Annotated in this window: 411 protein-coding genes, 2 tRNA genes, 9 pseudogenes and 1 riboswitch (2 of these 423 cut by a window edge); of the genes and pseudogenes, 243 read left to right on the top strand and 179 right to left on the bottom strand. The window is 64.4% G+C overall.

Translation table 11 applies throughout. From position 1 onward, the window contains the following. The 3 genes from OKW35_RS07755 to OKW35_RS07745 all read right to left on the bottom strand — a co-directional run. Positions 1 to 680 carry the 5' portion of an acetyl-CoA C-acetyltransferase gene (locus OKW35_RS07755; RefSeq protein WP_184051305.1) on the bottom strand. 529 nt of this gene lie to the left of the window's left edge, so 680 of the gene's 1,209 nt are visible here — the first part of the coding sequence; its start codon is at positions 678 to 680; its stop codon lies beyond the left edge, outside the window. Between the two features lie 72 nt (positions 681 to 752). After that, entirely contained in the window at positions 753 to 2,570 is a 1,818-nt protein-coding gene (aceK, locus tag OKW35_RS07750; protein WP_429551611.1) for a bifunctional isocitrate dehydrogenase kinase/phosphatase, read from the bottom strand. A gap of 39 nt (positions 2,571 to 2,609) precedes the next feature. Further along, positions 2,610 to 3,014 carry a MerR family transcriptional regulator gene (locus OKW35_RS07745; protein ID WP_090802783.1) on the bottom strand — a complete coding sequence of 135 codons (405 nt, stop codon included), beginning with the start codon at positions 3,012 to 3,014 and terminating at the stop codon, positions 2,610 to 2,612. Between the two features lie 158 nt (positions 3,015 to 3,172). On the opposite strand from OKW35_RS07745, the gene OKW35_RS07740 reads away from it, so the two are divergent. After that, positions 3,173 to 4,246 (top strand): MBL fold metallo-hydrolase, encoded by a 1,074-nt coding sequence (locus OKW35_RS07740; RefSeq protein ID WP_429551610.1) that lies wholly within the window; start codon positions 3,173 to 3,175, stop codon positions 4,244 to 4,246. 68 nt (positions 4,247 to 4,314) lie between these two features. On the opposite strand, the gene OKW35_RS07735 is transcribed toward OKW35_RS07740, so the two are convergent. From OKW35_RS07735 to argS, 8 genes are all read right to left on the bottom strand, one after another. Next, on the bottom strand, positions 4,315 to 4,758 hold the full coding sequence (locus OKW35_RS07735) for a lysozyme inhibitor LprI family protein (RefSeq protein ID WP_429551609.1): 444 nt from the start codon (positions 4,756 to 4,758) through the stop codon (positions 4,315 to 4,317). Next, positions 4,746 to 5,486, bottom strand: a complete 741-nt coding sequence (locus tag OKW35_RS07730; protein WP_429551837.1) for a LysM peptidoglycan-binding domain-containing protein — start codon at positions 5,484 to 5,486, stop codon at positions 4,746 to 4,748. The genes OKW35_RS07735 and OKW35_RS07730 overlap by 13 nt, the downstream gene beginning before the upstream one ends. Positions 5,487 to 5,716: 230 nt before the next feature. Then, complete coding sequence (locus tag OKW35_RS07725; RefSeq protein ID WP_429551608.1) at positions 5,717 to 7,303, bottom strand: ABC transporter substrate-binding protein; 1,587 nt, start codon at positions 7,301 to 7,303, stop codon at positions 5,717 to 5,719. 281 nt (positions 7,304 to 7,584) lie between these two features. Then, complete coding sequence (locus OKW35_RS07720; RefSeq protein ID WP_429407638.1) at positions 7,585 to 8,403, bottom strand: helical backbone metal receptor; 819 nt, start codon at positions 8,401 to 8,403, stop codon at positions 7,585 to 7,587. Between the two features lie 3 nt (positions 8,404 to 8,406). Continuing rightward, positions 8,407 to 9,180, bottom strand: coding sequence for an SDR family oxidoreductase (locus OKW35_RS07715; RefSeq protein WP_429551607.1), 774 nt, complete (start codon positions 9,178 to 9,180; stop codon positions 8,407 to 8,409). A gap of 15 nt (positions 9,181 to 9,195) precedes the next feature. After that, positions 9,196 to 9,834 carry a thiol:disulfide interchange protein DsbA/DsbL gene (locus tag OKW35_RS07710; RefSeq protein ID WP_184062632.1) on the bottom strand — a complete coding sequence of 213 codons (639 nt, stop codon included), beginning with the start codon at positions 9,832 to 9,834 and terminating at the stop codon, positions 9,196 to 9,198. Between the two features lie 176 nt (positions 9,835 to 10,010). Continuing rightward, complete coding sequence (locus OKW35_RS07705; protein ID WP_260321301.1) at positions 10,011 to 10,808, bottom strand: SPOR domain-containing protein; 798 nt, start codon at positions 10,806 to 10,808, stop codon at positions 10,011 to 10,013. Positions 10,809 to 10,887: 79 nt separating this feature from the next. Further along, positions 10,888 to 12,678 (bottom strand): arginine--tRNA ligase, encoded by a 1,791-nt coding sequence (gene argS / locus OKW35_RS07700; protein WP_429551606.1) that lies wholly within the window; start codon positions 12,676 to 12,678, stop codon positions 10,888 to 10,890. A gap of 458 nt (positions 12,679 to 13,136) precedes the next feature. On the opposite strand from argS, the gene OKW35_RS07695 reads away from it, so the two are divergent. Continuing rightward, entirely contained in the window at positions 13,137 to 13,463 is a 327-nt protein-coding gene (locus tag OKW35_RS07695) for a DUF1840 domain-containing protein (RefSeq protein WP_018419249.1), read from the top strand. A gap of 517 nt (positions 13,464 to 13,980) precedes the next feature. Beyond that, a complete protein-coding gene (ltrA, locus tag OKW35_RS07690; RefSeq protein ID WP_429551605.1) occupies positions 13,981 to 15,348 on the top strand; it encodes a group II intron reverse transcriptase/maturase in 1,368 nt (455 codons plus the stop codon). Between the two features lie 113 nt (positions 15,349 to 15,461). Here ltrA and OKW35_RS07685 read toward each other — a convergent pair whose 3' ends face one another. From OKW35_RS07685 to OKW35_RS07655, 7 genes and pseudogenes are all read right to left on the bottom strand, one after another. Then, positions 15,462 to 15,659 (bottom strand): hypothetical protein, encoded by a 198-nt coding sequence (locus OKW35_RS07685; RefSeq protein ID WP_018419250.1) that lies wholly within the window; start codon positions 15,657 to 15,659, stop codon positions 15,462 to 15,464. Between the two features lie 189 nt (positions 15,660 to 15,848). Beyond that, positions 15,849 to 18,578: pseudogene (gene metH / locus OKW35_RS07680) on the bottom strand (methionine synthase); the annotation flags it as partial. 68 nt (positions 18,579 to 18,646) lie between these two features. Beyond that, positions 18,647 to 19,717, bottom strand: a complete 1,071-nt coding sequence (locus OKW35_RS07675) for a homocysteine S-methyltransferase family protein (protein ID WP_184062618.1) — start codon at positions 19,715 to 19,717, stop codon at positions 18,647 to 18,649. Between the two features lie 293 nt (positions 19,718 to 20,010). Then, on the bottom strand, positions 20,011 to 20,268 hold the full coding sequence (locus OKW35_RS07670; protein ID WP_062125693.1) for a BTH_I0359 family protein: 258 nt from the start codon (positions 20,266 to 20,268) through the stop codon (positions 20,011 to 20,013). A 118-nt stretch (positions 20,269 to 20,386) separates the two neighbouring features. Next, on the bottom strand, positions 20,387 to 21,175 hold the full coding sequence (locus OKW35_RS07665; protein ID WP_429490764.1) for an alpha/beta fold hydrolase: 789 nt from the start codon (positions 21,173 to 21,175) through the stop codon (positions 20,387 to 20,389). Between the two features lie 150 nt (positions 21,176 to 21,325). After that, a complete protein-coding gene (locus tag OKW35_RS07660; RefSeq protein WP_429551604.1) occupies positions 21,326 to 22,645 on the bottom strand; it encodes a DUF3108 domain-containing protein in 1,320 nt (439 codons plus the stop codon). 42 nt (positions 22,646 to 22,687) lie between these two features. Continuing rightward, entirely contained in the window at positions 22,688 to 23,623 is a 936-nt protein-coding gene (locus tag OKW35_RS07655) for an IclR family transcriptional regulator (protein ID WP_184062612.1), read from the bottom strand. Positions 23,624 to 23,770: 147 nt separating this feature from the next. On the opposite strand from OKW35_RS07655, the gene OKW35_RS07650 reads away from it, so the two are divergent. The 6 genes and pseudogenes from OKW35_RS07650 to rfaE2 all read left to right on the top strand — a co-directional run bounded on the left by OKW35_RS07650 (position 23,771) and on the right by rfaE2 (position 29,419). Further along, entirely contained in the window at positions 23,771 to 24,754 is a 984-nt protein-coding gene (locus OKW35_RS07650; protein WP_184051339.1) for a fumarylacetoacetate hydrolase family protein, read from the top strand. 219 nt (positions 24,755 to 24,973) lie between these two features. Further along, positions 24,974 to 25,558: pseudogene (locus tag OKW35_RS07645) on the top strand (ABC transporter substrate-binding protein); the annotation flags it as partial. A gap of 54 nt (positions 25,559 to 25,612) precedes the next feature. Then, the gene (locus OKW35_RS07640; protein ID WP_090802811.1) at positions 25,613 to 26,470 is read left to right on the top strand and encodes an enoyl-CoA hydratase/isomerase family protein; all 858 of its coding nucleotides are present in this window, start codon (positions 25,613 to 25,615) and stop codon (positions 26,468 to 26,470) included. 82 nt (positions 26,471 to 26,552) lie between these two features. Then, positions 26,553 to 27,359, top strand: coding sequence for a PhaM family polyhydroxyalkanoate granule multifunctional regulatory protein (locus OKW35_RS07635; protein ID WP_429551603.1), 807 nt, complete (start codon positions 26,553 to 26,555; stop codon positions 27,357 to 27,359). 538 nt (positions 27,360 to 27,897) lie between these two features. Continuing rightward, the gene (locus OKW35_RS07630; protein WP_184026492.1) at positions 27,898 to 28,776 is read left to right on the top strand and encodes a ferritin-like domain-containing protein; all 879 of its coding nucleotides are present in this window, start codon (positions 27,898 to 27,900) and stop codon (positions 28,774 to 28,776) included. 160 nt (positions 28,777 to 28,936) lie between these two features. Further along, complete coding sequence (rfaE2, locus tag OKW35_RS07625; protein ID WP_176109690.1) at positions 28,937 to 29,419, top strand: D-glycero-beta-D-manno-heptose 1-phosphate adenylyltransferase; 483 nt, start codon at positions 28,937 to 28,939, stop codon at positions 29,417 to 29,419. Between the two features lie 67 nt (positions 29,420 to 29,486). Here rfaE2 and OKW35_RS07620 read toward each other — a convergent pair whose 3' ends face one another. The 3 genes from OKW35_RS07620 to OKW35_RS07610 form a co-directional block, all read right to left on the bottom strand. After that, positions 29,487 to 29,726 carry a hypothetical protein gene (locus tag OKW35_RS07620; protein WP_429551602.1) on the bottom strand — a complete coding sequence of 80 codons (240 nt, stop codon included), beginning with the start codon at positions 29,724 to 29,726 and terminating at the stop codon, positions 29,487 to 29,489. Positions 29,727 to 29,885: 159 nt separating this feature from the next. After that, positions 29,886 to 30,725, bottom strand: coding sequence for a type III pantothenate kinase (locus tag OKW35_RS07615; RefSeq protein ID WP_429551601.1), 840 nt, complete (start codon positions 30,723 to 30,725; stop codon positions 29,886 to 29,888). Then, positions 30,722 to 31,660 carry a biotin--[acetyl-CoA-carboxylase] ligase gene (locus OKW35_RS07610; protein ID WP_429490779.1) on the bottom strand — a complete coding sequence of 313 codons (939 nt, stop codon included), beginning with the start codon at positions 31,658 to 31,660 and terminating at the stop codon, positions 30,722 to 30,724. Before OKW35_RS07610 ends, OKW35_RS07615 begins: the two co-directional genes overlap by 4 nt. 146 nt (positions 31,661 to 31,806) lie before the next feature. Between OKW35_RS07610 and OKW35_RS07605 the strand changes: the two genes are divergently transcribed. The 10 genes from OKW35_RS07605 (at position 31,807) to OKW35_RS07560 (ending at position 40,549) form a co-directional block, all read left to right on the top strand. Beyond that, complete coding sequence (locus tag OKW35_RS07605) at positions 31,807 to 32,940, top strand: MlaE family ABC transporter permease (protein WP_184062594.1); 1,134 nt, start codon at positions 31,807 to 31,809, stop codon at positions 32,938 to 32,940. Beyond that, positions 32,937 to 33,815: an ABC transporter ATP-binding protein gene (locus OKW35_RS07600; protein ID WP_018419267.1), complete on the top strand. Its 879-nt coding sequence runs from the start codon at positions 32,937 to 32,939 to the stop codon at positions 33,813 to 33,815. Before OKW35_RS07605 ends, OKW35_RS07600 begins: the two co-directional genes overlap by 4 nt. A 46-nt stretch (positions 33,816 to 33,861) precedes the next feature. Next, the gene (locus OKW35_RS07595; RefSeq protein ID WP_429551600.1) at positions 33,862 to 34,830 is read left to right on the top strand and encodes an MlaD family protein; all 969 of its coding nucleotides are present in this window, start codon (positions 33,862 to 33,864) and stop codon (positions 34,828 to 34,830) included. Positions 34,831 to 34,860: 30 nt separating this feature from the next. Beyond that, positions 34,861 to 35,496, top strand: coding sequence for an ABC-type transport auxiliary lipoprotein family protein (locus OKW35_RS07590; RefSeq protein WP_429551599.1), 636 nt, complete (start codon positions 34,861 to 34,863; stop codon positions 35,494 to 35,496). Positions 35,497 to 35,527: 31 nt separating this feature from the next. Continuing rightward, entirely contained in the window at positions 35,528 to 36,685 is a 1,158-nt protein-coding gene (locus tag OKW35_RS07585) for a VanZ family protein (protein ID WP_429551598.1), read from the top strand. A 104-nt stretch (positions 36,686 to 36,789) separates the two neighbouring features. Continuing rightward, positions 36,790 to 37,113 (top strand): (2Fe-2S) ferredoxin domain-containing protein, encoded by a 324-nt coding sequence (locus OKW35_RS07580; protein ID WP_090802831.1) that lies wholly within the window; start codon positions 36,790 to 36,792, stop codon positions 37,111 to 37,113. A 26-nt stretch (positions 37,114 to 37,139) separates the two neighbouring features. Further along, positions 37,140 to 37,784 carry an alpha/beta hydrolase gene (locus OKW35_RS07575; RefSeq protein WP_429407612.1) on the top strand — a complete coding sequence of 215 codons (645 nt, stop codon included), beginning with the start codon at positions 37,140 to 37,142 and terminating at the stop codon, positions 37,782 to 37,784. Between the two features lie 321 nt (positions 37,785 to 38,105). After that, complete coding sequence (locus OKW35_RS07570; RefSeq protein ID WP_429356531.1) at positions 38,106 to 39,335, top strand: D-alanyl-D-alanine carboxypeptidase family protein; 1,230 nt, start codon at positions 38,106 to 38,108, stop codon at positions 39,333 to 39,335. A 13-nt stretch (positions 39,336 to 39,348) separates the two neighbouring features. Beyond that, positions 39,349 to 40,308 (top strand): D-amino acid aminotransferase, encoded by a 960-nt coding sequence (locus tag OKW35_RS07565; RefSeq protein WP_429551597.1) that lies wholly within the window; start codon positions 39,349 to 39,351, stop codon positions 40,306 to 40,308. Continuing rightward, on the top strand, positions 40,280 to 40,549 hold the full coding sequence (locus OKW35_RS07560; RefSeq protein WP_429551596.1) for a DUF493 family protein: 270 nt from the start codon (positions 40,280 to 40,282) through the stop codon (positions 40,547 to 40,549). Before OKW35_RS07565 ends, OKW35_RS07560 begins: the two co-directional genes overlap by 29 nt. A gap of 19 nt (positions 40,550 to 40,568) precedes the next feature. Here the strand turns inward: OKW35_RS07560 and OKW35_RS07555 are convergent, their stop codons facing one another. Continuing rightward, positions 40,569 to 41,552, bottom strand: coding sequence for a transcriptional regulator GcvA (locus OKW35_RS07555; protein ID WP_184062584.1), 984 nt, complete (start codon positions 41,550 to 41,552; stop codon positions 40,569 to 40,571). Between the two features lie 98 nt (positions 41,553 to 41,650). Here OKW35_RS07555 and OKW35_RS07550 point away from each other — a divergent pair, with 98 nt between their 5' ends. From OKW35_RS07550 to OKW35_RS07520, 7 genes are all read left to right on the top strand, one after another. Continuing rightward, positions 41,651 to 41,977, top strand: coding sequence for a DUF2917 domain-containing protein (locus tag OKW35_RS07550; protein ID WP_090802839.1), 327 nt, complete (start codon positions 41,651 to 41,653; stop codon positions 41,975 to 41,977). A 119-nt stretch (positions 41,978 to 42,096) separates the two neighbouring features. Further along, complete coding sequence (gene lipB / locus OKW35_RS07545) at positions 42,097 to 42,822, top strand: lipoyl(octanoyl) transferase LipB (protein ID WP_429551595.1); 726 nt, start codon at positions 42,097 to 42,099, stop codon at positions 42,820 to 42,822. A gap of 13 nt (positions 42,823 to 42,835) precedes the next feature. Beyond that, positions 42,836 to 43,843 carry a lipoyl synthase gene (lipA, locus tag OKW35_RS07540; protein ID WP_429551594.1) on the top strand — a complete coding sequence of 336 codons (1,008 nt, stop codon included), beginning with the start codon at positions 42,836 to 42,838 and terminating at the stop codon, positions 43,841 to 43,843. A gap of 111 nt (positions 43,844 to 43,954) precedes the next feature. Then, positions 43,955 to 44,707, top strand: coding sequence for a glycerophosphodiester phosphodiesterase (ugpQ, locus tag OKW35_RS07535; protein ID WP_429551593.1), 753 nt, complete (start codon positions 43,955 to 43,957; stop codon positions 44,705 to 44,707). 376 nt (positions 44,708 to 45,083) lie between these two features. Next, positions 45,084 to 46,364, top strand: a complete 1,281-nt coding sequence (locus tag OKW35_RS07530; RefSeq protein ID WP_429551592.1) for a dicarboxylate/amino acid:cation symporter — start codon at positions 45,084 to 45,086, stop codon at positions 46,362 to 46,364. Between the two features lie 45 nt (positions 46,365 to 46,409). Then, positions 46,410 to 48,476 carry a sensor histidine kinase gene (locus tag OKW35_RS07525; protein WP_429551591.1) on the top strand — a complete coding sequence of 689 codons (2,067 nt, stop codon included), beginning with the start codon at positions 46,410 to 46,412 and terminating at the stop codon, positions 48,474 to 48,476. A 31-nt stretch (positions 48,477 to 48,507) separates the two neighbouring features. Next, a complete protein-coding gene (locus OKW35_RS07520; protein ID WP_184062573.1) occupies positions 48,508 to 49,857 on the top strand; it encodes a sigma-54-dependent transcriptional regulator in 1,350 nt (449 codons plus the stop codon). A 59-nt stretch (positions 49,858 to 49,916) separates the two neighbouring features. On the opposite strand, the gene OKW35_RS07515 is transcribed toward OKW35_RS07520, so the two are convergent. Further along, complete coding sequence (locus tag OKW35_RS07515) at positions 49,917 to 50,453, bottom strand: TlpA disulfide reductase family protein (protein WP_429407599.1); 537 nt, start codon at positions 50,451 to 50,453, stop codon at positions 49,917 to 49,919. Between the two features lie 166 nt (positions 50,454 to 50,619). Here OKW35_RS07515 and OKW35_RS07510 point away from each other — a divergent pair, with 166 nt between their 5' ends. Next, positions 50,620 to 51,342 carry a hypothetical protein gene (locus OKW35_RS07510; protein ID WP_429551590.1) on the top strand — a complete coding sequence of 241 codons (723 nt, stop codon included), beginning with the start codon at positions 50,620 to 50,622 and terminating at the stop codon, positions 51,340 to 51,342. Positions 51,343 to 51,674: 332 nt separating this feature from the next. On the opposite strand, the gene OKW35_RS07505 is transcribed toward OKW35_RS07510, so the two are convergent. Together OKW35_RS07505 and OKW35_RS07500 are read right to left on the bottom strand one after the other, a co-directional pair. Beyond that, a complete protein-coding gene (locus tag OKW35_RS07505) occupies positions 51,675 to 53,285 on the bottom strand; it encodes a YifB family Mg chelatase-like AAA ATPase (protein ID WP_184062569.1) in 1,611 nt (536 codons plus the stop codon). 120 nt (positions 53,286 to 53,405) lie between these two features. After that, the gene (locus tag OKW35_RS07500; RefSeq protein WP_429551589.1) at positions 53,406 to 53,660 is read right to left on the bottom strand and encodes an accessory factor UbiK family protein; all 255 of its coding nucleotides are present in this window, start codon (positions 53,658 to 53,660) and stop codon (positions 53,406 to 53,408) included. 389 nt (positions 53,661 to 54,049) lie between these two features. Between OKW35_RS07500 and OKW35_RS07495 the strand changes: the two genes are divergently transcribed. The 7 genes from OKW35_RS07495 to ptsP (OKW35_RS07465) all read left to right on the top strand — a co-directional run bounded on the left by OKW35_RS07495 (position 54,050) and on the right by ptsP (OKW35_RS07465) (position 61,823). Beyond that, the gene (locus OKW35_RS07495) at positions 54,050 to 54,388 is read left to right on the top strand and encodes a P-II family nitrogen regulator (RefSeq protein WP_013088261.1); all 339 of its coding nucleotides are present in this window, start codon (positions 54,050 to 54,052) and stop codon (positions 54,386 to 54,388) included. 46 nt (positions 54,389 to 54,434) lie between these two features. Next, a complete protein-coding gene (locus OKW35_RS07490) occupies positions 54,435 to 55,943 on the top strand; it encodes an ammonium transporter (protein ID WP_429551588.1) in 1,509 nt (502 codons plus the stop codon). 252 nt (positions 55,944 to 56,195) lie between these two features. After that, positions 56,196 to 57,485, top strand: coding sequence for a glutamate--cysteine ligase (gshA, locus tag OKW35_RS07485; RefSeq protein ID WP_018434736.1), 1,290 nt, complete (start codon positions 56,196 to 56,198; stop codon positions 57,483 to 57,485). Positions 57,486 to 57,588: 103 nt separating this feature from the next. Then, entirely contained in the window at positions 57,589 to 58,545 is a 957-nt protein-coding gene (gene gshB / locus OKW35_RS07480; RefSeq protein ID WP_429551587.1) for a glutathione synthase, read from the top strand. A 243-nt stretch (positions 58,546 to 58,788) separates the two neighbouring features. Then, complete coding sequence (locus tag OKW35_RS07475) at positions 58,789 to 59,316, top strand: PTS sugar transporter subunit IIA (RefSeq protein ID WP_429356540.1); 528 nt, start codon at positions 58,789 to 58,791, stop codon at positions 59,314 to 59,316. Between the two features lie 124 nt (positions 59,317 to 59,440). Further along, entirely contained in the window at positions 59,441 to 59,710 is a 270-nt protein-coding gene (locus OKW35_RS07470; RefSeq protein ID WP_018419292.1) for an HPr family phosphocarrier protein, read from the top strand. Between the two features lie 370 nt (positions 59,711 to 60,080). Beyond that, on the top strand, positions 60,081 to 61,823 hold the full coding sequence (gene ptsP, locus OKW35_RS07465) for a phosphoenolpyruvate--protein phosphotransferase (RefSeq protein ID WP_429551586.1): 1,743 nt from the start codon (positions 60,081 to 60,083) through the stop codon (positions 61,821 to 61,823). 100 nt (positions 61,824 to 61,923) lie between these two features. Here ptsP (OKW35_RS07465) and OKW35_RS07460 read toward each other — a convergent pair whose 3' ends face one another. The 3 genes from OKW35_RS07460 to gpmA all read right to left on the bottom strand — a co-directional run bounded on the left by OKW35_RS07460 (position 61,924) and on the right by gpmA (position 65,597). Further along, positions 61,924 to 62,682: a HesA/MoeB/ThiF family protein gene (locus tag OKW35_RS07460; protein WP_429551585.1), complete on the bottom strand. Its 759-nt coding sequence runs from the start codon at positions 62,680 to 62,682 to the stop codon at positions 61,924 to 61,926. A gap of 235 nt (positions 62,683 to 62,917) precedes the next feature. Then, on the bottom strand, positions 62,918 to 64,495 hold the full coding sequence (locus OKW35_RS07455) for a S41 family peptidase (protein ID WP_184062556.1): 1,578 nt from the start codon (positions 64,493 to 64,495) through the stop codon (positions 62,918 to 62,920). Between the two features lie 355 nt (positions 64,496 to 64,850). Continuing rightward, complete coding sequence (gene gpmA / locus OKW35_RS07450; protein ID WP_429356543.1) at positions 64,851 to 65,597, bottom strand: 2,3-diphosphoglycerate-dependent phosphoglycerate mutase; 747 nt, start codon at positions 65,595 to 65,597, stop codon at positions 64,851 to 64,853. 137 nt (positions 65,598 to 65,734) lie between these two features. Here gpmA and OKW35_RS07445 point away from each other — a divergent pair, with 137 nt between their 5' ends. The 5 genes from OKW35_RS07445 to OKW35_RS07425 all read left to right on the top strand — a co-directional run bounded on the left by OKW35_RS07445 (position 65,735) and on the right by OKW35_RS07425 (position 68,734). Next, on the top strand, positions 65,735 to 66,160 hold the full coding sequence (locus OKW35_RS07445) for a rhodanese-like domain-containing protein (protein ID WP_090802869.1): 426 nt from the start codon (positions 65,735 to 65,737) through the stop codon (positions 66,158 to 66,160). Next, a complete protein-coding gene (grxC, locus tag OKW35_RS07440) occupies positions 66,157 to 66,417 on the top strand; it encodes a glutaredoxin 3 (protein WP_090802871.1) in 261 nt (86 codons plus the stop codon). Before OKW35_RS07445 ends, grxC begins: the two co-directional genes overlap by 4 nt. Positions 66,418 to 66,564: 147 nt before the next feature. Next, positions 66,565 to 67,041 carry a protein-export chaperone SecB gene (gene secB, locus OKW35_RS07435; protein ID WP_018419299.1) on the top strand — a complete coding sequence of 159 codons (477 nt, stop codon included), beginning with the start codon at positions 66,565 to 66,567 and terminating at the stop codon, positions 67,039 to 67,041. A 22-nt stretch (positions 67,042 to 67,063) separates the two neighbouring features. Next, positions 67,064 to 68,062 (top strand): NAD(P)H-dependent glycerol-3-phosphate dehydrogenase, encoded by a 999-nt coding sequence (locus OKW35_RS07430; protein ID WP_184062550.1) that lies wholly within the window; start codon positions 67,064 to 67,066, stop codon positions 68,060 to 68,062. Positions 68,063 to 68,173: 111 nt separating this feature from the next. Further along, entirely contained in the window at positions 68,174 to 68,734 is a 561-nt protein-coding gene (locus OKW35_RS07425; RefSeq protein WP_429356545.1) for an O-acetyl-ADP-ribose deacetylase, read from the top strand. Here OKW35_RS07425 and trmL read toward each other — a convergent pair. Both trmL and OKW35_RS07415 read right to left on the bottom strand, forming a co-directional pair. Beyond that, positions 68,707 to 69,177 (bottom strand): tRNA (uridine(34)/cytosine(34)/5-carboxymethylaminomethyluridine(34)-2'-O)-methyltransferase TrmL, encoded by a 471-nt coding sequence (trmL, locus tag OKW35_RS07420; protein WP_090802877.1) that lies wholly within the window; start codon positions 69,175 to 69,177, stop codon positions 68,707 to 68,709. The genes OKW35_RS07425 and trmL overlap by 28 nt on opposite strands. Before the next feature lie 18 nt (positions 69,178 to 69,195). Continuing rightward, positions 69,196 to 69,942: a phosphoribosyltransferase family protein gene (locus OKW35_RS07415; RefSeq protein WP_409340024.1), complete on the bottom strand. Its 747-nt coding sequence runs from the start codon at positions 69,940 to 69,942 to the stop codon at positions 69,196 to 69,198. A 121-nt stretch (positions 69,943 to 70,063) separates the two neighbouring features. Here OKW35_RS07415 and OKW35_RS07410 point away from each other — a divergent pair, with 121 nt between their 5' ends. From OKW35_RS07410 to OKW35_RS07375, 8 genes are all read left to right on the top strand, one after another. Then, positions 70,064 to 71,029: a methyltransferase domain-containing protein gene (locus OKW35_RS07410; RefSeq protein WP_184062544.1), complete on the top strand. Its 966-nt coding sequence runs from the start codon at positions 70,064 to 70,066 to the stop codon at positions 71,027 to 71,029. A 395-nt stretch (positions 71,030 to 71,424) separates the two neighbouring features. Then, entirely contained in the window at positions 71,425 to 71,901 is a 477-nt protein-coding gene (locus OKW35_RS07405) for a DUF2244 domain-containing protein (RefSeq protein WP_184026596.1), read from the top strand. A 64-nt stretch (positions 71,902 to 71,965) separates the two neighbouring features. After that, on the top strand, positions 71,966 to 73,615 hold the full coding sequence (coxB, locus tag OKW35_RS07400) for a cytochrome c oxidase subunit II (protein WP_429551584.1): 1,650 nt from the start codon (positions 71,966 to 71,968) through the stop codon (positions 73,613 to 73,615). A 44-nt stretch (positions 73,616 to 73,659) separates the two neighbouring features. Continuing rightward, a complete protein-coding gene (ctaD, locus tag OKW35_RS07395) occupies positions 73,660 to 75,273 on the top strand; it encodes a cytochrome c oxidase subunit I (RefSeq protein WP_184062540.1) in 1,614 nt (537 codons plus the stop codon). Positions 75,274 to 75,382: 109 nt separating this feature from the next. Continuing rightward, positions 75,383 to 75,517, top strand: a complete 135-nt coding sequence (locus tag OKW35_RS07390; protein WP_018419308.1) for a cytochrome oxidase small assembly protein — start codon at positions 75,383 to 75,385, stop codon at positions 75,515 to 75,517. A gap of 42 nt (positions 75,518 to 75,559) precedes the next feature. Continuing rightward, positions 75,560 to 76,198 carry a cytochrome c oxidase assembly protein gene (locus OKW35_RS07385; protein WP_429356547.1) on the top strand — a complete coding sequence of 213 codons (639 nt, stop codon included), beginning with the start codon at positions 75,560 to 75,562 and terminating at the stop codon, positions 76,196 to 76,198. Positions 76,199 to 76,248: 50 nt separating this feature from the next. Beyond that, positions 76,249 to 76,458, top strand: a complete 210-nt coding sequence (locus OKW35_RS07380) for a DUF2970 domain-containing protein (protein WP_184062536.1) — start codon at positions 76,249 to 76,251, stop codon at positions 76,456 to 76,458. Positions 76,459 to 76,585: 127 nt separating this feature from the next. Beyond that, complete coding sequence (locus OKW35_RS07375) at positions 76,586 to 77,443, top strand: cytochrome c oxidase subunit 3 (protein WP_184054018.1); 858 nt, start codon at positions 76,586 to 76,588, stop codon at positions 77,441 to 77,443. A 159-nt stretch (positions 77,444 to 77,602) separates the two neighbouring features. Here the strand turns inward: OKW35_RS07375 and OKW35_RS07370 are convergent, their stop codons facing one another. Beyond that, on the bottom strand, positions 77,603 to 77,812 hold the full coding sequence (locus OKW35_RS07370; RefSeq protein WP_008921867.1) for a twin transmembrane helix small protein: 210 nt from the start codon (positions 77,810 to 77,812) through the stop codon (positions 77,603 to 77,605). A gap of 111 nt (positions 77,813 to 77,923) precedes the next feature. On the opposite strand from OKW35_RS07370, the gene OKW35_RS07365 reads away from it, so the two are divergent. From OKW35_RS07365 to OKW35_RS07345, 5 genes are read left to right on the top strand one after another with little or no spacing between them, the layout of a single operon-like run. Continuing rightward, a complete protein-coding gene (locus OKW35_RS07365) occupies positions 77,924 to 78,640 on the top strand; it encodes an SURF1 family protein (protein WP_429356548.1) in 717 nt (238 codons plus the stop codon). A 51-nt stretch (positions 78,641 to 78,691) separates the two neighbouring features. Continuing rightward, complete coding sequence (locus OKW35_RS07360) at positions 78,692 to 79,366, top strand: SCO family protein (RefSeq protein ID WP_184066991.1); 675 nt, start codon at positions 78,692 to 78,694, stop codon at positions 79,364 to 79,366. A gap of 22 nt (positions 79,367 to 79,388) precedes the next feature. After that, complete coding sequence (locus OKW35_RS07355) at positions 79,389 to 80,498, top strand: COX15/CtaA family protein (protein WP_184062530.1); 1,110 nt, start codon at positions 79,389 to 79,391, stop codon at positions 80,496 to 80,498. Positions 80,499 to 80,503: 5 nt separating this feature from the next. After that, complete coding sequence (gene cyoE, locus OKW35_RS07350; protein ID WP_090802898.1) at positions 80,504 to 81,409, top strand: heme o synthase; 906 nt, start codon at positions 80,504 to 80,506, stop codon at positions 81,407 to 81,409. A gap of 4 nt (positions 81,410 to 81,413) precedes the next feature. Beyond that, positions 81,414 to 82,043, top strand: a complete 630-nt coding sequence (locus OKW35_RS07345; RefSeq protein WP_429551583.1) for an SCO family protein — start codon at positions 81,414 to 81,416, stop codon at positions 82,041 to 82,043. An 80-nt stretch (positions 82,044 to 82,123) separates the two neighbouring features. Here the strand turns inward: OKW35_RS07345 and OKW35_RS07340 are convergent, their stop codons facing one another. After that, complete coding sequence (locus OKW35_RS07340) at positions 82,124 to 82,414, bottom strand: YciI family protein (protein WP_429551582.1); 291 nt, start codon at positions 82,412 to 82,414, stop codon at positions 82,124 to 82,126. A gap of 270 nt (positions 82,415 to 82,684) precedes the next feature. Here OKW35_RS07340 and OKW35_RS07335 point away from each other — a divergent pair, with 270 nt between their 5' ends. Further along, positions 82,685 to 83,497 carry a MetQ/NlpA family ABC transporter substrate-binding protein gene (locus tag OKW35_RS07335; protein ID WP_429356550.1) on the top strand — a complete coding sequence of 271 codons (813 nt, stop codon included), beginning with the start codon at positions 82,685 to 82,687 and terminating at the stop codon, positions 83,495 to 83,497. A gap of 84 nt (positions 83,498 to 83,581) precedes the next feature. On the opposite strand, the gene OKW35_RS07330 is transcribed toward OKW35_RS07335, so the two are convergent. Further along, on the bottom strand, positions 83,582 to 84,508 hold the full coding sequence (locus OKW35_RS07330; protein WP_429551581.1) for a bifunctional helix-turn-helix transcriptional regulator/GNAT family N-acetyltransferase: 927 nt from the start codon (positions 84,506 to 84,508) through the stop codon (positions 83,582 to 83,584). A gap of 366 nt (positions 84,509 to 84,874) precedes the next feature. Here OKW35_RS07330 and OKW35_RS07325 point away from each other — a divergent pair, with 366 nt between their 5' ends. The 5 genes from OKW35_RS07325 (at position 84,875) to nagE (ending at position 92,352) form a co-directional block, all read left to right on the top strand. Further along, a complete protein-coding gene (locus tag OKW35_RS07325) occupies positions 84,875 to 85,609 on the top strand; it encodes a GntR family transcriptional regulator (protein WP_090802906.1) in 735 nt (244 codons plus the stop codon). Between the two features lie 74 nt (positions 85,610 to 85,683). After that, positions 85,684 to 86,787 (top strand): N-acetylglucosamine-6-phosphate deacetylase, encoded by a 1,104-nt coding sequence (gene nagA / locus OKW35_RS07320; RefSeq protein WP_090802908.1) that lies wholly within the window; start codon positions 85,684 to 85,686, stop codon positions 86,785 to 86,787. Next, complete coding sequence (locus tag OKW35_RS07315) at positions 86,771 to 87,787, top strand: SIS domain-containing protein (RefSeq protein WP_187612619.1); 1,017 nt, start codon at positions 86,771 to 86,773, stop codon at positions 87,785 to 87,787. The genes nagA and OKW35_RS07315 overlap by 17 nt, the downstream gene beginning before the upstream one ends. Before the next feature lie 11 nt (positions 87,788 to 87,798). Further along, a complete protein-coding gene (gene ptsP, locus OKW35_RS07310; RefSeq protein ID WP_429551580.1) occupies positions 87,799 to 90,405 on the top strand; it encodes a phosphoenolpyruvate--protein phosphotransferase in 2,607 nt (868 codons plus the stop codon). Between the two features lie 132 nt (positions 90,406 to 90,537). Further along, the gene (gene nagE / locus OKW35_RS07305) at positions 90,538 to 92,352 is read left to right on the top strand and encodes an N-acetylglucosamine-specific PTS transporter subunit IIBC (RefSeq protein WP_429551579.1); all 1,815 of its coding nucleotides are present in this window, start codon (positions 90,538 to 90,540) and stop codon (positions 92,350 to 92,352) included. Between the two features lie 114 nt (positions 92,353 to 92,466). Here nagE and cydX read toward each other — a convergent pair whose 3' ends face one another. From cydX to rpoH, 5 genes are all read right to left on the bottom strand, one after another. Further along, the gene (gene cydX, locus OKW35_RS07300) at positions 92,467 to 92,583 is read right to left on the bottom strand and encodes a cytochrome bd-I oxidase subunit CydX (RefSeq protein WP_429356553.1); all 117 of its coding nucleotides are present in this window, start codon (positions 92,581 to 92,583) and stop codon (positions 92,467 to 92,469) included. Between the two features lie 36 nt (positions 92,584 to 92,619). Beyond that, positions 92,620 to 93,756 (bottom strand): cytochrome d ubiquinol oxidase subunit II, encoded by a 1,137-nt coding sequence (gene cydB / locus OKW35_RS07295; RefSeq protein ID WP_429356554.1) that lies wholly within the window; start codon positions 93,754 to 93,756, stop codon positions 92,620 to 92,622. Between the two features lie 34 nt (positions 93,757 to 93,790). Continuing rightward, positions 93,791 to 95,383, bottom strand: coding sequence for a cytochrome ubiquinol oxidase subunit I (locus tag OKW35_RS07290; RefSeq protein ID WP_429356555.1), 1,593 nt, complete (start codon positions 95,381 to 95,383; stop codon positions 93,791 to 93,793). Further along, on the bottom strand, positions 95,373 to 95,633 hold the full coding sequence (cydP, locus tag OKW35_RS07285) for a cytochrome oxidase putative small subunit CydP (protein ID WP_018419327.1): 261 nt from the start codon (positions 95,631 to 95,633) through the stop codon (positions 95,373 to 95,375). Before cydP ends, OKW35_RS07290 begins: the two co-directional genes overlap by 11 nt. A 409-nt stretch (positions 95,634 to 96,042) precedes the next feature. Next, positions 96,043 to 96,978 (bottom strand): RNA polymerase sigma factor RpoH, encoded by a 936-nt coding sequence (rpoH, locus tag OKW35_RS07280; protein WP_184026837.1) that lies wholly within the window; start codon positions 96,976 to 96,978, stop codon positions 96,043 to 96,045. 354 nt (positions 96,979 to 97,332) lie between these two features. Here rpoH and OKW35_RS07275 point away from each other — a divergent pair, with 354 nt between their 5' ends. Next, entirely contained in the window at positions 97,333 to 97,893 is a 561-nt protein-coding gene (locus OKW35_RS07275) for an acyloxyacyl hydrolase (RefSeq protein WP_429551578.1), read from the top strand. Positions 97,894 to 97,934: 41 nt separating this feature from the next. Further along, positions 97,935 to 98,318, top strand: a complete 384-nt coding sequence (locus OKW35_RS07270; RefSeq protein ID WP_008921685.1) for a nuclear transport factor 2 family protein — start codon at positions 97,935 to 97,937, stop codon at positions 98,316 to 98,318. A 197-nt stretch (positions 98,319 to 98,515) separates the two neighbouring features. Here the strand turns inward: OKW35_RS07270 and OKW35_RS07265 are convergent. Both OKW35_RS07265 and ybiB read right to left on the bottom strand, forming a co-directional pair. After that, positions 98,516 to 99,502, bottom strand: a pseudogene (locus tag OKW35_RS07265) (2-isopropylmalate synthase); the annotation flags it as partial. Between the two features lie 381 nt (positions 99,503 to 99,883). Beyond that, complete coding sequence (gene ybiB, locus OKW35_RS07260; RefSeq protein ID WP_429490902.1) at positions 99,884 to 100,855, bottom strand: DNA-binding protein YbiB; 972 nt, start codon at positions 100,853 to 100,855, stop codon at positions 99,884 to 99,886. Between the two features lie 222 nt (positions 100,856 to 101,077). On the opposite strand from ybiB, the gene OKW35_RS07255 reads away from it, so the two are divergent. After that, positions 101,078 to 101,776 carry a fumarylacetoacetate hydrolase family protein gene (locus OKW35_RS07255; protein ID WP_429356558.1) on the top strand — a complete coding sequence of 233 codons (699 nt, stop codon included), beginning with the start codon at positions 101,078 to 101,080 and terminating at the stop codon, positions 101,774 to 101,776. A gap of 34 nt (positions 101,777 to 101,810) precedes the next feature. Continuing rightward, positions 101,811 to 102,455 (top strand): maleylacetoacetate isomerase, encoded by a 645-nt coding sequence (gene maiA / locus OKW35_RS07250; RefSeq protein WP_184062501.1) that lies wholly within the window; start codon positions 101,811 to 101,813, stop codon positions 102,453 to 102,455. A gap of 105 nt (positions 102,456 to 102,560) precedes the next feature. On the opposite strand, the gene ftsY is transcribed toward maiA, so the two are convergent. Beyond that, entirely contained in the window at positions 102,561 to 103,715 is a 1,155-nt protein-coding gene (gene ftsY / locus OKW35_RS07245; RefSeq protein WP_429490904.1) for a signal recognition particle-docking protein FtsY, read from the bottom strand. Between the two features lie 250 nt (positions 103,716 to 103,965). Here ftsY and rsmD point away from each other — a divergent pair, with 250 nt between their 5' ends. Beyond that, positions 103,966 to 104,580 (top strand): 16S rRNA (guanine(966)-N(2))-methyltransferase RsmD, encoded by a 615-nt coding sequence (gene rsmD, locus OKW35_RS07240; protein WP_429551577.1) that lies wholly within the window; start codon positions 103,966 to 103,968, stop codon positions 104,578 to 104,580. Between the two features lie 100 nt (positions 104,581 to 104,680). After that, entirely contained in the window at positions 104,681 to 105,190 is a 510-nt protein-coding gene (gene coaD / locus OKW35_RS07235; RefSeq protein WP_062125937.1) for a pantetheine-phosphate adenylyltransferase, read from the top strand. Positions 105,191 to 105,682: 492 nt separating this feature from the next. Here the strand turns inward: coaD and OKW35_RS07230 are convergent, their stop codons facing one another. Both OKW35_RS07230 and OKW35_RS07225 read right to left on the bottom strand, forming a co-directional pair. Beyond that, entirely contained in the window at positions 105,683 to 106,030 is a 348-nt protein-coding gene (locus OKW35_RS07230) for a winged helix-turn-helix domain-containing protein (protein ID WP_184062495.1), read from the bottom strand. Between the two features lie 324 nt (positions 106,031 to 106,354). Further along, the gene (locus OKW35_RS07225; RefSeq protein WP_184062493.1) at positions 106,355 to 107,017 is read right to left on the bottom strand and encodes a hypothetical protein; all 663 of its coding nucleotides are present in this window, start codon (positions 107,015 to 107,017) and stop codon (positions 106,355 to 106,357) included. Positions 107,018 to 107,177: 160 nt separating this feature from the next. On the opposite strand from OKW35_RS07225, the gene OKW35_RS07220 reads away from it, so the two are divergent. Both OKW35_RS07220 and OKW35_RS07215 read left to right on the top strand, forming a co-directional pair. After that, positions 107,178 to 107,807, top strand: a complete 630-nt coding sequence (locus tag OKW35_RS07220) for a hypothetical protein (RefSeq protein ID WP_429551836.1) — start codon at positions 107,178 to 107,180, stop codon at positions 107,805 to 107,807. A 102-nt stretch (positions 107,808 to 107,909) separates the two neighbouring features. Beyond that, positions 107,910 to 108,167 (top strand): YfhL family 4Fe-4S dicluster ferredoxin, encoded by a 258-nt coding sequence (locus OKW35_RS07215; RefSeq protein WP_184062491.1) that lies wholly within the window; start codon positions 107,910 to 107,912, stop codon positions 108,165 to 108,167. Between the two features lie 78 nt (positions 108,168 to 108,245). Here OKW35_RS07215 and hisC read toward each other — a convergent pair whose 3' ends face one another. The 8 genes from hisC to OKW35_RS07175 form a co-directional block, all read right to left on the bottom strand. Next, positions 108,246 to 109,325, bottom strand: a complete 1,080-nt coding sequence (gene hisC, locus OKW35_RS07210) for a histidinol-phosphate transaminase (protein WP_429551576.1) — start codon at positions 109,323 to 109,325, stop codon at positions 108,246 to 108,248. A gap of 50 nt (positions 109,326 to 109,375) precedes the next feature. Further along, a complete protein-coding gene (gene pth / locus OKW35_RS07205) occupies positions 109,376 to 109,981 on the bottom strand; it encodes an aminoacyl-tRNA hydrolase (RefSeq protein WP_429551575.1) in 606 nt (201 codons plus the stop codon). A gap of 148 nt (positions 109,982 to 110,129) precedes the next feature. After that, the gene (locus OKW35_RS07200) at positions 110,130 to 110,747 is read right to left on the bottom strand and encodes a 50S ribosomal protein L25/general stress protein Ctc (protein ID WP_184062487.1); all 618 of its coding nucleotides are present in this window, start codon (positions 110,745 to 110,747) and stop codon (positions 110,130 to 110,132) included. A gap of 163 nt (positions 110,748 to 110,910) precedes the next feature. Then, positions 110,911 to 111,867: a ribose-phosphate pyrophosphokinase gene (locus OKW35_RS07195; RefSeq protein ID WP_008921698.1), complete on the bottom strand. Its 957-nt coding sequence runs from the start codon at positions 111,865 to 111,867 to the stop codon at positions 110,911 to 110,913. A gap of 62 nt (positions 111,868 to 111,929) precedes the next feature. Continuing rightward, a tRNA-Gln gene (locus tag OKW35_RS07190) sits at positions 111,930 to 112,006 on the bottom strand. A 52-nt stretch (positions 112,007 to 112,058) separates the two neighbouring features. Next, on the bottom strand, positions 112,059 to 112,940 hold the full coding sequence (gene ispE / locus OKW35_RS07185; protein ID WP_429551574.1) for a 4-(cytidine 5'-diphospho)-2-C-methyl-D-erythritol kinase: 882 nt from the start codon (positions 112,938 to 112,940) through the stop codon (positions 112,059 to 112,061). Between the two features lie 89 nt (positions 112,941 to 113,029). Further along, positions 113,030 to 113,662 carry a lipoprotein insertase outer membrane protein LolB gene (gene lolB / locus OKW35_RS07180; protein WP_184062483.1) on the bottom strand — a complete coding sequence of 211 codons (633 nt, stop codon included), beginning with the start codon at positions 113,660 to 113,662 and terminating at the stop codon, positions 113,030 to 113,032. Continuing rightward, the gene (locus OKW35_RS07175; protein WP_429551573.1) at positions 113,662 to 115,503 is read right to left on the bottom strand and encodes a tetratricopeptide repeat protein; all 1,842 of its coding nucleotides are present in this window, start codon (positions 115,501 to 115,503) and stop codon (positions 113,662 to 113,664) included. Before OKW35_RS07175 ends, lolB begins: the two co-directional genes overlap by 1 nt. Before the next feature lie 87 nt (positions 115,504 to 115,590). On the opposite strand from OKW35_RS07175, the gene mutM reads away from it, so the two are divergent. Beyond that, positions 115,591 to 116,421 (top strand): bifunctional DNA-formamidopyrimidine glycosylase/DNA-(apurinic or apyrimidinic site) lyase, encoded by an 831-nt coding sequence (gene mutM / locus OKW35_RS07170; RefSeq protein WP_184026933.1) that lies wholly within the window; start codon positions 115,591 to 115,593, stop codon positions 116,419 to 116,421. 7 nt (positions 116,422 to 116,428) lie between these two features. Continuing rightward, entirely contained in the window at positions 116,429 to 117,562 is a 1,134-nt protein-coding gene (gene mutY, locus OKW35_RS07165) for an A/G-specific adenine glycosylase (RefSeq protein ID WP_429551572.1), read from the top strand. A 68-nt stretch (positions 117,563 to 117,630) separates the two neighbouring features. On the opposite strand, the gene OKW35_RS07160 is transcribed toward mutY, so the two are convergent. The 11 genes from OKW35_RS07160 to kdsD form a co-directional block, all read right to left on the bottom strand. Further along, positions 117,631 to 118,266, bottom strand: coding sequence for an LON peptidase substrate-binding domain-containing protein (locus OKW35_RS07160; RefSeq protein ID WP_090802941.1), 636 nt, complete (start codon positions 118,264 to 118,266; stop codon positions 117,631 to 117,633). 39 nt (positions 118,267 to 118,305) lie between these two features. Further along, positions 118,306 to 119,199, bottom strand: coding sequence for an RNase adapter RapZ (rapZ, locus tag OKW35_RS07155; protein ID WP_041734268.1), 894 nt, complete (start codon positions 119,197 to 119,199; stop codon positions 118,306 to 118,308). A 98-nt stretch (positions 119,200 to 119,297) separates the two neighbouring features. Then, complete coding sequence (gene hprK, locus OKW35_RS07150; protein ID WP_008921706.1) at positions 119,298 to 120,266, bottom strand: HPr(Ser) kinase/phosphatase; 969 nt, start codon at positions 120,264 to 120,266, stop codon at positions 119,298 to 119,300. Positions 120,267 to 120,346: 80 nt separating this feature from the next. Then, positions 120,347 to 120,862 carry a PTS sugar transporter subunit IIA gene (locus tag OKW35_RS07145; RefSeq protein ID WP_184026940.1) on the bottom strand — a complete coding sequence of 172 codons (516 nt, stop codon included), beginning with the start codon at positions 120,860 to 120,862 and terminating at the stop codon, positions 120,347 to 120,349. 342 nt (positions 120,863 to 121,204) lie between these two features. Further along, positions 121,205 to 121,561: a ribosome hibernation-promoting factor, HPF/YfiA family gene (hpf, locus tag OKW35_RS07140; protein WP_027199628.1), complete on the bottom strand. Its 357-nt coding sequence runs from the start codon at positions 121,559 to 121,561 to the stop codon at positions 121,205 to 121,207. A 170-nt stretch (positions 121,562 to 121,731) separates the two neighbouring features. Then, complete coding sequence (locus OKW35_RS07135) at positions 121,732 to 123,249, bottom strand: RNA polymerase factor sigma-54 (protein WP_184062763.1); 1,518 nt, start codon at positions 123,247 to 123,249, stop codon at positions 121,732 to 121,734. A 193-nt stretch (positions 123,250 to 123,442) separates the two neighbouring features. Then, a complete protein-coding gene (lptB, locus tag OKW35_RS07130) occupies positions 123,443 to 124,219 on the bottom strand; it encodes an LPS export ABC transporter ATP-binding protein (protein ID WP_090805577.1) in 777 nt (258 codons plus the stop codon). A 17-nt stretch (positions 124,220 to 124,236) separates the two neighbouring features. Continuing rightward, positions 124,237 to 124,908, bottom strand: a complete 672-nt coding sequence (gene lptA / locus OKW35_RS07125) for a lipopolysaccharide transport periplasmic protein LptA (protein WP_184062477.1) — start codon at positions 124,906 to 124,908, stop codon at positions 124,237 to 124,239. Positions 124,909 to 124,947: 39 nt separating this feature from the next. Further along, positions 124,948 to 125,535: an LPS export ABC transporter periplasmic protein LptC gene (lptC, locus tag OKW35_RS07120; protein WP_018419357.1), complete on the bottom strand. Its 588-nt coding sequence runs from the start codon at positions 125,533 to 125,535 to the stop codon at positions 124,948 to 124,950. Continuing rightward, positions 125,532 to 126,092 (bottom strand): KdsC family phosphatase, encoded by a 561-nt coding sequence (locus tag OKW35_RS07115; protein ID WP_184026959.1) that lies wholly within the window; start codon positions 126,090 to 126,092, stop codon positions 125,532 to 125,534. The genes lptC and OKW35_RS07115 overlap by 4 nt, the downstream gene beginning before the upstream one ends. Beyond that, positions 126,092 to 127,075, bottom strand: a complete 984-nt coding sequence (gene kdsD / locus OKW35_RS07110; protein ID WP_184062475.1) for an arabinose 5-phosphate isomerase KdsD — start codon at positions 127,073 to 127,075, stop codon at positions 126,092 to 126,094. The genes OKW35_RS07115 and kdsD overlap by 1 nt, the downstream gene beginning before the upstream one ends. 206 nt (positions 127,076 to 127,281) lie before the next feature. Here kdsD and OKW35_RS07105 point away from each other — a divergent pair, with 206 nt between their 5' ends. The 5 genes from OKW35_RS07105 to purU all read left to right on the top strand — a co-directional run bounded on the left by OKW35_RS07105 (position 127,282) and on the right by purU (position 132,635). Continuing rightward, positions 127,282 to 129,279, top strand: a complete 1,998-nt coding sequence (locus OKW35_RS07105; RefSeq protein WP_090802948.1) for a cation:proton antiporter — start codon at positions 127,282 to 127,284, stop codon at positions 129,277 to 129,279. Positions 129,280 to 129,360: 81 nt separating this feature from the next. Further along, a complete protein-coding gene (locus OKW35_RS07100; RefSeq protein ID WP_184062472.1) occupies positions 129,361 to 129,927 on the top strand; it encodes an adenine phosphoribosyltransferase in 567 nt (188 codons plus the stop codon). A 172-nt stretch (positions 129,928 to 130,099) separates the two neighbouring features. Beyond that, complete coding sequence (locus OKW35_RS07095) at positions 130,100 to 130,714, top strand: LysE family translocator (protein ID WP_429491997.1); 615 nt, start codon at positions 130,100 to 130,102, stop codon at positions 130,712 to 130,714. A gap of 73 nt (positions 130,715 to 130,787) precedes the next feature. Further along, positions 130,788 to 131,681: an NUDIX hydrolase gene (locus tag OKW35_RS07090; protein ID WP_429407485.1), complete on the top strand. Its 894-nt coding sequence runs from the start codon at positions 130,788 to 130,790 to the stop codon at positions 131,679 to 131,681. An 84-nt stretch (positions 131,682 to 131,765) separates the two neighbouring features. Beyond that, the gene (gene purU / locus OKW35_RS07085; RefSeq protein ID WP_090802954.1) at positions 131,766 to 132,635 is read left to right on the top strand and encodes a formyltetrahydrofolate deformylase; all 870 of its coding nucleotides are present in this window, start codon (positions 131,766 to 131,768) and stop codon (positions 132,633 to 132,635) included. A 58-nt stretch (positions 132,636 to 132,693) separates the two neighbouring features. On the opposite strand, the gene OKW35_RS07080 is transcribed toward purU, so the two are convergent. The 3 genes from OKW35_RS07080 to uvrA form a co-directional block, all read right to left on the bottom strand. Beyond that, on the bottom strand, positions 132,694 to 133,920 hold the full coding sequence (locus tag OKW35_RS07080) for a PepSY-associated TM helix domain-containing protein (RefSeq protein WP_184062469.1): 1,227 nt from the start codon (positions 133,918 to 133,920) through the stop codon (positions 132,694 to 132,696). Positions 133,921 to 134,204: 284 nt separating this feature from the next. Then, positions 134,205 to 135,290 (bottom strand): AI-2E family transporter, encoded by a 1,086-nt coding sequence (locus OKW35_RS07075; protein WP_184062467.1) that lies wholly within the window; start codon positions 135,288 to 135,290, stop codon positions 134,205 to 134,207. A gap of 34 nt (positions 135,291 to 135,324) precedes the next feature. Further along, positions 135,325 to 138,198, bottom strand: coding sequence for an excinuclease ABC subunit UvrA (uvrA, locus tag OKW35_RS07070; protein WP_429490919.1), 2,874 nt, complete (start codon positions 138,196 to 138,198; stop codon positions 135,325 to 135,327). A 302-nt stretch (positions 138,199 to 138,500) separates the two neighbouring features. Between uvrA and OKW35_RS07065 the strand changes: the two genes are divergently transcribed. Both OKW35_RS07065 and OKW35_RS07060 read left to right on the top strand, forming a co-directional pair. Continuing rightward, the gene (locus tag OKW35_RS07065; RefSeq protein ID WP_184027022.1) at positions 138,501 to 139,688 is read left to right on the top strand and encodes an MFS transporter; all 1,188 of its coding nucleotides are present in this window, start codon (positions 138,501 to 138,503) and stop codon (positions 139,686 to 139,688) included. A gap of 146 nt (positions 139,689 to 139,834) precedes the next feature. Continuing rightward, entirely contained in the window at positions 139,835 to 140,365 is a 531-nt protein-coding gene (locus OKW35_RS07060) for a single-stranded DNA-binding protein (protein WP_090802962.1), read from the top strand. A 149-nt stretch (positions 140,366 to 140,514) separates the two neighbouring features. Here the strand turns inward: OKW35_RS07060 and OKW35_RS07055 are convergent, their stop codons facing one another. Next, complete coding sequence (locus OKW35_RS07055; protein WP_184062463.1) at positions 140,515 to 141,315, bottom strand: hypothetical protein; 801 nt, start codon at positions 141,313 to 141,315, stop codon at positions 140,515 to 140,517. A gap of 261 nt (positions 141,316 to 141,576) precedes the next feature. On the opposite strand from OKW35_RS07055, the gene OKW35_RS07050 reads away from it, so the two are divergent. Then, positions 141,577 to 143,223 carry a methyl-accepting chemotaxis protein gene (locus OKW35_RS07050; protein WP_429551571.1) on the top strand — a complete coding sequence of 549 codons (1,647 nt, stop codon included), beginning with the start codon at positions 141,577 to 141,579 and terminating at the stop codon, positions 143,221 to 143,223. Positions 143,224 to 143,268: 45 nt separating this feature from the next. Here the strand turns inward: OKW35_RS07050 and OKW35_RS07045 are convergent. Both OKW35_RS07045 and OKW35_RS07040 read right to left on the bottom strand, forming a co-directional pair. Beyond that, a pseudogene (locus tag OKW35_RS07045) lies at positions 143,269 to 143,793 on the bottom strand (c-type cytochrome); the annotation flags it as partial. A gap of 3 nt (positions 143,794 to 143,796) precedes the next feature. After that, positions 143,797 to 144,702 carry a LysR family transcriptional regulator gene (locus tag OKW35_RS07040; protein WP_429551570.1) on the bottom strand — a complete coding sequence of 302 codons (906 nt, stop codon included), beginning with the start codon at positions 144,700 to 144,702 and terminating at the stop codon, positions 143,797 to 143,799. 95 nt (positions 144,703 to 144,797) lie between these two features. On the opposite strand from OKW35_RS07040, the gene OKW35_RS07035 reads away from it, so the two are divergent. From OKW35_RS07035 to OKW35_RS07000, 8 genes are all read left to right on the top strand, one after another. After that, positions 144,798 to 146,162: an MFS transporter gene (locus OKW35_RS07035; RefSeq protein WP_429551569.1), complete on the top strand. Its 1,365-nt coding sequence runs from the start codon at positions 144,798 to 144,800 to the stop codon at positions 146,160 to 146,162. Positions 146,163 to 146,428: 266 nt separating this feature from the next. Next, complete coding sequence (locus OKW35_RS07030; protein ID WP_184053870.1) at positions 146,429 to 147,097, top strand: response regulator transcription factor; 669 nt, start codon at positions 146,429 to 146,431, stop codon at positions 147,095 to 147,097. Between the two features lie 134 nt (positions 147,098 to 147,231). Then, positions 147,232 to 147,921 carry a response regulator transcription factor gene (locus tag OKW35_RS07025; RefSeq protein WP_090802973.1) on the top strand — a complete coding sequence of 230 codons (690 nt, stop codon included), beginning with the start codon at positions 147,232 to 147,234 and terminating at the stop codon, positions 147,919 to 147,921. 108 nt (positions 147,922 to 148,029) lie between these two features. After that, positions 148,030 to 148,674: a response regulator transcription factor gene (locus OKW35_RS07020; RefSeq protein ID WP_184053864.1), complete on the top strand. Its 645-nt coding sequence runs from the start codon at positions 148,030 to 148,032 to the stop codon at positions 148,672 to 148,674. A 243-nt stretch (positions 148,675 to 148,917) separates the two neighbouring features. Further along, a complete protein-coding gene (aqpZ, locus tag OKW35_RS07015) occupies positions 148,918 to 149,664 on the top strand; it encodes an aquaporin Z (RefSeq protein WP_429490927.1) in 747 nt (248 codons plus the stop codon). 98 nt (positions 149,665 to 149,762) lie between these two features. Continuing rightward, positions 149,763 to 154,226: an ATP-binding protein gene (locus OKW35_RS07010; RefSeq protein WP_429551568.1), complete on the top strand. Its 4,464-nt coding sequence runs from the start codon at positions 149,763 to 149,765 to the stop codon at positions 154,224 to 154,226. Positions 154,227 to 154,676: 450 nt separating this feature from the next. Beyond that, positions 154,677 to 155,111: a CHRD domain-containing protein gene (locus OKW35_RS07005; protein ID WP_184062452.1), complete on the top strand. Its 435-nt coding sequence runs from the start codon at positions 154,677 to 154,679 to the stop codon at positions 155,109 to 155,111. Positions 155,112 to 155,243: 132 nt separating this feature from the next. Beyond that, complete coding sequence (locus tag OKW35_RS07000) at positions 155,244 to 156,212, top strand: alpha/beta hydrolase (protein WP_184062451.1); 969 nt, start codon at positions 155,244 to 155,246, stop codon at positions 156,210 to 156,212. Here the strand turns inward: OKW35_RS07000 and OKW35_RS06995 are convergent. Beyond that, complete coding sequence (locus OKW35_RS06995; protein ID WP_184062449.1) at positions 156,179 to 157,018, bottom strand: EcsC family protein; 840 nt, start codon at positions 157,016 to 157,018, stop codon at positions 156,179 to 156,181. The two genes, OKW35_RS07000 and OKW35_RS06995, sit on opposite strands and share 34 nt — an antisense overlap. A 139-nt stretch (positions 157,019 to 157,157) precedes the next feature. Between OKW35_RS06995 and OKW35_RS06990 the strand changes: the two genes are divergently transcribed. Both OKW35_RS06990 and OKW35_RS06985 read left to right on the top strand, forming a co-directional pair. Beyond that, a complete protein-coding gene (locus OKW35_RS06990) occupies positions 157,158 to 158,753 on the top strand; it encodes an MDR family MFS transporter (protein WP_184062447.1) in 1,596 nt (531 codons plus the stop codon). 30 nt (positions 158,754 to 158,783) lie between these two features. Then, positions 158,784 to 159,284: a MarR family winged helix-turn-helix transcriptional regulator gene (locus OKW35_RS06985; RefSeq protein ID WP_429551567.1), complete on the top strand. Its 501-nt coding sequence runs from the start codon at positions 158,784 to 158,786 to the stop codon at positions 159,282 to 159,284. Positions 159,285 to 159,388: 104 nt separating this feature from the next. Here the strand turns inward: OKW35_RS06985 and OKW35_RS06980 are convergent, their stop codons facing one another. After that, complete coding sequence (locus OKW35_RS06980) at positions 159,389 to 160,666, bottom strand: amino acid deaminase (RefSeq protein WP_429551566.1); 1,278 nt, start codon at positions 160,664 to 160,666, stop codon at positions 159,389 to 159,391. 155 nt (positions 160,667 to 160,821) lie between these two features. Here OKW35_RS06980 and OKW35_RS06975 point away from each other — a divergent pair, with 155 nt between their 5' ends. The 3 genes from OKW35_RS06975 to OKW35_RS06965 all read left to right on the top strand — a co-directional run bounded on the left by OKW35_RS06975 (position 160,822) and on the right by OKW35_RS06965 (position 163,655). Then, a complete protein-coding gene (locus OKW35_RS06975; RefSeq protein WP_090802984.1) occupies positions 160,822 to 161,712 on the top strand; it encodes a MurR/RpiR family transcriptional regulator in 891 nt (296 codons plus the stop codon). A 3-nt stretch (positions 161,713 to 161,715) separates the two neighbouring features. Next, positions 161,716 to 163,197, top strand: coding sequence for an N-acyl-D-amino-acid deacylase family protein (locus tag OKW35_RS06970; protein WP_184053838.1), 1,482 nt, complete (start codon positions 161,716 to 161,718; stop codon positions 163,195 to 163,197). A gap of 71 nt (positions 163,198 to 163,268) precedes the next feature. Next, complete coding sequence (locus OKW35_RS06965) at positions 163,269 to 163,655, top strand: RidA family protein (protein ID WP_008923846.1); 387 nt, start codon at positions 163,269 to 163,271, stop codon at positions 163,653 to 163,655. Positions 163,656 to 163,748: 93 nt separating this feature from the next. On the opposite strand, the gene queF is transcribed toward OKW35_RS06965, so the two are convergent. Genes queF through ilvA form a run of 3 tightly spaced genes read right to left on the bottom strand, consistent with a single transcriptional unit; the run spans position 163,749 to position 167,019 of the window. Further along, complete coding sequence (queF, locus tag OKW35_RS06960) at positions 163,749 to 164,573, bottom strand: NADPH-dependent 7-cyano-7-deazaguanine reductase QueF (RefSeq protein ID WP_184053835.1); 825 nt, start codon at positions 164,571 to 164,573, stop codon at positions 163,749 to 163,751. After that, positions 164,570 to 165,472: a 5'-nucleotidase gene (locus OKW35_RS06955; RefSeq protein WP_184062437.1), complete on the bottom strand. Its 903-nt coding sequence runs from the start codon at positions 165,470 to 165,472 to the stop codon at positions 164,570 to 164,572. Before OKW35_RS06955 ends, queF begins: the two co-directional genes overlap by 4 nt. 23 nt (positions 165,473 to 165,495) lie before the next feature. After that, complete coding sequence (ilvA, locus tag OKW35_RS06950; RefSeq protein ID WP_429551565.1) at positions 165,496 to 167,019, bottom strand: threonine ammonia-lyase, biosynthetic; 1,524 nt, start codon at positions 167,017 to 167,019, stop codon at positions 165,496 to 165,498. A 544-nt stretch (positions 167,020 to 167,563) separates the two neighbouring features. On the opposite strand from ilvA, the gene OKW35_RS06945 reads away from it, so the two are divergent. The 18 genes and pseudogenes from OKW35_RS06945 (at position 167,564) to OKW35_RS06860 (ending at position 190,058) form a co-directional block, all read left to right on the top strand. Further along, positions 167,564 to 171,670 carry a DUF3683 domain-containing protein gene (locus tag OKW35_RS06945; protein ID WP_429551564.1) on the top strand — a complete coding sequence of 1,369 codons (4,107 nt, stop codon included), beginning with the start codon at positions 167,564 to 167,566 and terminating at the stop codon, positions 171,668 to 171,670. Positions 171,671 to 171,703: 33 nt separating this feature from the next. Beyond that, positions 171,704 to 172,132: an HIT family protein gene (locus OKW35_RS06940; protein ID WP_184062416.1), complete on the top strand. Its 429-nt coding sequence runs from the start codon at positions 171,704 to 171,706 to the stop codon at positions 172,130 to 172,132. 97 nt (positions 172,133 to 172,229) lie between these two features. Next, positions 172,230 to 172,643 carry a gamma-butyrobetaine hydroxylase-like domain-containing protein gene (locus OKW35_RS06935; RefSeq protein WP_018419393.1) on the top strand — a complete coding sequence of 138 codons (414 nt, stop codon included), beginning with the start codon at positions 172,230 to 172,232 and terminating at the stop codon, positions 172,641 to 172,643. Between the two features lie 66 nt (positions 172,644 to 172,709). Continuing rightward, positions 172,710 to 173,441: a bifunctional demethylmenaquinone methyltransferase/2-methoxy-6-polyprenyl-1,4-benzoquinol methylase UbiE gene (gene ubiE / locus OKW35_RS06930; RefSeq protein ID WP_090802995.1), complete on the top strand. Its 732-nt coding sequence runs from the start codon at positions 172,710 to 172,712 to the stop codon at positions 173,439 to 173,441. A 37-nt stretch (positions 173,442 to 173,478) separates the two neighbouring features. Next, a complete protein-coding gene (locus OKW35_RS06925; RefSeq protein WP_429551563.1) occupies positions 173,479 to 174,477 on the top strand; it encodes a TIM44-like domain-containing protein in 999 nt (332 codons plus the stop codon). 174 nt (positions 174,478 to 174,651) lie between these two features. Next, a complete protein-coding gene (locus OKW35_RS06920; RefSeq protein WP_429551562.1) occupies positions 174,652 to 175,296 on the top strand; it encodes a ubiquinone biosynthesis accessory factor UbiJ in 645 nt (214 codons plus the stop codon). 15 nt (positions 175,297 to 175,311) lie between these two features. After that, on the top strand, positions 175,312 to 176,889 hold the full coding sequence (gene ubiB, locus OKW35_RS06915) for a ubiquinone biosynthesis regulatory protein kinase UbiB (protein ID WP_429551561.1): 1,578 nt from the start codon (positions 175,312 to 175,314) through the stop codon (positions 176,887 to 176,889). 6 nt (positions 176,890 to 176,895) lie between these two features. Then, on the top strand, positions 176,896 to 177,516 hold the full coding sequence (locus OKW35_RS06910) for a thiopurine S-methyltransferase (protein ID WP_429551560.1): 621 nt from the start codon (positions 176,896 to 176,898) through the stop codon (positions 177,514 to 177,516). Between the two features lie 173 nt (positions 177,517 to 177,689). Then, positions 177,690 to 177,995 carry an FmdB family zinc ribbon protein gene (locus tag OKW35_RS06905; RefSeq protein WP_184062406.1) on the top strand — a complete coding sequence of 102 codons (306 nt, stop codon included), beginning with the start codon at positions 177,690 to 177,692 and terminating at the stop codon, positions 177,993 to 177,995. 75 nt (positions 177,996 to 178,070) lie between these two features. Next, positions 178,071 to 178,727 (top strand): DUF502 domain-containing protein, encoded by a 657-nt coding sequence (locus tag OKW35_RS06900; RefSeq protein WP_026225597.1) that lies wholly within the window; start codon positions 178,071 to 178,073, stop codon positions 178,725 to 178,727. Between the two features lie 75 nt (positions 178,728 to 178,802). Then, positions 178,803 to 180,602, top strand: a complete 1,800-nt coding sequence (gene aspS, locus OKW35_RS06895) for an aspartate--tRNA ligase (RefSeq protein ID WP_429551559.1) — start codon at positions 178,803 to 178,805, stop codon at positions 180,600 to 180,602. Positions 180,603 to 180,822: 220 nt separating this feature from the next. Then, positions 180,823 to 181,338 carry a dihydroneopterin triphosphate diphosphatase gene (gene nudB / locus OKW35_RS06890; protein ID WP_090803007.1) on the top strand — a complete coding sequence of 172 codons (516 nt, stop codon included), beginning with the start codon at positions 180,823 to 180,825 and terminating at the stop codon, positions 181,336 to 181,338. Further along, positions 181,335 to 182,594, top strand: a complete 1,260-nt coding sequence (gene clsB / locus OKW35_RS06885; protein ID WP_429551558.1) for a cardiolipin synthase ClsB — start codon at positions 181,335 to 181,337, stop codon at positions 182,592 to 182,594. Before nudB ends, clsB begins: the two co-directional genes overlap by 4 nt. A gap of 294 nt (positions 182,595 to 182,888) precedes the next feature. After that, complete coding sequence (locus tag OKW35_RS06880) at positions 182,889 to 183,488, top strand: TetR/AcrR family transcriptional regulator (protein ID WP_090803011.1); 600 nt, start codon at positions 182,889 to 182,891, stop codon at positions 183,486 to 183,488. A 98-nt stretch (positions 183,489 to 183,586) separates the two neighbouring features. Next, positions 183,587 to 185,374: an acyl-CoA dehydrogenase C-terminal domain-containing protein gene (locus OKW35_RS06875; protein WP_184062398.1), complete on the top strand. Its 1,788-nt coding sequence runs from the start codon at positions 183,587 to 183,589 to the stop codon at positions 185,372 to 185,374. 85 nt (positions 185,375 to 185,459) lie between these two features. Beyond that, positions 185,460 to 187,895 carry a 3-hydroxyacyl-CoA dehydrogenase/enoyl-CoA hydratase family protein gene (locus OKW35_RS06870; protein WP_429551557.1) on the top strand — a complete coding sequence of 812 codons (2,436 nt, stop codon included), beginning with the start codon at positions 185,460 to 185,462 and terminating at the stop codon, positions 187,893 to 187,895. A gap of 74 nt (positions 187,896 to 187,969) precedes the next feature. After that, positions 187,970 to 189,169, top strand: coding sequence for an acetyl-CoA C-acyltransferase (locus OKW35_RS06865; protein WP_429356586.1), 1,200 nt, complete (start codon positions 187,970 to 187,972; stop codon positions 189,167 to 189,169). A 117-nt stretch (positions 189,170 to 189,286) separates the two neighbouring features. Further along, a pseudogene (locus tag OKW35_RS06860) lies at positions 189,287 to 190,058 on the top strand (enoyl-CoA hydratase). Positions 190,059 to 190,125: 67 nt separating this feature from the next. Here OKW35_RS06860 and fdhD read toward each other — a convergent pair. Beyond that, positions 190,126 to 191,010, bottom strand: coding sequence for a formate dehydrogenase accessory sulfurtransferase FdhD (gene fdhD, locus OKW35_RS06855; protein ID WP_429356587.1), 885 nt, complete (start codon positions 191,008 to 191,010; stop codon positions 190,126 to 190,128). 158 nt (positions 191,011 to 191,168) lie between these two features. Here fdhD and OKW35_RS06850 point away from each other — a divergent pair, with 158 nt between their 5' ends. Beyond that, positions 191,169 to 191,645, top strand: coding sequence for a nitrate reductase associated protein (locus OKW35_RS06850; RefSeq protein ID WP_018419410.1), 477 nt, complete (start codon positions 191,169 to 191,171; stop codon positions 191,643 to 191,645). 226 nt (positions 191,646 to 191,871) lie between these two features. Further along, entirely contained in the window at positions 191,872 to 195,060 is a 3,189-nt protein-coding gene (locus tag OKW35_RS06845) for a sensor domain-containing protein (protein ID WP_429551556.1), read from the top strand. A 61-nt stretch (positions 195,061 to 195,121) separates the two neighbouring features. Here the strand turns inward: OKW35_RS06845 and OKW35_RS06840 are convergent, their stop codons facing one another. Continuing rightward, complete coding sequence (locus OKW35_RS06840; RefSeq protein WP_429551555.1) at positions 195,122 to 195,733, bottom strand: glutathione S-transferase family protein; 612 nt, start codon at positions 195,731 to 195,733, stop codon at positions 195,122 to 195,124. Between the two features lie 123 nt (positions 195,734 to 195,856). Beyond that, entirely contained in the window at positions 195,857 to 196,252 is a 396-nt protein-coding gene (locus OKW35_RS06835; protein ID WP_090803024.1) for an acyl-CoA thioesterase, read from the bottom strand. 206 nt (positions 196,253 to 196,458) lie between these two features. Here OKW35_RS06835 and OKW35_RS06830 point away from each other — a divergent pair, with 206 nt between their 5' ends. Continuing rightward, complete coding sequence (locus tag OKW35_RS06830) at positions 196,459 to 198,357, top strand: ABCB family ABC transporter ATP-binding protein/permease (protein ID WP_429551554.1); 1,899 nt, start codon at positions 196,459 to 196,461, stop codon at positions 198,355 to 198,357. Positions 198,358 to 198,359: 2 nt separating this feature from the next. Here the strand turns inward: OKW35_RS06830 and murU are convergent, their stop codons facing one another. Together murU and OKW35_RS06820 are read right to left on the bottom strand one after the other, a co-directional pair. Continuing rightward, positions 198,360 to 199,073 carry an N-acetylmuramate alpha-1-phosphate uridylyltransferase MurU gene (gene murU / locus OKW35_RS06825; protein WP_429551553.1) on the bottom strand — a complete coding sequence of 238 codons (714 nt, stop codon included), beginning with the start codon at positions 199,071 to 199,073 and terminating at the stop codon, positions 198,360 to 198,362. 3 nt (positions 199,074 to 199,076) lie between these two features. Next, entirely contained in the window at positions 199,077 to 200,144 is a 1,068-nt protein-coding gene (locus OKW35_RS06820) for an aminoglycoside phosphotransferase family protein (protein ID WP_184062378.1), read from the bottom strand. A 224-nt stretch (positions 200,145 to 200,368) separates the two neighbouring features. On the opposite strand from OKW35_RS06820, the gene OKW35_RS06815 reads away from it, so the two are divergent. The 4 genes from OKW35_RS06815 to rsmA all read left to right on the top strand — a co-directional run bounded on the left by OKW35_RS06815 (position 200,369) and on the right by rsmA (position 206,146). Further along, positions 200,369 to 202,741, top strand: coding sequence for an LPS-assembly protein LptD (locus tag OKW35_RS06815; protein WP_429551552.1), 2,373 nt, complete (start codon positions 200,369 to 200,371; stop codon positions 202,739 to 202,741). Between the two features lie 65 nt (positions 202,742 to 202,806). Further along, positions 202,807 to 204,171, top strand: a complete 1,365-nt coding sequence (locus OKW35_RS06810) for a peptidylprolyl isomerase (RefSeq protein WP_429551551.1) — start codon at positions 202,807 to 202,809, stop codon at positions 204,169 to 204,171. Positions 204,172 to 204,184: 13 nt separating this feature from the next. Next, a complete protein-coding gene (pdxA, locus tag OKW35_RS06805) occupies positions 204,185 to 205,195 on the top strand; it encodes a 4-hydroxythreonine-4-phosphate dehydrogenase PdxA (RefSeq protein ID WP_429551550.1) in 1,011 nt (336 codons plus the stop codon). 108 nt (positions 205,196 to 205,303) lie between these two features. Continuing rightward, positions 205,304 to 206,146, top strand: coding sequence for a 16S rRNA (adenine(1518)-N(6)/adenine(1519)-N(6))-dimethyltransferase RsmA (rsmA, locus tag OKW35_RS06800; RefSeq protein ID WP_184034614.1), 843 nt, complete (start codon positions 205,304 to 205,306; stop codon positions 206,144 to 206,146). A gap of 42 nt (positions 206,147 to 206,188) precedes the next feature. Here rsmA and OKW35_RS06795 read toward each other — a convergent pair whose 3' ends face one another. Next, on the bottom strand, positions 206,189 to 207,136 hold the full coding sequence (locus OKW35_RS06795) for a DMT family transporter (RefSeq protein ID WP_429551549.1): 948 nt from the start codon (positions 207,134 to 207,136) through the stop codon (positions 206,189 to 206,191). A 219-nt stretch (positions 207,137 to 207,355) separates the two neighbouring features. Further along, entirely contained in the window at positions 207,356 to 207,751 is a 396-nt protein-coding gene (gene gloA / locus OKW35_RS06790; RefSeq protein WP_429551548.1) for a lactoylglutathione lyase, read from the bottom strand. A 351-nt stretch (positions 207,752 to 208,102) separates the two neighbouring features. Here gloA and OKW35_RS06785 point away from each other — a divergent pair, with 351 nt between their 5' ends. From OKW35_RS06785 to OKW35_RS06765, 5 genes are all read left to right on the top strand, one after another. After that, entirely contained in the window at positions 208,103 to 208,939 is an 837-nt protein-coding gene (locus OKW35_RS06785) for a transporter substrate-binding domain-containing protein (protein WP_184034601.1), read from the top strand. Between the two features lie 51 nt (positions 208,940 to 208,990). Next, a complete protein-coding gene (locus OKW35_RS06780) occupies positions 208,991 to 209,707 on the top strand; it encodes an amino acid ABC transporter permease (protein ID WP_090803038.1) in 717 nt (238 codons plus the stop codon). 21 nt (positions 209,708 to 209,728) lie between these two features. Continuing rightward, positions 209,729 to 210,373 (top strand): amino acid ABC transporter permease, encoded by a 645-nt coding sequence (locus OKW35_RS06775; RefSeq protein ID WP_429356594.1) that lies wholly within the window; start codon positions 209,729 to 209,731, stop codon positions 210,371 to 210,373. Then, complete coding sequence (locus tag OKW35_RS06770; RefSeq protein ID WP_311541738.1) at positions 210,370 to 211,122, top strand: amino acid ABC transporter ATP-binding protein; 753 nt, start codon at positions 210,370 to 210,372, stop codon at positions 211,120 to 211,122. The genes OKW35_RS06775 and OKW35_RS06770 overlap by 4 nt, the downstream gene beginning before the upstream one ends. Before the next feature lie 100 nt (positions 211,123 to 211,222). Further along, positions 211,223 to 211,972 carry an IclR family transcriptional regulator gene (locus OKW35_RS06765; protein ID WP_184062361.1) on the top strand — a complete coding sequence of 250 codons (750 nt, stop codon included), beginning with the start codon at positions 211,223 to 211,225 and terminating at the stop codon, positions 211,970 to 211,972. 9 nt (positions 211,973 to 211,981) lie between these two features. On the opposite strand, the gene OKW35_RS06760 is transcribed toward OKW35_RS06765, so the two are convergent. From OKW35_RS06760 to OKW35_RS06725, 8 genes are all read right to left on the bottom strand, one after another. Next, positions 211,982 to 212,875 (bottom strand): M48 family metallopeptidase, encoded by an 894-nt coding sequence (locus tag OKW35_RS06760; protein ID WP_090805591.1) that lies wholly within the window; start codon positions 212,873 to 212,875, stop codon positions 211,982 to 211,984. Between the two features lie 48 nt (positions 212,876 to 212,923). Then, complete coding sequence (locus tag OKW35_RS06755) at positions 212,924 to 213,682, bottom strand: lysophospholipid acyltransferase family protein (protein WP_090803045.1); 759 nt, start codon at positions 213,680 to 213,682, stop codon at positions 212,924 to 212,926. 39 nt (positions 213,683 to 213,721) lie between these two features. Beyond that, positions 213,722 to 214,276, bottom strand: a complete 555-nt coding sequence (gene gmhB / locus OKW35_RS06750; protein WP_429551547.1) for a D-glycero-beta-D-manno-heptose 1,7-bisphosphate 7-phosphatase — start codon at positions 214,274 to 214,276, stop codon at positions 213,722 to 213,724. A gap of 10 nt (positions 214,277 to 214,286) precedes the next feature. Beyond that, positions 214,287 to 216,386, bottom strand: coding sequence for a glycine--tRNA ligase subunit beta (glyS, locus tag OKW35_RS06745; RefSeq protein ID WP_429551546.1), 2,100 nt, complete (start codon positions 216,384 to 216,386; stop codon positions 214,287 to 214,289). A 15-nt stretch (positions 216,387 to 216,401) separates the two neighbouring features. Beyond that, positions 216,402 to 217,409, bottom strand: coding sequence for a glycine--tRNA ligase subunit alpha (gene glyQ, locus OKW35_RS06740; protein ID WP_008921090.1), 1,008 nt, complete (start codon positions 217,407 to 217,409; stop codon positions 216,402 to 216,404). Between the two features lie 180 nt (positions 217,410 to 217,589). Beyond that, positions 217,590 to 219,200 (bottom strand): FMN-binding glutamate synthase family protein, encoded by a 1,611-nt coding sequence (locus tag OKW35_RS06735; protein ID WP_429407425.1) that lies wholly within the window; start codon positions 219,198 to 219,200, stop codon positions 217,590 to 217,592. A 262-nt stretch (positions 219,201 to 219,462) separates the two neighbouring features. Then, a complete protein-coding gene (mnmA, locus tag OKW35_RS06730; RefSeq protein ID WP_429551545.1) occupies positions 219,463 to 220,716 on the bottom strand; it encodes a tRNA 2-thiouridine(34) synthase MnmA in 1,254 nt (417 codons plus the stop codon). 58 nt (positions 220,717 to 220,774) lie between these two features. Beyond that, entirely contained in the window at positions 220,775 to 221,254 is a 480-nt protein-coding gene (locus OKW35_RS06725; RefSeq protein WP_429551544.1) for an NUDIX hydrolase, read from the bottom strand. 251 nt (positions 221,255 to 221,505) lie between these two features. Between OKW35_RS06725 and OKW35_RS06720 the strand changes: the two genes are divergently transcribed. The 5 genes from OKW35_RS06720 (at position 221,506) to OKW35_RS06700 (ending at position 225,365) form a co-directional block, all read left to right on the top strand. Continuing rightward, positions 221,506 to 222,648 (top strand): Re/Si-specific NAD(P)(+) transhydrogenase subunit alpha, encoded by a 1,143-nt coding sequence (locus OKW35_RS06720; RefSeq protein WP_429551543.1) that lies wholly within the window; start codon positions 221,506 to 221,508, stop codon positions 222,646 to 222,648. Between the two features lie 13 nt (positions 222,649 to 222,661). Next, entirely contained in the window at positions 222,662 to 222,988 is a 327-nt protein-coding gene (locus OKW35_RS06715) for an NAD(P) transhydrogenase subunit alpha (RefSeq protein ID WP_018419437.1), read from the top strand. Continuing rightward, a complete protein-coding gene (locus tag OKW35_RS06710) occupies positions 222,989 to 224,440 on the top strand; it encodes an NAD(P)(+) transhydrogenase (Re/Si-specific) subunit beta (RefSeq protein WP_429356601.1) in 1,452 nt (483 codons plus the stop codon). It begins immediately after the preceding gene. Positions 224,441 to 224,697: 257 nt separating this feature from the next. Next, complete coding sequence (locus OKW35_RS06705) at positions 224,698 to 224,949, top strand: type II toxin-antitoxin system prevent-host-death family antitoxin (protein WP_184002374.1); 252 nt, start codon at positions 224,698 to 224,700, stop codon at positions 224,947 to 224,949. Then, on the top strand, positions 224,946 to 225,365 hold the full coding sequence (locus OKW35_RS06700) for a type II toxin-antitoxin system VapC family toxin (RefSeq protein WP_429551835.1): 420 nt from the start codon (positions 224,946 to 224,948) through the stop codon (positions 225,363 to 225,365). The genes OKW35_RS06705 and OKW35_RS06700 overlap by 4 nt, the downstream gene beginning before the upstream one ends. Before the next feature lie 293 nt (positions 225,366 to 225,658). Here the strand turns inward: OKW35_RS06700 and OKW35_RS06695 are convergent, their stop codons facing one another. The 8 genes from OKW35_RS06695 to OKW35_RS06660 form a co-directional block, all read right to left on the bottom strand. Next, a complete protein-coding gene (locus tag OKW35_RS06695) occupies positions 225,659 to 226,402 on the bottom strand; it encodes a helix-turn-helix transcriptional regulator (protein WP_429551542.1) in 744 nt (247 codons plus the stop codon). Between the two features lie 38 nt (positions 226,403 to 226,440). Further along, positions 226,441 to 226,824 carry a VOC family protein gene (locus OKW35_RS06690; RefSeq protein WP_429356603.1) on the bottom strand — a complete coding sequence of 128 codons (384 nt, stop codon included), beginning with the start codon at positions 226,822 to 226,824 and terminating at the stop codon, positions 226,441 to 226,443. 228 nt (positions 226,825 to 227,052) lie between these two features. After that, on the bottom strand, positions 227,053 to 228,339 hold the full coding sequence (locus OKW35_RS06685; protein WP_429551541.1) for a THUMP domain-containing class I SAM-dependent RNA methyltransferase: 1,287 nt from the start codon (positions 228,337 to 228,339) through the stop codon (positions 227,053 to 227,055). A gap of 97 nt (positions 228,340 to 228,436) precedes the next feature. Further along, on the bottom strand, positions 228,437 to 230,611 hold the full coding sequence (locus tag OKW35_RS06680) for a site-specific recombinase (RefSeq protein WP_429551540.1): 2,175 nt from the start codon (positions 230,609 to 230,611) through the stop codon (positions 228,437 to 228,439). 139 nt (positions 230,612 to 230,750) lie between these two features. Next, complete coding sequence (locus OKW35_RS06675; RefSeq protein ID WP_429407410.1) at positions 230,751 to 231,524, bottom strand: PqiC family protein; 774 nt, start codon at positions 231,522 to 231,524, stop codon at positions 230,751 to 230,753. Continuing rightward, entirely contained in the window at positions 231,521 to 233,182 is a 1,662-nt protein-coding gene (locus OKW35_RS06670) for an intermembrane transport protein PqiB (RefSeq protein WP_184062333.1), read from the bottom strand. Before OKW35_RS06670 ends, OKW35_RS06675 begins: the two co-directional genes overlap by 4 nt. Continuing rightward, positions 233,175 to 233,825, bottom strand: a complete 651-nt coding sequence (locus OKW35_RS06665) for a paraquat-inducible protein A (RefSeq protein WP_184062331.1) — start codon at positions 233,823 to 233,825, stop codon at positions 233,175 to 233,177. The genes OKW35_RS06670 and OKW35_RS06665 overlap by 8 nt, the downstream gene beginning before the upstream one ends. A gap of 7 nt (positions 233,826 to 233,832) precedes the next feature. Then, positions 233,833 to 234,624, bottom strand: a complete 792-nt coding sequence (locus OKW35_RS06660) for a paraquat-inducible protein A (protein ID WP_429490982.1) — start codon at positions 234,622 to 234,624, stop codon at positions 233,833 to 233,835. 425 nt (positions 234,625 to 235,049) lie between these two features. Here OKW35_RS06660 and OKW35_RS06655 point away from each other — a divergent pair, with 425 nt between their 5' ends. The 4 genes from OKW35_RS06655 to OKW35_RS06640 all read left to right on the top strand — a co-directional run bounded on the left by OKW35_RS06655 (position 235,050) and on the right by OKW35_RS06640 (position 238,438). Then, positions 235,050 to 235,610 (top strand): cytochrome b, encoded by a 561-nt coding sequence (locus OKW35_RS06655; protein ID WP_090803069.1) that lies wholly within the window; start codon positions 235,050 to 235,052, stop codon positions 235,608 to 235,610. An 8-nt stretch (positions 235,611 to 235,618) separates the two neighbouring features. After that, entirely contained in the window at positions 235,619 to 236,182 is a 564-nt protein-coding gene (locus tag OKW35_RS06650) for a YceI family protein (RefSeq protein WP_429551539.1), read from the top strand. A gap of 111 nt (positions 236,183 to 236,293) precedes the next feature. Then, the gene (locus OKW35_RS06645; protein ID WP_429551834.1) at positions 236,294 to 236,863 is read left to right on the top strand and encodes a YceI family protein; all 570 of its coding nucleotides are present in this window, start codon (positions 236,294 to 236,296) and stop codon (positions 236,861 to 236,863) included. A 297-nt stretch (positions 236,864 to 237,160) separates the two neighbouring features. Continuing rightward, positions 237,161 to 238,438 carry an MFS transporter gene (locus OKW35_RS06640; RefSeq protein ID WP_184062324.1) on the top strand — a complete coding sequence of 426 codons (1,278 nt, stop codon included), beginning with the start codon at positions 237,161 to 237,163 and terminating at the stop codon, positions 238,436 to 238,438. 96 nt (positions 238,439 to 238,534) lie between these two features. On the opposite strand, the gene secF is transcribed toward OKW35_RS06640, so the two are convergent. From secF to queA, 5 genes are all read right to left on the bottom strand, one after another. Next, the gene (secF, locus tag OKW35_RS06635) at positions 238,535 to 239,485 is read right to left on the bottom strand and encodes a protein translocase subunit SecF (RefSeq protein WP_090803074.1); all 951 of its coding nucleotides are present in this window, start codon (positions 239,483 to 239,485) and stop codon (positions 238,535 to 238,537) included. 18 nt (positions 239,486 to 239,503) lie between these two features. After that, positions 239,504 to 241,597: a protein translocase subunit SecD gene (gene secD / locus OKW35_RS06630; protein WP_429551538.1), complete on the bottom strand. Its 2,094-nt coding sequence runs from the start codon at positions 241,595 to 241,597 to the stop codon at positions 239,504 to 239,506. Between the two features lie 116 nt (positions 241,598 to 241,713). Continuing rightward, positions 241,714 to 242,043: a preprotein translocase subunit YajC gene (gene yajC, locus OKW35_RS06625; RefSeq protein WP_184034524.1), complete on the bottom strand. Its 330-nt coding sequence runs from the start codon at positions 242,041 to 242,043 to the stop codon at positions 241,714 to 241,716. A 195-nt stretch (positions 242,044 to 242,238) separates the two neighbouring features. Continuing rightward, complete coding sequence (tgt, locus tag OKW35_RS06620) at positions 242,239 to 243,429, bottom strand: tRNA guanosine(34) transglycosylase Tgt (RefSeq protein ID WP_429551537.1); 1,191 nt, start codon at positions 243,427 to 243,429, stop codon at positions 242,239 to 242,241. A 114-nt stretch (positions 243,430 to 243,543) separates the two neighbouring features. After that, a complete protein-coding gene (gene queA, locus OKW35_RS06615) occupies positions 243,544 to 244,602 on the bottom strand; it encodes a tRNA preQ1(34) S-adenosylmethionine ribosyltransferase-isomerase QueA (protein WP_429551536.1) in 1,059 nt (352 codons plus the stop codon). Between the two features lie 189 nt (positions 244,603 to 244,791). On the opposite strand from queA, the gene recG reads away from it, so the two are divergent. The 6 genes from recG to ubiA all read left to right on the top strand — a co-directional run bounded on the left by recG (position 244,792) and on the right by ubiA (position 252,076). After that, positions 244,792 to 247,128, top strand: coding sequence for an ATP-dependent DNA helicase RecG (recG, locus tag OKW35_RS06610; RefSeq protein ID WP_429551535.1), 2,337 nt, complete (start codon positions 244,792 to 244,794; stop codon positions 247,126 to 247,128). Between the two features lie 102 nt (positions 247,129 to 247,230). Next, on the top strand, positions 247,231 to 248,190 hold the full coding sequence (locus OKW35_RS06605) for a LysR substrate-binding domain-containing protein (RefSeq protein WP_184055574.1): 960 nt from the start codon (positions 247,231 to 247,233) through the stop codon (positions 248,188 to 248,190). A gap of 411 nt (positions 248,191 to 248,601) precedes the next feature. Next, positions 248,602 to 250,056, top strand: a complete 1,455-nt coding sequence (locus tag OKW35_RS06600) for a catalase (protein WP_429551534.1) — start codon at positions 248,602 to 248,604, stop codon at positions 250,054 to 250,056. A gap of 107 nt (positions 250,057 to 250,163) precedes the next feature. Continuing rightward, positions 250,164 to 250,328: a hypothetical protein gene (locus tag OKW35_RS06595; protein WP_184034506.1), complete on the top strand. Its 165-nt coding sequence runs from the start codon at positions 250,164 to 250,166 to the stop codon at positions 250,326 to 250,328. Positions 250,329 to 250,481: 153 nt separating this feature from the next. Continuing rightward, positions 250,482 to 250,979 (top strand): Dps family protein, encoded by a 498-nt coding sequence (locus OKW35_RS06590; protein ID WP_184034504.1) that lies wholly within the window; start codon positions 250,482 to 250,484, stop codon positions 250,977 to 250,979. Between the two features lie 233 nt (positions 250,980 to 251,212). Then, positions 251,213 to 252,076, top strand: a complete 864-nt coding sequence (gene ubiA / locus OKW35_RS06585; protein WP_429551533.1) for a 4-hydroxybenzoate octaprenyltransferase — start codon at positions 251,213 to 251,215, stop codon at positions 252,074 to 252,076. 131 nt (positions 252,077 to 252,207) lie between these two features. On the opposite strand, the gene proC is transcribed toward ubiA, so the two are convergent. The 6 genes from proC to OKW35_RS06555 all read right to left on the bottom strand — a co-directional run bounded on the left by proC (position 252,208) and on the right by OKW35_RS06555 (position 259,420). After that, positions 252,208 to 253,023 carry a pyrroline-5-carboxylate reductase gene (gene proC, locus OKW35_RS06580; protein WP_184055565.1) on the bottom strand — a complete coding sequence of 272 codons (816 nt, stop codon included), beginning with the start codon at positions 253,021 to 253,023 and terminating at the stop codon, positions 252,208 to 252,210. A gap of 76 nt (positions 253,024 to 253,099) precedes the next feature. Then, on the bottom strand, positions 253,100 to 253,798 hold the full coding sequence (locus tag OKW35_RS06575; protein ID WP_429551532.1) for a YggS family pyridoxal phosphate-dependent enzyme: 699 nt from the start codon (positions 253,796 to 253,798) through the stop codon (positions 253,100 to 253,102). 36 nt (positions 253,799 to 253,834) lie between these two features. Further along, the gene (glcF, locus tag OKW35_RS06570; protein ID WP_184062304.1) at positions 253,835 to 255,061 is read right to left on the bottom strand and encodes a glycolate oxidase subunit GlcF; all 1,227 of its coding nucleotides are present in this window, start codon (positions 255,059 to 255,061) and stop codon (positions 253,835 to 253,837) included. An 8-nt stretch (positions 255,062 to 255,069) separates the two neighbouring features. Then, on the bottom strand, positions 255,070 to 256,158 hold the full coding sequence (gene glcE, locus OKW35_RS06565; protein ID WP_090803095.1) for a glycolate oxidase subunit GlcE: 1,089 nt from the start codon (positions 256,156 to 256,158) through the stop codon (positions 255,070 to 255,072). A 182-nt stretch (positions 256,159 to 256,340) separates the two neighbouring features. Continuing rightward, on the bottom strand, positions 256,341 to 257,834 hold the full coding sequence (locus OKW35_RS06560) for an FAD-linked oxidase C-terminal domain-containing protein (RefSeq protein ID WP_090803097.1): 1,494 nt from the start codon (positions 257,832 to 257,834) through the stop codon (positions 256,341 to 256,343). Between the two features lie 167 nt (positions 257,835 to 258,001). Then, positions 258,002 to 259,420 carry an FAD-linked oxidase C-terminal domain-containing protein gene (locus OKW35_RS06555; RefSeq protein WP_429551531.1) on the bottom strand — a complete coding sequence of 473 codons (1,419 nt, stop codon included), beginning with the start codon at positions 259,418 to 259,420 and terminating at the stop codon, positions 258,002 to 258,004. Between the two features lie 223 nt (positions 259,421 to 259,643). On the opposite strand from OKW35_RS06555, the gene OKW35_RS06550 reads away from it, so the two are divergent. Further along, positions 259,644 to 260,198: a cob(I)yrinic acid a,c-diamide adenosyltransferase gene (locus OKW35_RS06550; protein WP_184062300.1), complete on the top strand. Its 555-nt coding sequence runs from the start codon at positions 259,644 to 259,646 to the stop codon at positions 260,196 to 260,198. 54 nt (positions 260,199 to 260,252) lie between these two features. On the opposite strand, the gene OKW35_RS06545 is transcribed toward OKW35_RS06550, so the two are convergent. From OKW35_RS06545 to aroG, 3 genes are all read right to left on the bottom strand, one after another. Then, a complete protein-coding gene (locus OKW35_RS06545) occupies positions 260,253 to 260,585 on the bottom strand; it encodes a helix-turn-helix domain-containing protein (protein WP_090803102.1) in 333 nt (110 codons plus the stop codon). Beyond that, positions 260,582 to 260,926 (bottom strand): type II toxin-antitoxin system RelE/ParE family toxin, encoded by a 345-nt coding sequence (locus tag OKW35_RS06540; RefSeq protein ID WP_184055553.1) that lies wholly within the window; start codon positions 260,924 to 260,926, stop codon positions 260,582 to 260,584. Before OKW35_RS06540 ends, OKW35_RS06545 begins: the two co-directional genes overlap by 4 nt. A 203-nt stretch (positions 260,927 to 261,129) precedes the next feature. Further along, entirely contained in the window at positions 261,130 to 262,203 is a 1,074-nt protein-coding gene (gene aroG, locus OKW35_RS06535; protein WP_090805593.1) for a 3-deoxy-7-phosphoheptulonate synthase AroG, read from the bottom strand. A 58-nt stretch (positions 262,204 to 262,261) separates the two neighbouring features. On the opposite strand from aroG, the gene OKW35_RS06530 reads away from it, so the two are divergent. Beyond that, positions 262,262 to 262,513: a hypothetical protein gene (locus OKW35_RS06530; protein ID WP_221311849.1), complete on the top strand. Its 252-nt coding sequence runs from the start codon at positions 262,262 to 262,264 to the stop codon at positions 262,511 to 262,513. Between the two features lie 106 nt (positions 262,514 to 262,619). Here OKW35_RS06530 and tldD read toward each other — a convergent pair whose 3' ends face one another. From tldD to OKW35_RS06515, 3 genes are all read right to left on the bottom strand, one after another. After that, the gene (gene tldD, locus OKW35_RS06525) at positions 262,620 to 264,086 is read right to left on the bottom strand and encodes a metalloprotease TldD (protein WP_090803105.1); all 1,467 of its coding nucleotides are present in this window, start codon (positions 264,084 to 264,086) and stop codon (positions 262,620 to 262,622) included. A gap of 87 nt (positions 264,087 to 264,173) precedes the next feature. Continuing rightward, the gene (locus tag OKW35_RS06520) at positions 264,174 to 265,037 is read right to left on the bottom strand and encodes a carbon-nitrogen hydrolase family protein (protein WP_187611118.1); all 864 of its coding nucleotides are present in this window, start codon (positions 265,035 to 265,037) and stop codon (positions 264,174 to 264,176) included. A 153-nt stretch (positions 265,038 to 265,190) separates the two neighbouring features. After that, a complete protein-coding gene (locus tag OKW35_RS06515; RefSeq protein WP_429551530.1) occupies positions 265,191 to 269,453 on the bottom strand; it encodes a YhdP family protein in 4,263 nt (1,420 codons plus the stop codon). A gap of 252 nt (positions 269,454 to 269,705) precedes the next feature. On the opposite strand from OKW35_RS06515, the gene glnE reads away from it, so the two are divergent. Next, positions 269,706 to 272,501 (top strand): bifunctional [glutamate--ammonia ligase]-adenylyl-L-tyrosine phosphorylase/[glutamate--ammonia-ligase] adenylyltransferase, encoded by a 2,796-nt coding sequence (gene glnE, locus OKW35_RS06510; RefSeq protein ID WP_429551529.1) that lies wholly within the window; start codon positions 269,706 to 269,708, stop codon positions 272,499 to 272,501. Between the two features lie 105 nt (positions 272,502 to 272,606). Here the strand turns inward: glnE and recN are convergent, their stop codons facing one another. Both recN and OKW35_RS06500 read right to left on the bottom strand, forming a co-directional pair. Then, positions 272,607 to 274,274, bottom strand: coding sequence for a DNA repair protein RecN (gene recN, locus OKW35_RS06505; RefSeq protein ID WP_429551528.1), 1,668 nt, complete (start codon positions 274,272 to 274,274; stop codon positions 272,607 to 272,609). A gap of 66 nt (positions 274,275 to 274,340) precedes the next feature. After that, entirely contained in the window at positions 274,341 to 275,243 is a 903-nt protein-coding gene (locus OKW35_RS06500; RefSeq protein WP_184055543.1) for an NAD kinase, read from the bottom strand. 210 nt (positions 275,244 to 275,453) lie between these two features. Between OKW35_RS06500 and hrcA the strand changes: the two genes are divergently transcribed. From hrcA to OKW35_RS06485, 3 genes are all read left to right on the top strand, one after another. Further along, positions 275,454 to 276,473, top strand: coding sequence for a heat-inducible transcriptional repressor HrcA (hrcA, locus tag OKW35_RS06495; RefSeq protein ID WP_184062291.1), 1,020 nt, complete (start codon positions 275,454 to 275,456; stop codon positions 276,471 to 276,473). A gap of 181 nt (positions 276,474 to 276,654) precedes the next feature. Then, the gene (gene hemH, locus OKW35_RS06490) at positions 276,655 to 277,725 is read left to right on the top strand and encodes a ferrochelatase (RefSeq protein WP_429335773.1); all 1,071 of its coding nucleotides are present in this window, start codon (positions 276,655 to 276,657) and stop codon (positions 277,723 to 277,725) included. A gap of 8 nt (positions 277,726 to 277,733) precedes the next feature. Then, positions 277,734 to 278,141, top strand: coding sequence for an RNA-binding S4 domain-containing protein (locus OKW35_RS06485; protein ID WP_018419480.1), 408 nt, complete (start codon positions 277,734 to 277,736; stop codon positions 278,139 to 278,141). Here OKW35_RS06485 and OKW35_RS06480 read toward each other — a convergent pair. Further along, the gene (locus OKW35_RS06480) at positions 278,113 to 278,274 is read right to left on the bottom strand and encodes a hypothetical protein (RefSeq protein ID WP_167368620.1); all 162 of its coding nucleotides are present in this window, start codon (positions 278,272 to 278,274) and stop codon (positions 278,113 to 278,115) included. The two genes, OKW35_RS06485 and OKW35_RS06480, sit on opposite strands and share 29 nt — an antisense overlap. A 365-nt stretch (positions 278,275 to 278,639) precedes the next feature. On the opposite strand from OKW35_RS06480, the pseudogene grpE reads away from it, so the two are divergent. The 4 genes and pseudogenes from grpE to pabB all read left to right on the top strand — a co-directional run bounded on the left by grpE (position 278,640) and on the right by pabB (position 284,824). Then, positions 278,640 to 279,228: pseudogene (grpE, locus tag OKW35_RS06475) on the top strand (nucleotide exchange factor GrpE). A gap of 332 nt (positions 279,229 to 279,560) precedes the next feature. Next, on the top strand, positions 279,561 to 281,510 hold the full coding sequence (gene dnaK, locus OKW35_RS06470; protein ID WP_018419483.1) for a molecular chaperone DnaK: 1,950 nt from the start codon (positions 279,561 to 279,563) through the stop codon (positions 281,508 to 281,510). A gap of 269 nt (positions 281,511 to 281,779) precedes the next feature. Next, positions 281,780 to 282,919 (top strand): molecular chaperone DnaJ, encoded by a 1,140-nt coding sequence (gene dnaJ, locus OKW35_RS06465; RefSeq protein WP_018419484.1) that lies wholly within the window; start codon positions 281,780 to 281,782, stop codon positions 282,917 to 282,919. An 18-nt stretch (positions 282,920 to 282,937) separates the two neighbouring features. Then, the gene (gene pabB, locus OKW35_RS06460; protein ID WP_429551527.1) at positions 282,938 to 284,824 is read left to right on the top strand and encodes an aminodeoxychorismate synthase component I; all 1,887 of its coding nucleotides are present in this window, start codon (positions 282,938 to 282,940) and stop codon (positions 284,822 to 284,824) included. A gap of 48 nt (positions 284,825 to 284,872) precedes the next feature. Here pabB and panB read toward each other — a convergent pair whose 3' ends face one another. From panB to OKW35_RS06425, 7 genes are all read right to left on the bottom strand, one after another. Then, the gene (gene panB, locus OKW35_RS06455) at positions 284,873 to 285,688 is read right to left on the bottom strand and encodes a 3-methyl-2-oxobutanoate hydroxymethyltransferase (RefSeq protein ID WP_429407373.1); all 816 of its coding nucleotides are present in this window, start codon (positions 285,686 to 285,688) and stop codon (positions 284,873 to 284,875) included. A 37-nt stretch (positions 285,689 to 285,725) separates the two neighbouring features. Further along, positions 285,726 to 286,406 (bottom strand): deoxynucleoside kinase, encoded by a 681-nt coding sequence (locus OKW35_RS06450; RefSeq protein WP_090803123.1) that lies wholly within the window; start codon positions 286,404 to 286,406, stop codon positions 285,726 to 285,728. Further along, positions 286,403 to 286,945 (bottom strand): 2-amino-4-hydroxy-6-hydroxymethyldihydropteridine diphosphokinase, encoded by a 543-nt coding sequence (gene folK, locus OKW35_RS06445; RefSeq protein WP_184062288.1) that lies wholly within the window; start codon positions 286,943 to 286,945, stop codon positions 286,403 to 286,405. Before folK ends, OKW35_RS06450 begins: the two co-directional genes overlap by 4 nt. A 51-nt stretch (positions 286,946 to 286,996) precedes the next feature. Beyond that, positions 286,997 to 288,628 (bottom strand): polynucleotide adenylyltransferase PcnB, encoded by a 1,632-nt coding sequence (gene pcnB, locus OKW35_RS06440; RefSeq protein WP_429551526.1) that lies wholly within the window; start codon positions 288,626 to 288,628, stop codon positions 286,997 to 286,999. Next, the gene (locus OKW35_RS06435; RefSeq protein WP_429335779.1) at positions 288,625 to 289,311 is read right to left on the bottom strand and encodes an HAD family hydrolase; all 687 of its coding nucleotides are present in this window, start codon (positions 289,309 to 289,311) and stop codon (positions 288,625 to 288,627) included. The genes pcnB and OKW35_RS06435 overlap by 4 nt, the downstream gene beginning before the upstream one ends. Further along, positions 289,304 to 290,056 (bottom strand): DnaA regulatory inactivator Hda, encoded by a 753-nt coding sequence (gene hda / locus OKW35_RS06430; RefSeq protein WP_090803130.1) that lies wholly within the window; start codon positions 290,054 to 290,056, stop codon positions 289,304 to 289,306. The genes OKW35_RS06435 and hda overlap by 8 nt, the downstream gene beginning before the upstream one ends. Positions 290,057 to 290,130: 74 nt before the next feature. Beyond that, a complete protein-coding gene (locus OKW35_RS06425; protein WP_184062286.1) occupies positions 290,131 to 290,334 on the bottom strand; it encodes a hypothetical protein in 204 nt (67 codons plus the stop codon). Here OKW35_RS06425 and purM point away from each other — a divergent pair. Then, the gene (gene purM / locus OKW35_RS06420; protein ID WP_429551525.1) at positions 290,333 to 291,400 is read left to right on the top strand and encodes a phosphoribosylformylglycinamidine cyclo-ligase; all 1,068 of its coding nucleotides are present in this window, start codon (positions 290,333 to 290,335) and stop codon (positions 291,398 to 291,400) included. The two genes, OKW35_RS06425 and purM, sit on opposite strands and share 2 nt — an antisense overlap. Before the next feature lie 121 nt (positions 291,401 to 291,521). On the opposite strand, the gene miaA is transcribed toward purM, so the two are convergent. Both miaA and mutL read right to left on the bottom strand, forming a co-directional pair. Then, complete coding sequence (miaA, locus tag OKW35_RS06415) at positions 291,522 to 292,463, bottom strand: tRNA (adenosine(37)-N6)-dimethylallyltransferase MiaA (RefSeq protein ID WP_429551524.1); 942 nt, start codon at positions 292,461 to 292,463, stop codon at positions 291,522 to 291,524. Between the two features lie 47 nt (positions 292,464 to 292,510). Then, entirely contained in the window at positions 292,511 to 294,625 is a 2,115-nt protein-coding gene (mutL, locus tag OKW35_RS06410) for a DNA mismatch repair endonuclease MutL (protein WP_429551523.1), read from the bottom strand. 194 nt (positions 294,626 to 294,819) lie between these two features. Between mutL and OKW35_RS06405 the strand changes: the two genes are divergently transcribed. After that, positions 294,820 to 295,491: a VTT domain-containing protein gene (locus tag OKW35_RS06405; protein WP_176078921.1), complete on the top strand. Its 672-nt coding sequence runs from the start codon at positions 294,820 to 294,822 to the stop codon at positions 295,489 to 295,491. Positions 295,492 to 295,614: 123 nt separating this feature from the next. Here OKW35_RS06405 and OKW35_RS06400 read toward each other — a convergent pair whose 3' ends face one another. The 3 genes from OKW35_RS06400 to OKW35_RS06390 all read right to left on the bottom strand — a co-directional run bounded on the left by OKW35_RS06400 (position 295,615) and on the right by OKW35_RS06390 (position 297,895). Then, entirely contained in the window at positions 295,615 to 296,433 is an 819-nt protein-coding gene (locus tag OKW35_RS06400) for a mechanosensitive ion channel family protein (protein WP_429491020.1), read from the bottom strand. Positions 296,434 to 296,626: 193 nt separating this feature from the next. Next, complete coding sequence (locus OKW35_RS06395) at positions 296,627 to 297,001, bottom strand: hypothetical protein (protein ID WP_429551522.1); 375 nt, start codon at positions 296,999 to 297,001, stop codon at positions 296,627 to 296,629. 234 nt (positions 297,002 to 297,235) lie between these two features. After that, a complete protein-coding gene (locus OKW35_RS06390) occupies positions 297,236 to 297,895 on the bottom strand; it encodes a hypothetical protein (protein ID WP_429551521.1) in 660 nt (219 codons plus the stop codon). A 731-nt stretch (positions 297,896 to 298,626) separates the two neighbouring features. Here OKW35_RS06390 and OKW35_RS06385 point away from each other — a divergent pair. Beyond that, positions 298,627 to 298,950, top strand: coding sequence for a hypothetical protein (locus OKW35_RS06385; RefSeq protein WP_184002279.1), 324 nt, complete (start codon positions 298,627 to 298,629; stop codon positions 298,948 to 298,950). A 60-nt stretch (positions 298,951 to 299,010) separates the two neighbouring features. On the opposite strand, the gene OKW35_RS06380 is transcribed toward OKW35_RS06385, so the two are convergent. The 5 genes from OKW35_RS06380 to OKW35_RS06360 all read right to left on the bottom strand — a co-directional run bounded on the left by OKW35_RS06380 (position 299,011) and on the right by OKW35_RS06360 (position 304,182). Next, entirely contained in the window at positions 299,011 to 300,090 is a 1,080-nt protein-coding gene (locus OKW35_RS06380; protein ID WP_429551520.1) for a hypothetical protein, read from the bottom strand. A gap of 85 nt (positions 300,091 to 300,175) precedes the next feature. Continuing rightward, positions 300,176 to 300,904 (bottom strand): TonB family protein, encoded by a 729-nt coding sequence (locus tag OKW35_RS06375; RefSeq protein WP_429551519.1) that lies wholly within the window; start codon positions 300,902 to 300,904, stop codon positions 300,176 to 300,178. A 1-nt stretch (position 300,905) separates the two neighbouring features. Continuing rightward, positions 300,906 to 301,304, bottom strand: a complete 399-nt coding sequence (locus OKW35_RS06370) for an ExbD/TolR family protein (protein WP_429551518.1) — start codon at positions 301,302 to 301,304, stop codon at positions 300,906 to 300,908. 2 nt (positions 301,305 to 301,306) lie between these two features. Further along, entirely contained in the window at positions 301,307 to 301,996 is a 690-nt protein-coding gene (locus tag OKW35_RS06365) for a MotA/TolQ/ExbB proton channel family protein (protein WP_429551517.1), read from the bottom strand. Between the two features lie 14 nt (positions 301,997 to 302,010). Next, positions 302,011 to 304,182: a TonB-dependent receptor gene (locus tag OKW35_RS06360; RefSeq protein ID WP_429551516.1), complete on the bottom strand. Its 2,172-nt coding sequence runs from the start codon at positions 304,180 to 304,182 to the stop codon at positions 302,011 to 302,013. Between the two features lie 201 nt (positions 304,183 to 304,383). On the opposite strand from OKW35_RS06360, the gene OKW35_RS06355 reads away from it, so the two are divergent. The 3 genes from OKW35_RS06355 to OKW35_RS06345 all read left to right on the top strand — a co-directional run bounded on the left by OKW35_RS06355 (position 304,384) and on the right by OKW35_RS06345 (position 306,911). Further along, positions 304,384 to 304,680, top strand: coding sequence for a phosphatase PAP2 family protein (locus OKW35_RS06355; protein ID WP_429551515.1), 297 nt, complete (start codon positions 304,384 to 304,386; stop codon positions 304,678 to 304,680). 148 nt (positions 304,681 to 304,828) lie between these two features. After that, positions 304,829 to 305,551 (top strand): response regulator transcription factor, encoded by a 723-nt coding sequence (locus tag OKW35_RS06350; RefSeq protein WP_429551514.1) that lies wholly within the window; start codon positions 304,829 to 304,831, stop codon positions 305,549 to 305,551. Continuing rightward, on the top strand, positions 305,529 to 306,911 hold the full coding sequence (locus tag OKW35_RS06345; RefSeq protein ID WP_429551513.1) for a sensor histidine kinase: 1,383 nt from the start codon (positions 305,529 to 305,531) through the stop codon (positions 306,909 to 306,911). The genes OKW35_RS06350 and OKW35_RS06345 overlap by 23 nt, the downstream gene beginning before the upstream one ends. 100 nt (positions 306,912 to 307,011) lie before the next feature. On the opposite strand, the gene OKW35_RS06340 is transcribed toward OKW35_RS06345, so the two are convergent. The 10 genes and pseudogenes from OKW35_RS06340 to ydfG form a co-directional block, all read right to left on the bottom strand. Then, positions 307,012 to 308,754, bottom strand: coding sequence for a hypothetical protein (locus OKW35_RS06340; RefSeq protein WP_429551512.1), 1,743 nt, complete (start codon positions 308,752 to 308,754; stop codon positions 307,012 to 307,014). Positions 308,755 to 309,081: 327 nt separating this feature from the next. Then, positions 309,082 to 309,157: transfer RNA gene (locus OKW35_RS06335), tRNA-Lys, on the bottom strand. A 183-nt stretch (positions 309,158 to 309,340) separates the two neighbouring features. Further along, positions 309,341 to 310,090, bottom strand: a complete 750-nt coding sequence (ybgF, locus tag OKW35_RS06330) for a tol-pal system protein YbgF (protein ID WP_429356639.1) — start codon at positions 310,088 to 310,090, stop codon at positions 309,341 to 309,343. Positions 310,091 to 310,110: 20 nt separating this feature from the next. Continuing rightward, a complete protein-coding gene (gene pal, locus OKW35_RS06325) occupies positions 310,111 to 310,617 on the bottom strand; it encodes a peptidoglycan-associated lipoprotein Pal (protein WP_018419502.1) in 507 nt (168 codons plus the stop codon). Positions 310,618 to 310,649: 32 nt separating this feature from the next. Continuing rightward, positions 310,650 to 311,943: pseudogene (gene tolB / locus OKW35_RS06320) on the bottom strand (Tol-Pal system beta propeller repeat protein TolB). Positions 311,944 to 312,081: 138 nt separating this feature from the next. Then, on the bottom strand, positions 312,082 to 313,122 hold the full coding sequence (gene tolA / locus OKW35_RS06315) for a cell envelope integrity protein TolA (RefSeq protein ID WP_429551511.1): 1,041 nt from the start codon (positions 313,120 to 313,122) through the stop codon (positions 312,082 to 312,084). Continuing rightward, positions 313,119 to 313,565: a protein TolR gene (gene tolR / locus OKW35_RS06310; protein WP_090803169.1), complete on the bottom strand. Its 447-nt coding sequence runs from the start codon at positions 313,563 to 313,565 to the stop codon at positions 313,119 to 313,121. Before tolR ends, tolA begins: the two co-directional genes overlap by 4 nt. A 10-nt stretch (positions 313,566 to 313,575) precedes the next feature. Further along, complete coding sequence (gene tolQ, locus OKW35_RS06305) at positions 313,576 to 314,253, bottom strand: protein TolQ (protein WP_090803171.1); 678 nt, start codon at positions 314,251 to 314,253, stop codon at positions 313,576 to 313,578. Positions 314,254 to 314,440: 187 nt separating this feature from the next. Continuing rightward, positions 314,441 to 314,905 (bottom strand): tol-pal system-associated acyl-CoA thioesterase, encoded by a 465-nt coding sequence (ybgC, locus tag OKW35_RS06300; protein WP_184062254.1) that lies wholly within the window; start codon positions 314,903 to 314,905, stop codon positions 314,441 to 314,443. Between the two features lie 103 nt (positions 314,906 to 315,008). Then, entirely contained in the window at positions 315,009 to 315,755 is a 747-nt protein-coding gene (gene ydfG / locus OKW35_RS06295) for a bifunctional NADP-dependent 3-hydroxy acid dehydrogenase/3-hydroxypropionate dehydrogenase YdfG (RefSeq protein WP_090803174.1), read from the bottom strand. A gap of 247 nt (positions 315,756 to 316,002) precedes the next feature. Beyond that, positions 316,003 to 316,129, top strand: a riboswitch (ZMP/ZTP riboswitch). A gap of 178 nt (positions 316,130 to 316,307) precedes the next feature. Here ydfG and glyA point away from each other — a divergent pair. The 7 genes from glyA to OKW35_RS06260 all read left to right on the top strand — a co-directional run bounded on the left by glyA (position 316,308) and on the right by OKW35_RS06260 (position 321,123). Beyond that, positions 316,308 to 317,555 carry a serine hydroxymethyltransferase gene (glyA, locus tag OKW35_RS06290; protein WP_429551510.1) on the top strand — a complete coding sequence of 416 codons (1,248 nt, stop codon included), beginning with the start codon at positions 316,308 to 316,310 and terminating at the stop codon, positions 317,553 to 317,555. 3 nt (positions 317,556 to 317,558) lie between these two features. Then, complete coding sequence (gene nrdR, locus OKW35_RS06285; RefSeq protein WP_008919734.1) at positions 317,559 to 318,041, top strand: transcriptional regulator NrdR; 483 nt, start codon at positions 317,559 to 317,561, stop codon at positions 318,039 to 318,041. A gap of 213 nt (positions 318,042 to 318,254) precedes the next feature. Next, positions 318,255 to 318,821 carry a GspH/FimT family pseudopilin gene (locus OKW35_RS06280; protein ID WP_184062252.1) on the top strand — a complete coding sequence of 189 codons (567 nt, stop codon included), beginning with the start codon at positions 318,255 to 318,257 and terminating at the stop codon, positions 318,819 to 318,821. Beyond that, positions 318,818 to 319,267 (top strand): type IV pilus modification PilV family protein, encoded by a 450-nt coding sequence (locus tag OKW35_RS06275; RefSeq protein WP_429551509.1) that lies wholly within the window; start codon positions 318,818 to 318,820, stop codon positions 319,265 to 319,267. Before OKW35_RS06280 ends, OKW35_RS06275 begins: the two co-directional genes overlap by 4 nt. After that, a complete protein-coding gene (locus tag OKW35_RS06270; RefSeq protein ID WP_429551508.1) occupies positions 319,264 to 320,070 on the top strand; it encodes a PilW family protein in 807 nt (268 codons plus the stop codon). The genes OKW35_RS06275 and OKW35_RS06270 overlap by 4 nt, the downstream gene beginning before the upstream one ends. Before the next feature lie 128 nt (positions 320,071 to 320,198). Beyond that, positions 320,199 to 320,669 carry a pilus assembly protein gene (locus OKW35_RS06265; RefSeq protein WP_090803182.1) on the top strand — a complete coding sequence of 157 codons (471 nt, stop codon included), beginning with the start codon at positions 320,199 to 320,201 and terminating at the stop codon, positions 320,667 to 320,669. Between the two features lie 22 nt (positions 320,670 to 320,691). Then, positions 320,692 to 321,123, top strand: coding sequence for a type IV pilin protein (locus tag OKW35_RS06260; protein ID WP_184062244.1), 432 nt, complete (start codon positions 320,692 to 320,694; stop codon positions 321,121 to 321,123). A gap of 79 nt (positions 321,124 to 321,202) precedes the next feature. Here OKW35_RS06260 and OKW35_RS06255 read toward each other — a convergent pair whose 3' ends face one another. From OKW35_RS06255 to OKW35_RS06245, 3 genes are all read right to left on the bottom strand, one after another. Then, positions 321,203 to 321,718 (bottom strand): DUF3318 domain-containing protein, encoded by a 516-nt coding sequence (locus tag OKW35_RS06255; RefSeq protein WP_184062241.1) that lies wholly within the window; start codon positions 321,716 to 321,718, stop codon positions 321,203 to 321,205. Positions 321,719 to 321,775: 57 nt separating this feature from the next. After that, the gene (locus OKW35_RS06250; protein ID WP_429491057.1) at positions 321,776 to 322,165 is read right to left on the bottom strand and encodes a phage holin family protein; all 390 of its coding nucleotides are present in this window, start codon (positions 322,163 to 322,165) and stop codon (positions 321,776 to 321,778) included. A gap of 131 nt (positions 322,166 to 322,296) precedes the next feature. Then, positions 322,297 to 322,599 carry a DUF883 family protein gene (locus tag OKW35_RS06245; protein ID WP_026225611.1) on the bottom strand — a complete coding sequence of 101 codons (303 nt, stop codon included), beginning with the start codon at positions 322,597 to 322,599 and terminating at the stop codon, positions 322,297 to 322,299. Between the two features lie 348 nt (positions 322,600 to 322,947). Here OKW35_RS06245 and OKW35_RS06240 point away from each other — a divergent pair, with 348 nt between their 5' ends. Continuing rightward, positions 322,948 to 323,586: a peroxiredoxin gene (locus OKW35_RS06240; RefSeq protein ID WP_429551507.1), complete on the top strand. Its 639-nt coding sequence runs from the start codon at positions 322,948 to 322,950 to the stop codon at positions 323,584 to 323,586. A 74-nt stretch (positions 323,587 to 323,660) separates the two neighbouring features. Here OKW35_RS06240 and OKW35_RS06235 read toward each other — a convergent pair whose 3' ends face one another. Further along, a complete protein-coding gene (locus tag OKW35_RS06235; RefSeq protein ID WP_187611085.1) occupies positions 323,661 to 324,851 on the bottom strand; it encodes an acyl-CoA dehydrogenase in 1,191 nt (396 codons plus the stop codon). A gap of 94 nt (positions 324,852 to 324,945) precedes the next feature. Here OKW35_RS06235 and OKW35_RS06230 point away from each other — a divergent pair, with 94 nt between their 5' ends. Further along, a complete protein-coding gene (locus OKW35_RS06230; RefSeq protein ID WP_184062238.1) occupies positions 324,946 to 325,731 on the top strand; it encodes an IclR family transcriptional regulator in 786 nt (261 codons plus the stop codon). Between the two features lie 41 nt (positions 325,732 to 325,772). Here the strand turns inward: OKW35_RS06230 and OKW35_RS06225 are convergent, their stop codons facing one another. Next, positions 325,773 to 326,606 (bottom strand): EAL domain-containing protein, encoded by an 834-nt coding sequence (locus OKW35_RS06225; RefSeq protein WP_184062236.1) that lies wholly within the window; start codon positions 326,604 to 326,606, stop codon positions 325,773 to 325,775. Between the two features lie 267 nt (positions 326,607 to 326,873). Between OKW35_RS06225 and OKW35_RS06220 the strand changes: the two genes are divergently transcribed. The 3 genes from OKW35_RS06220 (at position 326,874) to fahA (ending at position 329,718) form a co-directional block, all read left to right on the top strand. Further along, complete coding sequence (locus OKW35_RS06220; protein ID WP_429551848.1) at positions 326,874 to 327,014, top strand: hypothetical protein; 141 nt, start codon at positions 326,874 to 326,876, stop codon at positions 327,012 to 327,014. A gap of 62 nt (positions 327,015 to 327,076) precedes the next feature. After that, positions 327,077 to 328,423, top strand: a complete 1,347-nt coding sequence (gene hmgA, locus OKW35_RS06215; RefSeq protein ID WP_429551506.1) for a homogentisate 1,2-dioxygenase — start codon at positions 327,077 to 327,079, stop codon at positions 328,421 to 328,423. Beyond that, a complete protein-coding gene (gene fahA / locus OKW35_RS06210; RefSeq protein WP_429551505.1) occupies positions 328,420 to 329,718 on the top strand; it encodes a fumarylacetoacetase in 1,299 nt (432 codons plus the stop codon). Before hmgA ends, fahA begins: the two co-directional genes overlap by 4 nt. Positions 329,719 to 329,825: 107 nt before the next feature. Here fahA and OKW35_RS06205 read toward each other — a convergent pair whose 3' ends face one another. The 5 genes from OKW35_RS06205 to OKW35_RS06185 all read right to left on the bottom strand — a co-directional run bounded on the left by OKW35_RS06205 (position 329,826) and on the right by OKW35_RS06185 (position 335,057). Continuing rightward, positions 329,826 to 331,622, bottom strand: a complete 1,797-nt coding sequence (locus OKW35_RS06205) for a PQQ-binding-like beta-propeller repeat protein (protein ID WP_429551504.1) — start codon at positions 331,620 to 331,622, stop codon at positions 329,826 to 329,828. A 112-nt stretch (positions 331,623 to 331,734) separates the two neighbouring features. After that, positions 331,735 to 332,319 carry a hypothetical protein gene (locus OKW35_RS06200; RefSeq protein ID WP_429491061.1) on the bottom strand — a complete coding sequence of 195 codons (585 nt, stop codon included), beginning with the start codon at positions 332,317 to 332,319 and terminating at the stop codon, positions 331,735 to 331,737. A gap of 71 nt (positions 332,320 to 332,390) precedes the next feature. Continuing rightward, positions 332,391 to 333,548 carry an MFS transporter gene (locus tag OKW35_RS06195; RefSeq protein ID WP_429551503.1) on the bottom strand — a complete coding sequence of 386 codons (1,158 nt, stop codon included), beginning with the start codon at positions 333,546 to 333,548 and terminating at the stop codon, positions 332,391 to 332,393. Between the two features lie 198 nt (positions 333,549 to 333,746). Then, positions 333,747 to 334,139 (bottom strand): SRPBCC family protein, encoded by a 393-nt coding sequence (locus OKW35_RS06190; RefSeq protein WP_429407318.1) that lies wholly within the window; start codon positions 334,137 to 334,139, stop codon positions 333,747 to 333,749. A gap of 99 nt (positions 334,140 to 334,238) precedes the next feature. Next, the gene (locus OKW35_RS06185) at positions 334,239 to 335,057 is read right to left on the bottom strand and encodes a crotonase/enoyl-CoA hydratase family protein (RefSeq protein WP_429551502.1); all 819 of its coding nucleotides are present in this window, start codon (positions 335,055 to 335,057) and stop codon (positions 334,239 to 334,241) included. A gap of 142 nt (positions 335,058 to 335,199) precedes the next feature. Here OKW35_RS06185 and OKW35_RS06180 point away from each other — a divergent pair, with 142 nt between their 5' ends. Next, positions 335,200 to 335,781, top strand: a complete 582-nt coding sequence (locus OKW35_RS06180) for a plasmid fertility inhibition factor family protein (RefSeq protein ID WP_429551501.1) — start codon at positions 335,200 to 335,202, stop codon at positions 335,779 to 335,781. Positions 335,782 to 335,825: 44 nt separating this feature from the next. Here OKW35_RS06180 and OKW35_RS06175 read toward each other — a convergent pair whose 3' ends face one another. Next, positions 335,826 to 336,821, bottom strand: a complete 996-nt coding sequence (locus OKW35_RS06175; protein WP_018419530.1) for a 2-hydroxyacid dehydrogenase — start codon at positions 336,819 to 336,821, stop codon at positions 335,826 to 335,828. Positions 336,822 to 337,044: 223 nt separating this feature from the next. Here OKW35_RS06175 and OKW35_RS06170 point away from each other — a divergent pair, with 223 nt between their 5' ends. The 5 genes from OKW35_RS06170 (at position 337,045) to OKW35_RS06150 (ending at position 343,548) form a co-directional block, all read left to right on the top strand. Next, positions 337,045 to 338,268 carry a pyridoxal-phosphate-dependent aminotransferase family protein gene (locus OKW35_RS06170; protein ID WP_184062225.1) on the top strand — a complete coding sequence of 408 codons (1,224 nt, stop codon included), beginning with the start codon at positions 337,045 to 337,047 and terminating at the stop codon, positions 338,266 to 338,268. A 719-nt stretch (positions 338,269 to 338,987) separates the two neighbouring features. Beyond that, positions 338,988 to 339,977 carry a carboxylate--amine ligase gene (locus OKW35_RS06165; RefSeq protein ID WP_429407311.1) on the top strand — a complete coding sequence of 330 codons (990 nt, stop codon included), beginning with the start codon at positions 338,988 to 338,990 and terminating at the stop codon, positions 339,975 to 339,977. A 34-nt stretch (positions 339,978 to 340,011) separates the two neighbouring features. Then, the gene (locus OKW35_RS06160; RefSeq protein ID WP_184062223.1) at positions 340,012 to 341,265 is read left to right on the top strand and encodes an NAD(P)-binding domain-containing protein; all 1,254 of its coding nucleotides are present in this window, start codon (positions 340,012 to 340,014) and stop codon (positions 341,263 to 341,265) included. Positions 341,266 to 341,326: 61 nt separating this feature from the next. Beyond that, the gene (locus OKW35_RS06155) at positions 341,327 to 342,211 is read left to right on the top strand and encodes a polysaccharide deacetylase family protein (protein ID WP_184062424.1); all 885 of its coding nucleotides are present in this window, start codon (positions 341,327 to 341,329) and stop codon (positions 342,209 to 342,211) included. Between the two features lie 92 nt (positions 342,212 to 342,303). Then, positions 342,304 to 343,548, top strand: a complete 1,245-nt coding sequence (locus OKW35_RS06150; RefSeq protein ID WP_429551500.1) for a glycosyltransferase — start codon at positions 342,304 to 342,306, stop codon at positions 343,546 to 343,548. Positions 343,549 to 344,011: 463 nt separating this feature from the next. Here the strand turns inward: OKW35_RS06150 and OKW35_RS06145 are convergent, their stop codons facing one another. Beyond that, positions 344,012 to 344,395: a hypothetical protein gene (locus tag OKW35_RS06145; RefSeq protein WP_090803213.1), complete on the bottom strand. Its 384-nt coding sequence runs from the start codon at positions 344,393 to 344,395 to the stop codon at positions 344,012 to 344,014. A 220-nt stretch (positions 344,396 to 344,615) separates the two neighbouring features. On the opposite strand from OKW35_RS06145, the gene OKW35_RS06140 reads away from it, so the two are divergent. The 6 genes from OKW35_RS06140 to OKW35_RS06115 all read left to right on the top strand — a co-directional run bounded on the left by OKW35_RS06140 (position 344,616) and on the right by OKW35_RS06115 (position 353,476). Continuing rightward, positions 344,616 to 346,835 carry a GNVR domain-containing protein gene (locus OKW35_RS06140; RefSeq protein ID WP_429407307.1) on the top strand — a complete coding sequence of 740 codons (2,220 nt, stop codon included), beginning with the start codon at positions 344,616 to 344,618 and terminating at the stop codon, positions 346,833 to 346,835. A 142-nt stretch (positions 346,836 to 346,977) separates the two neighbouring features. Continuing rightward, on the top strand, positions 346,978 to 348,078 hold the full coding sequence (locus OKW35_RS06135) for a glycosyltransferase (RefSeq protein ID WP_429491072.1): 1,101 nt from the start codon (positions 346,978 to 346,980) through the stop codon (positions 348,076 to 348,078). A 4-nt stretch (positions 348,079 to 348,082) separates the two neighbouring features. Then, positions 348,083 to 349,288 (top strand): hypothetical protein, encoded by a 1,206-nt coding sequence (locus OKW35_RS06130; protein ID WP_184062219.1) that lies wholly within the window; start codon positions 348,083 to 348,085, stop codon positions 349,286 to 349,288. Positions 349,289 to 349,445: 157 nt separating this feature from the next. Beyond that, the gene (locus tag OKW35_RS06125) at positions 349,446 to 350,360 is read left to right on the top strand and encodes a glycosyltransferase family 2 protein (RefSeq protein ID WP_429551499.1); all 915 of its coding nucleotides are present in this window, start codon (positions 349,446 to 349,448) and stop codon (positions 350,358 to 350,360) included. 58 nt (positions 350,361 to 350,418) lie between these two features. Further along, positions 350,419 to 352,155, top strand: a complete 1,737-nt coding sequence (locus tag OKW35_RS06120) for a hypothetical protein (RefSeq protein ID WP_429551498.1) — start codon at positions 350,419 to 350,421, stop codon at positions 352,153 to 352,155. Positions 352,156 to 352,186: 31 nt separating this feature from the next. Beyond that, the gene (locus tag OKW35_RS06115) at positions 352,187 to 353,476 is read left to right on the top strand and encodes an oligosaccharide flippase family protein (RefSeq protein WP_090803222.1); all 1,290 of its coding nucleotides are present in this window, start codon (positions 352,187 to 352,189) and stop codon (positions 353,474 to 353,476) included. 128 nt (positions 353,477 to 353,604) lie between these two features. Here the strand turns inward: OKW35_RS06115 and OKW35_RS06110 are convergent, their stop codons facing one another. Then, complete coding sequence (locus OKW35_RS06110) at positions 353,605 to 354,816, bottom strand: MFS transporter (RefSeq protein ID WP_429551497.1); 1,212 nt, start codon at positions 354,814 to 354,816, stop codon at positions 353,605 to 353,607. A gap of 44 nt (positions 354,817 to 354,860) precedes the next feature. Here OKW35_RS06110 and OKW35_RS06105 point away from each other — a divergent pair, with 44 nt between their 5' ends. The 4 genes from OKW35_RS06105 (at position 354,861) to xdhC (ending at position 359,748) form a co-directional block, all read left to right on the top strand. After that, entirely contained in the window at positions 354,861 to 355,052 is a 192-nt protein-coding gene (locus OKW35_RS06105) for a hypothetical protein (RefSeq protein WP_429551496.1), read from the top strand. 152 nt (positions 355,053 to 355,204) lie between these two features. Continuing rightward, positions 355,205 to 356,722, top strand: a complete 1,518-nt coding sequence (gene xdhA / locus OKW35_RS06100; protein ID WP_429491076.1) for a xanthine dehydrogenase small subunit — start codon at positions 355,205 to 355,207, stop codon at positions 356,720 to 356,722. A 34-nt stretch (positions 356,723 to 356,756) separates the two neighbouring features. Then, a complete protein-coding gene (gene xdhB, locus OKW35_RS06095; RefSeq protein ID WP_429551495.1) occupies positions 356,757 to 359,126 on the top strand; it encodes a xanthine dehydrogenase molybdopterin binding subunit in 2,370 nt (789 codons plus the stop codon). A 31-nt stretch (positions 359,127 to 359,157) separates the two neighbouring features. Next, positions 359,158 to 359,748: a xanthine dehydrogenase accessory protein XdhC gene (xdhC, locus tag OKW35_RS06090; protein ID WP_429551494.1), complete on the top strand. Its 591-nt coding sequence runs from the start codon at positions 359,158 to 359,160 to the stop codon at positions 359,746 to 359,748. Here the strand turns inward: xdhC and OKW35_RS06085 are convergent. The 3 genes from OKW35_RS06085 to OKW35_RS06075 all read right to left on the bottom strand — a co-directional run bounded on the left by OKW35_RS06085 (position 359,745) and on the right by OKW35_RS06075 (position 363,116). Then, complete coding sequence (locus OKW35_RS06085; protein ID WP_090803229.1) at positions 359,745 to 360,695, bottom strand: LysR substrate-binding domain-containing protein; 951 nt, start codon at positions 360,693 to 360,695, stop codon at positions 359,745 to 359,747. The two genes, xdhC and OKW35_RS06085, sit on opposite strands and share 4 nt — an antisense overlap. A gap of 200 nt (positions 360,696 to 360,895) precedes the next feature. Further along, on the bottom strand, positions 360,896 to 361,552 hold the full coding sequence (locus tag OKW35_RS06080; RefSeq protein WP_187617873.1) for a 2-hydroxychromene-2-carboxylate isomerase: 657 nt from the start codon (positions 361,550 to 361,552) through the stop codon (positions 360,896 to 360,898). Positions 361,553 to 361,712: 160 nt separating this feature from the next. Further along, positions 361,713 to 363,116, bottom strand: a complete 1,404-nt coding sequence (locus OKW35_RS06075; protein WP_429551493.1) for a TAXI family TRAP transporter solute-binding subunit — start codon at positions 363,114 to 363,116, stop codon at positions 361,713 to 361,715. Positions 363,117 to 363,680: 564 nt separating this feature from the next. Between OKW35_RS06075 and OKW35_RS06070 the strand changes: the two genes are divergently transcribed. Next, positions 363,681 to 364,025 carry a BON domain-containing protein gene (locus OKW35_RS06070; protein ID WP_184055489.1) on the top strand — a complete coding sequence of 115 codons (345 nt, stop codon included), beginning with the start codon at positions 363,681 to 363,683 and terminating at the stop codon, positions 364,023 to 364,025. Between the two features lie 349 nt (positions 364,026 to 364,374). After that, complete coding sequence (locus OKW35_RS06065) at positions 364,375 to 364,623, top strand: hypothetical protein (RefSeq protein ID WP_429551492.1); 249 nt, start codon at positions 364,375 to 364,377, stop codon at positions 364,621 to 364,623. A gap of 41 nt (positions 364,624 to 364,664) precedes the next feature. Here OKW35_RS06065 and OKW35_RS06060 read toward each other — a convergent pair whose 3' ends face one another. Both OKW35_RS06060 and OKW35_RS06055 read right to left on the bottom strand, forming a co-directional pair. Beyond that, positions 364,665 to 365,453, bottom strand: a complete 789-nt coding sequence (locus OKW35_RS06060; RefSeq protein ID WP_090803240.1) for a sulfite exporter TauE/SafE family protein — start codon at positions 365,451 to 365,453, stop codon at positions 364,665 to 364,667. 255 nt (positions 365,454 to 365,708) lie between these two features. Next, the gene (locus tag OKW35_RS06055; protein WP_429551491.1) at positions 365,709 to 366,356 is read right to left on the bottom strand and encodes a LysE family translocator; all 648 of its coding nucleotides are present in this window, start codon (positions 366,354 to 366,356) and stop codon (positions 365,709 to 365,711) included. Positions 366,357 to 366,477: 121 nt separating this feature from the next. Here OKW35_RS06055 and OKW35_RS06050 point away from each other — a divergent pair, with 121 nt between their 5' ends. The 9 genes from OKW35_RS06050 to OKW35_RS06010 all read left to right on the top strand — a co-directional run bounded on the left by OKW35_RS06050 (position 366,478) and on the right by OKW35_RS06010 (position 374,610). Continuing rightward, the gene (locus OKW35_RS06050; protein WP_429551490.1) at positions 366,478 to 366,630 is read left to right on the top strand and encodes a hypothetical protein; all 153 of its coding nucleotides are present in this window, start codon (positions 366,478 to 366,480) and stop codon (positions 366,628 to 366,630) included. Between the two features lie 149 nt (positions 366,631 to 366,779). Beyond that, positions 366,780 to 367,211: a hypothetical protein gene (locus OKW35_RS06045; RefSeq protein ID WP_429407289.1), complete on the top strand. Its 432-nt coding sequence runs from the start codon at positions 366,780 to 366,782 to the stop codon at positions 367,209 to 367,211. Between the two features lie 2 nt (positions 367,212 to 367,213). Further along, complete coding sequence (locus OKW35_RS06040) at positions 367,214 to 368,143, top strand: 3D domain-containing protein (RefSeq protein ID WP_429551489.1); 930 nt, start codon at positions 367,214 to 367,216, stop codon at positions 368,141 to 368,143. Between the two features lie 565 nt (positions 368,144 to 368,708). After that, on the top strand, positions 368,709 to 368,876 hold the full coding sequence (locus tag OKW35_RS06035) for a glycoside hydrolase family protein (protein ID WP_409259510.1): 168 nt from the start codon (positions 368,709 to 368,711) through the stop codon (positions 368,874 to 368,876). 73 nt (positions 368,877 to 368,949) lie between these two features. Continuing rightward, positions 368,950 to 369,453, top strand: a complete 504-nt coding sequence (locus tag OKW35_RS06030) for a lysozyme inhibitor LprI family protein (protein WP_429356670.1) — start codon at positions 368,950 to 368,952, stop codon at positions 369,451 to 369,453. A gap of 194 nt (positions 369,454 to 369,647) precedes the next feature. Continuing rightward, on the top strand, positions 369,648 to 370,541 hold the full coding sequence (locus OKW35_RS06025) for a LysR family transcriptional regulator (RefSeq protein WP_429356671.1): 894 nt from the start codon (positions 369,648 to 369,650) through the stop codon (positions 370,539 to 370,541). Between the two features lie 244 nt (positions 370,542 to 370,785). Next, complete coding sequence (locus tag OKW35_RS06020) at positions 370,786 to 371,802, top strand: hydroxymethylglutaryl-CoA lyase (RefSeq protein WP_429551488.1); 1,017 nt, start codon at positions 370,786 to 370,788, stop codon at positions 371,800 to 371,802. Then, the gene (locus OKW35_RS06015; protein ID WP_184038399.1) at positions 371,799 to 373,046 is read left to right on the top strand and encodes a CaiB/BaiF CoA transferase family protein; all 1,248 of its coding nucleotides are present in this window, start codon (positions 371,799 to 371,801) and stop codon (positions 373,044 to 373,046) included. The genes OKW35_RS06020 and OKW35_RS06015 overlap by 4 nt, the downstream gene beginning before the upstream one ends. A 61-nt stretch (positions 373,047 to 373,107) precedes the next feature. Then, positions 373,108 to 374,610 carry an MFS transporter gene (locus OKW35_RS06010; RefSeq protein ID WP_184062194.1) on the top strand — a complete coding sequence of 501 codons (1,503 nt, stop codon included), beginning with the start codon at positions 373,108 to 373,110 and terminating at the stop codon, positions 374,608 to 374,610. On the opposite strand, the gene OKW35_RS06005 is transcribed toward OKW35_RS06010, so the two are convergent. Beyond that, positions 374,611 to 374,760, bottom strand: a complete 150-nt coding sequence (locus OKW35_RS06005; RefSeq protein ID WP_176109418.1) for a hypothetical protein — start codon at positions 374,758 to 374,760, stop codon at positions 374,611 to 374,613. An 876-nt stretch (positions 374,761 to 375,636) separates the two neighbouring features. Between OKW35_RS06005 and OKW35_RS06000 the strand changes: the two genes are divergently transcribed. The 5 genes from OKW35_RS06000 to OKW35_RS05980 all read left to right on the top strand — a co-directional run bounded on the left by OKW35_RS06000 (position 375,637) and on the right by OKW35_RS05980 (position 383,238). Then, on the top strand, positions 375,637 to 376,632 hold the full coding sequence (locus OKW35_RS06000; RefSeq protein ID WP_184062422.1) for a helix-turn-helix domain-containing protein: 996 nt from the start codon (positions 375,637 to 375,639) through the stop codon (positions 376,630 to 376,632). Between the two features lie 90 nt (positions 376,633 to 376,722). After that, positions 376,723 to 378,324, top strand: coding sequence for a sugar phosphate nucleotidyltransferase (locus OKW35_RS05995; RefSeq protein WP_429407281.1), 1,602 nt, complete (start codon positions 376,723 to 376,725; stop codon positions 378,322 to 378,324). A gap of 55 nt (positions 378,325 to 378,379) precedes the next feature. Next, complete coding sequence (locus tag OKW35_RS05990; RefSeq protein WP_184062192.1) at positions 378,380 to 379,765, top strand: undecaprenyl-phosphate glucose phosphotransferase; 1,386 nt, start codon at positions 378,380 to 378,382, stop codon at positions 379,763 to 379,765. Between the two features lie 40 nt (positions 379,766 to 379,805). Continuing rightward, the gene (locus OKW35_RS05985) at positions 379,806 to 380,945 is read left to right on the top strand and encodes a polysaccharide biosynthesis/export family protein (protein WP_429551487.1); all 1,140 of its coding nucleotides are present in this window, start codon (positions 379,806 to 379,808) and stop codon (positions 380,943 to 380,945) included. Positions 380,946 to 380,994: 49 nt separating this feature from the next. After that, positions 380,995 to 383,238 carry a polysaccharide biosynthesis tyrosine autokinase gene (locus OKW35_RS05980; RefSeq protein ID WP_429551486.1) on the top strand — a complete coding sequence of 748 codons (2,244 nt, stop codon included), beginning with the start codon at positions 380,995 to 380,997 and terminating at the stop codon, positions 383,236 to 383,238. A 96-nt stretch (positions 383,239 to 383,334) separates the two neighbouring features. On the opposite strand, the gene OKW35_RS05975 is transcribed toward OKW35_RS05980, so the two are convergent. Next, complete coding sequence (locus OKW35_RS05975; RefSeq protein WP_429551485.1) at positions 383,335 to 384,804, bottom strand: hypothetical protein; 1,470 nt, start codon at positions 384,802 to 384,804, stop codon at positions 383,335 to 383,337. A gap of 83 nt (positions 384,805 to 384,887) precedes the next feature. Next, positions 384,888 to 385,511: a hypothetical protein gene (locus OKW35_RS05970; RefSeq protein WP_429356677.1), complete on the bottom strand. Its 624-nt coding sequence runs from the start codon at positions 385,509 to 385,511 to the stop codon at positions 384,888 to 384,890. A 350-nt stretch (positions 385,512 to 385,861) separates the two neighbouring features. Between OKW35_RS05970 and OKW35_RS05965 the strand changes: the two genes are divergently transcribed. The 4 genes from OKW35_RS05965 (at position 385,862) to groL (ending at position 389,891) form a co-directional block, all read left to right on the top strand. Further along, positions 385,862 to 386,251: a hypothetical protein gene (locus OKW35_RS05965; protein ID WP_090803262.1), complete on the top strand. Its 390-nt coding sequence runs from the start codon at positions 385,862 to 385,864 to the stop codon at positions 386,249 to 386,251. 412 nt (positions 386,252 to 386,663) lie between these two features. After that, on the top strand, positions 386,664 to 387,374 hold the full coding sequence (locus tag OKW35_RS05960) for an FkbM family methyltransferase (RefSeq protein WP_429551484.1): 711 nt from the start codon (positions 386,664 to 386,666) through the stop codon (positions 387,372 to 387,374). Positions 387,375 to 387,906: 532 nt separating this feature from the next. Continuing rightward, positions 387,907 to 388,197, top strand: a complete 291-nt coding sequence (groES, locus tag OKW35_RS05955) for a co-chaperone GroES (RefSeq protein ID WP_008923887.1) — start codon at positions 387,907 to 387,909, stop codon at positions 388,195 to 388,197. A 53-nt stretch (positions 388,198 to 388,250) separates the two neighbouring features. Further along, positions 388,251 to 389,891 carry a chaperonin GroEL gene (gene groL / locus OKW35_RS05950; RefSeq protein WP_184062186.1) on the top strand — a complete coding sequence of 547 codons (1,641 nt, stop codon included), beginning with the start codon at positions 388,251 to 388,253 and terminating at the stop codon, positions 389,889 to 389,891. 204 nt (positions 389,892 to 390,095) lie between these two features. Here the strand turns inward: groL and cysC are convergent, their stop codons facing one another. Further along, positions 390,096 to 390,734 (bottom strand): adenylyl-sulfate kinase, encoded by a 639-nt coding sequence (gene cysC / locus OKW35_RS05945; RefSeq protein ID WP_090803263.1) that lies wholly within the window; start codon positions 390,732 to 390,734, stop codon positions 390,096 to 390,098. Positions 390,735 to 390,760: 26 nt separating this feature from the next. Beyond that, positions 390,761 to 391,780 carry a chondroitin 4-O-sulfotransferase gene (locus OKW35_RS05940; RefSeq protein WP_429407263.1) on the bottom strand — a complete coding sequence of 340 codons (1,020 nt, stop codon included), beginning with the start codon at positions 391,778 to 391,780 and terminating at the stop codon, positions 390,761 to 390,763. 21 nt (positions 391,781 to 391,801) lie between these two features. Here OKW35_RS05940 and OKW35_RS05935 point away from each other — a divergent pair, with 21 nt between their 5' ends. Further along, positions 391,802 to 391,969: a hypothetical protein gene (locus tag OKW35_RS05935; protein WP_429407261.1), complete on the top strand. Its 168-nt coding sequence runs from the start codon at positions 391,802 to 391,804 to the stop codon at positions 391,967 to 391,969. A 308-nt stretch (positions 391,970 to 392,277) separates the two neighbouring features. On the opposite strand, the gene OKW35_RS05930 is transcribed toward OKW35_RS05935, so the two are convergent. Continuing rightward, on the bottom strand, positions 392,278 to 393,141 hold the full coding sequence (locus OKW35_RS05930; RefSeq protein ID WP_090803266.1) for a hydroxymethylpyrimidine/phosphomethylpyrimidine kinase: 864 nt from the start codon (positions 393,139 to 393,141) through the stop codon (positions 392,278 to 392,280). Between the two features lie 382 nt (positions 393,142 to 393,523). Between OKW35_RS05930 and OKW35_RS05925 the strand changes: the two genes are divergently transcribed. The 9 genes and pseudogenes from OKW35_RS05925 to OKW35_RS05885 all read left to right on the top strand — a co-directional run bounded on the left by OKW35_RS05925 (position 393,524) and on the right by OKW35_RS05885 (position 402,541). Further along, positions 393,524 to 393,694 (top strand): rubredoxin, encoded by a 171-nt coding sequence (locus OKW35_RS05925; RefSeq protein ID WP_006047743.1) that lies wholly within the window; start codon positions 393,524 to 393,526, stop codon positions 393,692 to 393,694. A gap of 378 nt (positions 393,695 to 394,072) precedes the next feature. Further along, the gene (locus OKW35_RS05920; protein ID WP_429551483.1) at positions 394,073 to 395,479 is read left to right on the top strand and encodes a hypothetical protein; all 1,407 of its coding nucleotides are present in this window, start codon (positions 394,073 to 394,075) and stop codon (positions 395,477 to 395,479) included. A 308-nt stretch (positions 395,480 to 395,787) separates the two neighbouring features. Next, positions 395,788 to 396,366, top strand: coding sequence for a YqgE/AlgH family protein (locus tag OKW35_RS05915; protein WP_090803272.1), 579 nt, complete (start codon positions 395,788 to 395,790; stop codon positions 396,364 to 396,366). 10 nt (positions 396,367 to 396,376) lie between these two features. After that, positions 396,377 to 396,817 (top strand): Holliday junction resolvase RuvX, encoded by a 441-nt coding sequence (ruvX, locus tag OKW35_RS05910; RefSeq protein ID WP_429407259.1) that lies wholly within the window; start codon positions 396,377 to 396,379, stop codon positions 396,815 to 396,817. Further along, positions 396,804 to 397,343 (top strand): bifunctional pyr operon transcriptional regulator/uracil phosphoribosyltransferase PyrR, encoded by a 540-nt coding sequence (gene pyrR / locus OKW35_RS05905; protein ID WP_429551482.1) that lies wholly within the window; start codon positions 396,804 to 396,806, stop codon positions 397,341 to 397,343. The genes ruvX and pyrR overlap by 14 nt, the downstream gene beginning before the upstream one ends. 460 nt (positions 397,344 to 397,803) lie before the next feature. Further along, a complete protein-coding gene (iscB, locus tag OKW35_RS05900) occupies positions 397,804 to 399,210 on the top strand; it encodes an RNA-guided endonuclease IscB (RefSeq protein WP_429551481.1) in 1,407 nt (468 codons plus the stop codon). Next, positions 399,207 to 400,304 (top strand): annotated as a pseudogene (gene pyrB, locus OKW35_RS05895) (aspartate carbamoyltransferase). Before iscB ends, pyrB begins: the two are co-directional and overlap by 4 nt. A 60-nt stretch (positions 400,305 to 400,364) precedes the next feature. Next, positions 400,365 to 401,645, top strand: a complete 1,281-nt coding sequence (locus OKW35_RS05890) for a dihydroorotase (protein ID WP_429551480.1) — start codon at positions 400,365 to 400,367, stop codon at positions 401,643 to 401,645. A 38-nt stretch (positions 401,646 to 401,683) separates the two neighbouring features. Next, positions 401,684 to 402,541, top strand: a complete 858-nt coding sequence (locus OKW35_RS05885; protein ID WP_429551479.1) for a lysophospholipid acyltransferase family protein — start codon at positions 401,684 to 401,686, stop codon at positions 402,539 to 402,541. Positions 402,542 to 402,577: 36 nt separating this feature from the next. Here OKW35_RS05885 and OKW35_RS05880 read toward each other — a convergent pair whose 3' ends face one another. Continuing rightward, positions 402,578 to 403,450, bottom strand: a complete 873-nt coding sequence (locus OKW35_RS05880; protein ID WP_429551478.1) for a symmetrical bis(5'-nucleosyl)-tetraphosphatase — start codon at positions 403,448 to 403,450, stop codon at positions 402,578 to 402,580. Between the two features lie 234 nt (positions 403,451 to 403,684). Here OKW35_RS05880 and OKW35_RS05875 point away from each other — a divergent pair, with 234 nt between their 5' ends. The 26 genes from OKW35_RS05875 to OKW35_RS05750 all read left to right on the top strand — a co-directional run bounded on the left by OKW35_RS05875 (position 403,685) and on the right by OKW35_RS05750 (position 434,134). Continuing rightward, positions 403,685 to 404,596: a GDP-mannose 4,6-dehydratase gene (locus OKW35_RS05875; RefSeq protein WP_429551477.1), complete on the top strand. Its 912-nt coding sequence runs from the start codon at positions 403,685 to 403,687 to the stop codon at positions 404,594 to 404,596. A 394-nt stretch (positions 404,597 to 404,990) separates the two neighbouring features. Further along, on the top strand, positions 404,991 to 406,052 hold the full coding sequence (gene rfbB, locus OKW35_RS05870; protein WP_184065108.1) for a dTDP-glucose 4,6-dehydratase: 1,062 nt from the start codon (positions 404,991 to 404,993) through the stop codon (positions 406,050 to 406,052). A 10-nt stretch (positions 406,053 to 406,062) separates the two neighbouring features. Beyond that, complete coding sequence (gene rfbA / locus OKW35_RS05865) at positions 406,063 to 406,956, top strand: glucose-1-phosphate thymidylyltransferase RfbA (RefSeq protein WP_429356687.1); 894 nt, start codon at positions 406,063 to 406,065, stop codon at positions 406,954 to 406,956. Then, positions 406,941 to 407,492, top strand: coding sequence for a dTDP-4-dehydrorhamnose 3,5-epimerase (gene rfbC / locus OKW35_RS05860; protein WP_429335841.1), 552 nt, complete (start codon positions 406,941 to 406,943; stop codon positions 407,490 to 407,492). Before rfbA ends, rfbC begins: the two co-directional genes overlap by 16 nt. Positions 407,493 to 407,501: 9 nt before the next feature. Further along, positions 407,502 to 408,428, top strand: coding sequence for a dTDP-4-dehydrorhamnose reductase (gene rfbD, locus OKW35_RS05855; protein WP_429551476.1), 927 nt, complete (start codon positions 407,502 to 407,504; stop codon positions 408,426 to 408,428). Between the two features lie 286 nt (positions 408,429 to 408,714). Beyond that, positions 408,715 to 410,130, top strand: coding sequence for a mannose-1-phosphate guanylyltransferase/mannose-6-phosphate isomerase (locus tag OKW35_RS05850; RefSeq protein WP_429551475.1), 1,416 nt, complete (start codon positions 408,715 to 408,717; stop codon positions 410,128 to 410,130). Position 410,131: 1 nt separating this feature from the next. After that, the gene (locus tag OKW35_RS05845; protein ID WP_429356691.1) at positions 410,132 to 410,950 is read left to right on the top strand and encodes an ABC transporter permease; all 819 of its coding nucleotides are present in this window, start codon (positions 410,132 to 410,134) and stop codon (positions 410,948 to 410,950) included. A gap of 4 nt (positions 410,951 to 410,954) precedes the next feature. After that, positions 410,955 to 411,731 carry an ABC transporter ATP-binding protein gene (locus tag OKW35_RS05840; protein WP_429551474.1) on the top strand — a complete coding sequence of 259 codons (777 nt, stop codon included), beginning with the start codon at positions 410,955 to 410,957 and terminating at the stop codon, positions 411,729 to 411,731. Positions 411,732 to 411,921: 190 nt separating this feature from the next. Beyond that, the gene (locus OKW35_RS05835) at positions 411,922 to 413,304 is read left to right on the top strand and encodes a phenylacetate--CoA ligase family protein (RefSeq protein WP_429356693.1); all 1,383 of its coding nucleotides are present in this window, start codon (positions 411,922 to 411,924) and stop codon (positions 413,302 to 413,304) included. Beyond that, positions 413,301 to 414,878 (top strand): polysaccharide deacetylase, encoded by a 1,578-nt coding sequence (locus OKW35_RS05830; protein WP_429551473.1) that lies wholly within the window; start codon positions 413,301 to 413,303, stop codon positions 414,876 to 414,878. The genes OKW35_RS05835 and OKW35_RS05830 overlap by 4 nt, the downstream gene beginning before the upstream one ends. After that, entirely contained in the window at positions 414,875 to 415,996 is a 1,122-nt protein-coding gene (gene wecB, locus OKW35_RS05825) for a non-hydrolyzing UDP-N-acetylglucosamine 2-epimerase (RefSeq protein ID WP_429551472.1), read from the top strand. The genes OKW35_RS05830 and wecB overlap by 4 nt, the downstream gene beginning before the upstream one ends. Continuing rightward, the gene (locus tag OKW35_RS05820; RefSeq protein WP_429551471.1) at positions 415,989 to 417,242 is read left to right on the top strand and encodes a glycosyltransferase; all 1,254 of its coding nucleotides are present in this window, start codon (positions 415,989 to 415,991) and stop codon (positions 417,240 to 417,242) included. Before wecB ends, OKW35_RS05820 begins: the two co-directional genes overlap by 8 nt. Continuing rightward, positions 417,239 to 418,372, top strand: coding sequence for a glycosyltransferase (locus OKW35_RS05815; RefSeq protein ID WP_429551470.1), 1,134 nt, complete (start codon positions 417,239 to 417,241; stop codon positions 418,370 to 418,372). The genes OKW35_RS05820 and OKW35_RS05815 overlap by 4 nt, the downstream gene beginning before the upstream one ends. A gap of 354 nt (positions 418,373 to 418,726) precedes the next feature. Further along, on the top strand, positions 418,727 to 420,151 hold the full coding sequence (locus tag OKW35_RS05810; protein ID WP_429551469.1) for a UbiA family prenyltransferase: 1,425 nt from the start codon (positions 418,727 to 418,729) through the stop codon (positions 420,149 to 420,151). Positions 420,152 to 420,154: 3 nt separating this feature from the next. Beyond that, positions 420,155 to 421,471, top strand: coding sequence for an FAD-binding oxidoreductase (locus tag OKW35_RS05805; RefSeq protein WP_429551468.1), 1,317 nt, complete (start codon positions 420,155 to 420,157; stop codon positions 421,469 to 421,471). Beyond that, a complete protein-coding gene (locus tag OKW35_RS05800; RefSeq protein ID WP_429551467.1) occupies positions 421,468 to 422,208 on the top strand; it encodes an SDR family oxidoreductase in 741 nt (246 codons plus the stop codon). Before OKW35_RS05805 ends, OKW35_RS05800 begins: the two co-directional genes overlap by 4 nt. An 81-nt stretch (positions 422,209 to 422,289) precedes the next feature. Continuing rightward, complete coding sequence (locus OKW35_RS05795) at positions 422,290 to 422,688, top strand: GtrA family protein (RefSeq protein ID WP_027196869.1); 399 nt, start codon at positions 422,290 to 422,292, stop codon at positions 422,686 to 422,688. A gap of 80 nt (positions 422,689 to 422,768) precedes the next feature. Then, on the top strand, positions 422,769 to 424,238 hold the full coding sequence (locus OKW35_RS05790; RefSeq protein ID WP_429551466.1) for a hypothetical protein: 1,470 nt from the start codon (positions 422,769 to 422,771) through the stop codon (positions 424,236 to 424,238). A 200-nt stretch (positions 424,239 to 424,438) separates the two neighbouring features. Beyond that, positions 424,439 to 425,557 carry a hypothetical protein gene (locus OKW35_RS05785; RefSeq protein ID WP_429551465.1) on the top strand — a complete coding sequence of 373 codons (1,119 nt, stop codon included), beginning with the start codon at positions 424,439 to 424,441 and terminating at the stop codon, positions 425,555 to 425,557. Between the two features lie 338 nt (positions 425,558 to 425,895). Next, on the top strand, positions 425,896 to 426,909 hold the full coding sequence (locus tag OKW35_RS05780; protein WP_429551833.1) for a glycosyltransferase: 1,014 nt from the start codon (positions 425,896 to 425,898) through the stop codon (positions 426,907 to 426,909). Between the two features lie 19 nt (positions 426,910 to 426,928). After that, positions 426,929 to 428,068, top strand: coding sequence for an FAD-dependent oxidoreductase (locus tag OKW35_RS05775; RefSeq protein ID WP_429551464.1), 1,140 nt, complete (start codon positions 426,929 to 426,931; stop codon positions 428,066 to 428,068). After that, entirely contained in the window at positions 428,065 to 428,859 is a 795-nt protein-coding gene (locus OKW35_RS05770; RefSeq protein ID WP_429551463.1) for a pyridine nucleotide transhydrogenase, read from the top strand. Before OKW35_RS05775 ends, OKW35_RS05770 begins: the two co-directional genes overlap by 4 nt. Continuing rightward, positions 428,856 to 429,689: a sugar phosphate isomerase/epimerase family protein gene (locus OKW35_RS05765; RefSeq protein ID WP_429551462.1), complete on the top strand. Its 834-nt coding sequence runs from the start codon at positions 428,856 to 428,858 to the stop codon at positions 429,687 to 429,689. The genes OKW35_RS05770 and OKW35_RS05765 overlap by 4 nt, the downstream gene beginning before the upstream one ends. Next, positions 429,686 to 430,042 (top strand): multidrug transporter, encoded by a 357-nt coding sequence (locus OKW35_RS05760; RefSeq protein ID WP_027196874.1) that lies wholly within the window; start codon positions 429,686 to 429,688, stop codon positions 430,040 to 430,042. Before OKW35_RS05765 ends, OKW35_RS05760 begins: the two co-directional genes overlap by 4 nt. A 22-nt stretch (positions 430,043 to 430,064) precedes the next feature. Continuing rightward, positions 430,065 to 430,874, top strand: a complete 810-nt coding sequence (locus OKW35_RS05755; RefSeq protein WP_429551461.1) for a glycosyltransferase family 2 protein — start codon at positions 430,065 to 430,067, stop codon at positions 430,872 to 430,874. Positions 430,875 to 430,954: 80 nt separating this feature from the next. Next, positions 430,955 to 434,134, top strand: a complete 3,180-nt coding sequence (locus tag OKW35_RS05750) for a hypothetical protein (RefSeq protein ID WP_429551460.1) — start codon at positions 430,955 to 430,957, stop codon at positions 434,132 to 434,134. 86 nt (positions 434,135 to 434,220) lie between these two features. Here OKW35_RS05750 and OKW35_RS05745 read toward each other — a convergent pair whose 3' ends face one another. From OKW35_RS05745 to OKW35_RS05700, 10 genes are all read right to left on the bottom strand, one after another. After that, entirely contained in the window at positions 434,221 to 435,378 is a 1,158-nt protein-coding gene (locus OKW35_RS05745; RefSeq protein WP_429551459.1) for a methyltransferase domain-containing protein, read from the bottom strand. Positions 435,379 to 435,468: 90 nt separating this feature from the next. Beyond that, positions 435,469 to 436,197 (bottom strand): methyltransferase domain-containing protein, encoded by a 729-nt coding sequence (locus tag OKW35_RS05740; RefSeq protein WP_429551458.1) that lies wholly within the window; start codon positions 436,195 to 436,197, stop codon positions 435,469 to 435,471. Between the two features lie 175 nt (positions 436,198 to 436,372). Continuing rightward, the gene (locus OKW35_RS05735) at positions 436,373 to 437,251 is read right to left on the bottom strand and encodes a hypothetical protein (protein WP_429551457.1); all 879 of its coding nucleotides are present in this window, start codon (positions 437,249 to 437,251) and stop codon (positions 436,373 to 436,375) included. Next, positions 437,248 to 437,841 carry a histidine phosphatase family protein gene (locus OKW35_RS05730; protein WP_429551456.1) on the bottom strand — a complete coding sequence of 198 codons (594 nt, stop codon included), beginning with the start codon at positions 437,839 to 437,841 and terminating at the stop codon, positions 437,248 to 437,250. Before OKW35_RS05730 ends, OKW35_RS05735 begins: the two co-directional genes overlap by 4 nt. Positions 437,842 to 437,844: 3 nt before the next feature. Further along, a complete protein-coding gene (locus OKW35_RS05725) occupies positions 437,845 to 438,921 on the bottom strand; it encodes a glycosyltransferase family 1 protein (protein ID WP_429551455.1) in 1,077 nt (358 codons plus the stop codon). Position 438,922: 1 nt separating this feature from the next. Then, a complete protein-coding gene (locus tag OKW35_RS05720; protein WP_429551454.1) occupies positions 438,923 to 439,906 on the bottom strand; it encodes a glycosyltransferase family 4 protein in 984 nt (327 codons plus the stop codon). After that, positions 439,903 to 440,973: a glycosyltransferase family 4 protein gene (locus tag OKW35_RS05715; RefSeq protein WP_429551453.1), complete on the bottom strand. Its 1,071-nt coding sequence runs from the start codon at positions 440,971 to 440,973 to the stop codon at positions 439,903 to 439,905. The genes OKW35_RS05720 and OKW35_RS05715 overlap by 4 nt, the downstream gene beginning before the upstream one ends. After that, on the bottom strand, positions 440,970 to 443,633 hold the full coding sequence (locus tag OKW35_RS05710; protein WP_429551452.1) for a glycosyltransferase family 4 protein: 2,664 nt from the start codon (positions 443,631 to 443,633) through the stop codon (positions 440,970 to 440,972). The genes OKW35_RS05715 and OKW35_RS05710 overlap by 4 nt, the downstream gene beginning before the upstream one ends. 97 nt (positions 443,634 to 443,730) lie before the next feature. Then, the gene (locus OKW35_RS05705) at positions 443,731 to 445,917 is read right to left on the bottom strand and encodes a glycosyltransferase family 2 protein (RefSeq protein ID WP_429551451.1); all 2,187 of its coding nucleotides are present in this window, start codon (positions 445,915 to 445,917) and stop codon (positions 443,731 to 443,733) included. Then, complete coding sequence (locus tag OKW35_RS05700; protein ID WP_429551450.1) at positions 445,914 to 446,885, bottom strand: glycosyltransferase; 972 nt, start codon at positions 446,883 to 446,885, stop codon at positions 445,914 to 445,916. Before OKW35_RS05700 ends, OKW35_RS05705 begins: the two co-directional genes overlap by 4 nt. A gap of 636 nt (positions 446,886 to 447,521) precedes the next feature. Here OKW35_RS05700 and OKW35_RS05695 point away from each other — a divergent pair. The 9 genes and pseudogenes from OKW35_RS05695 to OKW35_RS05655 all read left to right on the top strand — a co-directional run bounded on the left by OKW35_RS05695 (position 447,522) and on the right by OKW35_RS05655 (position 455,043). Then, positions 447,522 to 448,481 (top strand): NAD-dependent epimerase/dehydratase family protein, encoded by a 960-nt coding sequence (locus OKW35_RS05695; RefSeq protein ID WP_090803328.1) that lies wholly within the window; start codon positions 447,522 to 447,524, stop codon positions 448,479 to 448,481. Between the two features lie 49 nt (positions 448,482 to 448,530). Then, the gene (locus OKW35_RS05690; protein ID WP_429407213.1) at positions 448,531 to 449,553 is read left to right on the top strand and encodes an MraY family glycosyltransferase; all 1,023 of its coding nucleotides are present in this window, start codon (positions 448,531 to 448,533) and stop codon (positions 449,551 to 449,553) included. Positions 449,554 to 449,564: 11 nt separating this feature from the next. Continuing rightward, positions 449,565 to 451,445 carry a polysaccharide biosynthesis protein gene (locus OKW35_RS05685; protein ID WP_090803332.1) on the top strand — a complete coding sequence of 627 codons (1,881 nt, stop codon included), beginning with the start codon at positions 449,565 to 449,567 and terminating at the stop codon, positions 451,443 to 451,445. 479 nt (positions 451,446 to 451,924) lie between these two features. After that, positions 451,925 to 452,443 (top strand): DUF2778 domain-containing protein, encoded by a 519-nt coding sequence (locus OKW35_RS05680; RefSeq protein ID WP_429551449.1) that lies wholly within the window; start codon positions 451,925 to 451,927, stop codon positions 452,441 to 452,443. Next, positions 452,424 to 452,681, top strand: coding sequence for a hypothetical protein (locus OKW35_RS05675; protein WP_184045459.1), 258 nt, complete (start codon positions 452,424 to 452,426; stop codon positions 452,679 to 452,681). Before OKW35_RS05680 ends, OKW35_RS05675 begins: the two co-directional genes overlap by 20 nt. A gap of 493 nt (positions 452,682 to 453,174) precedes the next feature. After that, positions 453,175 to 453,702, top strand: a complete 528-nt coding sequence (locus tag OKW35_RS05670; RefSeq protein WP_429551448.1) for a DUF2778 domain-containing protein — start codon at positions 453,175 to 453,177, stop codon at positions 453,700 to 453,702. A gap of 79 nt (positions 453,703 to 453,781) precedes the next feature. Then, the gene (locus OKW35_RS05665) at positions 453,782 to 453,931 is read left to right on the top strand and encodes a hypothetical protein (RefSeq protein ID WP_429335865.1); all 150 of its coding nucleotides are present in this window, start codon (positions 453,782 to 453,784) and stop codon (positions 453,929 to 453,931) included. 363 nt (positions 453,932 to 454,294) lie between these two features. Then, positions 454,295 to 454,805, top strand: a pseudogene (locus OKW35_RS05660) (DUF2778 domain-containing protein). Further along, positions 454,786 to 455,043, top strand: a complete 258-nt coding sequence (locus OKW35_RS05655) for a hypothetical protein (protein ID WP_184059739.1) — start codon at positions 454,786 to 454,788, stop codon at positions 455,041 to 455,043. The pseudogene OKW35_RS05660 and the gene OKW35_RS05655 overlap by 20 nt, the downstream one beginning before the upstream one ends. 128 nt (positions 455,044 to 455,171) lie before the next feature. On the opposite strand, the gene OKW35_RS05650 is transcribed toward OKW35_RS05655, so the two are convergent. Continuing rightward, a protein-coding gene (locus OKW35_RS05650) for an MraY family glycosyltransferase (RefSeq protein ID WP_184059737.1) crosses the window boundary here: on the bottom strand, positions 455,172 to 455,756 show its 3' portion. It continues 516 nt past the right edge of the window; only the last 585 of its 1,101 coding nucleotides appear in the window; the start codon falls outside the window, past its right edge; it ends in the stop codon at positions 455,172 to 455,174.

The raw sequence follows: 455,756 nt of genomic DNA, 5'->3' as shown, positions 1-455,756 counted from the left end.
TCGCGCGCGATCGTGACGTCACCCTTTCGGCCCGCTACGGTGACTGGCGCGATTTCCCAGTCGAACGAGCCGTCCTCGTTCGCGCGCTTCGCGCGGTTCAGCGACTCGACCGCGAACGCGTCCTGCGCCTCGCGCGTGAAGTCGAACGACGCCGCGCATTCCTCGGCGAACGCGCCCATCAGACGGCCTTTGTCGTAGGCGTCTTCGAGGCCGTCGTAGAACATGTGGTCGAGCACCTGGCCGTGGCCCATGCGCATGCCGCCGCGCGCCTTCGGCAGCAGATACGGCGCGTTCGTCATGCTCTCCATGCCGCCCGCGACGATCACGTCGAGCGAGCCGGCGGCCAGCATGTCGTGCGCGAACATCGCCGCGCGCATGCCGGAGCCGCACATCTTGTTGACCGTCGTGCAGCCGGTGGCCAGCGGCAGACCCGCGCCGAGCGCGGCCTGGCGCGCGGGCGCCTGGCCGAGGCCGGCGGGCAGCACGCAACCGATCACCGCTTCGTCGATCTGCTCGGGCTTCAGACCCGCTCGTTCTACGGCCGCCTTGATCGCGACCGCGCCGAGTTGCGGCGCGCTCAGCGACGCGAAGTCGCCCTGAAAGCCGGCCATCGGCGTGCGCGCCGCGCTGACGATTACGATTGGATCGGCGTTGATACCACTGTGGTTTGCGTCACTCATGTTCGAGCTCCTTGGTCATAGCTTGGATGGCTACCGCCGCGCGTTGCCTGATGCGAACCCTCGTGGGATTCATCAAGCCACGCGCACATTTGGCTCGTTCGCCTGCGCATCGGCTGCTTCGGCGAACCGCTCCGGATAACGCACGCAAAAGCGCACGCTCGGGTCGTACGGGAAAAAATCGGGCAGATCGCCCTTCAACAGAAAATCCTTGTATCGCTGCCACAGCTCGGGCTCGAAGAGATCCGCGTGATGCCGCATGAACGAGCGCCGCACGCGTGGATCGCCGAGCAGGAACGTGCCGTACGTCTCCGGGAAAATATCGTGCGGGCCTACCGCGTACCACGGCTCGTCCGACATTTCGTCTTCCTCGTTGCGCGGCGCCGGCACCGCACGCACGTTGCAGTCGGTCAGGTATTCGATCTCGTCGTAGTCGTAGAACACGACGCGGCCGTGTCGCGTGACGCCGAAGTTCTTGTACAGCAAGTCGCCCGGGAAGATGTTCGCCTGGATCAGCTCCTTCACCGCGTCGCCGTATTCCTTGATGCCGCGCTCGACGTCGTCGTCGTTACCGTTCTGCAGGAACAGATTGAGCGGCACCATGCGTCGCTCGAGGTACAGATGGCGAATCACGAGGTTGTCGCCGTCGTACTCGAGCAGCGACGGCACTTCCTTTTCGAGTTCGCGCAACAGCGTTTCGTCGAGCCGCGCGAGCGGCAGCGCGACGCTCGAATATTCGAGCGTGTCGGCCATCCGGCCGAGCCGGTCATGACGTTTGACGAGCAGATACTTCTGCTGGATCTGCGCGCGCGTGGTTTCCTTCGGCGGCGGAAAGTTGTCCTTGATCAGCTTGAACACGTAGGGGAACGACGGCAACGTGAACACCAGCATCACGAGCCCCTTGATGCCGGGCGCGACGATGAAGCGGTCGCTCGAATGCTTCAGGTGATGCAGCAGATCGCGATAGAACAGATTCTTGCCCTGCTTCTGCAGACCCACCGATGTATAGATTTCCGCCTTCGGCTTGCCCGGCATGATCGTGCGCAGAAACTCGACATACGCGGACGGCACTTCCATATCGACCAGAAAATACGAGTGCGAGAAGCTGAAGATGATCAGCAACTGCTCGCGCTTGAGCAGCACGGTGTCGAGCGCGAGCACGCCCGGTTTCACGTGACGCAGCGGCACCGCGAACGGCAGCAGCGCCTCGCCGTTGATGATGCGCCCGACGATATACGCGCCCTTGTTGCGATAAAACAGCGACGACAACACGTGAATCTGGAAGTTCGGCGCCTCGTCGAACACGCCGAACGCTTCGCGAATCGACTGCATCACGCAGGCGACGTCGCGCGTCAGATCCTCGAACGGCGGATCGAGCTGGAAGTTCGTGACGACCCGTTCGAGCGTTGCGGCAAGTCCATCAGTACCGGGGTAATACGCGCGATACGTCGGCTTCGCGGCCGGTTCGTCGTTCTCGATGTATTCGGTCGAGATCGCCGGGCGCACGAAAATGAAATCGTTGTTGAAGTACGAGCGATGCAGAATCTTGCAGGAAACCGAATTAAAGAAGGTTTCCGCGCATTCCGGCTGACGGTGCGTGGTCAGGAGGCCGATGTAGTGCAGCTTGATCTGCTGCCACACTTCGCTGTCGATGTTCTCCGCGTCGTACTCGTCTTCGAGCAACTGCACGCATTCCTGCACGCGATCGTCGTACGACGTGATGCGGTCGCGCGCGAGCTTTTGCAGGCCGTGCCAGTCGCCGGCTTCGAACAGCGTCTTCGCGTGGATCGCCGCGTCGCGAAAGATCCGGTAGTGACGGTCGAACCCATCGAGCATCGTCTGCGCGACGTCGAAACCGATTTGCGACGATAACAGCTTGGGGAAGTGATTCATCACGCGCGCTCCGCAAACGCCGGTCAGAGTCAGGCCGCTTCAGGCAGGCTTCGCGTCGTGCCTCGCGCCATCGAGCAGCGCGCGCGCCTGCGCTTCATACTGCGCGAGATCTTCGAGCGTCGCGTCGAGATCTTCTCGCTGACGTTCGAGCACTTCGCGATGACGCGCGACCGTCGCGAGGAACGCGTGCAACTGCGGTACGGTATCGGTCGGCGATTCGTAGACGTCGAGCAGGTCACGGATCTCCGACAGCGTGAAGCCAAGCCGTTTGCCGCGCAAGGTGAGCTTCAGACGGGTGCGGTCGCGGCCCGAATAGACGCGCCGCAAGCCGCTCGAACCCTCGCGGCTCGGTGAGAGTAAACCCTGGTCTTCGTAGAAACGGATCGCGCGTGGCGTGACGTCGAATTCGCGCGCGAGCTCGGTGATCGTGTATTGCGTATTCATCGGGACATCTCGTGGCCGCTTGGTCGGCACAAAACCGGATTGGACGATAGAATCGACGTTTACGTTATCGTCAACCTGAGCGGAAAGCAACCACAACCCGGCCGACCGGCATCGCACACCTCGCCATGCCGGAGGGTCGTTGGAGGAAGACAGTCCCCATGAATTCACTCGAACACCAGCTCGAATACCCCTTCAACGACACGATGCCCGACGCGGGCCGCACGATGGAAGTCGCGCCCGGCGTGCTTTGGCTGCGCATGCCGCTGCCATTCGCGCTCGACCATATCAACCTGTGGCTGCTGCGCGATGAGATCGATGGCCAGCAAGGCTGGACCGTGGTCGATTGCGGCATCACGTCGGACACGATCAAGGCGAATTGGGAGAGCGTGTTCGAATCGGTGCTCGACGGCCTGCCGGTGCTGCGCGTGATCGTCACGCATTGCCATCCGGATCACATCGGCCTCGCGCATTGGGTGTGCGGCGGTGGCGATAAAAAGCGTTGGGACGCGCGACTGTGGATGACGCTTGGCGAATACATGCAGGCGCGCGTGATGGCGACCGGCGACGGCTCGAACGCGGGTGGCGAGGCCGCGGCGCGGCACTTCGCGCGGCACGGTCTGACCGACGCCGAATCGCTCGAGAAACTGCGCAATCGCAATAGCTACTACGCGAGCCTCGTGCCGGCGATTCCGAGGCAATACCGCCGTTTGCGCGAAGCCGAGGACGTGAGGATTGGCGGTAGGACGTGGCGCGTGGTGACGGGCTTCGGCCATTCGCCGGAACACTGTGCGCTGCACTGCGCGCAAACCGGCACGCTGATTTCCGGCGACATGGTGCTGCCGCGCATTTCGACCAACGTGTCGGTGTTCGATATCGAGCCTGAGGGTTCGCCGCTCGAACTGTATCTGGAGTCGCTCGGCCGCTACGAGACGATGCCTGAAGACACGCTCGTGCTGCCGTCGCATGGCAAGCCGTTTCGCGGCGTGCGCACGCGCATTCAGCAACTGCGCGAGCATCACGACGCGCGGCTCGCCGAAGTGCGCGAAGCATGTGCGGAAAAGCCGCGCAGCGCCGCCGATATCGTGCCGTTGATGTTCAAGCGCCAGCTCGATATCCATCAGATGACATTCGCGATGGGTGAGGCGCTCGCGCATTTGCATCTGCTGTGGCGAGCAGGGGATTTGAAGCGGACGCAGGATGCGGATGGGGTGATTCGGTTTGCGGCGGCGTGATCTTTTCGATTCGATGCGCTATATGAGCGCACTCAGCGGCGCAACGGTGCTGGGTGTGTTCATTCGAACTATTTCAACGGCAAGTCAGATGCAGCGTCGCGAAGTTGCTGGGCACGCCGGTTGTTGAGTTCCGCAACGCAAGCCAAACTGCGCACTTCGCGTGCACTGCCGGCTCCACCACCGCTTAGCGAAGCTGCGAACTGGCATTGAGTCTCGCGGTACTTAGCGAATTTGCTGTTTGATGCGACGAGTCTTGCCTTGGCCTGGTTCACGTACTTGTTGTCTTCATCCCATTTGGAGAGGGTGCGAGCCATCTTCTCCTCGGCTCGTCTGAGGGCCTTCTGACTGGCCTCTGCTTTTTCTGCCAGACAGTCCCGCATTCCCGCTTGCGAGAATGCACTGCATTCTTCGCGTAAAGCCCGCTCGCTTGCAACGAGAGCAGTTGAGGCCGCAAGGACCAACGTTGGCAGGCAGACGGCCATGCCTAAACAGATCAGCTTTATCGCGCGCATAGGGCCACCTTTCCTTTACGCACCATTGACAAAGTGTAATCAAGCTTTCTGGCGTAGTTGAGGTCACCGCCTCCGTTATAACGCTCCGCTATCAATGCCGCGGAGAAGGGGCGCCAGCTCGTAATAGCCTTTTGAGCTGAAGCCTTCCGGTACTTCAACACTTGTCCGGGTCGCAGAACGGTGGCGGTGGGATTCAGCTCTTTTAACGTGTCGATCGTCGTGCCCTGAGCCTTCGCCATCTTGTCGAGGCTGTCTCCTAGCCTGACGGCGATTTCGTAAACCTTAGGGTCAGCACGAAGTACGCTTCGGTACTTAAAATGTGCCATGCGCATCAGCAAATAACCAATACCAGCGCGGATGTTATACGCCGGTATCGTTCTGACTGAGGCCATTGTCAGCCGTCCTATCCAGGCTGGCGGCACAATCAAATCGCCGCCTTCATTACCTGAAAGCAGCGATGCTAATCCAGGATCGCCTGCAACCCCAATTCGCATCGGCTTGGCGTTCCACTGAGGATCGTGGGCACCTGTTTCGACCCACAACATCGCCTTGATAAGCTGCCAGTCCAAGGGCACGTACCCGGAAGTGCCGTGAAGATGGCGGTTGTACTCAAGGACTGCCATCTGGATCTCGCAGTCCCAGGAATTCCATTTGGCATCGCTTACAGCCTTGCTAACGCCATCCTGCCACCGTTCAAAACCTGTCCTCGTTGGAGCTTGCATTGCCATAACCATTCCTTCTGTCAAAGTGTGGGCGGCTACTTTGCAAGCAATTATCAGCTTCTTGCCTGAGGAAAATTGCATTAGGAATCGGTCTGGCGAGCGAAGGCCCGAGATCACGTCGAAAAAAGGTTACGCAGTGTCAGATGCAACCAGCCAATTCGCGCGTTGAATAAAAAAAGCCCGGTTCAAAAACCAGGCTTTCTTGCAGGGCCGCCTGCGCTAACCGCAGCGCAAAATCACTGCACCACCACCGCCCCGAAATTCTGCCGTCCAAACGGACTCACGTGATACCCGCTCACGTTCGTGCGCGTGATCGCGGCAGCGGTCGGATAGCCGAGCGGAATCCACAGCGCTTCGTCGTGGATGATCTGCTGCGCGGCTTCATACGCTTTCGTGCGCTTGGCGATATCGGACGTCGCTCTGCCCTCGGCGATCAGCTTGTCGAGGTCCTGATCGCAGAAGCGCGCGAAGTTGATGCCCGACTTCACCGCGTTGCAACTGAAGAGCGGCGACAGATAATTGTCCGGATCGCCGTTGTCGCCGGCCCAGCCCATGAACAGCGTGTCATGCTGACCCTGCTTCGCCTCCTTGATCAGCTCGCCCCATTCGATCACCTTTACGTCCGCCTTCACGCCGATCTTCGCGAAGTCGGCCTGCAGCAGTTCGGCACCGGCCTTCGGATTGGGATTGAGCACGCTGCCATTCGGACGCACCCAGATCGTCGTTTCAAAACCGTTCGGATAGCCCGCGTCGGCGAGCAGCTTCTTCGCCTTCGCCGGGTCGTACGGCCAGCCCTTGATCGAGTGGTTGTAGCTCCACGTATTCGGCGGAAACGGGTTCACGGCCGGCGTCGCGGTGTTGTCGAACACGGTCTTCAGATATGTCGTGCGGTCGAACGCCATGTTCAGCGCGGCGCGCACCTTCTGGTTTTCAAGTGGCTTCTGCTGCGTGTTCAGCGCGACGAAGGCCGTCATGAACGCGGGCGTCTGCACGATCGCGAGCGACTTGTCGTTCTTTGCGTCGGCGAGATCCTGCGGCTTCGGCGACAGCGCGATCTGGCATTCGCCAGCCTTCACCTTCTGCGCGCGCACGGTCGCGTCCGGCGTGATCGCGTAGATCAGGCGCTCGATCTTCGGCTTCGGTCCCCAGTAGGTCGGGTTCGCGTCATAACGGATCACCGCGTCTTTCGTATAGCTTTTCAGCACGAACGGGCCGGTGCCGATCGGCTTTGCATTCAGATCGACCTGCTTGCCGGCCTTCAGCAACTGGTCCGCGTACTCGGCCGAATAGATCGACGCGAAGCCCATCGTCAGGATCGACAGGAACGTCGCGTTCGGCTCGTTCAGCTCGAACTTGACCGTGTTGTCGTCGACCTTGGTAATCGACTTGATCAGCTTCGGCAGCCCCATCGATTGCGCATGCGGGAAGCCGCTCGCGCCCGCCACCTTGTGCCACGGATTGCTGTCGTTGAGCATACGGTCGAACGTGAAGATCACGTCGTCGGCATTGAGCGCGCGGGTGGGCTTGAAGTAGTCGGTGGTTTGGAACTGCACGTTGGGGCGCAGGTGGAACGTGTACGTCAGGCCGTCGGGGCTCACTTCCCACTTGTCGGCGAGCGCGGGCACGACCTTCTTCGCGGCTTCGTCGAACGACACCAGCGAGTTGAAGATCACGTCGGCCGATGCATTCGTCGTGACGAGCGAATTGAACTGCACGACGTCGAAGCCGTCAGGGCTCGATTCGGTACAGACGGTCAACGGTTTGGCGAGCACGAGCGCGGGCGCAGTGAGCAGGATGGCGGCTGCGAGCAGTTTGAAGCGCATAGGATCTCCGGTAACGAGCGCAGTCAGGCAGTGCGTCTGGTTGTGTTTATGGCGGCGATGCGTGAGCGGGCAGGTCAGCGGTCCCGGCGCGCGCGTCGCCACGATTGTGATACGTTCCCGGCGCCGTCGTACAGGTCGGGCGATCCCGGCCCGAGGCCTGGGGGCCGGCCTTCGAGGCCTAGCCGGCGGCGCGCCTTCGCGAAAGCTTATCGAAGCGCCATTTTGGCGACAACAATTTAATCGACATATCCATATGGGGGCGGCGCGACCATGCCGCCGCCTCAGGCTGCGGCGGCCTGACGCAGCAGGTAGCCGATGCCACTTATTGCGCGCACGCCGTACCACGACGTCATTTCCCCATCGATCAGATCGATGCGCTTGCCGGTGAGACGCGGATCGCGCGCGAGCGCATCGCGATGCGCGGCCGTGAAGCGGTACGGCTCGCTCGACAGCAGCACGCGCTCGACCTGCGCGAGCCACGGCGCGTCGTCGAAGTCGAGCGTGGGGTAACGCGCGGCGCCCGCGCTGCCGCCGCGCACGTCGGGCAGCGTATGCCAGTTCACGAGGCGCAGCATCGCGGCGATGTAGGTGTCGCGTGCGACGCTCATCCACGGTTCGCGCCAGATCAGGTACAGCACGCTCTGCGCGGCGAAGGCGTGAGCGCCGGCTTCGCGCAGACGCGCTTCGAGCGAGTCGCTCAAGCGCCGCGCTTCTTCTTCACGCCCGAAGATCGCGCCGAGCAGCGCGAACAGCGCGAGGTTGTCGTGCGGCGTCTGCGGATGGGTGACGACGATGTGCGGCACGAACGCGCGCAGTTGCTCGACGGTGTCGCGTTCGTTCTCGTCGACATTGACGATCAGATGGGTGGGGCGCAGCGCGCGGATCGCGTCCAGTTTGACGGCCTTCGTGCCGCCGACCTTCGGCACCGCCCGGACCTTGTCGCGCGGATGAACGCAAAAGCCGGTGCGCCCGACGATCTGCCGTTCGAGGCCGAGCGCGAAAAGCGTTTCGGTGAGGCTCGGCACCAGCGACACGATGCGCGCGTCGGTGCCCGCGGATTCGTGCGCGACGCCGGCTGCATCGACCGCACGTGACTGCATGGCTTACTCGGTGGCGGCGCGCGGCTTGCGCGGCGCGCGTTCGAACACGCGGTCGTAGAGCCAGCGCGGCAGCACATGCAGCAGCATCGCGGCCACGCGCATCTGCCACGGAAACACCCCGAACGACGTCTGCCGTTCGACCGCCCGCGCGACCTTCGCCGCGAAACGGTCCGGGTCCATCAGGAACGGCATGTTGTACGGATTGTGCTCGGTCATCGGCGTGCGGATATAGCCGGGCGCGATCGTGACGACCCCGACGCCGAACGGCCGCATCTCGACGCGCAACGCCTCGAGATACTTCAGGGCCGCCGACTTCGACGCGCTGTACGCGCCCGAACCGGGCAAGCCGCGCACGCCCGCGACGCTCGCAATGCCGACCAGCGTGCCGCGCTTCGATGCGGCCATCGCGGCGGCAAATGGCTCGAACGTCGCCACCATGCCGAAGTAATTGATGTCCATCACCTCGCGGAACGTGCGCAGATCGCCGTGACCCGTCAGCGCGCCGCGGCTGATGCCGGCGTTGGCGATCACGACGTCCGGCAGGCCGTGCGCGGCGATGAAGCGCGCGGCCGCATCGGCGAGCGCTTCCGCGTCGCGCACGTCGATTGCATAGATCGAGACGGTGTTCTGGGGATGGGACCGCTGGAACGCGGCGAGCGCGTCGCCGCGGCGGGCGACGAGGCCGAGAATCGCGCCGCGCCGTGCGTATTCGCCGGCGAGCGCAAGGCCGATGCCGCTCGAAGCGCCGGTAATGAAAACCTTCAGCGGAGAACTCATACCGGCGCCTCGTGATTACATCTTCTTGGCGCGGACTTGCGAGACGAGGTAGTCGAGCACCTGGATCGTGCCCGGCAGGGTGCCGGTCGCGGCCGGGCCGGTTTCATACTTGCCCTGCACCGCGAGCGTCGGCACGCCGTCGATCTTGTAGTCGTCGAGCAGCTTCTTGTCCTTCTGCAACGCGCTTTGCGTCGAGAACGAGTTGTACGCTTCCATGTACTTCTTCGGATCGACGCCGAGCGTCGCGAGGTATTTGCTCTGGTCTTCCGGCGTCAGCAGATAGTTCTTGTTGACATGGATTTCGTTGAACACCTTCGGCGTCAGTTCGTTCGCGACGCCGAGCGCGTCGAGCGCGTGGTACATCTTCGAGTGCGGGATGAAGTCGTCGCGGAAGGCGACCGGCACGCGGCGGAACACGACGTCCGGGCCCTGCTTCTTGACCCAGGCTTCGAGGAACGGGTCGAATTCATTGCAATGCGGGCAGCCGTACCAGAAGAATTCGATGACTTCGATCTTGCCGGCCGGCACGTCGGTCGGTTGCGGCGAGGCCAGCACGGTGTAGTCCTTGCCGGCAACCGGCGCGGTCGGCGACGCATGCGCGCTGGCCCCGATCAGGCCCAGCGAGAGAAACAGGATGCTCAGCAGCTTTTTCATGTTGTGTAGACCCAGATAAGGCGGTAGCGCGGCGACGCCATGCGAAAGGCCCGTCGCCGCTGGTCGGATTCGGTGTGGCCGCCCGCCACAATACAGGTCGAAGCGGCCATCGTGCTTGTGACCCGCGCGCCGCGCGGATAGTTCGACGCACGGTGCGAGCCGGCATTACCGTTTATTTATTGTTTGGTGAAGCGGATCACCGCGGTATCGACACCCGCGTCCGACAGACGCTGACGGCTCGAATTCATGTCCTCGAACTTCGAGAACGGCCCGATGCGCACGCGGTAGTACGTGACGCCGCCGGCATCGCGCTGCGTGACCTTCGATTCGAAGCCCTGGAACGCGAGGCGCGCGCGTTGCTGTTCGGCATCGGCGGCGGTCTTGTACGCGCCGACCTGCAGGAAATAGCCGGTGTTCGCCTCGCCCGGTGCCGGAGCGGCAGCCGAGCCCGGCTTGGCGTTGGCGACCGTGGTCGCGCTCTTAGGCGCGGAGCCTGCCGCCGTGGCGGCCGGCGCGCTCGAGGTCTGCGGCTTCTTCGCCGGCGCCGGCGCGACGATGCCGCCGGTGCCGTTCTCCTGCGCGGGATTCGGCGCGACCGCCGTGCCGTTGTTATTCGCGTTGCCGCCCGACGGCGGCACTTCGACGATCTGCGGTTCTTCGAGCATGCCCGACTGGGTCTGGGCGTTGGTCTGGCCCGGCGCGGTGTTCGGCGGAGCCGGTTGCGCGGCCTGCGGCACCGGCTGGCCCGGCGTCTTGCCTTGCAGCGGACGGTTCGGATCGTATTGCGGCTGGCTCGCACCGTTGTCGGTCGCCGCTGGCGGCGCGACCTTCGACACGAACGGCGTAGGTGCACGGGTGATATACAGCGCCACCACTACCGCGATCGCCAGGCCGACGATCAGGCCCAGCACGATGCCGAGAAAAGTGCCCCCGGTTTGCTTCGATTGCTTTGTTGTGCGGCGTGGTTTTGCCATCGTACGAATCACCTGCAAAAAGAATCCAGGAACGGCCGCCGATTATAACGACGGCCGCGCGCATATTACGCTGGAGGAGTTACATCTTGACGGGAGCGGAGACGCCGATCGTCGCGAGACCGTTGGCCAGCACCTGGCGCGTGGCCGCGAGCAGCGCGACGCGAGCGTTGCGTTCGGCCGCATCGTCGACCAGCACGCGCTCGGCACGGTCATTGTAGAACGAGTGAAATTCGCCGGCGAGTTCGCGCAGGTAGAAGGCGACCGCGTGCGGCGCGAGTTCGTCGGCGGCGTGCTGCAGCATGTCCGGGAATTCGGCGAGCTTGTTGAGCAGCGCCATCGAGCGCTCGCTCGTGAGCGGCGCGAGATCCACGCTCGCGAGCGCGTTCTCGTCGAGGCCGTAGCGCGCGTTGCACTCGGCGATCACCGAGCAGATGCGCGCGTGCGCATACTGCACATAGTGCACCGGATTCTCGTCGTTCTGCTTCAGCGCGAGGTCGATGTCGAACACGAACTCGGTGTCCGCCTTGCGCGAGATCAGGAAAAAGCGCACCGCGTCGCGGCCGCGGCGAATGGTTTCCTCGTCGATCAGATCGACGGCCGCTTCCGAGCCCGGCGTCGCGCCGCCCGACCATTCGATCAGGTCGCGCACCGTCACGTAGCTGCCCGCGCGCTTCGAGATCTTCACCTCTTCGCCGTTGCGCATGACCGTGACCATCTTGTGCAGGATGTAGTCGGGGTAGCCCTTCGGAATGCCGATGCCGAGACCCTGCAGACCTGCGCGCACGCGCGCAATCGTGCCGTGGTGATCCGAGCCCTGCACGTTGATGACCTTGGTGAAGCCGCGCTCCCACTTCGCGACGTGATAGGCAACGTCCGGCACGAAGTACGTGTAGGTGCCGTCGGTCTTGCGCATCACGCGGTCTTTGTCGTCGCCGTCGTCGGTGGTGCGCAGCCACAGCGCACCTTCCTGCTCGTAGGTCTTGCCCGCGGCGATCAGCGCGTCGACCGTTTTCTCGACGCGGCCTTCCGTGTACAGCGACGACTCCAGGTAGTACTGGTCGAACTTCACGCCAAACGCCTGCAGGTCCATGTCCTGCTCGCGACGCAGATACGTGACCGCGAAGCGGCGGATCGCCTCGAGGTCCTCGACGTCGCGCGCGCCGGTGACGGGCTCGCCGTCGCTCGCCTCGACCGTGATGCCGTTCAGATAGTCTTTCGCGATATCGGCGATGTACTCGCCGTTATAGGCCGACGCGGGCCAGCCTTCGTCGCCGGGGGCGAAGCCGCGTGCGCGTGCCTGGGTCGACAGGGCGAGCGTGTGGATCTGCACGCCGGCGTCGTTGTAGTAGAACTCGCGGTGCACGTCCCAGCCCTGCGACGCGAGCACGTTCGCGAGCGCGTCGCCGAGCGCGGCCTGGCGGCCGTGGCCGACGTGCAGGGGGCCGGTGGGGTTGGCCGACACGAACTCGATCAGCACGTGCTTGCCGGCGTCGCGCCGTGAGCGGCCGTACGCGTCCTTCTCGGCGAACACGGCGGCGATCACGCCTTGCTTGGCTGCGGCCGTGAGCCGCAGGTTGATGAAGCCGGGGCCCGCCACTTCGGCGGTGTCGATCAGGCCTTTGGCCTGCGGATTGACGAGCAGCGCATCGACGATCTGTTGCGCGAGCTGGCGCGGATTGGCGCGCAGCGGCTTGGCGAGCTGCATCGCGACGTTGCACGCGACGTCGCCGTGCGCGGCGACTTTCGGGCGCTCCAGCGCGATGGCGGGCGAGACGAAGGCGGCTTCCGTCGCGCCTTGGGTCGCAGTCGCGACCTGCTTCACCGTCTCGGCGAGCAGTGTTTCGAGTGTGTGTTTGTGTGCGGGCAGCATGCTTGTTGCGAGTCCAGTGAGGCAATCCGGTAAGGCGGAAGAGGCGCCGGCCGAGGCCGGTGTCGCAAGCGTTGAACGCGGCAGCGCTTTGCGGCGCCGATAGCTGCGCCGCCGGCAGAGTGTCCCCCAGGCGATGCGACGAGACGCAAGCAGCGCAACCCGGTGGACTCCGCTCGGCGGCCCGCCGGCACGCAGGCTCGCGCGGCATGCGGATCGCGGCCGATGGTTCGACGCCCCCGCTTGGTACCCGTGCGCGATGCTCGTCGAGCCTTGCCATACGTGGCGCTGGGCGGCGCGCTTTTCCGTTCAGACGGATTTTAGCAGGTGCTAATATGTTCAATGAGTTGCCCACGAGGGGCTGGGGCCGCGGCGCCTTGCCGGCGCCACGTCAGGCGCGCGCTGTTGCCGCCCTTGGGACGCTCATGCATTAACCCGACATAACGAAAAAGGGAACAGTCATGCTGATTACTTTCAAGTGCCACGCCTGCCCGGACGTGATGATGCTGGAGAATCTGGCGCAGTATCTGGTTGGCATTGTCGGCAAACGCCTTGGGCAGCGGGGCGTCATTACTCACGACGAACTGGGCCCGGCCATCGAGAAGCTCGAAGCGGCGATCACCTCCGACAAGCAGGAGCGCGCCGAGCACGAGGGCCATTTCCACGAGGGCGAAGACGGCCGCGATCGTCACGAGATTCCGCCCGGACTCGCGCAGCGCGCGTATCCGTTCCTCGACATGCTGCGCGCGGCGCAGAAGGAAAACGCGGATATCGTCTGGGGGCTTTGATTTCTGCTGGGTCCCGAGCGCCGCGGCCTGGTCTCGGAAGGCCTTCATAAGCGCTTTTGGGGTGCACTCAAAGAAAGGAGCCCGCTTGACGCGGGCTCTTTGTCATTGTGCGCCGAGCATGCGCAACAGCTTGGGGGTGTGAGTCCCCTGTCCAACCTGATGGTGGTGAAGGACTAGCGAAACGCAAGGGCGTCGTCGTGAGGCGGGGTCTGAAGGAAGCGTGTAGCAAAGCCATGACCTGACGAACAGAAACCAGATGCGAGGCCTACCTAGCCGGACGAGCAAGCAATTGATTGCGAAGTCCATAGCCATCAAGGGCTGGGGTGGTAGATCTGGCAGGTGTGTGGTGAAGGCGGTTGCGCTTACCTCGGGAGGCCTGCATGGCGTCCTGGAATCAGGACTGAGCGGCTCGCAAGGGCCGTTGACCACCGTGCAGGAGTCAGCAGAGGGCATATTAGGGCGGCGACGCCTGAAGGCCCGAACGGAAAGGAGCGGCGAGTAAGCCGGAGAACTCGACATGGGAGAGCAGCAGAAAACGCATCGCGTCCTCGACAGCGGAAGCAGGGGTGAAGCCCCGATGGCTGCTGGTGGAGGGGCTGAACCTACGGCGGCGAACCCCGAGTCTGAAAGCCCGTCGGCATATGACCGACTGATGGAAGAAGTCTGCGAAAGGGGGAACCTGAAGCAGGCGTTGAAGCGTGTGAAAGCGAACAAGGGCGCACCGGGCGTGGACGGGATGACCGTTCAGGCATTACCGGCGTACCTGCGGGAGCATTGGCCGTCGATACGGGCCACGCTGCTGAACGGCACATACAAGCCTCAACCTGTGAGACGGGTCGAGATACCCAAGCCGGATGGTGGTGGCGTGCGCAAGCTCGGCATCCCCTCTGCGCTTGATCGATTCGTCCAGCAGGCGGTCTTGCAGGTGTTGCAAAGGCAGTGGGACCCGACGTTCTCGGAGTCCAGCTACGGCTTCCGTCCGGGCCGCTCGGCACATCAGGCCGTGGCGCAGGCGCAAAGCTACATCCAGTCGGGGTACCGATGGGTTGTAGATCTGGATCTGGAGAAATTCTTCGATCGCGTGAGCCACGACATCCTGATGAGTCGGGTGGCAAAGCGAGTCAGCGACAAGCGAATGCTGAAGCTGGTCCGCTCCTTCCTGACGGCGGGTGTGATGGAGCACGGGCTGGTTGGTGCGACGGACGAGGGCACACCCCAGGGTGGTCCCCTGTCCCCGCTATTATCCAATCTGATGCTCGACGATCTTGACCGGGAGCTTGAGCGACGCGGGCTGCGTTTCGCGAGGTACGCTGACGACTGTAACGTCTACGTACGCAGCGAACGCGCGGGCCAGCGTGTGATGGCGGGGCTGAAGGCCTTCCTCGCCGGCAGGCTGAAGCTGACGGTCAACGAGACCAAGAGCGCGGTCGCACGGCCACACACGCGGAAGTTTCTGGGGTTCACCTTCTCGGATCGGGACAAGGTCAAACGGCGTATTGCGCCCAAGGCGCTGTCCCGCCTCAAGGAGCGCATCCGGGAATTGACTCAACGCACGCGCGGGGTCAGCGTCGACCAGATGATCGGCGCGCTGAAACGTTATCTGGCAGGGTGGCGGGGCTACTTCGGTTTCTGCGAAACGCCCAGCGTTCTGCAACGCCTGGATGAATGGATACGCCGCCGCATCCGCTGCTTCTTCTGGAAGCAGTGGAAACGGGGCCGCACAAGATTCCGGGAGCTGACAGTACGCGGCGTCAGCCGAAACCTTGCTGCCCAGACGGTCGGTTCGCCACACGATGCGTGGCGGCTGAGTTGCAGTCCCGCGCTGGGCATCGCCCTGTCAAACCGTTACCTTCGCTCGCTGGGGCTTCCATCACTAAGGCCATAGTCGATTAACCGATCCGAACCGCCGTGTACGGACCCGTACGCACGGTGGTGTGGGAGGGGCCGGGCCGCGAGGCCTGCCCCTATCCCGATCAGAGGGCTTGTCGGCCTCGCCGCTCACTGGCTCGCGGGGGCCGCCGAGGCTGCCGCGCCTTTCTTCATCTTTTGCTTCTTCGCCTTTTTGACATGCGCCTCGGTGGGGGGCGAGTAGGAACTGACCGCGCTCGATCCGCCCGGCGCGGCGGGTTGTGCGAGCGCCACGGAAGCGCCCGCGGCCAGCGAAACAGCGGTCAATAACAGTGTCAGCTTCTTCATACGATTTTTCTCCGTTGACGGTTGCAATCTCGGTGAGCCGGCGCGTTGTGCTCGCGCCTGACGCGATGAAAGCCGACTCAGTCTACAAAGCCGAAATTGCCGTGGCGCCAAATATTCTGTCTTTCGGACTCAATATAGTCGCGCACGCGCGGCTCGGGCCGCACGGCCCGGCCACGTATCGCTTCACGCTCAAAGCAACGGCGCCAACGCGCGCTCGGCGTCCGCTTTCGTGAGCGACATCCGCTGCGCGTAGTCGTCGAGCTGATCCGCGCCGATCTTGCCGACCGAGAAATAGGTGCTGTCCGGATGCGCGAGGTAGAAGCCCGACACGCTCGCCGCCGGCAGCATCGCCAGCGATTCGGTCACGCTCATGTTGATTTCGTTCGCCCGCAGCACGTCGAACATGTCGCGCTTGACGAGGTGGTCGGGGCAGGCCGGATAGCCTGGCGCCGGGCGGATGCCTCGGTATTTTTCGGCGATCAGCTCGTCGCTGGAGAGGTTTTCGCTGTTCGCGTAGCCCCACAGGTCGCGCCGCACGCGCGCGTGCAACGCTTCGGCGAATGCTTCGGCGAGCCGGTCCGCGAGCGCCTTCAGCATGATCGCGCTGTAGTCGTCGAGATCCTTCTCGAACTGCCTCTCCTTCACGTCGACGCCAAGACCCGCCGTCACCGCGAACATGCCGATGTAGTCGGCGACGCCCGAGTCCTTCGGCGCGATGAAGTCGGCCAGCGAGCGGTTCGGTCGCATCACCCCGTCGACCACCGGCCGCACGCTCTGTTGACGCAGATTGCGCCACGTCAGCGCGACTTCGGTGCGCGATTCGTCCGTGTAGATTTCGATGTCGTCGTCGTTCACCGTGTTGGCCGGCAACAGCGTGATCACGCCGTTGGCCTGCAGCCAGCGGCCCTGAATCAGGCGCGCGAGCATCGACTTGCCGTCGGAGAACACGCGCCGCGCCGATTCGCCGACGATCTCGTCATTGAGAATCGCCGGATATGGGCCGGCGAGATCCCACGTCTGGAAGAACGGACCCCAGTCGATATAGTTCGCGAGCTCGTTCAGATCGAAGTTCTTGAACACGCGCCGGCCGATGAACTTCGGCTTGACCGGACGATAGCCTGCCCAGTCGATCTTCGTCTTATTGGCGCGCGCTTGCGCGAGCGTGACCATCGGCTGTGCTTTTTTGTTCGCATGCTGATCGCGGATGCGGTTGTAGTCGGCGTTCAGTTCGTCGATGTACTTCGCGGCGCCCTCGTCGGACAGCAGGCTCGAGGCGACCGATACCGAGCGCGACGCGTCCGGGACGTAGACCACCGGCCCGTCGTAGTGCGGAGAGATCTTCACCGCCGTGTGCACACGCGAGGTCGTCGCGCCGCCGATCAGGAGCGGAATCTTCTTGACGCGGAAGTAGTCGTCGCGCTGCATTTCCGATGCGACGTAGGCCATTTCTTCGAGACTCGGCGTAATCAGGCCCGACAGCCCGATGATGTCCGCGCCCTCGACCTTCGCCTTCGCGAGGATCTCGCTGCACGGGACCATCACGCCCATGTTGACCACTTCGAAGTTGTTGCACTGGAGCACGACCGACACGATGTTCTTGCCGATGTCGTGCACGTCGCCCTTCACGGTCGCGATGACGATCTTGCCCTTGGCGCGCACGTCGCCGCCGGCCGCCGCGAGCTGGCGCTTTTCTTCCTCGATGAACGGGATCAGATGCGCGACCGCCTGCTTCATTACGCGCGCCGACTTCACGACCTGCGGCAGGAACATCTTGCCCTGGCCGAACAGGTCGCCGACGATGTTCATGCCGTCCATCAGCGGGCCTTCGATCACGTTGATCGGACGGCCGCCTGCAGCGGCGATCTTCGCGCGCACTTCCTCGGTGTCTTCGACGATGAACGTGGTGATGCCGCTCACGAGCGCATGCGCGAGACGCTTCTCGACCGGCTGCTTGCGCCACTCGAGGTTCTCTTCCTTCTTCGCGCCGCCGCTTTTGAACTTGTCGGCGATTTCGAGCAGGCGGTCGGTGCCGTCTTGACGGCGATTCAGCACGACGTCTTCGACGAGCTCGCGCAGTTCGGGATCGAGTTCGGCATACACGCCGAGCTGGCCCGCGTTGACGATGCCCATGTCCATCCCCGCCTGGATCGCGTGATAGAGGAACACGGTGTGAATCGCCTCGCGCACCGGATCGTTGCCGCGGAACGAGAACGACACGTTCGACACACCGCCGCTCACCTTCGCGTACGGCAGGTTCTGCTTGATCCAGCGGGTCGCCTCGATGAAGTCGACCGCATAGTTGTTGTGTTCCTCGATGCCGGTCGCGATCGCAAAGATGTTCGGATCGAAGATGATGTCCTCGGGCGGAAAGCCGACTTCGTTAACGAGCACGTCGTACGAGCGCTTGCAAATCCCGGTCTTGCGCTGGAACGTATCGGCCTGGCCCTGTTCGTCGAACGCCATCACGACCGCAGCCGCGCCATAGCGGCGAATCAGCTTCGCATGATGAACGAACGCTTCCTTGCCTTCCTTCAGCGAGATCGAGTTGACGATCGCCTTGCCCTGCACGCACTTGAGACCCGCCTCGATCACGTCCCACTTCGACGAGTCGATCATGATCGGCACGCGCGCGATGTCCGGCTCCGACGCGATCAGATTCATGAAGCGGACCATTGCCGCTTTCGAATCGAGCATCGCCTCGTCCATGTTGATGTCGATTACCTGCGCGCCGTTCTCGACCTGGTGGCGCGCGACGGCCAATGCTTCGTCGAACTGATTGTTCAGGATCATTCGCGCGAACGCTTTCGAGCCGGTCACATTGGTGCGTTCGCCAACGTTGATGAAGAGCGTCCCGGACGTGACGTTGAACGGCTCGAGGCCGGCAAGGCGCATGGTGTGATCGGTCATGGCGTGTGTGCGAGTCGGGTGCGTGCGTTAAAGGACGTGCAGGACGTGCAGGGCGTCGGGGCGAAGTGTTTCAGGCGGGCTCAGGCCGCGTCGCGATACTGGCTCGGCCACTTGCGCGGCTTCAGCTCGGCGAGCGCCTTCGCGATCGCCGCGATGTGCTCGGGCGTCGTGCCGCAGCAGCCGCCCGCGATGTTCACGAGCCCCGCTTCGGCGAATTCCTTCAGCAGGCCAGAGGTATCCGCGGGCAATTCGTCGAAGCCGGTGTCGCTCATCGGGTTCGGCAGGCCGGCGTTCGGATAGCACGACACGTAGGTGTCGCACAGCTTCGCGAGCTCGGCGATGTACGGACGCATCAGCGCCGCGCCGAGCGCGCAGTTCAGGCCGAACGTGAGCGGCTTCGCGTGACGCAACGAGTTCCAGAAGGCCTCGACGGTCTGGCCCGACAGAATGCGGCCCGACGCATCGGTGACGGTGCCCGAGATCATGATCGGCAGACGCTCGCCGGTGTTTTCGAACAGCTCGTCGAGCGCGAACAGTGCGGCCTTCGCATTCAGCGTGTCGAAGATCGTTTCGACGAGGAACAGGTCCGCGCCGCCGTCGAGCAGCGCTTTCGCCTGCTCGTAGTACGCGGCGCGCAGTTCGTCGAAGGTCACGTTGCGCGCGCCCGGATCGTTGACGTCCGGCGAAATGCTGGCGGTTTTCGGCGTCGGGCCGATCGCGCCGGCGACGAAGCGCGGCTTGTCCGGCGTTGTGTATTTGTCGCACGCGGCGCGCGCGAGCTTCGCCGATTCGATGTTCATCTCGACGGCGAGCGATTCCATGCCGTAGTCGGCCTGCGCGACCGTGGTCGCGCCGAACGTGTTGGTCTCGATGATATCCGAGCCCGCCGCGAGATACTGCTCGTGAATCTCGGCGATGATCTGCGGCTGGGTGATCGACAGCAGTTCGTTGTTGCCCTTGATGTCGCGCGCGTAGTCCTTGAAGCGCTCGCCGCGATAGCTGGCTTCGTCGAGCTTGTAGCGCTGGATCATCGTGCCCATCGCGCCGTCCAGAATCAGGATGCGCGAGTTCAGCAGCGCGGGCAGCGCTGCGCCGCGGGTGTAGGCGGGCTCCGAACGGACTGGCGTGATGGATTGAGCAGGCTGGGTCATGGCGGACGAGGGCTTGCGCCGGCGTTGGCGGAAAACCTGTCATTGTAGCCGCAGCCGGGCGGATACGCCCGCCGCGGAGGAGACTGCGAGGCGCGGCCGGCAAAATCGACCGATACGAACGCGCCGCGCCGGGAATTCAGAAACGCGCTAACAAACGATGCAATAAAAAACGGCCCGGCAAGCCAAAGCCTGCCGGGCCGTTTCGCTGCCGCCGACCGCTTGATGGAACCCGCCGGCAAAGCCGCGCGGTGCGGTCGATCGATGTCGCCAGAGCGCCAGCTGAACACCTCCGGTCAATGCAGGACCACCGGTTGATGCATCAGACTGTCGAATTGACCGAGGAATTCATCAACCTCGTCGAGCGTCGGCTCGCCTTCGATCAGCTTTTGCACATGCTCGCGAAAACGCGCCGCCATTGCCCCGTCGATGTAGATTTCGCGCTGCATGTTCTTGTCGACAATCTCATAGCCGCCCGACTTCATGGCAAGCAGACCTTCCTGCGGAGGAAACTCGACGACACAGTAGTTAGGGCTGTTATAGATCATTTGCATGGCGACACTCCTTATTTCCGTTGGGCTCCTGCCCTTTTCTGCACCGTAGGTGGAGCATGTGGGATGGAATTCAAGGGGTGGGTCCGGACGACGCAAGTAAAAACTCCGGACCTGACGGTTAGACTCGCCGCTCCAGAAACGATTCAAGCAAGGCGGCAAAACGCTGTGATTGCTCGATTGGCGCGAGATGCGCGGCGTCCAGCAACTCGAAGCGGGCGCCCTCGATCGCCTCCGCTATTGCCTGCGTAGCAGCAGGGGGCGTGCCAGTGTCGTGACGTCCGGCCACCGTCAGCGTCGGCGAGCGGATTGCGCCGTGCTGGCCGCGAAGGTCGAAATCGCGCAGTGCCTCGCAGGCCATCGCAAAACCTTCCGGCGAGGTGCGCGCAAATGTCTCACGGATCGGCTCGACCGCTTCGGGATGGGCGGCCTGAAAGTCGGGCGTGAGCCAACGCGCGATCGTCGACGGTAACAGCGCCTCCATGCCGTCGCTGCGCGCGGTGTGGGCGCGCTGATTCCACAACTCACGGTTCTCGGGCGGAGTGCCGCCGGTGCTGTCGGCAATCGTCAGCGTGTCGATTCGCGATGGATGGTCGAGCGCGAACTGCTGCGCAATCATGCCGCCGAGCGACAGGCCGACCAGGTGCGTCGTCCGCGCGCCGAGGGCATCGAGCAGTTTGGCGAGATCGTCGGCCAGATCGCGCATGGCGAACGGCTCGCGCGCAACCGCGCTGTGGCCGTGGCCGCGCACGTCGTAGCGCAGCACCGTGTAATCGTCGCGGAAATAGCCTGCCATCTGATCCCAGATGGAAAGATCGCCGCCCAACTGATGGATGAACGTGAGCCACGGGCCGCCGCCTTCGTTGCTCAGCACGTAGCGTGTGTCGATACCGTTGATGTTCACTTGCATGCGGACTCCTTTGAAGGAAACGCAGTGAAAAAGCGCGGTGGGTCGCCTCGTTCGCGCGAACGGGGCTCCATTGACGTGCGAGTCAGCGTTGCAAAGGAAGTTTCGCCGATCTCGTGCGGATTTGCTCGTGACACTCTGTCACGAAACCTGTCACGGTTTGATGATGGTCGGAGCGGTCGAATCGACCGGTGCAGCTGGGGCGGCCTCGGGTGTTACTGCCGATGCGTCGGCCGGAGCTGGCGCCGGCGTTGCAGGGCCCGTGGCAGCGGGGGCTGCGGGTGCAGCAGGCGTGGCCGGCGCGCCACCATTGCCGCGGTCATCCGGCGACGTGCCATCGACATTCAGCTTGCCGCGCCACACCAGTTCGAACTGGGTACCGTTCGGCTCCGTCTGCAGGATGCGCGCCGGCAGCCAGCCAAGGGACGGGGCGAGCCACACGTCGACGCGGCGCTGGTCGCCATCGTGCCGCGGCAGACGTTTGAAGTGACGCGTCTCCAGATAGCCTTGCGCGGCGCGGATCGTTTCGTCGCCGATCGTCTCGATCGGCCAATTCTCGCCGCTATCGGTATCGACGACGAAAAACTGTCGCGTCACGCCAGGCTTATAGGCGTCAGGATCGCCGCGCACGAGGCTCGCGAGCTGCATCACGACACTGAAGCGATCCTGTGCGCCGTCGGGCAACGGCAACGAGGCGGGCGTGCGCGTAAAGCCAACCTTCTTGTCGTTGCGATTGAAGATCGCGATGTCTTCGGCGCGACGGCCACGCTTTTCGCTGTACTGCGCCGGCGCGAGGCCAAAGGCATCGATGCCGCCGTGGCTCGAAAACACGAACGGACCGACGAACGGCAGCGGCACTGATACGACCATTTCGTAGCCCTGCCCGTCGCTCGCCCAATGGATCGTGCCGGGCGCGTTGCGCACGCCGTTGTAGAACGTGTCGTAGTCGAGTTCGGCCGACGGCGGTACCGAAAACTTCACGCCCTGCGACGCTTGCGGCGCGCTGGCCGCGGCAGGGGCGCTCGCGACGGCGCCACGGGCATTCGCATGGGCCGATGGATTCGCGTTCGCGGTGGCGGGTGGCGCGCTAGCCGCCACCTCCGATGCCGGCGTGGCCGCGGGCTCGTTCGGTTTGGCCGGTTGCAACGCGGTCATCACATGCTGCTCGCGCGGCGGCCTCGCCGCGGGCTTGCGTGCTGGCGAGGGCGGATGCGGTGCCGGCACGGCGGGCGGTGGCGCGGGTTGACGCTCGACCCTTTCGGGCGTCAGCAGCACGACCTGCACCGGCACATGCTCGCGATTCGCCGGATTCAGATCCACGCGATTGCGCTCGAACCATTGCGCCGCGATCCAGTGCACAACCGCGACGGCCGCGAGGACGGCGATCCAGCGCCACGCGCGCGCGCCGCGTCCCGGCCCGCTACCAAAAGCGGGCAGGCGATCATGACGGCGGTTGGCGGAAGCAAAATCCATCGGCGTTTGAATCGGTGAGAGCGTGAAAGGATACGGTGCGTATCAACCGTTGTCACCACGCGGGGTCGCGCTATAGCCGAGTTCGTACGACAGCTTGCGCGCGCATTCGCGCAGCGCGGTATCGATCTCGCCGCCCCAGCGGATATCGAACGCGCCTTCATGGCCGAGCGCGACGAGACCGAGCGCGAGTTCGCCGGTCGAATCGAACACCGGCAACGAAAACGCGTGGATCGTCGGCAGCAGCATGCCTTCGACGCGCGCAGCCTCGTGCTCGCGCACCTCGGCGAGCACCTTGTCGACCTCTTCGCGGGTGCGTGGCGCGCCGCTATACGACGAGCGCCGCGAGTCGGCCAGCTCGCGCTCGAGCATCGCGGCGGTCTTGCCGGACGGCAGGTAGGCGGCGAACAGCAGACCGGTCGCCGAACTGAGCAAGGGCATCACGTCGCCGAGCTTCAGCGACGCCTTGGCCGGGTAGCTCGACTCCATCCAGTGAACCATCGTCGGTCCCTGATTGCCCCACACCGCGATGCCGACGGTCAGATCGAGCCGGTCGCGCAGCTCGGCGAGCGCGATGCGCGCGAGCTTCACACCGTCGACGCGAGCAAGCCGCGCGAGCCCCAGCTGCAAAGCGAAGCCGCCGAGTTCGTAGCGGCCCGACAGCGGGTCCTGCGCGACCACGCCGAGACGCAGAAAGCTGACCAGATAGCGATGCGCCTTCGCCGGACTCATGCCCGCGCGCTGCGCGAGATCGCGCAGCATCATCGCGCGCGGCTCGTGGGTCAGCACGTCGAGCAGCCTGAAACCGACCTCGATCGACTGGATGCCCGAGCGCAGTTTTTCTTCGCCGGGTTCGCCGGGTTCGCCGGGTTCGTCATCGGCGCCGGTGGCGTCGGTTGCATGGGCGGGATCGAGCAGATCGTCGGCGGACGCGGGGTCGGTGCGGGTGCGGATCGTGCCGGAGCGGGCGTTGGCGGACATGTGCAAAAGGCGCGGGCAGCGCGTTCGGTGATCGTAATGGAGACGGCTACGGTGACACGACGACGAACACGCAGATATTGGGCCGCGCCGATTCACCATCGTAGAATACATTCCTTCCATCGTCACTAATACACGGTTCACAGCTCTATGAAACTTGCCTCGCTGAAGGACGGCACGCGCGACGGTCAACTGATCGTCGTGTCCCGCGACCTGCACACGGCGGCCATCGCCGACGCGATCGCGCCCACGCTGCAGCGCGTGCTCGACGACTGGGCCTTCTACGCGCCGCAACTGCATGACCTTTACGATGCGCTGAACCAGGGCCGTGCGCGCAACAGCTTTTCATTCGACGCCAAAGAGTGCATGGCGCCGCTGCCGCGCGCGTTCCAGTGGGCCGACGGCTCGTCGTACGTGAACCACGTCGAGCTCGTGCGGCGCGCGCGCGGCGCGCAAATGCCGCCAGAATTCTGGACCGACCCGCTGATGTACCAGGGCGGTAGCGACGATTTCATCGGCCCGCGCGACGACGTGGCGTGCGCATCGGAAGAGTACGGCATCGACTTCGAGGCCGAAGTCGCGGTCGTCACCGGCGATGTGCGGATGGGCGCGACGCCCGAGCAGGCCCTGCGCGGCGTGCGGCTGGTCATGCTCGTCAACGACGTGTCGCTACGCAACCTGATCCCCGCCGAACTCGCGAAGGGCTTCGGCTTTTTTCAGAGCAAGCCGGCCACCTCATTCGCGCCGGTCGCCGTGACGCCCGACGAGCTCGGCGAACACTGGCGCGAAGGCCGCGTGCATCGGCCGATGATCGTCCACTGGAACGGCAGGAAGGTCGGCCAGCCCGACGCGGGCACCGATATGGTGTTTCACTTCGGTCAGCTGATCGCGCATGCCGCGAAAACGCGCAATCTGCGTGCTGGTGCCATCGTCGGTTCGGGCACGGTGTCGAACAAGGACGCGAAACGCGGCTACTGCTGTATCGCCGAGAAGCGCTGCCTCGAAACGATCGAGCACGGCGCGCCGCAAACGGAGTTCATGAAATACGGCGACACCGTGAGGATCGAAATGTTCGACGATGCGGGCAAGTCGATTTTCGGCGCGATCGAGCAGAGCATCGCGCCGCTCGAATGAAGCGCGGCGCTCACGCGGCAATGCTGTGACGCGGGCGGCACGCGCGAAAGGGTTTCGCCCGATGCCGCCACTTGCGCGCGCGGCTACACTGCGGCAAACATCACAACGAAAACCCCGACGTGAGGAGACAGCATGCCGCGATTGGACTTCTCCACAGCTGAACGTCGGCGCGCTTGCGCGTCGCCCGTTGAAGCGCGCACGAGCGCGCGTGGCTTGCGTCAACGTTTCAATCGCACCGATCCGAGCGTGACCGGCCAGGTGCTGAAGATTCTCGCGACCCACCCCGACGCGGTAGTGGTCGGCGCGGCCGGCACGCCTGCCGCGCTGCCGCCGAAAACGCTGCGCGAGCGCGGCTACAAAGGCGTCATCTATCACAACCACGGCGTCGGCAATAACGACTTCCTGCGCGTGTGCGGCGCCGATTGCAACGGCACCTTCCTGCCCGCGAGCCCGGTGCTGGTCGCCGCGCAATTGCCAGCCGATCATCCGGCCAGGCGTCTCGCCCTCGATTACATCGCGCGCTTCGAGGCGCAGCACGGGGCGGGCAGCGTGTCGGCATTCGGTTCGTACACGTCGGACGCGGGCGCGTTGCTCGAGCATGCGATTCCGCTCGCGCTGAAAGCCGGCGCGCCCGGCACGCCGCCGTTTCGCCGCGCGCTGCGCGACGCGCTCGAAGGAACACGCGGTCTCGCGGACACCAATGGCGTCGTCAACATGAGCGCGGCCGATCATCTCGGGCTCGATCAGCGCGCCCGCGTGATGGTCGAAATCACCAATGGCAAGTGGCTTTATCAGCCGCATTGAACGGGGCGCGCCGTTGCGTCCGCGACTGAACGAATCTCCTCCGGACTGCTCACCATGCCTCAGCCATCGCAACCGAACGACGCGTACTACGCGCACTACCAGTCGCTGCGTTTGCAGCGTCATCCGCATGGCGTGCTCGAAGTCGTGATGAGCGGCGAGGGCGCGAATAAAAGCGGCCTCGCGACCGCGAACGCACGCATGCATTACGAGCTCGCGGAAATCTGGCGCGATATCGATCGCGATCCCGATACGCGCGTCGCGATCATTCGCGGCGAGGGTAAAGGCTTTTCGGCCGGCGGCGATCTGCAGCTCGTCGAGGACATGGCGAACGATTTCGAGGTGCGCACGCGTGTGTGGCGCGAAGCGCGCGATCTCGTCTACAACGTGATCAACTGCGGCAAGCCGATCGTGTCGGCGATGCACGGGCCGGCGGTCGGCGCGGGGCTCGTCGCGGGGCTGCTCGCCGATATCTCGATCGCGGCGAAGACGGCCCGCATCATCGACGGACACACGCGCCTCGGCGTCGCCGCGGGCGATCATGCGGCGATCGTCTGGCCGCTCCTGTGCGGCATGGCGAAGGCGAAGTACTACCTGCTGCTGTGCGAGCCGGTGAGCGGCGAGGAGGCGGAGCGCATCGGGCTCGTGTCACTGGCCGTCGACGAAAGCGATCTGCTGCCGAAGGCGTTCGAAGTCGCGCGCAAGCTGGCCGACGGTTCGCAGACCGCCATCCGTTGGACCAAGTACGCGTTGAACAACTGGCTGCGCACGGCGGGCCCGGCGTTCGATACGTCGCTCGCGCTGGAATTCATGGGCTTCGCGGGGCCCGACGTGCGCGAGGGCCTGAGCTCGTTGCGCGAGCGGCGCGCGCCCGATTTTGGCGCGGGCGGTCCACGTAACGACCAACGATCGTGATGTCATACCCCACACGGTATGATCGAATCGACGCGCGCGGCATCGCGCGCTCCACCTATCATCCAGCACCGAGGCGACAACCATGACCGACACCACTGGCTCCGCGCCGCCCTTTCCCGGCTTCCCCGGTTTTCCGCCCGCTGAAATGCTCGATCGCATGTGGAGCATGATTCGGCTGTCGCCGTTCGGCGCCGCCATGACGGGCGCGCAGCCGGGTGGGGGCACGAGTCCGTCGCTGTCGATGATGTCCGACATGATGGCGCCGCTCACGAGCGTCGAGGAACTCGACAAGCGCATCACCGACATGCGCGCGGTCGAGCAATGGCTGAAGCTGAACCTGAGCATGCTGCAGTCGGCGATCCAGGCGCTCGAAGTGCAACGTGCGACGCTCGCGACGCTGCGCGCGTTCGGCGCGTTCGCGCAATCGTCGATGTCGCAGGCGGCGGCTGCTGCGTCGGGTGCCGCCGCGAGTGACGCGCCGAACACCGCCCCGAGCCCCGCCCGGGCGCCGAGTTGGACGAAGCCGGCCGAGCCCACGCCCGAAAGCGCCACGCAGGCCGACAGCGACGAAGAGGAAGCGCCCGCGGCGCCCGGCTTCGATGCGTCCGCGTGGTGGAATCTGCTGCAATCGCAGTTCAACCAGATCGCGCAGTTCGCGATGACGCAGCCGTCCGTCGCGGTCGCCGCGGCGGGCGGGGGCACGCAGGGCAAGCCGGAACCGTCGAAGGCCGCGGATGCGTCGGGCGCCGATGCGTCGGGCGCCGATGCGTCGGGCGCCGCCGCGCAAAACGCGAAGCCCGCCGTCAAACGGCCGGCGGCGAAGCGCGCCGCGCCGTCGGCCAAACGCGCGGCCGGAACGAGCGCGGCAACGCCGAAAAAGTCGACGTGAGCCGGACGGCGCGCCGGGAATCAGTGGCCGTTGATGAAGGCCACTGATCGGCTGCGTTTTTCCCTATTCCAGCGCCGGCGGTTTCCGCCCGCGCGAATCGCCGACTTTATTGAGAGAAGTCAATACCACCGTGCGCTCGCGCCGCTTCTGTCACGGGTTTCGTGGGAGGCGCGTGCTATCATTGTGTAAGCTTGATCTGGCTTTGGGGCGTGCGCCGAAAACAACCAATCCCGCCGCCCTCGCGTCAGTCGCCGCCGGCGCTACCGGTACGGGGCGGGACGGTGCGGTTGCCAGACCCAGACTGGCTCGACCTCAGGCAAAGGGTATCCCTCCCACGGTTGGCCACGGCGCCTGATTCACGCTTCAGGCGCCAATACAAAAGCCCGGACTTCTTTGCTGCCCGATGCTTCTGGGCGGCTGATTAACGCGTAAAATTGAATGCTTGGCCGATAAACGGCGCGTCCGTTCGTCGTAGGTAAAAACGGCTACACGTAGCAGCAACAGACACACACAGTATGTGCAGAACAGGGGTGGGACTATGAACACCATGCTTTATCCGGAACTTTATAAATCGCTCGAATCCGTTCGATGGGACATGGAGAAGGACATTCCCTGGGACAAATTCGATGCATCGCTGTTGACCGACGAGCAAGCCGCGACGATCAAGATGAACGCGATCACGGAATGGTCGGCGTTGCCCGCCACGGAAATGTTTCTGCGTGACAATCATCACGACAGCGATTTCTCCGCATTCATGAGCGTGTGGTTCTTCGAGGAGCAGAAGCACTCGCTGGTGCTGATGGAATACCTGCGCCGCTTCAAGCCGGAACTGGTCCCGACCGAAGAGGAACTGCACGCAGTGCGCTTCGAGTTCGATCCCGCACCGCCGCTCGAAACGCTGATGTTGCACTTCTGCGGCGAAATCCGCCTGAATCACTGGTATCGCCGCGCCGCCGAATGGCATACCGAGCCAGTCATCAAGCACATCTACGAAACTATCTCGCGCGACGAAGCGCGCCACGGCGGCGCGTATCTGCGCTACATGAAGAAGGCGATGGCGCAAACCGGCGACATCGCGCGTGCCGCGTTCGCGAAGATCGGCGTGCTGATGGCGTCGGCGCGTCGCACCGAAAAGCCGCTGCACCCCACCAACCTGCACGTGAACCAGGCGCTGTTCCCGCGCGACACGATCCAGTCGCGTCTGCCGGATCCGGAATGGCTCGAGCGCTGGCTCGACGAGCAGATCCGTTTCGACGACGGCTGGGAAAAGAAGGTCATCGAGCGCATTCTGCACAACCTGTCGCTGCTGTTCGAACGCACGTTCAACACAGCGCAGGAACTGAACCGTTATCGCAAGGAAGTGGTCGCGCGTCTGCAAGCCGCTGAACAAAACCCGGCGCAGCAGCAGCCGGCGTAACGACTCAGGCGTTTCAGCACCGTATCAAACGGCGGTCCGGCAAGCGCGAGCTTGCCGGACCGTTTTGCTTCGGGCCGTCCACCGTGTATCGTGACGGCACCTGGCATTCCTGTTCCCGTCACGCCCCAACTCCCTAATTCCCCAACTCTGTGACCGTGCGATGACCGCCATCTTTGAACGCAAGATTCTGACGCGCGATGCCCTGGTGAAGCTTCGTCCTTCGCTGCGCGCGCCCGTCGTGTTTACGAACGGCGTGTTCGATATCCTGCATCGTGGTCACGTTACCTATCTGGCCGACGCAAAGGCGCTGGGCGCGTGCCTGATCGTTGGTGTCAATAGCGACGCGTCGGTGCGGATGCTCGGCAAAGGCGACGACCGGCCGATCAACAACGAGGCCGACCGCATGGCCTTGCTAGCGGCGCTGGAAAGCGTCGATTACGTGGTGGGCTTCGGCGAGAAGACGCCGGTCGAGCTAATTTCCGCGCTGCGCCCGGACGTGCTCGTGAAGGGCGGCGACTACGACATGGACGCGCTGCCCGAATCGGCGCTCGTGCGCGGTTGGGGCGGCAAGGCGCTCGCGATTGCGTTCGAGCACGATCGCTCGACGACCGCGCTGTTGAAGAAGGTGCGGACGCAGGATTGATGCCGCCCGTTACCGCAAAACGCGCGGCGCACTGCTGAACTTCTAACCGATCGCGTCGCTCACCTGATTACTGCGGCAACTCCGATGTCGAAATCGGCGCCTGCGGCGCGGGTCCGCCGACCACCGCCTGGTCGACCGCATCGGCGGCGCTGACCGGCCGCACCTTCAGCCAGTCCGGATGAATCTGGCGATTCAGATGATTCGGCTCGCGTCCGCTGGCGGTGGGTGTGGGGCCGAAGGCGCCAAGCAGCGCGACGAAAGCCAGCACGTTGACAACAATCAGAATGGCGATCGGCCAGCGAAGCATTGTGGGTGTTTCCAATTCAGAAAGAAGTTGAGCCTGGGGCGTGCGGGAAAGACTCGGGTTCGGAAAATGGGCGGCGAATTGCGCGCAACTCAGGCGCACGTTCTACACGTACATCACGCGCCACCCGGTCGTGAATCGAACGCTAGCCACGGCAGGCAATCAGCCGCTTTGCCGCGCCGTATCCTCGGCTGCGATCAGCGCAAGCCCTGACAGCACCAGCGAATCGTGGCGAGTATGCGGCACTTTCAGGGTACTCGCCACTTCGTCGGCGGCGCCGCCGCTGACCACGAGACGCACCGGCACCTGCCACTCATCCTGCAGGTCCCGCCACATCCGCTCGATCAATCCGGCCTGCGCCAGCGTGCAGCCCGCCGACAGCGAGCGCGGCGTATCCGTTGCGAAGAACGGCCCGCGACGGACCGCGCCGGTGGTATCGGCGGAGTCGAGCAGACCGCGCGCGCGCGCGGCGTCGAGCGTCGGCAGTTGCGCGGTGTGCTCACCGAGCGAGCGCATCATCAGCGTCCAGCCCGGCGCAATCAATCCGCCGATAAACGCGCCATCGGCGCGCAAGGCCTCGAGCGTCGTCGCGGTCCCGAAGGTCGCGAGCAGCAGATGCTCGCCGGGAAAGGTCGCGTGCGCGCCGATCATGCCGGCCCAGCGGTCGCTGCCGAGCGAGTCCGGTGTCGTGTAGCAATTGGTCACGCCGCATCGACGAGCACTTGCGCGGATCGTCGCGAGCGGCAGTCGCGGCCAGTGCGCGTCGACGAGCGCCGCGATGTGCGTCGCGACCTCCGCGCCCGCGACGTTGGAGAGCCACGCGCCGCATGGCGCCGGCCAGTCAGTCCAAGCGGGTTGCGCACCTGACCGCGCGCGTGGCCCGGCAAGGTCGTCATGCGCGAGCGCGCCGCTCGCCAACTGCGTCCCATCGGGCTGCACCAGCGCCCACTTGATCCGGCTATTGCCCGCGTCGATCAGCAGATATGGCGCGCGCTGCCTCATGCGACACCGTGGGCGAGGCGCAGCGACACGTCGCCGGTCGCGATGCTCTGGCGGCCCTCAGCCGTATCGAGCAGCAACTGGCCACGCTCGTCAACGCCCGCCGCCACGCCGCGCGCGAGCTCCTGGCCTTGTTCGAGCAGCACGACGTCGCGGCCCGCGTAAGCATGCACCGCGTTCCAGCGCGGCTGGAACGGCGCGAAGCCTTCGGCGCCGAAGCGCTGCAGCATCGGTTCGAGCGCGTTCAATTCGGCTGCCAGCGTATCGGTCAGATTCGCGTTCGGCAGCGCGCGTTGCAACGCGGTCGGCACGGTGCCGAGCGCCTGCGGCGGTACCTCGGCGTTCAGCGCGCCCACCTTCGCCGCGAGTTCGTCGGCGCCTTTCACGTTGGTGCCGATGCCGATCACGACCGCGCTCGCGTCGTCGGTGCTCCACGCGGTTTCGATCAGGATGCCGGCGAGCTTGTCGCCTTCGAGCAGCACGTCGTTCGGCCACTTCAGCGCGATCTGTCCGGGACCCGCGACCGGTAGCGAGCGCAGCCCGTCGACGAGCGCGACGCCCACCGCGAGACTCAAGCCCCCGAGCCCTTCGAGCGGTCGCGGCAAGACGCACGCGACCGAAAACAGCAGCGCGTTGCCGGGCTCCGCGTACCACGGCCGCCCACGGCGGCCGCGCCCGGCGGTCTGCAGATACGCGACGCGCACGATCGGCCGCGGCAGCGCGTTCGCGCGGCGCGGCAGGGCTTTCACGTGGGTCATCAAGTCGGCGTTGGTCGAGCCGGTTTCTTCGACGATTTCGATCGGCCAGTCATGCGCATGCGCGCCGAACAGCTTGACCGCGCGTTCGCGATCGATGCGCCAGTCGGTCGAAGCCGACGACGAGGCTGGTGCCGCGCTTGTCGCTGCGGACGGGGAGGCGGGATTCTTGGAGGTATTCATGTCCCATATTGTAGCCACAGCGAACCCGCCCGGGACTCGAATGCGCAGCGGTGAACGGCGACGCCGATCGATGTGCATCAGTGCGGACCGGCGGCCGAGCCTTCGTTACAATGGCCGCTAATCCGATAACCAGATTCACGCGATCCTTGAACAATGACACTCCGCCCGGCCTTGAAGTCGCGGCCGGCAGCCAAGGCAAGATCGTCCGTCTCTCGGGCCAGTGGACGGCGCTCGCGCTCGCGCGCGATCGCGACACCGGGCACGTGATTCCGCAACTGCGTTCGCTGACCGGCGCGCAGGGCATCGGCGAGTGGGACCTGTCGCGCGTCGACAGGATGGACCACGTCGGCGGCCAGGCGCTGTGGCGCGTGTGGGGCCGCAAGATGCCGCCGGGCACCGCGCTCACGGACACGCAGCGCGACATCTTCGAGCGCATCGCGCTGCTCGACACGGTGCGCGAGAGCGCCGAGCCGGTCACGCGCCTCGATCCCTTTACGCGTCTCGGCCTCGGGCTCTTCTCGTTCGTCGAGCACCTGCAGGGCGGCGTCGCGATGCTCGGGCGCTTCGTGCTCGATCTGCTCGCGATCGCGCGCAAGCCGAAACTCACGCCGTGGACCGAAATCTCCGCGAATATCTACAACGCCGGCGCTCGCGCGCTGCCGATCACCGCGCTGGTCGCGTTCCTGATCGGCATCGTGTTGAGCTATCTGTCGGCACAGCAATTGCGTATGTTTGGCGCGAACCAGTTCATCGTCAATATTCTCGGCCTCGCGGTGATTCGCGAACTCGGCCCGGTGCTGTCGGCGATTCTGGTGGCGGGCCGCTCGGGCTCGGCGATCACCGCGCAGATCGGCGTGATGCGCGTGACCGAGGAGCTCGACGCGATGCGCGTAATGGGCATCCCGCATGGCCTGCGGCTGATCCTGCCGCGCGTGATCGCACTGGCCGTCGCGATGCCGCTGCTCGTGATGTGGACCAACGTGATCTCGTTGACGGGCGGCGCGCTCGCCGCGAAGCTCGTGCTCGGCATCGACATGAGCTTCTTCGCGCGCCAGCTGCCGAACGTCGTGCCGATCGCGAACCTGTGGATCGGGCTTGGCAAGGGCGCGGTATTCGGCATGCTGATCGCGATCGCCGGCTGTCATTTCGGCTTCCGTATCAAAGCCAATTCGCAGAGTCTCGGCGAAGGCACGACGACCTCGGTGGTCACGTCGATCACCATCGTGATTCTCGCGGACGCGGTGTTCGCGATCCTCTTTCAGAACGTGGGGCTAGGATGATCGCGCCACTCACCGAAGCCGTACGCGGCCAACCCGTACCGTCGATCGCCGAGCCGGTGATCGAGGTGATCGACATCACCAAGCGCTACGGCCGCAACATCGTGCATCAGCATCTGAGCCTCGACGTGCGGCGCGGCGAGATAGTGTCGATCGTCGGCGGCTCGGGCTCGGGCAAAACCACGCTGGTGCGGCAGATTCTCGGCCTCGAGCGCCCGTCGAGGGGCACGATCAAGCTGTTCGGCGAAGACCTCGCAACGATCTCGCCCGACACCGCGCTGCTGATGCGCAGCCGCTCCGGCATGCTGTTCCAGCGCGGCGCGCTGTTCTCGTCGCTGTCGGTGTTCGACAACGTCGCGCAACCGGTGCGCGAGCTCGGCAAGGTGCCCGAAGACCTGCTGCGCGACATCGTGATGCTGAAGCTCGAAATGGTCGGGCTGCCGTGCAAGCACGCGTCGAAGATGCCATCGGCGCTGTCGGGCGGCATGATCAAGCGGGTCGGCATCGCGCGCGCGATCGCGCTCGAACCCGAACTGCTGTTCCTCGACGAACCGACCGCCGGCCTCGACCCGGAGGCGTCCGACGAATTCGTCGAGCTGATCTCGGGGCTGCATCGCGCGCTCGGTCTGACGGTCGTGATGATCACGCACGATCTCGATACGATGGTCGCACTGTCGACACGCGTGGCCGTGCTGGCCGATCGCAAAGTGCTCGTCAACGCCCCGGTCGAGGAGGCCGCGGGCGTCGACCATCCGTTCATCCACGAATATTTCCTCGGCCTGCGCGGGCGCCGCGCGCTGCAGGCGCTGCCGCCCGAGCGCCGCGCGAAGCTGCCGCAGGCGGCGCTCGAGCCGGCGTCGTCCGAGTTGCCGCTGTGAGGCCGGCCGCCATGAACCAGGCCGCTATGAACCAGGGAAACTGACAATGGAAAACAAAGCGCATGCGTTCTGGGCCGGGCTCTTCACGGTCGTGCTGACGGCGGCGATCGCGCTGGCGGCGTATCTGTTCAACGTCGACCGCACCGTGCGGGTGCCGTACGACCTGATCGCGCGCACCAGCGTGAACGGCCTCTTTGCGGACGCGGCGGTGCGCTTTCGCGGGCTCGACGTCGGCCGTGTGCAGTCGATCAAGTTCGATCCGACACATCCGGGGCAGATCCTGATCCGCATCATGGTCGACGAGCACGCGCCGATCACGCATTCGACGTTCGGCAGCCTCGGCTTGCAGGGCGTGACCGGCATCGCGTTCATCCAGCTCGACGATACCGGGCGCGATCTGACGCCGCTGCCGTCGTCGGCCCAAAAGGTCGCGCAATTGCCGATGCGCCCGGGTCTGTTCGACCAGTTGCAGCGACGCGGCGAGGTGCTGCTGCGCAAGCTCGAAAAAGTCACCGACAACGTGAACGACATGCTGTCGCCGGAAATGGTCGCGCAACTGCACGACACGGCGGCGAGCATCGCGCAGGCGGCCTCGGGCGTCGCGACGCTGACTCGTGAGATGGCGCCGGTCGCCAGCAAGCTGCCCGGCACGATCGACCAGCTGAACCGCACGCTCGCGTCGACCAACCAGATGATCACGGGCCTGAACCGTCCGGACGGGCCCCTCGAGCGCAATCTGAACAAGGTCGGCACGGCCGCGCAGCAGGCGGGCGATGCGCTCGCGCAGATGAACATGTCGCTGCAGGACCTGTCCGCGCGGGTCGGCTACGAGACGCTGCCGCGCGTCAATTCGCTGACCGAGGACGTGCGCGCGGCGGCGCAATCGATCGACCGCGCCGCCGACACCTTCAACACCAATCCGCGCAGCGTGCTGTTTGGCGCGCCGCGCCCGGCGCCGGGTCCGGGCGAGGCCGGCTTCGCGTGGCCCGCCGCTACCGCGCCCGCAGCTCACTAAATCCGCAGGCTAGAACAGAGGAAAATGCCCATGTCACGCTCGATTCACCGACTGTTGTCCGCGCGCGCCGCGCGCGCCGCGCTCGCGGCGCTGCTTGCGTTCGGCGTGCTGGCGGCGGGCTGCGCGGGCACGTCCGCGGTGGTGTCGGATGTCCGCTACGACTTCGGACCACCGCCGCAGGCCGCCGCGGCGAGCCGGCTGCCGGCCGTCAAGGTGCTGGAGGTCAGCGCGCCGTCCGTGCTCGAATCCGACCGGATGACTTATCGGCTGAGCTACGCCGACGCGCAGCAGACGGCCGCCTACGCCAACAGCCACTGGACGATGATGCCGTCGCAACTGCTGACGCAGCGCCTGCGCAACGCGCTGAGCGAGCGCGGCACCGTGCTGACGGGCGCGGACGGCGTGACCGCGCCGGTGCTGCGGGTCGATCTGACCGAGTTCGAGCAGGTGTTCGACAGCCAGACGGACAGCCACGGCGCGATCACCGCGCGCGCGACGCTGATGCAGGGCGGCAAGGTGATCGGCCAGCAGACCTTCGTCGCGCACGCGCCCGCGCATTCGGCGGATGCGGCCGGCGGCGCGCGGGCGCTCGCCGCGGCCAGCGACGACCTCGTCGCGCAGATCACCACGTGGCTCGGCTCGCAGGCGCTGGTCGCCGCGCAATGACGGGCGGGCAGCGCACGCAACGGAGCGCTGCATGAGCGAACGCCCCTGGCTGCGCCGCCCGTCGACGCTGGCCCGTCAGGCGCTGCTGCTTTACACGGCGCTGATCGTCTACGGGTCGTGGTATCCGTTCTCGGGCTGGCGCTCGCTCGGCATCGCGCCGTTCGCCTATCTGTTCGATCCGATGCCGCAGTACCTAACGGCGTTCGACGTCGTCACCAACGTGCTCGGCTATATGCCGTTCGGCGCGCTGGTGGTGCTCGCGGTGTACCCGCGTTGGCGCGGCACGCTGGCCGTCGCGCTCGCGTTCGTGTTGGGCGGTCTGCTGTCAGGCACGATGGAAGCCGTGCAGACCTATCTGCCGACACGCGTCGCCTCCAATCTCGATCTCGCCGCCAACACGCTGGGCGCGCTCGTCGGCGCGGCGGTGATGTCGCCGTTGACCGGCGCGCTGCTCGACCGCGGCCTGCTCAGGCGTTTGCGGTTGCTGTGGTTCGAGCGCGGCCATGCGACGCTCGCGTGCCTCGTCGCCGCGTGGCCGTTTGCGACGATGTATCCGTCGCCGCGTCTGTTCGGTCTCGGCAACTGGCCGCGCGCGCTGTGGCTGAGCGTCGATCCGGCCACCCAGGACGCGCTGCTCGCGTGGACGCCGTCCGCGTGGCATGTCGGCGCATGGCCGGCGGCGGCCGCCGCGTGGCTGGACGACGACACATGGGAAGCGCTGATCACGGCGCTAAACCTGTTCGCGGCGCTCGCGCTTGCATCGCTGCCGGCGCGCCGTGATGCGCCACGCGTGCGCCTGCTGTTCGTGTTCATCCTCGCGACCTTGTGCGTGAAGGCCGGCGCGACGTTCCTGCAATCGCAATCGGGCCTCGCGTTCGACTGGGCGACGCCCGGCGCGCTAATCGGACTCGTGTGCGGCACCGTCGCGGCGCTCGTCGCGCTGCCGCTGCGGCGGCGGTTGCGTGCGACGCTCGCCGGGGTCGCGCTGGTCGTCGCACTCGTGTTCGTCAATCTGCTGCCGGTGAACCCGTATTTCGACGCCGTGCTCGCCGACTGGCGGCAGGGACGCTATCTGCATTTCAACGGGCTCGCGCGCTGGCTCGCATGGATATGGCCCTATGCGGCGCTGGTGTGGCTCGCGTTCGCGGTCGAGCGGGCGTGGCTCAAGCGGCGCGCGAGGCGGGCGTGACGTGCTTGCGCGCCGGCCGCCAGGTCCCGACGCCCGCACAGCCCGGTCGCTATAATCGTCCGCACCGCCATTGCACTTCCTTTCAGGCTCGCCTCCCGAACATCATGGATTCCTTCTACAAGCACCACGTTTTCTTCTGTCTGAATCAACGCGACCCCGGCGCCGAGCGTCCGAGCTGCGCGAACTGCAACGCACAGGCGATGCAGGAATACGCGAAACAACGCGTGAAGCAACTCGGCCTGGCCGGGCCCGGCCAGGTGCGCATCAACAAGGCCGGCTGCCTCGATCGCTGCGAACTGGGCCCGACGCTCGTCGTGTATCCCGAGGCGGTCTGGTACACCTACGTCGACGAGAGCGACATCGACGAGATCGTCGAATCGCATCTTGCGAACGGCAAGATCGTCGAGCGTCTGAAGATCGATCAATAACGCGAACCACAAAACGATCCATCCCGATGAACGTCAACACGAAGAAGTATCTGATCGACGGCCCGGTCGGCAAGATCGAGGTCGCGCTGGACCTGCCCGACGGCGTGCGCGAAAAAGGCGCCGCGCCACGCGGCATCGCGCTCGTCGCGCATCCGCATCCGCTGTTTGGCGGCACGATGGACAACAAGGTCGCGCAGACCCTCGCGCGCACGCTCGTGCAGCTGAACTACGTCACTTACCGGTCGAATTTCCGCGGCGTCGGCCAGACCCAGGGCGAGCACGACGCGGGCGTCGGCGAGCGCGACGATCTGCGCGCGGTGCTCGAGCACATGCGCTCCGATCCGGACTACGGCGATCTGCCGCTCGTATTGGCGGGCTTTTCGTTCGGCACCGTGGTGCTGTCGCACGTCGCGGCGAAGCTGCGCGATGAAGGCCGGGAAATCGAGCGCATCGTGTTCGTCGGTACCGCGGCGAGCCGCTGGGACGTCGCACCCGTGCCCGAAAGCACACTCGTGATCCACGGCGAAGTCGACGAGACCGTTCCCGTCCAGTCCGTGTTCGACTGGGCGCGGCCGCAGGAACTGCCGGTCGTCGTGATTCCGGGCGCCGAGCACTTTCTGCATCGCAAGCTTCACATCCTGAAGCGGATCATCGTCGACGCCTGGCGCTGAAAACGCGCGACGCGCATTTTGCGGGGGACAGGTGCGCGCAAACGTGTGCAAATCGACGACACGCGCGCGAAGCTGACCAGGTAGCGCGCGTATAATGGGCGCTCTTTTTTTGGGCACAGCGCCGCCCAGCCGGCAGAATCGCGCGCCGCGGAATCATTTCGCGGGAGGGCGCGGCCGGGTGCGCAGCGCTGCGCTCGCGAACCGATTGCGTCGCCATCAGTCCAACGGGCGCCCGCCGTTTTACGGCCAGATGCCCCGCCGACCGGCTCCCCCAACTCCGCGCGCTGTCGCGCAACGAATTTTTCTGCACGAATCGACCCTATGCGTTTCTCCTCCTCTGGCCGCACGGCATTCCCGTCACTCGCTTCTTTCGTTCCCGCTTCGCTCAATCGCGCCATCGCCGTCGGCCTCGTGCTGCCGGCCACGCTCGTCGCCAGCACCGCGTTCGCGCAGGTGCCGCCGCCGGGCGTCAACGCGCGCTCGTGGGTGCTCGTCGACGCGACCAGCAACCAGGTGCTCGCGTCCGCCAATGCCGACGAGCGCGTCGAGCCGGCGTCGTTGACCAAGCTGATGACCGCGTATCTCGTGTTCGAGGCGCTCGACACGAAGAAGATCACGATGGATCAGAGCATCGAGCCGAGCGAAGCCGTGCGGCGCGTGCGCAACGACGAATCGCGCATGTTCATCGAGGCGCTCAAGCCGGTGACCGTGCACGACCTCGTGTACGGCATGATCGTGCAGTCGGGCAACGATGCGGCAATTGCGCTCGCCGAACTGGTGGGCGGCAGCGAGGCGCAGTTCGTCGACATGATGAACAAGGAGGCGCAAAAGCTCGGCATGACGCACACGCATTTCGCCGACGTGAACGGCATGCCCGACCCGCAGCACTACACCACGGCGGGCGATCTCGCGATCCTGTCGGCCCGCCTGATTCGCGACTATCCCGAGTACTACAACATCTTCTCGGTCAAGGAATTCACGTACAACAAGATCAAGCAGCCGAACCGCAACCGTCTGCTGTGGATCGACCCGACCGTCGACGGTCTGAAGACCGGTCACACGCAAGCGGCCGGCTACTGCCTGATCGCGAGCGCGAAGCGTCCGCTGCCCGGCACGACCGACGCGTCGCGCCGTCTCGTCTCGGTGATGATGGGCGAGACCAAGGAGCACGACCGCGTGCAGGACAGCCTGAAGATGCTGAACTACGGCTACACCGCCTACGACACGACGCGTCTGTACAAGGCGAACCAGGTCGTGGCCACGCCGCGCGTCTACAAGGGTTCGCAGGACAGCGTGCAGGTCGGCGTGAAAAGCGACCAGTACATCACGCTGCCGAAGGGCGCCGCCGACAAGGCGAAGCCGCAGATCGAACTCAACGATCCGCTCGTCGCGCCGATCGCCAACGGCCAGCAGATCGGCACCGCCAAGCTCGTCGCCGACGGCAAGGTGCTCGCGCAATTCCCGGTGGTCGCGCTGCAGCCTGTGCAGCAAGCCGGTGTGGTGGGCCGCGTGTGGGATTCGCTGATGCTGATGTTCAACAAGAAAAAGTAAGGGCTACGTCGCAATGACCGTTGTCTCCGAGGTTTCGCCGGACCCGATCGTTCATCTGAACGGCGAACTGGTGCCGTTGTCCGAAGCGCGCGTGCCGGTGCTCGACCGCGGCTTCATTTTCGGCGACGGCATTTACGAAGTGGCGCCGTTGTACGCGCACGCGAGCGGACGGCGCACCGCGTTTCGTCTGAAGCAGCATCTGGCGCGTCTCGCGCGCTCGGTCGGCAAGATCGGCATCGCCAATCCGCTCGACGACGCTGGCTGGCGCGAGCTGATCGGACGCGTGGCCGAGGCCAACGAAACGGACGGCGGCTTGCGTGCCGATCAGGACGCGATCGCATACATCCAGGTCACGCGTGGCGTGGCGAAGCGCGCTCACGCATTTCCGGCCTGCGTGAAGCCGACCGTGTTCGTGATGGTCACCGCGCTGAACCTGCCCGCCGCCGCGCAGCGCGCAAGCGGTGTCCCGTGCGTGAGCGCCGAGGATCGTCGCTGGCTCAATTGCGACATCAAGTCGGTGTCGCTGCTCGGCAACGTGCTGATGGCGCAATACGCGGCCGAAAACGACGCCTTCGAGACGCTGCAGTTCCGCGATGGTTTGCTGACCGAAGGGTCGTCGTCGAACGTGTGGATCGTGAAGGATGGCGTGCTGGCCGCGCCGCCGCGCAGCAACAGGATTCTCGAAGGGATCCGCTATGGGCTCATCGAGGAGCTGACGGCCGAATGCGGTATCCGCTTCGAAGCGCGCGACATCACCGAAGCTGAAGTGCGCGCGGCCGATGAAATCATCGTCAGCTCGGCGACCAAGGAAGTGCTGCCGGTCACGCGGCTCGATGGCGCGCCGGTCGGCGCGGGCCGCCCGGGCGCGGTGTTTGCGCAGCTGTATGCGGCGTATCAGCGAGCCAAGGCGGCTGAAGCCGCCGCGGCGGAAGAAGGAGTAGAGAATGAATTCCGAGAACGACTCACTGTTTGAATTCCCCTGCGATTTCCCGATCAAGATCATGGGCAAATCGCACCCCGAGTTTGCCGCGACGATCGTCGAAGTGGTGCGCGTGTTCGATAGCGAGGTCGATGCGTCGCGCGTCGAGACGCGGCCGTCGAGCAGCGGCACCTACACGGGGCTGACCGTCCACGTGCGGGCGACGAGCCGCGCGCATCTCGACGACATCTATCGCGCGCTGACCGGCCATCCGATGGTCAAGGTCGTGCTGTAACACCGCGCGGTTTTTCACCTTACGGCGCGACGCGCAACGCGTCCGCCGTCACTCCCTGCGCCGCCAGGCGCGCGCTCGCCGCGGGACCCGCCTCGCAGGCGAGATCGAACAGCAGCCTGAAGCGCGCCACCTCGTCGAACAACCAGTCGCGAAACGCCTTGACCCGCGCGGTCCCCAGCGTCTGCGGCAGGCAGACCAAATAGTATTGCCACGGGCTCGGCCCATCCACATCAAAGAGCCGCACGAGCCGGCCCGCCGCGATTTCGTGCATCGCGAGCGAGCGGCGCGTCAGCGCGACCCCCTGGCCGTCGACGGCCGCCTGCAACAGATTCGACGAATCCTGATACAGCACGCCGCGCTTCGGCTCCGGCCAGTCGGTGAGGCCGGCGGCGTCGAACCATGGGCGCCATAGCTCGTCGTCGGAGCGCAGCAGCGGGACTTTGGCGAGATCGGCCGGGGTTTGCGGCAGCTTGCCGCCGTTGAAGTTGGGCGAGCAGGCGGGGAAGAAAATCTCGTCGAGCAGCAGCTCGGCGTGCAGCCCCGGATATTTGCCGAAGCCGAAACGGATCGCGACGTCGACGTCGTCGCGCGCGAAGTCCGTCAGCGCATTGGTGGTCAGCAATTCGAGATCCCACTGCGGATTTGCCTCGATAAAGCTGCCGATGCGCGGCGTCACCCAGCGGGCCGCGAACGACGACAGCATCGATATCACGAGGCGCCGCTCGCGGTCGCCGGCACGGATCGCGCGAGTCGCGTCGGCGAGCTCCATCAACGCGGCGCGCACCTGGGTGGCGTAGCGACGGCCGGTTTCGGTGAGGCGCACGCGCTTGCCGTCGCGCGCGAACAGCGACACGCCGAGCTCGGCCTCGAGCGCGCGGATCTGGTGGCTGACCGCGCCGTGCGTGACGAACAATTCGTCGGCGGCGCGCGAAAAGCTTTCGTGGCGGGCGGCGGCTTCGAACGCCTTGATCGCGTTCAGGGCGGGGAGTTGACGCAGGTCCATCGCAATATTTCTCACATAGACGTGAAAATTGATCGTTTTGCCCAAGTCCTTGCTGCACATAGGATTCTAGTCATGAAACGATTTTTGGCGAGGGCCTCATGCGAGAAATTTCCTCTAGTATTGCATATGAAATCCGCACTGGCGACACGCTGCCGCTGAAGGTCGCGCGCAGCACGAAGTTGCGCGTGCATGGCGGCGCAGTGTGGGTCACGCGCAGCGACGACACGAAGGACTACTGGCTGCAGCCTGGGCAGACGCTGCATCTGCGGCGCGGCGAGCGGCTCTGGCTCAGCGCCGAGGGCGCCACGTTCGCGAAGGTTACGTTCTCGGTGCCGACGCGCTGCGACGAGCGCGCGCTGAACTGGCTCGCTCGCATCGGCGAGCGCTGGATGATGCGCGTGCGCGGCGGCTGGCACACCGTTTGACGGTGGCGCGGCGCAAAAGCCGCACGTGACGACGGAGCCGGCAGCGTACCGGCCCCGGCTGTGCAGGTTCCCGGTGGCCGCGGGCGCGGTTTCCGAGATTTCGGTAAACTCCCGGAATCATGTGCGCCACCCCGGTCTCTCCGTCTCCGCTACCTGCCATCGAGCCGCTCATGCTGCGCTGGCTCGGCCGCGAACCCTACGAAGCCAGTTTCGACGCGATGCGCGCCTTCACCGACGCCCGCACCGCCGACACCGCCGACGAAATCTGGCTCGTCGAACATCCACCCGTCTTCACGCTCGGCCAGGCCGGCAATCCGGCGCACCTGCTCGCGGCAGACAGCAACATTCCGCTCGTCAAGGTCGACCGCGGCGGGCAGATCACGTATCACGGGCCCGGCCAGGTGGTCGCCTATCTGCTGCTCGACCTGCGCCGGCGCAAGCTGATGGTGCGCGAGCTGGTCACCCGGATCGAGCAGGCCGTGATCGACACCCTCGCGGCGTATAATCTCGCCGGAGAACGCAAGGCGGGCGCCCCCGGCATCTACGTGGCGCCTGGGCCCGACGCCGGGCTCCATGCCGGCGCCAAGATCGCGGCGCTTGGCCTGAAAATCCGCAACGGCTGCAGCTATCACGGCGTGAGTCTGAACGTGAACATGGACCTGCGGCCGTTTCTCGCGATCAATCCATGCGGCTACGCGGGGCTCGAAACAGTCGACATGGCGACGCTCGGCATCGCCGCCGGCTGGGACGACGTGGCCCGTACCCTCGCAGCAAGTCTCACCGCAAACCTCGACGGCAATCCCGCGGCCGTCGCCCAACCGCAGGCCGGTGCGCTCACCGCCTGACTGGATCGAACGAATGACTGACGTAACCGCGAATTCCGCAGCAGCCACCCCCGCGCCCGAAGGCGTGCCGGCCCCCGCCGCCTACGACGCCACCGCGAAGCAGAAAGCGCAAGCCAAGACCGCGCGCATCCCGATCAAGGTCGTTCCGATCGAAAAGCTGAAGAAGCCGGACTGGATCCGCGTGAAGGCGGCCACCGGCAATTCGCGCTTCTACGAGATCAAGCAGATCCTGCGCGAGCACAATCTTCACACGGTGTGTGAAGAGGCGAGCTGCCCGAACATCGGCGAATGTTTCGGCAAGGGCACCGCGACCTTCATGATCATGGGCGACAAGTGCACGCGTCGCTGCCCGTTCTGCGACGTCGGCCACGGCCGTCCCGATCCGCTCGACGCCGACGAACCGGCCAACCTCGCGCGCACCATCGCTGCGCTGAAGTTGAAGTATGTCGTGATCACCAGCGTCGACCGTGATGATCTGCGCGACGGTGGCGCGGCGCACTTCGTCGAATGTATCCGTCAGACGCGCGAGCTGTCGCCGCAAACGCGTATCGAAATCCTGACGCCGGACTTCCGTGGCCGCCTCGACCGCGCGCTCGGCATCCTGAATGCGGCGCCGCCCGACGTGATGAACCACAACCTCGAAACGGTGCCGCGTCTGTACAAGGAGGCGCGCCCGGGGTCGGATTACGCGCATTCGCTGAAGCTGCTGAAGGACTTCAAGGCGCTGCATCCGCACGTCGCGACCAAGTCCGGCCTGATGGTCGGCCTCGGCGAAACCGAAGGGGAAATCCTGCAAGTGATGCGCGATCTGCGCGAGCACGACGTCGACATGCTGACGATCGGCCAGTACCTGCAGCCGTCGGAGCACCATCTGCCGGTCCGCGCTTACGTGCATCCGGACACCTTCAAGATGTACGAGGAAGAGGCGTACAAGATGGGCTTCACGCACGCCGCGGTGGGCGCGATGGTTCGTTCGAGCTATCACGCCGACGTGCAGGCGCATGGAGCCGGCGTGATCTGACGCGCTCGCGCCTCGCCGCTGTTGCCTCGCTTCACGCCCGCAGAAACGAAAAGCCCGCCGATGTGCGGGCTTTTTTCATAGACCGCTCTTCTATCAGCAAGGAAACGACACGTGGCAACCCCGATGGATCGCGGGACCTCCGCACAATGGCCTTATCCGCGGCTGATCGCGCACCGCTGCGGCGGTACGCTTGCGCCGGAAAACACCTTGGCCGGTTTCGACGCCTGCGTGCGCTACGGCTATCGCATGGTCGAATTCGACGCGAAGCTGTCCGCCGACAACGCGCTGTTCCTGTTGCACGACGACACGCTCGATCGCACGACCAACGGCCACGGGCCGGCGGCCACGCACACATGGCAGCAACTCGCCGCTCTGGATGCCGGCGCGTGGCGCGGCGCGCAGTTCACCGGCACGCGGCTGCCGACGCTGGCCGACGCGGCCGAGCGTTGCGCGCGCGACGGCATCGCGGCGAACATCGAGATCAAGCCGTGTCCGGGCCGCGAAGTCATCACCGGCGCACTGGTCGCCCAGGGCGCGCTCGAGCTTTGGCAAGGGCAGACGCCGCCGCTGGTGTCGTCGTTTTCGTTCGACGCGCTCGCCGCCGCGCGCGATGCCGCGCCGTCGCTGCCGCGCGGCATGCTGTTCGAGCGGGTGCCGGCGGACTGGCTGCGCATCGTGCGCGAACTCGACTGCGTCTCGCTGCACGCGAGTCACCGCTATCTGAGCAAACCGCTGGTCGCGCAGATCCGCGCGGCCGGGCTGCGCGTGCTCGCCTACACGGTGAACGATCCGGCGCGCGCGCAGTTGCTCGAAGAATGGGGCGTCGACATGATCTGCACGGACCGGATCGATCTGTTGACGTGACGTTGCGCTCGCAAGCTCCGCACAAACCCCTGCGGGTTTCCCCGCAAACGCGCGCGCACCGAATTCCGGATTCCCCGACAGCGCTCGTCCGGATTTCCGGAAACCCGGACGGCGCGCGCCGAGCTGTGCCGGAAAACCCATAAAAATCAAGGCTTCCAGTCTGAAATCAAACTGGCATCGACCTTGCGAAAGAAAGCGCGTGGCCGCCACGGCCCGACAAAAAAGCAAGGAGACAAAATGTCCGATTTCCCTTCCCGGTATTTCTGAATTCGTCGTCTTTGCAGCGGTCCGCTAACGTGCGCCCGCGCGACGACGTTTCGTTCGCGTGTCGCGCCTCGCGGCGGGTCATCAGCTCATATCCCTCGCAGGAACCATCGTGAAGAAACCTATCCATAAAGTGCTGTACGTCCAGGTGATCGTGGCGATCATCGTCGGCATCGTACTCGGGCATTTCTACCCGAACCTCGCCGTTGACATGAAGCCGCTCGGCGATGGCTTCATCAAGCTGATCAAGATGGTGATCGGGCCGATCATCTTCTGCACGGTCGTGACGGGCATCGCCGGCATGGAGGACATGAAGAAGGTTGGACGCGTCGGCGGCAAGGCGCTGTTGTACTTCGAAATCGTCTCGACCTTCGCGCTGCTGCTCGGCCTCGCCGCCACGCACCTGCTGCGACCCGGCGCCGGCTTCAACGTCGATCCGGCCTCGCTCGACGGCCGCGCGGTTGCGTCGTATGCCGCGAAGGCGCACGGCCAGTCGACGGTCGACTTCTTCATGCACATCATTCCGGACACGCTGTTGTCGGCGTTCGCGCAGGGTGAGATCCTGCAGATCCTGCTGATCGCGCTGCTGTTCGGCGCCGTGCTCGCGACGGCCGGTGAGAAGGGCAAGCCGGTGACCAACTTCATCGAAGGGCTCTCGCACATCCTGTTCGGCACGGTGCGCATCATCACGAAGCTCGCGCCGATCGGCGCGTTCGGCGCGATGGCCTTCACGATCGGCAAGTACGGCATCGGCTCGCTGCTGCCGATGCTCAAGCTGGTCGGCACGTTCTATCTGACCTCGATCGTGTTCGTGGTGGTCGTGCTCGGCGCGATCGCGCGGGCGGTGGGCTTCAACATCCTGCGTTTCGTCGCATACATCAAGGAAGAGATGCTGATCGTGCTCGGCACGAGCTCGTCCGAAGCCGCGCTGCCGCAGCTGATGCTGAAACTCGAAAAGCTCGGCTGCTCGCGCTCGGTGGTGGGCCTCGTGGTGCCGACCGGCTACTCGTTCAACCTCGACGGCACCAACATCTACATGACGATGGCGGTGCTGTTCATCGCTCAGGCGACCAACACCGACCTCACGTGGGGCCAGCAGCTGACGCTGCTCGCGGTGACGATGCTGACCTCGAAGGGTGCGAGCGGCGTGACCGGCGCGGGCTTCATCACGCTCGCGGCGACGCTGGCCGTGGTGCCGACGATTCCGCTGTCGGGCATGGTGCTGATCCTTGGCATCGACCGGTTCATGAGCGAGTGCCGCGCGCTGACGAACATCGTCGGCAACGGTGTCGCGACGGTCGTCGTGTCGGCCTGGGAAAAGGAGCTCGATCGCAACAAGCTGAACAAGGTGCTGCGCGGCGAGGTGGCGGTCAAAGAGCCGGCCGGCGTTTGAGTCGCGCCTCGCCAACCCTGTCGTGACCAGCGCGGACGCTTAAGCATGAAACCGGCGTCCGCGCGTCCTTTCGAGGCGTCTGCCGGCGAGACCGCCGGCAAAAGTCGCGGCCCAGCCCGCGACGCGTCTGGCGGCGACGCCTTGCCGCCCTATGCCACAATGTCCGATGCACATCGATCGGACTTTGCCAACGTGACCCGCCGCCTGCTGATTCTCTTTGCGCTCGCGGCCGGGCTCGCGGCGGCATGCTGGCTCACCTACAGCCTTGCGTGGAAAAGCGGTGTCGACACGCTGCGGCGCAACGCCGCCGTGCGCGCCGAGCGCACCGCGAGCGCGCTCAAGAGCACGCTCGAACGCTACGAATCGCTGCCGTATCTGCTCGCCGAGCATCCGATCGTGCAGGACGTACTGATCGATCCGAATCCCGCCAACGTCAAGCGCGCGAATCTCTATCTCGAAGACCTGAACCGCCACGCGCGCGCGACGGTCACCTACATCATTTCGCTCGACGGGTACTGCATCGCCGCCAGCAACTGGCGCGGGCCGGGCAGCTTCGTCGGCGCGGGCTATCTGTTCCGGCCGTATTTCGTCGATGCAATGAAAGGCGGCGTCGGCCGCTTCTTCGGCATCGGCACGATTTCGCAGGCGCCCGGCTACTACATCTCGCAGCCGGTGCGGCGCGACGGCAAGATCGTCGGTGTGGCGGTCGTCAAGCTCGATCTCGAATGGTTTCAGGGCGTGGACGCGTCCGAGCCGCTCGTCGTCACCGACGATCATGGCGTGATCTTCCTGTCGTCGGTGCCGGCATGGAAGTACCACACGATTCGGCCGCTGCCCGGCCTGATCGCCGATTCGATCTACCAGGCTCGCCAGTACGCGCAGCAGCCGATCGAGCCGCTACCGGTGACGGTCGAGCGCATGCTCGAAGGCAATGCGCAGATCCTGCGCATCGGCGGCGGCCGCTCCGCGCCGCGCTTCCTCGCGTCGCGTCACGCCATGGGCGAGCCGGACTGGCATCTGATCACGATGTCGCCGGTCGATCCGGTCGATGCCGACGCGCGCAAGGCGACCATCGTCACCGGCTTCGGCTATGTGTCGCTGGTGCTGCTCGCGTTCTACTGGCGCATGCGGCGCGCGCGTGTGCGCGAAATGATGCGCAGCCGCGCGCTGCTGCAGAAGGCCTATGCCGAGCTGAACCAGCGCGTCGCCGAGCGCACCGCCGATCTGTCCGAGGCGAACGAGCAGTTGCACAAGGAAGTCGCCGAGCGTACACGCGCCGAGCAGGAACTGCGCGCCGCGCAAGACGAACTGATCCAGGCAAGCAAGCTGGCCGCGCTCGGTCAGATGGCGGCCGGCATCACGCACGAGCTGAACCAGCCGCTCGCCGCGCTGCGCAGTTTTTCCGATAACACGCGCGTGCTGCTCGAACGCGGCGATCAGGCATCGGCGCGCGAGAATCTCGAAGCGATCGCGGCGCTCACCGAGCGCATGGGCAAGATCACGAACCAGCTGAAGCTGTTCGTCGGCCGCGCGCGGCCGCGCAGCGCGCGCGCGTCGATCGTGCGGGCCCTGCGCAACGTCGTCGCGTTGCTGCAAAAGCGCCTGCAGGGCGTCGAACTCGAGTTCGTGCTGATCGATACCGCGGCCGACACCGACAGCGACGCCGCCGCTGCGGCAGGCGGCGCGCGCACGCCGCTGAATCTCGCCGACGATCATCCGGAGCTGGTCGCGAATTGCGACGATCTGCGGCTCGAACAGGTGCTGATCAACCTGCTCGGCAACGCGCTCGACGCAACCGCCGGCATGAACCCGCCGCATATCACGGTCGAGGTGGAGGCCGGCGTCGCGACCCTGTCGATCGCGGTCGGCGACAACGGCCCCGGCATTCCCGACGACGTGTTGCCGCACCTGTTCGAACCGTTTTTCACGACGAAGGAAATGGGCCAAGGGCTCGGCCTTGGCCTCGCGATTTCATCGTCGATCGCGCGCGATTGCGGCGGCTCGCTCGTCGCGCGCAACGCGCCGCACGGTGGCGCATCATTCGTGTTGACGCTGCGTCGCGCGCGTGTGCAGACCAGCCCCTCGCACGATTCGCTGACCGCGGGCTCCTGATTTCACCCCGAAGCATCACCCGGAACACGCAATGAACGACGGCCTGCAAGTGCTGTATATCGAAGACGACGAACTGGTGCGCCGCGCGAGCGTGCAGAGCCTGCAACTGGCGGGCTTCGACGTGGTCGGCCATGCGTCGGTCGAGGCCGCGGCGAAGCTGATCAGCGCGGACTTCTCCGGCGTGATCGTCAGCGATATCCGGCTGCCCGGCGCGAGCGGTCTCGACCTGCTCGCGCAGTGCCACGAGCGCGCGCCCGACGTGCCGGTGATTCTGGTCACCGGCCACGGCGAGATCTCGATGGCCGTGCAGGCGATGCGCGACGGCGCCTACGACTTCATCGAAAAGCCGTTCGCATCCGAGCGGCTGATCGAAACCGTGCGGCGCGCGCTGGAGCGCCGCAAGCTCGTGCTCGAAAACCTCGCGCTGCGCCGTGAGCTGGCCGGGCAGAACGCGGTCGCGCCGCGCATCATCGGCCGCAGTCCGGCGATCGAGCAGGTGCGGCGGCTGATCGCCAACGTCGCGCCGACCGATGCGTCCGTCCTGATCAACGGTGATACCGGCGCGGGCAAGGAACTGATCGCGCGCAGCCTGCACGAGCTGTCGCCGCGGCGTGACAAGCCGTTCATCGCGGTGAACTGCGGCGCGCTGCCCGAGCCGATGTTCGAATCGGAGATGTTCGGCTACGAGCCGGGCGCGTTCACCGGCGCGGCCAAACGGCGGATCGGCAAGCTCGAACATGCGTCGGGCGGCACGCTGTTTCTCGACGAGATCGAGAGCATGCCGCTCGCGCTGCAGGTCAAGCTGCTGCGCGTGCTGCAGGACGGCGTGCTGGAACGGCTCGGCTCGAATCAGCCGATTCGCGTCAATTGTCGCGTGGTCGCGGCTGCAAAAGGCGACATGGCCGAGCACGTCGCGGATGGCTCGTTCCGGCGCGATCTGCTGTACCGGCTCAACGTGGTGACGATCGCGCTGCCGCCTTTGAGCGAGCGTCGCGAGGACATCGTGCCGCTGTTCGAGCATTTCCTGCTCGATGCTGCCGTCCGTTATCAGCGGCCGGCGCCGATGCTCACCGATCGCCAACGTGCGAGTCTGATGCAGCGAGACTGGCCGGGCAACGTGCGCGAGCTGCGTAATGCCGCCGACCGCTTCGTGCTCGGCATCGCCGACGAACCGGTGCTGTCGTTCGGCGAAGACGGCGGTGCCACCCATCCGCTGAAGGAGCGTGTCGAGCAGTTCGAGCGCGCGATGATCGCCGAGGCGTTGGAGCAGGCGGGCGGCGTGGTCGCGGTCGCGGCGGACCGGCTGCAGCTCGGCAAGGCGACGCTCTACGAGAAGATCAAGCGATATGGCCTTGCGGCCAAAGGGGAAGGGGAGCGGTGAGGAGGCGGACGCCGGCGGCGGGAGGTTGCGCCGGCGCGTGGGGATCTGCTTGCGCCGGCTTAAGCCGCGCCAGCCTTCAGCGCTTTCGCGAGCAACTGGTCGAGTTCCGCGAACTGCGGCTCGCCGACATAGCGCTTCAGGATCTTGCCGTCTTTATCGACGACGAAGGTGGTCGGCGTGAGCTGCACGTTGCCGAACTGCTTGGCGGCCGAGCCGTCGTCCATCGCGACCTTGAACGGCAGCTGACGCGTTTGCGTGTAATTGGTCACGTACATCGGCGCGTCGTAGTTCATTGCCACCGCGACGAATTCGAGGCCCTGGCCCTTGAAGCGGTTATAGGTCTCGACCATCTGCGGCATTTCCTTCACGCAGGTGTCGCAACTCGTTGCCCAGAAGTTGACCAGATAAACCTTGCCTTTGAGGTCCGCTGTCGTCAGCTTCTGTCCCGATAGCAGCGTGAAGGTCGCATCGGGTACGCGCTGCTGGCCGGCAAACGCGAAGTAACCGGCGACGGCGAGCGCAATGGCCATGGCCACCGCAATCAGATAGCGAAGCGGGTTCGTGCGCCGGACGGCGGTCGGTGAATTGGAACTCATGGACGGAACCTCGTGAGTCGCGCGCGGCGCGGAACAATGGGGCGGTGTGGTGGCCCGCGGGCCGGTACTGAACAACTCTTCTATTCTAGCTCCAATGGGTTCGGCTGCGCCGAAATGGCGGGACGACTGCGCTCCGCGCGTCGGCCCGGCAGTCGATCAGCGGATAATGGCGCTTTACGCTCCGAGAAGCCCGATCTTCCGTCCCATGCTCCGAACCGTTCTTCGCGTCTGCTCTTTAGTTGCCCGCGTTTCTTGCCGTTTTCCGTTGCTCAGCCGATTGTCCGCCCGCCGTGCGGGCGTCTTCCAACCGGCGGGCCTATTTCTCCGCGCATTCACGCGATCCGGTCACGCTCGAACCGTGATCGGCGTGGCGACGGCCGCGTTGGCGCTCGGCGTCGCGCTCAGCGCCTGCTCACCGACCTTCGACTGGCGCACCGTGATGAACAACGACAAGGGCTACACGGTCGACTTCCCAGCCAAGCCGGACAACGATCAGCGCGCGGTGCAGATCGGCGGCACACCGATGCAGATGGCAATGCAGACCGCCGAAGCGGGCGATGCAGTCTTTGCGGTCGGCACCGTGATGCTGCCCGACGACAGCGACGCGACCCAGCGTGCCGCACTCGATTTCCTGCGCGCGGGACTGGCGCGCAATGTCGGCGCGACGCCCGATGCTCACCCAGCGCAAATCCCGCTGGCGGCGGGCGGCAAGATACCGGGGCTGGAAATGATGGTGAGCGGCGCGGCGGGCGCCAAACACGAGACGCGCACGGTGTATGCGCGGCTCGTCGCGCGCGGCCGGCACGTGTACCAGGCGGCGATCATCGCCGATCAACCGCTGCCGCAAGACCAGGTCGACCAGTTTTTTTCGTCGTTCCAGCTGTACTGAATGCGGTATTTTTGGCCGGTCGGGCGCACCTCTGAGTGCCGAACGCAGTGAAAGTTCCTTCGCAGGTTTGTACGCTAATTGCCGGTTTACGTTGAGATTTTTGAGTTACGCGCACAGCCTGTGGATAACTCTGTTGAGAAGTCGGCCTCAATGGCCGCAAAAGCCCATCAGGCGGGCCTTCCGGCAAAATCCACAGGCGTAGGGAATTTAAAAAAATACAATAAAATCAATGGCTTGGCGAGATGCTCGTCTGCGCGCTTTTGAGTTGTATCCAAATCTAACAGGATCGCGCATGTGTGAATAAGTCAAGTCTTGACAGTCGTTTTTTCTCCTCATAACGAGCCAAAAGCGCGGCGGTATTGGATTGCCTCGGCGACCTGCGCGGCGCTCGGCATCGCCGCGCCAGCCAGGTCCGCGACGGTGCGCGCGACCTTCAACACCCGGTAGTACGCCCGCGCCGACCAGCCAAAGCGCTCGCCGGCTTCGCGCAGCAGCGCCTCGCCCGCTGCGTCCGGGCGGCATACATCGTCGACTTCGCGTCCGTCCAGCTCGCGGTTGGTCTTGCCTTGCCGGGCCAGTTGCCGCTCGCGCGCAGCGCTCACGCGCTGTGCGATCGCCACGCTTGCTTCGCCGGTGGTGGCGGCGCGTGCCGCGAGTTCGGTGGCGGTCAGTGCAGGAATTTCGAGCTGGATGTCGATGCGGTCGAGCAGCGGTCCCGACAATTTACGCAAATAGCGCGCCGCAACTTCAGGCGTACAGCGGCAGCGCCCGCCCGGATCGCCGCGCCAGCCGCACGGGCACGGGTTCATTGCGGCGATCAGTTGGCAGGCGGCGGGGAAATCCGCTTGCCAGGCGGCGCGCGAGATCGTGATGCGGCCAGCTTCGAGCGGCTCGCGCAGCGTTTCGAGCACCACGCGATCGAATTCGGGAAGCTCGTCCAGAAAGAGCACGCCCAGATGCGCGAGCGTGATCTCGCCAGGTTGCGGCGGATTGCGTCCGCCGACCAGCGCCGCCGCGCTCGACGAATGGTGCGGCGCGCGAAACGGCCGCTGGCGCCACTGCGACGGCTTGAAGCCGATGCGGCTCGCGGACAGTAGCGCGGCGGAGGCGAGCGCTTCGTCGTCGGTCATGGGCGGCAGCAAGCTGGGCAGGCGTGCCGCGAGCATCGACTTGCCGGCGCCGGGCGGTCCGATCAGCAGCACGTGATGGCCGCCGGCCGCCGCGACTTCGAGGGCGCGCCGAGCGGCGCGCTGGCCAATCACGTCGGCCATGTCCGGCGCCGGGGCAGCCGCGTGCTCGTTGAGCTCGGGCGCGGCGACAGGACTAAGACGCGCGTCCGGCGAGCCTGCGAGATGCGCGCATAGCGACGGCAGATCGGCGGCGCCGAACACGTCGACGCCGGGCACGAGCGCCGCTTCCGCCGCGCTTGCGGCCGGCAGGTAAAGCTGTGGGGTATGGAAGGCCGGTGCGGCTAGTTGATCGAGGAGGGCGGGCAACGCAGAACGCGCTTCAGATGAAGCGTCGGCGTCGCCGGCGTTCGCCAGAGCGCCGCGCGCGGTGCCGCAGGCCATCGCGAACGCGCCGCGCATCGGCCGCAGCGCGCCGGTCAGCGACAGCTCGCCGGCAAACTCGCGATGGAGCAGCGATTCGGCGGGAATCTGCCCGCTGGCGGCGAGGATGCCGAGCGCGATCGGCAGATCGAAACGACCGGACTCTTTCGGTAGATCGGCGGGCGCGAGGTTGACGGTGATGCGGCGGACTGGAAAATCGAAACCGCAGTTCTGCAGCGCCGCGCGCACGCGTTCACGGCTCTCGCGCACTTCCAGGTCGGGCAGGCCGACGATCGAAAAGGACGGCAGTCCATTGGCGAGGTGAACCTCGACGGTCACTTCGGGCGCACGGCCAGCAGCCGGCGCGCGGCTGCGCACCACGGCAAGCGACATATTCTCTCCCGTCGGACGGCGCGCTCACATCGCGCGCAAATCCCCTAAAACGCTGATGACGTCACGGCCCGCTTGCCTGTGATGGGCGGCACTGCGCAGCGCGAAGGCTGCGAGCAGCGCTTACGGCGTCTGCGTGAGCGGCAATTTCTGCTCGAGCTCGGCGACGCGGCGCTCGAGTTCTTCGAGGCGCGCGCGCGTACGCACGAGCACCTGGGTCTGCGTATCGAATTCCTCGTGCGTGACCAGATCGAGCTTCGAGAAGCCCTGCGACAGCATTGCCTTGACGTTGCGTTCGACATCCTTGGCCGGCGAATTCTTGAACAGATCGCTGACGCGAGCCTGGAAGTCGTTAAAAACGTCGTTCGGTTGTTTCATCGTGTTCCCCTTGGTGCACAAAAAAAGTGCATGTTTCATTGCGCCCGTGCCCCGTTACGGCGAACGGGCGATCCTGGTGCGCGCGACGTATTGGTTGCCGCGGCCGCGTGAGCGTGTTTGGTGCGCGCCCTCGCGTTCAGAACGTTCGAACACTCTAGCAACGATCCCCCCGCCGCGCCACCGCCCGCCGTGCCGCTGGCCGTTCGGACAAGGCCGCTCGGGCGCGCTGCGCCACGCGCGCGAGGCGCGCTCCGACACAACATGGCATAGGAGTTGCTGTTACTGCCCCGCGCGCGCACTGCCAGGGCGCTTTTCCCGGTAGCGCAGGAGACCGCCGTCACGGATACGCCACGGGGCATAACGGATCAGCAACAACTAGCGAGGATTTCATGAAACTCATTACCGCAATCATCAAGCCGTTCAAGCTGGATGAAGCGCGCGAAGCCCTGTCGGCGATCGGCGTGTCGGGCATCACGGTGACCGAAGTCAAAGGCTTCGGACGGCAGAAGGGCCACACCGAGCTGTATCGGGGCGCCGAATACGTCGTCGACTTTCTGCCGAAGGTGAAGATCGAAGCGGCGGTATCCGACGACATCGTCGATCAGGCGATCGAGGCGCTCGAGCGCGCCGCGCGTACCGGCAAGATCGGCGACGGCAAGATCTTCGTCACGCCGATCGAGCAGGTGGTTCGAATCCGCACCGGCGAGACCGGCGCGGACGCACTGTAAAAGACCAGAACATAGCGACACGGATAGCGACAAGAGGAAAACCAAGATGCGCAAACTAATGATGTCCCTGCTGATGGCCGGCTCGCTGCTCGCGGGCGGTGTCGGCACCGCCCTCGCGGACGATGCGTCCGCTCCCGCAGCCGCCTCCGCTCCCGATACGACGGCGAGCGCGCCCGCACCGGACGCCTCCGCCGCAGCCGCTGCCCCGGCGGCCTCGGCTCCCGCCGCCGATGCGTCCGCCGCGCCGGCCGCAAGCGCACCGGCCGCCGCCGATGCATCGGCCGCCGCCGCGGCCGCACCGGCCACCCCGACCGCACCGTTCTCGGTCGATTCATCGAAGATCAACTCCGGCGACACCGCGTGGATGCTGACCTCCACCGCGCTGGTGCTGTTCATGACGATCCCGGGTCTCGCGCTGTTCTACGGCGGCATGGTCCGCAAGAAGAACGTGCTCGCGACGCTGATGCAAAGCTTCGCGATCACCTGTGTCGTGACGATCGTCTGGACCGTGGTCGGCTACAGCCTCGCGTTCACGCCGGGCAGCTCGTTCATCGGCGGCTTCTCGCGCGTGTTCATGACGGGCATGAACTACATCAAGGGCGACAAGGCCACGACGCTGACCGTCAGCCATCTCGCGCCGACGATCCCCGAGACGGTCTACTTCGTCTACCAGATGACCTTCGCGATCATCACGCCGGCGCTGATCACCGGTGCGTTCGCGGATCGCATGAAGTTCTCGGCGATGCTGGTGTTCATGACGCTGTGGTCGATCATCGTCTACTCGCCGATCGCGCACATGGTGTGGGAGCCGAGCGGCTGGCTGGCTAGCGCGGGCATCCTCGACTTCGCGGGCGGCACGGTGGTGCACATCAACGCCGGTATCGCGGGCCTGGTCTGCTGTCTGGTGCTCGGCAAGCGCGTCGGCTATGGCAAGGAAGCGATGGCGCCGCACAACCTGACGCTCACGCTGATCGGTGGCGCGATGCTGTGGGTCGGCTGGTTCGGCTTCAACGCGGGTTCGGCCGTGGCAGCGGATGGCCGTGCCGGCTTCGCGATGTTCGCGACGCAGGTGGCGACCGCCGCGGCGGCGCTCGCGTGGATGTTCGCCGAATGGGCAGCCAAGGGTAAGCCGTCGGTGCTCGGTATCGTGTCGGGCGCGGTCGCGGGTCTGGTGGCGATTACGCCGGCGTCGGGCTTCGTCGGCACGGTCGGCGCGCTCGTGATCGGTATCGTCGCGGGTGTGGTCTGCTTCTGGGCGGCCACGTGGCTCAAGCACAAGTTCGGGTACGACGATTCGCTCGACGCGTTCGGCGTGCACTGCATCGGCGGGATCATCGGTGCGCTGCTGACCGGCGTGTTCGCGGTCAAGGACATCGGCGGCTCGGACGGCAGCGTGATCCTGCAGGCGAAGGGCGTGCTGACGACGCTGATCTACAGCGGCGTGGTGAGCTTCGTGCTGCTGAAGATCATCGACCTGGTAATGGGCATCCGCGTGACCGAAGAGCAGGAGCGCGAAGGCCTCGACGTGAGCCTGCACGGCGAGAAAGTCGAATAACGGAGAATCTTTCCCGGTTGGGCCCGCGCTCCCGGGCCCGTCAGTAAGAAAAAATGGTTAAGCAAGCGCAGCAATTTCGCCCGCCTTCATGGCGGGCTTTTTTCTTGCTGATCGGGTTGCGAACGGTGATTTTCCGCGCCTATCATCGAGACAGGGAGAATGCATTCGAGTCTGCTTGCGAATGGAGAAACCGTCCCCAAATGGACAAAGCATTTGCTCTACAATCTTTTTTCTCCAGTCTGCGAGTGATCAATGGTTCCGCACCTAGTTACGGCGTTAAACGGCCCGCTGCTCGACCTCGAGCGGAAGATCCTCGACGCCACGCCCGCTATCGAACGCTGGTTCCGGCTCGAATGGCAGGAGCACACGCCACCGTTCTACTGTTCCGTCGATCTGCGTAACGCGGGCTTCAAGCTCGCGCCGGTCGACACCAATCTGTTTCCCGGCGCGTTCAACAATCTGCCGCAGGAAGTGCTGCCGCTCGCGGTGCAGGCCGCGATGGCCTCGATCGAAAAGATCTGCCCGGACGCGAAGAATCTGCTCGTCATTCCCGAGCGTCACACCCGCAATGCGTTCTACCTCGAGAACGTCGCCCGGCTTGCGTCGATCATGCGCCAGGCGGGTCTGAACGTACGCTTCGGCACGCTCGACGAAACCATCAACGGCCCGGTCACGATCGCGCTGTCGGACGGCCAGAAGCTGGTGCTCGAACCGCTCGAGCGCTCGCAGCGGCGCCTTGGTCTGAAGAACTTCGACCCGTGCTCGATCCTGCTGAACAACGATCTGTCCGGCGGTATTCCGCCCGTGCTCGAAAACCTGCACGAGCAGTACCTGCTGCCGCCGCTGCATGCGGGCTGGGCGGTGCGTCGCAAGTCGACGCATTTCTCGTGCTATGACGACGTCGCGAAGAAGTTCGCGAAGATGGTCGAGATCGATCCGTGGATGATCAATCCGTATTTCGCGCACGTCGAGGGCGTCGACTTCCAGCAGCGCACCGGCGAGGAAGCCCTTGCCGATGCGATCGACGGCGTGCTGAAGAAGATCGCGCGCAAGTATCGCGAGTACGGCATCTCCGAAAAACCGTATGTCGTGATCAAGTCCGATGCGGGCACCTACGGCATGGGCGTGATGACCGTGCACGACGCGTCGGAAGTCGCCGCGCTGACGAAGCGCGAACGCACGCGCATGGCCGCGACCAAAGACGGCCTCGAAGTGCACGACGTGATCGTGCAGGAAGGCGTCTACACGTTCGAGCGCATCGGCGAGGAAGTCGCCGAGCCGGTCGTCTACATGATCGACCGCTATGTGGTGGGCGGCTTCTATCGCGTGCACGGCAGCCGCGAGCGCGACCAGAACCTGAACGCGCCGGGCATGCACTTCGTGCCGCTCGGCTTCGAACACACGGCGCTGCCCGATGCGCACGCAAAGCCCGGCGCGGCGCCGCCGAACCGCTTCTATATGTATGGCGTCGTGGCGCGGCTCGGGTTGCTGGCCGCATCGGTCGAACTCGAAAAGACCGATCCTGAAGCGATCCAGGTCTAAGCCGCCTCGCGCGGCAGGATGGCGGCATGCGTGCCGCCATCGCCGTCTTCAAAGACTATATTGACGAACAATGTCACGCCCCTCAGGGCGCACCGGGACTTTCATGGACATTCTTTTCATCGCCGATCCGCTCAGCCATTTCAAGATCTACAAAGACACGACCTACGCGATGATGGCCGAAGCGGCGCGGCGCGGTCACACGGTGTACACCTGCGAGCCGAAGCATCTGGCGTGGACGGGCGGCGATGTCGAGGCGAACGTGCAGCGCATTGTGATCGTCGGCGACACCACGGATCTGCATCGTGATGTCTGGTTTGCCGCCGATGCCGCCACGCCGCGCGCGCTCGCGAGCTTCGGCGCGGTCGTGATGCGCAAGGACCCGCCGTTCGACATGGAATACGTGACGTCGACCTGGCTGCTCGAACTGGCCGAGCGTGGCGGCGCACGCATCTTCAACAAACCGCAGGCGATCCGCGATCATTCGGAGAAGCTCGCAATCGGCGAGTTCGCGCAGTTCGTCGCGCCGACGCTGGTCACTCGCGACCCGGCGCGTCTGCGCGCGTTCCACGAACAGCACGGCGACGTGATCGTGAAGCCGCTCGACGGCATGGGCGGCATGGGCGTATTCCGCGTGAAGGCGGACGGCATGAACCTCGGCTCGATCGTCGAAATGCTGAGCCACGACGGCGCGCGCTCGGTGATGGCGCAGAAATTCATCCCCGAGATCAAGGAAGGTGACAAGCGCATCCTGCTGATCGGCGGCGAAGCGGTGCCGTACTCGCTCGCGCGCATTCCTCAGGGAAATGAGGTGCGCGGCAATCTGGCGGCCGGCGGACTGGGCGTCGCGCGGCCGCTCAGCGAGCAGGATCGCAAGATCGCCGATACGCTCGCGCCGGTGCTGGCGGCGCGCGGCCTGCTGCTGGTCGGACTCGATGCGATCGGCGACTGGCTCACCGAAGTCAACGTCACGAGCCCGACGTGTTTCCGCGAGATCATGGACCAGACCGGCTTCGACGTCGCCGCGATGTTCGTCGACGCGCTGGAGCGCGCGGTCGGCTGACGCGTGGCGCTCGCGTGGCGCGCCGACGCAGCGGCCTTGATTGCCCGGCTGCACCCCCAATCTGTGTAGTAAATCCCCATCAGGCGTGGCGTCGGGATTGGCGCGAAAATGAGGCTGCTACAATGCCCGCTCGCCCGACGATGCATTCCCGCCCTCGCGACCCACGGCCGGTCCGGGGCGATGGCGAACCGGGCTCGAGTCCCGGTCCACGGTTTGGGGCCGTTCTTTTGCAGTAAGGCTGACATGGCAGGCATTCTGATCATTGCGCACGCTCCATTCGCCACCGCGTTGCGCGATTGCATTTCCCACATCTATGGCGGTTTGCCGGCGCGTATCGGCGTGATCGACGTGTCGCCGGATTGCGATCCTGCGCAGGTCGTCGCGTTCGCGAATTCGGAAGTCGTGCGGCTGAAGGAAGAGAACGGCGCGCTCGTGCTGACCGACATGTTCGGCGCGACGCCGGCCAACATCGCGGGCCGGCTCGCCACCGTGCCGGACGTGCGTGTGCTGTGCGGCGTCAATCTGCCGATGCTGGTGCGCGCGGTCTGCTATCGCGCGACGCCGCTCGACACGCTCGTCGACAAGGCGCTCGCCGGCGCGACCAAGGGCGTGCACGCGATCGGACCGGCGATGCCGACACCGGTCACGCCGCCAGCGTGCGCTGCCGAGTGCCTGCCGGCGCTGCCGCCTGACGCGGCGGCCGCCGACTGTGTTCCCGCTTTGCCGGCCGACGCCGATCTGACGCAAAAAACGGACGCGACCGGCCTGTAAGCCGGGCTGGTTCGCAGGCAAGCTTCGACGGATTCAAGCGGTTTCACAACGGTGCCGATCGCATTGAAGCCGCTTTGCAGTAACACTTTTCATCATTTCATTCACCCGCGCTTCGGACCATCACATGCTGCAACAGGAAACGACAATTGTGAACAAGCTGGGGCTGCACGCGCGCGCGTCGGCCAAGTTGACGCAACTCGCGGGCAACTACCAGGCGGAAATCTGGATGAGCCGCAATGGCCGTCGTATCAACGCGAAGAGCATCATGGGCGTGATGATGCTGGCCGCGGGCATCGGCAGTACCGTGCTGATCGAAACGGAAGGCACCGACGAACAGGACGCGATGGACGCGCTCTTGAAACTGATCGCCGATAAATTTGGCGAAGGTCAATAAAGCCGCGCGCTTTGCGTTCGACAAACCCGAAAATGCCGCGGCTCAGTCCGCGGTTTTTTTTCGCCGCCGGCATCTGAATATCAGAAGAGGCGCGCCGTTAATCGACATTAAAGGGATCTAGAAGCGGCGCGAAAGCCATCGGGAAGAGTGCGTAAGACGACATGCGTTTTCAATGTTTAAACCATATGTTTTGCGCGACGTGTATAAAGCGAAGCTTCGCCGGGTACGAGGGCACCTCATTGCGATAATCCGTGCTGCGCTGCACACACCGCCGACACACTTCAAAAAGGCGCGGAATTTATAATGCCCAGTACAGTCTGAGAGCATTGCAGCGGTTTGCCGCGGCATTACACAACTAGAGGAGGTGCGCGTGTCATTCACGCTGCATGGAATTCCCGTGTCACGCGGTATCGCCATCGGGCGGGCCTATCTGATCGCCCCGGCAGCACTCGACGTAGACCACTATCTGATCGAACCGCCCCAGATCGAAGGGGAGGTCGGGCGTTTTCGCGCGGCTCAGCAACGCGTGCATGAAGAACTCAACGTATTGCGCGCCGATCTTGCCGCGGATGCCCCGAGCGAAATGGGCGCGTTCATCGACGTTCACACGATGATCCTGAACGACGTCATGCTCGTTCAGGAAACCATCGACCTGATCCGCACGCGCCGCTACAACGTGGAATGGGCGCTGACCGAGCAGCTCGAAAGACTGTCGCGCCATTTCGACACTATCGAAGACGAATACCTGCGCGAGCGCAAGGCCGATATCGAGCAGGTCGTCGAGCGCGTGCTGAAGGCGCTCGCGGGCGCGCCGGGCATCGTCGGCAACGTGCATGGCGCTTGCGACGAGATGATCGTGGTCGCGCACGACATCGCGCCGGCCGACATGATGCAGTTCAAGACGCAGACGTTCCAGGGCTTCGTCACCGATCTGGGCGGACGCACGTCGCACACCGCGATCGTCGCGCGCAGCCTCGGCATTCCGGCCGCGGTCGGCGTGCAGCATGCGAGCGCGCTGATCCGCCAGGACGATCTGATCATCGTCGATGGCGACCACGGCATCGTGATCGTCGATCCCGCGCCGATCGTGCTCGAGGAATACTCGTACCGGCAAAGCGAGAAGGAGCTCGAGCAGCGCAAGCTGCAACGGCTCAAGTTCTCGCCGACGCAAACGCTGTGCGGCACGCGCATCGAACTGTGCGCGAACATCGAGTTGCCGGACGACGCGCGCGCGGCGGTCGAATCGGGCGCGACCGGCGTGGGTCTGTTCCGCACCGAGTTTCTGTTCATGAATCACAAGCACCGGATGCCCGAAGAGGAGGCGCAGTTCAGCGCGTATCGTCGCGCGGTCGAACTGATGAACGGCTTGCCGGTCACGATCCGCACGATCGACGTCGGCGCCGACAAGCCGCTCGATTCGATGGGCGGCGACGGCTACGAGACCGCCGCGAATCCGGCGCTCGGTTTGCGCGCGATTCGCTGGAGCCTGTCCGAGCCGCAGATGTTCCTCACGCAGTTGCGCGCGATCCTGCGCGCGTCGGCGTTCGGCAGGGTGAAGATCCTGATCCCGATGCTCGCGCACGCGCAGGAAATCGACCAGACGCTCGATCTGATCCGCGAAGCGAAGCGTCAACTCGACGACGCGGGTATCGCTTACGATCCGAACGTGCAGGTGGGCGCGATGATCGAGATCCCGGCCGCCGCGATCGCGTTGCCGCTGTTTCTGAAGCGGCTCGATTTCCTGTCGATCGGCACCAACGATCTGATTCAGTACACGCTCGCGATCGATCGCGCGGACAACGCGGTCGCGCATCTGTACGACCCGCTGCATCCGGCCGTGCTGCATCTGATCGCGTTCACGCTGCGCGAGGCGAAGCGCGCGGGCGTGCCCGTGTCGGTGTGCGGTGAGATGGCGGGCGATCCGACGTTGACGCGTCTGCTGCTCGGCATGGGTCTGACCGAGTTTTCGATGCATCCGAGCCAACTCCTCGAGGTCAAGCAGGAGGTGTTGCGCTCGCATCTGAAGACGCTCGAAAAGCCCGTTGCCGACGTGCTGGCTTCGTTCGAGCCGGAGGAGGTGCAAGCGGCGCTCAAGCGGGTCGCGCTGGTTTGAATCTGACGCGCATCGTCGTGCCTCGTTGAACGAAAAAACGCCGCACATGTGCGGCGTTCTGCTATTTCGGCGTCACGCGAACGGGCAGTGCAGAACCGCCTCAAGACCCGTGCGCGTGGCCGCACACCGGACAATCCGGCTGACGTCCGATGCGCATCGTGTTCCATTCCATCCGCAGCGAATCGAGCATCGTCAGGCGGCCCACGAGCGGCGTGCCGATTGCGCCGATCACCTTCAGCGCTTCGGCAGCCTGCATCGAACCGATGATGCCGACCGTCGGCGCGAACACGCCCATCGTCGAGCATGCGACTTCTTCGAACGGCTGGTCTTCGGGAAACACGCACGCGTAGCACGGCGACGCTTCATCGCGGAAATCGAAAGTGCTGATCTGGCCGTCGAAGCGCAGCGCCGCGCCCGACACGAGCGGCACGCGATGCTTGACGCACGCGCGGTTGATCGCGTGACGCGTCGCGAAGTTGTCGGTGCAATCGAGCACGACACTCGCGTGCGGCACCTCGCGGTCGAGCCACGCATCGTCGACGCGCTCGGCCACCGCGTTGACGACGACCTCGGGATTGATCCGCGCGAGCGTGTCGCGCCCGGACTCGACCTTCCTACGTCCAACCGACGCGCTCACGTGCAGGATCTGTCGTTGTAGATTAGTCAGGTCGACGGTATCGGCATCGACGAGCGTCAGACGGCCGACGCCCGCCGCCGCGAGATACAGCGCGGCTGGCGAACCGAGCCCGCCCGCGCCGACGATGATCGCGTGGGCGTCGATAAAACGCTGCTGCGCCTCGATGCCGATTTCATCGACGAGGATGTGGCGGGAGTAGCGAAGGAGTTGATCGTCATTCATGGCGGGGCGCGTGGGGTGTGTCGCTATGTCGCTGTGTCGCGCAAGGAGAGGCAGGCCGAGGGGCCGCGGCGCGCATTCGTGGCTGTTATTTTAATCGCGCGGGGAGGGTGGCGGTTGCGGCTTGCCGTGATGCGCCACCGGTTAGGCGGCGGCTTTTGCTGAAACTGTTGCGGCGTGTCTTCGCAGACTATCGTGCTGCGAAGACACGCGCGGGGTTCGCTGCCTGTTGGTCAGCTTACTTGCCAGCGGGAGCCGGTGCCGAAGCCGGCGCCGGTCCCGATGCGCCCGGCACCGGTTGCGTCGGCTTCACCGCGACCGGCGCGGAGGCCGACGTGCCCGGCTTGTTCTGCGCGAGACGGCGTTCCATCAACGACTTCGATTCCTGAACCGGCTTGCCTTCGAGTTTGTCGACCGCCTGTTGCAGCATGAAGTCGTCGGCCGAACCGAACTCGACCGGCTTGCGTTCGCGCTCCTTCTGGCGCTGTTCCGGCGTCTTCTTGTCGTTCTGCTCTTCGAGCTGACGCAGTTGCTCCATGCGCTCCTGCTCGCGCTGCTCCGCTTCCTTCTTCTCGTTCGGGTCCTGCGTGTTCGCGAGGTGATTCGAGTAGTCGACTTCGCGGGTCACGAGCGCGTCGTCCGGATCGCCGTCCGCGTATTGGTCGACCGGAAGGTCGGGGCGGATGCCCTTGTTCTGGATCGAACGGCCGCTCGGCGTGTAGTAATACGCGGTGGTCAGGCGCAGTGCGGTGTCGGCCGTCAGGGGGCGCACGGTTTGCACCGAACCCTTGCCGAACGTGGTCTTGCCGAGAATCAGCGCGCGGTGCTGATCCTGCAGTGCGCCCGCGACGATTTCCGACGCCGACGCCGAGTACGCGTTGGTCAGCACGATCATCGGCACGGTCTTGAAGATGGCCGGGACGTCCTTGAGCGGATCGCTGTCGAACGATTGCAGACGGTAGTTATCGTAGGTGTCGCGATAGATCTGCTTCGAATCCGGAATCTGACCGTTGGTCGACACCACCACCGAATTCGGCGGCAGGAACGCGCCCGCGACGCCAACCGCGCTTTGCAGCAGACCGCCGCCGTTGTTGCGCAGGTCGAGGATGAGGCCCTTCAGGTTCGGCTCCTGGCGCGCGAGATCCTGCAGCTTGGCCGCGAGGTCGGGCGTGGTGCGTTCCTGGAAGCTCGTGATGCGCACGTACGCGAAGCCCGGCGCGACGATCTTGCCCTTCACCGACTGCACCTTGATGATCGCCCGCGTGACGGTGAGCGGGAACGTGCGGTCGTCGGTCTTGCGGAAGATGGTCAGCGTGACCTTGGTGCCCGGGTCGCCGCGCATCTGCTTGACCGCCTGGTCGAGCGTCATGCCGCGCACGGGCTTGTCGTTGATGCGCGTGATCAGGTCGCCAGGACGGATGCCGGCGCGGAACGCGGGCGTGTCTTCGATTGGCGAAATTACCTTGATCAGGCCGTCTTCCGACGAAATTTCGATGCCGAGGCCCGCGAAGCGGCCCTTGGTCTGCTCCTGCAGCTCTTCGTAGTCGGTCTTGTCGAGGTACGACGAGTGCGGGTCGAGGCTGGACACCATGCCCTTGATCGCGGCGGTGAGCAGCTTCTTGTCGTCGACCGGTTCGACGTATTCGTGCTTGATCTGCCCGAACACTTCGGCGAAAAGCCTGAGCTGGTCTAGCGGCAGCGGGGCGACCGCAGCGCTAGCGGGTTGCTGGGCCGAGGCGGAGTATTGCAGGGTGGCAAAGACACCGGTAGCAAGGCCCGCGGCAATCAGGCCGATATTTTTCAGGTTCTTTCGCATAGAGTCTGTTGCGGTCGGAAGCGCGTGGCAGCGTCGATAAAGATTGGACGGACAAGTATAACTGCACACCCGCCTGCTCAGGGCGCGGTGCAGGCAATCGTGCTTCGACAGTACGGGAAGGTCCTGGTTCTTGCGACCCGAGCCGCGGATGGCGAGCCGTACGACATGGCACTCGGCGGGTCGGAACTGAGCGTTGCCGCGCAAGGCCAGCGGATGCGCTCGCCGCTACGGTGAACCCTGCAGCGGGCCTCTGAATCTGCCCGCCGGGCGCAATACAGAATTTCTTGTCGGCCCGGTTGTCTGCGTGCGGCCCCGCGCGTTTTCGTGGCGTGGGGCCGCGCCCGGAAATGCCGGATCAGCCCGCCTTGCCCTGGCTCGCGACCGCGGCTTGCGCCTTGGCGATCGCGTCCTGGTCGCCGAGATAGTAGTGCTTGATCGGCTTCAGGTTCTCGTCGAGTTCATAGACGAGCGGCACGCCGTTCGGGATGTTGAGGCCGACGATGTCGCTGTCCGAGATGTTGTCGAGATACTTGACCAGCGCGCGGATCGAGTTGCCGTGCGCGGCGATCAGGATGCTGCGCCCCGACTTGATGGCCGGCGCAATCGACTCGTTCCACAGCGGCAACACGCGCGCGACCGTGTCTTTCAGGCACTCGGTCAGCGGCAGCTGCTCGCGCGGCACCCTGGCGTAGCGCGGATCGGTGTACGGCGCGCGCTCGTCGGTGGGCTCGAGCGCGGGCGGCGGCGTGTCGTAGCTGCGGCGCCAGACCAGCACCTGCTCGTCGCCGAACTTCGCGGCGGTTTCGGCCTTGTTCAGACCCGACAGCGCGCCGTAGTGGCGTTCGTTCAGGCGCCACGAATGCACGACGGGCAGGTACATCAGATCCATCTGGTCCTGCACATGCCACAGCGTGCGGATCGCGCGCTTGAGCACCGACGTGTAGGCGATGTCGAACGTATAGCCCGATTCCTTGAGCAGCCCGCCCGCCTGCTGCGCCTCGAGGTTGCCCTGCTCGGTGAGGTCGACGTCGACCCAGCCGGTGAAGCGGTTTTCCTTGTTCCAAGTCGATTCGCCGTGGCGGATGAGAACGAGTTTGTACATGAGAGTTGCCGGTCGGTAGTGAGGAAGCGGTCTCGCTCTGTGCGGCGCCTCGGGCGGCGCATCGCCATCGCGTCGAACGGTTATTTTATAATGCTCGGGTTGACCTTTTCGATTTCTCTCTTTCCGGCGGATCTTCCGTGAAGTTTTTCACCGAATACACAAACCTTGTCCTGATCGCAATCGTCCTTATCTCTGGTGGGTTGCTGCTGTGGCCGACCATCAGTCGGCGTGGACGTGGCGGCCTGTCGGCCGCTGAAGCCACCCAACTGATCAACCGGCGCAACGCGGCGGTCATCGATCTGCGGCCGTCCGCCGATTACGCCAAGGGGCACCTGCCCTTGGCACGGCATTTCGAATTCGCAGAGTTGCAGGCGAAAGTCACGCAACTCGCGAAGAACAAGAGCAACCCGGTGCTGCTGGTGTGCCAGACCGGCCAGCAGTCGAACAAGGCCGCGCGTATCGTGCAGGAAGCGGGATACGCGGAAGTCCATGTTCTCGAGGGCGGCGTCGACGCCTGGCAGAAAGCCGGTATGCCGGTTGTGAAACAAGGAGCAGCCAAGTGAACAAAGTGATCATGTACAGCACCCAGGTGTGCCCGTATTGCCAGATGGCCGAACGTCTTTTAAAGTCGCGCGGCGTCGAGCACGTTGAGAAAGTACTGATCGACAAGGACCCGGGCCGTCGTGAGGAGATGATGACCCGGACCGGTCGTCGCACGGTGCCGCAGGTGTTCATCGGCGAGACGCATGTGGGCGGCTATGATGACCTTTCCGCGCTCGATCGCGCGGGCGGTCTGACGCCGCTGCTCGAAGCAGCCTGAGTTCGCGCGTTTCGCGCCGCGCGAACGGGCGGACCACTCGATAAGCCGGCGCACGCGCTCCTCGTGGAGCCGGCGAGCCGGCGCAATAATCTGGCGGCCCATGCGTGCATCGGCCGCCGCCACGCACACCTATCAGGAATCACCATCATGTCCGACGAGAATAACCAGCCGTTCTTCAACATCCAGCGCATCTATCTGAAGGACATGTCGCTCGAGCAGCCGAATTCGCCGGGTATCTTCCTCGAGCAGGAAATGCCGTCGGTCGAAGTCGAAGTCGACGTGAAGGCCGAGCGCCTCGCCGAATCCGTGTTCGAAATTCTCGTGACGGGCACGGTCACGGCCAAGGTGTCGGACAAGGTCGCGTTCCTGATCGAAGCGAAACAGGCCGGCATTTTTGACATTCGCAACATTCCTGCCGAGCAGATCGATCCGCTCGTCGGCATTGCCTGCCCGACCATCCTGTTCCCGTACCTGCGCTCGAACATCGCCGATGCGATCACCCGCGCCGGCTTCCCGCCGATCCACCTCGCCGAGATCAACTTCCAGGCGCTGTACGAGCAGCGTCTCGCCCAGATGAGCGCGGCCCAGCAGGACGGCGCGGCGCAAAAAGGCGTCACGCATTAAGGCGCCGCGCGCAGTGCCGGCTATGAAAGTCGCCGTTCTCGGCGCTGGCGCCTGGGGCACCGCCCTCGCCGGCCATCTGGCCTTAAGGCACGACACGGTATTGTGGGCGCGCGAGTCCGCGCTCATCGCCGAGCTTTCCACTTCGCATGAAAACGCCCGCTATCTGGCGGGCGTCGCGTTGCCGCCCGCGCTTCGCTTTGAAGCGGATCTCGGAGTGGCGCTCGATCACGCGCTCGACGACGATGCGCTGTGCGTGGTCGCGACGCCCGTGGCTGGCCTGCGCGGCCTGTTGCGCGCGATGCGCGATGCGGGCAAGGTGCCCGCGCATATCGTGTGGCTGTGCAAGGGGTTCGAAGCGGATTCGCAGTTGTTGCCGCATCAGGCGGTCGCGGCGGAATTGCCCGAGCATGCGAGCAACGGCGTGTTGTCCGGACCGAGCTTCGCGCGCGAAGTCGGGCAGGGGCTGCCGGTTGCGTTGACGATCGCGAGCCCGTCGGCGGCGTGCCGCGAACGCACGGTCGCGGCGTTCCATCACGGCGCGATGCGCATCTATACCGGCGACGACGTCGTCGGCGTCGAAGTGGGCGGCGCGGTGAAAAACGTGCTCGCCATCGCCACGGGCATCGCCGATGGCCTCGGCCTCGGCCTCAATGCACGCGCGGCGCTGATCACCCGCGGCCTCGCCGAAATGTCGCGCCTTGGCGTGACGCTCGGTGGGCGCGCGGAAACCTTTACCGGGTTGACCGGCCTCGGTGATCTGATTCTGACTGCTACCGGCGATCTGTCGCGCAACCGCACCGTGGGCCTGCAACTCGCCACGGGCCGCACGCTCGACGACATCCTCGGCGGTCTCGGTCACGTGGCCGAAGGCGTGCGCTGCGCGCAGGCGGTACTCTCGATCGCACGTGCTCATGCAATCGAAATGCCGATCACGCAGGCGGTCTGCGCGGTGCTGTTCGACGGCGTGGCGCCGCGCGATGCGGTTAGCGCGCTGCTGCGGCGCGATTCGAAGGCGGAATAAAGCCTTTTTTATCAGCCGTTTAGCGGAAATTCGCGTTGAACGGCTGCCTCGCCTGGTTATCCACTTCGGGTTGTCCACTTCGTGAGCGAGACTCGGGTCAGCGAGGTTCCCATGCCCACCTTCAATCTCAGTCTTGGCACGTGCACGCTCGAAGCGCGCGTGGTCGATATCACGACGCTCGCCGTCGATGCGATCGTCAATGCCGCGAATACTTCGCTGCTCGGTGGCGGCGGTGTGGATGGCGCGATTCATCGCGCGGCCGGCAAGGAGTTGCTGCGCGAATGCGAAACGCTCGGCGGCTGCGCGACCGGCGACGCCAAAATCACCGCCGGCTATCGTCTGCCCGCGAAGCATGTTATTCACGCGGTCGGTCCAGTGTGGCGTGGCGGCGCGCATGGCGAAGCCGACCTGCTCGCATCGTGCTATCAGCGCTCACTCGAAGTCGCGCGCGAAACTCAGTGCACGAGCATCGCGTTTCCAGCGATCAGCTGCGGTATCTACCGTTTCCCCGCCGACGATGCGGTCAGCATCGCGGTCGCGACCGTACTCGACACGTTGCCGCGCACACCACACATGAAGCACGTGACGTTCGCGTGCTTCGACGACGCGATGTTCGCACGCTACGAGGCCGAGCTCGAACGCCGTCAGGCGCCGCCTTCGAAGCCGGCCTGACGCCACGCTTCGAACACCACGATCGCCACCGTATTCGACAGATTCAGACTGCGATTGCCGGGACGCATCGGCAGACGCACGCGCTGTTCGTTCGCAAAGCGCTCGAGCACCGTGCCGGGCAGGCCGCGCGTTTCGGCGCCGAACACGAACCAGTCGCCCGGTTGAAACGCGTGGTCGTGAAAGCGCCCCGAGCCGCGCGTCGTAAATGCGAACATGCGCGACGCGTCGGGCGTTTCTTTCGCGATGAACGCGTCCCAATCGGCATGCACGTTCATTTCCGCGTACTCGTGATAGTCGAGGCCGGCGCGCCGCATCTTGGTGTCGTCGAGAGGGAAGCCGAGCGGCTCGATCAGGTGCAGCCGGGCGCCGGTGTTCGCGCACAGGCGAATCACGTTGCCGGTGTTGGGCGGAATTTCGGGTTCTACGAGAACGACGTTGAACATAAGAAGACCACGTAAAAGCTAGTTTTTCGGAGTGCGCAGCGCGACGAAGTTCGTAACCCGCCGCGCGCCGGCGGCCTTCAGCGTATGGGCGAGCGCTTCGAGCGTCGCGCCGCTCGTCATGACATCGTCGACGATGCCGACGTGCAGGCCGCGCACTGGGCGCGCGACGCGAAACGCGCGGCCGACGTTCTGCCGGCGCGCATCGAGATCGAGGCGCGATTGCGGCGCGGTGTCGAGCGTTCGTTCGAGCAGCGTGGGGTCGCCGCGCACGCCGAGCGCCCGGGCGAGCGGCCGCGCGATCTGCCAGGCCTGGTTGTAGCCGCGCTCGACCAGACGGCGACCGGCGAGCGGCACTGGCGCGATCACGTCGGGCCGCTCGGCCGCGTCGTGCCAATTGGCTTCAGCGAGCCGCGCGAGGCGTTGCGCGAAGTCTCGCGCGAGCATCAGCCGGGCGCGGAACTTCAGGCCGACCGCGAGCGTATCGAGCGGCGCGCGATAGTCGGCGAGCGCGAAGCTCGCGTCGAACGGCGGCGGCTCGGCCACGCAATCCGCGCAGCGATACCGTGCCTGAGCGACCCAGCGTGACGCCGGCAACGGCACCGCGCAAACGGTGCAGCGCAGCCGGCTCTCGTTCCAGTAGGCCGCGTCGCAACCGTCGCACAACGTCTTATGCGACAAATTGCCGCACAACGCGCACAGGTTCGGCAGCGCGGCGTTCAAGGCCCGCGGCCATGCCGAATGCAGACCGCGCGCAAAACGCGCCACCTGATTTCGACACGACGAAGAAAATGACTGGAATCGCACGAGTGAGCGCCGGTGAAAGCCGTTCTCGCTGAATGGAGGGGAACGACCGAGTATACTTCGAGCTCACGCCAGCACGACACACATGTCCCCAACATCCGCTCAATCTGGCCGTCCGGCCTACGATTCACGGCGCCTCAGGCGTATTTTCGACCGTCGCGCTGCCACCTTCGACGAGGTTGCGTTCCTGCCGCGAGAGATTGCGCAGCGCATGCGCGAGCGTCTCGATTACATCAAGGTGGCGCCCTCGAGCGTGCTCGACGCCGGTTGCGGCGCGGGCGAAGACCTCCCCGCATTGCGCGAACGCTTTCCCGAGGCGCCGGTGTTCGGCGCTGATCTGTCGCACGGCATGCTCCGCCGCGCGCTGCGTCACGATGCCGGCGACACCAGTTGGCGGCGCTTTCTTCCCGCCTCGCTCGGCAAGGCGCTCGGCGCGCGTGGCCCGCGCTTCGCGCAAACCGATTTCTCCGCGCTGCCGTTCACGTCCGGCGCATTCGAATTCATCTGGTCCAACCTCGCGCTGCACTGGCACTCGCGGCCCGATCTGGTCTTTCCCGAATGGCAGCGCGTGCTGAAGGTCAACGGCCTGCTAATGTTCAGCACGCTCGGCCCCGATACGCTGAAGGAGTTGCGCGGTGCCTACGCCGAGATCGAGGCCGCGCACGGCGTCGGGTCTCGCAAGCATGTGATCGACTTCGTCGACATGCACGACCTCGGCGACATGCTCGTCGAGGCCGGCTTCGAGATTCCGGTGATGGACCAGGAGACACTGACGATCACCTATAAGTCGCCCGAGTCGCTGCTCGCGGACGTGCGTCGCTGGGGCGCGTACCCGTTCGAGCGCGATGCGCATGACGGCGTGCTCACGCGTCGGTTGCACAAAGCCCTGCTCGCCGCGCTCGAAGCGCGCCGGCGCGCCGACGGCACGATCGCGCTGACCTTCGAGGTGATCTACGGCCACGCATGGAAAGCCGTGCCGCGCACCACGGCGGAAGGACATGGCATCGTGCGGCTCGAGGACATCGGACGAGGTCCGGGCAAGCGTGGATAGCAGATTGCGGTGCTGTCATCAACTGCTTGCCGACGGTGCGGTCGACGTGTTGCAAAAGCGGTAAAGAGGACATCCGTTATGCCTGGGATTTGCCCTTCAAAAGAGCCGCAAAATGCTGGGCAAAATGGCGCGAAGGCTTGTCGCGCCTGGCTTGTGGGCCGATTGGGGCTTGCTTGTCGATGCTATGGATCACGCCTATAATGCGTCAGTTTGTCACCCGAGGTTCCCACATTTGGGGTGGCAAGCCCGAGGCGCGGGGCTGCAAAATGAAGTGATGCGGTAGGGGTTGGCGCGCTCGCGAGTGATGCTGGAAACAGTGACTCGAACGGCGGCCGCGAGATGCATCCGGAAGTAAAAGAAGGCAGGCCGGACTCGACGATTCGCAGGAGGCAGCGATGGGCGCATCAGATCATCTGCTGGCGGATTCAGAACCGGTCCTCAGGGACTGGACCATGAAGCGCAACTGTTCGATATCGCCGCGGCAGTTCGTCTGTCTGTACGTGTCGCTTGCGTTGTTTTCGTTGGCAATTGCATTCATGCTGGTTCTGGTCGGCGCCTGGCTGGTGTTGCCGTTCACCGGAATCGAATTGCTGGCCGTAGGTATCGCGTTTGCAATATATGCGCGTCATGCTGTCGATTACGAGCGCATCCGGTTGTTTCCGAACCGGCTCGTGATCGAGCAGGTCAGCGCCGAGCAGATTACGCAATTCGAATTCAATCCGCGCTGGGTGCGGATAGAGCCGGGCGCAACGCCGCGCGATCAGATCAAGCTGGTCTCGCGCGGGCAGACGATCATGATCGGGCAACACCTCGCGCAGAATCGGCGCGCGCAGTTCGCAGGCGAACTACGTATGTGGCTGGCACGTTGTTAGATGGTGCCGGACGCGCGGCGTTCAAGGGGGCGCGACACGCTGCCAGCGGGGTCGAGGGGTTTGAATGGAAAATTTGGGTAAGGAAGCTATGAAAACAATCAAGCGAGCGCTCATGAGCGTGCTGGCGACGAGCGGACTGCTTTTCGCCGGTGCCGCCCTGGCAGTGGGCGATGCTCCGGGCGGCCCTGCCGTCAACGCGATCAATCTCCAGCCGCCTGCAACGAGAATCGCTGAGGAGCTGTTCAGCCTCCACATGTTCATGCTGGGACTGTGCACCGTGATCTTCATCGGTGTGTTCGGCGTGATGTTCTATTCGATCTTCGCGCACCGCAAATCGAAAGGCCACAACGCAGCCAATTTCCACGAAAGCACCACCGTCGAAATCATCTGGACAATCGTGCCGTTCGTCATCGTCGTGCTGATGGCGCTGCCCGCCACCAAGGCCGTCGTCGCGATGAAGGACACCTCGAACGCCGACCTCACGATCAAGGTCACCGGCTACCAGTGGAAGTGGGGCTACGACTACGTGAAGGGTCCGGGCGAGGGCATCGGCTTCCTGTCCACGCTCGCCACGCCGCGCGCGCAAACCGAGGGCCGTGAGCCGATCTCCACGCTGTATCTGCAGGAAGTCGACAACCCGCTCGTGGTGCCGGTCGACAAGAAAATCCGCATCATCACCACCGCGAACGACGTGGTCCACTCCTGGTACGTGCCGGCCTTCGGCGTCAAGCAGGACGCGATTCCCGGCTTCGTGCGCGACACGTGGTTCAAGGCCAACCGCACCGGTACGTTCCGCGGCTTCTGTACCGAACTGTGCGGCAAGGAACACGCGTTCATGCCGGTCGTCGTCGAGGTGCTGTCTGCCGACGACTACGCGAAGTGGGTCGACGAGGAGAAGAAGAAAATGGCCGCCGGCCAGGACGATCCGAACAAGACCTACACGATGGCCGAGCTGATGGAACGCGGCGGCAAGGTCTACGCGTCGAACTGCGCGGTCTGCCACCAGCCGACCGGCAAGGGCGCGGGCGCATTCCCGGCGCTCGACGGCAGCAAGATCGCCAACGGTCCGATCGGGCAGCACGTGAGTCTCGTGTTGAAGGGCAAGAACGCGATGCCTTCGTGGGCGCCGACGCTGGACGACGTCGAAATCGCCGCGGTGATCACGTACGAACGTAACTCGTGGGGCAACCACACGGGCGACATCCTGCAGCCGAAGCAGGTCGCCGACGCGCGCAACGGCAAGCTGCCGGAAGGCGGCGATCATCTGGCCAACGCCGGTGCTGCCGCGAGCGGCGCCGTTGCGGCATCGGGCGCGCAAGCAGCGTCGGGCGCAGAAGCGGCGTCCGCATCGGCCGCATCGGGCAACGAGGCTGGCGCGGCGGCTTCGAACACAGAGGCCGCGCTGCCGGCGAGCATCTACTTCGAGACCGGCAAGAGCACGCTGCCGGCCGACGCGAAAGCGGCGGTCGACGCGGCCGCGGCCTACGCGAAGGCGCATCCGGACGCGAAATTCACGCTGTCGGGCTTCACCGACGCAACCGGCTCCGCCGACGTCAACGCGAAGCTCGCGAAGAGTCGTGCCGAAGCCGTTCGCGACGCGCTGAAAGCATCCGGCATTGCCGACGATCATATTATTTTGAAGAAGCCGGAAACGATCACCGGCGGCACCGACGCGAAGGAAGCCCGGCGCGTTCAGATCAGCCCGGCAGCCTGACGTGTTCATGGTCAGCACCGCAGAATTCGCTTTAGGAGATTGTCATGTCTAGCATCGGACACGATGTAGTCGCGGGCCACGAGCACGTGCACGGCGACCATGCCCACGAAACGCCGCATGGCTGGCGTCGTTGGCTGTTCGCAACCAACCACAAGGACATCGGTACGCTGTATCTGATCTTCTCGTTCACCATGTTCCTGTCCGGGGGCGTGATGGCGCTGATGATCCGTGCCGAGCTGTTCGAGCCGGGTCTGCAGATCATGCGTCCCGAGTTCTTCAACCAGTTGACCACCATGCACGGGCTGATCATGGTGTTCGGCGCGATCATGCCGGCGTTCGTCGGCTTCGCGAACTGGATGGTGCCGCTGCAGATCGGCGCATCGGACATGGCTTTCGCGCGGATGAACAACTTCAGCTTCTGGCTGCTGCCGGTCGCCGCTGTGCTGCTGGTCGGCTCGTTCTTCGCACCGGGCGGCGCGACCGCCGCGGGCTGGACGCTGTACACGCCGCTCTCCACGCAGATGGGTCCAGGCATGGACTTCGCGATTTTCGCGCTCCACCTGATGGGTGCGTCGTCGATCATGGGCGGTATCAACATCGTCGTGACGATCCTGAACATGCGCGCGCCGGGCCTCACGCTGATGAAGATGCCGATGTTCGTCTGGACCTGGCTGATCACCGCGTACCTGCTGATCGCCGTGATGCCAGTTCTGGCGGGCGCGATCACGATGGTGCTGTTCGACCGTCACTTCGGCACGTCGTTCTTCAATGCGGCAGGCGGCGGCGACCCGGTCATGTACCAGCACATCTTCTGGTTCTTCGGGCACCCCGAGGTGTACATCATGATCTTGCCGGCGTTCGGGATCGTCTCGCAGGTGATCCCGGCGTTCTCGCGCAAGCCGCTGTTCGGCTATAGCTCGATGGTGTACGCAACGGCATCGATCGCGATCCTGTCGTTCATGGTCTGGGCGCACCACATGTTCGTGACCGGCATGCCGGTCACGGGGCAGCTGTTCTTCATGTACGCGACGATGCTGATCGCGGTGCCGACCGGCGTGAAGGTGTTCAACTGGGTCGCGACGATGTGGCGCGGTTCGCTGTCGTTCGAAACGCCGATGCTGTTCGCGGTCGGCTTCCTGATCGTGTTCACGTTCGGTGGCCTGTCGGGTCTGATGCTCGCCATGGCGCCGCTCGACATCCAGTATCACGGCACTTATTTCGTGGTCGCGCACTTCCACTACGTGCTGGTGGCGGGGTCGCTGTTCGCGCTGTTCGCCGGCTGGTACTACTGGTCGCCGAAGTGGACCGGCTGGATGTACAACGAAACGCGCGGCAAGATCCACTTCTGGGCGTCGATGTTCTTCTTCAACCTCGCGTTCCTGCCGATGCACTTCGTCGGTCTCGCTGGCATGCCGCGTCGTTATGCCGACTACCCGGCGCAGTTCACCGACTGGAACCAGGTGATCTCGATCGGCGCGTTCGGCTTTGGTCTGTCACAGGTGTACTTCCTGTTCGCGGTGGCGCTGCCGGCCTACCGTGGCGGTGGTGAGCTCGTCGAGGCGGGCGACAAGCCGTGGGACGGCGCAACGGGCCTCGAGTGGACCGTGCCGAGCCCGGCTCCGTTCCACACGTTCGAGCATCCGCCGACCGTCGAGTAAGCCTATCCCGGCGAGGTGCCGGGTTCCGGCGGCGCGACATGCCGCCACCGGACTCCGGCGCTTCGCGCGGCGGCCTCGCCAGTCAAGAACCGTACTCGGAAAGTCGAGCATGACGCGCAATCCACAGGAAAGACGTACGCCGGAGCAGATTCGCGCGGGCAACAGGCGGATAGGGTTGGTGATGTTCGCGATCGCCGCGGTGTTTTTCGCGAGCGCGATTCTGAAGCAGTGCTGGTTCAGCTAACGCCGCATTCGCAGTCCGTATGCAGGTTTGTTGAGGATTCAGATGTCGACGCAACCGCCGGCCGAGGCCGACCGCTCTTTCAACCGTTCGATGCTGATCAAGCTGTTCGTCGTCGCGTTGATGATGTTCGGTTTCGGTTTCGCGCTGGTGCCGATGTATCGCGCGATCTGCCAGATCACCGGCGTGAACAACCTCGTGCAGCGCGACGTTTCAGCGCGCGAGGCGAAGAATACGCAGGTCGACATGAGCCGCACGATTTCGATCGAATTCGATGCGAACGCGCGGGGCCTGTTGGGTTTCAAGCCGGAGCAGCGCAGTCTCGACGTGCATCCGGGCGAAATAACGACGGTCATGTACGACGTCAGCAACAAGCAGTCGCGCACTATCCGTGCGCAGGCCATTCCGAGCTACGCGCCGAAGCAGGCGACCGAGTACTTCAGGAAGATCGAGTGTTTCTGCTTCACGCAGCAGACGTTGAACGCGAACGAGACGAAGCGGATGCCGGTGGTGTTCGTCGTCGACCCGAAGTTGCCGAAGGACGTGAAGACGATCACGCTGTCGTACACGTTTTTCGAGTTGAACACGCCGGCGGCGGCTAGCGCGGATGATGCGGCGCCGAAGGCGAATGCAGTGAACGATGCAGTGACCAGCGCGGCAGCCACTCCCGCGAAGCCGGCCTGAAGCAGATTTGACGGCGCGAGCCGCGGACGAACGAAGGAAAACGAAGCGAGATGAACGATAACGGCGGCAGTCCGCGCAAGAGCAGTTTCGGTCAATCGATGCGCGCGGTGTTCTGGTCGTTTTTCGGCGTGCGCAAGCGCCGCGATCTCGAGGCGGACGCGACGCAACTGAACCCGCTGCATGTGATCGTGGCGGCGCTGATCGGCGCGGCGGTTCTGATCGGGGTGCTGATTCTGGTCGTGCACCTCGTGGTCGGTTGAGGCAGTAGCAGGGCACAGCACAGCAGAGAAGAGCCCACGAATTAGAGAGAAGCGGTGCGGTATCGACGCGCCGCCGAAGATACAGCCGGAGATTCCGGAACAACTGGACTGAAGTGGAGAATCAAGAATGAGCGGTCAAAACGAGAGCCCGTACTATTTCGTACCGCATCCGTCGCGGCATCCGATCAGCGCCGCTACGGGGTTGCTGGTCATGCTCGGATCGCTTGCGGCCTGGATCAACGACCATACCTGGGCGCCGCTTGGCGTGCTCATCGGTCTGCTGTGGCTGCTCTTTACGCTGTGGCATTGGTTCGGCGACGCGATCGCCGAGTCGGAAGGCGGCATGTACGGCAAGAACGTCGACCGGTCGTACCGCTGGAGCATGAGCTGGTTCATATTCTCCGAAGTGATGTTCTTCGGCGCATTCTTCGGCGCGCTGTTCTATGCCCGCGAAATCGCGCTGCATCAACTCGGCAGCCTCGACTACAAACTGATCTGGCCGGATTTCACGGCGGTGTGGCCGAACAACGGCCCGGCCGAACTCGTGGGCACCTACAAGTCGATGCAGCCGTGGCCGGTGCCGACCATCAACACGGCGCTGCTGCTGTCGTCGGGTGCGACGCTGACGGTGTCGCACCATGCGCTGCGCGACAACCATCGCAAGAAGGCGATTGCGTGGCTCGCGGCGACAATCGTGCTGGGCGTGAGCTTCCTGTTCCTGCAGGGCTTCGAATACTTCCACGCGTACAACGAGCTGAACCTGACGCTGGCTTCGGGCATCTACGGTTCGACGTTCTTCCTGCTGACTGGCTTCCACGGCTTTCACGTGTTCCTCGGCGGCACGATGCTCTCCGTTGTGCTGGTGCGCCTGATTCGCGGCCACTTCACGCCGGAACATCACTTCGCGTTCGAAGGCGCGGCCTGGTACTGGCACTTCGTCGACGTCGTGTGGCTCGGGCTGTACGTCGTCGTGTACTGGCTGTAATGCGGCCAGATCCGTGCGCGCAACGCCGTTCAGGCGGCGCGCACGAGCAGTATGCAAGGCTGAATGCAGCGCCGCCCTCGACCTCTCAGGGCGGCGTTTTGTTTGGCGGCGAGGAAAATTTGCCGCTGAAGGGATGCGGCGGCGACCTATCCGCGAGCGTCAGCGCCCGTACGGAATCCCAGTCGACTGAATCCAGCCCATCCAGTGTGCGAACAGGATGAACAGGAACAGCGAGATCGACAGGCCCACCCGCGTGGCGAGTGACCAGACCATCCGCTTGGTCTTGCCTTTGTCGTGCATCATGAAATACAGCGCCGACACCATGCTGGCGATGATGAGAGCAAAGGCGATGGGAACGATAATGTGCATGGAACCAACTGAAACCGGAAAGCGCAGTGGCAAGACATTCATTATCGCACCGCGAGCGGGCGTCTGCCGCAGGTTCCCGGCGGCCCTGAGCGCGATGCCGGAGCGCCCGCAATGAAGTTTCGCCTGATTCCCGCGCTGCTGATCCTGCTGGTCGTCGTCGTGACGATGCGGCTCGGTTTCTGGCAGCGCGATCGCGCGCATCAGAAGGAAGCGCTCGAGGCGCGCATCACGCAGTTCGAGAACGCGCCCGCGTTGCCGGTCAGCGCGGCGCCGCTCGCGCTGAAGGACGTCGAGTTTCATCGCGTGAAAGCGCGCGGCAGTTTCGTCACGGACAAGGTCGTGTACCTCGATAATCGTCCGCATAACGATCAGCCGGGCTTTTACGTCGTGATGCCTTTTAAACTCGCCGACGGCGGCTACGTGCTCGTCAATCGCGGCTGGCTGCCGCGCAACCTGAGCAATCGCGAGACCATCGCGCCGTACACGACGCCGCCGGGCGAGGTCGAGATCGAAGGGATTGCGCGTGCCGACGCGTCGCGCGCGTTCGAGCTCGGCGAGGGTGGATCGGCCGCGCATCGCCTGATCCGGCAGAATCTCGATGTCGGCTCGTACGCCGCGGAGACCGGGCTGCCGCTGCAATCGTTCGTGATCCAGCAGACCGGCGATGCCCCCGACGGCCTGGTGCGCGACTGGCCCGCACCGACCACCGGCGTCGAGCGCAACTACGGCTACATGCTGCAGTGGTGGGGCATGGCCGCCGCCGCGCTCGCCTTCGGTCTGTATGCGGCGCGCCGCGCGGGCAAAAAAGAGCACGCGCCGGGCGCGTGAGGAACGCAAGGCACGGCTCGCCGCCGTCCAAACATTGAAAGAGGTTCTGTAGTGTCGACTCAAACTCCCCGTTCGCCGGAAGCTGGCAAATCCAGCGGCAAACCCGCCGCGGCCAAAGCGATGCCCGGCCAACCGAACGGCCCGGGCTCGTGGCGGCGCGGCCGCTGGGTGCTGCTGCTGCTCGCGGTGATCTGCGCGGCGCCGATCGCGATCTCGTACTTCATGTACTTCGTCGTGAAGCCGACCGGCGGCAGCACGAACTACGGCGCGCTGATCGAGCCGCAACGGCCGATCCCGGACTCGCTCATGGTCACCGGCGCGGACGGCAAGCCGCTGAAGCTCGCCTCGCTGCATGGCCGCTGGCTCATGATCTCGGTGGACAATAGCGCGTGCGACCAAGCCTGCGTGACGAAGCTCTACTTCATGCGACAAATCCGCGCAGCTCAGGGCCCGGAACGCGAGCGCGTCATGGAAGTGTGGCTGCGCACCGATGCAGACAAGGTCGCGGACGTGATACAAACCGCCTACCCCAACACCGACATGCTGATCGCCGATCCGGCGCAGGTCGCCGCGTGGCTGCCCGCCGACACTGGCACGCGGATCACCGACCACATCTATCTGGTCGATCCGAACGGCAATCTGATGATGCGTTTTCCGAAAGACGCGAACCCGAGCAAGATCAAAGGCGACCTGACCAAGCTGCTCAAATGGTCGACCATCGGCTGACGCCGCAACCTGGGTAAATGAGATGTTCGTATTGCAACTGGGCCTGATCGGCTTGTGTATCGCGTTGCTGCCGTTGTCCTACGTGTGGGTCAAGGCCGACGACAACAAATTCCGCAAGCTGGTCTGGCTCACCACCTTCCTGACGCTCGATCTCGTGATGTTCGGCGGCTTCACGCGCCTCACCGATTCGGGCCTCGGCTGCCCGGATTGGCCCGGCTGCTACGGCACGTCGTCGCCGTTCATCGCGCACGCGGCGATCTCCGCGGCCTATCAGGCGATGCCGAGCGGCCCCGTCAGCATGACGAAGGCGTGGATCGAAATGATCCATCGCTACTTCGCGATGGCGATCGGCGTGCTGATCATCGCGCAGACGATCATTGCCTGGACGGCGCGTATCAAGCGTCGTCCGCTGCATGTGTCGCCGTGGTGGCCGACTTCGCTGCTGCTGCTGATCGTCGTGCAGGGCGTGTTCGGCGCGTGGACCGTGACCATGAGGCTGCAGCCGATCATCGTGACCACGCATCTGCTGCTCGGCCTGGCGCTGCTCGGCACGCTCGGCTGGCTCGCGGCGCGCTTGACGCCACTGCCGGCCTACGAGCCCGAGGCCGCGCGCTGGCGCGTGGCCGCGCTCGCGGGTCTCGCGCTGCTGGTACTGCAAATCGCGCTCGGTGGCTGGGTCAGCACGAACTACGCGGTGCTCGCGTGCACCGACTTCCCGACCTGCAACGGCCAATGGATTCCGCCGATGGACTTCGCGCACGGCTTCCACCTGTGGCGCGCGCTCGGCATGACCGGCGACGGAGACATGATCACGCAGGATGCGCTGGTCGCGATTCACTGGACGCATCGCACGTTCGCGTTCGCTGTGATCGCCTATCTGGTGTGGTTCGCGTTGAAGATGCGCCGCTTCGAGTCACTGCGGCGACCCGCCAACGGCGTGCTGCTGGTGGTGCTGATCCAGTTCGTCACCGGCTTGTCGAACATCGTGCTGCAATGGCCGTTACCGATTGCGGTCGCCCATAACGGCGGGGCCGCGATCCTGCTCCTGCTGCTCGTTATGTTAAACTTTCGGGTCGCTTATAGCCGTCCCGGCCGTGCCGCGCTCCCTGCGCGCGAAGCCGCGCCAGCGTGACTCACATGGACAGCACAACACTCTCCCAAACGCCCGGCAGCCGGGTCTCCCAATATCTCGCACTGACCAAGCCGCGTGTTACGCAGCTTGCGGTGTTCTGCGCGGTCATCGGCATGTTCCTGTCCACGCCGGGCATGGTGCCATGGACCGTACTGATCGGCGGCACCGTCGGCATCTGGCTGCTGGCCGGCGCCGCGTTCGCGATCAACTGCCTCGTCGAGCAGCAGATCGACGCCAAAATGCGCCGCACGTCGTGGCGTCCGTCCGCGCGCGGCGAAATCACCACCCCGCAGATCCTGCTGTTCTCGGCCGTGCTCGGCGGCCTCGGCATGTGGACGCTGTACACGTTCGCCAATGCGCTGACCATGTGGCTCACGCTCGCCACGTTCGTCGGTTATGCGGTTATCTATACGCTGCTGCTGAAGCCAGCCACGCCGCAGAACATCGTGATCGGCGGCGCGTCGGGCGCGATGCCGCCCGCGCTCGGCTGGGCCGCGGTAACGGGCCACGTGCCCGCCGACGCGTGGATCCTCGTGCTGATCATCTTCGTGTGGACCCCGCCGCATTTCTGGGCGCTCGCGCTGTATCGCCGCAAGGACTACGAAAACGCCGGCCTGCCGATGCTGCCGAACACGCACGGCGAAAAGTACACGCGCCTGCATATCCTTCTCTACACGATCATCCTGTTCGCGGTCACGCTGATGCCGTTCATCTCCGGCATGAGCGGCGTCGTGTATCTCGCGTCGGCGGTGCTGCTCGGCGCCGTGTTTCTCGCTTATGCGTGGAAGATCTACCGGGAGTATTCGGACGAGCTCGCGCGCAAAACCTTCCGTTATTCGATCGTCTATCTGTCGCTGCTGTTCGCCGCGCTGCTGATCGACCACTACGCGCGCGTCGTGATAGGCGCGTAACACCATGCTCAACAATCGCTTTGCGCGCATTGCGCGCGCCGCTGTGATGGCTTGCGCGCTCGGCGCGACGCTGGGCGGCACACTGCTGGTGACGGGTTGCGGCAAGCAGCCGCCGGCTTTTACGAATCTCGACATCACCGGCAATACGCAATTCGCCAGCGATTTCTCGTTGCCCGACACGTCCGGCAAGATCCGCACGCTTGCCGACTACAAAGGCAAGGTCGTCGTGCTGTTCTTCGGCTATACGCATTGCCCGGACGTCTGCCCGACGACGATGGCCGAGCTGTCACAGGCGTTACAGCAACTCGGTCCGGAGGACGCGAAGCGCGTGCAGGTGCTGTTCGTCACGGTCGACCCCGAGCGCGATACGCCGCAGTTGCTCGCGCAATACGTGCCGGCGTTCAATCCGAGCTTCGTGGGCTTGCGTCCCGCCAGCGAAGAGCAGCTCGCGAAGGTCGCGAAAGACTTCCGCGTGTACTACGCGAAGGTCCCGGGCAAGACGCCCGACAGCTACACGATGGACCACACGGCCGCGAGCTATGTGTTCGACACGGACGGCAAGCTGCGTCTGTTCGCGCGCGATGGCCAAGGCGCGACACCATGGGTGCATGACCTCAAGCTGCTGCTTGATTGACGCGCATCGCATCGCAGGCGGCTTTTTAAAGCGGCGCCGCTCACGCCTCCCCGCATCCCTCCCCTCTTCGCAACTCGCGCTCAGGCCGGAATCGGCAAATTCAGCCCCGGCGCGAGACGCGTCGTCTTGAACTCCGTCACCTCGTAGCGCGCGAGCTGTTGCAGGGCGAACGGATCGCTCGCGAGAATGCGATCCAGCCTGTCGCGCTCGATACGAACCGCGAGGATGATGCCGCCGTCGCGCGGCACTTTCGGCCCGGCCGCGACGAAGATGCCCGCGTCGAACTGCTCCGCGAGAAACGCGCGATGCGCGTCGAGCGCGTCGTCGATACGATCGAGCGGGGCGGTGTAGATCAGGTTGATCACGTACATGGTCGTTCTCAGGGGCGGGTGAGTGGGCCGAGCGCGGCTACGGCTCTGGATTATCGGTCAGCCGCGGGTTTTGCGTTGCGCTAGCCATTGCGCTTGCGCTCCGCATAACCATATGCGGTAAGGGTATTTCCCAACTTGCCGCCCATATGAAACAATTTTGGGCTTGGCCGACGGCGCGCCAGCACGAACCGGAGCGCCGCCCATTTCATCCGACTCCGACATCGATCGGAGCCATCGACTCAAACGTCGAACCGCAACAGCGAGAATCACATGCAGCGCAGAAATATCCTCAAAGCCCTCACCGCAGTCGTCGCCGGTGCGGCGATCCTGACCAGCTTCGGCGCGCACGCCGACGACAAGGTCATCAAGGTCGGCACGATCGGCGGCCCGGACGCGCAGATCTGGGAAGTCGTCACCAAGGTCGCGAAGCGCGAAGGCCTGAACGTGAAGGTCGTCGAGTTCAACGACTACATCCAGCCGAACGCCGCGCTCGACGCGGGCGACCTCGACGCCAACAGCTTCCAGCACCAGCCGTACCTCGATAGCCAGATCAAGCAGCGCGGCTACAAGCTCGTCAACGCGGGCCTCACGTACATCTCGCCGCTCGGCGCGTACTCGAAGAAGCTGAAGTCGTTGAAGGACCTGCCGCAGGGCGCGAAGGTCGCGGTGCCGAACGATCCGTCGAACGAAAATCGCGCGCTGCTGTTGCTGCAGGCGCAAGGGCTGATCAAGCTGAAGGACGGCGCGGCCACGGGCGGCAACAACGCGACGCCGCTCGATGTCGTCGACAATCCGAAGAAGATCAGGTTCGTCGAGCTCGACGCCGCGCAACTGCCGCGTTCGCTCGCCGACGTCGACGCAGCCGTCATCAATACGAACTTCGCGCTGGCCGCCGGCCTGCAGCCAACCAAGGACGCGATCGCGCTCGAAGACATCCACAGCCCGTACGCGAACCTGATCGCCGTGCGCGCGAAGGACAAGGATCAGCCATGGGTGAAGAAGCTGGTCGCGGCGTATCAGTCGGAAGACGTGCGCCAGTTCATCAAGACGCAGTTCAAGGGTTCGACGGTGCCGTCGTTCTAAGCGACGCGTTCAGCGCGATCGCAAGCGCAGCCGCATGGCATCAGGAAAGGCACGCGCCGTACAGGCGCGTGCTTTTTTTTTTTTTTATAGCTCCAGCTCCCATCTTTCGATTATCAGATCCTGGCCGAAGCGGCACTGCGCGGCGCTGCCGGCCAACTCGAACCCAGCGCGCTCGCAAAGCCGCCGTGGCTCCGCCAATGCGCTCGCGGTAGTCAGCGTGAGCTTCGTGTAGCCCGCGCGCCGCGCGAAGCGCACGCATTCGCTGAGCAATTGCGTGCCGATGCCGAGCTTCCGCACGTCCGGTTCGACCCACAGCAGGCGCACGCCCGCGACCGTCGTCGAGACCCCGACGAGGCAAACCGAGCCGACCACCAGACCCTCCTGTTCGGCGATCCAGCACTTCTCGCGCAGCGGATCATTGCGCTGCGCGTACTCGGCGACGACGCGCGCGAGCAAGCCCTCGAACGTGTGATCCCAGCCGTACTGCGCGGCGAACCACTGCGCCTGACGATGCACGAGCCAGCCACATTCGCCGGCGCGCGGCTGACGCAGCACCACGAGCTCGTGCTTCGGCTTGTCGCCGAGCAGGCGCTCGATCAGCTTCATCGCGGCGATCAACTGCTCCTGCGATAGCGCGCTGAGTCTGTCGAGCAGGCCGAGTGCTTCATGGATGGCGGCGGCGTCGAGCGGCGCGTAGATCGCGTGGCCGTGCTCGGTGAGCGCGATCAGCGACTGGCGTGCGTCGGTGTCGGATGGACGGCGCGTGATCAGCTCGCGTCGCTCGAAACTGGTCAGCAGGCGGCTCAGATAGCCGCTATCGAGCCCGAGCGCGCGCCCGAGCACCGACGCGGTCTGCGCGCGGGCGCGCGATAGCTCGTGCAGCACGCGCACTTCCGTCAGCGAGAACTCGCTTCGAGCCAGATGCTCGTGCAGGGCACCGATGCATTGGGTATAGAAGCGATTGAAATGGCGGACGGCCTGAGCGCGCCGCAGCGCCTCGGAATCTGTCAAGGGCGGCTCCCCGGGACTTTTTATGGTCGGTACAGCGCACTATATCGGCACGACCCTTATTTACAAAGCCACTCCACCGCGGCGAGACACCAACTGGTATTAAATAGGTATTGATTATTTGGGCTGTTGATACCACCAGGAGCCGATAACGACTCGCTGGTATCGTCAAATGCGTGCGATACGGGAAAGTCCCTGGTCTGCAAATCCCTCCGACGGAGCCGTTGAATACCGCTGTGATCCGCACTCAGCAAGGCTTTCCGGCGATCCGGACCGGCATGGAACCAGTCCGTTGACTGGTATTATGTTGGTTATATAATGGGCTCTCAATTTTCCGGGCTGTACTGCTCGCGGCGTCCTTGGAGCCCCATGGAAACTCGCTGGTCCGCATTGATGCCTGACGTGCGCAACGTCACGCCGCTCTACCTGCAGCTCGCGCGCAACCTGGCGACGGCGATCCATTGCGGCGTCTGGTCGGCCGGCGAGGCGCTGCCTTCCGAGCGTACGCTGTCCGACGCGATCGGCGTGTCGCGCGTCACCGCGCGCAAGGCGATCGAACTGCTGGTCGAGCAGGGGCTGATCCGGCGCTCGCGCGGCGCGGGCAGCTTCATCACGCCGCGCGTCGAAGATCCGCTGTCGCGTCTCACCGGCTTCACGAAGAAGATGCAGCAGCGCGGTTTCCGGCCCGATTCGGTCTGGCTCGAACGCGACGTGCGCGCCGCCAATCGCGACGAGCTGCTGCGCCTCGGCTTGTCACCCGGCGCGGCCGTCACGAGCCTGCGGCGGCTGCGGCGCGCGGACGGCATCGTGATGGCGGTCGAACATTCGGCGCTGCCGGTCGCGATCGTGCCTGATCCGCTCGTGATCGGCGACTCGCTGTACAGCTATCTCGAGCAGCGCGGCGCGGCGGTCGTGCGCGCGTTGCAGCACTTCCGCGCAGTCAACGCGTCGAGCGAAATCGCCGCGCTGATGGACATCGAACCGCGCACCGCGCTGCTGGTCATCACCCGGATCGGCTACTGCGCGGATCAACGCGCAATCGAGCTGACCGACACCTATTGCCGCGACGACTACTACGACTTCGTCGCTGAATTGCGCACCTGAGCTGCGCGGCCCTCGCAGGCCGCAAGTCCGGCGGACGCCATTTGCCGCATACGTATCACGCACCAGAGAGACTCATGCTGACCGGAAACATACTTACCACCGAAGGGTGGATCCACGGCACGCTCGAATACGAAAACGGCCGCATCACGACGCTGTCCGGCGAGCGCGTCGATCCGACGACGAACGACGCACCGTACATCCTGCCCGGCTTCATCGATCTGCACGTGCATGGCGGTGGCGGCGCCGACGTGATGGAAGCTGGCGACGCGATCGAAACGATCACCCGCACGCATGCGCGCTACGGCACCACGAGCCTGCTCGCAACGACCATGACCGCGCCGCGCGACGAGCTGATGAACGTCGTCGCCGGGCTCGGCAATGTCACGCGGGTGCGCACGCCGGGCTGCGCGCGCGTGCTCGGCGTGCATCTGGAAGGGCCGTACATCAACCCCGGCAAGCTCGGCGCGCAGCCCGACGCGGCGGTATCGGCGGTGTTGGACGAGGTGCTCAGGTATCTGTCGATCGCGCCGATCCGCGTCGTCACGCTGGCGCCCGAGATCGCCGGCCACATGGAGATCATCTCGGAGATGGCGGCGCGCGGCGTACGCGTGCAGCTCGGCCATTCGCTCGGCACCTACGACGACGCGGTCGCCGCGCTCAAGCACGGCGCGTGCGGCTTCACGCATCTGTTCAACGCGATGTCGCCGCTGCATCACCGCAACCCTGGCCTCGTGGGCGCTGCGCTTGCGCACGCCGAATACGCCGAAATCATTCCCGACCTGCTGCACGTGCATCCGGGGGCGATCCGCACCGCGCTGCGCGCGATTCCGCGCCTGTATGTGGTGACGGACAGCACGTCGGCCACCGGCATGCCCGACGGCGAATACCGCCTCGGCAGCCAGCACGTAACCAAGTGCCTCGGCGGCGTACGTCTGGCCGACGGCACGCTCGCGGGCAGCACGCTGACGATGGATCAGGCGCTGCGCAATCTCGTCTCGATCGGCCTGCCGATCGCCGATGTATCCCACCGTTTGTCACGCTACGCCGCCGACTATCTCGGCATCGAGGACCGCGGCCGCATCGCGCGCGGTGCGTGGGCCGACGTGGTCGTATTCGACCGCGAGCTGGCGCTGAGCGCGACCTACGTCGAAGGAGAAGCCATTGTCGAATATGCTTAAGGAAGCGCTCGCGTCCGCCGCAACAGTAGCCGAGCAGCTCAAGGACACCTCGCGCGTCGCGGCGCTCGCCGCGAAGCTCGCGCAACAGCCGCGCCATGTCGCGCTGACCGTCGCGCGCGGCAGCTCGGACCATGCCGCCAGCTACTTTGCATCCCTGACGATGAGCCGCCTCGGCGTGCCGGTCGCGTCGCTGCCGATGTCGGTCGCGACGCTGCAGCAGGCGCCGCTGCAGGTGCGCGACCAGCTTGCGCTCGCGTTTTCGCAATCGGGCAAGAGCCCCGACCTCGTCGGCACGATGAACGCGTTGCGCGCGGCCGGCGCATTGACGGTCGCCGCCGTGAACGCACCGAGCTCGCCGCTCGCCGACGCGTGCGAATGGCATCTGCCGCTCGTAGCCGGTCCCGAGCTGAGCGTCGCGGCGACCAAGAGCTATATCGCCATGCTGTCGATCTCCGCGCAGCTGGTTGCGCATTGGCAGAACGACGCCGAGTTGCTCGATGGACTGAATACGCTGCCCGACGCGCTGGAACGCGCGGGCCGGCTCGACTGGTCGATGGCCGTGAACGAGTTGCGCGGTATCGAACGGATGATCGTGATTGGCCGCGGTCTTGGCCTCGCAATCGCGCAGGAAGCCGCGCTGAAGCTGAAGGAAACTTCCGGCATCCAGGCCGAAGCGTTTTCGAGCGCGGAAGTGCGTCATGGTCCGATGGAGCTGATCGACCGCGACTATCCGCTGCTCGTGTTCGCGCCGCGTGGCCCGGAGCAGGCGGGTCTGCTGCAACTCGCGCACGACATGAGCGCGCGCGGCGCGCGCGTGCTGCTCGCGGCGCCCGATGACGTCACGCAAGCCTCGCTGCCGCTCGTCGCCACCGCACACGCAGCGCTCGATCCGATCGCCGCCATCCTGTCCTTTTACGTGATGGCCGCGGATCTTGCCGCCGCGCGCGGGCGCAATCCCGACGCGCCTCGCCATCTCAACAAAGTCACCGAAACTCACTGACGAGAATGACGATGCGACGTGTCGAGAAGTCCAACCTGATGAGCCATTCCGAGAATCACATTGTTTTGCTTGCACCGCTGACCGGCCCGGTCGTGCCGCTCGCGAAGGTGCCGGACCCGGTGTTTTCGGGCGGCATGTTCGGCGACGGCATCGGCGTCGATCCGCTCGAGGGTCGGCTCGTCGCGCCATGCGACGGCGTCGTCACGCATCTCGCGCGCACCGGCCACGCGGTAACGCTCGAGAGCACCGAGGGCGCGCAGATTCTGCTGCATATCGGTATCGACACCGTCGGACTGAATGGCAAGGGTTTTGCGCCGATGGTCGAGCAGGGCGCGCCGGTGCGCGCCGGTGACGTGCTGATCGAGTTCGATCTGGATCAGATCGCGCTGAATGCGCCGAGCCTCGTCTCGGTGATCGCGATTGCGAATTCGGATGCGTTCGAGGTGATCGAGCGGGCGCCGAACGGGCATGTCAAGGCCGGCGAAACGACGCTGCTGGTGCTGCGCGCGCGCGAAGGCGTCAGCCACGACGCGGTGCGCGAGGCGAGCGCCGCGCACGTGATGGACGAAGCGCGCCGGCAGATCACGCTGACGCACGCGGGCGGCCTGCATGCGCGGCCCGCGGCGCGGGCGCGCGAAGCGGCGCGCCGCTTCGACGCACGGGTCGAGGTGCGCTACGACGGGCGCAAGGCGCCGATCGAAAGCGTGGTGGGTTTGCTTGGACTCGGTGCTGGCGAAGGCGCTAGCGTCGAGTTGCTCGGCGTCGGTCCGCACGCGCAGGCGGCGGTCGATGCAATCGCTGACGAACTGACGCGCGAAGCGCACGGCGAGGTCGAACCGAAGCGCGAACAGAAAGCGGCGCGGCCAGCGGCCGCACCGGCGGCAGTCGTTGCGGCGCACGCCGCGGGCGAGCCGCTCGCGCCGAACACGCTCGCGGGCGTGTGCGCCGCGCCGGGCATCGCGCTCGGCAAGCTGGTGCGCTGGGACGACGCGGATCTCGAGCCGCCGGAGCAGGCGAGCGGCACGTCGGCGGCGGAAAGCCGTCTGCTCGACAAGGCGATCGCGACCGTCGACGCCGATCTCGACACGATCGTGCGCGATGCGTCGCAACGCGGCTCGGTGGGCGAGGCGGGGATTTTCGCGGTGCATCGCGTGCTGCTCGAAGATCCGACACTGCTCGACGCCGCGCGCGATCTGATCAGCCTCGGCAAGAGCGCCGGTTTTGCGTGGCGCGAAGCGATCCGCGCGCAAGTAGGCATCCTGAGTAATGTGGAGGACGCACTGCTCGCCGAGCGGGCCGCCGATCTGCGCGACATCGAAAAGCGCGTGCAGCGCGCGCTCGGCTACACGAGCAGCGCGGCTCGCACCCTGCCGGACGAGGCGGTGCTCGCGGCCGACGAATTCACGCCGTCGGATCTGTCGTCGCTCGATCGCACGCGCGTGACCGCGCTCGTGATGGCACGCGGCGGCGCGACCTCGCACGCGGCGATTCTCGCGCGTCAGGCGGGCATTCCGGCGCTGGTCGCGCTCGGCGACGCGTTGCATGCGATACCCGAGGGCACTCAGGTGGTGGTGAACGCGAGCACCGGCCGGCTCGAATTCGCGCCGACCGAACTCGACGTCGAACGCGCGCGACGCGAACGCGCCCGCCTCGCCGACGTGCGCGAAGCGGATCGCCGCACGTCGCAGCAGGCAGCGGCGACCTCCGACGGCCGCGCGATCGAAGTGGCCGCCAACATCGCCACACTCGACGACGCGAACGCCGCGGTCGACAACGGCGCGGACGCGGTCGGCCTGCTGCGCACCGAGCTGCTGTTCATCCACCGCCCGGCCGCGCCGAGCGCGGACGAGCATCGCCACAGCTATCAGGCGATCGTCGATGCGTTGCGCGGCCGCACCGCGATCATCCGCACGCTCGACGTCGGCGCGGACAAGGAAGTCGATTATCTGACGCTGCCGCCCGAGCCGAACCCCGCGCTCGGCCTGCGCGGCGTGCGCCTCGCGCAGGTGCGCCCCGATCTGCTCGACGACCAGTTGCGTGGCCTGCTCGCGGTGCGTCCGGTCGGCGCCGTGCGCATCCTGCTGCCGATGGTCACCGATGCGGGCGAACTGATCCGCATCCGCAAGCGTATCGACGAACTTGCACGCGAAGCGGGTAGATCGGAGCCGGTCGAAGTTGGCGTGATGATCGAAGTGCCGTCGGCTGCATTGCTCGCCGATCAGCTCGCGCAGCACGCCGATTTCCTGTCGATCGGCACCAACGACCTGACCCAATACACGCTCGCGATGGACCGCTGCCAGCCCGATCTGGCGGCGCAGGCGGACGGCCTGCATCCGGCGGTGCTGCGCCTGATCGCGGCGACCGTCGAAGGTGCCGCGAAGCACGGCAAATGGGTCGGCGTGTGCGGCGCGCTCGCCGGCGACCCGCTCGCGATGCCGCTGCTGGTGGGCCTCGGTGTGACCGAGCTGTCGGTCGATCCGGTCTCCGTGCCAGGCATCAAGGCACGCGTGCGCACGCTCGACTATCAGCTGTGTCGCCAGCGCGCCCGCGATGCGCTAGCGCTCGACTCGGCGCAGGCGGTCAGAGCCGCAAGCCGCGCCACGTGGCCCCTCGATTGAAACACTAACGAATTTGAGAACCCGCACGCCGTGCGCCAGGCAGCACGTCTGCCTTCACGCGCGGCGCGATTCTCCGTATAGCTGCACCACTCAACCAAGACCTACCCCTACGAGACAAAATTGGAGATACCGATGGATGGAAATCCGTTTCTGAAGATTCAGCGCCTGGGACGCGCGCTGATGCTGCCGATCGCGGTGCTACCGGTGGCCGGCCTGTTGCTGCGGCTCGGCCAGCCCGACGTGTTCAACATCAAGATGATCGCCGATGCGGGCGGCGCGATCTTCGACAACCTGCCGCTCCTGTTCGCGATCGGCGTGGCGGTCGGCTTCGCGAAAGACAACAACGGCGTCGCGGGTCTGGCTGGCGCGATCGGCTATCTGGTGCAGATCGCGGTGATGAAGGACATCAACGACAAGCTCAACATGGGCGTGCTGTCGGGGATCATCGCGGGCATCGTCGCGGGGCTGCTGTACAACCGCTACAAGGACATCAAGCTGCCCGACTACCTGGCGTTCTTCGGCGGCAAACGCTTCGTGCCGATCGTGACAGGGGTGGTCTGCGTGGTGCTAGGCATCGTATTCGGGCATGTGTGGGAGCCGGTGCAGAACGCGATCGACGTGGCCGGCCACTGGCTCACGACGGCCGGCGCGCTCGGCGCCTTCGTGTTCGGCGTGCTGAACCGGCTGCTGCTCGTCACGGGCCTGCATCACATCCTCAACTCGCTGACGTGGTTCGTATTCGGCACCTTCACGCCGGCGGGCGGTGCGCCCGTCACGGGCGACCTGCACCGCTTCTTCGCTGGCGATCCGACCGCGGGCACCTTCATGACCGGCTTCTTCCCGGTGATGATGTTCGGCCTGCCGGCCGCGTGTCTCGCGATGTATCACGAGGCGCCGAAAGAGCGTCGCGCGATGGTGTTCGGCCTGCTGTTCTCGATGGCGCTCACGTCGTTCCTGACCGGTGTGACCGAGCCGATCGAGTTCAGCTTCATGTTCCTCGCGCCGGTGCTGTATGCGATCCACGCGCTTCTGACGGGTCTGTCGCTCGCGATCTGCTCGGCACTCGGGATTCACCTCGGCTTCACGTTCTCGGCGGGCTTCATCGACTACGTGCTGAACTTCGGTCTGTCGACGAAGGGCTGGTGGGCGATTCCGCTCGGCATCGTGTACTCGGTCGTGTACTACGGTCTGTTCCGCTTCTTCATCCGTAAGTTCAACATGGCGACGCCGGGCCGTGAGCCCGCCGCTGCCGACGAGCAGGTCGAGTCGTTCGCGGCGGGCGGTTTCGTCGCGCCGGCGGCTGGTGCGGCCGTGCCGCGTGCACAGCGCTATATCGCGGCGCTCGGTGGCGCGGCGAATCTGTCGGTCGTGGATGCATGCACGACGCGTCTGCGTCTGTCTGTCGTCGATACGGACAAGGTCTCCGAAAGCGAACTGAAGTCGATCGGTGCGCGCGGTGTGCTCAAGCGCGGCACGAACAACGTGCAGGTGATCATCGGACCGGAGGCGGACATCATCGCCGATGAGATGCGTACGGCGATCGCGCAGGGTCAGGGCGACGCGGTGAAGGTGGCGGGTGCTGCTGTATCGGCGCCGGCTGCTGCCGCGGCGGCTACCGCTGCCGCGCCGGTCGCGCGAAACGCTGGGCACGCCGATGACGCGCAAGGCGGTCCGCTCGATCCCGATCCGCTGCGCTGGCTCGCCGTGCTCGGCGGCGCGGGCAACGTGGTGTCGCTCGATGCGGTCGCGGCGACGCGTCTGCGGGTAGTCGTGCGCGATCCGTCGGCGGTCGATCGTCAGCGCCTCGCGACGCTCGATACCGCGTGGGTGTCGACCGACACGTTCCATATCGTCGTCGGCGAGGCCGCGCAGCGCTATGCGCAGAAGCTGGCCGAGCGCCTGTCGTCGCAAGGCGGCGGCGCGGGCGCGGCGCCGGTGCCGGCGTGATCGGTTGATGGCTGTCGAGCGCTGTTGAGTTGCACGGCGATCGCAGCACGCCAATAAAAAAGCGGCACCTGGTCCCAAGGTGCCGCTTTCGCGTTTACGACCAGAGCGTGGCGCCTAGCGAGTCCCTCGCTTTGCCGAGCGCGCCACCTCGCGCGATTCGAGCCACATCACATTGACGACACCGAACGCCAGCGCGACGCCAACGCCGGGAATCCAGCTGAAATACCACATCGCCTACTCCTGTTTTCTGTTGAAGCGTCGTGCCGGTCAATACATCGAATGGTGGTTTTCCTTGATCGCCGCGGCGGTCACCTTGCCGCGCATCACGCGATACACCCAGCCCGTATAGAGCAGGATGATCGGCAGGAACACGATGACGGCGAACAGCATGATCTCGAGCGTCAGGCGGCTCGACGTGGAATCCCACATGGTCAGGCTGCTGCGGCCGTCGAGTGACGATGGCATGATGAACGGGAACATCGAGAAGCCCGCGGTCAAGATCAAGCCGACGATCATCAACGACGTCGACAGAAACGCCGTCGCCTCGAAGCGCGAACGCGCGAGCAGCACCGCGAGCACCCCGCCGAGGAGACCCGCGAGCGGCGCAATCGCCATCCACGGGTAGAGCGCGTAGTTGTTCAGCCACAAACCCGGCGCGCCGATCACGGTCTTCATCAACGGATTGGAGACGGCGTCGAGCGGCGGCGCGTCGACGATCTGATAGCCGCCGATCATCGTCGCGACGAGCGCGCCCGCGACGAGAAACAGCACCACCGTGCACAGCGCCGCGAGCCGCAGCGCCTTCGACGCGCGCTCGTGAACCACCCCATCGGTCTTCCACTTGACGAACGCGGCGCCGTGCGCGGCCAGCATCGACACGCTGACGAGTCCCGTCAGCAGCGCGAACGGATTGAGCAGGCCGAAGAAGCTGCCGTGATAGGTGACGCGCAGATCGGTATCGAACGAGAACGGCACGCCTTGCAGCAGATTGCCGAACGCGACACCGAACACCAGCGCCGGCACGAAGCCGCCGATAAAGAGGCCCCAGTCCCACGCGTTGCGCCAGCGCGGATCCTCGCGCTTGCCGCGATAGTCGAAGCCGACCGGACGGAAGAACAGCGCGAACAGCACGAGCAGCATCGCGAAGTAGAATCCCGAGAAGGATGCCGCGTAGGCGAGCGGCCACGCGGCGAACATCGCGGCGGCCGCGGTCACGAGCCAGACCTGGTTGCCTTCCCACGTCGCGCCGACCGTGTTCACGACGATGCGTCGCTCGGAGTCAGTGTTGGCGATGAACGGCAGCAGGATCGCTGCGCCCATGTCGAAGCCGTCGGTGAGCGCGAAGACGATCAGCAGTACACCTATCAACACCCACCAGATCAGTCTGAGAACTGCGTAGTCCATATGGGTTTCTCCTCCGGGGCGGTGCAGCGGTGCGTCATGCGGCCGTGTTCGACAGTGGCTGCGTCACCGGCTGTCCGATCTCGTGGTGATAGCGGCCCGTATGCAGCGACGAAGGGCCGAGCCGTGCGTACTTGAACATCAGCATGATCTCGATGACGAACAGCCCCGTGTAGAACAGAACGAAGCCGCCGATGCTCAGATACAGATCGCGCGGCGTCAGCGTCGACGCGGCCAGGTTGGTCGGCAGAATGCCCGCGATGCTCCACGGCTGGCGGCCCATTTCCGCGACGATCCAGCCGAGCTCGGCGGCGAGCCACGGCAGCGGAATCGCGATGACCGCCCAGCGCAGAAACCAGCGACGCTTTTCGAGCAGCAACGTGCGCTGCGCGCAGAACCAGAAGGCGAGCACGAAGGTGGCGAGGAACAGCAGGCCAAGGCCGACCATCGTGCGGAACGAGAAGAACAGCGGCAACACCGGCGGAACCGTGCTTCGTGCCGCCGCGGCGATCTGGTCTGGCGTCGCGTCGATGACGTTCGGCGTGAACCGCTTGAGCAGCAGGGCGTAGCCGAGATCGTCCTTGTACTTGTCGAACTCCGCATGCGCCTCGTCGCTGGAGTCGCCGCCCTTTAACCGCTGCAACGCCGAATAGGCGAGCATGCCGTCCTTGATGCGACCTTCGTTTTGGGCGATCAGGTCGCGCAGGCCGACCACGGGTTCGTCGAGCGAGCGGGTCGCGATAATGCCGAGCGCGTACGGCACACGGATCGCATAGTCGGTGCGTTGCTCTTTCTGATTGGGGATGCCAAATATCGTGAACGGTGCCGGCGCGGGCGCGGTCTCCCATTCGGATTCGATCGCGGCGAGCTTGATCTGCTGGACTTCACCGGTGCGATAGCCGGATTCGTCGCCCAGCACGATCACGCACAGCGCCGACGCGAGGCCGAAGCCGGCGGCGATCGCGAACGAGCGCAGCGCGAACTCGGTGTCGCGGCGCTTCAACAGATACCACGACGACACGCCGAGTACGAACATCGCCGCGGTCACGTATCCAGCTGATACCGTGTGCACGAACTTGACCTGTGCAACCGGGTTGAAGATCACCGAGCCGATGCTGTCGAGCTCCATGCGCATTGTCTGATAGTTGAACTTCGCGCCGACCGGATTGTTCATCCAGCCGTTGGCAATCAGAATCCACAGCGCCGACAGGTTCGAACCGAGCGCGACACAGAACGTGACGATCAGATGCTGGATTTTTGACAATCTGTTCCAGCCGAAAAAGAACAGACCGACGAACGTCGATTCGAGGAAGAACGCCATCAGCCCTTCGACGGCGAGCGGCACGCCGAAAATGTCGCCGACGTAATGCGAGTAATAAGCCCAGTTGGTGCCGAACTGAAACTCGAGCGTGAGGCCGGTCGCGACGCCCATTGCAAAGTTGATGCCAAACAGCTTGCCCCAGAACTGCGTCATGTCCTTGTAGATCTGCTTGCCGGTCATCACGTAGACCGATTCCATGATGACGAGCAGCCAGGCGAGACCGAGCGTGAGCGGCACGAACAGAAAGTGATAAAGCGCCGTGATGGCGAACTGGAACCGCGACAGTTCTACGACTTCGCTAACGGGCATGTTGATCACCTCGAGACGGATGCGGGGCGGGCACCGACAGCAGCGCCTGCGCGACCTGCTCAGGCGGCAGCATCATGTGCTGCGCCTGTGGATGATTGAAGAATGTGTACTTGAGCGCCATCAGTAGGACGAACTTGATGGCGAGGATGATGGCGATATCGCGCGCCAGCGTTGGACCGCGCACCCACCTGGTGAACCGGCCGCGCAAGCGCGACCGGACAGTGCTGCTGCGATTCAGGGCTATGGTCATGATCGGTCGAAGACGACTTCACGCCGGTGAGTCCGGCTGGATCCAGACCGCCCTGGCCGTCAGGCAGTCTGGCGAATGCATGCCGATTGTAGGAGGTGAACCTCGCGCGCTCAGGTTTAGCCATGCGGCAACACGTCGCGAAACTTGCCGCGTCTGTGCAGTATTGCTACCGGACTTGCGATACGTCAAGAAACGCTTACCGGCCTCGACAGGCCGGCTTGCGGATAGGCCGACGCGAATGCGCGGCCGCGGGGACGCAAGAAAGGGCGAAAAGAATGAAAAAGCCCCGCCGTCTTGCGAGGGCGGGGCTTGAGCGCGATGGTCGCTAAATGGCGCGACCGATTAACGCGTGTCGTTTTTACCTATGTCATGGGCGGGACACAATTGACGCGCGCATGGCTTCGACGCTTTACGCGTATTCGGTCAGCGCGCCGCGCATCTTCTTCATCGCGCTGGCTTCGATCTGGCGGATACGTTCGGCCGACACACCGAACTCGTCGGCCAGCTCGTGCAACGTGGAGCCGCCCGAGCCATCGTCGGCCACCTTCAGCCAGCGCGCTTCGATGATGCGGCGGCTGCGCGGATCGAGCGCGTCGAGCGCGCTTGCGATGCCGTCGCTTTGCAGCCGGTCGCGCTGACGCGAAGCCAGCACGGCAGTCGGCTCACTATGCGAGTCGGCCAGATAGGCGATTGGCGCGTACGACTCCTCGCCGTCTTCGACCTGACCTTCGAGCGCGATATCGCCGCCCGACAGACGCGTCTCCATCTCCGCGACCTCTTCGCGCTTCACGTTCAGCTCCTTCGCGAGACCTTCGATCTCGTCCGGCGTGAACGCGCCAAGCCCCTGCTTGTGGCTGCGCAGGTTGAAGAACAGCTTACGCTGCGCCTTGGTGGTGGCGACCTTCACCATGCGCCAGTTGCGCAGGATGTACTCGTGGATCTCGGCCTTGATCCAGTGCATCGCGTACGACACGAGGCGCACGTTTTGCTCGGGATCGAAGCGCTTGACTGCTTTCATCAGGCCGATGTTGCCTTCCTGGATCAGATCGGCGTGCGGCAACCCGTAACCGAGGTAGTTACGCGCGATGGACACGACGAGTCGCAGGTGCGACAGCACCAGGCGGCGCGCAGCCTCCAGATTGTCGTGTTCGCGCAATTCGGTGGCGAACTGGCGTTCCTCCGCCGGCGTCAGCATCGGAATCCGGTTGACCGCCTGGATGTAGGCGTCGATGTTGCCGAGGTGACCGGACAGCAGCGAGGAATGCGAGAGCGCCAGTGCACCTGCCGGAGCGGCCTTAGCCGACGACGGGCTCAAAGTACTCGGAAGGGTCATTGCATGGCTCACGTGTGAAGCTCCTTTGGAATCAGACAATAGCGTACTCAGTAAACGACTCCAGCGATGGATGTTAGCACTCGGATCTACCGAGTGCTAATACTTAGAGGTCGCAGGGGCATCCGAGTTCCCGAAAATCCTATTGAGTTTTGACTTCTGATAGCCATCATACGCTCTATTTGCCTTGCGCGTTGGACCTGTACAAAGTACCGCCAGGAGCGCTTGCAGGCTCATGTTTGACTGATATCGTCCCGTTTTAAGAGAATAATTGCTGTTCATGGGGCATTATCTGGGAAATACTTGCTCTTGAATTCGTGCTTGGAATAAAGGGGGCGCTCGCTTAATACCCGGCAGTATGGGGGGCGGATGAACAGGCAGAATCTTGTGGTGCGTGGGCTTACTCTAAAAAGCACGTTTGCCGTTCTGCTGGGTGCGGCGGGCGCATCCCAAGCTGAGCAGTTCGGCGTGCAGGTGGCCGCCGGCGTCGGCGACCATCACGTCAGGACGCTCGATCTCGGCGTGGTCTGGGATCCAAACCTGTCCTGGTGGGAGATCGGCGACTGGCATTTCGCGCTGCTCGGCGAGGCGCATGTCGCGTGGTGGCACACCAATGAAGGAAACGTTCACGACAACATCGGCGAGATCGGCGTGACGCCGGTAATCCGCTTCATCAGGTCGTCGGGTTCGGTGCGGCCATTCATCGAGGTGGGTGCCGGCGTCCGGCTGCTGACCAGCCCGCGCATTTCTTCCGACTTCACGTTGGGCACCTCGTTCCAGTTCGCCGAGATGGCGGGCGTCGGGTTGCAGTTCGGCGCTCGTGAGCAGTATGTCGCCGGCTACCGCTTCCAGCATGTCTCCAATGGCGGTATCAAAGAGCCGAATCCTGGTATAAATTTCAGCCAGCTATATTTGCAATATCACTTCTGACCGTGGCCGCCTGCGGCTCGCGGTGTTCGAGGGGCTCTGCAATGGCGGCAAAGATGATCGAAGCGATTCGCGGGCTCGAGCGAGAGCGTTTTCGCGCGATGGTCGATGGCGATGGGCAGTCGCTCGACACGCTGCTCGCGGACAACGTGAGCTACGTCCATACGAATGGCAAGCGCGAGACGAAGCGGCAGTTCATCGACGGGATCACCGCGGGGCGCCGTCGTTATCGGCAAATCGAGGTGCAGTCGCAGGATGTCTTGCCGGCCGGGCGCGAGACCTACGTCGTCACGGGCCGCGCGCTGATCGAGATGGAGGCGAACAACGGCGCGCTCCTGTTTCCGATTGCCTATACCGCGATTCACACGCACGAAGACGGGCAGTGGCGACTGATCGCGTGGCAGGCGACCCGTTGCGCGCTCGAGTGAGATTCTCATCGGGCGGGCGCGCCTCGTGAGCGCGTCTCCAGCGGCAGCGGAATGTGGGTGTGCACTCCGCTGCAGCAGGCTCGAGGCCCAACGCGAATTCACGCGGTCGCGCATTCGCCAGCTTTGTCGCGGCTGTTTGCGCCGTGCTCGTCTACATCGGCATCCGCGTCGCGCGCCTCGCGCGTGCCGCGCATCGCTACCTCTCCCGCATACGGATGCCGCGCCGCCACCGGAAGCCGCGTGCAGCGCTCCGCCACGCGCCGGATCGTCGCGAGATCCGAGAAATCCAGACCGCTGTCGATACCCATCGCGTCGAGATTCATCGCGACTGTGACGAGATCGACGTTGCCGGTGCGCTCGCCATTGCCGAACAGACAGCCTTCGATGCGATCCGCGCCCGCCAGCAGCGCGAGCTGCGCCGCGGCCACGGCGGTGCCGCGATCGTTGTGCGGATGCACCGACAGCACGATGCTGTCGCGGTAACCGAGATTGCGATGCATCCATTCGATCTGGTCGGCGAACACGTTCGGCGTGGCCGCTTCGACGCTTGCCGGCAGGTTGACGATCATCTTGTGATCGCGCGTAGGCCGCCACGTTTGCGCGAGCGCGTCGCACACCTCGCGCGCGAATGGCAGCTCGGTCGTGTTGAAGGTCTCGGGCGAGTACTGGAAGGTCCAGCGCGTGCCCGGCCGCGCCTGCGCGTGTTCCTTGATGAGGCCCGTGCCTTCGACGGCGAGCGCCTTGATCTCATCCTTCGACTGCTGGAACACGATGCGCCGAAACGACGGGCAGATCGCGTTGTACAGATGCACGATCGCGCGCGGCGCGCCTTCGAGCGCGTCGAACGTGCGTGCGATCAGCTCCGCGCGCGACGGCACGAAGACTTCGATCGTGACGTCGTCGGGAATGCGTCGCTCGTCGATCAGCTTGCGCACGAAGTCGAAATCGGTCTGCGACGCCGACGGAAAGCCCACTTCGATTTCCTTGAAACCGATCGCGACCAGCATCTCGAAGTATTCGAGTTTCTGCGCAGCGTTCATCGGTTCGATCAGCGCCTGATTGCCGTCGCGCAGGTCCGTGCTCATCCAGACGGGTGCGGCGTCGACCGTGCGACTCGGCCATTTGCGGCCGGTCAGCCGGACGACGGGAAAAGGGCGGTACTTTTCAGCGGGATTGCTCAACATGGAGAGGTGCCTCATTCGTGGTGTCGTCGGCGGAGGGTGGGGACGTCGAGCGGTTGGCCGACTGTTCACGCATGCTCGCTGCGGATGCTGCCTATGCAACGTACACGTGATCCTCTCGCATCGTCCGAGCGGTAAACGGACGAATGCAAACGACGACAGGTTGTGGAGAACTACGACGGGGGTGAAGCGAAACTGCGGGAACTACGGGCAGGACCGCCGACGGCAACCGGAGCTGCCAGCGCGCGGCGCTACGCGAGACTTACGCCAGGTGTAGCGATAGGGGCCGCGCCAGGCGGCCGGAGATAATTCGGAGGGTGTTCGGAAGGGAACGCATGAGGCCAAATGTATGACGGCGTGCGTTGGCCTGTCAACCCGCGGCCGTCAGGCCGCCGTCTTCGCGATATCGACGATCAGCTCGACCTGCCGCTCGAGCGCGCCAGGCACCGGCGCTTCGCCGCGCAGCACGGCGTCGATCCAGGCGGCCGTGGTCGCCGCGTCGCGCGCTTCGGGCAGCTCGACTTCGGGCGCATCGGGCGACGAGCGCTCGTGCGGCAGCCGCGTCTCGCAGATGCCGTCATGCAGCCAGTCGACCTGCACCTGGCGGCGCGTATCGGCGACCGCCTCGCCTTCGGTGCCGCGCGCGAGCAGCGCACCGCCGACGGCCGCATCGGGATGCGTGACGAACAGCTGAGTGAGACTGTCGCGATACGGCGGATGCGTGTAGTTCACGAGCCGCAATCCCGCGGGCGCGAACGGCTGCAGCAGCTTCACGAGCGTATGCGTCGAATTGCGCACGCCCATGCGCCGGCGCAGCGCGAGCAGGCGCGCGAGCTTGGGCGCCAGGACGTCGATCGAGGCGAACGCGACGCGGCGCTCCGCAAGTCCAGCTTCGATCTGCGCGTGCGACTGCGCATGGGCGATGCGCAGATGTGTGAAGATTTCCGCGCTCGTCACCCGACCCAGATCCTCGGTGACGCCGTGTACCAGCACCGGCACGCCTTCGCGGGCGAGCAGCAGCGCGAGCAGCGGCACGAGGTTCGGCTGCTTGCGCGCGCCGTTGTACGACGGAATCGACACCGGCCGAAACGCGCCGTGCGGCAGCCGCACCGGCTCGAACGACGCATGCACGGCGGCCAGCATCGCGGCGAGTTCGTCGGCGGTTTCGCCTTTCACGCGATACGCGAGCAGCACCGCGCCGAGTTCGAGATCGTCGACGCGGCCGTCGAGCATCGCGGTGTAGAGCGAGCGCGTGTCGTCGGCGGTCAGCGCGCGGGCGCCATTCGGGCCGCGGCCGATTTCCTTGATGAATCGGGCCCAGGGGAAGGGAGAAGTGGTATCGGTGGAGTCGGTCATCGTGCGCAAGAGGCGGGTGGCGTGCCGCGCCTGGCGGTTCGCTACGCCATTCGGGGAACAGTTCGGTGTGAGTATCGCATCTATGGCGAGCGGGCGAACAGCAACGAAGCGGGCACGCAGTGGCGCGCGACGGGCCGCCTGACAAGCCTCCGCGCCGTGCCGCGGGTTACACTCGATGTTTCTCGCCGCCTCGGCGGCGCACATCGGAAAACGGAGAACGGGATGAGTTACGTATTTGCACCCGCACCGCAGGTCGCGGTGCCGGTCGTGGGGTCGGGCGAGCAGTTCGCGGTGCGCCGCATCTACTGCGTGGGGCGCAACTACGAGGCGCACGCGCGTGAAATGGGCCACGACCCGGACCGCGAGCCGCCGTTCTTCTTCACGAAGCCGGCCGATGCGATCGTGTACGTCGCGCCGGGCACGACCGGCGAATTCCCGTATCCGTCGCAGACCAGGAACGTCCATTTCGAAATGGAAATGGTCGCGGCGATCGGCGAGGGCGGCAAAGACATCCCCGTCGACCGCGCGCTCGACCACGTCTACGGCTACGCGCTCGGTCTCGACATGACGCGCCGCGACCTGCAAGGCGAAGCGAAGAAAATGGGTCGTCCGTGGGATACCGCCAAGGGCTTCGATCACTCGGCGCCGCTCGGCCCGATCCATCCGGCTTCGGCGGTCGGTCACATCGGCAAAGGAGAGATCTGGCTGTCGGTGAATGGCGAGGACAAGCAGCGCGCGGATGTGTCGCAGCTGATCTGGTCGGTGGCCGAGACGATCGCGTATCTGTCGACGCTGTTCGAACTGCGGCCTGGCGACCTGATTTTCACCGGCACGCCGGAAGGCGTCGGCGCGGTCGTCAAGGGTGACCTGATGAAGGGCGGCGTGGACGGGCTCGGCGAGTTCAGCGTGCGCGTCGTCTGAGACGGCTTGCGTGCAGGTGGAGGAGGCAGACAACATGAAGCTCTACAGCTATTTCCGTAGCTCGGCGTCGTATCGCGTGCGCATCGCGCTGAACGTGAAGAACCTGTCGTACGACTACGTACCCGTGCACCTCGTGCGCGAAGGCGGCGAGCAGCTGAAGCCCGCGTATCGCAAGATCAACCCCGACTGCATCGTGCCGACGCTCGCCGACGGCAGTCATTTGCTGCCGCAGTCGCTCGCGATCATCGAGTATCTCGAGGAGACGCATCCCGAGCCGCCGCTGCTACCGAAGGCACCGCTCGATCGCGCGTATGTGCGCTCGGTGGCGCTGCAGGTCGCGTGCGAGATTCATCCCCTGAACAATCTGCGCGTGCTGCGCTATCTGAAGCACACGTTGCGAGTCGACGACGACGCGAAGGACGCGTGGTACCGGCACTGGATCGACGCGGGCTTCGCGACGCTGGAGACGCATCTTGCCGGCGACGCGCGCACCGGCAAACTGTGTTTCGGCGACGCACCGACACTCGCCGACGCGTGCCTGATTCCGCAGGTATTCAACGCGCAGCGCTTCAAGGTCGACACCGCAAAGTTTCCGACGATCCAGCGCATCTACGATCATGCGATGCAACTCGACGCGTTCGCGCGCGCGGCGCCGGGCGTGCAGCCGGACGCGGAGTGAGCCCGGGATCGCTGACACGTCGACGGTAGCTTGAAACGAAAAAAGGGCGCTCCGCGGAGTGCCCTTTTCCTTTGGTTCGCCGCGAGCGCCGCAACGATCACGCGATCAGCCGCCCAGTAGCGCGTCCGAGAACTCCTCCGCGCTGAACGGCTGCAGGTCCTCGACCTTTTCGCCGACGCCGATGAAATACACCGGAATCGGCCGCTGCCGCGCGATCGCCGCGAGGATGCCGCCCTTCGCGGTGCCGTCGAGCTTGGTGACGATCAGGCCGGTGAGCCCGAGCGCGTCGTCGAACGCCTTGACCTGTGTGAGCGCGTTCTGGCCGGTGTTCGCGTCGATCACGAGCAGCACTTCGTGCGGCGCGCCGTCCTGCGCCTTGCCAATCACGCGCTTCACCTTGCGCAGTTCTTCCATCAGATGCAGTTGCGTGGGCAGGCGGCCGGCCGTGTCGGCCATCATCACGTCGATCTTGCGCGCGCGCGCGGCGCCGACCGCGTCGAAGATCACCGCGGCCGGGTCGCCGCTTTCCTGCGCGACCACGGTCACGTTGTTGCGCTGGCCCCACACGGCGAGTTGCTCGCGCGCGGCGGCGCGGAACGTGTCGCCGGCGGCGAGCAGCACCGATTGGTCAAAGCTCTGCAGATGCTTCGCGAGCTTGCCGATGCTCGTGGTTTTGCCCGCGCCGTTGACGCCGGCGATCATCATCACGAGCGGCTGCGCGCGGCCGAGCATCAGCGATTTTTCGAGCGGCTTGAGCAATTCGACGAGCAGTGTGCGCAAGGCGGTTTTGACCTGCTGGGGGGCCGTCAGGCGTTCGCTGCGCACTTTCTCACGCAGCGCTTCGAGCAGGAATTCGGTCGCCTCGACGCCGGCGTCCGACATCAGCAGCGCGGTTTCGAGGTCCTCGTACAAGTCCTCGTCGATCTTCGTGCCGACGAAAATGCCGGTCAGGTTCGAACTGGTTTTCGCGAGGCCGCTCTTCAGGCGCGTGAGCCACGAGCGCTTCGCGCCGGCGTCCTGCACGGGCGGTGGGACGATTTCAACGGTATCGAGCATAGCGTCTGGCGGCTCGGGCTGCGGCTCGATGATCGTCGTGGCCACAGAAACGGGGGGCGCGGTAGGCTCGATCGGTTCGGCGGGCGCAACGGGCGCGGCCTCGGCCTCGGCCTCGGGTGCCGCGCCGTCTTGCGCCGCCAGCGATTCGTCTGCGGCGGTATCGGACTCTTTCGAGCCCTTGAATCGTTTGAAAAAGCTGAACATGATCTGACGTATGGGAGAGCGCGCCGATGCGCGCAGCCGGCACGGGACCGGCGAAGCGGTGGGCAGCGCCGGGATGCGAAAAGGCGGGGCGCTGGCAGCCGCACATTTTATCAGGCGTGCTGCGGCGCGTCGTATTGGCCGCTCGGCCAGGCTGGACGCGCGCCACCCCTGTGGTAACGTGAGCGCTCCGGCCCGCGCGCATCGACGCCGCGGGCGTGTTCATCACCTAGCTGAAACTGCACGATACTGCATGCCTCGTTTAGCACCTTCACGCGCCGCTGGCGCTTCGTCCAAAAGTGGCAAACCGCATGCCATTCGCATCATCGGCGGCGACTGGAAACGCACGCCGCTGCCCGTGCTCGATCTGGACGGCTTGCGCCCGACGCCCGACCGCGTCCGCGAAACGCTGTTCAACTGGCTCGGCCAGCGTCTGGACGGCCAGCACTGCCTCGATCTGTTTGCTGGTAGTGGGGCGCTCGGCTTCGAGGCCGCGTCGCGCGGCGCCGCTCGCGTGCTGATGGTGGAGCGTCATGCGCGCGCTGCCGGCCAGTTGCGCGCAAACCAGCAGCGGCTCGATGCACGCATGATCGAAATCGCCGAGGCGGACGGCCTGCGTCTTGCGGCGAGTCTCGCGCCAGGCTCATTCGACGTAGTGTTCCTCGATCCGCCGTTCGATGCCGACCTGCTCGGCAAGGCGCTCGCGGTGTCCGTGCCGCTCGTGCGCGCCGACGGCTATCTTTATGTCGAGGCAGGCGAGGCGCTCGAACCGGCCGCTCACGAGCCACTGTCAGGCTGGGAACTCGTGCGGCAGGGCAAAGCGGGCGCTGTGCACTTTCATTTGCTGCAGCGCGAAAATAAGGAATAATGCGCGTTCCAAAAAAGGGCCGGGCGGTTTATCGTCATCCGCGCCGGTGCGAAATGCGTCGCCCGGACGTGCCCTTTTGTCTGAAGAGAGGAGAAGTCTCATGGTAGTCGCCGTGTACCCGGGCACGTTCGACCCGCTGACGCGCGGTCACGAAGACCTCGTTCGGCGCGCGTCGAGCATTTTCGACACGCTGGTGGTGGGTGTGGCCGACAGCCGTGCCAAGAAGCCGTTTTTCACTCTCCAGGAGCGCCTCGCGATTGCGCATGAGGTGCTTGGCCACTATCCGAACGTCCAGGTGATGAGCTTCAAGGGACTGCTGAAGGACTTCGTGCGGACCAACAACGCGCGGGTGATCGTCAGGGGGCTGCGCGCGGTGTCGGACTTCGAGTACGAGTTCCAGATGGCGGGCATGAACCGTTATCTGCTACCCGACGTCGAGACGATGTTCATGACGCCGTCCGATCAGTATCAGTTCATCTCGGGCACGATCGTGCGCGAGATCGCGCAATTGGGCGGCGACGTCAGCAAGTTCGTGTTCCCGTCCGTCGAAAAATGGCTGAAGGAGAAGGTCGCTTCGCTGGATCCGCAGGACGGCGCTCAGGGGACCTGAGCCTGAGTCGCGCGAATGCCGGTTTTGACGGATCAAGACCGGCCAGGCCTCGGTGATCGGCGCCAGGTGCATCGGTCGGCTGTTCCAAGTAATGTTGGCGAGCCGTATTGGCGGCGAACGTCAATCCTGTCGTTATGCACGGGCATCGGTGTATTCGATGGTTCGCGCAAGCTGCGATGTCAATGATGATGCGAAGAACAAGAATTGTCTCTTCATCGCAAACGGGGCGTTCATCAATAGTCACGCCGGCTTGTCAGGTTCCTACGGAACCCTATCCGGAAAACGTCACGGGCGTGGGCAATCGATATACCTTTGTCCAATTCGCCGAGTATGAACTGACGAAGCGCACCAGTACGGTACGATGGATTTCAACAGGGTGACAGGTGCCGCATACGTGGAATTGCTGGAGCGGAGCAACTAGACGGGCATTGCAAGAGGAATGAGGAGTTTTTCCTAACCGGATAGTGCCGGCTTAACCGAAGCAGAACAATGTCAGCTTCCCTTCGCAGCTTTCGTGAACGCCTCGGCAAGTTTGTCGAAGTGCCGGAGGGCCGCGGGCGTCAGCTCGACCTGTTTGCGGCGAGCGTCTTCGGTGTCGTTGAGCAGGAGCCAGCCCTTTTCGCGCATTGACGTGATACGGGCATGCAAGGTAGCCGGCGACCCCAGCGCACTTTGGGCCATCATGTCTCGAACCGACAGGCGTTCGTTCTTTTGCCTCATGCGAGCAACGAACTCCAGGATCTTTTCTTCGAGCGGATCGAGCGCGGGAAGTGCGGGAAGACCTCGCAGTGCTTCGGTCAATTGAAGAAATCGAAGATAGATATCAGCAGGGCGGCTCATGACCATCGCTCCAACGAAAACGCCGCTCACCCGAGCGCGGAAAGCGAACCTTGATGCCCTGCGACAACCGGGCTTCTCTATTTTATCTCCATGTCCAGCTTACGTTTGGGTGTGCTCCCGGTCGCGGGCACGGCCATCGCGTTCGCGCTGTCGCTCTGGATCGACCAGGAAGTCTTCACGCACATCGAGTTCCACGCGAACCATTTCTCTCAGGTTTGGCCGTTACAAAAACTATAACGATAAAGTCGCGCGTTGCCAAGGTTCGTGCGGGTGATCAACTCGAGCCGTCGCTGGAGGACGATTGGCTGCTTTCCGAAGGCGGATTCAACCGGTCGATGCAAAACCAGGATCGTCGATCAAGTGGCGAAGGCTGTAGGGCGCTACGTGCTCGTAGAGGATCGGCCAATCTACCGCGAGTAGCGGAATCGTTGGGTCTTTCCGACACCAGTACGCAACAAACCGCGCCCAGCCCCCGAGAAACATTCCGTTGCCAGAACTCAGCAGACACGGAGGGCGAGCGACAGGCGGAACCAGCATCCGCGGCATTCCCGCCGCCAGGGTTTCAAGGGCGTCCGACGATTCGTGTGACGCCAGCAGACTGTCCTCGGTATCAGACAGGTATCGACGTACTTCTTCTGCGACGCATGTGCTGCGAAGTTCCAGGTAAGAGGCGCGGACTTCATCAAGTACTGAAGTGGGCACACACGAATAATTGGAGCCACCCAGCCTTTCCAAAGCAGCGCGCCTGACGAAGTCAGGAAGCGCCCCCAACCTTGTTTCGCAGCCGAGCAACGCATCTTGAAAGACGGGATAGCACGCGAGCCATGCAGCAGGCGGGCGGCCTACTGGTCGGCGTGCCGATAGCCACCGGTTCGTCCGGATAGCGCGTTCCGTTCCAGCCTGTTCTCTCAGATTCATCGCTATAAAAAGCATATCAATATGGACGCGGCTCTGCATGCTTGTCGAGCCGGGCATAAAGCTATACATGGGTTTTCGGTCGCGTCGCGCAGAACTTGAGGGCCTCGAGAAATTTTTTCCGTGAGCGTCACGATATCTGTGACCGAAAGCCTGCTGCTTGTGCTCGCGGAACGCCATACGGGCACGCTATGATGCATTCGGCAAAAGCAACCGAGGATGGCTCACCGCAATGTCTAGCTTACGTTTGCATTTTTGGTCGATCGCTGGGACCCTGATCGCGTTCCTGGCGTCGCTGTGGATCAATCAGGAGGTGTTTACGCACACGTCTTTCGTGCGAGGCGTCAACTGGATTTTCCTGCCGTCTGGTGTTCGGCTTCTCAGCACGTTGCTGGTTGGGTTCGATGGTGCACTCGGCCTGCTGCTTGCCGGACTGATTACAGACTTTCTGTACTGGTTTCCGCATGACCCGGTGCGTGCAATAGCAGGCGCTTTGCTTGGGTCACTGGCACCGTATCTGGTCTACAGGTTTGCGCTCGAGTATTTCGATCTGCGCGCATCGCTGACGAACCTGACGCCGAAGCGGCTGCTTGTTCTGGCTGTCGCCTATTCGGGAGCAAATACGCTGTTTCACCACCTGTGGTTCGCGCTGGCCGGTACGACGAAGAACTGGTTCGAAAGCTTCTTCACGATGTTTGTGGGTGATCTGGCCGGCGCGCTAATCATTCTGTATGTGATGAAGGCGCTGCTGGCCTTGTTGCCGAAACAGCCCGGCAATTCCCGCGTGTCGAATGGCATGTTCAGCATCCAGTTGGCGTTGAACAGCGCATACGCCAACCAGCTTGCGACGAAGGCTACCTGACCGAGAAGCGCAGCCGCCCATGACCCTGGCGTGGGATTGCACGGCCGTGCGGGGGCGAAAAAGCTATAATGTGTTGTTTTCTCTAGCAAAGTTGGTGGCGGCATGGCCTTGATGATTACCGACGAGTGCATCAATTGCGACGTCTGCGAGCCCGAGTGCCCGAACGACGCGATTTCGATGGGCCCGGAAATCTATGTGATCGACCCGAAGAAGTGCACCGAGTGCGTCGGTCATTTCGACGAGCCGCAATGCGTTCAGGTGTGTCCGGTCGAGTGCATTCCGCGTGACCCGAACCACCTGGAAACGCCCGAAGGTTTGATGGCGAAATATCACGCGTTGCAGGCCGCCAAGGGCACCTGACGTTCGCGGGAGACGCGCAAAAGAAAACGGCGAAGGCCTGCGGGCCTTCGCCGTTTTCTTTTGGGGGCGGCGTTTCCGTTATCCGACGTAACCGCTGAAAATGCCGCGCAAAGCGTCGAGCAGTATGTCGCATTCGGCGTCGGTGCCGACCGAGATCCGCAAATGCTGGTCGATGCGCGGCGCGTTGAAATGCCGCACGAAGATTTCCTTTTGCCGCAGCCGCGACGCGAGCGTCGCCGCGTCGTACCCCCCATGCCGCGCGAACAGCAGATTCGCCGCCGATGGCACCACCTCGAAGCCGAGCGCGGTCAATTCCGCCGCAAGCCGTTCGCGGCTCGCGATCACCTTCGCGCAGCATTCGCGAAACCACGCGTCGTCTTCGTAGGCGGCGGTGGCCGCGACTTGCGCGAGGCGGTCGAGCGGGTACGAATTGAAGCTGTCCTTCACGCGATTGAGCGCATCGATCAACGCAGGATCGCCGAACGCAAAGCCGACGCGCATGCCGGCGAGCGAACGCGACTTCGACACGGTCTGCACGACGAGCAGATTCGGATAGCGCGCGATCAGCGCAATCGCCGACTCGGCGCCGAAGTCGACATACGCTTCGTCAATCACCACGACCGAATCAGGATGGCTCGCGACGAGGCGTTCGATTTCCGCGAGCGGCAGCGGCCGGCCGGTCGGCGCGTTCGGATTCGGAAACAGGATGCCGCTGTTGGGCACCGTGTAGTCGTCGACGTCGATCGCGAAGCTGTCGTCGAGGGGGATGGTCCGGTAGTCGACCTCGAACAGCTTCGCGTAGGTCGGATAGAAGCTGTAAGTGATGTCGGGAAACAGCAGCGGCTCGTCGTGCTTGAGCAAGGCCTGGAACGTTAGCGCGAGTACCTCGTCCGAGCCGTTGCCCGCGAACACCTGCTCGGCGCGGATGCCGTGATACGCGGCGACCGTTTCGCGCAGCTTGCGTGCGCTCGGATCGGGATAGCGGCGCAGTGCGTCGGCCGTGTCGCCGAGCTCGCGGCGGATCGCGTCTAGCACGCGCGGCGACGGCGGATACGGATTCTCGTTGGTATTCAGCTTCACCGGATGTGCGAGCGCGGGCTGCTCGCCCGGCACGTACGGCGTCAGATGGTGAACGATGTCGCTCCAGTAGCGGCTCAAGCGATTCTCCTGGCGGGGCCGATTGCGGGTGTCGATGAGTGTGGCGCGCGTCAGCTGTTGTTACGATGCAGTTGCATCATTGCGCGTTCGAGCTCGCCCTTGATGATCTGCGGCATCACCGCGAGCGCGCGTTCGATCGACGCGTCGATGACCTCCTGCTCTTCTCGCCGCGGCGGCTTCAGCACATAGTTCGCGACGTCCGGCTTCGCGCCGGCGCGCGCGCTTTCGGGAATCAGATCGCGCGGATGGCCGATGCCGATCCGCAGCCGCCAGTATTGCTGCGACGACAGATGCGCGCTGATGTCCTTCAGCCCATTATGCCCGCCGCTGCTGCCGCCGAGCTTCAGCTTGACGCTGCCGGGTGGCATGTCGAGCTCGTCGTGCGCGACGAGGATCTCGTCGGGAAGAATCTTGAAGAATTGCGCGAGCGCGACGACCGATTGACCAGAGCGGTTCATGTAGGTTTGCGGCTCGAGCAGATGCACTTCCTCGCCATGCAACCGCGCTTTCGCGTAAAAGCCGTGAAAGCGCCGCTCGTCGCGCAGCGCGGTGCCGGCCTCGCGCGCGAGTTGATCGACCAGCCAGCAGCCGGCGTTGTGACGCGTCGCGGTGTATTCGGCGCCCGGATTGCCGAGCCCGACGATCAGCTTGATCATGATTGCGTGAGTCCACCAAGTCAGGAAGTGAAACGTACCGGACTAGAAAAGCCGAAAAAAAACCCGCCAGGGCGAACCTCGGCGGGTCACATCGACCGTTTCATAGGAAACGGATCGAGAGGATTGCTTGCTTCGAACCGGAAGGCTCTTAAGCAGCCGGCGTTTCGCCACCTTCAGCAGCAGCAGCGTCTTCAGCGATTGCGCCAGCCGGGATCGTTGCAGCAGCGACCACCGGGTTTTCCGCGTCGACGTGGGCCACGAGCGCCACACCTGCCGGCAACGGGATGTCCTTCGCGTGAACCGATTGACCTGCTTCGATCTTCGCGAGGTCGACTTCGATGAACTCCGGCAGTGCCGACGGCAAGCACTCGATTTCGATTTCGTTGAGGATGTGCGAAATCACCGCGCTCGACAGCTTCACTGCCGGGTTGGTTTCCTGGTTCAAGAAGTGCAGCGGCACCTTGGTGTGCAGCTTCTTCGTCGCGTCGACGCGCTGGAAGTCCACGTGCAGCACGAGCTGACGGAACGGGTGGTATTGCACGTCGCGCAGCAGAACCTGTTGCGACTTGTCTGCCACTTCCAGATCGAGGATCGACGAGTGGAAAACTTCTTTCTTCAGCGCGTGCCACAGGGCGTTGTGATCGAGTTCGATCAGTTGCGTGTCAGCACCGGCGCCATAAACGATACCCGGGGTCTTGCCCGAGTTACGCAGGCGGCGGCTCGCACCCGTACCTTGCAGGGAACGCTCGAAAGCGACTACTTTCATGTTGAATCTCCAATGCACTGCCCGCGACCAGGCAGTAAAAACAGGGCCTCGAAGCCGTAATGGCTGAGGCCCAGGATAGCGGCAAGAACCTTCGTTCGTTCATGCCGATTGTGCAAAAACGCCGCGTGTCGCATGAAGCGGTACCCGGTGTCTTCGCAAATGCTTAACTCTCAGCGAACAGCGACATCACCGAATCGCCGCGGCGGATGCGCGAGAACGTTTCGGCGAGCAAACCGGCGCTCGTCAGCGAACGGATCTTCGCGCACGAACGGGCTTCTTCGCCGAGCGGAATCGTGTCCGTGACAACGAGTTCGTCGAGTGCGGAAGCGGCGATACGCTCACCCGCGCCGCCCGACAGAACCGGGTGGGTGGCGTACGCGAATACCTGCTTCGCGCCGCGTTCCTTCAGAACCTGCGCGGCCTTGCACAGCGTGCCAGCCGTGTCGACCATGTCGTCCATGATCACGCAGGTGCGGCCTTCGACTTCACCGATGATGTTCATCACTTCAGCGACGTTCGCCTTCGGGCGACGCTTGTCGATGATCGCGAGATCGCAATTGAGTTGCTTCGCCAATGCACGGGCGCGGACCACACCGCCGACGTCCGGCGAAACTACCATCAGGTTGTCGTAGTTCTGCTTGCGCAGATCCCCGAGCAGCACGGGCGTTGCGTAGATGTTGTCGACCGGGATGTCGAAGAAGCCTTGAATCTGGTCGGCGTGCAGATCCATCGTGATGATCCGCTCGACGCCGGCGATTTCCAGCATGTTCGCCACGACCTTAGCCGAGATGGCGACGCGCGCCGAACGCGGGCGACGATCCTGACGGGCATAACCGAAGTAGGGGATGGCTGCGGTGATCCGGCCTGCGGATGCGCGCTTGAGCGCATCGACCATGATCATCAGTTCCATCAGATTGTCGTTAGTCGGTGCGCACGTGGATTGCAGGACGAAGACATCCTTGCCGCGCACGTTTTCCTGAATCTCGACTTGGATTTCACCGTCCGAGAAACGGCTAACCATTGCTTTGCCGAGGGGAATACCGAGGTTTTTGACGACTTCCTGTGCAAGCGCGGGATTTGCGTTGCCAGTAAAAACCATCAGGCCGTCATGGCTGCTCATCGTGCACCTACTTCAGGCTGGGGGCGGGAGAAATGCGAACTACAGCGAACTACGAGAATTTTTGGCAGGGGAGAAAGGATTCGAACCTTTGCATGCCGGAATCAAAATCCGGTGCCTTAACCAGCTTGGCGACTCCCCTACACTAACTTTGAGCTCCGCCGAACGTGGAGTTTCGTTCGACGATGCAAAATTTATGACGCGAAAGCAAAGAGTGGATGCTGATCCAAGCCCGCTGCTACTGCACTGTTCCACTCGCCGGGCAGTTTGGCTTGCGCCGCTTCTGCTTCAGCTTTGCTACGGAACGCTGCAAAAACGCTGGCACCCGATCCGGACATCCGCGCTGGCGCGATGCTTTCAAACCACCGCAACACTTGCGCTACTTCCGCGTACTTTCCTACGACAACTTGCTGCATGTCATTCCGGCCGAAGCTTTCTGGCCATTCAGTGTTGCAGCTGTGTTCTGCAGGAAAGTCCGCAATTTTGAGGGGCTTTGTATCTCTTGTCAACGCTTTTTCGGAAAAAATCGCCGCAGTCGGAACCTGCACCCTCGGCGTCACTACCAGGAAGTGACGCGGCGGCAATTGTACAACGTCTAATGATTCTCCGACACCCTCTGCAAACGCATTTTTTCCAAATACGAAGAAAGGCACGTCCGCGCCAAGCTTCAACGCAAGATCCTGCAACTCCTGACGTGGCAGATCGAGCTTCCACAGGCGATTGAGCGCGAGCAGCGTCGTCGCCGCATCGGAACTGCCGCCGCCGAGGCCCGCGCCCATCGGCAGGCGCTTGTCGATTTCGATATCAACGCCTTCGCGGGAGCCCGTATGTACCTTCAGCAACGTCGCGGCGCGTACGGTCAGGTCATGCTCGGGTGGCACGTCGGCGATTTCGGTGCGGCGCGTGATGAGACCGTCGTCGCGTCGCGTGAAGTGCAGCGTGTCGCCCCAGTCAAGCAACTGGAAGATCGTCTGCAGCGTGTGATAACCATCCGGCCGACGGCCAGTGATGTGCAGGAAGAGATTGAGTTTCGCTGGCGCGAGACAGTCGCGCAGCGAATTGGTTGTTTCGATCATGAGTGAAGGCTACATGCGCCACGGTGGCGCCAAACGGGTAGCAAGGTTACGTGAGCGGATGCTGGGACAAAAGGCCCAGCAAGAACGACTCACTGATCCAGCACGAGCTTGATGTCGAGTGGCGGCTCCGAGCGGCTCAGATTGAGGCGCTTCACGCCGGTGGCTGGTGCATCGGCATAGGCCACATAGTCGATCGTCCAGCCGTCCTGGGTGATCTGCTTCAGGCGCGACGGTTGCTCCGGATCCTTCTCGGTCTTCGCGCGCGAAGTCGGCGCCGGCGACGGTTGCAGCCAGTAGCGCAACCCTTCGACCGGCAGCGTGAAGCCGAGCGCGTTCTGCATCAGCGTCGACACGTTATCGGCGGTGAGCGGCTGGCGGTTCGGCAATTCGAGCGTGGCCGAAGCCGGCGACGAAGTCACGATGGCCAGCGTCTGGCCAAGCGGATTGCGCAACTGCAGCGTGACGGTGTCGCCCGTTTCCTGCCACGAGAAATTGCCGTAAGCGTTGCGCTGCTGGCCGTTCTGATCGTTGTATTGGATCGCGAAGCGGCCCTGATACGAGCGGCTCGTCTGCGCGGTGACTTCGGTGGCGGCGTTCGACGTGGACGGCCCCTGCGGCTTCACCGACGCGCAGCCGGCCAGCGCGACAACCGCCGCCGCCGCGAAACCAACCGCCATGCCGCGCGGCGCCCTGGAAAAAGAAATCAAACGGGAAAGACGCATCAAAGGTTGTTTACCTGAAGACGTTGCAACGTTTTGACGAGAGTCTCGTTGTCGGGTTCGAGCTTGCGAGCCTCGCGAAACGCGGCGCGCGCCTGTTCCTGCTCGCCGGCCTTCCACAGCACTTCGCCGAGGTGCGCGCCGATTTCCGCGTTCGGCTGGAGGCTGTATGCCTTGCGCAGCAGCTTGATCGCATCGGCCGTGTCACCCATCCGGTACTTGACCCAGCCGACGCTGTCCATGATGAACGCATCGTTCGGTGCGAGCGCCGAGGCCTTCTCGACCAGCTTGTCCGCCTCTGGCAGGCGCTGGTTGCGATCTGCGAGCGAATAGCCGAGCGCGTTATACGCCTGCGGATTGTCCGGTTGCGTCTGGATCAGCTTGCGCAGCTGCGCTTCCATGATGTCGTAATGGCCGGTTTTCTCGGCGGCCATCGCGTAGTCGTAGGTGAGGTCGGGGTCGTCGGGAAAGTTCGCCGTGGCTTGCTGCAGACGCGCTTCGGCCTCCGGGTAGCGCTTCGCGTCGAACAGGATCGCCGCATCGGTGCGCGCGATCAGCGCCACATCACGCGGATCGGAGGTCTGCAAGTTGGAGAGCAACTGGCGCGCCTCCTCGGTCTTGCCCTGTTTCGCGAGCAGTTGCGCGCCGGTAATCTGCGCGGCCAGGTATTGTTGACTCGCTGGCGAGATCTTGTTCAGCCAGTCGCTCGCGGCCGCCTCATTCTTCTGTTCGAGCGCTAGCTGCGCGAGGTAGATGTAGGCCTGGCCCGCATCGGCACCCGGCATCTTCTCGGCCTGCTGCGCGTACTGCACCAGATACGTCTGCGCTTCGGGGAGATTCTTCTGCTGGATCTTGATCAGCGCGAGCGCCATCAACGGTGTCAAGTCGTTGGGGTTTGCCTTGCGCATGAGCTCGAACTGCTTCTGCGCGTCGTCGAGACGGTCACTGGCAAGATACATCTGCGCCAGCGCGAGCCGTGCGTCATGCGATTTCGGATTCTGCTGCACGTACTTTTCGAGCGACGCGATGCCTTCCTTGCGCTCCTCCGGACCCATTTGCGACAGCATCAACGCCGCCGGCAGATAGTCGGGCTTGATCGTGAGCGCCTGCTCGAGCGACTTGTGCGCGCCCGGCGCGTCGTCGGCCAGCAGCTGCTGACGCGCGAGGGCCAATTGCGCCTCCGGCCGGTTCATGTCGTTCTTCAGCAGGTCCTGCAACACGTGCAGGCCACCGACGCGGTTCGGGCCGCGCGACAACAGCAGTTGCAGCGCGAGGATCGCGCTGCCGCGATTTTCCTCGGGTACCTTCGCCAGTTCTTGCGACAGGATCGGCGACGCATCGTCGGGCTTGCCAGACAGCACGAGCAGCGACGCGTCGAGCTGGGCGGCGCGTTCCGAACTCGGCGCGTACTGTTGCCACAGTTGCGCGGCGGCGAGCGCGTCCGACGGGCTCTGCGCCGCCAGCGCTATTTCGGTGGCGCGTTGCGCCATGCGCGGGTCGTGAGTGTCGCGCGCGAGCGCGAGGTAGGTCTGATAGGCCGGTGCCGGCTGGTCGCGCTGCAGCGCGATCTCGGCGGCCAGCACCTGGAAGACGATCTGGCTCGACAGGGGTACGCCGGGCAGCGACTTTTCGTCTTCAGGTGTTGCCGGACCCAGCGGGTCCGGCATCGTGACCGACGTGTCGTCGGAATCCGGCGACGGGTCCTGCGCATGCGCGGGCACGGCGGCCAGCGCCCACAATCCGAGCGCGGCCGCACCGAGCATCCGGCGAGCGGACACGGCGAGCGGCACCTTGGACACGCGCGCGCGGCGCTTTGATAGCAGCTTCACGAAGGACACGTTCATGGAAATCCGTTCAATGTTTCAGTCGATTGTAACGCGCTCGCTACAATACGCGCACAACCACTCACGCAAGTAGCAGACCAATCAGCCATGCCAGAGTTGCCAGAAGTCGAGGTTACCCGACGGGGGATCGAACCGTATGTGTCCGGGCGCAAGGTTGAGCGCGTCGACGTGCGGACGGCCGCGCTGCGCTGGCCAATTCCGGCCGACCTTGCGAAAACCTTGCGCGGCCACGTGGTGCGCAAAGTCGAGCGACGCGGCAAGTATTTGCTGTTCGAAATCGACGCTGGGTGGTTCATCGTCCACCTCGGCATGACGGGCACGTTGCGCGTTCTGCGTCATGTGCCGCATCCGCCTGCCGCGGCGAAGCACGATCATGTCGACTGGATCTTCGACGACTTTATCCTGCGCTATCGTGATCCCCGCCGCTTCGGCGCGGTGCTATGGCATCCGCGCGAAGCAGGCGACATCCTCGAACATCCGCTGCTCGCGAGCCTTGGCGTCGAGCCTTTCTCGCCGGCTTTTTCGGGCGCGCTGATGCATCGGTTGACGCGCGGGCGCAAGGTGTCGGTGAAGCAGGCGCTGCTGGCGGGGGACATCGTGGTCGGCGTGGGCAATATCTACGCGTCGGAGAGTCTGTTTCGCGCGGGCATCCGGCCGACCACCGCGGCGGGCCGCGTGTCGCTCGTGCGTTATGAACTGCTGGCCGATGCCGTGCGCGTGACGCTCGCCGCCGCGATCGACAAGGGCGGCAGCACGCTGCGCGATTTCGTCGGCAGCGACGGCGAAAGCGGCTATTTTCAGCTCGACTACTTCGTCTATGATCGCGCGGGCCTGCCATGCCGCGTGTGTGGAACGCCAATCAAACAGATCGTGCAGGGGCAACGCTCCACGTACTTCTGTCCCACTTGCCAGCGCTAGATTCTCCATGCCTTCCCGCCTGACCCCAACGACCGGCGCGCGCTCCAGCGCGTTCGACTCCACGCCCGCGTTTGCGCCGATGCCCGAGTTTTCCGCGCGGCTGATCGCGTGGCAGCGCCAGCACGGCCGCCACGATCTGCCGTGGCAGAACACGCGCGATCCGTATCGCATCTGGCTGTCCGAGATCATGCTGCAGCAGACCCAGGTGTCGACGGTGATTCCGTACTACGCGAAATTTCTCGCGCGTTTCCCGGATGTCGCCGCGCTCGCCGCCGCGCCGTCCGATGACGTGATGGCGCTGTGGGCCGGCCTCGGCTACTACACGCGCGCGCGCAATCTGCATCGCTGCGCGCAGGTCGTCGTCGAGCAGCATGGCGGCGCGTTTCCCGCGTCGGTCGATGAGCTCGCCGAGTTGCCCGGCATTGGCCGCTCGACGGCCGCGGCGATCGCGTCGTTCGCGTTCGGCGCGCGCGCGACGATTCTCGACGGCAACGTGAAGCGCGTGCTCGCGCGCGTATTCGGCGTCGAAGGCTTTCCGGGCGAGAAGAAAGTCGAGAACGCAATGTGGACGCTCGCGGAATCACTGCTGCCGTCGAATGCGTCGAACGCGGAGGTCAGCGGGTACACGCAGGGCTTGATGGATCTCGGCGCGACATTGTGCGTGCGCGGCAAACCCGATTGCACACGCTGTCCGTTCGCGCCGGACTGCGTTGCCAACGTCACCGGACGTCAACGTGAATTGCCGACCGCGCGCCCGAAGAAAGCGGTGCCGACACGCCGTACGTGGATGCTGGTGCTGCGCGACGGCAATGCGGTGATGCTCGAGCGGCGTCCGCCGTCGGGCATCTGGGGTGGTCTGTGGAGTCTGCCCGAAGCTGCCGACGAAGCATCGCTGGCCGAGCGGGCGCGCGCGTTCGGCGGCGACGGCGAAGTGTCCGCGCTCGCGTCGTTCTCACACGTATTCACGCATTTCAAGCTCGATATCGAACCGCGGCTTGCGGAGTTCGATCGCGGTGTCGGCGCCCTGGCCGCGCTCAACGATGCGGACACCGCATGGGTTGCGCTCAGCGATCTGGATTCGTTCGGCGTGCCGGCGCCGGTGCGCAAGCTGCTCGCCAGTCTGCATGGTTCGTTGCTCTAGCGGAATGGATCGGAGGTGCTGTGCGGGCGACTTGGGTCCGGCGCGGCAGCCTTCACGACTTCAGGATTTCACAGCAACTGATGCTGTTGCATGTAGTGATGCACGACGTCGATGCGCGCGCCGGCATCGGTTAATTCCATCAGCTTTTGCCGTGCGCGCAACGCGATTGGCAGCACCTCGGCGAGACGGTTCGACACCCACGACGGATCGTCGAGCCGGAACGGCTCGGCGAACGGTAGGCTGTCCGGATCGCGTTCGCGGATCGTTGCGATGATCCGCTCGAGCACTTCCGCGCACGCGCCGAATTTGGCCAATAGCTCATTGCCCTCGAGCGGGAGATCATCGGCGAGCGGCTCGGCCATGCCGACCAGCAGACCGCTCGCTTCGACGCGATGCGATAACAGACGAAAGCGCGTCGTGCCGCGCGCGCGAATCAGCAGCATGCCGAATGCATCGACGTCGCACTCGTCGATTTCGGCGAGACAGCCGATCGTTTCGGGTACCGAAGGTTCTTCCTCGCGCGCGACTTCCGCGCCGCTTTTCAGCATGCAAACGCCGAACGGTGTTTTTTCGCGCAGACAGTCGCGCGCCATGTCGAGGTAGCGCGCTTCGAAGATTTTGAGCGGCAGCAAGCCATCGGGAAATAGCACCGTATGCAGCGGAAACAGCGGCAAATCGGCGTACACAGTAGGCGTAGAGGACATGGCGCAACGCTTCGGGTTAAGGCCGCGCGATGCGGCCGGTTAAGCCACCAGCTTCGATGATTCGCCGACGTCGACCGGCGCATCGCGGTGCCGCACAATCACATTCGCCGATGTTGCGAGACGCGCGGCAAGCGTCTCCGCGATGAATACCGAGCGGTGCTGGCCGCCCGTGCAACCGATTGCGACGGTCAGGTAGCTGCGATTGTCGTCGCGGAAATGCGGCAGCCACTTGGACAGATACTTCTCGATGTCGTCGATCATCTCGTGGACGACCGGCTGCGCATCGAGAAAATCCATGACCGGTTTGTCGAGGCCGGTGAGCGGCCTCAATTCATGATCGTAGTATGGGTTCGGCAGCGTGCGTACGTCGAATACGAAATCCGCGTCGAGCGGTACGCCGCGCTTGAAGCCGAACGACTCGAACATCAGCACGAGCCCCGCGTCCTCCTGTTCGATGAAGCGCTTGACCCATGCGCGCAGCACGTTCGCGCGCAGATTGCTCGTATCGATCTGATGGCCGAATTCGGCAAGTCCCGCGACCAGTTCGCGCTCGCGTTCGATCGCCTCGGCGAGCGACGTGAGCAGGCCAACGTCCGCGTCGTGCGCGGGCGAGCCGGACAGCGGATGACGGCGACGCGTTTCGGAAAAACGTTGAATCAGCGACTGCGTGCTCGCACTCAGGAACAGCACGCGCACGTCGTGCGAGCGCTTGAGGTCGCGGATCATCGCGGGCATTTCGTCGAGCGACGAACCGGAGCGCGCGTCGATCGCGACCGCGAGACGATCCTGGCCGTCCGCGGCGAGGTAGGTGGCGAGTTGCTGCAGGAAACGCGGCGGCAGATTATCGACGCAGTAATAACCCGCGTCTTCGAGCGCGTTCAGGGCAACGGATTTGCCGGAGCCGGAGATACCGGTGATCAGGATTATGCGCATGGAGTCGTCGAAAGCGTAGATTTCATCATAGCATCTGGCCTCCATGCGCGTGCCCGCGGCCTGCCTTCTGCGGGCGCTTCATGGCGCTGTGGCGGGCTTCAGATCAGCTTGCCGGGAAACTGGCTATCGGGATCCTGCATGGCGAGACGTTGCCGATCCATGAAATCGCGCAGCGTGTCGATACCGCGCAGTTGCAGAATCGTGTTGCGCACGGCCGCTTCGACCAGCACCGCGAGGTTGCGGCCGGCGGCCACTTGAATCGTCACCTTGCTGATCGGTAGGCCGAGCACGTCGACGGTCTGGCTTTCCAGCGGCAGCCGCTGGAATTCGCCGTCGGGGCGGCGCACCAGTTGCACGATCAGCTTCAGTTTCATTTTGCGGCGCACCGCCGTTTCGCCGAAGATCGTCTTGATGTCGAGCAGACCGAGGCCGCGAACTTCGAGCAGGTTCTGCAGCAGCGGCGGACAGCGTCCTTCGACGAAGTCCGGGCCGAGGCGCACGAAATCGACAGCGTCGTCGGCGACGAGACCGTGGCCTCGGCTGATCAGTTCGAGGCCGAGCTCGCTCTTGCCGAGGCCCGAGTCGCCGGTCAGCAACACGCCCATGCCGAGGATGTCGAGAAACACGCCGTGCAGCGTCGCGCGCGGCGCGAGAATGCGCGACATGTAAAGACGCAGACTATCGATCACCGCGGCCGCCGAGGTCGGCGTCGTGAACAGCGGCGTCGACGAGCGCGTGCAGCGCAGCACCAGCTCCGGCGGCGCCGCGACTCCGCCCGCGACGACGAGAAACGGCGGCTCCAGCGCGATCAACTCGGCCATGTGGCGCGAGCGGTCTTCGTCGGTCTGACGTTTGTAGTAGTCGATTTCAGCGTCGCCGAGCACCTGGATCCGGTTGGGGTGGATCAGGTTCAGGTGGCCGACGAGGTCGGCGCTCGACGTGGCATTGGCGACCGATTCCGAAGAAAAGCCGCGCTCCCAGCCTTCATGCCCCGTGAGCCAGCTGAGCTTCAGCATGGCGGCGTTGTCGTCGAAAATGCTTTGGGCGTTGATGCTGGACGTATCCATGAGTCAGTGACTCCAGTGTGAGCCGCTTGCCGGGTCTTTGCTGCGTGTGCGGGCGCGTATGAACTACCGCCGCGGTTGCATCAAGGTTGCCACTGAGTAAGCAGGCGATGCAACGATTCGCGTTCTTCTTCAGTGTGCAGCCGCTCGCGGGCGTCGCGATCGGACAGCAATTGCGCGATCTCGGAGAGAATTTCGAGGTGCTGTTGAGTGGCCTGTTCGGGGACGAGCAGGAAGATCAGCAGCGAGACCGGCTGGCCGTCCGGCGCTTCAAAGGGGATCGGTTCGGCGAGTCTGACGAATGCGGCGAGCGGCTGCTTGAGGCCCTTGATCCGCCCATGCGGGATCGCGACGCCTTCGCCGAGCCCGGTCGAGCCGAGTCGTTCTCGCGCAAAAAGATTGTCTGTGACGGTACTGCGGGCGATGCCGTTCTGGTTCTCGAAGATCAGGCCCGCTTGCTCGAACACGCGTTTCTTGCTGGTGACCGATAGTCCGATGACGACGTTCTCGAGGGGAAGAAATTTGGCTAAACGATTCATTTTGACAGGCGAAAACGTGGCCTGAGTTCTCCCCACCGGGGCGGTTGAGTGACGTTCCATTCGTTCGATGCTGGCGAAGACGGACGCTCAGAGTCGATCGCGAAAGCGTTAGATTTCGATCGGCCGTACTTCATCAGAGCTGGCTTGACCCCGATGGTAACTGGAACATTATAGAACAGGGTGACGGCCGATGGTGCGGCGCGCCATCTATGCATATCAGGTTTTTCAGCGCTTGCGCCGCGGCACGTGTCGCGCTGCGCAAACCTCTGCGGGAATGGTTCGGGTCGGCCTCGGCGAGACGCACCGGCGGTGAGCGGGAACCGGGGCGCTGAAACGAAAAACCGCCCGGTCGCGGGCGGCTCGACGAGTTCAAGGGAATTGAGGAATTTCCTCTAATTTCTCCTATTGCGGCGGCACGTCCAGTTGCGGCGCCGGCTGATACTTGATCGCTTCGTGCTGATGGCCTTGCAGACGATCCTTGTGGCGTATCACCTGCCTGTCGAGCTTGTCGATCATCAAATCGATTGCAGCGTACAAATCGCTGTCACAACTCTCGACGAAGATATCCTTACCCTTCAGATGGAGGTTGATTTCCACCTTTTGACGCTTGTCCTTTTCCTTATGGTTGTCGACCGAGAGGACCACACTGCCGTCGATGACCTGATCGAAATGTCTTAGCACCCTGTCCAGTTTGGTGATCACGTATTCGCGCAACGCAGGCGTTACTTCGAGGTGGTGTCCACTGATCTTGAGATTCATAGTGCTTCTCCAAGCTAATGGCCGCTTGGTCCGCACAATGACAAAGGTCCGGTCGATCTGACGGCTTGCCTGTGTCGCCCCCCGGTGACGGACATCTGGCAGGTCGCAGCGGCCGGCCTGTCCGCCAGGTGCGGAGCGGCCGGTAAATGCCCGCTGCAAAACGCGACGGGCTACAGAGACTTGCGCAGGTTGACTGCCGGGATTTTGAGCGCCTCACGGTATTTCGCAACGGTACGCCGTGCGACCACGAAGCCCTGTTCCGCCAGCAGTTCGGCTATGCGACTGTCTGAAAGTGGCGATTTCGGGTTTTCCGCTCCTATCAGTTGTTTGATCAGCGCGCGAATGGCCGTGGAGGAGGCCGCGCCGCCGGTGTCCGTCGAAACGTGTGAGCCGAAAAAGTACTTGAATTCCAGCGTCCCGAATGGGGTCAGCATGTATTTGCCGGTTGTCACACGCGAGACAGTCGACTCGTGTAGGCCCAGCGTATCAGCTATTTCCCGCAAAACCAAGGGGCGCATGGCAATTTCGCCGTGCACAAAAAAGCTCTTTTGACGCTCGACAATTGCCTGCGCAACCCGCAGGATCGTCTCGAAACGCTGCTGGATATTTTTGATCAGCCAGCGTGCTTCCTGCAGTTGCTGGCGCAACGAACCACTGCCCGGATCGCCGCGGTTATTGCGCAGAATATTCGCGTATAGATGGTTAATCCGCAGCTTCGGCACTACCTCGGGATTCAGCTCCGCCAGCCAGCCCTGTGCCGTTTTGCGCACCATGATGTCGGGCACCACATAGTCCGCTTCGGCCTTGCCGTAGGCCGCGCCCGGAAATGGTTCGAGCGAGCGGATCAGCACATGCGCGTCGCGCAGATCGTCGTCGCTGGCCTTAAGGTGCTTGCGCAGCCGCGTGAAATCGCGCGCGGCGAGCAGTTCCAGGTAATGGCTGACAATGTCTAGCGCAAGCGTGCGCGTGGGCGATGGCTCGAGCCGCAGCAACTGCAGCTTCAGACATTCGGACGCGGAGCGCGCGCCGACACCCGATGGGTCGAAGCTATGCAGCAGCGCAAGCGCGGCGTTCAGTTCGTCGACGTCGACTTCAAGTTCTTCGGGCAGGTCGGCCAGCACTTCTTCGAGCGTGGCGGCGAGATAGCCGTCGTCGTCCAGCGATTCGATCAGGAACGTGATGAGCGCGCGGTCGCGCTGGCTCGCCTGGGTGACGCGCAGTTGCGTCATCAGGTGGTCGCGCAGCGACGTGCTCGATTCGTGGATTTGCAGCGGGGGCAGGTCGTCGTCGTCCGACGCGTTGCCGGAGCGGCCGTAGTCGTCCAGGTTCCACTGCGAAGTATCGCCGCCGCCGTCGCCCGAAAGGCCATTGTATTCGTCGACACCCTGCGGCTCGCCGCTTTCGGCTCGCTCGCCGTTGCCCTCGGACGATGCCGAACCGTTGCCGGCCATCGGATCGGCCGGCGTCGAGGAGCCCGGTGTCTGGGCGATCACGGAACCGTCGGATGCCACCCGCAACGGGCTCGCGATCCACTCGTCTTCGTTTTCGAGGAGAGGATTCTGCGAGATCGCCATGGCGACTTCTTGCTGCAGTTCGAGCGTCGACAACTGAAGCAGCCGGATGGACTGTTGCAGTTGCGGCGTGAGCGCAAGATGCTGCGATAGGCGGAGTTGGAGGCTGGCTTTCATGGCAAGTTGAGATTCATTGTAGAGAGTTTGCCACGACCGCGATACCTTGCGGCACTCGCAATTTTTGGGTACGCCCAATTTGGCGCGCCGCGCGGCGCCACCCTGCGCCGCCTGACAACGAATGTGCGGGTGCCGCAAAAATGGCGCCGCGGCCGGCCGCGCGCGCTCGCTTGGCCGGGGACGCCGTACGTGCTTACATGCGGAAGTGCTCGCCCAGATAGACGCGCCGCACGCTTTCGTTTTCGATGATGTCGCTAGGCGCGCCGGCGGCCAGCACGCTGCCGTCGCTGATGATGTACGCGTGATCGCAGATACCTAGCGTTTCGCGCACGTTGTGGTCGGTGATCAGGACGCCGATATTGCGCTGCTTCAAGAACTTGACGATTTTCTGGATTTCCAGCACCGCGATCGGGTCGACGCCGGCGAACGGTTCGTCGAGCAGAATGAAGCTCGGATTGGTTGCCAGCGCGCGCGCAATTTCAACCCGACGACGCTCGCCGCCCGACAGCGACAGCGCCGGATTTTCACGCAGATGCGCGATCTGAAGCTCGTCGAGCAGCGCTTCGGTGCGTGACGTGATCACGTCTTTGCCGAGGCGCTTGCCGTTTTCGTCGTGCTGCAATTCCAGCACCGCGCGAATATTCTGCTCGACGCTCAACTTACGGAACACCGACGCTTCCTGCGGCAGATATGACAGGCCGAGCGATGCGCGTTTGTGAATGGGCAGCAGGCTGATCGACTTGCCGTCCAGATCGATTTCGCCGGCATCGAGCGGCACGAGGCCGACGATCATGTAGAACGACGTGGTCTTGCCGGCGCCGTTCGGGCCGAGCAGGCCGACCACTTCGCCGCTCTTCACGTCGAGCGACACGTCCTTGACGACCGTGCGCGAGCCATAGCGCTTCTTCAGATTGCGCACGACCAGCGAACTGCTGGTGCCGGCCGGCTTCCGATGGGGGAGGGGCGCGATGGTGCTGCTCATGGTGCTCACTGGTTCGGCGCTCCCTGGATCGAGTTGGACGGCGTGAGCGTGGCCGACGCGCCGGTCAGCGGCGCGGCGCCGGCGTTGCGCGGCGACAGCATCGCGCGCACGCGGCCGGTCGGGTTGCCCGGACCTGCGACGTCCTTGCCTGACTTCGCGGTGTAGAAGTCGTTCTGGCCGTCGTAGGTGATCACGCTACCGTGCACCTGGTCGAGCAGCGTCGTCATGCTCTGCAGGCGGCGCACCGTCGCGTTGGTGGTCAGCGTGGTCAGATCCTGCTTGCCGTCGTAGTCGATACGGATCGCCGTACCCTCGATGTATTCGTCGAGCCCTTCGCGCTTCTGGCGGAAATACGACAGATTGCCGCCGCTCGAGGTGCCGGTCGCGAATTGGTAGCCCTGCGGGTCTTGCGACACTTCGACGCGATCGGCCTTGATCAGGATCGTCCCTTTGGTGGCCACCACGTGGCCGGTGAAGATGCTGACCTGCCGCAGGTCGTCGTAAGTCATGTTGTCCGCTTCGATGTTCAGCGGCTTGTCTTTGTCGGCGCGGTCCGCGTGCGCAAGCGGCGCGAAGCCGACGAGCGGCAGCGCGACGACGAGCGCAGCAAGTGCGGCGCGGCACGCGGACAGCGCGCGCGAACGGCCGGTATCAAAACGGGGGTGCGATTCGTTCATGCAGTCACGCCTGGAATGGATTACCCGGTATGCGTTGGCTTAGTGGCCGGAATCGGACGCGGCGATTGCGCCTCTTACATTGCCGAACAGTTGCATAAACCGGGTGACATTGTTGTATTTCATGCCGCTGGCAGTCATCACGGACATGCCGCGCTGAAGTTTAACTGGCTTTTCAGTCTCGATCACATCGTCGTTGACGAGGACCCTGAAATGCTCGGAATCGGCCTGCATCTGCGGATCGCCGCCGCCGGGCGCGCGCAGGATGCGCGCGTTCTGGTACAGATTGACGATCGACGCATCCGCGTTGACCGTGCCCGTGTCGCCGGTCGCGGTGACGATCGGCTTGCCGGGCTGGAACGCACGCATCGCCGGCTTGACGAGGTCGCTCATTTCGTCGTCCTCGTAATGGACCAGCGACTGCGCGGTCAGCCGGTACTGCGTCGCGCCTGACTGGTCGAGCTCGGACACCGAAAAGTTGTCGGCGAAGTAGTCCGGCGTGTGTTCCTTCGGGCGCACCTCGTCGTCGGTCTTGCGCGGCAACGTGGCTTGCAGCAGCCACCACGTGATGCCGGCGAGCGCCGCCATCGCGATGAGCGGGATCAGCGAAGTCAGGCGAAACTGGTTCATCCCACGAGGCCCCGTTGCTCGCCGCTGCACGCCGCCGCGAGCAGTGCTTCATATTTGTGCTGGGCACGCAGCAGCGTGTCGCACACTTCGCGCGCCGCGCCGTAACCGCCGCGCGCCTCGCTGACCCAGTGGGCGCGCGCGATCACTTCGGGATGCGAATTGGCCGGCGCGGCCGCGAAGCCGACGCGCAGCATCACCGCGAGATCGACCCAGTCGTCGCCCATGTAGCCGCAGTCCTCGGCGGTGAGGCCGGTTTGCCGCAGCAGGTCGGCGAACGCCTGTGGCTTGTCCTGCACGCCCTGGTAGACATGCGCGATGTTCATTTCTTTCGCCCGCGCGGCCACGATGCCGGACTTGCGCCCGGTGATGAGCGCCGTTTCGATGCCGGCCTGGCGCAGCAGCTTCATGCCGTGGCCGTCCATCGAGTTGAAGCCTTTCATCGTGTCGCCTTCCGCCGTGAACAGCAGGCCGCCGTCGGTCAGTACGCCGTCGACGTCGAAAATCATCAGCTTCACGCGGCTTGCGCGTTCGGTAGCGGTAGGGGGAGCAACGGCCATCAGATCACCTTCTTCGAAAACAGGTCGTGCATGTTGAGCGCGCCGATCAGCTTGCCCGTTTCGTCGACGACCAGCATCTGATTGATACGATAGCGCTCCATCAGTTCCACGGCTTCGACCGCGAGATGGTCCGGCCCGATCGTGCGCGGGCCCGCGGTCATCACCGAGGCGATCGGCAGGTGGCGGAAATCGCCGTCGCGTTCGAGCACGCGGCGCAGGTCGCCGTCGGTGAAGATGCCCGTCACACGGCCCTCGCGGTCGACGACCGAGGTCATGCCCATGCGCTTCGCGGTCAGTTGGAAGAGGGCATCGCTGACGGTTGCCTCGGGGGTGACCTGCGGCAACTGGTCGCCGGTGCGCATGACGTCGCGCACGTAGGTGAGCAGGCGTCGGCCGAGCGCGCCGCCCGGATGCGAGCGCGCGAAGTCGTCGCGGCCGAAGCCGCGCGCGTCGAGCACCGCGACCGCGAGCGCATCGCCGAGCGCGAGCGCGGCGGTGGTGCTGGCGGTGGGCGCGAGATTCATCGGACAGGCTTCCTTCGCGACGCCGGAATTCAGATGCACATCCGCGAGTTGCGCGAGGCTTGAGCCAGGACGGCCCGTCATCGCGATCAGCTTCGCGCCGATCCGCTTGATGAGCGGCAGGATCGCCATCAGCTCCTCGGTTTCGCCCGAATTGGACAGCGCGAGAAATACGTCGTCGGCGGTGACCATGCCGAGGTCGCCGTGGCTTGCTTCCGCCGGATGCACGAAGAACGCGGGTGTGCCGGTGCTTGCCAGCGTGGCCGCGAGTTTGCGGGCCACGTGGCCGGATTTACCGATGCCGGAGACGACCACGCGTCCACGGCAACCCAGGATGAAATCGACAGCGCCGACGAAACTGCCGTCGAGCTGGTCGCGAAGCGCGCGCACGGCGTCCGCTTCGATGTCGAGTACGTCGCGAGCAAGCGTGAGTGCCCTGTCGCCATTGATTTTCGCTATCATTCGCGGAGTATAGCAAAGGCGCCTGTTCGCCGCGCCGGGCCTGCTGTGCCGAGCCGCTGTCTGCATCGGCCTGTCGACAATCCCTTTTTCAGCTGCTTTGCCGCCTTTTTGCAGCTTTTTTGCCGGCCCAATCAATCATCTCGCACGGCGTTCTCGTGCGCGGTTCCGCTGACGAACGAGGACGCTTCACCCATGCGTTTTTGCCGATGATTTCCCCGCTCGAAATGACGCTGTTTCTGCTGCTGGCATCGGTGGCGGGCGTGGTGATCTTTCGCTTCCTGAATCTGCCGCCGATGCTCGGCTACCTGACGGTCGGCATCGTCGTCGGGCCGCATGCGTTCGGGCTGATTCCCGATTCGGCGGGGGCGCAGAATCTCGCGGAATTCGGCGTCGTGTTCCTGATGTTCTCGATCGGGCTCGAGTTTTCGCTCGCCAAGCTGCGCACGATGCGCCGGCTCGTGTTCGGACTCGGCTTGCTGCAGGTGATCGGCACGGTCGCGGTGGCCGTGTCGCTCGGCTTCGTGCTCGAGCGTTGGGTGCATATCACGTGGCAGGCGAGCGTCGCGCTGGGCGGCGCGCTGGCGATGTCGTCGACGGCGATCGTCAGCAAGATGCTCGCGGAGCGGCTCGAAATCGAAACCGAGCACGGCCGCAATATCTTCGGCGTGCTGCTGTTTCAGGATCTCGCGGTGGTGCCGCTGTTGATCATCATTTCGGCGCTCGGCGGCCGCTCGGAGAATCTGGTCAGCGCGCTCGGCGTCGCGGCGATCAAGATCGTCGTGGCCCTCGCGCTGCTGCTGATCGTCGGGCAGCGCTTCATGACGCGCTGGTTCAACGTGGTCGCGCGGCGCCGCTCGCAGGAGCTGTTCGTCCTCAATCTGCTGCTGGTGACGCTCGGCGCCGCGTTCATCACCGACAAATTCGGGCTGTCGCTCGCGCTCGGCGCGTTCATCGCCGGCATGCTGATCGCCGAGACGCCGTATCGGCATCAGGTCGAAGAGGACATCAAGCCGTTTCGCGACGTGCTGCTCGGGCTCTTCTTCGTGACCACCGGCATGCTGCTCAATCCGCGCGTGATCTGGGAGCATCCGCTCGTCGTGCTGGCCTTTTTCCTCGGCCCGGTGCTGCTGAAATTGGTCATGATCACCGGCCTTGCGCGGCTCTTCGGCGCGACGCCGGGCGTCGCGATGCGTACCGGTATCGGTCTCGCGCAGGCGGGCGAGTTCGGCTTCGTGCTGCTGAACCTGATCCTCGACCGACATCTCGTCGACGCGACGCTGTTGCAGGCGATTCTCGCCGCGATGCTGCTGTCGATGCTCGCCGCGCCGTTCATGATCCAGAACGCGGACCGTGTCGTGCTGCGGCTGTCGTCGACCGAATGGATGATGCAGTCGTTGCAGATGACGCGCATCGCCACGCAAAGCCTGAAGCAGAGCGGCCACGTAATCATCTGCGGCTACGGCCGCGCCGGGCAGAACCTCGCACGCATGCTCGAGCATGAAGGGCTCTCGTATGTCGCGCTCGATCTCGATCCCGACCGTGTCGCGGCGGCCGCGGCAGCCGGCGAATCGGTCGTGTTCGGCGACGCGGGGCGGCGCGAGTCGCTGCTGGCCGCCGGCCTGCATCGCGCGGCCGCGATCGCGATCACCTACGCGAACACGCCGTCGGCACTGCGCGTGCTGCACAACATTCACGAGATGGAGCCGACGCTGCCTGTCATCGTGCGCACCGTCGACGATGCCGATCTGGAGAAACTGCTCGCCGCCGGCGCGACGGAGGTGATTCCGGAGATCGTCGAGGGCAGCCTGATGCTTGCGTCGCATACGCTCGTCGTGATGGGTGTGCCGATGCGGCGCGTGGTGCGGCGCGTCGAGGAGATGCGCGACGAACGCTATTCGCTGTTGCGCGGCTATTTCCACGGCGCCGACGACATCGACGACGACGACGGCCACGAGCAGGTGCGGCTACAATCGGTGCCGGTCGACGAGAGCGCCGACGCGGTGGGCCGTACGCTCGCCGAGGTTGGCCTGTACGAACTCGGTGTCGAAGTGACCGCGATCCGCCGGCACGGCATCCGCGGCGTCGAACCGGACCCGTCGACGAAACTGCGCGCGAGCGACATCGTGGTGCTGCGCGGTCTGCCCGAACAACTGGCGCAAGCCGAGGAGCGGCTGTCGAAGCATCGCCGCGCCGCTGCGGCCTGAACCCGTGAGCCTGGCCCGTTCTGGCGGGCGACCCTGATTCAAGCCTTTCACCGGACCTGTCGAGGTCCATCCGGAGACATCATGTCCAAGGCGCTCGCGAGCGCGCCGCTCGATGCGGCCGACTACATCAGAAGTCACATTCGCACGGTGCCCGACTGGCCGCAGCCGGGCGTGCAGTTCCGCGACATCACGCCGCTGCTGCGCGAGCCGAAGTCGCTGCGTGTGCTGATCGACCTGTTCGTGCAGCGCTATATCGACGCGAAGCTCGACTACATTGCCGGCCTCGATGCGCGCGGCTTCATCATCGGGCCGATCGTCGCCCATGAGTTGAGCGTTGGCTTCATCCCGATTCGCAAGGCGGGCAAACTGCCGTACAAGCGGATCTCGCAATCGTATGAACTGGAATACGGTACCGCGACCGTCGAGATTCACGAGGATGCGTGCGAGCCGGGCGACCGCGTCGTGATCATCGACGATCTGATCGCGACCGGCGGCACGATGATGGCCGGCAAACTGCTGCTCGAGCGGCTCGGCGCGGTCGTCGTGGAAGGCGCGGCGATCGTCGATCTGCCGGAGCTGGGCGGCTCGAAGCTGCTGGGCGAGGGCGGTCTTGCGCTCTATACCGTGACGAGTTTCGACGGTCATTGAACCGGGAGGTAGTCACGGCGCGTGCCGTGACGCGCGGTAGCGTTTCCCGCCGTACCAGCGGCTAAAGTCGCATGAGCCGCACAAGCCCCGTTGGCCGAGCAAAACCAACCGGGCTCAACGATATGGCTCACCCATCATGGTTCACCAGTCGCCCAACCAGAAGACCACCACGATGCCCAACTTCCTGCTGTTTCTTGCCACCTCGATCGCGATCACCGTGGCGCCCGGCCCGGACAATCTGCAGGTGCTCGCGCGCGGCATCTCGCAGGGCCGCGCGGCCGGCCTGGTCGCCGCGCTCGGCTTTGCCGCCGGCATCACGTTTCATACGACACTCGCGGCGCTCGGCGTCGCCGCGCTGCTGCGCTCGTCGCCGCTCGCGTTCGAAGCGATCAAGCTCGCCGGCGCCGCGTATCTGGTGTGGATCGGCATCAAGGCGCTGCGCAGCCAGGGCCTCGCGACCGCGCACGAGCGTGCGCCGCAGCCGCTTTCGACGGTGTTTCGCCAGAGCGTGCTCGGCAATCTGATGAATCCGAAGGTCACGCTGTTCTTCGTCGTGTTTCTGCCGCAGTTCGTGCAGCCGGACGGCGCGCAGAGCGTCACCGTGCAGATGCTGGAGCTCGGCGCGCTGTTCATGCTGCAGACCGTCGTGGTGTTTTCGCTATTCGGCGTGTGCGCGGGGATCATCGGCGGCTGGCTCAGACGGCGGCCGCGCGTGGGCCTGTGGCTCGATCGCGTGGCCGGCGCGACGTTCATCGCGGTCGGGATTCGCGTCGCCTTGCGCGACTGACAGTCGTCACGCCATCCTCCCGCTTCTGCTTTGCCCCGGTTCGCCACGACGGCGGACAGTTTGGAGTTTTCCGATGACTTTGCCCTGCATCACCGCCGCGCGCCGCTTCGACGCGAACGCGCATCGGCCGTTTCTGATCGGCGCCGAACCGGTCGGGTGGATTCGCGAGCGCGACGTGCCGCTGCTCGCGCGCTGGCCCGACGTGTTCGAGATGGCGAACGACGGCGTGACGCTCTGCGCCACGTTCGATACCGTCGATCTGCGCAGCGCGGCGCTCGCTTCCGTGATCGGCGCGCTCGCCGCCGATGGCCGCATCCCCGGCTGGCGCAACGAGACGTACGCGATCCGCAATGCGTTCGACGCGCCGCCGCTCGCGTATATCGAGCGCGCGGCGTCGCGCTTCTTCGGCACGATGACCTACGCGGTGCATCTGAACGGCGTCGTAGAATATGCGGATGGCGGGGCGCCCTTTGGCGGAGCGCCCTTTGGCGGGGCGCCGCGTGGCGCACCGCAATTGTGGATCGCGCGCCGCAGCGATACCAAGGCGACCGACCCCGGCATGCTCGACAACGTCGTCGCAGGCGGGATCGGCTGGGGCTTCGGCATCGCCGAGACGATCGTCAAGGAGTGCTGGGAAGAGGCGGGCATTCCGGCGCAGATCGCGGCGAGCGCGGTCGCGGGCCGCACCGCGCACGTGCTGCAATCGCTGCCGGAAGGCACGCAGGCCGAGCAGATTTTCATCTACGACCTCGCGCTGCCCGCCGACTTCGCGCCGCGCAACCAGGACGGCGAAGTGGGCGAACACCGGCTCGCGCGCATCGACGAAGTCGCGCGCTGGATCGAGGAAGGCGCGCTGACCGTCGATGCCAGCCTCGCGACGCTCGATTGCCTGCTGCGCCGCCGCTGGATCGACGAGGACGCGTGCGAGGGCATCGACGCGCTGTTCGCGCCGCCGGCGCTCGCCTAGCTCAGGCTCATCAGTCGAGCTCAACCCGTGCAGCCAGTACCCACTGAAACAAACCACGCATTGAAGAAGGGAGTCACCGAGGTCATGTCGACCGATCACAGCTTTATCCTCAAACTGTCGTGCGCCGACCGGCCCGGCATCGTTCACGCCGTGTCGGGCTTTCTGTTCGAGCGGGGCAGCAATATTCTCGACTCCGCGCAGTTCGGCGACAGCCGCACCGGCGAGTTCTTCATGCGCGTGCATTTTCAGCAGGTGGGCGGCGATCCGGGGCTTGACGCGCTGCGCGCGTCGTTCGTGACACTCGCCGAGCAGTTCGGCATGAGCTGGGAATTGCACGACGCGAACGTGAAGCCGCGCGTCGTGATCATGGTGTCGAAGATCGGCCACTGCCTGAACGATCTGCTGTTCCGCTACCGCACCGGTCAGTTGAACATCGACATCCCGGCGATCATCTCGAACCACAAGGAGTTCTACCAGCTCGCCGCGAGCTACGACATCCCGTTCCATCATTTCCCGCTGCTCGGCGGCACGCCCGAAGCGAAAACCGCGCAGGAAGCGCGCGTGCTCGAAGTGATCAACGAGCATCAGGCCGACCTCGTGGTGCTCGCGCGCTACATGCAGATCCTGTCGCCGAACCTGTGCGAGGCGCTCGCCGGCCGCGCGATCAACATCCACCACTCGTTCCTGCCGAGCTTCAAGGGCGCGAAGCCGTACTACCAGGCGTTCGACCGCGGCGTGAAGCTGATCGGGGCAACCGCCCACTATGTGACGACCGATCTCGACGAAGGTCCGATCATCGAGCAGGAAGTCGAGCGCGTGGACCACAGCATGACGCCGGAACAACTGACGGCGATCGGCCGCGACGTCGAGTGTGTGACGCTCGCGCGCGCGGTGAGGTGGCACGTGGAGCATCGCGTCGTGCTGAACGGCAGCAAGACGGTGGTGTTCCGCTAGGAGCCGCGCCAGTCACACTGCGCCGGTCGAGGCCGGCGCGTCGCTTTACCTGCTCGCGTTACGAACGCGCTGCCGCGCCGCCCGTGCTTCTCGCGAGATTCGCGTTTTGCGCGGAACGACGGCGCGCGTTCAGCTTCTTCAGCCAGATCAGCAGGCCCGTGACGCTCAGCACGGCCACCGCCACCCCCACCGCGCTGATCAGAATCCGCCCCCCGAGACCGAGGATGCGCCCCGAGTGCAGCGGAAACTGCACCTGCAGGAAGATGTCGCCGGCCGTGCCTCGGCCGGGAATCCGCGCGGCGAGCCGCTTGCCGGTGGCGGCGTCCCAATACATCCACGGGTTGCCGAGGCCGGTGTCGCCGTGGTCGTTGCCGGACGTGTAGAAGCCGACGCCATACGCGTGCATGAATTCGGCGTAGTAGAGCCCGCCCGGCGGCGCGGCGACATGCATTTCCTTGCCGGCCTGCCCGGCGAGTTCGACGATGCGCTCGCGGCTCAGCACCTGATCGCCGGGTTGCGGCGCGCGCAGGATTTCGGGGTTGCTGAACGGATCGGGTGTCAGCGTCGACAGTCGTGACACGATCGGCCGCACCACCTGGGACGACAGATTCATCGAAATCGACGTCAGCGCGACGATCGCCAGCAGACCCCAGATCCATACGCCGCCGGAGCGGTGCAGATCGAACGTCAACGCATAGCCGCCGCGTTTCAGGCGGAACGTGAACGACTTGCGCCAGGCCTTCAGGCTCGGAAACGACAGGCACAGCGCAATCACGCAGTCAAAGAGCCACACGATGCCGACGATCCCCATCAGCCAGGTGCCAAGGTCGACACCGCCGGTAAACGGCAACTGCAGCGTGTAGTGCAGCTTGTAGATGAACGGAATCAGGTTGAGTCGCGCGAGCGACACGGCGCCCCACTCGCGGCGTCCCTGGATCTCGCCGGTGACGGGATCGACGGCGATCTGATTGAAATCGAGCGGATAGGGCTGCTTCGTCGCCGGATCGGTGCGCGGCAGCACCATCATCTGCAGCGTGTGGCCCGGTTCGACCGCGAGCGGCAGATAGGTCACCCGAAGACGCGGATCGGCGGCTTCGACGCGATTCGCCAGTTCGAGGCCGGACAGCGTCGGCCCGACCGTGCGAGCCTGGTAAAACGACGGGTTCAGCGCGGCATCGAACTCGTGGTCCCACGCGATGATCGCGCCCGTAAGGCCTGCGACCAACAGAAACAGTGCGGTCGCGACGCCGAACCAGCGGTGCAGGCGGACAAGCTGGCGTCTCATGCGCGAGCCGGCAACGCGCAACAGGGACCCAGACGGAGACGCGCGTGGGAGATCAGGCGAAACGTCACGATGCGGACTGGGTGTAAATAGGAATTGTTCGCATCTTAGGGGTTGACGCGGTCGGCTGCAAGTTTTCTGTCAGCAAGAGGCGACGATGCAGGGTCACGGGAAGCAAAAAAAAGCGGCACCGAAGTGCCGCTTGCGCTTTCGTCGGCTGCATGGACTGCCGCGTGTGCTGCAGAGCGCTAGTGAGTGCTGACTTTTGCTACTCGACCCAGCCCAACTCACACCAACCGCAAATAAATGAGCTCCCGCTTGATGTACGCATAAAAAATCGGCGCCGCGATGACCCCGGCGATACCGAACGCCGCTTCCATCACCAGCATCGCGATCAGCAGCTCCCATGCGCGCGCCTCGATCTGCCCGCCGACGATGCGCGCGTTCAGGAAGTACTCGAGCTTGTGAATCAGGATCAGGAACACAAGTGACATGATCGCCGCCGGAAAACTCACCGACAGCGCGACCGCGACGATGATCGTGTTCGAGATCAGATTGCCGATCACCGGCAGCAGACCCACGATAAACGTGACGAGCACGAGCGTCTTCGACAGCGGCAGCTGGTCGTGGAAAACCGGCAGGATCACGAGCAGGAAGATCGCGGTGAACACCGTGTTCAGCGCGGAGATCTTCACCTGCGCGAATACGATGCGGCGAAACGCGTCGGCAAAACGCGTGACGCGCGTGACGAACGCGGTGGACAGCGGCAGCCGCTGGATATGCTTCTGCGCGCCGACCGCGATGATCGCGCCGATGATCATGCCGAGCAGCACGTGCGTGAACGCGCGCGCCACGGTCGTGCCGCTTTGCTGCAGCATGTTCGCGTGCGTGTGCATCAGTTCGGCGGCCTTCGTCTTCATCTGCTCGGTGTCGACCGGCAGATAGTTCGCGACGAATTGGGGAATCCTGCCGCGCGCCTGGTCGATCAGTTGCATGGCCTGATCGAGCAGAGCCTGCACGCTCGGCACGTCGTTCTCGAAATGCGAGATGATGCCGAGCGTGAGTCCCGTCAGCGCGCCGACGATCAGCGTCGACAGAATCACCACCGCGAGCCAGCGCGCCCGCTTGCTCGACATGTGACGCTCGATGCGCGGCGCGATCGTATGCACGAGCTGAAACACCAGCAGCCCGGCGAGCAGCGCGCCGAGCAGCTTCAGTTCGATCACCGCCCACATGCCGAACAGCATCACCACGTAGCTGCCGATCTCGACCGCCGACAGCTTCGGCAGACTCATGTCGCTGGTCAGCCTGACCGGGCGCGGGCGCAGGTCCTGCACCCGATCTTCTTCGCGCGCCTGATTACGCTTGGTCATGGCTTATCCCGTCTCCAACCTCGGTAGTGCAGCGTTACTTTGTGGTGGCGGCGCGCTTGAGCAGCGGCGCCAGATATTTGCCGGTAAAACTGGCCTTCGACTTCGAGACCTGCTCGGGCGTGCCCTGGGCGATGATCTGCCCGCCGCCGGCGCCGCCTTCGGGGCCGAGATCGATGACCCAGTCCGCAGTTTTGATTACATCGAGATTATGTTCGATGATCACGACGGTATTACCCTGGTCACGCAACCGGTGTATGACTTCCAGCAACTGCGCGATATCGTGAAAGTGCAGGCCGGTAGTCGGTTCGTCAAGGATGTATAGCGTGCGACCGGTATCACGCTTGCTCAGTTCCAGCGACAGTTTCACACGCTGCGCCTCGCCGCCCGACAGCGTGGTGGCCGACTGACCCAGGCGAATATAGCCGAGACCCACGTCCAGCAGGGTTTTCAGCTTGCGCGCGACGACCGGTACGGCCTTGAAGAACTCGTACGCGTGTTCGACCGTCATGTCGAGCACTTCGCTGATGTTGCTGCCTTTGTACTGGATATCGAGCGTTTCGCGGTTGTAGCGCTTGCCGTGGCACACGTCGCACGGCACGTACACGTCGGGCAGGAAGTGCATTTCGACCTTCAGCACGCCGTCGCCCTGGCACGATTCGCAGCGCCCGCCCTTCACGTTGAACGAGAAGCGGCCCGGATCGTAGCCGCGCTCCTTGGCGGCCGGCACGCCCGCGAACAGCTCGCGAATCGGCGTGAAAAGGCCCGTGTAGGTGGCCGGATTCGAGCGCGGCGTGCGGCCGATCGGCGACTGGTCGACGTTGATCACCTTGTCGAAGTGCTCGAGGCCCTCGATCGACTCGTACGGCGCCGGCTCCGTGGCCGAGCCGTACAGATGATGCGCGACCGCGTGATACAGCGTGTCGTTGATCAGCGTCGACTTGCCCGAGCCGGACACGCCGGTCACGCAGGTCAAAAGACCCACCGGCAGATCGAGCGTGACGTTGTGCAGATTGTTGCCGTACGCCTCGACGATGCGCAGGCGCCGCTCGTCGGGATCCTTGCGCTCGTCGGGGTATTCGATCGTGCGCGCGCCGGACATGTATTGGCCCGTCAGCGACGCCGCGTTCTTCTGCACCTCTTTCGGCGTGCCCTCGGCGATCACCATGCCGCCGTGCTCGCCGGCGCCCGGGCCCATGTCGACCACGTAGTCGGCCATGCGGATCATGTCCTCGTCGTGCTCGACGACGATCACCGAGTTGCCGAGATCGCGCAGATGCTTGAGCGTCGAGATCAGCCGGTCGTTGTCGCGCTGATGCAGGCCGATCGACGGTTCGTCGAGCACGTACATCACGCCGGTCAGCCCCGAGCCGATCTGGGAAGCGAGGCGAATGCGCTGCGCTTCGCCGCCCGACAGCGTTTCGGCGCTGCGTTCGAGCGACAGGTAATCGAGCCCGACGTTGTTCAGGAACATCAGACGCGCGACGATTTCCTTGACGACCTTGTCGGCGATCTCGCGCTTCGAGCCTTCGAGACGCAGGGTCTGGAAGTAGCCGAGCGCGTCGCGCAACGGCCAGCCGCTGATCTCGAAGATGCCGCGCGCGTCGCTGTCCGCGCCGATGCGCACGAAGCGCGCCTCGCGACGCAGCCGCGTGCCCGCGCACGCCGGGCATGGCTGGCTATTCTGGTATTTGGCGAGTTCTTCGCGCACCGCGGACGAATCGGTTTCGCGGTAGCGCCGCTCCAGATTCGGGATGATCCCTTCGAACACGTGCTCGCGCACCGACGTGCGGCCGCGCTCGTTGATGTACGAGAACGGAATTTCCTGCTTGCCCGAACCGTACAGCAGGATCTTGCGGACTTTCTCCGGCAGGTCCTCGAGCGCGGTGTCGATGTCGAAGTCGTAGAACGCTGAGAGGCTCTGCAGCATCTGGAAGTAGAACTGGTTGCGCCGGTCCCAGCCCTTCACCGCGCCCGCCGCGAGCGACAGCGACGGATGCGCGACCACCCGCTTCGGATCGAAGAACGTAATCTGGCCGAGGCCGTCGCATTCGGGGCACGCGCCCATCGGGTTGTTGAACGAGAACAGGCGCGGCTCGAGTTCCTGCAGCGAATAGGAGCAGATCGGGCAGGCGAACTTCGAGCTGAACAGGTGCTCCTTGTCCGTATCCATTTCGAGCGCGATCGCGCGGCCGTCGGCGAGACGCAGCGCCGTTTCGAACGATTCGGCAAGGCGCTGCTTCACGTCGGGGCGCACGCGCAGACGATCGATCACGACGTCGATCGTGTGCTTGTCGTTTTTCTTCAGCTTCGGCAGAGAGTCGACTTCATAGATTTTCGCGGTGCCTTCGTTGGCGGTGCCGCCGCCCGAGCGCACGCGAAAGCGCACGAAGCCTTGCGCCTGCATGTCCTCGAACAGATCCGTGTGCTCGCCCTTGCGATCGCTGACGACGGGCGCGAGGATCATCACGCGCGTTTCCTCGGGCAGCGCGAGCGCCGCGTCGACCATCTGCGACACGCTTTGCGCTTCGAGCGGAATCTCGTGATCGGGGCAGTAGGGCGTGCCGACGCGCGCGAACAGCAGACGCAGATAGTCGTGGATTTCGGTGACGGTGCCGACCGTCGAGCGCGGATTGTGCGAGGTCGCCTTCTGTTCGATCGAGATAGCCGGCGACAAGCCTTCGATCAGGTCGACGTCCGGCTTTTCCATCAGCTGCAGGAACTGCCGCGCGTAGGCGGACAGACTTTCGACGTAGCGCCGCTGTCCTTCCGCATACAGCGTATCGAACGCCAGCGACGATTTGCCGGAGCCCGAAAGCCCCGTGATAACGACGAGCTTGTGACGCGGTAGGTCGAGATTGACGTTCTTCAGGTTGTGGGTGCGAGCCCCACGAATACGGATTTGTTCCACGGATTTATTCCATGAACTGCGGAAAGGGAAAGAGGCCAAACCTGCTACTATAACGACTTTTCCAGACCGCCGTTACGGTGTGCTGACAGCGGGAAAAAGGCGAAACTGGGGCCGTTTTCCGTGAGTACAAGATGCCGCGAGGGACGAGCGGGGGCGATGGGGCACGGGCTTTGCGCGTCTCGTCGGCGCGGACCCGCCGATATGCCGGGGCTAGCCGCCTGCCTGTTCGTTCTGCTCCACTGTGCCGGCGGCCAAGGCTGTCCCCACGGGCTCGCCGCCCGGTTCATTCAAACAACGCTTCGATGTCCAATCCGTCCGCCATCTCCACACGCATGAGCGCGCCCGAATTGCGCGCGACCGTGTCGCTTGCCGCCATCTTCGCGCTGCGCATGCTGGGTCTCTTCATGATCATGCCGGTGTTCTCGATCTACGCGAAGACCATTCCCGGCGGCGAAAACGTGCTGCTCGTCGGCATCGCGCTCGGCGCGTACGGCGTCACGCAGTCGATGCTCTACATCTTCTATGGCTGGATCTCCGACAAGGTCGGCCGCAAGCCGGTGATCGCGACGGGCCTGCTGATCTTCGCGATCGGCAGCTTCGTCGCGGCGGCCGCGCACGACATGACGTGGATCATCGTCGGCCGGGTGATTCAGGGGATGGGTGCGGTGTCGTCGGCGGTGATCGCGTTCATCGCCGATCTGACCTCGGAGGAACATCGCACGAAGGCGATGGCGATGGTCGGCGGCAGCATCGGCGTGTCGTTCGCGGTCGCGATCGTCGGCGCGCCGATCGTGTTCCACTGGCTCGGCATGAGCGGGCTCTTCACGCTGGTCGGCGTGTTCTCGATTCTCGCGATCGGCGTCGTGATATGGGTCGTGCCCGATGCGCCGAAGCCGGTGCATGTGCGCGCGCCGTTCGCCGAAGTGCTGCACAACGTCGAGTTGCTGCGTTTGAATTTCGGCGTGCTCGTGCTGCACGCCACGCAAACCGCGCTGTTCCTCGTCGTGCCGCGCATTCTCGAAGCGGGCGGGCTGCCGGTCGCTTCACACTGGAAGGTGTATCTGCCGGTGATGGGGCTGTCGTTCGTGATGATGGTGCCGGCGATCATCGCCGCCGAGAAGCGCGGCAAGATGAAGATCGTGCTGCTGTCGGCGATCGCACTTATCCTGATCGGCCAGTTGTTATTGGGCGTTGCTCCGCATACGATTCTGAGTGTGGCGGCGATCCTGTTCGTGTACTTTCTCGGCTTCAATATTCTCGAGGCCTCGCAGCCTTCGCTGGTGTCGAAGCTCGCGCCCGGTACCCGCAAGGGAGCCGCGGCCGGCGTGTACAACACCACGCAGTCGATCGGTCTTGCGCTGGGCGGAATGGTCGGCGGCTGGCTGCTGAAGGTGAACGGCCAGAGCGCGGTTTTCTTCGCCTGCTCCGGGCTGGTATTTTGCTGGCTTATAATCGCCGCAAAGATGAAACAGCCGCCGCGCAAGGCATAACACAGCGTACTCGGGGCACCTCCCGAATCATCCAGAACTCACCCGGCGGCGGGCAGAGGCGCTCTTCTGGTCTCGGGCCTGCCGGCCGCGAGACGCGAACCGCGTAGTGCCGCGCCGCCTGCAACAGGAATCAACAGGAGAAATTCATGGCATCCGTGAACAAGGTCATTCTGGTCGGCAACCTCGGCGCCGATCCGGAAGTCCGCTATCTTCCGAGCGGCGACGCAGTGGCGAACATCCGCCTTGCGACGACGGACCGCTACAAGGACAAGGCGTCGGGCGAGATGAAGGAAGCCACCGAGTGGCACCGCGTCGCGTTCTTCGGCCGCCTCGCGGAAATCGTGGCGGAATATCTGAAGAAGGGCTCGTCGGTGTACCTCGAAGGGCGCATCCGCACGCGCAAGTGGCAGGCGCAGGACGGCACCGATCGCTATTCGACCGAGATCGTCGCGGAGCAGATGCAGATGCTCGGCGGCCGCGGCGGCGCGTCGATGGGTGGCGGCGATGAAGGCGGTTATAGCCGTGGCGAGCCGTCGGAGCGCAGCGGCGGCGGCGGTGGTCGCGCGATGTCGTCGGGCGGCGGTTCGCGTGGCGGTAGCGGCGGTGGCGGTGCGAGCCGTCCGAGCGCGCCGGCTGGCGGCGGCTTCGACGAGATGGACGACGATATTCCGTTCTGATCGTTGCGGCTCGATGCCGAGCCGACCAGCGTCCCGCTGATCGACACAAAAACAGAGGCCCGCTTTCTGCCAGGAAAGCGGGCCTTTCTGCCTTCTGTTTGCCGGCATTTTTTACGTCACGCGCGCGGACGGGGCATTCCGTCAGAAACTCACCGACTCAAATGCTCCAACGTATCCCGCAACGGCAGACTCGAAATCACGATCGGCCCGGTGAACGGCGTGTCGAGATCGACGATCACATAAACCGCCGAAGCAATCGACACCGCTCCCAGCGATATCGTCACCAGCGCCAACGCATTACGCGGCGCGATCAACCCGAAGCTCAGAAAGATCACGCCTAGCCAGAACGTCAGCGTCTTGAAGAACGGCCGCGAAATCGAGCTGTGCGCTTCCTCGATGATTTTCCAGCGCGCATCGATGACGCGCCGGTACTGCGTCAACGCGTCATCGAGTGCACGTTGCTGCAACGCATCCTGCGTGCGCAACTGTCGCAATTGCCGCCCCACCGTGGTCAGCATGTCGCCCAGATGCACGTTTTCGAGTTGCTGCGGATTGCCCGGCGGCCCGAGATCGCGCGGATAGTCGCCGCTCGGCGCGGGCTCGCGCGGCCATGTCGAAGCGATCGCCGCCGCCGTGTACTGGCGCAACAGGCGCCGCGATTCGTCGGCCGCGCTGCCGAGCTCGCGCAGCGTCGAGTCGAATTCGATCAGTTCGGCCGCATAGCTGCGCATATCGTTCGACGCGGTGTCGAAGCTCGCTTTCGCCGATGCCGTCATCAAACCCAGCACCAGCGCGGCGAACGTCACCAGCATGCCGATCACGAGCTGCACGAGCTGTACGGTCTCGTGTGCCTTGTGCTCTTCCGGCAGCAGCGGCCGCACCCCGACGCCGAGGCCGGTGGCGATCAGCAGCAGCGCGAACACGAGTACGGCCGAACCGATTTCCGACATGGGCGCGCTCCGGGCAGGAAGGGGCTTCGACACAAGGGCTTCAGCAAACGGGCTTCGAGACTCTATTGATGTAACGCAAGCCGGGCGAGCGATCAACCATAAAGTTTTCGGCCGATACGCCGTTGTCCCGAATGTGCTGTTTGCTTAATTTTCAGATAAGTTGCGGACCGGGCCGAACGGCGTGGGCGCAGCCTGCGTGGCCATGCAGCTATCGTCAACGATACGGAATCATCGGCCGGGCAGCCCAAGGAGACCAGTCCGATGTTGAAAAAGCTGTCGATTCGCACCAGCCTTACCCTGATGATCGTGTTCTTCGGCATCGTGCTGCTGCTCGGCGCGGCCGCGGGATTGTTGTCGCTGCGCTCGTCGAACGCGTCGCTGCAACAGATGTACACGGTCGACACGCCCGCCGTCGCCGACCTCGAAGGCAGCGCCGGCCAACTGCTGCGCCTGCGGCTCGCGCTCGCGACGTACGCGTCGCTCGTCGCGCTGAACGATCAGGACGGCGCGAACGCCGTGCTCAAGCGCTTCGATCAGTACCGCAAAGCCTCTGACGAGCGGCTTGCCCACTATTTGAGCCATGCGGGCACGGATGCCGATGAGCAGCGTCTGATCGCCGACATGCAGCAGAAGCGCGACGCGTTCCTGCACGACGGCGTCGACCCGACCCTCGCCGCGCTGAAGTCGAGCGACACCAACGCCTTCCAGCAATTGCAGGCGCATAAACTGCCGTCGCTGTACAGCGCGTACGAGAAGGCCATGCTCACGCTCGAGCAGTTGCAGCTCGATCACGGCGCACAGCGCTACAAGGATGCGCAGGACCTGTTCTACGCGATCAGCACGGCGGTGGCGATCGGCATTGCGCTGTCGCTGGTCGGCGGCTTGCTCGCCCGCTTCGTGCTCGTGCGCGCGATCGTCACGCCGGTCGATGCGACGATCGCGCAGTTCCAGCGCATTGCCAACGGCGACCTGAGCGGCCGCATCGAGGTGCTCAGCGACAACGAGATGGGCCGTCTCGCGGCCGCGCTGCGCAAGATGCAGGAGTCGCTGATCGCGACGGTCAACGCGGTTCGTCAAGGTACCGAATCGATCGATACCGGCGTCAGCGAGATCGCGGCCGGCAACGCCGATCTGTCGCAACGCACCGAGGAGCAGGCGGCGGCGCTCGAGGAAACGGCCGCGAGCATCGAAGAGCTGACCACGACGGTCAAGCAGACGGCCGACAACGCGAAAGAGGCGAGCTCGCTCGCGCAGGGCGCCTCGACGCTGGCCGCGCAGGGCGGCGAGCTGACCGAGCAGGTGGTCGGCACGATGCACGGCATCGTCGACGATTCGCGGCGGATTGCCGATATCGTTGGCGTAATCGAGGGCATCGCGTTCCAGACCAACATCCTCGCGCTGAACGCCGCGGTCGAGGCGGCGCGAGCGGGCGAGCAGGGACGCGGCTTCGCGGTCGTCGCGAGCGAAGTGCGCTCGCTCGCGCAGCGCAGCGCGGCGGCGGCCAAGGAGATCAAGGGCTTGATCGACGCGTCGACGACCCGCGTGGAGCAGGGCTCGCAGCTCGTCGAGCGCTCGGGCACGACGATGAACGACATCGTCGGCGCGATCGCGCGCGTCAGTTCCATCATGAACGAGATCGCGGCGGCGGCGCTCGAACAGAGCACCGGCATCGATCAGGTCAATCGCGCGGTCGGTCAGATGGACGAGGTCACGCAGCAGAACGCGGCGCTCGTCGAGCAGGCGGCCGCGGCGGCGAGTTCGCTGGAAGATCAGGCGCGGCGCCTGTCGACGGCGGTGGCGGTGTTCCGGACCGGCAGCGAATCGCGCAGCCGTGCTTCGGCGCCCGGCGCGAAGCTGTCCGGTGTTGCCGGCGAGCGAAGACTGGACAGCGAGTTTGTCGCGGCGTAACGCGAGCCGTTGCGCTGCGTCAACCCGCGACCTCTCACCGTCCCACTACTGCATGGCCGCGTAATACCTCGCCACGGCATCGATTTCCTCGGGCGTCATCTGCCGCGCGACATTGCGCATCTGCTCGTTGATGTCGTTGCGCCGCGCGCCCGAAGCGAACGCCTGCAACTGCGCGGCCAGATAGGCCGCCGACTGTCCGCCGAGCCACGGCGCCGCGCCCTTGCGATCGAGTCGGCCATGACACGCGGCGCACGCTGCGATATTGCGTTGCGGGTCGCCCTGCATCACGAGCCTGGTTGCGGTCGCATCGGGTCCTTCGCCGGCTCGGGTCTTCTCGGCCGCCGCGGGGAGCGGGAGCGACGCGTAGTACACCGCCAGATCGTGCAGATCCTGGTCGCTGCGTCCCGCGATGATTGCCTGCATGACCGCGCTTTGCCGCTGGCCGCTCTGGAAGTCGCGCAATTCCTTGTAGGTCACGTCGGCGTACTGCCCGGCGAGCGCCGGCGCGGTGACCTGCACGGTGCCGAGTACGCCGTGGCACATCGAGCAGTGCTGCGTCGCGATCGTCGCGCGTCATGCGAAGAGCCGCACGAGCGCATCACGTGCATTGCTGACCAACTCGCTTTCGCCCGGACGCCGCGGCAGCAGATGAAACTCGATGGCGGGCAGCGGTGGCAAGCCGAAGTTCGCGGCACACGCCACCACGCCGCCGCCGAGCGACGACTCGTTCAGACAGGAAATCCCGAGCCCCGCCTTCAATGCGAGCTGCAGGCCCGCGACGCCCGACGCCGAATGCGACACCACGTACGGTACCTTGTGTTGGTCGAGCAGCTTGACGACGAAGCGCTGCAACTGACACGTCGACGGCAGCAGCACCAGTTGATACGGCGCGATGGGGCGGGTGGCGGCATCGGCGCAACTGGCCCATAGCAGCCTTTCGCGCCGCACGACGATGCTCGCGGCACCGGCACCGGCACCGGCACCGGCACCCGCGCCGCGCGCACGCAACTGGCCTGTGACGAGCCGCGCCGACAAACCGATGTCGAACGACGCGTGATCGTCCGCGCCGCTGTCGATCACCGCGCTCGGCAGCACCGTCACGTGCAGCTTCAGCCGCGGATGCTGTTCCGAAAACGTCTTGAGGATGCGCGCGATGTCGTGCGGCCGGTAGTAATCGGTGATCGCGATGCGCAGCTCGCCGTCGAGCGAGCGGCCTTGCAGGTCGTCGAAGGCCGCTTCGCTCATCGCGATGATGCGGCGCGCATGCTCGAGCAGGCGCTCGCCGGCGGACGTGGGACTCACACCCTGCCGGCTGCGCACGAGGAGCGGCTGGCCGGCGCGCTCCTCGAGCTTCTTCAGCTGCTCGCTTACCGACGACTGCGACAGGAACACGCGCTCCGCGCCTGCCGACACCCCGCCCGATTCGGCGACGGCGACGAAGGTCCGCAACTGCGCAAGGTCGAAACCACGCTGGCTCATGATTCGGTTTTTCCGATGGTGGCGATCTAAATTTCCGGCTTTGCCGATGGAATGCCCAGCCGTAGCATACCCTCGAACGACACACGGAGGGTGTGATGGAAAACGGATCGATGACAGCGTCGGGCGGCACCGGCGAGCGCGGCGCGCGGCATCGCTGGAAGGTGCTGGGCGTTGGTTTTGCCGCGAATGCGAGCTTTTCGGCGGCATTTTCGGGGATTCCGACGACAGCGGTGTTCCTGCGCTCGGACTACCACCTGGGCAACCACGGGCTCGGCCTCGTGCTCGGCATGCTCGGCCTGGGCATTGCGGTCAGCGAGTTGCCGTGGGGGCTGCTAACCGACCGCTGGGGCGATCGCCGGGTGCTGCTGCTCGGCTTGCTGTCGACCGCGGTCGCGCTCGCCGGTCTCGCGCTGTTCGTGTCGCCGGGCGGCGCGCATGTGCCCGGCATCGTCCCGCTCGCGCTCGGGCTGCTGTTGGTCGGACTGCTGGGCGGCAGCGTCAACGGATCGAGCGGCCGGGCGGTGATGGCGTGGTTTCGCGAAGGCGAGCGCGGCCTCGCGATGAGCATCCGCCAAACCGCCGTGCCGGCGGGCGGTGGACTCGGCGCAGTGGTCCTGCCGGTGCTCGCCTCGCACTTTGGTTTTGCGAGCGCCTATGCGGTGCTGGCGGTGGCGTGCGCGATCACCGCATGGTTCGCGTGGCGCTGGCTGCACGAGCCCGCACACGCGGACGATACGCCGGCGCCCAAAGGAGTGCGCGCGGCTGCGACGGCCTGTGCTGCGGCGGCCAACGGTCGGAGGTTGGACTCCTCGAACGTCAGCGCACCGCCGCCGATGATCTCCCCATTGCGCGACATCGCGATCTGGCGCGTCGCGCTCGGCGCGGGCGCGCTGTGCATGCCGCAGATTGCCGTGATCACATTCGGCACGGTGTTCCTGCACGACTTCGGGCGTGCCGGCGTGTTCGCGATCAGCGCGACGATGGCCGCGGTGCAGACTGGCGCCGCGATCGCGCGGGTCTGGAGCGGCGCGTGGACCGACCGGCGCGGCAACCGCCGCGCGTATATGCGGGCATGCAGTCTGGTGACCGCCGTGCTGTTCGTGCTGCTCGCGCTCGCGACCGGGCTCATCGGGCTGCGTCGCGCCGGGGCGGTCGCGCCGTTCGCGCTGATGATCGTACTCGGCGGAGTTAGCGCGTCGGCGTGGCACGGCGTCGCGTTCACCGAACTCGCGACGCTCGCCGGTACTCGCCGCGCGGGCACCGCGCTCGCGATGGGCAACACCTGCGTGTTCCTCACGCTGTTCGTGACGCCGCTTGCGATTCCGGCGCTGCTGTCTATCGGAGCATGGCCGCTGGTGTGGACGGTGGCGAGCGCTTGCGCATTGCTCGCATTGCCGGTGTTTCCGCGCGCCGCGTCGACGCGTGCGATGCGCGCGACGCGTGCTTGCGATGCGGCGTGAGACATGGGGCGAACAGCGCGCGCTTTGCGTTGCCGAATTGATTTTGATTCGATTCGAATCACGGTGCGCATATTGCCTGGTCGAACTATAAATTATCCCGATTATTGATCTGGATTAGGAACGCTCCGATTGTCGTGAATTTGCGAGGGTGATCAGATGGCTTTTCCGGCACGTCGCTTGAGTGCCGCGACGCAGATCGACGCCTGCCGCCTGCACAGCCACTGCCGCGCGCATTTCGACCATTCTTATAACGAGCGAGACTAATCGTGACAAATCTTCGAATCATTCTGGCGGACGATCACCCGTTCGTCCTGCTTGGCCTGAAATCGACACTGGAGGCGCACGAAGGTCTGTCCGTCGTCGGTCAGGCGCAGATGCCCACTGCGTTGATCGCATTGCTGCAACACACACCGTGCGACGTGCTCGTCGTCGATCTTTCCATGCCGGAGCCCGCCGGCGAGATTGGCGACGGACTCGGCCTGATCCGGCGCATTCGTGGCGAGTGGCCGTCATTGCGCGTCGTCGTCGTGACCGGGCAGACGAATGCCGCGATGTTGCGTGTCGTCGTCGCCGATGCCGCGGTCAGTGTGATCGGCAAAGCCGATTCGCTCGAGGAACTGCCGCAAGCGGTCTGCGACAGTGCGCGCGGCGCGCGCTACCTGGGCCGCTCGGTAGTCGAAACGCTCGCGCGTTTGCAGCCGGACAACGGTCGGTTCGTGTCGGCCCTGCTGCTGTCGAAGCGGCAGACCGACATCCTGCGCAGGCTCGTGAGCGGCGAGTCCATCGTGCAGATCGCGGCGGCGCTCGGCTGCCATCGCCGCACGGTGAGCCGGCACAAGCGCGAAGCGATGGCGCGGCTTGGCGTCAACGACGACCCCGCGCTTTTTTCCTGTGTGCGCGCCTGCGGCACGGTCCTCCTCGAATCGGAAGACTAAGCATCAGGCATACGGTTGTTCGTACCATTTCAGAGCGCTCTGATGTTTGTCGCAATAGAAATGCTCGACCATTGCGTGAGCGCCGGTCACACATAACAAGGTCGAGAAATGAAAGTATCGAGGAGCGCCAGACGATGAACCTCATGGCTGCATCAGGCTCGCCTGTTCGAACGATCATTGCGGATGATCATCCGCTGGTTCTGCTGGCTATAGAAAATCTGATTGGCAACTATCCGGACCTGAAGGTGGTTGGCCGTGCGGCGGATGTCGCCGAACTGTTCATCGAAGTCGATCGCAGTCCTTGCGATATCGTGCTGATGGACCTTTACATGCCAGGAGGGCACAACGACAACCGGTTCGACGTCGTCAGGCAGTTGAAGGCGCGCTATCCCAACGTGGCGCTCGTCATTCTGACAATGGAAACGGAGGCGGCGACGCTGCGCAAAGTGATGTCGCTCGGCGTGGATGGGCTGCTGAGCAAACGTGATCGTATCGATCTGATCCATGTGGCGGTGGTCATGGCGCTGGCGCGCGAATGTTTTGTCGGTCCGGCGGTGCGCGCCATGCTGGCCGATGTCACGCTGACGAAACGTCTCGACTTCGTGCGCGCCACCCTGTCTCGCCGAGAGTTCGAGGTTTTTACGCAATACGCGTCAGGACTCGGCGTCACGGAAATCGCCACGCGGCTGGGACGTAGTGTGAAGACGATCAGCGCGCAGAAGTGCATGGCCATGCGCAAGCTGTCGCTGAATAGCGACGCCGAACTGTTTCGCTTCGCAGTCGAGTATGGCGTAGTGCCAGAAGGGCTTGGTCAAAGCCGTTAAGCGAGCGGCAACATTCTGCGCAGGCGCGCAGCGAATATATCGGCATAACCGGGGGACACATTTCGTGCGGTATGCCCGATCGACACCATAAAAAAGTCACGGAAAAGAATGCCAAACAAGATTCACGTCGTCGTGGCGGACGATCACGACTCCATTCGCGCGGGCGTCCGATCTCTGCTGCGCGACAAGCCAAATATCGAAATTGTCGGCGAAGCTGCCGACACCCGTGGTCTCGCGAAGCTGCTCGATGCCTGCGCATGCGACGTCGTCGTGTCGGACATCGGCATGCCGGGACTCGACGGAGACACCAGCGCGGTGCCGCTATTGCGCCGGCTGCTACGGCGCACGCCGCATCCCCACGTGGTCGTGCTGACCATGATTGGGCGCGCGCATGTGTTGGCCGGCTTGCGCAATATCGGCGTGACTGGAATCGTCGACAAGCGCGACGCCGTGGACGCATTGATCGACGCAATCGAAGCCGTTGCCGCCGGGGGCACCCATCTATCGGAACAGGTTCGGGCCGCACTTGCGACCGCGGAGCCTGCGCCGCCCCGGCGCGGCGGTGTGATGAGCGCACGCGAGTGGGAGGTGTTTCAACTCTATGTGCGAGGCCTCGCGGTGCACGAGATCGCCACACGTCTGCGACGTAGCGACAAAACCATCAGCACGCAAAAACGCAGCGCGATGCGCAAGCTCGGACTGGAAACAGAAGCCGACCTGATCAACTACGCCACTCAGATTGGGCTGATATGAGGCGCAGCAACGGTCACAAATTCTTTTCTCGATGGATTTGAGGTAGCCCTTATCAGACTTATCTGATTGCCGTGGCGTGGGGGGCACCCAATAATCTTGGCCGCCTGTCATTGCGCGCCTTGCGCCGCAACTGCCAAGCGGCTGGTTCGTGATCCGATTACCAATGGATCAGGGGAATCCGGTGCAGACCTCTTCGCGCGATCGTTTGGCGTCTGTGCCTCATACTTGATGGACGGGATAGAGATGTTTGCGCTAGGCAAGCGATTGTGCAGCGAGGGTGTGGGTACGGCTTGGCTCGTGTTCGTCGGCTGCGGCAGTACGGTGCTGGACACCACAGGCGTGCTGCAGGGCACTGGCGCGTTGCAAATGTCGTTGGCGTTCGGTCTTGCGCTTGCTACCGGCAGCTATGCCTTCGGCAAGATTTCCGGCGCGCATTTCAATCCTGCCGTCACCATCGGCCTGACGATCGCGCAGCGCTTTCCCGTGCGTGATGTCTTGCCCTATATCGCTGCGCAAATCTGGGGCGCAATAGTCGCCGCGGCGCTTCTCGCCTACCTCGCCAGCGGCCGGCCAGGTTTCGAACTCTCCGCGAGTGAATTCGCGGCGAACGGCTTCGGCGCTCATTCGCCCGCCGACTATCCATTGCATGCGGCGCTCGTCGTGGAATGCGTGCTGTCGTTCGTGTTTGTCGGAGCGTGCCTGCTGGTCGTCGTTCGAAAAGAGGTGGCAACGATTGCGTCATTCATCACCGGCGCATGTCTGATGCTCGTCTACCTGGTGTCCATTCCGATCACCAATGGAGCGGTCAATCCCGCACGCTCGACCGCGCAGGCGCTGTTCGTCGGCAACTGGGCGCTGGATCAGTTGTGGCTGTTCTGGGCCGCGCCGTTGGCCGGAGCAATCGCGGCTGGCGTGCTGTTTTCGTTTCTGGACGGCGGAGCCGATTCGTCTTCGGTGTCGTTGGTGGATGGGCAGGGTGACGTTTCGTGAGCGAGGGGCGGTACTCACCACTTCCGGTCGATGCGGTGCTGACATTGGGGCTGCGGCGTTTGTTGCGGTGTCTTTGGCCGCGCTCGCCGCGCCACTCAATGACGCATTGGCTCGCGTTTTTCCTGCTGGCGGTTACGGATGCGGTCTGCATGGCCGGACCTGCCGGCGCTGCGTCACAGCCACCCGTAATTTCCGCAGTGGGAGCGGGTTCTTCCGCGTCGTCATCCATTGCATTTCCTGCCAGATTGACGGTCGGCATTCTCGAAGGAGGCTGGGCGCCGTTCGACATTCCGCTGGGCGGCCGGCTCGCCGGCGTCAGCGGCGACCTGTTGCGCGCGCTCGTGGGGCCGAACGTCGTCATCGGGACGAAGAGCTTTCCCGACATGGCCAGGCTGGTCGCCGCGGCTTGCGCCGGCGAGGTCGACCTGCTGACGAGCATAGCGCGCACGCCGGAGCGCGAGCGCTGCCTCAGCTTTACGGCTCCTTACTTCCACTCGTTCGCCTCGGCCGTCGTGCGTCGCGACGACGCCCGGCATGTGAACCCCGCCGACCTCGCTGGCGCGCGTATCGCGATCGAGCGCGGTTTTGCGCGTGAGCGTTTGTTGCGCGCAGGTTTTCCTCGCGCGAGTATCGTCTCGTTCGCGAGCACGCACGAAGCGCTGAACGCGCTACTGCATGGCGATGCAGACGTCTACTTCGGCTTCACGCCGGTCGTGCAATACGAACTGGCGACCGACGCGTATCGCAAGCTGCGCGTAGCGTTCGAGCAAGGCGGCAAAGCGCTCGACCTGCGCTTTGCCGTATCGCCTCGCCAGCCTGCTTTGCGCGATCAGCTGAACCGCGCGCTCGTGTCGATGAATCCCGCCGAGGCCGCCGCGATACGCGCGCGCTGGCTGTCCGGCAACTTCAACGCGGCGCCCGCGCCGCATGCACCACGCTTCATGTTGACGCCGGAAGAGAAGAACTGGCTGCGTTCGCTGCCGCCGTTGCAGGTCGGCTTCGACAACGACTGGGCGCCGTTCAGCTATGTTGATTCCGCAGGCCGCCCCGTCGGTCTGACCGCCGATTACCTCGCGTACCTGAGCAGCACGCTCGGTGTCGTGTTCAACCGCGCGCGCATGGCCGACTGGGCCGCCGCCGTCGAGGCGTTCCAGCGTGGCGACCTCGCGATGCTGTCCTCCACATCGAGTCGCGCCGCGCTTCTGGTAGGCGCCGACCATAGCCGGGTGTACGAGAGCGATCCGCTGGTGATCGTCGGGCGCAGTGGCGCGCCGCCCCCGTGCTCGTTCGACGACATCACGTCGTGCCGCGTCGTGATGTCGCCGCACGTGGCCGGCTCGGTGCCGCTCGCGTTGGAAGCGGTGCCGGTCGATCACATCGTCGTCGCGGCGAGCCTGGGCGAGGCGCTGCGCATGGTCGCGAGCGGCGAGGCCGACGTGCTGGTCGGCAACGCGGCCGCGATCAACGTGCAACTGCGGCAGCACTACGTCGGCGCGCTCAGGGTGCTCGACTCGCTCGGCGAATCCGACTCGTTGTATTTTGCTGTGCGCGAGGATCTGAGCCCGCTCGTCAAGCTGATCGATCGCGCGTTGCAGGCGATGCCGGCAGCCGAAAAGCAGCGCATCCGGCGCAAGTGGGTGAGTCCCGCCGCGCCGGACAACGCCGTATGGAGCGTGACTGCGGTGCGGCTGCTGCCGGTGCTGATCGGCATAGGCGTCGTGCTGCTGGTCACGTTGCGCGCGTACGTGCTGCTGCAACGCGAAGTCCGGCTACGCAAGCAGACCGAGCGCGAACTCGCACTGCAATTGAACTTCCAGGAAACGATGATGAAGACGGTGCCGTATCCGCTCATCGCGAAAGGCCTGGACGGACGGTACATCGCGATCAACGAGGCCTATGAGAAAGCGTGCGGGCTGGAGCGGAAGGACGTGCTCGGGCGCACGACGACCGAGGTCGGCACATGGGGCGACGCAAACAGCCGCGTGCTCGACGACATCACGGGCGAGATCCTGCGCGGCGGCGGCATCGCGAAAGTCGAACTCCAGTTCGAGGACGGCGCTGGCGAGACGCGGCATGGGATTTTCTGGACGAGCGTCTGCGAGGCCAGCGATGGGCAGCCGGCGTACGTGCTTGGCACGATGGTCGACATCACCGACATCCGGCGCGCTGAAATGCGCGCGAGCGAAACCGAACGGCGCCTGTTCGACGTCACGCGCTCGTTGCCCGCCGTCGTGTTCCAGTTGCGGCGCTCGCCGTCCGGCGCGTATTCCTTCCCGTACATCGGCGGCGACACGCGGCATCTGCTCGGCGAGGGTGATTGGCATGGGGGGGCACGAGTCGATTTCCAACGAGTGTCGGAGCTGGATCGGCCGCGCGTTCTCGCCGAACTCGAGCGTTCCGCGAGCTGCGCCTCCCCAGTGCATATGGAGTTCCGCCTCGAAAACGCCGGTCAACCAAAGTGGGTGCGGGCCGAGCTGGTGCCGCGGCGAGAAGCCGATGGCAGCGTCGTTTGGAGCGGCTATTGGGTTGACGCGAGCGTCGAGCGCGCGCGTTCGGAGGAACTCGCGCGGGCACGCGATGTGGCCGAGGCGGCCTCGCGCGCGAAGGACGACTTCTTCGCGATGATGAGCCACGAAATCCGCACCCCGATGAACGGTGTGCTCGGTCTCGTCGAAGTGCTCGAGCGCACGCCGCTCAGTACCGATCAGAGCGAAATGCTCGGCATGATCCATGAGTCGGCGGGCGCGCTGCTGCAGATTCTCGATGATCTGCTCGATTATTCGAAGATCGAGGCGGGGCGGCTCACGCTCGAAGCCGAGCCGATCGATCTGCGCGAACTCGTCGATAACGCGGTCGGCCTGCTCGCGGGGCGCGCCCACGAAAAAGGGCTGAAAGTGCGCGTCGACATCGCGACCGACGCCGCCGCGACGCTCCGCGGCGACAGCGTGCGTCTGCGCCAGATTCTGTTCAATCTGCTTGGCAATGCGATCAAGTTCACGCCGAAGGGCGAGGTGGGTGTTAGCGTGGCGGTCGTCCAGGATCGCGCGGACTCGCAGACGTTGGAGCTGACCGTTGAGGACACCGGCATCGGCATCGCGCCGGATGTGCAGGCGGGCCTGTTCGAGCCGTTCGTGCAGGCTGAGTCGTCCACCACGCGGCGCTTCGGCGGCACGGGCCTTGGGCTGACGATCTGCCGCAAGCTGATCGACCTGATGAACGGCACGCTCGCGCTGCGCAGCGAACCCGGCCACGGCACGAGGATGATCGTGCGGCTGACGATGCCGATCGTCGAGCAGCGTTATTCGATCAACGGTCTGCGCGGCAAACGCGCCGTCGTGATCACGCGAGATCCGCGCATCGGCCGCGCTCTCGCACACTTCGGCGAGGCGCTCGGGCTCGAACTGCGCAGCCTCCCGGCCGCTGCGGCGACGCAGGGCAAAAGCGACCTGCTGAGCCGCGCGGATCTGCTGTTCGTCGGCGAGGACGTCACGTTGCCCGTACAGATCGGCGCAAATGCGCGTGTCGTCACGCTGACCGAAAAGCCGATGCCGACGGGTTACCGCATCCTCGCCGACAAGGTGCGCGTGAGCATCAATCCGTTTTCGTGGCGCGGCCTCGGCGCCGCATGCGCGGCCGCGATGACGGGCCTGTCGTCGATGTCCCCGATGGTACCGCGAGCGCCAGGCGTGCCGTTCTCGACCGATGGCGTCGCGCCGCCGCCGGATCGTGAACGCGCGATCGCGAGCGGGCGACTGATTCTTGTCGCGGAAGATCACCCAGTCAATCAGGAGTTGATCCGCCATCAACTCGCCCTGCTGGGGTTCGCGTGCGACGTCGCGAACGACGGCGCCGAAGCGCTTCTCGCGCTCGAGCGCACGAGCTATGGCTGCCTGATCACGGACTGTCACATGCCGAACCTGTCCGGTTACGAACTGACTCGCCGTATCCGCGAAGCGGAGGCACTGCGCGGCGGCGCGCAGCGTCTGCCGATACTCGGCATCACGGCCAACACCGCGCCCGATGACCTGAGGCTGTGCCGCGAAGCCGGCATGGACGACAGTCTGATCAAGCCGACTCGGCTCGCCACGTTGCGCGACTACCTGAGCCGCTGGTTTGGTACCGACACCGTTCGGCACCCCGCGCCGGCAGAAACATGCGGTCGCGAATCGTCTGCGCCGGCCGGCGAGCGGCAGATCACGCAGCGCGTCGGTGTCGAACCGTACGTGCCCATCGAACTAGCACACATGACGCACTTATGGGGAAGCGAGTCGACGGTCAAGGCGTTGCTCGGTTCATTCATCTCGTCGATGCGCGAAGACTTCAACGTGCTTGCGACGTTACTCGAACGCGTGGACACGGAGCGGGTGCCCGAGTGGCTGCATCGGGTGATGGGGGCGGCCAGCGTGCTGCAGTATCAGCCACTCGTACACGCGCTCGAAGCCTATCGTCGCGACATTGTCGCGAAGTCGCCCGAGCAGTTGCGTAACGAGGGGCATGCGCTAATCCGCCAATGCGAGGCGATGCTCGATGGCATCGAACAGCAGGCCGCATTGCTCGCCTAGCGGGCGGCGGGCGGTGACCTCGCGCGAATACGCGGCCGATTCAAACGGCCGCGACCAAAATCGGGACGAAAAAAAAACGCGGCCGAAGCCGCGTTAAAGATTTGGAGACATCCTTCGATGAAGGAGTCACTTCTCGCAAATCGAAGCATACCAGGAACAGCGTCATTTATTCATTACAAATCGCGCAATTAACTTTTCGATTAAATCGATTAAAACGATTTCGCACTACGTTTTTGCCGGTATTTTAGGCATATCGTGACGAACGCCTGTGCGCATTGCGCACCTTGCCCATCAGGCCTTCGGTTTTAATCACAGTCCGGTTCGAATCAAAGCGGCCCGCGCAAGCCACCATCCCAACCTCACCGGCTCCAAATGATTTGCACTAGTATGTGGAAGCTCCGCACGGCCGACACGGGTGCCGCGGCGGCGCGTCAATGTCCGGAGAAGACCATGATTTCACTGCGAAAATTGAATCTGGCCGTGGTGGTGTGGGCGCTTGCGTCGGGCGCTGCGTTCGCGGATACGGTTGCGCTGAAGGCGAATCTCCAGCCGTCGAGCGAAGTGCCGCCGCGCGTGAGTCACGGGCACGGCATGCTGAATGCGACCTTCGACACGTCCACCCAATCGCTGCAGTGGACTGTTACTTACGAAGGCTTGAGCAGTCCGGTCACCGCCGCGCATTTCCACGGTCCCGCGCCGGTTGGCCAGAACGCGAAGGTCCAGGTGCCGATCGAGAAGAATGGCCTCGCGAGTCCGATCAAAGGCACGGCGAAGCTGACCGAGCAGCAGGTCACGGATCTGATGGCGGGGCAGTGGTACTTCAATGTTCATACCGCGCAGAATCCGACGGGCGAAATTCGCGGGCAGGTGTTGCCGGCGAACTAGGCGTGGGCCTCGCGTGGGCCGAGCGCGCGTGCCGCGGCCAAAAGCAGCTTCACACCGTTAGAACCCGCCAACCAACGGCGTCCCCGCCACCGCCCGTACCATGACGGGACTTCAACGAAGGAGCATGTCCCGATGAGCTGGCAAAGCGCGCTCGCTTGCTGGTATTTGCGCAAGCAGTTCCGGCCCGAAACCCTCAAACCGTCTATCAACGTCGAGCGGGCGCGCGCGCTGACCTCGAAGCGGGTGTGGTCGCCACGCGTGCCGCGCGGCTGGCATCTTCGCGAAACGTATGGCGCGGGCGAGGCGCCGCTCGTCGGCGAATGGCTGGAACGCGTGGACGGCGGCACGGCCGGCGGCGCGGAGCCGACGGTGCTGTATTGCCACGGCGGAGGCTACTACTTCTGCTCGCCGCGCACGCATCGGTCGCTAACGTTCGCTCTCGCTACCCGCGCAGACGCGCGGCTCTTCTCCCTCGACTACCGCCTCGCGCCCGAGCATCGCTTTCCGGCCGCGCTTGAGGACGCCACCGCTGCCTATCGACAACTGCTCGCGATGGGCATCGCACCGAGCTCGATCGTGGTCGCCGGCGACTCGGCCGGCGGCGGCCTCGCGCTCGCCACGCTGGTCGCGCTGCGCGACGCCGGCGCACCGATGCCCGCTGGCGGCCTGCTGTTCTCGCCGTGGACCGATCTGGCGACGACCGGCGCGAGCCTGCGCACCAACGACAGCGTCGATCCGATGTTCTGTGGCGCCTCGATCGAGCGCGCGGCCAAGGTCTATCTCGGCGACGCGCCGGCCACGCATCCGTACGCGTCGCCGGTCTACGCGGACCTGCGCGGTCTGCCGCCGCTGTTCTTGCAGGCGGGCAGCACCGAGGTGCTGCTCGACGACGCGCGCCGCGTCGCCGACAACGCGCACGCGGCAGGAGTCGATTGCGAATGCGAGGTGTGGAAAAACCTGCCGCACGTGTGGCCGATGTTCGCGCCGTTCATGCCGGAGGCGAACCGCGCGCTCGATCGCGCGGCCGCGTTCGTCCGACGCGCGACGAGCCGCGCCGCGAACAGGGCTCAGGCGTCGAGCGTGACGTCGAGCGTCCGATAGACGGCTTCGATCGTTTGCTGGCCGTATTGCCGCTCGAGCCGCCGCACGGTGAAGTGCCCGTGCGCGACCTGCTGGAAGTGATCGATAAACACGGTGTTGACCATCGCGCCGAGCACCGCGCCGATCGCGGGAATCGATTTGGCAGCGATCTGTTCGCTGACCTGCACCGAAAAGCGCGCGGCGATCGCGTTGAGCAGCCGCAGCAGCGCCGCCGAGCCGTGGGTCGTGAAGCCCTTGCTGGCCACCTCGGACGACGCCTTCGACACCGCCTGCGCTAGCGCGCCGCGCATGAAGAAGTAGCCGAGGTCGGCGTCGTCGTCCTCGCTCGATGTACCGCCCATGCCGAGCACGGTCAGGCATTGCAGCTGCGTGTCGACCGAGGTCAGGTCCTCGCCCTCGCTGCGCGCGATGTCGCAGATCGAGCGGAACATCAGCGTAGTCGTGACCGGCAGCTCGACTGGCAGCGCGATCAATCCAAACGCCCCGCCGGCCGCGCCGGTGGTCGCGACCGCGAACTTGTGCAGCAGGTTGTTCGGCTTGTCGGGCGCGAGAAGCCTGGCGTCGTCGCGCCGGCCGAGCGTGCGTAGCGCGATCGACAGACATTTGCGCAACGCGGCCTGCGTCGCATCGGACACTTTTTGGTTGGCGAACGCCGGGATGCGCGATAGCAGCTTCTCGATCGGCGCGCCGACGACGCTCGCGAGCTTCATCGTGAGCGCGGGGCTTTCGAGCTGGTGTTTCGCGCGCCGCAGCGCGGCGAGATCCTGCTCCGATAAGGATGGTGCTGCGAGCGAACTCGGCTGCATGGGCCTCCCTGGCATGTCGTGTCCTGGATACTTCAAGGTCAGTCTACCGCGTTGCAAGACGCGTTCCGGTCCCGGTTGGAGCGTCGCATCGTGGTATGATCCCCAATCTTTTGACACGTCAACTTTTGCTCCATCAAAAATGGCTGTCCATACCGCCGCTCACCATTCGAGTGGGCAAGTCTTACCGTTCCGCGAATCCCTGCTGGCCATGCTCGGCATCTCGTTCGTCACGATGCTGGTCGCGCTCGACCAGACCGTGGTCGGCACCGCGCTGCCCACCATCGTGTCCGAACTCCGAGGCTTCGAGTTGTACGCATGGGTCGCAACGTCGTATCTGCTGACCTCGGTGATCACCGTGCCGATTTTCGGGCGGCTTGGCGATTATTACGGGCGCAAGCCGTTCGTGATTGCGTCGATCGTCGTGTTTACCGGCGCCTCGGTGCTGTGCGGCGCGGCCAACAGCATGCTGTTTCTCGTGCTCGCGCGCGGGTTGCAGGGCATTGGCGGCGGCATGCTCGTCGGCACCGCGTTCGCATGCATTCCCGATCTGTTCCCCGATTCCGTCGTGCGGCTGCGCTGGCAGGTGCTGATGAGCTCGGCGTTCGGCATCGCCAATGCGGTCGGCCCGTCGCTCGGCGGTTTCCTCACGCAGTACTACGGCTGGCGCTCGGTGTTCTATGTGAATTTGCCGGTCGGGCTGCTGTCGCTGTTTTTCGTCTGGCGTTTCCTGCCGCATCTGCGGCACGTCGAACATACCGGCAAAATGCGGCTCGACTGGCCCGGCGCGCTGCTGATCGCGATCGCGCTCGGCTCACTGCAGCTGTTCGTCGAATTGCTGCCGAAGCACGGCGTCACGCTGAGCGCGTTCGCGCTGCTCGGGCTCGCCGTCGCGTCGGCCGTCACGCTGTGGAAATGGGAAAAGCGCTGCCCGACCGCGATCCTGCCCGTCGACATGTTCCGCAACCGCAGTCTGGCCGCGCTGTTCACGCTGGCCGTGCTCGGCGGCTTCACGATGTTCTCGCTGCTGTTCTACGCACCGCTGCTGTTCCAGGGCGGCTTCGGCATGTCGCCGAAAGAGGCGGGCCTCGTGATCACGCCGCTCGTCGTGTTCATCACGATCGGCAGTATCGCGAACGGGCGCGTCGTGTCGCGGGTGAAGAATCCGAACCTGATGCTGTACATCGGCTTTGCGATGGTCGCGCTGTCATGCCTTGGCATCGTCGTCGCGACCCGTTCGATGCAGCAATGGGTGCTGATGTCGTTCATGGTCGTCGGCGGCCTCGGGCTCGGCTTCGTGATGCCGAACCTGACGATCTTCGCGCAGCAGACCGCGGGCCGCGAACACCTCGGCATCGCGACCGCGCTGCTGCAGTCGCTGCGGATGATCGGTGGCATGATCGGCACGGCGCTGACCGGCACGCTCGTGACCCACATGTACAAGAGCGGTGTGCGCAATGCGCTCGAAGGCGCGGGCGCGACGCACTGGTTCGCCGATCTCGGCGATCCGCAGATCCTGATCAACCGCGATGCGCAGACCACGCTCGTCGACCAGTTGACCCACGCTGGCCACAACGGCGCGATGTTGCTCGAAAGTGCGCGCGAGGCGCTGGTCGGGGCGATTCATCTGGGTCTCGCGATGGCCGCGGTGATCGCCGTCGTGTCGGTGTGGCAAACCCGCCGCGTGCCGCCGATCAAGCTGCAGCGCAAGCTCGAGCCGGTGATTCACGCAGACTGATTTTTGAACTTGGTGTTGGACAGGCAGATTATGGAAGAACAGGACCGCGTCGCCGTCATGCAGCAATTTGGTCGCACGTATCGGGCGTTCATGTCGGCATTCGAGGCCAAGGTGGGGCATCCGTTGCCACGCTGGCGCATTCTGCTCGCGCTGCGCGAGCAGGCCGGCGAGTCGTCGCAGAAGCGGCTCGTCGAGCGGTTGCGCGTCGATCCTGGCGCGCTCACGCGACAGCTGAAGGCGCTCGAAGGGTTGGGCTGGATCGCGCGCAGCATGGATACGCGCGATAACCGCGTGACCAACGTGCGCCTGACCGAAGCGGGCCACGCCGCGACCGAAGCGAGCCTGCCGCGTCGCAACGCGTTCTTGCACGACACGATGGCCGGGTTGCCGGATGAGGCGCTCGCGGCGTTGTCGAGCGCGCTGAAAATGTTGGAGACGCGCATCGGCGAGGTGACGGCCAACGCCAGCGCCGCGACCGTGGCCGCCGCGCCGCAGGAGAGCGCCGGCGACGAGGCGGCGCAGCGCATGTGATTTTTAGTCCGCGCGTGGCGATAAAAAAGGCTGTGAGCCCAAGGGCGCACAGCCTTTTTCTTTAGCGGAACAGATCGCGCTTCAGTCAGCGCGGCGTGGTCCGATCAGAAGAACGTCTCGATCACTTCCTTCACGCGATACTGCGGATCGACGACCAGCACCTGCTTCCACTTGTCGAACGTCAGGCACGGATGCGAGATGTCGAACGCGATCATGTCGCCCACTTTCAGATCGGCGCCGGCGGGAATCCGCAGATACGCGTGCTGATCCATCAGGCCGAAGATTTCCCAGCCCTCGCTCGCGGCGATGTCGCGCGGCGCTTGCTGGCCCGGGCGATAGTGGCGCGCCGGCTCCGGCATGCCCGCGTCGAACGCTGAGTCGCGTTTGCCGAGGCCGATGATCGCGCGATCCGGCTCGGGAATGGACTGCACGTACGCCCACAATTGCAGCGCCGGCAGCAACCCTTCGCCCATTTTCTTCGCGACAGGATTACGCTTGAAAATGTCGGTCTGCGCCTTGCGATAGATGCCGACGTCATGCGTCAGATAGCAGCCGGGACGCAGCACGACCTCGACCTTGCCGGATTGCGTCGCCTGCGCGAACTCTTCGGCGACCACGTCGTACCACGCCGATCCCGCGCCCGATAGCACCGCCGGCGAGCGCGCGAAACGCCCCTGCTCGACAAGTTCGCGAGTGACCGCAACCGCGCCTTGCAGGAACGCGCGCACTTCGGGTTCTTCCTTCAGCACGCCTTCGTACAGTTCGACCCCCGCGAGCTTCAGCACGTCCGGATAGCGCGCGATCGCGTCGAGCACCGCGTTGCGTTGCGCTTCGTCGCGCACGCCGGTGCGTCCACCCGGCACGCCGAGTTCGAGCAGCACCTGCAGCGGCTTCTTCACCGAGGTGAAGAATTCGCCGAGTTGCTCGACGCCTTCAGCCGAATCGACGAGGCAGAAGAATTCGAAATCCGGATCGCTGAGCAATTCGGCGATCATCATCATGTTGTGACGGCCGACCAGCTGATTCGCCATCAGGATGCGCGAGACGCCGCCGTGGTACGCCGCGCGCACCTGATGAGCGGTGGCGAGCGTGATGCCCCACGCGCCGGTTTCGAGCTGACGGCGAAACAGTTGCGGCGCCATCGTGGTCTTACCGTGAGGCGCGAGCTTGACGCCGTATTCGGCAACGAACGCCTGCATCCACTTCAGGTTGTGCTCGACGCGATCCTCGTACAGTACGGCAGCCGGCAGGCTGACGTCCTCGGCGAGCAGGTTCCACTCGAGGCGCGCGGCGTCCTTCAGCTGGACGCTCGTGCCCGGAACCATGCCCAAGCCCTTGCTATAAGGATCAATCGTCGCGCCCTGATAGTTTGTAACTTTCATGTCTCCGTGCTCCATCGTCCGGGTAAATTGAGTCAGATTTGACTTTACCATGTTATCGAAAGTACGATGTCTGAACGAATGTTATTTAGTACCATGGGTTTCGAAGGCCGCCGGAAAGGGCCGCGAAAGCCGTGCCGCGAACCCCACCGCCTGCCATGAACCGTAGCGCCGAACCGCTCGCTTTCGACATCGTCGCGCGCATTGCCGAGTGCGCGCCGGAGTTGCGCTCGGCCGAACGCAAGGTCGCCGCGCTGATCCTCGACGATCTGACCGGCGCGTCGCGCGCGAGCATCGGCGCGCTGGCACAGCAGGCCGAGGTCAGCATCGCGACCGTCACGCGCTTCGCGAAGGCGGTCGGCTGCCGCGACGTGCGCGAACTCAAGCTGCGGCTCGCGCAGGCGGCGGCGGTCGGTCAGCGGTTTCTCGAGCGCGACACCGCAAGCGACGCACCCGAGCCGATCGCCACGCGCGTCTTCGACGAGTTGCAAACGGCGCTCGCGCACAATCATCAACTGCTGCGCCAGGCGCCGCTCGCCGAAGCGGCGGCCGCGCTGCGCGATGCGCGCATGATCTACGTGTTCGGCATGGGCGGCGGCTCGACCGCGCTCGCTGACGAAATGCGTTTCAGGCTCGTGCGCCTCGGCCGCCCGGTCGCGACCTATCAGGACGGGCTGTTGCAGCGCATGGTGGCGAGCACGGTGTCGCGCGAGTGCGTCGTGATCGCGCTGTCCACCACGGGGCGCGTGCCCGAGATGGTCGAGAACTGCAAGATCGCGCGCAGCTACGGTGCGACGGTGGTCGCGCTGACGGCGCCCGCGTCGCCGCTGGCGAAGCTCGCCAACTGGCTGATCCCGATCGTCGCGTTCGAAACCGATTTCATTTACAAGCCGTCGTCGTCCCGTTACGCGATGATGATGGCGCTCGATGTGCTCGTCACCGAACTTGCCGTCAGTCAAGGCGACGAAAGCCGCGAATTGCTGCGCCGCATGAAGCACGCGCTCGACGCGCACCGCGGCGGCGGCGATCGACAACCGTTAGGAGACTGATCCATGCATTCGCATCCCGAAGCCGCCGACACGCTGATCGTCGGCGCGCAACTGTACGACGGCACGGGCGCGCCGCCCGTCGAGCGCGACGTGGCAATCCGCGACGGGCGCATCGTCGCGATCGGCAATCTGTCGAACTGGCTCGCCGAAGAGGTGATCGAGGCCGAGGGGCGCGCGCTCGCGCCGGGCTTTATCGACGTACACACGCACGACGACACGCATGTGATCCGCTCGCCGCAGATGCTGCCGAAGATCACCCAGGGCGTGACGACGGTGATCGTCGGCAATTGCGGGATCAGCGCGTCGCCGGTATCGCTGAAGGGCGATCCGCCCGATCCGATGAACCTGCTCGGCGAGCGCGACGCGTTCCAGTACCCGACCTTCGCCGACTATGTGAACGCGGTCAACGCCGCGCGGCCGGCGGTGAACGTCGGCGCGCTGATCGGCCACACGGCGTTGCGCAACAACCAGATGGACCGGCTCGATCGCGCGGCGACTGCCGAGGAAATCGAGCGCATGTGCGCGCAGCTCGAGGAAGCGCTCGCGCACGGCGCGCTCGGTCTCAGCTCGGGGCTCGCATACGGTTCGGCGTTCGCCGCGCCGACCGAGGAAGTGATGGCGCTCGCCGAGCCGCTCGCGGCCGCGGGCGCGCTGTACACGACCCATATGCGCACCGAGTTCGACGCGATTCTCGACGCGATGGACGAGGCCTACCGCGTCGGTCGTCATGCGCGTGTGCCGGTCGTGATCTCGCATCTGAAGTGCGCGGGGCCGTCGAACTGGGGGCGCAGCGTCGAGGTGCTGAAGTCGCTCGAAGGCGCGCGCGGCGGGCAGCCGGTCGGTTGCGACTGCTATCCGTACAACCGCAGCTCGTCGACGCTCGATCTGAAGCAGGTGACAGGCGACATCGACATCACGATCACGTGGTCCGAGCCGCATCCGGAAATGGCGGGCAAGCTGATCAAGGAAGTCGCGGCCGAATGGGGCGTCTCGCAGCAGGAGGCGGGCAAGCGCCTGCAGCCGGCCGGCGCGGTCTATCACAACATGTCCGAAGACGACGTGCGGCGCATCCTGTCGCATCCGGCGACGATGGTCGGTTCCGACGGCCTGCCGAACGATCCGCTGCCGCATCCGCGGCTGTGGGGCGCGTTTCCGCGCGTGCTCGGTCACTATGCGCGCGATGCCGCTTTGCTGCCGCTCGAGGAAGCGGTGCGCAAGATGACGAGCCTGTCCGCGCGCCGCTTCGGACTCGCGCAACGCGGCGAAGTGCATATCGGCTATCACGCCGACCTCGTGCTGTTCGATCCGGCGAAAGTGCATGACGTGGCGACGTTCGACAAGCCCCAGCAGCCCGCTGCCGGCATCGACGCGGTGTGGGTCAACGGCGTGCTGTCGTATCGCGATGGCGCGGTGACGGGCGAGCGGGCTGGCCGGTTCGTCACGCGCGGCGCGCCGTCGAAGGGCGATGCGCAGGGCGCGTTCTGATTTTTTATCGATTGATGGCGGCACGCGCGGCGAGGGCGCCGTGCGTGCCCGACTTTTTAAGGAGTGTGACGATGAAGCGATATGGCGTGGAAGGCGGAAAGGGAACGGGCGGTCAGGTGATGCCGTTCGCGCGCGCGGTCGAGGCGGACGGCTGGCTGTTCGTGTCGGGCCAGACGCCGATGGAAAACGGCGAAGTGATCAACGGCGGCATCGTCGAGCAATCGCACAAGGCGATCCAGAACGTGTTCGCAATCCTGAAGGAAGCGGGCTATGGCGCCGAGCACGTCGTGCGTTGCGGCGTGTGGCTCGACGATCCGCGCGACTTCGCGTCGTTCAACAAGGTGTTTCGCGAGTATTTTGGCGAGAATCCGCCGGCGCGCGCGTGCGTGGTGTCGTCGATGGTGATCGACTGCAAGGTCGAGGTGGATTGCGTCGCGTATAAGAAGCCGGCGGCCTGATCGCTTTGATGGCTTTCATGTGACGAGGGCGCCGCAGGTCGTGATGGCCTGCGGCGCCCTCGTCGCGTTTACCGCTGTTTTTTTGTGTTGGAGTTACTGCCGCGCGAGCCGCATGTTGTCCGGCATCGGCAGGTTGTAGTTGGTGCGGAACGGGTTGATGTCGAGCCCGCCGCGACGCGTGTAGCGCGCATACACGGCCAGCTTCAGCGGTTTGCACATCTTCATGATGTCGACGAAGATTCGCTCGACGCATTGCTCATGAAACCCGGTGTGATTGCGGTACGAGATGATGTATCGCAACAGGCCCGCGTGATCGATCTGCGGGCCGGCGTAGTGGATCTGCACGCTGCCCCAGTCCGGTTGACCGGTCACCGGGCAGTTCGACTTCAGCAGGTTCGAGAACAGCGTTTCCTCGACCGGCGCTTCGTCGCGCGCCGCGCTCAAAAGTGACGCGTCCGGCTGATAGACGCTCGCCTCGAGTTCGAGCCGGTCGAGCGACAGACCGGCGAATTCTTCCATTTTCAGCTTGCCGAATTCGTGCGGTGTGCTCAGATGTACCGACACGGTCGCGCCGCACGACGCGGACACGTCGCGCCTGATCGTGTCGCGCACGCTCTCGGCCGAGTCGAACGCGGTCTGCGCGAACGAGCCGAGATACAGCTTGAACGATTTCGACTCGACGATGTTCGGCGAGTCGGCCGGCACGAAGAACGTCGCGACGGCGATCTGCGGCTTGCCGCGCGCGTTCAGCCACGACAGCTCGTAGGCGTTCCAGATGTCGGTGCCGAAAAACGGCAGTCGCGCGGTAATGCCGATCGCCTCGCGCGCATGGCTGCGCGCAATCGGAAATAGCAGCGTCGGATCGTATTGTTCGGTGTAAGTCGAGGACTTGCCGAGCGGGGATTGTTCGGGTGTCATGATGCGTTCACGATGCCACTCAGCACGTGCCCGGTCGCCGTTACGACGCGGGCCGATTCGCAGTGGCCGATCTGGTCGTCGAAGAAAAAGTCGGGCTCGAACTCGCGCAGAAATGCGCTTTTGTCGAGGCCGCCGAGGAACATCGCTTCGTCGATTTCGATGTTCCATGCCATCAGGGTGCGGATCGCGCGCTCATGCGCGGGAGCCGAGCGCGCCGTCACCAGCGCCGTGCGAATGCGCATCGGCGCGGCCGCGTCCGCGAGTTTTTGCAGCCGGTGGAGTGCTTCGAGCAGCGGCTTGAGCGGACCGTCCGCGAGTGGCAGATGCTTGTTGTCGATCTCGTGACCGACGAACGCGCGCAGGCCGTCTTGCTGGAAGATGCGTTCCGCTTCGTCGGAAAACAAGACCGCGTCGCCGTCGAACGCAATACGGATTTCGTCGGGGTATTTGCTCGCCATTTTCGCCGATTCCGGCAACACGCGTGCGGCTGGGAAGCCAGCGGCGAGCGCATCGCGCACGTCGTGCTGATTCGCCGACAAAAACAGCGAAGCGTTCAGCGGCTTCAGATAACCGAACGGCGCGCGGCCGCGCGTGAACACGCCGCGCTCGATCGCGAGCCCGTGTTCGCGGCAGGAATGAAACGCGCGCAGACCGCTGATCGGATCGCTACGCGACAGGATCACCACTTCGACGCGATGACCGCCGGCGTTCAGCGCAAGCAGCTTGCGGATCAGCGGAAACGCCACGCCCGGTTTCGCGGGCACGTTCAGACGCTCGCGCTGCAACGCTTCGTAAGCCTTCAGGTCGCCGGCCTCGTAGACACGGTTCTCTTCCTCGAAGTCGAACAGTGCGCGCGACGAGATTGCGACCACCAGTTTGTCGACGAGCGAAAGCGCCATCGTTGCGTTCCGGTTCGAAGAGATCAGGCGAGGAAGAGACGATAGACCGGATTCTTCGTCTCTTCCCAGCACGGATAGCCGAGCGTTTCGATGAAGCGCTCGAACGCCGCGTGGTCGCTCCCGGGCACCTGAATGCCGACCAGAATCGAGCTGTAGTCCGCGCCCTGGTTGCGGTAGTGGAACAGGCTGATGTTCCAGTTCGGCGCCATCGACGACAGGAATTTCATCAGCGCGCCCGGACGTTCCGGAAACTCGAAGCGAAACAGTCGTTCGTCGCGCGCGAGCGGCGAGCGGCCGCCGACCATGTAGCGGATGTGCTGCTTCGACAGTTCGTCGAAGGTCAGGTCGACGGTGGCGAAGCCGTGCGCTTCGAACGCGCCGGCGATCTGCGCCGATTCGCTGCGATTGCGGATCTGCACGCCGACGAAAATATGCGCCGAGTTCGCGTCAGCGATCCGGTAGTTGAACTCGGTGACGCTGCGCGTGCCGAGCAGCTCGCAGAAGCGCCTGAAGCTGCCGCGCTCTTCGGGGATCGTCACCGCGAAGACCGCTTCGCGCGCTTCGCCCACTTCCGCGCGTTCGGCGACGAAGCGCATGCGGTCGAAGTTCATGTTCGCGCCCGACGTGATCGCGATCAGCGTCTGGTTCTCGATGCCTTCCCGTTCGGCATACTGCTTGGCGCCGGCCACCGCGAGCGAGCCCGCCGGTTCGAGCACGCTGCGCGTGTCCTGGAACACGTCCTTGATCGCGGCGCACAGCGCATCGGTGTTCACGAGCAGCACTTCGTCGAGATATTCGCGGCACAGACGGAAGGTCTCTTCGCCGACGAGCTTCACCGCGGTGCCGTCGGAGAACAGGCCCACTTCGTTCAGCGTCACGCGCTCGCCCGCCTGCAACGACGCGGCCATCGCGCACGAATCATCGGTCTGCACGCCGATCACCTTGATCTCGGGGCGTACCGATTTCACGTAGGCGGCGACACCGGCCGCGAGACCGCCGCCGCCGATCGGCACGAAGATCGCGTGAATCGGCCCTTGGTGCTGGCTGAGGATTTCCATCGCGACGGTGCCCTGGCCGGCGATCACGTACGGATCGTCGAACGGATGCACGAAGGTCAGGCCGCGCTCTTCCTGCAGCTTGACCGCGTGACCATAGGCGTCGCTATACGACTCACCGAACTGCACGATCTCGACGGTCGGCCCGCCATGCGTGCGGATCGCGTCGACCTTGAGCTGCGGCGTCGTCACCGGCACGACGATGATCGCCTTCACGCCCATGCGTGCCGCCGATAACGCCACGCCCTGCGCATGATTGCCCGCCGACGCGGTGATCACGCCGCGACTGAGCGCCCCGGCCGGAATATGCGCCATCTTGTTGTATGCGCCGCGCAGCTTGAACGAGAACACCGGCTGGTTGTCCTCGCGCTTCAGATAGACCGGGTTGCGCAGCCGCGCCGACAGGTTCGGCGCGCGTTCGAGTTCGGTCTCGCGCGCCACGTCGTAGACGCGCGCGGTCAGGGTCTTTTTCAGGTAGTCGTGGGAAGCCATGCGGGTGGCGCGGTGCGCTGTGTAAGACGGGAAAACGTCAATGATAGCGCCAACGGTGCCCGCTCTGGCCGTTCCGCGTGCTCCGCGGACGGGTGCCGTGCACTGAACCGGGCCGTATCGGACTCGCGCGATCGAAGCTCACCCAACCGTCCGGCCGGTCAATGGACGGTATGCGAAAACGCCGCCGGATTCATCGCCAAAACCTCCGAACCCCCGCCGCCGCCCGATTCCCACCGTCAACGCGTGGCGGAATGATGCGGTAGAATTTCGTTTTGGAATAAGGATCGGAAGATGCACTGGCAGCCTCGGATCGCCCATTTAATGCCCGTCCCGCGCGAATCCTGCCCCGCGGCGGAACGGCATGTCCGCCACGCGCGATCGTGTAGCTGTCTCTGAGTGCCGCGAAGCGACCGCCGTGAGTTGGCCGCCGGTCGTGCTCGCTCCCCTTGAAGCCCTAGAAGATTTCAAGCATTGCGCCCCACGCGCATTGTCCGCCGACGCCTCGTGACGAGTGCGCCAGGCTGACCTACCGAGTCGTCCAACCATGAACGCACCTCAAGTTTTCGATCCGCACGGCGCCGCCGGCGCGGTGGCCGCCGATCCCGAAGCGCGTCTGCGCGAAATTCCCTACAACTACACGTCGTTCTCCGACCGCGAAATCGTCATCCGCCTGCTCGGCAACGACGCCTGGGACGCGCTCGCCGAACTGCGCGCCGAACGCCGCACCGGCCGCTCGGCGCGCATGCTGTACGAAGTGCTCGGCGATATCTGGGTCGTGCGCCGCAATCCGTATCTGCAGGACGACCTGCTCGACAATCCGAAGCGCCGCGCGCTGTTGATCGAGGCGCTCAATCACCGTCTCGCCGAAATCGAAAAGCGCCGCCGCGCCGATCTGCGCGAACACGGCGACGAAGCCGGCGTCGAGCGCGCCGCACGCGTCGAAAAGCTGGTGCAGGCCGCGCGCCGCGCGATCGACGAGTTCGCCAGCGAATTCCAGCAGACCTACGACCTGCGCCGCCGTTCTACGCGCGTGCTCGGCAAGGTCACGCAGAAAGACAACATCAAGTTCGACGGCCTGTCGCGCGTCTCGCACGTGACCGACGCGACCGACTGGCGCGTCGAATACCCGTTCGTCGTGCTGACGCCGGACTCCGAGGCCGAAATCGCCGGCATGATCAAGGCCTGCTTCGAACTCGGACTGACGGTGATTCCGCGCGGCGGCGGCACCGGCTACACGGGCGGCGCGGTGCCGCTCACGCCGTTCTCGGCCGTCATCAACACCGAAAAGCTCGAACAGCTCGGCCCGGTCGAAATGACCCAGCTGCCGGGCGTCGATCGCAAGGTCGCGACGATTTTCTCGGGCGCGGGCGTCGTCACGCGCCGCGTGACCGAAGCGGCCGAGCAGGCCGGCTTCGTGTTCGCGGTCGACCCGACCTCGCTCGACGCGTCCTGCGTCGGCGGCAACGTCGCGATGAACGCGGGCGGCAAGAAGGCGGTGCTGTGGGGCACGGCGCTCGACAACCTCGCGTGGTGGCGCATGGTCGACCCGGAAGGGAACTGGCTCGAAGTCACGCGTCTCGAGCACAACATGGGCAAGATCCACGACATCGAAGTCGCGCGTTTCGAGCTCAAATGGTTCGACGGCGACTACGCGCCGGGCGAGAAGCTGCTGCGCACCGAAGCGCTGGACATCAAGGGCCGCGTGTTCCGCAAGGAAGGCCTCGGCAAGGACGTCACCGACAAATTCCTCGCCGGTCTGCCGGGCGTGCAGAAGGAAGGCTGCGACGGCCTCATCACGTCCGCGCGCTGGGTGCTGCACAAGATGCCTGCGCATACGCGCACCGTCTGTCTCGAGTTCTTCGGCCAGGCGCGCGAGGCGATTCCGAGCATCGTCGAAATCAAGGACTACCTGTTCGAGACGTCGCGCCAGGGCGGCGCGATTCTCGCGGGTCTCGAGCATCTTGACGAGCGCTATCTGCGCGCGGTCGGCTATGCGACCAAGAGCAAACGCAACGCGTTTCCGAAGATGGTGCTGATCGGCGATATCGTCGGTAACGACGCGGACGCGGTCGCGCAGGCCACCTCGGAAGTCGTGCGCATGGCCAACGGCAAGAGCGGCGAAGGTTTCGTCGCCGTCAGCGCCGAGGCCCGCAAGCGCTTCTGGCTCGACCGCAGCCGTACGGCCGCGATCGCAAGGCACACCAACGCGTTCAAGATCAACGAAGACGTCGTGATTCCGCTCGACCGCATGGGCGAATACACGGACGGCATCGAACGCATCAACATCGAGCTGTCGCTGAAGAACAAGCTGCAACTGGTCGACGCGCTCGAAGCGTTCTTCAAGAGCGGCAAGCTGCCGCTCGGCAAGAGCGACGACGCGAACGAAATCCCCAGCGCCGAGCTGCTCGAAGACCGCGTGCAGCAGGCGCTCGATCTACTCGCGCGTGTGCGCACGCGCTGGGAATTCGTGCGCGGCAAGCTCGACCTGTCGCTGCGCGAGGCGCAGCACTACCTGGTCGGCCTCGGCTACGAGTCGCTCGCCGAAAAGTTCGCCGACCGCGTCGACGCGCAACCCGACGCAACCGTATTCCACCTCGCGCAGGACCGCACGATTCGCGTATCGTGGAAGCAGGAAATCCGCGCCGAATTGCGGCAGATTTTCAACGGCGGCGAGTTCAAGCCGATCCTCGACGAAGCCCAGGCGATCCACAAGCAGGTGCTGCGCGGGCGCGTGTTCGTCGCGCTGCACATGCACGCGGGCGACGGCAACGTCCACACGAACCTGCCGGTCAACTCCGATAACTACGAGATGCTGCAGGACGCGCACACGGCGGTCGCGCGCATCATGAAGCTCGCGCGTTCGCTCGACGGTGTGATCTCCGGCGAGCACGGCATCGGCATCACGAAGCTCGAATTCCTGACCGACGACGAGATCGGCGAATTCCGCAAGTACAAGCAGCGCGTCGATCCGCATGGCCGCTTCAACGCGGGCAAGCTGCTCGAAGGCGCGGACCTGCGCAACGCGTACACGCCGAGCTTCGGCCTGATGGGCTACGAATCGCTGATCATGCAGCAGTCCGATATCGGCGCGATTTCCGAGTCGATCAAGGACTGCCTGCGCTGCGGCAAGTGCAAGCCCGTCTGCGCGACCCACGTGCCGCGCGCGAACCTGCTGTACAGCCCGCGCAACAAGATTCTCGCCACGTCCTTGCTGGTCGAGGCATTCCTGTACGAAGAGCAGACGCGCCGCGGCGTGTCGATCAAGCACTGGGACGAGTTCAACGACGTCGCCGATCACTGCACTGTCTGCCACAAGTGCGTGACGCCGTGCCCGGTGAAGATCGACTTCGGCGACGTGACGATGAACATGCGCAACCTGTTGCGCAAGATGGGCAAGAAGAAGTTCAACCCGGGCAACGCCGCGGGCATGTTTTTCCTGAACGCGACCAACCCGCAGACCATCAACCTCGCGCGCACCGCGATGATGGGCATCGGCTACAAGGCGCAGCGCCTCGGCAATGAAGTGCTGAAGAAGTTCGCGAAGAAGCAGACCGCGCATCCGCCCGCCACGGTCGGCAAGCCGGTGATCACGCAGCAGGTGATCCACTTCATGAACAAGAAGATGCCGGGCAACCTGCCGAAGAAGACCGCGCGCGCCTTGCTCGATATCGAGGACAACAAGATCGTCCCGATCATCCGCAATCCGAAGACGACCACCGCCGACACCGAAGCGGTGTTCTACTTCCCGGGCTGCGGCTCCGAGCGGCTGTTCTCGCAGGTTGGTCTCGCGACCCAGGCAATGCTGTGGGAGGCGGGCGTGCAGACCGTGCTGCCGCCGGGCTACCTGTGCTGTGGCTATCCGCAGCGCGGTTCGGGCCAGTACGACAAAGCCGAGCAGATCGTCACCGACAACCGCGTGCTGTTCCACCGCGTCGCCAATACGCTGAACTACCTCGACATCAAGACGGTGGTGGTGTCGTGCGGCACGTGCTACGACCAGCTCGCCGGTTACGAATTCGAAAAGATCTTCCCGGGCTGCCGGATCATCGACATCCACGAGTATCTGCTGGAAAAAGGCATCAAGCTCGATGGCGTGAACGGCGTGCGCTACATGTACCACGACCCGTGCCATTCGCCGATCAAGACGATGGACCCGGTCAAGCTCGTCAATCAGCTGATGGGTTCGGAGCAGGACGGCTACAAGATCGAGAAGAACGACCGCTGCTGCGGCGAATCGGGCACGCTCGCGGTCACGCGTCCCGACATCTCGACCCAGGTGCGCTTCCGCAAGGAAGAAGAAATCCGCAAGGGCGCGGCGAAGCTGCGCGGCATCCCTCTCGTCGCCGAAGCGGGCGCGAACGCGATCAATCCGGCTAATGCATCGGCCGGCGCCGCGGGCGCGCCGAACGGTTCGGTGCTGAAGGCCGGCGACGGTCCGCAGCCCAATCACGGAAACGCGGGTTCGGCCGACGTCAAGATCCTCACGAGTTGCCCGTCGTGCCTGCAAGGGCTGTCGCGCTACAACGAAGACGCGGGTACCGAGGCGGACTACATCGTGGTCGAGATGGCACGTCACGTGCTCGGCGAAAACTGGATGGCGGACTACGTTCAACGGGCGAACAATGGCGGAATCGAGCGCGTGCTGGTTTAATGGCACGACCAACGATTTTTGCCGAGGACGACGATGGACTGCGTTTTTTGCCGTGAAGACGGCGGCCATGTGCTGTGGCAGGACGACGCGCTGCGAGTCGTCCTCGCCGACGAACAAGACTACCCGGGTTTTTGCCGGGTCATCTGGAACGCTCACGTCGCCGAGTTTTCGGATCTTTCTGCCGACGAGCGCGATCACGTGATGAAGGCCGTGTACGCGGTCGAGCGTGCGCAGCGGCGCGTGATGCAGCCCGCGAAGGTCAATCTCGCGAGCCTCGGCAACCAGGTGCCGCACGTGCACTGGCACGTGATTCCGCGTTTCTCGAACGACGCGCATTTCCCCCTGCCGATCTGGGCGCCGCGCCAGCGCACGGTGTCCGAAGCGATGTTGTCGTCGCGCCGCGCGCACGCCACGCTGCTGCGCGAAGCCGTGCGGCAGGAAATTGAACAGGCGCTGGGCTGAGCGTCGCTGAACCCGTCGCCGCGCATCGCCGGACTGCCGTCGGCGTGCGAGGCGGCCGATCCGACGTTATCACCCGCCGTTATCTGATGAGGCCAACATGAGCGGATTGACTCCCGAGACGCCGGTGCCGACAGGCGTGATCTTGCATTCGAAGTCGCGCGTGCTCGAACTGCAGTACGCGAACGGCGAAGCGTATCGGCTGCCGTTCGAACTGCTGCGCGTGTATTCGCCGTCGGCGGAAGTGATGGGCCACGGGCCCGGCCAGGAAACGCTGCAGACCGGCAAGCGCGACGTGACGATCACGATGATCGAAGGCGTCGGCAACTACGCGCTGCAACCGACCTTCTCCGATGGACACGCCACCGGTATCTACTCGTGGGACCTGCTGTACGACATGGCCGTGCGTCAGGATGAACTCTGGCGCGCGTATCTCGCCAAACTGGCAGCGGCCGGCATCGACCGCGACACGCCGATGGTGCCCGCCGCGGCTGCGCACGGGCACTGTCACTGATACGATTCGCCCCCGAACGCCGCTCGAGCGGCGCAACATTCAAGAACACGCGAAAGGACGAGCGCGATGAGCAAAACCCACTTCGGCTTTCAATCGGTCGACGAACAGGACAAGGCGCAGAAGGTGGCGGGGGTGTTCCACTCGGTGGCCGCCAACTACGACCTGATGAACGACCTGATGTCGGGCGGATTGCACCGGGCGTGGAAGGTGTTCACGATCGCCCAGGCGAACGTGCGGCCGGGCTACAAGGTGCTCGACATCGCGGGCGGCACCGGCGACCTGTCGAAAGCGTTCGCAAAACAGGCGGGTGAAACGGGCGAGGTCTGGCATACCGACATCAATGAATCGATGCTGCGCGTGGGCCGCGACCGGCTGCTCGACAAGGGCATCATCACGCCGGCGCTGCTGTGCGATGCCGAGAAAATCCCGTTTCCGGACAACTACTTCGACGTCGTGACGGTCGCGTTCGGCTTGCGCAACATGACACATAAGGACATCGCGCTTGCCGAGATGCGTCGTGTGCTGAAACCGGCCGGGCGGCTGCTCGTGCTCGAGTTCTCGAAGGTATGGGATCCGCTGAAGAAGGTCTACGATCTGTATTCGTTCAAGGTGTTGCCGTGGCTCGGCGAGCGCTTCGCCAAGGACGCGGAAAGCTACCAGTACCTGGCGGAATCGATCCGCATGCATCCGGACCAGGAAACTTTGAAAACTATGATGGAACAAGCTGGTCTCGACGGCGTCAAATATTACAATTTGTCAGCTGGCGTGGTAGCTTTGCATGTGGGGACCAAATACTAGAGTCCCTAACCCATCGATTTTTAAAGGAAAGTGCGAAATGTCCGATTCGAATTTGTTATCTACTCGTAAGGTTAAGGGGTCGCTGGCGAGAAGAATCGGACTGATCGCGATGGTCGGTCTGCTGATGGCCGGCACGCTTGCCTCTCTCGACGCCGAAGCACGCCGCATGGGCGGAGGCCGCAGCTTCGGCCGTCAATCGAATAGTCTGCAGCAGCGCCAGACGACGCCGCCGTCCCAGCCGGCGCAGAACAATCAGGCCCCGCAGCAGAGCGCGCAGGCGGCGCCTGCGACTAAGCCCACGCCGCCCGCCGCGCCGAACCGCAATCGCTGGCTCGGGCCGATCGCCGGTCTCGCGGCCGGTCTCGGCATCGCCGCATTGCTGTCGCATTTCGGGCTCGGCGAGGCGTTCGCCGGCATGTTCGCGAACGTGATCGTGATCGCGTTGATCGCGATTGTGGTGATCTGGCTCATCCGCCGCTTCACCGGCCGTAAGCGCGATGCGGCGCAGCCTGCCTACGCGGGCACGGCGCCGTCGCTGAACACGAAAGGCACCGACTATATTCAGGAGCCGCGTTACACGGCGCCGCCCACCGGCTCGTATCTCGAACCGCAGGGCAACCCGTTGACCACGCCATCGCTCGGCGCGACGCCGTCGGTGCCGGCCGGCTTCGATTCGGAAGCGTTTCTGCGTAACGCGAAGGTGTACTTCGTGCGCCTGCAGGCCGCGTGGGACGTCGGCAACGTCGAGGACATCCGCGAATTCACGACGCCGGAAATGTTCGCCGAAGTGCGCGTCGATCTCGCGTCGCGCGGCACGCAGCCGAGCCAGACCGACGTCGTGCAGTTGAACGCCGAGCTGCTCGGCGTCGAGGAGCGCGCGAACGAATCCTTCGCGAGCGTGCGCTTCTCCGGTTTGATCCGCGAGGAGCCTGGCGCGGCGGCCGAGCCGTTCGTCGAAGTCTGGAATCTGACGAAGTCGAACCGCACTGGCGAAGGCTGGCTGCTTGCCGGCATCCAGCAGGTCGAGCAACACTGACATGCCGACGCATCGAGTCGCGTTTGCCTCGAAAAGAGCCGGCCACGGCATGGCGATTCCTGACCTCGCGCATGGCTTAGGCCGTTCGGCATAGCAGGCCGCGAAGCGAACGGACGTTACAATGGGAGCCCGCGCAAGCACCTCGCTCGCGCGGGTTTTTTCTTGCCACCTTCGATGACCCTCGCCGCCAAGCCCTTCGCTGCTGCTGTCAATCATCTGCTCGCCCGCGAATCGTGGGCCCGCGAGCGCCTCGCCCCGTACGCGGGCAAGACCGCTCGCCTGTCATGTCCGCCGGTTGTGCTCGCGCTGCTCGTGCAGCCCGATGGCTATCTCGGTACGCTCGACGAAGCCGATGCGCATCAGTTCGACGTGACGATCTCGGTGCCGTCCGACGCACTGCCGGCCTTCCTGCAAGGTGGCCAGGCGGCGGTGATGAAGCACGTGAAGATCGAGGGCGACGCCGAGTTCGCGACCGTGATCGCGAAGCTCGCCGAGCATCTGCGCTGGGAGCCGGAGGAAGATCTCGCGAAGCTGATCGGTGATGGACCCGCGTGGCGCATCACGTCGCTAGTCCGCTCAGTCGGCGAGCATGTGCAGCGCACCGGTCGCAATCTGCTCGACACCGCCGCCGAGTACCTGCTCGACGAAAATCCGCAGCTGGTGCGGCGCACCGCGCTCGCTGACTTCAACGTCGAGGTGGCGCGCGCGCGCGATTCGCTCGCGCGCGTCGAAAAGCGCATCGAGCGCATCGAACAGAAGGTCGAAGCCCGCGGCGCGCAAACGCCGGGCGGCGCCGCCACGTCGCGCGGCACGCGCTAGTCATCGGGCCCAGCCATGCGTTTTCTGCGTTTTCTCAAGATATTTTTCACGGTCATCCGCTTCGGCCTCGACGAAATGATGTTGAGCCGCATCAACGACCGGCGCGTGCGTCTGCTGCTGCGCATCACGACGCTTGGTCGCAAGTTCGATGCGCCGCCGGGCGTGCGTCTGCGGCTCGCGCTCGAAAGCCTCGGGCCGATCTTCGTCAAGTTCGGCCAGGTGCTGTCGACCCGTCGCGATCTGCTGCCGGTCGATATCGCCAACGAACTTGCCAAGCTGCAAGACCAGGTGCCGCCGTTCGATTCGGCGGTCGCGATCGCGCTCGTCGAGAAGTCGCTCGGCGCGCCGGTCGACGTGCTGTTCGACGATTTCGAGCGGGTCCCGGTCGCGAGCGCGTCGATCGCCCAGGTCCACTTCGCGAAGGTGAAGGCCGGCCAGCATGCGGGCAAGGCGGTCGCGGTGAAGGTGCTGCGCCCCAAGATGCTGCCGGTGATCGATTCCGACCTCGCGCTGTTGCGCGACATCGCCCTATGGGCCGAGCGTCTGTGGGCCGACGGCAAGCGCCTGAAGCCGCGCGAGGTGGTCGCCGAATTCGACAAATACCTGCACGACGAACTCGACCTGATGCGCGAGGCCGCCAACGGCAGCCAGTTGCGCCGCAACTTCCTGGGGCTCGACCTGCTGCTCGTGCCCGAGATGTACTGGGAGTTCTGCACGCCCACGGTGCTCGTGATGGAGCGCATGGTCGGCGTGCCGATCAGCCAGGTCGATACGTTGCGCGCGGCGGGTGTCGACATCCCGAAGCTCGCGCGCGAGGGCGTCGAAATTTTCTTCACGCAGGTGTTCCGCGACGGCTTTTTCCACGCCGACATGCACCCCGGCAACATCCAGGTGAGCCTCGATCCCGCGCACTTCGGCCGCTATATCGCGCTCGACTTCGGCATCATCGGCGCGTTGTCGGACTTCGACAAAAACTACCTCGCGCAGAACTTCCTCGCGTTCTTCAAGCGCGATTACCATCGCGTCGCGACGCTGCATCTGGAGTCCGGCTGGGTGCCGCCGAGCACGCGCGTCGAGGAGCTCGAAAGCGCGATCCGCGCGGTCTGCGAACCGTATTTCGATCGCGCGCTGAAGGACATTTCTCTCGGCCAGGTGCTGATGCGTCTGTTCTCGACGTCGCGGCGCTTCAACGTCGAGATCCAGCCGCAGCTCGTGTTGCTGCAAAAGACGATGCTGAACGTGGAAGGCTTAGGCCGTTCGCTCGATCCCGAACTGGATCTGTGGAAGACCGCGAAGCCCTATCTCGAGCGCTGGATGAACGAGCAGATCGGCTTGCGCGGCTGGTACGAGCGTCTGAAGATCGAGGCGCCGCAGTGGAGCAAGACGCTGCCGCAGTTGCCGCGCCTCGTCCATAACATGTTGGCCGAGCGCCATCATCCGGTGGGCGGCGCGAACGACGACGTGATCAGCCAGATCCTGCTCGAGCAAAAGCGCACCAACCGTCTGCTGCAAGGCCTGCTGCTGTTCGGCGTGGCGGTCGGCGTCGGCGCGATGCTGGCGCGTGCGTTTCTGGTACTGGCTTATGGAGGTTAGATTCCGATGAGCGATCCGAGCCAACCCGCCGCGCCCGATTTCGCAACCCACGATCCCGACTCGCCCGAGTTCTGGGACGAACGCTTCGAGCGCCATTTCACGCCGTGGGATCAGGCGGGCGTGCCGTCCGCGTTTCGCGCGTTCGCCGAACGGCACCGCGACGTGGCCGTGCTGATTCCAGGCTGCGGCAGCGCGCACGAAGCGGTATGGCTCGCGCGCCAGGGCAACCCGATACGCGCGATCGACTTCGCGGCAGCCGCCGTGGCGGCCGCACGCGAGCAGCTCGGCGCGCATGCATCGCTGGTCGAACAGGCGGATTTCTTCACCTATGCGCCACCGTTCGCACCGGCATGGATCTATGAGCGCGCATTCTTCTGCGCGCTGCCGCCGGCGCGCCGCGCCGACTACGCGCAGCGCATGGCCAAACTGCTGCCGGCCGGCGGGTTGCTGGCGGGCATCTTTTTCATCGGCGCGACGCCGAAAGGGCCGCCGTTCGGCGTCGAACGCGGCGAGCTCGATGCGCTGCTCACGCCACACTTCGAGCTGGTCGAAGACGAAGCGGTCGACGACTCGATCGCCGTATTCGCCGGACGCGAGCGCTGGCTCACCTGGCGGCGTCGCGGCTAACGCCACGCGCGCCGCTCTTGAGAGGTCCGGGGGGCGTCCCCATCTGGCGCGGTGGCGGGCGCGTCGTGCGTCCGCTTCCCGAAATCCGGGGAACGGACATCGTTTGCGGCTATAATTCAAGGCTTTGCAAGCGTTTACAAGATTTCAGTAGGCATTTGGAGTAAGAGAGGATCATGCCGATCTACGCTTATCGTTGCGGGTCATGCGGTTTCGGGAAGGACGTGCTCCAGAAGATGAGCGACCCCCAGTTGACGCAGTGTCCCGAGTGCGGAAAAGACACCTTTAGCAAACAACTCACCGCCGCCGGCTTCCAGTTGAAGGGCTCCGGCTGGTACGTGACCGATTTCCGCAGCGGCACGAGCGCGCCGGCCGCGTCGGAAGCGAAGTCCGAGCCGGCCGCAGCCGCTGCCCCGGCTGCATCGGCTGCCGTGCCCGCGGCGCCCGCCGCCACGAGCCCGAGCGGTTCCAGCAGCGCCTAGTGGGACTGCCGCCCCGCGCGGGCGGCGTATCTACCGCGCATGGGCTTCGGCCCGCGCAGCTTTCTGGCGGTACACATGACGACGAAGAAATTCACGCTCAAATCGGTGTTTCTGACCGGCCTGCTGGTGCTGGTGCCTCTGGCCATCACACTGTGGGTGCTCGGCCTGATCATCGGCACGATGGACCAGACGCTGTTGCTGCTGCCTACCTCGTGGCAGCCGGAACGCACGATCGGCTATCGCTTGCCGGGCCTCGGCGCGGTGCTCACGCTCGCGTTCATCTTCGTCGTCGGGCTGTTGACGCAGAACTTCATTGGGCAGAAGCTCGTGAAGTGGTGGGAACTGCTGGTCGCGCACATTCCGGTGGTCGGCCCGCTCTACACCAGCGTGAAGCAGGTGTCCGACACGCTGCTGTCGAGCAGTGGCAATGCATTCCGTAAGGCGCTGCTGATCGAGTACCCGCGCCGCGGGTCCTATACGATCGCGTTTCTGACCGGCATCCCGGGCGGCGACGTGGCCAACCATCTGAAGGAAGATTACGTCAGCGTATACGTGCCGACCACGCCGAACCCGACGTCCGGCTTCTTCCTGATGGTGCCGAAAAGCGAAGTGATCGAGCTCGACATGACGGTCGACGCTGCGCTCAAGTACATTGTCTCGATGGGCGTCGTGGCGCCGTCCGCGCCACCGCCGGCGCCGGTGCGCCGCGCCACCGTCGAGCCCCCGCTCTAATGCCGGCGCGCAACGCTTCATGCAGGATCGTCTGCGGCGCGCCGTTCAACCAATGCAAAACGAAAGACAAACATCATGTCGATGAGATCTGAATACTGCGGTCTGGTGACCGAGGAACTGCTGGGCCAATCCGTCTCGCTGTGCGGCTGGGTAAGCCGCCGCCGCGACCATGGCGGCGTCATCTTCATCGACTTGCGCGATCGCGAAGGGCTCGTTCAGGTCGTCTGCGATCCGGATCGCGCTGACATGTTCAAGGTCGCCGAAGGCGTGCGCAACGAGTTCTGCGTGCAGGTCAAGGGCATCGTGCGCGGCCGTCCGGAAGGCACGACCAATGCCTCGCTGAAGAGCGGCAAGATCGAAGTGCTGTGCCACGAGCTGATCGTGCTGAACGCGTCGGTCACGCCGCCGTTCCAGCTCGACGATGACAACCTGTCGGAAACCACGCGCCTCACCCATCGTGTGCTCGACCTGCGCCGTCCGCAGATGCAGCACAACCTGCGTCTGCGCTACCGCGTCGCGATCGAAGTGCGCAAATACCTCGACGAGCAGGGCTTCATCGACATCGAAACGCCGATGCTCACGAAGAGCACGCCGGAAGGCGCGCGCGACTACCTCGTGCCGTCGCGCACGAACCCGGGCCAGTTCTTCGCGCTGCCGCAGTCGCCGCAGCTGTTCAAGCAGCTGCTGATGGTCGCGAACTTCGACCGTTACTACCAGATCACCAAGTGCTTCCGCGACGAAGACCTGCGCGCCGACCGTCAGCCGGAATTCACGCAGATCGACTGCGAAACCTCGTTCCTGTCGGAACAGGAAATCCGCGATCTGTTCGAGGCGATGATCCGTCACGTGTTCAGGACGACGATCGGCGTCGAGCTCGACCAGAAATTCCCGGTCATGGAATACGCGGAAGCGATGCGCCGCTTCGGTTCGGACAAGCCCGACCTGCGCGTGAAGCTCGAGTTCACCGAGTTGACCGATGCGATGCGCGACGTCGACTTCAAGGTGTTCAGCACCCCGGCCAACACGAAGGACGGCCGTGTCGCGGCGCTGCGCGTGCCGAAGGGCGGCGAGCTGTCGCGCGGCGACATCGACAGCTACACGGAATTCGTGCGCATCTACGGCGCGAAAGGCCTCGCATGGATCAAGGTCAATGAAACGGCGAAGGGCCGTGACGGTCTGCAAAGCCCGATCGTGAAGAACCTGCACGACGAAGCGCTGAAGGCGATCATCGAGCGCACCGGCGCACAAGACGGCGACATCATCTTCTTCGCGGCGGATCGCGCGAAGGTCGTCAACGACAGCCTCGGCGCGCTGCGTCTGAAGATCGGTCATTCGGAATTCGGCAAGGCCAACGGCCTCGTCGAGTCCGGCTGGAAGCCGCTGTGGGTCGTCGACTTTCCAATGTTCGAATACGACGAGGAAGACAACCGCTACGTCGCCGCGCATCACCCGTTCACGAGCCCGAAGGACGAGCACCTCGAGTACCTCGAAACGGACCCCGCGCGCTGCCTCGCGAAGGCCTACGACATGGTGCTGAACGGCTGGGAAATCGGCGGCGGCTCGGTGCGTATCTACCGTGAGGAAGTGCAGAGCAAGGTGTTCCGCGCGCTGAAGATCAACGCGGAAGAAGCGCAGGCGAAGTTCGGCTTCCTGCTCGACGCGCTGCAATACGGCGCGCCCCCGCACGGCGGTATCGCGTTCGGCCTGGACCGCATCGTCACGATGATGGCCGGCGCCGACTCGATCCGCGACGTGATCGCGTTCCCGAAGACGCAACGCGCGCAGGATCTGCTCACGCAGGCACCGAGCGAAGTCGACGAGCGTCAGCTGCGCGAGCTGCACATCCGTCTGCGTACGCCGGAACCGAAGGCATAAAACCGCGGCCGCTGCGCGCGGCCGGCAAGCGGTCTTGCGTGTGCCGGCCAGCGAGCCGGCGGCCGCAAAAAAACCACACGAGCGAAACGAAAAGGCGCTGAGGTGATCTCCACCTCAGCGCCTTTTTCATTTTTTGCGTTACAGTGAAGCCACCGCTTTCCAGACCCTTTCGACCGTCATCCGACATGTACCGCGCGTATCGTCGCGCCCAGTTTGAGCCATGCCGAAACCGCCGAAAATTCCGCAGTCCGTCCTCGTCATCATTCATACGCCTGCGCTCGACGTGCTGCTGCTCGAGCGCGCCGATCATGCGGCGTTCTGGCAGTCGGTGACGGGTTCGAAAGACCGGCTCGACGAACCGCTCGCCGACACGGCGGTGCGCGAAGTCGGCGAGGAAACCGGCATCATGATCGGCGGCGCACTGGTGCCGCGCAGCGGGTTGTTCGACTGGCACTACTCGATCGACTACGAGATCTACCCGGAATTTCGTTACCGCTACGAAGCGGGCGTGCTCTACAACACGGAGCACTGGTTCAGCCTGCAGGTCCCCGAGTGCATCGACGTGACGCTCGCGCCGCGCGAACACACCGCGTATATGTGGCTGCCATATGAAGAGGCCGCATCGCGCTGCTTTTCGTCGTCGAATGCCGATGCGATCCTGCAGTTGCCGCGGCGGCTCGCCGCACGCCCGGTCGATCCGCAATCCGGCCCGCTGGCCGGGGAGCGTGGCCAGTGAGCGCAGGCGGCTCGGGCCGTTTCGCGCGTCTGCGGCACACGTTGCTCGGCCGTCGTTACTGGCAGCGCTACCGCTTCACCAGTAACAACGAGGTCGAGCTGCTGCGCTCCGGCGACGATTTCTTCGACGCGCTGATCGAGCGCATCGACGCGGCCGAGCACAACGTCGCGCTCGAAACCTATATCTTCTGCGACGACGAAGCCGGCCACGCGGTCAGCGAGGCGCTGCTTCGCGCTGCCGCGCGCGGCGTCAGAGTGCGCGTGATCACCGATGGCGTCGGCACCGCGCGCCTGAAGATGTTCGAGCAATGGCCGGCCAGCGGCATCGAGCATCGCATCTACAACCCGCATCTGTTCGGCCGCTTCGGCTTTTCGCGCACGCACCGCAAGCTCGCGGTGATCGACGATCAGATCGCGTATTGCGGCGGCATCAATATCGTCGACGATTACGAGAACAACGGCGAGAAGCTGCCGTACCGGCGCTGGGACTTCGCGGTCGAGCTGCGCGGGCCGGTGGTCGCCGACGTGCGCGATGCGATCGACGTGCAGTGGCGGCGGATTCGCGTCGGCCATCGGCCGCTCGATTCGATGAAGCCCGACCTGTCGTCGCAGGACGCCAACTCGCTTGGCAGTCTGCGCAGACGCCGGCGACGCCGCAACGAGGCACTGTGGGCCGGCGGCGAGCCGTGCGTCGCATTCGTCGCGCGCGATAACCTGATCAACCGCCGCGCGATCGAAAAAGCTTATCTGGCCGCGATCGGCCAGGCGCGCCATGAAATCCTGCTCGCGAATCCGTACTTCATGCCGGGACGCAAGCTGCGTCGCGCGCTGGTGTTCGCGGCGCGGCGCGGCGTGGTCGTGAAGCTGATCATCGGGCGCAAGGAGTTCAAGGCGCTCGATTACGCCGTGCCGTTCCTGTACCACGCGCTGTTGCGCGCAGGCGTGCAGATCGCCGAATACGAGAAGACGCTGCTGCACGGCAAGGTCGCGGTGGTCGATTCGAACTGGGGCACGGTCGGTTCGTCGAATCTCGATGCGCTCAGCCTGATGCTGAACAATGAAGCGAACGTCGTGCTCGTGAACGATCCGTCGATCCCCAAACTGCGCGACGCGATTCTCGACGCGTTCACGGACGCGCGCCCAATCGATGAAGCGCACTACGAATCGCGACCGGCGCGCGTGCGCGCGTTGAGCTGGATCGCGTACACGAGCTACCGCGTCGCGATGAAGCTGCTGACGGTCGGCGGCTACGACTAATACCGCTCGCACGAGAGCCCGCGCTTGCCGCATCATGTCGGCCATCAATCGGCGCCAGCGAGCCGGGGCAAAGAAATAGAACACGCGCGAGAACACGCGCGCGCCGATCGGCAACCATCGAGTCAAGGCAAACGCCTCTAAAAATCTGATTGATCTGATGGTCGAAAGCCGCAAAATTAGAAGCCGGTTAGAAACCGGTTTCTAATAAAGTCCTTGTTTCGCGGACGGCAAGCACTCAATAATAGTACGGCCGTTCGATTTTCAATTCGGTCACATTAGAACGGTAAAACAGCTATGCGAAAAGGCGAACAAACCCGAGCCGCGATTCTCGACGCAGCACTCGATCTGGCAGGCCGAGACGGACTGGAAGGTCTGACGATTGGTCTGCTGGCCGAGCGCATGCAGATGAGCAAGAGCGGTGTGTTCGCGCATTTCGGGTCGCGCGAGGATCTGCAGATCGAGGTCGTGCGCGAATACCACCGCCGTTTCGAAGAAGAGGTGTTTTTCCCGAGCCTGCGCGAGCCGCGTGGTCTGCCGCGCTTGCGCGCGATGATTTCCCGCTGGATCGAGAAACGCATTCAGGAAGTCACGACCGGCTGCATCTACATCAGCGGCGCCGTCGAATACGACGACCGCGCGGACAGCCAGGTGCGCGAGCAGTTGGTGTCGAGCGTGACGACGTGGCGTGCGGCACTCACGCGTGCGATCTCGCAAGCGATGGAAGAAGGGCATCTGCGCGCCGATACCGACCCGCAGCTGATGCTGTTCGAACTGTACAGCGTCACGCTCGGCCTGCATCACGACGCGCGCTTTCTGCATCTGCCGGATGCGGTGCGTCTCACGTGGGCCGCGCTGGAAAAACTGATTAATTCGTATCAAAGCGAAAGCCGTTAGCGGCGTCGCCGGAATCTACCGGAAACGCGCGGCGCAGAAGGTCCGACCGCGGACCCGGCCAACGGCCTGGCTTTTTGTCAAACCAGGGAGAGAGAGTCATGGGACAGTACGCCGCGCCGCTGCGCGACATGCAATTCGTGTTGCACGAACTGCTCAACGTCGAGGCCGAACTTCGGCAAATGCCGAAGCACGCCGAACTCGACGCCAACACGATCAACGCGGTGCTCGAGGAAGCCGGCAAGTTCTGCTCCGAAGTGCTGTTCCCGCTCAACCACAGCGGCGACCAGGAAGGCTGCACGTATGCCGGCGACGGCGTCGTGACCACGCCGAAGGGCTTCAAGGAAGCCTATCGGCAATACGTCGAAGCCGGCTGGCCGGCGCTCGGTTGCGACCCGGAATTCGGCGGCCAGGGACTGCCCGCGTTCGTCAACAACGCGCTCTATGAAATGCTGAACTCGGCGAATCAGGCGTGGACGATGTATCCGGGCCTGTCGCACGGCGCGTACGAATGCCTGCACGCGCACGGCACGCCGGAACTGCAGCAGCGCTATCTGCCGAAGCTCGTCGCAGGCGTCTGGACCGGCACGATGTGTCTGACCGAGCCGCATTGCGGCACCGACCTCGGCATTCTGCGCTCGAAGGCCGAGCCGAACGGCGACGGCTCGTACTCGATCAGCGGCACGAAGATTTTTATTTCGAGCGGCGAGCATGACATGGCGGAGAACATCGTTCACCTCGTGCTCGCGCGTCTGCCGGATGCGCCGAAGGGCACCAAGGGGATTTCGCTGTTCATCGTGCCGAAGTTCGTGCCGAACGAAGCGGGTGAGCCCGGTGAGCGCAACGGCGTGAAGTGCGGTTCGATCGAGCACAAGATGGGCATCCACGGCAACGCGACCTGTGTGATCAATCTCGACAACGCGAAGGGCTGGATGGTCGGCGAGCCGAACAAAGGTCTGAACGCGATGTTCGTGATGATGAACGCCGCGCGTCTCGGCGTCGGCATGCAGAGCCTCGGTCTCACGGAAGTCGCATATCAGAACTCGCTCACGTACGCGAAAGAGCGGCTGCAGATGCGTTCGCTGACCGGCCCGAAGGCGCCGGAAAAGGCCGCCGATCCGATCATCGTGCATCCGGACGTGCGCCGCATGCTGCTCACGCAGAAGGCCTACGCCGAAGCCGGCCGCGCGTTCTCGTACTGGTCGGCGCTGCAGATCGACAAGGAGCTGTCGCACGCCGACGAAGCCGAGCGCAAGGAAGCCGCCGACCTCGTCGCGCTGCTCACGCCGATCCTGAAGGCGTTCCTGTCGGACAACGCGTTCGAAGGCACCAATCACGCGATGCAGATCTACGGCGGCCACGGCTTCATCGCCGAATGGGGCATGGAGCAGTACGTGCGCGACGCGCGCATCAACATGATCTATGAAGGCACCAACGGCATCCAGTCGCTCGACCTGCTCGGCCGCAAGGTGCTCGGCGACATGGGCGCGAAGATGAAGAAGTTCGGCAAGCTCGTCGCCGAATTCGTCGAAGCCGAAGGCATCAAGCCGGAGATGCAGGAGTTCGTGAACCCGCTCGCCGAGATCGGCGAAAAGGTGCAGAAACTGACGATGGAAATCGGCATGAAGGCGATGCAGAACCCGGACGAAGTCGGCGCCGCGGCCGTGCCGTATCTGCGCACGGTCGGCCATCTGGTGTTCTCGTACTTCTGGGCGCGCATGGCTCGTATCGCGCTCGACAAACAGGCGTCGGGCGATCCGTTCTACAAGGCGAAGCTCGCGACCGCGCGCTTCTACTTCGCGAAGCTGCTGCCCGAAACGGCGATGACGATCCGCCAGGCGCGCGCCGGTTCGAAGCCGATGATGGACGTCGAAGAAGCGTTGTTCTGACGCTCGCACATCGAGCGAGGCCACACACATCGCGCGAAGCATGGCTGACGCTTCGCGCCATCGCACAACTCTCCGGAGAAACGACGTGAGCAATCTGATCATTCGCAAGGTAGCCGTGCTCGGCGCCGGCGTGATGGGCGCGCAGATCGCCGCGCACCTGATCAACGCCAAGGTGCCCGTGCTGCTGTTCGACCTGCCAGCCAGGGAAGGCCCGAAGAACGGGATCGCGCTGAAGGCGATCGAAAATCTGAAGAAGCTGTCGCCGGCGCCGTTCGGCGTGAAGGACGACGCGCAATACATCCAGCCCGCGAACTACGACGACGACATCGACAAGCTCGCCGAGTGCGACGTCGTGATCGAAGCGATCGCCGAACGTATGGACTGGAAGCACGACCTGTACAAGAAGGTCGCGCCGCACATCGGCCCGAACGCGATTTTCGCGACCAACACGTCGGGGCTGTCGATCACCGCACTGTCCGAAGGTTTCGCGGACGAGCTGAAGGCGCGCTTTTGCGGCGTGCACTTCTTCAATCCGCCGCGCTACATGCATCTGGTCGAACTGATCCCGACCGCGACGACGCGTCCGGAAATTCTCGATCAGCTCGAGACCTTCCTGACCAGCGTGGTCGGCAAGGGCGTCGTGCGCGCGAAAGATACGCCGAACTTCATTGCGAACCGCGTCGGCGTGTTCTCGATCCTTGCGGTCATTGCCGAAGCCGCGAAGTTCGGCCTGCGTTTCGATGAAGTGGACGACCTGACCGGCGCGCGCCTCGGCCGCGCGAAGTCGGCGACGTTCCGCACCGCCGACGTGGTCGGTCTCGACACGATGGCGCACGTGATCAAGACGATGCAGGACACGCTGCCGGACGATCCGTTTCTGCCGGTCTACGAAACGCCGGCCGTGCTCGCCGAACTGGTGCAGAAGGGCGCGCTCGGCCAGAAGACCGGCGGCGGCTTCTACAGGAAGGAAGGCAAGGCGATCAAGGTGCTCGACCCGCAGACGGGCGAGTATGTCGACGGCGGCGGGAAGGCCGACGAACTCGTCGGCCGCATCCTGAAGCGTCCGGCCGCCGAGCGTCTGAAGCTGCTGCGCGAAACGCAGCACCCGCAGGCGCAGTTCCTGTGGTCGATCTTCCGCGACGTCTATCACTACATCGCCGTGCATCTGGAATCGATCGCCGACAACGCGCGCGACGTCGATCTCGCGATCCGCTGGGGCTTCGGCTGGAACGAAGGTCCGTTCGAAGGCTGGCAGACGGCCGGCTGGAAGCAGGTCGCCGAATGGGTGCAGGAAGACATCGCGGCGGGCAAGGCGCTCGCCAACGTGCCGCTGCCGTCGTGGGTGCTCGAAGGCGCGGTTGACGAGAAGGGCGGCGTGCACACGGCCGAAGGCTCATGGTCGCCGGCCACGCAGACCTTCGTGCCGCGCTCGTCGCTCGACGTGTACCGCAAGCAGGTGTTCCGCGCGCCGCTCGTCGGCGAAACCGGCGCCGATCCGAAGACCTACGGCAAGACGCTGTTCGAGACCGATGCGGTGCGCGCATGGGTCGACGATCGCGCGGGCGAGGACGACGTGCTGATCGTGTCGTTCAAGAGCAAGATGAACACGATCGGACCGGCGGTGATCGAAGGGCTCACGCAGGCGATCGAACTGGCCGAGAAGGACTACAAGGGCCTCGTCGTGTGGCAGCCCACATCGCTGAAGCTCGGCACGCCGGGCGGTCCGTTCTCGGCGGGCGCGAACCTCGAAGAAGCGATGCCCGCGTTCATGATGGGCGGCGCGAAGGGCATCGAGCCGTTCGTGAGGAATTTCCAGCAGGGCATGCTGCGCGTCAAGTACGCGAACGTGCCGGTGATTTCGGCGATCTCGGGCATCGCGCTCGGCGGCGGCTGCGAGCTCGCACTGCACAGCGCGAAGCGCGTCGCGCACATCGAGAGCTATCTGGGTCTCGTCGAAGTCGGCGTGGGTCTCGTGCCGGCCGGCGGCGGCCTGAAGGAAGCGGCGCTGCGCGCGGCCGAAGCGGCAAGCCAGGTCGGCGCGACGAGCGATCTGCTGAAATTCCTGCAGAAGTCGTTCGAGAACGCGGCGATGGCGAAGGTGTCGGCTTCCGCGCTCGACGCCCGCGCGATGGGCTACCTGAAGCCTTCCGACACGATCGTCTTCAATGTGTTCGAACTGCTCGACGTCGCGAAGAAGGAAGCGCGCGCGCTCGCCGCGGCGGGCTACCGTGCGCCGCTGCGCGCGACCCAGGTGCCGGTCGCGGGCCGCTCGGCGATCTCGACGATCAAGGCGTCGCTCGTCAACATGCGCGACGGCCGCTTCATCAGCGAGCATGATTTCCTGATCGCGAGCCGCATCGCGGAAGCGGTGTGCGGCGGCGACGTCGAAGCGGGCAGCCTCGTCGACGAAGAATGGCTGCTGCAACTCGAGCGTCGCGCGTTCGTCGAGCTGCTCGGCACGCAGAAGACGCAGGAACGGATCATGGGCATGCTGCAGACCGGCAAGCCGGTGCGCAACTAAGCGGCGACCGCACAACGTGCATGGGACCAGAGTAAGAGCTTTGGCCAACTCTGGTCGACAAAGGAGATTCCCAAATGGCAAAGCAATTGCAAGACGCATATATCGTCGCCGCAAGCCGTACGCCGATCGGCAAGGCGCCGCGCGGCATGTTCAGGAACACACGTCCGGATGAGCTGCTGGTTCACGCGATCAGGTCGGCCGTTGCTCAGGTGCCCGGCCTCGACACCGGCGTGATCGAAGACGCGATCGTCGGTTGCGCGATTCCGGAAGCGGAGCAGGGCCTGAACGTCGCACGGATCGGCGCGCTGCTGGCAGGTCTGCCGAACACGGTCGGCGGCGTCACGGTGAACCGCTTCTGCGCGTCGGGTCTGACCGCGCTCGCGATGGCCGCGGACCGCATCCGCGTCGGCGAGGCGGATGCGATGATCGCGGGCGGCTGCGAATCGATGAGCATGGTGCCGATGATGGGCAATAAGCCGTCGCTGTCGCCGCATATCTTCGATCGCAACGAAGACGTCGGCATCGCGTACGGCATGGGCCTGACCGCGGAGAAAGTCGCCGAGCGCTGGAAGATCAGCCGCGAAGCGCAGGACGCGTTCTCGGTCGAATCGCACCGCCGCGCGATGGCCGCGCAGCAAGCCGGCGAATTCAACGACGAAATCGCCGCGTACACGATCGTCGATCGCGTGCCCGATCTCGCGACCGGCGAGATCAACGTGAAAACGCGCGAGGTGTCGCTCGACGAAGGTCCGCGCGCGGAAACGTCGATGGAAGGCCTCGCGAAGCTGCGCGCGGTGTTCGCGAACAAAGGCTCGGTCACGGCCGGCAACAGCTCGCAGACGTCGGACGGCGCGGGCGCGTTGATCGTCGTGTCGGAAAAAATCCTCAAGCAGTTCAACCTGACGCCGCTCGCGCGCTTCGTCAGCTTCGCGGTGCGCGGCGTGCCGCCGGAAATCATGGGCATCGGCCCGAAGGAAGCGATTCCGGCCGCGCTGAAAGCCGCGGGCCTGAAGCAGGACGACCTCGACTGGATCGAGCTGAACGAGGCGTTCGCCGCGCAGTCGCTCGCGGTGATCCAGGACCTCGGCCTCGATACGTCGAAGATCAACCCGCTCGGCGGCGCGATCGCACTGGGCCATCCGCTCGGCGCGACCGGCGCGATTCGTGCGGCGACCGTGGTGCACGGCCTGCGCCGCCGCAACTACAAGTACGGCATGGTGACGATGTGCGTCGGTACCGGCATGGGCGCGGCGGGCATCATCGAGCGTCTGTGAGCCGCTGATCGAACGGGGGATCCTTCTGTGATCCACCAGGGACCGCGCAACGGTTCGCAGGCCGCGCGGCTTGCGAACCGTTTTTACATTCAGCAGGAGCACAAGGAGATGAACGGGATGACGACGGATATTCTGGTCGAGCGCGCCGACGCGGTGCTGACCATCAGCTTCAACCGGCCCGGCAGGAAAAACGCGTTCACGGCCGCGATGTATCAGACGATGGCCGACGCGCTCGTAGAAGCGCAGGGCGACGCGTCGGTGCGCGCGATCCTGATTCGCGGCAGCGCGGGCATATTCAGCGCGGGCAACGATCTCGAGGACTTCATGAAGTCGCCGCCGGTTGGCGAAACCCCGCCGGTGTTCCAGTTCCTGCGCGCGCTAGGTTCGGCGGAAAAACCGGTGGTGGCGGCGGTCGCGGGGCCGGCCGTCGGCGTCGGCACGACGCTGCTGCTGCATTGCGATCTGGTCTACGCGGCCGACACCGCGAGCTTTTCGCTGCCGTTCACGCAGCTCGGGCTGTGCCCGGAAGCAGCGTCGAGCCTGTTGCTGCAGCGCGTGGCCGGTTACCAGGCGGCGGCGGAAAAAACTGCTGCTCGGCGAGGCGTTCGACGCGGCCGAAGCGCACCGCATGGGCTTCGTGAATCGCGTGCTGCCGGCGGGCGAAGTCGACGCGTTCGCGGCGTCGCAGGCCGCGAAGCTGGCGGCGCTGCCGGCGTCGTCGTTGCGCGTGACGAAGAGCCTGATGAAGCGCGCGAGCCAGCAGGAACTGCAGACGCAGATGACCGAGGAAGCCGTGCATTTCGGCAAGATGCTGCTTGCGCCCGAAGCGCGCGAGGCGGTCAAGGCGTTTTTCGAGAAGCGCAAGCCGGATTTCCGGCGGTTCGACTGAGGGGTGTGCGACGCAGGCGGGCTTCGGGTGGGTTAGCTGTGAATCGTCGCTGCGCCGCTTCAATCGCTCAAGCTTGCTGCTGCCAGGTGTCGTAATCGACGTAGCTGCCTTCGCGGCAGAAGCTCACGAGCCGCACGCCCGCCTCACGCGCGATCGCAATCGCGAGCGACGACGGCGCCGAGATCGTCGCGACCATCGGCACGTCGACGCGCGCGGCCTTGCGCACCAGCTCGTAGCTCGCGCGGCTCGACAGAAACACGAAACCGTCGCGCGTATCGGCGCGGTCGAGCACGAGCTGGCCGATCAGCTTGTCGAGCGCGTTGTGGCGGCCGACGTCCTCGAACGCAGAGTGGATCGCGCCTTGCGCATCACACCACGCGGCCGCGTGGAGGCCGCCCGTCAAACGAGTGAGCGCCTGGTGCTCGGGCAGCGCGCGCGCGGCGCGTGCGATCGCATCGGGCGCGAGCCGCTGCAAGAAGCCAGTGTCGGGTACACGCTGCGGTTTCAGATCCAGCAGATCGATGCTTTCGATGCCGCACACGCCGCAGCCGGTGCGCCCGGCGAGCGCGCGGCGCTTTTCCTTCAAACCGGCGAACGCCTGCTGCACGACCTGCAATTGCACCTCGGCATGCGGCAGCTCGCCGTGCCCGTGCAATTCGACCTCGATGTCCTGAATGTCGCTGCCGCGCTCGACGATCCCCTCCGAAATCGCGAAGCCGACCGCGAACGCTTCGAGATCGCGCGGCGTGCACATCATCACCGCGTGCGAGATGCCGTTGAACACGAGCGCGACCGGCCACTCCTGGCCGACGTGATCGGTGGCGGTTTCAACCGCCGCGCCGCGATGGCGGCGCACTTCGAGTTGCACCGCGCCGGGTTGTTCGTCGCTGTCGAGGGCGTGGGGCTGGCCGTCCGCCCGCTCGGTTGCGCGCCCGTTTTCCTGTCCGTTCAAGTTGCTTCACTCCTGTACCATGCCGCGCGTCAAAGGGTGCGCCGGCCTCGCCGTGTGCTTCGCGGCGGCCGCCGCGCGGGGCGCCGTCGCGCGAATAAGGTTCTAAAATACCTCAAGCGACGCCCGCACGCTGTCCGCCACCGACAAGGAGCACTGACATGGGACTCAACGAAGCACCGCTTCTGTTCGACTTCGAGGTCGCGTCTTCGGAGAATTTCACTTATATCCCGATGTCGGTGCGCTTCAATCTCGACCGTTTCGGGCTGCGCATCACGCTCGCGCAGTGGCAGCAACTGCCGCTCGAAGATCGCAAGCTGCTCGCGCGTTTCCCGGTCGAAGAAGACACGCAGATCGAACCGAATTTTGATCACGCGCTGTTCGAAATGCTGCGCACGCACGCGAACGTCGAACCGGAGTGGTTTACGCCGGAGGAGTCGCCGGCCTGGCGTCAAACCGACAGCGTGCCCGACGGTGTCGCGCATCAGGCGGGGCTGGCCGGTCTCGCCGCGCCGAGCGTCGCGCGCTGGGCCGAGCTCGATCCTTTCAAGCGCTATGTGCTCGCGAAGCTGTCGCGCAAGCCCGAGGCGAGCCACGATTTCGTCCCGGCGATGAAGGAATTTGGAGCGGCCGGCTAGGCGCGGCCGGCTAGGCGCGGCCGGCCAGCCGCTCCCAGCCAGGCGCCCCCACCAACTCGCAGCCTTCCCCCAAATCATCAGATTTTTTTCACGCCGACCCTCAACCCGCCTTCCGATCGCGGCCGTTATCCAAAGGATGGCGCGTAAAAGACTTGCATCGATGCGGCCCGACGCACCGGCAGCGAGCGCGCTCTCCCGCCCTCGGAACGATTGACGTTCGGAATCCATGAATCCTTTTCTATCGAAGCGACTGCTGATCAATATTGTGGTCGTTGTCGTCGCGGTCGGTGCAAACGCGTTCGTCGCGTACACGCAGATTCGCGGGCAGCGCGACGCCGATGCGCGCCTCGCGCGCTCGACCAGCGTGCGCCAGAACCTCGATGCGTATCACGCCGCGCTCGATAACGCGCTCGCCGCTCTGCACCGCCTGAAAGAATCGGGCAAGCCGGTGCCGCCCGACGCGGCCGCTTCGATGACGAACACACTCGCGAGCCGCGAGCAATCACTGCGCGACGAACTCGCGAGCGAGCCGTACATGTCGGGGGCGCTCGCCAACCTGAGCGCGGCGCGGCACGCGTTGCAGCACGATCTGGAGGACACGCTGCGCAACCATGCGAGTGACCTGCCCGGAGCGGCAAGCGCGGCGTCGGGCGTGGCGCACGCGGCATCGACCGAAGCACCAGGGGCGGCCCCCCTCGACGCGCCATTCGAGGCATCCCTCGACCCTGCGCCGTCGAACTCGCATCTTGCCCCCGCGCTAGAGCGTGTCGAAGCCGCGCTCGCCACGTTGCGCAGCGAGGAAAACCGCTCGTTGCAGATCTCGCTCGCGGCATCGGCGAGCGACAGCGAGCGCGCGATGTTCGTGCTGCTCGTGACGATGCTCACCGGCAGCGTGCTGCTGTTCCTCACGTTCGGCGTGCGCGAGAACAGCGCGCGCGAAAAACTGCGCAGCGCCCGCGCGCTGGTGCGCAACGACGAGCGTTTTCGCAGCCTGTTCGACGATCACACCGTGCCGATGTACATCTTCGATCGCGACACGCTGTGCTTTCTCGCCGTCAACAAGGCCGCGATCCAGCAATACGGCTACACGGAAGACGAGTTTCTCGGCATGACGATCCGCGCGATCCGCCCGAACTCGGAAATCGGCCGACTGGAGACGCATCTGCAGCGTAGCGCCGACCTCCGCCAGAGCCACACGATGGCGGGCATCTGGCGGCATCGGCGTAAGGACGGCTCGATCCTCAGCGTCAACGTGTCCTATCACGCACTGAACTTCATGGGCCGCGACGCCTTGTTCGTGCTGGCGGACGACGTGACCGACCAGATCAACGCCGAAGCCGAAGCGCAGCGCTCGAATCAGATGCTCGAAGCGGTGATCGACAACATTCCGCAGCGCATCTTCTGGAAGGACCTGAACTCGCGCTATCTCGGCTGCAACATGGCATTCGCGCGCGACGCGGGGCTCGCGTATCCCGAACAGGTGGTCGGCAAGAGCGACGCCGACCTGGCGTGGCGCGCGTTCGCCGACCTGTTGACCGAGCACGATCGCGAAGTCGTGAGCACCGGCGTGCCCAAGATGAACTTCGAGGTCGACTTCGTGATCGACGGCTTGCACCGCACGACGGTCACGAGCAAGCTGCCGTTCACCGACGGCGGCGGTCAGGTGATCGGCGTGCTCGGCTCGTACACCGACATCACCGAGCGCAAGCGCGCCGATCTCGCGCTGCGTCTGCAAAGCCGGGCGCTCGACGCGAGCGTCAACGCGATCCTGATCACCGCGCCGTCGCCGTCGGGCAATCTGATCGAATACGTGAATCCGGCGTTCATGCGCATCACCGGCTACGATCCCGCCGAGGTGATCGGCCACGACTGCCGCGTGCTGCAACGCGACGACCGTGACCAGGAAGGCGTCGCGTTGATCCGCGAGGCGCTCGCGGCGAATCGCGAGGTCAGCGCGGTGGTGCGCAACTATCGCAAGGACGGCGCGCTGTTCTGGAATCAGCTGTTCATTGCGCCGGTGCCGAACGCGGAAGGCGTGATCACCCATCATATCGGCGTCGTCAACGACGTGACCGAGCTGATCCGCTATCAGGAGCAGCTCGAATACCAGGCCAACTACGACGGCCTTACGCGGCTGCCGAACCGCAACCTGCTGCGCGACCGGCTCGAACATGCGCTCGTCGTCGCGCAGCGGCATCATTCGGGCGTCGCGGTCGTGTTCCTCGATCTCGACGGCTTCAAGAACGTCAACGACAGCCTCGGCCATAGCGTCGGCGACCGGCTGCTCGGGGTGGTCGCCGAACGACTCGCGCGCTGCTCGCGCACCAGCGACACGGTTGCGCGTCACGGCGGCGACGAGTTCGTGATCGTGATGACGGACACCGTCGACGAGCAATCGCTGATCACGTGGATGGAGCGCGTGCGCGCGTCGATCGCCGAGCCGGTGTGGCTCGACGGCACCGAGCTGTACGTCGGCTGCAGCATGGGCGCGAGCCTGTTCCCGCAGGACGGCGAGGATGCCGAAACGCTGATGAAGAAGGCCGACGTCGCGATGTATCGGGCGAAGGACATGGGGCGCAACACGTTCCAGTTCTATCAGCCGGAGATGAACGCGAGCGCGGGCGTGCGCCTGAATCTCGAACGACGCCTGCGCCGCGCGCTGCGCGACAACGAGTTCCTGCTGCACTATCAGCCGCAGGTCGATATCGGCAGCGGACAGATCGTCGGCATCGAGGCGCTGGTGCGCTGGCACGATCCCGAGGTCGGGCTCGTGCCGCCGTCGTCGTTCATTCCGCTCGCCGAGGAAAGCGGGCTGATCGGGCCGCTGTCGGAGTGGGTGCTGCGCGAGGCGTGTCGGCAGAATAAGGCGTGGCAGGATCAGGGCTTGCCGCCGGCGCGCGTGTCGGTGAATCTGTCGGCGCGGGTGTTCCAGCAGCGTGACATCGCGAAGCTCGTGATGCAGGTGCTCGACGAGACCGGACTCGAACCGAAGTACCTCGAACTCGAGCTGACCGAAAGCACGATCATGCGCAACGCGGAAGAAGCGGTGTCGATGCTCAACGAACTGCACGCGCTCGGCATCGGTCTCGCGATCGACGACTTCGGCACCGGCTATTCGAGCCTCAGCTATCTGAAGCGCTTCCCGGTGGACCGCTTGAAGATCGACCGCTCGTTCGTGTCGGATATCGGCGTATCGGGCGACGATGAGACGATCACGTCGGCGATCATCGCGCTCGCCCATTCGCTGAAGTTGCAGGTGATCGCCGAGGGCGTGGAAACGTCGGCGCAACTCGACTTCCTGAAGGAACGCGCGTGCGACGAAATGCAGGGCTTCTATTTCGCGAAGCCGTTATCGACGGAAGCGATTGCCGAACTGCTGCACGGCGGGCTGGTGCCGGAGCTGGAGCCGGCGTGAGGGGAGCGTGACGCGGCGACGGGTGTCGCCGCGTGTCGCCGCGTGCCGCGTCCAACGCTGCTCACTGAGCCGGCGTGTCCTTGAACACCGGCAGGCTTTCCGCGAACGCGGAAAACTTCTCGAGCCGCGGATGATCGGCCTTGCTGACCGCCTCCGGCAGCATCATGTGCGTGAACTGCCAGGCTACGGCGACGGCCACCTCCGCCGCGCTGAACTGCTGCTGCGTGTCGGGCAGCGGCCCTTCGCCCAACTCGCGTTCGAGTTCGGCATAGGCGGCGAGCAGTTGCGCGCGCACGCGCTCGACCCACGGTTCATGCTGCTTCTCCTGAGGCCGCAGATTGCGCTCGTAGACGATCTGCACGCTCTTTTCGCACGCGGCGAGCGCGAGACCCGTCAGACGCGCGGCGCGCAACGCCGCGTCGGCTTGCGTCGGGAACAGCGGGGTGGGGCCGACGAGCGTTGCCAGATACTGCAGGATCACCGTCGAGTCCATCAGGATCGCGCCGTTGTCGGCGACGAGCGTCGGCGCCTTGACGACCGGGTTGATCTTCGCGAACTGGTCGTAGGTGCGGAAAACCGAAATCGACTCGTGTTCGAAGTCGAGCGCGAGCAGCTTCATGCAGATGGCGACGCGCCGCACGTAGGGCGAGTCGAGCATACCGATCAGTTTCATCTCGTTTCCATGAGAAGAGCGACTATGGGGCGTCCCGGGCCTCGTGCGCTGACCGGCTGGAACGGCTAGCGGGCGGCGCGGCGCGTGACGCGTGGAATCGCTAGCTTAAGCATCCTCGCCGGCTCAGTCCAGCGCGGGCAGCGCGCGCGGACGGCGGTCGCTGTCGGTGGCGACGTAGGTGAGGATCGCTTCCGTGACCTTGACGACTTCCTGCGAGAGCCTCAACCGCTGCGCGTAGACCTCGACCGACACGGTCACCGACGTATTGCCGGTCTTCACGATATCCGCGTAAAAGCTCAGCAGATCGCCGACGAACACCGGTTGCTTGAACAGGAAAGAATTAACCGCGATCGTCGCGACCCGCCCATTCGCGCGACGGCTTGCCGGAATCGAGCCGGCGATGTCGACCTGCGCCATGATCCAGCCGCCGAACACGTCGCCATGAATGTTCGCGTCCGATGGCTGCGGCATGACGCGCAGCGCGCACGGCTTGGACGGAAGTTGAAGAAGATCGGTCATCGGGACATCCTTGGGAAACGTGTTCGAGTGTATTGACGCGCATTGACGCAATGGCTGGGCCAGTTCGACAGTAGGCCATGCAAAGCGCCGCCAGTCGGCTTCTGCGACAATAGAAAGATCAGGAATTGTACGGGAAAGCACCCAGCGAAGCGCGCGAGCCGCGCGCCGCTGCGAACTCCGGCAGCTCCACACTCTCCCCACGATTTATGCGCCGCGCTCCTTCGTCCGAACCCTCGCCGATTTCCACCGCACCCCGCAACGACTGGCAAACGATCCTGTCGCTGCTGCCATACCTTGCCACCTACAAATGGCGAGTCGGCTTCGCGCTCAGCTGCCTGATCGGCGCGAAGGTCGCGAACCTCGGCGTGCCGATCGTGATGAAGCGCATCGTCGACAGTCTCGCGTCGGTCCGGCATCTGACCGCGCTCGGCCGCGCGCAGGACGCGCCCGGCATCGTGCTGCTCGGCGGCGTCGGCTTGCTGGTGGTCGCGTATGCGGTGGTGCGGCTATCGACGTCGCTCTTCACCGAGTTGCGCGAAATGCTGTTTTCGAAAGTGACCGAAAGCGCGGTGCGCCAACTCGCGCTGAAAGTATTCCGCCACCTGCACGGACTGTCGCTGCGCTTTCATCTGGAGCGGCAGACGGGCGGCATGTCGCGCGATATCGAACGCGGCACGCGCGGCATCACGCAGCTGATTTCCTATTCGTTGTACAGCATCCTGCCGACGCTCGTCGAAGTCGGTCTCGTGCTCGGCTTTTTCGTCGTCAAATACGAGGCCTATTACGCGATCGTCACGTTCGTCGCGCTCGCGGTGTACATCGCGTTCACGGTGAAGGTCACCGAGTGGCGCACGCACTTTCGCCGCACCATGAACGAGCTCGATTCGAAGGCGAATTCGCGCGCGATCGACTCGCTGCTCAACTACGAGACCGTCAAGTACTTCGGCAACGAGGAGTGGGAAGCGAGCCGCTACGACGAGAACCTGAAGCGCTATCGCGCGGCGGCGATCAAGTCGCAGCGTTCGCTGTCGGCGCTGAACTTCGGGCAGCAGGCGATCATCGGCACGGGGCTCGTGTTCATCCTGTGGCGCGCGACCCAGGGCGTGATGGCCGGGCGTCTGACGCTCGGCGACCTGGTGCTGATCAACACGTTCATGCTGCAGCTGTATATTCCGTTGAATTTTCTCGGCGTGGTCTATCGCGAGCTGAAGCAGAGCCTGACCGACATGGACCGCATGTTCTCGCTGCTCGGCGCACCGCGGGAAGTGCCCGACGCGCCCAATGCGGTGGCTTTGCAAGTGAGCGGCGCGCAGGTGCGCTTCGACGACGTGAGCTTCGCGTACGAGCCTTCGCGGCAGATTCTGCACGGCGTGAGCTTCACGATCGCGGCCGGCACGACGACGGCGGTGGTCGGCCACAGCGGCTCGGGCAAGTCGACGCTCGCGCGGCTGCTGTTCCGCTTCTACGATCTCGACCGCGCGACGGGCGGCGCGATTCGCATCGACGGGCAGGATATTCGCGACGTCACGCAGGATTCGCTGCGCGCGTCGATCGGCATCGTGCCGCAGGACACGGTGCTGTTCAACGACTCGATCTACTACAACATCGCGTACGGTCGGCCGTCGGCGACGCGCGACGAAGTGATCGCGGCGGCGCGCGCCGCGCATATCCACGAGTTCATCGAGAGTCTGCCGAAGGGCTACGACACGCCGGTCGGCGAGCGCGGGCTCAAGCTGTCCGGCGGCGAAAAGCAGCGCGTCGCGATCGCGCGGACCATACTCAAGAATCCGCCGATCCTGTTGTTCGACGAAGCGACGTCCGCGCTCGATTCACGCTCCGAGCGCGCGATCCAGCATGAGCTCGACCTGATCGCGCGCGAACGCACGACGCTGATCATCGCGCACCGGCTGTCGACGGTCGTGCACGCGCAGCAGATCATCGTGATGGACAAAGGGCGCATCGTCGAGCGCGGCACGCACGCGGAGCTGTTGCGCGCGAACGGTTTGTTCGCGCAGATGTGGGCGCTGCAGCAGCGCGCCGCGCACACCACGGATGCGGTGGAAAGAGCGGAAGCGGTCGGGGCAGGTGAGAGCCCGGCGAAGTAAACTCAGCGCGCGCGCAGCAGCCGATCGAGCGCTTCCAGCTGCGCCTGGGTGCCGATGTTCTCCCACAAGCCTTCGTACAGCTCGCCGCTCGCGAGCCCACGCGCGATGGTCGCGCGGTAATACGGGCTCAGCGCGCGCCGCGTGCCGCGCGGCAGATCGCGGAACATGCGCGTGTCGTACAGACCGAAACTGCCGAACGTGAGGCGCGGCTGCGCGTCGAGCGACAGCACGCCGTCGACGAGACCAAAGTCGCCGTTCGGGTGAAACGCCGGATTCGGCACCATCACCAGATGCATGCCGGGCTCGGGCAGCGCCTTCAGCCGGCCGGCGTGCGCGTGCAGCGCGGCGTAGTCGTACTCGGTGTACACGTCTCCGGCCACCGCGACGAACACCTGATCCGCGCCCTCGTCGGTCAGCAGCGGCAGCGCCTGCGCGATGCCGCCCGCGGTCTCCAGCGCCTCGTGCTCGGGCGAGTAGCGCAGCTCGACCTGCCAGCGCGAACCGTCGCCGAGCGCGGCTTCGAGCTGCGCGCCGAGCCACGCATGATTGATCACGATGCTACGGATGCCGGCCCGCGCGAGCCGTTCGATCTGCCATACGATCAGCGGCTTGCCGCCCACTTCGAGCAAGGGCTTCGGGCACGCGTCGGTCAACGGACGCATGCGCTCGCCGCGGCCCGCGGCGAAAATCATCGCTTTCTTTACGGACATCGTCATCGGTCAGAAGGTGTAGCCGATTTCCTGCGCGCGGCCGTCGAGGTCGTCGAGCAGTTTCGCGAACCCGCGCAGCGGCGCGTAACGCTCCGCCACCTTGCGTGCATAGCCGATGAAGCGCGGCAGGTCGTTCATGTAATGCGCCTTGCCGTCGCGGTAGTTGATGCGGCAGAACAGGCCGAGCACCTTGATGTGCCGCTGCAGCCCCATCCATTCGAGCTGGCGGTAGAACTCGCCGAAATCGGCATCGACCGGCAGGCCGGCTTTTTTGGCGCGCTCCCAGTAGTACGCGAAGCAGTCGAGCTCGAACTCCTCGTCCCAACTGAGGAACGCGTCGCGCAGCAGCGACACGACGTCGTACGTGATCGGCCCGTACACCGCGTCCTGGAAGTCGAGCACGCCTGGGTTCGGCTCGGCGATCATCAGATTGCGCGGCATGAAATCGCGCAGCATGAAGCTTTGCGGCTGCGCGCGCGCGCTCGCGATCAGCAGCGCGAACGTGCGATCGAGCAGCGCGCGCGTAGCGGCATCGACCTCGCGGCCAAGGTGCCGGCCGATGAACCACTCGGGCATCAGTTCCATCTCGCGGTGCAGGAACGCTTCGTCGAACGGCGGCAGCACGTCTTCGCGCGAGCTGAGCTGCCAGCGGATCAGGGCGTCGAGCGCGTCGCGCATCAGCGCGCGAGCCGCGCGCGTGTCGCCCGCGGCCTGCGCGTCGGTCAGCGCGCCCAGATACGACGCGGTGCCGAGATCGGTGACGAGCATGAAGCCCGCGTCAAAGTCGACCTCGAGCACGCGCGGCACGTGCACGCCGGCGGCGGCGAGCAATTGCGCGATCTGTGCGAATTCGCGGCATTTTTCGGGCGGCGGCGCGTCGACGGCGATCAGCGTGGCCGCGCCGTTGCCTTGCGCCGCCTTACCGGCGAGCCGGAAATAACGGCGGAAACTGGCGTCGGACGAGGCCGGAACGAGGGTGTCGGGCTCGAGCGCGTGGCGCGCCGCGTGGCCTTGCAGCCAGGCCTTGAGCAGGGAGAGACGGGTGTCGGTGAAATCTTGGGTGGAAGGCAGCGTCATGAAAAGCGGCGGCAAATTCTTGGGGACAACGTCTTGCCATATAATACCCCACGACTTTTTTGACGCGACTCACACGCCAGCTTTCGCGTGCTCCGTTTCACCGCCCGCCTTATCACTCGGCAAATTGGGAATCCAGACGTGCAGCCGACTCTAACGGTCGCGGTGTGCAGGCGGTGGATCGTGACGACGAAAGCTTGCGCACGGGTCGACTCGCCAAACGATACATGCCGCCCAGACAGCTTTCCGATACCACTCCTTCCTGTGCAGTAGTGCCGCGCAAAAGGCGGCTCGTCGCGGCGCTGATCGCCGTTCCGGGCCTGATGCCCGCGCTTGCGCACGCCCAACTGGTGGGGGAAGCTGCGCAACCGCAGGCGGTCTACCCGCCGTGGGGCATGCAGCTTGCGCCGCAGCTCGAGGATCATCCGTTGCAAACGGGCCAGCGGCCGGCCACCTTCGTGCTCGGCGACCACGCGAGCGGCACGATCGACCAGGATCTGGCCGCCAAGGGCTCGGCGGAAGTGCGGCACAACACGTCCGTGATCAAGGCCGACGCTCTGCACTACGATCAGGACACGGACATGGCCGATGCGTACGGCAATGTCCACGTGATCAATACCGGCAATACCTTCATCGGACCCGAAGCGCATCTGCGCGTCGATTCGACCGAAGGCTTCATGACCGCGCCGAAGTACCACTTCACGCTGACGGGCGGCTCGGGTAGCGCGCAGCGCGTCGACCTGCTCGACGCCGAGCGCTCCGTGTTCACGCAGGGCACCTACACGGCATGCGCGTGCACGGACAATCCGGCCTGGTACATCAAGGGCAGCGAATTCGATTTCGACACCGGCGCCGACGAAGGCGTCGCCTACAACAGCGTGCTGTTCTTCCAGGGCGTGCCGGTGTTCGCGTCGCCGTGGCTGTCGTTCCCGCTGTCGGGCGATCGGCGCAGCGGCCTGTTGCCGCCCACGTTCTCGCTGAGCTCGACGAACGGTTTCGAGCTGTCGGTGCCGTATTACTTCAACATCGCGCCGAATCGCGATCTGACGGTCACGCCGCGTCTGATCTCGAAGCGCGGTGTGCAGTTGCAGAGCACGTTCCGCTATCTGTCGCCGACGTATTCCGGGTCGATCACCGGTGAATTTCTGCCCGACGATCGCCTGACGAAGACCAACCGCTACGCGCTGTACATCCAGCACAACCAGAATTTCGGTAACGGCTTCGGCGGCTACATCTATTACAACAAGGTTTCGGACAACACCTATCCGGAAGACCTGTCGTCGTCGGTCAACCAGTTCATGAACGGCACCCAGCTCCTGTATCAGCAGGAAGCCGGGTTGACCTACAACAACGGACCGTGGTCCGTGCTCGCGCGCGAGCAGCACTGGCAGACGCTGGAGCCGTCGGTCGCGCCGTACGGCCGCCAGCCGCAGTTGAACGTCAAGTACGCGAAGTACAACATCGGCGGCTTCGATTTCGGCGCTGAAGCCGACTACTCGAACTTCCGCATCACCACCGCGGATCTGAGCGAAGGCCAGCGGGTGCTGTTCAACCCGTACCTGTCGTATTCGGTGGTGGGGCCGGGCTACTTCGTCACGCCGAAGGTGCAGTGGCACTTTGCGTCGTACAACCTGAACAACATCGGCACCGATCTGGCGAACGTGCCGGGGGCGCAGAAGAATTTCACCGAGTCGATTCCGACCTTCACGTTCGACACGGGACTGACGTTCGAGCGCTCGGTGCGCATTTTCGGCGCGGACTTTATCCAGACGCTGGAGCCGCGCCTGTACTACGTGTACACGCCGTACCGCAACCAGAACAACGCGCCGCTGTTCGATACCGCCGAATCCGACTTCGGTCTCGCGGAAATCTTCACGCCGAATACGTTCGTCGGTAACGACCGGATCGCCGACGCGAACCGCCTGACCGCCGGTCTCACCACGCGCTTCATCAACCCGTCCACCGGCGACGAGCGCGCGCGCTTCGTGATCGCGCAGCAGTATTACTTCCGGGATCAGCGCGTTACGCTGACGCCGACCCAGACCAGTACCCAGGCCACGCACTCGGACCTGATCGCGGGCGCGTCGATCAAGCTGGGCGCCGGTTTCGCTTCGGAAACGGCGTTCCAATATAATGCGGACAATAACCAGCTCACGAAGACGAGTGTCGGCTTCGGGTTCAGTCCGGCGAGCGGCAAGGTCATCAACGTCGCGTACCGCTACACGCGCGCCAACACCACGCTCGACAACCAGCCGATCAATCAGGTGTTGATTTCGGGCCAATGGCCGCTGACGCACCGGATGTACGGTGTCGGCCGGTTCAACTACGACCTGGGTGGCCACCGTATCGTCGACGGCCTGGTCGGCCTGCAATACGACGCGGACTGCTGGACGCTCGGCGCCGGCATCCAGCGCTACGCGAACGGCCTGAACTCGTCGGGACAGAATCAGTCGAGCACACGGTTTCTGGCGCAGTTGACGTTCAAGGGCTTGTCGAGCGTCGACAACGGGCTGATGACCGCGTTCCGCAGCAGTGTGGCCGGCTACATGCCGTTGCCGCCACCGCCACCGCCGGAGTCGCGGTTCACCAACTACGAATGACGGTCGCCCGGTCATTCACGGCTTGCGAAAAGACGGGCGAAGCGCCCGACATCATTGGAGTATCTGTGGCAATCATGAAACAGCTTCGCTTGGCAATACTCGCGGCGGGTCTCGTCGCCGCGGCGTCCTTCCTTCCAGTCGCGTCGGTACAGGCGCAGGCATTGGCCGGCAATAGCGGCCAGACGGTGGACACCATCGCCGCAGTGGTCAACAACGGTGTCATCACGCAGCGCGAGCTCGACGAGCGGGTCGGTCTGATCGCGCACCGGCTGAACCAGCAGAACGCTCCGGTGCCGCCGACGGACCAGTTGCGCCAGCAGGTGCTCACGCAGATGGTGCTCGAGCGCATCCAGCTGCAGAAGGCCAAGGAAGACGGCATCACCATCGACGACGCGGCCGTGCAGCGCACGCTCGAGCGTCTCGCGCAGGCGAACAACATGTCGCTCGCCATGTACCGCGCGCGCATCGAGGCGCAAGGCGTGCCCTGGACCACTTTCACGAGCGACGCGCGCACGGAGCTGACGCTGTCGCGTCTGCGCGAGAAGGAAGTGGACAGCAAGATCACGGTGACGGACGCCGAGGTCGCGAACTATATCGCCAGCCAGCGCGGCCCGGGCGCCGGCCAGACGAACGACCTGCACATGCAGCACATTTTCGTGAAGGCGCCGCTGAACGCCTCGGAGACCGACATCGAGGCGGCGCAGAAGAAGGCCGCGGCTCTGCTCGCCGAAGCGAAGGGCGGCGCGGATTTCGAAAAGCTTGCGAAAGCCAATTCGCAGGCGCCGGACGCGTCGAAGAACGGCGGCGATCTCGGCTTCCTCGCGCCCTCGAAGCTGCCGCCCGAGTTCGTGAAGGCCGCGTCGGCACTGCGTCCGGGTGAGATCAATCCGGATCTGATCCGCACCAACGACGGCTTCGAGATCGTGCGTCTGGTCGAGCGCCGTGCCGGCCAGGGCACCAGCGCGGACGCGCCGAAGCTCGTGCAGACGCACGTGCGCCATATTCTGCTGCGCGTCGGCGACGGTCAGTCCGAACCGCAGGCACGCCAGAAACTGCTCGACATCCGCAACCAGATCGCCGCCGGCGGCGACTTCGCGAAGTTCGCGCGCACCTACTCGCAGGACGGCTCGGCGTCGCAAGGCGGTGACCTCGGCTGGGTCAGCCCGGGCGAGACGGTGCCCGAGTTCGAGCGCGCAATGAACTCGCTGCAGGACGGTCAGATCAGCGAACCGGTGCGCAGCGAATACGGCTACCACCTGATTCAGGTGCTCGGCCGCCGCGATGCGCAAGGCTCGATTGCGCAGCAGATGGATCTCGCGCGTCAGGCCATCGGCCAGCGCAAGGCGGAACAGGCGTATGCCGACTGGCTGCGCGAGCTGCGCGATACCGCGTACGTCGAAGTGATGCCGGCCACGGCGAACGTGCAATAACAGAGCCAATGCGATGACGAGCGCTGCCCAGCCCACCCACCGCCCGCTGCAGATCGCGATCACGACCGGCGAACCCGCCGGCGTCGGTCCCGAGCTGACCGCGCAGGCGCTGGCCGGCGCGGCGGCGCACTGGCCTCAGGCGCAGTTCACCGTGCTCGGTGACGCGCAACTGCTCGCTGAGCGCGCGCGCGCGGTCGGCGTCGATTGGGCGGCGCTGCTCGCGCCAGGCCCGCGCGTGCGGCTCGAACATCACTCGCTTGGCGCACCAGCGCAGGCAGGCAAGCTCGACGCCGCGAACGGCCGCTATGTGCTCGATCTGCTCGATGCGGCGATCGACGGCGCGGTGGCCGGCAGGTTCGACGCGATCGTCACCGCGCCGCTGCAAAAAAGCACGATCAACGACGCCGGTGTGCCGTTTACCGGCCACACCGAATATCTGGCCGAGCGCACCCATACGCCGCGCGTCGTGATGATGCTCGCGGGCGCCGGCAAGCGGCCGCTGCGCGTCGCGCTTGCGACCACGCATCTGCCGTTGAAGGACGTGTCGGCGGCTTTGACGATCGAAAGCCTCGTTGCAACGCTGCGCATCATCGATCACGACCTGCGTCACCACTTCGGCTTGCCCGCGCCGCGTATCCTCGTGACGGGGCTCAATCCGCACGCGGGCGAAAACGGCTATCTGGGCCGCGAGGAAATCGACGTGATCACGCCGGCGTTGCGGCAGGTGAACGGCGAGGGCGTCGACGCGCGCGGTCCGTATCCGGCCGACACGCTGTTCCAGCCGCGTTATCTCGACGAAGCCGACTGCGTGCTCGCGATGTTCCACGACCAGGGCCTGCCGGTGCTGAAATTCGCGACGTTCGGCGAAGGGATCAACGTGACGCTCGGCCTGCCGATCATCCGCACGTCGGTCGATCACGGCACCGCGCTCGATCTGGCCGGCACCGGCCGCGCCGACGCGGGTAGCCTGATGGCCGCCGTCGACACGGCGGTGTCGATGGCGCAGCATCGTCGCGCGGGCTGAGGCGCGGGTAGCGTGGGCGGTCGCGGTGCTCGTGACGCGCCGCGTGGCGTCGTGTTTCCACCGTGACGTCTTTCATTCTCAAGCAGTTTTCTTTCTAGCGTTTCTCCGATGTCCACCAGCAGACAGCAAGGCCGGCACCAGGGCCATCTCGCGCGCAAGCGTTTCGGTCAGAACTTCCTGGTCGACATGGGCGTGATCGATTCGATCGTCGACGTGATCCGGCCGCAGCGCGGCGAGCGCATGGTCGAGATCGGGCCGGGCCTCGGCGCCCTGACCGAGCCGCTGATCGAGCGGCTCGCGACGCCCGAGACGCCGCTGCATGCGGTCGAACTCGACCGCGATCTGATCGGCCGTCTGAAGACGAAGTTCGGCAACCTGCTCGAACTGCACGCGGGCGACGCGCTCGAATTCGACTTCGGCTCGCTCGCGGCACCGGGCGACAAGGCGTCGCTGCGCATCGTTGGCAATCTGCCGTACAACATTTCGAGCCCGCTGCTGTTTCATCTGGCGACGTTCGCGGAGCGCGTGATCGATCAGCACTTCATGCTGCAGAACGAGGTGGTCGAGCGGATGGTGGCGGAGCCGGGCACGAAGGCGTTCAGTCGCCTGTCGGTGATGCTGCAATACCGCTACGTGATCGACAAGCAGCTCGACGTGCCGCCCGAGTCGTTCCAGCCGCCGCCGAAGGTCGATTCGGCGATCGTGCGGATGATTCCGTACGAGCGGCACGAACTGCCGGTGGTCGACGAAAGCGTGCTCGGCGGGGTGGTGACGGCGGCGTTCTCGCAGCGTCGCAAGATGTTGCGCAACACGCTTGCCGCGCTGCGCGACACCGTCGATTTCGACGCGCTCGGCTTCGATCTGCAACGCCGCGCGGAGGACGTGCCGGTCGCCGAATACGTGAGTGTGGCGCAGGCGGTGGCGGCGCGCTCGGCCGCTGCGCCGGAATAGACTCGACGCTCGACGGCGGCAGGGCGCCGCCGTCGAGCCCGCTTACCGTTTCGCCGGCGCGTTGACGAGCGCGATGCCGGTCAGCACCAGCAGCGCGGCGATCAGAAAGCGCGCGCTGAACGACTCGCCGAGCAGCAGCACGCCGAAGGTGACGCCGAACAGCGGCGTCAGAAACGAAAACACCGACAGCCTCGACGCGATGTATCGCGTCAACAGCCAGAACCACAACAGATAGCTGACGAACGCGACGATCACGGCTTGATACGCGAGGCTCGCGAGCGCGAGCGGCGTCACGCTTTCCACGCGCACCTCGCCGAGCCCCAGCGCCAGCGCGAGCAGCACCACCGCCGACACAGTCAGCTGATAGAACAGCGTCTTGCTCGCGCTCGTCCGCGCGAGCCGCGAGCCGCGCACGATCACCGTGGTCGCGGCCCACGCGATGCCGCCGAGCACGCCGAGCGCATCGCCGGCCGCGCCCGCGAGCGTCGAGCCGTGGGCCGCGCTTGCAGCCGTGCCCGCGTCCGTGTGCAGGAAGCCGTCCGCGAACGCGAGCGCCATCCCCGCGAACGCGACGACAATGCCGAGCCACTGGATGCGCCGCATGCGTTCGCCATCGACGAACCAGTGCAGGCCGAGTGCCGTGAAACACGGCGCCGTGTACAGAAAGACCGCCATGCGCGAGGCGCTCGTCAGCGTCAGGCCGAGAAAGATGCAGACGAACTCGGCCGCGAACAGCACGCCCGCGAGCAGGCCCGCGCCGAGCGTGCCGTCATCGCGAAAGAGCGGCGTGCCGCGCGAGCGTGCCCATGCCCACACGAGCAGCGCCGCGATCGTCGAGCGCAGCCCCGCCTGAAAGATCGGCGGCACCGCCGCATTGGTGGTCTTGATCGCGACTTGCTGCAGCCCCCAGATTGCGCACAGGCCGATCATCAACAGGATCGCGAAGCTATCCGGGGTGCGGCGCGCGGGCAAGGCGGTGGTCGTGCTCATGGCGGTGTGGTGAAGAGGTGGGGAGTGCACGGCGAGCCGGTCGGTCCGGTGCGCGGCGAAAACGCCGAGCGTCAGTAGTCGGCGTTTTTTGATGGCGTCGGCACGAGGCAAGATTGCCGGGCGAATTCGCCCGGCGTCAATTCGCCGGGTGCAACGTGAAGCCGGGCTGTGTTTTCATCGTTCTGGCTGACAGCGCGACTCGTGCTCGCCACCGGACGTTCAGTCGACTCGCCCCTTCTTCTGTATCAGCTCGATCTTGTACCCGTCCGGGTCGGCGACGAAGGCGATGACAGTCGTGCCGTGTTTCATGGGCCCAGCTTCGCGTGTAACGACACCGCCGCGTTTCTTCACTTCTTCGCATGCCGCATAGGCGTCGTCGACTTCGAGGGCGATGTGACCGTAGCCGCTTCCGAGGTCGTACTTGCTCGTGTCCCAGTTGTACGTCAGTTCGATCGCCGCGCCTTCGGATTCGTCCTCGTAACCGACGAATGCGAGGGTGAACTTCCCGTCCGGGTAGTCGTTCTTTCGAAGCAGGCGCATTCCTAGAACTTCGGTGTAGAACCGGATCGATGCGTCCAGATCACCGACTCGAAGCATGGTATGCAAGATTCGCATGAGGACTCCTTTGATAGTTTGTGGATAAATGCGTCGACCTGCGGCAATTGTAAATGATTGCCGTATAGCTTGAGCCCGAAGCCGCGCCGCCCGCCCGGCGCACTGCGGACTCGATGCGCATCGTGGAATTCGATCGGATCTATTTGAACAAAAAAGTATGGGCAATAAGGGTTTGTGTGCGGTTGCCGGTTTGATATTAGTGTCCAACACTCAGCATCAATCCGGTTCGTCAGATAGTAGTCTGATATATCGGACAATCGATGCGTGACCCGGCGATTTGTTAAGCGTGCAGACAGGCGCTGAAGCCGATTCGTCCGCTCCGGACCACTCTTCTCCGCTTAGGACCCTGCCATGAAGCTTGCCAAACGAGGCGCCCAAGCCGCCTTTCTGTTCGCTGTTGCTGGATTGCTCGCCATCACCGGCTGCACCAAGGTTGCCACGCCAGGGCAGAGCGCAGCGGCATCCCCCTCGACGCTTCAGGCCGTGCTGCAGCGAGGCACGCTGCGCGTCGGCGACTGCCTGACGTTCGCGCCGTTCGGGTTCTATAACAAGGACGGCCAACCAGACGGCTATGACGTGGACCTCGCGAAGGAACTCGCGAAGCAGATGGGCGTGAAGCTCGAGGTCGTGAATACGACGAGCGCGAACCGGATTCCGAATCTGCAGACCAGCAAAGTGGATGTCGTGTTCTGCAACTTCACGCGTAATCTGGAGCGCGCGAAAGTAATCGAATTCACGACCCCCTACGTGGTTGCCAGCGAAGCACTGCTGGTCAGAAAAAATAGTGGCGTTCAGTCGATCAAGGACATGGGCGGTCGCACGATTGCGACGGTCAAGGGCTCGACCAATGGCGACGAAGTGCGCTCGCTGAATATCCCGATCAAGATCCAGGAATACGACAGCTCGCAGGCCGCGATTCTTGCCGTCAAGCAGGGGCAGGCCGACGCGATGATCGAGGACAACAACTTTCTTGCGTATCAGGCCAAGCTCGATCCTGAACTTGCCGTCACGAACGAAGCGCTGGTCCCGCTCGAATACAACGCGTTCGGTGTCAAGGCCGGCGATCAGGAATGGCTCAACTACCTGAATCTGTTCCTCTTCAACGTCAATGCGTCGAAGCTCAACGCGCAGCTCTACAACAAGTGGTTCGGCACCGATCCGCGCTACCCGCTCAATCCGCAGTTTTGAGGAGCGGGAGATGCCGATATCTATTGAAACCCGAACGATGCGGAGGGTGAGATGAGTTACGAGTGGCTCACTCTGTGGGGCTACGTGCCCGAGTTTTTGAGCGCGAGCTGGCTGACATTGCAAGTGACCGTGCTGGCATTCGTACTGGCGCTAGTCCTCGGCTTGTTGACCGCGCTTGCCAGCGTTTCTGCGCTCGCGCCATTTCGGTTGATTGCTCGCGGCTACGTTGAAATCATCCGCAACACGCCTGTTCTCCTGCAGATTTTCATCGTTTTCTTCGGTCTGCCGTCGGCGGGTATTTCGCTCGACGCATACTGGGCGGGCGTCATTGCGCTCGGCGTCAACGTCGGTGCTTACCTATCGGAAGTGTTCCGCGCCGGCATACAGTCGGTGCCGCGCGGCCAACTCGAGGCCGCCGGCATTCTCGGTCTCGAACGCGCGCAGATCTTCGTCGAGGTCGTGCTACCGCAGGCGACGCGCGCGGTCTATCCGGCCATCGTCAACTACCTGATCCAGTTGCTGCTCGGTACGTCGCTGCTGTCCGCCATTGCGTTGCCGGAGTTGACCGGCACTGCGACCGTGATCAACTCGCGGACGCTTCTCTATCTTCAGACGTTCAGCGTGACGCTCGTCGCGTATCTCGTGCTCAGTAACGTACTGTCCTGGCTTGCGGGCCAGCTCGGAGCGCGGATCTTTCATCCTCCCCTCGTCATGCCGGCGCGCACCGGTTTCGGGACCGGCTTTATGCGCCGGACGAAACGGGCCTGATTCCCGGATTGGAGTTGGATCATGTCAGTCGAATTGCTGAAAACCAGTTTCTCCATCCTGCTGCAGGGTCTGGTGACGACGCTGTTGCTTTCCATTGCGTCCATCGTGGGCAGCACGCTGATCGGCCTTTTCGCCGCGGTCTTGCGGTCGTTCGGACCGTGGGGCACAGCCCGCCTTGCCAGACTCTATACGGAGCTGTTTCGCGGCACGCCGGTACTCATCACGCTGATGTTCATCTATTTCGGCGTGTCGTACTTCGGTTACGCGATCGACGTCTTCGCAGCGGGCGTCATCGGCTTGAGCATCTATCAGGGCGCCTACATCGCCGAAATCTTCCGCTCAGGGATCGAGGCGGTACCCAAAGGTCAATGGGAGGTATCTCAGATCCTCGGCCTCACGCGGGCTCAGTCGTTCTCGTTCGTCGTGCTGCCTCAGACGGGAAAGATCGTGTTGCCGCCTCTCGTCGGTCAGTATCTGTCGCTCATCAAGGACACGTCGATCGTCAGCATGATCGGAATGTCCGAGTTGATGCATGGTGGCCAGGCCATCGTCGACCGGGTCGGAAAGCCCGTGGAAATCTACGGACTCGTCGCCCTCATTTACTTCGCCGTGTGCTTCCCGCTCTCGCAATGGGTGCGCCACCATGATCGCAGGAGATTGTCGTGAGTAACCAAAGCCAAATCAGACCCATCATTTCACTGACGGGCGTCAGCAAAGCATTCGGTTCGACTCGGGTGTTGAACGAAATCAATCTCGAGGTTCGCTCGGGCGAGGTGCTGGTGCTCATTGGCGCGTCCGGCTCGGGTAAGAGCACGGTCTTGCGAATCATGGCGGGATTGGAGACCACCGATTCCGGCGAGGTCTGGGTCAACGATGTGCCCATGCATGATCCGCGCCGAGCGCGAGAGATTCGTGGCCATGTCGGCATGGTCTTCCAGCAGTTCAATCTGTTTCCTCACAAGACCGCGCTCGGCAATGTCACGCTCGCGCTTATCAAGGCACGCCGCATGAGTCCGGACGACGCGCGCAAGCGCGCCATGGACACACTCGACCGTGTCGGGCTCGCGGACCGCGCGGCACACTATCCAAGCCAGTTGTCGGGCGGTCAGCAGCAACGCGTGGCGATTGCGCGAGCGCTCGCGGTCGAGCCCGGCATCATGTTCTTCGACGAGGCGACGTCCGCGCTGGATCCGGAGCTGGTCGGCGAGGTCACCGAGGTGATGCGTGGGCTCGCGCGCGACGGCATGACGATGGTCGTCGTCACGCATGAAATGGGCTTTGCCCGCAAGACCGCCGACCGCGTGGTCTTCATGGACAAGGGCGTCATCGCCGAGCAGGGCGATCCGGAACAGATCTTCGTCAATCCCGCGAACGAACGCACGCGGCAATTTCTGCACAGAGTTCTCGACCATTGACCTGTCGCGGCCTGAGAGTCGCTTTCGCGGGTCTGCCGCGCGATAAACTCACGTCGCTTGAAAGACAACCGGTCGGATGAACGCTTTACGGAGTGAACGCATGGCTGTAACCGAATCGTCTCGGGCGAGAGGCGTGGATCGCGTCATTGCGATGTTCCGGCAATTGCACGTCGCCCAACGCCCGCTGACCATGCGCGAATTAATCGAGGCGACCGGCGCGCCGCGTTCGAGCATCTACGAGCTGGTCGCGATTCTCGCGGAAGTGGGCTGGCTCGAGACGGCCGCGGATGGGAGCGTGTTCTTCGGGCGCGAGATGCACTACTACGGGTCCGACTATGCAACGCACAACGATCTGATTAGCCGCGCGCATCAATCCATTCTGGCATTGGTACGGAAGTACGACGAGACCACGCAGCTGTGCATGCTGGAAGGCAACAAGTACACGGTCGTGTTATCCGAGAACAGTGCCCGGCCCTTCAACATCAGTTCGGACATCGGCGTGAGAGTGCCGATTCCGTGGACCGCCACGGGACGTCTGCTGCTAGGTCACCTGAATGCCGACGAGATTCGCGCGCTCATTCCGGCCGAAGATTTCATCCTCGACAACGGGGTGAATATCGAATTCGGCGAATTCCTGAACGACGTGCAGGCCGCAAAAGAACGAGGCTACTGCTGCACCGAAGGACTCTCGAATGCGTTCAGGCTTTGTATGGCAGCGCCGATTCGCGACCGTGCGGGACTGCCGATTGCGGCGCTGTGTTTCATGACCGGCCGCGACACGAGCCCGGACAGGCGCGGCGTGATGCTCGACGATCTGTTGCAGTCCGCGAAAGCGCTCTCGCATAGATAGCGCCCGGCCTCAAAGCGTCGGCAACAGCTCCGGCGGATGCGACTTCAGTGTCTGCCGCGCCTCGCGGAACTCCGGAAAAATCGATTCGACCGTCTGCCAGAAGCGCGGACTGTGATTCATCTCGCGCAGATGCGACAGCTCGTGCGCGACGACGTAGTCGATGATCGACAGCGGAAAGTGGATGAGCCGCCAGTTCAGGCGGATTTTGCCGTCGCTCGAACAACTGCCCCAGCGCGTCGCCGCCGAAGACAAGGCATACGCGCGATAGTTGACGCCCAGCTTCTGCGCGTAGATCGCCAGACGCTCGCCGAACAGCCGCTTCGCTTCTCCTTGCAGCCAGCCCTGCACGCGATCCTTGATCTGCTGCGGGTCGGCTTGCAACGGCAGCGGCAATTGCAGCGCGCCGTGCTCGGCGCTGAACGCGAGCATGCCTTGCGGCGCGCCGAGCGTCACGCGCACCGGCTGACCGAGGTAGGGCACTTCGGCGCCGTCTTGCCAGTCGATCTTCGGCAATGCACGCTGCTCGACGCGCGTTTGCCATTCGATCAGCTTCGTAAAAATCCAACGCTGTTTTTCGGTGATCGCGGTTTCGATATCGGCGAGCGTGACCCAGCGCGGCGCGGTGATCGTGAGGCCGGTGCTGTCGATCGCAAAGCCGATCGAGCGGCGCGCCGAACGCTTGAGCGCGTAATGCAGCGTGCGTGAACCGATGGCGAGACTGCGCAGCTTGCTGCCGTCCGGCGCGAGCGGCGCGACGGGCGGCCGGGCCGGTGCTGAGCCCAATGAACCCGGCGCGGAAGGTGAGGGAGACGACGACGTCGACCCCGGCTCGGCGAAGAGCGGGAGATCGAGCTGCCGGTTTTCGAGCGCCGCGGCGGGCTGCGGCGTAGGAGACTTCTGCATCGGCTTCGCTTCGCGCAATACGCCTTCGGAGTTCGAGGGCGTGGCGCGTCAGATGGGCGCGGCGGCGGAATCGTTAGCCGCCGCGCTGTAGGCAGTCGGATCGATGCGGCGCATCTCTGCTTCGATCCACTGCTCGACGCGCGTGTTCACTTCGTCGGGCGTGAGCCCCGTCGTGTCGATCGGCTTGCCAATCGACACCGTGACTATACCCGGATATTTAAGAAACGAGTTGCGCGGCCACACGCGGCCCGCGTTGTGCGCGATCGGCACGACGGGGGCACCGCTCGCGATCGCGAAGCGCGCGCCGCCGGTCTTGTACTTGCCCTGCTTGCCGGTCGGCGTGCGCGTGCCTTCCGGAAACATGATGACCCATGCGCCTTCGGCCATGCGGGCCTTGCCCTGGTTCGTGACCGATACGAACGCGTATTTGCCTTCCTTGCGGTTGATGTGAACCATCTTCAGCATGCCGAGCGCCCAGCCGAAGAACGGCACATACAAGAGCTCGCGCTTGAACACGTAGCACAGCGGGCGCGGCATGATCGCCGGAAACGCGAGCGTTTCCCACGCCGACTGATGCTTCGACAGCAGCACGGCCGGGCCGTTGGGCAGATTCTCGAAACCTTCGATGCGGTAGCGGATGCCGTTCAGGTAGCGCACCGTCCACAGCGTCAGACGACACCAGCCGGCCGCCATCCAGTAGCGGTTTTCCGCGCGCAGGAACGGAAACGCGATGAAGCACGCGGTCGCGTACGGTACCGTGAACACAACGAAATAAATCAGCAGCAGCAGGGAACGGATAAAGCGCATCGGCGTGGTCGGTGGGGGGTGGGAGCGCGGTGCGCGCGTTTATTCCTGAGCGTCGGCGAGAAAGTCGAGCGCGAACGCGCGCAGGTCGTCGTGCACGATCGTGCCTTCGGGCAAGCCGCCGGCGGCGAGGGTCTTGCGGCCCTTGCCGGTCAGCACCAGATGCACCGGGTGACCGAGCGCAGCGCCCGCCTGCAGATCGCGCAGAGAATCGCCGACCGTCGGCGTATGCGCCGGATCGATCTCGAATCGCTCGGTGATCATCTTCAGCATGCCGGGCTTCGGCTTGCGGCATTCGCAGTGATCTTCCGCCGTGTGTGGGCAGAAGAACACCGCTTCGATGCGCGCGCCGACCGCTGCCGCCATCCGGTGCATCTTCAGATGCATCGCGTTCAACGCATCCATGTCGAACAGACCGCGGCCGATGCCCGACTGGTTCGTCGCGACTGCGACGCGATAGCCGGCGTGGTTCAGGCGTGCGATCGCTTCCAGCGAGCCGGGCAGCGCGACCCATTCGTCCGGCGACTTGATGAATGCGTCGGAGTCGACGTTGATCACACCGTCGCGGTCGAGGATCACCACTTTCTTGATCGGCATGGCGCGGTGCTCAGGCGGCGAGTCGGGAAATATCGGCGACGCAGTTCATCTGCTGATGCAGCGCGCCGAGCAGAGCCAGACGGTTCGCGCGCAACGCGGGGTCTTCGGCGTTGACCATCACGTCGTTGAAGAACGTGTCCACCGGTTCGCGCAGCGCGGCCAGCGCCGTCAGCGCGCCGGTGTAGTCGCGAACGGCCAGTTGCGATTGCACGCGCGGCGTGACCTGTTCGAGCTGCGCGTTGAGCGCCTTCTCCGCTGCCTCGGTGAGCAAGCCGGGCTGCACGCCGCCATTCGTCACGCCTTCCGACTTCTTCAGGATGTTCGAGATACGCTTGTTGGCCGCCGCGAGCGACGCCGCTTCGGCGAGCGACGCGAACTCGCGCACCGCGTCGAGGCGCGCGACGAGGTCGTCGAGCCGCGTCGGGTTCAGCGCGAGCACCGCGTCGATTTCGCTGGCCGCGTAGCCGCGTTCGCGCAGCAGGCCGCGCAGGCGGTCCATGCTGAATTCGTAGATCGCGTCGGTCGAATCGGCGACGCTCGGCACGCCGGCGAATTGCGCATAAGCGATGCGCAGCAGCTCGACGAAGTCGACGTTCAGCTGCTTCTCGACCAGAATGCGCAACACGCCGAGCGCATGACGGCGCAGCGCGAACGGGTCTTTCTCGCCGGTGGGCTGCAGGCCGATGCCCCAGATGCCGACCAGCGTTTCGAGCTTGTCGGCGAGCGCGACGACGGTGCCGGTCGCAGTGGTGGGCAAGGCGTCGCCCGAGAAGCGCGGCTGGTAGTGTTCCGAGCATGCGAGCGCGACTTCTTCCGGCTCGCCGTCGTGGCGCGCGTAGTACGTGCCCATCGTGCCTTGCAGCTCGGGGAATTCGCCGACCATGTCGGTGATCAGGTCGGCTTTCGCGAGGCGCGCGGCGCGCGTCGCGAGCGCGACGTTGGCGCCGGTCAGTGCGGCGATCGCGCCGGCCAGCCCTTCGAGCCGCTCCACGCGTTGCAGCGCCGAGCCGAGCTTGTTGTGATAAACGACGTTCGCGAGCAGTGGCACGCGATCCGCGAGCGGCTTCTTCTTGTCTTGCGTGAAGAAGAACTTCGCATCGGCGAGACGCGGACGCACCACGCGCTCATTGCCTTCGACGATCTCGACCGGCGTCGCCGTCTCGATGTTCGACACGATCAGGAAGCGCGAGCGCAGCTTGCCGTTCGCATCGGTCAGCGCGAAGTACTTCTGGTTCGTCTGCATCGTGAGGATCAGGCATTCCTGCGGCACTTGCAGGAATTCGTCCTCGAAGCGGCACTCATAGACGACCGGCCATTCGACCAGCGACGTCACTTCGTCGAGCAGCGCTTCGGGCATCACGACCTTGTCGTCACCGGCTTGCGCGAGCAGTTGCGAGCGGATCGCTGCCTTGCGCTTCGCGAAGCTCGCGATCACGCGGCCTCTGTGTTCGAGCGTTTCGGCATACGACTGCGCATGCTGGATCTGCACGAAGCCTTCGGACAGGAAGCGGTGGCCGAGCGTGGTGTCGTCGGCGTCGATGCCGAGCACGCTGACCGGCACGACCTCTTCGCCGTGCAGCGTGGTCAGTCGATGCACCGGGCGCACGAACTGCACGCTCGAACCGTCCGGGCGCTGATACGTCATCGGCTTTGCGATCGGCAGCTTCGCGAGCGTTTCGTCGAGCGCGCCTTGCAGGCCGTCGGCGAGCGTCGCGCCCGGCGCCGCGTAGCGCAGGAAGAACGCTTCGGCTTTACCGTCCTGGGCGCGTTCGAGGTCGTTCACCGTGAAATCGGGGAAGCCGAGCGCGGCGAGTTTCTTCGCGAGCGGCGCGGTGGGCTGGCCATCTTTATCGAGCGCGACGGAAACCGGCAGCACTTTTTCGCGCACGTGTTTTTCCGGCGCGAGCGCGCGCACGTTGTGAATCGTCACCGCGAGACGACGCGGCGTAGCAAAGCGTTCGAACGACGGCTCGCCGTCGATCAGGTCGCGCGCCGCGAGGCGCTGCGCAATACCTTCGGCGAAGGCGTCGCCGAGACGGGCGAGCGCCTTCGGCGGCAGTTCTTCGGTCAGCAGCTCGACGAGCAGGGTAGCGTGTTGAGATTGAGTCATTGGTTGAAGTTCTCGTCAGTCCTGGTCGATCTTGCGTTCGACTTTCAGCGGCGGCGCCCACGCGGGCATCGCGGCTTCCTGCTCGTCGGTGGTGAGGCCGGGCACGCCGTGCACCGGATTGCCGAGCATCGGGAAGCCGAGCTTTTCGCGCGAGTCGTAGTAGGCCTGCGCGACCAGACGCGACAGCGCGCGAATCCGGCCGATGTACGCCGCGCGTTCCGTGACCGAAATCGCGCCGCGCGCGTCGAGCAGGTTGAACGTGTGGCCGGCCTTCAGCACGAGCTCATAGGCGGGCAGCGCGATCTGTGCATCGATCATGCGCTTCGCTTCCGCTTCGTAGCTGTTGAAGAACGTGAACAGCAGATCGACGTTCGCGTGCTCGAAGTTGTAGGTGGACTGCTCGACCTCGTTCTGGTGATACACGTCGCCGTAGGTCAGGCGGCGCAGTTCGGGGCCGTTCGGGCCTTGTTCTTCCCACTCGGTCCAGACGAGGTCGTAGACGTTCTCAACCTTCTGCAGATACATCGCGAGGCGCTCGAGTCCGTAGGTGATTTCGCCGAGCACCGGCTTGCAGTCCAGACCGCCGACCTGCTGGAAGTACGTGAACTGCGTCACTTCCATGCCGTTCAGCCACACTTCCCAGCCCAGCCCCCATGCGCCGAGCGTCGGGTTTTCCCAGTCGTCCTCGACGAAACGCACGTCGTTCTGCTTCAGGTCGAAGCCGAGCGCTTCGAGCGAGCCGAGGTACAGGTCGAGAATGTTTTCCGGCGCGGGCTTGAGCACCACCTGATACTGGTAGTAGTGCTGCAGACGGTTCGGGTTCTCGCCGTAGCGGCCATCTTTCGGGCGGCGCGACGGCTGCACGTAGGCGGCGCGCCACGGCTCGGGGCCGATCGCGCGCAGGAACGTATGGACGTGGGACGTGCCCGCGCCGACTTCCATGTCGATCGGCTGGAGCAACGCGCAGCCCTGCTTGTCCCAGTAGGACTGCAAGGTCAGGATGATTTGCTGAAACGTGAGCATGAAGTGCCTTTCGGGCATGGGGCCATGCCGCGTGCGCCGAAGCGCGCGAGGGGCCGTGGAGCGAAGTGCTAAACCCGAGATTTTAACGGAAAGGAAGGGGGGCGGCCCGTTTTGCGGGGTCGGACGGGCCGCGATGCGGTTTTTGAGCGACAGGCGACGCGGCAAGGGCCGCGCGCACGTTCAGCTCGCCGCCAGCTCCGCCTTCGGCGAGAACGAATCGCTTTGCGCGATCGGCCAGTACGTCTCGAACAGGGTATAGCGATAGTTGCCGTTGAGCAGGTCGTTCGGTTCGAGATATTTGAGCAGATCCGACATCAGCCGCACCTCATGCGAGGACACGCGCCGCACGATGTGATGCGCGCGCAACTCAGCCGGATGCCGGAGCCCGGCGGCCTGGATGATTTCCTGCAACGCGTGCAGCGTGTTGTGGTGGAAGTTGAACACGCGATCGGCCTTGTCCGGCACCACCAGCGCGCGCTGGCGCACCGGGTCCTGGGTCGCGACGCCGGTCGGGCAGCGGCCGGTATGGCAGGTCTGCGCCTGGATGCAGCCGACCGCGAACATGAAGCCGCGCGCCGCGTTGACCCAGTCCGCGCCGATCGCGAGCGTCTTCGCGATATCGAACGCGGTGATCATCTTGCCGCTCGCGCCGATGCGGATGCGTTGCCGCAGACCGATGCCGACCAGCGTGTTGTGCACGAGCAGCAGCCCCTCCTGCAACGGCACGCCGACGTGATCGGTGAATTCGAGCGGTGCCGCGCCGGTGCCGCCTTCCGCGCCGTCCACGACGATGAAGTCCGGCAGAATGCCCGTTTCCAGCATCGCCTTCGCGATACCGAAGAATTCCCACGGATGCCCGATGCACAGCTTGAAGCCGGTCGGCTTGCCGCCCGACAGCGTGCGCAGCCGCTCGACGAATTCGAGCAGCTCGCGCGGCGTCGAGAACTCGGAGTGCGTCGCCGGCGAGATGCAGTCGCGGCCCATCGGCACGCCGCGCGTCTCGGCGATTTCGGGCGTGATCTTCGCGCCCGGCAGCACGCCGCCGTGACCGGGCTTCGCGCCTTGCGACAGCTTCACCTCGATCATCTTCACCTGCGGTTCGGCGGCCTGCTTCGCGAACTTCCCGGCGTTGAAGGTGCCGTCGTCGTTACGGCATCCAAAATAGCCGGACGCGATTTCCCAGATGATGTCGCCGCCATGTTCGCGATGATATTTCGACATCGAACCTTCGCCGGTGTCGTGCGCGAAGTTGCCTTTCTTCGCGCCGAGGTTCAGCGCCATGATCGCATTGGCCGATAGCGAGCCGAAGCTCATCGCCGACACGTTGAAGATCGACATCGAATACGGCTGCCCGCGATCGGGGCCGACGACGATGCGAAAGTCGTGACCGTCGAGCGTGGTCGGCGCGAGCGAGTGGCTGATCCATTCGTGCGCGACCGCCTTCACGTCGATCCGCGTGCCGTATGGGCGGCTGTCGACATCGTTCTTCGAGCGCTGATAGACGATGCTGCGTTGCGCGCGCGAGAACGGCTTCTCGTCGGTATCGTCTTCGACGAAATACTGACGGATCTCCGGGCGGATGGATTCGAAAATGAAACGCAGGTGGCCCCACAGCGGGTAATTGCGCAGGATCGCATGGCGCTGTTGGCTCAGGTCGAACACGCCGAGCGCGACGAGCGCGGCCGGCACGAGGATCCAGAACCATGACAGGTGATGCGTCGCGGCGAGCGCGGCACATACCGCGGTGAGGGCGATTGCGCACCACATGGCCAGATAGCGTCGAGAAAACATGGGGACTCCAGTGCAGTGAAGATCATTGCGGCGGCATCGTCCGCACGGGAGCGCGGGCGGTATCGGTCGCGAAGGAAAACCGGCGGTTGCGGGTCACGGTGCGACGCGGACCGGCGAAGCCCGAAGATAAGGCCTGCGAATGGAAGCCAAGCGTCGCACGCGAAGGTGAAGTGTGTGTGAATGCGCCAGGCGGGGCAAACATGGTGAATGGCGCGGACCTGTCGGAATGGTACGACCCGCCGCGCCCGCCGTTATGCATCGCTCAACGCGCGCCGAGCAGAGCCGCTTTTTGCCGCGGGTTTTGCGGCTCGTCCTGCGCCTGGCCTTGCGGCTGCTTTGGCTTGTGCGCCTGCTTGCGACGCTGCGCGCGGGTTTGCTTCGGCGCCTGATCCTGCGGCAGTTCGGCCGGTTGCCCGGTCACCGCGCGTTCGATGATGCCGCCGCCGAGGCACACGTCGCCGTCATACAGCACCGCCGATTGGCCCGGCGTGACGGCCCATTGCGCGGCGTCGAAGGTCAGTTCGAAGAGGCCTTCGCGCGAACCGCCTCCCGCCGGGGCGTTGAACGTGCACGCCGCGTCGGCCTGCCGGTAGCGCGTCTTCGCGCCGCACGCGAAGCCGTCGGCCGGCGGCTCGCCCGCGACCCAGCTCGTGTTGCCCGCCGACAGCGTATGGCACAGCAGCCACGGATGGTCGTGTCCCTGCGCGACGTACAGCGTATTCGTCGGAATATCCTTGCCGGCGGCGAACCAGGGCTCGCCGCTGCCGTCCTTGCTGCCGCCGAGACCGATGCCCTTGCGCTGGCCGAACGTGTAGAACGCGAGGCCGATGTGCTCGCCGACGATCTTGCCGTCGGTGGTCTTCATCGGCCCCGGCCTGGTCGGCAGATAGCGGTTCAGGAAGTCGCGGAAAGGCCGCTCGCCGATGAAGCAGATGCCGGTCGAATCCTTCTTCTTCGCGTTCGGCAGGCCGATCTGCGCGGCGATCTCGCGGACCTTCGTCTTGGGAATTTCGCCGAGCGGGAACAGTGTTTTCGACAGCTGCGCCTGGTTCAGCCGATGCAGGAAGTACGACTGGTCCTTGGTATGGTCGAGCGCCTTCAGCAGCTCGAAGCGGCCATCGTTCTCGCGCACGCGCGCGTAGTGGCCGGTCGCGATCGTTTCCGCGCCGAGCGACATCGCGTGATCGAGGAAGGCCTTGAACTTGATCTCGGCGTTGCACAGCACGTCCGGGTTCGGCGTGCGGCCGGCCGAATATTCGCGCAGGAATTCGGCGAACACGCGGTCCTTGTACTCGGCCGCGAAGTTGACCGCCTCGACGTCGATGCCGATCAGGTCCGCCACCGACACCACGTCGATCCAGTCCTGGCGCGTCGAGCAGTATTCGCTGTCGTCGTCGTCTTCCCAGTTCTTCATGAACAGGCCGACCACGTCGTAGCCCTGTTCCTTCAGCAGCCACGCGGTGACCGACGAATCGACGCCGCCCGACATGCCTACTACGACTTTGCGCTTGCTCATAAGGTACTCACTGGGTGCTGCATGACTGCATTGATCTATGGGGCCGCTCGTGACGGCCTCATTGCTTCGGCGCAACCGAATGCGTATGGACGAAGTCGAGCGGGAAACGCCGGCCGGCCAGGTAATCGTCGATGCACTGCATCACGAGCGGCGTGCGATGCCGCTCGGGGCACGCGCGCAACTCATCGGCGCTCATCCACAGCGTGCGGACGATGTCGGGATCGAGCGAATTCGCCGGGTCCGGTTCGCCGCCCGCGCCGCAATAGGTGAAGCGCAGGTACGTGGTGCCCGCGCGGTCCGGCCGCTCGAAGTGGGTCATGTACATGCCGACGAGCGCCTCGGGCGCGAACGGATGCGCGGTTTCCTCGAACGTTTCGCGGATCACCGCTTCCAGCAGCGTTTCGCCCGCCTCGAGGTGGCCGGCGGGCTGGTTCAGGCGCAGGCCGGCGGCAGTGTGTTCCTCGACAAGCAGGAAGCGCCCGTCACGCTCGACGATCGCCGCGACGGTCACGTGCGGCCGCCAGGTTTCCGGTTTCATGGGTGCGCATTTTACCGGTTATGCGCGCCGGCTGCCTGGTGACCGCTGGCAGCCGGTTCGCAGCGTGTTCGAGGTGGGATCGCGACCGATTCGTAACAGTTTGGCGGTCTGCCGCGCATTCGCATCGACCCCGATATTTGTGATGTGGCGGTTTCCGGTTAAAGTGGGGCCTGCGTTAGCCGTTGCATGTGCAAGCCGGCGAGCCTCGTCGGCAGGTCTGTCGTCAAACAGGAAGTCGAGGAGGAACAACGATGCACATCGGAGTGCCAGCCGAGACGCGCGCGCATGAAACCCGCGTTGCCGCGACGCCCGAGACGGTCAAGAAGTACGTGGCGCAAGGCCACCGGGTCACGCTCCAGAGCGGCGCCGGCGCCGGCGCGAGCTTTCCCGATGACGCCTATACGGCCGTGGGCGCGGAAATCGTCGATGCCGCCACTGCATTCGGCGCAGATCTCGTCCTCAAAGTCCAATCCCCCACCGATTCCGAACTGCCGCTGCTCAAGCGCGGCGCGACGCTGGTCGGCATGCTCGATCCGTTCAACGCCGACAACGCGGGCAAGCTCGCCGCGGCCGGCGTCACCGCGTTCGCGCTCGAAGCCGCGCCTCGCACCACGCGCGCGCAAAGCCTCGACGTGCTGTCGTCGCAGGCGAACATCGCCGGCTACAAGGCGGTGCTGCTCGCGGCGACGCTCTATCCGCGCTTCATGCCGATGCTGATGACCGCGGCCGGCACCGTGAAGGCCGCGCGCGTGCTGATTCTCGGCGCGGGCGTGGCTGGCCTGCAGGCGATCGCCACCGCGAAGCGCCTCGGCGCCGTGCTGGAAGCGTCCGACGTGCGCCCGGCCGTCAAGGAGCAGATCGAGTCGCTCGGCGCGAAGTTTCTCGACGTGCCCTATGAAACCGACGAAGAACGCGACGCCGCGCAGGGTGTCGGCGGCTATGCGCGGCCGATGCCGCCGTCGTGGCTCGCGCGCCAGTCGGCGCTGGTGCACGAGCGCGCAAAGCAGGCCGACATCGTCATCTCGACCGCGCTGATTCCGGGCCGCCCGGCGCCGACGCTGCTGTCGGTCGACACTGTGCAGGCGATGAAACCAGGCTCCGTGCTCGTCGACCTCGCGGCCGGCCGCGGCCCCGAAGTCGACGGCCGGCGCGGCGGCAATTGTCCGCTGACCGAGGTGGACCAGGTGGTGGTGCGCTATGGCGTGCAGATCGTCGGCTATACGAATCTCGCCGCGATGGTGCCCGCCGACGCGTCGTCGCTGTACGCGCGCAACGTGCTCGACTTCCTGAAGCTGATTATCGCCAAGGAAGGCACGCTGAACATCGATCTCGCGGACGACATCGTCGCGGCCACGCTGCTGGCTCGCGACGGCCAGGTCACGCGCAACGCATAGGGGGAAGCCGAAGATGGAAGTCATCAATCACACGGTGATCAACCTGATCATCTTCGTGCTGGCGATCTACGTCGGCTATCACGTGGTCTGGAACGTCACGCCCGCGCTGCATACACCGCTGATGGCGGTGACCAATGCGATCTCGGCGATCGTGATCGTCGGCGCGATGCTCGCGGCGGGTCTCACCGTCGGCAGCGCCGGGAAGTTCTTCGGCACGATCGCGGTCGCGCTCGCGGCCGTCAACGTGTTCGGCGGATTCCTCGTCACGCGGCGAATGCTCGAGATGTTCAAGAAGAAAGAACCCAGGAAACTACCGGCTGGCGGCAAGGAGGGTACGTAAATGAGCCTGAACGTCGTCACGCTGCTGTATCTGGTCGCGTCGGTCTGCTTCATCCAGGCGCTCAAGGGGCTGTCGAATCCGAAGACCGCGCGCGTCGGCAATACCTTCGGCATGGTCGGCATGGCGATCGCGATTCTGACGACCATCGCGCTGATCTCGCGGCAGGCCGAAGTACTTGGCTCCAATCTCGGTCTCGGTCTCGGCCTGCTGCTGTTCGGGCTCGTGATCGGGGGCGCGATCGGCGCGTTCGTCGCCGCGCGCGTCGAGATGACCAAGATGCCTGAACTGGTCGCGGCGATGCACTCGCTGATCGGTCTCGCGGCCGTGTGCATCGCGTATGGGGTGGTGTCGGAGCCGGCCGCGTTCGGCCTCGTCGATCCCAACGTGCCGATCGAGGGCTTCCTGCCGTACGGCAACCGCATCGAACTGTTCATCGGCACGTTCGTCGGCGCGATTACTTTTAGCGGCTCGGTGATCGCGTTCGGCAAGCTGTCGGGCAAGTACAAGTTCCGGTTGTTTCAGGGTGCGCCGGTCGTCTACGGCGGCCAGCATCTGATCAACCTGATGCTCGCGCTCGCGATGCTCGGCTTCGGCGTCCTCTTCTTCCTCACGCAGTCGTGGCTGCCGTTCATCATCATGACGATCATCGCGTTCGTGCTCGGCGTGCTGATCATCATTCCGATCGGCGGCGCGGACATGCCGGTCGTCGTGTCGATGCTGAACTCGTACTCGGGCTGGGCGGCGGCGGGCATCGGCTTTTCGCTGAACAATCCGATGCTGATCATCGCCGGCTCGCTGGTGGGGTCGTCGGGTGCGATCCTGTCGTACATCATGTGCCGCGCGATGAACCGCTCGTTCTTCAACGTGATCCTCGGTGGCTTCGGCAACGAGCCGGGCGCGGCCGCGGGCGGCGCGGCGGAGCAGCGTCCGGTGAAATCGGGTTCGGCCGATGACGCGTCGTTCATGATGGGCAACGCGGAAACGGTCGTGATCGTGCCGGGCTACGGGCTGGCCGTCGCGCGCGCGCAGCATGCGTTGAAGGAGTTGACCGACAAGCTGGTCGAGAAGGGCATCGAGGTGAAGTACGCCATTCACCCGGTGGCCGGCCGCATGCCGGGTCACATGAACGTGCTGCTCGCCGAGGCCGAAGTGCCGTACGACATGGTGTACGAGATGGAGGACATCAACGGCGAGTTCGGCCAGGTCGACGTGGTGCTCGTGCTCGGCGCGAACGACGTGGTGAATCCGGCCGCGAAGAACGATCCGAAGTCGCCGATCGCGGGCATGCCGATCATCGAGGCGTACAAGGCGCGCACCGTGATCGTCAACAAGCGCTCGATGGCGGCGGGCTACGCCGGGCTCGACAACGACCTGTTCTACATGGACAAGACGATGATGGTGTTCGGCGACGCGAAGAAGGTGATCGAGGATATGGTGAAGGCGGTCGACTAGATCGCTAGCGGTGAACGACGCTTTACACGCTTTTCACTGAGCAAGTGAAGAAATTGGATACGCTCCAGCTCTTGCGACGCGAGCTGGAGGACCACCTTGCGTTGCTCGCTCTCGATAAGGAGAGCGAGCATAAGTGAGCCGCCCGTCGGCGGATTTTTCGCGGACGCGAAAATTTCTCTTTCGGAACTCACAACGTAGTGACTTGCCGACATTCCTGACATGTAGTAACGTTACTACGTTAGGTGGCGGGAGGGAATATGACGATTACGACCTTATCCAGCAGGGAACTCAATCAAGACGTGACCCGGGCGAAAAAGGCTACCAAAGACGGCCCCGTATTCATCACCGATCGCGGCAGGCCCGCCCATGTTTTGCTGAGCATCGAGGAATACTGGCTTCTCGCCAGACAGCGTCGCAACATCGTGGACGCCCTGGCCATGCCCGAGGTTGCTGACATTGAATTCGATCCGCCGCGCGTGGATATATCTATCCGGCCGGCTGAACTCTGATGTTTGTTATCGATACGAATGTCGTTTCCGAACTCCGTAAGGGGCGCAGGGCCGATGCCAACCTCGTCGCCTGGGCAAAGAGCGTTGATGCTTCGGCGCTCTTTGTTTCTGCAATCACGATCATGGAGCTGGCAAGGGGCGTTTTGCTGAAGGAGCGCAGCGACCCGAGCCAAGGCGCGTTGCTGCGCGCATGGCTCGATGAGCACGTCTTAACTGAATTTGCGGATCGCGTGCTGCCTGTCGATACGGGCGTTGCCTTACGCTGCGCGCGCTTGCATGTACCGGATCGGCGCTCGGAGCGTGATGCGCTTATCGCCGCTACGGCGATCGTTCATGGTATGACCGTGGTGACGCGAAATGTCGCTGATTTCGTAGCAACGGGCGTCTGCCTTGTGAACCCTTGGCAGGCCGCGTGATTTTTCGCGGACGCGAAAAATTTCGCGTCGGGTCAATGCCAGTAACTGGACTTACCGGAATGCGTTTTCCCTGCGATAACCGCCTGGATCGCCAGGCACCCCGGCCGTAAGCCTGATGCGGCGGGCTTTCTTAGGGAGCTTGACCCAATGACCATCAACGCATCTACATGGACAAGACGATGATGGTGTTCGGCGACGCGAAGAAGGTGATCGAGGATATGGTTAAGTCGGTCGAGTAGCTCGTTAGCGGTAAACAGACCCTGAGATCGCGGTGCGTCGCGCCGCGATCCTTTTCATATTTTCGGCCTCGCGTTTACGTGCCGCAGCAGATCCGCGAGCCGCCTGCCTTCCTGATCCGGATACGTCTCGAGCACTTCGAGATCGCGCATCTTCTCCAGTCCGAAGTTGCGGAAATCAGCACGCAGCTCGCACCATGCGCCGAGCGTCCAGCGCGCGCCCCAGTACGCGAGCGCGAGCGGCCAGACGCGGCGCTCGGTGTCGGCGCCGTTCGCGTCGGTGTACGCGAAGCGCACCACCTGGCGCGCATCGATCGCGCGATGCAGCGAGTCGAGCTGCGTCGAAAAATCCCCCTTGATGTGAAACGACGGCGCGAAGATCGCGAGCCGTTCGAGCGTCGCGCGCTTGTCGGCGGGCATCGCCGATGCGATTTTGGCCAGCGCGCCCCGCGCGCCGCTCGCGAAGCCCGCGCCACCCCATGATTCGAGCATGCGCGCGCCGGCGGCGAGCGCGGCGAGTTCGTCGGCGGTGAAGGTCAGCGGCGGCAGACTTGCCGAGCGCGACAGCCGATAACCGATGCCCGCTTCGCCTTCGATCGGCACCCCCGACAATTGCAGATCGCGCACGTCGCGATAGACCGTGCGCGGCGAGATGTTCAGCCAGTCGGCTAGTTGCTGCGCGGTGGTCAGGCGCCGGCCGCGCAGCAGCTCGGCGATCTGGAACAGGCGGTCGGCACGGCGCGTCATCGTGTGCGTCGGGTAGAGGAGGAAGGGGACGGTCCCGCGATGATAGCGCCGCATGGCGGCCTTCGGTTCGTGCGCGGCGGCTTCAGGCGCGCTTAGCCGTTGGTGCGCGAATGCAGGCCGACGCGATTGCCTTCGGTATCGGTGAAGAACGCGATATAGCCGATGTCCTGCGGCAGCTTGATCACCGGGCCGTCGGTCTTGCCGCCCGCCCGTTCGATGCGCGCAAGCGCCGCGTCGACGGTGGGCAGCGCGTTCAGGTAGACGGTGACGCCGTCGACGCCGGGTGTCATCGACGGATTGTGGACGATCGCGCCGCCAGTCGCGGGCTCCTCGTAGCTGAACACGGCGATCGGCTGGCCGCCGATCTCCTGTCGATTCAACGGGGCGTCGAGCGCGGCTTCGTAAAAGCGCACCGCGCGATCGAAATCGACCGACGGGATTTCGAACCAGGCAACGAGTTTGGGCAATGCGGACATGACACTCTCCTTCGGTTGGCAGTAGGCCGTTCAAGCGCCGGATGGCGTGAGAAGGAGTGTGCGGGGGTGCTGCTGACAGCGTGGTGGCAGTAGGGTGCGAAGACGCGACCGCTTCACCCCACCAGCAACTGAAACACGCCGACCACATCGCTCATGCGCGCGGCCTGCTTTTCGAGCGACGCGATGACGACAGGGCGACGACAGCGCGCCGCCCCGCTAGAAACAGCCTCAAGCCGCCGGCGGATCGCCCTGCGGACGCTGCCGCACGCTGCCCGCGATCAGATCGAAGCGGAACAGCCGGCATTCGAGCGCACCGTTGAACAGCGGCGTCTTCGTCGATTCGCGCAGCCGCAGTTGCCCCGGAAGCTTGCGATCCGACGTCAGGATGAACGCATGCCATCCGGCAAAGCGCTGCTTCAACGCATTGCCGAGCAACTGGAAAAACTCGCTGTCCGGCGCTTCTTCCTGAATGCGGCGGAAGCCGTCGTCGTCGCGATTGCCGCGGCCTTCGCGAAGCTCGCCGCGCGCATTGCGGCCGCGCACTTCGATCCGCTCGCCATACGGCGGATTCGCGACGAGGATGCCCGGCGCCGAGCCAGGCGGCGTCATGTCGCGCGCATCGAGCTGCTTGAGCGAAATGGGCGGCAAGCCGGCGCGCTCGAAGTTCGCGCGCGCTTTTTCGAGCATGTCGCCGGAGATGTCGCTGCCGAAAATCTCCAGATCCGCGCCGCGCGAGCCGCGCGCCGCGTCTTTCGCTTTGAGCGCGGCGCCCTTCAGCGCTTGCCAGCTCCGCGCGTCGAACTGTTTGAGCTTCTCGAAGCCGAAGCGCCGCTCGACGCCCGGCGCGATGTTCAACGCGACCTGCGCCGCTTCCGCGAGGAACGTGCCGCTGCCGCACATCGGATCGTAGAGCGGCGTGCCGGCCTGCCAGCCAGTCAGACGCAAAATGCCAGCCGCGAGGTTTTCGCGCAGCGGCGCCGCGCCCTTGTCGAGACGCCAGCCGCGCTTGAATAGCGGATCGCCGGAAGTGTCGAGGTACAGCGTGCAGTCGGTCGCGCTCAGGAACGCGAACACGCGCACGTCGGGCATCGCGGTGTCGACGCTCGGCCGCGCGCCGCTTTTTTCGCGCAGACGATCGCAGATCGCGTCCTTCACGCGCAGCGTCGTGAACTCGAGACTGCGCAGCGGCGACTTGATCGCGGTGACGTCGACGCGCAGCGTCTCGTGCGCGGAGAACCACTGCTCCCAGCGCTGCTCGAGCGCGAGCGCGTAGATGTCCTGCTCGCTGCGGTAAGGCCGCTCCGCGATTTTCAGCAGCACGCGGCTCGCGAGACGCGAGTGCAGATTGGCGGCCATGCCGGCGGCCCAGCCGCCGCGAAAATGCACGCCGCCCGGTACCTGGGCGCCGGCCGTGAAGGCGGCGCCGTTCAGATGTTTGGCGGCAATTTCGGCGAGTTCGGCCGCGAGCGGAGCTTCGAGCCCGCGCGGGCAAGGAAGGAAGAAATCGAAGGACATTGAGGTTGCCGCAAGGCGTTGGATAAGGCGCTATTGTACGCGGTCGAGATCGGCGGGCCGGCGCGATTGGCGCGCCGGGCCGTCGTCTGTCGTTGCGTCATCTCGCCTCGCGTCCCGCTTGGGCCGGCCACACGAGTTCCAGCGGATGCCGCCTGACCCGCTGCCAGATCGCCCCGCGCAGCGAGCGCACCGCATTGCGCCGCAAATCGCGCGATTTCACCGCCATGTAGAACGCCAGCACAAAACTCACCGCGACATTGAGAATCGCCATGCTGCCGACGCCCGCCACCGCCCACCACAGAGCCGGCAGCTTCAGCGCGCTTTCGCCGAGCGCGCCGAGCGCCACGCCGATCGAGCCGGCAGACAGCGTCACGTGACGCACGTCGAACTTGAACGCGAAGGCGGCGAGGATCGCCGGCACGAGCCCGAGCATCAGGCCGAGCGTGATATTGCCGACCACGCCCGCGACGTTCGCGCGGCACAAGCGCGCGAGACGGTCGGCGCCGGCCACGCCGAGCGTCATGCGCAGGCGCCGGTTGTAGGCGAGCGCGTCGGCGACGCGATGCAGGATGAACCAGTTGTCCGCCCAGCCCGCGAGCAGGCTGGACGACCACAGCAGCACGCCCGTCAACGCCGCATAGAACGGCGTCGGCCCGATCAGCGAGAACGACTGCAGCGTCGCGATCGCCTTGTCGGCCGAAATGAGGTCGGTGTTGAACAGCGCGTGGTACAGCAGATCCACGCACAGACTGACGGGAAACACCAGCAGCACGTTGCCGAGCACCGCCGCGGCCTGCGTGCGCATCAGCGCGGTCACCGAACTCACGAAACTGTCGACGCCGGCCGGCGTGCCGACGCCGTCGAGTTCGCGCGCGAGCGTCGGCGCGGTCATCGCGGGCTGTTTGGTCGCGAGCGAGAAGTGCAGGAAGTGCATCAGCAGAAAGCTCGCCGCGTAGTTGATGCCGGCGAGCACGCCTTCGAGCATCGCGTGCAGATGCGCGCCGGTGATCGCGAACTTCACGCACACGGTGACGACGGTCACGAGTCCGCCGCCGGCCGCCATGCGCATCATCTTCAGATACTCGGCGCGATCGCGCGCGATGTAGTGTTCGCCGGTATCCGCGCTGTACTCGACGATCTTGCGCGCGAGCAGCGATGAATTGCTGCGCGCGAGATGCGCGACGCTCTGGCTCGCGTGATTGGCGCGCACGAGTTCGGCGGTCAGGCGCGCGGCCGCGTGCAGATCGTCCTGCGCCATCCAGGCATCGAGCAGATGCTCGGCGCGCTCGATGCGCATGCGCATCCGCTCGACCTGGAACACGATGTCGACACTCACGCCGTTGCGGTACAGATGCGCGAACACGTTGTCGGTTGCGCCGCGGCATTCGTCGAGCAGCAGCCGCAGATAGTTGACCTCGCGTAGCAGCGGCTCCTGCGGGCCGCCCGCCGCGTACGCGTCGTGAGCGGCTTCGACCGCGAGCATCGCGCGGGTGAGGCGGTAGAACGGTTGGCTTTCCATTGCGACGCGCACGCCGTTGACGTCGGTGGTTCGTGCGTCGATTACGCGGTCGACGCGGTCGTCGATGCGATCGACAGGTGGCGCTACACCGCCCAGCCGGCTGCGCACCGTTTGCGACAGTCCGGTCGAGCTGATCTGGCAGGTCAGGTTGTGCAGCGCGGCCAGCAGGTCGAGCGAGAAGGGCGTGCTGTCGCGTCCGTCTTCTTCGTCGTCGGGCGCGTAGTCGAATAGCGCGTGGATACGCACCAGCAGATCGGTGGGCAGCGTGTCGATCCATTCGGCGTCGCGCTCGGAGCCGAACATCAGCGTGACGATCGCGGTGAGGTCGCGGCGGTTCGGCGCGGGCGGAATCAGCGACGCCTCGAGGCGTTCGAACACCGCGCCGAAGAAGCCCGAATGCACCGGCATGCCGGCGTCGCACAGCAGCGAGAGGCCATCGCTTTCGCGCAGCAGCGCGCGCAGGATGCCGGCGACGTTCGCCTTCCACGCGGGGTTGCGATCGAGCACGTGCAGCAGGTAGCGGATGCGCGTGTGGGCGGGGTTGGACTGGCGGGCGACGGTGTCGTCGGCGTCAGTTGCGCCGGGTCGCACGATGCGGCCGCGGCGAATCCAGTGCGCGACTTCGATCAGCCACTCGCTGCGCTCCGCATAAGGCGCGGTCTTATCCGCGATCGCGAGCAGCGCATCGAGTTGATGGCCGCCGTCGCGCGACCCGCGCCATTTTTTTATCAACCGTCTGATGGAGTCGAACATGGGTTTGTCCTGCAGAGGCGCGTGGCGTCGAATGGACTGCTAGGCATTGTGGAAGCGCGTCTGCTGAAGCTGTGCGTTGAAGTCGGCGCGGCCCGGATAGACACGCGCGTGCGCACCGGGCTCGCGCCAGCCGGGCCTGTCAGGCGCCGGCTCCCGCGGCCGTTTCCGCGGAAGGACAGGGCGGCACGACTGCCGCGGCAGCCGATCGGGCCGAAGACGACGTCTTGCCCGTCGTGGCCGTAGTAGCGACGGCCGTCGCGGCCATCGCCCGCACCCCCGCCGCGATCTGCGTCGACACTTCGGCCAGCGCGCGCCGATGTCCATCGACGAGCGCGTCGTACCCGCCGCCAACCGTCTCGCTGACCACGCTGCGACACGTCATCACCGCATTGCTGCGCACGGCCCGCACGCTCCACACCGCATCGATCAACGCATGCGAGCCGGGCCACGACTCGAAGCGCTGCACGTTCATGGCGATCCGGTACACGGCCGCGTCGTCGGGGTGCGCGGTGCCGAACGTATCGATGGTGCCGAGCTGCTGCGTCAGATTCGTCGACAGCGCGCGGCGGATTTCATCGCCGGGCAGCGACGCCCAACGCTCCTGTTCGAGCAACTGCACCTGAGTCGGCCCGGTCTGCACGACCAGCTGATTTCTCGCCACCTGCGGCGGCACGTTGACCGGCGCGACTTCGATCAGCCAGGCAGGCGCGGCGCTCGTGCGCGCGACGGCCGGCGCGGTGGCATTCGCGGCGGTGCTTGCGCTATCCGCGCCACCCAGCGTATAGAAACGGCTCGACGGCGACGAGCACGCCGCGATGGCGAGAGCCGCAGCCAGTGCGGTGCCGTACGCGACGCCGCGTACGGCACCGCGCACGAGCGCGCGCGGCGGACGGGGGAGCCGGGCAAACATCATGGTTTATCTCCTGATTTACCGCGCAACAGCGATTCGGGATGACGCTCGAGGTAGTCCGACAGCGCGTTCAGCGACTGCAACGTGCGCGTCAGTTCCTGCAACGCCTGATGAACGTCGGACTGCATCGGCGAATCCTGCTGCAAGGTTGCCTGGGCCGAACTGAAGGTCTGCTTCGCGGCCGTCAGCGTGTCGCGCGCCTGCGGCACGACTTCGTTGTCGAGACGCGAGAACAGCTGGTCGGCGTTCTTCAGCGCGGTGTTCAGATTCGCGCCGATCTGGTCGAACGGCACCTTGTCGAGCTTCTTCGCGATGTCGGCGACCTGCAACTGCAATTCGTCGAGCGTGTTCGGAATGGTCGGCAGCTCGAGCGGATCGGTCGTCACGTCGACCTTGGCCGGCGGCGCTTTCGGGAAGATATCGAGCGCCACGTACAGCTGACTCGTGATCAGGTTGCCGGTGCGCAACTGGCCGCGCAGGCCGTGCCTGACGAGTTCCTGCATCAGGTTCTCGCCGGCGAGCGTGCCCGGCTGCGGCGAGCTCTCGCGGAAGCGCTTGCCGAGGCGGTCCGGGTACACGTTCATCGTGACCGGCATCGTGAAGCTCTGCGTCTTCGGATCGTAGTCGATGCCGATATTGGTCACCTGGCCGAGCACGATGCCGCGGAAATCGACCGGCGCGCCGATCGACAGCCCGCGCAGCGACTGGTTGAAGTTCATCACGACGCGCAAGGGCACGCCGTCCGGTTCGCGCATCGCGTCCGCTTCGTCCGAGCCGAGGCGGAAGGTCTGGTTGTTCGGCGCCTGCGGGCCCATGTTCTGACCGGGCGGCGACTGGAACGACAGACCGCCGACTATCACCGTCGCGAGCGACTGCGTATTCAGCTTGAAGCCGCTCGAATCGAGCCGCAGATCGACGCCGCTCGCATGCCACCAGCGCGTGTTGGTGCCGACGTACTGGTCGAACGGCGCCGACACGAACACCCGCATCGTCACGCCGGTGCCGTCCCTGTCGAGCGAGAAGCCGACCACCTGACCGACCTGCACGCGCCGGTAGAAGATCGGCGAGCCGATGTCGATCGAGCCGAGCGAATCGCCGTGCAGCGTGTACTGGTGGCCTTTCTGGTCGCCGGTGATGGGCGGCGGCGTTTCGAGGCCGACGAAGTTGCTCTCGCTTTCGGTCGAGCGGCCCGCGTCGGCGCCGATGTACGAGCCCGACAGCAGCGTGGTCAGACCCGACACGCCGCTCGCGCCGACGCGCGGACGCACCACCCAGAAGCGCGAGTCCTTGACCGCGAACTTTCCGCCTTCCTTGGTGAGCTGCACCTGCACGAGCACGTGCGACAGATCCGGCGACAGCGTGATCGTCTTCACCGCGCCCACGTCGACGTCCTTGTACTTGACCTTGGTCTTGCCCGGCTCGAGGCCTTCCGCGCTGACGAAGCTGATCGTGATCACGGGTCCGCGCTCGGTCACCGACCTGATCACGAGCGCGATGCCGATCAGCGCGGCGATCAGCGGAATCACCCAGACGAGCGACGGCAGCCAGCGGCTGCGTGGCTCGATCTCGGGGTCGGGCAGTTGGGGCGGCAGTCTGGGTCCGTTCGAATCGTTGCGCGGCGCATCATCGGAGGCGGGCGTCGGTCCTTGCGGGCTAGTCATGGTCAAGATCCTGAGGTGTTGGGGTACGGCTTTCCACGGGGTCCCAGATAAGGCGTGGATCGAATTGCATGGAGGCCAGCATCGTCAGGATCACGACCGAGCCGAACGCGATCGCGCCCGGCCCGGCCGTGATCTCGGCCAACGATTTGAAACGCACGAGCGCCACGGTGAGCGTGACGACGAACACGTCGAGCATCGACCAGCGGCCGATCCGCTCGACCATCCGGTACAGCGTCGTGCGCTGTTGCGGACGCCAGCGCGAGCGGCGCTGCGCGGTGACGGTGAGCAGCACGAGCACCGAGAGCTTCAGCATCGGCACCAGGATGCTGGCGATGAACACGATCATCGCGAGCGGCCAGTCGCCGGAAGTCCAGAAATAGACGACGCCGCTCATGATGGTGTCGTCCTCGGAGCCGAGCAGCGACGACGTGTGCATCACCGGCAGCAGGTTCGCCGGGATATACAGCAGCGCCGCGGCGATCAGCAGTGCCCATGTGCGCATCAGGCTGTCGGGGTTGCGCGAGTGCAGATGCGCGCCGCAGCGGCCGCAGTGCTGCGGCGTGACCGAGCGGATGCGCGGTTCGACGCGCCCGCACGAATGGCAGGACAGCAGGCCCGCGCGTTTCGCGGTGACGTATTTCATCGCGGGCTCATCCTTCGCGCGGCGTGGGCGGCAAGCCGGGCGGGGTGCCGTCCGCCGTGCTGTGGGTTGTGCCACCAGCGCTGCCGCTGGTCGAGCCCGCGACGCGCGCGGACGGCGCCGGCGGACCGGCGAGCGAGCCGACCGCGACCGCCGCGCTGTCGGCCGACGTGCGCGGCAACGGCCGATCGCCGCTCGCGTCGATCTCGTCGGCGACATCCCACAGCACGCGCGGATCGAATGTGACGACGACCGCGAACATCAGCGTCAGCGCGCCGAACGCGAACAGCGCCGCCTCGGGAATCACGCGCGCGAGGCTCACCATCTTCACGATCGTGATCAGCACGCCGAGCATGAACACTTCGATCATGCCCCACGGTCGCACGAACTGGATCGCGCGCAGCACGCGATTGAAGTGCGCGGGCACGTAGCCGGCGCGTAGCGGCACCAGCACGTACAGCAGCGCGACGAGTTCGGTGAACGGAAAGAGGATCGTCGAGCAGAACACCATCACGGCGACGATCTGCATGTTCTCGCCCCACAGCGCGACGAGCGCGCCGAACAGCGTAGTCTGTGATGTGATGCCGTTGGTTTCGAGTTCGACGATCGGAAAGCCCTGCGCGATCACGAACGTGATCAGCGCGGCGAGCGTCAGTGCGCAGATCGCGTCGAGCTTGCGCGAGACGCCGCGATAGAGCGTCGCGCCGCAGCGCGGACAACGCGCGGCGACGCGCCCGACAAGCCGTGGCTTGCGGAACAGCGTATCGCATTCATGGCACGCGATCAGGTTGTCATGTTCCATGCGGCAGATGGGCTAACGACGTAGTGGCGGGGTGTAAGGCCTGCTCGTTACGAGGGGTCGGGCGGCGGTGAGCAGCAATAGTACCAAACGCGGCCTCGCGACCGAGGCGAGCCGCGCGCGGCGCGGGGCGTGGCGCCGTCCCCGCCGCGCGCTGGTCCGGGCCTGAGATGGCGTCGCTTCGGGGCTTTCGGTCCCCGAATCGGTCAACGCAAGGGCGGTGACGCGGCGCCCTGGGGCCATTGCAGCGCAAAATTCGGGCCCGTTCCGCCGACGCGCTCCAGCCAGCTTTTCGCGCTTGGGGTAGCATGGCGCCCGTGGCATGCCCGGCGGCCTTTTGTGGCGATGATGTCCGCCGCATCGGCCGCGATCGCGGAATAGCTGGCCGCGGCGCGCCGTTAACTTCTAACTGCCTGCGTTGATCTGTCATGACACTCAATCCATCGTTCGGTACCCGGGAGTCGTACACGCGGACCGCCATCGCGTTTCACTGGCTGATCGCACTGCTGATCGTCTGCGGCTTTGCGCTCGGCTGGGTGATGACCGACATCCCGGGCTTCACGCCCACCAAGCTGCGCTATTTCTCGTGGCACAAATGGATCGGCGTGACCGTGTTCGCGCTCGCGATCGTGCGCATCCTGTGGCGCGCGACCCACGCCTCGCCGCCGATGCCGCGCCGCATGCCCACCTGGCAGCGTGGCGCCGCGCATCTCACACATCTGTTGCTGTACGTGCTGATGATCGTGATTCCCGTGTCCGGCTATCTGTATAGCTCGGCGGCGAACGTGCCGGTCGTCTACCTCGGGCTGATTCCGCTGCCGCGAATCATTGCGCCCGATCCGCACCTGAAGGAAGTGCTGAAGAATCTGCACATCGCGTTGAATTACACATTGCTCGTGCTGGTCGCGCTACACACCGCGGCGGCGCTCAAGCATCAATGGCTCGATCGCGACGGCCTGCTGTCGCGCATGATCCCCTTCCTCAAATAAGGACAACCATGAAGGGTTCGTTTTATCGCTACATGCTGGCCGCGTTCGCAGCGGCGTCGCTGAGCGCCGCAGGCGCGGCGCTCGCGCAGGTCGACGTCGCGAAGAGTTCGGTGACGGCTACCTCGAAGCAGATGAACGTGCCGGTCGAAGGCAAGTTCAACAAGTTCACGGCGCAGGTCAGCTTCGATCAGGCCAAACCGACGGCCGGCAGCGCGCAGCTCAACATCGACGTCGCCAGCTACGATCTCGGCGACGACAGCTACAACGAGCAGGTGCGCGGCAAGGAATGGTTCGACGCGAAGACCTTTCCGAGCGCGACGTTCGTGTCGAGCGCGATCGCGCCGGCCGGCGGCAACCAGTTCAAGGTGACCGGTAAGCTGACCATCAAGGGCAAGTCGGAGACGGTCGTGGTGCCGGTCACGGTCGGCCAGCAGGGCGCGATGCAGACCTTCGACGGCGCGCTGCCGATCAAGCGCTCGCAGTTCGACATCGGCACCGGCGAATGGAAGGACACATCGGTCGTCGCCGACGAGGTCGTGATCAAGTTTCATATCGTCGCCGCGCGCAAGTAACGCGCACGGCGCTCGCGAGGTCCGCCGCGCCACGTGGGGCGCGGCCGCTTTCCCACCGCAGGTTGCACCGCGATTTTCAACGCAAAACAGGAGCACGAATTGAAAACGTCCATATTGATCGCTGTTGGCGCGCTGGCTTCGTCGCTGTCGCTCGGCGCCTTCGCCGCCGATACCTATCTGCTTGATCCGATGCATACGTTTCCGAGCTTCGAGGCCGACCACTTTGGCGGTCTGTCGATCTGGCGCGGCAAATTCACGAAGACCACGGGAACGGTGACGCTCAATCGCGCGGCCAAAACCGGCACCGTCGACGTCACCGTCGATCCCGCTTCGGTGCAGACCGGCAACCCGAAGCTCGACGATCACCTGAGGGCCGCCGAGTTCTTCGACGTCGAGAAGTATCCGACCGTGACCTACAAGGGCACCGAGATCAAGTTCGACGGCGACAAGCCCGTCGAGGTGATCGGCACGCTGACGATTCGCGGCATCACGAAGCCGGTGAATCTGAAGATCGATTCGTTCAAGTGCATGCAGCACCCGGTCCTCAAGCGCGAAGTCTGCGGCGTCGAGGCGAGCACCGAATTCAATCGCGCCGATTACGGCATGGAGTTCGGCGCGAAGTACGGCTTCAGCATGCAGACGCGCCTGCATATCCAGTCGGAAGGTATCAAGCAGCAGTAGGCGCGCCGGCAGCTTCGCGGCCGGCGCCGCGCGCGGGCCGCTGTTGCGATTCGATCCGCGCTGCGCCGCAATACGAAAACCGCTTCGGTCGTTCACCGACGAAGCGGTTTTTTGTCGCCCGTTGCGAACGCCTCGGCCATGGCGGCGCGCCTCGGCCATTTGTCGCTCGCATCGCTTTTATTTTTTCAGTTAAATAGAGCGCAAGCAGTCATGCCGGTGCTGCGCGTTGCCGGGATGGCCTGGGCGGACGTCATGCGTTCGTGTCGATAAATATTTCGCGCAGTACAGGAGATCTGGATGAATGCAACGACAGCAGCAAGCGTCGCGGGAAGCCGGCGGAATTCGTGGCGCGCGGTGGTGGCCGCCTCGATCGGCAACGCGCTCGAATGGTTCGACCTCGTGGTGTACGGCTTTTTCGCCGTGACCATCTCGAAGCTGTTTTTTCCGGCCGGCAACGAGACCGTATCGCTGCTGCTCACGCTCGGCACGTTCGGCGTGTCATTCTTCATGCGGCCGCTCGGCGCGATCGTGATCGGCGCGTACTCGGACCGCGCCGGGCGCAAGGGGGCGCTCACGCTTTCCATCCTGTTGATGATGAGCGGCACGCTGATCATCGCGATTTTGCCGACCTACCAGAGCATCGGTCTCGCCGCGCCGCTGATCCTCGTGCTCGCGCGGCTGATGCAAGGCTTCTCGGCCGGCGGCGAATTCGGCAGCGCGACTGCGTTTCTCGCCGAGCACGTGCCGGGCCGGCGCGGCTTCTACGCGAGCTGGCAGATGGCGAGCCAGGGTCTGACGACGCTGCTCGCGGCCGGTTTTGGCGCGTTGCTGACCGGCCAGCTGTCGCCGGAACAGATGGCATCGTGGGGCTGGCGCGTGCCGTTCTTCTTCGGTCTGCTGATCGGGCCCGTCGCGTTCTACATCCGCACCAGGCTCGACGAGACGCCCGAATTCCTCGCCGCCGAAACGACGCAGACGCCGCTGCGCGATACGTTCGCGACGCAGAAGCTGCGGCTCGTAATCGCGATGGGCGTGGTGATCCTCGGGACCGTGTCCGCGTATCTGATGCTGTTCATGCCGACCTATGGCGTGCGGCAACTGGGGCTCGCGCCGTCGGTCGCGTTCTCGGCGATCGCGGTGACGGGTTTGATCCAGATGGTGTTCTCGCCGGTGGCCGGGCATTGGTCGGACCTGCATGGACGCACGCGCATCATGCTGGGCGCGGCCGTGCTGCTGTTCGTGCTCGTCTATCCGGCGTTCGCGTTCCTGATCGCGCATCCGAGCTTCGGCACGCTGATCGTGTGGCAGATCGTGTTCGGTTTTCTCGTCAGCGGCTACTTCGGCGCGACGCCGGGACTGCTGTCGGAGATATTCCCGGTGCAGACGCGCACGACCGGCATGTCGCTCGCGTATAACATCGCGGTGACGATCTTCGGCGGCTTCGGGCCGTTCATCATCGCGTGGCTGATCAGCGCGACCGGTTCGAAGGCAGCGCCGAGCTACTACGTGATGTTTGCCGCGCTGCTGAGCATCGCGGCGCTGATCGGCGCACGGCGCAAGCTGGGGTTCCGCTAGGAACGAGGCGGTAACGACGGCGTACGTAAACGCAAAAGGCCGGTTCGACAGAACCGGCCTTTTTTATTGTGCGCATCCTCAGCGGTTACGCGCGCATCAAACCTGGGCGCCCGCGTTCGGATCGTCCGGATCGACGCGTTCCTTCTTGTCCTTGATCAGGTCTTCGCGCTTGACGCCGAACCACATGGCAAGAGCCGCGGCGACGAACACCGACGAGTAGATACCGAACAGAATACCGACCGTCAGCGCGAGCGCGAAGTAGTGCAGCGTCGGGCCGCCGAACAGGAACATCGACAGCACCATCATCTGCGTACAGCCGTGCGTGATGACGGTTCGCGACATCGTGCTGGTGATTGCGTGGTTGATCACTTCGATCACGGTCATCTTGCGTTCGCGGCGGAAGGTTTCGCGAATCCGGTCGAAGATAACGACCGACTCGTTGACCGAATAGCCGAGCACCGCGAGCACCGCGGCCAGCACCGACAGCGAGAACTCCCACTGGAAGAACGCGAAGAAGCCGAGAATGATGACGACGTCGTGCAGGTTGGCGATCACGCCGGCGATCGCGTACTTCCATTCGAAGCGGAACGACAGGTAGATCACGATGCCGGCCACCACGCAGGCGAGCGCGAGCAGACCGTCGGTGGCGAGCTCCTTGCCGACCTGTGGACCGACGAACTCGACGCGCTGCAACTGCACTTCCGGCGTGTCGGCCTTCAGCGCGCCCATCACCTGGTCGCTCTGCTGCGCGGACGTGTAGCCCGTCTTCAGCGGCAGACGGATCAGTACGTCGCGCGAGGTGCCGAAGTTCTGCACCTGCGCGTCGGCATAGCCGAGCTTGCCGAGCGTGTTACGCACCGGGTCGAGCGGCACCGCGCCCGGATACTGCACCTCGATCACGGTACCGCCGGTGAATTCCACCGACAGATGCAGCCCGCGATGCACGAGGAAGAACACGGCGGCGAGGAAGGTGATCAGCGAGATCGCGTTGAAGATCAACGCGCGCTGCATGAACGGAATGTCTTTACGGAAACGGAAAAATTCCATGGTCTTGTTCTCCGGGACTCAGCGGGATGAACCCGGTTTTTGCCGCGTCGAGTCATTCGACGTCGGCGTGCCCGGCGCATTGCGGCGGCGCACGGTCGGCTTCGCGCGACCCTTCGCGCCGGCCGCGGCCGGTGCCTTCGAGCTTGCCTTCGCGCTCGCCTTCGCCGTGGCGATGGCCTGCGCGGTGTCGGTCGCGGCGTCGCTGCCGCCGAGGGTGTTGCCGGCATACGCGGCCGAGCCTGCCGCTGCCGTTTGCGGACGCCACACCTGGCCGATCGACAGCGACTTCAGCTTCTTCTTGCCGCCGTACCAGAAGTTGACCAGGCCGCGCGAGAAGAACACCGCCGAGAACATCGACGTCAGAATGCCGATACAGTGGACGATCGCGAAGCCGCGCACCGGACCGGAGCCGAACGCGAGCAGCGCGAGGCCGGCGATCAGCGTGGTCACGTTCGAGTCGAGAATCGTCGCCCATGCATGCGCGTAGCCGTTCTGGATGGCCAGTTGCGGCGGCGCGCCGTGGCGCAGTTCCTCGCGCACGCGCTCGTTGATCAGCACGTTCGCGTCGATCGCCATACCGAGCGCGAGCGCGATAGCGGCGATACCCGGCAGCGTGAGCGTGGCCTGCAGCATCGACAGCACCGCGACCAGCAGCAGCAGGTTCACGGACAGGCCGACCATCGAGATCACGCCGAACAGCATGTAGTACGCGCTCATGAATACGGCGATGGCCGCGAAGCCCCACACGACCGAGTGGAAGCCCTTCTTGATATTGTCGGCGCCGAGGCTCGGGCCGATCGTGCGTTCCTCGATGATTTCCATCGGCGCGGCGAGCGAACCGGCGCGCAGCAGCAGCGCGAGGTCGGCGGCCGCTTGCGGGGTCGGCTGGCCGGTGATCTGGAAGCGGTCGCCCAGTTCCGACTGAATCGTCGCGACGGTCAGCACTTCGCCCTTGCCGTGCTCGAACAGCACCATCGCCATGGGCTTGCCGATGTTGTCGCGCGATACCGCGCGCACCGCGCGGCCGCCGGCCGAGTCGAGACGGATATTGACCGACGGACGCTGATGCTCGTCGAAGCCCGCCGACGCGTCGATGATGCGGTCGCCGGTGAAGATCACCTGCTTGCGCAGCAGCACCGGCGTCTGGTTGCCTTGCGTGAAGAGTTCATCGCCCGGCGGCACCGGGTCGTTCGGGTTCGGGTGCGTGTTGACCGGATCGGCGAGGCGCGCTTCGAGCGTCGCCGTACGGCCGATGATGTCCTTCGCCTTCGCGGTGTCCTGCACGCCCGGCAGCTCGACGACGATGCGGTCCGTGCCCTGTTGCTGGATCACCGGCTCGGCCACGCCGAGTTCGTTCACGCGGTTATGCAGCGTCGTGATGTTCTGCTTGAGCGCGGCGTCCTGCACCTCGCGCTGCACGGCCGGCGTAAAGGTGCCGACGAGCTGCACGCCGCCGTCCGGGCCGGTGTTCGGCTGCGACGCCCACTGCAGTTCGCTGACGCTGCGGCCGAGCAGCTTGAGTGCCGCGTCCGCCGTGGCCTGGTCGGCCAGATTCACCACCACCGACTGGTTCACGCGATTCACGCCGCCGTCGCGCACGTTGTTGTCGCGCAGGAGCGTGCGCACGTCCGAGGCGTCCGAGTCGAGCTTCTTGTTCAGCGCGCCGGCCATGTCGACCTGCAGCAGGAAGTGCACACCGCCGCGCAGGTCGAGACCGAGGTACATCGGCAGCGCGCGCAGCGCGGTCATCCAGGTCGGCGACGCGCTTTGCAGGTTCAGTGCGACGACGTACTGCGGATCGTTCGGGTCGCTATTGAGCGACTTCTGCAGCAGGTCTTTCACGCGCAACTGCGTGTCCGTGTTCGTCAGGCGCACGCGGATGTTCGCGTTGTTCTGCGAGTTGTCGAACGTGATTGCGGTCGGCTTGATGTGATTGGCCGCGAGCGCGGCTTCGATCGACGCTAGCGTGGCGGCGTCGAGTCTGACCGTGGCCTTGCCGCTCGACACCTGCACCGCCGGCGCTTCGCCGTACAGATTGGGCAGCGTGTACACGAGGCCGATGACCAGAGCCACCAGCATCACGGCGTATTTCCAGAGGGGGTAGCGATTCATGAGTGGTCCAACGGGAAGGTTGGCTTGGATGCGATGCGTCCGGCGATGAGCGCGGGCCGTTCAGCGAACTGCCTGAACCGCCGGCGAGGCCGCACCGGACGCGGGGAGTGCAGGCCTTACAGCGACTTGATCGTGCCCTTCGGGAGAATTGTCGTGACCGACGCCTTTTGCACGGTGACTTCCGTGCCTTCCGAGATTTCGATGCCGACGTAGGCTTCGCCCACCTTCGTCACCTTGCCGACGATGCCGCCGTTCGTCACGACTTCATCGCCCCTGGCCATCGCTGCGAGCATGTTGCGATGTTCCTTCTGACGCTTCATTTGCGGGCGAATCATGATGAAGTACAGTACGCCGAACATCAGGATCAGCGGCAGGAAGCTCATCAGGTTCGATTCGATACCACCTGCTGCTGCGCCTTGCGCGAAGGCATTGGAAATGAACGACACGTTGGTCTCTCCGTTATCAGTCAAACGATCAAAAAAATCAGCCGATTATTCTACCACCGGCCACACGCGCGCCGGCGCGGCGAATCGGCTTTGCGATCAACCGTTTAAAGGTCCGATTCGGGGCAAATTCAGCGGCCGGCGAAAGTAAATTGTAAGTTGTCCGCGTGCGGCATGCGCAATCCATGCGGCGGGCCGTCAGGACGACGGTTCGACGCCGCGCGCGCGGTCTTCGTGGAAACGCTTGCGGAATGTCTCGAACAGTTTCGCCTCGATCGCATCGCGCATTTCCTGCATCAGTTCCAGGTAGTAATGCAGGTTGTGGATCGTGTTCAGCTGCGCGCCGAGAATTTCGCCGACGCGATGCAGGTGGTGCAGATAGCCGCGCGTGAAGTTGCGGCAGGTGTAGCAGCCGCATTGCTCGTCGAGCGGGCGCAGCGAGTTCCTGTGCGTCGCGTTGCGGATCTTGATGTCGCCGAAACGCGTGAAGAGCCAGCCGTTGCGCGCGTTGCGCGTGGGCATCACGCAGTCGAACATGTCGACGCCGGCCGCGACGCCGGCCACCAGGTCTTCCGGCGTGCCGACGCCCATCAGGTAGTGCGGCTTGTCGGCCGGCAGCTTGGGGCCGATGTGGTTCAGGATCCGCATCATGTCTTCCTTCGGCTCGCCGACCGACAGACCGCCGATCGCGAGGCCGTGGAAGTTCTTCTGCGCGAGGCCGGCGAGCGACTCGTCGCGCAGATCCTCGAACATGCCGCCCTGCACGATGCCGAACAGCGCATTCGGATTGCCGAGGCGCTCGAATTCGTCGATCGAGCGTTGCGCCCAGCGCATCGACATGCGCATCGATTCGGCGGCTTCCTTGTGCGAAGTCGGGATGTTGTCGGTCGCGTACGGCGTGCATTCGTCGAACTGCATCACGATGTCCGAGTTCAGCACCTTCTGGATCTGCATCGACACTTCCGGCGACAGGAACAGCCGGTCGCCGTTGATCGGCGACGCGAACGTGACGCCGTCCTCGGTGATCTTGCGCAGATCGCCGAGCGAGAACACCTGGAAGCCGCCCGAGTCGGTCAGGATCGGCTTCTTCCAGCCCATGAAGCCGTGCAGGCCGCCGTGCGCCTCGATGGTTTCGAGGCCGGGTCGCAGCCACAGGTGAAACGTATTGCCGAGGATGATCTGCGCGTGCATTTCGTCGAGCTCGCGCGGCTGGACCGCCTTCACGGTGCCGTAGGTGCCGACCGGCATGAAGATCGGCGTCTCCACCACGCCGTGGTTGAGCGTGACGCGGCCGCGGCGCGCGAGGCCGTCGGTGCCGAGCAGTTCGAATTTGAGGCCATTCTCCGGGCGCTCGTGGGCAGGATGTTGCGAGAGATGACCAAGGGTCATGGGGATCACTCCTGGGCTACCGGAAAACAGTCCGGCGCAATCAATGAAAACCGCCACGAGGGATCGCGGCGGCTAGGAAGACTGCCAATACGCTGAAGCAGTGCTCGAACCGGCTCATGCATCGCGCCGCGTGAGCAGCATCGCGTCACCGTAGCTGAAAAAACGATAGCGCTCGTCGATCGCATGACGGTACGCGGCGCGAATCGTCTCGACGCCCGCGAACGCCGACACCAGCATCAACAGCGTAGATTTCGGCAAATGGAAGTTCGTGACCAGCCGGTCGACCACGCGGAACCGGTAGCCCGGCGTGATGAAGATGTCGGTTTCCGCGCTCGCCGCGCCGAGCGGATGGCCGGCGGCTTCGGCGTCGCGCGCGGCGGCTTCGAGCGCGCGCAGCGACGTCGTGCCGACCGCGATCACGCGGTTGCCGCGCGCTTTGGTCGCGGCGATCTTGTCCGCGAGCGCTTGCGGCAGGTGATACCACTCGCTGTGCATCTTGTGCTCGGCGATGTTTTCGACGCGCACCGGCTGAAACGTGCCCGCGCCGACGTGCAGCGTCAGCGTCGCGCGGTCGATGCCGAGGGCGTCGAGGCGGGCGAGCAGCGTGTCGTCGAAGTGCAGGCCGGCGGTCGGCGCGGCGACCGCGCCCGGGTTCTGCGCGAATACGGTCTGATAGCGGGTTTCGTCGGTCGCGTCGGGGTCGTGCTCGATGTACGGCGGCAGCGGCAGACGGCCGTACTGCTCGATCAGCGTCAGGCAGTCGTCGGGGAAATGCAGCGTGTAGAACTGATCGACGCGCTCGCCGACGGTGACGTCGAACGCATCCGCGAGACGGATCGTCGTGCCCGCCTGCGGGCTCTTGCTCGCCCGGATCTGCGCGAGCGCGCTGCGCTCGCCAGTCAGGCGCTCGACCAGCACTTCGATCTTGCCGCCGCTCGACTTCTGGCCGAAGAAGCGCGCCTTCAGCACTTTGGTATCGTTGAAGACGAGCAGATCGCCCGGCGCGAGGCACTCGGGCAGTTCGGTGAAGCGGCGGTCGATCAGGCGCGCGGCGCCGTCGGCGGCGCCTGCGGCGTCCACGTCGAGCAGACGGCTTGCGCTGCGCTCGGGCAGCGCGACTTGCGCGATCAGCTCGGGCGGCAGATCGAAATCGAAATCGGAAAGCGTAAACATGCGAACGACTGGAAGCAGGTTGGGACTGATTTGGGACTGAATTGAGCCGAAGCCGGAGCCGGGCGGCTATGATGGCGGGACGCCGAAGCGGCCCGCGCGCTTTGTGCCGCATCCTGCCTACGCTGGACGCGCGAAGGGCGGCACGACTTCTTTTCGACAGCACCCGATATTGTACTTGCGAAGCAGCCTATGCCTTTGTCCGACCGCCGATCGTCCGTTGCCACCCTCGAAGCGGGCGCCGAACCGCGGCGCCGCGGTGCGCGGGCGGAGGCGGGGGAGCGGGATGCGGCGCAAGCGGGCGCACAAGGCGGCATGATGGCCGCTGGCCACGATCTCGGGCGCGACGGCGACAAGCCCGGCGGCCACGCGGGCGACCCGCCGGATCAATTCGCCGCCGACCACCCGAGCGACGACAAACCCGCCGCCAAAACCAAAGGCGCGGCAAAAGCCGCCGCCAAAGCCCCGGTCAAAACCGCCGACAAGCTCGCCAAACTCGGCCTCACACGCGACATCGACCTCGTGCTGCATCTGCCGATGCGCTACGAAGACGAAACCTCGCTGACGCCGATCGGTCACTTGCTGCCCGGCGGCATCGCGCAAACCGAAGGCGTGGTGTTCGACAATGAGATCGCCTATCGCCCGCGCCGGCAGCTGCTCGTGAAGCTGCGCGACGCCGACGGCGACGAACTCGTGCTGCGCTTTCTGAATTTCTACGGCTCGCAGGTCAAGCAGATGGCGCCCGGCGCGCGCCTGCGCGTGCGCGGCGACGTCCGGGGCGGCTTCTTCGGCATGGAGATGGTGCATCCGACCGTGCGCGTCGTCGATGAAGACACGCCGCTGCCGCAGGCGCTGACGCCGGTCTATCCGAGCACCGCGGGCGTATCGCAGGCGTATCTGCGCAAGGCGATCGACAACGCGCTCGCGCGCACGTCGCTGCCGGAGTTGCTGCCCGCGCCGGTCGCGCGCGCGTTTCTCGAACCGCTCGGCGTGCCGGCGCTGATGGACGCGGTGCGCACGCTGCATCATCCGGGCCCGCAGTCGGACGAAACGGCGCTGATCGACGGCACGCATCCGGCCTGGGTGCGCATCAAGTTCGAGGAGCTGCTCGCGCAGCAGATGTCGCTAAAGCGCGCGCACGACGAGCGGCGCACGCGCGCCGCGCCGGCCATGCCGCGCCGCAAGCTCGGCGACGAATCGGCGCTGGTCGCGCGGCTGCTGAAGGCGCTGCCGTTTTCGCTGACGGCCGCGCAGCAGCGCGTCGGCGGCGAGATCGCGCTCGATCTGACGCAGCCGCATCCGATGCAGCGGCTGTTGCAGGGCGACGTCGGCAGCGGCAAGACGATCGTCGCGGCGCTCGCCGCCGCGCAGGCGATCGACGCCGGCTACCAGGCCGCGCTGATGGCGCCGACCGAAATTCTCACCGAGCAGCACGCGCGCAAATTGCGCGGCTGGCTCGAGCCGCTCGGCGTGAATGTCGCGTGGCTCGCGGGCAGTCTGAAGACGAAGGAGAAACGCGCCGCGATCGAAGCGGCCGCGCTCGGCACCGCGCAGCTCGTGATCGGCACGCACGCGATCATCCAGGACGCGGTCGAGTTCGCGCGCCTCGGACTCGTGATCGTCGACGAGCAGCATCGCTTCGGCGTCGCGCAACGGCTCGCGTTGCGCGCGAAGGCGCAGGGCGCCGCCGACGGCGCGGCCGACTTCCAGCCGCATCAACTCATGATGTCGGCGACGCCGATTCCGCGCACGCTCGCCATGACCTACTACGCGGACCTCGACGTCTCCACGATCGACGAACTGCCGCCCGGCCGCACCCCGATCCTCACGAAGCTCGTGGCCGACGCGCGCCGCGAAGAGGTGATCGGCCGCGTGCGCGAGGCGGCGTTGACGGGGCGCCAGGTGTACTGGGTGTGTCCGCTGATCGAGGAAAGCGAGACCTTGCAGTTGCAAACCGCGGTCGAGACCTACGAGACGCTGGTGGCCGCGCTGCCCGAGCTGAAGGTCGGGCTGGCGCACGGGCGCCTCGCGCCCGCCGAAAAGGCCACGGTGATGGACGCGTTCTCGCGCAACGAGATCCAGCTGCTGGTCGCGACCACGGTGATCGAAGTCGGCGTCGACGTGCCGAACGCATCGTTGATGGTGATCGAGCATGCGGAGCGCTTCGGTCTCGCGCAGCTGCATCAGTTGCGCGGACGCGTGGGGCGCGGCAGCGCCGCGTCGGTCTGCGTGCTGCTCTACACCGGACCGCTGTCGATGACCGCCCGCGCGCGCTTGCAAACGATGCGCGAAACCACCGACGGCTTCGAGATCGCCCGCCGCGACCTCGAAATCCGCGGGCCAGGCGAGTTCCTCGGCGCGCGGCAGTCAGGCGCCGCGATGCTGCGTTTCGCCGACCTGCAGAACGATCAGCACCTCATCGAGCCGGCGCGCGAAGCCGCCGCGACGCTGCTCGACCAATATCCGGACGTGGTCATTCAGCATCTGGCGCGCTGGCTCGGCGCGCGCGAGCAGTATCTGAAGGCCTGAGCGCCGTCCCCGCCGCAAGCACTACGGCTAAAAAGTTGGCGAACCGACCCTATAGGTGTATAACTAGAACCTATCGAATCCATCAGACTGATTGATCCCCGAATGACGCTCACCGAATTGAAATACATCGTGGCGGTGGCCCGCGAGCGGCACTTCGGCCGTGCCGCCGAAGCGTGTTTCGTCAGCCAGCCCACGCTGTCCGTCGCCATCAAGAAGCTCGAAGACGAGCTGAACGTGCAGATTTTCGAGCGCGGAACCAGCGAGGTCAGCGTGACGCCGATCGGCGAACAGATCGTTACGCAGGCGCAACGCGTGCTCGAGCAGACGCTCGCGATCAAGGAAATCGCCAAGCAGGGCAAGGACCCGCTGCTGGGTCCGCTGCGCCTCGGCGTGATCTATACGATCGGGCCGTACCTGCTGCCGACGCTCGTCAAGCAGATGATCCGGCGCGTGCCGCAAATGCCGCTGATGCTGCAGGAAAACTACACGCTGAAGCTGATCGAGCTGCTCAAGCAGGGCGAAATCGACGTGGCGATCATGGCGCTACCGTTTCCCGAAACCGGGCTGATGCTGCGTCCGCTGTACGACGAGCCGTTCGTCGTCGCGCTGCCGTCCGGCCACGCATGGGAAAGCCGCCCGAAGATCGACCCCGACGACCTGAAGCAGGAAACCATGCTGCTGCTCGGCAGCGGGCACTGCTTCCGCGATCACGTGCTCGGCGTGTGTCCCGAGCTGATGCGCTTTTCGCAGAACGCCGACGGCATCCAGAAGACCTTCGAGGGCTCGTCGCTCGAAACGATTCGTCATATGGTCGCAAGCGGCGTCGGCATTACCGTGCTGCCGCGCATGTCGGTGCACGAGGTCAAGCCACATGCGGGCGGTATCGACGCGGGCCTGCTCAGCTATGTCGCGTTCGACGAGCCGGTGCCCGATCGCCGCGTCGTACTGGCATGGCGCAAGAGCTTCACGCGCATGCCCGCGATCGACGCGATCTGCGACGCAATCGCCGCGTGCGACCTGCCGGGCGTCAAAAAGCTCGATCTGCCCGCCGCCGTCAACTGACTCGCCATCATCCGCAGCCGCGCCGGACACCGGTGTGGCCAGCCGCAAAAAGGGCGCAAGCCCTATCGAATAGATTAAATTAATCAAATACGACTATTCGATAGATGTTGCTATAGTTTCCTCCACGGATCGCCCGATCCCTTTATTCGATAAGGCTCAGCGCCCGGACTCCGAGTCGGGGCGCGAGACAAGCCAGGAGGAAAACACCATGCACGCGCTTTCACAGTCCATCCACGCTTTTCCCGCGCAACCGGCCACGACGGCCGCCGCGCCGAGTATCCGTACGGTCGCCGTGTCGTTGCTGGCCGACCGGGTGCTGGCCGCCTGACGTGCCTACCCGTGACGGCGTCCGTCGCGCACGGATGCCGCATGCTTTTCCCCCGATTCGATAGAAACCACGCAGGAGTGCCCATGTCCGAACGTAAGCTCACCAATGCCGCCGGCGCGCCCGTCGCCGATAACCAGAACTCGATGACCGCCGGCCCGCGTGGCCCCGTGGTGCTGCAGGACGTCTGGCTGCTCGAAAAGCTCGCGCACTTCGATCGCGAAGTGATTCCCGAGCGGCGCGTTCACGCGAAGGGTTCGGGCGCGTTTGGCACGCTGACGGTGACGCACGACATTTCGCGCTACACGAAGGCGAAGGTATTCGCGCAGGTCGGCCAGGAAACGCCGCTTTTCATGCGCTTTTCGACGGTGGCCGGCGAGCGTGGCGCGGCCGACGCCGAGCGCGACGTGCGCGGCTTCTCGATCAAGTTCTACACCGAGGAAGGCAACTGGGACGTGGTCGGCAACAACACGCCAGTGTTCTTCATTCGCGATCCGCTCAAGTTTCCGGACTTCATTCATACGCAGAAGCGTGATCCGTACACGAATCTGCGCAGCAACGTCGCCGCGTGGGATTTCTGGTCGAGTCATCCGGAGTCGCTGCATCAGGTGACGATTCTGATGAGCGATCGCGGCATTCCGAAGAACTACCGGCAGATGCACGGCTTCGGCTCGCACACGTACTCGTTCATCAACGCGAGCAACGAGCGTTTTTGGGTCAAGTTCCATTTCAAGTCGCTGCAAGGCATCGAGGACTTCACCGACGCCGATGCCGCGCAGGTAGTCGCCAATGACCGCGAAAGCGCGCAGCGCGATCTGGTGAACAGCATCGACGCGGGCAACTTTCCGAAGTGGCGCTTCGCAATTCAGGTGATGCCGGAAGCGGATGCGGCGAACTACCGCTTCAATCCGTTCGACATCACGAAGGTGTGGTCGCAGAAGGACTATCCGTTGATCGACGTCGGCACGCTCGAACTGAATCGCAACGCGGCGAACTATTTCGCGGACGTCGAGCAGGCGGCGTTCACGCCGGCGAACGTGGTGCCGGGCATCGGATTTTCGCCGGACCGTCTGTTGCAGGGGCGGCTGTTCTCGTACGGCGATACGCAGCGTTACCGGCTCGGCATCAATCATCACCAGATTCCGGTGAATGCGCCTCGCGTGCCGAACCCGCATTCGTTTCATCGTGATGGCGCGCTGCGCACCGACGGCAATCGCGGCGGCAACGTGAATTACGAGCCGAATCGCTTCGGCGACTTCGTGCAGGACGCGAACGCGTCCGAGCCGCCGCTCGCGGCGGGCGCGGTCGCGCGTTACGAGCATCGCGAGGACGACGACTACTACACGCAGCCGCGCATGCTGTTCGCGCTGTTCGACGACGCGCAACGTGAGCGTCTGTTCGGCAATATCGCGCGACATATCGACGGCGTGCCGCAGGAGATCGTCGCGCGTCAGATCGAGCATTTCCGCCGCGCCGATCCGGCTTACGCGGAAGGTGTGATCGCGGCGCTCGCCGCGTTGCGGGAAGGCGGGAACCGCTAGGCGTCATATACGCGGCGGATGGTAAAGCAGTGGCAAAGCATTGGCAAAGTCATCGACGGCGCGGCGCATTGCTGCGGTCCGTCACGAGACGAACCCGGAGTACGATCATGATAAGGATGATGATGGCGAGCATTGGCGGTCGGGCCGCCGCGCCGAGCATGCAGGCGCAATGGCAGGCGTTGATGTTTCGCAAGGCGCTGGGCTTTGCGATCGTCGCGAGCGGCTTTGCGGTAATCGCCGCGCAGGCGTTGCAACACGCGCTGGGCGGCTGAGCGCAGTACCGCCAGAATGGCTGCGCAGCAAGGCTCTCGGGCACGCGTTGCGCAAACCTTGCGGCATTCACGCTACACTGTCGAACGTTTTATTCGTGTTTTCGCTGACCGTCATCTGCCGACCGGTTCGTATCACTCTTCAAAGGAGTCATCATGGCCAAGAAAGAAGCGGCCGCAGCAGTACAGCACGTCAACATCGGGATCAGCGACAAGGATCGCAAGAAGATCGCCGAAGGGCTGTCGCGTCTGCTCGCCGACACCTACACGCTGTACCTGAAGACCCACAACTTCCACTGGAACGTCACGGGTCCGATGTTCAATACGCTGCACCTGATGTTCGAAACGCAGTACAACGAACTCGCGCTCGCGGTCGACTCGATCGCCGAACGCATCCGTGCATTGGGCGTGCATGCGCCGGGCAGCTACAAGGATTTCGCGAAGCTGTCGTCGATCCCCGAAGCGGACGGCGTGCCGGCCGCGGAAGACATGATCCGTCAGCTGGTCGAAGGTCAGGAAGCCGTGGTGCGCACCGCGCGCGCGATTTTCCCGTCGACGGAAGCCGCCAACGACGAGCCGACCGCCGACCTGCTCACGCAACGCATGCAGACACACGAAAAGACCGCATGGATGCTGCGCTCGCTGCTCGCCTGATTTGGCGCAGCTGAGCCGGTCGAGTCGAGTCCGATGCCGGCGCCGGCATCGCGCGCGCCGTGCTAAAAACGCACAAGCCTCCCTGCACGGGAGGCTTTGTTTTTTGCGCCGCTGCCGCACGACGCACAGATTCGAGCGCGTGGCACTTCGATACGCGGCCGCGCGAATCCTGGGCCGCCGTGCGCTTCCCGTAAAATAGGCGCACCGTGTTCGCACTTCACCGAATTCGTCCCATGTTCGCCCGACTTCCCCTGTATCTGCGCCTCGTGCGCATGGACAAGCCGATCGGCAGCCTGCTGCTGCTGTGGCCGACGCTCAACGCACTGTGGATCGCGTCCGGCGGTCATCCGTCGTGGCAATTGCTGGTGATCTTCACGCTCGGCACGGTGCTGATGCGCTCGGCCGGCTGCGCGATCAACGACTACGCGGACCGCGATTTCGACCGTCACGTGAAGCGCACCGAGAACCGGCCGATCACGTCCGGCAAGATCAATGCGTGGGAAGCGGTCGTGTTGGCAACCGCGCTGTCGCTGGTCGCGTTTCTACTGATTCAGCCGCTCAATGCATTGACCAAGGAGTTGTCGGTGGTCGCGCTGTTCGTCGCGGGCACGTATCCGTTCGTGAAGCGCTTCTTCGCAATTCCGCAGGCGTATCTGGGCATCGCGTTCGGCTTCGGTATTCCGATGGCGTTCGCCGCTGTGCAGGATCACGTGCCGCTGCTCGCGTGGGCGATGCTGGTCGCGAACATCTTCTGGGCCGTTGCGTACGACACCGAATACGCGATGGTCGATCGCGACGACGACATCAAGATCGGCATCCGGACGTCGGCGCTGACGTTCGGCCGTTTCGACGTGGCCGCGGTCATGCTGTGCTATGCGGTGACGCTCGGGATTTACGTCGGCATCGGCGTGACGCTCGGGTTTGGTCCGCTGTACTGGCTCGGCTGGGCGGTCGCGGTGGGTTGCGCGATCTATCACTACACGCTGATCCGCCATCGCGAGCGCATGCCGTGCTTTGCCGCGTTCCGTCACAACAACTGGCTCGGCGGCGCGTTGTTCGCGGGGATCGCCGCGCATTACGTGGTGGCTTCGTTTTAATTCGCGTCAGCGCTTTTCTGGCTTCAGACCGCTGCGTTTCTACACGCCGTAGGCGCCTGCCCTGATGAGAAGAAGGACAGTCGCGCTACGGCGTGTCTGTTTCCGCTGTTTCTTTTCGACGCCGGTTCGCGTTACTGCTTGCCGAACTCGTCGCCCATCTCGCGCGCCCGCGCGTCAGCGGCCAGTGCGCCGCGCACGATTGCGTCCTTGATGCCGCTCGCTTCGAACGAGGCGAGCGCTGCCGCGGTCGTGCCGCCTTTGGATGTCACGCGCTCGCGCAGCACGCTCGGCGGCTCGTCGGAATTGGCTGCGAGTTGCGCGGCGCCCGTGAAGGTCGCGACCGCCAGCGCGCGGCCCTGCGCTTCGTCCATACCGAGCTGGCGCGCGGCTTCCTGCAGCGCTTCGATGAAATAGAACACGTAGGCCGGCCCGCTGCCCGAGATCGCGGTGACCGCGTCGATCTTCGCTTCGTCGTCGAACCAGACGGTTTCGCCGACCGCGCCGAGCACCTGTGACGCGAGCGCGCGGCCCGCTTCGTCGACACTGCCGCTGGCGACGAGACCCGTGACGCCCCTGCCGATCAGCGCCGGCGTATTCGGCATCACGCGCACGATGCGGTTGTGGCCAGCGAGCCAGCGCGACATGTCGCCGATCCGAATGCCCGCGACGATGCTGACGACGAGTTGCGACGCGCGCAGATGCGGCGCCAGCGTCCCGGCGACGCTCTTCAGGATCTGCGGCTTCACCGCGAGCACGACCGCGTCGTAGTCGGCGAGCGTGACGTCGGCGGCCGCGCCGGTGCGGATGCCGAATTGCTGCTCGTTGCGCTGGCGCGCGTCTTCGTTCGGATCGACCGCGTACAGGTCCGCGGGCGCGACGCCCCGCTTGATGAGGCCGCCGATCAACGCCGCGGCCATGTTGCCGCCGCCGATAAACGCAATTTTCATGATGGTCCGGGTAGGTTCAGATGAGATGCGGTGAGGGCTTCGCGCAGCCAGGTTCGCGCAAGGCCCGTGGAAATGCTCAGCGCGAATAATCGCGTGCGCCGAAGATCGCGGTGCCGACGCGCACGATCGTCGCGCCTTCGAGCACGGCTGCTTCGAGATCGGCCGACATGCCCATCGACAGCGTATCGAGCGCGAGCCCGTCGTTACGCAAGCGCTCGAATAGCTCGCGCAATTGGCGATGCGGCGCGCGTTGTTCTGCGAGATCGCCGCCCGGTTCGGGAATCGACATCAGTCCGCGCAGCTTCAGCTTCGGCAGCGCGGCGATCTGCTGCGCGATAGCGGCCGCCTCGGCGATGGCGACGCCACTCTTCGACGCTTCACCGCTGACGTTGACCTGCAGGCACACGTTGAGCGGCGGCAGGTTGTCCGGGCGCTGCTCCGACAGCCGCTGCGCGATCTTCAGCCGATCGACCGAATGTACCCAGTCGAAATGCTCGGCGACGGGCCGCGTCTTGTTCGATTGCAGCGGCCCGATGAAATGCCATTCGAGCGACGCGCGCAGATCGGCAAGTGTCTGGATCTTGTCGAGCGCTTCCTGCACATAGTTTTCGCCGAACGCGTGCTGCCCGGCCGCATGAGCGGTGCGCACGGCATCGGCGGGAAACGTCTTGGAGACCGCGAGCAGCGTCACGGACTGCGCGTCGCGGTGGGCCGCTTGCGCGGCCCTGGCGATGCGCTCGTGCACGTCGGCGAGATTGTGAGGCAGATCGGACATGGAACGAACCGGTGTTCAGCGAAGACGATGCCCCGATTATACGGAGAGCATGTGCTCGACCAATTCGATCCAGTGCGCGACCGGCGTCGACGTGCCGCTTTGCAGATGCGCGATGCAACCGACGTTCGCCGACACGATCACCTGCGGCTCCTGCGCCTGCAAACGCTCGAGCTTCTGGTCGCGCAGCGCGTACGACATGCGCGGCTGCAGCAGCGAGTAGGTGCCGGCCGAGCCGCAGCACAGATGGCTGTCGGCGGGCAGGCGCACTTCGACGCCGAGCGCGCTGAGCAGTTGCTCGACCTTGCCGCGGATCTGCTGGCCATGCTGCAGCGTGCAGGGTGGATGAAACGCGACCGTGTGTACCGAGCGGCGGCGCGTGATGGCGACGAGCCGTTCTTCGAACTCGGGCAGGATCTCGGAGACGTCGCGCGTCAATTCGACGATGCGGCGCGCCTTCTCGGCATAGTTCGGATCGAGGCGCAGCAGGTGCGCGTATTCCTTGACCGTCGCGCCGCAGCCCGACGCGTTCATCACGATCGCTTCAACGCCCTGTTCGACGTAGGGCCACCATGCGTCGATGTTCGCGCGCAGGTCGTCGAGCGCTTCGTCGTGGTAGCCGAGGTGCAGGCGGATCGCGCCGCAGCAGCCGGCGTCGGGCGCGATCAGCGTTTCGATGCCGAGCGCATCGAACACGCGCGCGGTCGCGATGTTGACGTTCGGCATCATCGACGGTTGCACGCAGCCCGCCAGCATCAGCACCTTGCGTTCGTGTTTTGCGCTCGGCCATTCGAGCGGGTGCTGGCGCGCGGGCACCTTGTCGCGCAGCTTCTTCGGCAGCAGGCCGCGCACGTGCTGACCCAGCCGCATCGCCGGCGTGAAGATCGCGCTGTTCGGCAGCACGCTCGCGAGCAGGCGCCGCATCAGCCGCTGATTGAGCGGACGCGTGACTTTCTCTTCGGTGAGCTTGCGGCCGATTTCGACGAGCCGCCCATATTGCACGCCCGACGGGCAGGTCGACTCGCAATTGCGGCAGGTCAGGCAGCGGTCGAGGTGAACCTGCGTGCTGCGCGTGACCGGCGCGCCTTCGACCATCTGCTTGATCAGATAGATGCGCCCGCGCGGGCCGTCGAGCTCGTCGCCAAGCAGTTGGTAGGTTGGGCAGGTGGCGGTGCAAAAACCGCAATGCACGCATTTGCGCAGGATGGCGTCCGCTTCGTTGCCATCGGGCGTATTACGAATGAAGTCCGCGAGGTTGGTTTGCATCGCGTCGCTCAGAAGTCGGAGTAGAGACGGCCGCGGTTGAAGATGCGGGCCGGGTCGAATGCATGTTTGAGGCCGCGATGGATTTTCATCAGCGGCGCGGGCAGCGGTGTGAATACGCCGGCGCCGCGGTCGTAGCCGTGGCCGCTGCGGAAGATGGTCGCGTGGCCGCCGGCCTGTTTCGCGCTGATGCGCACGGTTTGCGCGTCGGTGTCGGTGATCCACCAGCGCTGGCCGCCGCCCCATTCCATCAGTTGCGCGCCGGGCAGCTGCAGCGGCTCGGTGATCGACGGTAGCGCCAGACGCCACAGCGCGGCCTTCGGTGGAATGCCCGCGAAAAACGAATCGGTCTGTTCGCGCAGGCCGGCCCAGAAGCGTTCAGCTTCGACCGCATCGACGACTTCGCCGCCGAGCCCGGTGCGCGCTGCCTTGACCGCGGCTTCCGCGCCGCCCAGGCGCACCGCGAGCGTGCCGTTGCGCCATGCGCTCGCGGTGATCGGCAGGGGCCGGCCGCCCCATTCGTTGAGCTTGCGTACCGCGTCGGTGCCGTTCATGTCGAACTTCAGCGTGGCTTCGACCTGCGGCCGCGGCAGCACTTTGACCGACAGCTCGAGGATCAGCCCGAGCGTGCCGAGCGAGCCCGCGAGCAGCCGCGACACGTCGTAACCCGCGACGTTCTTGACGACCTGGCCGCCGAAGTGCAGCACCTGCCCCTGGCCGTTCATCACGACGGCGCCGAGCACGAAGTCGCGCGCGGCGCCGACGGCCGGCCTGCGCGGCCCCGAAATGCCAGCGGCGATGCAGCCGCCGAAGGTGGCCTGCGGCCCGAAGTGCGGCGGCTCGAACGGCAGCATCTGGTTGTGCTCGGCGAGCGCGGCTTCGATTTCCAGCAGCGGTGTTCCCGCGCGCGCGGTGATCACGAGCTCGGCCGGATCGTACGCGATGATGCCGCGATAAGCGCGCGTGTCGAGGATCTCACCTTCCAGCGTCTGGCCATACCAGTCTTTGGTGCCGCCGCCGCGGATGCGCAGCGCGCGTCCCTCGGCGCTGGCCGAACGCACGCGTTCGGACCATACGGCGACGATGTCGTCCTCTTCCATGGTGTCCTGCTCGTTGTGTTTCGTTTGATTGTACCGGGCGGCGGCTCGCTGGCAAGCCGGAGCGCACCCGCATGACGGGGCGCGGCATCGGTCTGGAGGAGAGGGCGCAAAGCGCCGCGCAGGCCGCGCCAGCATCAGCGCGGGCGCGGCCAACGGTGGATGCGCGCTGCAAACGCCAGCCGCTAGAAGCGCGGCAGCTCGGGATGAGGCAGCAGGCCGCCGCGCACGTGCATCTTGCCGTATTCGGCACAGCGCGCCCGCGTCGGGATGCCCTTGTCGGGGTTCAACAGGCCGGGCGCGTCGAATGCTCGCTTGACCGCGTGGAACGTGTCGCGCTCTTCGGGCGAGAACTGCACGCACATCGAATTGATCTTCTCGATGCCGACGCCATGCTCGCCCGTCACCGTGCCGCCCAGCTCGACGCAAGCTTCGAGGATGTCGCAACCGAACAACTCGGCGCGATGCCACTCGTCCTGGTCGTTGCCGTTGAACAGGATCAGCGGGTGCATGTTGCCGTCGCCGGCATGGAATACGTTGATGCAGCGCAACTGGTAGGTCTTCTCCATCTCCTCGATGCGCGCGAGCAGCGGCCCGATACTGCGGCGCGGCACGGTACCGTCCATGCAGTAGTAGTCCGGCGAAATGCGGCCGGCGGCCGGAAACGCGTTCTTGCGCCCGGACCAGAAGCGCAGGCGCTCGGCTTCCGTGCGTGAAATCTGGATACGGGTCGCGCCGTGCTCGCGCAGCACCGCGGTCATGCGCACGATCTCGGCCGCGACTTCCTCGGGCGTGCCGTCCGATTCGCACAGCAGGATCGCCGCCGCGTCGAGGTCGTAGCCGGCGTTGACGAACTCCTCGACCGCGCGCGTGGCGGGCTTGTCCATCATCTCGAGGCCGGCCGGAATGATGCCCGCCGCGATGATGCCCGCAACGGCGTCGCCGCCTTTGACGACGTCGTCGAAGCTGGCCATGATGACCTGCGCGGTTTGCGGCTTCGGGATCAGCTTGACGGTGACCTCGGTGACGATCGCGAACATGCCCTCGCTGCCAATCAGCACCGCGAGCAGATCGAGCCCCGGCGCGTCGGGCGCGAGCGAGCCGAATTCGACGATCTCGCCTTCCATCGTGACCGCGCGCACGCGCAGCACGTTGTGCACGGTGAGGCCGTACTTCAGGCAATGCACGCCGCCCGAATTCTCTGACACGTTGCCGCCGATCGTGCAGGCAATCTGCGACGACGGATCCGGCGCATAGTAAAGACCATACGGCGCCGCGGCTTCGGAGATCGCCAGATTGCGCACGCCCGGCTGCACGGTCGCGATGCGCGCGTACGAGTCGACTTCGACGATCTTGCGAAAGCGCGCGAGCGATACCACCACGCCGTGCCGAATCGGCATCGCGCCGCCGGACAGCCCGGTGCCCGCGCCGCGCGGCACGATGGGCACCTCGAGGCGATGGCAGATCTGCACGATGCGCTGCACCTGCGATTCGGTTTCCGGCAACACGACCGCAAGCGGCAGACGCCGGTACGCGGCGAGTCCGTCGCATTCGTACGCGACGGTGTCTTCTTCGCGATACAGCAGACAGTGGGTCGGCAACACGGCCATCAGCGCCTGCACGACTTCGCGCTGACGCTGCGCGAGGACTTCGGCCGACAGTTCAGCGGGTGCATTCATGTGAGTTGTCTCCTCGTGGCTTGCGCCGGTCCGGCTTGCTGGTTCGAGCCGGCCGTTTCGTGCTGCCTGTTTCGTGCTGCCTGCTTCGCATCACTTGCGTGTTCAGCTTGGCGCGGTCGCCGCCGGGCGTGTCAGCGGTTTGCCGCGGCCGGCATGCGCAGTGTCGATCAGGCCGCCGCCCAGGCGAAAATCTTGCCCGGGTTCATCAGATTGCGAGGGTCTAGCGCGCGCTTGATGGAGCGCATCGTGTCGACCGCGACGTCGCCGTGCTCCTCGAGCAGAAAGCCCATCTTGTGCAGGCCGATGCCATGCTCGCCGGTGCAGGTGCCGTCCATCCGCAGCGCGCGCTGCACGATGCGATGGTTCAGGCGCTCGGCTTCCTCGAGCTCTTCGGGCTTGTCCGGATCGATCAGGATCGCGACGTGGAAGTTTCCGTCGCCGACATGGCCGACGATCGGGCAGGGCAGCGGCGACGCCAACAGATCCTGCTCCGTTTCGACCACACACTCCGCGAGACGCGAGATCGGCACGCAGACGTCGGTGGTGACCGCGCGCGAGCCGGGCTTCAGTTGCAGCATCGCGAAATAGGCGTTGTGACGCGCGTTCCACAGGCGGCTGCGGTCTTCGGGGCGCGTCGCCCATTCGAAGCCTTCACCGGCATTCTGTGCGGCGATTTCCTGCACGAGTTCGGCCTGTTCCTTGACGCCGGCCTCGGTGCCGTGAAATTCGAAGAACAATGTGGGCGCTTCGCGCAGTGTCAGATTCGAATGGCGATTGATCGAGCGGATCGCAAGTGAATCGACGAACTCGACACGCGCGATCGGCACGCCGATCTGAATCGTCTCGATGACCGCGCGCACCGCATCGCCCATCGACGGGAACGTGCACACCGCGGCCGACACCGCCTCCGGCTGCGGATAGAGGCGCAGCGTGATTTCGGTAATCACGCCGAGCGTGCCTTCCGAGCCGACGAACAGGCGCGTGAGGTCGTACCCCGCCGACGATTTGCGCGCGCGCGAGCCGGTCTTGATCACGCGGCCATCGGCGAGCACGACCGTCAGGCCGAGCACGTTCTCGCGCATCGTGCCGTAGCGCACGGCGTTGGTACCCGACGCGCGGGTTGCCGACATCCCGCCGATGCTCGCGTCCGCGCCGGGGTCGATCGGGAAGAACAGGCCGGTGTCGCGCAGCGCTTCGTTCAGTTGCTTGCGCGAGATGCCGGGCTCGACGGTGACGGTCAGGTCTTCGGCGTTGATCGACAACACCCGGTTCATTTCCGACAGATCGATCGACACGCCGCCTTGCACGGCAAGCAGATGTCCTTCGAGCGACGAGCCATTGCCGTACGGAATGATCGGCACGTCGTACTGGCCGCACAGCTTGACGGCGGTTTGCACGTCTTCGCTTGTACGCGCGAACACGACGGCGTCAGGCAGTTGCGGATCGAACGGTGATTCGTCGCGGCCGTGGTGCGCACGCACGGCTTCGGCAACGGAAACCCGATCGCCGAAAGCGGCTTTGAGCCGGTTCAGCAATTCGGCGGGAAACGGCCGGCGTAGCGGCGCCGGCGGCACGGGATGGTTCACGCATGTCTCCTGTGTCGACCGGAGTTAGCGCTTCAACGCTTGCTCCGGTCCCATGAAAGTTTCTTTAAATAACGGTCTGTTTGCAGCAAGTGTTTCATTTTACGCCGTTCGCCCGCCAGGCAGCGCTGGGTCGGCTTCCGCTCATATAATGGCGGCGATTTCGCGATGCGTGCAATATGGACAAACCAACTGGCAGCATCGTCACTAATACATGGGAGACGTCATGGGCAATCGCCTCAGCAAGATCGCCACTCGCACCGGCGACGACGGCACCACCGGTCTCGGCGACGGCCGCCGCGTGCGCAAGGACAGCGCGCGTATCGCCGCGATTGGCGACGTCGACGAACTCAATTCGAATCTCGGCGTGCTGTTGTGCGAGAACCTGCCCGAGAACGTACGCGCGGCGCTGGTCGCAATCCAGCACGACCTGTTCGATCTGGGCGGCGAGCTGTGCATTCCCGGTCACACGATGATTACCGAACAGCATCTCGCGCAGCTCGACGGCTGGCTCGCCGACTACAACGCCACGCTGCCGCCGCTGAAGGAATTCATTCTGCCGGGCGGTTCGCGCGCGGCCGCGCTCGCGCATGTGTGCCGTACCGTTTGCCGCCGCGCGGAGCGGACGATCGTCGCGCTTGGCGAACACGAGGCGCTGAACGCGGCGCCACGTCAGTACGTGAACCGGCTGTCCGATCTGCTGTTCGTGCTGGCGCGCGTGCTCAATCGCGCGGACGGCGGCACCGACGTGCTGTGGCAGCACGATCGCGGCGCGCCTTGAATGGCGACGCACATGTGCGCATGGACACGCACGGTGCGTCGCACGAGCCGAGGCTCAACCGACGGCGAGCGTGACCGGCTTGCCGATGCGGCTCAGCATTTCCACGAGCGTGTCGATCGTGAACTTGGTGGTTTTCTTGTTGACGACGTCGGACACGCGCGGGCGCGACACCATCAGGATTTCGGCCGCCTCGGCCTGCTTTAGATGATGCTGTTCGATCCACGTGGACAGCTCGGTCATCAGCTGTTCCTTGAGCAGCCGCGTGTCGTTGATCTGCTTTTGCGACGCCGCGTGAAGGCGCTTCGCTTCATCGGCGGAAAAACCGAGTTCGAGGAACACGTTCGCGCCGGCTCGCGTTACGTGACGAATGTTGGTGTCGATCGTCATGGCTGGGTGGTCCTGTAATGGGTGATGGCGCGGTAGCGCGTTTCGGCAATTCTTCTGTCGTGCGGTCCGAGCCTCTGCGTTTTCTTCTGAAAGCAATGCAGCACGTACAGCGCTTCGGCGTATTTCGTGACGTACATCACGCGAAAAATGCCGTCCTCGTCTCTGATACGAATTTCGCGCGTTCCCGCGCCGATAGACTCGAACGGTTTCCAGTCGTCAGGGTCGAGTCCTGACTGAATCTTGTGAAGCTGAAACCCTGCGAGACGACGCGCTTCGTTGGGAAAAGCGAGCAAATCACGGTAGCTGGAGCCTAACCAGCGAATTTCTTTTTCCTGCTCCATCGCCACTTCATGTATAAAATCTTATACGCATTCTCCAGCCTGGTCAAGCGTGTAAGCGACCAGGCAACGAGCTATGACGATATCGAGGCAGCAGGCTGAGTACCATTCGTCCGAATGGCCAATAAAAAAACCCGGTTCGATATTGAACCGGGTTTCTTCTACGGACTGCCGACAAGCCCCCGCAGTGGCGGCGGGGCAGGTGTTCAGTTGCCGCTGCCGCGCGCGACGCGGCGCTGCCTGACCGCTTCGGCAAGGCCTTCGAGCACCGCGACGCTCTCGTCCCAGCCGATACACGCATCGGTAATGCTCTGGCCGTACGTGAGCTCGCAGCCTTCCTGCAGATCCTGGCGACCCGCGACGAGGTGCGACTCCACCATCACGCCGACGATCCGCTCGTCACCCGCGGCGATCTGACGGCCGATGTCCGCGCACACCGGAATCTGGTTTTCGTGCTTCTTCGAACTGTTCGCGTGGCTCGCATCGATCATCAGACGCGCGGCGAGACCCGCCTTGCCGATGTCCGCGCAGGCCGCGTTGACGTTGTCGGCGTCGTAGTTCGGCGTTTTGCCGCCGCGCAGAATCACGTGGCAGTCCTCGTTGCCCGCGGTCGATACGATCGCCGAGTGGCCGCCCTTCGTGACCGACAGGAAATGGTGCGGCTGCGAGGCGGCCTTGATCGCGTCGACGGCGATCTTCACGTTGCCGTCCGTGCCGTTCTTGAAGCCGACCGGGCACGACAGTCCCGAAGCCAGCTCCCGGTGCACCTGCGATTCGGTCGTGCGCGCGCCGATGGCACCCCAGGAGATCAGATCCGCGATGTACTGCGGGCTGATCATGTCGAGGTACTCGGTGCCGGCCGGCAGGCCGAGTTCGTTGATGCGCAGAAGCAGCTCGCGCGCGGTGCGCAGACCTTCGTTGATCTTGAAGCTGTTGTCCATATGCGGGTCGTTGATGAGACCCTTCCAGCCCACCGTCGTACGCGGCTTTTCGAAGTACACGCGCATCACGACTTCGAGTTCGCCGGCAAAGCGCTTGCGCTGCTCGATCAGACGCCCCGCGTATTCGATCGCGGCCTTCGGATCGTGAATCGAGCACGGGCCGATCACGACGATCAGACGATCGTCCATACCGTGCAGAATGCGATGCATCGCGGTGCGCGAGTCGTAGATCACGTTGGAAACCGTCTCGTCGCAGGCAAATTCGCGGATCAGGTGAGCGGGCGGCGTGAGTTCCTTCAATTCGCGAATGCGGACATCATCGGTATTGTGCGGGGGCATGTTGTTCTCCTGAATCGGTTCGTAGCGTGTTCGCGCGGGCAACGGGGGCGATCAGTCAGTGATCAAACAGCGAGGCCAGAGCGGACGACGATCAAAAAATGGTCAACGACAAAATGTCAGTCAGGTATCGAAAAGCGTGAGACGAAAAAAAACCGCCAGGTTAGCTGGCGGTTTTTCGGGAATTCTCGGTGTCCTGCGTGCACTAACACCCCTCTCGATCCGCCAGCGGTCTGAGATACCAAAAAAAGTAAAAATAAAACTTGGCGGACATGGCGAAGTGAATGCGTCGCTGGTCAAAAAGGGTGAGTGAGTTTATAACCCGGTACAGGCTCGGCTGACAAGCTGGGGCGTCGAAAAATGCGGAAAACCCGCACACTTCGCGCCTTGCGTGCGCGAAGCGTGCATCCGTGACGAAATCAGGCCGTGCCGCCGACCGTCATCCGCTCGATGCGCAGCGTCGGTTGACCGACGCCCACCGGCACGCTCTGGCCTTCCTTGCCGCACACGCCCACGCCCGAATCGAGCTTCATGTCGTTGCCGATCATCGTGACGTACTTCAGCGATTCCGGTCCGCTGCCGATCAGCGTCGCGCCCTTGACCGGATACGTGATCTTGCCGTTCTCGATCATGTACGCCTCGGAGGCCGAGAACACGAATTTGCCGTTCGTGATGTCGACCTGACCGCCGCCGAAGTTCACCGCATACAGGCCGTTCTTCACGGACGCGAGGATTTCTTGCGGGTCCTTGTCGCCGTTCAGCATGTACGTGTTGGTCATGCGCGGCATCGGCAGCGCCGCGTACGATTCGCGCCGTGCGTTGCCGGTGACCGGCATCTTCATCAGACGCGCGTTCAGGGTGTCCTGGATGTAGCCCTTCAGGATGCCGTCCTCGATCAGCGTCGTGCACTGGGTCGGATTACCTTCGTCGTCGATATTGAGCGAGCCGCGACGATTCGGCAGCGTGCCGTCGTCGACCACGGTGACGCCCTTCGCGGCGACCTGCTCGCCGATGCGTCCCGCGAATGCCGACGACCCTTTGCGGTTGAAGTCGCCCTCGAGCCCGTGGCCGATCGCCTCGTGCAGCAGCACGCCGGGCCAGCCCGGCCCGAGCACGACGGTCATCGCGCCGGCCGGCGCCGGACGCGCGTCGAGATTGACGAGAGCGGCGTGCACCGCATCGTCGACATAGCGCGACAGCACTTCATCGGTGAAATAGCCGTAGTCGAAACGCCCGCCGCCGCCGCCGCTGCCGATTTCGCGGCGGCCGTTCTGCTCGGCGATCACCGTCACCGAGACACGCACGAGCGGCCGGATGTCGGCCGCGAAGCCGCCGTCGCTGCGCGCGACCAACACCACGTCGTATTCGCCGGCGAGGCCCGCCATCACCTGCTGGATGCGCGGGTCGCGGCCGCGCGCCATCTGCTCGATGCGCTCGAGCAGTTTGACCTTGGCGGTGGCGTCGAGCGAATGCAGCGGGTCGGACGGCAGGTACAGATCGCGCCCGGCGATGCCGGTCAGCGACGACGCCACCTGGATCTTCTGCTTGCCGCCGCCTGCCTTGGCGATCGCGCGCGTCGCGATGGCCGCCTGGCGGATCGCTTCGGGCGACAGATCGTCCGAGTAGGCGAACGCGGTGCGCTCGCCCGACACGGCGCGCACGCCGACACCCTGATCGATGCTGAAGCTGCCCGACTTCACGATGCCTTCCTCGAGACTCCACGCTTCGCTGCGGGTGGTCTGGAAGTACAGGTCCGCGTAGTCGACGCGGTGCGTGAAGATTTCGGCGAGCGTGCGCGTGAGCAGCGATTCGTCGAGACCATAGGGCGTGAGGAGGATGTCCTTGGCGGCGGCGAGATTACGGATACCGGGTTCGATGATGTTCATGCGAAGTATGTTCTGCTCGATACGAAGGGGTCGGGGAGCGCCTGCGTCGCTATATGCGTGGCAGGCGCCGCAGTTTCAATGTCGGTGTCAGGTCAGCACGCGATGACGCCATGCCGGCAGGCTCTGCCGCACTTCGTCGATGCGCGCGCGTTCGAGGTTGCCCGCGACCACGCCGGCGCCCTCGTCGCGCACCGCGACGATCTCGCCCCACGGGTCGATCAGCATGCTGTGGCCCCAGGTGCGGCGGCCGTTTTCATGTTTGCCGCCTTGCGCCGCGGCGAGCACGTAGCACTGGTTTTCGATCGCGCGAGTGCGCAGCAGCAGCTCCCAATGCGCGCGGCCGGTCGTGTAGGTAAACGCCGACGGCACCACGATCAGCGCGCAGTCGCCCATGCGCCGGTACAGCTCGGGAAAGCGCAGATCGTAGCAGACCGACAGGCCGACCCGGCCGAATGGCGCCTCGAAGCTTTGCACCGAGGTGCCGGGTCGAATCGTGCGCGCTTCGTCGAACGATTCTTCGCCCTTTTCGAAGTTGAACAGGTGGATCTTGTCGTAGCGCGCGGCCTCGTTGCCGCTCGGGTCGAACACCAGCGTCGTGTTCAGTACGCGCGACGGCTCCGGTGCGTTCAGCGGCAGGGTGCCGCCGATCACCCAGATCTGGTGGCGGCGCGCGGCGTCGGCGAGAAAGCGTTGGATCGGGCCGTCCTGATGTGGCTCGCGCACGGCGAGCTTGTCGGTGTCCTTGAAGCCCATGAAACAGAAATACTCGGGGAGCAGCACGAGTTGCGCGCCGTCGGCGGCGGCTTCGGCGATCAGGCGCTCTGCGTCGGCGAGATTGCGATCGCGATCCGGCGAGCTGACCATCTGCAGCGCGGCGACCCGGAAGGGGCTGGCTACAAGGCCGCTGGAGGTTGCGGCGGATGCGGATGAAGTGACGTGTGTTTCGCTCATGAGCGTGTCGAAAGACTCCCGGCGGGCGGCGGTGTGAAGCGCGGGCGCCGCATGCATGGTTCTGGGCTGGCTCGGCCCCGTTGGCGCATTGAGTCGATAGAGCGGCACGAGCGGCCGCGTGTTTCGAGACGGCGGCGCCAGGGAAACCGGAGCTCAGTGCGCTTGCACGGTCGAAGCCGGAGCGTCAATCTTACCCCGTTCGCCCGTCACCCGCTCGACGTGCGGTTTCGACCACGAGCCGGTGATCGCGTAGTCGCGCGCGAATACGTGCGACACCCCATGCGTGAACGCGATATCGGCGATCAGCGCGCCGAGGCCGATCAGCGGATTGATGACCGTCGCGGCGATCACCGCGGAGCCGGCGCTGACGGTCGGCACTACGTGCAGGTGCAGGTCCTGGCTCTTCTGCGCGATGTCGACCGAGCCCACCATCTCGGCGCGGGCCGGCGCGGTCACCATCCTGAAGTTGTCGGTGCGGGCGATGCCGTCATGAATCTGCGCGGTACCCGTCACGCTCGAGAACGGCAGGCCCTCGCCGATCACATCGCGGAAATTGAGTGTGGCGATGCGCGCGAGGCTTTGCAGGCTCAGCACGCCGAGCAGCGTCGCGACGCCCGGATCGACCTTCAGGATCTGACCGTGGTGTAGATCCAGCGCGAGGTTGCCGTTCAGCGTCGAATAGTCGATCGTGGTCGGGCCGCCCTGCCACACGGCCTTGCCCTGAATCGAGCCGGTGCCGCCCCGGAGCGTCCTCGGCAGACCGAAGCGCTCGAGCATTGCGCCGGCATCCTTGATGTCGAGCTTGAAATCGAACACGGTGCGGCGCGGCATGGCTTCGTCGGCCGAGATGGGCAGTTCGGTCGAGGTACGCCAGTTCGCGGTCGCGGTCAGCGTCGCGGTGGGGTTCGTCACGTCGAGCTTGTCGAGCTGCCAGACCGGCACGCCGTTTTCTTCGAAGTTGTGCGCGTCGACCTCGAGCCGGCCGACGTTGCGATCGTGCACGATCAGCTCGTCGACGACCAGATCGATCGACGGCATGTTCAGCGCGGGCGCCGACATCGCCGGACCGAGCAGGTCCTTGTCCGCGACCGACGGAATCACGACGCGCGCGAAGCGCGCCTGCAGTTCGCCCGGCGATTCGCGGGTCGCTCCCGGCAGCCACGACACGTGGCCTGACACCTGATTCGACGCGATGTTCGCCTGCCACGTGCGGTCCGCGTGCGACGCGCCGACGATCACGTTGTCCCAGTGACGCTTGAGCAGCGTAAGCATGTCGATGTGCAGCGCGAAGCGGTTCGGCAGGAACTGCGTGAGCATGGGATTCGGCACGGCCGTAGGCGCGGCCGCGGGTGTGGCCGCGCTGCTGGCGGTATTGCCGCCGTTCGCAGCGCCGTTCACGCCATTCGCCCCGCCCGCGCTCACGCCCGCGCGCAGCTGCGCGGCGAGCGCGCGCCAGGCGTCGGCATCGATCTCCTTGATGTCCGCCGCGGCGACCACGCCCTCGGACGGCAGGTCGACCGGCCGGTTCACGCCGATCGCGCCGCGCACGACGGTCGGTGACGTACGCGGCTGCGCGTTCGGCCGATAGCGCAGCAGATACGCGGCGGCGACCGGCCCCAACGTCAGGTCGGCGCGTTCGAGGCCGGCTTCGCCCGGCAGCGTCGACGGATTGACCGAGAAGTGCAGCGGCATCGGCGTGCCGGCAGTCTTTTTGAACGGCGCTGGAAAATCGAGCCCGAGGCCGCTCAGATCAGAGTTGGCGCTGACCTCCGGCAGGCGGCCCTTCGCGCCGGTGACGCGCAATGCATAAGGCGCGCTGCCGCTCATATGCGTGAGCACCTGTGCGGCCGGGCCATGCAGATGCAGTTCGCGCGCGGCATCGACGGCGATGTGGCCGTTGAGCGCGAGCGCGTACGTGCCGTCTTGCCGCAAGCCGCCGTTCGCATGCACGTCACCGCCGAGGAACTGGCCGGAGAGCCGCTCGACCTCGGCCGTGCGTTCGGTGAAGCGCACCCGGCCGTTCAGCTGCGACAGCGACGGCGCATTGCTCACGCTCAGGCGATTGTTCTGGAAGCCGAGCGCACCTTCCACGCCGATATGCGGCTTCGGCGTACGCGGGATCGTCAGCTTCAGCGCGAGCGACGCGGGCCCTTGCGCGCGAATCTTTTCGGTCTGGTGCCGCGCCATGATGCCGAGCGAGCTGCCGTTCACGTAGTCGAGCATATCGGCGAGCGGGCCGCGGCCGTTGCCCTCTATGGTGAGGTTCGAGCCTTTGGTGCCGAGGTCGTCGATGCGGCCGTTCACGCCGGTCAGCGCGACGCGCTTGTAACGGCCGCGGTCGATGTCGAAGCGCAGCACGTTCTGCCTGAGCTCGAACACGCCGTCGATGCCGTCGAGCGGCGGCCAAACGTTTGGCGTGCCGTTGCGCATGTTGCGCGGCGGGAACGGCGTCGGATCGAACTTGCCGCCGGTGAACGGCGCGACGATGTGGAAGATGCCGGCGTCGGGGTCGCGCGCGTAGGGGAACTTGGTCAGGTCGCCGTGCACTTCGATCGTGCCGCCACGCGACACGCCAGCCTGCAAGCCGTGGCCGAGGTAAATGCGCAGCTTTTCGCTGACCGCGGTCGGCAGATAGCGGGCGATGTGCGTCACCTGCGCGCGCTGGAAGTCGGCTTTCAGGTCGAGCGAGCCGCGGCCGTGGCCGGGATTGCTGTAGCTCGCAGTCGCGCTCGCCTCGACGTCAGGGTTCGATACGCTGAAATCGTTGAGCTTGACCGCGAACGCGGGACGCGTGTCGCCCGGTGCCTTCGTGCCCATCGTCCAGTCGGCGCGGCCGTGCAGACGCGCAAGCGTGAGACGCGGATCGTCGAACACGCCCGGCAGCGTGATCGCCACGTTGGTCGTATTGAAGTTCGCGTGGCCGCCTTTTTCATCGGCGTCGACGTTGCCCCACAGGTTTTCGATGCCGGGAACGCCGGCGCGCGGGTGGCCGCGCGGCGTCAGGCCCGGCCCCGGCTCCTGGGCGGCAAAGCTGATGCCCTGCAAATCGCCCTTGAAGCGATAACGCTCGATCGGTTCAACACCCGTCGGCCGATGGTCGCTGCCCACTTCTCCGGATTCCGGCTTGCCGCGCTCGAGCTCGATCACGTAGTTCGCGACGCGCCCGCGCGGATTGATGCGCACGAGTTCATTGAGAAAGTGCCGCGGCAGCGGCAGCGCGCGGCTGAATTCGGCGAGGATGCCGAGATCGACGCGATCGCCGCTGACGCTCAAAAGCTGCCCATGCTGCTGCGAGGCCATCCGATAGCGGCTGTCGAGGGTCCGGAAGCGCAGGATGCGCGCGAGCGGCGTGCCGTCTTCGAGCGGCGGCTGGCCGAGCTCGGCACGCAGGTCCGACAGCTGCAGCCGGTACTCGCCTTCGTTTGCCTCGACGCGCCACAGAAAGTGGGTGATCGGCACGAGCAGCCTTGGCTGGGTCGGGCGCACGCGCATCGCGACGTCGTAACCGCTCAACTGGCCGGTCGCCTGGGTCATGCGGCCTTCGCTGAAGTCGATCCAGATTGCATTGTCGATGCGGCCGGCGAACGTCTCGATCGGGAACTGGATGTAGCGCGCGAGCGTCGGCAGATCGACCGGGCCCGTCGACATGTACACCTGCCCGCTCCAGTTGATCGGCTTGCCGAGCGCCGAGAGCGGCGCGTGGCGGAAGTGCGTGCGGAAGTCGAGCGGGCCTTTCAGCACCTGGCCGTCGGGTGGCGCCTGCAGCGCCATGCGGTGGTCGCGGCCGTCATTGAGGATCGCGATGCGGATGTCACGCAGCGCCAGTTCGGGTTCGTTGCGCGTCGCGTCGCGCCAGCGCAGCACGCCGCCGCGCACGACGATCGCCTGCTGACGCAACAACCAGGTGGACAGCGCGTCGTTGCCGCTGTGGCGCGTCGGCACCGGCACGCCCGCGACCGACAGCACGCCGTCCTCGCTGCGCGACACCAGCACGTCCGGCTGATCGACGATCAGGCTCGACAGCGCCAGATGAAACTCCCACAGCGAGCGCCAGGACACCGACGCGGTGGCGTGCGGAATCGTCAGCGCGGGTTGGCCGTCGTGATCGCGGATGACGAGATTCGTGACATCGAGCCCTGGCTGGAAGCCGCTCCAGTGCGGCGCGAGCCGGCCGATCGTGAATTGGGTGCGCAGCTTGTCGGAGACTGCGGCTTCGATGCGCGGCCGGAACATGTCGGCGCGCGGCAGCACCACGTAGCGCAAACCCAGAAACAGTCCGCCCGCGATGAAATAGAGGACGAGCGCGAGCGCGGCGAGCACGCGCAACGTCCGACGCAGCACGATGTGGTCGCTTCCGCTCACATGCCGGACCTGCGGTGGGGCTTGCGGGTCGGCGGATTCGTTTCGCTCGGACATGCTGCGGCGGCTGGGCGTATGGTAGTTTTGCGTGTTAACGACGAAATGTATCACATGGGAAAGCGTCGGCGGACCTCCTGCAAACCCTGTCCGACGGCCCGTGACGGCGATTGGCGAGGCCGTCCGGCACGCTTGTCGCCGCATGCCGATGGCACGACGGAACGACACGACAACGACCCCGGAACGACACCCGGACACCGTCAGAATACCGCCGGACAAATTCGATCAAGCAACGAGCGAGCCAGATTTTTGATGACTGACGCCACCCTCCTGAGTTCCAGCTATTCGCACTATGCCGCGCGCGCCGCCGCGGCCCGCCCGCAACTGGTCGCGCATGTCGGCGCGCTGGCCGACGAACCGCTGACGCGCGAGCGCATCGACGCGCGTCTCGACGAACTGTGCGCCGAGGCGGCGGGCCCAGCCGGTGCGCCGGTCAACGAAGATGCGCTGAAGCGCGCGCTGCGGCAGCTGCGCACCGAAGTATTCTGCGCGGTGATGGAGCGCGACCTGGCCGGCGAGGCCGATATCGCCGAAGTCACCGGCGCGATGACCGATCTCGCGGAAACGACGATCCAGCGCGCGCTGACGGTGCTGAGCGCCGAGCTCGAAGCGCTGTATGGCGAGCCGCGCGACCAGCAGGGCGAACGGCTCACGCTCGGCGTGGTCGGTATGGGCAAGCTCGGCGGGCGCGAGCTGAACGTGTCGTCGGATATCGACCTGATCTTCGTCTATGAGGACGACGGCGAGACCGCCGGCGGCCAGCGCCCGCCGCTCGCGACCCAGGAGTTCTTCACGCGGCTCGGCAAGCGGCTGATCGGCGCGCTCGCCGAAGTCACCGCCGACGGCTACGTGTTTCGCGTCGATATGCGTCTGCGGCCGAACGGCGATTCGGGGCCGCTCGTATGCAGCCTCGGCATGCTCGAAGAGTATTTCTATGTGCAGGGCCGCGAGTGGGAGCGCTACGCGTGGATCAAGGGCCGGCTCGTGTCCGAGGGCGCGAGCGCCTCGGCGCAGCGGCTGCAGAAGCAGCTCGGGGCGATCGTCACGCCGTTCGTCTATCGACGCTATCTGGATTTCGGCGTGATCAGCGCGATTCGCGCGCTGCATCTGCAGATCCGCCAGGAGGCGCAGCGCCGCGCGTCGATGCGCCCCGACAAGGCCGACGACATCAAGCTCGGCCGTGGCGGCATCCGTGAAATCGAATTCAGCGCGCAGGTGTTCCAGCTGATCCGCGGCGGCCAGGACGCCGGCTTTCGCGTGCGGCCGACGCTCGCCGTGCTGCGCCACGCGGCCACGAATGGGTTGATGGATCCGTCGGTGTGCGTGAAGCTGTCGCAGGCGTATCGCTTTCTGCGGGAGCTCGAGCATCGTTTGCAATATCGCAACGACGCGCAGACCCACGCGATGCCCGTCGATGCCGAAGACCGCATGGCGCTCGCGCGCGTGATGGGCTGCGACGACTACCCGCAATTGATGACGAAGCTCGACGCGCATCGCGAGTTCGTCGAACAGCAGTTCGACCAGATTTTCGCCGACAAGGTGGGCGGCCGCGACGGTTGCGGCGCGCCCGAGGACGGCGCGGCCGCGTGGGTGTGGAGCAGCGCGCTCGCCGACGATAGCGCCGACGACGCACTGCGCGCGCGCCTCGTCGAACTGGGGGTGGCCGAGCCCGGTGAGCTGCTCGCCCGGCTGCAGGCGGTGTGGCGCTCGTCGCGCTACACGGGCCTGAACGAGCGCAGCCGGCAGCGTTTCGACATCGTCGCGCAGCGCGCGCTCGAAGCCGCGCGTACGCTGGAGCCGGCCGGGCGGCGCGGCGATACGGTCGCGCGCCTGTTCGATCTGCTCGAAGCGGTGAGCCGGCGCGGCGCGTATCTGGCGCTTCTGACCGAGTATCCGCAGGCGCTGCACCAGGTGCTGTCGGTGCTGGGCGGCTCGCGCTGGGCGGCCGGCTATCTGATCCGCCATCCGCAGCTGCTCGACGAGCTGCTCGACGTCGAGGCGATCAACAGTCCGTTCGACTGGGCTGAATTCAAGCGTACGTTGCGTTTGCGGCTCGCCGCCGCCGATGGCGTCGAGCAGCAGATGGATCTGCTGCGTCACGCGCATCAGGCCGAGGTGTTCCGCATTCTGCTGATCGATCTTGCCGGCAAGCTGTCCGTCGAGCACGTCAGCGACCGGCTGTCCGAGCTCGCCGACGCAGTGCTCGACGTGACGATCGAAGCCGTGTGGAAGCAGTTGGCCAAACGTCATCGCGACGTGCCGCGCTTCGCGGTGATCGCCTACGGCAAGCTCGGCGGCAAGGAGCTCGGCTACGCGTCGGACCTCGACGTGATCTTCCTGTACGACGATCCCGGCGATGCCGCCGCCGACGTCTACGCAACCTACACACGGCGTCTGATCACATGGCTGACCACCGCGACCGGCGCCGGCACATTGTTCGACATCGACCTGCGGCTGCGGCCCAACGGCGAGTCGGGCCTGCTCGTCACCGACCTCGATGCGTTCCGTCGCTACCAGCTGCGCGAGGGCGACGCGGCGAATACCGCGTGGGTGTGGGAGCATCAGGCGCTGACGCGTGCGCGCTACTGCGCGGGCGATCCGGAGATCGGCGCGAAGTTCGAGGCGATCCGCGAACAGGTGCTGACGACGCCGCGCGAAGCGGCGCCGCTCGCGAAAGAGATCGTCGAGATGCGCGCGCGTGTCGAGGCGGGACACCCGAACCATACGCCGGCGCTGTTCGACCTGAAGCACGACCGCGGCGGCATGGTCGATATCGAGTTCACCGTGCAGTACTGGGTGCTGCTGCATGCGGCGCGCGATCCCGAGCTGATCCGCAATACCGGCAATATCGCGCTGCTGCGTGAGGTGTCGCGTTTCGGGCTGATGAGCGAAGCGGAAGCGGAGACGGTCGGCGCCGCCTATCGGCGCTATCGCAAGCTGCAGCACACGCTGCGGCTCGATGGGATGGAGAAGGCGCGGGTCGATCCGGCGCTGGTCGCAGCCGAGCGCGAGGCGGTGCTGGCGTTGTGGAAGAGGGTGTTTGGGTAAGGGCGCTCACGCACTTCGCGTAGCGCATCATGCGCGGCCGGGATCGGTGTGACGTCCCGGCCAAGCCGACTCAGCCGTGTGCGGCCGCCTATGCGCGGCGCAATTTCAGGCGGCCAGCATTTCCTTCGCGTGCTTGCGCGTGGTCGCCGTGATTTCGAGGCCACCGAGCATTCGCGCGACTTCCTCGATGCGGCTCGCCTTGTCGAGCGAGCTCACGCTGCTGAGCGTGCCGCCGGTGCCGTTGCTCGTCTTTGCGACCTGGAAATGATGATCGCCGCGCGCGGCGACCTGCGGCAGATGGGTCACGCACAGCACCTGGCGCGCCTCGCCGAGCTGATGCAATAGCCGTCCGACCACTTCGGCCACGCCGCCGCCGATGCCCGTATCCACTTCGTCGAAGATCAGGGTCGGTGTCGGGCTGGCCGCGCTCGCGATTACTGCGAGCGCGAGACTGATACGCGCGAGTTCGCCGCCTGACGCAACCTTCGCGAGCGGCCGCAGCGGCACGCCGGCATGACCGGCGACGCGGAACTCGATCTGCTCGAGCCCGTGCGCGCCACCTTCGGGCAGCGGCACCAACGCGACGTCGAAGCTGCCGCCTTTCATCGACAGTTCCTGCATGCCGGTCGTGACCGCCTCGCCGAGCGCCTTGCCTGCTTTCGCGCGTGCCTTCGACAGCTTTTTCGCCTCGGCGACGAACACTTCCTTCGCTTGCGCCTCGGCGGCGCGCAGGCCGTCGAGGTCGGCGGCGGCGTCGAGCGCGGCCAATTGCTTGCGCCGCTCGGCGTGTTCTTCCGGCAGCGTCTCGGGCCGCAGGCGGAACTTGCGCGCGGCCGAGTGCAGCGCGTCGAGGCGTTTTTCGACCTGCGCGAGCCGCTCCGGATCGAGCTCGAGCTTCTGCGCGTAGTGGCTCAGCGAATACGCGGCTTCCTGCAACTGGATTTCGGCCGGTTCGAGCGCGGCGAGCACGTCGTTCAGCGCCGGATCGATCTCCGCGAGGTCGCGCACCTTCGACACGATCGAGCCGAGATGCGTGATCATCGCGTCGTCCGATTCGGACAGCGCGCCGAGCGCTCCCTGCACGCCGTCGATCAGATTCGCGGAATGCGACAGCCGCCGATGCTCGGTGTTGACTTCTTCCCATTCGCCCGGCTGTGGCGCGAGCTTGTCGAGTTCGGTGAGTTGCCACGCGAGTCGCTCGCGTTCGAGTTGCAGCTCGCGATCGCGCGTTTGCGCGTGCTCGACGACCTGCGCCTTGTCGCGCCACGTGCGCCACGCGCGCGTGACGGCGGCGGCCAGGTCGGACAGGCCCGCGTGCGTGTCGAACAGCTCGCGCTGCGCGTCCGGGCGAATCAGCAACTGGTGCGCGTGCTGGCCGTGAATATCGACGAGCATCTCGCCGACCTCGCGCAGCTGCGCGAGCGTGGCCGCCGTACCGTTGATGAACGCGCGCGAGCGGCCGTTCGCGTCGACCACCCGCCGCAGCATCACGGTGCCGCCGTGCTGGCCGTCGTCGGCCGCGCCGAGCGCCTGGGTGTCGAGCCATTGATCGACCTGTGCGTGCGTCTCGAACTCCGCGGTGATGTCGGCGCGGCTCTCGCCGGTGCGCACGACGCTCGCCTCGGCGCGCGCGCCTAGTGCCAGCGCGAGCGCGTCGATCAGGATCGATTTGCCGGCGCCGGTTTCGCCCGAGAAAACGGTAAAGCCGCTGTCGAATTCGAGGTCGAGCGCGGCGACGATGACGAAGTCGCGTATCGAGAGGTGGCGAAGCATGGAGGTCGTCGGGTGAGCTTGGGATTCGGGTGGCGGCCGCGGCGGCGTGCGAAATCAAAGTGCCGCTTACGGCCTCGGGTCTTCTTCGTGCGACGGGTACTCGTGCCAGTGCAGCTTCTTGCGTAACGTCGCATAGTAGCTGTAGCCGACCGGATGCAGCATCGGCACCGTGTGGCGCGAACGGCGCACCTCGATCGTGTCACCGAGCTCCAGCGACGTGAACGACTGCATGTCGAAATTGACGTTCACCTCGCGCCCGGAAACGATCTGGATGCTGACCTTCGATTCGTCCGGCAGCACGATCGGCCGGTTCGACAGCGCGTGCGGCGCGATCGGCACGAGCACGATGCCCTGTAGTTGCGGATGCAGGATCGGCCCCTGCGAGGACAGCGCGTACGCGGTCGAGCCGGTCGGCGTCGCGACGATCAGGCCGTCCGAGCGCTGGTTGTACATGAAGCGGCCGTCGACCGACACGCGCAACTCCGCCATGCCCGAGAAGCCGCTGCGGTTGACCACCACGTCGTTGAACGCGAGCGCGTGGTAGATCGGCGTGCCGTCGCGCACGATGCGCGCTTCGAGCAGCACGCGCTCCTCGCGCTCGAAATTGCCGGACAGCATCTGCGGCACGATCTCGCGCATGTCGGAGATCGGAATGTCCGTGATGAAGCCGAGCCGCCCGTGGTTGATGCCGATCAAGGGCGTGCGATACGGCGCAAGCTGGCGGCCGATGCCGAGCATCGTGCCGTCGCCGCCGAGCACCACGGCGACGTCGGCGCGCGCGCCGATCTCGGCGAGACGCAGCGCCGGATAGTCGGTCACGCCGATTTCGGCGGCGGTGTCTGCTTCGAACACGACTTCCAGGCCGAGCTTCGCGATGCAGGCGGCGAGCGCGGTCAGCGGCTCGCCGATGCCTGGCGTATTGCTGCGCCCGACGAGCGCGACGGTCTTGAACTGGCTGGTCACTTGCATGCCGGCATTACACCATAGGTAGGGCCTGAAAAGAACCGCAGACCAACCCGGTTGTGGGGCGGCGCACGCAGGGCGTCTGCGTATGTCGCGATTATCGTTAGAATGGTGAAGACCCGATGACATGCGAGCCCGCCGACGGCGGTGCATTCGCCGGGAGCGGGCGCCGCGGGCGCTCTCGGCTGCGACGCCAATGAGCTAAAATTTTTCGCCATGCTAGATCCTCGCGCACAAACCCTCCTCAAAACGCTGATTGAGCGCTACATCGCCGAAGGTCAGCCGGTCGGCTCGCGCACGCTGTCACGTTATTCGGGCCTCGAACTGAGTCCGGCCACGATCCGCAACGTGATGTCGGACCTCGAGGATCTGGGGCTCGTGATCAGTCCGCATACGTCGGCAGGGCGCATTCCGACGCCACGCGGCTACCGCCTGTTCGTCGACACGATGCTGACCGTCGAATCCGCCGCCGACGAGGAGGCGGTGACGCGCACCGTCAAGACCACGCTGCAGGTGGGCGAGCCGCAGAAGATCGTCGCCGCGGCGGCGAGCGTGCTGTCAAATCTGTCGCAGTTCGCCGGCGTCGTGCTCACGCCGCGTCGCAGCCACGTGTTCAAGCAGATCGAATTCATGCGCCTGTCCGACCAGCGCATTCTGCTGATCATCGTGACGCCCGAAGGCGACGTGCAAAACCGCATTCTCGCCACCCAGCGCGACTTTTCGCCTTCGCAGCTGGTGGAAGCCTCCAATTACATCAACGCGCACTTCGCGGGCCTCTCGTTCGACGAGGTGCGCCGCCGCCTGCGCGAGGAAATCGACGAGCTGCGTGGCGACATGACCTCGCTGATGCACGCGGCCGTCACCGCCAGCACCGACGAATCCGACACCGGCGAGACCGTGTTGATCTCGGGCGAGCGCAATCTGCTCGAAGTCGCCGATCTTTCGTCGGACATGGCGCGCCTGCGCAAGCTGTTCGATGTGTTCGACCAGAAGACCAGCCTCCTTCAGTTGCTCGACGTGTCGAGTCACGCGGCGGGCGTGCAAATATTCATTGGAGGCGAATCGAATCTGGTACCGATCGAGGAAATGAGCGTCGTCACCGCGCCGTACGAGGTGAACGGCAAGATCGTCGGCACGCTCGGTGTGATCGGACCGACCCGCATGGCCTACAGCCGCGTGATTCCGATCGTGGACATAACCGCGCGGCTGTTGTCCATGACGCTCAGCCAGCAGTAGTCCTCGGGCTCCGCGGAACTGGCGTCATCGCAGTCCGTGGCGATCATGATGCGCGAACGCGCGGTGTCTGCCAATCGTCCGAATGGCCAGGGGTCTCTGGCGGCGCCGGGCAGAACTCGCGCCGCTATAATGAATCTCCATTGAATCGACTCGCCGCAAAATGCGGTGATTTCTGCTACCTATGCGCTTCGACCTCGAGCGGCCTTCACAGAACGCCACGTCGCATCGCGTCGCCGTGTTGCTGATCAATCTCGGCACGCCCGACGCGCCGACGCCGCGCGCGGTGCGCCGCTACCTCGCGCAGTTCCTGTCCGATCCTCGCGTGGTCGAAATTCCGGCGCTGCTGTGGCAGCTCATTCTGCGTCTGCTGATTCTGCCGTTGCGCGGCCGCAGCTCTGCGAAGAAGTATGCGGCGGTGTGGATGCCCGAGGGCTCACCGCTGCGCGTCCACACCGAAAAGCAGGTCGAGGGCCTGCGCCATCTGCTGCAACTGAACGACTACACGGTGCTGGTCGACTACGCGATGCGCTACGGCACGCCCGGCATTCCGGCAATGCTGAACCAGCTGAAGCTCGCGGGCGCCGAGCGCGTGTTGCTGATGCCGATGTATCCGCAGTATTCGGCGTCGACCACCGCGACCGCGTTCGACGAAGCCTTTTCCGCGCTCAAGCGCATGCGCAACCAGCCGGAAGTCCGCACCGTGCGCCAGTACGCCGATCACCCGGCGTACATCGCGGCGCTCGCCGCACAGGTGCACCACTACTGGCATCTGCACGGCCGCCCCGATTTCGCGGCGGGCGACAAGCTCGTGCTCAGTTTCCACGGCGTGCCCAAGCGCACGCTCGACCTCGGCGACCCGTACCACGAGCAATGCCAGCAGACCGGCGCGCTGCTGATGCAGGCGCTCGATTTGACGTCGGTCGAATGCCGCATCACGTTCCAGTCGCGCTTCGGCAAGGCCGAATGGCTGCAGCCCTACACGGCGCCGACGTTGAAGGAGCTCGGCGCGGCAGGCGTGCGGCGTGCTGACGTGTTTTGCCCGGGTTTCACCGCCGACTGCCTCGAAACGATCGAGGAAATCGGCATGGAAGTGCGCGGCGAATTTCTGCAGGCGGGTGGCAAGGAGTTTCACCGGATCGCCTGTCTGAACGCGTCGCAGCCGTGGGTTGCCGCGCTTGGCGAGATCGTTGCGCAGCATCTGCAGGGCTGGCCCGTGCAGGCGGTGCCGGTGCCGCACACGACAGGAGCTTGAATACGCAGATGAACTACCGCATTTCAACCGAACCGGGCGCGAAACTGCGCATCGACAAATGGCTGTGGGCCGCGCGCTTCTTCAAGACGCGTTCGCTGGCCGCGGAGGCGGTCGACAAGGGGCGGGTGCGTATCGGCGGCGTCGCCGTGAAGCCGGCGAAGGACGTGCGTGTCGGCGATCTGGTCGAAATCGAGATCGAGCGCTACGTGTGGCAGGTGGAGGTGCTGGGCGTATGCGACGTACGCGGTCCGGCGAGCGTCGCGCAGACGCTTTATGTGGAAACCGCGCAGAGCAAGGCGAAGCGGCAGGTCGAGCAGGAACGGCGCAAGGTCTACCACGAGCCGGCCGCCGCGCTGCACGGCCGACCGACCAAACGCGACCGGCGCACTATCGACAGATTTTCAGGTGGGGATTGAGAAACTGCTCCACGGTGGCGTGTGCGCCGCCGTACTCGGTGGTGTGGTCGTTGACCGCACCGGACATGCAGATGGTCGTGGTGCCCGCGATCAGTACCAGTGCGACCACGCCGATTGCAAAGGTCAGTTTCACGGTACTCCCCTTGATGGGCTGAAACAGGCTATCGGAACGACTGTCAGGTGTCGGTAACGCTTACGTCAGATTAGGGTTAACGTGGCGTTGCTGCTCCATGACTGGAGAATAGGTCAGTTGCGGGCTGCACTCAATCTCTATCTGATTGCGCCACGGTGAGGCTTGTTACGGCGCATTTCGCCTGCACGTCGGTGGTGCGAAAAAACCCTCGACCCGCTTGAAACGGCTTTTTCAGGCCCCATCTGGGGTCCGGTCTGGCGGATCGGCGCGAAGACGCGTGTCGCGATTTTGCAAAGCATGAATCGTACTGTGTCGGAACGGCTTGCACCGCCTTTGGCTTTTACTTTTTAACGACTTTCAGCGACATGGAAAACACGCAAGAGAACCCGACGAGCCAGAATCCCACGCCCGCCGACGAAGCCGCGCGCCAGGCCGCCGAGGCGGCCGGGGCCGCTGCTCAACAGCCGGACACCGGCGCGCCCCGCGGAACCGGCCCAGGGTGCCGCCGAGCAGGCGCTGGCCGACGCTCAGGCGAAGATCGCCGAGTTGCAGGAAAGCTTCCTGCGCGCGAAGGCCGAAACCGAAAATGTACGCCGGCGCGCTCAGGAAGATGTCGCCAAGGCGCACAAGTTTGCGATCGAGAGCTTCGCCGAGCATCTGCTGCCGGTGGTCGACAGTCTCGAGGCGGCCGTCGCCCATTCGTCCGACGACTTGCAGAAGGTCCGCGAAGGCGTCGAGCTCACGCTGCGGCAGTTGAGCGGCGCGCTCGAGAAGGGGCGCGTCATGGCGATCAATCCGGTCGGCGAAAAGTTCGATCCGCATCGCCATCAGGCCATTTCGATGGTGCCGGCCGACCAGGAGCCGAACACCGTCGTCGCGGTGCTGCAAAAGGGCTTTGTGATCGCGGATCGCGTACTGCGTCCCGCGCTCGTGACCGTCGCGGCGCCGAAGTAATCACGTCGACAATCGCTCCGGGCGTTTGCGCCGGTGGCGTCTGCTGCGTCGCTTCGCCTCGCTACGTGCCGCAAAGATCCCATCGATTCAGGCACTTCCGGCGAACCACGCCGGGAGCGCCGCGCAGACTGACGGAGCGGGCTCGCAGCGAAGATTCAGGCGCCTCGCCCTGTGATTGAAAAAAATTAAAGACCGCATCGCAAAAGAGGTCTTGAAAACGATGTGGCCGCACTTATTTTGAGTGCAGGTATGAATTGAGAGCGGATCGTCCCGCCGCCAAATGGGTCAACCGGGCGCTTTCCGCAGCGATCAAAGTCAGGAGATTTGTAAAAATGGGCAAAATCATCGGTATCGACCTCGGCACGACCAACTCGTGCGTGGCGATCATGGAAGGCAACTCGGTCAAGGTCATCGAGAACTCGGAAGGCGCGCGCACCACGCCGTCGATCATCGCTTACATGGATGACAGCGAAATCCTGGTCGGCGCGCCGGCCAAGCGTCAGTCGGTCACGAACCCGAAGAACACGCTGTTCGCGGTCAAGCGCCTGATCGGCCGCCGCTTCGAAGAGAAGGAAGTGCAGAAGGACATCGGCCTGATGCCCTACAAGATCATCAAGGCCGACAACGGTGACGCATGGGTCGAAGTGCGCGACCAGAAGCTCGCGCCGCCGCAAATCTCCGCCGAAGTCCTGCGCAAGATGAAGAAGACCGCTGAGGACTACCTTGGCGAGACCGTCACGGAAGCCGTGATCACGGTGCCGGCGTACTTCAACGACAGCCAGCGTCAGGCAACCAAGGACGCCGGCCGCATCGCCGGTCTGGAAGTCAAGCGGATCATCAACGAACCGACCGCCGCGGCTCTCGCGTTCGGTCTGGACAAAGCCGAAAAGGGCGATCGCAAGATCGCGGTGTACGACCTGGGCGGCGGTACGTTCGACGTGTCGATCATCGAAATCGCGGACGTCGACGGTGAAATGCAGTTCGAAGTGCTATCCACGAACGGCGATACGTTCCTCGGCGGCGAAGACTTCGACCAGCGCATCATCGACTACATCATCGGCGAGTTCAAGAAGGAGCAGGGCGTCGATCTGTCGAAAGACGTGCTCGCGCTGCAGCGCCTGAAGGAATCGGCTGAAAAGGCCAAGATCGAGCTGTCGTCGAGCCAGCAGACCGAAATCAACCTGCCGTACATCACGGCGGACGCATCGGGTCCGAAGCACCTGAACCTGAAGATCACGCGCGCCAAGCTGGAAGCGCTGGTCGAAGACCTGATCGAACGCACCATCGAGCCGTGCCGCGTCGCGATCAAGGACGCGGGCGTGAAGGTCGGTGAAGTCGACGACGTGATCCTGGTCGGCGGTATGACCCGTATGCCGAAGGTGCAGGAAAAGGTGAAGGAGTTCTTCGGCAAGGATCCGCGCCGTGACGTGAATCCGGACGAAGCCGTGGCCGTTGGTGCCGCGATCCAGGGCCAGGTTCTGTCGGGCGACCGCAAGGACGTGCTGCTGCTCGACGTGACCCCGTTGTCGCTCGGCATCGAAACGCTCGGCGGCGTGATGACGAAGATGATCAACAAGAACACGACGATCCCGACCAAGCACGCGCAGGTCTACTCGACGGCTGATGACAATCAAGGCGCCGTGACGATCAAGGTGTTCCAGGGCGAACGCGAAATGGCAGCGGGCAACAAGCTGCTCGGCGAGTTCAACCTCGAAGGCATTCCGCCGGCACCGCGCGGCGTGCCGCAGATCGAAGTGAGCTTCGACATCGACGCGAACGGCATTCTGCACGTCGGCGCGAAGGACAAGGCGACCGGCAAGGAGAACCGCATCACGATCAAGGCGAACTCGGGTCTGTCCGAAGCCGAAATCGAGAAGATGGTGAAGGACGCCGAAGCGAACGCGGAAGAAGATCACAAGCTGCGTGAACTGGCCGATGCCCGCAACCAGGGTGACGCCCTCGTCCACAGCACGAAGAAGGCGCTGACCGAGTACGGCGACAAGCTCGAAGCTGGCGAGAAGGACAAGATCGAAGCCGCGTTGAAGGACCTCGAAGACACGCTGAAGAGCAACTCGAGCGACAAAGCCGCGATCGAAGCGAAGATCGAAGCGGTGGCCACGGCCTCGCAGAAGATGGGCGAGAAGATGTACGCCGACATGCAGGCTGCGCAGGGTGCCGAAGCGGCGGCGGGCGCGGCGGGCGGTGCCGGTGCATCGGCGGGTGCGAGCCAGCAGGCCGACGATGTGGTCGACGCTGACTTCAAGGAAGTGAAGAAAGACTAAAGCCAGGTCGGCATCCGACCGTAAAGCCGTGCACAGCAATGTGCGCGGCCCGGCTGCACGAGAACGGCGCCCCCGGGGCGCCCAAAGTGCAAGAGCGGTTTTCGCGCCTGGCGAGCCTTTTTGGGGCTCTCCGGGCACGTTCGTTTTATGGAGGGCGTTGTTTTGAACCGTGCCCTGGCGCGGCGCAGACAGCGGCCGGACGAGTCGTGAGACTCCACAGCATTCACAAGGAGCTACCGCGTCGCTTTGCGCGGCGGCGTTGAACCGATATGGCGAAACGGGATTACTACGAGGTTCTGGGCGTCGCAAAGAACGCGAGCGACGACGAAATCAAGAAGGCTTATCGCAAGCTCGCGATGAAGCACCACCCCGACCGCAATCCGGGTCACAAGGATGCGGAAGAGCATTTCAAGGAAGTGAAGGAAGCCTATGAAATGCTGTCGGATTCGCAAAAGCGCGCCGCGTACGATCAGTACGGTCACGCGGGCGTCGATCCGAACATGGGTGGGGCCGGCGCGCAAGGTTTCGGCGGCTTTGCCGATGCATTCGGCGACATCTTCGGCGACATCTTCGGCCAGGCGGCCGGCGGCGGCGCACGCGGAGGCGGCCGCGCGGGCCCGCAGGTGTATCGCGGCGCCGATCTGCGCTACAGCATGGAAATCACGCTCGAGCAGGCCGCGCACGGCTACGACACGCAGATTCGCGTGCCGAGCTGGGTTTCGTGCGAAGTCTGCCATGGCTCGGGCGCGAAGCCGGGCACCAAGCCGGAAACCTGCCCGACCTGTAGCGGCTCGGGTTCGGTGCGCATGTCGCAGGGCTTCTTCAGCATCCAGCAGACTTGCCCGAAGTGCCACGGCACCGGCACCTACATCCCCGAGCCGTGCAATCACTGCCACGGCGCGGGTAAGGTGAAGGAAACCAAGACGCTCGAAGTGAAGATCCCGGCCGGTATCGACGACGGCATGCGCATCCGCTCGGCCGGCAACGGCGAGCCGGGCATCAACGGCGGTCCGTCGGGCGATCTGTATGTCGAGATTCATATCAAGCAGCACTCGGTGTTCGAGCGTGACGGCGACGATCTGCATTGCCAGATGCCGATACCGTTCACTACCGCGGCGCTCGGCGGCGATATCGAGGTGCCGACGCTCGCCGGTCGCGCCAGCTTCACGGTGCCGGAAGGCACGCAGTCCGGCAAGACGTTCCGTTTGCGCGGCAAGGGCATCAAGGGGCTGCGTTCGAGCATCGCCGGCGATCTGTACGTACACGTGCAGGTTGAAACGCCGGTCAAGCTCACCGAAGCGCAGCGCGATCTGCTCAAGCAGTTCGAAAAGGCGCTCGTGGAAGGCGGTTCGCGGCATAGTCCGCAAAGCAAGAGCTGGTTCGATCGCGTAAAGAGCTTTTTCGATTGATTTGATTCGGCGGTCAGTATGACGGTGGACAGTCGCGGCGCGGCGTTCGCGCTGCTCGACGATTGCGGTGCAACGGCGGCGCTTCCGTCGAGCCGCTTGTACACGGGTTTCGTGCGCGAGCGGGTCTGCACGGAGGCGGCGCAGCTCGAAGCCGTGTGCGACAGCGTCGCGGCGGATACCCGGAGCGGTTTGCACGCCGTTGTGCTCGCCGATTATGAATTTGGCCGCGCGCTGATGGGTTTCGATGCGCGCCGGTCTTCTGAAACGCAGCGTGGCAATGCCACGCTGCGTTTTTTATTGTTCGAACGTTGTGCGAAGCTTTCGCGCGACGAGGTCGACGCGTGGCTGACGGCGCGGGACAACGGCGCTTTCGAGCCGTCGGTCGCGGGCACCGCGAACGTGCGCGAGAGCGTCGATCGCGCCGAGTTCGACGCGGCGATCGACGCGATTCACGCCGCCCTGCGCGCGGGCGATTCCTATCAGGTCAACTACACGTACCGCCTCGGCTTCGACGTGTTCGGCTCGCCGCTCGCGTTCTATCGGCGGTTGCGCGCGCGCCAGCCCGTGTCGTTCGGCGCGCTGATCGCGTTGCCGGACGATGCGTGGGTGCTGTCGTGTTCGCCCGAACTATTCGTCGAAAAGCACGGCCCGACGTTGCGCGCGCGGCCGATGAAGGGCACGGCGCCGCGCTCGCAAGATCCTGCCGTCGACCGGGGTAACGCCGAGTTCCTCGCGACCGATCCGAAGAACCGCGCCGAGAATGTCATGATCGTCGATCTGTTGCGCAACGATCTGTCGCGAGTCGCGCGGATCGGCTCGGTCAGCGTGCCGGCGTTGTTTTCGGTCGAGCCGTATGCGTCGGTGTGGCAGATGACGTCGACTGTCGAGGCGACGTTGCTCGACGGCACCTCGTTCGCGACGATCCTGCGCGCGCTGTTTCCCTGCGGCTCGATTACCGGTGCGCCGAAGCATCGCACGATGCAGTTGATCGACGAACTGGAAAGCACGCCGCGCGGGCTCTATACCGGCGCGATCGGCTGGCTCGATGCGCCGGGCGATGATCACGATTGCGGCGACTTTTGCATGTCGGTCGCGATTCGCACGTTGACGTTGACTGCGTCATCGGCGTCAGACGGTGGCACGAACGGTCTGCGCGGCAGCATGGGCATCGGCGCGGGCATCGTGCTCGACAGCGTGGCCGCCGACGAGCACGAGGAGTGTCGATTGAAAGCACGTTTTCTGATGGGCGCCGAGCCGGGTTTCGAACTGTTCGAAACGATGTTCGCGACGCGGGAAGACGGCGTACGGCACGTCGAGCGGCATCTGCGGCGCTTGTCGTCGAGCGCCGCGACGCTTGGCTTCGGGTTCGACGAAGCGCGCATTCGTGGGGAGATTTCAGCGCGGTGCGCCACGCTCCCGGCGCATATGCCGCATCGAATGCGGCTTGCTTTGAGCAAGAGCGGGGTGACCCAGATCTCGGCCGCGATACTTGCGCCGTTGGCGGATGCGATCGTTGGTGTTCTGCTCGGCCCCGAAGCGCAGTTCGCGCCGACCCACGCCGCCGATCCGCTGCTGCGCCACAAGACTACGCGCCGGGCAGACTACGACCGCGGCTGGCGCGAAGCCGAAGCGAAGGGCGCCTTCGATACGCTGTTTTTCAACGAACGGGGCGAACTGACCGAAGGCGGCAGGTCGAACGTGTTCGTGAAGCTCGCGGGACAATGGTGGACGCCGCCGCTCGCGTCAGGCGTGCTGCCAGGTGTAATGCGAAGCGTGTTGCTCGACGACGCGTCGGGCTTGCGGGCAGGTGAAAAAGTGCTGACACGGGCGGATGTGCTGAACGCCGAAGCGCTGCTCGTGTGCAACGCGTTGCGCGGCGCGGTGCCGGCACGGCTTGTTGGTTAGAGCACTGAAAAATACGGGAATGCCGCGCGCTCGCGCGGCAATGAAGCATCAGAACGTGTGCTCGGCGCCGGGAAACGTGCCGTCCTTTACCGCCCGCACATACGCCTCGACGGCCGCCTGAATATTCGGCTGTCCCTGCATGAAATCCTTCACGAAGCGCGGTCGCTTGCCAGGAAAAATCCCGAGCATGTCGTGCAGCACCAGCACCTGACCCGAGCAGCCGAGGCCCGCGCCGATACCAATTGTCGGAATGCGCAGCTGCTGCGTGACCTCGCTCGCGAGTTGCGACGGGATCGCTTCCATCACGATCAATTGCGCGCCGGCTTCCTGCACGGCGAGCGAATCGCGCAGCAGCTGGCTTGCGCCCGCTTCGGTCTTGGCCTGCACCTTGAAGCCGCCGAACGCATGCACCGACTGCGGCGTGAGACCCACATGCGCGCACACCGGAATCGAGCGCTCGACCAGAAACCGCACCGTGCCGGCGAGCCATTCGCCGCCTTCGAGCTTGACCATCTGCGCGCCCGCGCGCATCAGTTCGACCGAGCTCCTGAATGCGTCTTCGCGCGTGCCGTAGGTGCCGAACGGCAGGTCCGCGACGATCAGCGCCGACGGCCGCGCGCGCGCGACGCTCGCCGTGTGATACGCGATGTCGGCAAGCGACACCGGCAGCGTGGTCGCCTGGCCTTGCAGGACGTTGCCGAGCGAGTCGCCGATCAGCAGCACGTCGACGCCCGCGCGATCGAGCAGCGCGGCGAAGCTCGCGTCGTAGCAGGTGAGCATGGCGATCTTTTCGCCAGCGTCGCGCATTGCCTGCAGTTTCGGCACGGTGATCGCGCTCCGGCTCGCTTCCTGCAAATAAGTCATGGTCAATCCAGTGAAAAAAATGAACTAGCCGCGCCGCTTACAGCGACGTGGCTTTGACAAAGAATTCCTTGCGGCCGCGCATCGTCTCGATGCGTTCGGCGAGCAGCGCAAGGTCCGCGTCGGAGTCGAGCGGATTCAGGTGTTCGGCGTTGACCGTCAGCACGGGCGTGCGGTCGTAGTGGTAGAAGAATTCGTTGTACGCGTCGCACAGTGCGCGCAGATAGGCATCGGAAATCTGCAGCTCCATCGGCACCGCGCGCTTCTGGATGCGCGCGAACAGCACCTCTGGGCTCGCCTGCAGATAAACGACGAAGTCCGGCTCCGGCGCGCTGACGTCGAGCCGCACGGCAAGCGCGCGGTACAGCTGCCACTCGTCTTCCTGCAAGGTCAGACGCGCGAAGATGTCGTTTCGCTGCGTAATGAAGTCGGCGATCAGCGGCGTGCCGCTCGCCTGCGCGGCGCTGACTTCCTGCGCCTGCTGCGCGCGTTGCAATGCGAAGTGCAACTGCACCGGTAGCGCATAGCGCGTGGTGTCGCGATAGAAGCGTTCAAGGAACGGATTGTCTTGCGAGCGTTCGAACAGTTCGTGCATCGACCAGCGTTGCGCGAGGCGCCGCGCGAGTGAGGTTTTGCCGACGCCGATCGGCCCTTCGATCGCGATATAGCCGAACGGCGGGCGCAGTTGCGGCGCGGTGACCGTGAGCGGCGGCGAACTCATTCGCAACGGCCTTTTTCGGCGGAATTGCCGGTCAGCGCATTGAGCATCGGGCACTGGCAGGGCGAATTTACTTTCTCGATGCGCTGATCGCTCACGCTGTCGAGCAGCGCGGCGGCCCGGCCATGCAGCGGAATGACGATCGCCGCGTCGATCTCGACGAGCGGCACCAGCGCAAACGCGCGCTCGACGAGGCGTGGGTGCGGCACGATCAGATCGGCTTCGTCGATCGATTGATCGCCATACAGCAGGATGTCGAGATCGAGCGTGCGCGGCGCATTGCGGAACGGCCGCTCACGGCCGAACTGATGCTCGATCTTGTGGCACAGCGCGAGCAGATGCCGCACGGGGAGCGTCGTTTCCAGCTTCACGACGCAGTTGAAAAAGTCGTCGCCGCCCGCGTCGATCGGGGCAGTGCGATACAGGCTCGATTTGGCGAGCACGGTGATGGTGTGCTGTTGTGCGAGGCACACCACCGCGTCTTTCAGGGTCTGGCGCGCGTCCCCGAGATTCGCGCCGAGGCCAAGATAAGCAACCGTCATGGCATATCTTCCTGCAACTATCGTTTTGACGGCTTTTCCGCGAACGCCGCGTCAGTCTTCGTGCGAGCCTTCGAGGCCCGCGTCGTTGTCCGTGCGTTCGGCGGACGAGCCGCCCTCCACTCCGTCACCTGATTTGCGGCTTCTGGCGCCACCGCGCCGCCGTCGTTTTCTTGGGCTCCGGTCCTTCCCGCCTTGCGTGAGCAATGTCTCGCGCGCGGCGACGTCTCCTTCGATGAACTCCGTCCACCATGCACCGACCGACTCGTCGAGTTCGCCCGATGCGCAGCGCAACAGGAGGAAATCATACCCCGCTCTAAATCTTTGGTGTTCGAGCAGCTTCAGCGCGCTGCGCCCCGAGCGTTTTTCGAGGCGCAGCTGCAGGCCCCAGATCTCGCGCATGTCGGCCGAGAAGCGCTTGTGGATCGCGAGCTTTTCGGTCTGCATGTCGAGCACTTCGTCCATCGCGCGATGCAGCGCGGGCACCGGATACTCGCCTTCGGCCTCGAACTTCTGCCAGCGCTGCTGCACGTCGTGCCACAACAGCGTCGCGAACAGGAAGCCCGGCGACACCGGCTTGCCGGCGAGCACGCGTGCATCTGTGTTAGAGAGTGCCAGAGAAATGAATTTTTCGCCGGTCGGCTGCTCGAGCACGACGTCGAGCAGCGGCAACAGCCCGTGATGCAGGCCTTCCTGGCGCAGCCACTTCAGGCACGCGAGCGCGTGACCCGACAGCATCAGCTTCAGCATTTCGTCGAACAGACGCGCGGCGGGCACGTTGTTGATCAGATCGGCCATCTTCTCGATCGGCGCGCGCGTGGCGTCGTCGATGTCGAAGTCGAGCTTGGCGGCGAAGCGCACGACGCGCAGCATGCGCACCGGATCCTCGCGATAGCGCGTGACCGGGTCGCCGATCATGCGCAACAGGCGCGCGCGCATGTCGGCCATGCCGTTGTGGTAGTCCAGCACCGTTTGTGTGGCCGGATCGTAGTACATCGCGTTGATCGTGAAGTCGCGGCGCGTGGCGTCCTCGTGCTGTTCGCCCCACACGTTGTCGCGCAGCACGCGGCCGCTCGCATCGACCGCGTGGGTGCGGCGGTCGAGCTCGTCGCGCTTCAGACGCTTCGGCGGCGGCGCGTCGGCCGCGGGCGGATCGACCAGCGCGCGGAACGTCGAGGTTTCGATGATTTCCTGGCCGAACTGCACGTGCACGATCTGGAAGCGCCGGCCGATGATGCGCGCGCGGCGGAACAGCTTCTGCACCTGTTCGGGAGTCGCGTCGGTCGCGACGTCGAAGTCTTTCGGCTTGACGCCGAGCAGCAGATCGCGCACCGCGCCGCCGACGATGAACGCACGGAAGCCCGCCTGTTGCAGGCCCTCGGTCACGCGGATCGCATTGCGCGAGATCAGCGTGGGGTCGATGCCGTGCACGTCGTGCGGAATGATGACGGGTACGTCCGGCTCGCGCGGCGCTTGCGCGGCAGCAACGGCACTTGCGGACTTGCGGCGCGGCCGCGCGGCCGTGCCGGAAGCGGTCGTGCCGGATACGGTCGTGCCGGATACGGACTTGCCGCGCGCCGGCGGCTTGCCATTGGCATTGCCGTCGACGCTGGCGGCGGCGGAGAGCGTGTCGTCAGCGGTCGCCGTGTCCTGGCCGAATAGCTTGCGGATGAGTTTCTTGATCACGAGGGTTGGAAGAGTTCGAGGATGCGCCAGCCTTTGGCTTGCGCATGGGCGCGCAACGTGTCGTCCGGATTGGTCGCGATGGGATCGGTGACTTTTTCGAGCAGCGGGATGTCGTTGTGCGAATCGCTATAGAAATAGCTGTGCTCGAAGTCGCTCCAGCTCTTGCCGAGCGACGCGAGCCACGTTTCGGTGCGCACGATCTTGCCTTCCTTGTAGCTCGGCGTGCCGGTGGGGCGACCGGTGTAGGCGCCGTGCGGCTCCCCGCCGACGGTCTCCGCCTCGCACGCGATCAGCGTGTCGACGCCGAACGCCTGCGCGATCGGCCGCGTGATGAACTCGTTGGTCGCGGTGACGACGCAGCACAGGTCGCCCGCTTCACGATGCTGTTTCACGAGTTCGAGCGCCACCGGCTGGATGGCCGGCGAGATGACCTCGTGCATGTACTGCGCGTGAAAGTCAGCGAGCTGCGCGCGTGTGTACTTCGCGAGCGGCGTCAGCATGGCGATCAGATAAGCGTGAATGTCGAGCTTGCCGGCCTTGTAGTCGGCGTAAAAGCGATCGTTTTCACGGGCGAAATTTTCGGCGTCGACCATGCCTTTTTTCACCATGAAGCGGCCCCATTCGTGGTCGCTGTCGGTGGGAATGAGCGTGTGGTCGAGATCGAAGAGTGCAAGGTTAGCCATGGGCGCCTATTTTACTTGAAGCGGGAAGAGCGGCGTGTGAACCCGGTGCGGCGGCGGGGTCGGGCGACGCGAGCATCGTGCGCAACAGCGGCAGCGTGACCGCGCGTTTCTGTTCGAGCGAGAAGCGGTCGAGCGCGTCGAGCAGCGCCATCAGGCTCGGCATGTCGCGGCGAAAGTGCGTGAGCAGGTAGGCGGGCACGTCGTCGGCCAGCATGATGCCGCGCTCGCGCGCCGCGCGTTTCAACACCGCGGCCTTCGCGTCGTCGGGCAACGGCGCAAGGTGAAACACCAGTCCCCAGCCGAGGCGCGTGCGCAAATCTTCGCGCACCGTCATGCCGATCGGCGCCGCGTTGCCCGCGGCGACGAGCGCGCTGGTCGGATGCGCGCGCACTTCGTTGAACAGGTTGAACACGGCGATCTGCTGCGCGGCCGACAGCGCGTCGCAGTCGTCGATCGCATAGAGCGCGACGCGCGGATCGAAGCCGAAGGCGGCGAGGCTGCTTTGCGGCCCGGCGAAGCGCGCATGCCCCGGCGGCGCTTCGTGCACGAGCGCCTGCAGCAGGTGCGTGCGGCCGCTGCCGGCTTCGCCCCAGATGTAGAAGGTGCGATCGGCGACCGGTCCGGAGGCGAGCGCGTCGTCGAGCTCACGCAGGCGCGTGACCAGCTCGGCGTTCGCGCCGGCGAAGAAATTGTCGAATGTCGATGGCGGCGGGGTGCCGAGATCGAGCGTCAGTTGACGAAGCACAGTAGGTTAATGCCGAAAATGAGGCTCAGGCCGCGAGTGGCCCGGACCTCGGGGCCTGGAAGGTTGCCAGGCGCTCAGTTGTCGTGAAGCGTGCTCGCCGGGTCGTGAGGCCGCGCGTCGCGAAGCACGGCTGGCGCAATTGCGCGGGTCGGCGGCGCCGGAATCGGGGTGTCGTGTTGCAATGTCGTTTCCAGGATATCGTCGGAACGCGTGAATTCCAGCCAGGCGGCCAGCATCGGGTAAAATCGCATTTTACCGACCTTCGAGCTTTTCCCCATGAATCAACCGAAATCCGCCGAGCATTCAACCGATTCGGCCCAAGGTTTGTCGTATCGCGACGCCGGCGTGGACATCGATGCGGGTGACGCCCTCGTCGACGCCATCAAGCCCTTTGCCAAGAAGACCCTGCGCGACGGCGTGCTGGGCGGCATCGGTGGATTCGGCGCGTTGTTCGAAGTGCCGAAGAAGTACAAGGAACCGGTGCTCGTGTCCGGCACCGACGGCGTCGGCACCAAGCTGCGTCTGGCGTTCCAGCTGAACAAGCACGACACGGTCGGCCAGGATCTGGTCGCGATGAGCGTCAACGACATCCTCGTGCAGGGCGCCGAGCCGCTGTTCTTCCTCGACTATTTCGCCTGCGGCAAGCTCGACGTCGGCACGGCGGCGACCGTCGTGAAGGGCATTGCGCACGGCTGCGAGCTGTCGGGTTGCGCGTTGATCGGCGGCGAAACCGCGGAAATGCCGGGCATGTACCCGGACGGCGAATACGACCTGGCTGGTTTCGCGGTCGGCGCGGTGGAAAAGAGCAAGATCATCGACGGCAGCAAGATCGCGTCGGGCGACGTGGTGCTCGGGCTCGCGTCGAGCGGCATCCATTCGAACGGCTTTTCGCTCGTGCGCAAGATCATCGAGCGTGCCGATCCCGATCTGAACGCGGACTTCGACGGCCGCACGCTCGCCGACGCGCTGATGGCGCCGACGCGCATCTACGTGAAGCCGCTGCTCGCGCTGATGCAGCAGATCGAGGTCAAGGGTATGGCGCACATCACGGGCGGCGGCCTCGTCGAGAACATTCCGCGCGTGCTGCGCGAAGGCCTGACGGCCGAGCTCGACCATCGCGCGTGGCCGCTGCCGCCGCTGTTCTCGTGGCTGCAGAAGCACGGCGGCGTCGCCGATGCGGAAATGCACCGCGTGTTCAACTGCGGTATCGGTATGGCGGTGATCGTGTCGGCCGCGGATGCCGAAGCGGCGATCGGTCTGCTGTCCGCGGCGGGCGAGCAGGTCTGGAAGATCGGCACGGTCCGTGAAAGCGCAGCGGGTGAAGCGCAGACGGTCGTGGTTTAAAGGTTGACGAGGGCGGCGTGCCGCAATGGTGCGCCGCGCAGGCCTCGAATCCTTTGCTTCACATTTCCCGCTTCAAATTCCTGCTTTACGTCCCTCCGATTCCCCCACGCTGATCGGCGCCTCAAACCAGCGTTTCGATCAACTCTACCACCCGCGCCGTCGCGTGCGGATCGCAGCAATCCACCACCTGTCTTTCCGGCATGCTGCGCAGCCACGTGAGCTGCCGCTTGCAGAGTTGCCGCGTCGCGAAGACGCCCTTGTCGCGCATGGTCCGATAGTCGACCGCGCCATCGAGGTATTCCCACACCTGCCGATACCCGACGCAGCGCATCGACGGCATCTCGGGCAGCAGGTCGCCGCGCGCGCGCAGCTTCACCACTTCATCGACGAAACCGTGCGCGAGCATCGAATCGAAGCGCTGCTCGATGCGCGCGTGCAGCACGCCACGCTCGGACGGCTCCAGCGCGACCGGCACGAAGCTTGCCGATGCGGCGTCGTCGATGCGCGCGGGCGCGGCGAGCAGCGTCGACATCGGCTGGCCGGTCAGCATGAACACTTCCAGCGCGCGCTGGATGCGCTGCGAGTCGTTCGGCGCGAGACGCGCGGCCGTGACCGGATCGAGCGCGGCGAGCCGCGCGTGAAGCGCCGGCCAGCCGTCGCGGGCGGCGTCGGCGTCGAGTCTCGCGCGTACTTCGGCATCGGCGGCGGGCAGGTCGTTGAGCCCCTGCGTGAGCGCCTTGTAGTAAAGCATCGTGCCGCCGACCAGCAGCGGCAGCCGCCCGCGCGCATGAATTTCTCCGACGAGCCGCAGCGTATCGGCGCGAAACTGCGCGGCCGAGTACGAGTCGGCCGGATCGACGATATCGATCAGATGATGCGGCGCGACCGCGCGTTCTTCCGCGGTCGGCTTCGCGGTGCCGATGTCCATCTCGCGATAGACGAGCGCCGAGTCGACGCTGATGATTTCGACCGGCCGCCGCGCGGCGAGCGCGAGCGCGGCGGCGGTCTTGCCGGACGCGGTCGGGCCGAGCAGGCACGGGATGGGGGTAGGGTGTGACGTCATGGGCAAGCGGGCGCGCGGCGCAACGGTGTGATCGAAACGCAGCGCCATTACTGCCCGCGCATGAACAGCCGATCGAGATCGGCCAGCGTCAGCTGATACCAGGTTGGACGCCCGTGGTTGCACTGATCGGCGCGCTCGGTCGCTTCCATCTGGCGCAACAGCGCGTTCATTTCGTCGAGCGTCAGACGCCGGTTCGCGCGCACCGCGTGATGGCACGCGAGCGTGCCGAGCAGTTCGTGCTGACGCTCGGTCAGCACGCGCGAGCCGCCGAATGCATGCAGATCGGACAGCACCGCGCGCGCCAGCGCTTGCAGGTCGGCGTCCTTCAGCAACGCGGGGACCGCGCGGATCGCGAGCGTGGTCGGCGACAGCACCGCGAGGTCGAAGCCGAGCGCATCGAGCGTATCGCGCTCTTCCTCGACCGTGCCGATTTCGACCGGATCGGCCTGCATCGTCTGCGGGATCAGCAGCGGCTGCACGGCGATCGCGCGGTCGGCGAGCGCGCTCTTGAACTGCTCGTACAGGATGCGCTCGTGTGCCGCATGCATGTCGACGATCACGAGCCCATGGCGGTTCTGCGCGAGCACGTAGATGCCGTGGACCTGGCCGAGCGCGAAGCCGAGCGGCTGGTCGTCGGTGGCGTCGAATGCGGGGGAAGCCGGGCGCGGCGCGAACGGCGCTGCGTCGTATGGCGACGTCGTGTCGGTTGCGGAGTCGCGCGCTTCGAACAGCGACGCGCCTTCGACCCGGCCGGCAAGCGGATCCTTGCGGCCGAACAGCGCGTCGTAACCGGCGAGCGGTTGCGCGACCGGCAGCGTGCCTTGCGTCATGCGTGCCTGGCGCATCCACGTATTGCCAGGCTGCGAGGCGCCCGGGGCGCCGAAGCTGCTGAAGCCGCTGCCGCCGCTGCCGCCGCCAAGGACGCCGCGGTTTCCCGCGCCGAAGCCCGCGCCGCTCGAAAGACCGGCGCCCGCGCCAATGCCGTCGCCTACGCCGCTTGTGACACCCGGCGGCGTCGAACCAGATGAAGCCGGTCCACCGGCCGACGGTTCCAGGTGCGCCGCATGCCCGCCCGCCGTCGTTTCAGGCGACGCGCCCGCGTGCCGCGCGAGCGCGCGCTGCACCGCATGGAACACGAACTGGTGGATCGAGCGCGAATCGCGGAAACGCACCTCGATTTTCGACGGATGTACGTTCACGTCGACGCCTTCGGGCGGCAAATCGAGGAACAGCACGTACGACGGATAACGCTCACCGTGCAGCACGTCTTCATACGCGGCGCGCACCGCGTGCGTGAGCAGCTTGTCACGCACGAAGCGGCCGTTGACGAAGAAATACTGTTGATCGGCGCGACCGCGGCTCGCGGTCGGCAGACCGGCGCAGCCGTAGATCGCAAGCGGACCGGCGGATTCGCCGAGCGGCAGATGGGCGGTCGCGAACGTCTCGCCGAGAATCTTCGCAACCCGCGCGGGCGGCTCGCTCGCGTTCCAATGCTCGACGGCCTTGCCGTTGTGCAGCACCGAGATCGCGACGTCCGGCCGCGCGAGCGCGGCGCGGCGGATCTGTTCAAGACAGTGGCCGAGTTCGGTCTGTTCGCTTTTCAGGAATTTGCGGCGTGCCGGGGTGTTGAAGTACAGCTCGCGGACTTCGATCGTCGTGCCCTGGGTGCCAGCGGCGGGACTCAGCACGCCGGTTTCCGCGTCGATGCGCACCGCGTGCGGCACATCTGCGGTGCGGCTCGTGATGCTCATCTGCGCGACCGACGCGATCGACGCCAGCGCTTCGCCGCGGAACCCGAGCGTCGCGACCGCTTCGAGCTCGGCAAGCGAGCGGATCTTGCTGGTCGCATGGCGCGTCAGGGCGAGCACGAGTTCGTTCTCGGGGATGCCGCAGCCGTCGTCGGTGATCGAGATGCGTTTGACGCCGCCTTCGTCGAGCAGGATGCGCAGCGTCTGCGCGCCCGCGTCGAGCGCATTCTCGAGCAGCTCCTTGACTACCGACGCCGGCCGCTCGACCACTTCGCCTGCGGCGATCTGGCTGATCAATTGATCGGGGAGCGGCTGGATGGCGCGCAACGGACGCGGCGCGGGCGCCGCGCGGGAGGCGTCGGAAGGTGCGGCCGCGGCCGCGGTGCCCGCAGGCGTTTCGGAGAATTCGGACATGGCGAAATTATAGCGACTTGGCGCACGCCGCCCGCGCAGACGCCCAACCAGCAGATTTTCATTCGACCCGAGGCACTTTCGGTATCATGTCGCGGTCAATTCGCAGCGGTCGGCCCGCCGCTCGCTGCGCCTGTTGCAGGGTCGCGCGGTGGCCGTTTTCCCTCTACGCATACACTGGTTTAAAAGGACGTTCCTTGGATACGCTGCTACATTTCGCCAATCTTGTCCTGCACATCGACAAGTTTCTCGGAGACTTCATTCAGGTGTACGGTGCCTGGGTCTACGCGGTGCTGTTCGCGATCGTGTTCGCCGAAACGGGGCTCGTGGTGCTGCCGTTTCTGCCGGGCGATTCGCTGCTGTTCATCGGCGGCGCGTTCTGCGCGACCGGGCAGATGCATCTCGGACTGCTGATCCTGTTGCTGCTGGTGGCGGCGGTCTCGGGCAATACGACCAACTATCTGATCGGCCGCGCGATCGGACCGCGCGTGTTCAATACGCACATTCCGGTGCTCGAGCGCTTTCTCGATCGCGCCGCGCTGCAGAAGACGCACAACTTCTATGAGAAACACGGCGGCAAGACGATCGTGCTCGCGCGTTTCATCCCTGTCGTGCGGACGTTTGCGCCATTCGTCGCGGGCGCGTCGTCGATGACGTGGAGCCGCTTCCAGATGTTCAACGTCGTCGGCGCGCTGTTGTGGGTGCTGCTGCTGACACTGCTCGGCTATTTCTTCGGCAACATCCCGTTCATCCGTCAGTATCTGAACGTGATCGTGCTGGTCGGTATCGGCGCGGCGATCGTACCGATCGTGCTCGGCGCGCTGTGGAAGATGCTGCGCAAGAATGGCGCGAACGCGAGTACCCGTTGATGACGAGTTGTTTGCTGTATTTCGGGCCTTGAAAACACGAAAGGCGTCGCGAATCTCGCGACGCCTTTTTTCATGCCGCCATGCCGACGCCCCGTGTCGGGTGCGCGCGGAGGTTCGATCAGATCAATCGCGCGTGATCGCGCGCGGTGCGAGTGGCGTTTCCGGCGTCGGATAGCCGGCTTCCTTGAAGGTCTGAACGATCGCGCGATTGGTGTCGAAGTAGACCTGCCAGTAGTTCTGGTTGGACGAGTAAGGGCGCACGCACAGCAGCGGTCCTTCTGGCGTGAAGCTCAAGACCTCGATATCCGGCGCGGGGTTTTCGGCCACGTTCGGAATCTTCGCGACGGCGGCTTTCAAACGCGCGATCGCATCGGTCGGATCGACGCCATTGGCGATCTTCGCGGTCAGCTCGACGCGCCGGAACGGCAGCACGCTGTAGTTCGAGATCGTGTCGGAGAAGATCTTGTTGTTGCCGATGATGGTCGTCACGTTGTCCGGCGTCACGATCGTGGTGCCGAACAGGCCCAACTCCGTGACGGTGCCGGTGACGCCCGCGGCCATGACGAAATCGCCGACCTTGAACGGCCGCAGCACCTGCATGAACACGCCGGCCGCGAAATGCGCGAGCAGGCCGCCCCACGCAGTACCGATCGCGAGGCCGAGGCCGGCGAGCAACGCGGCGAACGACGTCGTCTGCACACCGAAGATTTCCAGGATCGCGAGGACGAGCAGCAGGTTCAGCAACCCGGCTAGAATCGACGCGAGGTAGTGGGCGAGTGTCGGGTCGACCCGGCCGTTGCGTGCGAGCAGCTTGCGCGACAGGTTGGAGATCAGCCCGATGATCCAGCGGCCGACGAGCCACAGCACGATTGCGCCGATGACCTTGGTGCCGATGTCGATGCCACGGGTCATGACGAATGCACGTACGGTTTCGATATCCAAGATGTTTCCTCGTTATAGATTGCCATCAACGGATTGAACGACGGTGGTGCCATGACCCACAACGCGCGGTCTTCGGGAGTTATAGCCGACGGCGCCCGCATGCGCAAGGACCGTTCCTGCCCTGCTCGCGGCGGCAATACAGAGATGAAACATGGCGGGGCGTACGTGAAAGGCCGGTCGGGGCGTGCCGGGCTCACATGCGCAGCCGCGATTCGGAGTACGGTGACGTCTGGATGACAACCGCGTTGTCCGGGTCGCTTTTCACGGGGCGCCGGCGCCTCGACATCCGGTGCCACGAGAACGCGATCACGATCGCGAGCGCATACGCGCCAGCACGCTGAAGAAACGACGTCGGCAGGGCGAATTGTCCATAGCGGTTCTGCGCGTCGGCGAACACGACAAACGTCAACAAGCCGTCGAGCACGCATGCGGTCAGCGCGATCACGATGAAAATCGCAGGGCCGCTCAGCGCGGCACCCGACCCGAACCGGTTATACAGTCGACAGGCCATCGATACGATGGCGAACAAGGCGAGGTTCGACAGCAGATCGAACAGAAAGGTGGTCATTATCGGTTCAATGAAAAAGCAATGGGCCGTGGGGTTGCCGGAACGTATGCTGGCGCAAGGTTCAGACATGCTCCGCTGATTCGGCGGCGATCATTGCATATCTTTTCATCTCGATAAATAACCAGAAAAAGCGAAAGTCGTATCGCTCTCTCTTTCGTTTGTTTTTTATGCAATCGGAATGTGAAAAGTCCTTCGCAAATTTATAGTACTGCGACGGTTTCCGTGCGCTGCGCCTCAGAAGCGATAAGAAATGCCGACCTGCAACGTCGGATACCATCGATAAGGCGAGACCTTATCGCGCAGTTGCTGCAATCCGGTGTTGATGATCTGCTGACTCATCTGCGGTCCCGCGGCCTGCGACAGTGCCGGCGACAGTGTGTACGAGGTCTTCGGAATGCCGTAGGCGACACCGAGATCCACCACGAGCCCCCAGCCTTTGGCTCTCGGGCGCAAGCCATAGCCGATGCCAAGGTAGGGCATCGCGGTCGGGTATCGGGCGGTCGCCGTCGCGTATTCGCCAGGAAAGGCCGGCGAGGCTTTGCCCTCGAATACGTACATGCCGTTGGTCGGAACCGAGTTGCCGCTGACCTCGTTGTCGGTCAGACGCAGGCCCGCTGTCGCGCGAAAGCCGGTGCCGGCCCACGGAAAGAAATCGCCGTAGAGACCGCCCTGACGCAGCCGTATGCCGTCTTCGTAGCGATTGCCCCCAACCTCGAAGTTGTGCGACAAATTGATCGCGTTGAAGTCCGCGTGCACGCCGAACCACGACGTGACGCTCCACGCCGCGCCAACCCCGATGCCCAGCGTGCCGCCTTGCAGATAGACCTCCTGCGCATGCGACGTTTCGATCAGACACGGCAAAGCCACTACCCAGATTACCTTTCCAGCTTTCATGGGTACCCCCGGAGCGGCGGGGCAGCCCGATCGTTACGGGACGCGCTCGCCGTTTTGTCGTCTCTTCTTTGTTGCTCTGTTTGTCGCGAACGCTCGAAGGCGTCGTGAAGCGATCATGCGAGCAGAGGGCGTAGACGGTCTGTGAGGTGGCGAACCATACGGTCAATGAATGGGGTTGGAGTGCGCGACGATGTCGCCGCGTCGCCATTCAGTTCGAGCGACGGCAGATGTCAATCGCGGAGCCTTGGCGAGGAGCGCCGCCTCGCTTTGGGAGTGGCCGGTCGGTAAGGAAGCTTAGGGAACTGCGCATCGCCGATGACGCTTGCCCACGCCTTCATCCAGCAGGTGGCGAGTGTCTTTTCAGCTTCCGACTCAGCGCGCATAAGGCGGCTCGTGGCAAGACGCAAACGAGCCAACGCATATTCCTTGCGTGTGGATTCCCGACGCAAAAGCGAATGATTCTTCTGCATGCCGGCTACCGAAAAATTAGCGAGAAGCGTGGCAAATTAAATCGGGCCGCATTGCATCGTACCCGACGAACGACCGCGCGGCGCAAGCGACGGACTGCTGTCGAGTAAGGATTCGCTGGGGCGTTGCGTCGCAACACCTGCCACTGTGGTGAAAACGCCAAATCAACCTTGTTTAATTTTGACAAGTCGCGCCGTGCGTTTATCCGTGCGACGATGAAATCGTCAATGTTCCTGACATGAAGATCCAGTTACGGGGGCTCCATGAGTAGCATTCCGCTTATCTGGGCAGCGGTGCCGCATAACAGCGACGGTGTTGTCTTTCAGATCCGGCTTGGCCGCGGACTTCAGCGTTTTCATGTGTCGCGGCGCGTGCTCGAGGATGTGTTCGAGCTCCAACGAAAAGCGTCCGACGCGCGCCAACTCGAATTCTTCTATGTGCACGAGCAACGCATCCTCGCGCGCGCCAGCGCAAAGCGTGCGACGGCCTGCTCGGCCACCGTTTCACTACGGGCCGCCGATTTCGGCGTGTCGAACGACAGCGAGCGCTGGGCGACGCCGAGCGGCGTCGCGCACGGCCTCATCTAGGCGAACCGATGTTTGACGCGCCGCCGCGATCAACGGGCGGCCGTGCGTCGATGCCGCGCGTCAGCGTGCCTTGAGCTGCGCCTCGAGCACTTCGAACGTACCGGGGATGACCGTCGCGCGCGGATGAGAATTGGCAGCCGTGGCCGGGTCGGCCGCGCCGAACTTCGACGACACCAGATAGATCCGGTGCTGCTGTTCATCGAGCGCCATCGTTTTCGCGCCTTCCAGCGTTGGCATGTTCTGCGCGACCGTGTAATGGTCCGCATCGTCTTCATGCACGATCGTCAGCGTGCCGTCCGCGCCGTTCGAACTGAACGCGAGCTTCAAGGCCGGATCGAAAGCCGCCGCGTCGGGGTGACCCCCTATCAGCACCTCGGCCACGCGACGGCCCGACGTCGCATCGACGATCATCATGCGGTGATTGGCGCAAACCGAAAACAGGCGCTCGCTCGCCGGATCGATCGCGAGTCCGGTCGGCGACTCGCACCGCGCGAGTGGCCAATGCGCCAGCACCGTCGCGGACCGACCGTCCATCTCGACGATCTCGGCGCGATCTTCCACATTGACGAACACGTGCCCGTGGCTGTCCGCCGCGAGCGCCTCCGGCTTGCCGCCCACGCTCATCGTGGCGACCACCTTGCGCGTCGCGACGTCGATTGCGCTGACGCTGCCGTCGTGGCCATTGCTCACGAAGATGCGCCGCAAGGCCGGCACGTAGAGGATGCCGTCCGGGTCGGAGCCCGCGGCCTTGATGCTGTCGACGACCTTGAGGGTGTCGAGATCGACGACGCTCACCGTATTGGCGCGGCCGTTGGTGACGAAGCCGAGCTTGAGGTCCTCCACGAACGCGAAGCCGTGCACGCCGTCGGTGTCGGCGATCTCGCCGACCGGTTTGCCGGTGCGCGTATCGATCACCTGCACGTGCGTGTCGCGGCTGATGAAGAGGTGCTGGCGAACAGCGTCGTACGCCACGTAATCCCAACGCTCGCCGCCTTCGAGGCCGTAGCGTTTCGCGATTTCGAATTGATCGGCGTTGGCGCCCGTCGCCGCATGGACGTTCGACAGCGCGAGCAGGGAAGCGACGCCGCCGGCGATCAGGGCGGACAGGATATTTTTCAGTTTCGCGTTGAGTAGATTCATATTAGTACTGCGGATGGATTGGGAACAGGGACGCCATTCCGGTGGGCGGATGACGTCTCTCGTGCGGTTGGGCGTTAGCGGATCATCATTCGTGGTCGTCGAGTTTGAAGTCGACCCACAATTGCTCCGAGAGCGTTTTGCCCACGAATGCGGACTCGGGTTTCGGATAAGCGGCGTCGCGCACGGCTGCGAGCGCTGCGCGGTCCAGCAGTCCGATACCGCTCGACACCACGACGCTGAGGTCGGACACGACGCCGTCGCGATACCGGAACGCGACGCGTGTGCGGCCCGTCATGCCAGCCATGCGGGCCGACTCGGGATAGCGCAGCGCGGCCTGAATCGCCGCGCGCAGCGCACCCTCGAAGCTTGGCGTAGGCGCGGCTGCAACCGGCACCGCAGCGGGTGCGGGCGGTTGCCGCGCGGGCTCGGCTGGCGGTTGCGGCGCGGGCGCGGATGGCGGCTCGGTCGGTGTCGCCGCGGGCTGCACCGGCACCGGAGTCGGCACGCGCTTCGGCACCGCGGCCGTCACGGGCTTCGCGGGCCTGTGCGCAGCATGGCGCACGGGTACGACCGGCCGCGCGGGAGGCGGCACGGGCTTCGCAGGCGGCTGCGGCGGTTGCGGCGCGGGAGCCGGTGCCGCCAGCGTCAGCAGCGTTGGCGGCGCTTCATACGATACGGAAGACACCCGGGTCGTATGCGTGAGCAGCGCAATCGTCGCGCCGAGCACCAGCGCTTGCGCGACGAGCGCGATGGCGGCGGCCGGCAATAGGCGCGTTCGTTGCTGCACGATCCCGCAGGCGGGTACGGTTGCCATATCAGTTCGCCACAGGCTGCGCGGCGAGCGCGATTTGCGATACGCCCGCGGCGCGGCACGCGTCCATCACCGAGACGAGGTGCTGGATCTGCGCCTGCTTCGAGCCGGCAATCGTCACGACCGTATGCGCGACGTCCGTGCGGGCGGCGAGCAGGGTGGTCAATTGCGCAAGGCTCAGCGTGCGGCCGTCGACCGACAGACTGCCGTCGGTCGCGAACGTTACCGTGACCTGCGGCGGCGGCAGCGCTTGCGCCGTGGCGCTCGACGGCAGCTGCGAGCGCAGCCCCGCGTTCGGGATCATGTGCAGCGTGATCATGATGAAGAACACCAGTAGAAAGAACATGATGTCGATCATCGGGATGATCTCGATGCGCGCCTTTCGCGCCTCGAAATACTTCATCGTCAGACTCCCTGCGAAGCGAATTTGCCGACCACCGGGCGCGGCACTTCATGCACCGGCTTGACCGACTCATGCGTTCTGGCCGCAAGCCGGTTCACGAGCGCCGCCTTCAGGGTTTCGAGCTGATGGACGACGCCTCTTACGCGGTTGTGCAGACCGTTGAAGAACACGAGGCCGATCATCGCGACGAACAGACCCGACGCCGTCGCGATCAGTGCCTCGGCCACGCCGCCCGTGACCTGGGTCGGTGCGTTGCCCGGATTCGACAGCACCTGGAACGCGTTGAACATACCGACGATCGTGCCGAACAGACCGAGCAACGGCGCGAGCGTGACGATCGTGTCGAGCACCCACAGGAAGCGGTCGATGTTCGGTGCTTCGCGCATGATCGCTTCGTCGAGACACGCATCGAGCTCATCGCGCGACGTCTGACCGGCAAGCCGGCCGGCGACCTTCAGCAGGCTCGCCATCGGCAGCGCCTGAAACGGTTCGGCGCATGCCGTCAGCGAGGCGGCGTTCAGTTGTTCGAGGCGGTCGACCTGGTCGAGCACCGCGCGGCTGCCGCTCGATGCGCGTTGCAGGAACCACGAGCGCTCGATGATGATCGTCAGGGCAACGAACAGCATGGCGGCAATCACATACAACACGCCACCGGAATTGTTCGCGAGGTGCAGCAGGTTATCGACAGTCATGAAAGAAGCTCCGTTCAGAAATCGGTGAACAGCGTCGCGACGAACGCGCGGCCCGGGATGGTCCAGTAAAGCGGTGTGTTGTCCGCGGCGGTGTAGCCGGCCAGCGCATTGATGCTGGTGCGGTTGAAAAGGTTGTCGATCTGGAAGCCGAGGCGCGTGTCATGCGTCCACGGTGCGAGTCGGGCAAACGTGTATGAGCTGGCGAAGTTGGTGATCGCATAGCCGCCGATCGGCTGGGTGTTGCCGGTATCGCCATACTGATGGCCGACGAACTTCATCAGCAACGAACCGTTGAGCGGCCCGCGTTCGTAGAGCACGCCGGCGGCGGCCGTCGATTGCGGCGCGTTGGGCATCCACGTATTGGTGCTCTTCTGTTTGGCCGAATTGAAGGTCAGATTGCCGTACAGACTGAAGCCGTCGCCGACCGACAAGGTCGCTTCGGTTTCGACGCCCTTGTAGGTCGCGCCACCCGCATTCGAGAAGATCACGTTGTTGCCGACCGTGCGGCTCGTCACCGCGTTGCGGAAGTTGATGTAGTACAGATCGGCGGCGACGGTCAGACGCCCCGTTTTGTACGTCGTGCCGATCTGGTAGTTGTCGGTCTGTTCCGGATCGGGTTGTCCCGAGACGGTCGGATCGTTGACATAGAACACATTCAGGTTCGGCGCGAGAAAGCCCTGCGCGTACTGCGCATACGCGCTCCATTGCGGGGTGATCTGCTGGTGCAGCGTCAACGACGGCAGCACCTTGTCCCACGTGTGGCTGAAATCGAGCGGCTCACCGGTCTTCTGGTTCATCGGCGTATCGATGCTGCGGTTGAACGACACGTACTTGAGTCCCGGCGTAATCGTCAAACCGTTCTGCAGTTGCCAGGCGTATTGCAGATACGGCTGAAACGTCAGCATCGTGTCGTTCATCGTGAAGTTCTGCGAGATGAACGCGAAGTTCAGCGACGAATCGACATTGAAGTTGTCGCGGAAGTTGGACTGGTGCGCGATCCACATGCCGGTCTGCAGCTTGCCGGGACCGAGCTGCCGCTCGAGCGCGAGGACGTCGCCAAACGCGCGGTAGTTGTTGTTCATTTCCTGGCCCGGCACGTTGTTCGGGCCGAAGATCGTGCCGTTTGGCGTTTCACCGTTCGGGTCGAGTCCGTTGAAGCCGTTGTGGTAGTAACCGTACGTATAGAGCTTGTTGTCGATCACCCACTCGGCGACCTTCGTTTTCACGCCGATGTATTCGAAGTCCGTGTTGATCTTGTCGAAGTTGTAGCCGGCATAGGCCTGACTCGTCGGGTCGGCGCCAAGACCGAAGTTGGGACCGAACTGCTGGATCTGCGCGGCCGTCGCGCCGAGCGGCACGTTCTGGTGGATGTTGTTGTAAGTCGCGAACAGCGTGAGCAGCGCGTTGTCGCCGATCGGCTTGTCGAGCTTGAAGTAGACGTTCTGACGGCGCTGGTCCGCGTTGGTCAGATAACCGTCGCTGCTGCTCTGCGCATAGCCGACCATTGCGCGCGCATCGCCCCATTGCTGCAGATAGCCGGTATTGAACTCGGCGCCGGCCTGCCATGTGTCGAAGCTGCCGTACGAGCCGAGCACCGAGAATGCCGGCGATGCCGACGGATCCCTCGACTGCAGGCTGATCGTTCCGCCGAAGGTGGCGAAGCCGATCTGCGAAGCGTCGCCGGGACCGCGGTCGACGACGATATTGCCGAGCACCCGGTTCGAGAAAAACGACGTCGAATGATGGGTGAAGTCGTTGGTATCGCCAAACGGGATGCCGTCGAATGTCACGTTGTACTGACCGTCCTGAAAGCCGCGAATGGACAGGCTCTGCGATTCCATCAGGCCGGAGCCGTTCGGAGAAACATTCGACACGCTCGGCGCGATCTGCACGATCTCGCTGTAGTTCGCGGTGGGAGCGGTACTGTTTTCGATGTAGTGCCGGCTGATCACCGACTGCGGTTGGGTTGCAGTGAGCGAGCCTTGCGAAGGCGCCTGTGCCGGTGCCGACTGCACGTTGGTGCTGGTGGCCGTGCCGCTGTTCGATGACGAGACGGCCGTGCTTTGCACGGAGCCGAGATCGCCCGAGGTCTGGGCATGCGAGATCTGCGCGCCGGCCGCGCACAGTGTGGCAAGAACGAATTGCGTCAGCGGCTTCTTTCTAAGGGGAAAACTAACCCGTTGCATGGTGCAGCATCCTTTCGCGAGTGGGGCGATGAACTGGTAGTCGAACGAGGCGGGATGCTATCAACCGTCCGTTAATGCGAAGTGATCGGTATCTTACGAATCTAAAGTTGCTATTACGGATGCCCCACAACAGCGCGATCCGCACTGACGCTACGCGATGCGCTCACGTTTGTAAGTTTGTGGACACCGCGCATTCATACCGTGCCGAAGCGGCCCGGCGACGACTACAACTCGTACCCGAGCGGTCATGCGACCTTCGGCTATCTGTGCGCGATCCTGCTCGCGCAGATGGTCCCCGAGAAGCGCGATGCGCTATTCGCGCGTGAGCGCGAATTCGGCATGAACCGCGTCGTCGACGGCGTCCACTATCCGAGCGATGTCGAAGCGGGTCGCATCGACGGAACGCTCGTCGCGGCGGCGCTGATGGCCAATCCGGATTTTCAGCGCGACTTTGCCGATGCGAAGGCGGAAGTGCGCGCGGCACTGAAGCTCGACTAGTTGCAGGTGTGAACGGTTTTCGGCTCCGCGCGGGACGCGTCATGAAGCAGCAACATGGCCATGTCATACTCCGCGCCCGCATAGGCGGCCCCCGCTATTGACGTCGCCGTTCATGCGGCGACGCACGACCACAGGAAACGACGTCCTCTTGGAAAGCAGAGCAGCGATCAACTACCCCGCGGGGCGCAGACGCCGCATTCTCGTCGTCGAAGATGACGAGCGTGTGAGGCTCGAAGTGTCCACCGCGCTCGAGGACTACAACTTCGCGGTGGAAAGCGTGCCGAGCGGCCATGCCGGCCTGTTGCGCGCGCTCAACGGCGATTTCGACGCAGTCGTGCTCGACCGGATGCTGCCCGACGTGGATGGTCTGTCGATCCTCTCCACGTTGCGCAACGTCGGCAAAGAGACCCCGGTGCTGATACTGAGCGCGCTTTCGGCGGTCGACGAACGCGTACGCGGCCTGCGCGCCGGCGGCGATGATTACCTGACCAAACCATTCGACAGTCTCGAGCTGACCGCGCGCCTCAATGCGCTGCTGCGCCGCCGCTCTTCTTCGGAGCAACCGCTGGTGCTGAGCGTCGGCGATCTCGTGCTCGATATGGGCACGCATCAGGTCCAGCGCGCGGGCGAGTCGATCGAGTTGAAGCCTCGCGAGTACCAGTTGCTCAGATACCTGATGCTGCATACGGAGCAGCCTGTGACGCGCGCGATGCTGTTCGAGTCGGTCTGGAATTACCGCTTCAATGCGCAGACCAACGTGATCGACATGCATATCGGTCACCTGCGCCGCAAGATCAGTCTGAACGGACGGTTTTCGCTGATGATCCACACGGTTCGAAATGTCGGCTATGTCCTCCGTGCCGGCGAATAGGCGTTGGCTGCGCCTGCCGGCGAACAACGTCACATGGCTGCTGATGGTGTTCATCAGTTGCGCGGTCGTGCTGTTCGCGATGCTCTACTGGATGATGCACACGTATCTGCTGCACGAGGTCGATGAACGGCTGCGCGGAGAAGTGGCCGAGTTCAGCTCGATCGGCCGCGCCGAGGCGATCGCCAATATCGCGGCGCTGAGCCGGCGCGACATCGCGAGCAGCCGGCCCTATGGCGTGTTCGACGAAGAAGGCCGCTGGCTCGCCGGCAATATCCATGCGTTGCCGGCCGAGCGCGAGCGCCGGCCGTACTACTACACGCAAGCAATGGACGACGGGCCGCCGTCGCTGGCCAGTCATTTTCGCGGCATCATCGTGCCGACGCGTAGCGGTCTGCGGGTGGTCGTCGGTCACTCGATCGACGAGATCATTCATTTCGACCATACGCTCGTGAAGATCCTGTGCCTCGGGCTCATGCTGACGATTCTGCTTGCCGTCGGCTGCGGCGCCGCGCTTCACGCGATGTCGAACCGGCATATCCGCTCGATGAGTCTGACGGCGCGCGAGATCATGGCGGGTCAACTGAACCGGCGTCTGTCGAATCGCGGCACGCATCACGATCTCGACCGTCTGGCGGAAATCGTCAACCTGATGCTCGATGAAATCGAGCGGCTGGTGGCCGAAGTGCGCGGCGTGTGCGCGGGCATCGCGCACGATCTGCGCACGCCGATGACGCATCTGCGCGCGGGCCTCGAACGCGCGCGGCGGCGCTCGCATACCGTCGACGACTACACGAGCGCCGTCGACACCGCGATCGCGCAATCGGACGTCGTGCTGAACCGTTTCACCGCGCTATTGAGGATCGCGGAGGTCGAAGCGGATGTCAGACGCGCGAGCTTCTGCGACGTGTCGCTGGACACCATCCTGCGCGACGTCGCGGAGTTGTACGAGCCGGTCGCGGAGAACCGTCGTTTGTCGGTCGCGGTGCTTGCGTCCGAACCAGTTTTCGCGCGCGGCGACGTGGATCTGCTGTTCGGCGCTATCGAGAATCTGCTCGATAACGCGCTGAAGTTCACGCCCGGTGGCGGCGCGGTGACGCTGCAAGCAACGCTTGAAGCGGGAAGGCCCGTCGTGCAGGTCGCGGATACTGGACCCGGAATCGAGGCAGGTGAGCGCGATGCAGTCCTGCGTCCGTTCTATCGCAGCAGAAACGGGCAGGAGGCGGCGACTTCGGGGCATGGCGTCGGCTTGAGTCTCGTGGCCGCGATCGCGCGGGTGCACGAGGCCGTCGTGGAGATTCACGACAACACGCCAGGCTGCAGGATCGTGTTGCGGTTCAATGCGGGACTGCCGGCGCGTTGAGGCGAGACGGCGATTGCTCGCGACGGATTTTACGTTGGAGCGTGCCAGAAAAAACGACCTGCCGGATGGCAGGTCGTTTCTTTTGAATCTACTAACCCGCTCAGGACTTCGGCACGAGTGCGACGCCGCGCAGCGCCTGGCCATACGGCGCGGTCTGCATCACGGTGAAGCCCTTCGCCGAGCTCACCGTCGAACCGTTGATGCTCACGGTGATCTTGACGAGCTGGTTCGAGTCGGCGCCCGCATCGAACGCGGTGCCGAGGCTGTTGCCGATCGTCGAGGTCACCGCGTAGATCGTGAACGAACCGTCGCTGTTGACCTGGCCCGTGATGTTGCGCAAGCCGTCAGGCGTCGTCGTATAGCTCGCGCCCTTCGTACCGTACGCGCCGGTCGTGTCCGTCACCGTGTAGGCCGTGCCGAGGTTCAGGCCGGTCGTCAGGTTGGCGAGCGGCTTCCACGTGCCGTTCTGGTTCTGATAGACCCACAGGCCGCCGCTGCCGCTCACCTGGTCGCCCGGCGTGCCGTCGCCTTCGTCGGCGACGAACATGATCGAAGGATTCGACGCGGGGATCCACATCCCGAACGGATAGACCGTGCCGGTCACCTGGCTAGGCGACGTGAGCGCCGTCAGGTTGGTCGCGAGGGCCGTCGGGAAACCCGGCACGATCGTCGTCGCGGCGTTTTGCGGCAACTTGCCGCCATTGGCGAGCGCACCGGTCGCGCCCACCTGGTACACGGTGTTCACGCCATTGCTGCCGCTGCCCTTCGAGACGTACATCGTGCCGTCCGGGCCGACGAACAGGCCGCGGTAGTTGGCGTCCTTGCCGGTTTTGTCGGCTGCCGTCGCGGGCGTGGTCGGCAGACTCGCGATCGAGAAGCCGAACTGGTCGCCGGTCGAGCTGCCGCCCGTGATCGAACCCATCGACGCCAGCGAGCACGCCGTTCCAGCCGGTGCGACCGCGTACGTGCCGGTGCCCGTGCCGGACTGGAATGCGCCGATCACTTGCGTGAACGCGCATTGGCTGCCCGGAGCGATGCTTTGCACGCCGGTGTTCATCGTCAGCATGTCGAGCTGGGCCGTCGTCGGCTTCGGATTCTTGCCCGAATTGCCGGCATTGCCGACGATGTAGTACATGCCGTTGGCGAGCACGGCCGCGCGGCTGTTGTTGCCGGCGTATGCGTTGGTGTTCGTGAACGACAGGCTGTTATCGGCGAAATTCAGCTGCGCGACGGTACGGTAGGTAGGCGTTGCGATGTCGGTATTCGTCGTGTCGACCACGCCTGGCGTATTCGTGTTTGAGATATCGAGCTGGTCGATCGACGCGTTGTAGCCGGTGAAGGTCAGCGATTTCTGATCCAGCGACACGTTCAGCGCGAGCTCCGACTTCGAGGCGAAGCTGGTGGCGAAATTCACGTTGCTTTTCGCGGCCAGCGCGGTGATGTCCAGCGTTTGCGACGGGCTCGTCGCGTTCGGTGCCCACTGGTCCAGATACGCTTCCGACGTCACGCCGAAGTTGGCGTCGTTCGAATCGTTGGTGAATACGTTCGGAAAGCCGCCGGGCGTGACGGCCGTCACGGGCGACGTATTGGTGGTCGTGGGCGTCGCGTTATAAGGCAGCGTGCCGCTCACGACGTACGCCGGATCATAGGCCGTGCGCGAGATCAGCAGGTTGCCAGCCGTGTAGTTGCTGGCGGAAGTCGAGGGCGTCGTCGTCGTGGCCGGGGTGCTGCTCGTGGTGCCTTGCGGCGCGCTCGTGCTCGACGGGTTTTGGGTGCTGCCGCCGCAGCCGTAGATGGCGGAGATCAGAACCGCGATCGGAAGCGCCTTCAGGGTGGTTTGCATTCTGTGTGTTTGAGTAGGGTGGGTGAAATTTTTTGAAAGTTGCAGCCGGTATTGCAAGTCGCGAGGCTACAAACCACCCGTGGCACAAACATGAATCGAAAATTACTAAAAAGATAAGAATGCGCTGGCGCGTTGGCGCGAGTCGTTGCGGGATGCCTGGTGTTTTTTGGCGGCGTTGGAGGGCGGAGGGCAGTGCCTGAACGGAAGGCTACGTTGAGGCGGACGGGAAGAGGCGGCTCGCTTGCCGCACGCGTACCTGTTTGCACACGCGGGCAAAAGAAAAAGAAAAGGGCCGACATGCTTTCGCATGTCAGCCCTCGAATCTTTTGGTAGGCCGTACGGGATTCGAACCTGTGACCAACGGATTAAAAGTCCGCTGCTCTACCAGCTGAGCTAACGACCCAAAAGAGAAGCGAAATTATATCGGCGCACCCATGCCCTGTCAACTCGGCAAGACCGTCGCCCAAAATGAAAAGCCCGGGCATCACTACCCGGGCTTTCCAGCGAGAGGCGCGCGTGGCTATCACTTCGGACACTGCGCGTTACCGCCAACTACATCAAAACGTGATCAATCCGACACCACGATCTACTTGATCTGCGACAGCTTGTTCTGCGCCGACTGCGCGACGTCCGAGCCGGCGTATTGCGCGACGATCTGCTCGAGCGTCTTTTTCGCCGCGGCCTTCTGGCCTTGTTCGAGCTGATTGTTCGCGATCGCGAGCAGCGCTTCCGGTGCACGCGGATGCTGCGGATAGTTCTTTACGACACCTTGCCAGACAGTCGTCGAACCCTTGTAGTCGCGCAGTGCATACAGCGCGTTGCCGAGCCAGTATTGCGCGGTCGGCTGATAGGGGCTGTTCGGATATTTGGAGATGAAGCTGCGGAACGATGCCGCCGCGTTCTTGAAGTCGCCGCTGCGGAATTGCTGTGAAGCCGCGTTGAACGCATCGGTTTCACCCGGCTGCACCTCGCCCTGGACGCCGTCCACCGTCTGTTGCTGCGGCTCGAATTTCTTCAGGCGCGTGTCGAGATCGGTGTAGTAGTCCTTCTGCTGCTTTTGCAGCGTCGTGAGCTGGTTCGCCATGTCCTCGTTCTGTCCGCGCAGCGTCGCGACCTGCTGGTTGAGCTGGTCGAGACGGTTGGACTGATCGAGGATCGTGCGTTGCGCCGCCGATAGCTGGCTCGACAGACTATCGGTCTTCGAGCGCAGATCGAGAATGGCCTGGCGGGCCTGATCGTCGTCGAACATGCCCGCATGGGCGGGCACGGCCATGAGGGCCGTGCCTGCGACGCAGGCCGCTGCGGCAAACCGCAGCCAGGAGAAACGATGCGTCATTCGGCTCACCACCCGTTGACTTACTGTTGATACGCGAGGTCGGCGCGGCGGTTCTGTGCCCACGACGCTTCGTCATGACCCGTTGCCAGCGGCTTTTCCTTGCCGAGGCTCACGGCCTCCATTTGCGAATCCGACACGCCCATCAGCGACAGCGAACGACGCACGGCTTCAGCACGCTTCTGGCCGAGTGCGAGGTTGTATTCGCTGGTGCCGCGCTCGTCGGTGTTGCCCTGGATCAGCACGTGACGCTGCGGGTGGCTCTTCAGATATTGCGCGTGTTGTTGCAGCAGCGGTTGATAGTCATCCTTCACCGAGTAGCTGTCGAAGTCGAAGTAGATGCTGCGCTTCGCGAGCGGGCTGTTCGGATCGTTCAGCGGGTCGACGTTGACCGTCGCGACGTCGTTCGGGTTCGGTTGGGCCGAGCCCGCGCCCTTGTTGGCGTTTTCGTCGAGCTTGACGCCCGAGTGACATGCGGCCAGTGCACCGACCATCACGACGGCGAATGCGAAACGAAGTTTGGACATCATTTGATTACTCTCCTTGTGTTATTGCATCAACGTTATTGCATAAACGGGCCCCAGGACGGCTCGCGTACGCTGCCCCCCTGAACGGACAGGACCTGCCGAGTGCGACCGTCGGTCGATACTGCGGCCAACACGCCACGGCCGTTCACCTGAGTGGCGTAAAGAATGTACTGACCGTTCGCCGCGAAGCTCGGCGATTCGTCATGTGTCGTGTCCGTCAGGCCCGTGGCGGATCCGCCTTGCAGGTCCTGGATGTACAGCTTGAATGCACCGCCGACGCGCGAGATGTAGGCAAGCTCCTTGCCGTCAGGACTCACACGCGGGCTGGTGTTGTAGCTGCCCGTAAACGTGACGCGTTGCGCGCCGCCCGCGCTTTCACCTTGCGCCGGCATCTTGTAGATCTGCGGTGCGCCGCCGCGGTCGCTCGTGAAATAGATCCACTGACCGTCAGGAGAGTAGGTCGGCTCGGTGTCGATCGAGCTGCCTTGCGTCAGACGACGCAGACCGCTGCCGTCCGCGTTGACCGCGAAAATCTGCGTATTGCCGGTACGCGACAGCGCGACGGCGAGCGTGCGGCCATCCGGCGACCACGCCGGCGCACTGTTGTTGCCCTTCTGGTCCGATACGACGATGCGCCGGGCCCGTGGGCAGGTCGTGGATATAGACGATCGGCTTCTTCTTCTCGAACGACACGTAAGCGACCTTGGTGCCGTCGGGCGACCAGGCCGGCGAGATGATCGGCTCGGGGCTCGACAGCGCGATGTGCGCGTCCTGACCGTCCGAATCCGAGATCTGCAGCTGGTAGCGGTTGCCCGACTTGATCACATACGACAGGCGCGTGGCGAACACGCCGCGATTGCCCATCAGCTTGGCGTAAATGTAGTCCGCGACCTTGTGCGCGCTCATGCGCAGACCGCTTTCCGGGCTCACCAGCACGAGGCCGCCGAGGCTTTCGCCCTTGACCGTGTCGTACAGCTTGAAGCGCACTTCGTACTGGCCGTTCGGCAGGCGGTTCACGCTGCCCGCGACGAACGCGTTGGCGCCCTTCGCCTTCCATGCGCCGAGGTCGACGGAATCGGTCTCGGACACCGGCGTCGAGCCTGCGTCGATATTCGTGAATTTGCCGCTGCGTTGCAGATCCTGACGCACGATCGTGCTGACCTGCTGCGGGGAGTTCGCTTCATTGGCGAAATTCGCCGTTGCGATCGGAAACTGAGTGGATCCGACGCCCGTCACGAGGACGTTGAGTTGTGCGTTGGCGGCGCCGCCGACGGCGATCAGGCACGTTGCCACGAGTGTTCGCAGGCCTAGCTTGGTCATCAAACTCATGCTGTATGGGTTCCTCAAAACGGTTTTACTTAATACTCGAAGACAGCAGACAGACCGGAAAACGGCTATTTCGTTCCCGCGCAACGCCGCGCCGGGTGGGGCGCGGCGTTGGCCGCTGGTCGGCTGTCAGCCTGCACATCAAGCCGCCGGACGCAGCGTGATAGTGAAGTAGTCCGGCGTCTTGCCATTGACGTCCCGAGGCATCGGATCGGAGGCTTTCACCGCCCGCAACGCGGCGGCGTCCCACGCGGCGTTGCCGCTGCTGTGGGTAATGTTTGCGCTCAGCTGATTGCCGTCCGGCGAACAACGCACGGCGATCACGGTCTCGAGACCTTCCGTTTCGCCGCCCCAGTTCACATGCTGAAGCACCAGCCGTCGTACCTTGTCCGCGTAACCCGGCGATGCCGCCGTGCCGCCCGAGCCGCTACCCGTTCCGCTCTTGCCCAGTCCGTTGCTGCTCGAACTGCTGCCGCCCACGCCGCCAGCCAGACCCTGCATCTGCGCTAGCCGCGCGCGACGTTCGTTGTCGAGCTGCTTTTTCGCCTGCGCGGCCGCATCGGCTTGCGCCTTGGCCTTCGCCGCTTTCTCCGCCTCAGCCTTCTTCTGCGCTTCTGCCTGAGCCTGCTTTTGCTGCTGCTCCTGCTGTTCTTTCAGTTGCTGTTGCTTCTGCTGCTCGGCGAGCTGCTGTTGCTTGAGCTTCTCGGCCTGCTGCTGTTGCTGCTGTTGCGCCTGCTGCTGCTGCTTGAGCTTCGCGGCCTTCTGCGCCGCGAGTTGGGCCGCCTGTTCGGCCGCCAGCTGTTGCTGCCGCTTCGCTTCCGCTTCCTGCTGCTCTTTCAGCTTCAGCTGGCGCTGCTGTTCGGCCAGTTGGGCCGCGCGAGCCGCTTCCTGCTGCTGGCGCTTCTTTTCCTGCAGCGCGATGTCGGCCTGTTCGTCGCGCACGGGCGGAGCAGGGGCGACCGGCGTGGGCGGCGGCGTGACGACGGGACGCGGAATCGCCGAATCCGGCACCTCTGTCCACAGTTCCGCCTGCTCGCCCTCGGGCGTGCTGTTCTGCCATTGGATGCCGCGATACAGGAAGAATCCGAGCAGCGCATGCATCACCAGCGCGAACAGAAAAGCTCGCCCGGTGCCGCGTTCACGCGGCGGCTGAAGCGGGTATTCGGAGTTCTTGCGGATCATTGCGATTTGACGAGCAATCCGACGCGCTTGACGCCCCGAGCCTTCAGCTCGGACATCACGTTCATCACGACTTCGTATTTCACGGTTTTGTCGGCGGCGATCACGACGGGCTGATCGGGGTGCGATTGTGCCCGATCGGCGATGAAACCGTTGAGGCCAGCCTTCGTCATGTCTTCCTGCTGCTGCGCGCCGGAGTCGTCCTTGTACTTGACGCTCATATTGCCGTCCGCGCGGATGTTGACGATGACGGGCGGCGTCTGCTGTTGGGGCGCCGCGCCGCCGACGGTCGGCAGATTGACGATCGACGGCGCGACGAGCGGCGCCGTGACCATGAAGATCACTAGCAGCACGAGCATCACGTCGATGTACGGCACGACGTTGATGTCGGCCATTGCGCGACGCGAGCGCGAGCCGCGCATGCTGGAGGAACGGGAGCCTGCCATCATGGCCTCCTCAGTGTGCCTGGCGCTGCAGGATGTTCGAGAACTCTTCGATGAAGGTTTCGAAACGGATCGCCAGACGGTCGATGTCGTGCGCGTAGCGGTTGTAGGCGACCACGGCCGGAATTGCGGCGAACAGGCCGATCGCGGTGGCGGTCAGGGCCTCGGCGATGCCCGGCGCGACGTTCGCGAGCGTGGCCTGCTGCACGTTGGCGAGGCCGCGGAACGCATTCATGATCCCCCACACCGTGCCGAACAGACCGATATACGGGCTGACCGAACCGACCGACGCGAGGAACGCCAGATTCGCTTCGAGAACGTCCATTTCGCGTTGGAACGCCGCGCGCATCGCGCGCCGGGCGCCGTCGAGAATCGCGCCCGAATCGTTCAGGCGCTTCTCTTTGCCCTTCAGGAATTCCCGCATGCCGGACTCGAAAATCCGCTCGAGCGCGCCGATCCTGTGACGGTTGTTCGCGGCGCTCTGATACAGCGCCTGCAGGTCGCCGCCCGACCAGAAATCACGCTCGAAGCGTTCAGTTTGCGCGCGCGCCCGGCGAATCGCAAACCACTTGCGGAAGATGAAAGTCCAGGAGAGTAGCGACAGCAACAGCAGCAGAGCCATGACGGCCTGGGCCAGCAGGCTCGCGTTGAGTACGAGTGAAACGATCGACAGATCTTGTGTAGTGTTCATAAAGGTTCGTTTTAACGTCCCGGGAAGGGGGCGTCCGGCTGCAAGGCCGCTTCAAGCTTGCCGTGGGCAAAACGGAAGCTTCGGCGGTATCGAAGCCGAACCATGCTTTGTGTTACCTGACCGGTATGAGTTCACTGGCCCCGTAACAACGAGGCTCAGGGATCGTCCGTTGACATGCCGCCGTCGTTCAGTCAGCGCTCTCGCTAGTGCCCGGCCCGTGCCGCAGCGCGGCGAGAACCGACGGCGGGATCGCGGCTGGCCGCAGCGTCGCGCGGTCCACACAGCCAATCCGGACCGAACCGGTGGCAAGCAGCGTGCCTTCGCGCCATGCTTCCTGCACGAAGTCTACCGAAGCTCGGCCAAGACGCTCGATCCGGCTGATAATTTTCACGATGTCGTCGAGTCTGGCCGGAGCCCGGTAATCGACCGCGGTACTGCGCACGATGAAAATCGTGTCGTTTTCTTCCGCAAGCCGGTGCTGGTCGACGCCGCACGCGCGCAGCCATTCGGTGCGAGCGCGTTCGAAAAACTTCAGGTAATTGGCGTAAAACACGATGCCGCCGGCGTCGGTATCTTCGTAGTACACGCGGATGGGCCACGTATAGCCGATTTCCGTGCCTGGCTGGCTGGTCGACATATTCATGCGGCGCATTCTACCGGAACGCACAACCCGGGGTCTGTTTCGAAGTGTGAGTTGCTTGTGGCGGGCGTCGGCGGCGATGGGAGCCGGCTTTGCCGGCCGCCCGCCTTCAAACTCAGCCGCGATGCACGGACAGACCGGCGAACGACTGCGCGACCGGCATCAGCTCGATCGTGTTGATGTTGACGTGGGCTGGGCGCGTGGCGATCCAGTAGATGGAATCGGCGATGTCTTCGGCCGTCAGCGGCTGCACGTTTTCGTAGACCTTGGCGGCCTTGTCGTCGTCGCCGCGATAACGCACGTTCGAGAATTCGGTGCCGCCGCACAGGCCCGGCTCGATGTCGGTCACGCGCAGCGCGGTGCCGGCGAGGTCGGCGCGCAGGTTCAGGCTGAACTGGCGCACGAACGCCTTGGTCGCGCCGTACACGTTGCCGCCCGCGTACGGCCAGCGGCCCGCCACCGAACCCAGATTGAAGATATGCCCGCGGTTGCGCTCGACCATGCCGGGCAACAGCGCATGCGTGACCTGCGCGAGGCCCGTGCAATTGGTCTCGATCATGGTGTTCCATTCATCGAGACTTGCCTTGTGAGCCGGCTCGGTGCCGAGCGCGAGGCCGGCGTTGTTGACGAGCACGTCGATCGCGGCGAAGTCCGCCGGCAGGGAGGCGGGCACGGCTTCGACGGCGGCGCGATCGCGCACGTCGAGCTCGTACGGCAGCAGCGCGTCGCCGAGCTCGTCGGCGAGTGCTTGCAGACGGTCCTTGCGGCGTGCCGTGGCGACGACACGATGGCCGCCCTTGACGAACGAGCGGGCGATGGCGGCGCCGAATCCGGCCGACGCTCCTGTGACAAACACGATCATTGCAGTTCCCTGGTCGGTAAGAGACAAAGGCCCAAAGCCTACTTCCAATGGCACGCTGCGGCAAGGATGCACGAGCCGGATCGGCGGCTGCCGCGGCGGCGCGCAACGGGTGCGCGGCGCGACCGGCGCGCTTTCCTCAGATGGTTGCGCAGCGGGGCCGCCAAACCGTCCGGAGGCCCCGCCAGCGGCCGCCGGAGCACCCGCAAGCCGGTTGCCTATTCGGGCCTCTTCCAATACACTAACGCGCTCGACCCTGCGTGACTGGCGATAGAACCGAGTCGTCCGACTCAGCCGATTCAACCAATCGGGTTCAAGGTGGAACAACCCACCGTGAAGCGCAGGGTGCCGTTTTGCCGTTCGCCTGGGCAGCCGTGAACCGCGCGCATTAATCTGCGCTGACGGTGGCTGGCTCGCCTCGCGTGTGCGGCGACTCTCCACTCGCCACGTCAGGGCAAGCCTCGCCGCCCAAAGCGCTGCGTACCCCGCTGTGTACCCTCTACGCAGGATTCGGCGCACGATCCGGTCAACCTGAAAACACTCAACGGAACCCGTATGTTTGACAGAGCCCAAAACACCATCGCCAACGTCGATCCTGAACTCTGGAAGGTCATCGAGCAGGAAAACCGCCGTCAGGAAGAGCACATCGAACTGATCGCGTCGGAAAACTACACGAGCCCGGCCGTGATGGCCGCGCAAGGCTCGCAACTCACGAACAAGTACGCCGAAGGGTATCCGGGCAAGCGCTATTACGGCGGCTGTGAATACGTCGACGTTGCCGAGCAGCTGGCGATCGACCGCGTGAAGCAGCTGTTCGGCGCCGAAGCCGCGAACGTGCAGCCGAACTCGGGCTCGCAGGCGAACCAGGGCGTGTTCTTCGCGATGCTCAAGCCGGGCGACACGATCATGGGCATGAGCCTCGCGCACGGCGGCCACCTCACGCACGGCTCGCCGGTCAACATGTCGGGCAAGTGGTTCAACGTGGTCAGCTACGGTCTGAACGAAGCCGAAGACATCGACTACGACGCCGCCGAGAAGCTCGCGCAAGAACACAAGCCGAAGCTGATCGTAGCGGGCGCGTCCGCGTTCGCGCTGCGCATCGATTTCGAACGCATGTCGAAGATCGCGAAGTCGGTCGGCGCGTACTTCATGGTCGACATGGCGCACTACGCCGGTCTCGTCGCCGCGGGCGTTTATCCGAACCCGGTGCCGCACGCCGATTTCGTCACCACCACCACGCACAAGAGCCTGCGCGGCCCGCGCGGCGGCGTGATCCTGATGAAGGCCGAGTTCGAGAAGCCGATCAACTCGGCGATTTTCCCGGGCATCCAGGGCGGTCCGTTGATGCACGTGATCGCCGCGAAGGCCGTCGCGTTCAAGGAAGCGCTTTCGCCGGAATTCAAGGCGTATCAGCAGCAGGTCGTCGAGAACGCGCGTGTGCTTGCTGAAACGCTGGTCAAGCGCGGTCTGCGCATCGTGTCGGGTCGCACCGAAAGCCACGTGATGCTGGTCGACCTGCGCGCGAAGAAGATCACCGGCAAGGCTGCGGAAGCGGCACTCGGCGCGGCACACATCACGGTCAACAAGAACGCGATCCCGAACGATCCGGAAAAGCCGTTCGTGACCTCGGGTATCCGCCTCGGTTCTCCGGCCATGACCACGCGCGGCTTCGGCGTGAAGGAAGCCGAGCAGGTCGGCAACCTGATCGCCGACGTGCTGGACAACCCGGAAGATGCCGCGACGATCGAGCGCGTGAAGGTTCAGGTGGCCGATCTTACCAAGCGCTTTCCGGTCTACGGCTAAACCATGCATTGCCCCTTCTGCCGCCATGCCGATACGCAAGTCGTCGACTCGCGCGTATCCGAAGACGGCGCGACGATCCGCCGGCGCCGCCGCTGCCCGGCCTGCGACAAGCGTTTCACGACGTATGAGCGGGTCGAGCTGGCGTTGCCGTCGGTCGTCAAGAAGGACGGCACGCGCACGGAATTCGATCGCCGCAAGATCGTCGCGAGCATGCAACTGGCGCTGCGCAAGCGCCCGGTTGCGGTGGACGCGATCGAAGCGGCTGTCGCCCGTATCGAGTATCAGCTGCTCGGCAGCGGCGAGCGCGAGGTGCGTAGCGAGCGCCTCGGCGAACTCGTGATGAACGAGTTGCGCGCGCTCGACACGATCGCTTACGTCCGTTTCGCTTCCGTGTACCGGCGCTTCGAAGACGTCTCCGAATTCGAGGACGTGATCGAGGAATTCCGCCGCGCCTCTTCCCCGCCCAAGCCTTCCCGCAAGCGCTGAGCGCACGCGTGTCGCAGCTGAGCTGCGGTCATTCGCATCCATCGCCTCGCGCATTTCGCGCTTTTTTTCACGCATCGCTTCTCCCGCCTCCGTGATCGATCGTCACGTGCATTGTTGCGCGCGCTAACGTCTGAATGCCACCTGGCCATTCGGACGATGGTCGGCGCGCTCGCAAATCGCTAGATTGGCTGCATCCGTTCGTAACGCTCAGGGATGCAGATGAAATTCCAGGGGATTTGCCGGCCATCGCGCGCCGGTTTCACACTCGTCGAAACGCTGGCGGTGATAGCGCTCGTGATGCTGATGGCCGTGATGGCGGTGCCGTCGTTCGCCGCATGGCATATGCGCGATCAGGTCGACGCGCGCTCGAAGGCGCTGCTGTCCACGTTCGCCTACGCGCGCAGCGAGGCGCTGCGGCGCGGTGCGCGCATCACGGTGTGCCGCGTCGATGCAGCGCGCGTCTGTCTCGCGTCGGGCCAAGCCTGCGCCGGCGGCATCGCCGACTGGGCCTGCGGCTGGGCCGTATTCGCCGAACGTGGCGGCAAGCCGTCGTTGTTGCGCGCGCAGCCGGCGCTCGCGGCGGTGAGCATCGCCGGCGTGCAGACGGATATGACGTTCACGCCGCCGGCTGGGCAACTGATCGGCGCGTTTCGAAGTTTTGATATCGCACCGCGAAGCCCATCGAAATCGATGCAGGGGAACTCGTGGCGGCGCTGCATCAGTGTCGCGGCAGGAGGTCGCGCGCGGATCTCGGAGGGCGCGTGCGGAGCGACGTCATGAGACAGCCCGCATTCAAGACCGGTTTGCGTGTGCACGCATCGAGATGGAATGGCAGCTCGTTGATCGAGGTGATGCTGGCGGTCGCGTTGGTCGCGGTGAGCGCGCTGGGTTTGATCGCGGTTCAGGTGTGGATCGCACGCGAAGCGCGCGCGATGACGCTGCGCGAGAGCGCCGCGTGGATAGCCGACTCGATTGCCGAAGCGACGCGCACGCCTTCCACGGGCGATGTCGCGCTCAATCAATGGCGCACCTGGGCGAGCGTTCTGCTGCCGCACGGCGACGCATCGATTGGCGAGAGCGGCGCGGTCGCGGCGGCGCGCGTGACGTGGGCGTCCGTGCGGGACCGGCCCGCTTTGGGCGATGCGAGCGCCCAGCCGGCGGAGCCTTGCGGCGACGTCGATGCACCGGCTGGATCGTCGTGTGTCGCGTTGGCGTTCGCGAAATGAAGCGGCCGCATTGCCCACTCGGTCATACGCTAATCGAATTCCTGATCGCGATGGCGCTCGGGTTGCTCGTGATCGCGGGCGCCGTGTCCCTTTACACGGCGCAGCGCAACGCGTTCGTGCAGGCGAGCAACGCGACCCGGATTCGCGAAGCGGGCTTGACCGCGCTGATGCTGATCGGCCAGCAATTGCAGATGGCCGGCTTCGTCCCTGCCAATGTCATTGGCTACAACGCGGCGCCTGCGCTATTCGGCTGCTCGGGCGGTCGTCCGACCGGCGCCGACGACAGCCTCGCTTGCACCGCCTTGAGCACCGGCTCGGATGGCGTCGCGATCCGTTACGTCGCAGACGTCGTATCGACATGGCCATCGTCGAGCGGTCAGGTCACCGACTGTGTCGGACAGGCCGTCAAAAGCAGCGACGCGGTCCTTGGCGATGAGGGCGCGCCGGTGGTCAATCGCTACTTCGCCAACGTCAGCGGCTCGACCGGCGAGCCGGAGCTTTACTGCGTGGGCAGCGGCAACGCGGGGTCCGCGCAGCCGCTGATCGAAGGCGTCGAGCGCGTGCGGTTGCGCTACTGGCTGGACGGCGCGGCGGATGCGGTGAATGCGTCGGCCGTGGCGGCGGATCAATGGGCGAACGTCGTTGCGGTCGATGTCTGCGTGCTGGTGCGCGGCGCGCCGCAAGGACAGCGTTCGAAGTACATCGACTGCGATGGCGTGAGTACACTCGGTACCGACCTGCGGCCTCGACAGGTGTTTTCCCGCCGCGTTGCGCTGCGTAATCGCGCGGAGGCGTCGTCGTGATGGATCGCGGCACAGCAACGCAACGCGGCCGCGCGTACGACATATGCGGCGGGCCAGGCGGAACAGCGAAACACTTAGGTTGGCGAAATTGTCAGGGCGGTGCCCGACGGGCGCATCAACGCGGCGTCGTGCTAGCCATCGTGCTGTTGATCTCGGCCATGATGCTCGCCACGTCCGCGATATGGTTCGAAACATCGCTCGCGGCCGCTCGCGCGGCGACCAATGTGCGCGACTATCTGCAGGCTTTCCACGCGGCGGATTCGGCGCTGAGCTGGTGCGAGCGCAACGTGCTATCGGCAAGTGGCGACGCGCGCGATGCACCGCTCACATCCGGCGAGCCGACTCAATGGAGGCTTGAAACCGCTTTCGACGCAGGCGCCATCACGCCTGTGGCGCAATGGCCGGGATCATCGCGCGCGCCGCAATGCCTGATCGAGCCTTGGCGTCTCGCGAGTCGACCCAACGCCAGCGCTTATCTGCTGACCGCGCGCGGCTTCGGGCGGAGCAGCGAGTCGCAGGTCTGGTTGCAGATGGAGGTCGTGACCGAAGATGGCGCGATCGAACGTCATTGGCGGCGCGTTGCAGCAAGACCATTCTGAGGAACGCACCGACTGGACACGTATGAAAAGGCCGAACACATCCGCATTCACGCTGCTCGAACTCGTGATCGCGCTCGCGATTGCCGCCACGCTCGCCGCGTTTGCGATCCCCTCGTATCGCAGCCACATTGCGCGCACGCATCGCATCGATGCGGCGTCGGCGTTATATCGGGCTGCGCAATTCGTCGAGGCCGCGGCGAGCGATGGCGTGCCGGCCTTGCCACCGGGTATCGATCAGGCGCCGCAGTTCGGCGCCCCGGTGTATCGAGTGCGCGTGCTGCCCGCGGACGACACGAACGGCGGCTATTCGATCGAAGCGGCGCCCGCGGAAGCGGGCCCGATGCGCGACGACCCGTGCGGCACGTTCACGCTGGATGCGACGGGTCAGCGAGGCAATAGAAACGATGCGAGCGGCGCGATGCCCACGAGCAGCGAATGCTGGAATACCAGTTAGCGGGTGATTGAAGTCCGACACGCGCAACCTTGCGAGCGGGAGGTCCGATAGATCGCTGCCACTCGCAGCGGCCACGACCTCAATAGCCGCTTCGCAACGAATCGTCCTGCGCCGCCGGCGACTGCGCCGTAGCGGAAGCCGCCGCGGCCGCCCGCGCCGCCGCCGACTCGTTCTTCATCTGTTGCCAGATCCGGAACGCTTCCCACGCGCCGAGCGCAAGGCTGCCCCACTTGAGCACGGGCTTAGCGCTCGCGACGACCCTCGCGCGCAGCGGTTTGGCGAGCAACAGCGAAGCGATCGAGCTGATGAACGGGTACTGCTTGAGCAACGCGCCGATCGTGCCCGCGTTGAGCACGCTCGCCTTTGGCCCTTTACCGACGCGCACGCCGCCAAAGCCGGGGATCACGAACCTGAGCCAGCTGAAATGCGTGACGGCCTGGCGCAGTTCGAAGGTGGCCCGTGCGAGCTCGACGCGCTCGACGTCGGCGCGCACGAGCAGCAATTCCTTGCGCAGCGCCCGCAGATGCGGCGCGCTCAGATCCTTCGACGGATGGCGCTTGTTACGAAAGGCGGTATCAGGACGGGAGGGGCTCATGGCGTGTCGGCGGCAGTGAGGGTGAGGCGATGGATCGGATGCAGACGAACTTTCCCATCAGTCGCGGCTGCGAAACGCTTCGCGATCCTTTTCGAACTCCGCGATGGTCGCTTCGAATATCATCGGCGCGTTGCGCAAACCGCTGCGCGCCTTCAGCGCACAGGCGAGCCCGGCAATCGCGTAGACCGCGGTGATGCCGGCAAGCGCCTGCCATCGGTAGGTGTCCCAGAAGGTAATGGCGACGAGTGCGGTCAACGCGATCAAGGCCATCGTGGCGAGCATCGTCGCGGCAAGACCGAGAAACAGCACGCCGAGCAGGCGGTCTTTTTCCTCGGCGAGTTCGATGCCCACCAGTTCGAGCCGCGTCTGCAGGATCGCAAACACGGAACTGAGAATACGGCGCAACGGGCTGCGTTCTGCGCGCTGCGAGTGTGTTTCGGTCGTCATGGCTGTGGGCGTTGCGCGTGAGGGCCTGGCCGGCGCGTGCGCGCCAGCAGAAGGGGACCGGCGAGGCTCGCGCCGGTCCGCCCGTGTCGCCGGTGCGCCGGACATACCTGCTCCGGCGGCCTCACCGGCCTTTACTTGCGATTGATCAGCAGACCGACCACCACGCCGATGCCCGCGGCGATGCCGATCGACGCCCACGGATGCTCGTGCACGTAGTCGTCGGTGGCGCGAGCGGCCTTCTTGCCTTTTTCGACGACCACGACCTGAACGTCGGCTGCCTTTTCTTTCGCCTGCTTCAGGCGCGTCAGCGCGGTTTCGCGCAGTTCCGACGCGCGTTCGCCGGTAGCGCTCGCGGCCTGTTTCAGCAGGTCTTCAGCGTCCGCGAGGACGGTTTTGATATCCGACATCAATCTCTCCTTGTTGACTTCCGACATTGACAGCTCCCTTTGTCTCACGCTACGCGTAAATCGTAACCAAAGAAACGGTCGCTGGCGAGCATAGTGCCGGTTGCATGCCGCCGCTGCACGATTCGTTCCCGCCAGCGCGTGGCGTCAAGACACCCGTTTGAGGGCACTCTGCTCCAGACCGGTATCTGGATTGAGTTGATCTGTCCCGCAAAGTTTCCGTCAAACGGGAGAAAATTACAAAAACACATAAAGTACTGACGCGATGTTGGTTCGCCATGTACCACCGCGGCCTTATGCTTTATCGTGACTGGCCGCCGCGGGCGCACGCCCGCGACCTTATCCGCATACCTTCCGAATACCTACAGGAGATGCACTATGAGTCTACGTCTTGGCGACATTGCGCCGGATTTCGAACAGGAGTCGAGCATTGGCCGCATCAGGTTTCACGAGTGGCTCGGCAATAGCTGGGGCGTGCTGTTCTCGCATCCGGCCGACTTCACGCCGGTCTGCACGACCGAGCTGGGCCTGACCGCGAAGCTCGCGGGCGAGTTCGAAAAGCGCAACGTGAAGACGATCGCGTTGTCGGTCGACAGCGCGGAGTCGCACAAGGAGTGGATCAAGGACATCAACGAGACGCAGGCCGCCAACGTCGGTTTTCCGATTCTCGCGGACGGCGATCGCAAGGTCTCCGGGCTGTACGACATGATTCACCCGAACGCGAACGAAACGTTCACGGTGCGCTCGCTGTTCGTCATCGATCCGAACCGGAAGGTGCGTCTGATCATCACGTACCCGGCGAGCACCGGCCGCAACTTCGACGAAGTGCTGCGCGTGATCGATTCGCTGCAACTGACCGACAGTCACTCGGTCGCAACGCCGGGCAACTGGCAGCAGGGCGATGACGTCGTGATCGTGCCGTCGCTGAAGGACGAGGAAGTCATCAAGCAGAAATTCCCGAAGGGCTACAAGGCGTTGCGTTCGTACCTGCGCCTGACGCCGCAGCCGAACCGGTAAGCGGCGCGGCATGAACCAAAAAGCCGGTTCGAAGGAACCGGCTTTTTTGCATTATCGATACACCAGCATCGGAATCAGAAGAACGCCTGAATACCGGTCTGCGCACGGCCGAGGATCAGCGCGTGAACGTCGTGGGTGCCTTCGTAGGTGTTGACGACCTCGAGGTTCACCAGATGACGCGCGACGCCGAACTCGTCCGAAATGCCGTTGCCGCCGAGCATGTCGCGCGCGAGGCGGGCGATGTCGAGCGCTTTGCCGCACGAATTGCGCTTCATGATCGAGGTGATTTCGACCGCGGCCGTGCCTTCGTCCTTCATGCGGCCGAGGCGCAGTACGCCTTGCAGCCCGAGCGTGATTTCGGTCTGCATGTCGGCGAGCTTCTTCTGGATCAGTTGGTTCGCGGCGAGCGGCCGGCCAAATTGCTTGCGATCGAGCACGTACTGACGCGCGATGTGCCAGCACGCTTCAGCCGCGCCGAGCGCGCCCCAGGCGATGCCGTAGCGCGCCGAGTTCAGACACGTGAACGGACCGCGCAGGCCGCTGACACCCGGCATGATGTTCTCTTCCGGCACGAACGCTTCGTCGAGCACGATTTCGCCGGTGATCGACGCTCGCAGACCCACCTTGCCGTGGATCGCCGGTGCCGACAGACCCTTCCAGCCCTTCTCGAGAATGAAGCCGCGGATGTTGTCCTGGCCGTCTTCCTCGAGCTTCGCCCACACGACGAACACGTCGGCGATCGGCGAATTGGTGATCCACATCTTCGAGCCCGACAACGAGTAGCCGCCATCGACCTTCTTCGCGCGCGTGACCATGCTGCCCGGATCGGACCCGTGGTTCGGCTCGGTCAGGCCGAAGCAGCCAATCCACTCGCCGCGCGCGAGCTTCGGCAGATATTTTTCCTTCTGCGCGTCCGAGCCGAATTCGTAGATCGGCACCATCACCAGTGACGACTGCACCGACATCATCGAGCGATAGCCGGAGTCGACGCGTTCCACTTCACGCGCGATCAGCCCGTACGCGACATAGTTCAGACCGGGGCCCCCGTACTGTTCGGGAATCGTCGGACCGAGCAGGCCAAGCTCGCCCATTTCGCGAAAGATCCCGATATCGGTCTTTTCGTGGCGGAACGCCTCCAGCACGCGCGGCAGCAGCTTGTCCTGCGAGTAAGCCGCAGCAGCATCGCGCACCATACGTTCGTCTTCGGTGAGTTGCTGATCCAGCAGCAACGGGTCTTCCCAGTGAAACTGCGCGGCTACGGCCATGACGTATCTCCTGATTTCTCGCTCAGAACCCGCTTGACTAGAGTTCCGCTTTGCGAAACAATGTTTTGCAAATGACGCCCGAGTGTATCACCCTATGACGCCGCCATCCACTTTCTCCGCTTCGCTCGACGAACGCAAATTCGTCGTCGCCCTTGCTCGCGGGCTGGACCTGTTGCGCGCGTTCCGGCCAGGCGAGACGATGCTCGGCAATCGGGATTTCGTCGAACGCACGGGTTTGCCGAAGGCAACCGTGAACCGGCTCGCCTACACGCTGACCGTGCTCGGCTATCTGCGGCTGGACGAAAGACACGGCAAATATGCGCTCGACGCGGGCGTGCTGTCGCTCGGTTTCGCGCTGCTGTCGGGCACCGACATGCTCGAACTGGCACGCCCGCACCTGCGCAGCCTGGCGCGCGAGGTCGGCGCGGCGGTCTCGCTCGGGTGCCGGGACGGGCTCGACATGGTGTATCTGGAGACGATTCGCAGCGAAACCGCATTGACGCTCGGCCTGGCATCCGGCTCGAAACTGTCGATGCTGACGAGCTCGATGGGCCGCGCCTATCTCGCCGTGCAGCCGCCCGACGCGCGTACCGCGTTACTCGCGGAACTGAAAAAAGCGGCTGGCAGAGTGGGGGCGATGCTCGTCGCCGAAGCCGAACAGGAGATCGCCGCGTTCGCGACCGAGCGATGCTGCTACTCGTTTCGTGCGTGGCATGACGACGTGAACGCAGTCGCGGTGCCGTTTCGCGAGCCGCGCGAAAACCGCTGGCTCGTGCTCAGCTGCAGCGGGCCGGCGTCGTCGATGGGGGAGGAAGTGTTTCGCGAGAATGTCGCGCCGCGCCTGAAGGCGCTCGCGGCGCGGCTGGGGGAGCCGGGCTGAGGTAATGCCGGGGCGCCCCGGCTAACCGGGCCCCCACCGTGTCACGCCGCCCGGTCGTGATAATGCGCGTTGAATAATGGCCCTTGCACGAACCGCACGTCGTACTGCTGTAGCGCGGAGAATTGCGCCTCATCCATCACGCGATTGAAAATCAGCGGCACCCGCAGCCGGCCCGCGTAGCCGACGAGCGGCTTCACGGTCGCGTCGCGCAATGCGGCCGCCGCATCCATCTTGATGAAGTCGAGCCGCGCGGTTTCGGATACCGACAGGATCTGCCCCGCGTTCGACAGATTGCCCGCCACCTTGAACCCGTAGTGCTGATAGCTGCGCGTCAGATAGCCCAGGAACGTCTTGTGTGCGACCGCCGCCGCCGGCAATTCGATCACGATGCGCGTCGGACTCAAATTGAACGAGGTCAGCACGCTCGAAAAATGCCGGCCGTGGTCGTACTTCACGCTCTTCAACAGCCTCTCGTGCACCCGCAGAAACAGCAACCCGTGCCGTTGCGGGCCGAAGAAGTTGATTGCGTGCAGCGCGCGCGACATGCGGTCTAGCGCGACCAGCTGCTGATCGTCGGCGATGTTGTCGAACGGATCGAACACCTCGAATGGCGGCGCGTCGAGCCGGTGCGTGACCGCCTGAAAGCCGAGTTCATCACCGAAGCGGTCGACCCCTTCCGCGCCGCATGACAGCGACTGCGCAAGCCCGTGCACGCTGATGTCGAAGATCGGCTCGTAGGCACTCGTGAGCTCGATGCCGTCGAAATGTGCGAGCGCGATGCCGGCGTGCCCGCCTTGTCCCATTGCCAGATGCTCGCCGAGAAACGGGTGATGAGCGGCGCGGGCGATCAGATCGGGGATGGTCGGCGAAATCATGAAGGCAAATGAAAGGCGACGATGAACGCGCACCGGGCGCGTGGCAGCGCGACGCGATGGCCGCATTCACTGATGGTAGCAGTACGCGCCCTGCGCAGATTAACAAAATGCTCATATCGTTATTGGCCTCACGCTTATCGGCCGGGGCTGAGCGCGGAATGACGAGGTTCGCCGGCGTGTTTCCGAGGGTATACGTTAGTTTCACTATTCATAATTCGTTTTACTATTCGTAAAACACAATTTTAGCTAGCCTGAGGGGACGACCCAATGCTGATCGCGTTGAACTGGTCGAATGCCGCGCTGTTTCATGCGGCGGCGCTGCCGGTGCTGTGCTCGGCGCTGCTGGTGGTCGTGCTCGCCGGTGCGACGCGGCAACCCAGCCGCGCGTCCGAAGCGGAGCCGGTCTGAGCCTGACTGCAAAGATCACGTATCAACCGGGAAAGAATCGGGCAACTCGCGGAGAACCTTGTATGGATACCTCAACACGTACGCCGGCCGACGAATGCCTGCGTCCTGAAATCGAGCCCGGCTATCAGTCGGGTTTCGCGAATGAATTCGCGACCGAGGCATTGCCGGGCGCGCTGCCGACCGGCCGCAATTCGCCGCAACGCGCGGCCTATGGTTTGTATGCCGAACAGATTTCGGGCACGGCGTTTACGGCGCCACGCGGTCACAACCGTCGCTCGTGGCTGTACCGGATTCGTCCGGCCGCCATGCACAAGCCGTTCACGTCGATGCCGTCGGAGCGGCTCGTCGCGAACTTCGCCGAGTTGCCGCCGACGCCGCCGAACCAGCTGCGCTGGGACCCCCTGCCGATGCCCAGCGAACCGACCGATTTCATCGACGGCTGGGTCACGATGGCGGGCAACGGCTCGGCCGAAGCGATGAGCGGTTGCGCGATCCATCTGTACGCGGCGAACCGCTCGATGCACGATCGCTTCTTCTACAGCGCCGACGGCGAACTGCTGATCGTGCCGCAACAGGGGCGCCTGCATATCGCGACCGAAATGGGCCGAGTCGATGTCGAGCCGTTCGAGATCGCGGTGATTCCGCGCGGCGTGCGCTTCGCGGTCAGCCTGCCGGACGGCAGCGCGCGCGGGTATATCTGCGAGAACTTCGGTGCGCTGCTGCGTCTGCCGGAACTGGGGCCGATCGGCTCCAACGGTCTCGCGAATCCGCGCGATTTCCTGACGCCGCACGCCGCATACGAAGACCGCGAAGGCGCATTCGAACTCGTCGCGAAGATGAACGGCAATCTGTGGCGCGCGGACATCGGCCATTCGCCGCTCGACGTGGTCGCATGGCACGGCAACTATGCGCCGTACAAATACGACCTGCGCCGCTTCAACACGATCGGCTCGATCAGCTTCGATCATCCGGATCCGTCGATCTTCCTCGTGCTGCAATCGCAAAGCGACACGCCGGGCGTCGATACGATCGACTTCGTGATCTTCCCGCCGCGCTGGCTCGCCGCCGAAGATACGTTCCGGCCGCCCTGGTTCCATCGCAACGTCGCGAGCGAGTTCATGGGCCTCGTGCATGGCGTCTACGACGCGAAGGCCGAGGGCTTCGTGCCCGGCGGCGCGAGCCTGCACAACTGCATGACGGGCCACGGCCCGGACGCGGACACGTTCGAGAAGGCGTCGCATCTCGATACCTCGGTGCCGAAGAAGGTCGACGACACGATGGCCTTCATGTTCGAGACCCGCACGCTGATCAAGCCGACGCGCTTCGCGCTCGAAACCGCGCAACTGCAGGCGCATTACTACGAGTGCTGGCAAGGCCTCAAGAAACACTTCAATCCGGAGCAACGATGAACGCGGTGAACGATCTCCAGGCGACGCTCGATGCGTCGCGCAAGAGCTGGATCGAGTCGGCCAACGACCCGGCTGGCGACTTCCCGATCCAGAACCTGCCGTTCGGCATTTTCAGCGACCGTGGCAACGACGCGCGTCGCGTGGGCGTCGCGATCGGCGATCGGATCGTCGATCTCGCCGGATTGCAGGCCGCGGGTCTGCTGAGCGTGCCGGCGCACAACGTGTTCGCGCGCGATGCGCTGAACGATTTCATCGCGCTTGGCCGCGACGTGTGGCGCAGCGTGCGTATCCAGCTGAGCCAACTGCTCGCGCGCGACACTGCGACGCTGCGCGACGATGCCGCGTTGCGCGCGAAGGTGCTCGTGCGCGCGGCCGATGCGCGTCTGCATCTGCCGGTGCAGATTCCGGGCTACACGGATTTCTATTCATCGAAGGAACACGCGACCAATGTCGGCGCGATGTTCCGCGATCCGAAGAATGCGCTGCTGCCGAACTGGTCGGAGATGCCGATCGGCTACAACGGACGGGCGTCGTCGGTGGTCGTGAGCGGGACGCCGGTGCGTCGTCCGAATGGTCAGCTGAAGTTGCCCGACCAGGAGCGTCCGGTGTTCGGCGCGAGCCGCAAGCTCGATATCGAACTGGAGACGGGTTTCATCATCGGCGGCGGCAATGCGCTGGGCGAGCCGATCGCGTGCGAGGACGCGGAGGCGCACATTTTCGGCATGGTGCTGCTGAACGACTGGAGCGCGCGCGACATCCAGCAATGGGAATACGTGCCGCTCGGCCCATTCAATGCGAAGACCTTCGCGACGACGATCTCACCGTGGGTCGTCACGCTCGATGCGCTCGAACCCTTCCGCGTCGCGCAGCCGGTGCAGGAGCCGGAGCCGCTCGCCTATCTGCGGCATCGAGGAAAGCATGCGTTCGACATTCACCTCGAAGTGACATTGCGTGCGCAACCCGCGCGGCAAGCGAGCACGATCGCGCGGACCAACTTCAAATACATGTACTGGACGATGGCGCAGCAGCTCGCGCATCACACGGTGGCGGGCTGCAATACGCGGGTGGGCGACCTGATGGGCTCGGGGACGATCAGCGGGCCGACCGAGGATTCGTACGGCAGCCTGCTGGAGCTGACGTGGAACGGCAAGAAGCCGCTGGCGTTGAAGGAGGGCGGCACGCGCACGTTCATCGAGGACGGCGATGAGTTGACGCTCGTCGGCTGGTGCCAGGGCGACGGGTATCGCGTGGGGTTCGGCGCGTGTGCCGCAGAGATTCTGCCGGCGCGAGGGTGAGCGCGCGGCAGTCACGATGAGAGAGGGCCGGCGCGGTATGCCGGCCCTCGTCGTTTGTGCGAGACCTTGGGCATACCGTGTCGCAATGAATCGGCGCGTCGTCCGCTTCACCCACCCAGCAACCCGAATACGGCCACCCCATTCGTCGTGCCGACATACACCTTGCCGTTTGCGATCAATGGTGTGATGAACTTGTTGCCCGTGCCGAACTGATCGCGCGTGCCCATCTGGTTGCTGTTGTACAGCTCGTTGAGCGTGATCGGGTCGAACGCATGCAAGGCCGCGACGGTGCCGTTTTCGGCGGCCCACACGATGCCGTTCGTGGTGCCGTTCGCCGAGATGCTCGGCGTCGTCCCGGGATAGGCGAACGTCATCGCGCTTTGCGCGGTCGGTGTGATCGACAGCTTCGCGTTGGTCACGGTGAACGCCTTCAGATGATCGCCGACCGAGCCGAAATACACGCGCCCGTTGAAATAGGCGGGCATGCCGAACTCGCCGCCGGCCAGCTGCGCGGGAATCTCCTGATAGATGTTGTCGGCCGCCGGGTTGAACTTGCCCATCGAGTCGCGATTCAGCACGTAGATGGTGCTGTCCTTGCCCGCGCCGAGCGTCAGATGCTGTAGGGTGCCACTCGCGTCGGTCAGGTCCGGCAGCACCAGTGCGCCGCCGGAGCCGAGGTCGATGTCGTCGTGGGCCTCCTGCACGACGTTCGTCATCGCGAAGTAGTCGGCCACCGACAGGCCTCCCGCCGTGCCGAGCTTCAGGAACGTATTGCCGAAATCCTTGCTGGCGGGGAAGCCGCTCGACGTCATCGTCGTGTCGAACGTGCCGTTGGCATCGAGCAGATAGATCGACGAGCCGTCCGACGCCGGTCCCGCGCCGCTCATCCAGATCGCGCCGCCGATGCCGTTAGGCGTCAGGTTGAGCACGGTGGTCTGCTGCAACGTGTCGGCGCCGTAGCCCATGATCCAGCCCGTATAGCCGCCGTCGTCGCAGTGCGAGGTCCACGTCGTGTAGACCGTGTTGCCGAGCAATAGCAGCCCCGCGCGCTCCGCGTACAACGACGTGGTGAACGGCACGACGCCGTTCGTATTACCCGCGCCGCTGCCCGGGTAAGAGGCGGCGACTTCGGTGGGACCGTTCAGCAGCTCGGCGCCGGTCGCGAGGTCGAGCGCGTGAATGCGATGATGGTAGCCGCCGGCCGCGTCCTTCGACATCGCGACGACGTAGATCGTGCCGTGCGTGCCGCGCGAACGGTCGATCACCGGTGTCGAGGTGATGCCGATGGTGTTCACGATCTGGCTGCAGCCGAGGTCGTCGCTCGGGGTTTCGCCGGTGCCGAGTGTGCGCACCTGCCACAGGGTCGCGCCGGTGTCGGCATCGAATGCGTACACACTGTCGTTCTCGGTCGCGACGTACAGCACGTTGTGCGTGCCGCCCGCGATCGCCAGCGCAGCGACGAATAGCGGCTGCGCGTCGACCTTGCCGTCGACGCTAAAGAAGCCGACCTTGCCGAACGTCGAAGCCGCCACGTTGGCGGGCGTCAGCGTGGTTTCGCCGAGGTTCTGGCCGGTGCGCGCGATGTCGTCGTGATAGGTGAGCACGTCGTGCACGGCTGCCGCCGATGTGCCGCCCATCGGGGTGCCCGAGCCGCTGCCCGAGCCGCCGGTGCTACCGGTGGTGGTGCCGCCGCTCGTGGTGCCACCGCTGGTGGTGCTGCCGCCGCTCGCTGCGGCCGGGGCCGATGCGCCGGACGCGCCGCTGCCGCCGGCGCCGACGCTCGCGCCCGTCGGGGCACTGCTGTTTCCGCCTCCGCCGCCTCCACAGTTCGCCGCGACGATCGCGGCTACCGCGATCGCCGTGCCCAACAGGCTGGCACGGAGCAACAGGCGCATCGAGACCATGGCGGACTCCCCGTTGCTTGCGGCGGCGCCACGAAATATGGGCCGTTCGTCGAGTGTCCGCGCAACGTGGGTTGAGATTATCACCCTGCGTATAGATCGTAAAAGCCAGCAATTAGCGTCTATTCGTCAACTCGGCGCCCGCAGCGCGATCCGCCGACGCTCCCACCACGGCGCCGCCAGAAACGCGAGCGCCGCGCAGCCGGATCTGCGTGAGGCGCTTGTCCTCATCGACGCCGATCGCGAGCGCTGACGCAATACCGTACCAGTGAGACACGGTACCCCACGACAGATAAAGGGTGCCGTCGCGAGGCTCGTAACAGACCTCTGGCGCTCCCATGTCGTGCGCATGTCCGTGCGCGTCGAATTCTGACTCGATGTGCGGAGTTTCGTCGGTTGGGTCTGCGAGTTCGGACGTGCGGACGGTCCATCGCTCGGGATTCGTGTAAAAGTCCAATCCGATCAACCGGCGATGCTGATCGACAAGCATCGACAACGTGCCCGCCGTGAGGACATAAGAGGGCGCGCCAATGCGGAAACGCGCATCCAGCAAGTCGCTGAGATTGTTTTGCGGTTCCGGCAGCGAAGCCAAAGGTGGATATTTGACCTCACAGGTCAGCGTGGAGCTTTGTTCATCCCACCGCACGATGGCCGAAACGCCGGTGGCAGGGGGAGTCGTGTAGACGGTGGGATGCTTCATCGAAGAGGTTTATAGGCAAAGTGCAGAACGGTGTAATCGCTCTCTCGAACCATGACTTCGAGCCGGCCAGCTCACCCCGCCACCGCCACCCGCCGCTCGATCGACACCGACCACAACGTCAACAACAGCGCGCCGAGCGCGGTCGCGACGCCGACCCACGGCAGCGTCGTCAGCGGCGCGCCGGCGCCGATCGCCATGCCGCCGAGCCATGCGCCGGTCGCGTTGCCGAGGTTGAACGCCCCCTGATTCAGCGTCGATGCCAGATTCGGCGCGTGGCTCGCCCGATCGACGATCAGCATCTGCAGCGGCGGCACGATCGCGAATGCGAGCACCCCCCACACGAACACGGTCAGCATCGCCGGAGTGCGCGCGTGCATCGTGCCCGCGAACACGCACATGATCACGACGATCGCCATCAGGAACGCGACCAGCGAGGGCATCAGCCGCCAGTCCGCGAGCTTGCCGCCGAGCGTGCTGCCGACCGTCAGCCCGAGGCCGAACAAGAGCAGCACTAGCGTGACCGCGTGCGGCGTGAAGCCGGTCACGTCTTCGAGAATCGGCGTGATGTAGGTGAAGGTCGAAAACAGGCTCGCCGACGCGAACACGCTGATACCGAGCACCATCAGCACCTGCGGGTTCTTCAGCACGCTGAATTCGCGCACGAGGCTCGCCTTGTGCATCTCGATCTTCGCGGGCAGGCACACCGCGAGCGCGGCCGCCGCCAGCACACCGATGCCGGTCACGGCCCAGAAAGTAGCGCGCCAGCCGACCGCCTGGCCGAGCGCGGTGCCGAGCGGCACGCCGAGCACGTTGGCGAGCGTGAGGCCGGTGAACATCAGCGCGATTGCCTGCGCGCGGCGATTCGGCGCGACGAGCCCGGCCGCGACCACCGAGCCGATGCCGAAAAACGCGCCGTGGCAGAACGCGGTGACGATGCGCGCGGCCATCAGCACCGCGTAGCCGGGCGCGATCGCGCACAGCAGATTGCCGACGACGAACACGCCGATCAGGCTCATCAGGGCCTTTTTGCGCGGCATGTTGGCGACCGCGATCGCGACGATCGGCGCGCCGATCGTGACGCCGAGCGCATACGCGGACACCAGCATGCCAGCCGCCGGAATCGACACGGACAGATCGCGCGCGACATCGGGCAACAGGCCCATGATGACGAACTCGGTGGTACCGATTCCAAACGCGGCAACGGCAAGGGCAAGCAGAGGCAATGGCATGGCAATGATGGGGTGTGACGCGTGAAGCGGCGCGAACAACGGGCGCCGGGCGGGCGATTCCGAAGGCGGAAACGCTGTCGCCGGCCAGGGAAAAACAGTAGGGGATTCTACCTAAGTCAAATCTGGCTTGCCGGCTGTCCGGAAAGCTGTTGTTTTTTGTGAAACGCGGCGGCGGGAGCCCGAGCCGCCGGGCGGCGTTCAGCGCCGCGCGAGGTTGCGCCCGAGTGCCGCGCAGCCCGCATCCGTCAGCGCTTCGACCACGTTGCTGCGATCGTCGGGCTTGAAGTCGGCGATCCAGATCACGCGGCAATGTGCGGACGCGTCGGCCACGACCTGCAGCGTCGCATGATGATGCTCGAAGCGCCCGCCGCCCACCGAGTAGGCGAGCCGCATGTGGGCATCGTCGACGGCAATCACGCGTTCCTCGACCACGGTGCCGTCGGCGAAGGTAACCCAGCGCAGGTCGCCTTCCATGCGCGCCGCGATCAGCACGCCCGCGAATACGCGGGCGACCCCGGCGGGATCGCGCAGCGCGGCCCACGCATCGGCCGCGGTGGTTGCCACGGCGATTTCCCGGTAGATCGTCGCCATCGCATTTCCTCCTGTTCGTTTCGGGCAACCCAGGTCTCGTGCGCGCGGGGGTGTCGCGACCGGCGATTGCAAACCTGTCGCCGATCGCGCGGCGCCGTCTTATCCGCGATCCGCGTCGAACGTGTCGCCATGACGGCCCGCGCCGGACACAAAGCGCGCCGCGCCCGCCACGCCCTCGGCGAAGACCGCCGCGTAGCCGCCCGCGCCTTCGCGCCGCAATGCCTCGGCGAGATCGTTCAGCGTGCTGTTCTCGAGCGCGGAGCGACGATCGGCGAGCAGCGCCGCCTGCGGAAACGCGGCGAGCTCCGCGGCCAGTTGCTCGGCAGCCGCGCGCGCTTCGCCCTTCGGCACCACGCGGTTGGCGAGCCCGAAGGAAAGCGCCTCGCGCGCATCGACCGCGCGGCCGGTCAGGATCAGATCGAGCGCACGCGACAGACCGATCAGTCGCGGCAGCCGGATCGTGCCGCCGTCGATCAGCGGAATGCCGACACGCCGGCAGAACACGCCGAGCACCGCATCTTCCTCGACGACGCGCAGGTCGCACATCGCGGCAAGCTCGAGCCCACCCGCCACTGCATAGCCGGCGATCGCGGCGATCACCGGCTTGCTGAAGCATGTGCGTGTCGGTCCCATCGGCCCCGGGCCGCTGCCGTCCGCGTGCAGCTCATTGCGGCGCGGCGCGTCGGCGAGCGCGCCTAGGTCCGCGCCCGCGCAAAATGTGCCGCCCGCGCCGAACAGCACGGCCGCGTGCCACGCCGGCTCGGCCTCGAAGCGGCTGAACGCAGCGCTCAACGCCTCGGCCACCTGCCGATCGACCGCATTGCGCCGCGCGGGCCTCTCCAGCACGATCGTAGCGACGCCGTTGCCGTCATTCGACTCGATTCGCACATGGTTATTGAAATATTGGAAGGCTATCATCGTTATCTATACCTGAAGGGTATCTGAAGCTCCCTGTTTGCCTGTCGATCAGGCAGTGTTGCCATGCGCTCATGCAGCGTAATTAATCCGGTAGGCTGTCATGTTTCCGTCACGTCCGGCTCGTAGCGTTAGCGCTCTATTAATGCTCTGGCGTCCTGCCGCCAGCTTGCCGAGCCTGCCTTTGTCCCTGCCTTTGCCCAATTCATCGCCGGCCCCCGCCCCGGGCTGCGCCGAAGCTGTCTGGATCGTGCCGTTGCACGAGCATGCGTGGTACGACCATGTGCGTCTGAAGCGCGTCTTCGTCGCCGACGGCACACGTCACCAGGTCGTGCTCGTCGATCTGCGCAAGCTGCTCGTGTGCGCGGATCGCGACAACACCGATTACGTGCTGAAGCCAGTCGCCGAATGGCACTCGGGCAAGGTCCGCGGCATTCGCGAGTTTCTCGATCCCGACAGCCCGCGGATTCCGCAGATGCCCTACGTGACGATCTCCACGCGTCGCGCGCCGGGATTGCTCGGCTGGGTCGGCATCGAGCGCGAGGGGGTGGTGGCGTTTCGCAACGGCCAGCATCGCGCGCGCTATCTGGCCGAGGCGGGCGCGCGCTGGTGTCCGGTCGAAGTGCACGAGCGCGAGGCGGGATTGCTGCGTGAGCTGTGCGGCGCGGCCGATGATGCCCGCACCGCGATTCGCGCGACGCAATTGGGCAGCGACAGCGACGTCTAACTTTCGTGGTCCGCGGCAATTCGCGTACGCCACGGTTATCACGGCTACCCCGCCTGCACGACGTTGCGCGGCGTGCCCGCCTGCCACGCCGCGATGTTCGCGAGCGTGGTCTGCGCGATCTCGGTCATTGCCTCGCGCGTGAAGAACGCCTGGTGCGCGGTGACGATCACGTTCGGAAACATCAACAGACGCGCGAGCACGTCGTCCTGTAGCGGCAGATTCGAATGATCCTCGAAGAAGATGCCGCCTTCTTCCTCGTACACGTCGAGCCCGAGATGGCCGAGCTGGCCGTCCTTCAACGCGCCGATCAGTGCGTTCGCCTCGACGAGCCCGCCGCGCCCGGTGTTGATCAGCATCGCGCCGCGCTTCATCTTCGCCAGCGCGGCGCGGTCGATCAGGTGATAGGTGTCGGGCAACAGCGGGCAATGCAGACTGACGACGTCCGATTCGGCGAGCAAGGTATCGAGCGGCACGTAGCGCGCGCCGAGCGCGAGCAGTTCGTCGGCCGGCGGCCCCGGATCGTAGGCGAGCACCTGCATGCCGAAGCCCGCCATGATGCGCGCGAACACCCGGCCGATGATGCCCGCGCCGATCACGCCGACCGTCTTGCCATGCAGGTCGAAGCCGAGCAGCCCATGCAGCGAGAAGTCGCCTTCGCGCGTGCGCGCGACCGCGCGCGGCAGGCGCCGGTTCAGCGCGAGAATCAGCCCGGCCGCATGTTCGGCGACCGCGTACGGCGAGTAGGCCGGCACGCGTGCGACCGGCATGCCGAGCCGCTCGGCCGCCGCGAGGTCGACGTGATTGAAGCCCGCCGAGCGCAGCGCGATCATGCGCGTGCCGCCCGCATGAAGCCGTTCGAGCGTGGCGGCGTCGACGCTGTCGTTGACGAACGGGCAGACCACGTCGTAGCCATGCGCGAGGATCGCGGTCTCGCTGTCGAGAGGGGATTCCTGGAAATGCAGTTCATAGCCATGCGCGGCATTGGCCTCGGTGAATGTATCGACGTCGTATTGACGACTGCTGAACAGGATCGTGCGCATATCGGGCTCCTAAGAAGCTGTTTCTCGATGTTAGGCGACTTCGCGAATGAAAGAGTAGGGTGATGTGGTGAACGCGGGTACCGCTCGCGCGTGACGGCTGGCTACCTTGGCCAAAATACTTGCGCGATCGCGCGGTTCGGTGAATGATCGGACGAACGGCCTCGAGCGGCGTGCCTGCCGCGAGGCCGTTCGTTCCTTTGCGCTTCACATTCATATACCGATCATGCCGACTTCAACCTCCACTACCGTTGCTTCGTCCGTCCCCTGTCCAATTGTCGAATCACTCGACGCGATCCTTCCCGAAGAACCGCTGCTGATGATGGGCGCCGGCCCCGTGCCGATTCCCGCCGCGGTCGCGAAGGCCAATGCGATCGTGATCAACCATCTGGGCGGCACGATGGCGAAGGTGGTGAACCAGGTGAAAACGATGGCGCGCTACGTGTTCCAGACGCAGTCGAAGTGGGTGCTCGGCGTCGCGGGACCGGGATCGGGCGCGATGGAGATGGCGATCTCCAATCTCGCGTGGGAAGGCACGCGCATGCTGTGCATCAAGAACGGCTTCTTCAGCGACCGCATGGGCGAAATGGGCCGGCGCGTCGGCGCGCGCGTGAGCATGCTCGAAGTCGCGGACCGCACGGTCGCGAGTCTCGACCAGATCGCCGACGCGCTGCGCCGCGAGCGTCCCGAGGTCGTCACGGTCGTGCAGGGCGAGACCTCGAACACCGTGTGGAATCATCATCTGAAAGACATCGCCGCGCTTGCGAAGGAAGCGGGCGCGCTCGTGATCGTCGACGCGGTCTGCACGCTGAGCACGATGCCGCTCGAAATGGATACCTGGGGCATCGACGCGGTGATCACCGGCGGCCAGAAGGGCTTGTCATCGATTCCGGGCGTATCGCTGATTGCGTTTTCAGACGCGGCCTGGGCGCGCGTCAAAGGCCGCACGGCGCCCAATACGCACTGGTGCCTCGATGCGTCGCTGGCGGAAAACTTCTGGCACAACGCCGGGTATCACTACACGGCGCCGGTGTCGGGCGTGCTCGCGCTGCACGAGGCGCTGCGGCTCGTCTGCGCGGAGACGCTGGAGAAGCGCTTCGCGCGCCATCTGAAATGCTCGCTCGCGTTGCAACAAGGCGTCACCGCGATGGGCCTGCAACTGTATGCGCCGGAGAATTGCCGCCTGAATTCGGTGGTCGGCATCGACGTGCCGGACGGCCTCAGTCCCGCCGACGTCTGCGCGCATATCTCGCGGCAGCATCAGGTGGAAATCTCCGGCTCGTTCGGTCTGCCGATCGTGCGTATCGGCCAGATGGGCGAACAGTGCCGCGAGCACAACCTGTTTCGCACCGTGCATGCGCTGGGCCGCACGATGGTCGATCTCGGCGTCAACGTCGATCTGCCGGCGGGTGTCGCGGCGCTCGAGCGCGGCTTGAGCGAAGGTAAATAAGCATTTTTCCGATGCGCTACGAATAGCATTCGCAGCGCATATCTTTTGTGCGATCCAGCACTTTATAGTCGCATTAGAAAGTTTTTTCCCGCCATTATTGCGTTGCAATAAATTAATGCTTCGCAACCTTTTTACATAACAATGGCGAAATCTCCGAAACCCTTACGGAATAAGGCTCTGCGCCTTTCTAAAGGGTTTTCTTCCTTTCTTACTTTCTATTGTTCTCTGTGCGCCGGCGCACGTATCGAGATCAGGCCGAAACGTAAAGTAGGTCAAGGCAAGAGCAGCGCAATGCTCACGCTGCGGTAAATCGCAAGACCATGATTCGACACACGGCGCTTGCCAGGACGTGCCTGCCGCGCTCATGCATGCATGCCGCCGGAACCAAGCTTTAACGCCAAAGCGCCCCCGCGAGGCGACAAAAAAGGATTTCTATCCGATTCGATAATTCGATCGCGTGGAGTCTCGAAGACTGTCTTCGAGGGTCCACGCACGTACGAAGCAAGGATATCGACACTATGGCGAGCGCATACGACTCAGGTCAATCGGCAGGGGTTATCGTTGGAGCAGAGTTGAACGGACTGGGGGTGGCGCGATCGCTCGCGCAGGCCCGCGTTCCGGTTATCGCAGTCGATACGAGGACCCGCGCGGCGACGTGGTGCCGACACGTTCATGCGCATCAGGTAAAGAGTTTTGTCGGGAAAATATTCGTTGATGAAATGATCGAACTCGGCAAGCGGTTCGATCGTCTGCCAGTTCTGATTCTCACCGACGAAGACGCGGTGCATGCGGTGTCGGAAAATCGGGCGGCTTTGTCGCACTGGTATCGGTTCCGCTTGCCGGCCGACGACACCGTCAAGATGTTGTCGAGCAAGGCGCGCTTTCACGAATTCGCGCAGCGGCATGGCTTTTCGGTGCCGCGCTCGGTCGTGCTCGATAAGCTTGCCGACATCGAACGGCTGGCCGAATTGCGCTACCCGTGCGTGCTGAAACCGGACGACAAGCGCAACGTGCTGCGCGGCGAGAAAGAACGCGCGGTGCGCGTCGACATGCTGCAGCATGCACGCGATCGCGCTATCGCGATGCTCGCGACGCCGGGTGGCATCATCGCGCAGGAGTGGATCGAGGGGCCTGACAGCAACATCCACTTCACGCTGTTCTATCGCGGCGCCGACGGCAACATGGTCAGCATGTTCACCGGCCGCAAGGTGTTGAGCTCGCCGCCGGGCGTCGGCAATACCGCGATCTGCGTGGCCGCGCCCGAAGCGCGCGGGACGCTCGAACCGCTGACGCGGCGCTTCGCCGAGCTGGCCGGTTTCGACGGCATGGGCAGCATCGAGTACAAGTGGGACGACAACTACAACGAGTTCGTGATGGTCGAGCCCACGGTCGGCCGCACGGACTGGCAGGAGGAGATCGCGACGCTGTGCGGCGTCAACATTCCGCTTGCCGCGTACCGCCATGAACTCGGCCTGCCATTGCCCGTCGAGCGCCTGAGCCGGCAATCGGTCGCGTGGCGCGCGACGTTTTCCGATCGGCCGCCGCCCGAATTGCTGAGCGAGCGCACGAAAATTTTCGATGGCTATTTCCGCTGGAACGATCCGTTCCCAGCGTTGCAGCACTATGTCGTGATGAATCCGCTGCGACGCATGAAGCGCAGCTGGAAAAAAGCGATCAGGGCGCCCGAGTCGCGTCAGGCCAAAGCCTGACGCTGGCAACGAAGCCGTTCCCCTGGAGACCAGCATGTCTTTGACCGATACCATCATCATTGGCGCGGGGCCCTACGGGTCATCTCTTGCCGCGCATCTGAAGGCCGCCGGCGTGGATCACCAGATCCTCGGGGAACCGATGGGAGCGTGGCGCAACTACATGCCGCCCGGCATGCTGCTGCGCTCCGAGGCTTTCGCGTCGAGCCTGCACGCGCCGCGCAGCGGCTTTACCGTCGAAGACTACTGCCGCCTGACAGGGCTGCCTTACCAACCGCTCGGCATGGCGCTGCCGCTCGAAACCTTCGTCGAGTACGGGCTGTGGTTCCAGTCGAATCTGGTCGGCGAAATCCAGCCGGTCGACGTGCTCGCATTGCGCCGCGTCGGCGATCAGTTCCAGCTGTCGCTGAGCGACGGCCGCTCGCTCGCCGCGCGCAGAGTCGTGATCGCGCTCGGCCTGAAGGGCTTCGCGCAAACCCCGCCGGCGCTGCGGGACTTGCCGGCGCAATATGCGTCGCATTCGGAGCTGTATGGGAACCTTGAGTGGGCGCGCGGCAAGGACATTGCGATCGTCGGCGGCGGGCAGTCGGCGCTCGGGCTGTCCGCGCTGCTCAACGAACTCGGCGCGCGCGCACACGTGCTGATGCGCGAGAGCAGCGTGGTGTGGCACGAGCGGCCGCACGGCGGTCGCAACATCCTGTCGCGCATCAAGGGGCCCGACGCGGGACTGGGGCGCGGCTGGCGCTCGCTGTTCCTGTCCGAGTTTCCCGGCGTGTTCCACATGCTCGACCCGCGACGCCGCAAGCAGATCATGGAGCATACGTACGGCGCGTCCGGCGCGTGGTGGCTGCACGATCGCGTGGTCGGCAAGGTGCAGATCTCGCATCGCACCGTGGTGCGCTCCGCGGCGGTCGAAAACGACCGCGTCGTACTGAACGTGCTGAGCGACGGCAAGCAAGCGCGGGTGAGCGCCGATCACGTGATCGCCGCGACCGGTTTCAAAACCGACATGCGGCAGCACGCGTTCCTGTCCAAAGATCTGGCCGACGCGATTTCGAATCAGGGCGGCATGCCCGACCTGACGTCGCACTACGAAACGCACGTGCGCGGCCTCTATGTGATCGGACCCGCGTGCGCGCACAGCTTCGGGCCCGTGATGCGCTTCGTCTATGGAACCAAGCACGCGTCGCCGACCGTGGCGCGACACATTATCGGTTCGTTGAAAGCGGGTGCGCGGCAACGCACGTGGCCCGTCGCCCATGCACCCATGCCGGAGCGCTCAGGTGAATAAGACCCAAGCAACGGGCGCGTCTGCGCGCTCGCACCTGTCCGACAGCGACCGCGGGCGCCGCATGAAGCGCTACAAGACGCTCGTGAAGGAGATGCTCGCGGGCTTCGTCCTGATTTCGGGTCTCGCGTGGTTCACGCGCAAGGTGCTGTGGCGCGATCGCGTGGCCGTGCTGCTTTATCACGATCCCGATCCGGACACGCTCGACCGTCACCTGACTTATCTCGGCAAGCTGTGCGAGTTCGTGCCGTTGACCGACGTCAGCGCGCCCGGCCGCGGCCGGCCACGCGTGGCGATCACGCTCGACGACGGCCACGCGGGCAACGCGAAGCTGTTGCCGGTGTTCGTCAAGCACAACGTGCGCCCGACGATCTTCCTGTGCAGTCGCATCGTCGGACGGCCGCGCAGTCACTGGTGGCTGCATCCGGGCTCGCTGCGCGTCGGCCATGAACGTCTGAAGCGGATGACGAACGACGAGCGCCTCGCCGCGCTGGCGGCCCAAGGCTACCAGCAGGACGGCGATGACCGGCCGACCGGCCTGTCGATCGAAGCGATGCAGGCGATGCGCGAGCACATCGACTTCCAGGCGCATACGCGCTTCCATCCGATCCTCACGCATTGCAGCGACGCTGAAAGCGAGGCCGAAATCCGCGACAGCCGCCATGAGATCGCGGCGCTGCTGCAACAACCGTGCGAGCACTTCGCGTATCCGAACGGCAATTACGGCGAACGCGAAGTGGAGTTCGTGCGGGCCGCCGGCTTCAAAACCGCGCGCACCTGCGACATCGGCTGGAACGATCAGCACACCGATCCGTACCGGCTGCGCACGATCATCATCGACGATGCGGCATCGACGCTGCGCTTCGCGGCGCAATTGAGCGGCATTGCGCTGTTTCTGCGCTATCTGCGCGAGGGTGGAGGCTGGCGCGGCAAGTTTCCGCAGTTTTGAACAGAGGGAGTGCCTGGACGAAGCGATTCGTCCGGGCAACGCCGTCCGGGTTTTTCGCGAGACGGCACGAGGGGCATACGACAGGAGGGGACATGCAGCGCTGCAGGGTACTGGTGATCAACGATTACGCGCACATGGGCGGCGCGGAAGTGGTCTATCAACAATCGGCCGAGCTGTTGGGCACGCTGCCCGGCGTCGAGGTCGAGCGTTTCGACGATAGCCAGTTTTCCGCGCGCTCGACGATGCTGTCGCGCTCCTGGAACACGACCGCCGCGCGCGCGCTCGAAAAGGCGCTGCATCGTTTCCGGCCGCATCGGCTGATGGTGCACAACTACCACAACGTGCTGTCGCCTTCGATTCTCAGCGTGATCGCGCGGCACGAGCGTCAGTTCGGTTATCGCGCGTATCACACCTGCCACGACTATCACCTCGTCTACTACAACCCGTCGCTGCAGTACTTCGACAAGGATAAGCGTCCGATCATTCTGCCGCTCGACGTGCTGCGCACACGCGCGGTCTTCACGTTGCGGCCGACGCCGAAGGGCCTCGTGCACGATCTGATGACGAAGGCGTGGTGGCACGCGGTGCGCGCGGCCTATCAGCCCGCGCGCGTGTTCGACAGGATCTTGTGTCCGAGCCTGTTCATGCAGCAGGCGCTGCATCGCGTCGGCATCGAGAATACGGTCATCGTGCACAATCCGTCGGCGGTGCCGAGCGCGATGCCAATCGTCACGGTGCGTGACAAGGAGCGCTTCAACATCGCGTTCGTCGGACGGATCTCGCCGGAGAAAGGCCTGCTGCAATTTCTGACGCTCTGCGAGGCGACGGGCTTCGAGCGCATCAATTGCATCGGCGTGTACGGCGACGGCCCGGACCGCGCGGCGATCGAGCAGCGCTACGCGTCGCTGATCGCACAGCGCAAGCTGATCCTGTTCGGCACGATGCCGCAGCAGCAGTTGTTTCCCGCCATGCGCGAGTTCGCCGATGCGGTGGTCGTGCCGTCGGTGGGCGCGGAGAACGCGCCCCTTGTCGTGATCGAGGCGGCGATGCTCGGTCTGCCGGTGCTGGTTCGCGATGGCGGCAGCATGGCGGTGACCGCCGAATCGGTCGGCAACAAGATCAAGTTCAAGTTCGATCCGGGCAGCCTGAAACAGGCGCTCGGCGAACTCGCCATTCATCTGGCCGATGAGCACAGAAAGTACGACGTCGAAGAATATCTGCCCGAGCATTACGCGCGGCGTCTGGCTGAAATCATGCACATCGGCGAAAGTTCGACGCACGTCGCGCCGTCGCGCCGTCGCGCGCGCTATGCGGATAATCCGCGTCCGGCGCCCTGAAAATAGTCGGCGCTGATTGTGGCAAACGGCGTGTATATCCGTGCCGTTATCGTCGCTTTAAACACGTGTTTTTTATCGCGTGATTTGTCTGAAGCAATCCTGTAGCAATCGGCTTTTGTGTGCGCTGCCGAACGTTGTAAGGACGGGCTCTCTGAATATTATGATCGCCAAGGAAAGGCATTTTATCGAGCGCTGAAGCGCGTGGCTCGACAGAGTAAACGAAGCCGCGGTGACGGCGCGGAGTTGGCGATGACCGGCTCAATGGGTCGGCGAAAAAGCCAGACTCATCAGAACAAAAGCATGTGCATGTCGTGAGCGTTTGCGTGGAAAAACGGCGGACGAGACGCGGCTAATCGGGGAATCTTCGCGACCGGGCCCGGCAGTCAGTTCAAACCAAACAGGAATGTGGCCGCAAGCGGCCACATCGGCGATACGGGGGGTCCAGACGGTGATGCGCTACAGCTCAGCGCACGCTGTACGGATCGGCGGTCTCGGGAGACGCGTAGGTCTGGTCTGAATTCCACAAATCGCTGCCGTAGGGGTCCGCTGAGTTCTTGCCGCGGACAGGCTGTGCAACGCTTGTACGTTTCTGCTTCGGAAGGCTGTTTTTGGTTTGGGTGTACACGTTGGGCGCGACATAGCGGTTCTTTTTAGCGTACGCGAAATCCGACGAGGAGCCGTAGAGCGTGGTGGAACTGGCCGCATGAGGCGTCATCGCGTCGAGTTGCGAGTGTTTGGCGACATAACTCGGCGCATAAGCCGAAGAGGCGGCGGACACGATGCTCTGGGCGTAACCCACCTGGGCGCTCAGCAAGACGGGCATGACGGCGGCAAGAAGTTTTTTCATTTCGGGATCCGTAAGAAAGCATGTGGTGCGATGTTAGGGAAAAGAGCCGACCTCGCATAGGCGCTGTTACACACAAAGGTAGCCGATGTGGCGTCAATCAGCTACCCCCGTCCGATCGAGGCGGTCAGCTCGCTGGACACAGGCGTGACTGGATGCGGCGAGGTGCCGGTCCCGGCGCCGGGAACAAGTGGCAATCCGTAGAGACTTTGGGAGAACTCGCATGAACCAAAGCAGTGCACCATTCGATAGCCGCAACAACAACAGCGAACATGCGCCGGCAGGCTTCGCGAATTATCTGGATGCGCTGTACGACAATCGCAAGCTGATTGCGATCACGACGGCCATCGCGGTCGCGCTCGGCATCGCTTATTCGGTGTTCTCCCAACCCGTGTATCGCGCGGACATTCTGGTGCAGGTCGAGGAGAACGCGGGTACCTCGTCCAGGAGCGTGATCGGCGACGTGTCCGCGATGTTCGACGTGAAGACCGCGACGTCAGGCGAGGCACAGGTGATCGGCTCGCGCATGGTGGTGGGCCGCGCGGTCGACAAGCTCAATCTCGACATCGAAGCGGCGCCGCGCTACTTCCCGCTGTTCGGCCGCTGGCTCGCCCGTCACTCCGATCATCTGTCGACGCCGGGACCGCACGGCTACGTGTACGGCAACGAGCGCATCACGGTGTCGAAATTCGACGTCCCCGAAGAGCTATTCGACCGTCCGTTCGTGCTGAAGATGGGCGAGGGATCGAGCTACGAGTTGCAATACGGCAAGCTGAAGCTCGAAGGCACGGTCGGCCAACCGCTGAGCGCGACGACCAACTACGGGCCGCTCACGCTCGTCGTCGACCGGATCGAGGCGAATCCCGGCGCGACCTTCGAAGTGCGGCGCCAGTCCGCGCTGACGACGACCGAAAAGCTGCGCAAGGAACTGACGATCTCGGAAAAAGGCAAGGAATCGGACATCCTGGGCGTGTCGCTCGAAGGCAGCGATCCGAAGAAGATCAGCGCGATTCTCGCGACCATCGCTGGCGAATACGTGAGCCAGAACCTGAAGCGCAAATCCGAGGAAGCGGAGCGTTCGATCCGTTTCCTCGAAATACAGCTTCCGGAAATGCGCCAGCAGCTTTCCGCTTCGGAAACGCGCTTCAACGATTTCCGCGCGAAGCATGGCACCGTCGATCTCGGCGAGGAAGCGACCAACCTGCTGCAGCTGTCGGTTCAGGCGCAGACGCGGCTCGCGGAACTTCAACAGAAGCGCAATGAACTGCTGACGCGCTTCACCGACCAGCATCCGGCCGTGCAGTCGGTCAACGCGCAGTTGCATGCGGCGCAACAGGAAGCGAAAGATCTCGCGAGCCGGACGCAATCGCTGCCGCCGCTCGAACAGAACGTGCTGCGCCTGCAGCGCGACGTGCAGGTCGGCACCGAGCTCGATACGTCGCTGCGCAATACGCTCGAACAGCTGAAGCTGATCAAGGCGGGTAAGTCCGGCAACGTGCGCATCGTCGACGGCGCTGTCGCGCCCGATACGCCGGTGCGGCCCAAGCCGCTGCTGATCATCATCGGCGCGCTGATGCTGGGCGTGTTCGTCGGCTCGGTGATCGCGCTCGTGCGTCAGCGTCTGTTCGACGCGATCGACGATCCGTACGAAGTCGAGTTGCGCACCGGTTTGCCGGTCTACGCGAGCGTGCCGTTCAGCCGTCAGGAAGAGCGGTTCGCGCACAGCCGTCGCCGTCCGGAATCGAAGGCGCTCGTGCTCGCGGGCGAAGCGGTGATCGATCCGGCCATCGAAAGTCTGCGTGGCTTTCGCACCGCGCTCGAATTCACGATGACCAAGGCGCGCAACCATATCGTGCTGATCACGGGCCCGACGCCGGGCATCGGCAAGTCGTTCGTGTCGCTGAATCTCGCCGCGGTAATCGGTGCGACCGGCAAGCGCGTCCTGCTGATCGACGGCGACCTGCGTCGCGGCTTCCTGCATCGGCATCTCGGCGGCGATCGCGGTCCCGGCCTCACCGATCTGATCCAGGGCGCGTACCGTCCCGAAGAGCTGATTCGCGCGACCCGTTTCCAGGGTGTCGACTTCATCGCGAGCGGCCGCCAGGTGGCGAGCCCGAGCGACGTGCTGTCGAACACACGGCTCGAAGCGGTGCTGCGTCAGGTCGCGACCGGCTACGACGTCGTGCTGCTCGACGGACCGCCGGTGCTGCTCGCCGCGGATGCGGTCCGGCTCGCCTGCGTGGCAGGTACGACGTTCTTCGTCGCGCGTCAGGGTGTCACGGGCATCGGCGAGCTGCGTGAGTCGGTCCGCCAGATGCAGAAGGTCGGCCTGCCGGTGCGCGGCGTGATCATGAACGGACTGCGGATGCGGCCGGGACGCTACAGCTACGGCTACGGACGCTATCGCTACGCAGCCTACATCTACAAACCGTACGACAGATAAGCCCGGGCGCCTGGTTCGCGACGCGCCCGCGGTGCGGGGCGTAGCGCCCGACTGGACCGATCAGAACACCAACATGGCAATGCGAAGGGATCTTACGGCCGCGCCTGCCGAGCGCATACCGTACAGGCAAGGGACTACCCGGATGAAACAGCTATTTGTCACGCCTTTTCTGCCTCAGAAAAACGCGCCGCAAGCTGGCCACCGTTTGGCCTACGACTACCTGATCAAACTGAGCGCGGAGTCGGAGCTCGACGTGCTGATCGTGTCGCGCGTGCCGGTCGACGAAAAAGCCATCGAGTTCCGCGCGAACGTGCGCAACGTGTACATCCAGTACGTGAGCCGGTTCGACCTGATTCCGTCGTTCCTCGCGAATCCGCTGACTTTTTCACCGCGCCTGTTCTCGCGCTATAAGCCCGCGATCGGCAAGTTCCTCTGCGAGCTCGTCGACAGGAACCGATACGACACCGTGCGGCTCGAGTTCTCGCAATGCTTTGCGTATGCCCAGAATCTGCGCGAGCGTTTCCACGACGGCGTGAAGATCGTGATGTGCGCGCATGACTTGCAGATCCAGGTCATCTTGCGCGTCAAGTCCATCGAAGGATGGCTGTTCACCCGGCAGACGTTCATGCTCGAGCAGCGTCTGCTGAAGCTGGCCGACAAGGTGCTCGTGCTGTCCAGCAAGGACGCGCAGCTGATCAACGGCCTGTACCCCGGGGTCGGCACGTTGCAGGTCGTGCCGATCTCACTGCCGGCGTTTCTGAAGGAAGTGCGGCGCTCGAAAGACACGGTCGAGAAAGGCAACATCCTGTTCTGGGGGGCGATGCAACGCCGTGAAAACGAAGAGGCGCTGCTCAATTTCATCGACACGATTTTTCTGCCGCTGCGCCGGCGCGGCCTGCAACTGAAGCTGTTCGTGGTCGGCTCCGATCCGAGCGACCGCGTAAAGCGCCTGAATAGCGACGATATTTGCGTGACCGGCTTCGTCGAAAATCCGGGCAAGTACTTCGAGTCCGCCGATATCGGCGTGGTGCCGCTGCTGTCGGGCGCCGGCGTCAAGCTGAAGACGCTCGAAATGCTCGCGGCGAAACTGCCGGTTGTCTCGACGCCGCTCGGCGCGGAAGGCGTCGAGCACGACGGCACCTTGCTCAACGTCTGTGAAATCGATGAGTTCCAGGACGTGATCGAGCGCATCTACCGCGGTGATCCGGTCAACGTCAACGCCTCCGTGGCGTATCAGGCCTGACGCCATGATCGCAACCATCGCCTATCTGCTGGCCGTCGTGCTGTGTGCCTCGCGCGGCGTGCTCGAGTATCTGATCGGCAAGGACGCCGCCTATCTGATCCAGGTCGGCGGTATCGTCGGGCTGCTCGTGTGGTACATCTCGCCGACGGCGATCGCCGCTTACTTCCGCGACGAAGGACGCCTGTCGTTCGGCTTCCTCGTGGGCATGCTGTTCTCGACCGGGCTGTCGATCGTCGCGACGCTCGCGCTCACCGGTGAGTTCGGGCCGTCCTATCTGTTCGTCTTCATCTTCACGCTGTTCATCTACTTCTACGCGATCTCGAACTATCAGAGGCGCTTCGTGCAGCCGCGCGTCGCCTATGCGGGGCTCGTGCTGATCGCGCTGATCGAGGCGGGTGTCGCGCTCGCGCAGCAGCAGAACGTCTTCCCGATCGATCTGCCCGGCGCGACGTACGGCTTCGACAATCTGCGCGCGCCGTCGCTGACCGGCAGCTATCTGCACTACCCGCTGTTCGTCGCGATTGCCGCGTCGCTGTGCGGCGTCGACTATCTGGTGCGCAAGAACGTGCTGTCGGGCCTCGCGTGCGCGGTGCTCAGCTTCGCGATTTTCTCGGCGCTGTCGCGTAGCGGCATGCTGATCATTCTCGGCACGTTCGGGCTCGCGTTCGTGCAGGCGCCGATCCAGTTCATCACGAGAAACGCGAAACTGATCGTTGCCACCGTGTTCGCGACGATGGCAATCATGATCTTCGGCGTTGCGGTGAGCAGTCAGAACGATAGTGTCGTCAACGTCGGCACCGAACGGATCATAGGCGCGACCGATCTGCAATCGGACGGCAACGACGGCCGCACCGAAGCATGGGAAAAGGCCAAGTCGCTCGTATTGCCGGTCAACGTGATCGCCGGCACGTACTTTGGGCTCGTCACGAACTCGGCACCCGAGCCGGTGAAACAGGAGTTCGGCGTCGTCGAATCGAGCGTGCTGCAGCAGATTCTGAATATCGGCCTGATGGGCGCGATCTTCTATTACGGCGTGCTGATATCGGTGACGAAACTCGCGAGCAGCGCGAGCCGGATTTCGTTGTGCATGTGGGCCGCTCTATTTCAAACGCTCTTCTATCAATCGATCGAAGTGATTCCGTTTGTCTTCATCCTGATGACATTGCCAGTGTTCGATTACGTGGGCGGACCGCGTCCAGACAGCACGTAGCGAACCAGAAGGCAGTGCGCTCCAGATCGTCTGCATCGCGCGGACGAGCAGTGGGTAGTCGGTAGTGCGCGCGAACAGCGCGAAGCAAGGTGCAAGAACCAGAAAGCCGTGTTTGGGGGTAATTCCACGAACACCTGATGTAAAGCAGGAGGTGGGGATGAACCTGAAGGGAATGTTTAGCGTGGTGATCGTCAATTACAACACGCCAAAACTGGTCGGAAATTGCGTGCGCTCCGTGCTAGAACTTTCGATTGCGGATAAGGAGGACATCGTCGTGGTGGACAACGCTTCGCCCGACAATTCGTTTTCCTATCTGAGGGAGACGCTTCCGACGGGAGTGAGGCTCGTCAAAACGTCGATCAATCGCGGCTTCGGAGCCGGCGTCAATTTCGGCATGGTCGGTTGTCTGCGCGAACTCGTGCTCGTGCTGAACCCGGACACCTATTTCGTCGATACATCGCTCGAAAACGCGGTGCAGTTGTTCAGAACGGAGAAGGATGTCGGCCTCGTCGGTCTCGATCTGGTCTATCCGGATGGCGAGCGGCAGTTTTCCGCGCGGCGCTTTTATTCGGTGCTCGACATACTCGGCCGGCGGTCGCCGCTCGGGCGGCTCGGCGCGTTCAAGCGCCGCATCGACAACCACATGATGCGCGAAGCGTGGGCCGCGGGCACGCCGTTCGAGGCCGACTGGGTGCTGGGCACGGGCTTTATCGTGCGGCGCGCGCTATTCGGCGAACTCGGCGGCATGGACGAGCACTTCTTTCTCTATATGGAGGACGTCGATTTTTGCGCGCGCATCTGGCAGGCGGGCTACCGCGTGCTGTGCGTGCCGGGTGCGCGACTCACGCACGAGCATCAGCGTGCGTCGGCAGCGGGCTTCCTGAGCAAGGCGGGGCGCCGGCATCTGAACAGCTTGTGGCGTTTCAGCCGCAAGTATCGTGTGCCGCTGTTCAGACCGCCAGGCGTGCAGGGCCTGAGTCGCAGCGCGAAGGCGCGTGCGGTGCCGGTCCCCATGACCGTGAGCGCGCGTCCGGCGGCCGCCGAGCAGGGGCAAAGCATCACGGTGGACTGATGCCTGTCGATGTCTCGACGTGAAAAAAGAACGGAGTAACGCAATGGGGGAGGGCTAGATGAAAACCCGGCGACAGGCGCTCAAGACGTTCCTGCTCGGCGGCCTGGCCGGGGCCAGTGCAAGCACAGCCGATTTGGGCATCGCGCGCGCGACCGGGCACGCGCCGCGCGAGCGCGGCGCGTTCGCGAGTATGGGTAACGGCGCGGGCGACGGCGCCGGCGGCATCCTGCGCGTCGCCGCGTCCGTGCCCGAGCGTGCCGCATCGGAACCGGTTGCACCGAGCTATCTGAAGACGCTCAGCGATATCGTCGCGGGACTCGAGGTCAGCGTCGCGCGCTTCGTCGATCCGCACCGGCTGGCGGCGATCCAGCGCGGCGCGTCCGGTTACGACTGCGGCGCTGAACTCAGGGAAGCGTTCGCGAGCGGTGCGCGCGGGTTGTATCTACCGCGCGGCATCTGGCGTTACACCGGCGACCTGACCACCGCGAACGGCTCGAGACTGCGCGGCGACGGCGGCGGCGAATACGTGGTGATCACCGACATCGCGATGGGGGCGACCGTGCTGGAGAGACAGGACTCGGGCGGCCCGAGGTCGGCGGCGCTGACGCTGGGCGACTCGGCGTTCGTCGAGCATGTGCAGGTGCGGCCCGCGCATTACGACAAGGTCATCTACTACCTCGCCAACTACCCGGCGCACACCGGCAACACGGCGATCGGCATCCACTTCGGTACGTCGGCCGGGGCTAGTCGTTGCACGGCGATCGGTTTTTCGCGCGCGGGCTACGAACTCGGCGTCACCTCGACGCTCGAGCGCTGCTATGCGTACATGTGCGAGCGCGGCTTCTACGCGACCGAGCACACCGACGGCTCGCTGATCAATTGCATCGGCATGTTCTGCCATACGGCCGGCGCCGATATCGTCGACAACTTCTGGCAGGTGATCGGCGGACGCTGGGAATGGAACGCGCGACACGGCGTGATTCTCGGCGCGGAGTCGCTGATCGTCGGCGCGGTGTTCGATCGCAATGGCTTAGCCGGCGTCTATATGAAGAGCGGCAACTGGGGCAAGGTGGTGAACGGCAATTACTTCTCGCGCAACGGTTGCGGCGGCGACGGCAAGATCGGCCGCTGGAAATTCTCGACGCGCGGCCATCCGTCGTACCTCGATGTGCCGCCCGGTCAGAGTTGCCACATCCAGATCGATTACCAGCAGGCGGCGACGATCGTCGGCAATCGCTACCGTCCCGGCCAGGACGACGAGAACGCCGGCTGCGACGGCCCGCAGTTCGTGTACGGCAGTTCGACCGCGCCGGGCAGCACACCGCTCGACGGCATCACGATTCAGGGCAATTTCGGCGATCGCGCGGGTGACACGATCGTCGGTTACGCCAAGGCGTATCCGGGCGGCGGCGCGATCGCGGGCGGCAAGGACGCGAGCCTCGTGCATGCGCTGAATCTCGGCGTCGGCTACGAACGCGGCGGCGTCGCGGCGGCGCTGCATTGCGGAAACCAGACCGTGTCGCAGGAGACGACGCGCATCGCGATCAACGTGCTGCGCTCGACCTCGGGCCGCGTGGTGTTGCGCGCGGCCACACGCGGCCATGCTCTACTCGCCGAAATCCTGTTCGCAACCGACGCAACCGATGCCAACTACAAGACCGTGGTAAGCAATCTGATCGGCAATGCGGTGAAGAGCGCGGTGTTGAACGCAAATGGCGAAGACGATCGCTACAACAAGATCGATATCGCACTAAGTGAACCTGCTTTCGTGTCGTATTCTGTTTTTTCGACCTGAGTTTTAACCGCCTACTGCAAACAGGACGATTGTGTCGACGAGAAACGTCATCATCGCGCTGTATTCGGTGTACGCACTGAACTACGTGCTGCCGCTCGTTACGTTGCCGTATCTGTCGCACGTACTTGGGCCGGCCGGGTTGGGCGTGATCGGTTACGCGCAATCGATTTCGCAGATTCTTCTCGTCATCGTCGACTTCGGCTTCGGCCTGTCGAGCGCGCGCAAGGTGGCGGTGCACATCGATAACCCAGAGGTCGTGAACCGCATCTACTGGTCGACCACGATCGGCCGCGCGATTCTCGCGTTGCTGTGCTCGCTGGTGCTGGTCGGCTGGGCCTTCGCCGCGCACATGTCGCCGCAGGAACGCGGTGCGACGCTGCTGGGCTCGCTCGTGATCTGGGGCGGCGTGCTGACGCCCGGCTGCTTCTACGAAGGCACGCAGCGCCTGCCTGTGCTCGCGGGCACGCTGCTCGCGACGCGCGTGGGTCTGCTGATTCCGCTGTTCCTGTTCGTGAGGACTCGCGACGACGTGATGCTCGCGGCCGCTTTGCAATATGCGCCGACCTTCGTGTGCGGCGTGATCCTGATGGGCGCGCTGATCTGGAAGCGCGAGATCCTGCTGAGCGTGCGGGTCAGTTGGGCCGACGTGATGGCCGAGGCGAAAGAGGCGTATCACATCTTTCTCGGTTCGGCGCTGACGTCCGTGTACATGTACGCGAACGTGATCATGCTGCGCATGATCAGCGGCCCGGGCGCGGTCGGCTATTACGTGGCGGCCGAGCGACTCACCAACGCGCTACGCGCGTGCACGGCGCCGGCCATCCAGGCGTTCTTTCCGAAGATCTGCGTCGCTTACGAGCGCAACGACATCGCCTATATCCACAAGGTCAACCGCGGCTTCATGGTCGCGTTCGCGGCGTCGGCGGTGCTGATTCTGGTCGGCTTTACGGTGCTTGGCGAATGGTTCGTCGGACGTTTTCTCGGCGAGGCGTTCGGCGAGACGTTCCGCATTTTGCGCATTCTCGTGTTCGTGCCGGCGATCGTCGGCATGACGACGACCCAGGTGATGCTGACGATCATCGCGTCGGGCAATCAGTCGTTGCTGAAGCGGATCTATATCTACGGCGCGCTGTTCCATCTGGTGCAGGCACCGATCAGCATCTACTTCTGGGGCGGTGTCGGCACCGCGTGCTCGGTGGCCGCGACCGAGCTGTTCATGCTGATCGGCGTGTACAACGTGTCGAGCCGAATCAATCACGGCCAGATCGCGGTGCGCGCGCAGACGACGATCAAGCAGGAGATGGCGGCGGAGAGAGATTAGCCGCGAGGATGGACAGTGGGATCGAATGGCCGCGGCGCGCGTCGTGAAGACTTTGCGCGTCGCGGCCTTGTTGCGTCAGCGCCGCGCGTTCGTTGCGCGCGTTCACTGCGAGTGCTTACTGCGAGTGCTTACTGCGCGGTGGACAGACTGGTTACTTTCGCGTTGCGCAGATACAGCACCGTCGACAGCACGACCGCCGCGGCAGCCGCGATCGCGGCAAACAGGAACACCGAGCCGTAACCGAACTCGCCGGCGATATACCCCGCCAGCGGCCCGGTAATGCCGAGCGACAGATCGAGAAACACCGAGTACGCGGACAGCGCTGCGCCGCGGCTCGCCGGCGGCACGAGCCCGACCGCCTCGACGCCGAGCGCCGGAAACACCAGCGCGAAGCCAAAGCCGGTCAGCGCGGCGCCCGCGAGCGCGATATGCGGCTCGGGCGCGAGCCACAGCATCAATAGACCCGCGCATTCGAACGAGAACGACGCGATTGCGACACGAAAGCCGCCGTAGGTCTTGATCGTGTTCGCGAACAGCAGGCGCGCGCCGATGAACAGCGTGCCGAACAGCGTCAGCGACAGCGCCGCATTCGGCCAGTGTTTCGCCGCATAGAACAGCGTGATGAAGGTCGCGATCGAACCGAAGCCGGCCGAGCCGAGCGCGAGACCCATACCGTGCGGCAGCACGCGCGTCAACACGCTGCGATACGACATCCGCTCGCCGTGCACGACCGGCACCGGCGCGATCAGACGCGCGAGGTAATAGCCGAGCCCCGCGAGCGCGATCACCAGAATGCCGAGCGCGGTAAAGCCGATCGAGCGCGAGATCATCACGCCGAGCGGTGCGCCGATCGCGAGTGCCCCGTAGGTCGCGATGCCGTTCCACGAAATCACGCGGGCGTTGTTGGAGGTGCCGACCCGGCCGATTCCCCACAGGATCGCGCCGGTGCCGCACAGGCTCTCGCCGAAACCGAGCACGAGCCGGCTGCACACGAGCAGTGCGAGGCTCAGCCCCGGCCAGCGACCGGTCAGCGCGGCGAGCAACAGCAGCACACCGCTCGCGCCGCAGCCGAGCAGACCGATCGACACCGTGCGCTTCGGCCCGAGCGTATCGGCCGAGCGGCCCGCGAGCGGCCGCGACGCGAGCGTCGCGAGGTACTGCACGCTGATCGCCGCGCCGGCCAGCACCGCGCTGTAGCCGAGGTCGCCGTGCACATAACCGGGCAGCACCGCGAGCGGAATACCGATCGTGAGGTAGCAAAGAAAGGTGAAAAAGACGACCGGAATGATCTGCAGGGTCGTCGCAAATTCGCTGCGGGCGGACGCGGAGTCGGTGGACATCGGGAAAACCAGACTTGAATTCGGCGGGAAGGCGTGATTCTCCCATGGAACCGATTCCCTTGCAGGGCTTGCTTAAAAAATGGGACGAATCAATGGCGGGTTGTGACGTGATAAAGGTCGGTTTTCACGCCGCTAGCGCGCGATTGTTCGGCGAGGCGAGGGGCATGCCAAAATCTGGCATGTCCGCTAAACCGGCAAAAATCGATAAAAACGGCAAAAGCGTCAGATCAACATAAGCGCTGCCGTACGCAAATCCACCTCGATATCGCGCGAGGAATATGTCCCCCATGCGATTCGAGCTATGGGTTGCGTTTATTGACGGTGATAGCTTTCAAACCATCGACGCGGCGTGTCCGCGCAAACACGCAACAGACGAGAGCACCGAGACATGACCGAGCCGATTCGTTTCTATCACCGCAACGCGATCCGCGAAATCGAGGACGCGCCCGTCACCCGCACGGTGCTGCAGTATCTGCGCGAGGACGCGCATTGCACCGGCACCAAGGAGGGCTGCGCCGAAGGCGACTGCGGCGCCTGCACGGTCGTGATCGGCGAGCGCAATCCGGCGGGCGGCGTCGAGTTCAAGGCGGTCAACGCCTGCATCCAGTTCGTGCCGACCCTCGACGGCCGCGCGCTCTTCACGGTCGAAGACCTGCGCCAGCCGGACGGCTCGCTGCATCCGGTGCAGCAGGCGATGGTCGACTGCCACGGCTCGCAGTGCGGCTTCTGCACGCCGGGCTTCATCATGTCGATGTGGGCGCTCTACGAGAAGCACGGCCACGAGCATGGCTGCGCGAACCGCACTGTGCCGTCGCGCGAGGCGATCGGCAATGCGCTGACCGGCAACCTGTGCCGCTGCACCGGCTACCGGCCGATCGTCGACGCGGCCGAGCGTATGTTCGACGCGCCCGCGCCGCAAGCGCCAGTCGACGTAAAGGCGCTCGCCGACACGCTCGCGACGCTCGAACGCCGCGACACGTTTCAGTACGAGCACGCGGGCCAGCGCTTCGCCGCGCCGCGCACGGTCGCGGCGCTCGCGCGGATCAAACAGCAGGAACCGGCCGCGCGCCTGCTCGCGGGCAGCACCGACATCGGCCTGTGGGTCACCAAGCAGATGCGCGAGCTCGGCGACCTCGTCTACGTCGGACAGATCGCCGAGCTGCAAAAGCTCGAAACCAATGACGACTGGATCGAGATCGGCGCCGGCGTCAGCGTCGAAAAAGCGTATGCCGAGATCGCGAAGCAGTACCCGGAGCTGACCGAAATGTGGCAGCGCTTCGCGTCGCTGCCGATCCGCAACGCCGGCACGCTCGGCGGCAACATCGCGAACGGCTCGCCGATCGGCGATTCGATGCCGGGGCTGATCGCGCTCGGCGCGCGCGTGATCGTGCGGGGCGGCGACATCGAGCGCGAGATGCCGCTCGAAGACCTGTACCTCGCGTATCAGCAGAAGGACATGGCCGGGCACGAGTTCGTCGTCGGCCTGAAGGTGCCCGCGCGCGGCGGTGCGCGCGCGAACCTGCGCTTTCGTACCTACAAGCTGTCGAAGCGCTTCGATTCGGACATCTCGGCTGTCTGCGCGGCGTTCTCGTTCATCGCCGACGGCGACGCGATCCGCGAGCCGCGCATCGCGTTCGGCGGCATGGCCGCGACGCCGAAGCGCGCGCTCCAGGCCGAAGCCGTGCTGCGCGACGCCGAATGGCACGAGGCGACCGCGCAGGCCGCGATGCTCGCGCTGGGCACTGACTACGCGCCGCTCACCGACATGCGCGCGAGCAGCGACTACCGCCTCGAGTCGGCGAAGAACACGCTGTACCGTTTCTGGCTCGAAACGCGCGCGCATCAGCCGCTGCCGAAGAGCGCGCTCGACGTGCGCGCGGTCGCGCCGGCCGGCGCGAGCGCCTGAGCCCCGCGCGTTCAAGGATACGGAGAACACAACCATGAACCAGCAAGCCGAACCGTTCCTGAAAGAGGTCCAGGAACTCGACGACTTCACCCAGGTGCACGTGTCGCGTCCGCACGAGTCCGCGCATCTGCACGTAAGCGGCCGCGCGACCTACACCGACGACATTCCCGAGCTGGCCGGCACGCTGCACGCGGCGCTGGGGCTGTCGTCGAAGGCGCACGCGAAGGTCGTCTCGATCGCGCTCGACAAGGTGCGCGCGACGCCCGGCGTCGTCGCGGTCTTCACCGCCGACGACGTCCCCGGCGTCAACGACGTCGGCCCGATCGTTCATGGCGACGATCCGATCCTCGCCGACGGCGTCGTGCAATACGTCGGCCAGCCGATGCTGATCGTGGTCGCGACATCGCACGAGGCGGCGCGTCTCGGCGCACGGCGCGCCGAGGTGGTCTACGAGGAACTGCCGGCGGTGCTGAGCGCGCAGCAGGCACGCGCCGCGAACCAGTTCGTGCTGCCGCCGATGAAGCTCGCGCGCGGCGACGCCGGCACGAAGATCGCGCGTGCCGCGCATCGCGAGGCCGGTGAGATGTGGCTCGGCGGCCAGGAGCAGTTCTATCTGGAAGGGCAGATCTCGTACGCGGTGCCGAAGGACGACGACGGCATGCACGTCTACTGCTCGACCCAGCATCCGACCGAAATGCAGCAGCTCGTGGCGCACACGTTGGGCGTTGCATCGCATAACGTATTGATCGAATGCCGGCGCATGGGTGGCGGTTTCGGCGGCAAGGAATCGCAGTCGGCGCTGTTCGCGTGCTGCGCCGCGCTCGCCGCGTGGAAGCTGCTGTGCCCGGTCAAGCTGCGCCCGGACCGCGACGACGACATGATGGTGACCGGCAAGCGTCACGATTTCCACTACACCTACGAAGTCGGCTACGACGCAGAGGGCGTGATCGAAGGCGTCGCGGTCGACATGACCTCGCGCTGCGGCTTTTCCGCCGACCTGTCGGGCCCGGTGATGACGCGCGCGCTGTGCCACTTCGACAACGCGTACTGGCTGTCGGACGTCTCGATCGACGGCTTCTGCGGCAAGACCAACACGCAGTCGAACACGGCGTTTCGCGGCTTCGGCGGCCCGCAGGGCGCGTTCGCGATCGAGTACATCCTCGACAACGTCGCGCGCTCGTGCGGCGTCGATGCGCTCGACGTGCGCCGCCGCAATCTCTACGGCAAGACCGAGCGCAACCAGACGCCGTACGGCCAGGTGGTCGAAGACAACGTGATTCACGAGCTGATCGACGAACTCGAAGCGACCAGCGACTATCGCGCGCGCCGCAAGGAGATCGACGCATTCAACGCGAACAACGAGATCCTGAAGAAGGGCCTGGCACTCACGCCGGTCAAGTTCGGCATCGCGTTCAACGTCACGCACTTCAACCAGGCCGGCGCGCTCGTGCATATCTACACCGACGGCTCGGTGCTCGTGAACCACGGCGGCACCGAAATGGGCCAGGGGCTGAACACGAAGGTCGCGCAGGTCGTCGCGCATGAACTCGGCGTCGGCTTCAACCGGATTCGGGTGACCGCGACCGATACCAGCAAGGTCGCCAATACGTCTGCGACGGCCGCGTCGACCGGGTCCGACCTGAACGGCAAAGCCGCGCAGGACGCCGCGCGCCAGTTGCGCGAGCGGCTCGCCGCGTTCGCGGCCGAGCGCTTCGGCGCGGGCAGCGTGAACCCGCGGGACGTGCGCTTCGCGCATGATCGCGTGATGGTCGGCGAGGTCGCCGTGCGGTTCGAGGAAGTGGTCGCGAAGGCTTATCTCGCGCGCATCCAGTTGTGGTCCGACGGCTTCTACGCGACACCGAAGCTCTACTGGGATCAGTCGAAGCTGCAAGGACGGCCGTTCTACTACTACTCGTATGGCGCGGCGGTATCGGAAGTCGTGATCGATACGCTGACCGGCGAAATGCGCGTGCTGCGCGCCGATGCGCTGCACGACGTCGGCGCCTCGCTGAATCCGGCGCTCGACATCGGCCAGGTGGAAGGCGCGTTCATTCAGGGCATGGGCTGGCTCACCACCGAGGAGCTGTGGTGGGACGCGGGCGGCAAGCTGATGACGCACGCGCCTTCGACGTACAAGATCCCGACCGTCAACGACGTGCCGCCGGTTTTTAATGTCAGGCTGTTCAGGAACCGTAACGCGGAGGACAGCATCCATCGTTCGAAGGCGACCGGCGAGCCGCCGCTGCTGCTGCCGTTCTCGGTGTTCTTCGCGGTGCGCGACGCGGTGTCGGCGGTCGGCGGCCATCAGGTCAATCCGCCACTCAATGCGCCCGCGACCAGCGAGGAAATCCTGAAGGCGGTCGGCGCGGTGCGGGCCGCGACGGCGGCCGCGCGGCAGGCGTGATGGCGAGTGGCAAACGAGTTGGGAGCGCAATATGGAAGCACGCCTGAATTATTGTCCGGGCGGGACCGGGTCCGAGCTTGCACCGCGGCCGGCGCCGATGCACATCGTGCTGTTCGGCGCGGGACACGTCGGCCATGCGCTCGCGCATCTGCTTGGCAGCCTGCCGTGCGTGGTCCAGTGGGTCGACGAACGCGACGAGCTGTTCCCCGACGAAACGCCGCCCAACGTGCAGGTCGAAGCGACCGACACGCCCGAGGCGATCGTCGACGCGGCGCCGCCCGGCGCGTGGTTTCTGGTGATGACGCACAACCATGCGCTCGATTTTTCGCTGGCCTCGCGCATCATGCGACGGCGTGATTTCAGCTACTTCGGCATGATCGGCTCGAACACGAAGCGCGTGAAGTTCGAGCGGCGACTGCTCGAACGAGGCGTGGAGTTGGAGCGGCTCGCGGAGATGACCTGCCCGATCGGCGTCGAAGGGATCATCGACAAGGCGCCCGCCGCGATCGCGATTGCGGTGTGCGCGCAACTGCTGCGACTGAGGACACGGCAGGCCGCGACGGTTCATGCGTTGGGGCAGGCCGCGAGCCACGTCCGCGCAACGAAGCAGATCACGGTTTAGGCCATACGGCGCAACGGGGGCTTGCGCGCGACCAGCTCACCCGACACCTCGGACATCAACGTCCTCAGCCAGCCGATATCGCTCGGCCGATCCGGCTGCGGATGCCACAACTGATAGCAGCGGATGCGCGGAAACGCGATCGGCACGTCGACGACCGCGAGCGGCAACATGCTCGCGTAGTGCATCGCGAAGCGCCGCGTCGTCGTGAAGATCAGATCCGATTGCAGAAGCGTCTGCGCGACGAGCCCGAAGTAGGGCAGCGTCGCGACGATGCGCCGGCTCGCCTTCGCCCGCGCGAAGCCGGTATCGATCGCGCCGCCGCGCGCGCCGCTGTAGGGTGTCGGCGCGAGATGCGGCGCGGCCAGATAGGCTTCGCGGGTGAGCGGCTCGTGTGTCAGCGGATGGTCCGCGCGCATCATGCACACGACGGTATCGGCGAACAGGTCGCTGCGCTCGAAACGCGGATCGGGCTTCGGCCAGTTGCCGATCACCAGATCGAGTTCGCCGGCGTCGAGCGCGGCCGAATGATCGAGCAGCGGCCCCAGCGATTCGATTTCGAGCCGCGCATGCGGCGCCGCTTCGCGAAACCGCGCGATCACGGTCGGCATGAAGAAGTCGTTCAGATAGTCGGGCGCGGCGACGCGAAAAGTGCGGCGCGAGCGGCCCGGGTCGAAATCGCCATGCGGCGTCGCGACGAAATCGACATCGCGCAACACGCGCTGCGCGGCCGCGAGCAGCGACTCGCCGTATTCGGTCGGCACCATGCCCGACTTGCCGCGCACCAGAATCGGATCGCCGAGCGTGTCGCGCAGCTTGCGCAGCGCGGTGCTGATCGCGGGCTGGGTCTGGTTCAGCCGCAACGCGGTCTGCGTGACGCTGCGCTCGACGAGCAGCGTGCGCAGCACGCGCACGAGCCAGATATCGAGTGAGGCGGCGGTGTCGTCCATGATCGAAGCGTGGTGGCGCGGGCGCTGCCGATGAGCTCGCCGCGCGGCGCGCGCGTGGGGTGCGAAAGCTTAACCTTAGGCGCGTTTGCGCTTCGGCGGCATAGCGGGCACGGTATGGCCGGCATCAGCGCGACGCCTGCCGGCGTCGATTCGTTCGGGCCGAAGCCGCAACCAGGGCGCGGCCCGCAGCGGCCGCCGCGTTATGCCGGTGTTGGTTTGTCCGGCAGCCCCCATGGCAGCGAACTGATCCGCTTCACCTCGCGCGATTCGAGCCAGTTCGGCGTGCGCGCGCAGTACAGCACCATCGGCAGCGCGTCCTCGCCCCAGAACAGCTGATCGTTCAGACGAAACGTCGGCACGCCATAGACGCCGAGTTCGACCGCGTCGGCGGTATTGCGCTGCAATTGCGCCTGCACGGCTTCGTCCTGGATCAGTTCCGGGCCGTCTGGCTTGCCGACGCGCTCGCACAGCTCGGCGAACGCTTCGTCGCTCGACGGATCGCGCCCCTCGCGCCAGATGAAGCGGAAAATCTCGCGCACGAATTGCACGTCGCCGTTCGCGGCGGTCGCGAGCAGCAGCGGCTTCATCGAATCGAACGGATGGGCGGGCGGCATTTTGTACGGGATACCGAGCTGCTCCGCGCGAAACAGCGCGTGCCGGTACATGAAGGTGCGCTTGGCGGGCACGCTGTACGCGGAGCGCTGGCCCCAGTGGCGATACAGATCGTTCAGCACGACCGGCGTGAACGCGAAGTCGAAGCCGGGCCATTTGTCGTATTGCTCGAGCAACAGGTAGGTGAACGGCGAGACGAAATCGTAAAACCACTGCCGCTGTTGGGCGTCGATGCCAACGGTCATAAATGTCTCCCGGATTGCCTGTGTCGGACGATGCGGACGGTGCGTCCGTTACCTCATCAAAATTGTAGCGATCTTACGCGGTGCGGTCCCGGCTTGCACCGGTCGATATCCCCTGGTGGCGGCCGGTGGACGTAGGTTCCGGCGGTGCCGTCAGGGGCGCTCAGCCTTTGACTTTATCGGCCGCCTGCTCGTCGGCCTCGTCCAGCCCGCCCCGCGTGTCGCGGCTTTCCGTGAGCCGCCGCCGCACGAAGCCGATGTGCTCGCGCAGCACGTAGAACTGGTCCGCGTACGCGAGCGGCATCTTCATGCCGTTGACCGAGTCTTCAATCGTGTCGAGCCGCTCGATCAGCGACGCGCGTTCGGCCGACGCATGTTCGCTGAGCGCGCTGCGCTCGATCGCGATCAGAGAGCCGTACCAGCGATAGATGCGCGATTTGACGCGCCACGCGTACAACCCGGGCACGATGCGCAGCGCCGGCACCAGCAGCACGATCAGCGGCACGATGATCACCAGCAGGCGGTCCGCGAGACTCGCGATCCAGAACGGCAGCGTTCGGTACAGGAAGCTCTTGCCCGACTTGTAGTAGCGCGCGGCGTCGTCGGAAAGCGGGAAGTCGTGCGCGAGCGGGGCGGGGAATTCGCCGGCGCGCTGCATCGTCGTCGCGCCGCCATGCACCTCGCGCGCGGCTTCGATCAGCAGATCGGACAGCGCCGGATGCAGCGAATCGCGCGCGATCAGCTCGGCGGTCGGCGCGACGATGCTGATCGAGTTCGCCGGCAGGTTCTTGCCGAGGTCGAAGGCGCCCATCGGCACCTTCAGCTGCGTCAGGTACGGAAAGCGGCGCGTGTACGCGTCGGCCTGCGAAAAATCGTAGAAGCGCACGTTCTGCGTGCGGTAGAGCTTGCCCATCACGGCCGGCTGCGCCGAGTCGCCCGCGAGGAAGGTCGCGTCGATCGTGCCGTCGATCAGCGCGTCGGCGGCGGCGTCGCCCGTTAGCGGCAGCAATTGGGTCGGACCGCCCGGCACGATGCCGTTGGCCTTCAGCAGCGCGAGCGCGAGCTCGCGCGTGCCGCTGCCCTCGGGGCCGATCGCGAGGCGTTCGCCCTTGAACCCGGACAGCCAGTCGACGGGGGCGCCGCGGTAGAAGATCGCGAGCGGCACGTAAGCGACGCTGCCGAGCGACATCAGGCTTTTGTCCTTGTCGAGCCCGGCTGGCGCGATGCCGCTCTGCACGAAGCCGACGTCGACGTCCGCGTTCGGGTCCAACAGCCGCTTCAGATTTTCCTGCGAGCCCTGCGAGGCCAGCACGTTCAGCGTAATGCGATTGCGCGCAAGGATCGTCTTGTACTTCTGCGCGGCGATCCAGAAGGTGCTGTCGACGGGACCGGCGCTAATCGTCAGCGTATTCGGCGGGGCGGGTTGGATCAGCCGCACGGCGGCCCAGATTGCGACGATCACGAGCAGCACGAGCGGGCCGAACGAGACCGCCAGGTCGCGCCACGAGATCGCGACAAAACGGGCAACGAGATGGGTAGGGCGGGTGCGGCCGGTGTCAGGCTTCATCGGATCATCTGAAAGCGGCGGTCGATCGGGCTCGAATGCGCGAAGGCGGCTTGGGCGGCGCGCGCCAGCACGCGTCGCGCCGATGGTACCTGAGATTGGCGCGGCCGCGAAACGCGTAGCCGCCCGTCACGCCGACAAACGCGTAACAAATGGTGAGCACCGCGGTGAACGCCGGCATGAGCGCTGGCATGATGCCGGTGCAAATTCTTGCGCGACCACGGAGCGTGTCTGCTTCTCTCCGGCACGCATGACGCACCCGCTGTCGGCGCGCCACGCCGCGCGCTAAATCCTTTGCGCTTCTGTGCCGGCTAGATTAAATTGTGCATCGCTACCGCGATCCAACGTTTGCGGCGCGACCCCGGCAAGACGGACAAGAACCGGGTGCGTCGGCGGACGTCGCGGTTTGCCGGTTACCGGTAATCAGCCTCTTTCGCCTCTTGCACATCGTGTCACAGCCGTTGATGGCCGTCGCTCACGCGCGCGTTCGCGCGATGACGGCCGCCCGTAGTCGTAACAATGCCGCTTGTTCATGCGGTCCAATGTGAAGCCAAGGAGAAGAGAGCTATGAAGACGGTCGGTTTTCTGAAAGCACTGGGTCCGGTGGTGGCGATGGTGGTGGCGTGCAACGTCTACGCCCAAAACGCTCCGGCAACCGATACGGCGTCGGCGGCAGCCGCCGTCAAGGCCGGCAAGGCAGCGAATCACGAACTTGGCCGTAAGGTGCGCCACGCGCTGACGAAGACCCAGGGTCTCGACGTGTCGCACATCGCCGTGCGCGCGCGCGGCGGCGCAGTGACGCTGACCGGCTCGGTGCCGACCCAGGGACAGATCGATGCGGCCGGCGAAGCCGCCAAGGGTGTCGACGGCGTAATGTCAGTGTCGAACAAGCTCAAAGTGGTGCAGCAGTAAGCGGTACGCGTGCGCGCGGCGCCGCAAGGCCCGCGTCGCGCGGTGGTGCGCAGCGGCTTGGGGCATGGGCGCCGTCACCGGCGTCGCGTAGACGGTTTGACGCCGCGCTTGCATCGCGTCGCGAGGTCTATCTATCAACCTGGAGGCTCTGGCATGATCGCCGGAGCTTTTTTTTCGCCGCCGGTTTTATGGCGTGGCACTCGCGAGGTTTTGCGGGACCGCAGCAATGCGGCTTGCCGCACACACAGGTCCTGATGGAGGCGCGGCCGTCGCGGATTCGTGCGCTGCGACACATTACCGACGCATCGCGAGGCGTACTGTGACCAAGAGGGAAGGGGGAGCCAAGGTCATGGAAACCACGCTGTTTCGCTATATCGATCTGCCGATCGGCGATCGCGCGGCATTCGAACTGGTGTGCGCGCGACACGGTTTCGCGCCCGCGCATTTCGACGTCAGTGCGAGCATGGCACCCGGTGAGCCGGCGCACGAGCGGGTCGTCACCGTGCGGCGCGGCAGCTGGTCACAGTCGTATTACGACCGCCACGGTCAGTGGGTCAGGCAGTTCGAGGCGGATCTGACCTGCCGGTTTTTCAAATAGACACGGGTTGCGGTGTGCGCGCTTGACGCGTCTTCAGCGCCTCACGACAACACCAGCCGCACGCCGACCAGCGTCAGCGTCGCGGCGAGCAGATTGCGCAGCAGCGCGTCCGGCGCGCGCGAGGCCAGATAGCTGCCGATCGCGATGCCGGGCAGCGATCCCACCAGCAGCGACAGCAGCATCGACCAGTCGATCGAGCCGAGCAGCCAATGCCCGGCGCCCGCGAGCAAGGTCAGCGGCACCGCGTGCGCGATGTCGGAGCCGACGATGCGCGTCGTCGGCAGCATCGGATACAGCAGCATCAACACCGTCACGCCAATCGCACCCGCGCCCACCGACGTCAACGACACCAGCACGCCGAGGGTCGCGCCGGTCAGCATGGTCAGCGCGAGCGTGCGTGCCTGGCTCGGCGCGCGTTGCTTGCGCGCGCCGAGCGCCGCGAGCTGCGGACGGAACACCAGCGCGATCGCGGTAATCAGCAGCGCCGCGCCGAGCACGACCTGGATCAGCCGGCCCGCGCCAGGCGTATCCATTCCATAGCGATGCAGCAGGATCAGCGTGACGGTCGCCGCGGGCACGCTGCCGGCCGCGAGGCGCAGCGTGACCTGCCAGTCGACCGAGCCCTTCAGTCCGTGCACCAGCGTGCCGGTCGCCTTGGTGGCGGCCGCGTACAGCAGGTCGGTGCCGACCGCGGTGGCAGGGTGCACCTTGAACAGCAGGACGAGGATCGGCGTCATCAGCGAGCCGCCGCCGACGCCCGTCAGCCCGACCAGAAAGCCGACGAACAGGCCGGAGACGGAGTACAGCAGATCGATGTGGGGTAGAGCCATTGAACGGAAAGCTGACGCAGCGCGGGTGAAGGGTTGGGCGGCAAGACCGGCGTAGGCGCCGGGGCGGGTGGGTGCGGCGGCGTGCGGTGCGCTGCACGGCCGCGTCGGCCGGCGCCTCAGCGGCGAAAGGCGCTATTGTCGCAAAACTGCCGCGTCGGCGTGCGGCACTTGTTTAGGGGGAGCGCGTCGCGGCTGGCAGCGGGCTGCGTTCCGCGTGTGCGGCGCTGATGTGCCGCATGGCGTGTGAGGTGCCGCTCAGAGCGCGCGGCGGATTTCGACGACGCCGAACGCCGCGAGCGTGAAGCCGACCACGCGATCGATCGCGACGCGTAGCCTGCTGCCGATCGCATGACGCGCGAGCGACACCATGGTCACCAGACAGCACCACCACGCGATCGAGCCGGCGAACACACCGCTGACCGTCGTCAGCGCGATGGCCGGCGAGAACGCGCCGCGTGGCGCGAGCGTCGTGAATAGCGCCGCGAACATGATGACGGTCTGCGGATTGGTCAGCGTCAACAGCAGCGCGCTCGCGTACGCACGCAGCGCGCCGGCGCGGCCGATCTGCGCGAGCTTGCCGTTGCCGTTGCCATTGCCGTCGGCGGTTTCAGCGGGCGGCTTCTGCAGCAGCGCGCGCACGCCGAGATACAGCAGGAACAGGCCCGCGAGCAGATGCAGCGGGCGGTCGTACGCGAGCATGAACTGAGAAATGCCGACGAGGCCGAGCGCCGCGATCAGCCCGTAGGCCGCGTCGCCGCTGGCGATGCCGAAGCCGATCGCGAGTCCCGCGCGCGGACCGCCGCTCAGCGTTCGGCGGATGCACAGCATGCCCATCGGGCCGACCGGCGCGGCGATCGCGAGGCCGACGCCGGCGGCCGTGAAAAACAGACTGGTGGTGGACATGGGCAGGTTCTCGAGCGTTGTTCTGGTTGGGGCGGTCGCCTGCGGGCAGCCGGCGCACCCGCCAGCATAGCCATCCCGAAAATCGCGGGCAAGGGCGGGGATGGGTGAGACTCGACGCGCGATGACACGCTTCAGCGGATCGGCCAGCATGGCGATGAAAGCTGACATCGCCGCGCTCGCTTACAACGGCTTTTTTGTCAGAAAAACAAAAATGCCGCTCAGTTGCTTAACTGAACGGCATTGCGGCTCAATGCCGCTTTTTTTTTGGCCGTGATATCGGGAAAATTCGCCTAAAAATGAGATGGCCAGAGCAATCGTTAATATCTGTCAATGAAGTTTTTGTCTCAAATTAAAATCATTGACCGTGCCCCCGTTTAGATGCTTAATTTGCCGGGTGTTTTCTGGAAAATCAAAGGAGGTCAAATGGGACAACAGAAACAGGCAGGTGCCGCGGGCGAGGAAGAGTGCCAAGTTTGTCGTGTCACCTATTCAATATACGCAAACTTCCCGCCAATGCCGTCTGCAATGGCGATGAACGTCGAAACTGGCGAATGGTTTCCGCAGGATAGGCTTCGGTCGTATTCGAACGGTTACGAAATGGCCGACGCCCTGGGTTATGCATGGGCGTGCGATTGCCGCGGTCGCACGGCGGCCTCAGCGCTGACGTCGAAAATTCGCACTCACGACGAGTATTACGTGCTCAAAAAAAGCGATGGCCAACCCCTCGCCAACGTGCGTTACAGAATTGTCGTTGACGGTAAACGGGTGATAACGGGAACCACAAGCCAGAGCGGACACACTGTGCGCGTAGTTACTCGCGGAACGGCAAGCCTCAAACTTCAATTGGAGAAATAGGAATGCCGGAAAGTCCGGATTGGCTAACGGTTCACGACACCGCGTGTACAAACACGAACCCGAACTCATGCGTTGAAGTTCGGATTGCAGCGAACCTGTTGTCGTGGAATATTCCAGACAACAGTTATGGTGACAAGTTGCCTATCATTCCCTCATCCTCGCGTGTGATGCACGGAAAGATTCTGTACCGTCTGGCTATCCAGGCCGCAGTGAAAAGTCGTCGAGGAGATTCGGTTTTCGGGCGTGCCCTATCGATCAGGAGCAGCCGTCCGGGCGACACAATACGGATTTCAGGTCCGACCGATTTAGACGGTTGCGCGACGGTTATTCTCGAATCGCGCGAACCCGGGGATTTGACACTCACCGTAGCTGACGAAGATATAACCTCGGTCCCGCTGCGTTTGAGGTTCAAGGACGCATGGTACGAGAGCACGTTTCTTATTACGGGGTATCACGTTTGCTTCGAACAGGATTTTACAGGTGAAATTGTGATTGCTCGCGGAACCAACGATCAACACAAGCGCGATTTTCTCTATGGCGCGCGAGGCGTTGTCATGCAGGGAACCGGTAAAGCATCTAACGGGCGCTATATTCGACCAATACAGGTGAATTCAGGTTGGCATAGAAATAGTCACGGCAATCGCGACTATCTCAACAACCCGGATGGCGTAGCCTTCTCTTACACGGATTCAGTGCAAGGCGCATTCGGACCGGTTACGGAGAATCGTTCGATAGCGGTTGATCCTAACGTCATACCGAAGCACGCTCAAGTCGAAATAGAGATCGTCGGCAGACGCTTCGCCGATGATACTGGCAGCGCGATTACCGGCCATCACATCGACAATTTCGTCGGTGCGGGCGCCGTTGTCCAGTCCGCTTGGGAGCATGGGGCGGTAAACAATACGCAGCGCAAAGTTAAGTATATTGGATGACCGTCGAGGAATAGAGTTATGAGTAAACAACGCTTAGCACATAGACTCAGCGCCGGGTTGTTTTGTACGTTGCTTGTTCCGACTGTCTACGCTGACGGGTCGATTAGCTTCAACGATTACATCGTGCCGATGCTGAAGGATCGCCCCCAATTTAAGGAATTTATACTGCAATCGTTTTCGGTTACGGATACGGGATGGGGGATCCGAATAAATAGTCCGACAATGCCCCATATGGGCGGCGCGCGAATGGGACCATACAGATTCCAGGCTATCTGGCATAGTCCGCGTGGCGACACTCCTGTTACTCTTGTAATTGATACTAAAACGGAGTTTTTTGATCGCCACCGTCGGCAAATAACCGGTAGCGATCTACGCGGAACCACTTCGATTACGGAAACGCTGGACTCTATTGAAGTCGAGCCAGCCCAAACACAATAGCTTGCGCATCCTATGACCGCAATCGTTGGCCCGCTTTGTGGGACCTTCCATCTTGTCTTGCCGGAAGACAATCTGCACCTTGGGCAGAGCAGTATCAGTCAACACGCCAGAGAGTTTTTGAAAGGACTTGAGGCGAACAGAACGCGCCATCAATGCAAAAGTGCACGTACCGTTGTTTCAGTACGTGTACGATGCATTGGTGAGTGTTTCTTTTAATGCTGTAGCAGACCATGCTGCGGACGAATTGACGCATCGCGAAAATCAGGTGACTGCCGAAATATTCCGAATTACATAAAAAAGATTTCGCTGTTCCTCGAGCTTGCGTCAACGCCGGGAAACGGAGGCTGGAGTGTTCTCTGAAGGTGTATATGATGCGTCCCACTAGAATGCTTGCTGTGCGGCTTATCATGGTTTCGATGTTTAATTTTCTTGATTCAACTGCGCTGAGCAAAACAATTTACTCGGTGCAGTTCGACTACAAAAAAGCAGCGCCATCATCGGTTTATTTTTCTGGAAAATTGCGCGAGGAAATTGACCGTCTTTGCAAGACCGGTGAGCACGCGGCAACCGCCGATATCGCTGCGTGCAGCCACAGGAATTTCGAACAAATTTACGCAGAATTGAATTCCACGATTAAATCGTTGGAAACTGAGTTGAGGAAAGGCGATGTTGATTTGAAGGTCGATAACAATCCTGTTGCATTGCCTTACTTTGAGAAAGGACAAAGGGCATGGGTCGAGTATCGCGACAACCAGTGTTACGCTGAGAGCTATTCATTAGGCGAAGCGTCGGTGCGTTATATGACGTTTTGGGATTGCATGGCGCGCATAACGAAAGGGCGGATAAGCGATCTGAAGAGCACGGAAGACTAACGGAAGGCAACCGCGCCTCAAACAAGTCGCCCCGCTTTGCGGGCTTTCCATTCGAGCGTCAACGTGCTTGTTTCTGCACTGCTTTGCACGGCAAGCCGTGGTTCGAGCCGCACCGCAAGCGACAGAAATCCTCCACGGCCTTCCACGATCAACCATAATTCCCCCCACCCCCAACCCACAAATCCGCTGCGCCGATGTGGCAAATCGATCAGGTGACGCTGCGCTTGTTCATCGCCGTGTGCGAGGAAGGCACGATCGCGCGCGCGGCCGAGCGTGAGTTCATCGCGCCGTCGGCGGTCAGCAAGCGGCTCGCCGATCTCGAAGCGCTCGTCGATGTCGCGTTGCTGTCGCGCAGCCAGCGCGGCGTGCGCGCGACCGCCGCCGGCGAAGCGCTGTTGCGCCACGCGCGGCTCATCATGCGCGGCCACGAACGCCTGCAGGCCGAACTCAGCGAGTATGCGGCCGGCGCGCGTGGGCATGTGCGCGTGCTCGCCAACGTGTCGTCGATGGTGGAGTTTTTGCCCGAGGCGTTGTCGGCGTTTCTGCAGGCGAATCCGGCGATTCGCGTCGACGTCGAGGAGCGCGTCAGCGCGGACATCGTGCGCGGACTCGAAGAGGGTGTGGCCGATCTGGGCATCTGCCGCGACACGGTGCCGCTCGGCAGTCTCGACACGTTGCCGTATCGCGCCGACCATCTCGCGCTGATCGTGCCGCGCGCGCATCCGCTCGCGGGCGAGGCGCAGATCGGCTTCGAGCAGACGCTCGGGTTCGATCATCTGGGGCTCGCATCGAATGCGTCGGTCAACGCGCTGATGCAGCGCATCGCGCTGGAGAAGGGCAGCGAGTTGAATTACCGCACCTATGTATCGACTTTCGACGCCGCCTATCGCTTCATCCAGGCGGGTCTCGCGGTCGCGATCCTGCCGCGCGAGGCGCTGCCGCGCCATGCGGCCGACGAGTACGGCATCGTCGCCGTGCCGTTGCGCGAGGCGTGGGCCGCGCGGCGCTTCGTGATCTGCATGCGCGATCGCGCGGCGCTGACGCTGGCGGCCGCGCGATTGCTCGAACATCTGCTGAGCGCCAGATAAGACGGGCGACGCACTTCGTCACCCGCGCTTCGCCACCTCCCCAGACAAACCCCTAAGCATTTCACCCAGGCGAGCGCCAACGCCCGCGCCATCGGCCTGAGCGGCCATCGCGAGCGGCGATGGTGTGCTTCGTCAAAGCAGACTTTGCCGCGCGTCGTCACGCGGGCACGCTGTGATCCAGTCAGCGCATCACTTCCATCCAACGGGCCTCTGAAGCCCGCGTCCACGACCAGGATTCCAACCGATGAATGAAACCCGCGAGCGCGTCGTCGTGACCGAGGTCGGTCTGCGCGACGGTCTGCAAAGCATTGCCCGCATCATGTCCACCGACGACAAGCGGCGCTGGATCGACGCCGCCTACGCGGCCGGCGTGCGCCACATGGAAGTCGCGTCGTTCGTGCCGGCGAAGCTGCTGCCGCAAATGGCGGACGCCGCCGACGTAGTCGCCCACGCCCGTAGCTACGACGATCTCAGCGTGAGCGCGCTCGTGCCGAACCTGAAGGGCGCGCAGCACGCGCTCGAGGCTGGCGTAGAGCGCATCGTCGCGCCGATCTCGGTGAGCGCCGCGCATAGCGCCGCGAACGTGCGCAAGACACCCGCCGAGATGATCGACGCGTTCGCCGCGATGCGCGAGCTGATCGATGGCGCGCCCCCGGCAGGTGGGCGCCGCGTCGAGTTGATCGCCGGTTTGTCGACGGTGTTCGGCTGCACGCTGCAGGGTGCCGTGCCGTACGCGGATATCGCCGCGATCGCGCGCGCCGCGGTGCAGGCCGGCGCCGACGCGATCGCGCTCGGCGATACGACCGGCGAAGCGACGCCGCGTCAGGTTGGCGAGGTCATCGAGCTGGTGCGCGACGTCGCGGGCGACAGGCTGCGCTCGCTGCATTTCCACGACACGCGCGGCCTCGGGCTCGCCAACACGCTGGTCGCGCTGCAGCACGGGATCCGCGAGTTCGATGCGTCGCTGGCTGGTCTCGGCGGCTGTCCGCATGCGCCGGGCGCAACCGGCAACGTCAATACCGAAGACCTCGTGTTCATGCTTCACAGCATGGGCTACGACACCGGTATCGACATCGCGCGGCTACTCGCATCGCGCGCGGTGCTGGCGCAAGCGCTGCCGGGCGAGCCGCTGTACGGCTATCTCGCGCGAGCGGGATTGCCGAAACAGTTCGCGCACGCGCAAGCGGTCGCGCGCGACTCCGCGAGCTACGCCGAATCTTTGCATTGTCTCCATTCTTCCGTTCCGCAGGTGCCGCAATGACTCCGCTTTCCTCCGCTACTTCAGCTTCGTCGTCGACGTCCTCGCCGCAGCCGGGTACCTTGCCGCTCGCGGGCATCCGCGTGATCGAGTTGTCGCATATGGTGATGGGTCCGACCTGCGGCATGATTCTCGGCGACCTCGGCGCCGAAGTGATCAAGGTCGAGCCGCCGCGCGGCGACAGCACGCGCCGGCTGCTCGGCACCGGCGCGGGCTTTTTCCGCACCTTCAATCGCAACAAGAAGAGCGTCGCGCTCGATCTCGACAGTGAAGCCGGTCTCGCCGCGCTGAAGCAACTCGTCGATAGCGCCGACGTCTTCGTCGAAAACTTCAAACCCGGCCGCATGGCGAGTCTCGGCCTCGATTACGCGACGCTGCGCGAGCGCAATCCGCGGCTGATTTACGTGTCCCACAAGGGCTTTCTCAATGGTCCGTACGAACATCGTCTGGCGCTCGACGAAGTCGTGCAGATGATGGCGGGCCTCGCGTACATGACCGGTCCGGTGGGCCGTCCGCTACGCGCGGGCAGCTCGGTCAACGACATCATGGGCGGCATGTTCGGCGCGATCGGCGTGCTGGCGGCGCTGCACGAACGGCACGCGAGCGGCCGCGGCAAGGAGGTGCAGAGCGCGCTGTTCGAGAACTGCGTGCTGCTCTCGGCGCAGCACATGCAGCAGTTCGCGGCGACCGGCGTGGCCGCCGCGCCGATGCCCGAGCGCATCAGCGCCTGGGCCGTCTACGACGTGTTTACGCTCGCGCACGGCGAGCAGATGTTCATCGCCGCGACCGGCGACGCGCAGTGGCGCGCGCTGTGCGCGATTCTCGAACGCGACGATCTGCTCGCCGATGCGCGCCTCGCGACCAACAACGACCGCGTGCTCGCGCGCGGCTGGCTGCTGCAGACGCTCGGCGAAAGCCTGAGCCGTCTCGACGGCGCGACACTCGTGCCGCTGTTCGAGCGCAATCACATTCCGTTCGCGTCGATCACGAAGCCCGAGGAGTTGTTCGACGATCCGCACCTGAACGCGAGTGGCGGCCTCGTGCCGCTGACGCTCGACGACGGCAGCGAAACCGCGATGCCGTTGCTGCCGATTTCGCTCGACGGTGCGCGTCTCGGGCCGCGTCGGCCGATCGCGAAGATCGGCGAGCACACCGTCGAGGTGCTGCGCGAACTCGGGTTCGACGACGCGCGGATCGCGGAGCTCGGCGGTGGCGTGCAATCGCGGGCGCCGCGCGCGGCTGCGTGAGCGTCGTGCCGCGCTTGACCCGCTGCAGCGGGCAATAGACCAATAATTCTGGAGACAGACGATGAAATCGTCGAATCAGGCGATGTACTCAACGGCGCTCGGCGATGCCGGCGCGCTCGACGGCTCACCCACGGACGCGGGCGCGGATGCGGCAGGCTCGGACCGCGCCGGCGCGATCGCGCTCGACGGCGCGCGCATTTCCGCGCGGCTCGACCGGCTACCCGCGACCCGCACGATCTGGCAGCTCGTGATGCTGCTGAGCTTCGGCATGTTCTTCGAACTCTACGACCTGATGTACTCCGGCTATATCGCGCCGGGACTCGTGCACAGCGGCCTGCTGACGGCCACGACGCGCGGCCTGTTCGGCACGAGCGGCGTCGCGAGTTTCATCGCCGCGCTGTTCGCGGGCCTGTTCATCGGCACGGCGGCCTGCGGCTTTCTCGCCGACCGCTTCGGCCGGCGCGCGATCTTCACCTGGTCGCTGCTGTGGTACACGGCGGCCAACGTCGTGATGGCGTTCCAGCACACGGCGCTCGGATTGAACTGCTGGCGCTTTATCGCGGGAGTCGGCATCGGCGTCGAGATCGTCACGATCGGCACGTATATTTCCGAACTCGTGCCGAAGCACATTCGCGGGCGCGCTTCGGCGTGCTCGCAGGCGGTCGGCTTCTGCGCGGTGCCGATCGTCGCGTTCCTGTCGTATCTGCTGGTGCCGCAACGCCTGTTCGGTCTCGACGGCTGGCGTGTGGTCGTGCTGATCGGCGCGATTGGCGCGATCGTGGTGTGGTGGATTCGCCGCGGCTTGCCGGAGAGCCCGCGCTGGCTCGCGCAAAAAGGCCGCCTCGACGAAGCCGACGCGGTGATGACGCGTCTCGAAGCACGCGTCGCGCGCGAGTATCGGCGCCAATGCGGCCTGCCGTTGCCCGAGCCGGCGCTGCCCGAACCGGTGCGCGCGCGGGCGGCGTTTCGCGATCTGCTGGTGCCGCCGTATCGCAGGCGCACGCTGATGCTGATCATCTTTCACGTGTTCCAGACGATGGGCTACTACGGCTTCGCGAACTGGATTCCGACGCTGCTGATGAAGCAGGGCATCACGGTGACGACGAGTCTGATGTACGCGAGCATCATCGCGATCGCGGCGCCGCTCGGGCCGTTGCTGGGGCTGCTGATCGCCGATCGCTTCGAGCGCAAGACCGTCATCGTCTGCATGGCGGCGGTCAACGTCGTGTGCGGACTCGCGTTCAGCCAGGCGCGCGAGACGGTGCTGCTCGTGAGTCTCGGCGTGTGCCTCGTGCTCGCGGGCAACATCATTTCATACAGCTATCACGCGTACCAGGCCGAACTGTTTCCGACCGGCATCCGCGCGCGCGCGGTCGGCTTCGTTTACTCGTGGAGCCGGATTTCGGCGATGTTCTCGGCGTTCGTGATCGCCGCCTGCCTCGGTCGCTTCGGCGTGAACGGCGTGTTCGTGTTCATCTCGGGGGCAATGGCGATCGTCATGGTCGCGATCGGTACGCTGGGACCGAAGACGCGCGATGTCGCGCTCGAGGATCTTTCGAAGTAGCTAGGAGTCTTGGCGAGTCTCGTCGTTGCTCGACAGCCGGTCCGATACGTTGCCGAGCAGCAGCGCGAGCAGCACCACGCCGATCATTGCGAACAGGAACCCGCCGATCATCGTGGCAAGTATCAGCGTGATCCATGAAATGCCGTTCATGTGTGCGGGTCCAGCGCGTTTGTCGGGGGCATCGTACCCCGTTCAGAACCACTTTTATGTGCGCTTGCCCGCCGTAAACCTGTCAGGCGACGCCGAACTATCGTCGCGTCGTGCCATTACGCGGCGCGTTCTCGACGGGTGTCACAGTCGTTGCATAGGGGATGGCGGACTTCGTTCGCTGTCCCCAAGCCCCTTTGCGGAAACCTCGTAGTCCATTTCCGCAATCGGTTGGCGGAAATGCACCCGCTCGCACCCGACTTATTCCGCCATTGGCCCATCTATTGCGGGGGCGCTAAAGTCGTCCGATATCCTTGTTTCAGGTTTGAAACGTTAATCGCCACGTTAATATTCCCGTCATCAATAAAAAATAGATTAAATAATCTGTTCTGGCGCGTTGAGTGCTTCCATTGGACGGGCGAAGGGTCGGTTGCGCGGCGCTTGCGCGGATCGTCAGGGGAAGTTGTCGACAGCCGGACCCGCTTGGTAGGGCCGGGGGTTTTCACTCATCGATAGCCAATTCCGGCAAAAAATCTCTTTTCAAATGCCGCCTCGGGGGGTATATAAAGCGGGACACGCCGCTTTTCGAGTAGCCGCGCAGTGTGCGCTGGCGTACGCATTCATTTTTTAAATTGCATTAAGATTTGCGAGTGCATATTCAACCATATGCGGTTAGACGATTAATCCAGTGAAAAGACGGTCGTTTCGGTATTGTGCCGAATTGCACTGGCCGATCACGTATTCATAGTGCCAATATGTCTGCACTTTCGGACATGACGGCAGAGCGCCGGAGGCCGTCGCTATGATGCACTGCGCGGAGTTCGCATTGTGCGTGATCGTAAAAGGTGTAGTAGATCGTTTTCTGTCGAGAGGATGACTATGACCTGCGCGAGTCTCGAGTCTGCAATGCTGCGCTGGGTGCATGCTCCGAACAAGGGCGTGCGTCGTGTCGCGATTCTGTTGTTCAACGACTGCTCGCTGCAAGGGGCGGGCGTGATCGCCGAGGTGTTCCAGGCTGCCAACGAACTCGCCACTTCCGGTTCGGGCGCGTGGCTGTACGACGTATCGTTCTTGTCCGCCGGCGGCGGCATGGTGATTTCGTCGTCGGGTTTGCGCGTCTGGACCGACGGACTCGACGCGCGCCATTACGGCGGCTTCGACGCGCTCTATGTGGCGGGCGGCAAGGGCGCGGCGTCGGCGGCGCGCGATGAGCGTCTGCTTGGATGGCTGCGGCGCGTGCGTCGCAACACCTCGATGATCCGGCCGATCGCCGAAGGGCGCGCGGTGCTCGACGCGGCGGCCCTGCCCGAGGACAAGGACGGAAGCGACCCGCACCAGCCGGCCTTGGCCAGAATTGGCGCGGGCTCGGCGGAGCAGGGCGTCGTCGACCTTAACGACCGGCTGGAATCGATGCGCAGCGCGCTCGCGATGATCAAGCGCGATCTGGGCAACGCGACCGCGCGCTCGGCTGCCGAGCGGCTGCTGTCCGACTCGTGCACGAACCTCGCGCCGCTGCTCGGCGAGGACGGCGGCATGAGTCCCGGCGACAAGGTTCGCGCGGCGGCGCGCTGGCTGCAGGAAAACTGCCAGCAGGCGATTTCGATTGCGGATGCCGCGCAGTTCGCGGCGATGAGCGAGCGCAACTTTCTGCGCCGCTTCAAGATGGAAATGGGTATCACGCCGTCGAGTTTCCTGTTGCACGAGCGCCTCGCGGTGACGTGCAGCCTGTTGACCGAATCGGAATTGCCGGTCGACAAGATCGCCCGGCGCACCGGGATGGGCAACGGCGACCGGCTAGCGAAAGTGTTTCGCAAGCGGATGAGGATTTCGCCGACCGAGTTCAGGATTCAAAGCCGCCGCATGGCAGGCGAGTAGCACCGACGGAGCCAGCCCGGTAACCGCGCGTGACAGGCGGGGACGGGTCCGTTGTTCGTCGTACCTTGCAGATCGAAAAGGATTCCCGATATGTTGACGCAGGCAGGTGTGAGCGCCCGATCCGTCGAGCCGAACGGCGCAAGCGCCGGGGTTGCTGGCGCGCGCTGCGCGCACATCGTCCCGGTCATTCTCGCGGGCGGCTCGGGCACGCGGCTTTGGCCGGTGTCGCGCGAAAACTTTCCGAAGCAGCTGATCGACGTGGTCGGCTCCGACTCGCTGCTGCAGGCGACCGCGCGGCGGCTCGAGAGCTTCCCGGCGGGCTGGAGCGTCGACGCTTCGCCGATCGTCGTGTGCGGCGAGGAGCATCGCTTCGTGATCGCCGAACAGTTGCATGAAAACGGCGTCGACGCGCGTCTGATCGTCGAGCCCGCGCGCCGCGACACGGCGCCCGCGCTGACGCTCGCGGCATCGCTCGCGTGCGCGGCCGGCGACGACGCCATCCTGATCGTGATGCCGGCCGACCACGCGATCGCGGACGTGCCTGCCCTGCAGCGCGCGCTAGCGTGCGCGGCGCACCACGCGAGCGAGGGCGCGATTGCGACGCTCGGTGTGCCGCCGACGCGTGCCGACACCGGCTTCGGCTATATCCGGATCGGCGCGGCATTGGCCGCTGGCGGCCACACGATCGACGGTTTCGTCGAGAAGCCCGCCGAGGAAATCGCGAGGCAATACCTGGCGGCCGGCACCTACTGGTGGAATAGCGGCATCTTCATCGTGCGTGCGCGCGTGTGGCTCGACACGCTCGCGGCGCTGCGGCCCGACATGCATGCGCCGTGCGCAACCGCGTTCGCGAGCGGCAAGCAGGACGGCGACGTATTCCGGCCATCGCACGACGCGTTCCTCGACGTGCCCGCCGATTCGATCGACTACGCGGTGATGGAGCGTTTGACCGAACCGGCGCCGGCGCAAGACGACAGCGCGAGCAACGTCGAAGCGCAAGGCGCGGCACAGAACGATATGCAAGCTCAAAGTCGAGCCGCGGTCATTCCCCCCGGCGTCGTGATCCCGCTCGAAGCCGGCTGGTCCGACCTCGGCTCATGGGACGCGGTATGGGCCGCGATGGAGAAGGACCCGAACGGCAACGCCGGGCGCGGCCGCGTGGCGTTCGAAGGCGCGGTGTCCTGCTATGCGCATTCCGAAGGGCGGCTCGTCGCGTGCGTCGGCACCGCGAACGTCGTCGTGGTCGAGACCGCGGACGCGGTGCTCGTGGTGGATCGCTCGCATGTGCAGGACGTCAAGGGGCTCGTGTCGCGCATCAAGGCGCAGCACGCGCCGGAGGCCGACGCGCATCGCAAGGTGCGGCGCCCCTGGGGCTTCTACGACTCGATCGATCGCGGCGAGCGCTTCCAGGTCAAGCGCATCGTCGTGACGCCCGGCGCAAAGCTGTCGCTGCAACTCCATCATCATCGCGCTGAGCATTGGGTGGTCGTGCGCGGCACCGCGCTCGTCACGCGCGGCGAAGAGCAGTTCCTGCTCAGCGAAAACGAATCGACCTACATTCCGCTCGGCACGCGTCACCGGCTCGAAAACCCCGGCAGGGTGCCGCTCGAAATCATCGAAATCCAGTCGGGTACCTATCTCGGCGAAGACGACATCGTGAGGTTTGACGACAACTACGGCCGCTGCCCGTAGGCAGCCCATGCACGCCCCTTTTTGCGTACAGGAACGGCAGAACGAGGTAAGTAAAATGCGCAAGTTTCAGGATCTGCTCGCGCGGATTTTCGATGTCGCTCTGGTATTGGCGGGTGCGACCGTGGCGTCGCGGATCCGCTTTGATTATCTCGGCCAGTCGGGTTTCTACTGGGCGCTGGTGATGTTTTCGGCTGCGTTCGCGCTCGCGATCTTCCCCGCGTTCGGCGTCTACGAATCATGGCGCGGCCGCTCGAAGCTCGGTCTCGCCGGTCAGGTGTCGCTCGCGTGGCTGATCGTGCAGGCCTGCGCGCTCGTGCTGATGTACTCGCTGCATCGCATCGATATCGTGTCGCGGCTGTGGTTCTCGTACTGGACCGCGACGACGGGTGGCCTGCTGATCGCGAATCGGGTGATCGCGCACGCGGTGCTCGCGCGGGCGCGCGGCGCGGGTATGAACCTGCATCAGGTGGCGATCGTCGGCAGCGGTTCGCAGTGCGATGCGCTCCTGCGCCGCATCGAGTCGGCGCCGACCGCGGGCTTTCGCGCGACCGCCGTCTACAACACGCGCCCGGACGACTCCGGCGTGACGAATCCGTGCGTGCCGGTGTTCGATCGCGTCGATCTGCTGGCCGACTACATCCGCACCAACGACGTGCACGAGCTATGGCTGATGCTGTCGCTGTCCGAGGAGCCGCTGATCTGCGCGCTGATCGACGAGTTCCGCGACGACCTCGTGAATATCCGCTTCATGCCGGACGTGCGCAGCCATGCGCTGTTCGAAGGCAGTGGCGTGGTCGATCTGCTCGGCGTGCCGGCGATCAATCTGGTCGCCTCGCCGCTGTCGGCCAACGCGATGCTGAAAAAGGAAGTCTTCGACCGGCTGTTCGCCGCGGCCGCGATCGTTGCCCTCGCGCCGCTGCTGCTTGGCATCGCGATCGCGGTCAAGCTGTCCTCGCGCGGACCGGTGCTGTTCAAACAGAAGCGTAAGGGCGCGGACGGCCGTGTGTTTACGATCTACAAGTTCCGCTCGATGCGCGTGCATACCGAAGCGAAGGGCACTTTGAGCCAGGCGACGCGCAACGACACGCGCGTGACGAAAGTGGGCGCGTTTCTGCGCCGCACGAGCCTCGACGAACTGCCGCAATTTTTCAACGTGTTGCGTGGCGACATGTCGGTCGTAGGACCGCGTCCCCATGCGCTCGAGCACGACGACCTCTATCAGAAGGTGGTCGCGGGCTATATCAATCGCTACCGGATCAAACCGGGAATCACGGGCTGGGCGCAAATCAACGGCTTCCGTGGCGAAACCGACCGCATCGAGAAGATGGAGCGTCGCGTCGAACATGACCTGTACTACCTGGGTCACTGGTCGTTCGCACTCGACATGCGGATCATCGGCGCGACGATTGTCGCCGGACTGGTGCATCGAAACGCTTACTAGAAAGTCGATAACAACGCCTCGGGGCGAAGGAGTAAAGATCATGAGCTCACTTGGTTTTCGCACAGGAAGTCTTGTGGTTTTCGCAAGCGCAGCATTGCTTTCCGGATGTCAGATCGTACCGGGACAACGGATGGTCACGCCGGCCGCGATTCAGGACACGGGTGGCGAATTCAGTACCGAAGGCTCGCAGCAGAAGCAGATTCCGATCACCGATATCAATCTGGAACTGCTGAAGAAGATGAATGCCGACCAGACTGCCTCGGTGTTGCCGCCGACGACGACGGGTCTGTTCGGCAAGCCGGCCATGTACAGGGTCGGCCCCGGCGACGTGCTGCAGATCGTCGTGTGGGATCACCCGGAACTCGCGGCCGCGCTGGGACAGCCGCCGACGACCTCGCGCCCTTCCGATGCAATTCCGGGCTTCCTGATCGACGAGAACGGCGACATCCAGTTTCCGTACGCGGGCAACCTGCACGTCGCCGGCAAGGACGTCGCGACGATCCAGCGCGAGCTGTATTCGCGGCTGAGCAAGGTCTATCAGAAGCCCGAGGTGACGGTGCGCGTCGCGTCGTTCCGTAACGCGACGGTGTATATCGACGGCGAAGTGCGCACACCGGGCACGCAATCGATCAACGACATTCCGCTGTCGCTGACGAACGCGATCGGCCTGAGCGGCGGCTTCAACACGACAGCGGATCGCAGCCGGGTCGATCTGATCCGCGACGGCAAGACCTATAGGCTGAACATCGACGACCTCGTCAAGCGCGGCCGCAATCCGTCGGATATCTATCTGCAGCCGGGCGATACCGTGCGCGTGAACGCGCGCGAAGACAGCGGCGTCTACGTGATGGGCGAAGTCAACAAGCCGGCCACGGTGCTGCCGTTGCGCAACGGCTCGCTGACGCTGTCGCAGGCGATCTCCGACGGCGGCAGCTTCGACTCGAATACCGCCTCGGGGCAGCAGCTGTTCGTGATCCGCAATTCGACCAGCGACTCGCCGCAGATCTATCACCTCGATGCGACCTCGCCGGTGGCGATGCTGCTCGCGAACCAGTTCGAGCTACAGCCGAAGGACATCGTGTACGTCGGTCAGGGCGGTCTGGTTCGCTTCAACCGTGTGTTGAACCTGCTGTTGCCCGCGATCAACGCGGCGGTGACGGGAGTCGTCGTGTCGAAGTGACGCTTGCGTGACGCGATATCTGAACCGGCAGGCCTTGTTGGGTGAAAACATGGCAATCAATTACGAAAACCGCTACGCCGGCGTGTATGAACCGGGGCAGTTGCATCTGTCGGACTACGTGCGCACGATCGTGCGCGGTTGGCGCACGATCCTCACCGTGACGCTGATCGCGCTCGCGCTCGGTTGCGCGTACGCGTTCCTCACGCCGCCGGTCTATCGTTCGGACGTGCTGTTTCACGTCCAGGACAGGACGGCGAACGCGATGAACGTCAATGCGAACGGCCGGGACGCGGCGGCGCCGCTTCCCGGCGCGTACGATTCGAAGCCGTCGACCGCGGCGCAGATCGAGCTTTTGAAGTCGCGTCTCGTCACCGAGGAGGCGGTCCGCGCGCTGCACCTCGACATCACGGCGAAGCCGCGTTATCTGCCGGTGATCGGCAGCAAGATCGCCGGACTCGTGAACGGGCACTGGTGGTTCCGGCTGCCGTCGTTCGTCAACCTGCGCGGGTTCGCGTGGGGCAACGAGAGCATCGCGGTGTCGCGCTTCGACACGTCGAAGGACTTGTATGGCGAGACCTTCACGCTAGTCGCGGGCGCCGGCAACACCTTCATGCTGCGCGATCCTCACGGCAGCGCGATCCTGTCGGGGCGCGTCGGCGAGACCGTGCAAACCGATACCGCGGTCGGCCCGGTCACGCTGCACGTCGACACACTGGTCGGCGCGCCCGGCTCGCGTTTCGAGCTGACGCGCGCGTCGACGCTCGGCACGGTGGAGCGTCTGGCGAAGACGATGGTCGTGCAGGAAACGGCGGAGGACTCCGGCGTGATCCGCGTGAGTCTCGAAGGCGCCGATCCGGCGCTGACCGCGGCGATCGTCAACAACGTGGCGCGCCAGTTCGTGCGGCAGGATCTCGCGAGCCATTCGACCGAATCCGACCACACGCTCGCGTATCTCGAACAGCAACTGCCCGACGCGCGCAAGGCGCTCGACGACGCGGAAGAGCGCTACGGCAAGTTCCGCAATACACATGGCGCCGTCGATCTCGGTGAAGAAAGCAAGCTGCTGCTGCAGCAGATCGTCGACAACAAGACGAAGCTGCTCGATCTGCAGCAGCAGCGCGCGGAGCTGTTGCAGCGTTTTACGCCGAATCATCCGATGGTCGCCGCGCTCGATGCGCAGATCGCCGCGTTGCAGGGCGCGCAGAGCACGATGAACCACAGCGTCTCGACGATGCCCGACACCGAGCAGACCGCGCTGCGTCTGCAGCGCGACGTGCACGTGAACACCGATCTGTACATGAACCTGCTCAACAGCGTGCAGCGACTGCGGGTCGCGCAGGCGGGGCAGGTGAGCGGCGTGCGCGTGGTGGACTTCGCCGAAACGCCCGACGATCCGGTGTGGCCGAAGCGCATGCTGGTGATCCTGATCTCGCTCGGCGGCGGCCTCGCGCTCGGCTTGCTGCTGGTCTTCTTGCGGCGCGCGATGCGCGGCGGCGTGGAGCGCCCGGACGAACTCGAGGGGATGCTCGGCGTGCCGGTATTCGCGGTGGTGCCGCGCAGCCAGACGCAATTGCGCCTGCAGGAAAAGGTGTCGCTGCGCCAGCGCGGGCAGCATGTGCTGGCGCAACAGGCGCCCGAAGATATCGCGGTGGAAGGGGTGCGCAATCTGCGCACCTCGCTGCAGCTGTCGCTCGATCATGCGGCCAACAACGTCGTGATGATCACCGGCTCGCGGCCCGATGCGGGCAAGTCGTTCCTGTCGGTGAATCTGGCGACGCTGGTCGCGTCGGCGAACAAGCGCGTGCTGATCATCGACGGCGACATGCGACGCGGCGACGTGCATTCGCATTTCGGCGTCAGCCATCGGCCGGGACTGTCCGACGTGCTGTGCGGCGGCGATCTCAACGCGATGATCCAGCGCGACGTGCTGCCCAACCTCGACGTGCTCGCGAAAGGCACGCTGCCCTCGCACCCGGCCGAGCTGCTGATGAGCAAACGCTTCGAAGCGATGCTCGAGGTGTTGAAGCCGCAATACGACGTCGTGATCATCGACACGCCGCCGGTGCTCGCCGTGACCGACTCGACGCTGATCGGCAAATACGCGGCGACGACGCTGCTCGTCGTGCGGCATGGGCGTCAACCGCTGCATGAGATCATCGAAACCACCAAACGCCTGCGTAACGGTGGCGTCGGTCTGCGCGGCGTGCTGCTCACCGACGTTCCGCAGGAAGCGGCGTTTCTCGGCTCGGGGTATCAGGGCGGCTATTACGGCTACGACAGCATCGCCGGCTGACACTGCTGCCCGCGCGCGCGTCTTTCGGGGCGCCGCGCGGGCGGGCGTGATCGACTGCACGCCCGTGCCGCCGTCCCGCGAGATACCTCGCAATCCTTAGTGGTGACGCAGCAGATCGCGCAATGCGCGCGACTCTTCCGCCGTCGGTTGCATGGTTTGCCACGCCGACTCGTGCGACGCGAGGGCGACGAGCCGTTGCGCGGCCTTGCTGCTCGAATCGATCCGCAACGCTTCGTTGGCGTTGTGCGACGCGCACTCCCAATGTCCCACGTTGCTGCAGCCGCGCGCGAGGCTCAGCAACGCGTCGCGTTGCTGCTCTAGCGTGCTCACCTGGGCGCGCATGCTGCGCGCGCCGCGATTGTCGGGCTGCGCGGTGATTACGGCGGCGAGGCGTGCTCTGGTCGCCGCCAGATTGCCTCGTTGCAGATAGCCGTGCGCGGCTTTCAGATTGCGCTCGGCGTCGGCGCGCTGTTTGTCGGCTTGCGTGAGCGGGGCGGCCATCGTGTCGGTGTTGGTGTTGGTGCTGGTCGACGCGAGCGCCGTGCCACGCGGCGTGGGCGCGGAGATGGCCGCGCTCGATGTCTTCGTTGACGCTACGGCGCGCGCGGTCGTGACGACGGGCGGTGCCGGTCGCGCTGCGGTCGGCGTGGTCGCAACGACGGGCGTTGACGGTCGCGCTGGGACGGGCGCGGTCGCCACGACGGGTGGAGCCGATCGCGCTACGGCAGGCGCGGTCGCAACGACGGGCGGTGACGATGGCGCGATGGTCGGTGCGGTCGCCACGATGGGCGGGCTCGATCGCGCTACGGCAGGCGCGGTCGCACCGACCGGTGGTGACGATGGCGCGACGGTCGGTGCGGTCGCCACGATGGGCGGGCTCGATCGCGCTACGGCAGGCGCGGTCGCAACGACCGGCGGTGACGATGGCGCAACGGTCGGTGCGGTCGCCACGACGGGCGGTGACGGTGGCGCGACGAGGGCCGCGTGCACGTTCGCCGGTTGCTGCCGCGCGACGACAACGGGACGCGGCCGTTGCGCGACGATCGACGCCGGCTTCGGCGCCGCGGCAACCGACGGCGCCGCATTCTGCGCAACGTTCTGTGCAGGGGCTTGGCCAGGGTTGTCCGGGCGCACCGTGCCGAAGACCGTGACCGGCGTGTCGACGCTCGCATCGTCGTCGTTGAGTAGAACGAAGCCGACGTACACGACGCCGAGCGTCGCGAGCGCGGCTGCGGCAAGCGCGAGCGGATGCCGCCGTCGACGCCCGCCCGGCTCGAACGTCGCTTCGTCGATCAGATCGTAGGGGCTCATCTTCGTTTGCGCGGAGCGTCGCGACGAACGGTCCGCGGGCAAGCTCGCGGCCGCTGGCAGCGGTTCGAGTTGCGTGCGCGATGCGCTCAGCGCCCGGGATCGCGCGGAGCGCTCGCCGGGCTTGTCGTCCGTATCGAACGAATCGATCGGCAGTGCGTGGCATGCGGGACACGGCGAAAAGCGGCCCGACAGCGGCACGCCGCAGTATGCGCAGTGATGGAAAAATGGCTGGTCGGAGGTCGTGTCGCGCGGCATGGCCGTGTCGCTCCACTGGCGCCGAAGGGCGGCGCCATCAAAAAGAATGAATGCAACGACGCCCGCAAGCGGCGTCGGCCGGACTACTGAACGACGTAACCGCGCGCCTGCATGCACGCGCCGTAGGCGGCCCAATAGCGGGTCATCGGTGGCTCGGGCGCGGGCAGCGGCGGCAGCTTTACGTTCGACGCCGCGTTGGCCTGCAGCGAAGCGGCCGCCCCATCCGACGCGCCGGGTGCCGCGGTCGCACTGGGGCCCGTTGCCGCTGCCGATGCGTTCGGCGGTGCATTCGCCGCCGCGGTGGCTGGCGCGCCTGGCGCGCTGGCGCCGGCCGCGGCTTCGTTCACCGGTTTCGCCGACGATGCACCGCCAGGCGCTTGCGCCTCAGCCAACGGCGCGCTCGCGGCTTCGGGCGCGCTCGCGCTCCACGGCAGCGGCGTGGCTGAGAAGGAACTAGGCGGAAGCGGCGGCTTCGACGGTACGCCGGTCGACGCACCTTTGGCCGCGGGCGGCTGACGCGGCGGAATCTGCGACTCGTGGGCCATGTTGACCCCGGTCACGCGGTTCGCCTCGGCGTAGCACATCGCGTTGTCGATGCTGCGCTCGTAAGGGCTCTGACTTCGGATCGGATAGGTGACAGGCCGCCACGCGAACGCGGCAGTGCTCGTCACCAACAGCGTCAGTACGGTATATGTTCTAAATGCCATCGCAGTCACTCCCGCAGCGATGTCTCGCCTTTTTGTGTTTGATTTCGTGTCGTGCTTTCGTTCTGTGCTCGTTGCGCGTCGTGTTCGAGCTCGTTCTCATGCCTGGCGCTCGTGCTTCTGTCGCGGCCTGCCGATAGGCCGTGGCGTTGCGGTGCTTGGCGCCACGGCTCCCCGGAACGGGCACGTCGCGAATGCCGCTTTAACGAGCGTAGCACCGCGGTTTGGCCACGCGATGCATCGGATAGCGCGCGAAAACGCCATCGTGCAGTGCAATCAGGACACAATCGGCGAGGCGGCGTTGAAGATCGGGACAATCCCTGGTCGCCACGAAGGATCGTCAGGAGTCGAAGATGAAAAACCTATCGTATCGCTATCGGCCGCTTTGCGCAGCGTTCTGTCTGTCGGTGCTGTCGCTCGCCGCGCCGCTCGCGAGCGGCGCGAGCGACGCCAACATGAGCGCGGAGACGGCGGGCGAGCGTGCAAGCTTCGCGCGGGCGTTTTGCGACGTGTCGCCCGAGCGGATCGACGCCTATAAGGAGCGGCTCCGAAAGGTCCTGACCGGTGCGACCGATTTCGATCAGCACTGGGACACGGGCTGGCACCGCGCCGACATCACCAATAGCCAGATGAACGCACTGCGCGAGCGAGATCCGAAGGAATTCGCGGCGCGCATCAAGGTCAATTGCGAACGGCTCAAGTGGATGGCGGGTAATGCGTTGCACCGGCCTGCGCAGAAGTGAAGTGAAACGAGCGCGCTGTCGGGCGACCGAAACTGGCGGATCGTGGCCTCATGCAGAAGGCTTTGCCGGACTGAATCTCGCGCGGCTGTAGTCGACGACACGCGAACCGACTGGAACCGGAAGCTTTTTGCATACTCGACGGTTTCGGCCAAAAATACACATTATTATGACTTTCGCTTAATGTTCGGCTAACCGTCGAGTAGTCTGCAGATGTAACGCTCAACGACCTTTCGAGCATGTAACTAATTCGCGAATATCGTTTGGTCCGTAATGCGGCACATTTGCGGCGGTAATGAGGCCTGCTATGTGAATATTAGCTAACGTAATGCCGGACCGACCTTCTGCTGGGCAAGCTTCCAGATCAAACGCTGTTTGACCTTTTGCCGTTATCGTTTCGAAGTGAGGAGCGGTTATGTTGAACCCGAAGATGTTCGGACACTTCCTTTGGCTCGTCCGCAAGACGTGGATAACACGCGGGCCGCGTTTGTACTACTCGCAGTTTGGAGAGGACGCGGTGTTGCGCGAGATAATCAGTCCCCGGTGCAATAAGGGTGTTTGTGTAGACGTTGGTGCATACCACCCTGTCAAGTTCTCGAACACACATGCGCTTTACAAGCGTGGTTGGCGCGGCATCAACATAGACATGGATCCAGTGAAAATTGAAACGTTTTCTCTTGCGCGGTCTGGTGATGTCAATGTATGTGCGGCCGTCTCGAACGAGAAACAGCTCAAGGAAGTCTATAATTTTTCAAATTATGGGTTGACTTCGACCATAGATCCCATAGTGGCTGCGGCCGAAGTCCAGAAGCCTATCTCCGTCCGGACCGTTGAAACTACCACATTGAACGACGTTCTCGAGCACACCCCGTACGCCGATCAGGAAATCGATCTGCTTTCCATCGACGTGGAAGGTCACGATTACGAAGTCTTGCGCTCGATTGATATCAGCAGGTATAAACCAAAGATCATTATTGTGGAGTCTACGCTGACTTCGATAAGGGAAGTAATAGATTCCGCCATATTTCGCTATCTGGAGGAGCGCAATTACCGACTGGTCAGTTGGACATATTTGTCGCTGATCTTCAGAGTGGAAAGATCTCAAATCTTTCGCACTCAGTTATAGCGTTGCGGTTCTGCACGTATCGTCCTTGCAGCTGCTATCGATTTCACAATCCCACTATCAACGGCCGCTGCAACGGTCCAGATATACCTGGACCGACTGGTGCCTCAGCCGCGAAGCACATTCATGAGCCCCCTCGACTTGCCTGAAGGCTGGCGATCGTAACGGCCCGCGCTTATGGGGGATTTCCCTGGGTTTGACGTTTCGAGCGGGCGCTCCGCTCCCAAGTCGCTGCCTCGTCATGGCTCGCCTCTTCTTTCACGAAGGGCCGAATCTCAACGTAACACGTCGGTAAATTATTGTTTTCTTAGAGAAAATGCCGAACGGCAGACGTTCCGCACGGGGCGGGGTTCAAGCGCGAGCGAATCACATTTGAGGATCAGTGAACTTCGACCGCGTTCCCCCTTCTTGAATTTGTCACTGCCCGTCCATATAATTAGCACTCGCTGCACGAGAGTGCTAACAACATCTCCGGTTGGCTCGGCCAGCCGGGTTTTTCTCAGCGTTCTTCAGTCTCAATCAGAGAGGAGTATGTATGAACCTTCGTCCTTTGCATGATCGCGTGATCGTCAAACGTCTGGATCAGGAAACCAAGACCGCGTCGGGCATCGTGATCCCCGAAGCCGCAGCGGAAAAGCCGGATCAAGGTGAAATCCTCGCAGTCGGCCCGGGCAAGCGCGACGACAAGGGCGCAGCCATTGCGCTCGACGTGAAGGTCGGCGACCGCGTCCTGTTCGGCAAGTACGCAGGCCAGACCGTCAAGGTCGACGGCAACGAACTGCTCGTGATGCGCGAAGAAGACATCATGGCCGTGGTGCAGAAGTAAGCGCAAGGTCGCTACTTCACCGGTTATATCCAAAGTATTCAAGGAGTTAGAAGATGGCAGCTAAAGACGTCGTATTCGGTGATTCCGCCCGTGCCAAGATGGTCGAAGGCGTGAATATTCTCGCCAACGCCGTGAAGGTCACGCTGGGTCCGAAGGGCCGCAACGTGGTTCTCGAGCGCAGCTTCGGCGGCCCGACGGTCACCAAGGACGGTGTGTCGGTCGCGAAAGAGATCGAACTGAAAGACAAGCTCCAGAACATGGGCGCGCAAATGGTCAAGGAAGTCGCTTCCAAGACCAGCGACAACGCAGGCGACGGCACGACGACCGCTACGGTTCTCGCGCAATCGATCGTCCGCGAAGGCATGAAGTACGTCGCATCGGGCATGAACCCGATGGACCTGAAGCGCGGTATCGACAAGGCCGTTACAGCCGCAATCGAAGAACTGCGCAAGATCAGCAAGCCGTGCACGACCAACAAGGAAATCGCCCAGGTTGGCGCGATCTCGGCGAACAGCGATTCGTCGATCGGCGAGCGCATCGCTGAAGCAATGGACAAGGTCGGCAAGGAAGGCGTGATCACCGTCGAAGACGGCAAGTCGCTGCAAGACGAGCTGGACGTCGTCGAAGGTATGCAATTCGACCGCGGCTACCTGTCGCCGTATTTCATCAACAACCCGGACAAGCAAGTCGCCGTGCTCGAGAACCCGTTCGTGCTGCTGCACGACAAGAAGGTGTCGAACATCCGTGACCTGCTGCCGGTGCTCGAGCAAGTCGCGAAGGCTGGCCGTCCGCTGCTGATCATCGCTGAAGACGTCGAAGGCGAAGCGCTCGCAACGCTGGTCGTCAACAACATCCGCGGCATCCTGAAGACCGTTGCCGTCAAGGCTCCGGGCTTCGGCGATCGTCGTAAGGCGATGCTGGAAGACATCGCGATCCTGACCGGCGGTCAGGTCATCGCTGAAGAAACCGGCCTCACGCTCGAGAAGGCAACGCTTGCTGAACTGGGCCAGGCGAAGCGCATCGAAGTGGGCAAGGAAAACACCACGATCATCGACGGCGCTGGCGAAGCAGCGAACATCGAAGCTCGCGTCAAGCAAGTGCGCACGCAGATCGAAGAAGCGACCTCGGACTACGACCGTGAAAAGCTGCAAGAACGCGTCGCCAAGCTGGCAGGCGGCGTTGCAGTGATCAAGGTCGGTGCTGCGACCGAAGTCGAAATGAAGGAAAAGAAGGCACGTGTCGAAGACGCACTGCACGCAACGCGCGCGGCTGTGGAAGAAGGCATCGTGGCGGGTGGCGGCGTCGCGCTGATCCGTGCACGTACGGCAATCGCTGGCCTGAAGGGCGCTAACGCCGATCAGGACGCAGGTATCAAGATCGTTCTGCGCGCCATGGAAGAGCCGCTGCGCCAGATCGTCGCCAACGGTGGCGAAGAAGCGAGTGTCGTCGTGGCAGCGGTTGCTGCTGGCAAGGGCAACTACGGCTACAACGCAGCGACCGGCGAGTACGTCGACCTGGTCGACGCAGGTGTCGTGGACCCGACGAAGGTGACGCGCACGGCGCTGCAAAACGCAGCTTCGGTTGCTGGCCTGCTGCTGACGACCGACGCAGCTGTCTGCGAACTGCCGAAGGAAGATGCTCCGATGCCTGGCGGCATGCCCGGCGGCATGGGCGGCATGGGCATGGACATGTAATTCCGCTCGGGCCTCGTGGTCCGGCCGCGTGGTTGAACTGCCGCGCGTCTGGATCACGGCCGAGGCCCGGCTGGAAGTCCATGTGGGGAGTGCGCCGCGAGGCGTTTCCCCAAACGAAAAAAACCCGCTTATGCGGGTTTTTTCGTTTGGGGCCGGCGTTGATGTGCTTGCTGGCGAGCGCTTCCGGACGCCCTTTTGTCCGGATCAGGCGCCCGCGGCGTGAGCCGTGCGATGAGAGGACCTTCCGAGGCACTTTTCGCGCAGGTAGTGGAAGATCTGCGCGACGCTTTGCGCGGGGCTCAGCGTTCCCGTGTCGACGTGCAGGTCGGGATCGATCGGCGCTTCATAGGGCGCTGATACGCCGGTGAACGAGCTGATCTCGCCAGACCTCGCTTTCGCGTAAAGACCTTTGGGATCGCGGCTCGCGCAGGTGGCGAGCGAGGCGGACACATAGGTTTCGACGAACTTGTCGGCTCCGATGATCGCGCGCGCCATTGCCCGATCTTCGCGTAGCGGCGAAATCAGCGCGGAAATCACGATCAGACCCGCGTCGTTCATCAATTGGGCGACGTGCGCGACCCGGCGGATGTTTTCGCGCCGGTCGTCGGGCTCGAATCCAAGGTCGCTCGCCAGACCGTGGCGGATGTTGTCGCCGTCGAGCACATAGCAGGCGTGACCGAGCGCGATCAGCTGCTCCTCGAGCGCGAACGCGAGCGTCGATTTGCCGGCGCCAGACAGGCCGGTCAGCCAGATCGTGGCGGGCATCTGATCGAACATGCGTATGCGGTCCTGCACCGCGATCTTGCCGTGGAAGCGTTGCACGAACTGGGGCGGCTCTTTCATGGATAGGTTCTCTTGGCTCTTCTGGCTCATTCGCAGTGCCAGCCTTGCCGCCACGTGCCGGCGTTGTGCAGGCTTTCGGTGGAATTGGCAATGGTAACGCGAAAGCCTTCCGGAATATCATTCGGCAGTGGAATCGAAAATCCGCTGTATGCGCTCGGATAGCCGGCGCTCGCCACATCGGGCCGCGGCTCGCCGCTGCAGCCGGTCGCGACGATCTGCGTGCCGACCCGCACCTCGAGCGGTACCTGCCGCTGCGGCTCGCTCAGGTTGACGGCCCAGCCGCACACTACGCCGTCGCGCACCGTGTCGACAAAACCGTCGAACAGGTCGACCGGCGGACGCTGCCGGCTTCGCGCGAACTCCAGATAGGTGTCGATCGGCGCGAGATCGAAGCGGCGGATCACCTCATGCACGCGCGACAGGAATGAGCCATCGATGCCGAAAACCGTCGCGCTGTAGACGTGCGGATTCTCGAGCTGATTTATTTCGGACTGAATCACGCGGACCAATTCGAGCGCATTCGAAAAGACGCTGCCCGTTTCATTCGCATAGGCTTCGACGATTCGGTTCGCGTCGCGGAACAGTTCGTAATCGAGGCTATTGTCGTCGATGAACTTTTGTCTGGCTGCTTCGCTGATGTGAGCTTTGCCTTTCGGCGCACCATTGGTGCGATTCGCTACGAAACAGAAAGGTAATTTCATCCCTGTCGAACCGCACAGCCGCAATAAGAATTCGCTCATGTCCTCGCAGACGCCGACGGTACCGATCTGTTCGCGCAAATGGATTTGCGCGACGGCGAGGCTCGCTTCGTTGACCGCCGGCTCGCCGCTCAGCATCTGCACGAACAGGTTCCTGCCGCCGAGCGATTCGCTGACCCACTCGTCGAGCGACAGTACACCTTGCAGCGCCAGAGCCTCGGTCGCCGACACGCTGACGCCGCGCGTGATCTGGCCGTTCTTGCCGTTCGCCGCATACCAGTAGTGCGAGATCTGGCGCGCGAGCGGATCGCGCAGGATCGTGCAGTAGTTGACCGGATGTTTGATCATCCGATGAATGCCATACGGTAGATGACCGCCGCCTACCTGCGTCGCGAGCAGCTTTGCGCGACAGTTTCCCCAGCCATCCTGATCCCAGACAAAGCTAATGAATTGGTCATTACCTTTATTCAAATCAAAAAACGAAATAACGGTCGAACCGCCGCATTTCGGTGGATGGATGAAGAAGGTGGGAAATGACATGTGGGGACATATGACTGATCGTGATGCGTAAAGTCTAGACAAAAGATGTCATCGGCGTTGTAACGTTTGATTACGCGGTAAAACGCCTGGCTGCATCGCCGACAGCAAGATTCATGCGGCTATGCAAAATAAATTGACCAGGATGCCTGCGAGACGAATTGGGCGCGGCAGTATCGATAGCTACGCGCTAATTACATTGTTAAATTTGGATAAATCGAATGGAAAGTCGCACCAATCGCGAAAGTCGCATTAATGAAAAAAACGGCTGACAGCGGGTTTTTAGTCGATGCCGACGAATGGCGAGCTCAGTGCCGCGCTTCCCCCGGCGCCGCGCCCTTGCCTTGCGCGGGCGGCGTTTCGTCTTCATCGCTGCTGCGCGCCCAGAAGAAGCGATCGGGCATGTACGCCCCCATGCCGGGCCGGAACGCATTGCGCACTGCCTGATACAGATACTCCTGGCTTTCGCGCACCGCTTCCGCGGGCTCCTGGCCGTTGGCGAGAAGCGCGGCGATCGCCGCGCCGAGCGTATCGGTCAGGCCCGTCAACCGATGCGGCGCGCGGTCCCACATGTCCTGACGCAACTGGCCGTCCTCGCTGAAGAGTGTGTTGACGAGCCGATGCGTGCCGGTTTCGGTCGACAGAATGTACTCGCAGCCCTGCGACAGCAGATGCGAGATCGCCGCGTCGAGGCTCGGCGCCTCCGCGTCGCCGTCGGGCTGCGCGAGCGCGAGCAGCGTCGCCGAGTCGGCGACTAGCAGCGTGGTTTGCGGCGCGAGCAGATCGGCGATCGCTTCGCGCAGTTCGTCGGCGGCGAGCACGTGCTCGTCGTCGAGCGTGAAGTCCGGGGCGAGGATCAGCGGGATGTCGTCGTAGTCGGCGACAACTTCCGCGATCGCGCTGACCACTTCGGCGCGCGTGCACGCGCCGACCTTGAATGCGGCGATCGGCATGTCCTCGAGCAGCATGCGCGCCTGCGTCGCGACGATGTCCGGGTCGAGTCCGGTGACTTCGTCGCAGTTCGCCGAGTCGCGCACGGTATAGCCCGTGAGCACGGAAACGCCGTGGCAGCCCATGCTGGCAAGTGTCAACAGGTCCGCCTGCAGGCCGGAGCCGCCGGTGGGGTCGGAGAGACCGAAGGTGAGGACGATCGGAGGCGTGTCGCTGGGCATGAAAATGGATAAGGAAAGCAGGATTTCGGCGCGCAATGCGCAATTGGCTCAATTATGCGGCCTAAACCGTGGAGAGGGCGTTTTTTCGCGCGGCGGGGATTGCCAGAGGCTGGCTCGCGGCCCGCTGACGCGCAGCCGGCGGGGATTGCTTTGAGGTTGCCACGCTAGCGCCGCGAGCTTGCCGAGGCGCCCCCTATCGCGCTGCCGGGTGTCCCCACCGCCATGCGGCATGACGCCGCGAGCGTCGTGCGCACGGCGCGCGGGCGCACCGCCGAAGCCCGGTCCACGCTACGATTGCGAGTTTTCGATTGCTAGGCATGGGGGCGGCAACACGGTACCATCATGGCTCCCGCTTCCACGGACTCAACGACGCGACAAAAGAATGGAATATCAAAGCTGGATGTGCCTGATTTGCGGCTGGATTTACGACGAAGAGGCCGGCTTGCCCGACGAAGGCATTGCGCCGGGCACACGCTGGGAAGACGTGCCCATCAACTGGACGTGTCCGGAGTGCGGAGCGCGCAAGGAAGACTTCGAAATGGTCCAGATCTGAAGTTCGGCAAGGCGCCGGCGTCAGCCGGTCGGTCGGTCGTTCGCGTCGCTTGATCATTGTTCCGGCGTCGCGGTTTGATGGGCTCGTGCGACACGCCGGAAGCTTCGGCCCCCAAACCGGGTCCCGAGATTCGGTCCGAACCTGAACCCTGAGCTTCGATCCCGAAAAGTCAGCGGCGTCATCCGCCGCGCAATTGCTGCAATCGCTTGATGCGTCCGGCACGCCCGGCGCCTGTCTGAGCGCGCCGGCGCGGAACATCGCCGGTCGCGTCGTGTCGCAACGGTAGTCTGTCATTGTCCTGTCGCCGGTTCGCGCGGTGGCCGCTCACTCAGCATGCGGCGCGAAGCGACGGCCCCGTCAGCTTCGTGTCGCCTGCCCATGACTCTTCGATCCGCAGCACCCGTTTCCATCGATGCACTGCCGAACCCGCGCGGCGGCGCGGTCCGCCCTGCGGAACTCGCGCTCGCCGAGGCGTCGCTCGCGTTCGAGCAGCGCGACGAGAGCGGTGCCGCGCTGCTGCGCGCGTCGCATGCATTGCGCACGGCGGGCTGGCTCAGCGCGCAGCGTTTCACCGACGCCCTCGTGCGGCTCTCGCCGCTCGCGTGCGGCGAGCCAGCCGAAGCGGAAAGCGCGCGGCCAGTGTTCGGCGCGGCGCTGCGCGACTTCCGCGCGGCGCTCGAGCGTCACAATCTGCGCGAGCTCAGTTGCTCGCCGACGCTGTTCAACCACTACCGCGAGCTGTGTGCGCAACTCATCGAACCGACGCCGGGTTCCGCCGTTGCGTTCGAAGACCTCGCGCTGTGCGCGCGGCCAGTGCCGCCGGCTTCGCTGCACGCGCAATCGGCCGATCAGCTTGCCCATCAGCGGGCGCGCTACGAGCGCGCGTTGCTGCCGGTGCTGCGCTCGCAGGCCGACACAGGCAGCGCGGTGGCGCTTGCGGTCACGAACGCCGCGCTCGACGAGCTCGACGCCGTGTTCACCGAACTCGCGGGCCCCGATCCGTATGACTTCTGGCGGCTCGCGCGCGCCTGCGCGAAGGCGCTGCGCGCGCGCGGCCATGCAATCCGCGATATCGAGGCGCGGCGCTTCTACGCGCGCTGCAACCTGGCGCTCGCCGATCACGCGCGCGGCATCGAGCGCGCGCCGCGTTCGCTGGTGCGCGCGACGCTCGCGCTGCTGTGGCGCGACTACGCGCTGTTCGGCGCGGCCGCGCAAGACGCCGACCAGGTCGAGGTGCTGCACGATTATGGCTTGACCGTCGACTGGCACGTCGCCGGCACGCAGTCGTCGGAAGCGCTGTGGGAGGCGGGCGCGCTCGAGACGCAGTCGCTGCCGCACACGCGCGATCTCGGCGTGCTGAGCGTCAACGCGAACGCGTACGAAGACTTCCTGCAGACCGCCGACGCGTCCATCGAGGCGCTGGCCGCCCATGCGCGCGCGGCCGATCAGCCGGAAAAAGCCGACCCGAGCGAAGCGCTGCAGGCGGGCGACGCCGCCTACCGGCTCGGCTCGGCCGCCTGCGCGCTCGGTCTCGGTCACGTGGCGCTGCTCGCCGACGCGCTCGGTCTCGCATGGCGGCGTCGTGCGCATGCGAGCGTCGCGACGCCGGCGGTGCGCGCGCACGTGATCGTCGGCGCGCCGCCGGCCGACACGCTCGAGCAGGCCGCCGAGGCCTTGCGTGCGTCGCTGCACAAGGTCGCCGCGGGCGTTGGGCCGGCGGGCGGCAGCTTCACGCAGGCGGCGCTCGCCGCGCTCACGCGTGCGATCGAGCAGGGCGGCGCGTGAAGCGCAAGCCGGGTCGAACCAAACGCGCGACGTGGCGCGCGAATTGCGTCCGCAACGCTTCGACCGACGCGCGCCGAACCCGCTGAAACCCATTGTGACAAGTCACAATGCCGCAACTTCGCGACGGGCGCCGAACGTGCCGTTCTACGCGGTGTTTCGGCGCCTGATCGCGGCATGGCGCAAGTCGCGCGCGTGATAGAGTGCAACTTGATCCGGCGTCGATGGCGCGTCGCGTAGCGTGCAACCCAACGCGTTGCAATGCTCAAAGCAGCCCGCCATGACGCATCGTCTTTGCTAAAATCCGAACTATGTCCAAGAGTACCGATCGCATCAATCTGACCAACCAGTTCCTGATCGCCATGCCGAACATGGCCGATCCGACGTTTTCAGGAACGGTGGTCTACCTTTGCGATCACAGTGAGCGCGGCGCGCTCGGCCTCGTGATCAACCGGCCGACCGATATCGACCTGCAAGCGCTCTTCAATCGCATCGATCTGAAGCTCGAGATCGAACCGCTTCTCCATGTCCCCGTGTATTTCGGCGGCCCGGTGCAAACCGAGCGCGGCTTCGTGCTGCACGATCCGAAAGGCGGCAGCGCATACACGTCGTCGATGTCGGTGCCGGGCGGGCTCGAAATGACCACGTCGAAAGACGTGCTCGAGGCCGTCGCGAGCGGCAACGGTCCGGAGCGTTTCCTGCTGACGCTCGGCCACGCCGGCTGGGGCGCGGGTCAGCTCGAAGACGAAATCTCCAAGAACGGCTGGCTCACGGTCGAGGCCGATCCGAAGATCGTTTTCGACGTGCCCGCCGAAGATCGTCTCGAAGCGGCGCTCGCGCTGCTCGGCGTGTCGTTGTCGATGCTGTCGGGCGAGGCCGGGCACGCATGAGGGGCCGCGCATGAATCTGTCGGCCGGACGTGAGGCGACGCTGCTTGCGTTCGACTACGGAGAGAAACGCATCGGCGTGGCAGTCGGCAATTCGCTGACGCGCCGCGCGCGGCCGCTCGTCGTCGTGCAGAACCGCAGCAGGGAGTACCGCTTCGAAGCGCTCGGCAAGCTGATCGCCGAATGGAAGCCCGATGCGCTGGTGGTCGGCCTGCCGATGCACCCCGACGGCACACCGCACGAGCGCACGCAACTCGCGAAGCGCTTCGGCAACCAGCTGAACGGCCGCTTCAATCTGCCGGTCACGTGGGTCGACGAGCGCTACTCGTCGGTCGAGGCCGAGGCGGAAATCCGCGCCGGCAATGCCCGCGCCGACATGCTCGATGCCGAAGCCGCGAGCATCATCCTCCAGCAATATCTAAACGGACTTTCCGACGATCATGAGTTCCATTGACGCCGAAGCGCTGTATCGCGCGTTGCTCGACCAGATTCGAGCGGCGTATGGCGACCAGCTCGCCGCCACGCAAGACGGTGCCGAAGCGGCGGTACTGGCGGGTATCCATAGCGGCGGCGCGTGGCTCGCCGAGCGGCTCGCGCGCGACCTGAAACTGCCGAGCTTCGGCGTGGTGAACGTCGCACTGCATCGCGACGACTACGCGAAGAAAGGGCTGCACGCGCAAGCAAGCCCGACCTCGCTACCGTTCGAGGTCGATGGCCGGCGCATCGTGCTGGTCGACGACGTGCTGTACACCGGCCGCACGATTCGCGCGGCGGTCAACGAGCTGTATGACTATGGCCGGCCGGCATCGGTCGAACTCGCGGTGCTCGCCGATCGGGGCGGACGCGAGTTGCCGGTGGCGGCGCGCTTCGTCGGTGGCGTGGTCGACGTACCCGCCGACGCGACGCTCGTGCTGGCCCGTGAAGACGACGGCGCGGGCGGCGAGCGGTTTTCTTTTCACACTGAAGCACGCGTCGATTGAAGGCAGTTTTGCGCAACGCAATGCCACGCAACATACGTGGAGCGCGCTGCGTTTGGTGAGATGCGGGAGTCGCCCCGAACCGTGGCAAGCAGCGTGCATCTGCAGCGATAGACTTGAGGTCCGTGTTTGAAGCAGGTACATCGTCAATCACCCCGGCCTATAGGCCGAGGCTTGCGGGGGTAAAAGTCCGCGAGTCTGAGATTGACCAGACCATGCGTCGCAAGACGCACCGTTGTGCAGAAGATTGCAGACCCACCGCCGGATGCTTCCTCAGTCTGGCGCTCTGGAAGTCGCAGCAGCAGACAAGCCACGGGTAGGTGTGAAACGGGTTGCGGCCGGTAGGAGTAATCCGCCCCTGCTGCACAACATGGTCGAGGGGAGCGGCGCCGCGAGGCGCCCGTCACCAGGCCCGTAAGGGCAACGCGCCGGAGTTTTTCCGGTTGGGCACCAGGAGCTACAGTTGGCGGTATTCGTTTTAGACAAGGTTGGGCGGCCGTTGATGCCGTGCAGCGAGAAGCGCGCGAGGCTGTTGCTCGCGCGTGGACGTGCGCGGGTTCATCGCCTCATGCCCTTCGCTATTCGGCTCGTCGACCGGGAGCTTCACAGCAGTGCATTGCAACCCCTGCGCATCAAGCTGGACCCCGGCAGCAAGGCCACCGGACTGGCGCTTGTGCGCGACGCGGAACACGTCGACACCTCGACGGGAGAAATCCATCGCGGCGCCGTGGTGCTTAACCTGTTCGAGTTGATCCACCGCGGTCGGCAAATCAGTGAGGCGCTTACTGCGCGCCGCACCATGCGGCGCCATCGGCGCAGCACCCTGCGCTATCGTGCACCGCGATTTCTAAACCGTACCCGGCCTGCAGGATGGCTCCCCCCATCGCTGCAACACCGGGTGGATACGACGCTCGCTTGGGTCGAACGGCTTCGGTGTTGGGCCCCGATAGCGGTGGTGAGTACTGAACTCGTACGCTTTGACATGCAGGCACTCGATAACCCAGAAGTCACCGGCATCGAGTATCAGCATGGAACTCTTTTCGGATATGAGCTGCGTGAGTATCTGTTGCAGAAGTGGACACACAAGTGCTGCTACTGTGACGCTCAGAACGTGCCTCTGAATATCGAGCACTTGGTGCCGCGCGCGCGCGGTGGCTCAAAACGGGTTTCCAACTTGGCAATTGCTTGTGTAGCCTGCAACGTCAGCAAGGGCGCGCGGCGGCTCGACGTCTTCGTAAAGGACGAGGCGCGCCTCGCGCGCATCATTGCCCAAGCCCTGCGCCCCCTGAAGGATGCATCGGCGGTCAATACCACCCGTTGGGCGCTGGTCAATGCCTTGCGCGCCACGGGTGTTCCTGTCGAAACAGCTTCCGGGGGACGAACGAAACACAACCGTAGCCAACTTGGCATCCCGAAGACTCATGCGCTGGATGCCGTGTGCGTGGGCGACGTTTCGACTGTGTTGGGGTGGCGAAAGCCGACATTGCAGGTGAAGTGCACTGGTCGGGGCAGCTATCAGCGAACGCGCCGAAACAAGTATGGTTTTCCTGTCGGCTATCTGATGCGGGCAAAACGCGTTCAAGGGTTCGGGACGGGAGAGGTTGTGCGGGCGGACGTGCCTACAGGCAAAAAAGCAGGCACATATCATGGGCGTGTAGCCGTGCGCGCCAAGGGGAATTTCAACATTCAAACCCACGACCGGGTCGTACAGGGCGTTGCTCACCGCTATTGTCGGTTGCTGCAGCGCGCAGACGGCTATGGCTACTCAAGGATGGCAACTAACAAAGGAGAAGCGGGAGTAGGGGCTGTTATGCGGCCCGCGCCATCCCTCCCCGGCCCGGCGGCCGAGGTTTCCCGCGATGAAGGATGAACACCGCCACCCCGGCTCCGCAAGATTCCTCCGCTAGCGCATCCGAGCGCTTCCGCTACGGCTTCCTGAAGGGCAACCCGCAGCTCACGAAGAGCGGCGAGCTCAAACATCTGCTGTCGATCGAGGGGCTGCCGAAGGCCATCGTCAATCACATTCTCGAGACCGCCGACCAGTTCGTCAGCGTGACCGATCGCGAAGTGAAGAAGGTGCCGCTGCTGCGCGGCAAGTCGGTGTTCAACCTGTTCTTCGAAAACTCGACGCGCACGCGTACCACGTTCGAGATCGCGGCCACGCGGCTGTCGGCCGACGTGCTGAATCTGAACATCAACGCGTCGTCGACCAGCAAGGGCGAATCGCTGCTCGACACGATCAACAACCTGTCGGCGATGCACGCGGATCTGTTCGTCGTGCGTCATCGAGCGGCGCGCCGTTCCTGACGCGGCACTCGCGCCGCACGTGCACGTGATCGTCGTCTGCGACATGTACATGCGTCGAGCGGCGCGCCGTTCCTGATCGCGCAGCACTGCGCGCCGCACGTGCACGTGATCAACGCCGGCGACGGCCGTCACGCGCACCCGACGCAGGGTCTGCTCGACATGTACACGATCCGCCACTACAAGAAGGACTTCACGAAGCTGCGCGTGGCGATCGTCGGCGACATCCTGCATTCGCGCGTCGCGCGCTCGGACATTCATGCGCTGACCACGCTCGGCGTGCCCGAAGTGCGCGCGATCGGTCCGCGCACGTTGCTGCCGGGCGGGCTCGAACAGATGGGCGTGCGCGTGTTCCACAACCTCGACGAAGGTCTCAAGGATGTCGACGTGATCATCATGCTGCGCCTGCAGAACGAACGCATGAGCGGCGCGCTGCTGCCGTCGTCGCAGGAGTACTTCAAGAGCTGGGGGCTCACGCCCGAGCGTCTCGCGCTCGCCGCCCCCGATGCGATCGTGATGCACCCCGGCCCGATGAACCGCGGCGTCGAGATCGACTCGCAGGTCGCGGACGGCCCGCAATCGGTGATCCTGAATCAGGTCACGTTCGGTATCGCGGTGCGCATGGCGGTGATGGGGATCGTCGCGGGCAATAACGATTAAGCAACGACTGATCGGGAAGCCGAACGATAGGCTGAACCACAGGTTTAACAAAGGCAGCGCATGAAGATTCATATTCAAGGCGGCACGCTGATCGATCCGGCAGCGGGCACCGAACAGCAGCAGGACATCTTTATCGAGGCGGGCAAGATCGCCGCCTTGGGCAACGCGCCGGCCGGCTTCCAGGCGGAGCGCACGCTCGACGCGCGCGGTCTGTCGATCGCGCCGGGTCTCGTCGACCTGTGCGCGCGTTTGCGCGAGCCGGGCTACGAGCACAAGGCGACGCTAGGCTCGGAAATGGCCGCGGCGCTCGCGGGCGGCGTGACGAGCCTCGTATGTCCGCCGGACACCGATCCGACGCTCGACGAACCGGGCCTCGTCGAAATGCTGAAGTTCCGCGCGCGCAATCAGAACAAGGCGCACGTGTATCCGCTCGGCGCGCTGACGGTCGGTCTCAAGGGGCAGACCATCACCGAGATGGTCCAACTGACCGAGGCGGGCTGCGTCGGCTTCTCGCAGGCCGACACGCCGATCGTCGATACCCAGGTGCTGATGCGCGCGCTGCAATACGCGAAGACCTATGATTTCACCGTGTGGCTGCGTCCCGTCGATGCGTATCTGGGCAAGGGCGGCGTCGCCGCGAGCGGCGCGCTGGCGTCGCGGCTCGGGCTGTCGGGTGTCCCGGTGGCGGCCGAAACGATCGCGCTGCATACAATCTTTGAACTCGTACGCGTAACCGGCGCGCGCGTGCATCTGTCGCATGTGTCGTCGGCGGCGGGCGTGGCGCTCGTGCGCGCGGCGAAGGGCGAGGGCCTGCCGGTGTCGTGCGACGTCACCGTGAACCACGTGCATCTGATCGACCTCGACATCGGTTACTTCGACGCGCAGTTCCGGCTCGATCCGCCGCTGCGCCAGCAGCGCGATCGCGAAGCGATCCGCGCGGGCCTCGTCGACGGTACGATCGATGCGATCTGCTCCGCGCACACGCCGGTCGACGACGACGAAAAGCTGCTGCCGTTCGCCGAAGCGACGCCGGGCGCAACCGGCCTCGAATTGTTCCTGTCGCTGACGGTGAAGTGGGCCGACGAAGCGGGCGTGCCGCTCGCGACCGCGCTCAATCGCATCACCGCGGCGCCGGCGCAGGTGCTCGGCCTCGAAGCGGCTGGCCGCATCGCGCTCGGCGCGGTGGCCGATCTCTGCGTGTTCGACCGTCACGCTCACTGGCGCGTCGAGCCGCGTGCGCTGAAGAGCCAGGGGCACAACACGCCGTTCCTCGGCTACGAGCTGCCGGCACAGGTGCGCGCGACCGTCGTGTCCGGTCAGCTCGCCTACGAACAGCGCTGAGCGGTATCGTTTCGGTCCAGTCAAGGAAAGCTCCGGCCATGAAGCTCGCGTTACGCAAGGTTCGTCTCATCACGCATCTGCTGCACGGCATGTGGACCGTCGCGACGCGCTTTCCGAACGCGAGCGCCGAGCGGCGTCACGCGCTCAATCGCGCGTGGTCACTGAAGATGCTGCGGCTGTGCGGCATGCGCCTCGTCGTGCATAACGACGCGGTGCGGCTCGATCGTGGCGTGCTCGTCGTCGCCAATCACATCTCGTGGATCGACATCTACGTAATCAACGCGTGGCGGCCGACGCCGTTCGTCTCGAAGGCGGAGATCCGGCAATGGCCGGTGGTCGGATGGCTCGCACAGCAGCTCGATACGGTGTTCATCCAGCGCGAGAAGCGCAGTGACGCGAAGCGCATCATGCACGAACTCGCCGCACGGCTCAGCGCGGGTGAACTGATGTGCGTGTTCCCCGAAGGCACGACGTCGAACGGGCTCGAGTTGCTGCCGTTTCACGCGAACATGTTCCAGGCCGCGGTGTCGGCCGGTGTGCCGGTGCAGCCGCTGTGCATCATGTACGAGGACGCGCAGGGCCGGCAGTCGACGGCACCCGCATATATCGACGACGTGTCGTTGTCCGACTCGCTCGACATGCTGTTGCGTGGCGGTCCGCTGACCGCCCACGTATATGTTGGCGCACCGCTCGCGCCGGACGCGGACCGCCGGGTGCTCGCGGCGCAGGCTCAGCAGGTGGTGGCGAACGCGTTGCGGGACATGCAGGCCGGCAACGCAGTAGCGGGGACGGTCGCGCAAGAGGGCGACGTTGTAGATGCTGCGTCGTCGAGCGACGCCGCTGAGACGGCGCAAACGCTGATCGAGCCCGTCGATCAGCCGCGCCGCTCGGTCTAAGCGGCGGCGCTGCCGGGCAGCGCCGCCGTCTTCTGTTTAGTTGCCCCCGCGCGGCACGCCGCGCGAATCGCAATCGACTTGCGTCAACGTCCGCTCAGCCGGGTTATTCGCGAGCCGTACCGCCGACAGCTTCTGCCCCCACACGCAACCCGAGTCGAGGCCGATCAGGTTGTCGCGCAACATCAGGCCGAGCGCGGCCCAATGACCGAACACGACGGTCACGTCGGCGGTCTGGCGCGACGGCACGTCGAACCACGGCATGCAGCCGCTCGGCGTGGATACGAGCGTGCCGCTGCTGCTGAAATCCATCACGCCATCGGCGCTGCAAAAGCGCATGCGCGTCAACGCGCTGCACGTGACGCGCAGACGCTCGATACCCTTCAGGCCCGGCTTCCAGCGGTTCGGTTCATTGCCGTACAAGCCGGCAAGCGTCTCTTTCCAGTTCGGCGCACGCAGCGCGCGTTGCAACTCGTCGGCGAGTTCGAGCGTCAGCGCCGCATCCCATTGCGGCAGCACGCCCGCATGCACCATCAGCATGCCGTTGTCGAAATGCGCGAGCGGGCGGTGGCGTATCCACTCGAGCAGATCGGCGGCATCGGGCGCGGCGAGGATCTCTTCGATCGTGTCGCCTTTCTTCGACTTGCGAATCCCCGCCGACACCGACAGCAGATGCAGATCGTGATTGCCGAGCACCGGCACCGCGCGCTCGCCGAACGCGATCACGTCGCGCAAGGTGTCGAGCGAGTCGGGGCCGCGGTTGATCAGATCGCCGGCGAACCACAGCGGTGTGCCGTCCGGCGGCGCGGCTTTGGCCAGCAGTCGCTGAAACGGTGCGCGGCAGCCTTGCAGATCGCCGAAAGCAAGAGGGACGAGGGGAGCGGAGGTACTGGAAGCGTTGAGGGGTGTCATCGAGGAAATCAAGGCGATTCGATACGCGCGGTGCTGCACGACGCATGCCACGCTGGGCAGGGCAGGGCAGCAAGATAGCGTGACATAATAGCCCGTTTGGGGTTCGGGTATCGCGCGATCACGTTGCGGGACGCGGGTGGAACACCGCCGTAACACGGCACGGCGGCAGCCACGCATGGACCGCGCGCGATTCCAATACAACAACAGGATGACTCTCTCGTGAACGAAGCCAGCATGTCGTCTTCCGCGGCGAAGCAATCATTTCGCACGCTCGTCACCGGTGCGAACGGTTTTACCGGCCGCTATCTGGTCGAGAAGCTGACCGGGCGCGGCCATACCGTGATCGAAGCGGTGTCCGCCCGCGACGAGCCCGACACGCCGACACGCGTCAAACTCGACATCACCTCACCGGAAGACTGCCGGCGCGTGCTCGACACCGTGCGGCCCGATTTCATCGTGCATCTGGCCGCGATCAGCTTCGTGGGGCACAACGATCCGCTCGACTTTTATCGCGTCAACGTGATCGGCACGCAGAACCTGCTCGAAGCCTGTGCCGCGATCGGCCATGTGCCGCGCAAGCTGCTGATCGCAAGCAGCGCGAACGTGTACGGCAACGTCAGCAGCGCCGCGATCGACGAGAGCTTCCCGCTTATGCCGGTCAATCATTACGCGGCCAGCAAAGCGGCCATGGAAGCGCTGGTGCGCACATGGTTCGACCGCCTGCCGATCCTGATCGTGCGGCCGTTCAACTACACCGGCCGCGGCCAGGCGGTGAACTTCCTCGTGCCGAAGATCGTCAGCCACTTCGCGCGGCGCGCGGCATCGATCGAACTCGGCAATATCGACATCGCGCGCGACTTCTCTGACGTGCGTTATGTGGCGAGCGCGTACGAGGCGTTGCTCGACTCCAATGTCGCCGCCGAAATCGTCAACGTCTGCACCGGCGCGCCGTATTCGTTGCGTGAAATCCTCACGACCGCGAGCGAACTCACCGGTCACGACATCGAAGTCCAGGTCAATCCCGCCTTTGTCCGGCAAACGGACGTCAAGATGCTTGCCGGTTCGCCCGCCAAATTGCATTCGCTGGTGCCGGCGGTCGAGTCGATCCCTTTCATCGACACGCTGCGCTGGATGCTCGCGGCCTGAGCGCGCTCGCGCGAGCAACCGCCTGACGGTCTGCACCGAAGGGCCGCGTTTGCGGCCTTTCATGACGCTTTCGCCGTTCTTCTTCGTTTCCCACTCTTTCCGCGCCGCGCCGCACAGTATGTGGTGCACATCATCACAGGCGCCAAAATGCGCGTAACCGCACCGAAAAGCCCCTTTTCACAGACCAACGGCAACGAATTCTGTCAAGCTGTTTCAAGTTGTTAGGGTTCTAGTTTTTGCACTGGGCGGCTTTATAATTGGGGGTTCATAAAATTGGCGTCTGAGTGTCCACTCTCCGGGGAACGCGACGGACGACCAGAGAAACGGACACCACGCGGGGTGAACAGGTCGCAAGCTCTTCGCCGCCTGTCACTAACATCGACAAGGGAATTACATGATCCTGGTAACGGGCGGTGCCGGCTTTATCGGCGCTAATTTCGTGCTCGACTGGCTGAATGCGTCGGACGAAGCGGTGCTCAACGTAGACAAACTGACCTACGCCGGCAACCTGGGCACGCTGAAGTCGCTACAGGGCAATCCCAAACACATTTTCGCGCGCGTCGACATTTGCGATCGCGCCGCGCTCGATACGCTATTGGCCGAGCACAAGCCGCGCGCCGTGCTGCATTTCGCGGCCGAGAGCCATGTGGATCGCTCGATCCACGGTCCGGCCGATTTCGTGCAAACCAACGTCGTCGGCACCTTCACGCTGCTCGAAGCGACGCGCAGCTACTGGAACACGCTGGGCGTTGCGGAGCGCGCCGCGTTTCGCTTCCTGCACGTGTCGACCGACGAAGTGTTCGGCTCGCTGTCGGCAACCGATCCGCAGTTCTCCGAAACTACGCCTTATGCGCCGAATAGCCCCTATTCGGCGACCAAGGCCGGTTCGGATCACCTCGTGCGCGCCTACCACCACACGTACGGCCTGCCGGTGCTGACCACCAACTGCTCGAACAACTACGGCCCGTACCAGTTCCCCGAAAAGCTGATTCCGCTGATGATCGCCAACGCGCTCGGCGGCAAGCCGCTGCCCGTGTATGGCGACGGGCAGAACGTGCGCGACTGGCTGTACGTCGGCGACCACTGCAGCGCGATCCGTGAAGTGCTCGCGCGCGGCACGCCGGGCGAGACGTACAACGTCGGCGGCTGGAACGAGAAGAAGAATCTCGAGGTCGTGCACACGCTGTGCGACCTGCTCGACCAGCAGCGCCCGAAGGCGGCCGGCTCGTATCGCGACCAGATCACCTATGTGAAAGATCGTCCGGGTCACGACCGCCGTTACGCGATCGACGCCCGCAAGCTCGAGCGCGAACTCGGCTGGAAGCCGGCGGAAACGTTCGAGACGGGGCTCGCCAAAACGGTCCAGTGGTATCTCGACAACCAGCAATGGGTCGACGAAGTCGCTTCGGGCGAATACCGGAAGTGGGTCGAGACCAACTACGCGCAGCGCGCGTAAAGGCACGGCAATGGCGCGCAAAGGCATTATTCTCGCGGGCGGCTCGGGCACCCGCCTGTATCCGATCACGCACGTCGTCTCCAAGCAGCTGCTGCCGGTGTACGACAAGCCGATGATCTACTACCCGCTGTCCACGCTGATGGTGGCGGGTATTCGCGACGTGCTGATCATCTCCACGCCGCAGGACACGCCGCGCTTCGAGGCGATGCTCGGTGACGGCAGCCAGTGGGGCATGAACATCCGGTACGCGGTGCAGCCGTCGCCGGATGGACTCGCGCAGGCCTTCATCATCGGCCGCGAGTTCGTGAACAATGATCCGTCGGCGTTGATTCTCGGCGACAACATCTTCTACGGCCACGATCTCGCGAAGCAACTCGAACGCGCCGACGATCAGACCGACGGCGCCACCGTGTTCGCGTATCACGTGCAGGACCCGGAACGCTACGGCGTGGTCGAATTCGACAAGCAGTTCCGCGCGTTGTCGATCGAGGAAAAGCCCGCCAGGCCGCGTTCGAACTACGCGGTCACGGGTCTGTACTTCTACGACAAGCAGGTCTGCGACATCGCCGCGGACATCAAGCCGTCGCCGCGCGGCGAGCTCGAAATCACCGACGTGAACTCGCGCTACCTCGCGAACGCGGCGCTCAACGTCGAGATCATGGGCCGCGGTTATGCGTGGCTCGACACCGGCACGCACGATTCGTTGATCGAAGCCGCGACCTTCATCGCAACGCTGCAAAAGCGCCAGGGTCTGGTGGTCGCGTGTCCGGAAGAGATCGCGTACCGGCGTCAGTGGATCGACGGCGAGCAGTTGCTCGCGCTCGCCAAACCGCTCGCGAAGAATGCCTACGGGCAATACCTGCAAAACATTCTCACGGATCACGTCGCATGGCCATCCAGGTAACCGCAACCTCGCTGCCCGAAGTCAAGATCATCGAGCCGAAGGTGTTCGGCGATGCGCGCGGCTTCTTTTTCGAAAGCTTCAATGCGCTCGAATTCGCCGAGAAGGTCGAGCCGGGCGTCGAGTTCGTGCAGGACAATCATTCGCGTTCGGCGAGAGGCGTGCTGCGCGGTCTGCACTATCAGATCCAGCATGCGCAGGGCAAGCTCGTGCGCGTGGTCGAGGGCGAGGTGTTCGACGTCGCCGTCGACATCCGCAAGAGCTCGCCGAACTTCGGCAAGTGGGTCGGCGTGACGCTGTCGGTCGAGAACCATCGGCAGCTGTGGGTGCCGCCCGGTTTCGCGCACGGCTTCGTCGTGCTGTCGGAGTCCGCGCAGTTCCTCTACAAGACCACGGATTATTGGTTCCCCGAGCACGAGCGCAGCATCGTGTGGAACGATCCGGCGATCGGGATCGAATGGCCGGTCGACTTCGAGCCGCTGCTCGCGGCCAAGGATGCGGCGGGCAAGCGTCTCGCCGACGCCGAAGTCTACGCATAAGGGGATCGCATGAGCGCACACGACGCGAAACGGACGATTCTCGTCACCGGCGTAAATGGCCAACTCGGCTATGAGCTCGCGCGCACGCTGCAAGGGCTCGGCAACGTGGTCGCGGTCGACCGCTCGCGGCTCGATCTGTCGAACCTCGATCAGATTCGCGCGGTGGTGCGCGACCTGCGTCCCGCGCTGATCGCCAATCCGGCCGCTTATACGGCGGTGGACAAGGCCGAAGAAGAACGCGACCTGGCAATGCGCATCAACGGCGAAGCACCGGGCGTGCTCGCCGAGGAAGCGAAAAAGCTCGGCGCCGCGCTGATCCACTATTCGACCGACTACGTGTTCAACGGCACGAAAGAAGGCGCGTACGTCGAAGACGATCCAACCGATCCGCAGAACGTCTACGGCCGCAGCAAGCTCGCGGGCGAGCAGGCAATCGCGGCGAGCGGCGTGAATCACCTCGTATTGCGCACGAGCTGGGTGTACGGCACGCGCGGCAAGAACTTTCTGCTGACGATGTTGCGGCTCGGCGCCGATCGTCCGGAGCTGAAGGTGGTCGCCGACCAGTTCGGCGCGCCCACCTGGTGCAACACGATCGCGACGCTGACCGCGCATCTGTGCGCACAGTCCTTCGCCGCCGAAGACGGCGCGAAGTGGTGGGACGAGCGTTCGGGCATCTATCACCTGTGCGCGGGCGACTCGACGTCGTGGCACGGTTTCGCGTCGGCGATCTTTGAACTCGCGGATTTGCCGAACAGGCCGAACACGCTGCCGATTCCGGCCGCGGATTACCCGACGCCCGCGAAGCGCCCAGCCAATTCCAGAATGTCGAACGACAAGCTGGCGCGCGTGTTCGGCCTGGCCGCGCCGCATTGGCGCGACGCGTTGAAGCTGTGTCTGACGGACGGTTTTCCGAAGTCGCCGGCGGCGCGCACCTGAGTCGCGGTTTCGACGCAGGACTCGCGAGCGTCGGTGCGGCGAAGGAAACACTCGCATCGGATGTCCTGCCGCGCACGCCGCTCGCCATGATGGCGTCGTGGTCCGGGACCGATCGAAACGATTGTTCCCTGACAATGGTGAAAGGGTGCGGCGGTAGAATGACGCTCGACGCGAGGGCGTTCCAGGCGCGGATTTAACGTTCTATGCGCAGTAGATTGCAAACGTGTGCGTCAACCGCGCGCAAGCCAGTATGGCCACGTAAAAAATACGGTATCGAGAGGGAGCTGTGAGTTTGTTACCGATCATTCTGTGCGGCGGAGCGGGATCGCGGCTCTGGCCGGTCTCGCGGGAATTGCATCCGAAGCCGTTCATCCGTCTCGCGGACGGCGAGAGCCTGCTGCAGAAAGCGTTCCTGCGCGCGGTCGCGTTGCCCGGCGTGAAGGAAGTGCTCACGGTAACCAACCGTGAGCTGTTCTTCAAGACCGAAGACGATTTCCGCGAGGTGAACGGCAAGAACGTCGCGACCTCGTTCATTCTCGAACCGTTCGGCCGCAACACGGCCGCGGCGGTTGCCACGGCGGCCTTGCACACGGCGAAGGCGCATGGCGCAGACACCGTGATGCTGGTGCTCGCCGCGGATCACCTGATCGCGGATCAAACCGCGTTCGCCGCGGCGGTCGCGCGTGCGCAGACGCTTGCGCAGGCCGGCAACGTGGTCACCTTCGGCATGCATCCGGATACGCCCGAAACCGGCTACGGCTATATCGAAGCCGATGGCGAGCGGGTCGTGCGCTTCGTCGAGAAGCCGTCGGTGGAGAAGGCCCGCGAGTATCTGGCGTCGGGCAAGTTCGTGTGGAACTCGGGCATGTTCTGCTTCACGGCGGGCACGATCCTGAAGGAAATGCGCAAGCATTGCCCGGCCATTCTCGATGCCGCGGCGGAATGCATGGATCATTCGCCGTCCGCCGAAGGCAAGAGCGGCGCGCAGGTGCGTCTCGAGCCGGGCTGCTTCGGCGCGGTGCCGGAGCTGTCGTTCGACTACGCGGTAATGGAGAAGTGCGAGCACGCGGCGGTCGTGTGCTGCAACCTCGGCTGGACCGATGTCGGCTCGTGGACCGCGCTGTCCGACCTGTCGCCGGCCGATGCGAGCGGCAACCGCGTCGAAGGCGAGGCGCTGCTCGTCGACGTGAAGAACTCGTATCTGCGCAGCGACGGGCGCCTGATCGGCGCGGTCGGCGTCGACAACCTGATCGTGATCGACACGCCCGATGCGCTGCTCGTCGCGCACCGCGATCGCGCGCAGGACGTGAAGCAGATTTTCGCGGAGCTGAAGTCGCGCGGCCATGAGACGTACAAGGTGCATCGCACCGTGCATCGGCCGTGGGGCACGTACTCGGTGCTCGAAGAGGGGCCGCGCTTCAAGATCAAGCGCATCGAGGTGAAGCCGGGCGCGAGCCTGAGCCTGCAGATGCATCATCACCGCAACGAGCATTGGGTCGTGGTGAGCGGCATGGCGAAGGTCGTCAACGGCGAAAAAGAGTTCTTCGTGTCGACCAACGAGTCGACCTATATCCCGGCGGGTCACAAACATCGCCTCGAAAATCCGGGCGTCGTCGAGCTCGTGATGATCGAAGTGCAAAGCGGCGAATATCTGGGCGAAGACGATATCGTTCGCTTCGAAGACATTTACGGACGTACTTGAGATGGATATCAGTTTTACCAACGACTCGGAAGACCTGACACGTCACAACGAGCGCGACGACCTGCTGGTCGGCATGAAAGCGGTGCGGGTCTGGGGCACGCTCGGCTGGCACGACATCCGGCAGCGTTATCGCCGCTCGGTGCTCGGGCCGTTCTGGTTCACGCTCAGCACGATCATCATGGTGGTCGTGCTCGGCGCGTTGTACTCGACGCTGCTGCACCAGGAACTCTCCGACTATCTGCCGTATCTGGCGGTGGGTCTCGTCGTGTGGGCGTATCTGGCGTCGGTCGCCAACGAGGGCTGCATGGCCTTTATCGGCTCGGCCTATCTGATCAAGCAGATCAGGCTGCCGCTGACGGTCCACGTATGCCGCATCGCGTGGCGCAACTTCGTGATCCTGCTGCATAGCCTGCCGGTCGTCGTCGTGCTGCTGTTCGTGTTCGGTCACTGGCCGGGCTGGGAAATCGTGCTGGTGCCGTTCGCGCTCGTGGTCCTGCTGCTGCACGGCGTGTGGCTCGGCGTCACGCTCGGCGTGCTGTGCGCACGCTTTCGCGACATTCCGCCGATCGTCACGAACCTGATCCAGGTCGTGTTCTTCTTCACGCCGGTCATGTGGTCGCCGGAAATCCTGAAGGACCGCGCGTGGGTCGCCGACTACAACCCGCTCTATCACCTGATCGAAACGGTGCGCGCGCCGCTCACCGGCCGCCCGACCCACTGGGAGTCGTGGGCGTGGTCGATTGGTCTCTTGATCGTCGGCTTTGCGTTCGCGCAGATCCTGATGAAGCGTTTCCGTAATCGCGTTCCTTACTGGCTTTGATATTGTGAGTTCTTCATCGATTGTCGCTCGTAACATCTCCGTCGAATTTCCGATTTACGAGAACTCGCATCGCTCGCTGAAAAAGGCGGTGCTCAATTTGACGACGGGCGGCCGGATCGGCCAGGACGCGGGTCGCCATGCGATCGTCCGCGCGATCGACGACCTGAGCTTCACCTTCAGCGAAGGCGAGCGCATCGGCCTGATCGGCCACAACGGCTCGGGCAAGACGACGCTGTTGCGCACGCTGTCGGGCGTCTATGCGCCGGTGCGCGGCGAGCTGAAGGTGCGGGGCAAGATCGCGTCGCTGCTCGACGTGTCGATGGGCCTAGACCCCGACGCGACCGGCTTCGAAAACATCTATCTGCGCGGCATTCTCGACGGGCTGAAGCCCGCGCGCATCCGCGGCAAGATCGACGAGATCGCCGACTTCAGCGAACTTGGCGATTACCTGAATCTGCCGGTGCGCACCTATTCGAGCGGGATGATGCTGCGCCTCGCGTTCGCGATCTCGACGAGCGTCGAAGCCGACATCCTGATCATGGACGAATGGCTGAGCGTCGGCGACGCCGAGTTCAGCGTGAAGGCGGCCGAGCGTCTGGAAGGCCTCGTCGGCAAGGCGGCGCTGCTGGTGGTGGCGTCGCACGATCCGTCGCTGGTCGCGCGCGTGTGCACCCGCAAGATCTCGATGGAACACGGCAAGATGGTCGCCGACGAAGCCGTGCTGCCGTCGGAAAAATCCGACGAGCCGCTCATCAGCCACACCGCGCAGTTGCCGCACTGAGCACGCCGGCGCGCGACCGGCGCGGCGCATGCTGCGCCTGCCGCATGCGCGCCGACGCGCGAGCTGCGAGCGCGACAGCGGCAGGCAAAGCCATCGGTTCATCGGCTAAACCGCGCCCCGGCGCAAGCCAGTCCCGCAGTTCAGCAACACCCTCGTGGCCAATCCCGAGGCGTAACAAGGTTCGAATTTGATGCGAGCTAATCACCCATTTCTGCGCTACTCCGAATCCCTGCTGGTGCGTCAGCCGTTTCGCACGCTGAAGGGTTTCGCGGGCGGCTATATCGCGTATCCGATTGCGGAGAACGCCGAAAAGCGCAACGTGCGCCCGAAAATCCGCGAGCTGCGCGAGCACTATTCGCTGCCGATGCCGCATCGCCGCCGCATCGCGCTCGAACGGCTCGTCGCCACGCTCGAATTCGCCGGCGCGAAGGTGCCTTACTATCGCGACCTGTTCCAGGCGAAGCAGTTCGATTCCGCCAAGGTCAGGAACGACCCGCGCTACCTCGAAGAACTGCCGTATCTGACCAAGGACATCATCCGCGAGCAGGGTCCGCGTCTCCTGTCGGGACCGCTCGAGGCTGGCAAGCACCACGCGTGCAAGACCGGTGGCTCGACCGGCCTCTCCACGACGATTTACTACGACCAGGAAGGCGCCGATTATTCGTCGGCGGTCACCAACTATTGCCGCGAGCGGATCGGCAAGCTGCGCCATCGCTCGGAGTTGCACTTCGCGTGCCGTTTCCCGGATCAGGTCGTGTCCGAGTGGCCGTCGCGCGAAGACTTCAAATGCTTCGCGATGAATCGCAGCAATGTCTTCTTCGACCGCATCGACGATCACGGCCTCGAGGAAATGTGGCGCACGCTGAAGCGCCGCCGCCCGTATCTCGCGCACTCGCATCCGTCGACGATGTACGCGCTCGCCTGCTATGTCGAGCGCAAGTACGGCGGCGGCAACGCGTTCCAGGTGTTCGAGTCGAGCGGCGAGCTGCTCGAGCCGCATGCGCGCGAGATGATCGCGAAGGCGTTGCGCTGCCGCGTGATCGACCGCTACGGCCTCGCCGAGCTCGGTGTGATGGCCTATGAGCTCGACGGTCACGAAGGCGGCTTCCAGATCCTCGAATCGGAAGGCTGGCCGGAAAGCCGCGTCGCGCCGGACAACCCCGACGGCGCGCACGAGCTCGTGTTCACCGGGTTCCGCAACCGGCTGATGCCGTTGATCCGCTACACGACCGGCGACCTCGCGCGTGTGCAGGAGACGGAGAAGGGCTTTTTCCTGACCGACGTGGTCGGCCGGATTCACGACGTCGTGCCGATCAACGGCGTCGCGCATCCGACGCACCACATCCAGGACATGCTCGATCATCGCGTCGGCGGCATCCAGGAATTCCAGATCGATCTGCGCACGACGCCGCCCACTTTGCGCATCGTGCTCGAACCGCACGCGAACGCGGAGGACACCACCGCGAAGCTGCGCCACTTCTGGCAGGACGCGTTCACGATCGCCTACGTCGGTCACGACGATTTCGTGCGCGTGGGCAGTCGCGCCAAATTCCGTCACGTGGTGAGCGCATGATCGGCGTCGCGTATCCCGATGCGCGCGCCGACGCCGGCCAATACGTGCTGGCGGCGCTGCGGCGCTCGGTCAGCGCGACCCAGGCCCAGGCGATTGCGCGCAACATGCTGCACGAGATCGCGCCCGACGTCGTGGTCGCGGTCGACGCGCCCGATGCGTGGAGCGCCGACCTGATCGCGTTCGTGCAGGCGCGGCCGCGCAAGCTGATCGTGTTCGGCCATATGCCGATCGCGCTCGCGGACTATCTGCGTTATCGGCCCGCGGCGTTGCCCGCCGACCTCTCGCAAGCGAGCCGCAGTGCAACGGCGCCTTCGGGCGAGTCGCGCGAAAGCGCGGCGGCGGTGCGCTACGGTGCGCTCGCGCAGACACTCGGCGGCGCGCCATGGCATCGCCCGTTCGAGCGCTTCGATTTCACCGACGAATGGAACAACCTCGGCTACGGCGCGATTCGCGCCGACGGCTCGATCTGGGCGCTCGCGCAGGCGCCCGAAGTTCCGGCCGAAGCGGAGCTGGCCGCGGTCGTCGTGAACGGCGACCGGCGGTTCGCGTACGCGGCGCTGTGGGATGCGGGCGCATCGGCCGTGCTGTGGTTCAACCGGCCGGTCGGCCCATGCGATTCGTTCGAATGGCGCCTCGTCGAGCAGTTTCTGTCGGGCTACCGGGCCGATGCGCTGCCGTGTCAGCCGGTGCTGAGCGAACTCCCGTGGGGTTACGACGCGGCGATCACGTCGCGGCTCGATTGCGACGAGGACGTCGAATCGGCGCGCCCGTTGTGGCACGCGTACCGGCGTCTCGGCGTGCCGTTCACGCTCGCCGTGCATACGCAGAACCTGCAACGCGGCGGCCAGCACGACATCCTGCGCGAACTGCTTGCCGACCGGCAGCAGGGCGCGGTGCTGTCGCACACGGCGACGCACTCGCCGAACTGGGGCGGCAGCTACGACACCGCGATCGCGGAAGGCGTGCAATCGGCCGAACTGCTCGAACGCGCGACCGGCGTGCCGGTGCGCTACGCGGTGTCGCCGTTTCACCAGTCGCCGCCGTACGCGATGCGCGGCCTGATCGACGCGGGCTACGCGGGCTGCATCGGCGGCATCATCCGCAACGATCCGGAGTTTCTGAGCGCACGCGGCGGCGCGTTGGCCGGCTTGCCGGCGGGCTTCGTCGGTCACAGCCAACAGTGCATGCTGCACGGCGACTGCATGCTGAAAGAGGGCGATCCGCTCGCGATCTTCAAGCAGGCCTTCGACACCGCGTACGCGACCAACACGCTGTTCGGCTATCTCGACCATCCGTTCTCCGAGCGCTACGCGTACGGCTGGACCGACGAGGCGGCGCGCATCGACGCGCACGAGCAGTTGATCGCCTACATGCGCGGCAAGGCCCAACGGCCGCTGTTCCTGCACGAGGAAGCCGCGCTCGATTTCCTGCGCTTGCGCTCGCTCGCGCAGATCGTCGAACACGACGGCGTCTTTCGCGTCGTCACGCCCTTCGCCGACACGACGCCGCTCGCGCTCGGCGTCGAGTTCCGGGGCGCTCATACCAAGGTCGAGACGGGGAAAGCACTGCAATGAAAGTCATGGTGGTGATGGGCACGCGGCCCGAGGTCATCAAGCTCGCACCGCTCGTGCGAGCGCTGCGCAGCGAGTTCGACACGATCGTCTGCGCGAGCGGGCAGCACAGGGACATGGCGGCGCAGGCGCTCGAATTCTTCGGCATCGAACCGGACATCACGCTCGAAACGATGCAACCGGGTCAATCGCTGAACGCGCTCGCGTCGCGCCTGATCGCCGCGCTCGATCGCGCGCTCGACGAAACACGTCCCGATTGGGTGATCGTGCAGGGCGACACGACGACCGCGTTCTGCGCGGGCTTCGCGGCGTTCCAGCGCGGCATCCGCGTCGGTCACGTCGAGGCGGGGCTGCGCACCGGCGATCTGGCGAGTCCGTTTCCCGAGGAAGCGAACCGCAGCCTGCTCGGCCGCATCGCGACGCTGCATTTCGCGCCGACCTCGCGCGCGCGCGACAGCCTGCTCAGCGAAGGCGTCGCGCCAGAGAAGATCGTCGTGACCGGCAACACGGTCGTCGATGCGATCGGCGAAGTGCGCGCGAGCTGGAGCGTCACGCCGCCGGCGAGTCCGCTGCCCGCATGGCATGGCGCGCAGCAGCAGCACGTGCTCGTCACCTGCCATCGGCGCGAGAATTTCGGCGACGTGCTGCAGGACATCTGCCGCGTGCTGCGCGACCTGTGTCAGCGCTATAGCGATTACCGCTGGGTGTTCCCCGTGCATCTGAACCCGGCCGTGCGCGAGCCCGTGCATCGCGAGCTCGATGGCATCCCGAACCTCGCGCTGATCGAGCCGGTCGACTATCCGACGAGCCTTTATCTGATCAGCGGCAGCGCCGTCGTGGTCAGCGATTCGGGCGGCATCCAGGAAGAAGCGCCAACCTTCGGCGTGCCGGTCGTCGTGATGCGCAATCACACCGAGCGCCGCGAAGGCGTCGACGCCGGCTTCGCGACGCTCGCGGGCCAGAGCGCGGCGAGCATCGAAAGCGCGGTGATCGGCTGGCTCGACGATCCCGCGCGGCGTGCGGCGCTGCGCGATCGCGCGAATCCGTACGGCGACGGACTGGCCTCACGACGCATCGTCGACAGCCTGCGCGGCCGACCGGTCGAGGTGTTCGTTGGCTGACGGCAAGAACCCCGTGCTGGCCCCGCAAGACTGCGTGCTGTTTTCGACCGCCGACTGGGACGAGCCGTACTGGACCAACAAGCAGCACACGGCGAGCATCCTCGCCGCGCGCGGCTGGCGGATTCTGTATGTGGAAAGCGTTGGCTTCCGCTCGCCGAAAGTGGCCAGCGGCCGCGACTGGTCGCGCCTGTGGCGACGTCTGTGGCGCGGCGTGCAGTCGCTCGTGCTCGGCCCGCCGCGCCGCGCCGACAACATCTGGGTGCTGTCGCCGCTGATGGTGCCGGCCGGGCATCATCTGCCGTTCGTGCGCTCGCTGAATCAGGCGATGTTGCGTTTTTCGGTGAACCGCTTCGCGAGGTCGCATCGCTACGACAAGCCGGTCGTGTGGACGTACCACCCGTACATGCTCGATGCGATCGCGACGCTGCCGCGCGGGCCGCTGGTCTACCACTGCGTCGACGATATCGCGGCGATTCCGGGCGTCGACGTCGACGCGTTCCGCAATGCCCAGCAGGACCTGCTCGGGCGCTGCGAGGCGGTATTCACGACTGCGCAGTCGCTGAAGGACGTGTGCCTGCCGTTTAACCCCAATACGCATTTCTTCGGCAACGTCGTCGATGAAGCGCACTTCGGCGCGGCGCGCGCGGACGGGCCGCTGCCCGCCGAGCTCGCCGCGATCGACGAGCCGCGGCTCGTGTATCACGGCGTGCTGTCGGACTTCAAGGTCGATCTGCCGTTGCTGCTGCAAACCGCGCAGGCGCGGCCGCAGTGGCAATGGGTGATCATCGGCGAGGAGCGCGAAGGGCAGCGCAGCGACCTGCTCGCGCAGCTCAAGCGTCTGCCGAACGTGCATCTGCTCGGCTACCGGCCGTATCGTGTGCTGCCGCAGTATCTGCGCGGCATGCGGGTCGGTGTGTTGCCGACGCTGATCAACGAATACACGCACTCGATGTTTCCGATGAAGTTCTACGAATATCTCGCGGCCGGTCTGCCGGTCGTATCGACGCCGCTCGATTTCGCGAAGGAACCGCGCGCGGGGCTCGAAGTGGGCAGCGATGCCGACGCGTTCATCGCGGCGATCGAGAAACAGCTTGCACGCGGCAAGCTGAGCGTGGAGGAAGCGCGCGCGGCGGTTGGCGAGAACACGTGGGAAGCGCGGCTGGACAAGATACTGGCGATCACCTTCCACTTCCCGCAGGCGGGCGGCGGCAGCGCGCGGCCACACGGCGCTGAGGTGCGCACGTGAGGGTCGTTCATGTGTACCGCACGTACTTCCCGGACCCGCCCGGCGGCCTGCAGGAAGCGATCCGCCAGATTGCGCTAGCGACGCGCGAGCGCGGCGTCGAACCGCGCATTCTGACGCTGTCGCCGAGCCCGACGCCGACCGTCGTCGAACGCCCGGAAGGGCAGGTGATCCGCGAGAAATCGTGGGCGGCGCCGGCATCGTGCGATCTCGGCGGGCCGTGCTCGGTGATCAGGTATCGCGAGCTGGCCGACTGGGCCGACGTCGTGCATTTCCACTTTCCGTGGCCGTTCGCCGACGTATTGCATCTGCTCGGACGCACCAGCAAACCGACAGTGATGACTTACCACTCCGACATCGTGCGGCAGAAGCTGCTCGGCGCCGTCTATGGACCGCTGATGCGGCGCACGCTGCGCAGCATGTCCGCGGTGGTCGCGACGTCGGCCGCCTATGCGCGGACCAGTGAGACGCTTGCCGCGTGCGTGTCGAAGGAGCGTTTGAAGACGATTCCGCTCGGCATCATTGACTATCGCGACGAGCCGCAGCCGCTCGACGCGCGGCGCAAGCTCGAGAGCCGGCTCGGCCTGGCGGCGGGCGAGCCGTATTTTCTGGCGCTCGGCGTGTTGCGCTACTACAAGGGGCTGCATACGCTCGTCGAGGCCGCCCGGCATGTGCAGGCGAAAATCGTCATCGCTGGCTCGGGGCCGGAGCGCGAGCGGCTCGCCGCCTTGGCGCGCCAGCATGGCGCGACCAACGTCGTGTTTGCCGGGCAGGTCACGCATGAGGAAAAGGTTGCGCTGCTCGAGGGCTGTCGCGCGATGGTGCTGCCCTCGCATTTGCGCTCCGAAGCGTTCGGGATGGTGCTGGTCGAAGCCGCGATGTTCGGCAAACCGATGGTGTGCTGTGAGGTGGGGTCCGGGACGTCGTTCGTCAACGAGGATGGGGTGACGGGGTTTGTCGTGCCGCCCGAGGCGCCACAAAAACTGGCTGCCGCGATGAAGCAGCTTGTTTTCGATGAAGCGCTTGCCCACAAAATGGGGGCGGCGGCCCGCGAGCGGTATGAGCGGCTGTTTTCGGGACCGGCGTTGGGCGAGACGTATCAGGCGCTATATCAGGAAGTATTGGCGGCCTGAGGCCTTAGCTTATTCGGTTTTCCGTTCGAGGATGGTGCGATGGCGCTCAATCCGTCTTATTTGCCCGAACCGTCGTGCGTATCAAATGTTGTAGTATTTGCCGAGTCTGCATAGAACAGGCGCCGATTATCGCCTCCATTACAACTCGGCGGAATTAAATGACTTCGAGGCGAGTTGTGAGGCGAGTGCCGAGATAGTAAAGTGGCGCGCGCCTACGCGGGTGGAGTAGCCGGCTTTTGCGGTTCGATTCGACCAGGCACCGTGTCAGAACGGATTTCTACAGGATTTTCTATCCGCATTTCTCGTTATCGCATGGTTTTTCACCTTGTTTTCTCCCTTGCGGCGGACAACTGAATGAGCAGCAAACCCCTCGTTGTCGACCTTGATGGAACGCTCATTCGCTCAGACGTCCTGATCGAATGCGGCTTTGCGTTCACCCGGTCCGCGCCGCACCGTTTCTATGAGCCGCTTCTATGGCTCATGCGCGAGGGCAAGGCGGGGCTGAAAGCCCGTCTGGCCGAGGCCACCGATATCGACGTTACCGTTCTGCCTTACGATTCCGCCGTGATCGAGTGGCTGAAGGAGGAGCGGGCCACGGGGCGTACGCTCGTATTGGCGACCGCGAGCCATCGGCGCTATGCGAATGCCATCGCCGATCATCTCGGACTATTCGATAAAATCTTTGCCACGGACGGCGATATCAATCTGTCCGCGCATCGCAAGCGCGACAGGCTGGTTGCGGAATTCGGCGAAAAAGGCTTCGATTACGCGGGAAATTCGCATGACGACGTCGCGGTCTGGGAGGCCGCCGAGCGCGCTTACGTCGTCAATCCATCGAGCGGGGTGGAGCGCGCCGCGCGCAAACACGGCAATGTCAAGCGCGTGATCGACGAACGTACCGCGCGGTCGAAGACGTGGGCGAAATCGTTGCGGCTGCACCAGTGGCTGAAGAACCTGCTGATATTCGTTCCGTTGCTGGCGGCGCACCAACTGTCGGATCCGGCTCTGGTCATTGCCGCGATTCTCGCCTTTTTTGCCTTCGGCCTGTGTGCGTCGAGCGTCTATTTGCTGAACGACCTGCTCGATCTTGAAGACGACCGGCATCATCCGACAAAACGTAAAAGACCCCTTGCATCCGGCGCATTGCCGCTCATCTGGGGCGCGACGCTCTTTCCTGTTCTACTGGTGTTAGGTGGCGCGGTTGCATGGTTCTGTCTGCCGCACAAGTTCGCATTGGTATTGCTCGGCTACTACATACTCACGCTCGCTTACTCGTTCTATCTGAAGCGGCGCGTCATGGTGGATGTCGTTGTTCTGGCCTCGCTCTATACGACGCGAATCATCGCCGGAAGCGCCGCGATCGACGCACGGCTCACCTTCTGGCTGCTGGCGTTTTCGATGTTTATTTTTCTGAGCCTGGCGCTGGTCAAGCGATATGCGGAATTGCATGCACTACAGGAGCGTGGCCTCGTGAAGTCGCGCGGGCGGGGCTATATCGCGAGCGATCTCTCGCTGATTTCGTCGCTTGGGGCAGCCTCCGGCTATCTTTCGGTGCTGGTTCTCGCGCTTTACATTCAGGACGGCAACACGACGAGCCTGTACCGGCATCCGGAGTTCATTTGGATCGCCTGTCCTTTGCTGCTTTACTGGGTAAGCCGGACATGGATCATCGCTCATCGTGGCAAGATGGATGACGATCCGATCGTCTTCGCCGCGAAAGATCGGGGCAGCTGGCTGGTCATCGCGCTGTGCGGCATCGTGTTCTGGATGGCGATCTAGGCGATGTCCAAAGTCCAATCCTGGGGGCGCTATCCGTACGTTCCGCAAGATACCCATCCGATCGCGTGGCGCGATTCGGCAGCTTCGGTATGGCGCGGCGTGGGAGACCAGCAACGCACGACGCTCGTGTTCGGCAATGGGCGCAGCTATGGCGACAGTTGCCTCGCGTCGTCGGGACACGTGATCCAGACGCTGCCGCTGGACCGGCTGATTTCCGCCGATTGGCAAAGCGGCATTTTGCGCGCCGAGCCCGGCATCACGCTCGAGCAGATTCTGGACGTCGCGGTTCCGCGCGGATGGATGCTGCCGGTCACGCCAGGCACGAAGTACGCGACGCTCGGCGGCGCGATTGCCAACGACGTACACGGCAAGAACCATCATGTCCGCGGTACGTTTGGCCGGCATGTGCGGCGTTTCTGCCTGCTGCGTAGCGACGGCACGCAGTTCGAGTGCGCGCCGGACTCGCATCCGGAGTTTTTTGCCGCGACGATTGGCGGCTTGGGAATGACCGGGCTGATCAGTTGGGCGGAAATCCAGTTGATGCCGATCAAGTCGAGCATGCTCGACGTGACCAGCATCCGCTTCGCCAACCTCGACGAATTCTTTGCGCTGTCCGAGCGGCTCGATGAGTTGCACGAGTACAGCGTCGCCTGGGTGGACTGCCAGAGCCGCGATGCCGCGTTGGGCAGAGGCATCTTCATGGTCGGCGATCACGCATCCGGCGGGCGGCTCGAAGTTGAACGCCGCAAGACGCGTACGGTGCCTTTCACGTCGCCGATTCCCATCTTCAATCGGCTGACCCTGCGCGCATTCAACGAGTTGTACTATCGGCGGCAACGCGTCGACGAGGTGAAGTCGACGGTCAGCTACGATTCGTATTTCTATCCGCTCGACAGCTTGCTCGAGTGGCATCGTATTTATGGGCGATCGGGGTTTCAGCAGTATCAATGTGTGATGCCGGCGCCGGCCGCACGCGATGCGACTCGGGCGATTCTCGACGCGATCGCCCGCAGCGGCACGGGGTCGATACTCGCGGTGTTGAAGCGCTGCGGACATATCGGCTCACCGGGGCTGCTGTCGTTTCCGCTGGAGGGCACGTCGCTGGCTCTGGATTTTCCGCAGCGCGAGGCATCGAATCGCAAGCTGTTCGAACGGCTCGACACGATCGTGCGGGAGAGCGGCGGCCGCCTGTATCCGGCCAAGGACGCCCATATGTCGGGCGAAGATTTTCGCGTTGCGTACCCGCAATGGGAACAGGTCGAGGCTCTGCGTGACCCGGCCTTGCTGTCACGCTTTTGGGAACGAACCACTCGAGTATGAAAAATATCGTTATCGTAGGCGCCACGTCGGCGATTGCCATTGGCTGCGCCCGGCAGTGGGCCAAACAGGGCGCGCGGTTTTTTCTCGTCGCGCGCAATGCGGAGCGCTTGCAGCAGGTCGCCGACGACCTCACCGCACGCGGCGCGCAGACCGTGCTGTGCCAGCAGTTGGACATCGATCAGTTGGGCGAACACGCGGCGATGATGCAGCGCTGCGCGGCCGAGTTCGGCGCGCTGGATATCGTGCTGGTCGCGCCCGGCACGCTGCCGGACCAGCAGGCTTGCCAGAACGATGTCGACGTTGCGGTGCGCGAGTTCAACACCAATGCGGTATCGGTCATCGCGCTGCTGACGCGCTTTGCGAATGTGATCGAGCTGCAGCGACGCGGCACGATCGCGGTCATTTCGTCGGTTGCCGGCGATCGCGGGCGTCAGTCGAACTATCTGTACGGCAGCGCGAAAGCGGCGCTGTCGGCTTTTTGCGAGGGCTTGCGGGCTCGCCTGTTCAAGGTAGGCGCGCATGTCGTGACGATCAAGCCAGGCTTCGTCGCCACGCCGATGACGGCGGGATTGCCGTTGCCGGGGCCGCTCGTGGCCACGGCTGACAAGGTTGCTGGCGATATCGTGCGCGCGGTGGAGAAGGGCAGAGATGTCGTTTATACGCCGTGGTTCTGGGGGGGCATCATGCTGATCATTCGCTCCATCCCGGGCCGCGTGTTCAAGCGGCTATCGCTGTAATGCGTTGCCGGCCGCGCGGCGGATATTCGTTTCATCTTCCCTGACAGGGTGGTCCCTTTCGTGAGCACACCAGCAACTCCGATGAGCGCGTCGCGCCTCGTTATTTTCTATGCACTATTCGCGGGACTTTCGATTCTCGCCAATATCGGTTTTCAGAAGCTTTCCGTGATGGCCTATTCCGGCGCGTTCAGCGTGCCGCTGTCCGTGTTCGTCGGGACCGGGGTCGGGCTGGTGGTAAAGTTCGCGCTTGATAAAGTCTGGATCTTTCGATACCGACATCGCGATCTGTCGCACGGCGTCAGGAGTTTTCTGCTGTACACGGTGATGGGGCTGGCCACGACGGCGATTTTTTGGGGTTTCGAATTCGGCGCCGATGCGATCTATCATTCCGAGCCTGCGCGGTTGATGGGCGGCGTGGTTGGACTGGTGATCGGTTACGTCGTCAAGTATCGGCTCGACAAGAAGTTTGTTTTTGCCTGATTGGGGCAACGCCCTGACAAGTTAGAGGTCGCGCAACCGCGGCTGAATGCGCTCACTCAAAACCTTATTGGCCCACGGGCATGCAACGATTCAGACAGTATCTTTCAGAGAATGCGCTTCTGCTTCTGGTTACCATTGCCGTCGGCGGCTATCTGTCATGGCGGGCGCGCGATTTCCAGCTGGATGACGCGCTGATTTATCTGCGGTACCTGCGCAATCTGTTTGACGGAAACGGCCTGACCTACAACGCCGGCGACCGCTTCAACGGCCTGACGTCGCCGTTGTATTCCTACCTGTTGATCGCGGCTAACGCGGTGACGGGAAATCTGCAATACACGACGATTTTTCTGTCGTTCGTGTTTCTGTGCGCCGCTGCGATCGCCGGAGCCCATGTGCTCGCGACCGGGAAGTATGAGAAGACGCTGTGCGCATTGGCCGTCGTGTCGTTCAATTACTTCTACACGACGTTCGGGATGGAGACTTCGTTGTTTCTGTTCCTGTCGGCACTCGCGTTGATACTCTACCGCCGGCAGCAGTTTTTCGGCCTCGGTGTGGTTCTTGGCTTGCTTTTCATGACACGCACCGAAGGCGTGTTCCTGGGCGCTGTGCTAATTGCGGACTACGTTGTCAAAAACAGAAGGCTGCCGCGCGCCGGATATTTTGTCGCGCCACTCATTTTGCTCGCGGCCAATTTCCTGTTCAACTATTACTACTATGGTGCCTTTCTTCCGGCTACGGGTAGTGCGAAGCTGGGACAGGGCAAGTCGGGATTATGGGGAGAGGGGCTGATTTTTCTCCACGTGCAGTACATGAAGGGCGCGTTTTTCGGAGGCGATTCCCGGTTGCTCTGGTTCATGCTGCCGGTTGGTCTGGTTGGCGTGCTATCGGCATTTGGCAAAAGGATGGTGTGGCTCGTCATCTTCTATCTGTTGCTGCTAGGCTCGTTTTATGTATTTCTGCATATTCCGAATTACCACTGGTACTATGCGCCGTTCTTCTTCTTCGGTTTGCTGTTCGTTGGCACGGGGGTGTGGAAGATACTCGAGTTGACCTATCAGCGCGCCCGGAAAAACATCGCTTTTCTTGCATTGTTTTGTGCGTTCTTTATTGCGGCGGGCGGATTCTTTTACCATAGCTTCAATCTGTCGAACGTCCGTCGCGGTCCGATGGAAGCGTATAAGAACATCGGTGAATGGCTAAAGGCCAACACACCGGGCAATGCCGTGGTGGCGACCGTCGAGATCGGAACAATTGGATGGTATTCCGAGCGCTACGTTATCGACATTCTCGGTCTGACCAACCGCTACAACGCAGACTACATCGCTCGCGGGGATGTTTACTCGTGGCTCACGAGATACAGCCCGGATTACATTGTGGTGCATCAGCCGCTCTGGAGTTTCGAGGCGAGTGCGAATTGCCTGCTCAGTAGTGAGGCCTATGCGCCCGTGGAGGCTTTCAATTTCGACGGTTATCGCCTGCTGAAGCGCAGCGATGCGGCGGGGACCCCGAAGCGGATCCAGATGTGCGCGAAAGATCCGCGCACATCATAGAGCCGGCCCAGGTTCGCGACGAAGCGACGTCCGTCCGGGTGGCTCCCTATACCTTGATCTGAGAGTGGCCAACTCGACTTGGGGACCGTCCGCTTTTCCTTGTTTCATATCTTCGTCTGAAGACATAACCAGATACTTGTATGCGTCGAGAGAAGGACTGTTTATTTCCGTTGCTGGTATTTTTTTGTGCTTTTCTGCTCATGTGGTACCGCGCGCCGGAGCGCATCGAGCGAGGTTTTCTGTGGGCCGAAGATGCGACGATCTTTGTCGCGCAAGCACGCGAACTGGGAATCGGGTCGTTTGTACGGGCCTATTCCGGCTATTGGCATTTCGTGCCGCGCCTTGTTGCGTGGCTGCAAATGAAATCGACACCCATCGAGAAAGCTCCGTACTTCTTCGCATGGGCGTGTGCGTTGATCACGGCTGTGTCGAGCGCCTACATGGCCTGCGCGTTTCGAAATTTCTCACGTCCGGTCGCCGCTCTTCTCGCGCTTGCGCCGTTGCTGGTTCCTCAGACGGGCGAGGTTTTGCTGAACATTACGAATATCCAATGGATACTTTTCCCGACGCTGATCGTTCTTCTGTGGGAAAACCTGTTCGATCCAGCTGAATCCTGGTATGGCGTTCGTTCGCTTGCGGTTGCCGCGATTGCACTGACCGGGCCATTTGGGATCATCACGTTCGGGTCCGCCGTGCTGGCGACCATTTACGCTTGCCGGCGCGGACCGCTTTCGCGCCGTCAGATCCGCTTTCTCGTCGCGTACGTTGCAGGCGTGGCGGGGCAGGTCTATGCGATTGCGACGAACGCCTCTCCGCCGCTTGATTTCGGCGCATCGCCGAGCGTCTGGAATTACGGCGCCCGCATGATTCGCGATCTGTTCTGCGACCTGCTTCCGTCTCCGGACGGCGCGCCGCTCGTTGGCGGTCTGATCCTCGCCGTGGCATTGGTGTTCGTCACGGCGAGGTCGCGGGCTGTTTGGGCGTGTCTGCTGCTCGCCCCAATGGCGCTTATTATCTGGTTGCTTGGCTCCGCGCGGACGAATCCTGAGGGCGTGCATATGGCGTGGTACGGCTTCGGCGCCCGCTATGTCTATCCGGCCTTGTTGTTCTCTTTCTGGTCGGCGTTGCTTTCAGCCGCCACCACGACGTCAAAGCTATCGAGAATATTGGCTGGCGCGCTCGTCATTGTGATATTGCTCGCCAGCGCCACGCGTTTTTCCGCATCCGAATGGCCGATGTGGGAGGTTACGCGCGAGAGCGCTGGATACATGCTGAAGGTCGCGCCGAGCTGGACCGCGCAAATCCCGGGTGCGCGATGACGCTGCGGTGGCGCGCGAGCGAAGCAGAGCCTTGTTCGCGGGTCGGCGTCGGATATGCGCAGCGCGCGCGGACGACGGAGTATCAGCGTGCCGGTGGCCATTCTTTCGATTTGAAAGGGAACTTGCGATAAATAGCCGGTAACGGCATAGTTGGACTCGATTTTTTCTGGCTCGCGCGCGGCGGGTAGCCGTTTTCCGGCGCAGTTCGTGCCGCGTGCCCGCGCAGTTGTCGATCCTTGCCGTTCGAACGTGCGGCGCGAGATCCGCGCGCCACATGCGCGAAGCGGTGGCGCGCGGGTCTGAAGTCATTGCCAAGGGGGCAGGTAGTGTTTTTCCCGGTGTTTTTGTCCGTCGTATTTGTCGTTCGCAATCAGGCGCGCGATCTCGAAGCCATCCTGAAGGACGCGGCTTCGGTCACGAGCACGCTCGTGAGCGATTACGAGCTGATCGTCGTCGATAACGCGTCCGACGACGACAGCGTCGCCGTGCTCAAGCAGCTCGCGAGCGAGCGCGGGTTGCCGAATCTGCAGGTGTACGCGCTGACCAAGGAGGTCGATTCGGACACGGCCTCATGGGTAGGCCTCGAAAACGCACTTGGAGATTTCGTCGCAGTGGTCGACCCTCTCGTCGACGACATCCGCTTTCTGCCGACCATGCTCGACAAGGCCGCGAGCGGCGCGGACGTCGTGTTCGCCGCCAACGAACAGAAGCCCGTGCAAAGCTGGGCTTATCGCACCTGTCTTGGCGTGTTCAACGCTTTGTACAAATGGTCCAACGGCGTGCACCTGGCGAAGGATGCGCCGCAGTACCGCCTGCTCAGCAAACGCGTGATCAACTTCATGCTGCAGCATCCGATGCCCGCGGTGACCTATCGCTATCTTCCGGCCACCGGCGGCTTCGCGCGCGCGTATCTGACCTACAGCACGCCGCCGAAGGCCGCGCACGCGAAACGTCTGTTGCACAGCATCGATCGCGGCATCCGCCTGCTCGTCTCGACGACGAAGGCGCCGATGCGTCTGGTCACCGCGTTATCGCTGTTCGGCGCGGTGTCAAACCTCGTTTACTCGGTCTATGTGATCGCGGTCGGCCTGCTGAAATCGAATGTCGCGCCAGGCTGGGTGACGCTGTCGCTGCAACAATCCGGCATGTTCTTTCTGATTTCGCTGGTGCTACTGGTGCTCGGCGAGTACATCCTGCAAATGGCGCGGCTCAGTAACGAAGGACCGCTCTACCACGTCGCGCAGGAGTTCACGAGCAGCGTGATGACGCGCCGTCAGAAACTCAATATCGAAGACGTCGGATTGCCCGAGCCTCATCGCGCGGATGTGGACGACTCGCTGCATTCCTCCTGAACGAACGGGAGGATTGCATATGCAAGATGCTGTGGTCATCGGTGGAGGCTTCTACGGAACGGCGATTGCGATCTACCTGAAGAAGCAGCGTGGCCTGAAAACCGTGACATTGATCGAGCGCGAGCCAGCGTTGCTCGTGCGCGCCTCATACAACAATCAGGCGCGCGTCCACAACGGTTATCACTATCCACGCAGCTTCACGACCGCTTTTCGCAGCCGCGTGAATCTGCCGCGTTTCGTGCGCGATTTTCCGGATGTCGTGAAGCGCGACTTCACGAAGGTCTACGCGATCGCGCGGCGCAATTCCAAAGTCACGGCACGGCAGTTCGAGCGCTTTTGCCAGGAAATCGGTGCGAGCCTCCAACCGGCTCCGCGCGCAGTTCGCGAGCTGTTCGAGCCGCGCCTGATCGAGCAGGTGTTTCTGGTCGAAGAGTACGCGTTCGATTCCACGAAGCTCGCCGACTGGGCACGGCAGGAACTCGCCGAACTCGACGTCGACGTGAGGCTCGGTACGCGCGTCGAGCGCATTTATCGGCAAAGCGAAGGCTTTGTGCTCGAATGCGACGACGCGTACCACACGGCTTTGCACGCAAGGTACGTTTTTAATTGCACGTATAGCGGCCTGAATCAGTTCGGCGGCGACTTTCGCGGCACGCAGACGAAGCTGAAGCACGAGATCACCGAAATGGCGCTCGTCGAGGCTCCGCCGCCACTGCGCGGGCTGGGCGTCACGGTAATGGACGGTCCGTTCTTCTCGATGATGCCGTTTCCGGCGCGTGGTCTTCATACGCTGTCGCATGTGCGCTATACGCCGCATTCAAGCTGGATGGATGCGCCGGGTGACGACCCGTACCAAAGATTGAGCGGCTACGAACGCGAGAGCCGCGTCGAGCGCATGGTCCGGGACGTGGGGCGCTACTTTCCCGCGGTTTATGATGCGCGGTACGCCGACTCGCTGTTCGAGGTCAAGACGGTGCTCGTGAAAAACGAAGGCGACGACGGCCGGCCGATATTGTTCGAGCAGCACCCCGCGTCGAGCGGGCTCTACTCGATCCTCGGCGGCAAGATCGACAACATCTACGACGTGCTCGAGAAGCTGGATGCGGAGACCTTCGTGTCCGCTTCGCATGCACATACGGTATTGGGAACAGGCATATGAACGATGCACTGATCGGCTATACGGGCTTTGTCGGCTCGACCCTGCTGAAGCAAAAACATTTCGACGCGCAATTCCGCTCCATCGATATCGCACAGATTCGCGGCAGGTCGTTCGATCTCGTGGTCTGCGCGGGCGCGCCCGCGCAGAAGTGGATCGCGAATGCGCAACCCGAGGCGGATCGCGAGAAGATCGAAGGGCTGATCGATCATCTGTCCACGGTTCAGTGCAAGCGGTTCGTGCTGATCAGCACGGTCGACGTGTTTCGCGATCCGCTCGGCGTCGACGAGAACACGCAGGTGAAAGAGGACGGCCTGCATGCCTATGGCCTGCACCGGCGCCTGCTGGAGAAATTCGTCGAGACGCGTTTTTCGGATCATCTGATTGTACGTCTGCCGGGCCTCGTCGGGCCGGGGCTGCGCAAGAACGTGATCTTCGATTTCCTGAACGACAACAACATCAACGCGATCGATAGCCGTGGCTCGTTCCAGTTCTATCCGATGGTGAATCTGTGGCATGACATCGAGATCGCGCTGGCGGCGGGCCTGAAGCTCGTGCATTTGAGCGCCGCGCCCGTCACCGTGGCGGAGGTTTCCGAGGCGGGTTTCGGCAAGCCGTTCGAGCAGCATACGGTCGCGCATCCCGCGAGCTACGACTTTCGCACCGTACATGCGGGGCTCTTTGGGGGCACGGGTTCGTATCAGTACAGCAAGCGCGAAACCATTCAGGCGGTGCGCGCGTATGCGCAGTCCGAGCCGCTGAAATCTGCAACCGGATCGGCGGAGAACGCATGAGAATCGCCATTTCGAATATCGCGTGGGAAATCGCCGACGATCAGCAGGTCGCCGACATTCTCGCTCAGCACCGCGTCGATGCGATCGACGTCGCGCCCAGCAAGTATTTTCCAGACCTGAAGACCGCCCGCGCCGACGATATCGCGCGCGTACGCGCGTGGTGGGCCGAGCGCGGCATCTCGATCACCGGCATGCAGTCGCTGCTATTCAGCACCACCGGACTGAATCTGTTCGGGACGGCTGAATCGCAACAGGCGATGCTGGACCATTTGCGCGCGGTGTGCCGCGTCGGCGCGGGTCTGGGCGCGACGCGGCTCGTGTTCGGCTCGCCGCGTAATCGCGACCGCACCGGCCTCACCGACGATGCCGCGCACGAGATCGCGGTAGCGTTCTTCCGCCGCCTCGGCGACCTCGCCGCGGAGCAACGGGTGTTCATCTGCCTCGAACCCAATCCGCCACGCTACGGCGCCAACTTCATGACCAATAGCCGCGATACCGCGGCGGTCGTGTCGGCGGTCGCGCATCCGGCGATCCGCATGCAGCTCGATACGGGCGCGCTCACGATCAACGAGGAAACCCCGCGTGAAATCGTCACGCAATATGCTCACCTGATCGGCCACGTGCACGCGAGTGAACCGGATCTTGTCACCCTCGGCGAGGGCGGCACGAATCACCGCGCGGTGTCCGAAGTGCTGGCGGACCTGTTGCCCGAGCAGGTGGTGTCGATCGAAATGCTGGCGCCGAAATCCGGCTCGGCGATGGATGCGGTTCGGCGCGCCGTCGCCGAGGCGGTTCGCTGCTATCGCGTCGACGGGGGAGTGCGCGCATGAAGTGGCTGATTCTGGTGCTGGGCATTGCGTCGAATGCATCCGCCAGCGTGCTGGTCAAGATCGCGATGATGCCGCCGCGGCGCTTCCCGAGTCTGGCCGATCCGATCGGTGCGCTCAAGAACGGGCCGTTCTGGCTCGGCCTCGCGCTGTACGGCGCGGCTTTTCTGCTGTATGCGGCGGCGCTCAGCCGATTGCCGCTGAACGTCGCGCAGCCGGTGTTGACCGCCGGTGCCATTGCGAGCGTGGCGGTGTTGTCGGTCGTGATATTTCGTGAGCCTTTTCCGTGGACCGTCGGTGCGGGGATCCTGTTCATCATCGCAGGCGTTGCACTTATTACTGCCCGCGTAGGGTGAATTGAAAGGATCACACACCTCAATGAAAGTCGACATCCCTCAACAAATCCGCGCGGCGTGGCAGGTTCCCGCTTTCAAGATTCAGATGACCTCGGAGCCGCGCGGCGCGTGGTGCGTCGTGATTCCGGTGATCAACGAGGGCGCGCGCATCCGCAATCTGCTCGAACGGATGGCGGCGCTCGACATTGCCGGCATGGCGGACGTGATCATCGTCGACGGCGGCAGCACCGACGGCTCCCTCGACCTCGAATTCCTGAAGAGCAGGGGCGTCCATACGCTCGTGCTGAAGACCGGGCCCGGCAAGCTGAGTGCGCAATTGCGCTGCGCCTATGCGTTCGCGCTCGATCAGGGATATGAAGGCATCGTCACGATCGACGGCAACGACAAGGACGATCCCGATGCGATCCCGCGTTTCATCGATGAGTTGAAGCGCGGTGTGGATTTCGTGCAGGCATCCCGCTACCTGTCGGGCGGCGTTGCGGAGAACACGCCGAAGTCGCGCGATCTGGCTATCCGGCTGATTCACGCGCCGATGCTGAGCCTCTTTTCCGGTTTTCACTGGACCGATACGACACAGGGCTTTCGCGCCTATAGCCGCAAGATGCTGCTCGATCCGAAAGTCGCGCCGTTCCGGGAGGTGTTCTCGACGTACGAGTTGCTTGCGTATCTGTCGTATCGCGCGCCGAAGCTCGGTTATCTCTGCCTGGAAGTGGCGACGACGCGGCGTTACCCGAAGGGGGAAGTGCCGACCAAGATCAGCAGCGTGAAGGGCAATCTGTCGGTGTTGCAAGTGCTGTTCAAGGCGTGCTTCGGAGCCTATAACCCGGCGTGATGTGAAGATGTCCGCGTGGGGCGTCCGCGCCAAGGTAGCCGCCGCGCGGGCCTGATCCTTCGAAGTAAAAGAGACGTTCAATGCCTAACCAACTAACAAACACAGAAAAAACGGGCGTGGTGGTGGCGTCGGCCGGCCTGGCCGCGGCCGCGCTCGCAATCGGCCTGCGCATGACGTTTGCGCCGACCTACGGCGACTTTATTGTTGGCAGCATTACGTGGAGTGCTGGAACGAAGTTCCAGGACATTTTCTCACCGCTGTTTTTTCTCGGCGTGCTGCTGGCTGGCGGCGCATTCCTGTCGGCGCAGATTGGAAGGCTCAAGCGTGATCGGACGCAGTCCTCGCATGCGCGGGATCTCGCGGAACAGTTGCTGTGGTGGTCCGTTCCGTCCGTCGTGGCGATCGCGGGACTGCTGATCGGCTCGTCGATAGACTCGACGATCCAGTTTATTTCCGCGGCAGGAGTGCTGATTCTCGGCGTGACGGCGTGGATGCAGGCGGACAGGTCCGAGCGCGTGTCGCCGTGGATGACGAGCCTGAGCCTGTTCTCGGCGTTCCTGATCGCGCTCGCGCCGCTCGAAATCGCACTTGCGCTGGGTCGCGCGCCGGTCGGCTTCGTCGGGCATATCGAACTTGCGAGCTACGAGAGGGTATTGAACCAGCTCATGTGCGTGCTGTTTCTGGCGGTATTGGCCTCGGCTTTCACGCCCCGGCGCGTATTGCGCGCTTTGCCTGGAAGTATCGCGCTCGGCCAGCTCGGGTTGCCGCTCTTTTTCCTGACGTTGTATCCGGCGCGTTTTGCGCTTCCGGACGGATCGCTGGACAAGTACTCGACAACGTGGGCGCTGAAGGCTCTCGTGGTGGTGCTGGTGGTTGCCGGCATGGCCGATGTCTTGCGTCGCTATGCAGGATATCGCCGGCAAGGCGGGCAGAACTACAAGGTGCTGTTCTCGCCGCTCGCTTTGTTCGCGTTGCTGATCGCGTTCAAGGCTGGCAGCACGATCGGCCCGTCCATTTCGCCGAACGATTACGAGTTCGGGCAGACCCTGGTCGGGTGGTGGTCGTACCTGCACGGCGTGATTCCTTATGTGGGTTATCTGTCCCCTCACGGGTTCATGGAGGACGATTTACCCGGGCTGCTATCGGTCTTGTTCTATGACGGGACCGCATCCAGCATCTTCGAGGCGACCCGGCTGAGCTCGACACTATTGGCTCTGGTCGCCTTTCTGGCGCTTTTCGAGTTTTCGGGAAGCCTCGGTCTCGCGATGGTTTCGACCTTCTTCATTGGCGGTAGAGCGGCCTTTCTGTTTTTCACGCCGTTCATGTGCCTGTGGTTCAGCGGCGCGCTGCGGGCGAGGCCCGCGCGCTGGCTCGCGGTATGGCTCGTCACCGCGCCGATCGTCGTGCTGGGCGTGCCCCCGGCGGGGCTGCTGCTTGCCGCCGCGTCCGGCGTATTGGCGCTGGAAGCGGTGTGGCGGTTGTGGCGAGGCGGCGAGCGCGAAGACTGGAAGTTGCTCGTCGCAGCGTGCGTGGTGCTGGCGGTGCTCGCGTTGGTCACCCCGTTGGTCGCCATGTTGTTTGGCGCGATCCGGTATGTGCTCGAAAACGGTCCGATCAACCAGGTCGCCTACGGTATTCCCTGGTCGGTCAGTTGGAGACCGGGTAGCCCGAAGTCCGGCCTCGTCTTCGAAGCGATAAGAATGTTGTGGCTCGCCGCGCCGGCATTCGGTTTGATGATGGTTTATTCCGGCATCCGAAATCGTGCGACCCGGGACGTGACGTTCCTGCCCGCGCTTGTTGTGATGCTGTTCGCGCTGTTGCTGACACCCTATTCGATGGGGCGTATCGATCCAGCCGACATGTCACGTGCGGGTCTCGCGGCCATTTTTGGCTGGTCGGTGCTCATTCCGGTCGTTGCATGGCACTCGAATCTCAGGTTCAATCGCGTGGCATTGACCGTACTCATCGCGGGGATGTGCGCGGCATTGAATTACACGCCGCTCGATTTCTCCAATGTGGTGGCCGCGGCGGCGTCGTATATTCCCATCGCGCCGCTGAAGGTCGGCGCGGGCGAGGGGATGCCCAACGTAGGGCGCGCGATGGTGCTGGACGAACAATGGGCGCGGCTCGTGAAGCTCAATACGTTGCTCGACAACAAGCTGCCGCGCGGCGTTGGCTACCTCGATCTGACGTCGCACAACGCGCAGACGTTCTATTTCGGCCGGCCGATTACGATGCCGGTGACCGCGGCCTACAACATGGCTCCGCTTCAACAGCAGCAGCGCGCGGTCGAGAGCCTGTCGCGCGATGTGCCGAAGGTTGCGCTGCTGGCGGCGGACAACATCGTGTATGACGGCGGCGGCCTCGCGTTGAGAGACCCGGTGCTGTACCGCTTCGTGATGGATCACTACACGCCGGTATGGTCGGACGGCATCATTCTCGGCTTCAGCACGCAGGCGTTCGCCGACGGACAGGGCCAGCATCTGACGGTCGGATTGAAAAACCAGACCGATGACAAGTGGGACCGGGGCGTAAGCCGAAGCGAAGTTGCGTTGCGGCTCGGGCCCGGCACGCCGATGTCCGCGTTCGCGCCAGGCACGCAAGTCCGTTTGCCCGACGGCGAGGTGCGCAAAGTCGTGAAGCTGTCCCTGGAAGAGCAGGCGATCTGGCTCGACGGCGCCATGCTCGACGCCACGAAGGCGGGTTATCCCGGCGTGATCGATGTGACGCTCGAGCCGGCTCAGCAGGCGGAGTATCGTTTGACGCTGCAAGACATGGCTTTCTCGACGCAGGAACTGGGCGAGATCCCCGTGGCCTGGGGACGTTCCGACCGATCGCTGGCGAAGAAAATGACCCGCGTTGCCGCGCTCGACGGGGTGACGCCCACGCTACACGATCTGAGCCAGGAGTCAGGCACGTACAAGGTGACGGGCGGCAATCCGCAATTGAGCTTCGATCTGTCCGCGCTCGGCGTCTCCGGTCACAACGCCGGTCTGCTTCGTTTCGAATTTTCATGCATGGGCCGCCGCGCGGCGCCGCGATTGAGACTGGCATGGTGGGGCGATCAGCAATCGGCTGCGGCGGCGAACCTGACCTTCACCGCTGACGACGGCGTGCTGATCGTCCCGCTGGAGGCCTATCCTCGGTGGCTCACGCTCGAACGGGTCCACGGTTTGCAATTGAACCTTGTCGACCCGAACACGTGCGGTGCATTCGGCATCAGGAACATCGCGCTGTATCAGCGCAATATCTTCCGCTAAGCGCGCATCCGCCGACGCGCTACGACGCTGCCGATCGCGCGGATCTGCAGCGTCCGGGCGAAGAAAGATCTAGCCGGACACGGCCGTCACTTCGCGGCAACGGCGGCAGGCGGATGAGCATCCTCGACCAGCGCGGATGACGCTGGCGGTCGAATCGGACGTCCTTCGTGCCAACCATAGTGCCTGTAGTGGACGACTGGATCGGCACCTGCGTCGCGCACATCGTGGTTCATGGCGAGATAGTCGGCGGCGACGAAACCGGGTGGGAACACGAGCGGTACGACAGCGTCGAGGTCACTAGGCTGTCCTGTCGTGCGCTGGCCGGATGCGGTCTGCACGCCCCCCGTCGCGCCTAGCATGGCGAGCTTCCGGCGGACTCGCCAGAACGGCACGCCAGGTGTCGCAGTGCTGGCCGCGTGCCACATTCTCTGCCAGCTTTCGGCTATGTAGCCTTTGTCGTGAGAGCGTCTGAGAACGACCGAAAATTCCAGATCGTTTTTCGCCGTGTCGCGGAAATGCTCGCACGCAAAATCGAGCAGCCCGAGCTGACAAAGGTCGCCCATCAGTTCCGCGAACGATCTCGGTGTGAAAACCCAGCAATGCACATCGTGGTACGAACCGTTCTCGTACGCATCGCGAGCGAGGTGGATCGCGCCTTCGGAATTGTGATGCAACCTCGCCGACGGACGATCGATGCGCTTTTGCCAGGCTTCGACAGTGCTGACGTCTGCGGCGTTCAGGCAATAGTCGAGGAGAGAATAGGGGCGAGGGGCGCGGGCGCGTTCGACGTAGCTCGCCAGCACTTCGGGCAGGCGGCTCTCGCGGCGAAAGTAGTCGAACGTAAAGCGCCTGTCGGGAACCACCAGCCGGACTTCGCCAGTGGGTTTGAGCACGGCGCCCAGCTCACGCAGCCAGGTCACGAGATCCGGGACGTGCTCGACAACGTGTGACGCGACGACGTAGTCGACGTACCGGCCGCCAATCGCCTCATGCAGCGTGTTTTCACCCCAGATCGCGTCTACGTCGACAATCTCGTCGATCACGACATGAGGGTCGTCCCGGTACTTCTGCCGTAGATGCCCAGTGTCGGTGTGATCGACGTAAATGATCGTTCCACCATCGCTGCGCCGCACGAGCGGCCAGCAGAGCGCACCAATTTCCACGCCAGTACTGCCCGAAATATCGAGTCCGGACAACAAACGTTTGCGGCGCAGTTCACGACCGCTGTCTTCCGTCCGCATCATGCCCCCTTATGTCGAATTCGACTGGCAAGTCGCAACTGCACAAGAACTTCGAATTTTTACCGGGTTTCCCGTTGATCGGTAATAACTTCGTTAACGCGAAATAAAAAAGACGTCCTGATGATTGTCCCACCCGCCCGGACGATATTCGAGTACGGCGAGGTTGTTCTCGGCGCAAACATCGCTGACCCAGTTATGCGGAATCAGGGCGATGCCGTAACTATCGCCGACGTAATCCACGGTTTTCGCTTCCAGCGAATGGTCGGGCATGTAGTTGACGAACCCGTACTGGCCTGCGTCGTAGCTGTTGAGCAGATGAGCGCGCGCGCTTTCTCCGACCTGGTAGCAATCCGCCGATTCCAAAATCTCACGCGAACGGGCACCGTGGGTGGTGACAACCGCAACACCACTGGGTTTCAGTTTTTCGAAGAAATGTTGCATGACCGTACGGGCATTCCGTCCGGACAGATGAGTGATCAGCGAGCCGAGTGCCGCGACATCGAAAAACGAATTGGGCACATTCCGGAATTCATAAACCGGATCGACGATGGTGTAGCCCGTTACACCGAATGTCTGCACACAGAAATCGACGGCGGGTGCCATGATGTCGGCGACATGTACGTTGCCGGGTTGCAATCGCGAGGCGAGGTGGCGCGTGACCCGTCCGTAACCACATGGCAGTTCAAGCGCGGTGGGTGAATCGGACCCCGCCAGTTCGACAGCATGAGAAACCATATCCGCCATCTGGGTTCCGACCGACGCATAGTGGCCGGTTGATCCATGAAACATGTCGTCATGCGGATGGATGGGTGCCGGCTGCATGGTACCTCGCTTCGATCGTAGTGAGCCCCGCTTGCGCAAGGGCGTTTTACATGGAATGAGAGACAGCTAGCGGCAGCCGCGCGGCTTGGCTGCCAACGGAATCCGCGCACAATTCTACTGGAGAAAACCTACACTAACGTTGCGCGCGACCTGCTTGCCGCGTACGGACGGTCGATCACGGTTGTTGAACGGGTTGCCCGGTATGAGGATGCGGCCGGGTCGCATAGAAGTCGAAGAAATGCTGCTGCCATAGCGCACAGACGGTGTCCATCTGATCGATCAGCACCGCGTCGAAGACGCCTGACGCGTCCGCCGCGTCGATTCTCTCCCGCATGCGGGAGAACAGCAACTTTTCAAAATCGTTGATGCAGTAGCCGCGGACCTCCTCAACATTGAATGCATAGGCCGAGCGGGGTAGTTCGGGGTGCAGCGAAATATACGTGCTGAACAATCGCTCGATAATAAACGGCAGAAACGGTGCCGGGTCCGTATGCAGCGTATCCGTCATCACGCCCAGCGCCGCCTCGTGCGACGGGTTGGCTTCGAGAAAATCGGCAATCGGCAGCAACGTCCCGCCGACATACTCTTTCCAGAATCGTTGCGATCCTACCCAGAAGTTGCAGTACGCCAGCGATTCTGGGCCATGTCGCGGCGTATCGCGAATCGCGATGTCCACGCCGCTCGCATCGAGCAACGCCTGCGCTGCCCGCACGAGGCCGGGGTGCGCCAGTTCTCCCTGCATCCAGACGTTATACGACCAGTACGTGAGTTGCGGAAAGGGATTGATGAAGCAGATGTCGGATTCGCCGTGGCGTTGCGCGAACTCGAGGAACGCGGCACCCGGAATCTTCGCTTTGAGCGTGAACTTGGGCGAAAAAAGACCGGTGAAGTCGTGACGCAGATGCTCGCCCGTACGGTACAAGTCGGTCAGGATCTTGAACTCGCGCCATTCGGGACGCGCATTGTCGGCGCGCACGAGCGGCAGGAACGCCGCGCAGGTCAGTGTCTGATCCGGCGAATAGATCGGCTCGAATATTGCAACAGTTTTGCTCATACGTGGCCTGCCCGTTCGAGGCAGTAGCGGTTCAGGTCCGCGCGCCACTTCAGGTACGTGAACGATGCGTTCGGCACGGTGAAGCTCGGATAGTGCGTCTCGATCGGCACGCCAAGCAGATATTGCAGCACCACGCTGATCGGGCCGCCGTGCGCGACGGCGGCGATCAGGCCGCTATTGTGCGCCTCGGGTTTGACCGCGGCTTCGACCCACGCCTGCACGCGCTCAGCCATGTCCAGATGCGATTCGCCGTTTTCGTAGCGATTGCGGATGTTCCGGTTGAAGTCCGGGAAGGCCCGGTTGAAATCCGCTTCGAGCCACGATCCGTAGATGCCGGGGTGCGTTTCCGCAAGCCTCGCGTCGAACGTCATGGGTTGCGCGGGGCTGAACAGGAGTTCGGCGGTTTGACGCGCGCGTGCCCACGGGCTGCAGTAGATCTTCGACGGCTGGAACGCAAAGCGTTCGAGCGTCGCGGCAAGGTTGAGCGACTGGGTCTTGCCAAATTCGGTGAGCCCGTCTTTGTCCGTCGAAATTAGCAGCCCTTTGGCATTGGCTTCGGACTGGCCGTGTCTGATCAGCAAGAGATCCATGACTTAATTCTGGGTGGTTTGCGTGGATGCCGGGCTTTCGCCTGTCACCAGTTCGAGGAAGGTCTTCGCGGGACCCGCGAGCCCGAAGCGTTCATGCGTATCGACGTACGCGTTGAGTCGCGTCGAATCGCGCAGTTGCCGGTCCTGGTACATCGTTTCCATCGCGCTGGCCCATTCTTCCGCGGTGTTGTTGACGAGCAGCCCGGTGGCGCCATGCGTGACCGCCTCTTCGTACACAGGAGAGCGCGAGTATATGCCCGGGATGCCCAGGCTACCGTAGTCGATGTACTTGATGCACGACTTGCAGCTGTTGAAGAAGAGCGTTTCGGGATCTTCCCGGGCACCCAGCGGGACAACCGAGAACAGATAGCCTGAATCGCGAATCGCTGCCTTGTATGCGGCGTTTTCCAGAAAGCCTTTGGAAACGAGGCGCGGAATACTCGACATCTCGGGAAAGCCGTCGCCCCAGAATTCGAAAACGACGTCCGGATGCCGCTCGAGGAACTCGATGATGACTTTGAAGAACTGCTTTCTGAACTGCACCAGCTTGATGCCGTCGGTGTTGGAAAAGAGGATTCTCGGCGGCGTCGATTCGTGCCAACCCGATGGCGCGGATGGAAGGGACTCGTGATCGAAGCCATTCGGAATGACCACGACCGACGCCCTGATCTTGCGTAGCTTGTTGCGCAGCGTTTCGTTCGACACCGTGGCGATGGATGCCTGACGGATCAACCACGTGATATTGGCGAGCAAGTCATCGTTCAGGTCGGTGACGCTGTACATCGGCAGGTCGATGATCCAGTCGTCCATGTCGTAGATGGTGCGCAGCCCGAGGTCGTTGGCCATACGCATGACATCGGTCGCGCGGTTCGAACTGTGCTTGTTGAACAGTACCGCGTCGAAGCGGCGCAACTGTCCGACCGTCACGTCGCTCTCGACGATTTCTTCCCATTCGAGCATGCCGTGATGGGCCATGTAGGTCAGCAACGGGCCAAAACGCGCGGCAATCGACCGCGACATCAATCTGTCGTGAGATAGCGAGATTCGCTGAACAACCAGTAGACGCGGAATCTTCGACATTTCAAACACTTTCCCGTGCTAACACTGCAGCGATTTGCGGACCGATGATGGAAGCTGAATGGCGCGTCATCACGCGCTCGTAGGTGGCGGCCACTTTGGCGTCGCGGCCGGGGTCGTTGATCGCGCCGGAGATCGCCGCGGCGATCTCGTCCACGGAATCCGCCGACGCGTACCAGACGCCGTCTTCGAAGTGCTCGCGTTGCCAGGGACCGTCGGACATCGCAAGGGGTTTCTGCATGATCGCGCCTTCGAGGCTCGATCGGCCCGGCGGATCGATGCTCGGTTCGGCCATCACGCTGCAATTGGCGATGATCGAACGCAGCAGCGCGCTGCAGGGCTGGATGAACGGAAGGAAGGTGATGCCTGAATGCGCTTCCGCCACGCATTGCCGATAGTAGTCGTCGTCGCGCGCGCCGCCGACGAAGAGACCGTCCAGCTTGAGTTCATTCAGCGCGCGAATCGTCTGCAGCTGATTCTTGATGGGTTCGATCAGTCCGAGGCAAAGCGCGAAATCCGTACTGTTCGACACCGTCGACAGCAGATCCTTGTCGGGCTGCGCGAGAAAACGGTTCGACACGCATGTCGGCATGATTTCGATTTTCTCCGCCGGTACGCGGATGTATTGCGTGAAGTTCTCGAGTTCCGCCCGGGACTTGAACAACAGTTTGTGGGCGATTCGCGTGATGTCTTCGATACGCGCGACTTCGCTGGCCGGGATCGGGCCGAGCCACCAGACGTTGGGCCACAGGAAGATGCGCTTGTTTCTGATTGCGGCTTCGCGCAGTATCGCGTGACCGTCGGCGTGCACGGAGAAGTGAATCACGCCGTCGTAGAAGCTGAGCGGACGGCTGCCAATGCCATAGATGTCGGTATGGACACAGGATGCTTTCAGGATCTCCGCGACCTGGACAAGTTCCGATTCGCCGCCGCCGCTTACGGTGAAAGCGGTGCTGTAAGTCGTCAGAATGAATTTGAGTCCGGTCATGCTTTTCTCCGCAGTACGTCGGCGTTGGCAAGCAGTTCTCGCCAGACGGCATCGCTTGCGCGCTGAAGTACTTCATCGGCATGCGCGACATACGCCGGATCGCTGCGGCCGCGTGCGGTGGATTTGCCGAGGCGTCTCGCAATGGCCGACGCCCACGCGGATAGATCCGCATTGGCAGGGAATACGCAGTCCGTTGGGCTGATTTCTTCGGCCGCGGTGCCGCCGCGGACGAAGACAGGCTTGCCGAAACGCATCGCTTCGAGGACCGGCACGCAGAAGCCTTCGTGACGGCTGGTCGCGAGCAGCGCATCGGTGGTTTCATAGCACTCGAACAGGTCCGCGTCGTCGAGCATTCCCTTGAAATCGACGCGCTCCAGCACAGCGAGCCGCCGCGCGTGATTGATGAGGAGCTTCAGGTAGTCGTAATTCGGCGAACTGCCGACAATGCTGAGCGTCGCATCGAACTCGTGTTCTTTCAGCAACGCGAGGATGCTGATGCCGTCTTCGATACGTTTATGCGGGACGACGCGGCCAACCATCAACAGATTGGGAGTGCGCGGACCCTCGATGTCCGGGTCGATTTCGCGTTTGAAGACCGGCATGTCGGCAAACACCGGCGGAACGACCTTTACCGCCTGGACATCCAGCGCACCGGCGAGACTCGCGGCGGTGCAATGCGAATTCGCTATGATGGTATCGAAGCCCGCGAGCGACGGTAATTGCGCGAGCGCCTGCTCGCACAACTTCGCGGTGGGCGGTTCGAGTTCGCGCAACAGCATCGGGTCGGTTACACCGTGGAAATAACAGATTGTTTCCCGGCAGTTCAGCGCGAGTAGCTTGTCGAGATAGGGGTCGAAAATAGAGTAGGACAGCAGCACTACGTCGTTTTCGGTCACACTGGTAAACAGTTCCTCCAACGGCTTGACGCCCGCCGTGCTCACGTCGAAGAACCGGGCATAGAGCTCAACGTCGAGGCCGAGGCGCGAAGCCGTCCGCGCAAGCCCCAGACAGTGATTGCCCACCGCGTCGCCAGAGAAAATGTCCGTAGCATATACGCGCAGCGTCATCTGCTCTTCCCCCCCTTGATTTCGGCCAGCCGCTGCGCGTACGCGCGCGCGACCGCTTCGACCGAATAGTCGCGAACAATGCGATCGCGGCCCGCCTGCGCGATGCGTTCGCGCAGCGGGGTGTCGTCTATCACGCGCTGCAACTGCTCGGCCGCGAGCGATACGTCCGGGTCGCACCAGTATTGGCCTTCGGGAAACAGGTAGTCGCCGGGGCGCAGCGGGACCAGATCGCCATCCACGAGGAAGGCGGTCCCGGGTTCGCAGAAGTCGACGTTGCCGGAAAAGTTCGTGACGACCACAGGCTGGCCCAACACCATCGCTTCGGCAATCACGCGTCCGAACCCTTCGCTGCGATGCAGTGAAATATAGGCGTCGCAGCAGGCCATGAAGTCGATCGAGTCCTGTCGGCTCAGGCGCTCGGAGACGATATGGATACGGCTGTCGCCAGAGGCCATGTCACAGACGGCACGCCACACCGAATCGTCGTCGCGCACGTTCATCGCCTTGATGACGAGCCCAACGCCGGGCGAGCTGTCGCCGAACGCCTGCTTGAACGCCTGCACGCCGGCGAGCGGGTTTTTGCGGCTCAGCCACGAATTGCCGTCGAACATCAGGTAGAACAGAAACTCGTTCGACGGCAGGCCGAAGCGCGCCCGCTCTGGATCGAGCGGCGCGGGCACGTCGACCGCCATCGGCATGCGATAGACGGGCGTGTCGCCGAGTCGGCTGTAGACGCTCTGGACGAACTTGCTCTGCGCCCAGATCTCGTCGACCATCTGATGCACCTTGCCGAACGCGCCAGGCCAGTGGGGCAATTCCCACGGCCACGCGCCGATCTTGTGGGTGGGCGCGTCGATCAGCTTGCGGCCGCCTTCCAGCGCGAGACGCACCATTTCCGGAGCCGGCAGACAGAACAGGCTGATGCGGTACTTCAACTCGTCGCTCAGCAGGTGATCGACCGACGAATCGAGCTTGGCGGGCCCAGCCATGGGTGCGTTGATAAGCGTCACGGGCGTCGAGTTCATCTGCAGAACGCGCGCGGCCATGCGCGCATCTTCACCGAGACCCAGCACCCCTTGCGGGAAGCCGACGACGTTCACACCGTAGTCGTATTCATGTTCGACATGCGCGTGGTAGCGAGGCGGTTCGGCCGATCTTGCCGGAGCGGTGCTGATGGACCAGTCGACCTTCAGCGACTCGAGAAGGGGATACTCGTGATCGCCGAACTCATTCCACCAGCGTACGAGCTGCTCCCGGCCGGCCTCGGTGTCAATGTTGTACGCGGCTTGCAGGTCGGGGCGCTCGCTGGCGATCATGTCGAGGAAACGCGGCAGCAGCGACCCGCGAGGCACATCCTCGTCGTCCATGCGAGCGAGGGCTTCGTCGAGTCCGACGGCGGACCATTTGATCGCGTGATATTCGTTCTGGCCGTCCCGGTCCCACCACGACAGGTAATTCAGGCGTGCGCCGAAGCGGTCCAGATCGAACGCGGCCTGCAGATCGGGCCGCTCGTTCCAGATCAGATTCAGGAAGCGCGGAATGAGCGGCAACGCGCAATGCGCGCCCGGCTCCATGCCGAACAGCTCCTCGGGCATTGCCCCGGCGTCCCAGCGGATGACCGGGTATTGACGCTGCCCATGCTCGACCCACCACGACAGCGCGTTGAGGCGGCCAATGAAACTGTCCAGCCCGCTGAACTTCTGCAAATCCGGCCGCTCGTCGAGAATCAGCCGCAGGAACCGCGGCACGGGCAGCCAGTCCGGATGCGAGCCCCATTCCATCTGGAAAGCCTCCGGCATGCCCGGCGGTATCCACTTGATGATCCGGTACTGAAATTGTCCGTGTTCGAGCCACCATGACAGTGCACTGAGCCTGCCGGTGAAGTTCGGTGGGCCAAAGGTCGCCTGCAGATCCGGCCGCTCCTCGATGAGTAGCGCGAGGAAATTGGGAATCCGCGGGGCTTCGGGGCTGGCGGATTCCGCCGGCTCGAGCATGACACCGCCGATCGGCGGTTGCGACCATTTGATCCGCGGATACTCGCGAAAGCCGTGCTGTTGCCACCAATCGAGACAGGACAACCGGCCCGAAAACGAATTCAGGTCGAATGCGCCGCGCAGGTCGGGCCGCTCGGCGGTGATCAGTGCAAGAAAGCGAGGCAGGGGCATGGCGACCGTGCCCGACGCATCGATCGTTTCGAGCAGCTTGGGCCATGCGGCGGGCGCACTCCACGTCAGTCTCGGGCAAGCTTGCTGGCCGTGCGCTTCCCACCAGTTCAGGCAATTCAGATAGCCGGTGAGCGTGCCGAGATCGAAAGCTTTCGACAGGTCTTCCCGCGTATCGACGATCATCTTGACCAGCTTCGGCAACTGCAGTCCGGCCTCTTCGAGCACCGTCTGCCGCGTGAGCATGGTCTCCGAGAGATGCATCGCATCGAGTACGCTTGGCGCTGTCGAGCCAAGCCAGAAGGTCACCGCGCGCGGATGCCGCTGGATCAGCGACTCGTTATCGAGCTGATACAGATACTGGAGGTCTTCCTGACGAAGCACCCATTCAAAGTCGGGATACGTCTCCCGCGCGGTCATTTCCCACCAGAAGTAAAGCGTTATCCGGTCGTCCAGCGCTTTTGAACTGAAACTCGCGAGATCGGCTCTGAACTTCATCAGAAAGTAGATCGCGCTCGGCAGACAGAAAAGCTCGTTCGGCGACGGGTGGCGGTACTCTGCCAGCCACCCTGTTTTGCTTGTCCGGTTCAACTGATTACCCAAGATGTGCGACCCTCGAAGGCCAGGCGAAAGAAAAATCGTCCGCGTTTAGCGTCAGATTCGGCGAGTAGCAAGGGTCATTCAACAGGAGATCGCCCCAGCGTTGCCGCACCAGTTCCGATTCCTGACTGAAGCGGCTGATTTTCTCGGGCGTGTCTTCGGCACCGCGCGTGGCCGACTCGTGGTGATACAGCTCCGCATAGGGCGTGAACACGTTGCGATAGCCGGCCTTGCGCACGCGCAGGCAGAAATCGATGTCGTTGTAGGCAACGTGCAGATCCTCGTCGAGGCCGCCGACTTCCGTGTAGATCGACTGGCGGATCAGCAGACAGGCCGCCGTCACGGCGCTCATTGCATTGCGCAGACGCGCGCGCGCGAAATAGCCCGCCAGCGTGTTGGGGAAGTGCTTATGGGCGTGACTTGCGATGCCGCCCACGCCGAGCACGACACCGGCGTGCTGGATCGTATCGTCGGGGTAAAGCAGCTTCGCTCCCACCGCGCCCACGTCCTTCTGCAACCCCACTGAAACCATTTCTTCGAGCCAGTCGGCGTTGATTACTTCGATGTCGTTGTTCATCAGACAGACGAAGTCCGCCGTGCTTGCAAGCGCGACGCGATTGTTCAGCGCCGAGTAGTTGAACGGCGAATCGTCGCGCACGACCTTGATGCGCTCGTCCGTCTGCAGACGCGCGAACAGGTCGTGCGTTTCCTGCTTCACCGAACCGTTGTCGATGATCGTGATGCGGAAGTTCGGATAGCTGGACTTCTTGCGCACCGATTCGACACATTGTTCGACCAGATCCGCGGAGTCGCGCGTCGGGATAATGATTTCGACCGAAGGCAGCGCGTCCGGCAGCGCATAGACGACCTTGTTGAACGCGTGCGTGCCCGGTGCGTGGATCACATGCGCGTTGATCTGGTTGCGTGCGAGATGCTCGTCGATCGCTTTCATCGCCGCGATATGCGCGTACGGTTTGGCTTCATGGCCGCTCGCCGTGCTTTCGGGAATGATGCGCCAGTGATAGAGCGGACGCGGCACGTGATAGATCGCGTTGGGTCCGGCCCAATCGAGCACGCGCAGCGCGAGATCATAGTCCTGCGAGCCTTCGAAGCCGGTACGGAAACCGCCGATCTCCCTGATCACCGACGTGCGGTACACGCCGAAGTGCGAGATCATGTTCTGTCCGAGAAACAGGTCGTAGTTGAAGTCCGATTTGAAGTAAGGCTCCGATCGGGCGCCTTCCTCCGACACCTTGTCTTCGTCGCTATAGATCAGCGCCGCGTCCGGATGCGCGTTGATCATTTCGACCATGCAGTACAGCGCGAGCGGATGCAGTTCGTCGTCGTGGTCGAGCAAGCCGACGAATTCGCCGTTCACCAGCTCGAGCGCGGTATTGCTCGATTCGCTGATGTGGCCGTTCGTCGTGCGATAGGCGACCTTGATCTGGTCCGGATAGCGGGCCGCGTATTCATCAAGCACGAATCTGATCTCAGGCTTCGTCGAGCAGTCGTCGGCGACGCAGATTTCCCAGTTCTCGTAGACCTGGTCGATCACCGAGTCGAGGGCCTTGCGCAGCCATTTCTCCGGCGTGTTGTACGTCGGCATCAGAATGCTGACCTTCGGCTGCAGCGTGAACATTTTCGAGCGTTCGCGCAGTTGCGGATAGATGGAAGCCGGCGGCTCGTGAGCGTCGAGCCATTCCTGATAGGACTCCCCGACGATCGGCGCGGTGGGCTGCAACGGACCGCCACGCCACGCCGCCATCCGACGTGCGCGCGCCAGCAACTCCGGCGAACATTCCGTCTCGTCGAGCAGTTCGATCTTCAGGTCGTACACGGAGAACGAGGCCGGCAGAGCGATCGGGTCGAAACGGACCGGGCCGGCAAGTTCCGGGAACGCCACATCCTGTTCGACCTTGCCGTTAGCGTCGACGTGCAGGACGATCGCGCTGTGCTCGGACATGCCCGAACCTGCGTCGAGGTAAAGCATGCAGGTCGACGCGACGCTCACGTCGGTTTTGAGCTCGAACGAAACACGCGCCGCGCACCTCGATAGCGATTCCGAGCCCGTCAGTTCGAACTGCGGATCGTTGTTGGTCGCCTTCCACGCGAATTCAGGATTCGAGGAAGCCCCGACGTTGTTCAGAGGACGAAGTTCGAAGGTCTTGACGAGGTTCTTCATTTTGTCAGCAGGGAATCGTAGAGGTCTTTCAAGGGCGACAGGACGGCCTTCCAGGTCAGATCGCGCGTCGGGGCAGCGGCAGCGCCGCGCGGTTGCGCGAGCGCCGCGCGAATCGACCCGGTGATGCTGTCGACGTCGAACGGATCCAGGTAGGCAACGTGCTGCGCGAAATATTCCTGGGTAGAGCCAACTTTTGTCACCGCGATGCGGGCGCCGGCGGCATGCGCTTCTAGTGCGGCGAGCCCCGGCGTTTCGAGCGTGCTCGGCAGCACGAACGCTTCGCAGGCCGCGTAGGCGGAGCGCAGCAGCGGCGAATCGTGGGGCAGCGTGCCGGCGTAGACGACCTGCGCGCCACCCTCGTCGAAGCATGCCTTCGCATACTCGGGATCGCGCTGATGGCCGATCAGGACGAGCTTCAGGTCGGGGAACGACTTCATCGCCCGGATCAGCGCGAGCTGGTTCTTGCGCGGCTCGATGTTGCCGATGTTCAGGATGAAGCGGCCCTCGATGCCGGATTCACAGCGAAACGGCTCCGCCGTGACCGGCTCGTAAAAGCTCTGTTCGACGCCGTTCAACACGCTCGCGAACTTCTCGCGCGGCAGATCGAAGATGCGAGCGAGCGTGTCGCATTCGATCTCGGAGTTCGCGACCACGCGGTCCGCGAGAGAGAACTGATGGTGGATCTCGCCGATCGGATAGAGATGCCTGGTTTCCTCCGTCACCCACAGACTCGACGACACGACGAGCGGCAAGCCGAGTTGCTTGACGAAGTTGCAGAAGTGCACCGAGCCACCGACGCACGAGAAGAAATGCACCACGTCGTGTTCTAGAAAACGCGGCTTCCACGGATCGAACAGCGTAACGTCGACGCCATGCGCGGGCAGATGCTTGTGATACGCAAGCAATTGGATTTCTCCGCCGCCGGGGGTATGGAAAGCCATCGGGTAGGTGGCGAACAGCACTTTCATAGGTGGGACTCTAGTCGCTCAAACAGTTCTTTTCTTCAGACCAGCACGTCGCGGCACGCCGCTGCGCGTAACGCGCGAACGTGGCGGCGAGACCGGCAGGTTTCGGGGGCATTCACGTGGATGCTCGCCGCGCGCTTGCGCGGCCTTCAGGCGCGGACTTGCCCGTGCGCGGGCCGGGGCCCGATCGCACGGCCAGCGAGCAGGCCGGCGTGTGCTGTTGTCGAGCACGTCGGATCGATACCACGAATTCCACATGCGCGAATATGTTTGAGTTGTTACGAAGTGTACGAACGACGCGCCAGCAGGCGCAGGTCCGTTTTATTATCACGGCCCGAGGCTCGTGCCGCGTGTTGGGGCTGCCGGCGTGGTCGCGGCAGCGCAGACATTCTAGCGCCCAGGTGGCGCGATGCCATCCCTGACGACTCGCAGGCCGCGACGGGTGTCGCCCGAATACAATACGTTCCCAGCCAGACTTCCTGAGAAAGCACCGCCGATGCCAGATTGTAGCGTGTCTGATCCGCCTTTCCCGCCGTTTGCGGCCGCGTCGAGTCCTGACGGCGATCGTCTGTTTGCGCGGGTCGCGCGGCATGGCGTGGGCATAATCGTGCGCCGCGAAGTGCATGACGGAGCATTGCGATGAGTCTGCAGATCCTCGTCACCGGCGCCAACGGCTTCGTCGGCCAGGCGGTGTCCCGCGCGTTGCTGCGGCGGGGCGATCGCGTGACCGGCGTGGTGCGCCGGCCGCAGACGGCCGCCGAGGGCGTGCGCGAATGGCTGCTCGATACCGAAGACTTCGCGGGCATCGACCAGCGCTGGCCGGTCGCGCTCACTTGCGATGCGGTGATCCATCTGGCGTCGCGCGTGCACGTGATGCGGGAGACCCTGACCGAGCCGCTCGCCGCCTATCGCGCGACCAATGTCGAGGGCAGCTTGCGCGTCGCGGCCGCGGCGCGGCGCGCGGGCGCGAGGCGCTTCGTGTTCGTCAGCAGCATCAAGGCGATGGGCGAGGCGAGCAGCGGCCGGCCGATCGCTGAAACGGATCAGCCCGCGCCGTCCGATGCGTATGGCATCTCGAAACTGGAAGCCGAGCGCGCGCTGTTCGACTACGGCCGCTCGACGGGTCTCGAAGTCGTCGTGGTGCGGCCGCCGCTGGTCTACGGGCCGCGCGTGCGCGCGAACTTCCTGCAGCTGATGAACGCGGTCGCGAGAGGCATTCCGTTGCCGCTCGGCGCGCTCAGCGCGCTGCGCAGCCTCGTGTTCGTCGATAACCTCGCGGACGCGCTCGTGCATTGCGCGACCGATCCGCGCGCGGCCGGCGAAACCTTCCATGTGACCGACGGCCGCGACCTCAGCGTGCCGGAACTCGCGCGTCTGCTGGCCACGCAGCTTCACGTGCCCGCGCGGCTCGTGCCGGTGCCTGCCAGCCTGCTGCGTCTCGCGGGTCGCCTGACCGGCCGCTCGGCGCAGATCGATCGATTGACCGGCGAGCTGCGCGTCGACAGCTCGCATATCCGCGAATGTCTGAACTGGTCTGCGCCGCATACGGTCGAGCATGGGCTGCTCGAAACCGCGGCGTGGTATCGCTCAACGCATTGACCACGGGTTGAACCCGCCTTGACTCCGACCTGACCCGCTAACGCTATCGATGCCGCTCGCTGCACACTCTGCCTCTTCCGTCGTCTCTCTACTGCCGTGGGGCGTCGCCGCGCTCGCCGCCTGCGCGGCGATTCTGTGGACGCTGCTGCGCACCGGCCTCGCGTGGCGGCTCGCCACCGACGTTCCCAACGACCGCTCGCTGCACACGCGCCCGACGCCGCGCGTCGGCGGTTGGGGCATCGTGCCGGTCGCGGTGCTGCTGATCGCGCTGGCGGCGCCGTCGCTGTGGCTGCCCGCGCTTGCCGCGGCGCTGCTCGCGGCGCTCTCGCAGCTCGACGATCGACGTGGCCTGCCCGCACGCGTGCGCTTCGGCGGTCATGCGGCGGCGGTGGCGGCACTGATCGCCGTCTATCCGGCCGACGTGCCGTGGTGGGCGCTCGCGTGCATGGCGGTTCTACTCGTGTGGCTCGTCAATCTCTACAACTTCATGGACGGCTCGGACGGCCTCGCTGGCGGCATGGCGCTGTTCGGCTTCGGCGGCTATGCGGTGGCCGCCTCGCTGTCGTCGCACGCGGACCCGGCGCTCGCGACGGCGAGCCTGATCGTCACAGGCGCGGCCGCGGGCTTTCTGCTGTTCAACTTTCACCCAGCGCGCATCTTTCTCGGTGACGCCGGCTCGATCCCGCTCGGCTTTCTGGCCGGCGCGCTCGGCTATTGGGGGTGGCGCGAGGGTGTATGGCCGGTGTGGTTTCCGGCGCTGTGCTTCGCGCCGTTCATCGGCGATGCGTCGGTCACGCTGCTCAAGCGTCTGCTGCGCGGTGAAAAATTTTGGCAGGCGCATCGTGAACACTACTATCAAAGACTGGTGCAGTCGGGGTTGGGGCACGCATCGACCGCGTGGATTTGGTATTTGTTCATGGCGGTGGGCATAATGCTTGCTATCTGGGCGCTACAATTCGCTCTTCTGTATCAATGGCTGGTTGTCGTCGCATGGGCTGCCGTGCTGGTCATCGCGGGGCTGTGTATCGATCGCCGCTGGCGGCGCCATGTGTCCCGTTCCGGGCCAATCTGAGGTTCTGCGCAATGAAAAGCTTCAAAGCCAGATGGCTTTCGTTCAGTGCGTTTGCGTTCGACCTGTGCGCGGTGGCAATGGCCTGGCTGCTGGCCTATGTGATCCGGTTCAACGGACCGGTGCCCGCGCCGTTCTGGTCGAGCGGGCTGCATGCGCTCGTGTGGGTGCTGCTGATCTACGCGGTGATGTTCCGCGGCTACGGCCTCTATCGCGGCATGTGGGTGTTCGCGAGCCTGCCCGATCTCGTGCGGATCGCGAAAGCGATCGGCGTCGGCGCGCTGGTCGTCGTGATCGGCTCGGCGCTGTTGCAGCCGGCGCCGGTCGTGCCGCGCTCGGTGCTGATCGTGTCGCCGATGCTGCTGTTCCTGACGATGGGCGGCTCACGCGCGCTGTATCGCGCGGCCAAGGAGTTCTATCGCTACGGCGGACTGGTCGGCCAGGGCAAGCCGGTGCTCGTGCTCGGCGCGGGCAATGCCGGCGCGAACCTCGTGCGCGAGCTGAAGCGCTCGGGCCAATGGCGCCTCGTCGGTCTGCTCGACGACGATCCGATCAAGCAGGGCCGTGAAATCTACGGCTATCGCGTGGTTGGTGCGATCAGCGATCTGCAGAAAATCTGCACGGAGCTGAAGGTCGAGCATGTGATCATCGCGGTGCCGTCGGCGTCGGTGGAGGCGCATCGGCGCATCGCCACGCTGTGCGTGCGCGCCGGCGTACGCGCGATGACGCTGCCCGCGCTCACGCCGCTCACGCAAGGTCAGGCGTTCCTGTCGCGGGTGCGGCAGATCGATCTCGAAGACCTGCTCGGCCGTGACCCGGTGACGATCGACACCGAGCACGTCGCCGCGCTGCTGAAAAACCGCGTCGTGATGGTGACGGGCGCGGGCGGCTCGATCGGCTCGGAGCTATGCCGGCAGATCCTGCGCTTCGGTCCGGTGCAACTGGTCGCGTTCGACATCTCCGAGTTCTCGATCTATCGGCTGAACGAAGAGCTGCGCGACAAATATCCGGAAGTGTCGGTGGTGCCGATCGTCGGCGACGTGAAGGACTCGCTGCTGCTCGATCAGGTGATGGCGCGCTACTGTCCGCACATCGTGTTTCATGCGGCGGCCTACAAGCATGTGCCGTTGATGGAAGAGGTCAACACTTGGCAGGCGGTGCGCAACAACGTGCTTGGCACGTACCGCGTCGCGCGCGCGGCGATCCGCCACGACGTCGCGCATTTCGTGCTGATCTCGACCGACAAGGCGGTCAACCCGACCAACGTGATGGGCGCGAGCAAGCGGCTCGCGGAGATGGCGTGCTCGGCGCTGCAGCAGCAGGGCGCGCGGCGCACGCAGTTCGAGACGGTGCGCTTCGGCAACGTGCTCGGCAGCGCGGGCAGCGTGATTCCGAAGTTCCAGGAGCAGATCGCGCGCGGCGGGCCGGTGACGGTCACGCATCCGGAAATCACGCGTTTCTTCATGACGATTCCGGAGGCGTCGCAACTCGTGTTGCAGGCGTCGAGCATGGGGCGCGGCGGCGAGATTTTCATTCTCGACATGGGCAAGCCGGTGCGAATCGCCGATCTCGCGCACGATCTGATCCGCCTGTACGGTTTCACCGAAGAGCAGATTCGCGTCGTGTTCACGGGTTTGCGTCCGGGCGAGAAGCTTTACGAAGAACTGCTCGCGGACGACGAAACCACCACGCGCACGCCGCATCCGAAGCTGCGCATCGCACAGGCGCGCGAGGTGCCGGACAGCCTGATCGACAATCTGCTGCCGTGGCTGATGCAGCATCGCGTGCCGGCCGACGATGAAGTGCGGCGCGATCTGCGGCGCTGGGTGCCGGAGTATCTGCCAGCGACCGCGACGACACTGCGTAGTGTGGCGCCGGCGACGCGGGTGTCGTAGGCGTTCCGCCGCCGCGAGTCATCGGAGTAGTCGAAGCATTGAATCAGTACCCGCGAAGGCAGGTCATTTGACCCGTTGAAGTTGGCCGTCGGATGTTTATCGATAAGAGCCCCTACAGACATGCTGGGGCTTTTTTTATTTTTGCCCAGGAGAGCTGACGACCATCGCGCACGCCCCGGCTTTTCGGAGTCGTCTGAAGCCTGCGCCCGGCACATACACCTAGCATTGAACCGTCGCCGCCCGGTATGTCGTTCCCGCTGAGCTGGCGGCTCTGGCGGCTCTGTTGGCTCTTTTTCTGTAATGCAAAGGTTTTGCGCGCTCGCGTGGCGCTTTTTTTTGTCCCGGCGCAAAAGGCGGCAAATCCGGAATCGACCTGTAGCGCGCCAGTGGCCCGCGCGCTTACGGTCAAGGTTCACCAACGGGAGGAACCTATGCAGGACGCAATGACCTGCAGCCAGCGCAATCAGGAGGCGTGACACATGGCCTACACGGGCAAATTTCTCGTGAATAACGAGCCACTATCACCGCTCACCATTTCTGGCATCGGCACGTTCAACGCGTATTCAGGCAACAATCAATATCGCAATCGGGGCGGCTGCACGATGGTGCCTAATGATGGGCCGCTCCCTGCCGGTAAATACTGGATCGTGGACCCCCCCACGGGCGGCATCCGTTCTCAGGTGTTTGCATGGGCAAAAGATGAGTGGAATGCAGCAATGGGTCACCCATCGAATCACGGTGATTGGTTCGCGCTATATCGTGATGATGGGACGATTGATGATCTGACGTGGATTAATGGCGTCAAACGCGGGCAGTTCCGTTTGCATCCGGCAGGCGGACGCGGGATTTCGCTTGGCTGCATCACGCTGCCGAGCCATAGCGATTTCATGAGAATCCGCAACGCGCTGCTGCACACGGTCAAAATTCCCGCGCGCAGTTCGGGCCTTCTCGCCTACGGAACAATTGAGGTCATCACTTATGGCAACACTTGCCCGTAGGGTGTTCAAGGTCGCCCTGTTTATCGGCCTGTGCTATCTCTCTCTGCTCTATGTCCGTCCGTACCATTATGAGTGGACAGAAAGCGAGTCGCGCGCATGGTTTGGTGCTTCACGTTGGCTTGGTGTCCGCGATCCCGAAGATTTGTATTTCGTGGTGTGGGTGACGATTGAACTGATCGCGGCGGCGCTGGCGTATGTGGCGATCATGAAGCTATGGCGGTGGTATCGCACGAAGTAGACGAAAGCCCCGGCGACGGGGCTTTTCTATTGTGCGCCGAGCATGCGCAACAGCTTGGGGGTGTGAGTCCCCTGTCCAACCTGATGGTGGTGAAGGCCTGGCAAAACGGGGGCGTCCATGTATGTGGGAGGGGTCGGGCCGCGAGGCCTGCCCCTATCCCGATTTTGCCCAGGAGAGTTGACGACCATCGCGCATGCCCCGGCTTTTCGGAGTCGTCTGAAGCCTGCGCCCGGCACATACACCTAGCATTGAACCATCGCCGCCCGGTATGTCGTTCCCGCTGAGGTGGCGCCCCGGTTGGCTCTTTTTCTGTGATGCAAAGGTATTGCGCGCCCCTGTGGCGCTTTTTTTTGTCCAGGCGCAAGAGGCGGCAAATCCGGAATCGACCTGTAGCGCGCCAGCGGCACGCGCGCTTACGGTCCAGGCTCACCAACGGGAGAAACCTATGCAGGACGCAATGACCTACAGCCAGCGCAATCAGGAGGCGTGAAACATGGCTTACTTCGGCAAATTTCTCGTGAACAACGCGCCGCTGTCACCGCTCACCATTAATGGCATCGGCACATTCGACGCCTATTCCGGCAACGGCCAATACCGCAATCGGGGCGGCTGCACAATGGTTCCCAATAACGGGCCGATCCCCGCTGGCAAGTACTGGATCGTCCCGCGCCCTACTGGCGGCGTGCGCTCTGCGGTAGAAACGTGGTTAAAAGATGAGTTCAATTACTACTCGTCGTACCCGACCGATCACAGTGAATGGTTTGCACTGTATCGTGATGATGGGCTAATCGACGATTACACATGGATCAACGGCGTGCGGCGTGGAAACTTCAGGTTGCATCCGGCAGGTGGTCGGGGTGTTTCGCTTGGCTGCATTACCCTGCCGAGCCGTACGGATTTCCTGAGAATCCGCAACTCACTCCTTCACACCATGACGATCCCTGCCGGCAATTCGGGGCTTCGCGCCTACGGAACAATTGAGGTCATCACCGATGGCAACACCTGTCCGAAGGGTGCTTAAAGTCCTGCTGTTTATAGGTCTGTACCTTCTGTCATTCCGATTTGTCCGACCGTACGACGATGGGTGGACCGAGTCTGAGATGCGTGCATGGATACACGCTTCGGAGGTGCTAGGTATCGGCGATCCCGAAAACCTGTATATCGGCCTGTGGATGACTATCGAACTGCTCGTGGCGGTGCTGGCGTATGTGGCGATCATGAAGCTATGGCGGTGGCACCGCACGAAGTAGACGAAAGCCCCGGCGACGGGATTTTTCTATTTTTGCTCAGGAGAGTTGACGACCATCGCGCACGCCCCGGCTTTTCGGAGTCGTCTGAAGCCTGCGCCCGGCACATACACCTAGCATTGAATCGTCGCAACCCGGTATCGCTTTCTCGCTGAGGTGGCGGTTCGGTTAGCTCTTTTATCTGTGATGCAAATTTTTGCGCGCCCTTGTGGCGCGCTTTTTCTTGCCCAGGCGAAGGAGGCGGCAAATCGGGAATCGACCTGTAGCGCGCCAGGGGCACGCGCGCTTACGGTCAAGGTTCCACGACGGGAGGAACCTGTTCAGGACGCAATGACCTACAGCCAGCGTAATCAGGAGGTGTGACATATGGCCTACACCGGCAAATTCCTCGTGAATAACGAGCCACTATCACCGCTCACCATTTCTGGCATCGGCACCTTTGACGCTTATTCTGGCGACCGGCAATACCGCAATCGGGGCGGCTGCACGGCTGTGCCTAGCAAGGCGCCGATTCCCGCCGGCAAATACTGGATCGTCGACCGTCCGACTGGTGGCATCCGTTCACAGGCTTACGCATTGGGAAAAGACGCGTTGAATGCCGTTTTCGGCCATCCGTCGAATCACGGTGACTGGTTCGCCCTGTATCGGGATGATGGACTAGTCGATGATTTCACTTGGGTCAATGGTGTCAAGCGTGGGCAGTTCCGGTTGCATCCAGCAGGCGGGCACGGCGCATCACTTGGTTGCATTACCTTGCCGAGCCATAGCGATTTCATGAGAATCCGCAATGCGCTGCTGCGCACCATGACGATCCCTGCCGGCATTTCGGGCCTACGGAACAATTGAGGTCATCACATATGGCAACACTTGCCCGTAGACTGTTCAAGGTCACGTTGTTTCTGGCGCTGTTCGTTCTCTCTGTTCTTTATGTCCGGCCGTATCCGTACGAGTGGACAGAAAGCGAGTCGAATGCATATTGGGCGGCTTCCGATTGGCTCGGTGTGCGTGACCCTGATGACCTGTATTACATGGTGTGGGTGACTATCGAACTGATCGTGGCGGCGCTGGCGTATGTGGCGATCCTGAAGCTATGGCGGTGGTATCGCACGGGATAAACAAAAGCCCCGGCGACGGGGCTTTTGTTTATCCCGTGCATTGATGAATTTGGAGGAATCTCGTGAAGAGAGGATTTATTGCTACATTTCGAGCCGAGTGAGCCGATTTCAGCCTTTGTCGTTTCTGCTCACCGCTTCCCCTTCCTCACCACCATCCACCGCGGCGACTTGAACCGCACGATGCTCACGTATAGCCACACATACGTCGCGGCGAACACGACAACGAAGCAGAACAGATGCAGCGTGTGCCGCCAGAACAGCGTCGCCGGCACGACTGCAATCAGGCACAGCAGCCACAGATACGGCGACGTCAGCGAGTTGCGGCGCGTCAGCTCGCGCGCGGTGCGCGCGCCGACCGCCCAGCGCATCAGCCGCTTGTAGACCAGCATATGCAGATGCACGCCATCCGGAATGCCCGGCGACATGCCGCGAATGAACTTCTTGCGGTAGATCGAGAAGCAGGTCTCGAAGATCGGGTACATGAAGAGCAGCATTGGATACCACGCGGATACGTCGCGATTGCGCATCACGAGCAGGATCGACAGCTCGGCGAGCATGAAGCCGATGAAGTAAGCACCGCCGTCGCCGAGAAAAATCAGCCCGGCCGGGAAGTTCCAGATGAAGAAGCCGAGCACCGCGCCCATCATCATGAACGACGCGGACAGGACGACCGGGTCGTGCACCTGGAACGCCACATACGCGAGCGACGCGAA

Origin of the sequence: Paraburkholderia sp. MM5477-R1 (assembly GCF_050436385.1) — a bacterium.
GTDB lineage: Bacteria > Pseudomonadota > Gammaproteobacteria > Burkholderiales > Burkholderiaceae > Paraburkholderia > Paraburkholderia tuberum.
This window is presented reverse-complemented; position numbering and strand designations above follow the sequence as displayed.

Excerpts from the sequence above, each read along its gene's own strand:
- OKW35_RS07490 (WP_429551588.1), top strand. The coding sequence starts at position 54,435 with ATGCGCAAACTAATGATGTCCCTGCTGATGGCCGGCTCGCTGCTCGCG.
- lptA (WP_184062477.1), bottom strand. The coding sequence starts at position 124,908 with ATGAACGAATCGCACCCCCGTTTTGATACCGGCCGTTCGCGCGCGCTG.
- OKW35_RS05970 (WP_429356677.1), bottom strand. The coding sequence starts at position 385,511 with ATGGCATTTAGAACATATACCGTACTGACGCTGTTGGTGACGAGCACT.
- OKW35_RS07270 (WP_008921685.1), top strand. The coding sequence starts at position 97,935 with ATGGCGGCAAAGATGATCGAAGCGATTCGCGGGCTCGAGCGAGAGCGT.
- OKW35_RS06450 (WP_090803123.1), bottom strand. The coding sequence starts at position 286,406 with ATGAGTTCGCCGCCGCTCACGGTCACCGCGCCGCAACTGCGCCCGCCG.
- OKW35_RS07565 (WP_429551597.1), top strand. The coding sequence starts at position 39,349 with ATGACCGTTGTCTCCGAGGTTTCGCCGGACCCGATCGTTCATCTGAAC.
- xdhA (WP_429491076.1), top strand. The coding sequence starts at position 355,205 with ATGACCGAGCCGATTCGTTTCTATCACCGCAACGCGATCCGCGAAATC.
- tldD (WP_090803105.1), bottom strand. The coding sequence starts at position 264,086 with ATGAACATCATCGAACCCGGTATCCGTAATCTCGCCGCCGCCAAGGAC.
- OKW35_RS07510 (WP_429551590.1), top strand. The coding sequence starts at position 50,620 with ATGGCGCTTTACGCTCCGAGAAGCCCGATCTTCCGTCCCATGCTCCGA.
- OKW35_RS05960 (WP_429551484.1), top strand. The coding sequence starts at position 386,664 with ATGTTGAACCCGAAGATGTTCGGACACTTCCTTTGGCTCGTCCGCAAG.
- OKW35_RS05740 (WP_429551458.1), bottom strand. The coding sequence starts at position 436,197 with ATGCAGCCGGCACCCATCCATCCGCATGACGACATGTTTCATGGATCA.
- OKW35_RS06935 (WP_018419393.1), top strand. The coding sequence starts at position 172,230 with ATGAGCGGATTGACTCCCGAGACGCCGGTGCCGACAGGCGTGATCTTG.
- OKW35_RS05975 (WP_429551485.1), bottom strand. The coding sequence starts at position 384,804 with ATGCCGCGCGACACGACCTCCGACCAGCCATTTTTCCATCACTGCGCA.
- OKW35_RS06545 (WP_090803102.1), bottom strand. The coding sequence starts at position 260,585 with ATGACGATCGACACCAACATTCGTCACGTAACGCGAGCCGGCGCGAAC.
- OKW35_RS06070 (WP_184055489.1), top strand. The coding sequence starts at position 363,681 with ATGAAGACGGTCGGTTTTCTGAAAGCACTGGGTCCGGTGGTGGCGATG.
- OKW35_RS05735 (WP_429551457.1), bottom strand. The coding sequence starts at position 437,251 with ATGAGCAAAACTGTTGCAATATTCGAGCCGATCTATTCGCCGGATCAG.
- cydP (WP_018419327.1), bottom strand. The coding sequence starts at position 95,633 with ATGACCATAGCCCTGAATCGCAGCAGCACTGTCCGGTCGCGCTTGCGC.
- OKW35_RS07010 (WP_429551568.1), top strand. The coding sequence starts at position 149,763 with ATGACGCATTGGCTCGCGTTTTTCCTGCTGGCGGTTACGGATGCGGTC.
- argS (WP_429551606.1), bottom strand. The coding sequence starts at position 12,678 with ATGCTGCCCGCACACAAACACACACTCGAAACACTGCTCGCCGAGACG.
- OKW35_RS05980 (WP_429551486.1), top strand. The coding sequence starts at position 380,995 with ATGGCAATCAATTACGAAAACCGCTACGCCGGCGTGTATGAACCGGGG.
- OKW35_RS06255 (WP_184062241.1), bottom strand. The coding sequence starts at position 321,718 with ATGAGCCCCTCCCGTCCTGATACCGCCTTTCGTAACAAGCGCCATCCG.
- OKW35_RS06965 (WP_008923846.1), top strand. The coding sequence starts at position 163,269 with ATGAAGCGATATGGCGTGGAAGGCGGAAAGGGAACGGGCGGTCAGGTG.
- OKW35_RS07005 (WP_184062452.1), top strand. The coding sequence starts at position 154,677 with ATGATTTCACTGCGAAAATTGAATCTGGCCGTGGTGGTGTGGGCGCTT.
- cydX (WP_429356553.1), bottom strand. The coding sequence starts at position 92,583 with ATGTGGTATTTCAGCTGGATTCCCGGCGTTGGCGTCGCGCTGGCGTTC.
- secF (WP_090803074.1), bottom strand. The coding sequence starts at position 239,485 with ATGGAATTTTTCCGTTTCCGTAAAGACATTCCGTTCATGCAGCGCGCG.
- OKW35_RS06680 (WP_429551540.1), bottom strand. The coding sequence starts at position 230,611 with ATGTTCGACTCCATCAGACGGTTGATAAAAAAATGGCGCGGGTCGCGC.
- OKW35_RS07570 (WP_429356531.1), top strand. The coding sequence starts at position 38,106 with ATGCGTTTCTCCTCCTCTGGCCGCACGGCATTCCCGTCACTCGCTTCT.
- OKW35_RS07620 (WP_429551602.1), bottom strand. The coding sequence starts at position 29,726 with ATGCTTCGCTGGCCGATCGCCATTCTGATTGTTGTCAACGTGCTGGCT.
- OKW35_RS07335 (WP_429356550.1), top strand. The coding sequence starts at position 82,685 with ATGCAGCGCAGAAATATCCTCAAAGCCCTCACCGCAGTCGTCGCCGGT.
- OKW35_RS06040 (WP_429551489.1), top strand. The coding sequence starts at position 367,214 with ATGCCGGAAAGTCCGGATTGGCTAACGGTTCACGACACCGCGTGTACA.
- cyoE (WP_090802898.1), top strand. The coding sequence starts at position 80,504 with ATGGACAGCACAACACTCTCCCAAACGCCCGGCAGCCGGGTCTCCCAA.
- OKW35_RS06270 (WP_429551508.1), top strand. The coding sequence starts at position 319,264 with ATGAAGCGGCCGCATTGCCCACTCGGTCATACGCTAATCGAATTCCTG.
- OKW35_RS06200 (WP_429491061.1), bottom strand. The coding sequence starts at position 332,319 with ATGAAGCATCCCACCGTCTACACGACTCCCCCTGCCACCGGCGTTTCG.
- OKW35_RS06000 (WP_184062422.1), top strand. The coding sequence starts at position 375,637 with ATGACCTGCGCGAGTCTCGAGTCTGCAATGCTGCGCTGGGTGCATGCT.
- OKW35_RS07230 (WP_184062495.1), bottom strand. The coding sequence starts at position 106,030 with ATGAGCCGCCCTGCTGATATCTATCTTCGATTTCTTCAATTGACCGAA.
- OKW35_RS06670 (WP_184062333.1), bottom strand. The coding sequence starts at position 233,182 with ATGACTAGCCCGCAAGGACCGACGCCCGCCTCCGATGATGCGCCGCGC.
- OKW35_RS06045 (WP_429407289.1), top strand. The coding sequence starts at position 366,780 with ATGGGACAACAGAAACAGGCAGGTGCCGCGGGCGAGGAAGAGTGCCAA.
- OKW35_RS05680 (WP_429551449.1), top strand. The coding sequence starts at position 451,925 with ATGGCCTACACGGGCAAATTTCTCGTGAATAACGAGCCACTATCACCG.
- OKW35_RS07635 (WP_429551603.1), top strand. The coding sequence starts at position 26,553 with ATGACCGACACCACTGGCTCCGCGCCGCCCTTTCCCGGCTTCCCCGGT.
- OKW35_RS06005 (WP_176109418.1), bottom strand. The coding sequence starts at position 374,760 with ATGAACGGCATTTCATGGATCACGCTGATACTTGCCACGATGATCGGC.
- OKW35_RS06015 (WP_184038399.1), top strand. The coding sequence starts at position 371,799 with ATGACTCCGCTTTCCTCCGCTACTTCAGCTTCGTCGTCGACGTCCTCG.
- cydB (WP_429356554.1), bottom strand. The coding sequence starts at position 93,756 with ATGGACTACGCAGTTCTCAGACTGATCTGGTGGGTGTTGATAGGTGTA.
- glyS (WP_429551546.1), bottom strand. The coding sequence starts at position 216,386 with ATGACTCAATCTCAACACGCTACCCTGCTCGTCGAGCTGCTGACCGAA.
- OKW35_RS07385 (WP_429356547.1), top strand. The coding sequence starts at position 75,560 with ATGTCGACGCAACCGCCGGCCGAGGCCGACCGCTCTTTCAACCGTTCG.
- OKW35_RS07675 (WP_184062618.1), bottom strand. The coding sequence starts at position 19,717 with ATGACCCAGCCTGCTCAATCCATCACGCCAGTCCGTTCGGAGCCCGCC.
- pth (WP_429551575.1), bottom strand. The coding sequence starts at position 109,981 with ATGATCAAGCTGATCGTCGGGCTCGGCAATCCGGGCGCCGAATACACC.
- trmL (WP_090802877.1), bottom strand. The coding sequence starts at position 69,177 with ATGTTCAACGTCGTTCTCGTAGAACCCGAAATTCCGCCCAACACCGGC.
- OKW35_RS06520 (WP_187611118.1), bottom strand. The coding sequence starts at position 265,037 with ATGAGCGAAACACACGTCACTTCATCCGCATCCGCCGCAACCTCCAGC.
- OKW35_RS06655 (WP_090803069.1), top strand. The coding sequence starts at position 235,050 with ATGACACTCAATCCATCGTTCGGTACCCGGGAGTCGTACACGCGGACC.
- OKW35_RS06550 (WP_184062300.1), top strand. The coding sequence starts at position 259,644 with ATGGGCAATCGCCTCAGCAAGATCGCCACTCGCACCGGCGACGACGGC.
- OKW35_RS05940 (WP_429407263.1), bottom strand. The coding sequence starts at position 391,780 with ATGATCAAACATCCGGTCAACTACTGCACGATCCTGCGCGATCCGCTC.
- aroG (WP_090805593.1), bottom strand. The coding sequence starts at position 262,203 with ATGCCCCCGCACAATACCGATGATGTCCGCATTCGCGAATTGAAGGAA.
- OKW35_RS06150 (WP_429551500.1), top strand. The coding sequence starts at position 342,304 with ATGCAGCGCTGCAGGGTACTGGTGATCAACGATTACGCGCACATGGGC.
- queA (WP_429551536.1), bottom strand. The coding sequence starts at position 244,602 with ATGTTTACGCTTTCCGATTTCGATTTCGATCTGCCGCCCGAGCTGATC.
- nudB (WP_090803007.1), top strand. The coding sequence starts at position 180,823 with ATGCCGAAACCGCCGAAAATTCCGCAGTCCGTCCTCGTCATCATTCAT.
- OKW35_RS06595 (WP_184034506.1), top strand. The coding sequence starts at position 250,164 with ATGATAAGGATGATGATGGCGAGCATTGGCGGTCGGGCCGCCGCGCCG.
- purM (WP_429551525.1), top strand. The coding sequence starts at position 290,333 with ATGAATCAACCGAAATCCGCCGAGCATTCAACCGATTCGGCCCAAGGT.
- ydfG (WP_090803174.1), bottom strand. The coding sequence starts at position 315,755 with ATGATCGTGTTTGTCACAGGAGCGTCGGCCGGATTCGGCGCCGCCATC.
- OKW35_RS06225 (WP_184062236.1), bottom strand. The coding sequence starts at position 326,606 with ATGATTTCGCCGACCATCCCCGATCTGATCGCCCGCGCCGCTCATCAC.
- OKW35_RS06575 (WP_429551532.1), bottom strand. The coding sequence starts at position 253,798 with ATGTCCGATCTGCCTCACAATCTCGCCGACGTGCACGAGCGCATCGCC.
- OKW35_RS05675 (WP_184045459.1), top strand. The coding sequence starts at position 452,424 with ATGGCAACACTTGCCCGTAGGGTGTTCAAGGTCGCCCTGTTTATCGGC.
- OKW35_RS06925 (WP_429551563.1), top strand. The coding sequence starts at position 173,479 with ATGTCCGATTCGAATTTGTTATCTACTCGTAAGGTTAAGGGGTCGCTG.
- OKW35_RS06165 (WP_429407311.1), top strand. The coding sequence starts at position 338,988 with ATGATCGAACTCGGCAAGCGGTTCGATCGTCTGCCAGTTCTGATTCTC.
- OKW35_RS07050 (WP_429551571.1), top strand. The coding sequence starts at position 141,577 with ATGTTGAAAAAGCTGTCGATTCGCACCAGCCTTACCCTGATGATCGTG.
- fahA (WP_429551505.1), top strand. The coding sequence starts at position 328,420 with ATGAACGCGGTGAACGATCTCCAGGCGACGCTCGATGCGTCGCGCAAG.
- OKW35_RS06360 (WP_429551516.1), bottom strand. The coding sequence starts at position 304,182 with ATGCAACGGGTTAGTTTTCCCCTTAGAAAGAAGCCGCTGACGCAATTC.
- OKW35_RS05845 (WP_429356691.1), top strand. The coding sequence starts at position 410,132 with ATGGATATCAGTTTTACCAACGACTCGGAAGACCTGACACGTCACAAC.
- nagA (WP_090802908.1), top strand. The coding sequence starts at position 85,684 with ATGCTGACCGGAAACATACTTACCACCGAAGGGTGGATCCACGGCACG.
- OKW35_RS07020 (WP_184053864.1), top strand. The coding sequence starts at position 148,030 with ATGCCAAACAAGATTCACGTCGTCGTGGCGGACGATCACGACTCCATT.
- OKW35_RS06690 (WP_429356603.1), bottom strand. The coding sequence starts at position 226,824 with ATGTCCGCATTGCCCAAACTCGTTGCCTGGTTCGAAATCCCGTCGGTC.
- OKW35_RS05715 (WP_429551453.1), bottom strand. The coding sequence starts at position 440,973 with ATGACGCTGCGCGTATATGCTACGGACATTTTCTCTGGCGACGCGGTG.
- OKW35_RS07225 (WP_184062493.1), bottom strand. The coding sequence starts at position 107,017 with ATGTATAGCTTTATGCCCGGCTCGACAAGCATGCAGAGCCGCGTCCAT.
- ybgF (WP_429356639.1), bottom strand. The coding sequence starts at position 310,090 with ATGACGCATCGTTTCTCCTGGCTGCGGTTTGCCGCAGCGGCCTGCGTC.
- aqpZ (WP_429490927.1), top strand. The coding sequence starts at position 148,918 with ATGTTTGCGCTAGGCAAGCGATTGTGCAGCGAGGGTGTGGGTACGGCT.
- OKW35_RS05775 (WP_429551464.1), top strand. The coding sequence starts at position 426,929 with ATGCAAGATGCTGTGGTCATCGGTGGAGGCTTCTACGGAACGGCGATT.
- OKW35_RS06245 (WP_026225611.1), bottom strand. The coding sequence starts at position 322,599 with ATGTCGGAAGTCAACAAGGAGAGATTGATGTCGGATATCAAAACCGTC.
- ispE (WP_429551574.1), bottom strand. The coding sequence starts at position 112,940 with ATGATCGAAACAACCAATTCGCTGCGCGACTGTCTCGCGCCAGCGAAA.
- pal (WP_018419502.1), bottom strand. The coding sequence starts at position 310,617 with ATGATGTCCAAACTTCGTTTCGCATTCGCCGTCGTGATGGTCGGTGCA.
- OKW35_RS07515 (WP_429407599.1), bottom strand. The coding sequence starts at position 50,453 with ATGAGTTCCAATTCACCGACCGCCGTCCGGCGCACGAACCCGCTTCGC.
- OKW35_RS07355 (WP_184062530.1), top strand. The coding sequence starts at position 79,389 with ATGTTCGTATTGCAACTGGGCCTGATCGGCTTGTGTATCGCGTTGCTG.
- tolA (WP_429551511.1), bottom strand. The coding sequence starts at position 313,122 with ATGATCCGCAAGAACTCCGAATACCCGCTTCAGCCGCCGCGTGAACGC.
- OKW35_RS06235 (WP_187611085.1), bottom strand. The coding sequence starts at position 324,851 with ATGGCCGTAGCCGCGCAGTTTCACTGGGAAGACCCGTTGCTGCTGGAT.
- OKW35_RS07375 (WP_184054018.1), top strand. The coding sequence starts at position 76,586 with ATGAGCGGTCAAAACGAGAGCCCGTACTATTTCGTACCGCATCCGTCG.
- ubiE (WP_090802995.1), top strand. The coding sequence starts at position 172,710 with ATGAGCAAAACCCACTTCGGCTTTCAATCGGTCGACGAACAGGACAAG.
- OKW35_RS05655 (WP_184059739.1), top strand. The coding sequence starts at position 454,786 with ATGGCAACACTTGCCCGTAGACTGTTCAAGGTCACGTTGTTTCTGGCG.
- OKW35_RS07500 (WP_429551589.1), bottom strand. The coding sequence starts at position 53,660 with ATGAAACAACCGAACGACGTTTTTAACGACTTCCAGGCTCGCGTCAGC.
- OKW35_RS07095 (WP_429491997.1), top strand. The coding sequence starts at position 130,100 with ATGCCCAACTTCCTGCTGTTTCTTGCCACCTCGATCGCGATCACCGTG.
- OKW35_RS07660 (WP_429551604.1), bottom strand. The coding sequence starts at position 22,645 with ATGGATTTTGCTTCCGCCAACCGCCGTCATGATCGCCTGCCCGCTTTT.
- OKW35_RS06385 (WP_184002279.1), top strand. The coding sequence starts at position 298,627 with ATGAGTAGCATTCCGCTTATCTGGGCAGCGGTGCCGCATAACAGCGAC.
- OKW35_RS06900 (WP_026225597.1), top strand. The coding sequence starts at position 178,071 with ATGACGACGAAGAAATTCACGCTCAAATCGGTGTTTCTGACCGGCCTG.
- OKW35_RS05800 (WP_429551467.1), top strand. The coding sequence starts at position 421,468 with ATGAAAAATATCGTTATCGTAGGCGCCACGTCGGCGATTGCCATTGGC.
- gshB (WP_429551587.1), top strand. The coding sequence starts at position 57,589 with ATGGACATTCTTTTCATCGCCGATCCGCTCAGCCATTTCAAGATCTAC.
- OKW35_RS05725 (WP_429551455.1), bottom strand. The coding sequence starts at position 438,921 with ATGTCGAAGATTCCGCGTCTACTGGTTGTTCAGCGAATCTCGCTATCT.
- hpf (WP_027199628.1), bottom strand. The coding sequence starts at position 121,561 with ATGAATCTCAAGATCAGTGGACACCACCTCGAAGTAACGCCTGCGTTG.
- OKW35_RS06125 (WP_429551499.1), top strand. The coding sequence starts at position 349,446 with ATGAACCTGAAGGGAATGTTTAGCGTGGTGATCGTCAATTACAACACG.
- OKW35_RS05785 (WP_429551465.1), top strand. The coding sequence starts at position 424,439 with ATGTGGTACCGCGCGCCGGAGCGCATCGAGCGAGGTTTTCTGTGGGCC.
- OKW35_RS07475 (WP_429356540.1), top strand. The coding sequence starts at position 58,789 with ATGGCAGGCATTCTGATCATTGCGCACGCTCCATTCGCCACCGCGTTG.
- OKW35_RS06485 (WP_018419480.1), top strand. The coding sequence starts at position 277,734 with ATGAACTACCGCATTTCAACCGAACCGGGCGCGAAACTGCGCATCGAC.
- OKW35_RS06380 (WP_429551520.1), bottom strand. The coding sequence starts at position 300,090 with ATGAATCTACTCAACGCGAAACTGAAAAATATCCTGTCCGCCCTGATC.
- OKW35_RS07365 (WP_429356548.1), top strand. The coding sequence starts at position 77,924 with ATGAAGTTTCGCCTGATTCCCGCGCTGCTGATCCTGCTGGTCGTCGTC.
- OKW35_RS07555 (WP_184062584.1), bottom strand. The coding sequence starts at position 41,552 with ATGGACCTGCGTCAACTCCCCGCCCTGAACGCGATCAAGGCGTTCGAA.
- OKW35_RS06120 (WP_429551498.1), top strand. The coding sequence starts at position 350,419 with ATGAAAACCCGGCGACAGGCGCTCAAGACGTTCCTGCTCGGCGGCCTG.
- rsmD (WP_429551577.1), top strand. The coding sequence starts at position 103,966 with ATGCCTCGTTTAGCACCTTCACGCGCCGCTGGCGCTTCGTCCAAAAGT.
- OKW35_RS07425 (WP_429356545.1), top strand. The coding sequence starts at position 68,174 with ATGCCCACCTTCAATCTCAGTCTTGGCACGTGCACGCTCGAAGCGCGC.
- OKW35_RS06340 (WP_429551512.1), bottom strand. The coding sequence starts at position 308,754 with ATGCAAACCACCCTGAAGGCGCTTCCGATCGCGGTTCTGATCTCCGCC.
- OKW35_RS05745 (WP_429551459.1), bottom strand. The coding sequence starts at position 435,378 with ATGATGCGGACGGAAGACAGCGGTCGTGAACTGCGCCGCAAACGTTTG.
- OKW35_RS06590 (WP_184034504.1), top strand. The coding sequence starts at position 250,482 with ATGGCCAAGAAAGAAGCGGCCGCAGCAGTACAGCACGTCAACATCGGG.
- hemH (WP_429335773.1), top strand. The coding sequence starts at position 276,655 with ATGCGCTTCGACCTCGAGCGGCCTTCACAGAACGCCACGTCGCATCGC.
- glcE (WP_090803095.1), bottom strand. The coding sequence starts at position 256,158 with ATGGAAGAGGACGACATCGTCGCCGTATGGTCCGAACGCGTGCGTTCG.
- OKW35_RS05685 (WP_090803332.1), top strand. The coding sequence starts at position 449,565 with ATGAAAAGCTTCAAAGCCAGATGGCTTTCGTTCAGTGCGTTTGCGTTC.
- OKW35_RS06130 (WP_184062219.1), top strand. The coding sequence starts at position 348,083 with ATGATCGCAACCATCGCCTATCTGCTGGCCGTCGTGCTGTGTGCCTCG.
- ubiA (WP_429551533.1), top strand. The coding sequence starts at position 251,213 with ATGTTCGCCCGACTTCCCCTGTATCTGCGCCTCGTGCGCATGGACAAG.
- cysC (WP_090803263.1), bottom strand. The coding sequence starts at position 390,734 with ATGAAAGAGCCGCCCCAGTTCGTGCAACGCTTCCACGGCAAGATCGCG.
- OKW35_RS07520 (WP_184062573.1), top strand. The coding sequence starts at position 48,508 with ATGAACGACGGCCTGCAAGTGCTGTATATCGAAGACGACGAACTGGTG.
- OKW35_RS07380 (WP_184062536.1), top strand. The coding sequence starts at position 76,249 with ATGAACGATAACGGCGGCAGTCCGCGCAAGAGCAGTTTCGGTCAATCG.
- mutM (WP_184026933.1), top strand. The coding sequence starts at position 115,591 with ATGCCAGAGTTGCCAGAAGTCGAGGTTACCCGACGGGGGATCGAACCG.
- OKW35_RS07470 (WP_018419292.1), top strand. The coding sequence starts at position 59,441 with ATGCTGCAACAGGAAACGACAATTGTGAACAAGCTGGGGCTGCACGCG.
- hmgA (WP_429551506.1), top strand. The coding sequence starts at position 327,077 with ATGGATACCTCAACACGTACGCCGGCCGACGAATGCCTGCGTCCTGAA.
- xdhB (WP_429551495.1), top strand. The coding sequence starts at position 356,757 with ATGAACCAGCAAGCCGAACCGTTCCTGAAAGAGGTCCAGGAACTCGAC.
- OKW35_RS06060 (WP_090803240.1), bottom strand. The coding sequence starts at position 365,453 with ATGGCTCTACCCCACATCGATCTGCTGTACTCCGTCTCCGGCCTGTTC.
- OKW35_RS06250 (WP_429491057.1), bottom strand. The coding sequence starts at position 322,165 with ATGACGACCGAAACACACTCGCAGCGCGCAGAACGCAGCCCGTTGCGC.
- OKW35_RS06920 (WP_429551562.1), top strand. The coding sequence starts at position 174,652 with ATGACCCTCGCCGCCAAGCCCTTCGCTGCTGCTGTCAATCATCTGCTC.
- OKW35_RS07575 (WP_429407612.1), top strand. The coding sequence starts at position 37,140 with ATGAACGTCAACACGAAGAAGTATCTGATCGACGGCCCGGTCGGCAAG.
- xdhC (WP_429551494.1), top strand. The coding sequence starts at position 359,158 with ATGGAAGCACGCCTGAATTATTGTCCGGGCGGGACCGGGTCCGAGCTT.
- OKW35_RS05830 (WP_429551473.1), top strand. The coding sequence starts at position 413,301 with ATGATCGGCGTCGCGTATCCCGATGCGCGCGCCGACGCCGGCCAATAC.
- queF (WP_184053835.1), bottom strand. The coding sequence starts at position 164,573 with ATGACACCCGAACAATCCCCGCTCGGCAAGTCCTCGACTTACACCGAA.
- OKW35_RS06955 (WP_184062437.1), bottom strand. The coding sequence starts at position 165,472 with ATGGCGCTTTCGCTCGTCGACAAACTGGTGGTCGCAATCTCGTCGCGC.
- OKW35_RS07685 (WP_018419250.1), bottom strand. The coding sequence starts at position 15,659 with ATGAAGAAGCTGACACTGTTATTGACCGCTGTTTCGCTGGCCGCGGGC.
- OKW35_RS07715 (WP_429551607.1), bottom strand. The coding sequence starts at position 9,180 with ATGAGTTCTCCGCTGAAGGTTTTCATTACCGGCGCTTCGAGCGGCATC.
- OKW35_RS07175 (WP_429551573.1), bottom strand. The coding sequence starts at position 115,503 with ATGAACGTGTCCTTCGTGAAGCTGCTATCAAAGCGCCGCGCGCGCGTG.
- OKW35_RS06025 (WP_429356671.1), top strand. The coding sequence starts at position 369,648 with ATGTGGCAAATCGATCAGGTGACGCTGCGCTTGTTCATCGCCGTGTGC.
- glyQ (WP_008921090.1), bottom strand. The coding sequence starts at position 217,409 with ATGCTCACGTTTCAGCAAATCATCCTGACCTTGCAGTCCTACTGGGAC.
- OKW35_RS07580 (WP_090802831.1), top strand. The coding sequence starts at position 36,790 with ATGGATTCCTTCTACAAGCACCACGTTTTCTTCTGTCTGAATCAACGC.
- OKW35_RS05880 (WP_429551478.1), bottom strand. The coding sequence starts at position 403,450 with ATGACACCCCTCAACGCTTCCAGTACCTCCGCTCCCCTCGTCCCTCTT.
- OKW35_RS06195 (WP_429551503.1), bottom strand. The coding sequence starts at position 333,548 with ATGCCATTGCCTCTGCTTGCCCTTGCCGTTGCCGCGTTTGGAATCGGT.
- OKW35_RS05760 (WP_027196874.1), top strand. The coding sequence starts at position 429,686 with ATGAAGTGGCTGATTCTGGTGCTGGGCATTGCGTCGAATGCATCCGCC.
- OKW35_RS06065 (WP_429551492.1), top strand. The coding sequence starts at position 364,375 with ATGGAAACCACGCTGTTTCGCTATATCGATCTGCCGATCGGCGATCGC.
- OKW35_RS05835 (WP_429356693.1), top strand. The coding sequence starts at position 411,922 with ATGCGAGCTAATCACCCATTTCTGCGCTACTCCGAATCCCTGCTGGTG.
- gpmA (WP_429356543.1), bottom strand. The coding sequence starts at position 65,597 with ATGTACAAACTCGTTCTCATCCGCCACGGCGAATCGACTTGGAACAAG.
- OKW35_RS05805 (WP_429551468.1), top strand. The coding sequence starts at position 420,155 with ATGTCCAAAGTCCAATCCTGGGGGCGCTATCCGTACGTTCCGCAAGAT.
- OKW35_RS07135 (WP_184062763.1), bottom strand. The coding sequence starts at position 123,249 with ATGAAAGCCAGCCTCCAACTCCGCCTATCGCAGCATCTTGCGCTCACG.
- OKW35_RS06675 (WP_429407410.1), bottom strand. The coding sequence starts at position 231,524 with ATGATGTTTGCCCGGCTCCCCCGTCCGCCGCGCGCGCTCGTGCGCGGT.
- OKW35_RS07615 (WP_429551601.1), bottom strand. The coding sequence starts at position 30,725 with ATGAGGCAGCGCGCGCCATATCTGCTGATCGACGCGGGCAATAGCCGG.
- lptC (WP_018419357.1), bottom strand. The coding sequence starts at position 125,535 with ATGAACCAGTTTCGCCTGACTTCGCTGATCCCGCTCATCGCGATGGCG.
- OKW35_RS05705 (WP_429551451.1), bottom strand. The coding sequence starts at position 445,917 with ATGAAGAACCTCGTCAAGACCTTCGAACTTCGTCCTCTGAACAACGTC.
- OKW35_RS05890 (WP_429551480.1), top strand. The coding sequence starts at position 400,365 with ATGAAGATTCATATTCAAGGCGGCACGCTGATCGATCCGGCAGCGGGC.
- OKW35_RS06705 (WP_184002374.1), top strand. The coding sequence starts at position 224,698 with ATGACGATTACGACCTTATCCAGCAGGGAACTCAATCAAGACGTGACC.
- hprK (WP_008921706.1), bottom strand. The coding sequence starts at position 120,266 with ATGGATACGTCCAGCATCAACGCCCAAAGCATTTTCGACGACAACGCC.
- OKW35_RS06275 (WP_429551509.1), top strand. The coding sequence starts at position 318,818 with ATGAGACAGCCCGCATTCAAGACCGGTTTGCGTGTGCACGCATCGAGA.
- OKW35_RS07695 (WP_018419249.1), top strand. The coding sequence starts at position 13,137 with ATGCTGATTACTTTCAAGTGCCACGCCTGCCCGGACGTGATGATGCTG.
- OKW35_RS06905 (WP_184062406.1), top strand. The coding sequence starts at position 177,690 with ATGCCGATCTACGCTTATCGTTGCGGGTCATGCGGTTTCGGGAAGGAC.
- panB (WP_429407373.1), bottom strand. The coding sequence starts at position 285,688 with ATGACTTATTTGCAGGAAGCGAGCCGGAGCGCGATCACCGTGCCGAAA.
- gloA (WP_429551548.1), bottom strand. The coding sequence starts at position 207,751 with ATGCGAATCTTGCATACCATGCTTCGAGTCGGTGATCTGGACGCATCG.
- OKW35_RS05670 (WP_429551448.1), top strand. The coding sequence starts at position 453,175 with ATGGCTTACTTCGGCAAATTTCTCGTGAACAACGCGCCGCTGTCACCG.
- OKW35_RS06720 (WP_429551543.1), top strand. The coding sequence starts at position 221,506 with ATGCACATCGGAGTGCCAGCCGAGACGCGCGCGCATGAAACCCGCGTT.
- OKW35_RS06145 (WP_090803213.1), bottom strand. The coding sequence starts at position 344,395 with ATGAAAAAACTTCTTGCCGCCGTCATGCCCGTCTTGCTGAGCGCCCAG.
- secD (WP_429551538.1), bottom strand. The coding sequence starts at position 241,597 with ATGAATCGCTACCCCCTCTGGAAATACGCCGTGATGCTGGTGGCTCTG.
- OKW35_RS07650 (WP_184051339.1), top strand. The coding sequence starts at position 23,771 with ATGAAACTTGCCTCGCTGAAGGACGGCACGCGCGACGGTCAACTGATC.
- OKW35_RS07735 (WP_429551609.1), bottom strand. The coding sequence starts at position 4,758 with ATGCGCGCGATAAAGCTGATCTGTTTAGGCATGGCCGTCTGCCTGCCA.
- OKW35_RS07345 (WP_429551583.1), top strand. The coding sequence starts at position 81,414 with ATGCTCAACAATCGCTTTGCGCGCATTGCGCGCGCCGCTGTGATGGCT.
- OKW35_RS05720 (WP_429551454.1), bottom strand. The coding sequence starts at position 439,906 with ATGACCGGACTCAAATTCATTCTGACGACTTACAGCACCGCTTTCACC.
- OKW35_RS06085 (WP_090803229.1), bottom strand. The coding sequence starts at position 360,695 with ATGGACGACACCGCCGCCTCACTCGATATCTGGCTCGTGCGCGTGCTG.
- mutY (WP_429551572.1), top strand. The coding sequence starts at position 116,429 with ATGCCTTCCCGCCTGACCCCAACGACCGGCGCGCGCTCCAGCGCGTTC.
- OKW35_RS06755 (WP_090803045.1), bottom strand. The coding sequence starts at position 213,682 with ATGCGCTTTATCCGTTCCCTGCTGCTGCTGATTTATTTCGTTGTGTTC.
- glyA (WP_429551510.1), top strand. The coding sequence starts at position 316,308 with ATGTTTGACAGAGCCCAAAACACCATCGCCAACGTCGATCCTGAACTC.
- OKW35_RS06775 (WP_429356594.1), top strand. The coding sequence starts at position 209,729 with ATGTCAGTCGAATTGCTGAAAACCAGTTTCTCCATCCTGCTGCAGGGT.
- OKW35_RS07720 (WP_429407638.1), bottom strand. The coding sequence starts at position 8,403 with ATGCAGTCACGTGCGGTCGATGCAGCCGGCGTCGCGCACGAATCCGCG.
- OKW35_RS05695 (WP_090803328.1), top strand. The coding sequence starts at position 447,522 with ATGAGTCTGCAGATCCTCGTCACCGGCGCCAACGGCTTCGTCGGCCAG.
- OKW35_RS06765 (WP_184062361.1), top strand. The coding sequence starts at position 211,223 with ATGGCTGTAACCGAATCGTCTCGGGCGAGAGGCGTGGATCGCGTCATT.
- OKW35_RS06560 (WP_090803097.1), bottom strand. The coding sequence starts at position 257,834 with ATGAATGCACCCGCTGAACTGTCGGCCGAAGTCCTCGCGCAGCGTCAG.
- OKW35_RS07430 (WP_184062550.1), top strand. The coding sequence starts at position 67,064 with ATGAAAGTCGCCGTTCTCGGCGCTGGCGCCTGGGGCACCGCCCTCGCC.
- recG (WP_429551535.1), top strand. The coding sequence starts at position 244,792 with ATGCCTTTGTCCGACCGCCGATCGTCCGTTGCCACCCTCGAAGCGGGC.
- ybiB (WP_429490902.1), bottom strand. The coding sequence starts at position 100,855 with ATGACCGACTCCACCGATACCACTTCTCCCTTCCCCTGGGCCCGATTC.
- OKW35_RS07035 (WP_429551569.1), top strand. The coding sequence starts at position 144,798 with ATGGAAAACGGATCGATGACAGCGTCGGGCGGCACCGGCGAGCGCGGC.
- ctaD (WP_184062540.1), top strand. The coding sequence starts at position 73,660 with ATGTCTAGCATCGGACACGATGTAGTCGCGGGCCACGAGCACGTGCAC.
- OKW35_RS07550 (WP_090802839.1), top strand. The coding sequence starts at position 41,651 with ATGCGAGAAATTTCCTCTAGTATTGCATATGAAATCCGCACTGGCGAC.
- rsmA (WP_184034614.1), top strand. The coding sequence starts at position 205,304 with ATGTCCACCAGCAGACAGCAAGGCCGGCACCAGGGCCATCTCGCGCGC.
- OKW35_RS06760 (WP_090805591.1), bottom strand. The coding sequence starts at position 212,875 with ATGCAGAAGTCTCCTACGCCGCAGCCCGCCGCGGCGCTCGAAAACCGG.
- OKW35_RS07670 (WP_062125693.1), bottom strand. The coding sequence starts at position 20,268 with ATGCAAATGATCTATAACAGCCCTAACTACTGTGTCGTCGAGTTTCCT.
- OKW35_RS06695 (WP_429551542.1), bottom strand. The coding sequence starts at position 226,402 with ATGCGGCGCTATCATCGCGGGACCGTCCCCTTCCTCCTCTACCCGACG.
- OKW35_RS07610 (WP_429490779.1), bottom strand. The coding sequence starts at position 31,660 with ATGAATACCTCCAAGAATCCCGCCTCCCCGTCCGCAGCGACAAGCGCG.
- OKW35_RS05750 (WP_429551460.1), top strand. The coding sequence starts at position 430,955 with ATGCCTAACCAACTAACAAACACAGAAAAAACGGGCGTGGTGGTGGCG.
- OKW35_RS06710 (WP_429356601.1), top strand. The coding sequence starts at position 222,989 with ATGAGCCTGAACGTCGTCACGCTGCTGTATCTGGTCGCGTCGGTCTGC.
- OKW35_RS07705 (WP_260321301.1), bottom strand. The coding sequence starts at position 10,808 with ATGGCAAAACCACGCCGCACAACAAAGCAATCGAAGCAAACCGGGGGC.
- OKW35_RS06725 (WP_429551544.1), bottom strand. The coding sequence starts at position 221,254 with ATGAAACCGGAAACCTGGCGGCCGCACGTGACCGTCGCGGCGATCGTC.
- OKW35_RS05765 (WP_429551462.1), top strand. The coding sequence starts at position 428,856 with ATGAGAATCGCCATTTCGAATATCGCGTGGGAAATCGCCGACGATCAG.
- OKW35_RS06110 (WP_429551497.1), bottom strand. The coding sequence starts at position 354,816 with ATGTCCACCGACTCCGCGTCCGCCCGCAGCGAATTTGCGACGACCCTG.
- OKW35_RS05885 (WP_429551479.1), top strand. The coding sequence starts at position 401,684 with ATGAAGCTCGCGTTACGCAAGGTTCGTCTCATCACGCATCTGCTGCAC.
- OKW35_RS07495 (WP_013088261.1), top strand. The coding sequence starts at position 54,050 with ATGAAACTCATTACCGCAATCATCAAGCCGTTCAAGCTGGATGAAGCG.
- OKW35_RS05710 (WP_429551452.1), bottom strand. The coding sequence starts at position 443,633 with ATGAAGTTCAGAGCCGATCTCGCGAGTTTCAGTTCAAAAGCGCTGGAC.
- OKW35_RS06540 (WP_184055553.1), bottom strand. The coding sequence starts at position 260,926 with ATGGAGCAGGAAAAAGAAATTCGCTGGTTAGGCTCCAGCTACCGTGAT.
- OKW35_RS07105 (WP_090802948.1), top strand. The coding sequence starts at position 127,282 with ATGATTTCCCCGCTCGAAATGACGCTGTTTCTGCTGCTGGCATCGGTG.
- glnE (WP_429551529.1), top strand. The coding sequence starts at position 269,706 with ATGACTGACGCCACCCTCCTGAGTTCCAGCTATTCGCACTATGCCGCG.
- OKW35_RS06365 (WP_429551517.1), bottom strand. The coding sequence starts at position 301,996 with ATGACTGTCGATAACCTGCTGCACCTCGCGAACAATTCCGGTGGCGTG.
- OKW35_RS05665 (WP_429335865.1), top strand. The coding sequence starts at position 453,782 with ATGCGTGCATGGATACACGCTTCGGAGGTGCTAGGTATCGGCGATCCC.
- OKW35_RS06830 (WP_429551554.1), top strand. The coding sequence starts at position 196,459 with ATGCGCCGCGCTCCTTCGTCCGAACCCTCGCCGATTTCCACCGCACCC.
- OKW35_RS05935 (WP_429407261.1), top strand. The coding sequence starts at position 391,802 with ATGACCGCCGCCTACCTGCGTCGCGAGCAGCTTTGCGCGACAGTTTCC.
- rfbA (WP_429356687.1), top strand. The coding sequence starts at position 406,063 with ATGGCGCGCAAAGGCATTATTCTCGCGGGCGGCTCGGGCACCCGCCTG.
- OKW35_RS06785 (WP_184034601.1), top strand. The coding sequence starts at position 208,103 with ATGAAGCTTGCCAAACGAGGCGCCCAAGCCGCCTTTCTGTTCGCTGTT.
- OKW35_RS07000 (WP_184062451.1), top strand. The coding sequence starts at position 155,244 with ATGAGCTGGCAAAGCGCGCTCGCTTGCTGGTATTTGCGCAAGCAGTTC.
- OKW35_RS06135 (WP_429491072.1), top strand. The coding sequence starts at position 346,978 with ATGAAACAGCTATTTGTCACGCCTTTTCTGCCTCAGAAAAACGCGCCG.
- OKW35_RS07055 (WP_184062463.1), bottom strand. The coding sequence starts at position 141,315 with ATGTCGGAAATCGGTTCGGCCGTACTCGTGTTCGCGCTGCTGCTGATC.
- OKW35_RS06075 (WP_429551493.1), bottom strand. The coding sequence starts at position 363,116 with ATGAAGCCTGACACCGGCCGCACCCGCCCTACCCATCTCGTTGCCCGT.
- OKW35_RS06190 (WP_429407318.1), bottom strand. The coding sequence starts at position 334,139 with ATGGCGACGATCTACCGGGAAATCGCCGTGGCAACCACCGCGGCCGAT.
- OKW35_RS05795 (WP_027196869.1), top strand. The coding sequence starts at position 422,290 with ATGAGCGCGTCGCGCCTCGTTATTTTCTATGCACTATTCGCGGGACTT.
- OKW35_RS06080 (WP_187617873.1), bottom strand. The coding sequence starts at position 361,552 with ATGACCGTTGGCATCGACGCCCAACAGCGGCAGTGGTTTTACGATTTC.
- OKW35_RS05990 (WP_184062192.1), top strand. The coding sequence starts at position 378,380 with ATGCGCAAGTTTCAGGATCTGCTCGCGCGGATTTTCGATGTCGCTCTG.
- OKW35_RS06395 (WP_429551522.1), bottom strand. The coding sequence starts at position 297,001 with ATGACCACCTTTCTGTTCGATCTGCTGTCGAACCTCGCCTTGTTCGCC.
- OKW35_RS06105 (WP_429551496.1), top strand. The coding sequence starts at position 354,861 with ATGGAACCGATTCCCTTGCAGGGCTTGCTTAAAAAATGGGACGAATCA.
- OKW35_RS06865 (WP_429356586.1), top strand. The coding sequence starts at position 187,970 with ATGGCAAAGCAATTGCAAGACGCATATATCGTCGCCGCAAGCCGTACG.
- OKW35_RS06010 (WP_184062194.1), top strand. The coding sequence starts at position 373,108 with ATGAAATCGTCGAATCAGGCGATGTACTCAACGGCGCTCGGCGATGCC.
- pyrR (WP_429551482.1), top strand. The coding sequence starts at position 396,804 with ATGAGTTCCATTGACGCCGAAGCGCTGTATCGCGCGTTGCTCGACCAG.
- OKW35_RS07390 (WP_018419308.1), top strand. The coding sequence starts at position 75,383 with ATGACGCGCAATCCACAGGAAAGACGTACGCCGGAGCAGATTCGCGCG.
- OKW35_RS07160 (WP_090802941.1), bottom strand. The coding sequence starts at position 118,266 with ATGTCCTCTACGCCTACTGTGTACGCCGATTTGCCGCTGTTTCCGCTG.
- ybgC (WP_184062254.1), bottom strand. The coding sequence starts at position 314,905 with ATGCGCCGCATGAATATGTCGACCAGCCAGCCAGGCACGGAAATCGGC.
- OKW35_RS06835 (WP_090803024.1), bottom strand. The coding sequence starts at position 196,252 with ATGACCGATCTTCTTCAACTTCCGTCCAAGCCGTGCGCGCTGCGCGTC.
- OKW35_RS07505 (WP_184062569.1), bottom strand. The coding sequence starts at position 53,285 with ATGTCGCTTGCCGTGGTGCGCAGCCGCGCGCCGGCTGCTGGCCGTGCG.
- pabB (WP_429551527.1), top strand. The coding sequence starts at position 282,938 with ATGACGGTGGACAGTCGCGGCGCGGCGTTCGCGCTGCTCGACGATTGC.
- OKW35_RS06160 (WP_184062223.1), top strand. The coding sequence starts at position 340,012 with ATGTCTTTGACCGATACCATCATCATTGGCGCGGGGCCCTACGGGTCA.
- ptsP (WP_429551580.1), top strand. The coding sequence starts at position 87,799 with ATGCGACGTGTCGAGAAGTCCAACCTGATGAGCCATTCCGAGAATCAC.
- OKW35_RS07455 (WP_184062556.1), bottom strand. The coding sequence starts at position 64,495 with ATGCGAAAGAACCTGAAAAATATCGGCCTGATTGCCGCGGGCCTTGCT.
- OKW35_RS07730 (WP_429551837.1), bottom strand. The coding sequence starts at position 5,486 with ATGGCAATGCAAGCTCCAACGAGGACAGGTTTTGAACGGTGGCAGGAT.
- OKW35_RS06910 (WP_429551560.1), top strand. The coding sequence starts at position 176,896 with ATGAGCGATCCGAGCCAACCCGCCGCGCCCGATTTCGCAACCCACGAT.
- OKW35_RS06685 (WP_429551541.1), bottom strand. The coding sequence starts at position 228,339 with ATGTCCTTCGATTTCTTCCTTCCTTGCCCGCGCGGGCTCGAAGCTCCG.
- OKW35_RS06985 (WP_429551567.1), top strand. The coding sequence starts at position 158,784 with ATGGAAGAACAGGACCGCGTCGCCGTCATGCAGCAATTTGGTCGCACG.
- OKW35_RS07560 (WP_429551596.1), top strand. The coding sequence starts at position 40,280 with ATGAATTCCGAGAACGACTCACTGTTTGAATTCCCCTGCGATTTCCCG.
- OKW35_RS07060 (WP_090802962.1), top strand. The coding sequence starts at position 139,835 with ATGGCATCCGTGAACAAGGTCATTCTGGTCGGCAACCTCGGCGCCGAT.
- OKW35_RS06050 (WP_429551490.1), top strand. The coding sequence starts at position 366,478 with ATGACACGCTTCAGCGGATCGGCCAGCATGGCGATGAAAGCTGACATC.
- recN (WP_429551528.1), bottom strand. The coding sequence starts at position 274,274 with ATGCTTCGCCACCTCTCGATACGCGACTTCGTCATCGTCGCCGCGCTC.
- OKW35_RS05930 (WP_090803266.1), bottom strand. The coding sequence starts at position 393,141 with ATGCCCAGCGACACGCCTCCGATCGTCCTCACCTTCGGTCTCTCCGAC.
- aceK (WP_429551611.1), bottom strand. The coding sequence starts at position 2,570 with ATGAATCACTTCCCCAAGCTGTTATCGTCGCAAATCGGTTTCGACGTC.
- OKW35_RS07640 (WP_090802811.1), top strand. The coding sequence starts at position 25,613 with ATGCCTCAGCCATCGCAACCGAACGACGCGTACTACGCGCACTACCAG.
- proC (WP_184055565.1), bottom strand. The coding sequence starts at position 253,023 with ATGAAAATTGCGTTTATCGGCGGCGGCAACATGGCCGCGGCGTTGATC.
- ftsY (WP_429490904.1), bottom strand. The coding sequence starts at position 103,715 with ATGTTCAGCTTTTTCAAACGATTCAAGGGCTCGAAAGAGTCCGATACC.
- OKW35_RS06345 (WP_429551513.1), top strand. The coding sequence starts at position 305,529 with ATGTCCTCCGTGCCGGCGAATAGGCGTTGGCTGCGCCTGCCGGCGAAC.
- OKW35_RS06845 (WP_429551556.1), top strand. The coding sequence starts at position 191,872 with ATGAATCCTTTTCTATCGAAGCGACTGCTGATCAATATTGTGGTCGTT.
- OKW35_RS07745 (WP_090802783.1), bottom strand. The coding sequence starts at position 3,014 with ATGAATACGCAATACACGATCACCGAGCTCGCGCGCGAATTCGACGTC.
- OKW35_RS06220 (WP_429551848.1), top strand. The coding sequence starts at position 326,874 with ATGCTGATCGCGTTGAACTGGTCGAATGCCGCGCTGTTTCATGCGGCG.
- groES (WP_008923887.1), top strand. The coding sequence starts at position 387,907 with ATGAACCTTCGTCCTTTGCATGATCGCGTGATCGTCAAACGTCTGGAT.
- OKW35_RS06375 (WP_429551519.1), bottom strand. The coding sequence starts at position 300,904 with ATGGCAACCGTACCCGCCTGCGGGATCGTGCAGCAACGAACGCGCCTA.
- folK (WP_184062288.1), bottom strand. The coding sequence starts at position 286,945 with ATGACGGTTGCTTATCTTGGCCTCGGCGCGAATCTCGGGGACGCGCGC.
- ltrA (WP_429551605.1), top strand. The coding sequence starts at position 13,981 with ATGGGAGAGCAGCAGAAAACGCATCGCGTCCTCGACAGCGGAAGCAGG.
- OKW35_RS07040 (WP_429551570.1), bottom strand. The coding sequence starts at position 144,702 with ATGAGCCAGCGTGGTTTCGACCTTGCGCAGTTGCGGACCTTCGTCGCC.
- OKW35_RS06240 (WP_429551507.1), top strand. The coding sequence starts at position 322,948 with ATGAGTCTACGTCTTGGCGACATTGCGCCGGATTTCGAACAGGAGTCG.
- OKW35_RS05810 (WP_429551469.1), top strand. The coding sequence starts at position 418,727 with ATGAGCAGCAAACCCCTCGTTGTCGACCTTGATGGAACGCTCATTCGC.
- OKW35_RS07410 (WP_184062544.1), top strand. The coding sequence starts at position 70,064 with ATGTCCCCAACATCCGCTCAATCTGGCCGTCCGGCCTACGATTCACGG.
- OKW35_RS07405 (WP_184026596.1), top strand. The coding sequence starts at position 71,425 with ATGGGCGCATCAGATCATCTGCTGGCGGATTCAGAACCGGTCCTCAGG.
- OKW35_RS05770 (WP_429551463.1), top strand. The coding sequence starts at position 428,065 with ATGAACGATGCACTGATCGGCTATACGGGCTTTGTCGGCTCGACCCTG.
- hrcA (WP_184062291.1), top strand. The coding sequence starts at position 275,454 with ATGCTAGATCCTCGCGCACAAACCCTCCTCAAAACGCTGATTGAGCGC.
- coxB (WP_429551584.1), top strand. The coding sequence starts at position 71,966 with ATGGAAAATTTGGGTAAGGAAGCTATGAAAACAATCAAGCGAGCGCTC.
- OKW35_RS07215 (WP_184062491.1), top strand. The coding sequence starts at position 107,910 with ATGGCCTTGATGATTACCGACGAGTGCATCAATTGCGACGTCTGCGAG.
- OKW35_RS06815 (WP_429551552.1), top strand. The coding sequence starts at position 200,369 with ATGCCGCCCAGACAGCTTTCCGATACCACTCCTTCCTGTGCAGTAGTG.
- OKW35_RS06995 (WP_184062449.1), bottom strand. The coding sequence starts at position 157,018 with ATGCAGCCGAGTTCGCTCGCAGCACCATCCTTATCGGAGCAGGATCTC.
- nrdR (WP_008919734.1), top strand. The coding sequence starts at position 317,559 with ATGCATTGCCCCTTCTGCCGCCATGCCGATACGCAAGTCGTCGACTCG.
- OKW35_RS06735 (WP_429407425.1), bottom strand. The coding sequence starts at position 219,200 with ATGTTTTCTCGACGCTATCTGGCCATGTGGTGCGCAATCGCCCTCACC.
- OKW35_RS06875 (WP_184062398.1), top strand. The coding sequence starts at position 183,587 with ATGGGACAGTACGCCGCGCCGCTGCGCGACATGCAATTCGTGTTGCAC.
- coaD (WP_062125937.1), top strand. The coding sequence starts at position 104,681 with ATGGTAGTCGCCGTGTACCCGGGCACGTTCGACCCGCTGACGCGCGGT.
- OKW35_RS06780 (WP_090803038.1), top strand. The coding sequence starts at position 208,991 with ATGAGTTACGAGTGGCTCACTCTGTGGGGCTACGTGCCCGAGTTTTTG.
- OKW35_RS06820 (WP_184062378.1), bottom strand. The coding sequence starts at position 200,144 with ATGACGCTGCCTTCCACCCAAGATTTCACCGACACCCGTCTCTCCCTG.
- aspS (WP_429551559.1), top strand. The coding sequence starts at position 178,803 with ATGTCGATGAGATCTGAATACTGCGGTCTGGTGACCGAGGAACTGCTG.
- OKW35_RS07595 (WP_429551600.1), top strand. The coding sequence starts at position 33,862 with ATGGAAAACAAAGCGCATGCGTTCTGGGCCGGGCTCTTCACGGTCGTG.
- OKW35_RS06650 (WP_429551539.1), top strand. The coding sequence starts at position 235,619 with ATGAAGGGTTCGTTTTATCGCTACATGCTGGCCGCGTTCGCAGCGGCG.
- lipB (WP_429551595.1), top strand. The coding sequence starts at position 42,097 with ATGTGCGCCACCCCGGTCTCTCCGTCTCCGCTACCTGCCATCGAGCCG.
- tgt (WP_429551537.1), bottom strand. The coding sequence starts at position 243,429 with ATGACCCTTGGTCATCTCTCGCAACATCCTGCCCACGAGCGCCCGGAG.
- rfbD (WP_429551476.1), top strand. The coding sequence starts at position 407,502 with ATGAGCGCACACGACGCGAAACGGACGATTCTCGTCACCGGCGTAAAT.
- OKW35_RS06975 (WP_090802984.1), top strand. The coding sequence starts at position 160,822 with ATGAACCGTAGCGCCGAACCGCTCGCTTTCGACATCGTCGCGCGCATT.
- OKW35_RS06435 (WP_429335779.1), bottom strand. The coding sequence starts at position 289,311 with ATGGCTAACCTTGCACTCTTCGATCTCGACCACACGCTCATTCCCACC.
- OKW35_RS07630 (WP_184026492.1), top strand. The coding sequence starts at position 27,898 with ATGAACACCATGCTTTATCCGGAACTTTATAAATCGCTCGAATCCGTT.
- OKW35_RS07290 (WP_429356555.1), bottom strand. The coding sequence starts at position 95,383 with ATGCCCGTTAGCGAAGTCGTAGAACTGTCGCGGTTCCAGTTCGCCATC.
- OKW35_RS05995 (WP_429407281.1), top strand. The coding sequence starts at position 376,723 with ATGTTGACGCAGGCAGGTGTGAGCGCCCGATCCGTCGAGCCGAACGGC.
- OKW35_RS05925 (WP_006047743.1), top strand. The coding sequence starts at position 393,524 with ATGGAATATCAAAGCTGGATGTGCCTGATTTGCGGCTGGATTTACGAC.
- OKW35_RS06940 (WP_184062416.1), top strand. The coding sequence starts at position 171,704 with ATGGACTGCGTTTTTTGCCGTGAAGACGGCGGCCATGTGCTGTGGCAG.
- purU (WP_090802954.1), top strand. The coding sequence starts at position 131,766 with ATGTCGACCGATCACAGCTTTATCCTCAAACTGTCGTGCGCCGACCGG.
- rfbB (WP_184065108.1), top strand. The coding sequence starts at position 404,991 with ATGATCCTGGTAACGGGCGGTGCCGGCTTTATCGGCGCTAATTTCGTG.
- OKW35_RS07025 (WP_090802973.1), top strand. The coding sequence starts at position 147,232 with ATGAACCTCATGGCTGCATCAGGCTCGCCTGTTCGAACGATCATTGCG.
- lolB (WP_184062483.1), bottom strand. The coding sequence starts at position 113,662 with ATGCGTCTTTCCCGTTTGATTTCTTTTTCCAGGGCGCCGCGCGGCATG.
- OKW35_RS07080 (WP_184062469.1), bottom strand. The coding sequence starts at position 133,920 with ATGAGACGCCAGCTTGTCCGCCTGCACCGCTGGTTCGGCGTCGCGACC.
- OKW35_RS06030 (WP_429356670.1), top strand. The coding sequence starts at position 368,950 with ATGATGCGTCCCACTAGAATGCTTGCTGTGCGGCTTATCATGGTTTCG.
- OKW35_RS06205 (WP_429551504.1), bottom strand. The coding sequence starts at position 331,622 with ATGGTCTCGATGCGCCTGTTGCTCCGTGCCAGCCTGTTGGGCACGGCG.
- OKW35_RS07075 (WP_184062467.1), bottom strand. The coding sequence starts at position 135,290 with ATGACCAAGCGTAATCAGGCGCGCGAAGAAGATCGGGTGCAGGACCTG.
- OKW35_RS07525 (WP_429551591.1), top strand. The coding sequence starts at position 46,410 with ATGAAACCGGCGTCCGCGCGTCCTTTCGAGGCGTCTGCCGGCGAGACC.
- OKW35_RS06605 (WP_184055574.1), top strand. The coding sequence starts at position 247,231 with ATGACGCTCACCGAATTGAAATACATCGTGGCGGTGGCCCGCGAGCGG.
- gmhB (WP_429551547.1), bottom strand. The coding sequence starts at position 214,276 with ATGCCGATCAAGAAAGTGGTGATCCTCGACCGCGACGGTGTGATCAAC.
- mnmA (WP_429551545.1), bottom strand. The coding sequence starts at position 220,716 with ATGAGCAAGCGCAAAGTCGTAGTAGGCATGTCGGGCGGCGTCGATTCG.
- OKW35_RS07220 (WP_429551836.1), top strand. The coding sequence starts at position 107,178 with ATGTCTAGCTTACGTTTGCATTTTTGGTCGATCGCTGGGACCCTGATC.
- OKW35_RS06260 (WP_184062244.1), top strand. The coding sequence starts at position 320,692 with ATGAAAAGGCCGAACACATCCGCATTCACGCTGCTCGAACTCGTGATC.
- OKW35_RS07740 (WP_429551610.1), top strand. The coding sequence starts at position 3,173 with ATGAATTCACTCGAACACCAGCTCGAATACCCCTTCAACGACACGATG.
- OKW35_RS06180 (WP_429551501.1), top strand. The coding sequence starts at position 335,200 with ATGCTCTGGCGTCCTGCCGCCAGCTTGCCGAGCCTGCCTTTGTCCCTG.
- OKW35_RS06795 (WP_429551549.1), bottom strand. The coding sequence starts at position 207,136 with ATGAGCACGACCACCGCCTTGCCCGCGCGCCGCACCCCGGATAGCTTC.
- OKW35_RS06660 (WP_429490982.1), bottom strand. The coding sequence starts at position 234,624 with ATGGAACATGACAACCTGATCGCGTGCCATGAATGCGATACGCTGTTC.
- OKW35_RS06980 (WP_429551566.1), bottom strand. The coding sequence starts at position 160,666 with ATGAAAGTTACAAACTATCAGGGCGCGACGATTGATCCTTATAGCAAG.
- dnaJ (WP_018419484.1), top strand. The coding sequence starts at position 281,780 with ATGGCGAAACGGGATTACTACGAGGTTCTGGGCGTCGCAAAGAACGCG.
- nagE (WP_429551579.1), top strand. The coding sequence starts at position 90,538 with ATGGATGGAAATCCGTTTCTGAAGATTCAGCGCCTGGGACGCGCGCTG.
- OKW35_RS05985 (WP_429551487.1), top strand. The coding sequence starts at position 379,806 with ATGAGCTCACTTGGTTTTCGCACAGGAAGTCTTGTGGTTTTCGCAAGC.
- ubiB (WP_429551561.1), top strand. The coding sequence starts at position 175,312 with ATGCGTTTTCTGCGTTTTCTCAAGATATTTTTCACGGTCATCCGCTTC.
- OKW35_RS07460 (WP_429551585.1), bottom strand. The coding sequence starts at position 62,682 with ATGAATGACGATCAACTCCTTCGCTACTCCCGCCACATCCTCGTCGAT.
- OKW35_RS07100 (WP_184062472.1), top strand. The coding sequence starts at position 129,361 with ATGTCCAAGGCGCTCGCGAGCGCGCCGCTCGATGCGGCCGACTACATC.
- tolR (WP_090803169.1), bottom strand. The coding sequence starts at position 313,565 with ATGGCAGGCTCCCGTTCCTCCAGCATGCGCGGCTCGCGCTCGCGTCGC.
- lipA (WP_429551594.1), top strand. The coding sequence starts at position 42,836 with ATGACTGACGTAACCGCGAATTCCGCAGCAGCCACCCCCGCGCCCGAA.
- miaA (WP_429551524.1), bottom strand. The coding sequence starts at position 292,463 with ATGACGTCACACCCTACCCCCATCCCGTGCCTGCTCGGCCCGACCGCG.
- OKW35_RS05730 (WP_429551456.1), bottom strand. The coding sequence starts at position 437,841 with ATGGATCTCTTGCTGATCAGACACGGCCAGTCCGAAGCCAATGCCAAA.
- OKW35_RS07590 (WP_429551599.1), top strand. The coding sequence starts at position 34,861 with ATGTCACGCTCGATTCACCGACTGTTGTCCGCGCGCGCCGCGCGCGCC.
- gshA (WP_018434736.1), top strand. The coding sequence starts at position 56,196 with ATGGTTCCGCACCTAGTTACGGCGTTAAACGGCCCGCTGCTCGACCTC.
- pdxA (WP_429551550.1), top strand. The coding sequence starts at position 204,185 with ATGACGAGCGCTGCCCAGCCCACCCACCGCCCGCTGCAGATCGCGATC.
- OKW35_RS06370 (WP_429551518.1), bottom strand. The coding sequence starts at position 301,304 with ATGAAGTATTTCGAGGCGCGAAAGGCGCGCATCGAGATCATCCCGATG.
- groL (WP_184062186.1), top strand. The coding sequence starts at position 388,251 with ATGGCAGCTAAAGACGTCGTATTCGGTGATTCCGCCCGTGCCAAGATG.
- OKW35_RS06715 (WP_018419437.1), top strand. The coding sequence starts at position 222,662 with ATGGAAGTCATCAATCACACGGTGATCAACCTGATCATCTTCGTGCTG.
- ilvA (WP_429551565.1), bottom strand. The coding sequence starts at position 167,019 with ATGGCTTCCCACGACTACCTGAAAAAGACCCTGACCGCGCGCGTCTAC.
- OKW35_RS07255 (WP_429356558.1), top strand. The coding sequence starts at position 101,078 with ATGAGTTACGTATTTGCACCCGCACCGCAGGTCGCGGTGCCGGTCGTG.
- maiA (WP_184062501.1), top strand. The coding sequence starts at position 101,811 with ATGAAGCTCTACAGCTATTTCCGTAGCTCGGCGTCGTATCGCGTGCGC.
- OKW35_RS07195 (WP_008921698.1), bottom strand. The coding sequence starts at position 111,867 with ATGAGCAGCCATGACGGCCTGATGGTTTTTACTGGCAACGCAAATCCC.
- OKW35_RS07710 (WP_184062632.1), bottom strand. The coding sequence starts at position 9,834 with ATGAAAAAGCTGCTGAGCATCCTGTTTCTCTCGCTGGGCCTGATCGGG.
- wecB (WP_429551472.1), top strand. The coding sequence starts at position 414,875 with ATGAAAGTCATGGTGGTGATGGGCACGCGGCCCGAGGTCATCAAGCTC.
- OKW35_RS05700 (WP_429551450.1), bottom strand. The coding sequence starts at position 446,885 with ATGAAAGTGCTGTTCGCCACCTACCCGATGGCTTTCCATACCCCCGGC.
- murU (WP_429551553.1), bottom strand. The coding sequence starts at position 199,073 with ATGACGATGTCCGTAAAGAAAGCGATGATTTTCGCCGCGGGCCGCGGC.
- OKW35_RS06280 (WP_184062252.1), top strand. The coding sequence starts at position 318,255 with ATGCAGATGAAATTCCAGGGGATTTGCCGGCCATCGCGCGCCGGTTTC.
- glcF (WP_184062304.1), bottom strand. The coding sequence starts at position 255,061 with ATGCAAACCAACCTCGCGGACTTCATTCGTAATACGCCCGATGGCAAC.
- OKW35_RS06170 (WP_184062225.1), top strand. The coding sequence starts at position 337,045 with ATGCCGACTTCAACCTCCACTACCGTTGCTTCGTCCGTCCCCTGTCCA.
- OKW35_RS06425 (WP_184062286.1), bottom strand. The coding sequence starts at position 290,334 with ATGGGGAAAAGCTCGAAGGTCGGTAAAATGCGATTTTACCCGATGCTG.
- OKW35_RS05790 (WP_429551466.1), top strand. The coding sequence starts at position 422,769 with ATGCAACGATTCAGACAGTATCTTTCAGAGAATGCGCTTCTGCTTCTG.
- OKW35_RS06515 (WP_429551530.1), bottom strand. The coding sequence starts at position 269,453 with ATGTCCGAGCGAAACGAATCCGCCGACCCGCAAGCCCCACCGCAGGTC.
- OKW35_RS06500 (WP_184055543.1), bottom strand. The coding sequence starts at position 275,243 with ATGCAAGTGACCAGCCAGTTCAAGACCGTCGCGCTCGTCGGGCGCAGC.
- OKW35_RS06665 (WP_184062331.1), bottom strand. The coding sequence starts at position 233,825 with ATGAAATACGTCACCGCGAAACGCGCGGGCCTGCTGTCCTGCCATTCG.
- OKW35_RS06640 (WP_184062324.1), top strand. The coding sequence starts at position 237,161 with ATGAATGCAACGACAGCAGCAAGCGTCGCGGGAAGCCGGCGGAATTCG.
- rfaE2 (WP_176109690.1), top strand. The coding sequence starts at position 28,937 with ATGACCGCCATCTTTGAACGCAAGATTCTGACGCGCGATGCCCTGGTG.
- OKW35_RS07585 (WP_429551598.1), top strand. The coding sequence starts at position 35,528 with ATGAGCGAACGCCCCTGGCTGCGCCGCCCGTCGACGCTGGCCCGTCAG.
- kdsD (WP_184062475.1), bottom strand. The coding sequence starts at position 127,075 with ATGATAGCGAAAATCAATGGCGACAGGGCACTCACGCTTGCTCGCGAC.
- mutL (WP_429551523.1), bottom strand. The coding sequence starts at position 294,625 with ATGTCCGAATTCTCCGAAACGCCTGCGGGCACCGCGGCCGCGGCCGCA.
- OKW35_RS07275 (WP_429551578.1), top strand. The coding sequence starts at position 97,333 with ATGAACAGGCAGAATCTTGTGGTGCGTGGGCTTACTCTAAAAAGCACG.
- OKW35_RS07600 (WP_018419267.1), top strand. The coding sequence starts at position 32,937 with ATGATCGCGCCACTCACCGAAGCCGTACGCGGCCAACCCGTACCGTCG.
- OKW35_RS07325 (WP_090802906.1), top strand. The coding sequence starts at position 84,875 with ATGGAAACTCGCTGGTCCGCATTGATGCCTGACGTGCGCAACGTCACG.
- OKW35_RS06055 (WP_429551491.1), bottom strand. The coding sequence starts at position 366,356 with ATGTCCACCACCAGTCTGTTTTTCACGGCCGCCGGCGTCGGCCTCGCG.
- OKW35_RS06175 (WP_018419530.1), bottom strand. The coding sequence starts at position 336,821 with ATGCGCACGATCCTGTTCAGCAGTCGTCAATACGACGTCGATACATTC.
- OKW35_RS06155 (WP_184062424.1), top strand. The coding sequence starts at position 341,327 with ATGAAGCGCTACAAGACGCTCGTGAAGGAGATGCTCGCGGGCTTCGTC.
- OKW35_RS05755 (WP_429551461.1), top strand. The coding sequence starts at position 430,065 with ATGAAAGTCGACATCCCTCAACAAATCCGCGCGGCGTGGCAGGTTCCC.
- OKW35_RS05915 (WP_090803272.1), top strand. The coding sequence starts at position 395,788 with ATGTCCAAGAGTACCGATCGCATCAATCTGACCAACCAGTTCCTGATC.
- OKW35_RS07665 (WP_429490764.1), bottom strand. The coding sequence starts at position 21,175 with ATGCAAGTGAACATCAACGGTATCGACACACGCTACGTGCTGAGCAAC.
- OKW35_RS05690 (WP_429407213.1), top strand. The coding sequence starts at position 448,531 with ATGCCGCTCGCTGCACACTCTGCCTCTTCCGTCGTCTCTCTACTGCCG.
- OKW35_RS05965 (WP_090803262.1), top strand. The coding sequence starts at position 385,862 with ATGAAAAACCTATCGTATCGCTATCGGCCGCTTTGCGCAGCGTTCTGT.
- OKW35_RS06185 (WP_429551502.1), bottom strand. The coding sequence starts at position 335,057 with ATGATAGCCTTCCAATATTTCAATAACCATGTGCGAATCGAGTCGAAT.
- tolQ (WP_090803171.1), bottom strand. The coding sequence starts at position 314,253 with ATGAACACTACACAAGATCTGTCGATCGTTTCACTCGTACTCAACGCG.
- OKW35_RS06840 (WP_429551555.1), bottom strand. The coding sequence starts at position 195,733 with ATGAAACTGATCGGTATGCTCGACTCGCCCTACGTGCGGCGCGTCGCC.
- OKW35_RS06230 (WP_184062238.1), top strand. The coding sequence starts at position 324,946 with ATGACGCCGCCATCCACTTTCTCCGCTTCGCTCGACGAACGCAAATTC.
- OKW35_RS07370 (WP_008921867.1), bottom strand. The coding sequence starts at position 77,812 with ATGCACATTATCGTTCCCATCGCCTTTGCTCTCATCATCGCCAGCATG.
- OKW35_RS06880 (WP_090803011.1), top strand. The coding sequence starts at position 182,889 with ATGCGAAAAGGCGAACAAACCCGAGCCGCGATTCTCGACGCAGCACTC.
- OKW35_RS07145 (WP_184026940.1), bottom strand. The coding sequence starts at position 120,862 with ATGGAACGTCACTCAACCGCCCCGGTGGGGAGAACTCAGGCCACGTTT.
- OKW35_RS05920 (WP_429551483.1), top strand. The coding sequence starts at position 394,073 with ATGACTCTTCGATCCGCAGCACCCGTTTCCATCGATGCACTGCCGAAC.
- OKW35_RS06990 (WP_184062447.1), top strand. The coding sequence starts at position 157,158 with ATGGCTGTCCATACCGCCGCTCACCATTCGAGTGGGCAAGTCTTACCG.
- secB (WP_018419299.1), top strand. The coding sequence starts at position 66,565 with ATGTCCGACGAGAATAACCAGCCGTTCTTCAACATCCAGCGCATCTAT.
- OKW35_RS07725 (WP_429551608.1), bottom strand. The coding sequence starts at position 7,303 with ATGCGCTTCAAACTGCTCGCAGCCGCCATCCTGCTCACTGCGCCCGCG.
- rapZ (WP_041734268.1), bottom strand. The coding sequence starts at position 119,199 with ATGCGCATAATCCTGATCACCGGTATCTCCGGCTCCGGCAAATCCGTT.
- OKW35_RS06390 (WP_429551521.1), bottom strand. The coding sequence starts at position 297,895 with ATGAAAGCTGGAAAGGTAATCTGGGTAGTGGCTTTGCCGTGTCTGATC.
- rfbC (WP_429335841.1), top strand. The coding sequence starts at position 406,941 with ATGGCCATCCAGGTAACCGCAACCTCGCTGCCCGAAGTCAAGATCATC.
- OKW35_RS06140 (WP_429407307.1), top strand. The coding sequence starts at position 344,616 with ATGAACCAAAGCAGTGCACCATTCGATAGCCGCAACAACAACAGCGAA.
- ruvX (WP_429407259.1), top strand. The coding sequence starts at position 396,377 with ATGAATCTGTCGGCCGGACGTGAGGCGACGCTGCTTGCGTTCGACTAC.
- OKW35_RS06945 (WP_429551564.1), top strand. The coding sequence starts at position 167,564 with ATGAACGCACCTCAAGTTTTCGATCCGCACGGCGCCGCCGGCGCGGTG.
- OKW35_RS06970 (WP_184053838.1), top strand. The coding sequence starts at position 161,716 with ATGCATTCGCATCCCGAAGCCGCCGACACGCTGATCGTCGGCGCGCAA.
- OKW35_RS07065 (WP_184027022.1), top strand. The coding sequence starts at position 138,501 with ATGTCCAATCCGTCCGCCATCTCCACACGCATGAGCGCGCCCGAATTG.
- OKW35_RS07200 (WP_184062487.1), bottom strand. The coding sequence starts at position 110,747 with ATGAAAGTAGTCGCTTTCGAGCGTTCCCTGCAAGGTACGGGTGCGAGC.
- OKW35_RS07115 (WP_184026959.1), bottom strand. The coding sequence starts at position 126,092 with ATGGCCGTTGCTCCCCCTACCGCTACCGAACGCGCAAGCCGCGTGAAG.
- OKW35_RS06850 (WP_018419410.1), top strand. The coding sequence starts at position 191,169 with ATGGGACTCAACGAAGCACCGCTTCTGTTCGACTTCGAGGTCGCGTCT.
- OKW35_RS07340 (WP_429551582.1), bottom strand. The coding sequence starts at position 82,414 with ATGTACGTGATCAACCTGATCTACACCGCCCCGCTCGATCGTATCGAC.
- OKW35_RS06600 (WP_429551534.1), top strand. The coding sequence starts at position 248,602 with ATGTCCGAACGTAAGCTCACCAATGCCGCCGGCGCGCCCGTCGCCGAT.
- OKW35_RS07655 (WP_184062612.1), bottom strand. The coding sequence starts at position 23,623 with ATGTCCGCCAACGCCCGCTCCGGCACGATCCGCACCCGCACCGACCCC.
- OKW35_RS05875 (WP_429551477.1), top strand. The coding sequence starts at position 403,685 with ATGTCGTCTTCCGCGGCGAAGCAATCATTTCGCACGCTCGTCACCGGT.
- dnaK (WP_018419483.1), top strand. The coding sequence starts at position 279,561 with ATGGGCAAAATCATCGGTATCGACCTCGGCACGACCAACTCGTGCGTG.
- OKW35_RS06020 (WP_429551488.1), top strand. The coding sequence starts at position 370,786 with ATGAATGAAACCCGCGAGCGCGTCGTCGTGACCGAGGTCGGTCTGCGC.
- OKW35_RS07090 (WP_429407485.1), top strand. The coding sequence starts at position 130,788 with ATGACTTTGCCCTGCATCACCGCCGCGCGCCGCTTCGACGCGAACGCG.